This window comes from Streptomyces armeniacus (assembly GCF_003355155.1).
GTDB lineage: Bacteria > Actinomycetota > Actinomycetes > Streptomycetales > Streptomycetaceae > Streptomyces > Streptomyces armeniacus.
Genome location: NZ_CP031320.1, coordinates 4,686,897 through 5,145,345, shown reverse-complemented (window position 1 = coordinate 5,145,345; position 458,449 = coordinate 4,686,897). Strand labels below are relative to the sequence as shown.

The window sequence follows — 458,449 nt, the reverse complement described above, 5'->3', positions numbered from 1 at the left end:
GCGGTCCAGGGCGACCTGACGCAGGTCGCCGACGTACGGCGGCTGTTCGACACTGCCGTGGACGCGTACGGGGGCGCCGACGTCGCCGTGAACACCACCGGGATGGTGCTGCGCAAGCCGATCCTCGAGACCACCGAGGACGACTACGACCGGATGTTCGGCATCAACGCCAAGGCGGCGTACTTCTTCATCCAGGAGGCCGGACGCCGGCTCAACGACCACGGCCGGATCATCAGCCTGGGTACGTCGCTGCTGGCCGCGTTCACCGACGGCTACTCGACGTACGCCGGCGGGAAGGCGCCGCTGGAGCACTTCACGCGGGCGGCGGCGAAGGAGTTCGCCGACCGGTCGATCTCCGTGAACGTCGTCGCGCCCGGCCCGATGGACACCCCGTTCTTCTACCCTCAGGAGAGCCCGGAGCGGGTGGAGTTCCACAAGTCGCAGGCGCTGGGCGGCCAGTTGACGCAGATCGAGGACATCGTCCCGGTGATCACGTTCCTGGCGACCGACGGCTGGTGGTTCACCGGGCAGACGCTCTTCCCGAACGGCGGCTACACCACCCGCTGAACCCCCGCCGCCCCGGCGGCCCGCCGCCGTACGCGCCCACCGACTGCGAGGTCTGAGAGTGGCCCTGGACCTGTACAAGCTGGACCACCTCGTGGCCGTCGCCGAGGAGGGCAGCGTCACGCGCGCGGCCGCCCGGCTGCACCTCTCCCAGCAGGCGCTGTCCACGTCCGTACGCTCCCTGGAGCGCGAGGTCGGGGTGCCCCTGCTGGAACGGGGAAGCGGCGGCGTCACCCTGCTGCCCGCGGGGCGGGCCCTGGTGGAGGACGCGCGGGTGCTGCGCGGCGTGGCCCGCGGCGCCCTCGACCGGGCCCGCCGCATCGGGCGCGGCGAGGCGGAGACGCTCCGCGTCGGGCACACCCCGGCCGTGACCGGCGAGGAGGTCACGGCCCTGCTGACCGGGGTGGCCGAGGCCCACCCGGGCATCGCCACCGACGTGCACCAGCGCTACCCCGCCGAGCTGACCGCCGCCCTGCTGGCAGGCGAGCTGGACGTCGGCCTGTGCCGCGGCACGGCCCCCGCCCACGGGCTGGCCCGCGCCACCCTGGATCACCAGCCGCTGCGGATCGCCGTGGCCGCCGGGCATCCGCTCGCCGCCCGTACCAGCGTGCCCCTGACGGAGCTCGCCGGCGAGCGTGTCCTGGTCTGGGGCGAGCCCGGCCACTCCGGCTACACCGACCTCCTCCTCGACCACTGCCGGGCGGCCGGCTTCGAGCCCCGCACCGAACGCACCCAGCGCCAGGGCACCCCGCCGGTGACCGCCGTCATCGGCACCGACCGCGTCGCCTTCGTGACCTCGCCGCCGGGTACGGCCGCGGGCGGCAAGGTGCGCATCCTCGCCGTCGAGCCGCCCGTACACGCCCCGCTGCACGCCCTCTACCTCCCGCACACGAGCAGTCCCGGGCGCGACACCCTCCTCGCCGGGCCGGCCGGCGCCGCCGCTCCGGACGCCTCTGCCTGAACGGGCAAACGGTGTCAAAATCGGCGTCACGGGTTCCCGCCGCCGAACGGAGGCACGGGGATGGAGCTGGACGCCGTCGCCGACGAGCTGTACGGACTCCCGCCGCGCGACTTCACCGCCGCCCGCGACCGGCGGGCCAAGGAGGCGCGCTCGGCGGGTGACGGCGAGCTGGCCGCGCGCATCCGCGGCCTGCGCCGCCCGACGCTGGCCGCCTGGGCCAGCAACCTCCTCGTACGCGAGGCGCCCGGGGAGACCGGGCCGCTGCTGCGGCTGGGCCAGGCGCTGCGGAACGCGCACCAGGAGCTCGACGGCGCGCAGCTGCGGGAGCTCTCCGCCCGCCAGCACCAGGTCATCTCGGCGCTCGCGCGGCAGGCCGCGGAGCTGGCGGAGCGGGAGGGCCAGCGGCTCGGCGAGGCCGCCCGGCGCGAGGTGGAGCAGACGCTGCACGCGGCCCTGGCCGATCCCGACGCGGGCGAGGAGTGGGCGCGGGGCCGGCTGGCCAAGCCGCTGACCGCGACCGTCGGCTTCCCGGGCGTCGCGGCGGAGACCGGGCCGACGTCCCGGCCCTCCGGCGGCGGCAAGCGGAACGGCTCCCGGGAGCGTGACGGCTCCCGCGGGCGGACCCGTACGGGCGGCACGGCACGTTCCGGCACGGCGCGTGCGGGGACGGCGCGTTCCGGTGGGCGGGCACGCGACGGGGAAGAGAAGCGCGGCAGCGCCGTCGCCGACCTGGACGTCGCCCGCACCCGCCGCCGCGAGCGGCAGCAGCGGCTGGACGAGGCCCGCGCCCGTGCCGAGGAAGCGGAACGCGAGCTGGGCGCCCGTACGGACGACCGGGACGAGGCCCGGGACGCGGCGGACCGTGCCGAGGAGCGGCAGCGCCAGGCGGAACGGCAGGCCGAGGAGCTGGCGCGGCAGCTGAAGGAGGCCGAGAGCGAGCACCGTACGGCGCGCGACGCCACCCGTAAGGCGCGCGAACGCCTGCGGGAAGCCGAACGGGAGACCCGCGAGGCGCGCAGGCGGTACGAGAACGCCGCCTCCCGCGCCGACCGCCTCGCCCGCCAGAGCGGCGGCGCCGCCGGGGACAGCAGCAGCGGGGGGAGGAAACGCGGCAGCGGGAAACCCGTCCGCAAGAAGACCGGCTCCGGCGGGTCCGGCGCCGGGAAGAAGTGACCGCGAAGGGCAGGGACGACCGATGGCACGTGCGATCTGGAGCGGTGTGGTGACCTTCGGGCTGGTCTCGGTGCCCGTGCAGCTGTTCACCGCCACCGAGGACCACACGGTCCACTTCCGCCAGTTCCAGCGCGGCACCACCGACCGCGTGCGCAACAAGCGCGTCAACGAGCGGACCGGCAAGGAAGTCGGCTACGACGACATCGTCAAGGGCTACGACCTGGGCGGCGGCGAGTACGTGATGGTCGAGCCCGGTGAACTCGACGACATCGCCCCCGGCAAGTCCCAGGTCATCGAGATCAGCAGCTTCGTCGACCTCGACGCCGTCGAACCGGTCTTCTTCGACCGCACCTACTACCTCGCCCCCCAGGGCGACGAGAACACCAAGGTCTACGAGCTGCTGCGGGCCGCGCTCGCCAAGGAGAACAAGACGGGCATCGCGACCTTCGTGATGCGCAGCAAGCAGTATCTGGTCGCGCTGAGCGCCCAGGAGGACCTGCTCGTCCTGCACACGCTGCACTGGGCCGACGAGGTCCGCGACCCGTACCGGGAGCTGCCCGTACTCCCCGAGGACGGCGAGACCACCGGCCGGGAACTGGACACGGCGCGGCAGCTGATCGACACGCTCAGCGGGGAGTGGCGGCCCGAGGACTACCGCGACACGTACGAGGAGCGCGTACGCGAACTGGTCGACGCCAAGGCGAAGGGCGAGACGGTCGTCACCGAGGAGGAGCCGCCGGAGCCCACGAACGTCGTCGACCTCATGGACGCCCTCCAGCGCAGCGTCGACGAGTCCCGCGGGGGCCGCGGCGGGCGGGGCGGCGGCCGTAAGGGGGCGTCCCGTACGAAGGCCGGGCGCAAGAGGTCGTCCCGTACGAAGGCCTCCGGTACGAAGGCCTCCGGGAGCGGCGGTCGGAGCAGCGGGAAGGCGCGGTTCGAGGGGCTCAACAAGAGCGAGCTCTACGAGGAGGCGTCCCGGCACGACATCTCCGGGCGCTCCAGGATGACCCGCGACCAGCTGGTCCGCGCCCTCGCGAAGGAGGCGTCCTGACCCCGGGGCCGGTCCGCGGCCCGCGTCACCGGCCTGTCCGTCACCACAGGGCGCGGGTGCGCGTGGCGGCGTAGCGGGCCGGGGTGGTGCCCACGTGGCGGGTGAAGTGCCGGTTCAGATGCGCCTGGTCGTGGAAGCCCACGTCCGCGGCGACGTCGGCGGGGCGCCGTCCGGCGAGCAGGAGGCGCCGGGCGAGGTCGATGCGCTTGCCGGTCAGATACTTGTGCGGGGGCAGCCCGTAGGTCTGCTTGAAGCAGCGGATCAGATGCGTGGGGTGGGCGTGCAGCAGGGCGGCGGCCTCGTGCAGGGAGATGCCGTCCGTTATCCGGGAGTCGAGCAGTTCCCGCAGGGTGGCGGCGAGGCTGTTCGCCTCGCGGCCCGGACCGCGCGGCCGGCGCGTGCCGAGGTGGAAGCGGAGCCGTTCGCGTACGAACGAGAGCCGGGACTCGGCCTCGAACGCGTCTCCCGGGTGGTCAAGCGAGGCGTGCAGCTGGTGGATGCGGTGCCGCAGCGGTGCGTCGTGGAGGACCGGGTGGTCGACGGCGCCGCCGGAGAGCCGTTCCGGGAGGACGCTGGTGTCGAGGTAGAGGACGCGCTTGCGGAACCCGGTCTCGGTGACCGTCCTGCCGTCGTGGGGGACGCCGGGCGGCAGCAGCAGGACGCTGTCGAGGCCGGTGATCCCGTGCCGGCGGCGGTCGAGCGCGAAGTCGACGCTCCCGGCGTCGAGGATCATCAGGTCCCATGTGTCGTGGGTGTGCGCCGGGTACGCGTAGTCGGTGAAGTGCGCGTGGAAGACCTCGGTGATGCCCGGGACCGGCGGTGTCCAGGCGCTGATCGTCGTACGGGGCGGTCCTGCGGAGGTCATGCCAGAAACGTACAAGACGGGCGTGAACGGTGCGCGGGAGGCTCGGAGCACCCCGGTTTCTCCGGGATGGACCTTACGGAGGCTGCCCCATGACCGCCGCGCCGCACGTTCCCGTCAACCTCGCCGACAGGCTCTCGCGCTTCAGCGACCTCTGGTCGCAGAAGACGGTGGCCGGCGTCAACGACTACGAGGTCAAGATCGCCAAGCTGAAGGGCGAGTTCGTCTGGCACCGCCACGAGGACACCGACGAGCTGTTCCTGGTGATCAGCGGACGGCTGACCATACGGCTGCGGGACGGCGATGTCGTACTGGAGCCCGGCGAGCTGTTCGTCGTCCCCCGCGGCGCCGAGCACTGCCCGGTGGCGGACGAGGAGACCGCGATCCTGCTCCTCGAACCGGCCGGCACGCTCAACACCGGTGACGCGGGCGGGCCGCTGACGAAGGCGGCCGAGCCGCTGGACTGAGCCCCCGGCGGGCTCGGCGCGGGTCACGCGGTCACGCCGACAGCGGGTCACGCCGACAGCGGGTCACGCCGACAGGTGCGTCCACACCCCCGCGACCAGCGTGCCGTACACGGGCATGCGGCGCAGCGTCGCATCGTCCGCCGTGAGCGGGTCCGCGTCCACGACGACCAAATCCGCCCGGTCGCCCGTCGAGACCGTCCGCCGGCCGCGGGCGGAGGCCGCCAGCGCGTCGGCCACCGGCAGCCGCTGCTCCGGATGCCAGGCCGGGCGGCCGTCGTCCGTACGGGACACGGCGTTCGCCAGCGTCACCCACGGGTCCAGTGCCGCCACCGGCGCGTCGGAGCCGAACTCCAGCCGCGCACCGGCCGCGAGCAGATCCCCGTAGGCGAACGCACGGTGCGTACGGCCGTGCCAGTGCCGGTCCGCCACGTCGCGGTCGTCGACGGCGTGGGACGGCTGCACGCCGACCGTGACGCCGAGCTCCGCGAAGCGCGGCACGTCCGCGGGCCGCAGCAACTGCCCGTGCTCGACGCGCCCTTGGCAGCCCACGGCGGCGAAGGCGTCGAGGGCCAGCTCGTTGGCGCGGTCGCCGATCGCGTGGACCGCCGGCTCGATGCCGTGCGCCGCGGCCCGGCGCATCGTCTGCGCCAGCTCCGCCGGCGTGAGCAGGCCGATGCCGCGGGCCTCGGGGTCGCCGGCGGGCAGGCCGGGATACGGGTCGTGGCACAGCGCCGTACGGGTGTTGAGCGAGCCGTCGGTGAACAGCTTCAGCGGCCCGGTCTCCAGCAGCCCGCCGGGCACCCCGGAGGCGTACCGCCCCGCCTCCAACCCCGGTACGGGCACCGGGTCGCCGGTGCGCAGGCCCCGCGCCGCCGCCGCGTCCAGATACTCCGGGTAGACGGCCGCCGCGACGCGCAGCGGTATCCGCCCGGTGGCCATCCGCCGCGTCCAGTCGGTGAGGTTGTCCGCGTACTCGAAGTCGATGATGCCGGTGACCCCGCGCCGCGCCGCGGCCGCGCACGCCTGCGCGACCCACTCGTCGGAGGTGGGCGTGTCCGCCGTGGCCAGCCGCTCCGTGGCCTCCAGCGCCTCCGTTTCGCGCAGCAGCCCGGTCGGGTGCCCGTCGCGTCCGAGCAGGGCCAGCGCGGCCGAGTTGAGCCAGACTGCGTGCAGGTCGCCGCTGACGAGGAGCGCCGCCCGCGCACCGGTCGCGGCGTCCAGCAGGTCCCGGTGCGGGGCGTCCGGCCACAGGCCGTCCCGGAAGCCGTAGCCGATCAGCGGCGTGCCCGGCTCCAGCCCCGCCGCGTGGCCGCGGGCGGCCTCCGCCGCGGCGGAGGCCGACGGCAGCCCGGCCAGGTCCAGCCGGCGGCGCGCGGCCGCCCACTGCACGATGTGCACGTGCGCGTCCCACAACCCGGGCAGCAGGATGCGCCCTTCGAGGTCCACGGACGGCTCCCAGTCGCGCTGCGGCGCCCCGTGCGCCCGTATGCCGTGCACGCGGCCGCCCTCAAGGCGTACGTCGCACAGCGGCCCTCCGGCGCCGAGCCGCACCCGGCGCAGGGAGCGGGGCGGTTCGGCCGCGGCGCCGTACGGGCCCGTCACGGCCGCCGCTCCACGGTGCGCATGGCGTGGGCGAGTTCGGGCCGCGCCCAGGGCTGGTCGGCGGTGAGCGCGTCGGCGACGCGCTCGGCGACCTCAGCGGGTTCGTCCTGGCTGAGCTTCGCCTTGGCCGTGACGCGGCCGGCGGGCAGCCGGAAGCCGCGTACGCCGGAGGCGATCCGGCGCGCGTAGCCGCCGGCCCGGTCCAGCGTCCACGGTTCGGCGAAGTGCTGCTCGAAGTGGTCCACGGTGTCGGACAGTACGTCGTACGTCGGCTCGGGCGCGAGGAGTTCGGGGCGGCCGTGCACGTGGACCACGACGAAGTTCCAGGTGGGCACGTGCGGTGCGTTGCCGTACCAGGTGGGGGAGATGTAGCCCTGCGGGCCCTGCACGACGACCACCACGTCGTGCGCGCCGAGTTCGTGGAACTCCGCGTCGGCCGCCGCGAGATGGCCCGTCAGGGCGATGCCTGGCCCGTCCTCGACGAGCACCGGCAGATGCGAGACGACCAGCCCGCGCGCCGGTGTGTGGCTGACCAGGGTGGCCCAGGAGTGGCTCCGTACGAGGTCGCGGATCTGCCGCGGGTCGGTCACTTCGAAGATCTTCTGCTGCAGCACGTGCTCTCCTGGTCCGGGTTCTGCGTGGAGCGGGTCACTCCGCGGCGGCGGGCTCGGGGAAGTGGCAGGCGGCGCGGCCCCGTCCCGGGCCCGCGGGCTCCAGCGGCGGCCGCTCCCGGGTGCACACGTCCTGGCGCTTCCAGCAGCGGGTGTGGAAGGGGCAGCCTCCGGGCGGGCTGCTGGGGTCGGGCGGATCGCCCTCCAGCACGATCCGGCCGCCGCCCGGCCCGCCGCCCGCGCGGTTGCGCGGGTCCGGGTCGGGCGCCGCGGACAGCAGCGCGCGGGTGTACGGGTGCGCGGGCGCCGCGTACACGGTGTCCCGGCTGCCCTGTTCGACGATCCGGCCCAGGTACATCACCGCGACCTCGTCGGCGATCTGCCGTACGACGGCCAGGTCGTGCGCGATGAACACGATGGACAGCCCGAACTCCCGCTGGAGCTCCCGCAGCAGCGTGATCACCTGCGCCTGCACCGACACGTCCAGCGCCGACACCGGCTCGTCGCACACCAGGACGCGCGGCCGCAGCGCCAGCGCCCGCGCGATCCCGATGCGCTGGAGCTGCCCGCCGGAGAACTGGTGCGGCCTGCGCCCCGCGTGCCCCGCGTCGAGCCCGACCATCTCCAGCAACTCCCGTACGCGGGCGGGGCGCTGGGCCGACGGCACGAGGTCGCCGTGGATGTCCAGCGGCTCCCGTACGATCTCCCCGGCCGTCATCCGCGGGTTCAGCGCGGCATACGGGTCCTGCATCACCATCTGGATGTCGCGCCGGCGCCGGCGCAGCTCCGCGCGCGGCAGGGCGAGCAGTTCGCGGTCGCCGAGCCGTACGGTGCCCGCCGTCGGCTGCTCCACCGCCATCAGCAGCCGTACGAGGGTGGACTTCCCGCAGCCGGACTCGCCGACCAGGCCCAGCGTCGAGCGCTCCCGCAGCACGAGGTCGACGCCGTCGACCGCCCGTACCGTGGCGCGCCGCCGGCCCAGGCCCGCGCTGTAGTGCTTGACCAGCCCGCGCGCCTCCAGCAGCGGGGTGCCGGTCGCCGTCTTCAGGGTCTCAACCACGAGCGGCCTCCGGGGTGTTGGGCTGCCCCAGCGGGTGGTGGCAGGCGACGAGCCGGTCCGGCGCGGCGGGCAGCAGTACGGGCGTCTCCCGCAGGCAGCGGGACTGCGCGGCGGGGCAGCGGGGATGGAACGCGCACCCCTCGGGCGGACGGCCCGGCGGCGGGGGCGCGCCGGGGATGGGGGCGAGCCCGTCGAGCGCCGCGTCGAGCCGCGGCACGGCGTCCAGCAGGCCGCGCGTGTACGGGTGGGCGGGGCGCTCGTACAGCGGCAGCACGGGGCCCGCCTCGACGAGCCGCCCCGCGTACATGATCGCGACGCGGTCGGCGGCGCCCGCGGCGACCCCGAGGTCGTGGGTGATCAGCAGCAGGGCGGAGCCGGTCTCGGCGCGGAGTCCGGCGAGCAGCTCCATGATCTGCGCCTGCACGGTCACGTCGAGGGCGGTCGTGGGTTCGTCGGCGATCAGCACGTCGGGGGTGAGCGCGACGGCCATGGCGATCATGATGCGCTGCCGCATGCCGCCGGAGAACTGGTGCGGATAGTCGTGGTAGCGGCGGGCGGGGTCGGGGATGCGCACCCGTCCCATCAGTTCGACGGCGCGGGCGCGGGCCTGCCTGCGGGTGGCGTTCTCGTGCGCGCGGATGGTCTCCGCGATCTGGAAGCCCACCGTCAGGGTCGGGTTGAGGGCGGACAGCGCGTCCTGGAACACCATGGCGACGTGCTTGCCGCGGCGGGCGCGCAGCTCGTCGGGCGGCAGCCGCAGCAGATCCGTGCCCCGGTGCCGTACGCTGCCGCCGACCCGTGCGGTGTCGGGGGCGAGCAGGCCCATGACGGCCATCGCCGTCATGCTCTTGCCGGAGCCGGACTCGCCGATGAGCGCCAGGGTTTCGCGTTCCCGCAGGGCCAGCGTCACCCCGTCGACGACGCGGCGGTGGCCGCCGCCGGAGAGCACGTCGACGGTCAGGCCCTCGACATCGAGGAGTGTCGCGCTGCCCGCCGGGGCGGTGCCGGGGTGCTGGGGGGTCCGTATCGTCACTGGGCACTCCGTGGTCGGCGGGCTCGCGGATCGAGTGCGTCGCGCACCGTGTCGCCGAACGCGATCAGCGCGAACACCGTGAAGGACAGGAACAGGCCGGGGAAGATCAGCAGATGCGGATGCGCCGAGAACGAGCTCTGCGCGCCCGCGAGTTGCAGGCCCCACGAGATGGACGGCGACTGCATGCCCACCCCGAGGAACGTCAGCCCCGCCTCGGCCACGACCACCCCGCCGACCGTGATGGACGCGATGACCAGCACCGGCGTGAGGATGTGCGGCAGGACGTGCCTGCGGACGATGTGCCACTCGCCGGCGCCCAGGGTGCGGGACATCAGCACGTAGTCGGCCTCGCGGGCCGAGCGCACCGACGCCCGTACGACGCGGGTCATCGGCGCCCAGCCGAACAGGGCCAGGGCCAGCGCGACCGACGTGACGTTCCGGGTGGTGACGCTGTTCAGCACCACGATCGCGCCGAGCAGGAACGGGAAGCCGAGGAAGACGTCGGTCAGCCGCGCGATCACGCTGTCCACGACGCGCCCCGACATCCCGGCCAGACAGCCGAGCACGAGCGCGATGGCCAGGCTGCACGCGGTGGCGAGCAGCCCGACGCCGAGGGAGGCGCCGGCGCCGTGTACGACGTTCGCGTACAGGTCGCAGCCCTGCATGTCGAAGCCGAACGGGTGCCCCGCGGACGGCCCCTGCGAACTGCGGCCGAGATCGCACGCCCGCGGATCGCCGTGCCCGAACCAGCCGGAGAACAGGCCCGGCGCCACCGCCATGACCGCGAGCAGCAGCAGGCAGCCGGCGGTGACGTGGAACATCGGCCGGCGGCGCAGCTCGTGCCAGGCGCTGCCGCCGCTCTCCGGCAGGCCGCGGCCCGCGTCGCCCGCCGGCGCCTTCCCGGTGTGGGATGCGTGGTGGGTCGTGGTGTCAGTCACGGCGGATCCTCGGGTCCAGAAGGCTGTTGAGGAGGTCGACCAGCACGCTCACGGCCAGGAAGATCAGGATCAGCGCGGTGGAGACCCCGACGACCGTGGGCCCGGCGTGGTTCCGGATGGACTGGAACAGCAGCTGGCCGATGCCGGGCAGATTGAAGACGCCCTCGATGAGCACGGTGCCGCCGAGCAGGTAGCCCAGGTCGACGGCGAGATAAGTGACGGCGGGGATCAGGGAGTTGCGCAGCACGTGGACGACGAGCGTGCGGCGTCCGCTGAGGCCCTTGGCGGTCGCGGTGCGTACGTAGTCCGCCCGCAGGTTGTCGATCACCTCGGCCCGTACCAGCCGGGACACGGACGCGAGACCGAACGCGGCGACGACCAGCGCCGGCAGGAAGTAGCTCGACGGCCAGCCCGCCGCGTCCCCGGCGACCGGGAACCAGCCGAGCCGTACGCCGAAGATCACCTGGGCGGTGTACCCCAGGACGAACACGGGCACGGACACCGCCCCGATGGTGAACGCCAGCACCAGCCGGTCCGTCCAGGTGCGCCGGCGCAGCGCGGCGAGCACGCCGAGCCCGATGCCGACGACCGCCTCGATGAACCAGGCGGTGAGGGCCAGCCGTACGGTCACCGGCCAGCGGTCGGCCATCTGCTCGGCGACGGCACGGCCGGTGAAGTCGCTGCCCAGATCGCCCTGTACGACCCCGGCGAGGTAGTGCCCGTACTGCGCGAGCAGCGGCTCGTCCAGGTGGTACTGCTCGCGCAGCGAGCGGACCACGCTGGGCGCCAGCGGCCGGTCCCCGGCGAGGGCCGCGATCGGGTCGCCGGGGAGGGCGTACACCATGGAGTAGATGACCAGGGTGACGCCGAAGAAGACGATCACCGCCTCCAGCAGGCGGCGGATGAAAAAGGTGCGCACGGCGGCTCCCTCCCTCTACGTGCGGTCGGCGGGTTCCGGCGCGGGCGCGCCGCCCGGCATGGAGTGGTCGGCGGCGGCCAGCAGCGCGGCGTACTGCACCCCGGCCAGGGTCGCGATGGGCAGCGGATCACCCGTCACGGGCGCGGCCTCCGCCTCCCACACGGCATAGACTTCGAGCAGTTCGGTGTGGCAGGCGCGTACCTCGGGGCTCGCGGTGCCCGCCGTGATCTCGGCGCCCAGCGCGCGCAGCAGCATGCCGCCGACGCGTACGCGGAAGCAGTGCACGGAGTGCCGGCAGGCGTAGCGCTCGGAGACGGTCGCGGGCCGGTCGGGCAGCCCTTCGGCGCGGCTGGTCTCCAGGTCGGCGATCTTGGTCAGGGAGGGTACGAAGTCCCGTACGGCGGCCAGGAACGGCGTTGGGAGCGTCAGCTGCGGCGCCGCCGTGTCGAGGAGCCGTCCCAGCACCTCCCCGGTGGCGCGGAAGCCCTCGGCACGCTCGCGGATGACGTCGGCGTGGCGCTCCCGTACGGGGGTCTCGTCGTCGGCCTCCGGGTGCGACCAGTGCGGGACCTCGGTGACGAAGTAGAAGGTGCCGTACGGCTCGGCGTAGGCGGCGCTGGAGGCGCCGGCGATCTCGTCGGCCGGGTCGGCGCCGAGGCTGTCCAGATAGTCGTAGGCGTCCCGCATGTCGATGCAGCCGTAGACGGACGGGGCGTAGCGCGGCGCGTGCGCCGCCTCGGGCTCGCCGGTGGCCAGCGGGATGCCGGCGGCGGTGGGGATGGCCTCCAGCAGGGGGTAGAGCTCGGGTGAGGGACGGTTGAGGTAGTAGTAGACGCCGCCCGCCTCGCAGTTGTGCAGTGTGGTGAGGAAGCGTGGCCGGGTGGCGTCGATCAGCCGCATCAGGGCGAACGTCTCGGGCAGCACGCGGTCGAAGTACGCGTCCCTGTAGGCGAACGGGAACGTCCACTCGACCTGTCTGTCGCCCGGCGGGCGGTAGAAGTGGCGGCCGTAGAGCCGCTTGTCGGCGGGGGAGTGGAACCAGCCCTCGTTCAGCCGGGCGCCGTCCGGGTCGATGCACGGCACGATGTCCCACACACCGCCGAAGTGCTCCCGCAGCGCGTCGTCCTCGCACAGCGCGGTCGCCAGGTGCAGGGCGGTGACGGCACCGACGGGCTCGTTGGGGTGGACGCCGCCCACGACGACGTAGTGGGGCGGCGCCTCGCCGTCGGCCGTACGGGCGGCGCTGCCGCGGTCAGTTTCGTCGGCACCCGCACGGTCGGTGGCGCTGTCGGCGCGTACGGTGAAGCACGGCAGCGGCTCGCCCAGGGTCGAGGTGCCGATACGCCGCTCACCGACCCGTTCGGGATACCGCGTGGCCAGCGCGCGGAAACCGGCCAGGAGTTCGTCCACGCCCGGATACGCGTCCGTGTGCGGCACGGTCGCCACACGCTCGATCCAGGGCCGCAGCGCGGCTGGAACGTCCGCCGCCGCGTGGTCCCGGGGTGCGGGGGTGGACTGGGATGCGGCTGGTGCCATGAGAGTTCGTTCTCCTGAATGCGGGGCGGTGGGACGGGCCGCGGTCCGCTCCCGCGGCGGGAGCGGACCGCGGCCGGATCAGCCGGGCGCCGGCCGGGCGGGCTCACGCGCCGCCGGCCGGCCGGTCACTCGATGACGCGCAGCCGGTCGAGTTCGAGGTCGGCCGGGCCGATCACGACGTTCGAGATGCGCTCGGTGGTGACGTAGACGTAGGTGCCGTAGAAGAGCGGGACGACGGGGAAGTCCTCCAGGATGCGTTCCTGCGCCTTGTTGTAGAGCTTCTCGGACTCCTCGGTCACGGTGCTGGCGTCCGCGCGGCGCAGCAGCGAGTCCACCTCGGGCTCGCTGTAGTAGCTGCACGCGTAGCAGTCCCCGGCCTTGGTGAAGATGCTCCGCAGCGTGTTCTGCATGCTGGGGTACAGGGCGCCCCAGTGGCCGTGGTAAGGGCCGTTGATCTTCTTGGCCATGGCCTTCTCGCTGAACTCCGCGAAGTCGGCGGTCGGCCGGGCGGTGACGTTGTCGATGCGCAGGTTCTGCCGGATCTGGTTGGCGACCGCCTTGTAGAGTTCGTCGAAGCCCAGGCCGCCCGGGTAGGTGATGACCATCGGGCCGGACCAGCCGCCGGCCGCCGCGAGCTCCTTCCGCGCCTCCTTCGGGTCGAAGGTGCACTCGTCGCAGACGTCCGTCTTGGCGCCCACCTCAGCGGGCGGGGTGAGGGACGTGGCCGGTTCGTAGAGCCCGCCGTACATCGTGTTGTTGACCGCGTCCCGGTCGATCGCCATGGAGATCGCCTTGCGCAGGCCCGGCTTCTGGTACCGCTCGTCGTACAGCGGAAGGCTGATGAACTCCAGAGAGGGAGCCTGGTACGAGTACACCCGGCCCGCGAAGTCGGTCTTGGTCTGGGAGTACTTGTTGACCGGGGCCTGGAGCACGTCCACGGTGCCGGCCTGCGCGTCGGTGTACGCGTCGGTGTACGCGGTGGCCAGATCCGTATAGCTCCTGAAGTCGAGGTGGGACGTGAGGGGCTTCTGCCCCTGGTAGTCGCCGTACGCGCTGGCCGTGGCGCCCTTGTTCTTCTCCCACTCACCGTCCAGCTTGTACGGGCCGTTGCCCGCGGGCTTCCGGTCGAAAGCGGCCGGATCCTCGTACGCGGCCTTCGGGAGCGGGTAGAACCCCACCTGGTTCGAGGTGAGTTGCAGCGGGAACTGGCTGTCCGGGTTGGCGAGGGTGACCTTCAGGGTGGTCTCGTTCACGACCTTGACGCCGGAGAGCTTGTCGGTCTTCGGCTTGCCCTTCGCGGGGTTCAGCGCGTCGTAGCCCTCGATGTTCGCCAACTGGCCGTTTGCGGCCCAGGCGTTGGGGCCGTACGCCGTCTTGTTCCACGCGTCGGCGTAGCTCTGGGCGGTCACCGCCTCGCCGTTGTGGAACTTCCAGCCCGAACGCAGGTGGATCGTCCAGTTCTTGGAGTCCTCCGACTCGACGGACCTGGCCTGGACGTACGTGAGGCCACCGTGCTCGTCCGCCTTGACGAGAGGGGCGAACAGCGCGCGTATCCCCTCCAGCCCGACCGTGCTGCGGCCGGGCGTGAGATGGTCGGGCTCACCGACGGCGACCGTGATGGTCGACGCGGCACCACTGTCCTCGCCGCCGGCGCAACCGGTGAGGAGTAACGCGAGGGCCGTGAGCGCTGGAATAACCTTCGGCATGCTTGTTTTGCGCACGACGTCTCCCTGTTCAGCGGCGCGTGGGGGATTGACCCGGAACGGTGGAGGCAGTCCACCGGGGCGTAGGCAGGATGCTTGCGTTGCGCGGGGAGGTGTGTCAATAAAGAGCTTCAAACTTTTTAACTGATATGAAAAGTTACCTTAGGGGAAGCGGATGAGTGGCGACGTATCGGGCGAAACGGCCCGCGGTGAGGGTGGTTTCGACCGCGAGACGTTCGTCGAGGAGATGGGCCTGCTGTGGGAGGCGGTGGGCAGCGGCCGCATGGACGGCCGGATCATCGCCTACCTGCTGATCACGGACGTCCCGTATGTGTCGTCCGCACAGCTCGCCGGCGCGCTGCGGGTCAGCGCCGGGTCCATCTCACTGGCGACGCGGCGGCTGGCCGAGGCCGGCTTTCTCAAACGGCACGCGGTGCCGGGTGAGCGCTCGCGCTACTTCCGCGTGGACGACGACGTGTGGGGCAGTTTCCTCGCGGGCGAGCGCCGCTACCTGGACCAGCAGCAGCACCTCGCCGAACAGGCCCTCGCGCTCCTCGGCCCCGACGAGGAGGCGCCGCGGCGGCGGCTGCGCAACATGCGCGACTACATGCGGTGGATCCGCGGCAGCCACCGCGACCTGCTCGCGCGGTGGCGTGCGTATCAGCGGGAGTCGCTTCAGTCGCCCACGGACGACTCGGTGCCGCCGGGCGCGGCCGCGTCCGCGGCCGTCGCCGCGGCTTCGGCTCCGGCTTCGGCTCCGACTTCGGCTGAGACGGCCGAAGCGGGCGAGGCCGCCGGGGCCGCCGGGGCCGCTGCCGACCTGCCTGACGAACCGCGGCGCATGAAGACGACGCTGAGCCCCGTACTGGCGCGGCACTTGCTGCCCGACGCGCTCTGGCAGGCGGCGGAGCCGCTGCTCATCCCCGCCTCCCCCGCCTCCCCGGCCGCCCCGGCCGCCCCGGCGGGGCGCGGCGGCGGGCCCCGCCGGGACCGCGGGCCGGACCGGGGGCGCGCGGATCTGACGGCGGTCGTCTACGTGCTGACCTCCGGCTGCGGCTGGCAGCAGCTGCCCGACCACTTCGGCCTCGCACCCGCCACCGCGCACCGCCGCTTCACGGCGTGGAGCGGCGCGGGCTTCTGGCGGCACTGGCTCGACGCGGTCACCGCCGGCACGGCGGCCACCTCGGCGGAGGTGGACTGGTGCGCGGAGATCGTCAAGGCGGCGGAAACCCGCCGCCAAGTCACCACAACCCGCCGCCCCGACGCCTAGGGTCTGTTGCGAGTGGATCTCGGCCATCGGTGATCACGCGCAGAATCGTCGGATGGATGACCACCAGAATCCGCTCTCGTTGAGGGCGCCGCGCCTGCGGCCCGGCGATCAGGTGCGGATCGTTGCTCCTGCCTGTCCGCCGGGCCGGGAAGAAGTCGACCGGGGGGTTCAACTGCTCACCTCCTGGGGCCTTCGGGCCGAGCTGGGCGAGCACGTCTTCGATCAGTGGGGTTACATGGCAGGCCGCGACGAGGACCGTGTTTTCGACCTGAACGCGGCGTTTCGCGATCCGGCCGTCCGCGCCGTGATCGCCGCCCGCGGTGGCAAAGGCGCCTACCGCATCGTCGACGACCTCGACACAGATGCCCTCAGACGTGACCCGAAGCCGGTCGTCGGCTTCAGCGACATCACCCACCTCCACCTCGCGCTGTGGTCACGATGCCGTCTGGCTTCACTCCACGGCCCCTTCGTCAAACGCGACGACACCTACACCGGGCCCGCCTCCGCCGAGTCCCTGCGCCGCGCGCTGATGACCACCGGCCCGGTCACCCTCCACCGCGACCCGTCCGAGGCCACCGCGGACGTCACCGTGGAGGGCACAGCGACGGGCGTCCTGATAGGCGGCAACCTCGACGCGATCCGCACGGAGACCGGAGCCGGCCTGCCCAGCCTGCGCGGGGCGATCCTCTTCCTCGAACACCAGAGAGGAACCGGGCTGGGCGAGGTCGACCGCGCGCTGACCCAGCTCACCCGCTCCCGGGCGCTCGACGGTGTGCGTGGCGTCGCCCTCGGCCAGTTCCTGGGCTTCGAAAGCGATGCCGACGATCCGACGCTGGGCGGATGGGGCATCCATGATGTCCTGCGCGACCGACTGGCCCCTCTCGGTGTTCCAGTCCTGGGCGGTCTCCCTGCCGGGCACGGCAACAACCCGCCGACGATCCCCCTTGGTGTCCAGGCGACGATCGACACCGCCACGGGAACGCTGACCGTCCTCTCGGCCGTCGTCTAGGGGCCGCGTGTTGTGAAGGTGCCGGTCACAGCGGTTCGTTGAGGACGGACCTCGGCCACGGGATGGCCGCGCTGGGGCACCGGCCCGGGTCGGTGATCTGTCGTCGTCGTACGGGACAACTACCGTTGTCCCGTACGACGGAGCGACAGCGGGAACGGGGGGGCAGCGATGCGTACCGCAGCGCTCGGCCGCAGCGGCGTCCAGGTCACCGCGCTCGGCTTCGGGGCCGCGTCGATCGCCGGGCTCTACGCGCCCGTGGACGAGGACACCGCCGCGGCCACCGTCGAGGCGGCCTGGGACGCCGGCGTCCGCTACTTCGACACCGCGCCGCACTACGGACTCGGCCTGTCCGAACGGCGGTTGGGCGCGGCACTGCGCGGCCGGCCCCGGGACGCGTACACCGTGTCCACCAAGGTGGGGCGGCTGCTGGAGCCGTACGGGACGGGCGCGGCGCTGCCGGGCGACCTCGAGGGCGACCTCGAAGGCGACCTCGCCCACGGCTTCGCCGTGCCCGCGACCCACCGCCGCGTATGGGACTTCAGCGCCGACGGAGTGCGCCGCTCGCTGGAGGCGAGCCTGGCGCGGCTCGGCCTGGACCGGATCGACGTGGCGCTGCTACACGACCCGGACGACCACGGCGAGCAGGCGTTCCGCGAGGCGTACCCGGCGCTGGAGCGGCTGCGCGCCGAAGGCGTGGTGCGGGCCATCGGCGCGGGCATGAACCAGACCGCGATGCTGGCCCGCTTCCTCACCGACACCGACGTGGACGCGGTGCTCTGCGCCGGCCGCTACACCCTCCTCGAACAGCCCGCGCTCGACGCGCTGCTGCCCGCGGCCGCCGCGCGCGGCAAGAGCGTCGTCATCGGCGGCGTCTTCAACTCCGGTCTGCTGGCCGACCCTTCGCCCGACGCCACGTACGACTACGCCGCGGCACCCCCGCACCTGCGGGAACGGGCCCTGCGCATGCGCCGCGCCACCGAGGCGTACGGCATCCCGCTGCGCGCCGCCGCGCTCCACTTCCCGTTCGGCCACCCGGCCGTGGCGAGCGTGCTGGCCGGCGCGCGGTCCCCGGCGGAGATACGGGACGCGGCGGCCCTGCTCGGCACGCCCGTCCCGGCGCCGGTGTGGCAGCGCCTGCGCGCGGACGCCCCGCTGCCGGACCACGTGCCCGTACCGGGACCCGTGCCGGGGGAGCAACCCTGACCCGTACCGGGGAGCAACCCTGACCGTACGGGCGCGGGCGACCGACGTACGTCCCGGCGCGCGCAAGCGCCGTACGTCCCGGCGCCGTTCACCGTCCCGTGGCTGGGCGGGGCGGCGTGGTGCGGCTACCTTCGGGGGGACCTGGCCCGCCCCCTGTCCGCTCAGGACACCCCGTTCGGGAGGAACAGCCGTGGATCGTCGCACCCTGCTCCGCAGCGCAGTCGTCGGGACCGGCGCGGTGGCCTTCGGGTTCACCATGACCCGTACGTCCCTGGCCTATCCGGCGAAGTCCGGACCGAGCCCGTACGGCCCGCTCCAGGCGGCCGACGCCAACGGGATCATGCTCTCCGCCGGCTTCACCAGCCGGGTGATCGCCCGTTCCGGCCGGACCGTCCCCGGCACCTCGTACACCTGGCACGGCGCCCCCGACGGCGGCGCCTGCTTCGCCGACTCCGCCGGGGACGGCTGGATCTACGTCTCCAACGCCGAACTCGGCAGCGGTACCGGCGGCGCGAGCGCCCTGCGGTTCTCCGGCGGCGGCGAGGTCACGGACGCGTACCGCATCCTGTCCGGCACCACCCGCAACTGCGCGGGCGGCGCCACCCCCTGGCAGACCTGGCTGTCCTGCGAGGAGACCACCCGCGGCCACGTCTACGAGACCGACCCCACCGGCGCCGGGGACGCCGTACGCCGGGACGCCATGGGCCGCTTCCAGCACGAGGCCGCCGCCTGCGACCCGGACCTGCACGTCGTCTACCTCACCGAGGACGAGCCGGACGGCGCCTTCTACCGCTTCGTGCCCGGCAGCTGGGGTTCGCTCGACGCCGGTGTCCTCCAGGTGCTGACCGAGAGCGACGGCACGCTGAGCTGGGCCGACGTCCCCGACCCCGCCGCCTCGGGCGGTACGCAGACCCGCGACCAGGTGCCCGGCACCAAGCGGTTCGACGGCGGCGAGGGCTGCTACTACCGCGACGGCACCTGCTTCTTCACCACCAAGGGCGACAACCGCGTGTGGGCGTACGAGACAGGGCCCGGCACCCTCGTCCTCGCGTACGACGACAACCTCACCGACAGCCCGCCGCTCACCGGTGTCGACAACATCACGGGCGCCGCTGCGGGCGACCTGTACGTCGCCGAGGACGGCGGGAACATGGAGATCTGCCTCATCACCCCCGACGACATCGTGGCGCCCTTCCTGCGGATCACCGGGCAGAGCGGCTCGGAGATCTGCGGGCCCGCGTTCAGCCCGGCGGGCGACCGGCTGTACTTCTCCTCGCAGCGCGGCACCAGCGGCTCCAGCAGCGGCGGCATCACGTACGAGGTGACCGGCCCGTTCCGGAGCGCCGCCTGACACCCCAGACCGCCTGACGCCTGACGACCGCAGGAAGACCGTTTACGACTGCCGCTCCGCCGGGCCGCTGTTCCGCGGGACGAACGCCTCCCAGGCCCGGCGGCGGTACTCACGCGGCGGGATGCCGTGCACCGTGCGGAAGCAGCGCGTGAAGTACGACTGGCTGGCGAAGCCGCACTGCTGGGCGACCGCCGTCACCGGCTCCGAGGTGGCGGTGAGCAGTTCGGCCGCCCGCTGGAGCCGCAGTTCGGTGACGAACGCGGTGGGCGTCGTCTGGTGGTGCGTGCGCATGCTGCGTGACAGGTGCGCCGGGCTGACGCCCGCCAGGCGCAGCATCGCGGGCACGCCTGCCCGCAGGTTCTCCTCCTGCCGCATGGCCGTGCACACGGCGGTGAGCCACGCCGGGCGGCCCGCGGCGCCCGGGTCCGTGCCGCGGCCGTCCGCGTCGCCTAGCAGTTCGGCGAGGTCCGTCCAGAACCGCATCGCGTCGAGCATGGCCGGCCGGGGGTGGTAGCGGGTCAGCGCCCGCTGGAAGATCTCGGCGGCGCGCTCGGCCGTACGGTCGGCGCGGTCCGCGAGCCGCCAGTGCGGCGGCGCCGCCGACTCGTTCCACTCCTCGGCCGCCTCGAAGCCCGCCAGGTCCACGAAGCCGCGCCAGAGGGCGGCGGGGAAGGCCACGTTCACGAAGTGCATGCCGACCGGTGCGAGCCCCTGCAGCGCGTGCCGGTCGTGGGGCCGTGCCAGCGCCACGTCGCCCGCCCGCAACTCCTGTGAGCAGTCCGGCAGAAGATGCCTGCCGTGCCCGGAGACGACCGCCATGAACTCGAAGAAGTCGGCGTGCCCGTGCGGCTCCGAGGCCTGCGAGCGGAACGGCTGCACCACGAACGCGGCGTGGTACGGCCGCCCCGGCGCATGGTCGGCGAACTGGAGCAGTTCCGTGGTCACATCAACACCGTACAAAAAACTGCAAGGAGACTGCTATCCCTCACCCGCCGCCCGGCCCAGCATGGAAGCCGTTGCCAAGGCCGTCGAGGAGGAACTGTGTCCACGACAGAGGTGGTCGGACAGCGCGCCCGTGACGAGTACGAGCGCGACGGTTACACGATCTTCCGGGACGTCATCGATCCCGGTCTCATCAACGAGGTGCACGGACACGTCGAGTGGCTGGGGCGGCAGCACCCGGAGGTGCGGCCCGAGCAGCTGGGGCACGAGTTCCTGCGCGACGACCCGTTCTGGGTGCGGCTGGTGTCGGACGAACGGCTGCTCGCCATCGCAGAGTTGTTCGTCGGCCCGGACATCGCGCTGTTCGCCTCGCACTACATCAGCAAGTCCGCGCACTCCGGGCAGCCCGTCCTCTGGCACCAGGACAGCGCGTTCTGGCCGCTCGACCCGATGCGGGTGGTGACGCTGTGGCTCGCCGTGGACCACTCCACGCCGGAGAACGGCTGCCTGCGCGTGATCCCGGGCAGCCACCGCCAGCCGGTCGCCGCCGTGCAGGACAACACCGAGGTGGCGAACGTGCTCGGGCAGGAGATCGCCGTGGACGTGGACGAGTCCGCCGCCGTCGACATCGTGCTGCGGCCCGGCGACGTCGAGGTGCACCACCCCAACATCGTGCACGGCAGCGAGGCCAACACCTCGCCGCACCGGCGCTGCGGCCTCACCATCCGCTACATCCCCACCTCCACCCGTATCACCGCCCCGGAGCAGCCCTACCCCAGCGCGTTCTGGCTGCGCGGCGACCCGGGCCGGGCCAACACGTACCAGCCCCCGCCCGTCTACTCGCCCGACCGGCATTACCCGTTCCGTGACGCCGCGTCCTGGAGCTGACGCGGTGCGCGGGCGTCGTCCACGGCCCGTACGGGGCGCGGTGTCCGTATGGGCCGCGGTGCTCGCCCTGTGCGCCGCCGCCGCGCTCAGCGGCTGCCTCGCGCAGGGCGCGGGTGACCGGAACACCCTGCGTGTCTGGGTGGTCGAGGCGCCCACGCCGCAGATCTCCGGCGGCTACACGGCGCTCGCCGACGACTTCGAACGGCGCCACCCGGGCGTACGGGTCGAGCTGACCGAGATCCCGTACCAGCTCTACCGCGACAAGCTGATGCTCGCCGTGCAGGGCGGCACCGGCCCGGACGTGATGGTGCTGGACCAGATCTGGACGCCCGAGTTCGCCGCCGCCGGACTCATCGAGGCCCTGGACCGGGACATCCGCGCGGCGGGCATGCGTGGCGGCGACTTCTTCGCCGGCGCGTGGGCGTCCAACCGCTGGCGGGACCGGAGCTGGGGCGTGCCGTTCAACGTCGGCGTGTGGGAGCGGATGTACTACAACGCCGACCTGTTCCGCCGTGCCGGACTCGACCCCGACCGGCCCCCGCGCACCTGGAAGCAGTGGCTGGCGGCGGCCGGACGCGTCGACCGGCTGCCGGACGCCTCCGGCGTCGGGCTGATCGGCTGCCGGGACGAGGCCGCGTCCGTCCTCACCGACTCGCTGCTGTACTCGGCGGGCGGCCGTGTTGTCTCCGACGGCCGCGCCGTCTTCGACTCCCCGGCGAACCGCCGCGCGTTCACCCTCTACCAGCGGCTGTCCCGGCACGCCCCGAGCGGCGCGGCCAGCGCGTGCAGCGACGACACCCTCGCCCACTTCACCGCCGGGCGTACGGGCATGCTGCTGGACGGCGGCTGGCAGCAGCCCGCGATCGAGGAGTCGGCGCGCTTCGACTGGCGGGTGACGACACCGCCCGCGCCCGAGGGGCGTGCGTTCACCGGCGCGCTCGGCGGCTGGAACATGGCCGTCGGCACGGGCGCGCGCGACCGCGAACTCGCCTTCGGCTTCGTACGGCTGGCCACGACGTCGCCCACGCACCAGACGGCCGCCAACGACTCCGTGCCCGCGCTGCGCGCGGCCGGCGAGGCGTTCGTACGGAAGAACCACCGGCACCCTGGGGAGCTGCTGCGGATGCTGGCCGAGGGCCGGCCGCGGCCCGTCGTCCCCGTCTACAACGCGGTCTCCCGGGCCCAGCAGGACGCCGTACAGGCGATCCTCGGCGGCGCGGACGTGGCCGGTGCGCTCGCGGAGGCCGAGAAGGCGATGCAGCGGGCGATCGACCAGGAGTGAGCAGAGTGACGAGGAGCGAGCAGGAGCGGCCGAGAACGACCAGGAACGGAAGGAGCGCGAGCGTGGTCCGCAGGCTTGGCGCCGCACGGCGCAGGGAGACGCTGCTGCGGCTGGCCTGCCTGGCCCCGGCGGCCGTACTGCTGCTGACGCTGGTGGCATGGCCGGTGCTGAACGTCTGCTGGCGCAGCCTCACCCACAGCAGCCTCATCCACCCCGAGCCGCGCTTCGTCGGACTGGCGAACTTCACCGAGGCGTTCGACAGCCCGTCCTTCCGTACGGTGCTGGGGAACACGGCCGTGTGGACGCTGGCGGTTGTGGCCCTGCAGTTCCTGCTGGGCATGGCGGCGGCGGTGCTGCTGAGCAGGCGGTTCCACGGACGGGGGCTGCTGCGGGCCCTGCTGGTGGTGCCCTGGGTGATGCCCGGGATCGTCGCGGGACTCATCTGGAAGATGCTCGAGGACCCGTACGTGGGCCCGGTCAACGCGCTGCTGGGAGCCGTCGGCCTGGTGGACGGCAACCCGGCCTGGCTGGGGCAGGAGAGCACGTCGCTGCTCGGCGTGATCGTGGCGGCGACGTGGAAGGGCTTCCCGATCTCCGCCGTGATGTATCTGGCCGCGTACCAGGCCGTGCCCGAGGAGCAGCGCGAGGCCGCCAGGGTGGACGGGGCGCGCGGCTGGCAGGTGTTCTGGCACGTCACCCTGCCCGGCATGGCGCCGACGATCATCACGACCGTACTGCTCACCACCGTGTGGACGTTCAACAGCTTCGACATGATCTACGTGATGACGAAGGGCGGGCCCGGCGTGTCCAGCGAAGTGCTCTCCAGCTACATCTACCGGACCGCCTTCCTGGACGTGGACCACGGCTCCGCCTCCGCGTACGGGGTGGTGTCGGTCGCGGTGCTCGCGGTCTTCTCGGTCCTCTACCTGCGCCAGGTGCGGCGCGTCGGGGAACTCCGGTGAGCGCGGCGGTGCGGGGCGACACCCCCGTACGGGACACGGAGACCGTACGGCCTGCCCGCCCCGTACGGTCCGCGCGGCCCGTACGGGTCGTTCTGCGGGCGTGGGGCCGTTCGGCCGGGCTGCACGTGGCGGCGCTGGCGCTGGCGGTCTTCCTGTGCGGCCCGTTCGCCTGGATGGTGCTGACCGCGATGAAGTCCCCGGCGGACATCTTCGCCACGCCCCCGGTCTGGTGGCCGCACGAACTGACGCTGCACAACTTCGTCTCCGCCGCACGCAACGACTTCCTGCACTCCCTGGCCAACAGCGCCGTGGTCTGCGCGGGCACCACCGTGCTGTGCATGCTGCTGGCGCTGACCGCCTGCTATCCGCTGACCCGGCCCGGCCTGCGCGGCCGTTCGGGCGTGCTCGGCGTGATCCTCGTGTCCCAGCTGCTGCCGCACGCCGTCCTGCTGGTGCCGGTGTATCGGCTGGCCGGCGACCTCGGGATGCTGAACACCCGGTGGGGCCTGATGCTCGCGATGCTCGCGTTCAACCTGCCCGTCGGCATCTGGCTGCTGCGCGGCTTCCTGTCGGCGGTGCCGTTCGCGGTGGAGGAGGCGGCGCGTATCGACGGGCTGTCGCAGTTCCGCGCGTACTGGACCGTGGGCGTGCCGCTGGCGCTGCCCGGGGTGCTGGCGGTGACGGTGTACGTGTTCTTCACCTCGTGGCAGGAGTTCGTCTTCGCCATGGTCTTCCTCACCGACCCGGAGCAGAGCACCACGCCTCTGGCGCTGCTCGGCTTCATCGGCCAGCACTCGGTCGACTGGGGCCTGCTGATGGGCGCTTCGACGCTGACGATGATCCCGGTGCTGCTGCTGTTCGTCCTCGTGCACCGGCATCTGCTGGGCGGCCTGACGGCGGGCGCGGTGAAGGACTGACCGGAGTGTGGGCGTACGCGCGCGGCGGCGCGTGCCGTCAGAGGCGCTTCGCGCTGCGCAGCCCCTTCGCGTAGTAGCCGTTGCCGTCCAGGCGGGCGTCGCCGCGCTTGTCGCCGAACGTGGGGCCGTTGGCCTCCTCACGGCTGGAGATGAACCGCGGATAGCCCTCCGCGTCGAGGCCCATGTACATCCCGACGTGGTCCAGGCGGTCGCCCGTACGCGGGTCGATCTCGAAGAACACCAGGTCACCCGGCTGGAGCCGGCCCAGCGACGCCGGCCGCTCCCCGCTCAGCCCGAGGACGGGGACGCCGAGGCCGCTGCGGGCCAGCCGGTTCTACCTCCAGTGCCCGCCCGACGACCAGTCCGGCGCCTGGCCCGACGCCCGCGTGTGGGACGCGCTGCGCACCCGGCTCGCGGATCCCGGCCTGGTGCCGGGCGCGGTCACCGAACGCGAGGTGTCCCGGCTGCGCAGCCTCGTCCTCGACTCCGTACGGGAGCGCGACGACACGGGCCTCCGTACGTACTCGCAGCGCTGCCTGCGCCGCCACCCTCCGTGGACCGTTCCACCGCGGCCTGGCCCGTGCCCGGCTCGACCGCCTCTTCTGCCCGCCGGCGGCCGCGCGCGCGTTCGCGGAGCTGACGGCGGGTGTGGACCCGGCGCCGCAGGGGCGTTGAACGGCTTCGGCTAGTGCTGTGACCGGGAAGGTTCACCGGGTTCGGGAGCGGTGAGGGACTGGACGAGCCGTGTGCACTGGGCGTGAGAGGATCACGCCGTGACCATCCACCTGCATGACTTCGACGGCGAGCACTCGTTGACGTTGGATGCTGGCGGCCTGACTGCCGATGCCGTCCGCGACATCATTGCCCGTGCGGAGGATTCGGGCTTCGAGTTCGACGACTAATGCTGTGACCTCGCGGGTTGAGCGGGGCCAGGCAGCGGCCTGCCGCCCCAGCGGAGACCTCGTTCGCTGCGGACGTGTGCGCGTTCGCGGCGTTGGGCGGCCAGGACGTCGGGGTGGCGGGCGTTCTGGTTGCGCCAGCGCAGGTAGGCGTGCAGGGCCCGGGTGGTGGTGCCACCCCGCCTCCCCTGCTGGTTGGAAGCGACATCGCTGCCAACCAGCACAACGAGCAACCCGGTGAACCTATGCGGTCACAGCACTAGCAGCAGCCGCCCGCGTTCTCCGGTTGCCCGGCGGCGGGGTCGTCGAAGAGGCCGGAGCCGCCGCACACGCCGGTGTCGGCGAGGACCAACTCCACGCGCCCGGCGGCCTCGTGGTCGCCCGCGAGGGCGGCGGCGATGGAGCGGACCTGTTCGTAGCCGGTCATGGCCAGGAACGTGGGGGCGCGGCCGTAACTCTTCATGCCGGCGAGATAGACGTCCTGCTCCGGGTGGGCCAGCTCCTTGGCGCCGTGCGGATAGACGGTGCCGCACGAGTGCTGGTTGGGGTCGATGAGGGGGGCGAGCGCCACCGGGGCCTGGAGGCGTTCGTCGAGGCCGAGGCGGAGTTCGGACAGGAAGGACAGGTCGGGGCGGAGACCGGTGAGCGCGATGACCTCGTCCACGGGGTCGAGGCGGCGGCCGTCCTCGGCGACGAGGACCAGCCGTTCGCCGCTTGCCTCGACGGCGGCGGTGCGGAAGCCGGTGACGGCGTCGGCGTGGCCGTCGTCCACGGCGGCCTTCGCGGCGAGGCCGAGCGCGCCGCGCGCGGGCAGCTGGTCGGCGGTGCCGCCGCCGAAGGTGGAGGCGCCGATGCCGCGCCGCAGGACCCACACGGCGTGTGTGCCCGGCGCCTCCCCGGCGAGTCGGGCCAGCTGGGCGAGGGCGGTGAAGGCGGAGGCGCCGGAGCCGATGACGGCGGTGCGGCGGCCCGCGTAACGGGCGCGTACGGCCGGGTCGTCGAGGTCGGGGACGCGGTACGAGATCCGGGCGGACGCCGCCTGCTCGCCGAGCGCGGGCAGGCCGTCGCCGCCGAGCGGTGAGGGGGTGGCCCAGGTGCCGGAGGCGTCCACGACGGCGCGGGCGGTGAGGCGTTCGCCGCGGCCGTCGGCGTGCCGGAGGTGGACGGTGAACGGCTGCGCCGCGCGGTCGGCGTCCACGATGCGGTCGCGTCCGGTGCGGGAGACGCCGGTGACCGTGGCGCCGTAGAGCACGCGGTGGCCGAGGGCGTCGGCGAGCGGCTGGAGGTACCGCTGGGCCCAGTCCGCGCCGGAGGGGTAGGCGGCGCCGTCGGGCGGGGTCCAGCCGGTGGGTGCGAGCAGCTTCTCCGCGGCGGGGTCGACCAGCTCGGACCAGGTGGAGAACAGCCGTACGTGACCCCATTCGCGTACGGCGCTCCCGGCGGCCGGTCCGGCCTCCAGGACCAGGGGTTCGATGCCGCGCTCCAGGAGGTGGGCGGCGGCGGCGAGGCCGATCGGGCCTGCTCCGATCACCACGGTGGGCGGGGCGGTGGTGGGCGCGTTCACGAGGACTCCCGGCTGTGTGGATGTGTGGCCTGTGCGGCTTGTGGCTGTGGCTTGTGGAGACAGCCTCGCACCTGTATTGATAGACGTCAACATAGACATCTATCGAATCAGTGTGGGAGTGTGCGATGAGGGAAGAGTTCGACGTCGCGGTGATCGGCGGCGGCCAGTCTGGGCTGGCCGCCGCGAGCGCTGCGCTGGGGGAGGGGCTGCGGCCGGTGGTGCTGGAGGCCGCCGGTCGCCCGGCGGGGTCGTGGCCGCGCTACTACGACAGCCTCACCCTCTTCTCGCCCGCCCGGCACAGCGCGCTGCCCGGCCTGCCGTTCGGCGGCGACGGCGACCGCCACCCGCACCGCGACGAGGTCGTCGACTACCTCACGGGTTACGCGGCACGCCTGGACGTGGAGATCCGTACGCACACCCGCGTGACGAGCGTGGAGTCCGACGGCGACGGCTTCGTGCTGCGTACGGGCGACGGGCGCGCCCTCGCCGCGGCCGGAGTCGTCGCGGCCACCGGCGCCTTCGACAACCCGCTGCTGCCCGACCTCCCCGGTGCGCGCGACTTCACCGGCGAACTGCTGCACGCCGCCGGCTACCGCAACCCCGCGCCGTACGCGGGCAAGCGCGTCGTCGTGGTCGGCGGCGGGAACTCCGCCGTCCAGATCGGCCACGAACTGGCCGCCGTCGCAGACGTGACCCTCGCCAGCCGCAGTCCGCTGCGGTTCCTGCCGCAGCTGCGCGAGGGCCGCGACCTGCACCACTGGCTGACGACGGCGGGCTTCGACCAACTGCCCGCCGCGTGGCTCACCTTCGTCGGCGGCACCCTCGTCCTGGACGACGGCCGCTACCGGAAGGCCCTGGAGACGGGCCGGCTGGTACGGCGGCCGATGTTCGCCGCGCTCGAGGGCGACGCGGTCGTCTGGTCCGACGGCACCCGGGAACGCGTCGACACGGTGCTGCTCGCCACCGGCTACCGCCCCAGCCTCGACTGCCTGCGGCCGCTCGGCGCGCTGGACGCCGACGGCGCCCCGCTGCACACCGGCGGCCTCTCCCTCACCACTCCCGGACTCGCCTTCCTGGGCCTGGAGTTGCAGCGCTCCTTCGCCTCGAACACCCTGCGCGGGGTGAGCCGGGACGCCGCGTACGTACTGCCGCCGCTCGCCGCGCACGTACGCAAGGCCCCGGCCGCGGCGGGGTTCTGACGCCCGCGGCCGGTGGCTGACGCTGCCGGGCGGCCCGGTGGCTAACCGGGCTGCCCGCTGAACTTGCGGCGCCAGGCGAGTGACACGTACACCAGCCCCACCAGGACGGGCACCTCGATGAGCGGGCCCACCACCCCGGACAGCGCCTGGCCGCTGGTGACGCCGAAAGTGGCGATGGCGACGGCGATGGCCAGTTCGAAGTTGTTCCCGGCGGCGGTGAAGGCGAGCGTCGCGGTGCGGTCGTACGTGAGGCCGATCGCCTTGCCCAGCGCGAACGAGCCGAACCACATCAGCGCGAAGTAGACCAGCAGCGGCAGCGCGATCCGGGCCACGTCCAGCGGCTGCGAGGTGATCGTCTTCCCCTGCAGCGCGAAGAGGAGGACGATCGTGAACAGCAGCCCGTACAGCGCGAACGGGCCGATACGCGGCAGGAACCGCTCCTCGTACGCCTCCCTGCCGAGCTTCTTCTCGCCGATGCGGCGGGTCAGGAAGCCCGCGAGGAGCGGTACGCCGAGGAAGATGACGACGTTGAGGGCGATCTTCCACATGGAGATGTCGAGCCGTTCGCCCTCGCCGAGGCCGAGCCAGCCGGGCAGCAGGTCGAGATAGAACCAGCCGAGCAGCCCGAAGACCAGCACCTGGAACACGGAGTTGAGCGCGACCAGTACGGCCGCCGCCTCGCGGTCGCCGCAGGCCAGGTCGTTCCAGATGATCACCATGGCGATGCAGCGGGCGAGGCCGACGATGATCAGCCCGGTGCGGTATTCGGGCAGGTCGGCGAGGAAGATCCAGGCGAGCGCGAACATGACGGCGGGCCCGAGCAGCCAGTTGATGACCAGCGAGGAGACCATGAGCCGGCGGTCGCCGGTGACCGCGTCGAGCTTGTCGTAGCGGACCTTGGCGAGCACCGGGTACATCATGATCAGCAGGCCGGCGGCGATCGGCAGCGAGATGCCGCCGATCTCCACCTTCGCCAGCGCGTCGTTGAGGCCGGGGATCACACGGCCGAGGCCGAGGCCGAGCGCCATCGCGGCGAGAATCCACACCGCCAGGAAGCGGTCGAGGGTGGAGAGCCGGGCCACGACGCCCCGGTCCGGGTCACCGGCGGGACCGCCGCCGCCCGTGGAAGGGGCGGGCGTCGGGGACTTCGAGGGTCTGGCGGGCGTGGCGGCGGATTCCGTGCTGGTCACGGGCAGGGCCTCTTCCGGTCGGTCGCTGTGGTCGTACGGGCGGTCTCGGCCAGCGCCGTGAAGGCGCCGGCGATGGCGGTGAGGACGTCCGGGCGCAGCCTGTAGTACGTGAACCGGCCGCACGGCTCGGTCTCCACGACGCCCGCCTCGCGCAGCACCCGCAGGTGGTTGGAGAGGTTGGTCTGCCGCGCACCGGTCTCCGCCACGAGGTGGGTGGTGCACAGCGTCTCGTGGGCGAGCAGCGTCACGATCCGGAGCCTGAGCGGGTCGGCGAGGACGCGGACGAGGTCCGCGTCCGGCGTGATCAGTTCAGTCTTGGCTGACGTCATCATGGGCTGATACTGTCACATCAGCGCCGCGTGATGCCAGCCGCCGCCCCTGGCGGCTCCGGTACGGCGCGGTCCCCGGTGAAGCGGCCCCGACGAAAGAGAACGCTCATGCCCGACAAGCCGTCCGTCCTCTTCGTGTGCGTCCACAACGCGGGCCGTTCCCAGATGGCCGCCGCCTGGCTGACCCATCTCGCCGGAGACCGGGTGGAGGTGCGCTCCGCGGGCTCCGCCCCCGCGGACCGGGTCAACCCGGCCGTCGTGGAGGCGATGCGCGAGGTCGGCGTCGACATCACCGCGGAGACGCCGAAGGTGCTCACCGCGGACGCCGTGCGGGCGTCCGACGTGTGCGTGACGATGGGCTGCGGCGACGCCTGCCCGGTCTTCCCCGGAAAGCGGTATCTGGACTGGGAGTTGACGGACCCGGCGGGCCAGGGCGTGGCGGCCGTACGGCCCATCCGCGACGAGATCCGCGAGCGGATCGAGGGCCTGATCGCCGAGATCGCACCGGAGCCCGCCACGTAGCGGCGCCGGACGCGGGCGCCCCGGCTGTCCCGTGGCGCGGGCGGCCGGTCCGTACGCAGCGAGTTCCCACTCCTTTCCCACCAAGTTCCCACGCTCTCCTGTGAATCTGTCCGGATGGACACGCAAAGCATGACGGTGGGGCTGCGCTTCCGGCGGGGCACGGGGGGCCGGTCGAGGATCCTGGTGGCGATGGCCGCCGTGCTCGCACTGGTCGCGTGCGGGATCGCCGGCGAGCGGTACGGGTGGGCCGGGCTCGGCGAGGACGAGGACGGGGCGGGTGCGAACCGGAAGCCCAACGTTGTAATGATCATGACGGACGACCAGTGGCTGGAGTCCGTACGCGTGATGGACCGCACGCGCGAGATCTTCGGCGACGGGGGAGTGGAGTTCGAGAAGTACTACCCGTCGATGCCGCTGTGCTGCCCTTCGCGGTCGACGTTCCTCAGCGGCCAGTTCGCGCACAACAACGGCGTACGGCACAACTCCTCGCCGCTCGGCGGCTACGCGAAGCTCGACGACGGGAACACGCTGCCGGTCTGGATGCAGAAGGCGGGCTACGCGACCTCGCACATCGGCAAGTACCCGAACGGCTACGGCCACGAGGACCCCAAGGACGTGCCGCCCGGCTGGGACGAGTGGCGCGGCTCGGTGGACCCGTCGACGTACCGGATGTGGGGGTACCGGCTCAACGAGAACGGCAAGCTCAAGACGTACGGGAGCCCGGAGGTCGAGGACCCGAAGCTGTACCAGACGGACGTGTACCGCGACAAAGCCGCCGACTTCATCGAGCGCAAGTCGGCGGAGGGCAAGCCGTTCTTCCTGGACGTGGCGTTCCTGGCGCCGCACGGGGAGCTCCTCGGCGGGAAGAAGAAGGGCGGCGCGAAGGGCAGCAAGAAGGGCGCGGCGGGGGACGGCGCGGCGGGGGGCGGCGCCGCGAAGGACGGCGCCGCGAACGAGGCGGACCGGCCGCAGGTCGGCCCCGCGCCCCGGCCCGCGCCGCGCCACGAGGGCGAGTTCGCCGACGAGCCGCTGCCCGGCACGCCCGCGTACGGCGAGGAGGACATGTCCGACAAGCCCGCGTTCCTGCGCGACTACCCCGACCTGGACGAGGAGACCAAGCAGGAGATCACTGACAGCTACCGCGGGCGGCTGGAGTCGCTGCTCGCCGTAGACGAAGCCGTCGGGAAGATCGTGTCGACACTGCGCGAGGCGGGCCAGCTCGACAACACGTACCTCCTCTTCGCCTCGGACAACGGCTTCTTCTTCGGCGAGCACGGCATCCCCACCGGGAAGTTCCTGCCGCACGAGGCGTCGGGGCACGTGCCGATGATGATGCGCGGGCCCGGCATCGAGGGCGGCACCGCGTCGAAGGAACTGAGCAGCAACGTCGACCTCGCCGCGACGATCGCCGACATCGGCGGCGCCAAGCCGGGGCTCGCGCTCGACGGGCGGTCCCTGCTGCCGTACGCGCGCGACCCGCGCCGGCACACCGACCGGCCGATCCTGCACGAGGCGGCCGAGGGCGCGCGGCCCAAGCCGGTGCCCGAGGGCGGCCCGGCGTCCGGGGGCGACGCCGAGTCCGGACGGCGCGCCGCCGAGGGCGACCTGGACCAGGACGGCGAGGCGTCGCCCGGCAAGACCAAGAAGCGCAAGCCCAAGTACGGGCAGGTGTACTCGGCGGCGTACGAGTCGATCCGTACGGAGCGGTATCTGTACGTGCGCTACGTCCAGGGCGGCCGGGAGCTGTACGACCTCGAGAAGGATCCGCACGAGCTGAGTTCGAAGCACGACGACCCCGCGTACGCGGACGTGCGCAAGGGGCTGGAGAAGGCGCTGCGGACGCTCCAGGGGTGCGCGGGCGAGGAATGCAACAAGGAGGCGGGGAAGCTGCCCGAGCCCGAGGGGTGACGCTCCCGGGGGCCCCGGCGGCGTACGGGAAACCCGGATGCGGCGCCCCGGGGCGGGCACGGAGACTGGGGCAATGGAGGCAATGGAGGCGACGGAGCAGACACAGCAGATCGTGCGGCTGGTCGACGACGTGCTCGGCCCGGAGGTCATCGGCATGTACCTGCACGGCTCCGCCGTGCTCGGCGGCCTCCGGCCGGCCAGCGACCTCGACGTCCTCGTCATCACCCGGCGCGGCATGGACGGCCCGGAGCGGCGGGCGCTCCTCGACGGGCTGTTCCCGCTCTCCGGCTCCGCGCACGCGGCCCGCCCTGTCGAACTCACCGTCGTCGTCCAGTCCGAGGTCCGCCCCTGGCGGTACCCTCCGGCCGGCGACTTCCTGTACGGCGAGTGGATGCGCGACGAACTGGCCGCAGGCGGGCCGCCGCAGCCCGAACCGATGCCGGACCTGGCCCTGCTGCTCACGATGGTGCTCGCCGGCGACCACCCCCTCGCCGGACCGACTCCGGCGCGGGTGCTCGACCCCGTACCGCACGCGGACCTCGTACGGGCGAGCGTGGCCGGCATCCCCGGACTGCTCCACGACCTGGACGACGACACCCGCAACGTCGTACTGACCCTCGCCCGCGTCTGGACCACCCTGGCCACCGGCGAGATCCGGACCAAGGACGCCGCCGCCGACTGGGCCCTCGGCCGGCTCCCGCCGGAACACCGGCCCGTGCTGCGGCACGCCAGGGACCTGTACCTCAACCGCCGCTACTCGGAGGAGAGCTGGAGCGACGAGCTCAGGGCGCGGGTGCGCCCGCACGTGGATCAGGTGCTCGCCGGCATCGACGGGCTCACGCCCCGCTGAGCCGTGACGCTCACCCGGACCCTCACCCGGGGCCGTCACGGGGCGAGTTCGCGTCCCTTCCGCTCCACGGCGCGCGCGACCGCGTCGAGGAAGTCGCTGATCGCGCGCGACGTACAGGGCAGTTCGGGGTTCCACGGGACGACGGCCGCCCTCGTACGCACGCTGCGCCAGCCCGCGACGCTCTCCAGCTCCGTGACGGGCACGGCGTTGCTGCGGACGTCCGTCAGCACGACGTCCGGGTCGAGTGCGGCCACCTCGTCCCAGCCGAGCGTGGCCCAGTTGGCGCCGGGGCCCTCCACGTCCGGCAGCCGCAGCCCCGCCTCCGCGAGCTCCTGCAGATCCGGCCACGCGCCGGGCCGGGCCACGTGCGCCCGCTCGGGGTCCGCGGGCGAGAGCGCCAGCACCCGTACGTGCGCGGCGCGCCGGGCCACCGTACGCAGCCGGCTCGCGCTGAGCTGTTCCGCCTCGGCGTCGGCCGCGCCCGTGCCGCCGTGGCCGCCGCCCGTGCCGAGGGCACGGGCCAGTTCGCCGAACCGGTCCCGTACGGACAGGAGCCGGTGCCCGGGGCCCACGGCGAGGGCGACCGTGGGCACGGCGGCCTCCAACTCCTCGACGACGCCCGGCTCGACGCCGTACACCCGCGTGCCGTCGTACGTCACCGAGACGAACAGGTCCGGCTCGGCGGCGAGCACCGCCGGGGCGGTCAGATCCGTGCCGGCGCCGAGGTACGCGACGTCCGCCGAGGACAGGCCGTCAGCCTTCACCGGGTCGAGGCCGTCTTTGTCGTGCGGGGAGCCGTAGATGCCCGCCACAGTGACGCCCAGGTGCTGCAGGGCCGCCGCCGCCGCCGGTACGTAGGCGACGATGCGGCGCGGTCTCCGGGGGGCCGTCACCTCGCGTCCGCGGTCGTCCCGGAAGGTCCAGAAGCTGTCTGTGTCCATGTCTCCCGCCCGCCTTCGGGTACGCGGGCCGGTGCGGCCCGCGCGGCTGCTCCTGCCCTGCCCCGCACGTGCCGCGGGTATGCGCTCAACCGCCGCTGCCCGCCCGGGACTTGGGGATGCCGCGGGCGCCGTCGCCGGCGGTGCCCACGGCGACGGCGTTGGCGGTGACGATCACCGCGACGGCCAGCCACGACGCCGCGTCGAGATACTGCCCGAGCACGGCCATGCCGATCAGCGCCGCGAACACCGGATTGACGCTCATGAAGATCCCGAAGAAGCGGGCGGGTATCCGGCGCAGGGCCAGCAGGTCGGAGAGGAACGGCACCGCGGACGACAGCACGCCGGCCGTCAGCGCGCACAGCAGGACGACGGGCGTGGGCCGGTGCAGCCACAGCACGGCGACGCCGGCCGGCACGTACAGCAGCCCGGAGACGGCCGCGGCCGCCGCCGAACCCTGGAGGCCGGGCAGGCGCGCGCCCACCGTGCGGTTGAGCAGGATGTAGCAGCCCCAGCAGACGGCGGCGAGCAGCGCCAGGCCGATGCCGAGGTAGTCGGTGCTGGGCCGGGGCCGGGCGAGGAGCGCCACGGCGCCCGCCGCGGCGAGCGCGCAGGCCAGGTCCGTACGGCGGCGGGAGCCGGCCAGCGCCACGGCGAGCGGGCCGAGGAACTCCAGGGTGACCGCGAGCCCGAGCCCGATCCGGTCGATGGCCGCGTACAGCGCCAGGTTCATCGTCGCGAACACCACGGCCAGGCCCAGCACCGGGCGCCACTGCGCGGCGGTGAACGTACGCGGCTTCGGCCGGCCCGCGCCGAGCAGCACGACCGCGGCCACCCACTGCCGTACGGCCACCACGCCCAGTGGTCCCAGGACGGGGAACGCGAGCGCGGCGACCGACGCCCCGACCTGGTTGGACAATCCGCTGCCCAGCATCAGCGCCATCCCGGACCAGCGGGGTGACGCCGCCCGCGAGGGGGCGGCGGGCGGTGCCTCGGTGCGCGCTTCCACAGCTGCCATGGCACGACGATCCATCGTGCCCGTACATGCGCAAAATGCATCCGGAGTGCCGTCTATACGCTGTACGCATGGACGGACGTACGGAGCTGGAGCTGCGGCACCTGCGCTGCCTGGTCGCGATCGTCGACACCGGCAGCTTCACCGACGCGGGCATCGAGCTGGGCCTGTCCCAGGCCGCCGTCTCCCGCCAACTGCGCGCGCTGGAACGGATCCTCGGCGTACGGCTGCTGCACCGCACCAGCCGTACGGTCACGCCGACCACCGCCGGCGTACAGGTACTCGCCCGCGCCCGCCTGCTGCTCGCCGAGGCCGACGAACTGGTCCGGCAGGCCACCACCGGCCACACCCGCCTGCACATCGGGCACGCCTGGTCCGCGATGGGCCGGCACACCGCCGAGTTCCAGCGCCGCTGGCACGACCGCTACCCGGACGTCGAACTCCAGCTGATCCGCCACAACACCCCCACCGCCGGCCTCGCCGAGGGGCTGTGCGACCTCGCTGTGCTCCGCAGCGCCGTCGACACCCGCCGCTACGCCAACGCCCTCGTCGGCCACGAACGCCGCTTCCTCGCCCTCGCCTCCGACGACCCCTGGGCCAGGCGCCGCGGCGTCCGGCTGGCGGAGATCCGCGAACGCACCCTCGTGGTGGACCGCCGTACGGGCACCACCACCCTCGACCTGTGGCCGGAAGGCGCGCGGCCCGCCGTGGAGTACACCCACGACATCGACGACTGGCTCGCCGCCATCGCCACCGGCCGCTGCGTCGGCGTCACCCCGCAGGCCACCACCACGCAGTACCGCCGCGACGGGATCGCCTACCGGCCCGTACGCGACGCCGCCCCCGTCCCCGTGCACCTCATCTGGCGCCGGCACGACCCGCACCCCGCCACCCACGCCGCGGTGGCGCTGCTCGCGGACCTGTACCGGGAGGACGACGGCCCTCGGCGGCAGCAGAGGTTATAACCTGATGGTGGCTGTGCGCTGGGCCGGGCCTGGAAGGGCATCGCACGGCCGCGCGAGGTTATAACGAGTTCCGCCGGTGGGGGAGGGGCACATGTCGCGGTCAGAGCCGTACGAGACCAAGAGCGACGCCGCGTACCGGCAGGTCCGTGACCGCATCCTCGCCGGGGAGCTGGAGCCGGGCGCGGTCATCCGGCAACGGGAACTCGCCCTCCGTATCGGCATCAGCACCACACCGCTGCGCGAGGCCCTGCGCCGCCTCAAGAGCGAGGGACTGGTCGAGCTGGACGCCCACCGGGACGCCCGGGTGTCCCCGCTGCGCGCCGAGGAGGCCCGCGACCTGCTGGAGGTACGCCGCTCCCTCGACCCGCTGGCCGCCGCGCTGGCCGCCGACCGGCGTACGCACGAGGACATCCGCGCGCTCCGCGCCGCGGCGGAGGAGCTCGTTCCGCTGCCGACGCGGGCGGGCGCCGAACAGCTCGCGGCGCACCGCCGCTTCCACTCCGCGCTCTACCGCGCGTCACACAACGACCTGCTGACCGAGACGCTGGACGGGCTGTGGGACAAGGCCGACCGCTACCGGCGGCTGGCCCTCCGGACCGACCGGGGTCAGGCCGCCCGCGACCAGAAGGCCAGGGAGCACGAGGCGCTCGTCGAGTGCGTCGTGCGCGGGGACAGCGCCCGCGCGGCGGACATCATGCGCCGGCACATCGACACCAGCCTCGGGGCGACGGCGGTGCGCCAGCTGGGCGAGCCGGCCACGGGCGGGGGCGGGAGCGCGGCAGTTGAGCAGGCCGGGACGGGTGCCGGGGCCGGGGCCGGGACCACCGGGGCCGGGGCCGGGGCAGGCGCCCGGACCACCGGCCCCCGGGCGTGACACCGAAAGCCGGGCCCGCGCGGTCCGCGCGGCCCGGGCGATGGCCCTGGGCGGTACTCCTCGGCCACGCGCTGCTCGTCCAGCTCCTCACCTTCGTCCTGCGGCCCACCACCACCTACCGCGCCATCGAACTCGACTTGCCCAGAGCCCTGCTCGGCGCCCTTTCCGCCTGCTTCGCCGTCGCGCCGCTGGTCCTGGCGATACCCAGCGGCGCCGTCACCGACCGGATCGGGGAGCGGGCGATGGCCCTGCTCGGCTCCGTATTCGTGCTTGCCTCAGCGCTGGTCCTCGCGCTCTGCGGCCACTCGCCGGCCGCGCTCGTCGGCGGCAGCGTCCTCCTCGGCGTCGGGCACCTGTGCAGCGTCATCGGGCAGCAGACCTGGGTCGCCAACCGTGCGCACGGCGCCGACTCCGACACCGCCTTCGGCCGCTACACCTTCGCCGCGTCCCTCGGCCAGGCCGTCGGGCCCGTGCTCATGCTCCTGTTCGGCGGCCGGCACGCGATCCCCGACACCCAGGCCATCTTCACGCTCGCCTGCTCGGGCGCCCTCGCCCTGGTCGCGGTGTCGGCGCTCATCACCCCGACGTCCCGCGACCCCTCGGACGGGGCGCACAGGCAGCGCGGCGGCACCGTCCGACTGCTGCGCCTGCCGGGACTGCCCCGCGCCCTCCTGACGAGCTGCGTCGTGCTCGCCGCCGTGGACATCACGCTGGTCTACCTGCCCGCGCTGGGCTCCGAACGCGGCATCGCGGCCGGCACGGTGGGCGCGCTCCTCACCGTCAGGGGCCTCGCCTCGATGGCGTCACGGCTGTTCCTGGGCCGCCTCGTCGCGCGGCTGGGCCGCCGGCGGCTCCTCGTCCTGTGCACGATGCTGTCGGCCGCCTCCATGGCCGCCGCCGCGCTGCCGTTCGGCACGGCCGCGCTGGCGGTCTTCGTCGCGCTGGCCGGCTTCGGCCTCGGGGTCGGCCAGCCGCTCACCATGTCCTGGCTCGCGGACGCCGCCCCGCGCGGCGCCCGCGGACGCGCCATGTCGCTCCGCCTGGTCGGAAACAGGGCCGGGCAGGTGGTCATCCCCAGCGCCGCCGGCGCGCTGGCCGCGGACGTCGGCGCGGGAGGCGTCCTCGTCGCAACGGCCGCCGGGCTGGCGGGAGTCGGCTACGCGGCCCGCACTCTGCCGGTGGACCGCCCCGCTTCCGCAGCGGTACCAGCGCCGCCGACAGGGCGCCGAGGAGCAGCACCCCGGCGCAGACGCCCATGCCGCGCCCGTAGATGCCGCTGAAGTCGCCGTCCGGTACGTACCCGCTGCCGGCGCCCGCCGCCGTCGGCACCACGGCGATGGCGATCATCGCGGAGATGCGCGCCACCACGTGGTTGATGCCGAACGCGGTGCTGCCGTGCGCCGTGCTGCCGTGCGTGTCGGGGAACGGGTCCAGCGTCACCCGGTTCAGGGGTGCGACGGCGACGCCGAAGCCCACGCCGAAGACGGTGACTCCCGCCAGTACGTGCCAGACCGTCACCGTCGCGCCCGCGCCCAGGCCGAGCACCGCCATGCCGCAGCCGCACAGCAGCGTGCCCACCGCGAGCATCGGCCGCGGCGGCGCGACGTCGGTCAGCCGCCCATCAGCGGGGACAGCAACAGCAGCAGCACCTCCACCGGCAGCAGCACCAACGCCGTGACCCCGGCCGAACGGTGGCCCGTGTGCTGGAGGTAGAGCGGCGTCATGAAGAACATGAGGTGGAACCCGGCGTAGATGCAGACCGTCAGTCCGTTCGCGTACCAGAGCCCCCTGGCACGGAAGAACGACGGCGGGATCACCGGCTGCGCCGCCCGCCGTTCGATGCCAAGCCCGGCGCCCGGCGCCCGCCAACTCGGCGCCCGTGCCCGGCGACCCGGCACCCGGCACAGGCGCGCACCGGCGTGCGCTACTCCGCGTCGCCCTCCCGCAGCCCGAGCAGGCCGATGGCGGCCGTACGCATCTCGACCTTGCGCACCTTGCCCGTCACGGTCATGGGGAACTCGTCGGTGAGGTGTACGTAGCGGGGGATCTTGTAGTGCGCCAGCCTGCCCGTGCAGAACTCCCGCAGCGAGTCGGCCGTGAGCGGGGCCGCCCCCTCGCGCAGACGGATCCAGGCCATCACCTCCTCGCCCATCCGCTCGTCCGGCACCCCGATGACCTGGACGTCGAGGATGTCCGGGTGGGTGTACAGGAACTCCTCGATCTCCCGCGGGGAGATGTTCTCGCCGCCGCGGATGACGAGGTCCTTGATGCGGCCCGTGATGCCGACGTAGCCGTTGTCGTCCATGACCGCGAGGTCGCCGGTGTGCATCCAGCCGTCGGAGTCGATCGCCTCGGCGGTCTTCTCGGGCTGCTCCCAGTAGCCGAGCATCACCGAGTAGCCGCGGGTGCACAGTTCGCCGGGGGTGCCGCGGGGCACCGTACGGCCGCCGTCCGGATCGACGACCTTCAGCTCCAGATGCGGGTGCACCCGGCCGACGGTGGCGACGCGGAGCTCGAGCGGGTCGTCGGCCCGGGTCTGGGCGGACACCGGGGAGGTCTCCGTCATGCCGTAGCAGATGGTGACCTCGCCCATTCCCATACGGTCGATGACCTGCTTCATCACCTCGATCGGGCAGGACGAGCCGGCGAGGATGCCCGTACGGAGGGTGGACAGGTCGTAGCTGTCGAGGTCCTCGTCGGCCAGCTCCGCGATGAACATCGTGGGCACCCCGTACAGGGACGTGCAGCGCTCCGCCTCCACCGCCTCCAGCGTCGCCTTCGGTTCGAAGGACGGCGCCGGGATGACCATGCAGGCGCCGTGGCTGGTCGCCGCGAGATTGCCCATGACCATGCCGAAGCAGTGGTAGAAGGGCACCGGGATGCAGATGCGGTCGGCCTCGGTGTAGCCGCACAACTCGCCCACGAAGTAACCGTTGTTGAGGATGTTGCGGTGCGAGAGCGTGGCGCCCTTGGGGGAGCCGGTCGTGCCCGAGGTGTACTGGATGTTCACCGGCTCGTCCGCGCGCAGCGTGCGCGCGACGCGCTCCAGCGGCGCCGGGTCGGCGTCACGGCCGCTGCGCAGCAGCGCCTCCCAGTCGGGGCTGCCGAACAGCGCCACGTGCTCCAGCCCGGGGCAGCGGGGCCGCGTCTCGGCGATCATCCGCGCGTAGTCGGAGGTCTTGTGCGTCGGGGCGGCGACGAGCATGCGGACGCCGGCCTGGTTCAGTACGTACTCCAGCTCGTGTGTGCGGTACGCCGGGTTGACCGTCACCAGGATCGCGCCGATCCGGGCGGTGGCGTACTGCGTGAGGACCCACTCCGACCGGTTGGGCGACCACACGCCCACCCGGTCGCCCTTGCCGATCCCCAGCTCCAGCAGGCCCAGCGCGAGAGCGTCGACGTCGGCGGCCAGCTCGCGGTAGGTCCAGTGGCGGCCCGCCGTACGGTCCACCAGCGCGTCGCGGTCCGGGAAGCGGCGTACGGTCGCGGCGAGGTTCTCCCCGATGGTGTCGGTCAGGAGCGCTGTCCGGGTCTCACCCGCCGCGTAGCTCTCTTCGGCAACCATGCTGCGTACGCCTCCCCATCGAGACCTGCACCTGTCGATGGACGTCAGGGTCGCCGAAGCGGGGGGTGGCCGCTACTGCCGTTCGGGGGTAGCGGGCGCGGACCGTATCGGGTAGCGGAGGGGGGGGGCCGTAGAGGTCCGGCCTGCGGTCGGCCAGGTACGGGTTGGCCTGGCGGGCCTCGCGTACGGCGCGGGGATCGACCGTCGCGGAGATCAGGTGGGTGCCGTGCCCGGCGGCGGCCAGTACGGCCGCGGACGGGCTGACGATGGAGCTGCGGCCGACGTAGCGGAGGGAGCCCTCGTCGCCGTCGTGGTTGATGTAGGCGACGTAGACCTGGTTCTCCCAGGCGCGCACCCGCAGCAGGTGCTCGGCGACGAACTCGTACGGCTCCATCTGCGCCGTCGGCACCGCCACGAGGTCCGCCCCGGCGAGCGCGGCGGCGCGTACGGTCTCCGGGAACTCGGCGTCGTAGCAGATCAGCATGGCGATACGGAGGCCGCCGTAGGCGACGGGGGCGCTGAGCCGGTCGCCGGCGGTGAAGTACGTGCGGTCGAGCTCGCCGAACAGGTGGGTCTTGCGGTGGCGGCCCAGGACGGTGCCGGTGTCGTCGAGGAAGAAGGCGCTGTTGTAGCAGGCGCCGGCGTCGTCCTCCGGGGCGCCGAGCACGACCGCGACGCCGTGGTCGCGGGCGATCTGCCGGGCGGGGGAGAGCAGATCGCGGCGGGCGAGGTCGCGTACGGCGTCGCCGATGTCGTAGCCGGTGAGGAACAGCTCGGTGGTGATCAGCAGTTCGGCGCCCTCGGCGCGGGCGCGGCGGCATGCCGCGTCCAGCTCGTGGAGGTTGGCGTCGACGTCGCCGGGGGTTCCGGCGGTCTGCAGTCCAGCGATCTTCATCCGGGCGCCTTCGGGGGATCGGGGGGCTTCGAGGGGAGGGCTTCGCGCGGGCGGGCTTCGGGCGTGATGCTCGCAATAAAAACATGCTCACTTTGAGCAGGTAAAGCCCCCGAGGGTTGCGAACACGTAAATACGCGCTGGTGAACGCTGTGTGAGCGGGCGTGCACCCGCCGGCGTACGCGCACGGGCGGGGTCAGCCGGACCCCGCGACCCGCCCGTGGCCCGGTGCGTACCCTGGGCGAATGGCGACCCAGGACGACATCGGCACCCCGAACCCCCTGGCGAGCAGTGCCCTCGCGGCGATCCGCCGCACCAGCGCGGTCGACACGGTCCGGGCCCGGATCTCGCTCGCGGTCGACCTCGGCCTGCTGGCCCCCGGAGAACGGCTGCCGAACGTACGGGTCACGGCCGCCGCGATGGACGTCGGCGAGATCACCGTGCGGCGCGCGCTGAGCGCGCTGGAGCGCGAGGGCGTCGTCACGCGCCGGCCGGGGCGCGCCGGGGGCACGTTCGTCGCCGCGCGGCCCAGCCACCACACCGTGGAGCAGGTCGCCGCGTACGAGAAGGACAGCGAGCGGGTGCACCGGCTGATCGACGAACGCGCCGTGCTGGAGACCGGCTTCGCCCATCTGGCCGCGGCCCGGCTCGACGCGGCGGGGCTGGCCGGACTCGACCGCTGCATCGCCGACATGGACGCGGCCGAGAGCTGGGCCGAGTTCCGCGCCGCCGACGAGCGCTTCCACCTCGGCGTCGCGGAGGGCGCCGGGCTGCCGCCCGCGCTGGAGCTGTACCGGCGGGTGACGAAGGAGCTCTACCTCTACTTCCTGCCGTACCCGATGAGTTACCTCCGCGAGAGTAACGAGGAGCACCGGCGGATCAGGGCGGCCCTGGGCGCGGGCGACGCGGCGGAGGCGGCGCGGCTGACGCAGGAGCACGTCGCGGAGCTCCACCGGACGATGTACGTCGGCCTCACCGGCCGCACGGGTCCCGCGTAAGCAGACGGCCGCGGCCTGAAGTGACCGCTCGCGGCCCGTTGTCGCAGGGCACGCGGTGCCTTTGGCGTGCACACGCATAGGCGTGGGGCGCGTTCGGCTGTACCTTCCTGGCGAACGGCCGTACTGGCCCGTGCACTTGGGCCGCCCCCCCACATGAGGAGAATTGTCATGCCCAAGCTAATACGAAGACTGGCTGCCGCCGCGCTCGCGGCCGCCGTGGTCTTCACCTTCCCGGTGGTCGCCAGCGCCGCCGAGGACGGCGGCGGCGCGCCTTCCGCCGTCACCCAGGCCGCGCACACCTCCGCCGACCCGACGCCGCCCGGCGGCTACCAGACCGGGCACTTCCCCGAGACCGACGCGCCCGCCGCGCCGCGCACCGACGCCGAGGTGGCGGCCTGGTCGTACCACATCACGGCCTCCTGCAGCGGCTACGAGGGCGCCATACGCCAGGGCGCGAACTTCTGGGGCGAGGCCAACGAGACGCCGTCCAGCGGCACTCCCGTGGAGTGCACCGGCGGCTACGTGCCCGGCTGCGGCATCAGCAACGCCGTCGGGTGCAACTGGGGCATGGGAGACCGGATCATGCTCTCGACGATGGTGAGCGACTTCGCGCTGCTCTCCGCCCATGAATTCGGGCACAACTGGTACGGGCACTCCCCGGCGGGATGCGCCAACTGGGCCAGCGCGTACGAGGTGATGCGGCCCACGATGTGCTGACCGGCAGGCCGCCCGGTCCGTCGGTTGACTGAACGAGCGAGGGCAGGAAGCGGGCCGGGCGCGCGTACGCGTCCGGCCCGCGCCAGGTTCACCTCACGCGCCCGTTCACCTCACGCGCCGCCGTCCGCGGACCAGCCCGGCCCGTCGGGGTAGCGGAAGCGGCGGCGTGACTCCTCCAGGATCTCCGCACCGCTGCCCGGCGCCGCCGGCGGCAGATACCGTCCGGCGCGCATCCGCACCGGTACGGCGAAGTGCTCGTGCAGATGGTCGACGTACTCGATGCTGCGCTCCGCCATCGAGCCCGACACCGCCACGTAGTCGAACATCGCGAGGTGCTGCACCAGTTCGCACAGGCCGACGCCGCCCGCGTGCGGGTAGACGGGCACGCCGAACTTCGCCGCCAGCAGCAGCACGGCGACGTTCTCGCTCACCCCGGCGACGCGGGTGGCGTCCAGTTGCAGGACGTCGATGGCCTCCGCCTGGAGCAGCTGCTTGAAGATCACCCTGTTCTGCACGTGTTCGCCGGTCGCGACCCGCATCGGCGCCGCGGCGCGGCGGATCGCGGCGTGCCCGAGGACGTCGTCGGGCGAGGTGGGCTCCTCGATGAACCAGGGGTCGAACTCCTTGAGCCGCGCCAGCCATTCCACCGCCTCGGGGACGCTCCACCGCTGGTTGGCGTCCACCGCGATGCGGATGTCCGGGCCGACCGCCTCGCGGGCGACGGCGAGCCGCCGTATGTCGTCCTCCAGGTCCGCGCCGACCTTGAGCTTGATCAGGTCGAAGCCGTCGGCGACGGCCTCGCGCGCGAGCCGGGCGAGCTTCTCGTCGTCGTAGCCGAGCCAGCCGGGGGAGGTGGTGTACGCGGGGTACCCCTCCCGCTCCAGCCGCGCCGTACGCTCCGCGCGTCCCGGCTCGGCGGCACGCAGCAGTCCGAGCGCCTCGTCGGGGGTGAGCGCGTCGGTGAGGTAGCGCCAGTCCACGAGGTCGACGAGCTGCTCCGGCGTCATCCCGGACAGCAGCCGCCACACCGGCAGGCCCGCGCGCTTCGAGGCGAGGTCCCAGGCGGCGTTCACGACCGCGCCCACGGCCATGTGCATGATCCCCTTCTCGGGGCCCAGCCAGCGCAGTTGGGAGTCGGCGAGCAGCTCGCGCGAGAAGCCGCCGAGGTCGGCGCAGACGGCTTCGGTGTCACGGCCGACGACCAGCTCGGCGAGCAGGCCGATGGCGGCGCACTGCACGTCGTTGCCGCGGCCGATGGTGAACGCGAAGCCGTGCCCGTCGGGGCCGTCGTCGGTGCGGAGAACGGCGTACGCGGCGGAGTAGTCGGGGTCGGGGTTCATCGCGTCGGAACCGTCGAGTTCCCGGGAGGTGGGGAAGCGGACGTCCTCGACGGTGAGGGAGACGATGCGGCTCACGCGGCGTGCTCCTAACTGCGGTGCGCGCGGGGGCGCTTCGGATGCGGGCGGGGCGCCCGGTGCGGGCGCGGGGGCGCTTCGCTTACGGGCAGGCGCGTCGGGTGCGGACAGGGCGCGTCGGGTACGCGGCGGGGTCAGGGGCCCGGCCGTACGCCCGGGGCGTCGGACACCGGGCGCAGCCGCTCGTACAGGGCCTTCTCGAGGTGGTTCCGCATGGCGGCGTCCGCCGCCTCCGGGTCGCCGGATAGGACGGCGTCGGTGATCAGACGGTGCTCCTCCAGCGTCTTCTGGCCGACGCCCCGGTCGTAGTAGAGCCGGAAGATGTGCAGGTGGCAGTGTGTCCGCTCGAACGCGAGCCGGACCTGCTCGCTGCCCGCCAACTCGGCCACCAGCACGTGGAACCGGGTGTCGTGGGCGGCCAGCGCCTTGTACGCGTCGTAGTGGTCGTCGCGCGGGGCGTCCACCGACGTCATCTCCGTACGGAGCCGTTCCCGCCCCGCGTCGTCCGTCCGCTCGGCCGCGCGGGCGGCGGCCCAGGGCTCGATGAGCAGCCGGAAACGGTAGAGGTCCTCCAGCTCGTCGCGGTTCAGCAGGGCCGTGGTGCGGTAGCCGCGGTGCGGTTCCTTGACGACGAGTTCGGCGGATTCGAGCCGGGCCAGCGCCTCCCGTACGGGCGTGGGGGAGACGCCGAGCTGGCGGGCGAGGCCGTCGATGGAGACGCGTTCTCCGGGCGCGATGGAGTTGTCCATGATCAACTCCTTGATCGCCTCGTGCACGTCGTCCGCGAGCATCTGGCGGCGCGGCAGCGGCGTCACCGGTCTGCCGCCGGGCCGCGTGGTGCCGGTGCCGGTCGGTGCCCCGTTCATCGTCGTTCTCCCTGTCGTGCCGTGCCGTGCCGTCCCTGCCTGCGGCGGGCGGAATCGTACGTGCCGGTTCTCTTGACGGGCCGTTCCGGCTGCCTGAATATTCCTATCGCCTACCGGAAGTATCCTATAGCATCTTGGTGCCCGGTCAGTCGTCCAGGGCATCCGGATGCCGTCCCCCACGCCAGACCGACGGGCAGGTACGGAGATGGCCACACAGGAAACCGGGCGCACCGCGGGGACCCCGCTGCGGCTGCCGGACCCGCCGGCGGCGCTCCTGAAGCGGCGGGTCGGCGTCGCGACGGCACTCAAGTTCTTCGGCCCCGGCGCGATCATCGCCTCGCTCACCATCGGCAGCGGCGAGTCGATCCTCGCGTCCCGCGAGGGCGCCGTGTTCGGCTACACCGTGCTGTGGGCGGTGGTCGTCGGCGCGCTCGCCAAGGGCGCCCTGGTCTACGCGTCCAACCGGCACATCACGCTCACCGGCGAGCATCCGATGACCCGTCTCGCCAAGGTGCTGCCGGGGCCGCGCGGCTGGTTCCCGGTGCTGCTGGCGCTGATCTGCCTCGCCTCGTTCCCGGGCTGGGCGAGCGGCGTGACGGTGGCGCTCGGCGACTATCTGGAGTCGCTCGGCGCGGGCAACGCGACGGCGTACGCGGTCGGCGCCCTGCTCTTCGCCGCGCTCCTGTCCTGGGTCGGCGGCTACACCGTGCTGGAGAAGGTGCAGGTCGCCATCGCCGGGCTGATGGTGGTGCTCGTGCTGGTCGCGGTGTTCGCGGCGCAGCCCGACTGGCTCGGCGTGCTGGGCGGGCTGGTGCCCAGCGGCTTCGAGTACGAGCCGTTCGTGGCCGACAAGTACCCGGACATCGCGGAGACCTCGGTCTGGGTCGAACTCGCCGTGTTCATGGGCGGCCTGGGCGGCGGAATGTACGACTACATCGGCTACACCGGCATGCTCCGCGAGAAGAAGTGGGGGATGCTCGGGCACCGCGAGGCCGACGCGATCGGCCGCGAGCTGGCCACGCTGGGCAGGAAGGACCGCATCCCGCTGTCCGCCGAGCCCGGGGACGTGGCGAACGCGCGGGCCTGGAGCCGCGCGCCGTTGTTCGACATGCTGGCGGCGTTCCTCGCGCTGGGCGTGATCGCCGCCGCGTTCATGATCAACGGCGCGGCGATACTCGGCGACCGCGAGCAGGTCCCCGAGGGCAACGACGTCCTGACGCACCAGTCGCAGTTCCTCTCCGCCGTGGCCCCCGTCTTCGAGTCCTTCTACGTCGTCGCGATCGTGATGGTGCTGTTCGGCACCGCGTACGCGGTGTGGGAGGCGTACTCCTGGACGATGTACGAGAGCCTGTCGGCCGTCTCCGAGAAGGTGCGGGCGCGCGGCCAGCGCGGCATACGCCCGTACGTCTACGCGTGGACCGGCATCGGCAGCCTGCTGATGATCGCGTCCGGGGCGAGCTTCGTGTCGCTGATCACCCCGGCGTCCATCCTCGGCGGCGTGTTCGCCTGCGGCATCTACGGCGCCGGGCTGCTCTGGGTCGACCGGGTCAACCTCCCCGCGCCGTACCGCATGAGCGCCCCGCTGCGCGCCATGGTGGCCGTCGGCTCGGCGTTCCTCACGGTGTGCGGCGTCGTGGCGATGCTCGCGTACGCGGAGGTCATCGGGTGAGGGCGGGAGAGATGGGGCCGGGAGGGGCGAGGGCTGGAGCGGTGGGGCCGGGAACGGTGCGAGTGGGAGCGGTGCCGGTGCGGTGGCGCTATCTGGCGGTCGGGCTCGGCTTCCTGGGGCTCGCGGGTGTGCGCGCCGCGCAGGGCGCGCCGGTGTGGGCGGCGGTGTTCTGCGCGGCGGCGGTCGCCAACGGGTGGCTGGCGGTGCACGAGGCGCGCGAGGCGGGCCGTACGGCGGCCGAACCGCCCGCCGTGGCGCGGCTGGAGGCGCTGGACGCGGCCGAACTCGACCGCGCGCTGGCCGCCTGCCGCACCTCGGCGCGCCAGTGGCACGTGCTCGCCGCCGTCGGCGTCCTGGTCGGCGCCGTGCTGCTGGCGGTGCAGCCCGCCACGGCGGTCCTCGCGGGCGCCGCCGCGCTGTTCGCGCTGCACCGCGCCCGCCGCGCCGCCCACGCCGCCGCCACGCTCCGGCGGGCGCGCGCGGTACGCCCGTAAAGCCGACGCCGTACGCACCGCACTTCACCGCGCGGTACGGCACCGCACCGCACGAGGAGAGAAGGAGAACCGATGGAGATCGTCCGGTACGTACAGGACGGCACCACGCAGGTCGGCGTACGCAGCGACGGTTCGGTGGCGGCTCTGCCCTGGGCCGCCACCGTCGCGGACCTGCTCGCCCGGCCGCTCGACGACCTGCGCCGCCGCCTCACCGACCGCGCGCCCGCCGTCGACGCCGCGCGGGTCACCTTCCTGCCGCCGGTCGACGGACACACCGAGGTGTGGGCGGCGGGCGTGACCTACGAGCGGTCCCGCGAGGGCCGGGTCGAGGAGAGCAGCGAGGCAAGCGTCTACGAGAAGGTGTACGACGCGGCGCGCCCCGAACTCTTCCTGAAGGCCGTCGCCTGGCGCGTGGTCACCGAGGGCGAGCCCATCGCCGTACGCGCCGACTCGGCCGTGGACGTGCCCGAACCGGAACTCGCGGTCGTGGCCAACCGGTTCGGCGAGATCGTCGGCTACACCGTGTGCAACGACGTGAGTTCGCGCGACATCGAGGGCGAGAACCCGCTCTACATACCGCAGGCGAAGATCTACAGCGGCAGCTGCGCGCTGGCCACCGGGATCGTCCCCGTGTGGGAGGTGCCGGACCCGTACGGGCTCGCGGTCACCGTACGGGTCGTACGCGGCGGCTCCGTCGTCTGGTCCGGCGAGACCGGCACCGGGCGGCTGCACAGGCGGCTCGACGACCTGGTGGCCGCGCTCTACCAGCCCACCGACTTCCCCGACGGCGCGGTGCTGGCCACCGGGACCGGCGTCGTGCCGGAGCTCGGCTTCAGCCTCGCGGAGGGCGACCGCGTGGACATCGCCGTGTCCGGCGTGGGGACGCTGTCCAACCCGGTGGTACGCGGCCGCGAGCCGATGGCCTGGCTGGTGGACGCGCGGGACGAGCACGACGCGCGGAAGCACGTACCGACCGCACCCCGTACAGACCGCACACCCAGCACGGAGGACACCGCATGAAGCTGCGCAGCCACGAGTGGTTCGGGGAGTCCGGCCGGAACGGATTCATCCACCGGTCCTGGATGAAGGCACAGGGCTTCTCCGAGGAGGTGTTCGACGGCAGGCCGGTGATCGGCATCTGCAACACCTGGTCCGAACTGACCCCCTGCAACGCGCACCTGCGCCGCCTCGCCGAATCGGTCAAGCGCGGGGTGTGGCAGGCGGGCGGGTTCCCCGTCGAGTTCCCGGTGATGTCGCTGGGCGAGACCATGCTGCGGCCCACCGCGATGCTGTTCCGGAACCTGCTGAGCATGGACGTGGAGGAGTCGCTGCGCGGCAATCCGGTGGACGCCGCCGTGCTGCTCACCGGCTGCGACAAGACGACGCCCGGCTCGCTGATGGGCGCCGCGAGCGTGGACCTGCCGACGCTGGTGGTCACCGGCGGGCCGATGCTGAACGGCAAGTTCCGCGGCTGCGACATCGGTTCGGGCACCGCCGTGTGGCAGTTCACGCAGGACGTCAACGCGGGCCGCATGTCCGAAGCGGAGTTCGCCGCCGCCGAGTCGGGCATGTCCCGCAGCAACGGTCACTGCATGACCATGGGCACCGCCTCCACCATGGCGTGCATGGCCGAGGCGCTCGGGCTCCAGCTGCCCGGCTCGGCCGCGATCCCCGCCGTCGACTCCCGCCGCTACGGGCTGGCGCAGCGCGCCGGGCAGCGGATCGTCGAGATGACGCACGAGGATCTGCGGATGAGCCGCGTCGTCAGCCGCGCCTCGTTCGCCAACGCCATCAGGGCGAACGCGGCGCTCGGCGGCTCCACCAACGCCGTCATCCACCTCCTCGCCATCGCCGCGCGGCTCGGAGTGCCGCTCGCCCTGGACGACTTCGACGCGTACACCGCCGACGTCCCCTGGCTCGTGGACCTCCAGCCGTCCGGCCACTATCTGATGGAGGACTTCTACTACGCGGGCGGCCTGCCCGCCGTCCTCCGCGAACTGCTGCCGCTCCTCGACGGCGACGCGCTCACCGTCACCGGCGCCACCCTGGAGGCGAACGTCGCCGACGCCGAGCGGTCCAGCGACGTCATCCGGCCGCTCGGCGAACCCCTCGGCGTCGGCGCGGGCACCGCTGTACTCCGCGGCAACCTCGCCCCCGACGGCGCCGTCATCAAGCAGTCCGCCGCCTCCCCGCACCTGCTGCGGCACCGGGGGCGGGCGCTCGTCTTCGACAGCATCGAGGCGTACGACGCCGCCGTGGACGACCCGGCGCTCGACGTGGACGCCGACACCGTGCTCGTCCTCCAGAACGCCGGACCGCGCGGCTACCCCGGCATGCCCGAGGTTGGCAACATGACGATCCCGCGCAAGCTCGCCGAGCAGGGCGTCGAGGACGTCGTACGGGTCTCCGACGCGCGGATGAGCGGCACCGCGTACGGCACCGTGGTGCTGCACGTGTGCCCGGAGTCGGCGGTCGGCGGGCCGCTCGCCCTCGTGCGTACGGGCGACACGGTCGAACTCGACGTGCCCGCGCGCCGGCTGCACCTGGACGTGCCCGAGGACGAGCTGGCGCGCCGCCGCGCCGAGTGGCAGCCGCCGGAGCGGCCGCACGACCGCGGCTGGGCGCGGCTGTACGGCGACCACGTACTCCAGGCGGACCAGGGCTGCGACCTGGACTTCCTGGTGGGGCAGAGCGGTTCGGCGGTCGGGAGGCAGTCGCATTGAGGGTGGCGCTGTTCACCTCCTGCGCCGCCGACCTGGTGGCGCCGGGGCCCGCGCTCGCGGCGGCGCGGGTGCTGGCGGCCACCGGCGCGGAGGTGACCGTTCCGCGGGCGCAGACATGCTGCGGGCAGGTCGCGCTCAACTCCGGGCACCCGGCGCCCGCGACGCGGCTGATGCGGCACTGGGTGGCGACGTTCGAGGGGTACGACGCGGTGGTAGCCGTGTCCGGCTCGTGCGCCGCCACCGTGCACCACCGGTTCCCGCGGCTGCTCACCGGGCGGTGGCGCCCGCGGGCGGCCGATGTGGTGGAGCGCACCTGGGAGTTCACGCAGTACCTCGCGCAGTACGGCGGCGGGCTCGACCTCGCCCTGACCGGCGACGTCACCTGGCACGACGCCTGCCACATGCTGCGCTCGCTGGGTGAACGGGCCGCGCCCCGCGAGGTGCTGGGGCGCGTACGGGGGCTGCGGCTGCACGAGGCCGCCGACCGCGAGGTGTGCTGCGGGTTCGGCGGCACGTTCGCGCTCACGTACCCGGAGGTGTCCTGCGCGATGGCCGACCGCAAGCTCGCCGACGGTGCGGCCACCGGCGCCACGCACGTCGTCTCGTCCGACGCGACCTGCCTGCTGCACCTGGCCGGGCGCGCGGAGCGGCGCGCCGTACGCCTGCGGACGCTGCACGTCGCGGAACTCCTCGCGGCGGCCCTGCCGGACGGGCCCGGCTCGCTGGCGGAGGTGGCGGCGGCATGAGCGCCGAGGGCGAGGGCGAGGGTGTGAGCGGGGGCGGCGAGGGCGAGGGCGAGGAGGTGAGCGGCGGCGAACGGGACTTCGGCACGGGCGAGCGGCCCGGGTCGAGCGCGCTGCGCGGCGCCGGGCGGGTGCCGCGCGAGCGGCCGGAGTGGGCCGCCGGCGTACGCCCGGGGCACCGGCCGCTGCTGCCCGTCGTGACGGCGGACGCGGTGGCGCGCGAGGAGTCCGCGCGTACGGCGGAGCGGCTCGCCGCGCGCAGCCGGGAGCGGCCGGGCGACCAGTGGCCGGAGCACGTACGGGCGCTGCGCGAACGCGCCGCGCACATCCGCCGGGAGACGCTGGACGACCTGGAGAGCCACCTCGGCGCGCTCACCGCGCGCGTCACGGAGCACGGCGGCACGGTCCACCGCGCCGCCACCGCCGCCGACGCGACCGCCGTCGTACGCCGGATCGCGGCGGAGCACGGCGCGCGGCTGGTGGTGAAGTCGAAGTCCATGGTGGCGGAGGAGATCGGGCTCAACCCCGCGCTGGAGGCCGACGGCATCGAAGTGGTGGAGACGGACCTCGGCGAGTACATCGTGCAGCTCGGCGACGAGCGGCCCGCCCACATCATCGCGCCCGCCGCGCACCTGTCCCGCGCCGACGTCGCCCGCCGCTTCGACGCCCTGGCGGGCGCCGAACAGGCCCAGCGCCCGCGGGACCACAGCGCGAGCGCCCTGGCGGGCTTCGCCCGCGCCCGGCTCCGCGCGGACTTCCGGCGCGCCGACATGGGCGTCACGGGCGTCAACTTCGCCGTCGCCGAGACCGGCACCCTCGCCCTCGTCACCAACGAGGGCAACGCCGACATGGTGACCTCCCAGCCCCGCGTACACGTCGCGGTCATGACGCCGGAGAAGGTCGTGCCGCGGCTGGCCGACCTCGGGGTGCTCCTCCCGCTGCTCTCCCACGCCGGCGCCGGCCAGCGCGCGACCGTCTACCAGACCCTGCTCAACGGGCCGCGCAGGGACGGCGAAGCGGACGGCCCCGACGCACTGCACCTCGTCATCGTGGACAACGGCCGGCACCGCATCCTCGGCACGAAGTACGAAGACGTGCTCGCGTGCATCCGCTGCGGCGCGTGCCAGACGGCGTGCCCCGTCTTCCGCACCCTGGGCGGCGGGCACGCGTACGGCTCGGTGTACGGCGGCCCCGTCGGCGCGGTCCTCGCGCCGCTCCTCGACGAACACCCGGGGGACGCCGAACTGCCGTACCTGTCCAGCCTGTGCGGCGCCTGCGCCGACGTCTGCCCCGTCCGCATCCCGCTGCCGGACATGCTGGTCGACCTGCGCGCCGACCACGCCGCGTCCCGGCGGGGGCCCGCCGCGGCGGCCTGGCACGCCTGGTCGGTGCTGTGGTCGAGCCGCGCCGGATACCTCGCGTCCCTCGCGGGCACCGCCGTGGCGGCCCGCGCCCTGCCGCGCCGCGCGCTCGCCGCGCTGCCCGCCGCCCGGCGGTGGGCGCGCGGCCGTACGCTGCCGGACCTGCGGGCGGCGGGCCGGCTGCGCCGGGCCGTGCGCCGTACGGCCGGGCGCGGCAGCCGCGCCGCCCGTCACCGGGACCTGCCGTGACCGGCGGACCCGGGCCCCGTGCGGGCGGCGCGCACGGACCGGACGGTGCTCCCGGAGCGGACGGCCCGCATGGACCGGACGGTGCTCCCGGCCCGGACGAGGCCGCACGGCAACTCGCCGCCCGCGCGGACCGGTTCGCCGCCGCCCTCGACGCCGTGGGCGGCACCTGCCACCGTGTCGCGGACGCCGACGCGGCACGCGCGGTGGTGGAGCGGCTCTGCGGCCCGTACCCCGTCGCCGTACACCGCGAGCCGTTGGTCGACCGGGTGACCGCCGGCCTGCACCGGGTCGCCGACCCGTGGGCCGCGGAGACGGGCGTCACCAGCGCGCTGGCCGCCGTCGCGGACACCGGGACGCTGGCGCTGGCGTACGACGGCGCGCGCCCGCGCGGCACTTCGCTGGTGCCGCCCCGCCATGTCGCGGTCGTGCCGGCGACGCGGCTCGTGGACTCGTACGCCGACGCCGTCGGCCGGCTCGCCGCACTCAGCCCCGCCCCCTCGGGCATGCAGCTGATCACCGGCCCGAGCAGCTCCGGCGACATCGAGATGGTGCAGGTCCGCGGCATGCACGGCCCGCTAGCGGTGCACGTGGTCCTGGTCGGCCCCCGGCTTGCACGAGCCGACCGGCCGAGCTGTCACGAAGCTAGGTGACGAGCTTCTTCTCTTCTGTTTCTCCCGGCCACAGAGCTGCTTCCGGGCGACCGTTCCAGCTGGCGGTGATCAGCGCGTGCGACCCCCTCCGAGGAGGCAATCCCAAGGGGCGGACGGCGCTACTTTGACGGCACGCCCTGGCGCCCGCGGCACGCGCGCTACCGTGACCCTGTGATCACCTGCGTTGTGGAGTACGTCATCGACCCCGCGAAGACCGAGCGGTTCGAGGAGTTCGCGCACCGCTGGATGGAGCTGGTGGCCAGGCACGGCGGCGAGCACCACGGCTACTTCCTGCCGTCCGAGGGCGCCAGCGACCGGGCGCTCGCGCTGTTCAGCTTCCCCAGCCTGGCGGCGTACGAGAACTACCGCGAACTGTTCGGCACGGACCCCGACTTCGTGGCCGCCGACCGCATCCGGGACGAGAGCGGCTGCGTCCTGCGGCACGAACGGACCTTCATGCGCCCGCTGCTGCCCGACTCGCCCCCGGCGGACGGTCTGCCGGACGCGCGGGACGCGCCGGACGCGCCAGGTCTGCCGGGCGGGGACGCCGGGAACGCGTCGCCGGAGGCGTAGCCGGGCGGGCCGTCACAGGACGAAGACCCCGTAGCCGAAGCCGTCGGCCGCGACCCCGTCCGCCGTGAGCGTCACGCCGTCGGCCTCCAGCGGGCGCGCCCGCTCCTGTCCGGGCGGGCGTACGGGCGCGGTGGAGGCCCGCCGCGCCGGGTTGACCACCACGAGGTGGGAGCCGCCGCGCCGGTACACGAACGGGTAGCCCTCGTGCAGCACTTCCACCGCACCCGCCGGGCCCAGCGCGGGCGTTGACGTGCGGAGCGCGATGAGGCGGCGTACGAGGTGCAGGAGCGATGTCTCGTCGGCGCGCTGCGACGCCACGTCGGGCCGGTCCGGACCGGGGTCCAGCGGGAGGTAGAACCGGTCCTCGGGCGCGGTGGAGAAGCCCGCGCCCGGCGAGGAGTCCCATTGCATGGGCGTACGGGAGCCCGAGCGGTTGTATCCGGGGCCGAGCGCGCTCCCCTCGTGGTCGGGGAGCCCGGGGACGTAGCGCATGCCGATCTCGTCGCCGTAGTAGATGGCGGGCAGTGACGGCCAGGTCAGCTGGAACGCGAAGGCCGCCGGGAGCTGTTCGGGCGTACGCGGGCCGCATGCGAGCCGCGAGTAGTCGTGGTTGGAGGTGGGCAGCGCGGTGTGGCCCGCCTCCCCGATCTTCCCGGCGGCCGCACGCCACGCCTCGGTGAACGGCCGCGGCGAACCCCGACCTTCGGCGTCGAAGAAGCAGTCCAGCGCGGCCCAGTGCGCGTGTTCGGTGCCCTGACCGGTGCCCCAGAGCGAACGCATCGGCAGCCCGTCGGTCTCCCCGCCGAACTGCAGGAAGAAGTCCGCGTGGAAGCCCGCGGGCACGGACACGGCCGGATCGCCCCACTCGGCGAGCAGCGCCGCTTGCGGGTGCGCGGCCTCCAGCCAGCCGCGCAGCCCGGTCCACAGCCGCGTCGTCTCCGCGTGCCCCGGGTCGTCCTTCACCAGCGACGCGGCCATGTCGACGCGGAAGCCGGAGACGCCGAGCCGCAGCCAGTGGTCCATGACGTCGCGCAGCGCCTGCCGGTTGGCGCGCGGGCCCTCCGCGTCGACGGGCTGCCGCCAGGGCTCGGCCGGATCCGTACGGGCGAAGCCGAAGTTGAGCGCGGGCTGCGACTCGAAGAAGTTCGGCAGGTAGAAGCCGCCCCGGCGGCCGGGCGAGGGCACGTACCCCGCGGGCACGTCGGCGTCCTCGGGCGCCCACACGTACCGGCCGTCCGACGGGTCGTCCGCCGATGCACGGAACCACGGGTGCCGGTGGGAGGTGTGCCCCGGCACCAGGTCGAGCAGGACGCGGATGCCGCGCCGGCGGGCGGCGTCGACGAGGGCGGCCAGATCGTCGTTGGTGCCGTAGCGGGGGGCGACGGTGAAGTAGTCGGAGATGTCGTACCCGGCGTCGCGGAACGGCGAGGCGAAGCACGGGTTCAGCCATACGGCGTTCACGCCCAGCCAGGCCAGATGGTCCAGGCGCGCGGTGATGCCGGCGAAGTCGCCGATGCCGTCGCCGTCGGAGTCCGCGAAGCTCTGCGGGTAGATCTGGTACAGCACGGCGTCGTGGAGCCAGGACAGGGCGGGCACGCCGGCGTGCCCGCCGGCCGCGTCCGTGGTGGCGGGTTCGGTGGCTGCTGCGGAGTGGCCGTCGGAGCGGGAGGTCATAGGGCGGGGGTGCCTTTCGTCGTCAACGGTTCCGGTGCCACGGCCGACCGTATCCGCGCTCTACGACAGTGGTGCGGCGCGATCCGCGCTCTACGACAGCGGCGCCCGTACCGTCTCGCGTATGACCAGGCACGCGGCGCCGCGCGCCCACAGGTCGTCCCGTACGGGGTCGAGCTGCACGTCGCAGTCGTGTGCGGCCTCGGAGAACGCGTGCTCCCGGAGGGCCGTCGTCATGGCGGGCCCGAACAGGTCGTGTGCGACGGCGCCTTCGCCCGCGATGATGATTTTCTGCAGGTTCAGCAGGTTGCACAGCCCGGCCAGGCCCCGGCCCAGCGCGGTGCCCGCCTCCGCGAACGCGGACCGGCTCACGGCCTGCCGCGCGCCACCGCCGTTCCGCGCCCACGCCATGGCGGTCGCGATGTCCGGGCACGCCGCGACCGTCGGCGGCAGCGCGTCGCGTATCTGCCGGAGGACGGCCCCCTCGGAGGCCAGCGCCTCCAGGCAGCCGCGCCGCCCGCAGCTGCACATCGGGCCCCGCGGGTCCAGCGGGAGGTGGCCCAGCTCGCCGGCCATCCCGCTGGAGCCGGAGTACAGGGTGCCGTCCAGCAGCAGGCCGCAGCCGATGCCGGAGCCGACGGTGACGACGGCGAACGAGTCGATGTCGCGGCCCTGCCCGAACCAGCGCTCGGCCACGACCAGGGTGTTGACATCGTTGTTGACGACGACGGGCAGTCCGGTCGTACGCGACAGGGGCTCGGCGACCGCGACCTTCTGCCAGTCGAGGATCGCCGAGTAACGGCACACCCCCGCGGCCGAGTCGACGTGCCCGGACACGCCGACGCCGATGCCCAGCACGCTGTCCGCCGCGTGCGGCCGTTCGGCGGCCGTCTCGGCGACGAGCCGGGCGGTCAGCTCGGCGGCCGCGGCCAGTGCCGTGGCGGGAGTGCTGTCGGCCAGGGCCTGTTCGGCGCGGGCGAGGACGTTCGCGGCCATGTCGGTGAGCACGGCGGAGACCAGCCGCGGGCCGATCTTGACGCCGACGACGACGTGCCGCTCCGCGTTGACCTCGAGGAACCGCTGTGGGCGGCCGGGGCCCTTGGGGACGGTCTCCGTCTCGCGCAGGTAGTCGCCGTCGAGCAGCGGCGGCAGCAGCCGGGTCACGGTGGACGGGGCGAGGCCGAGCCGGCGGGCCAGTCCCGTACGGGAGATGGGCCCGGCGGTCAGCACCAGCGCGAAGATCTCCGCGCGGGTCTGCTCGCCGATCAGGTCCTGGACCGGATGCCCGGAAAGGCTCATTCGCCGCATACCTCCAGTGCGAGTGGCGGCCGCCGCGTCGCGGCCGCTGGTGCAGACCAGCTCCGTGTGCCCGTGCATCATGCCGCCGGAGTCCCGCGCGCGGTGTGGGTGGGGGTGCCCGTGGTACGGAGCCTGTCCGCTCCGCTGACGCCCGCGGCACCCCGACTGGCGCGCGGACCACGGGAGTTGAGCGCGTACGCCCGTCGCCTGATCGGGCGAAGCCGGGTACGCCGGAACGGTTCCGCTCGCGCGCGGGTGCGTACGGTCCCGGCATGGACTCAGGGACCTCGTGCGCCGTCACCGAACTGCGGCTCTCCGCATTCCGCTCGCACCGGGCCCGTACGCTGCCGCTCGCCCCGCTCACCCTGGTGACGGGGCCGAGCGGCAGCGGCAAGTCCAGCCTGCTGGCCGGGTACGAGGCGCTGGCGCGGCTCGGTGCCGGCGAGGCGCTCGGGCAGGTCTTCGGCGGGGCGCGCGGCGCCGCCTCCGCCTACGTCCCGCAGGGCGCCCGCGCCGACCCGCAGGGCAGGCGCGGCTTCCGGATCGGCTGCACCGTGGCGGGCCCGGCCGGGCGGGTACGGCTGGACCTCGCCGTACAGGCCGAGCCCGAACTCCGTATCGCCGGGGAGCGGTTGACCGGTCCGGACGGGCAGACGCTGTTCTCCACCGCGCTGCGCGACCCGGGGCGGCGCCAGGTGCAGGCGGAGTGGCACACCTCCGGCGCCGCCCGCTTCACCCGCGCTCCGCTGCCGGACGACCGGCTGGCGACCGCGCTGCTGCCGCTGCGGGTGTCCGGCGCCACGGCGGCGCAGCGCGGCGTACTGGCGGCGGCCGAGCAGGTGGTGCTCGCGCTGTGTTCCGTGTTCCCCTGCGACCCGCTGCCGGAGCGGATGCGGGCACCCGTGCCCCGTACGGACGCGCTGCTGCGCGGCTGCTGCGACAACCTCGCGGCGGTGCTGGCCCGTACCCGCGCGGCGTGCGGCAGCCGGCACGCGGCGCTGGTGAAGGCCGTACGGGCGGGCTGCCGCGGCCCGGTCGAGGGGCTGGCGGCGCTGGCCGGCGAACGGGCCCTGGTGCGCGCTGTCCTGGACCGTGGCGAGACAGGGCGGCAGACGCCGGTGGAGTGGCTGGGGGACGGCGAACTTCGGTACATCGCGCTGGCGTTGGTGCTGACGTACGGCGCGGCGGCGCTCTCGGCGGACGCCGCGCGGGACGCGCTGCCGGGTGCGCCGGCGCTGACCGTCCTGGCGGACGGCCTCGACCGGGGGCTGGACCGGCGGCAGTCGGACGCGCTGATGGTGCTCGCCGCGCGGATGTGCGCGCGGGGGCACGTACGGCTGCTGGGGACGGTGCGGGGCGAGGCGGGGGTGCCGGAGGGGGCCCTGGTAGACCTGGGGGCGTGAGCGAATCCCCCGAAACCTCCCCGTCCGCCGGTACGTCTCCGTCTGCCGGTACGACCCCGTCTGCCGGTACGCCCCCGTCCGCAGGCGCGCGGCCGGCTGCCGGAACGCGGCCGTCCGATGTCACCCTGGCCGCGCTGCAGCGCAGGCTCGCCGAGTTCGCGGTCGCGCGCGACTGGGGGCAGTACCACACGCCGAAGAACCTGGCCGCGGCGCTGAGCGTCGAGGCGGGCGAACTGGTGGAGATCTTCCAGTGGCTCACGCCGGAGGAGTCGGCCCGTGTGATGGCGGACCGCGAGTCGGCGGCGCGGGTCGAGGACGAGGTCGCGGATGTCCTCGCGTACCTCCTGCAGTTCTGCGACGTGTTGGGCGTCGACGCCCTCGCGGCACTGGCCGCGAAGATCGACAGGAACGAGAAGCGTTTCCCGGCACCAGGAAACGGTCACTCTATGGAGTGACGAAGTTATTCACAGGTGCCGGATTATCCACAGATTTCCCAAACTCCCTGGCGTGTACGGCCGTTGACGGTCACGCTGGGTAGCGACCAGTGGAGGGGGATGACCATGGACGCAGCTCGCCTGATCGAGGCAACCCGGCATGCGCTTGCCCAGTGCAAGAGCCTGCCGGAGATCGTCGCGGAGGCGTGGCAGGCGCAGGCTCTGGTGGAGGCCGTGGGCACCCGGCTGGCGGTCAGCGGGCCGCCGGTCGTGCGGGCCGAGGCGGTCGGGCTCAGCGAGGCGGGCAAGCGGGGCTGCGGCTCGCTGCACCTCCCCGGCCAGAGCACGGGGGACATACGCGCGGCGCGGCTCTCCGCGATCCGCGACCCGCGCTGCGTGCTGCTGCAGCTGGGCGGGCTGCTCGGCGAGTCGGGGGTCGCGCTGGTCGGGGTGGCCGTGGCCGCCGAGGAGGAGGGGTTGTACTGGCAGTGCATCGAGGCCATCGACGCCGCCGACGAGTCCGGCGACCGGGTCGCGGGCATCCTCCGCAGACTCGCGCTGCCGGAGCGGGGTGGTGCCCCTGGCGACTGACACCGTGCCCGCGGGGGCGGCACGGCGCGCAGGGCGGACGCGAGGCAGGATGGGCTGCATGGATCTGCGTGTATTCACCGAACCTCAGCAAGGCGCCGACTACGACACCCTGCTCCGCGTGGCCAAGGCCACCGAGGAGCTGGGCTTCGACGCGTTCTTCCGCTCCGACCACTATCTGGCCATGGGGGACGGGGACGGGCTCCCCGGTCCGACCGACGCGTGGGTCACCCTCGCCGGGCTGGCCAGGGAGACCAGCCGGATCCGCCTCGGCACCCTGATGACGGCGGGCACCTTCCGGCTGCCGGGGCCGCTGGCCATCCAGGTCGCGCAGGTGGACGCGATGTCCGGCGGCCGGATCGAGTTCGGGCTGGGCTCCGGCTGGTTCGAGGAGGAGCACACGGCGTACGGCATCCCGTTCCCCGGCGACAAGTTCGCACGGCTCGAGGAGCAGCTGGCGATCGTCACCGGGCTCTGGCAGACGCCCGCCGGGGAGAAGTTCAGCTTCGACGGGAAGCACTACCGGCTCGCCGACTCTCCCGCGCTGCCCAAGCCCGCCCAGCCCAAGGTGCCGGTGCTGGTCGGCGGGCTCGGCCCGGTGCGTACTCCGCGGCTGGCGGCGCGGTTCGCGGACGAGTTCAACATCCCGTTCGCCTCGATCGGGGACTCGGAGCGGCAGTTCGGCCGCGTGCGCGACGCCATGGCGGAGGCCGGCCGCAAGGCGGACGACCTGGTGTACTCGAACGCGCTGGTCGCCTGCGTCGGCAAGGACGATGCCGAGGTGGCCCGGCGGGCGCGGACCATCGGGCGCGAGGTGGCCGAGCTGAAGGAGAACGGGCTCGCGGGCAGCCCCGCCGAAGTGGTGGACAAGATCGGCCGGTTCCAGGACATCGGCGCCTCCCGGATCTACCTCCAGATCCTCGACCTGCACGACCTCGACCACCTGGAGCTGATCGCCGCCCAGGTGCAGGCCGAGTTGGGATGACCGGCGCCGCGCAGCCGCCGGAGGCCAACCGTCCGGAGGGGCCGGGGCCGGGGCCGTCCGGTCCGGAACCGCTGTCCGGGCCGGGGGAGGCGCACGTGCCGGGCGGCCCGTCGCTGGCACGGGCGCTCGCCGACGGCCCGGTGCTCCTCGACGGCGGGCTCTCCAACCAGCTGGAGGCGCAGGGCTGCGACCTGTCCGACGTGCTCTGGTCCGCGCGGCTCCTCGCCGACGACCCGGACCAGATCACGGCGGCACACCGGGCGTATGTCCGGGCGGGCGCACGGGTGTTGATCACCAGCAGCTATCAGGCGTCGTTCGAGGGCTTCGCCCGCAAGGGCCTGGACCGCGGGCAGGCCGCCGCGCTCTTCCGGCGGAGCGTACGGCTGGCCCGCGCCGCGGCGCGGGACGCCGCACGGCCGGTGTGGGTGGCGGCCTCGGTCGGCCCGTACGGCGCGGTGCTCGCGGACGGCAGCGAGTACCGCGGCCGGTACGGGCTGGGCGTAGGGGAGCTGGAGCGGTTCCACCGGCCCCGGGTGGAGGCGCTCGTGGCGGCCGGCCCGGACGTGCTGGCCCTGGAGACCGTGCCGGACTGCGTGGAGGCGGAGGCGCTGCTGCGCGCGGTGCGCGGCTGCGGCGTCCCGGTGTGGCTCAGCTACACGGTCGCGGGCGGCCGTACGCGCGCGGGCCAGCCGCTCGACGAGGCCTTCGGTCTCGCGGCGGACCACGAGGAGGTCATCGCGGTCGGGGTCAACTGCTGTGCGGCGGAGGAGGTCGACCACGCCGTCGAGACCGCCGCCGCGCGCACCGGCCTGCCGGTCGTCGCCTACCCCAACAGCGGCGAGACCTGGGACGCGGCGCGGCATGCGTGGCGCGGCACCGCGAGTTTCGCCCCGCACCGCGTGCACGGCTGGCTGGCACGGGGCGCGCGGCTGGTCGGCGGCTGCTGCCGGGTCGGTCCGGAACGGATCGGGGAGTTGGGGCAGGCGATCGAAAACGGCTAGCCGCCGCGCTCCGTCCGGTCGATACTCGACCGGGTGTTCCTGACGATATCCACCACCGGCACCGCCGAGCGGCCCGCGACCGACCTCGGGTTTCTGCTGCACAAGCACCCCGACCGGGCGCAGTCCTTCTCCACCGCGCACGGCACCGCGCACGTGTTCTACCCCGAGGCCGCCCCGGAGCACTGCACCGCGGCGATGCTGCTGGAGGTCGACGCCGTGGCGCTGGTCCGGCGCGGCGGCGGCAAGGGCCGCGGCGGCGCCCCGGACTCGGCCCTCGCGCAGTACGTCAACGACCGCCCGTACGCCGCCTCGTCGCTGCTGGCGGTCGCCCTCGGCAGCGTCTTCCGCAGCGCGCTGGCGGGCCAGTGCAAGGCGCGCCCCGAGCTGCCTGCGCGTCCGCTGCCGCTGCGGATCGAGGTGCCCGCGCTGCCCGCGCGCGGCGGCGCCGAGATCGTGCACCGGTTCTTCGGCCCGCTGGGCTGGACCGTCGGCGCCGAACCGGTGCCGCTGGACGAGCAGTTCCCCGAGTGGGGCGACTCCCGGTACGTACGGCTGACGCTCGACGGCGAGCTGCCGCTGTCCGACGCGCTGCGCCAGCTGTACGTGCTGCTGCCCGTGCTGGACGGCGCCAAGCACTACTGGGTGACGGACGACGAGGCGGACAAGCTGCTGCGGGCCGGCGAGGGCTGGCTGGAGCACCACCCCGAGCAGCGGCTGATCGCGGGCCGCTATCTGGCGCGCCGGGCCGCGCTGACCCGGCAGGTGCTGGAACGGCTCGAACTCGCCCGGCTCGCCGAGTCCGACGACGCCGAAGTGGCGGAGATCGACAACGCGGTGACCGAAGCGGACGCGGACGGCCCCCCGGACGCGGACGGCCCCCCGGACGTGGAAGGCACCCCGGCCGCAGGCGCGACCGCCGTACCGGCCACGGACGACGCCGGCCCCGCTTCCGCGCACGAGGAGCCGGCGGCCGAGAGCGCCGCCGAACCGCACGTTCCGCTCGCCGTGCAGCGCCGTGACGCGATCACCGCCGCGCTCCGCGAGTGCGGCGCCGCCCGCGTACTGGACCTGGGCTGCGGCTCCGGCCATCTCGTCCAGGCGCTGCTGAAGGAACGGCAGTTCACCGGCATCGTCGGTGTCGACGTGTCGATGCGGGCGCTGCAGCTGGCCGCGCGCCGGCTGCGCCTGGACCGTATCGGCGAGCGCCAGGCGTCGCGCGTCACCCTGCTGCAGGGCGCGCTGACGTACACGGACGCGCGGCTCAAGGGCCACGACGCGGCCGTGCTCTGCGAGGTGATCGAGCACGTCGACCAGCCGCGGCTGCCCGCGCTCGAGTACGCCGTGTTCGGCGCCGCCCGCCCGGCCACGGTCGTCGTGACGACGCCCAACTCCGAGTACAACGTGCGCTGGGAGTCGCTGCCCGCCGGGCAGGCCCGGCACGCGGACCACCGCTTCGAGTGGACGCGCGCGGAGTTCCGCCGCTGGGCGGAGACGGTCGCGGCCCGGTACGGCTACGGCGTGGCGTTCCGTCCCGTCGGCCCCGACGACCCGGAGGTGGGCTCGCCCACCCAGCTCGCGCTGTTCACCGCCGCGTCCCCGGACGCCGCCGCGCCGGCGGAGCAGCAGGCCACAGCCGATGCCGCAGCCGGGACGGCAGCCGGGACCGCAGCCGAGGAGGCCACCCCATGACGACCCCGACCCGTACGCTCGCCGTGCCCGACCTGTCGCTCGTCGTGCTGATCGGCACCACCGGCTCCGGCAAGTCCACGTTCGCGCGCGAGCAGTTCAAGAGCACCGAGGTCGTCTCGTCCGACGTGTGCCGCGGCCTCGTCGCCGACGACGAGAACGACCAGAGCGCCACCCCCGACGCGTTCGACCTGCTGCACTACATCGCGGGCAAGCGGCTGGCCGCCGGCCGCCTCACCGTCGTGGACGCCACCAACGTCCAGGCCGGGGCGCGCCGCCAGCTGGTCGAGCTCGCCCGCGAGTACGACGTGCTGCCCGTCGCCGTCGTACTGGACGTCCCCGAGGACGTCTGCGCCGCGCGCAACGCCGGGCGCCCCGACCGCGCCGGCCTGCCCCCGCACGTCCTGCCGCGCCAGCGCCGCGAACTGCGGCGCTCCCTGCGCGGCCTGGAGCGCGAGGGCTTCCGCAAGGTGCACGTCCTGCGCGGCGAAGAGCAGGTCGCGCAGGCGGAGGTGGTGCTGGAGCGGCGGTACAACGATCTGCGGCACCTCACCGGCCCGTTCGATCTCATCGGCGACGTACACGGCTGCCGCGGCGAACTGGAGACGCTGCTCACCGACCGGCTCGGCTACGTACTGGAACGGGACGCCCGCGGCCGTCCCGTCGGCGCCCGGCACCCCCAGGACCGTACGGCCGTGTTCGTCGGCGACCTCGTCGACCGCGGCCCGGACAGTCCGGGTGTGCTGCGCCTGGTGATGGGCATGGTGGCGGCGGGCACCGCGCTGTGCGTGCCCGGCAACCACGAGAACAAGCTCGGCCGCTGGCTCAAGGGCCGCAAGGTGAAGGTCGCGCACGGCCTCGCGGAGACCATCGAGCAGCTGGAGAAGGGCGCCGCGGAGGACCCCGGGTTCACCGGGCGGGTTGCCGAGTTCATCGACTCGCTCGTCAGCCACTACGTCCTGGACGGCGGCCGGCTGGTGGTCAGCCACGCGGGACTGCCGGAGAAGTACCACGGCCGTACGTCGGGCCGTGTACGCGCGCACGCGCTGTACGGCGACACGACCGGCGAGACCGACGAGTTCGGGCTGCCGGTGCGCTACCCGTGGGCCGAGGACTACCGCGGCCGCGCCGCCGTCGTCTACGGCCACACGCCGACGCCGCGTGCCGCCTGGCACAACAACACCCTCTGCCTGGACACCGGCTGCGTCTTCGGCGGCGCCATGACCGCGCTGCGCTGGCCGGAGCGCGAACTGGTCGACACCCCGGCCGAACGGGTCTGGTACGAGCCGGTGAAGCCGCTCGCGTCCGCCGCTCCCGGCGGCGCGGAGGGCAGGCCGCTGGACCTCACGGACGTACACGGACGCCGCATCGTGGAGACCCGCCACATGGGGCGGCTCTCGGTGCGCGAGGAGAACTCGGCCGCCGCGCTGGAGGTGATGAGCCGCTTCGCCACCGACCCGCGGCTGCTGCCGTACCTGCCGCCGACGATGGCGCCGTGCGCCACCTCGCAGGGCGGACTCGACGGCGACGGCGACGGCTCGGGCTACCTGGAGCACCCGGAGGAGGCGTTCGCGGGCTACCGGAAGGACGGCGTACGGCACGTCGTCTGCGAGGAGAAGCACATGGGCTCGCGGGCCGTCGCGCTGGTGTGCCGGAACGCGGAGGTGGCGCGCGAGCGCTTCGGTACGGACGGCGGGGGCACGGACGGCGGGGGCACGGACGCTGGGGTGCCGGGCGCGCTCTACACCCGTACGGGACGCCCGTTCTTCCCGGACGGGGCCCCGGAGACCGCGCGCGTCCTCGGGCGGCTCGCGCGGTGCGCCGAGGAGGCCGGGCTGTGGGACGAACTGGACACCGGCTGGCTGCTGCTCGACACCGAGCTGATGCCCTGGTCGCTGAAGGCGGGCGGGCTGCTGCGCGGCCAGTACGCGGCGGTGGGCGCCGCCGCGGGCGCGTCGTTCCCCGGCGCCCTGGCCGCGCTGGAGGGCGCCGCCGCGCGGGGCGTGGACGTCGCGGGGCTGCTGGGGCGGCAGCGTGAGCGGGCGGCCGACGCCGCCGCGTTCACCGACGCGTACCGCCGCTACTGCTGGCCGGTCGGCGGGCAGTCCGGCACCGACGGGCTCGACGGCATCCGGATGGCACCGTTCCAGATCCTTGCCGTCGAGGGCCGCAGCCTCGCCGCGCGCCCGCACGACGAGCAACTGGCCCTGCTCGACCGGCTGGTCGCCGCCGAACGGGCCCTCGCGGAGCGCCACCACGCGGACGCCGGTGCGGGTGCTCCGGACGCCGGCGAGGCGGACCGTACGCGGATGAACACCCTGCTCGCCACCACCCGCCGGCACTACGTCGACACCCACGACGAGGTGTCCGTCGCGGACGGCGTCCGCTGGTGGCTCGACCTCACCGGCGAGGGCGGCGAGGGCATGGTGGTCAAGCCGGTGCAGGCGTACGTACGGGGTGCGGACGGCAGGCTGGTGCAGCCGGGCGTCAAGTGCCGGGGCCGCGAGTACCTGCGGATCATCTACGGCCCCGAGTACACCCGCCCGGACAACCTCGCCCGGCTCCGCTCGCGCCATCTCGGCCACAAGCGGTCGCTGGCGCTGCGCGAGTACGCCCTCGGGCTGGAGGCGCTGGACCGGCTCGCGGACGGCGAGCCGCTGTGGCGGGTGCACGAGGCCGTGTTCGCGGTGCTGGCACTGGAGTCGGAGCCGGTCGACCCCCGGCTCTGAGCCCCGGCGCTGAGCCCGCCTCCGAGCCGCGTGGACCGTACGGGAGCGCGGTCCGCGCCCGCGGCAGTGTCCATACGCTGGGCGTACGCCGCCCGCCTCGGACAGGATGGGGTCATGGGATTCCATGTCGACTCCGAGGCCGGGCGGCTCCGCCGCGTCATCCTGCACCGGCCGGATCTTGAGCTGAAGCGGCTCACCCCCACGAACAAGGACGATCTCCTGTTCGACGACGTCCTCTGGGTGCGCCGCGCCCGGCAGGAGCACGACGCGCTGGCCGACGCCCTGCGCGACCGCGGTGTCCAGGTGCACCTCTTCGGCGACCTGCTCGCCGAGAGCCTCGACGTGCCGGCCGCCCGCTCCCTCGTGCTGGACCGCGTCTTCGACGAACGGGAGTACGGCCCCCTCGCCACCGGCCATCTGCGCGCGGCGTTCGACGAACTGCCGACGCCAGAACTGACCGAGGCGCTGATCGGGGGCATGACCAAACGCGAGTTCCTGGCCGGCCACCAGGAGCCCACCTCCGTACGGTTCCACGTGATGGACCTGGACGACTTCCTGCTCGCGCCGCTCCCCAACCACATCTTCACCCGCGACACCTCCGCCTGGGTCTACGACGGGGTGTCCATCAACGACATGCGCTGGCCCGCGCGCCGCCGCGAGACCGTGCACTTCGAGGCGATCTACCGGCACCACCCGCTGTTCACCGCGAACGATTTCCGCTTCTGGTCCGAGGGCCACGTCTCGTACCCGTCCACCATCGAAGGCGGTGACGTGCTGGTGATCGGGAACGGCGCGGTGCTCGTCGGGATGAGCGAACGGACGACGCCGCAGGCCGTGGAGATGCTCGCGCGCGGGCTGTTCACGGCGGGCTCCGCCAGCACCATCGTGGCGCTGGACATGCCGAAGCGGCGGGCGTTCATGCATCTCGACACCGTGATGACCATGATCGACGGCGACACCTTCAGCCAGTACGAGGGCCTGGGCATGCTCCGCTCGTACACCATCGAGCCCGGCGGCGAGGCGCACGAGCTGAAGGTCACCGACCACCCGCCGGAGCACATGCACCGCGCCATCGCCGCCGCGCTGGGCCTCGACCGCATCCGCGTGCTGACCGCGACCCAGGACGTGCACTCCGCGGAGCGCGAGCAGTGGGACGACGGCTGCAACGTGCTGGCGATAGAGCCGGGCGTTGTGCTGGCCTACGACCGCAACGTCACCACCAACACCCACCTGCGCAAGCAGGGCATCGAGGTGCTGGAGGTGCAGGGCAGCGAGCTGGGCCGGGGGAGGGGCGGCCCGCGCTGCATGAGCTGCCCGGTCGAGCGGGACGCGGTGTAGCCGCACGGAGGGGCCCCAGCCGCGCGGCGGGGCCCCAGCCGCACGAAGGGACCCAGTGGCGCGGCAGGGGCAGGGCAGCGGGCGGCGGGAGGACCGTATGCGGCAGCTCGTATAGAGATGCAGATGTACGTATATACTTCCGGTGCCGTCCCTGTTCGCGATCTAGGAGCCCTCCATGGCGATTGACCTCACAGGCCGCCATTTCCTCAAGGAGGCGGACTTCACCCCCGAGGAGTTCCGCCACCTGATCGACCTCGCCGCCGAGCTGAAGGCGGAGCGCGCGGCGGGGACGGAGCGGCAGCGGCTCCGTTCCCGCGGCGTCGCGCTGATCTTCGAGAAGGCGTCGACCCGTACCCGCTGCGCCTTCGAGGTGGCGGCCGCCGACCAGGGGGCCGCCACCACGTACCTCGACCCCTCCGGCTCCCACATCGGATACAAGGAGTCGGCGCGGGACACGGCGCGGGTGCTGGGGCGGATGTACGACGGCATCGAGTTCCGCGGCAGCTCGCAGGCGACCGCCGAGGAGCTGGCCGCGCACGCGGGCGTCCCCGTCTACAACGGGCTCACCGACGACTGGCACCCCACCCAGATGCTCGCGGACATGCTCACCATGACCGAGCACGGCGCACGGCCGCTGGACCGCACCGGCTACGCCTACCTCGGCGACGCCCGCAGCAACATGGGCAACTCCTGCCTCGTCACCGGCGCCCTCCTCGGCATGGACGTCCGCATCGTCGCCCCCCGCGCGCTCTGGCCGCACGAACGGGTCGTGGCGCAGGCGCGCGAGCTCGCGGCACGTACGGGCGCGCGCGTCACGCTCACCGACGAGGTCGCGGAGGGCGTGCGCGGCGCGGACTTCGTCGCCACCGATGTGTGGGTGTCGATGGGCGAGCCCAAGGAGGTCTGGGACGAACGGATCGGGCTGCTGCGCCCGTACGCCGTGACCATGGACGTCCTGCGCGCCACCGGCAACGACGACGTGCGCTTCCTGCACTGCCTGCCCGCCTTCCACGACCTGGGCACGGAGGTCGGCCGGGAGATCCACGGCCGCTACGGGCTGGACTCGCTCGAAGTCACGGACGAGGTCTTCGAGTCGGGGTACTCCGTCGTGTTCGACCAGGCGGAGAACCGCATGCACACCATCAAGGCGGTGCTGGTCGCCACGCTGGCGGGGGCGCGGCGCTGACCGTACGGGGCGGGCTGTACTGGGCGTTGCGGCTGCTGCACGGCGGCTGTACGCGCGGTGGCCGTACGGGCGCTTGCAGAGGTCCGACCTGTGAAAGTTCGCCTCTTCGCTGGGAGTCGGCGTGAAGGTGCGCCACGATGATGCCGCCCGCCGGAGCGGACCTCCGCCCCGACGGGACCGGCTCCACCCCCCACACACGAAGGAGGCGCCATGTCTCTGCTCGCGAACATGAGCCGCCGCGCCAGAATCTCCCTGGCCTCGCTCGCTGCCGGCGGCCTCATCGCCGCCGGCGCCGTGGTCATACCCGCCGCCGCCACCCCCGCCCCCACCCAGAGCGGCTCCAGCCAGCAGGCCACGGCACAGGCCGAACTCACCCCGAAGGAGATGCTCGCGCGGGCCGAGACCTGGCTCACCGCGAACGGCGGCTCCCAGGTGCCGTACAGCCAGACCGAGACCTGGTCGGACGGGTACCGGCAGGACTGCTCCGGCTACGTCTCCATGACGCTCGGACTGTCCAAGCCCGGCCCGAACACCGTGGGCCTCGCGGAGAGCCGCGACCTGACCACCCCCATCTCGCTCGGCGACCTCAGGGCCGGTGACCTGCTCATCGACGCCGACGGCTCCAACACCACCCGCCACGTGGTGATCTTCGAGGGGTGGACCGACTCCTCGCACACCGCGTACTCGGCGTACGAGCAGCGCGGCGGCCACGGCACCGACCACCGCGTGCTCGACTACGGGCTGGACTCCGGCAGCGAGTACAAGCCGTACCGCCCGGTGAAGCTGTCCGGCGAGGCCCCGCCCACGACGCCGCCCGGCGCGGAGTGGCCGGTGCTCAAGAACGGCAGCGAGGGCGCGGACGTCACGGCCGCGCAGTACCTCCTCGGCGCCCGCGGCCACACGACGGCGGCGGACGGCGGCTACGGCCCGAAGACCGTCGCGGCGGTCAAGGCGTTCCAGAGCTCGCGGGGCCTCGTGTCCGACGGCGTGATCGGCCCCAAGACCTGGCCCGAGCTGGTCAAGACGGTCGAGCGGGGCGCGACGGGCGGCGCCGTCAAGGCGGCGCAGACCCAGCTGAACGTGTACGGGCACGGCCTCGAGGTGGACGGCAGCTTCGGCGACCGTACGGTCGCGGCCGTCAAGGACTTCCAGCGCGGCCACAAGCTGGCCGTGGACGGCGTGGTCGGCCCGCAGACGTGGGCGGCGCTCGTCGGCACGGAGTGAGCACCGCGACGGTGGGGCACCGCGACGGTGAGCACCGTACGGCGGACCGGGACGGACTGAATCCGTCCGGGACGGACTGAGACCGAGGACTGCGACGCCCCTGCCCGGGAACGGGCCGGGGCGTCCGGCTGTCCGGGGCCGGCCGCCATCCGGCCGCCATCCGGCCGGTCCGTGCGGCCCTGCGGCCGGTATCTATCGCGCGCCCGTGACGACGGTCACGAAACGGTGATACGTTCATGGTGCAGGCCACGCGTGAAAGGCAGGGCAGCATGAGCCCGTTCACCGGTTCCGTACACGCCGCAGAGCGGTGGGAGCACATCAGGGTCACGGAGGACGACGGCACCGTCACCGTCACGCTCGACCGGCCCGGCAAACTCAACGCGCTCACCTTCGAGGCCTACGCCGACCTGCGGGATCTGCTCGCCGAGCTGTCCCGTACGAAGCGCGCCCGCGCGCTCGTGCTCGGCGGCGAGGGCCGCGGCTTCTGCTCCGGCGGCGACGTCGACGAGATCATCGGCGCCACCCTGTCGATGGACACCGGTCAACTTCTCGACTTCAACCGGATGACCGGCCAGGTCGTCCGCGCCCTCCGCGAGGCGCCGTTCCCCGTCGTCGCCGCCGTACACGGCGTGGCCGCGGGCGCGGGCGCCGTGCTGGCGCTCGCCGCGGACTTCCGGGTCGCCGACCCGACCGCCCGGTTCGCGTTCCTCTTCACCCGCGTCGGGCTGTCCGGCGGCGACATGGGCGCCGCGTACCTGCTGCCGCGCGTCGTCGGGCTCGGGCACGCGACCCGCATCCTCATGCTGGGGGAGCCCGTGCGGGCGGCGGAGGCCGAACGCATCGGCCTGATCAGCCAGCTGGCGGACGAGGGCGGCGTACACGAAGCCGCCGACGGGCTGGCCCGCCGGCTCGCGGACGGCCCGGCCCTCGCGCACGCGCAGACGAAGGCGCTGCTGACGGCCGAGCTGGACATGCCGCTGGCCGCCGCCGTCGAGATGGACGCGGCGACGCAGGCGCTGCTGATGAACAGCGAGGACTACGCCGAGTTCCACGCGGCGTTCGGCGAGAAGCGGTCTCCGAAGTGGCAGGGCAAGTGACGGCGGGGCCAGTGACGGCAGGTACGGCGGCGGGGCAGGCGGCGGCGGGCACGGCGGCGCGTGTCGCCGTGGTCGGCGGCGGCCCCGGCGGCCTCTACGCCGCCGCCCTCCTGAAGCGCCTCGACCCGTCCCGCGACATCACCGTCTTCGAACGCAACGCGCCCGACGACACGTTCGGCTTCGGCGTCGTCCTCTCCGACGAGACCCTCGGCGGCATCGAGCACGCGGACCCGGCCGTGTACGCGGCGCTTCAGGAGGAGTTCGTCCGCTGGGACGACATCGAGATCGTGCACCGCGGACGCACCCTCACCTCCGGCGGCCACGGCTTCTCCGCGCTCGGCCGCAGGCGGCTGCTCGCGGTGCTGCACGAGCGCTGCCGGGAGCTGGGCGTACGGCTCCGGTTCCGTACGGAGGCACCGCCCGCCGAGCAACTCGCCCGCGAGCACGACCTGGTCATCGCCGCCGACGGCGTGCACAGCGCCACCCGCGAGGCGTACGCGGACGCGTTCCGGCCGCGGCTCACCACGCACCGCTGCCGCTATATCTGGCTCGCCGCCGACTTCGCCCTCGACGCGTTCCGCTTCGAGATAGCCGAGACCCCGCACGGCGTCGCCCAACTCCACGCCTATCCGTATGCGGGGGACGGTTCCACCGTCATCGTCGAGATGCGCGAGGAGGTCTGGCGTGCCGCCGGCCTGGACCGGCTCGACGAGGCGGCGTCGGCGGCGTACTGCGCGAAGCTGTTCCCCGAGACCCTCGACGGCCGCCCGCTGCGCGGCAACAACTCGCAGTGGATCGCGTTCCGCACCGTCGTCAACGACCGCTGGTCGCACGGCAACACCGTGCTCATCGGCGACGCCGCGCACACCGCCCACTTCTCGATCGGCTCCGGCACCAAGCTCGCCGTCGAGGACGCCCTCGCGCTGGCCGCGTGCCTCCAGGAGCAGCCGGACGTACCGGCCGCGCTGGCGGCGTACGAGGCGGAGCGGCGCCCCGTCGTGCAGTCCACGCAGCGCGCGGCGCGCGCCAGCCTGGAGTGGTTCGAGGACCTGGCGACGTACGTCGGGCAGCCGTCGCACCAGTTCGCGTTCAACCTGCTCACCCGCAGCCGCCGGGTCACCCACGACAACCTGCGGCTGCGCGACGCGGGCTTCGTCGCCGAGGTGGAGCGCGCGGAGGGCGTGCCGGAGGGCACGCCGCCGATGTTCACGCCGTTCCGGCTGGGCGGACTGACGCTGCGGAACCGCGTCGTCGTCTCCGCCATGGACATGTACTCGTCGGAGGACGGCGTACCCGGCGACTTCCACCTCGTGCACCTCGGCGCCCGCGCGCTGGGCGGCGCCGGGCTGGTGATGACCGAGATGGTGTGCGTCTCGCCCGAGGGCCGCATCACGCCGGGCTGTACGGGCCTGTGGACCCCGGAGCAGGCGGCGCACTGGCGGCGGATCACCGACTTCGTACACGCGCAGTCGCCCGGCACCGCGATCGGCGTCCAGCTCGGGCACTCGGGCCGCAAGGGCTCCACCCGGCTGATGTGGGAGGGCATCGACGACCCCCTCCCGGACGGCAACTGGCCGCTCGTCGCCCCGTCCCCGCTGCCGTACCGGCAGGGCGTCAGCCAGACACCGCGCGCGCTCGGGCGCGCCGAACTGGCCGCGATCCGGGACGAGTTCCGCGACGCGGCGCGGCGCGCGGCCACCGCCGGGTTCGACCTGCTGGAGCTGCACTGCGCGCACGGCTACCTGCTGTCCAGCTTCCTGTCCCCGCTCACCAACCAGCGCACCGACGCCTACGGCGGCGACCTCGGGGGACGGCTCCGCTTCCCGCTGGAGGTGCTGGACGCCGTACGCGAGGTGTGGCCCGGCGAGCGCCCGCTGACCGTACGCATCTCCGCAACCGACTGGGCGGAGGGCGGCACTTCGGGCGAGGACGCCGTCGCCATCGCCGCCGCCATGGCGGAGCACGGCGCCGCCGCCGTCGACGTGTCCACCGGCCAGGTCGTCCCCGACGAACAGCCCGACTACGGGCGCTCGTACCAGACGCCGTACGCCGACCGCATACGCAACACCCTCGGCGTGCCCGTCATCGCCGTCGGCGCCATCTCCTCCTGGGACGACGTCAACTCGCTGATCCTCGCGGGCCGCGCCGACCTGTGCGCGCTCGCCCGGCCGCACCTCTACGACCCGCACTGGACCCTGCACGCCGCCGCCGACCAGGAGTACCAGGGTCCGGGCGCGCCCTGGCCGCGGCAGTACGGCGCGGGCAGCCGCAAGCCGCCGACGGGCCGCACCGAGGGGCCCAAGCCCCGGCTCACGCTGTAAGCCCCCGTCTCACGCTGTGAGCCGCGAACCGCCGTGTGGGGCGGTGCCGTTCAGCCCTGTCCGGCGCCGCGCGCGTGCAGGGCCTCGGTGAGGGCGCGGCTGATCTTCGCGGGCCCGGTGACGGCCTTCAGCGAGTAGACGCCGAGCACGCCGGTCGGCGCGGGGCCGATCAGCTCCGCGCCGTGGCTCTCGTCGATGATGATCTGCTGCAGCTCCTGGTGGACATTGCCCAGATCCGCCACCCCGTAGATGACCATCGACTGGCCGTCAGCGGCGAGTTCGACACTTCCCGTCTTCGTCAGCCGCGCGGTCAGGGCACCGACGGCGGCATCGAGCGGGACACTGCCCTTGCGGCCCAGCACGCGAACGGTGCCGTCGCGTATGACCAGCACGCCCATGCGGCCGACCAGGGCCATCTTGCTGCGTTTGAAGCCGATGAGCGCGACGACCGGCGGGGGAGCTTCAACCATGGGCGGAGTGTAGCCAGCGCCGCCCGTCCGGGGCCGCCGCTGTTGCGGAACGCGTACACGCCCGCGCTACTCCTCGTCCCACCAGCGGTCGTCGGGCCCGCGCCGGTTGCCGACGATCGCCGCCGCCGGCGGGATCACCATGGCGATCACGCACATCGCCACCGCGACCGGCACCGACCACAGGCGCACGAACGCCCAGGCGCTGACGAAGAGGGTCAGGCAGACCGCCATCAGCGTGAAGTAGCGCCTGCGCCGCCGTGCGTACACGACTCCAGCGTACGGCGCCGGGGAGGCACGGCGGTCAGCCCGCCGCCCCTCGCAGCAGCGCCGGGTACTCGGCGCCCGCGTCCCGCAGCCTGGCGTGCAGCCCGGCGAAGACCCGCGCCGCCCGCTCGCCCGGCCAGTCCGGCGGCAGCAGCGACGCGGGCAGCCCCGGGTCCGCGTACGGCAGCCTGCGCCAGGCGTCCAGCGCCAGCAGGTAGTCCCGGTACGCCTCCTCCGGCGGTACGCGGCGGCGCCGCGCCCAGGAGCGCAGCACCGGCTCGTGGGTCTCCAGGAACGCCCGGTGCAGCTCCCCGATCGCCGCCAGGTCCCACCACCGGGCGACGGCCTCGGCGGTCGGCTCGAAGCCGGCGTGCGTACCGCGGAACAGGTCGACGTACGCGGTGAGTTCGAGCCGCTGCAGCGTGTGCCGCGTCTCCTCCTCCAGATGCGAGGGGGCGAGCCAGATGCCCGGTGCCGCGTTCCCGAAGCCGAGCCGGGCCAGCCGCGACCGCAGCACGTGGCGCCGCCTGCGCTCGCTCTCCGGCACGGAGAACACCGCGAGCAGCCAGCTGCCGTCCGGCCTCGGCCGCGAGTAGATCCGCCGGTCGCCGTCCTCCAGCAGCTGCCGCGCGGCGGCGGAGGGCGCGTACCCGGCGGACTTGCTCCCGGCGTGCGCGGGGACGAGCAGCCCGCGGCGTTTCAGCCGCGACACGGCGGACCGTACGGAGGGCGGGTCGACGCCGACCGCGCCGAGCAGGCGGATCAGCGCGGCGATCGGAACGGTGCCGTCGTCGAACTCGCGCCCGTACGCACCGTAGAACGTGACGATCAGGGAGCCGGGGGGAGGGGTGCTGTGCCACGCCGTCACTCTAGATCGGCTCCGGGGGCCGCTCCGGCCCCGCGGAGCCGGAACCGCTGGAGCTTCCCGGTCGGCGTACGGGGCAGGGAGTCGGCAAAGACGATCTCCCGCGGGCATTTGTAGGGCGTCAGCTCCGATGTGGTGAACTCCCGTAGCCGGTCCGCCATTTCACTCCCACGGGGGGTGCCCGCACGCAGCACCACGTGTGCCACGACCGACTGGCCGCGCCGCGCGTCGGGCCGTCCGACGACGGCGGCCTCCAGCACGTCGGGGTGGCGCAGCAGGGCGTCCTCGACCTCGGGCCCGGCGATGTTGTAGCCGGCGGAGATGATCATGTCGTCGGCGCGTGCGAGATACCGGAAGTAGCCGTCCGGCTCCCGTACGTACGTGTCCCCGGTGATGTTCCAGCCGCCGCGCACGTACTCGCGCTGCCGCTCGTCAGCGAGGTAGCGGCAGCCGACGGGGCCGCGTACGGCGAGCAGGCCCGGTTCGCCGTCCGGCACCGGCGTCACGCCGTCCTCCTGCACGACCCGCGCCTCGAAGCCCGGCACGGGCACGCCCGTGCGGCCGGGCCGGATCGCGTCGTCGGCGGCGGAGATGAAGATGTGCAGCATCTCGGTGGCGCCGATGCCGTCGATCAGCCGCAGCCCGGTCCGCTCGTGCCAGGCCTCCCAGGTGCCGACGGGCAGGTTCTCGCCGGCGGAGACACAGCGGCGCAGCGACGAGATGTCGTACGCGTCCCCGCCCCCGTCCGGGTCGTCGAGCTTGGCGAGCATGCCGCGATATGCGGTCGGCGCCGTGAACAGGACGCTTATGCCGTACGACTGCACCGCCTCCAGCATCTGCGCCGGACCGCTCCACTGCTCCAGCAGCGACGCGGCGCCCGCCCGCAGCGGGAAGATCACCAGGCCGCCCAGCCCGAACGTGAAGCCCAGCGGCGGGCTGCCCGCGAACAGGTCGTCCGTGCGCGGCCGTACGAGCCGCTCCGAGAAGGTGTCCGCGATGGCCAGCACGTCGCGGTGGAAGTGCATGCAGCCCTTCGGACGGCCGGTGGTGCCGGACGTGAACGCGATGAGCGCCACGTCGTCGCCCGCCGTCGGCACGGCCTCGTACCGGTCCGGCTGCCGCTCCGCGCGGCGCAGCAGGTCGTCCGGGGCCTCGCCGCCGTACGCCGTCACGCGCAGCCCCGGCGCCTCCGCCTTGACCAGGTCGTCGAGGGCGCGCGCGTCGCACAGGGCGTGGCTCACCCGCGCGATCTCGCAGATGGTGCGCAGTTCCTGCGGCCGGTGCGCGGCCAGCACGGTGACCGCGACGGCGCCCGCCTTCATCACGGCCAGCCAGCAGGCGGCGAGCTGCGGCGTCGTCGCGCCGCGCAGCAGGACGCGGTTTCCGGGCCGCACGCCGAGCTCGTCGGTGAGGACGTGCGCGATCCGGTCGACGCGGCCGCGCAGCTCGTCGTACGTCCAGCTCTCGCCGCCGCCGACGAACGCGCGGCGGTCGCCGCCGAGCCGCTCGATGGTGCCGTCGAGAAGTTCCGCGCCGCAGTTGAGCCGTTCGGGGTAGCGCAGCTCGGGCAGGTCGAACGACAGCAGCGGCCACTCGCCGGGCGGCGGCAGATGGTCCCGGGCGAAGGTGTCGACGTGGGCTGACGGGCTGAGCTGCATAACGGTCGTGCCCCCTTCGGCGGTCCAGAAGGCGCTGGTTCCCGGCGTGCGATGGGGTACCCCGCCGGCGGCGGAAATGGGGTCTCCCCGCCGGAGGCAGGGGACGTGCCGATGAGCGTATCGTCTTGGTGACGACAGTCAACGGTCCGCGATAAAGGAGGGCGTTGCCCATGCGGGCTTTCGCGCTGGAACCGGAGCAGCACGACTGGTGCCGGGAGCTGCGTACGCTGGCCGCGGAGCGGCTCCGGCCGCTCGCCGAGGACGGGCACGGCGGGAAGGACGGGAAGGACGGGCAGGACGGGCAGGACGGGCAGGACGGGCAGGACGGGAGGCACGGGAAGGACGGGCACGACGGGCACGGCGGCAATGGGGTGAACCGGCCGCTGGTCGCGGCGCTCGGTGAGCACGGGCTGCTCGCCCGCGTCTTCCCGCCGGACGGCGCCGCAGCCTCCGCGCTGGACCTGTGCCTGCTGCGGGAGTCGCTGGCGTACGGCTGCACGGAGGCCGAGACCGCGCTCGCCCTGCAGGGCCTCGGCGCGTACCCGATCGCCCAGTCCGGCAGCGAGGAGCAGCGGGACCGCTGGCTGCCGGACGTCGCCGCGGGGCGCGCCGTCGCCGCCTTCGCGCTCAGCGAGCCCGGCGCGGGCTCCGACGCCGCCGCGCTCGCGCTGGCGGCGGAACCGGACGGTTCCGCGGGCGCCTCCACGAGCGGTTCCGGAGGCTCCGCCGGCGGTTCCGGGGCCGGTTCCGGCACGGGCGGCTGGCGGCTGACCGGCACGAAGACCTGGATCTCGAACGCGCCGTACGCCGACGTCTACTCCGTTTTCGCCCGCACCGGCGAGGCGCCGGGCCCCCGCGGCATCACCGCGTTCCTGGTGCCCGCCGACCGGCCGGGCCTCACCGGCGAACCCCTCGACATGCTCTCCCCGCACCCGATCGGCACCCTCCACTTCGACGGGGTGCCGGTCACGGAGGCGGACGTCCTGGGCACACCCGGCGAGGGCTTCGGCGTCGCGATGCGCACCCTGAACCTGTTCCGGCCGAGCGTCGGCGCCTTCGCCGTCGGCATGGCACAGGCCGCCCTGGACGCCGCGCTCGGCCACGCCGCCGGACGTACGGCCTTCGGCGGCGTGCTCCGCGACCTGCAGACGGTCTCCCACCAGCTGGCCGAGATGGCCACGCGCGTGGAGGCGGCCCGGCTGCTCGTGTACGCGGCGGCGGCCGCGTACGACCGCGGGGACGCGGGCATCGCCAAGCGCGCCGCGATGGCCAAGCTGCTCGCCACCGAGACCGCGCAGTACGTCGTCGACACCGCCGTCCAGATCCACGGCGCGGCCGCCCTCCAGCGGGGACATCTCCTCGAACACCTCTACCGCGAGGTCCGCGCCCCCCGCATCTACGAGGGGGCCACCGAGGTGCAGCGTTCGATCATCGCGAAGGAGCTCTACCGTTGACTCTCCACCGCACCAACCCCGACGGCCTCGCGCCGCCCGCCGGCTTCTCGCACGCGGTCACCGCCACCGGCGGCAGGCTGGTGTTCCTCGCCGGGCAGACCGCGCTGAACGAGGCGGGCAGCATCGAAGGCGAGGGCCTCACCGCCCAGTTCGACCGGGCGCTGGGCAACCTGCTGGCCGCGCTGCGCGCCTCCGGCGGCACGCCCGCCGACCTCACGCGCGTCACCGTCTACACCACGGACGTGGCCGCGTACCGGGAGCAGGCCCGCGAACTCGGCCGCGTCTGGCGCGCGCACGCCGGGCGCGACTACCCGGCGATGGCCCTTGTCGGGGTGGTGCGCCTGTGGGACGAGGAGGCGCTGGTGGAGCTGGACGGCATCGCGGTGCTGGACTAGGGCCGGCCGCGGTCAGGACTGCTTGCCGGGGGCCGCCGCCGGGTCCATCCACATGAACTCCCAGAGGTGGCCGTCCAGGTCGTACACGGCACGGCCGTACATGAAGCCCTCGTCCATCGGCTCCCGTACGGCCTCCCCGCCCGCCGCCAGCGCCTTGTCGGCGAGCTCGTCGACCGCCGCCCGGCTCTCGACGCCCAGCGCCACCGTGGCCTCCGTGGTCTTGGTGGCGTCGGCGACGTCCTTCGTCGTGAAGGTCTGGAAGAACGGCTCCACGAGCAGCATCGTGAAGATGCCGTTCTCCTCGTCGATCACCATCGCGGCCGCGTTCTGGTCGCACATCTCCTCGTTGAAGGTGAAGCCGAGCTTCCCGAAGAACTCGCGGGAGCGGGCGAGGTCCTTCACGGGCAGGTTCACGAAGATCATCTTGGACATCGGGTGCTCATCTCTCTCCGGGCCCGCGCTGTGCGGGCTTTCGCCGTTCGGGCTTTCGAGGAGACAGACGGGCGGGCCGCGCGAAACTCATCGGTCCGGCGGTGCGGAGTCCTCCGCCCACGACCGGGCTTCGGCGTAGCCCGGCAGCGGCCCCGGCTCCGCGCCAGGGCGCAGCACCGACCGGGCCAGGTCCACCGCGTGCCGTACGGCGGCGCGGAACAGCAGCGAGCCGCAGCTGACGCGCCGTACGCCCAGCTCGGCCAGCCGCTCGTACGTGTGCCTGCCGGGCGCGAACAGGACGTTGAGCGGCGCCTCCAGCTCCCCGGCCAGCGCGGCGATGTCCTCCTCCGCCGTCAGGGCGGGGACGAACACGCCGTCGGCGCCTGCCGCCACGTACGCGTGTGCCCGGCGCAGCGCTGCCGGGACGGTGGGGTCGGCGGCGAGCCAGTGGGTGTCCGTACGGGCGTTGACGAACAGGCCGGGCGCGGCCTCCTTCACCGCGCTGATCCGCGCGCACTGCAGCGCCGGGTCGGCGAGGGTGCCGTCGGGACGGCCGTCCTCGATGTTGATCCCGGCGACGCCCGCACGCGCCAGCCGCGCGGCGAAGTCCGCGACGTCGGCCGGTTCGTCGCCGAAGCCGCCCTCGATGTCGACGCTCACGGGCACCGGCAGCCGCGCCAGCCCGCGGGCCAGCGCGAGCGTCTCGGCCCGCGCCGCCCCTGTCCCGTCGGGCAGCCCCGCCGCGGCCGCGACACCGAGGCTGGTCGTGCCGACGGCGGGGAAGCCGCTCCGGCAGAGCGCGACGGCCGAGGCGCGATCCCAAGCGTTCGGCAGGAGGAGCGGGCGGCCGCGGAGGTGGAGGGTGCGGAAGGCGGCGGCGAGCGGCGGTTCGGCGGGCGGCGTTTCAGCGGGCGGGGCGCCCGCCGCCGCGTCCGTACGCGGGCCCGCGCCCGGTCCCGTACGCCCGTCCGCGCCCGGGGCGTTCACGCCGCACCCCGCCGGGACGACGCCGTACGCGCGTCCGTATGCGGGCCGCCGCGTGGCTCCGTACGTGGCTCCGTACGCGCCTCCGCAGCGGCCAGGGCCTCCGGTGCCACGCCCAGCGCGCCGAGCGCGTCCCGGCCCCGTGCGGTCACGCGCAGGGCGCGCCGGGAGCCGATCCGTTCGCACCAGCCCTCGTCGAGGGCGTGTGCGCACAGCGCGGCGCCCGCGAGGCCCGCGAGGTGCGTACGGCGCTCCGTCCAGTCCAGGCACGCGCGGGCGACCGGGCGGCGGCTGCCCCGGCGCGGCGTCGGGTCCATGCCGCGCTGCCGGAACCACGCCAGGCCCGCGTCCGTCAGGGCGAACCCCGTCGACTCCTGCAGCAGCCCGCGCCGCAGCAGGGCGTCGGTGACCCCGACGCCGAGGCCGCCCGCCAGATGGTCGTAGCAGGTGCGGGCCCGCGTCATGGCCGCGCTCGCGGAGGCGTGCCGGAGCCCGCGCGGGGCGGGCGGCGGGCCGGCGTGCGCGGCCATGTCCTCGATCAGCTGGGCGAGTTGCGGGTCGGCCAGCCGTACGTAGCGGTGCCGCCCCTGCCGTACCTCCTCCAGCAGGCCGCCCGCGACCAGCCGGTCGAGGTGCCCGCTGGCCGTGGGAGCCGCCACCCCGGCCGACCGCGCCAGCTCGCCCGCCGTCCACGCGCGCCCGTCCAGCAGGGCCAGGCAGAACCGCGCCCGCGTCTCGTCGGCCAGCAGCCCGGCCAGCCGGGCGAGCGCCGTGCCGGAGGCGGCGGGTGCTGCGTGCCCTCGTGGTGCGGCCCCTCGCGCTGCGTGCCCTCGTGGTGCGTCCATACGCCCATGGTGCGGCGCGTTCGGTTCGGCCGCGGCCGAAGTGTGCGCGGGGTCCCGTACGGGCGGTGCAACGCGGTTGGCGGCAGGCCGAGTTCACGTAGAGTTGCCGCGTGACGACAGGAGCGGGTCCGGGCGGCCGGGGGCCGTCACGCGTACCGGACGCCGTACGGGACGCACGGCGCGTACGGCGCGTACGGCGCGTACGGGACGCACCGCCCGTACGAGGTGCCGCGCCCGTACGGGACCCACGGCCCCGTCGAGACCCCCAGGACAGACACCGGAGCCCGCCGCATGCCCTACCAGTTGCCGCCCGAACCGCCCCACTTCGTGGACCGGGACGACGAGCAGGCGCGCGCCTTCCGTGCGGTCGCGGAGTGGGGCGAGCGGTCCCGCCCGCTGTGTCTCGCGCTGAACGGGCTGGGCGGCGCCGGAAAGACGGAGCTGGCCTTCCGTATCGCCCGCGGGCTGCGCGACCGCTACCCCGACGGCGTCCTTTACGAGGACCTGGACGACTACCGCCGGGACGGCGCGGTCGAGACCGCCGACGTGCTCGGACAGCTGCTGCGCGCGCTCGGTGTGCCCTCTGAGCTGCTGGCGCCCTCGTTCGCGGCGCGCCGCAAGCAGTGGTGGGAGCTGACCGAGCAGAAGCGGCTCGCCGTCGTGATCGACAACGCCCGCTACGGCACCGAGGTGCTGCCGCTCCTGCCCGCCTCCGGCGCCTCCCTGGCGATCGTCGTGAGCCACGGCCCGCTCTACGACCTGGAGAGCGGCGCCGCCATCGAGCTCCCCCTGTCACCGCTGGACGAGCCGTACGTCGCCGACCTGCTGCGCCGCGTCGCCGACGACGGCCGGCTGGCCGCCGAACCGGACGCGGCGGACGGCCTCGTACGGCTGTGCTCAGGGCTGCCCGCCGCCGTACACGTCGCCGGGCGCTGGATCCGCCGGCACCACATCCGTCCGCTGTCCCGGCTCCTCGGTGAACTCACCGCGGAGTTCGACGAACAGGGCCTCCCCGTGGTCGAGAAGGTGTGGGACGCGGCGTATCGGTCCCTCGGCCCCGACGCCGCCCGCCTCTACCGGCTGCTCGCCACCGCACCCGGCAGCGGTGTCGGACGGGAGGGCGCCGCCGCGCTCCTCGGGCGCGGCCAGGACCCGGCGGACACGGCGCTGGAGGAGCTCGACGGTGCGGGCCTGCTGGTCTGGCGCGAGCGGCGCATCCGGCTGCCCGACCTGCTCCGCGCGCACGCACGGCGGCGCGCGCGGGAGGACGGCGGCGAGACGGAGGCCGCGGACGGACGACGCCGCGCCCTGCGGTGGATTCTGCGGCAGGCGCAGCGCGCGGACGTCACCGCGGCGGGCCCCCGTATGACGCTCGCCGCCGAGGAGCCGCCGCAACAGGGCGCGCCTGACGTGCCGTTCGCGGGCAAGGCGGGTGCGGTGCGCTGGCTGGAGGCCGAACGGCACGCGCTTTTCGACTCCGTACGGACGGCGTACGCGTACGGGCTGGACGCCGAGGCCTGGGCCCTGTGCGAGCCGCTGTGGACGCTGTTCCTCGACCACCCGCACTACGCCGACGTCATCGACGCCTTCCGTACCGGGCTCGCCGCGGCGCAGCGCGCCGGGCATCCGCGCGCCGCGCTCCGTATGCGCTGCATGCTGGCCCGCCCCCTGTGGGAGCAGGGGCTGCTGGACGACGCCGAACGGGAGGTGGAGCAGGCGCTGGACGCCGTACGGGCGCTGGCCGTGCCGGAGGAGCAGCCGGTGCGGGCCCTCGACCGCAAGCTCGGCGCGTCCGCCTTGGAGGCGCGCGGGATGCTCCGTACGGCGCGCGGCCAATGGGCCGAGGCGGCGGCGGATTTCGACGCCTCCCGCCGCGTACACGAGGAGATCGGGAACGCGTACGGCGCGCTGCTCCAGACGTACCGTCTGGGCGAGGCGATGGCCGCCCTCGGCGAACTGACACGTGCGGCCGAACTGCTGACACGTGCGCACGCGAGCGCCGCCGACCAGGGCCGCGCCCGGATGACGGCACGCACCGGGCTGGCGCTCGGCGGCGTACGGCAACGGCTCGGGCACCACGGCGCGGCACGTGCACTGTACGAGGCGTCACTGGCGGGTGCACGCGAACGCGGTTCCGAACGCGAGGAGTTGCGCTCCCTGGACGCGCTCACCGCGCTGGCCGAGGAGACGGGAGACGCGGCGGGCGCGGCCGCCCACCGCGCGGCGGCACAGACGGTCCGCGCCCGGAACGGGCTTGCGGGCGCCACGGAGTAACGCCACCCGGGGGGTGCTGTGGGGGCCCGCGGCCCTCAGATCCCGGGCCCGTAACCGGGATCCGGCTCCGTGCGGGGAGTCCACCATTCGGTGAGCCCCCACAGCCCGCCCGCGAGCGCGGCCACGGCCACGAGCATCGCGATCCAGGGGCGCGGCACCAGGCGCGCGGCCAACGCCCAGACGGCCGGCGGCAGCAGAGCGCCGCCGAGCACGATGAGCGGCAGGTCGACGTAGAGCACGCTCAGGTCCCGCGCGTGGCCCTCGAACCCGCCGTCGATGCCGGGCGCCGCACGCGGCGCCCACACCAGCGGCGCGGCCACCGCGCCGACGCAGGCGAGAAGGCACCCGGCGCCGGTCCGGCCCACTGCCCCCGCCGCGCCGTCCGCATCCCGCCGCTTCGCGCTGCCGCTCATGCCCGCAACGGACGTCCCCGGTGCGCTACACGGTTCCGCCGGTTCCGCCGGTTCCGCCGGTTCCGCCGGGGTCCGCGGCGGGCGCCCACTGTACGGAGTCGGGCGGCCCCTGTACGGAGCTGTCCGCCTCGTCATCCGTCGCGGCACGCACCACCGTACGGAACGCGATCCCGCCCACGTCGCACGTGAACTCGGCAGGCGGCTCCGGAGGCGCGGGCGAGGCGGCGGACAGCCAGCCGTGCACGGCGCTCAGTGCGGCGGCCGGGTCGGCGCGTACGACGCGCCCGTCCGTCGTCCGGTCCGGCTCGACGTGGACGGTCAGCAGCGCGCCCGAGTGCGCACGTACGACGCACATCCGGTCGGAGAGCACGACGGCCGCCGTACGGCACGCCGGGTACGTCTCCAGCGCGTGCGCGGTCCAGCCGGCGGCCGTCCACGCCGCCTGGTGCGGGGAGTCGGCGCCGTACGGTGCGCGCCGGCGGTAGAGCAGCGCGGCGGTCTGGGCGTGCCGTTCACCGGCAGTGCCCTGTTCGGCGGCGAGATGGTGTGCCGCGGAGGCGTCGGTGCCTGCCGGGAAGCGTTCGACGGCGATACGGGTGCCGCCGCCCGCGCCACCCTCCGCCCGCAGACGCACCCGTACGGCGAACGCGGCGGGCGCGCGGCCCGGCGTACGGGGCGCGGGGAGCGTACGGGGCTCCGCCGCGCCCGGCGGCGTACGGAGGCCGAGCAGCACGTACGCCTCCGTACGGAGCCGCCGCAGCACACGCCCCTGCCCCGCGAACGCCGAGTCCGCGACCTCCCGTACGGTCTCCGGCTCGCACGCGCCGAGCGCCGCCGGCAGTCCGTCGAAGGGCCGGTCCGGGGCCAGGTGCGGGCTGCGCGCGAGGAGTTCGGCCATCGGGCTGCCGGGGATGAGCTCCTCGCCACCGTCGTACGCACCGACCACCGGGCACCCGAGGGCGGCCGCGTACAGAGCTGTCGAACCGTGGTCGGTGACCACCGCGTCGGCCGCGGCCAGGACGGCCGCCCATTCCTCGTACGGCTCCGCGAGCACCAGCCCGGCGCCCAGCGCGGGCTCCAGCCACTGCGCGAGGTCCAGCTCGCCCGCGCCGCTGCGCTCGTTGGGGTGGAGCGTCAGCGCGAGCTGGTACGCGTCGTGGGGGAGGCCGAGCGCGAGCTCGGCGGGGAGCACGGGGCGCCGCCCGAGCAGCGACTCGCGGCCCCACGTGGACGTGAGGACGACCAGCCGCCGCGCGCCGGTGCCGAGGGCCGCGCGGTAGCGGTCCCGGTGGCCGCGCGAGTCGAGGACGCGCTCCAGCGTCGGGTCGCCGACGACGGCGGCACGGGCGGCGGCCTGCGGAGAAAGCGACGTGAGCCGCGCCAACTGCCGCGGGTGCGCGAGCGCGTGGAAATCAGCCACGGCCCGGCCGTCGCGCACCAGGAACCCCGGGTCGAGCCCGGACGGTGCTCCCTCGGCGCCTTCGCCCGGCACGCTCTTGCTGAAGCCCGCACCGTGCGGAAGCAGCAGGAGGGGGCCACGCAGCTCGGTGACGGGTCCCTTGGGGCTGGCCGCCAGTATCAGGTCGTACGTGCCGTCGAGTGCCGTGGCCCACGCGACGGTTCGGGCTCCCGCGCGTTCGACGGCGGCCAGGGCGTCGAGGTCGAAGTCGGAGCCGGGGACGAGGGTGAAGACGCGCGTGATCCGCTCGTCACCGGCGAACACCGGGAGCACGTCGAGCAGCCGGTGCAGGGCGGTCGCCGAACGGGCGGCGAACAGCACCCTGCGACGAGCGCCCGTCGCCCGTCGCCCGTCGCCCGTCGCCCGTCGCCCGTCGCCCGTCGCCCGTCGCCCGTCGCCCGTCGCCCGTCGCCCGTCGCCCGTCGCCCGTCGCCCGTCGCCCGTCGCCCAGAGTGTTCATCCTAGTGCGCCCGCTTCCGCATGGAGGCTCGTTTCCCCAGATCAGATGGGGTTCGCGGGGGTGCGTCGGACGGCATGTGCCGATCGTACCGGCCGCCGTATGGGCCGATCCCGCCCGCGGCCGGCCGCCGGCGGGGAGAATGCGCGCCATGGGTGAGTGGGGAATCGCGCTGGTCGCGGCGTGCTCGGCGGTCGCGGGCAGTCTGGTCACGGGGTGGTTCACGCGCAGCGCGGGCAGCAGGCAGGCCGCCGCGGCCCGGCACGCGGGCGACCGCCAGGCGGACGCGCTGCTGGACACCGTACGGATGACGCTGGAGGAGCAGCGCGCCGTACGGACGCTGGACCAGCGGCGGCAGACGTACGTCCGCTTCCTGGACGCCGCGGAGACCGCGATCCTGACCCGCACGACCGGCGAGGGGCACGCGGACGACCGTGCCGCCCTGCAACGCGCCTACGGCGCAGTCCTGTTGGAGGGCCCGGACGACGCCGCGGGCGCTGCCCGCGATCTGCTCGGCTGCCTGCGGGGGACCGCCACCGCCTCCCTCGACGATCTCGAACGGGCCCGCCTGGCGTTCGTCGCCGCCGCCCGCACGGCCCTGGACGACGACGGCCCCGACGCCGCCCCTGTCCGCGTCAGCTGAGCCGCAGGAGGCGATCCGGAGAGCCGATCCCGGGGGCAGCCGGCCGGTGGCCGAAAGCGTTCGCCCAATGCTCACGTTCCGTTGGGAACCGGAACGGGGCCCCGCTCCTAGGGTGACTCGCGCCGCCCCCCTTCCGCAGCATCGAAAGGGCTCCCCATGACAGGCAAGTCCGCCGGCAGCACGAACGGTTCCGGTTCCGGTTCCGGTTCTGGTTCTGGTTCCGATTCCGGTCCCGGCTCTGGTTTCGAGCGACGCACTCTCCTGCGCGGTGCGGCGGTGGCCGCGGCCGCGTCCGTGCCGTTCCAGGCGCTGACGGCGCGGACGGCGGCGGCCGCCCCCGTCAAGTTCGCGTTCGACGCCGGCTACGGCCCGCTGAGCCCCGTACGGGATCAGGCCACGGGCCTGGAGCTGCTGCACCTGCCGCGCGGCTTCGAGTACCTCTCGTACGGCTGGACCAACGACCTCATGGACGACGGGGCGCGCACCCCCTCCGCGCACGACGGCATGGCCGCGTTCCGGTACGGCGACCGGGTGCACGTCGTACGCAACCACGAGCGCGGCGCCGGGCCCGCGTTCACCGCCCCCGCCTACAACCCGCAGGCCGGCGGCGGCACCACCACCCTGGTCTTCGACCCGGACGCCGGCGAGTGGCTGGAGTCGTACGGCAGCCTCGGCGGCACCATCCGCAACTGCGCCGGCGGGCCCACCCCCTGGAACACCTGGCTCACCTGCGAGGAGACCTTCTCCACCACGGCCGGCAAGCGGCACGGCTACATCTTCGAGGTGGCGTCGCGCGGCAAGGGCAACCCCGAGCCGTACACCGCCATGGGCCGGTTCAACCACGAGGCCGTCGCCGTCGATCCGGCGACCGGCCATGTCTACGAGACCGAGGACCGGGGCGACGCGTCGCTGTACCGGTTCGTGCCGGCGGTGCCCGGCGACCTGGCCAAGGGCGGCCGGCTGGAGGCGCTGCGCATCGGCAGCACGACGTACGACACCCGCCGCGACGGGGCGCACGACGCGGAAGGGACGGGCGGGGCGCGGTCGTACGGCACCGTCTCCTGGGTGCCCGTCGACGACGTAGACCCGGCGGAGGACACGGTGCGGCTCCAGGCGCAGGCGAACGGCGCCGCGGTGTTCAGCCGCCTCGAGGGCGCCTGGTACGGCAACGACCGCATCTACGTCATCACCACCGACGGCGGCCCCGCCGGCCAGGGCCAGGTCTTCGAACTCGACCCGGCCACCGACGAGTTCCGCGTCCTCTTCGCCTCCCCGGGCGCCGACGTGCTCAACGCGCCCGACAACATGTGTGTCAGCCCGCGCGGCGGCCTGGTGCTGTGCGAGGACGGCGGCGGCACCGAGTACGTGCACGGCCTGACCACGGACGGCGAGATCTTCCGCTTCGCCGCCAACAACGCCGACCTGCGCGGCGGTACGGCGGGCAAGGACGTACCGGCCGCGGACCACAGGGGTTCCGAGTGGGCCGGCTCCGTCTTCGAGCCGAAGAACGGCAAGTGGCTGTTCGTGAACATCCAGACCCCCGGCATCACGTTCGCGATCACCGGCCCCTGGGCGCGCGGCGCGCTCTGATCCGCGCGGACGGCCTCCGCGAGGACGGCGCGCCCGGCAACCCCGAGCGCGTCGTGGCCGCCACCGTGTCGCTCGGCGGGGGCGCGGCCTCCGTACAGCTTCAGGCGTTCGCCGCGGACGCCTGCGGCGGCCTGTGGGAGCAGGTGAGCGCGCGCATGGCCGAGGGCCTGAGCGCGGGCGGCGGGTCCCTCGCGCGCGTGGACGGGCCGCTCGGCCCCGAACCGGGCGCCGTGCTCCGCGACGTGGAGTCCCCCGGCGGGGAGGTCGCGGTGCGGTTCGCCGGCTGCGACGGGCCGGGCTGGCTGCTGCGCGGGACGTTCACGGGCGCGGCGGGGCCGGGGGAGCGGTACGCGCGCAGACTGGAGGCCGTCTTCCGGGACACGGTGGTCGCCCGCGGCCACGGCGTGCCGGCACCGGGCGAGCCCCTCTTCCTCACCCTGCCGCCCGCCCCGGACGCGGGCTGAGGGAGCCGGGGCCGAAGCGGCTGAGAGGGCCCGCACGAGCGGCGGCGCGCAGGCAGCACGTTTCCATCGTGACGGCCGGGTGACCCGGTCTGAGGCGGATCCACCCGCTGAGCGTGGAGGCTGACCTGTGACGACCACGTGCGCACCGCTGCCGGAACTGGGCCGCGCGGTGACCCTGCCCGGCGTCTACGCGCCCCAGGCGGACAGCTTGCTGCTCGCCGACGCGGTGCGCCGCGAGCGCCGAGTGCCGGGCTCCGATCTGCTCGACGTCTGTACGGGCAGTGGGGCGCTCGCGGTCTACGCGGCCCGGCTGGGCGCGTGCGTGACAGCCGTGGACATCGGCCGCAGGGCGGTGCTGACCGCGCGGCTCAACGCGCTGCTCGCCGCCCGCCGCGTCGTCGTACGCCGCGGTGATCTGCTCAGCGCGCTCCCCCCGGACCGGACGTTCGACATGCTCATCAGCAACCCGCCGTACGTCCCCTCCCCGGCCGAGTTCCCGCCGCGCCGCGGCCGGGCCCGTTCGTGGGACGCGGGGTGGGACGGCAGGGCGTTCGTGGACCGGGTGTGCGACGCCTCCCCGTCCGCGCTCCGTACCGGCGGGGTGCTGCTGATGGTGCACTCGGCGCTCAGCGCGCCGGAGACCACCGTGCGGAGACTGGCCGCGCTCGGGCTCGTGGCAGAGATCAGCGACCGCGCGACCGTTCCCTTCGGGCCCGTTCTCTCGGCGCGGCTGCCGTGGCTCCGGGAGAACGGGCTCGTGGACGACGCCGCCGAGAACCAGGAGGAACTGGTGGTCATCCGTGCCGAGAAGATCTGAACGCCCGCGCCGCGTCGCCCAGGACCGCGAGGGTCCGCTGCTGATCGAGGGGCCGGTGGAGTTCGAGCTGCAGGACGGCACCGTCGTCTCCTCGGACCGGTTCACCGTCGCCGTCTGCCAGTGCCGGCGCAGCCGTACGTACCCGTGGTGTGACACCAGCCACCGGCGGCGTTCCCGCCCGCGGCCGGAGGACGGCCGGCGGACGGACGTGCCCGGGGGCGCCGGGGACGTGCCCGGCACACGGGACGGGAAGAAGCCGGGGGACGGGAGCGGTGAGCGAGACGAGACCGAGAGGCCGGAGTCATGAATGGTGACGGGGAAGCGGGGCCGGCCCCCGCTCCCATGGCCGTGTCGCCCGAACTGCCCCGGTCGCGGGGAGACATCTCGGCGGCCGTGCTGGCGTATCTGCGCGGCACCGGGAGCCACCTGCCCGGCAGCGCCGAGGTCGGCCGCGCCGACCCGTACGGCGACGATCTCCAGCTTGCCCTGTACGTGCTGTACGAGCTCCATTACCACGGGTTCGAGGGAGTCACCGACCGCCAGGAGTGGAACCCGGAACTGCTGCTGCTGCGCGGTGACGCGGAGGAACGGTTCCTGACGGCAGTGCGCTCGGCTACGGACCGTACGACGGACGTGGACGGACTGCTGGCCGGCCTGCTCCGCGAACCCGTGGAGGACGCCGGAGACGGCGTGTCCCATCATCTGAAGCGCACGGGCGCGTGGTGGCAGCTGCGCGAGTACGCCGCCGTGCGTTCCCTCTACCACCTGAAGGAAGCCGACCCGCACGCCTGGGTCATCCCCCGCCTGCGGGGCCGGGCCAAGGCGGCCATGACGGCGGTGGAGTTCGACGAGTTCGGCGCCGGGCGCGCGGAGGACATGCACGCGCGGCTGTTCGCCGAGCTGATGGACGATCTCGGACTGGACTCCCGTTACGGCCGTTATCTCGACGCGGCCCCCGCCGAGGCGCTCGCGACCGTCAACCTCATGTCCCTGTGCGGCCTGCACCGTGCGCTGCGCGGAGCCCTGGTGGGGCACTTCGCGACGGTCGAGGTGACCTCGTCGCCGGGCGCGCGGCGCATGGCCGAGGCGATGCGCCGCGCGGGTGCCGGTCCCGCTGCCCAGCGTTTCTACGACGAGCACGTGGAAGCCGACGCCGTACACGAGCAGATCGTCCGGCGGGACGTGGTGGGCGGCCTGCTCGAGGCAGAGCCATGGCTGGCACCCGACGTCGCCCTCGGCATCCAGGCCACGGGGCTGCTCGAGGACAGGCTCGGCGAACGGCTGCTGTCGGCCTGGCGCGAGGAGCGGTCGGCCCTCCGCCCCTGGCTCCTCTCCTATACACGTCTGATGCTGCCGACTCCTATACGACTGTGGGGGGGGTGCGGGAGCGTCACAAAAAAAAGAAAAAGGAAGGCCCCGGCGGGCAGCCGCAGGCCGGCGCCGGGGCCGCCACCCGCGCCCGTAAGCGCCCTCGTGCCCGTGTCCGTGCCCAAGTCCGCGCTGCCGCCGCCCGGTTCGGGCCCGCCGGCACCGGCGGATCGGGAGACTAGCCCCGAGGGCGGGGCCCGCGTGGGTGTGTACGGGGCTTCCGTACGGCATCCGGCGCGGGCCCCGCGCGGCTACGCTCGCCGTATGACCGCTTCCCCTGCCTCCTCGTGGGAACCGGCCGCGGCGGGTGTGCTGCGGCTGCCCTCGGGGCGTCTCGTGCGCGGCCGCGGGCTGCGCCGTCCGCTGCCGCCCGGCGCGGTGCCGGACTTCGCGCTGTATCTGCTGGGCCGCCAACCGCCCGCCGTCGACTGGGAGTCGCGCTGGGTGCGCTGGCCCGACTTCCGGCTGCCTGCCGACCGGGAGGCGGCCGCCGACGCGCTGCGCGAGGCGTGGGAGCGCGCCGTTACGGAGCGCGTGGAGGTCGCCTGCGGCGCCGGGGTCGGCCGGACCGGGACCGCGCTCGCCTGCCTCGCCGTGCTGGACGGCGTGCCGAACGCCGAGGCGGTCGCGTACGTGCGGGAGCACTACGCACCGCGCGCCGTGGAGACGCCCTGGCAGCGGCGTTACGTCAGCCGCTTCTCGCCCGCGGCACAGCGGCGCGCCTGAGCCGGGGGGGGGCGCACGGGCCTGCGGGCGTACGGGCGCGGAACCGTCGGCGTACGGCGTACGCGGCGCGGCGTACGCGAGGCGCCGCCCGGCCCGGCGTCAGGGGCCGTACGTCACCACCGCGTCGCCGAGCACCGGTGCGCCGTCCCGTTCGACGGCCACCGCCTCCAGCCGCGCCACGCCGCCGCCGCCCGAACCGTCCTCCCCCTCCCGCCACATGGCGATACGCAGCGTCTCGCCCGGGAAGACGACCCCGGTGAAGCGCGTGCCGTAACCGCGCACCCGTGCCACGTTCCCGTCGAGCAGCGTGTCGGCAACGGCCTTCAGCGCCACCCCGTACGAGCACAGCCCGTGCAGGATCGGCCGTTCGAAGCCCGCGAGACGGGCGAAGTCGGGGTCGGCGTGCAGTGGGTTCCAGTCGCCCGAAAGCCGGTACAGCAGTGCCTGGTCCTCCCGGATCGCGCGCTCCACGACGCGGTCCGGCTCGCGTACGGGCGTGGACGGCCGTACGGACGGGCCGCGTTCGCCGCCGAAACCGCCCTCGCCACGTACGTACAGCTCCGTGTGCGACGTCCACAGCGGGCCGTCGGCGTCGGCCGCCTCCGTACGCAGCACGATGACGGCGGCCTTGCCCTTGTCGTACACGGCCTCCACCCGCGAACTCCGCGTCGCCTCACCCCGTACGGGCAGCGGCCGGTGCGGCGTGACGTGCTGGCCGCCGTGCAGGACGGCCGCGAGATCCACGTCGACGCCGGGCGCGGACAGCCCGTCCAGCACGCCCACGCCGCCGCCCGCGACGGTCGCGAAGCTGGGGAGGACGTGGAGGCGGCTCTCCAGGGTGTAGCGGAGCTCCAGCGGGTCGGTGGCGGGAACGCCTGCGCCCAGGCCCAGGTGGTAGAGCTGGACGTCCTTGTGGTCCCAGCTGATCTCGATGGTGCGGGGCGGGGCGGCGAGTGCCGCAGCGGTGTCGATGGGCATGGGGGCTCCGTGATGGTGAGGGCTGGCGGTCGGGGCGGGCCGGGGCCGTTCACGTACGTCGGTCCGCGTATGTCGGCCCGCGTACGCGGCGGTCCACGTACGTCGGCCCGCGTACGGCGGGTCACGTACGGAGGTACGACGCGCCGTTCAGGTCCAGCACCGCGCCGGAACTCCACTCCGCCGCGGGCGAGGCCAGCCACAGCACCGCCTCCGCGACCTCCTCCGGCCGCCCGACGCGGCCGTACGGGCTCTGCGCGCGGATCGCCGCGCCCTCCTCGCCGCGCAGCCGGTGCGCGACGCGTTCGGTCTCGAAGAAGCCCGGCGCGACGGACGCGACCGCGATGCCGTACGGCGCGAGCGCCACCGCCAGCGACTGGCCGAGCGCGTGGACGGCGGCCTTGGTGGCGGCGTACGCGGGGTGGTCCGGTTCGCCGCGGAAGGCGCCGCGCGAACCGATGTTGACGATACGGCCGCCGTGACCCTCTTGGTCTCCGCCCGCCGCCCCCTGGGCGATCATCCGCTGCGCGGCCTGGTGCGAGAGGTGGGCGGTGCCCAGGAGGTTCACATCCGTGTGGCGGCGCCACGCTGTCGTCCAGTCGTCGTACGACGTCGAGGCGGGCGGATGCGGGAAGTTGACGGCGGCGTTGTTGACCAGCACGTCGAGGCCGCCGAGCGCGTCGGCGGCCTCCTCGGCCAGCCGCGCCGCCTCGGCCGGCTGCGACACGTCCGCCGTCGCCAGCACGTGGCCCTCGCCCGGCAGTGCCGCGAGGGTCTCCTCGGCGTCCTCGCGGCGGGTGCCGTAGTGGACGGCGACGCGGTCGCCGTTGCGCGCGAAGGCGCGGGCGAGTTCGCGGCCGAGGCCGCGGGAGGCGCCGGTGACGAGCACGCGGCGGCCGGTGGCGGGGAAACCGCTCGCGGAGCGCGCGGGCTGGTCGGGCTGGTCGGGCTGCGGCTCGTACTGGTCAGTCACGCGTGACCGCCCCCTCGTCCGCCCGCTCCTTCACGGGGCCGTCCGCGGCGGCCTCGTCCTCCGCGGCGGCCTCGTCCTCCGGGGCGGAGTCGTCCGCCCGTCCGTCGCCGCGCGGCAGGGTCAGGAACATCAGCAGCACACTCCCGAGCAGTATCCAGGCCCCCGTCTGGAAGGCCAGACCGTACCCCTGCGCCTGGCTCGCCGGCCCGTGGTCGTCGCCGATCCGGGCCGCGGCGACGGTGGAGAGCGCCGCCAATCCGAGGGCGCCGCCCATCGTGCGGGAGGTGTTGATCAGGCCGGACACGAGGCCCTGGTCCCCCGGCGCGGCGCCGCGCGTGGCGAGGGACGCGAGCGGGGTGGCGGACAGTCCGGCGCCGAGCGCGATCAGTACGCCGGGGCCCAGCACGGTGTCCGCGTAGCCGCCGCCCGCGTGCATCGTGCTCTGCCACAGGCAGCCGCTGCCCGCGATGGAGGTGCCGATGATCGCCAGGTGGCGGGGGCCGATGCGCTGCATCAGCAGCGGTGCGAGCTTCGAGCCGAAGACGATGCTGAGTGACTGCGGTATGAAGCCGAGACCGGCCTGGACGGGCGAGTAGTCCAGCACGTTCTGCATGTAGAGCGACACGAAGTACCACATGCAGAACTGCGCCGCGCCGTTGACGAACATCGCCGCGTTCGCCGACGACACGGCCCGCAGCCGGAACAGCTTCAACGGCACCAGCGGCGCCCGCGTACGCGCCTCGACCGCCACGAACGCGCCCAGGAGCACCAGCCCGACGGCGAGCGGTACGAGCGCGGCCGCCGCCGTCCACCCGGACGACTCCGTCTCCACGATCCCGTACGCCACCGCCCCGAGCCCCGCCGTGACCAGCAGCGCGCCCGGCACGTCGAGCTTCCTGCCCACACTGCCGCGGCTCTCGGCGAGCCACAGGGTGGCGGCGACGAGGACGACGGCGCCGACCGGGACGTTGATCAGCAGCACCCAGCGCCAGGACAGCCCGCCGGTCAGCAGGCCGCCGACGAGCCCGCCCGCCGCGCCGCCGCCCGCGCCGACGGCCGTCCACGTCCCTATGGCGCGGGTACGGGCCGGGCCCTCCGGGAAGCTGGTGGTCAGAATGGTCAGCGTGGCCGGCGCCAGCACCGCCGCGCCCATGCCCTGCACGGCGCGCGCGGCGATCAGCTGCCAGCCCTCCTGCGCCAGCCCGCCCGCAAGGCTGGCCGCGACGAAGAGGCCCAGCCCGACGAGGAACATCCGCTTCCGGCCGAAGAGATCACCGGCCCGGCCGCCGAGCAGCATGAACCCGGCGAACGTGAGCGTGTACGCGTTCAGCACCCACTGCAGCCCTGTCTCGCTCAGCCCCAGGTCCGAACGCATCGACGGCAGCGCCACGTTGACCACCGACACGTCGAGCACGACGAGGAACTGCCCGGCGCACGCCGCGAGCACGACGGCCCACAGACGGGGGCGGGCAACGCGGTCTCCGCTGGAACCGCTGGAGACGTCGGGGGCAGGAGGGGACTGGACCATGCCGGACATGCTGCCACCCGCCCTCGGCGGGGCACACCGGGATATCCGCCCACCTGCGGCGGGACGTCGGTCCTAGGCCCGCGAGCCGGGTCCCGTACGGCTGGGCCCGCCGAATCCAGCCCGTCCGGCGGGATCCGTACGGCGAGGGCCACCGAAACCAGCCCGTCCGGCGTTTGAGGACGGCCCTCAGCCACAGCGGCGGGGCGGTGGGCGTATAGCGGCCACCCGCGGCTACGGACGGGCGTCCGCGCCCGCGCCCGCGTCCGCATCGGCATCGGCATCGGCATCGGCCTCCGCCGGGGGCCGCCACAGCGGGTGCTCGCGTCGGGCCCAGTCCGGCGCGACCCGCCCCGTACGCATCCCGCGCCGCGCCTCCGGGTCGCCTGCGGCCATCAGCACGTGCCCGATGAGCACGACGCCGATGGCGAGGGCCAGCCAGTCGTGTACGAACGTCGCCGCCGTACGCCACACCAGCGGCGCCAGGTCCGTGAACCACATCATGAGCCCGGTCGCGGTCATCACCAGCACCGCGCCCGCGATCCAGGCGGCCCAGACCTTCTGCCCCGCGTTGAACTTGCCGGACTCCCGGCCGTACCGGCGCCGCCGCAGAGCGGCTGTCAGCCAGTCGCGGTCGTGCGGCCCGAAACGGTTCAGGCGCCGCAGGTCAGCCCGGAACGCGCGCGACGCCAGCCCCAGCAGGAACGGCGCGGGCAGCAGCAGGCCCGACCACTCGTGGAGGGTGACCATCAGGGCGCGGCGGCCGACGAGTTGGGCGAGCTGCGGCAGATACAGGCACGCCGCCGTGAACACGCACACGCCCATCAGCAGCGCCGTGGAGTGGTGCACCCACCGCTCCCCGAGCGTGAAACGCAGGACGCCCTGCGGGCGTTCGGCGCGGCGGACCGCGCCTCCAGCCGCGACTCGGGCAGCGCCGCGGACCGCGCCTCGTGCGGCTGCTCGGGGGGCGTCAGGCGGCGGTGGGGACATCGCCGTCGCGTCCGTTCGAGCGGCCGACCCAGGCGTCGACGTCGTAGCCGCGCTTCTCCCAGTAGCCGGGCCGTACGTCGCGGGTGAGGGTGATGCCGGAGAGCCACTTCGCGGACTTGTAGAAGTACATGGGCGCGACGTACAGCCGCGCGGGCCCGCCGTGGTCGTGGCTCAGCGGCTTGTCCTGCATCTCCAACGCGACCAGCACGTCGGCGCGGCGGGCCTGTTCGAGCGTGAGGCTCTCGCTGTACGCGCCGTCGAAGCAGGTGAACCGTACGGCCTTCGCCTCACTCCGCACCCCGGCCGCGTCCAGCAGCCGCGACAGCCGTACCCCCTTGAACGGCGTCTCCGGCACCCGCCACCCGGTGACGCACTGCACATCCCGTACGAGCCGCGTCTGCGGCAGCGCGCGCAACTCGGCGAGGGTGTAGTCGGCCTCGCGGTCGACGAGGCCGTCGACGGTGAGGCGGTAGTCGTCGGGGCCCTTGTGCGGGACGGAGGAGACGACGGAGTAGTACCGGAACCCGCCGCCGTTCGGCAGCAGCCCGGTGAAGCCGGTGGGGTCCTTGCCCGCGACGGCCCCGAGCGCGTTCTCCATCCCGCGCTGCAGAGATGGCGCGGCCGCCAGCCCGGCGGCCCCGAGCGCGAGCGTGCCCAGCAGCAGCCGCCGCCCGACGGGCGCGCCCTGCCCGTCGGCGGGATCCTGCCCATCCGGCCGGGCCGGCCCGTCCGGCCCGCCGGAATTGCCCTGTACGAGGTCCACCCCCCGATTCGAGCACCACCCCCGCCGGGACGCCATACCCGACGCCGGACCGTCAGACTTCCGTCATCTGCGCGGCGCCTTGATCCGGGCCCAGACGATCTTGCCGAACGGCTCCCGGTCCGCGACGCCCCAGTCGTCGGCGAGTTCGGCGACGAGCAGCAGCCCGCGCCCGGCGGTGTCCAAGGCGGAGGGACGGCGCGGCTCGGGCCGCACCTCGCGGCTGTCGTGCACCTCCAGACGTACGACGTCGTCGGCCAGGGCCAGTCGCACCAGGAAGCCGCGCCCGGGCTCGGCGCCGTGCAGCAGCGCGTTGGACGCCAGCTCGGACACGCACAGCCGGACGGTCTCGACCGGCTCGGCGGCACGTCTCCACGAGGCGAGGGAGAGGCAGGCGAACTCCCGCGCCATTCGGACGGCTTCGGGCCTGGGGTCGAAGAACCTCTGCGTCGCTTCGGGCACGGCGGGCCCCCTTCGGTTTCTGCCACACGGCACACATCTCTAGAGACGTTGCTCATACTGACGCATCCTCTCTAGAGATGTCAACCGAACCTCGCGCAGCGTACAACTGTGCGCTCTCCAGCCCTCCCCCTTAGGGTGTCTAGAGAGGACGGAGGGACGTGTGATGGCCAAGCAGGGCGCGGGCGAGCTGCCCAAGTACCAGCGGATCGCGGCGGAGCTGAGGGCGGCGATCGAGTCGGGGCAGTACGGGCCCGGCGATCAACTGCCCGGCGAGAACCAGCTCAAGGAGACCCACCAGGTCGCCCTGATGACCGCGCGGCAGGCTCTGGACGTGCTCAAGAACGAGGGCATCGCCGAATCCCGCAAGGGCAAGGGCGTGTTCGTCCGGGCGTTCCGTCCCGTCCGGCGGCGCGGGGTGCAGCGGCTGTCGCAGGAGGTGTGGGGTTCCGGGCGGTCGGTGTGGGCGGATGACGCGGCGGACCGGGACCTCGTCGTGGACGGGATCGAGGTCGGTGAGGCACCGGCCACGGAGCCGGTCGCCCGCGTGCTCGGGCTGGAACCCGGCGCAGCGGTCTGTACGCGCCACCGCCGGTTCGTCCTCGACGGCAAGCCCGTGCTCCTGTCCGTGTCCCATCTCCCGGCGGAACTCGTGGCCGGTTCGCCGGTCACCCAGGAGGACACCGGCCCCGGCGGCACGTACGCGCGGCTCGCCGAACTCGGGCACAAGCCCGTCCGGTTCCGGGAGGAAGTGCGGTCGCGGATGCCGAGTGCCGCCGAGACACGGCAGTTGGAGCTCTCGGCGGGCACACCGGTCATGCGCATCTGCCGCACCGCGTTCGACGGCGACGGCCGGGCCGTGGAGTTGAACGAGATGACGCTCGACGCGGCGGCCTACGTGCTGGAGTACGACATCGAGGCGTGAGTGCCTGAGCAGGTCAGGCGCAGGGTGAGGACGGCTTGGACGAGGCTGGTGGTGGTCGGCCCCGCACTCCGCGGCGGCTTCTTCCAGGGCGTCGATGATGCCGCGGGTTCGCGCGGCCCTGATGACGTGGACGGCTCCGGGCAGTGCCGGGGATGCCCGTGGCAGCCGTCCCGCCGGGTCGGTGATGACCTGCACGTTCATGCCGTCAGCAGGGCCAGTCGCACCAGGAAGCCGCGCCCGGGGGTCAGCCGCCTCCAGCAGGTGCCGCGTTGCCGGCGATGCTCCCGCAGCCGGGCGGACGGGAAGCGCCGGGCGGAGCTGGACACGTCGATCCCGGACGGGTGGACAAGCACGCGAAGCCTCTGGTGAAGACGGTTCTCTCGGTCGAAAACCCATCTATAGCCAGAGGCTTCACCGCGCTGTCAGCCCAACGCCCCATCACCCACGCGAGGTTGAAAGAGGCTCAATAGGGCAGCGCACGCAGTTGATCGGATCGCATTGTACGGCCGCGCATCTTTCCCCTCCGGTCAGGTGCCCGGGGGGAGGAAGCGCGCGTTAGCAGTAGCCCATGGGGCCGTTGTTCGTGTAGAAGACCCAACTGACGCTCACCCACCCGGTGACGTTGCCGCGATGAGCCGTCAGATAGATCCAAAGCCCATTGCCGTTCCAGCAATGGGCGGTGAACGTCTCACCCCGGTACCCTTTGCCCAGGATGACGGGACCGTTGGGGGCGTTGCGGATGTTAATGCCGTCGCCCAGAAAATACCCTGCCCGACTTTGCACTCCCACTTGAGACCGCTGCGCGGCTGAAGCGGATTCGGCGGTGGAAGCCACCGCACCACTCGTCAACATCGCACCTATGACTGCGGCGACGACGGCTACTCTGTTCGCGATCCTGAGCACGTTTCCTCCCCGTGTGCCTCTCAGCAGTTCCGAACCTGGATGAGGGGAATGAGTACGTCGACTCGGGACCATCCGGAGACTCCGGTGGTGTTGTTCTTGTGGTAGTACCACTCGGTGTTGGCGACGACCCGCCGGCAGTGGACCGTGGCGTCGTGGGACCGGTAGCCATAGCCGACCACGGTGGCCGAGGTGCTGGGGTTGGTGCGGATCCGCGCTCCGTCGACCAAGTAACGCCCGGGACTGGACAGCGCGGCCTCTGTCGAATGGGACGAGGGCGCAGCCTTCGGCGTGGATCCGGAGGCCGGTTCGTTGTTTTCCGTTGATGCCGTGAATGCCGGGCCGTCAGCCTGAGCGGGCAAGGCGGTAGCGACAGCCCCTGCTCCGCCCAGAACCACAGCAGCCGCTAACCCAGCCACCGTTCGCTTCACACGTGACATATCCCCTCTCCCTTTTTCGAGCAAGTCCGCCAGCGGCGAGACTGTTTCCCTTCTGTGAGTGGAGATCCTATGCAATCAAGTTCGTGGTGGCGTACTCTGCGGGGAGTATCTGCTTCTACTCCGCTCCTAGTACCGCTGGCCGCAGTTCGCTATCGCTGCAGTTCAGCGATGTGTTTCAAGTGTATTCACGGAGCGAACGCTCAATGAGCGGCCGATTAACGGGAATGCCGTCTCCTGGGCCACTTGCCATCCCGGCACACGTTGCTCCGCGCGCGAGTTGGGCCACGCGGGCACCGGCGTACGGCTCATGTGCCGCACGCCGGTGTCACGGGCGGTCGGGGCGGCCCCGGCCGGCGTCACAGCAGCGGGCGGGGTTCCGGGTCGTGGGGGAGGGACAGGTGGGTTTCGGCGAGGGCGTTCAGCTGGATCTGCGTGGTGCCGCCGGAGAGCGTGGCGCCGCGTGAGGTGAGGAACGTGTCCACCGCGCCGCCCTCGTCCGTCAGCGCGCCCGGCGGGCCGAGGAGTTCCAGGGCCAGTTCCGCCACCCGCTGCTGGTGCCGGGCGCGCAGGAGGCGGTGTACGCCGGGGTCCGCGCCGGATTGTTGGCCCGCGGCGCGCCGGAGCACCGTACGGAGTGCGAGGCAGCCGAGGGCGTGCGCCTCCGCCGCGAGCGCGCCGAGGCGCTCCCGTACGGGGCCCGCGTCGTCCCCGTACGGGCAGCGCGCGAGCAGCGCTTCCAGGCCGGGGCCGAAGTCCGGCCGGTCGGTCCAGTCCACGCGGCCGTTGCCGAGCGTGTGCCGAGCGACCGCCCAGCCGTCGTGCACCTCGCCGACCACGGCGTCCTCCGGGAGCAGTACGCCGTCCAGATAGACCTCGCCGAACGGTGTGCCGCCCGCGATGTCCCGTACGGGCCGCACCTCGAGGCCGGGGGTGTTCCGCATGTCGACGAGGAAGAAGGTCAACGCGCGCTCCGTGGGCGCCTCCGGGTCCGTACGGGCGAGGAGCACGCCCCAGTCCGCCGACTGCGCGGCCGAGATCCACGCCTTCTGCCCGTTGACCCGCCAGCCGCCACCGCCCGCACCACTCCCACGGCCGGGGACCCGTTCCGCCCGCGTGCGCAGCGCCGCCATGTCCGAGCCCGCGTCGGGCTCGGAGAACAGCTGGCACCACGCCGTCTCACCGCTCACCGTGCCGGGCAGGTGCCGTGCGCGCTGGGCCTCCGTGCCGTACGTGACGAGGGCGGGCAGCGCGCAGGCGGTGACGCCGAGTTCGCTGACCCGTACGCCCGCCGCGCGCAGCTCCTCCCCCACCACCAGCTGCTGTACGGGGCCCGCGCCCAGGCCGTACGGCGGCGGCAGGTGCGGTTCCGCGTACCCGTCCGGGGCGAGGCGCCGCCGCGCCTCCGCCGGGTCGAGCCCCCGCGCGCCGTCGGCGGCCTCGCGCGCGCGGGCGCGGAACGTATCGGCCTCCGCTCGCGCGTCCGGCGGCAGTTCGAGCCCCAGCTCAAGCCCCGGGCCGAGCCGCAGCGCGCGCCGCGTGCCCCCGTCCGCCGCGAGGCGCGCGGCCCGCAGCCGGTGCCGGTGTCCGGGGCCGAGGAGCTGCCGTACGGTCAGCGCGCGCCGCAGCGCGAGATGCGCGTCGTGTTCCCGGCTGAAGCCGGTGGCGCCGAGGAGCTGCACGCAGTCCTTCGCGCCCTCGTACGCCGCCTCCAGCGCCACGGAAGCCGCCAGCGCCGCCGCCAACCCCCGTACGGGCGCGGGCTCGTCCACCGCGCGCGCCGCGTCCCAGGTGAGGGCGCGGGCCTGGGCGAGGCGTACGAGCATCTCCGCGCAGCCGTGCTTGACCGCCTGGAAGCTGCCGACGGGCCGCCCGAACTGCTCGCGCACCACCGCGTGTCCGGCCGCCGTGTCCAGGGCGCGGGCGGCGACGCCGCACGCCTCGGCGGAGAACAGGACGGCGGCCAGGTCGCGTACGAGGGCGGTGTCCACGGCGAGGGTGCGCGCGGCCGGCACGGTGACCCGTTCGGCGAGCACGTCGGCGACGGGGCGCAGCGGGTCGGCGCTGTCCCGGGCGCGTACGGTCAGCGCGTCCGCGTCGACCGCCAGCCAGACGGTGCCGTGGCCGGGCGACTCGGCGGCCAGCACGAGCAGTTCGGCTCCGGCGGCGCCGAGGACGGGAGGCGCGGTGCCGTGCAGGACGTGGCCTCCGTCCGGGGCGGGCTCGGCGGTGAGGGAGCCGGTGCCGAGCGCGACGGCGGCCGTACGAGCACCCTCGGCCAGCTGCCGTACGAGCCGGGACCGTACGGCCCGTACGGCCCGGGAAGGTTCGGGCGGGCGCCCGGCGTCCGCCGCGTCGCCGGGCCCCGGCTGCGCGCCGCGCAGCAGCAGTTCCACGGCGAGGACGGTCGGCACGTACGGCCCGGGGAGCAGCGCACGGCCCGTCTCCTCCAGCGCGACCGCCAGGTCGGCCACCGTGCCGCCGCCCCCGCCGTACGCCTCCGGCGCGCGCAGCCCCGGCAGCCCGAGCCGGGCGAGCCCGTCCCGGTACGGCGGCCGCGCGGCGCCCGTGGACGTGTCCGGCGCGCGGTGCGGCGCCTCGGGCGGTACGGCGTGCGCGGCCCAGTCCCGTACGGTCTCGGCGAGCGCCTGCTGCTCCTGCGTGATCGCGATCCCCATGGCCGCACCGTAATGGTCAGGTCGGTCCCGGTCGGCGGCGCGCTCAGGCCGCCGGGCCCGGCGGCACCCGCATGTCCGCACGGGCGCAGCCCAGCCGTTCGGTCTCGGCGCGTACGTAGCGGGGCAGCAGCGTACGGGCGGTCCGCAGCGGGTTGTCGGCGATCTCGTGCTGGCGCAGCAGGAAGACCACGTACACGCCCTTGCACTCCGTACGGAACGCCGACTGCGTGGAGCCCAGCGTCCCGTAGCCCTCGGGTGCGCCCTCGGGCACCGTGACGGGGATGCCCGAGTCGCGCACCACGGGGTCGAGGATGCGGGCGAGCCCGGGGTCGTCGACGGTGAGGAGGCGCAGGTCGTCCACGTCGTGGTCGCTGTAGCCGAGGTCGCAGCTGCGGACGGGGCCGTCGCCGGTCGAGCGGCGTTCCAGCTCCGGTGTGCTCTTCGCCGACGGCGGCACGGTGAGCCCGTCGATTCCGCAGACGGCTGCGGGGCTCGCGTCCCGCGGCTGCGGGAGCGCGGGGAGCCGCTCCGGCTCCTCGAAGCGGTCGTCGCAACCGAGCTTCGCCAGCGTGCCGTTGGCGAGCCGGGTGACGACCCGGGCGAGGACGGCGCGCATCTCGCGGTCCTGCTCCGGTTCGCCGACGCCGTTCCCGCCGGTGTCGACGTCGACGACGGTAGGCGGCGCGTACGAGGCGGCGCCCGTGCACTCGGCGGGGAGCGCCAGCCAGGAGCGGGCGGCCGAGGCCATGCCGGTCAGTTCACCGCCCAGCGGACTCATGTCGGAGGCGAGGAACTTCTCGTGCCAGCCGTCGGACTCGCGGGCGTACGGGCCGGTGGGCGTGTGCACCCGTACGTTCACCTCCCAGCCGCGGTCCTCGCCGCCGATGAGGCGGCAGCTGCCGTCGGCCGCCGTGCCGTCGCCGGGCGGCTGCTCCTGCGCGCCGATGTCGCCGCTGCCCAGGGGCAGTTCCTCGAGGTCGCGGTCGTCGAGGGAGCCCCAGCAGGCCGCTTCGCCGGAGAACGGCGTGACTCCGGCCTGCCACGCGGTGAGCCCGGCGCCGAGCAGGGCGCCGACGACGGCCGCGGCGAGGGCGGTGCCGGGCTTGCCCCGGCCCATACGGCGCCACCGTGCCGTACCGCGCCACCGGGCCAGGCGCGACGGCGTCGGCTCCGGTGCGTGCGCGTCGTCGGTCATCCCGGCTCCCGGCCCTCTCGGCGTGCGGTGCCTCGACGCCGTACTGGTCCCATGGGCGATCATCGATTCCGTGCGATCGTATAGTCGCCGGCACGCGCGAACACCCCCCGGGGCGGCGCGGAAGGCCGCGCAGACCGCACCCGCCGTACGCCGCGTACGCCGCCGCAAGCCGCCGTACTCCTCCCGAGAAGCCGGACAGCCAGCACGATGCACCAGCCGCAGCCCCAGCCCGCCCCCGCACCCTCCCCCGCCGCGCTCGCCGCCTTCGAGGCCGCCAAGGGGTTCATGCCCGAGGACGAGGGACTCGCCCTGTACGCGGCCGCCGCCGACGCCGCCGGGCGGCTCGGGCTGCCGCTGCTGGAAGTCGGCACGTACTGCGGGCGTTCGACCATCCTCCTCGCGGACGCCGCCCGCACGGCCGGCGTGACGGTCCTCACCGTGGACCACCACCGCGGCAGCGAGGAGCAGCAGCCCGGCTGGGAGTACCACGACCCGTCGCTCGTCGACCCCGGGACCGGCATGATGGACACGCTGCCCGCGTTCCGCCGTACGCTGCACGCCGCCGGCCTGGAGGAGCACGTCGTCGCGCTCGTCGGGCGGTCGCCGCAGGCGGCGGCGGTCTGGGGCGGCCCGCTGGGGCTGGTCTTCGTCGACGGCGGGCACACCGACGAGCACGCCGGCGCCGACTACGAGGGCTGGGTGCCGCACCTCGCAGACGGCGGACTGCTCGTGATCCACGACGTGTTCGAGGACCCGGCGGACGGCGGCCAGGCGCCGTACCGGATCCACCGGCGGGCGCTGGAGTCGGGTGCCTTCACGGAGGTCTCGGCCACGCGCTCGCTCCGCGTTCTGCGGCACAACCGCCCCGGCGGGTGACGCGCGGCGCTACGATCGCGAACCGTGTCCTACCGAACCCCGTCCCGCCGCGGCGGGACCCTGGTCATCGTCCTCGCCTCGCTGGTGCCGCTCTGCTTCGCGGGCTGGCTCGTGTGGCAGTCGGCGCGGGGGTCGGCCGACGAGGGCTCGGACTCGCCGCCCGCACTGATGCCGGGCCCGTCCGGATCGGACGGGTCGGACGGGTCCGAGGGGCCGGACGGCGGGAAACCGGGCGCACCGGATAAGCGGGGGAAATCCCCCCAACCGGACAAGGGCGGGAAAGAGAACGGCAATCGGGGCCAAAAGGGAGATCCACTCGAGGGCATGACGGTCGTGCTCGACCCCGGGCACAATCCGAACAATCGGAAGCACCCGGACAAAATCAACCGACTCGTGGATATCGGCACAAACAAGAAAGCCTGCGACACCACCGGCACCGAAACGAACTCCGGTTATGCCGAAGCCTCCTTCACGCTGGATCTCGCCCGGCGCGTCCGTACGGATCTGGAAAAGCAGGGCGCCTCCGTGAAACTCACGCAGGACGGAGATCGTTCCTACGGCCCGTGCATCGACGAGCGCGCGGAAATCGGCAATACGGCGAAGGCCGACGCGGTCGTCTCGCTGCACGCGGACGGCGCCGCGCAGGGCGGCCACGGGTTCCACGTGATCGTTCCCGCTTCGCTGCGCGCGGGAGACGCGGACACCACCGCGATCAGCGCGCCCTCGCGGCGCCTCGGCACCTCGCTGGCGGCCGCGTTCGACAAGGTCGAGGGCGCCCGCAAGTCCAACTACATCGACGCCGAGAAGGGTTACGTCACCCGCGACGACCTCGGCGGACTCAATCTCAGCAAGGTGCCGAAGGTGTTCCTCGAGTGCGGCAACATGCGGGACGCGGGAGACGCCGCCCAATTCACCGACCCCGAGTGGCGCGGGCGCGCCGCGTACGGGATCGCGCAGGGCATCACCGACTTCCTCACGGAAGGACGTTGACCGCTCACGGAAGGACGCCGCCCGGGCACTCACCGCTGCCGGCCGACAACGCGAAATCGGCGAACAGGGCGAACACGGCGCGCACCGCCGACGTGATCAGACACACAGCCGCGAGAACTGGCACAGAACGGAAACGAAGAAGACGGCCCGCCACATCAGGCCATAGTGTCGCCCGTACGATGGGGTGCTCACCCCCGGCAGACAGAAACACGGACAGACAAGACCGACTAAGGACCCCACGTTGAACATCCGCTCGCTCACCCGAGGCGACGCAGTGATGATCGGAGCAGCCGTCCTGCTCCTCATCGCCTCGTTCCTCGAGGTCTTCACCGCTGACATTCCCGATGGCGTGCCAGACAGCTCGAAGCCGGACTTTCCCACGATGTGGGACATGAGCGAGGGTGCGGGGGTGGCCCCCTTCGCGGTCACCCTCCTCGGGCTTTTCGCCGTTGGCGCCATCGTGTTCGGGCGCGCCCTGCCGCCGCAGGTCAAACTGTTCGGCATCGTGCCGTCGCAGCTGGGCCTCGGTTTCGCGCTCGCCACGGGCTTCAGCTCGCTCGGACTGCTGTTCACCAAGCCCGACAACGAGGGTGCGGACCTCGAGTTCGGCATGGGGCTCATCATTTCGGTGCTGGCAGGGCTCGTCCTGGCGGTCGTGGCGCTCCTGACCGAGACGGTGCCCGCCCTGAAGGCACCCCTCATGGGCGGTGGCGGTGCCCCGATGCCGGGCGCCCCCTACGGCGGCCAGCCGGGCCAGCCCGGTCAGCCGCAGCCGCAGGGCGGTTACGGCTACCCGGGCCAGCAGCCGGGCCAGCCCCAGCCGTACGGCGGCCAGCCGGGCCAGCCCCAGCCGTACGGCGCCCAGCCGGGCCAGCCGGGCCCCGGGCAGCAGCCGCAGCCGGGTGCGCCGCAGCAGGCCCAGCCGCAGCCGGGTCAGCACGCGCCGGGTGGCGGCGACTTCCAGCCGTTCTGGTTCGCGGTGCCGGTGGCGCGCCCCCTCTTCCCGGAGGACGGTTCGCCGAACCCGGTGGCCGAACTGGCGCCGGGCACCTGGTACCTCGCCGTGGAGCAGCGCGGCCAGGCGCTTGTCGCGCAGACACAGGACGGACGGCGCGGAGTCCTGCAGGACAGCTCCGGCATCCAGCGCGGCTGACGGCCGGGTAGCCGAGCAGTGACAGTGCAGCACAGCTGACGGGCCGAGTGTCCGAGCGAGCAGCAACGGCGGCGGCCCTCTTCCTTACGGGAGGGGGCCGCTGCCGTTTCGTGTGCGTGCGTGAGTTCGTGCGGGCGCCGCGCGAGTTCGTGTGCGTGCGCGTGAGTTCGCGTGGGCGCCGCGCGGCGCCGGTGCGAACGGCGTGCAAAGTCCGTGCATAACGGACGAGTTGGTTTGCGCTCCCCGATATCGGTTATCCGATCGTTATGTCCACCGCAGCGAGACGCTCCGGAACCCACCAGGCCGCCGCGGCCGTACGGCTCGTCGCGGACCTCGTCGCGGGGATCATCGCCCTGTGGGTGCTGCTCTACCTGCTGGACGCCAACCCCTCCAACGACCTGGTCAGCACGGCACACGACGCCGCCCGCTGGCTGGCCGCCTGGTCCCACGACCTGTTCTCGTTCTCACGGGACTGGCTGCGCGTGGTCGTCAACTACGGCGTCGCCGCCGTCGTGTACCTCCTCGTCGGCCACGCCGTGGCCACCCGCATCCGCCGCAGGTGACCGTCCCCGGGAGTACGGACCGCGCCGCACGGTCCGTACCCCGCCCCGTACCCCATGATCGCCGGGCCGCGATGCCACCACTGTCGCGGTCCGGCGGTTGTCCGGGCCGCGTTCGCCAACGCGGCCCGTCCGCCCGCCACTACTGCTTCGCCAGCGTCCGGCTCACTCCCGCCAGCACCGCCGTCGTCAGCAGCCAGCCCACGCCGATCAGCCCGTACGCCAGCCACTGCGCGCCGCCGCCCGCCCAGTGCCACGCGCCGCGCTGGCCGAGGCCGCCGATGGGGATCAGCAGGTCCAGGGTGTAGACGAACGCCTGGAACGCCGGCCCCTCCCCCGGCTTCACCGGGCGCGGTTCCTGCGTACGGAACGCCAGCGTGCCGAGCAGCGTCAGTGCCGCCAGCCAGACACCGGCCAGCCAGGGGCGGTAGCCGTATCCGACGGTGGCGTCCAGCAGGTAGCCCCACGCGCGGCTGGCGGGGCGCAGCGTGCGCCGGCGGTCACGCTGCCGGGTGAGCAGTACGCGACGGGCGTCGTCGTCGTGGCCGATCCGCCGGTAGCAGGCGGCCAGTTGCTCGTACGGCTGCGGCGAGTAGCGCGGGTTGCGCCGAATCCAGGCGAGCCGCCGTGCCACGTCCTGGCGGGCGGCCCCGGGCTCCGCGTCGCGCAGGGCGTCGTACGTGAAGCCCTCCAGGCGTATGGCCGCGGGCCAGCTGCGTTCCTCGTCCTGGTACCAGCCGGTGTGCGTGTTCCGGAGGACCACCGCACCCTGCGGCGGCTCCGCGAACCGCAGGTCGAGTTCCGCCGTGCGCATCCCGATGCCCACGAGGACGCTGCGGCCCTCGTTGCCCGCATCCCGCAGGGTGGCGCCCTCGAAGGTCAGCAGATCCGCGGTCTGCGCACCGCGGAGCCGTATCTTCCCCTCGCTGTGGAAGCCGCGCGAGCACCGGATGGTGGACGCCGTCACGTTGTCCGCCTGCAACGCGATGATGCCCTCCGGGTTCTCCAGCCGCGCGCCCCGCATGAACAGCCCGCCCGGCAACTGCGCACCCGGGAGCGCGACTTCGCCGCGCGCACGGAAGCCGTTCTCGCACATGACCGCGCCCGACATGACGATGCCGCCCGCGGACAGCGCGAGATCGCCGGGCGCCCACAGCGTCGCCCCGTCGAGCCGCAGCCCGCCGCCGATCTGCGCGTGCGTGAGGCGCAGCGCGTTCCGCCGCTCCACCTGCTCGATCAGCGAGCCGCGCAGGTCGAGGCGGCCCTCGATACGCGCGGCGGGCGCCAGCAGTCCGGGTATCCGGCAGCGGGTGAGGACGAGCGCCAGCGTGGACGCGCCCTCGAGGCTCACGGCCTCCTCGAACCAGCAGTCCTCCAGGCGCAGCAGATGCCGGATCTCCGCGCCGTCCAGCGTCAGATGCCCGGTGATCCGCGCCCCGGACAGCCGCAGCGCGGGGACGGCACCGCGGCGCTCCTCGTTGCCGCCGAGCAGCAGCGCGGCCAGTACGGCGGCCCGCACGGTCCGCGCGGGGCCGCGGCGCGGACCGGCGTCGAGGGCGTCGTCCTCGGGACGCCCCGTCCGCAGATCAATGTGCTCGCCGACGGGGAAGGCGTTCCACAACGCGCGCTCGGGCGGCGTCAGTTCGTCAGGGTTCAGCATGACAGCAGCGTATGGACGCCTCCTGCGCCGCGCCTTTCAGCCCGTCCCGCGCCCCAGCCCGTCCGGCGCTTGAGGACGCACCCCAGCCACACTCCAGCCCGTCCGGCGCTTGAGGACGACCCTCAGCCGGGGACGGGCAGCAGACGCCGGTACGCGGTCACCGCCTCGTACGCAAGCGCGGCCCGGGAATGGGCCGAGGTCCGTCCTCAAACGCCGGACGGGCTTGGTGCTTCAGCAGCAGCGCGGTTCGAGGCCGCGCGGCAAGGACTCGCCGTCGAACACGGTGGCCGTCGGCTTGTCCCCACCCAGCGCCGCGACCGCGAGGAGGAGGGAGCCCGCGGTCCAGGCGGTCTGCTCGCGGGGCCAGACGGCGTCGTCCTCGAAGACGTAGCCGGTCCAGTACAGGCCGCCGTCCGCGCGCAGGTGCTGGATCCACTGCAGGATGTCGACGGCGCGGCCGGTGTCGCCCAGCGCCCAGAGCGCCAGGGCGAGTTCGGCGCTCTCACCGCCCGTCACCCACGGGTTGGGTACGACGCAGCGGACGCCGAGTCCGGGTACGACGAAGCGGTCCCAGCCCGCCGCGATGCGCTCCTCCGCGGCGGCGCCGCGCAGGGCGCCGCCGAGGACCGGGTAGTACCAGTCCATGGAGTAGCGGCTCTTGTCCAGGAAGCGTTCCGGGTGCTGCCGTACGGCGTGTCCGAGCCAGCCCGCCGCCAACTCCCAGTCGGGCTGCGGCTCGCCGCGGTGCTCGGCGAGGGCGAGGGCGCAGCGCAGCGACTGGTAGATCGAGGCGGAGCCGGTGAGCAGGGCGTCCGGGACGACCGTGCCGTCGGGTTCGCGTTTCCAGCCGATCTGGCCGCCGGGCTGCTGGAGCGCCAGCACCCACCCGATGGCGCGCGCCACCACGGGCCACATCCGTTCCGCGAACGACTCGTCGCGGGTGGAGAGGTAGTGGTGCCAGACGCCGACGGCGGCGTACGCGCAGAAGTTGCTCTCGCGGCTCCGGTCGGTGGGGCGGGCGGCGTCCCCGTCGGCGTACGCCGCGTACCAGGAGCCGTCCGGCAGCTGGTGGACGGCGAGCCAGCGGTACGCGGCCTCGGCGCGGGCGTGTTCGCCCGCGGCGTCCAGCGCCATCGCCGCCTCGACGTGGTCCCAGGGGTCGAGATGGTGCCCGCGGAACCACGGAATGGCGCCGTCCGCGCGCTGTACGGCCGCGATGCCCGCGACCGTCTCGGCGGCCTGTCCGGCGGTCAGCACGCCGGGGAGCACGAGCCGTTCCGTACGCCCGGGGCTGGTCACGCCCGCCCCAGCGGCGCGGCGGCCTCCGGCGCGGCCTCGCCGGCATCCGTGATCTCCGGCGCGTGCGGCTCGTGCGGCTTCGTCGCGTACGCCACGAAGCTCTTGCCGATGAGCGGGTCCAGGGCGCGTTCCGCGACCCGGGTGGCGAGTGGCTTCTTCATGATGTCCCAGACCAGCAGCTTGTGGTACGCGCGGACGGGCAGCGCCGCCTCGTCCCCGTCCTTGTGCACGCCGAAGGCGCACTTGAGCCACCAGTACGGCGAGTGCAGCCCGTGCGCGTGGTGGGTGCCGTACGGGCGGAGGCCGGCCTCGCGCATACGGTCCAGGAGTTCGTCGCCGCGGTAGATGCGGATGTGGCCGCCCTCGATCTCGTGGTACGCGTCGCTGAGTGCCCAGCAGACCTTCTCGGGGCCGTAGCGGGGAACGGTCACGGCGATCCGGCCGCCAGGGCGCAACACCCGTACCATTTCGGCGAGTACACCCTTGTCGTCCGGAATGTGCTCCATGACCTCGGAAATGATGACGACATCGAAGCTGTCGTCGGGGAAGGGCAGCGCGAGCGCGTCGCCCTCCATCGCGGTCGCGGTCGCGCCGGAGGGGGCCTCACCGGCCTCCTTCATCGCCGCGAACCAGGTGGCGACCTCGCGGATCTCCGCGCCGTTCCGGTCGAGCGCGACGACCCGGGCGCCCCGCCGGTAGCACTCGAAGGCGTGCCGCCCCGCCCCGCACCCCAGGTCGAGTACGCGGTCTCCGGGGGCGAGGGGGAAGCGGGAGAAGTCGACGGTCAGCACGTGGTCTGCCTTTCGGGCGGTGGCGGTGCGGTGATGCGGTGGAGCGCGGAGCACTGTCCTGGCGGTACGGGACGCGGGGCGGCGTCGTCAGCCGCCCGCTCCGGGAGGTTCGCTGCGGGCGCCGCCCCCGGCGGCCCGTACGGCGCCGACGGGCGCGGCACCACGGGCGCCGGTGCGGGACGTGCCGGACGTACGGGACGTACGGGCGTCGGAGCGCGCCTCCCGTACGGCTGCGGGACCGGCGCCGGGACCGGCGGCGGCGCCCGCGGCCACCGGTGCACCCGGAGCGCCCGCACCCGAAGCACCCGCACCCGCGCCCGCACCGATCGCCGCCCGGTACCACTCCACCGTCCCGCGTGCCGCCTGCTCCCAGGTGAAGCGGCGCAGCACCCGCTCCCGCCCGGCCGTGCCCAGCCGGGCGCGCAACTCCGGATCGCCCAGCAGCCGTTCGAGCGCGGCGGCCAGCGGGCCCGCCTCGCCGGGCGGCACGGCGAGGCACGTCTCGCCGTCCTCGCCCGCCACTTCGGGGATCGCACCGCCCGTCGTCGCGACGAGCGGCGTGCCGGTGGCCATGGCCTCGGCGGCGGGCAGCGAGAAGCCCTCGTACAGCGACGGCACGCAGGCCACCTGCGCGCTGCGGATGAGGTCGGCGAGTTCTGCGTCGCTGACGCCCTTGACGAACTCGACGGCGTCGGAGAGCCCGTAGCGTTCCAGCGCGGCGGCGACGGGCCCTTCGTCGGGCCGCCGGCCGACCACGACCAGGTGCGCGTACGGGCGTTCCGTACGCACCTTCGCCAGCGCCTCGACCAGATACACGAGGCCCTTGAGCGGTACGTCCGCGCTGGAGGTGGTGACGATCCGGCCGGGCACCGTCGCCACCGCCGGGTCGGGCGCGAACAGCCGCGTGTCGGCGCCGACCGGCACCACGCGGATCCGGTCCTCGCGCACCCGGAGGTGCTCGGTGATCTCGCGCCGGGACGAGCCGGAGACCGTCAGCACGGACGGCAGCCGCCGCGCGACCCGCTTCTGCATGCGCGTGAAGCCGTACCAGCGGCGCACGGAGGCGCGCCTGCTCCAGCCCTCGGCCGCGTCCAGCTCCAGCTGCCGGTCCACGGTGATGGGGTGGTGGATGGTGGTGACCAGCGGGACGCCCGTACGCGCGGGCAGGCCCAGCAGGCCGTAGCCGAGCGTCTGGTTGTCGTGTACGACGTCGAAGGCGCCGCGCCGCGCGGCCAGATGGCGGCGGGCCCGCAGCGAGAACGTCAGGGGTTCGGGGAAGCCGCCGGTCCACATCGTGCCGACCTCGAGGAGGTCGATCCAGTCGCGGTACTCGCTCCTGCGCGGCGTGCGGAACGGGTCCGGCTGCCGGTAGAGGTCCAGGCTGGGCAGTTCGGTGAGGGTGACGCCCTCGTCGAGCACCGGGTACGGCTGCGCGCCGATCACCTCGACGTGGTGCCCGAGCCGGACCAGCTCGCGCGACAGATGCCGTACGTAGACGCCCTGGCCGCCGCAGAAGGGGTTCCCCTTGTAGCTCAGCAGCGCGACGCGCAGCGGTCTGTCCCCGGAACCGGGGCCCGTGCCGGTCCCGGAACCGACCCCGGAGCCGGGCTCCGGGCCGGGGCCCGCGGTGTCCGCGGACACGGGGACGGACTCTGCGTCCCGTACGGCCTCTGCGGTCACTCGCGGCCCCCTTCTTCACTGCGTATCGGCCGGAGCGTAGCCGCCCACGCTAATCTAGAACTAGTTTCAGGATTGTGCCGATCCTGCCGCATCGACGGGCAAGAATCTACCGGCCGGTCACTTCCTCGGACGGGCCGGAGCAGGTGATTCCCGCCACCCGCCGCCCCGTCCGGCACGGGTACGGGCAGGGCACGCCGAGGAGGGAACGGGGCCGATGACGACACACCCCAAGCCGTCCCCGCCGCGGCTGACCGCACGCCAGGAGGCACGGCGGCGGCGCATCCTGCGCGCCAGCACGCGGCTCGCGCGGCGCGGCGGTTTCGAGGCCGTGCAGATGCGGGAGGTGGCCGAGCTCTCGCAGGTCGCCCTCGGCACCCTCTATCGCTACTTCCCGTCCAAGGTGCACCTGCTCGTCGCGACCATGCACGACCAGCTCCAGCGCATGCGCGACAGCCTGCACACGGACCCGCCGGCGCAGTCCGACGCGGCGGCCCGGGTCGCCGAGACGCTGATGCGCGCCTTCCGCGCGATGCGGCGCGAACCGCAGCTGGCGGACGCGATGGTGCGGGCCCTGACGTTCGCCGACCGGTCGGCCGGCGCCGAGGTGGACGCCGTCTCGCGGCTGACGACGGCGATCATCCTGGACGCGATGGGCCCGGAGTACGCGCCGCCCACGCCGCGGCAGCTCTCCGTGGTGCGGGTGATCGAGCACACCTGGCACTCGGCGCTCACCACCTGGCTGTCGGGGCGCGCCTCGATCACCCAGGTGCGGGTCGACATCGAGACGGTGTGCACGCTGATCGACCACGCGAGCGATCGCGTCGACGGGGACGGCGGGGCGACGGAAACCGCGGGGGCGCGCTGACGTGAGAACCGGCGTACGGGGCGTACCGCCCCTCCCGGCTGGAGGCGCGACGCCGGCGCTCCCTTAGAGTGGACGCGGAAGACTGCCCTCGACCGGGGGAAGCCGGTGCGAATCCGGCGCTGACCCGCAACCGTGAACGGCGCCCCGTACGCGTACGCACCGCGTACGGCCGCCAAGCCGGAGCGCCCGGCCGTCGGCAAGGCTCCCGGAGCCGCCCGCCGCCGCAGCGCGGAGCGGCGGCCCCGGCACCGTCGAGGTATACGGAGCTGAGCCCGGAGTGCCACCGCGCGGAGCGCGTCCGCGGGGCGGGACGGCCGTGCACGGCTGCGTCCCGCCCACCGAAAGGCATCCGTCATGTCGTCTCTGCGCCGCAGCGCCGTGCTCCTCGCCGCCTCCGTGCTGTGTACGGCCGCGGCACCGCTGGCATTCGCCGCCCCCGCAGCGCCGGAAGCGGCAGCAGCGGCGGCCGGTGACGACGGGCTGTACGGGAAGGGCAATCCGAAGTACGACGGCGTCTGGCGGCAGTCGGTCGCGCTGCTCGCGCAGGACACCGTGGGCGTGGACCCGACGGACAAGGCCGTGGCGTGGCTGGCGGACCAGCAGTGCGACGACGGTTCGTTCACGGCGTACCGCGCGGACACGGGCGCGGAGTGCGGCAAGAAGACCGTCCCCGACGTGAACGCCACGGCCGCCGCCGTCCAGGCGCTCTCGGCGCTCGGCGGACAGAGCGACGCCGTGCAAAGCGCCGTGAAGTGGCTGAAGTCGGTGCAGAACGAGGACGGCGGCTGGGGCTACAACCCCGGCAGCCCCACCGACGCGAACTCCGTCTCCGTCGTCATCGGGGCGCTGGCCGCGGCGGGTGAGGACCCGGCCGAGGCCGTTCCCGCGAAGGCGGCGAAGGACGCCGAGGCGACTCCGTACGACGCGCTCCTCGGCCTCCAGCTCGGCTGCGGCGCCAAGTCGGGCGAGCGCGGGGCGTTCGCGTACCAGCCGGACAAGAAGGGCGCCCTCGCCCCCAACGACGACGCGACGGCCGCGGCCGCGCTCGCGGCGCGCGGCGAAGGGCTGGCCGTGGAGCCCGCGGAGGGCAAGGGCAGCGCGCCGGCCGCGCTGAAGTGCGAGGGCGGCGACCAGGACAAGGGCGCGAACGCGTCGCCGGACGAGGCGGCCGAGGCGGGCGCCGCGTATCTGGCGGCGGTGCTGAAGAAGAACGGACAGCACCTCCCCTCCGCGCTGCCCGGCGCCAAGGACCAGCCCGACTACAGCAACACCGCCGACGCCGTCCTCGCCCTCGCCGCGGGCGGCCACGGCGACGCGGCCGACGGCGCGCTCGAGTGGCTGGAGAAGAACGCGAAGAAGTGGGACAAGTTCGACTCCGACCCTGCGGCGCTCGGCGGGCTCGTCCTGGCCACGCACGCGGCGGGCGGCGACGTACGGGACTTCGGCGGCACGGACCTCGTGAAGCAGCTCAACGCGACGGGCTCCGCGCCGGCGAAGGACGCCGCGAAGGACGAGGCGGGCAAGGACGGCAAGGGGGACGACGATGACGGCGGCGGCAGCACCGTCCTGACCGTCTCGCTCGTCGTGGCGGGGCTGGCGGCGGGTGCCGGTGTCGGCATCCTCCTCAGCGGCCGCCGGAAGCAGCAGGGCCTGTGACGAGGGGCATGGCCCGCGGGGCCGTACCGGCGCTGCTCGCGGCACTGGCCGCGCTGCTCGCCGTGGCGCCGCCCGCGCCTGCGGCGGACGCGGCGGGCGTACGGGACACGGCGGGCGTACGGGCGGAAGCCGCTGGCGTACGGACGGCCGCCGCGCAGGCCGAATCCGGCTACCGCTACTGGTCGTTCTGGGAGCGCAAGGACGGCGCGTGGGCGTACGCCTCGCAGGGCCCGTCCTTCCTGCGCCCCGACGACGGCTCCGTGCTCGGCTTCCGCTTCGCCGTCAGCGAGGACTCCGCCGAGGCCACCAAGCCGCGCGGCGCGGCCGGGTTCGGCACCATCTGCGCGGACACGGAGCCGGAGCCGGGCAGCAAACGCGTCGCGCTGGTCGTCGACTTCGGTACGGCCGCCGACGCGCCCGCGGGCGAGACGCCGCCCAAGTCCCGTACGGCCTGCGCCCGTATCGGCGAGGACGGCAGCGCGGGCGACGCGCTCGCCGCCGAGGCGAAGCCGCTGCGCTACAACTCCGACGCGCTGCTGTGCGCCATCGCGGGCTACCCCGAGTCGGGCTGCGGCGAGCAGATCTCGGGCAAGCGGAAGGGCGGTTCGGACGGCGGCGCGGAGTCCGGCCGCGAGGACGCGGCGGAGGGCGACGCCGACGGCGGCATGCCGGCCGGTCTCGGCATCGCCGCCGGTGCCGGCGCGGTCCTCGTCCTCGGGGCGGCAGCGTTCTGGCAGACCCGCCGCCGCCGCGGATGACCGCGCGCGGACCGCGCCGACCGCGCGGCCAGTCGCGACCGCGCCGCCCGTCGCGGCTGCGCGCCCCCGAGGCGGCGCGCGGCAACGCGCTGCACGCCGGCGCCTGGTGGCTCTGGGCACTCGGCCTCGCCGCCGCCGCGACCCGCACCACCAACCCGCTGCTGCTCGCCCTGCTGATCGCGGTCGCGGGCTACGTCGTGGCGGCACGCCGTACGGACGCGCCGTGGGCCCGCTCGTACGTCGCGTTCCTGAAGCTGGGACTGCTGGTGCTGCTGATCCGGCTGGTGTTCGCGTTCTTCCTCGGCTCGCCCATCCCCGGCACGCACGTCCTCGTCACGCTTCCCGAAGTGCCGCTGCCGGACTGGGCGCAGGGCGTGCGCATCGGCGGCCGGGTGACCGCCGAGGGCATGCTGTTCGCCGCGTACGACGGGCTGCGGCTCGCCACGCTCCTCATCTGCGTCGGCGCCGCCAACGCCCTCGCCAGCCCGGCCCGGCTGCTCAAGTCGCTGCCGGGCGCGCTGTACGAGGCGGGCGTCGCCGTCGTCGTGGCGATGACGTTCGCGCCGAACCTCGTCGCCGACGTGCAGCGGCTCCGTTCCGCCCGCCGTCTGCGCGGCCGCGCGGACCGCGGCGTCAAGGCGCTGCTCCAGGTCGGCCTGCCGGTCCTGGAGGGCGCGCTGGAGCGGTCCGTGGCGGTGGCGGCGGCGATGGACGCGCGCGGGTACGGGCGTACGGCACAGGTGCCCGCGGGCGTACGGCACGCCACCTCGGGGCTCGTGCTCGGCGGGCTGCTGGGCGTCTGCACGGGCACGTACGCGCTGCTGGCGGCGCGCGGTGCCGCGTACGGGCCGCCGCTGCTGCTCGCCGGACTGGCCGCCGCGCTGGCCGGGCTGCGGCTGGGCGGGCGGCGCAGCGTACGCAGCCGGTACCGGCCGGACCGCTGGGGCCCGCGCGCCTGGCTGACGGCCGGTTCGGGGGCGGCCGTGGCGGCGGTGCTGGTCTGGGCCGACGGGCGGTGGCCCGCGGCGCTCCAGCCGCCCGCCGTGCCGCTGGCCGCGCCCGAACTCCCGCTGTGGCCCGCGGCGGCGGTGCTGCTCGGGCTGCTGCCGGCGTTCGTCGCCCCGGTGCCGCCCACCGCACGCCACTCCGCCGACCGTGACGAGGAGACACCGTGATCCGCTTCGAGCAGGTCTCCGTGACCTACCAGGACGCGCCGGCGCCCGCCCTGCACGGAGTGGACCTGACCGTGCCCGAGGGCGAACTCTGCCTGCTGGTCGGCCCGTCCGGAGTCGGCAAGTCGACACTGCTCGGCGCGGTGTCCGGGCTCGTACCGCACTTCACCGGCGGCACCCTGCACGGCAGGGTCACCGTGGACGGCCGCGACACCCGTACGCACAAGCCGCGCGAACTCGCCGACGTCGTCGGCAGCGTCGGCCAGGACCCGCTCGCGCACTTCGTCACCGACACCGTCGAGGACGAACTCGCCTACGGCATGGAGTCCGTCGGCCTCGCTCCCGACGTGATGCGCCGCCGTGTCGAGGAGACACTCGACCTGCTCGGCCTCGCCGCGCTCCGCGACCGGCCGCTCGCCACGCTCTCCGGCGGCCAGCAGCAGCGCGTGGCCATCGGCTCGGTCCTCGCCGTGCACCCGCGCGTCCTGGTGCTGGACGAGCCGACGTCCGCGCTCGACCCGGGCGCCGCCGAAGAGGTGCTGGCGGTGCTGCAGCGCCTGGTGCACGACCTCGGTACGACCGTGCTGATGGCCGAGCACCGGCTGGAGCGCGTCGTGCAGTACGCCGACCGCGTCCTGCTCCTGCCCGCGCCCGGTACGCCTCCGGTGCTCGGCACACCGCAGGACGTCATGCCGGTCTCCCCGGTGCGGCCGCCCGTGGCCGAACTCGGCGCGCTCGCCGGCTGGTCGCCGCTCCCCCTGTCCGTACGGGACGCCCGCCGCCTCGCGGGACCGCTGCGGGACCGCCTGGCGGCGCCGCCGGAACCGGACCGTGCGGACACCGCGGACGGGCCCGCGGCGGCGGAGCTGCGGGGGCTGACCGTACGCCGCGGCCGCACCGACGTGCTGCGCGGCCTGGACCTGCGGGTCGGTCCGGGCGAGGCGGTGGCGCTGATGGGCCGCAACGGCGCGGGCAAGTCCACGCTGCTGGGCACGCTGACCGGCATGCACGAACCGGCCTCCGGCTCCGTACGGCTGGGCCCGGCGGCCCGCGCCGCCGCACCGGCGCCCCGTACGGGCCTGCTGGCGCGCCTCACCCGCCGCAACCCGCCCGCGCCCTCGGGCGCACCGCCGCGGACCGTCGTACCGCACCGCACCCCGCCCGCCGAGCTGCTGCACCACGTCGGGCTGGTCCCGCAGGAGCCGCGCGACCTGCTGTACGCGGACACCGTGGCCGCGGAGTGCGCGGCGGCCGACGCGGACGCGGGCGCCCCGCCGGGCAGTTGCCGCGCGCTGGTCACCCGGCTGCTGCCGGACGTACCGGACGCGACGCACCCGCGCGACCTGTCCGAGGGCCAGCGGCTGGCGCTGGCCCTTGCGGTGATCCTGACCGCCGCACCCCCGCTGCTGCTCCTGGACGAGCCGACCCGCGGCCTGGACTACGCCGCGAAGGCGCGGCTGATCCGCGTACTCCGCGAACTGGCCGCGGACGGGCACGCGATCGTCCTCGCCACGCACGACGTGGAGCTCGCCGCCGAACTCGCCCACCGCGTCGTCATCCTGGCCGAGGGCGACATCGTGGCGGACGGCCGTACCCCCGAGGTCGTCACGGCCTCCCCGGCGTTCGCCCCGCAGGTCGCCAAGATCCTGGCGCCCGGCCCCTGGCTGACGGTGCCGCAGGTACGGGCGGCACTCAAGCACGCCGAGGAGGTGCGGGAGTGAGCACGCGCGGCGAGACCCCCGCCGCCGCCCGCCCGGTGCGGCAGGTGCGGCCCGTACGCCTCGGGCCCCGCTCCGTGGCGGCGCTCGCGCTGGTCTCCGCGGTGGGCGTGGCCGCGTTCGGCTGGCCGCTGCTGGCCGACTCGGCCTCCGGGCTGGCGCACTCCCGTGACGCGCCGTGGCTGTTCGCCGGGCTGCTGCCGCTGCTGCTCGCGGTGGTGGTCGCGACGATCGCGGACACCGGGATGGACGCGAAGGCCATCGCGATGATCGGCGTACTCGCGGCGGCGGGCGCGGCACTCCGGCCGCTGGGCGCGGGCACCGCCGGCCTGGAGCCGATGTTCTTCCTGATGGTGCTGTCCGGGCGGGTGCTCGGGCCGGGCTTCGGCTTCGTGCTGGGCGCGGTGTCGATGCTGGCCTCGGCGCTGCTCACGGGCGGGGTGGGACCGTGGATGCCGTTCCAGATGCTGTCCATGGGCTGGGTGACGATGGGCGCGGGGCTACTGCCCCGCCCGGACACCCTGCGCGGGCGGCGCGAGCTGCTGCTGCTCGCCGGCTACGGCGCCGTCGCCTCCGTCCTCTACGGCACGGTGATGAACCTGCAGGGCTGGACGTACATCGCCGGTCTCGGCTCCGGCATCTCCTTCGTGCCCGGTGATCCGCTCGGCGAGAATCTCTCCCGCTTCCTCGCCTACGTCCTCGCCACCTCACTCGGCTGGGACCTGCCGCGCGCGGTGCTCACGGTCGTTCTCACGCTGACCCTCGGCAGTACGGTCCTCAAGGCCCTCCGCCGGGCGACGCGCCGCGCGGCCTTCGACGCACCGGTGTCCTTCACCGCGCCCGGCGGCCGGGAGCAGAGCGGGAACCGCGGCGGCCCTCCCGGGGTCCTTGAAACCGATTCCCCGCAATCGATCTCAAGGACTGCACGATGAACGCTCAATTCAGCGATGCCCTGCTCACCCTGGCGGGCCCCCGGCTGCTCTGGTCCCTGGAACAGCTGGACCTCTTCGACCAGTTGGTGCCGCTGGACTCCACCGCCTACGACCTGAACACGCCCAAGGCCGAACGCTCCGGCATCAGCCTCCGCGCCCACCAGATCGGCGCGCTGGACAACGCGGGCGCGTGGCACTGGGCGTGGGCGGACGGGCGCGTGTCGGACACGCCGGGTGCGGCGCGCTCCGCGGAACTGCGCGAGCTGGGCACACGCGAGGGCGTCGGGGAACTCGCCGGGCCCGTGCTGGACCTGAGCGGCTTCCCCGACCCGAGGATCGCCGCCAACCTGCTGCTCACGATGTGCCTGGGGCTGCTGGACGCCCGCGGCTGCCTCGTGACCCGCAACCACCAGCAGGAGCCGGTGTTCCTGATCACCGACGACCCCGCCGTCCCGGCGGCCGCGCCGCGCGCCGGGCGGCTGGAGCAGTACCTCCAGGTCGTGGCGCAGCTCGAGGTCCCGCAGCTGAAGGCCGTGAAGGGCTGGTGCGCGCGGCACGGCATGGAGCCCCAGTACGGGCCGGGGCGGGTGTCGGCCACGCTGCCGGACGGCGGCGGCGTCACCGCGAACGTGACCGGCGGCCGTACGGTCACCGGGGTGTCGGTGACGGGCCCGCACGGCGGCCCGCCCGCGGACGGCGGCGTGCCCGAACAGGCCCTGGGGCGGCCGGCGTTGCCGCAGCCGGCGCCGGACGAGGGCATGTTCCCCGCGGCGCTGCTGCGGGTGGCCGCGCGCCACATGGCGCTGTCGGTACGCGGCACCGGCGGCATGATCGAGTACGCGGGCGAGGAGCTCGGCTTCGTGGGCGCCATGCCGCAGTGGGACGCCGGGGCGGGGCTGCTCCGGTTCCCGGGTGGCGGGCTGCGTACGCGGGCGCTGGGCCGGTACGACCTGGCGGAGGGCTGGTTCGAGTGGGCGCCTGGCACCGAGGACGTACGCGCCCGCTTCCGCGCGGAGGCCGGGCTGCCGGCGGACGCGGCGGTGCCCGAACTGGACGGCGCACGGCTCGGCCTGGCCCCGTACGCGAAGCCGGAGTCGGCGGCCGTCCTGCTGGCGCGTACGGCGGCGAACGTGGCCGGCGGCGTGTTCACCTCGCTGGGCAACCAGTTCCTGCTGGTCACCGACGACCGGCTGCCCGCGCCCGGCACCGACCCGGGCGCGGCCACGCAGGACATACGCGCCGGCGCCAGCTGGCTGAACGGGCTGGTGCCGGCCGGGACCAGGGCGGAGACGATGCGTACGGTCGCGACGTCGTACTTCGAGCACTTCGGCATGGACGTCATGCACCACGGCATGCCCGAGTTCCTGAGCGGGATGGACGGGCTCTACGAGGTGCGGGTCTTCTTCGGCCCGGACGGCACCATCGTGAACGCGACGGAGGGCATGGCGTTCATGCCGGGCCAGTAGGGGGCGTACGGTCCCGGTTCCCGGCCGCCGCTAGGTGTGCCGGGCCGGGGCCGCCGGCTCTCCGGACGGCTCCGGTTCGTCTGGTTCGTCCGGTCCGGCGGACGGCTCCGGCCGGGCGCGCTCCGCGCCCGGCTCCCCCGACTGCTTCGGCACCGTGGCCGCGGCCTTGTCCCGTACGGCATCGGCTACGGGCCCGGGCCCGGGTCCGGGCCCGGGTCCGGGTCCGGCGTCCGGAACGGCATCCGGCGCGGCGGTCTCCGCTTCCGCCTCCGCCGCGGCCCCCGGCCCCGGCAGATACCGCGACAGGAGCCGTTGCAGCCCGAAGCCCGCCATGATCACCAGGACGCCGCCCACCGCGTCCAGCAGATAGTGGTTGGCGGTGGCCATCACCACGAACGTGGTCAGCAGCGGATAGAGCACACCCAGCGCCCGCAGCCACACGTTCGGGGTCATCCGCACGATCACGATGGCGCACCACAGCGACCAGCCCACGTGCAGCGACGGCATCGCCGCGTACTGGTTGGACAGCTCCGTCAGGGCGCCGAAGTCCGGGTCGTTGAGGTCCTGCGGGCCGTGTGCCGTGTCGATGTAGCCGAGGCCGGGCATCAGCCGGGGCGGCGCGAGCGGGTAGAACCAGAAGCCGACGAGCCCGAGCAGCGTGGCGAAGCTCAGCGCCGTACGCGCCTTGCGGTAGCCCGGCGGGCGCCGGATGTAGAGCAGCGCGAGCAGCGCGATCGGCACCAGGAAGTGGAATGTCGTGTAGTAGAAGTTGCAGAAGTCCTCGAGCCAGGGGTGCCGGACGGTGAACTGGTTGAGCCCGTACTCCCAGTCGAGCCGCAGCACCCGCTCCCAGTCGAGGATCTGGCTGCCGTGCCCCTCGGCGGTGGCGACGCCCTGGTCCGCGTGGCCGCGTACGTACGAGTAGGCCCAGTACCCGACGCGGATCAGCAGCAGTTCCAGGAGCAGGTTCGGGCGGCTGAACGGGCCGGACGGCTCCGGCTTCGCCCAGCTCTCCGCCGTACGGGACAGGAACGGGATGACACACGCCGCGAGCACCGCGGCGGCCAGCGGCGCGTTGTCGGCGAGCAGCTTCAGGCCGGGCATGTTGGGCACGAGCGCGCCGCTCTCCAGCGACATCACCAGGACTACGGCGACGGGCCACATCAGCCGGTCGCCCGTACGCCGCCCGACCCGGCCGACGACGGCGAGCAGGATCCACAGCTGCTGGTGCTGCCAGGCCGTCGGCGACACGGCGACGACGGCGCAGCCGGCGAGCGCGGCGGCGAGCAGCGGCTGGCCGTCCAGCGTGTAGCGCACGGCGCGGCGCAGCGCGAACCAGGAGACGGCGACGGCGAGGACGGCGAGCAGGGCGAGTTCGAGGGGGCCGCTGAGACCGAGCCGGAGGAGGGCGCCGTGCAGGGACTGGTTGGCGAGCCCGTCGGACGGGTCGCCGAGGCCGGCGCCCGCGAGGTGGTGCACCCAGTACGTCCACGAGTCGCCCGGCACCGCCAGCCACGCGGCGGCCGTGCAGGCCGCGAACGTGGCGCCCGCGCCGACCGCGGCGGCCCGCCGCCCGGTGAACCACAGCAGCGGCACGAACAGCAGCACCGCCGGCTGCAGCGCGGCGGCCAGGCCGATCAGCACGCCGCCGATCCGCCGCTCCTCACCGCGCAGGAGCCAGCCCAGCAGGACAAGCAGCACGGGCAGGATGCTGGTCTGGCCGAGGGTGAAGGTGCTGCGTACGGGCACGGACACGGTCAGCAGGCTGAGTGCCACCGGCACGGCGAACAGCGCCGTGCGCCGCGACACCGGGCCGGGCAGCGCGCGTGCCGCGACCACGCCGACGGCCGCGACGAGCAGCAGCGTGCCGAACGTCCACGCCACGCCGAGGCCCTGCTCGGCGGCCCGCGTGAGCGGCTTCAGCACGAGACCCGCGAAGGGCGTGCCGGTGAACGGGTGCGCCCCGTCGTAGAAAGAACCGCGCACGCGCAGGACGCCGTTGTCGCCGATCCAGCCGAGCAGATCGGTCAGCCGCTCGTCGGAGGGCTGCCGCAGCACGGCGGCGGCCTGCCGTACGGCCAGCGCGCCCGCGAGCAGCCACAGCCCGATGAGCGCCATGCCCCCGCGCGAGCCCAGCTGCTCCGCGAGACTGCCTGGCCGTGGCACCCCCGTGGCGTTCCTGTCCGCCCGTTCCCCTGACGTATCCGCCGTCACGCGCCGCCGTCTCCCGTTCGATCCGCTGTGCTGTCCCGCTCCATCATCCCGGTGGTCAGACGCGGGACACCCACCGGCTACCTGACACGGGTCCGATAGTGGCCGTCAACAGGCGATTCGGCCTCCACGGGCGGCGAAGCACGCCGAAATGGCCGAGAACCGGCCGACATCAGCCTATGCCACGAATTCGGGCCAGGGACGCAAACGCTTGCACGCGGACCGGGAAACCACGCGTGCGGGGACCGGCACCCAGGGTCGCCGCAACGCTAGCCGGACCGCCGGCGCACCGCGCACCCGCCGTGGCCCCGCGGTGCACCCGCCGCAACTCCCGTGCGGTGCGCCAAGTCGGGGCGTAGCGCGGGCCGTACGGCACGCGGGCCGCGTGTCCGTACGCCTCTGCCTGAAGGGCTGTGACTTTGTTCCCGGCCGAACTCCCGGCCGTCGCGCACCCTGCCGCGTAAGGGCGCGCGCGTGCGCCGGTTCGCCGTGGCCCGTACGGGCCGGCGGCCGGGCCCGAAGTCCTTCCTCGGTTCCCTTCCGCAACTACGCCGTCCCCGGCGAGGGCGCGCGGCCCGCACCATCCGAAGTGGCGGAGCTGGTGGCCGCGTTCACCGCGCGGGCGCGTATGCCGCGGCTGGAGTACGTCAGCCCGGCCCCGTACGTCGACGCGGTGCTGGCCGAGGCGGGCTTCACCGTCGACGTGCGGCTGCCGCTGATGGCGCTCGCGGCGGCGGACCTGCGTACGCCGCCCGCGCCGGACGGTGTCACCGTGCGCGCCGCGGACGGCGAGGACGACCTGCGCTCCGTCGCGCTGGTGCAGCTCGCGGGCGCGGCGGTGCCGCCGGGGTTCCGGCGGCGCGGGATCGCGTCGGCGGTCGGCGCGGACCCGTGTGAAGGGGCGGCCCGCGGACACCGTGTGCCCGCGGGCCGCCCCGGGTGCGGGGGTCAGCCCACGTTCACGTCGATGCAGGCGTAGAACGCGTTGGCCGTGTCCGCGATGTTCCAGACGGCGAGCACCTTCTGCTGGCCGGAGAGGCCGCCGAAGTCGACCTGGTGCGTGACCGTCTCACCGGGCTGCGCGCCGCCGTCGTCGAACTCGGCGATCTTCTGGCCGCCCGCGAAGTACTGCCACGTGCTGGTCGCGTGCCGCGCGGTCAGCCGCCAGTTGAAGCTGGCCGAGCTGCCGACGTCGTGGACCTTCCAGCCCTTGCTGTCGTCGTCGAGCTCTGCGAACTGCTCGTTGCCGCCGCTGCAGCTGTTCAGGCCCTTGGGACCCTCGACGCTCTGGGGTTCCCACTTGATGGGTCCGCAGTCGACCGTGCCCTCGGCGCACTGGGCCTGCCGGCTGGCGGGCGAGTCGACGTAGCCGTGCGCACTGGCCGGGCTGGCCGGCAGTGACACAACGAGCAGGGGAGCGATCCCCGCGCCGATGACGGCAGCGAGCTTGCGTTTCCGGTTCATGCCAACTCCTTCACGATGGCGGCCGCCCGTCAGGGTGGGGGTCGGCACCGGCACGGGAGTGCAGGTGCCTTACGGCGGCCTGGTCGAGCGTCGGCAACGCGAGAACGGACACTCCGACAACGGTGAGGACACGACCGCGTGATGCGGAACTGCGGCCGCGAAGTGGCGAGTCGGTATCACGTGTGCCAGGTCTAGACCTATCTTTTTGACGGAGCGCGGTCAAGACCTTTGGCGCGGGGAAAGTTGACCGGGGAAACCGATGCAGCGTACGGACGCGCCGCCGCGGGACTCGGCGAGGCGTGCGGACGGGGCGGGCGGACGAGGCGGGGGCGGGGCGGACGGCGCGCGGTGGCACGGCAGTATGGGGCACATGAGCATCGTCAAGATCAATGTGCTGACCGTTCCCGCCGAGCAGCGCGAGACGTTCGAGCAGCGGTTCGGCGCGCGGGCCGGGACTGTGGAGAGCGCGGACGGCTTCGAGTGGTTCGAGCTGCTGCGCCCGCTGGAGGGCACCGACGAGTACCTGGTGTACACGCGGTGGCGCGACGAGGAGTCGTACCGCGCCTGGATGGAGGGCCCGATGAAGAGCGCCCACCAGCGCGGCACAGGCGGCGGCAGCGGCAGCGGCGACGGCGGCGAGCGCCCGAAGCCCGTGTCGGCGAGTTCCGCGCTGTGGTCGTTCGAGGTCGTGCAGCAGGCGCCGCCCAAGCCCGCGTAGGCAGGCGTACGGGCCCGGGCACACGCCGGGAGGCCGTTCCGGCGTACAGCGGTGACGATGGAAGGGCACTTTCGTCCACGCGGGAGCCGAGGAGGGCGCATGGCGACGCAGCACGCGCCGGACGCGGCGCCCTCAGCCCCCGGCGCCGGGGACGCCCTGTCCGGCCGCGCCCTGTGGCTGCCCATGGGGGCCCTGCTGCTGGGGATGCTGCTGGCCGCGCTCGACCAGACGATCGTCGCGACGGCGCTGCCCACCATCGTCAGCGAACTCGGCGGACTGAACCATCTGTCGTGGGTGGTCACGGCGTATCTGCTCGCCGCGACCGCCGCGACGCCGCTGTGGGGCAAGCTGGGCGACCAGTACGGGCGGAAGCGGCTGTTCCAGTCCGCCATCGCGCTGTTCCTGGCCGGCTCCGCGCTGTGCGGCGTGGCGCAGGACATGCCGCAGCTCATCGGCTTCCGCGCCGTGCAGGGACTGGGCGGCGGCGGGCTGATGACGCTGTCCATGGCGATCGTCGGGGACATGGTGCCGCCCCGCGAACGGGGCCGCTACCAGGGCCTGTTCGGCGCGGTGTTCGGCATGTCGAGCGTGCTGGGCCCGCTGCTGGGCGGGTTCTTCACCGAACACCTCGACTGGCGCTGGGTGTTCTACATCAACCTGCCGCTCGGCGCCGTCGCCCTGCTCGTCGTCGCCACCGTGCTGCATCTGCCCGCGCGCCCGCACCGGCACCGCATCGACTACCTCGGCACGTTCCTGATCGCCTGCGTCGCCACCTGCCTGGTGCTGATCGCGTCGCTGGGCGGCACCAGCTGGCCGTGGCTCTCCGTGCAGACGGGCGGGCTCGCGGCGCTTGCCGCGGTGCTGCTGGTGTGGTTCGTCGCGGTGGAACGGCGGGCGGTGGAGCCGGTCGTGCCGCTGAAGCTGTTCCGCATCCGCACGTTCACGCTGTGCTCGGTGATCGGCTTCGTCGTCGGCTTCGCGATGTTCGGCGCGATGACGTACCTGCCGACGTTCCTCCAGGTCGTGCACGCCGTCACGCCGACGCTCTCGGGCGTGCACATGCTGCCCATGGTCGCCGGGATGCTGGTGTCGTCCACGCTGTCGGGGCAGCTGGTGAGCCGTACGGGCCGCTGGAAGGTGTTCCCCGTCCTCGGCACGGCGGTCACCGGGCTGGGCCTGGTGCTGCTGCACCGCATGGACGAGCACAGCTCGACGGCGGAGATGAGCGCGTACTTCACGGTGTTCGGGCTGGGCCTCGGCCTGGTGATGCAGGTGCTGGTGCTGGCCGTGCAGAACGCCGTGGACTACGCCGACCTCGGCGTCGCCACCTCCGGCGCGAGCTTCTTCCGCTCCATCGGGGCGTCGTTCGGCGTCGCCGTCTTCGGCACCGTGTTCACCGGCCGACTCGGCGACTACCTGGGCGCCGCGCTGCGCGGGCGGGAGCTGCCGGAGGGCGTCTCGGCCACGTCCCTGCAGCACGATCCGCGTGCGGTGGGCACCCTGCCGCCGGACACGCGCGAGGCGGTGCTGCGCGCGTACTCCTCCGCGATCACGGACGTCTTCCTGTACGCGGCGCCGGTGGTGCTGATCGCGTTCATCCTCGCGTGCCTCCTCAAGGAGGAGCCTCTGCGCCGCAGCGTGCTGTCCCCCGACGAGAGCGAGACCCTGGCCGCCAACCCCGTCGAACGCTCCTCCGCCGACGAGGTGCGCCGCGCGCTGTCGCTGCTGAGCACCCGGCAGGGCCGCCGCGACCTGTACGCGCGGATCGCCGCACGCGCCGGCGTGGACCTGCGGCCCGCCGCGTGCTGGATGCTGCTGCGCGTCGCCCGGCACGGAGCCGTCGAACCGGCACTCCTCGCCGACCACGGCGTGGTCCCGCGCCCGGTGATCGCGGACGCGGCACGCCAGCTGGAGGAGCGCGGCCTGGCCGTACGGGAAGGGCTGGCGCTCGTGCTGACCGCCGCGGGCAGCGGGACCGCGGCACGGCTCGCGCGGGCGCGCGAGGACTCGCTCGCGGAGCTGTTGGGCGACTGGTGGTCGGCGGACCGGCCGCAGGAACTGACCGAGCTGGTACGGGAGTTGAACGCCGAACTCGGCGGCGCGGAGAGCGAGTGCCCGCGCGCCGAGCCGCCCGTACGCAACCCCCGTACGCGCATGGCGTGAGTGAGCCCGTACGAGTCGGGTGCCATAGGCACTGGCGTGCACGGCTCCCGTTTTGTATCTTGTAGAAACAAAGTGGTTCCGCCCGTGCCCCTCACCTGACGGATGGGGCGTCCCTGACCGGCGGGCGGGACCACCTTTCACTGTCGCACCGGGAGTCCGAACGCCATGCCGAACGCCCCGCTCACCACCCGCGCCCTGCTCCTCGACATGGACGGCACGCTGGTCAACTCGGACGCCGTCGTCGAGCGCGTCTGGCGCGGCTGGGCCGCCGCCAAGGGCATGGACGCGGACCACGTACTGAAGGTCGCGCACGGCAGGCAGGGCCACTCCACCATGGCCGCGCTCCTCCCCGACCGCCCGACGGAGGTCAACCTCGCGGAGAACCGCGAACTCCTCGCCCAGGAGACCGCCGACCTCGACGGCGTCGTGGCGATCCCCGGCGCCGCCGCGTTCCTCGCCGCGCTCGCCGCCGCGACCGTCCCGCACGCCCTGGTGACCTCGGCGGACACCGCGCTCGCCACCGCCCGCATGGGCGCCGCCGGGCTGCCGCTGCCCGCAGCCCGCATCACCGCGGAGTGCGTGAGCGCCAGCAAGCCTGACCCCGAGGGCTTCCTCAAGGGCGCCGCCGAACTGGGCTACGAACCGGCCGACTGCGTCGCCTTCGAGGACTCCGGCGCGGGCATCGCCGCCGCGCTCGCCGCCGGGATGCGCGTGGTGGGCGTCGGCCCGCGCGCGGGCGCGCACGGGCCGACCGTGGCCGTGCCCGACCTGGCGCGGATACGGGTCACGGCGAGCACGGACGGCACAGGCGGCACAGTGCGGCTGGACTTCGGGGACTGAGGCGGGGCGCCGCACGGGCGGACCGTACGCGCGCACCCGCTCGTACGCGCGCACCCGCTCGTACGGCGCACGCGCGGGCGCGTCAGCCCGACACCGCCTCGTACAGGCTGAACACCCCCAGCGCCAGCATCAGCAGCGCCGCCACCTTCGTGATCAGCCGCAGCGGCACGTACCGCATCAGCGTGCGCCCGCCCAGGATGCCCAGCCCGGCGACCGCCCACAGGGCGAGCAGCGCGCCGACGGCGACGGACAGCGGATCGTCGTAGCGCGCCGCGAGGTTCGCCGTCATGATCTGGGTGAGGTCGCCGAACTCCGCGGCCAGGATGAGCATGAAGCCGCTCGCCGCCACCTTCCAGAAGGACTGGTCGGCGGGCGCCTTGGCGTTCTCGTCGTCGTGGTCGTCCTTCTTGAAGAAGAGGACGGCCGCCCCGGCCAGGAACAGCGTCCCGACCACCCCGTCCACCAGCCGGTGCGGCAGCAGCGTCAGCACGCTGCCCGCGGCGACGGCCAGCGCCACGTGCACGGCGAAGGCGGCGGCGACGCCGGCGAAGACGTACGAGGCGCGGTAGCGGGTGCCGAGCATCAGCCCGGCCAGCGCGGTCTTGTCGGGCAGCTCGGCGAGGAAGACGACGCCGAACGTGACGGCGGCGACAGTGATGCTGAACACGGGGATCCTTCGGTGATTCGGGGCCGCGGGCCGCCGTGCCGGAGGGTCCGCGGGAGCGCGCACGCTTCGGCTCGACAGCGTCGCGGCATACGGATATGCGTACGGACACTGCGGCCGAAGGTCTCGCTGGCGCGAACGGGGCGTCGAAGACCCGTACGCGCTCCGGGCGCCGGGGCAGACGCGCTGCCCAGTGTGTCGACGGTCCGGCGAAGAGCTACTCCCCTTCAGACGCCGCCAAGGGTACGCGATGCAGCCGGCCCCGCGCGATCAGCTCCAGCACGGCGGCCACCGCGACCACCTGCACCAGCATCAGCGCGACCAGGACGAACAGCTGCACCGCACCGGCCAGCAGCGGGGACGCGCCGCCCAGCAGCATGCCGACGAACGCGCCCGGCAGTGTGACGAGTCCCACGGTGCGCGTCTGGTCGAGGCCGGGCAGCAGCGCGCCGGCCGCGGCGGGCCGCGCGATCTCCAGGCGCGCCTCGCGGTCGGGCATTCCCAGCGCCAGCGCCGCCTCCACCTCGCCCCGGCGGGTCAGCAGCTCCTCCAGCGCGCGCCGCCCCGCGAGCACCGTGGCGGTCAGGGCGCCGCCGATGAGGATGCCCGCGATGGGCACGAGGGCGATGCCGTCCAGCGGCACCAGCCCGGTCAGCAGCAGGACCAGCAGCACGGGGAACACCCCGGCGGCCAGCGGCACGGACGTCCACCACCAGGTGCCGTTGTCGGTGATACGGCGGCCCGCCGTCCGTACGGCCACCGCGTACATCAGCGCGACGAAGCCCAGCAGGGTCGGTACGGCGCCGACCACCCAGCCGATCAGCCAGGAGACGGCGGCGAGTTGGACGGCGGCGCGCAGCCCGGCGAACGCGACGGCGCGCGCGTGGCCGCGCCCGTCGTGCGCCAGCCGGGCGAACGCCCCGACCGCCATCGCGGCGAGCAGCAGCACCCCGAGGACGACCCCGAGCACGGGGTTCACGGGCAGCAGGGCATCGGCGGCGAGCACGGGCTCACCCTAGAGCGCACGGCCGTAGCGGCCGGAGCACACGGCCGTGCCGGGCCGGTTGACGGCGCGTCAGCCGGCCCGGCGGGCCGTCCGGCCGCACAGAGTCGCGGCAAGTCAGCCGAACAGGGTCTTGATGTGACGTGCACACGTCGGCACGCTGTTACCTGTCGAACGCCGGGGCGACACCCGGCGGCTCGAGCATGGTGCTCTCCAAGTCCCCCCACCAAGAGGGAGTTCGTATGCACGGCATACGCAGGTTCTACGCGCGTCGCTCCGCGGTCACCGCGACAGCGGCCGCTTTTCTGGCCGCGGTATGCGCCACGGTCACGCTGGCCGGCGGCGGTTCCGCGACGGCCGCACCGCCCACTCCGCCGAGCGCCGCGGAGGCGCGGACGATGCTCGGCGAGCTGACCGAGGCGGAAGAGGGCTCGTCGGACGGCTACGACCGCGACAAGTTCCCGCACTGGAGCAACCAGGGCGACAGCTGCGACACCCGCGAGGCGGTGCTGAAGCGGGACGGCGAAGGCGTCGAGACCGGCAGCGACTGCTACCCGACGAGCGGCAGCTGGTACAGCGAGTACGACAAGGAAACCTGGACCGACCCCTCCGACGTGGACATCGACCACATGGTCCCGCTCGCCGAGGCCTGGCGCTCCGGTGCCGCCGACTGGACGGACGAGCAGCGCGAGGGCTTCGCGAACGACATGGACGTCGCGCAGCTGATCGCCGTCACCGACAACGCCAACCAGGAGAAGAGCGACAAGGACCCGGCCGAGTGGATGCCGTCGAACACGGACTACCACTGCACGTACGCGCAGATGTGGGTCTGGGTGAAGCACACCTACGACATGACCGCTGACTCCGCCGAGAAGGGCAAGCTCGACGAGGTCCTGAGCGCCTGCTGACCCGGCCCCGCGGGCCTTCACACACCCCCCACACCGGGTCCGCGGGAAACTACCGTTCTCCCTCCGTCGTTCCGTACGGTTACGGGGCGATGGAGGGAGACCGCGATGACCGCGCTACGCCTGGGGCCGCTGCTGCGGTATGTGGACGAGGACACGGCGACCGTGTGGGTCGAGACCGACGGGCCCTGTGAGGCCGAGGTCCGGTGCGACGGGTCCCCCGCGGGCGGCGCCGCCACCACCTGGCAGGTCGCGGGGCACCACTACGCCCTGATCACCGTCGTGGGCCTGGAGCCGGGCACCGAGACGCCGTACAGCGTGCTGCTCGACGACACCGAGGTCTGGCCGCTCCCGAGCACCGGTGCGGGCGCCCGCCCCATGCCGCCCAGCACCATCCGCACCCCCGCCCCGGACGGGCGCGGCGAGCTGCGGCTGGCCTTCGGCTCCTGCCGCTGGGCCGCCCGGCCCGCCGAGAGCAGCCACGACCCGGTGGGCCCCGACGCGCTCGCCGCCCTCGCCCAGCAGGCCGTGGCGGGCGGCGACATACCGGACGTCCTGCTGCTGCTCGGCGACCAGGTGTACGCGGACGAGACCTCGGAGGCCGTACGCGCCGACCTCGCGGCCCGCCGCGACCTCAAGGACCCGCCCTGGGACCAGGTCGCGGACTACGAGGAGTACACGGCGCTCTACTACGAGTCCTGGCTCGCGCCCGACGTCCGCTGGCTGCTCTCCACCGTGCCCAGCTGCATGATCTTCGACGACCACGACGTGATCGACGACTGGAACACCAGCGAGTCCTGGCAGCGCGACATCCGCGCCACCGGCTGGTGGCGCGAACGGCTGCTCGGCGGCCTGACCTCGTACTGGGTGTACCAGCACCTCGGCAACCTGTCGCCGGGCGAGCTGGCCGAGGACCCGCTGTTCACCGCCGTACGGGCGGCGGAGGACGGCACCGCCGTCCTCCGCGAGTTCGCGGAGCGCGCCGATGCCGACCCGGAGGCGACCCGCTGGAGCTACCGGCGGGACTTCGGCCGCGTACGGCTGCTGATGGCCGACACCCGCGCCGCCCGCGTCCTCGCCGAGCAGGACCGGGCGATGCTCGACGCGGACGAGATGAAGTGGCTGCGCGAGCAGGCCCTCGACGACCGCTCCGGCTACGACCACCTGCTGATCGGCTCCTCCCTGCCCTGGCTGCTGCCGCCCGCCATCCACGACGCCGAGAGCTGGAACGCGGCGCTCTGCGCGGGCGCGCGCGGCCCGCGCTGGGCGCGCTTCGGCGAGAAGCTGCGCCGGGCCTCCGACCTGGAGCACTGGGCCGCGTTCCCGCGCTCCTTCGAGGAGCTGACCGGGCTGATCGCGGAGGTCGCCGAGGGGGACGAGGCGCCGGCCACGGTCTGCGTGCTCTCCGGCGACGTGCACCACGCGTACGTCGCGGAGCCGCGCTTCGCACGGCCGCCGGGCACGGGCGCCCGCGTGGTGCAGCTGACGTGCTCGCCGATGCACAACAGCATCCCGGCGTTCATGCGGGCGGGCTTCCGCTTCGGCTGGAGCGGCGCCGGGCGGCTGCTCGGCCGCACGCTGGCCCGGCACGGGCGCGCGGGGCGGCCGTCGCTGAGCTGGCGGCGTACGGGCGGGCCGTGGTTCGGCAACCAGCTGATGACGCTGGCCCTGCACGGGCGTTCCGCACGGCTCGGCATGCACCGGGCACGGACCACGGAGAGCGGCGTACGGCTGGCGCAGGTGACGGAGCGGACGCTGACCGCGGCGAGTGAGACTTCCCACAGCGGAGGCTGATCGTCCGGAAGGGCCCGTGCGAGGCGGCATGATGGTCGGCGCCGCGGCAGGCACCCGCCACCGCAGGCAGGCACGAACGCAGCCGCAGGCAGGCACCAGCGCCGCACGCATGCACGGGAGACGACTCTTGGCCGCCCTGCACCATGCCCTCGCCGTGGTCGGCGCCGGACCGCGCGGCACGAGCGTCCTGGAACGGCTGTGCGCGGCCGTACCGGACCGGCTCGGCCCGGCCGTACCGCTGACCGTCCACGTCGTCGATCCGGAGCCGCCCGGTCCGGGCCGCGTGTGGCGTACGGACCAGCCGGACGAGCTGCTGATGAACACCGTCGCCGCGCAGGTGACGCTGTTCACGGACGCCACCGTGGCGGCGGAGGGGCCGGTGCTGCCGGGGCCGAGCCTCCACGAGTGGTACGAGAGCGGCGCGCCCGGCGCCGACGGCACCCGTACGCCGGACCGGGACCGCCCGCCGCTGGGCCCCGACGACTACCCGACGCGGCGGCTCTACGGCGCCTATCTGGCCTGGGTGTTCGGCGAGGTGCTGCGCCGCGCTCCCGAGTCCGTGACCGTACGGGTGCACGCGGCGCGCGCCGTACGGCTGTCGGACGAGGCCACCGCGCCGGGCCGCGGGACGGCGGAGGCGGCGACGACGCAGCTGCTCGAACTCTCCGACGGCACCCGGATAGCCGGCCTATCCGCCGTCGTCCTCGCCCAGGGCCACCTCCCCTCGGAGCTCTCGCCGGGGCAGCGGCGGTTCGCCGCGCACGCGCGGCAGCACGGCCTGTACTACCTCCCGCCCGCCAACCCGGCCGACCTCACCGCCGAACTCGCCGCCCTCGCCCCCGCCGAGCCCGTTCTGCTGCGCGGCCTCGGCCTCAACTTCTTCGACCACCTGGCGCTGCTCACCAGCGGCCGCGGCGGCCGTTTCGTACGAGAGGACAGCCCGTACGGCACGCGGCTCCGCTATGTGCCGTCCGGCAAGGAGCCCCGGCTGTTCGCCGGTTCGCGCCGCGGCGTCCCGTACCACGCGCGCGGCGACAACGAGAAGGGCGCGCACGGCCGCCACGAGCCCCTCGTGCTCACCCCGGAGACCGTCGCCCGGCTGCGCCGGCGCGCGGACGCGGGCGATCCGCCGGACTTCCGCGCGGAGATCTGGCCGCTGGTCGCCAAGGAGGCCGAGACGGTCTACTACGAGGCGCTGCTCGCCGCCCGCGGCACGGAACACCCCGGCTTCCGGCACCGTTTCCGCCGCCGCTTCCTCGCCGTACCGCACGGCGGTGCCGAAGAGGCCGCCGTCCTGGACGCGTTCGGCGTACGCGCGGATGAGCGCTGGTGCTGGGACACGGTGGCGGAGCCGTACGGGGGACGGGACTTCGCGGGCCCGGCGGAGTTCCGCGACTGGCTGCTGGACCGGCTGCGCCAGGACGTCGCGGACGCCCGTGAGGGCAACGTACGCGGCCCGGTCAAGGCCGCCCTCGACGTGCTCCGCGACCTGCGGAACGAGCTGCGGCAGATCGTCGACCACAGCGGGCTCGGCGGGCTGTCGCGCCGCGACCACCTCGACCGCTGGTACACGCCGCTGAACGCCTTCCTCTCCATCGGCCCGCCGCGCCACCGCATCGAGGAGACGGCCGCGCTGATCGAGGCCGGCGTGCTCACGGTCCTCGGGCCGCGGCTGGAGGTACGCGCCGACGCGGCCACCGGCAGCTTCCTGGCCCGCTCCCCCGCGGTGCCCGGCAGCGCGGTGGCCGTCACCGCGCTGATCGAGGCGCGGCTGCCGGAGCCGGACCTGCGGCGTACGGCCGACCCGCTGCTGGCCGGCCTGCTGCGGGCGGGCGAGTGCCGTCCGCACACGGTCGGCGGGTACGAGACGGGCGGCCTCGACGTGACCGCCCGCCCGTACCGGCTGATCGACCGCCAGGGGCGTCCGCACCCCCGCCGGTTCGCCGTCGGGGTGCCCACCGAGGGCGTGCACTGGGTGACGGCCGCGGGGGCGCGCCCCGGCGTGAACTCGGTGACGCTGACCGACGCCGACGCCGTGGCCCGCGCCGCCCTGGACACCCTGCGGCCCGCCGGTGTGCCGGCTACCGCACCCCGTCGCCCATCAGCGGCACGGTGAAGCAGCCGACGCGCTCGCCCGCCATGCCCGCCTCGCCCGGCTTCAGGCTGGTCGCGTGCTCGTGCAGCACGACGGACCGGGCCTCGCCCATGCGGAAGTTCCACGGGTGCGAGGCGACCGAACGCGCCGCGCCCGAGCCGTCGGTGGTGAAGTCGAGCCACACCTCGTTGGCGGGGTTGGCGTAGGCGGGGTCGACGGACGGCTGCTCCGGGTCCTCACGGTTCTGGTAGTGCGGCCCGGCGTCGTCGGGGTCCGCACCGCACGGCGCGGTGTGCACGTGTACCCCGTACGTGTGGTCCGGCGCGACGCCGCGTACGGACACGGCGACCGTCGTGCCGGCGCCGTCCACGCGCTGCGTCACCTTGATCCCGGCGCCGGGCGGCACCAGTTCGTGGTCGTACGTGATCGCGGCCGGTGCCACCGGCGAGCTGGACGGGGCGAACTGGCCGCTCGCGCGGAGCCGGTAGTCCGCGCCGCCCGCCGTGCCCCCGTCCAGACCGTGGGCCACGCCGGTGCCGGCTACCAGCAGTGCCGCGGTGGCGGCGGCGGTTGTCGTGAATCCTGTCTTCACTGTTGCTCCTCATCCGGGTCCGTATGTTCAGCAGGAAAGCTGGTTCGATTGGGGTATCTGTTGTCCCTGGCGCCCGGTGAGATCAACACCACGGCGCCCCGCCCGCTACGGGTGGAGTACCCAGGCGTACGCTGTACGGCGGTAAGCGGCGGCTAAACACAGGCGAACGGGGGAGCCAGCTGTGCCAGAAGCCTTGGGGTCCGTGATCGGTACCCCATGGATCTATGCACTCATCGCGCTCTCCGTGCTGCTCGATGTCTTCCTTCCGGTGCTGCCCAGCGGGGTGTTGGTGATCGCGGCGGCCACCGCGGTCGCGGGGACGACGGCGGCGGAGGCCGCGCAGTCGGCCACGCATTTCCCGGAGATGCTCCTGCTGGTGCTGTGCGCCGCGGCCGCGTCGGTCCTGGGCGACCTCGCGGTCTACCGGCTGGCCTGGCGGGGCGGCGCCCGACTTGACCGCGCCATCGCCCGCTCACGGAAGCTGACCACCGCTCAGGAACACCTCGGGCACGCGCTCGTACGCGGCGGGGGTGCCCTCGTCGTCCTGGCCCGGTTCGCCCCGGCCGGACGCTCCGTGGTCAGCCTGACGGCGGGCGCCGCACACCGGCGCGCCAAGGACTTCGTGCCCTGGTCCGCCCTGGCGGGCCTGACCTGGGCCGCGTACACGGTGAGCCTCGGCTACCTCGGCAGCCGGTGGCTGGACACCGCCTGGGTCGGCACGGCGATCTCGGTGCTCGCGCTGTTCGCGGCCGGGTCGCTGGCGGCGTTCGTCATACGCCGGAAGCCCGCGCCCGCACCCGCGCCCACCAACTGAGCGCCGCAGCCGCCGGCTGAGCCCGGCAGTCAGCCGGCTGACGGGGCGCCCGGCCGCAGCCGGGCGCCGCTCGCGTCAGCCGGCCGCCGTCACCTGGCCGCCATCCCCTAGCCGCCGTGGTCCGCGAGCAGCCGGGTGTACGCCCACGGCTGCTGCTCGACGCCCGAGCACGTGTCGTCGGCGGGGTAGATGCCGCCGGGGCACGCGCGGTCCCGGTTCACCGACCAGAACGTGAGCCGGGCCAGCCGGTTCCGCTTCGCGTAGCGCAACAGCTCGCGGAAGTGCTCCAGGGTCATGAGTTCGCCCTGGCCGGCGAGTCCGTTTATCGACGACACCCCGCTGCGCCGGTACGCCTCGGCCTCGTCGTAGCCGTACGCGCTCCGGAGGGTGTCCTTCAGCCCCTCGGCGGCCTGGATGGTGAGCGTGCCCATGTCCCGGCCCTGGGCGGACGCGCCGAAGGCGAACGGCATGATGGTCCAGGCGTCCGCCTCGAGGCCGGCCTGCGCGGCCTCGTCGATCAGCTCGCGGTCCGGGCCGTGCGGGTGGCTGGGCACGGTCACGTACAGCGTGAGCCCGGGATTGCGGGAGCGCACCAGTTTCAGCGCCTCGACGGTCTTCGCGCGCGCGGCCGGGTCCTGGTACGCCTCGGTCTCGATGTCGACGTCGACGGCCTCGAGTTCGTAGGCGTCGATCACCTGCTGGTACGCGTCGGCGAGCGAACGCCCGTCCGGGCAGCTCTGCTCCAGCCGGTGCCCGAGGCCGCCGCCGAACGACGCGATGACGTCGCCGCCCGCGGCCCGTACGGCGCGTACGGTCTCCTCGTCCACGCCGCCGGTCAGCGGCCGTACGCCGTCCCAGCGGGGCGCGCACTCGCCCTCGCTCAGGACGAACGCGAGCGTGAACCAGCGGACCCCCGTCGCCTTTATGACCTCCACCGGGTCGGGAGCGTTGCCCCAGCCCAGCGAGAAGTACGGCGAGACGGCGCCCGGCAGCGCGGGCTTCACGGGAGCCAGCGTGCCCCGGTGGGGTGCGACGCCGCCCCCGGCGGGGGCGGCCGGGCCGCCGGCCGGTGCGGCGGGGCCCGCGGCGGGACCGCCGCCGCCCGGTTCGGACACCCGCCCGCCTGCGGCGGGGGCGAACTCGGCGGACGGCGGTGCGGCGGGAGCGGCGGCTGCGAGGACGGCGAGAAGCGCGGTCGAGAGGGCGGCCCTACGGGCGGTGGCATGACGGCGAACCCATCGGATCATACGCGGAACGTAACTTCGCCCTCACGCTCCGGCATCTCGGGGCGGCCATCCGGTCGGTCCGCCCGCGCTCCGCTCCCCCGTTGCGGTCCCCCGCTGCGGTCCCGGCGCCGGCTCCCGGAAGCGGTCAGTCCGCGAACGAGCCGTCCCTGCGCCGCGCGTGATTGCTCAACAGGTGGTTGCACTGCGGGCAGTGCGACCGCAGCCCGCGCTTGATGACGTACGCGATCCCCACCGTGACCAGGTACATCAGCCCGACCAGCCACTTCTGGAACAGTCTCACCAGCCCGGGCTTCGTACAGGTCGTGCAGTCACGGCAGCCGGTGGCCATCGGTACCCCCATGGATCGGGCGCGCCGGTACGGCGCGCGGTCCCGCGATCCTAGGGGGCGGGGTGCCACCGGATGTCACCGGTCCGTACGCCTCTCGTACCCGTTCGGCAGCCGCCCGTACGGTGCCCGCGGGCGGGGCGGAACCGGACGCTCCGTCAGGCGTTCCGCACCGCACGCGCGCTGCCGTCCGGCGCGGCGCCCGGCGCGGCGCCCGGCGCCGTGTGCACGAGGCGCGCCAGCTCGCTGCGGGAGCGCACGCCGACCTTGCGGTAGACGCGCGTGAGCGTCGACTCCACCGTCTTGAGCGCCAGGAACATCTGCGCCGCGACCTCCCGGTTGGTCGCCCCGTCCGCGACCAGCGCGGCGACCCGGTGCTCGGTCGGCGTGAGCAGGCGCGCGACACCGGACGCGGTGCCGGACGCGGCGGCGCCCGTACGGTGCCCGAGCCGGTCCAGTTCGACGTCGGCCTGCGTCAGCCAGGGCAGCGCGGCGCACTTCTCGAACACCGCCGCCGCCCGCCGCCAGGCCGCGAGCGCCGCCGAGGGGTGGCGCCGCCGCCGCTCGACGGAGCCGAGCGCCAGCAGGTCGCGGCCGTGTTCGAGGGTCAGGCCCAGCCGCTCGTGGGTCGCGGCGGCCTCGTTCAGGGCGGTGACGGCCGTACGGGCGTCCGCGGCCTCCCCGGTGGCCGACAGCCGCAGCGCGTCGGCGCGCCGCAGGGACGCGTACACGCCGTGCCGCGCCAGCCGTTCCGCGGACCGCTGCACTCCGGTCACCACCGCGTGCGCCTCGCCGTGGTCGCCGACCGCGACCAGCGCCTCCGCCAGGTCGACGGACCAGGGCACGGGCATCGGGTCGACGATGCCGCGCCGTTCGGCGATGTCCCGCGCCTCGCCAAGGCTCTCGATCGCGCCCCACGGGTCCTGCGAGCGGAGCCGTACGTGCCCCAGCACGCACAGCGCCAACGGCAGGTAGATCTGGTCGTGTTCGGCCCGCGAGATCCGTACGCCCTCCGCGGCCAGCGCCGCCGCCCGCGCCAGGTCGCCGCCCGCCGACTCGGCGCGCGCCAGGGAGTACGGCTCCGGGCCGAGCGTCACGCCGATGTCCCGCCTGAGCCGCGTCACTTCGCGCGCGGCGGCCAGCGCGGCCTCGCAGCGGCCCGCGTGCACGTCGACCTCGATCTTCGCGCAGAGCAGGAAGACCTCGTCCTCGGCGGCGCCGCTGCGGCGGGCCCGCCGCAGCAACCGGTCGAGTTCGACGGCGGCCTCCTCGTGCCGTTCGGCGAACACGGCGAGCCGCGCCTTGACCGCGCGCGGCCCGTTGTGGCCGCCGGTCACCCCGGCGTCCTGCGGCTGCGCGAGGGCGCGCGTCAGCGGCTCCGCCGCGTCCGGGCGGCCGAGCAGGTCCGCCGCGAACGCCTCCAGCGACAGCGCCATCAGCTCGGTGGAACGGTCGCCCGCCCGGCGCGCGAGCGACACCGCGCGCGCCGCCTCCACGCGGGCGGTCGCCGTGTCGCCGTCCGTGATGTGCGCGCGGAGCGCGACGAGGTAGTGCAGGTGCGCGCGGAGGGCGAGATCGTCCCCGGCGTGGGCCAGCGCCTCGTCGAAGATGTCCCGGATGTCGTGCAGCGCCTGGTTGGCGGCGTAGATGATGACGACGCACGCCGTGAACCGCTGCTCGGACGTGGCCGGACAGGACAGCACCTCGCGGGCCATCTCGCGGGTGAGCTCGAAGTCGGCCGCCGCGTGCGCGTACTGCGCCGCCGCCAGCGCCCGTTCGGCCCGGCGGGCGCCGCACTCCGCGGGCGTCCGCACGTACGCCAGCCGGGCCAGCGCGGCGGCCGTACACGTGTCGCCACGCCTGCGCGCCTGTTCCGCGGCGGACGCCAGGCCCGCGGCGACCGGCTCGTCCGGGCCCACGGCGGCCAGCCCGCGGTGCCGCGCGCGCTCCACCGCGTCGGCCACCGTGTCCGCCAGCCGCTCGTGCGCCGCGCGGCGCACGGCCGTGTCGCAGGACAGCGTGACGGCGGCGAGCAGCGGGTGCGTGAAACGCAGCCGCTCGCCGTCGAGTTCGGCCACCCCGGCACGTACGGCCGCCGCCACGGCGTCGTCCACCTCGGCCGGGTGGCGCAGCACGGGCGCGGGAACGGGGGCGACGGACGCGGGGGTGTGCCGTACCTGTCCCTTATACACATCTCCGAGCCCCCGAGACGGACCCCCCGGGCGGTCCAGGGGAAGGGGCAGTTCTTCGGGCAGTCCGGCGAGGGCGCCGGTCCAGTACGCGAGCTGCTGCGCGCCGACCTGCCGGAGGAGGGTGTCCTGCCAGAGGGTGTAGTCGGCGTACTGCACGGGCAGCGGCGCCCACTCCGGCGCCGCGCCCTCGCAGCGCGCCCGGTACGCGGTGCCGAGGTCGGCGAGGAACGGCCGGTCGGACCACTCGTCGGTGGCGATGTGGTGCAGGACGAGGGCGACCACGTGGTCGTCCGCGCCGATGCGGAACACCTCGCAGCGCAGCGGCAGTTCGCGGGTGAGGTCGAAGGGGCGGCGCTGGGCCCGCTCGATGAGGCCGCTCAGTGAATCCGCACCGGGGCCTCCGGCCACCTCCGTGACCGTGAACGCCGGTTCCGCCTCCGCCGCCGGGAGTATCCGCTGGTACGGCTCCCCGTCGCCGTCCGGCAGCAGGGTGCGCAGCACCTCGTGCCGTGCGGCCACGTCCCGTACGGCCGCGTGCAGCGCGTCCGGGTCGAGGGGACCGCGGAGGCGTACGACGAGCGGGAAGTTGTACGCGACGCCGCTGCCGGTGATCCGTTCGACCAGCCGCAGGCGGCGCTGCGCGGCCGACAGCGGGATGCGCGCGGGCCGGTCCGCCACCGCGGTCACGGCGGGGCGCGCGGGGCGGCCGGTGTCGGCGCGGGCGGCGAGTTGTTCGGGTGTGGGGGCCTCGAACAGGTCGCGGATGGCGAGCTCGGCGCCGAGCTCCGTACGGGCGCGGCTGATCAGCCGGGTGGCGAGCAGCGAGTGCCCGCCGAGGTCGAAGAAGCCGCCTTCGGCGCCGACTTCGGGCAGTCCGAGCACCTCTTCGAAGAGGCGGCACAGGACTTCTTCCTGGGGCGTGCGCGGTGCCCGTCCGGTGCCGCCTGCCGGGATGGCGGGCACGGCGTCGGGGAGGGCGGGCACGTCGAGCTTGCCGTTGGCGTTCATCGGCAGCCGGTCGAGGGTGACGAGGGCGGTGGGCACCATGTAGTCGGGGAGCCGCTGCCGCAGGTCGTCGCGTACGTCGCGGAGCAGGGCGTCCGCCGCGCGCGCGGCTGTCGGCTGGTTGGCGTACGGGGCGGTGCCGCCGCCGGGCCGGTACAGGCCCGCCGTGAGCCCTGCCGGGTCCGTGCCCGCGGAGTCCGTGCCGCGCGTGAACACCGCCTCGTAGCAGCCGGGTTCGGACGCGTACGTGGTCAGGACGCGGTAGCCCTGTGCGGCGCCGAGCGCGTGCAGGTCCTCCGGGTCCACGCCGCCGTCGCCCTCGCCAGGGGCGGGCAGGCGGCCCGCCTCCAGGGCGCGGCGTGCGGCGAGTTCGGCGGCCGTACGGGCGTCGGGCACGCCGGTGACGCGCAGCGCGCCGGGCTGCTCCGTACGCAGCCGGGTCGCCACGGCGTCCGTACCGGCCCAGGGCGTCTCGGGTGCGCCGGACAGGTCGTGGGACAGGTCGTGGCCCGGGGCGGCGGCGTCCGTGCGGTACAGCACGGCGTCGTAGCGGTGCCGGGTCAGCTCGTTGTGGTGGCGGCCCCGCTTGGTGCGCAGGTCGACGCCGTGCCCGGCGCCGTCAGCGAGGGCGGTGAAGTAGTCCGGGTCGACGAGGAGTTCCTTCTCCAGCCGCAGGCCGCGCTCCGCCGCCGCGCGCACGGTCTCCGGGTCGGCGCCGTCGCCCGCGCGCGCGAGCTGGATCGCGGCGTGGAAGGCGGGCGCGAGCCGCGGGTTGCGTACGTCGCCGACGAACAGCGCGCCGCCGGGCGCGAGCAGCCGCATGGCGCACTGGACGACCTCGGTGAGGTAGTCGGCGCTGGGGAAGTACTGGATGACGGAGTTGAGTACGACCGTGTCGAAGAAGCCCTCGGGCAGCCCGTCGGTCTCGTGCGCCGCCCGGCAGCGCAGTTCGGTCTTGGCCGCGAGCGCGGGGTCGCGGCGCAGGTCGTCGCCGAGCTTGCGGATGACGGGTGCGGCGAAGTCCGTCGCCCAGTACGCCTCCGCCTCGGGCGCGAGGCAGGACAGCAGCAGCCCGGAGCCGACGCCGATCTCCAGGACGCGGCGCGGGCGCAGCTCCCGTATGCGGGCGACGGTCTGCTCGCGCCACTCCCGCATCTGCTCCACGGGGATGGGCTGCCCGTCGTAGCTGCTGTCCCAGCCGGCGTAGTCCTCGGTGAAAACGGCGGTGCTGATCCGCTCGTACTCGTCGGAGTACACCTCCTGCCACTCGCCGACGTGCGCGTGTTCGACGGACTGCCGTTCCGCGCCGGTGTGTTCGGCGGGCACGACGTAGCCGACGAGGCGCTGCGTGCCGGGGGCGGCCGCGTCGTCGCGGGCGATCACGGCGGCCTGCGCGACGCGGGGGTGCTGGGCGAGGGCGGTCTCGATCTCGCCGGGTTCCACGCGGTGTCCGCGCACCTTGACCTGGTCGTCGGTGCGGCCGAGGAAGTCGAGGTTGCCGTCGGCGCGGCAGCGTACGAGGTCGCCCGTGCGGTACATGCGCTCGCCGGGCGCGCCGTACGGGTTGGCCACGAACCGCTCGGCGGTCAGCGCGGGGCGTTCGAGGTAGCCGCGGGCGAGGCCGATCCCGGCGATGTACAGCTCACCGGGCACGCCCTGCGGTACGGGCCGCAGCCACGCGTCCAGGATGTGCGCGCGGGTGCCGCGGATGGGCCGCCCTACGGTGGGTGTGGCGCTGTCGAGGGTGCCGCCGCCGAGGGTGTTGATGGTGTACTCGGTGGGCCCGTACAGGTTGTACCCGAGGGTGCCGTCGGCGTCGCGGAGCCGCTGCCAGACGGTCTCGGATACGGCCTCGCCGCCGAGCAGCACCAGCGGTGGCCGGTGGCCCTCCAGCAGGCCCTGCTCGATGAGGAGATGGGCGTAGGTGGGCGTGACGTTGACGACGTCGACGCGGTGCGTCTCGCAGTACGCGACGAGCGCGTCCGCGTCCCGCCGCAGCTCCTCGTCGCACACGTGCACCTCGTGGCCCTCGACGAGCCACAGCAGCTCCTCCCACGACATGTCGAACGCGAACGACACGGTGTGCGCGATGCGCAGCCGCCGCCCGCCGGCGGAGGCGATGGCGGGCTCGAAGATCTCCCGCTGGTGGTTGAGCTGCATGTTGGTCAGGCCGCGGTAGGGCGTGACGACGCCCTTGGGGCGGCCGGTGGAGCCGGAGGTGTAGATGACGTACGCCGGGTGCTCCAGACTGAACAGCGGCCGGTCCGCCTCGGTGAGGGGCGCGGAGGGCAGCGCGGCGAGTTCGGCGGCCGCCTCCGGGCCGTCGAGCCGTACGCGCGGGGTGTCCGGCGCGGCGCCGTCCAGGCGGGCGGCGACGGCGCCGGTGGTCAGCAGCAGCGCCGGGCGGGCGTCGTCGAGGGTGGCCGCGAGGCGGTCGTCGGGGTGGTCGAGTTCCAGCGGCAGATAGGCGGCGCCCGTGCACAGCACGGCGAACAGGGCGGCGACCGTGTCGAGCGAGCGCGGCAGGGCCAGCGCGACGGTCGTCTCGGGCGCGGCGCCGCGGGCCAGCAGCAGCCTGGCCATGCGGTGGATACGGGCGTCGAGTTGCGCGTACGTCAGCGTCTCGCCGCCGCACACGAGCGCGGTGGCGCCGGGCGTCCGTACGGCCTGCGCGGCCAGCAGGTCGGCGACGGTCTCCGTGGGCTCCGGTACGCGGCTCGCGTCGGCGGCCCGCGTCAGCTCGGCGCGTTCGGCGGGCAGCAGCGGGTCGAGGCGGCCGACGGGCGCGGCCAGGTCGCGGGTCAGCCGGTCCACGAGGAGCGTGAAGCGGTCGAGGAGCGCGCGGGCCTGGTCGCCGTCCACGGCGTCGGGCCGGTGGGCGAGCGTGACGTGGACGCGGCGGCCGGGGGTGACGACGAGGTTGACGGGGTAGTGGGTGGCGTCGACGTTGGCGACGGCGGTGGCGCCGTAGCGGTCGCGCAGCTCGCCGAGGCGCTCCTCGGTGTCGCTGTTGCGCAGCACGAACAGCGTGTCGAACAGCCGCCGGTGGCCGGTCTCGGCCTGGAGGACGCCGAGGCCCAGGTACTCGTACGGCATGACCTCCAGCCGTTCCTCCTGCACCCGCCGCAGCAGTGCGAGCACCGGTTCTGCGGGGTCGTAGGCGATACGGGCCGGGACGGTGTTCAGGAACATGCCGATGACGTGCTCGATGTCCGGGACCTCGCTGGGGCGGCCCGCGACGGTCGTGCCGAACACCACGTCCGTACGCCCGGTGGCGCTCGCCAGCGTGAGCCCCCAGGCGGCCGTGAGCACGGTGTTGAGGGTCAGCCCGTGGCCGCGCGCGGTGTCGCGCAGCCGGGCGCCGAGGTCGTCGGGGAGCGCGGCGTCCAGGTGGACGGGGATGTCGGGTTCGAGGCCCTGGTCGGCGGCGGCGAGCAGGGTCGGTTCGGCGAGCCCGCCGAGTGCGCCGCGCCAGGCGCGGGTGGCCTCGGCGGCGTCCTGGGTGTCCAGCCAGGAGAGGTAGTCGCGGTACGAGCCGGGCGCGGGCAGCTCCCGCGGGTCGCCGCCGGACGCGCAGAGCGCGAACAGCTGGTCGAGGAACAGCCAGGCGGACCAGCCGTCCCACAGCAGCAGATGGCGGCCGACGACGAGGCGGTCACCGCGTACGGGACCGAGCCGCACCAGCAGCATCCGGAACAGCAGCGGGCGGGCCAGGTCGAAGCGGCGGGCGCGTTCGGCGTCGGTCAGCGCGGCGAGCCGTACGTCCTGTTCGGCGTCGTCCAGCCCGGACAGGTCGACCTCTTCGAGGGGGACTTCCGGGTCGCGGACGATGAACTGCACGGGCTGGCGCAGGCCGTCGCTGGTGAAGCCGGCGCGCAGGCTGGGGTGCCGGGCGAGCAGCACGCGGGCGGCGGCGCGGAGGCGTTCGGCGTCGAGGGGCGCGGCGAAGTCGAACGACTCGTGGACGGTGTAGACGTCGAGGGCGCCGTCGTCGTAGGTGGAGTGGAAGAACAGCCCTTCCTGGAGGGGGGCGAGCGGCCAGATGTCCTCCACGGGCACCGGGCTGAGCTCGTGGACCCGCGCCGTCTCCTCGGGGGTGAGGCGGAAGGCTGCGCCGGACTCCGGCTGTGCGGCGGGGGTTTCGGCGGTCCCGGCGGCCGCGGCGAGGGCAGCGGGCGTGCGGTGCTGGAACACGTCGCGGGGGCTCAGGTCGAGGCCCGCGCGGCGGGCGCGGCTGGAGACGCCGATGGAACTGATGCTGTCGCCGCCGAGCAGGAAGAAGTCGTCGTCGACGCTGACGTCGGGCAGCTTGAGCACCGCCCCGAAGATCCCGGTGAGGGCGCTCTCGCGTGCGTCGCGCGGGGCGCGCGCCTCGGCCCGTACGGCGTGTACGGCGGGCAGCGCGGCGCGGTCGAGCTTGCCACTGGGGGTCAGCGGCAGGGCGTCCAGCACGGCGTACGCGCCGGGCACCATCGGCGCGGGCAGCGCGCCGGTGAGGGCCTCGCGGAGGGCTTCGGCGTCGAGGCGGTCGGCGGGCGCGGCGTCCTGACGGTCGGTGTCCGAGCGGTCGGTGTCCGGGCGGTCGGTGGCGGTGCCGGGCGCGGGGACGACGTACGCGAAGAGCGCGCTGTCCACGGCGGTGACGGCGGCCTGGGCGACGCCCGGCTGGGCGGTCAACGCGGCCTCGATCTCGCCGAGTTCGATCCGGTTGCCGCGGATCTTGACCTGCCGGTCGGTGCGGCCCAGATACTCCACGGTGCCGTCGGCGCGGCGGCACGCGAGGTCGCCGGTGCGGTACATGCGGGCGCCGGGCGCGCCGTACGGGTCGGCCACGAACCGTTCCGCGGTCAGCCCCGGACGGGCATGGTAGCCGCGGGCCAGCTGGACGCCCGTCAGATACAGCTCGCCGGGCACGCCCTCGGGTACGGGCCGCAGGCACGCGTCGAGCACCCGCAGGCCGGTGTTCCACACGGGGCGGCCCAGCGGCACGGTGGTGCCGGGCGCGCCGTCGTACGCGTGGTGGGTGACGTCGACGGCGGCCTCCGTCGGCCCGTACAGGTTGTGCAGCGGCACCGCCGCGAGCTGCTGCCAGCGGGCGGCAGCGGCGGCGGGCAGCGCCTCGCCGCTGCAGAAGACGCGGCGCAGCGGTGCGGCCCAGGCGGTGTCGTCGGTGACCTCGCCGGCCTGGAGGAACGCCTCCAGCATCGACGGCACGAAGTGCAGCGTGGTGACCCGCTGTTCGCGGATCAGCCCGGCCAGATACGCGGGGTCGCGGTGCCCGTCGGGGCGGGCGAGGACGAGGGCGGCGCCCTCGCACAGCGGCCAGAAGAACTCCCAGACGCTCACGTCGAAGCTGGACGGCGTCTTCTGCAGCACCCGGTCGCCCGCGGTCAGCCCGTACTCGCCCTGCATCCAGGCCAGGCGGTTGAGGATCGCGCGGTGGCTGACGACGACGCCCTTGGGGCGGCCGGTCGAGCCGGAGGTGTAGATGAGGTACGCGGCGTCGTCGGGGCCGGCCTGCCCCTCGGGCGCCCGGTGTTCCGGAGCGTCCCCTGGTGTATCCGGCAGCAGCTGTACGAGACCCGGCACTTCGGGCAGCCGTACGGACGCGTCCGCCGTCGTGACGACCGTCGTCGCCCCGGAGTCGGCGAGCATGTGGGCGACGCGGTCGGCCGGGTAGTCCGTGTCGACCGGCAGATACGCGGCGCCCGACTTGAGCACGCCGAGCAGGGCGACGACGAGTTCCGGGCTGCGCGGCACGGCGACCGCGACGAACGTGCCCGGCCCGGTGCCGCGTGCCCGCAGCCGGGACGCCAGCGCCCCGGCCCTGGCGTCGAGTTCGCCGTACGACAGCTCCTCGCCCTCGTACACCACGGCCGTGGCCTCGGGCGTACGGGCGGCCTGCGCCGCGCAGGCGGCGGCGAGCGTGGTGCCGGGCACCTCGCGGCGCTCGCCGGCCGGGTGCGCGCGGGCCAGCTCGTCGGGCGAGAGCAGGCCGACGGCGGCGGCGGGCTGCTCCGGGTCGGCGGCCAGGGCGTGCAGGATGCGCGTGAGCCGGTCCGCAATCCGGCGTACGCGCTCCCCGTCGAGACGCTGGGCGTGGTACTTGAGGCGCAGGTCGAGCCTGCGCTGCGGCTTCACGATCAGGGCCAGCGGGTAGTGCACGGCGTCGTGGAACTCGTGCCCGGTGATCCGTACGGTGCCCGTGGGGTCGGCGTGTCCGGCCGCGGCCGGGTAGTTCTCGAAGACGACGAGGGTGTCGAACAGCTCGCCGCCGCCCGCGAGTCCGGCCACTCGCTGGATCTCGGCCAGGCCGAGGTGCTGGTGGTCCATCAGCCGGGCCTGCTCGTCCTGGAGCCGCCGGAGGAGCGCGCCGAGCGTGTCGCCGGGCTGCCAGCGGAAACGGGTCGGCAGCGTGTTGATGAACAGCCCGACCATCGACTCGATGCCCTCGACCTCGGCGTCCCGCCCGGACACGGTCGTGCCGAACACGACGTCCTGGCGGCCGGTCAGGCTCCCGGCCAGCAGGCCCCACGCGGCCTGTACGACGGTGCCCAGGGTGACGCCCTGCTCGCGGGCGCGGGCGGTGAGCCGCGCGGTGACGCGCTCGGGCAGCTCGACGCGTACCTGCGCGGGCTCGACGGGGCCCGCCTGCGCTTCCGTCGCGGAGGCGACCAGGCGGGTCGGCTCCTCCGTACCGGCCAGCGCGGACCGCCAGTTCTCGCGTGCGGCGTCGCGGTCGGCGGCGGCGAGGCGGCGCAGGTACGCGCTGTACGGCGCGGGCTCGGGCAGCGCACTGTTGTCGCTCGGCTCGCCTCCGGGCGCTTGTACCCGGTGTCGACGCTCCTCGACACTGCACTCGCTCGTACCTCGCTCACTTGGTCTCGTCACTTTCGACACCGGCGCGCCCTTTGGCTCGCTCGCAGGTGCGCTGGGCTCGGCCTCCGGCTGGTAGCAGGCCAGCAGCTCGCGGTGGAGCACGGGCAGCGACCAGCCGTCCGCGACGATGTGGTGGAACGTCAGCAGCAGCCGTGCGCGGTCCGCGCCGAGCCGTACGAGCGCGCAGCGCAGCAGCGGCGGCCGCGCCAGGTCGAAGCCCGCGGCGCGTTCGTCCGCGGCGATCTCGTCGGCGCGCTCCGGCCGTGCCTCCGGAGGCTCCCCGGACAGGTCGGACTCGCGCCAGGGCAGTTCGAGACCGGTGGTGATCAGCTGGAGTGGCCGGCCGTCGGGGAGGCGGCGGAAGCAGGCGCGCAGCGGGGCGTGCCGGTCCAGTACGCGCTGGGCCGCGCGCCGGAGTGCGGCGCCGTCGACCGGTCCGGACAGTTCGAGCGCCTGCTGGACGACGTACGCGTCGCCGCCGGAGCCGTCGACCACGGCGTGGAAGTAGAAGCCCTCCTGGAGCGGGCTCAGCGGCAGCACCTCGGCCACGGTGACGGCGGGTTCACCGGGCGGCGCGGCCAGTTCGGCGCGTTCGGCGGCGGAGAGCCGTACGAGCGGGGCGGGTTCGCCGGAGGCCTCCGCGGGTTGCGCGCCGGTCGCGGGGTGCGCGTCGGCGGCGCGTCCGCCCGCGGCCTCCGCGAGCGCCGCCGCCGTACGGTGCCGGAACACCTCGCGTGTGGTGAGCCGCAGGCCCGCCTCGCGGGCGCGTACGAGGAGCCGGATGGCACTGATGCTGTCGCCGCCGAGCGCGAAGAAGTCGTCGTCGATGGTGACCATACGGAGGCCCAGCACGTCGGCGTACGCCGCGCACAGCAGCTCCTCGGGGGCGTCGCGCGGCGCGCGCCCCTCGCTGAGCGCGCCGTAGTCGGGCACGGGGAGCGCGGCGGCGTCGAGCTTGCCGCTGGGGGTGACGGGGAGGCGGTCCAGGGGGACGAGCGCGGCGGGCACCATGTACTCGGGCAGCCGCTCGGCGGCGTACGCGCGCAGGGACTTGAGCAGGGCGGCCACGTCGCGGAAGGGCGCGGGGCGGTTGGCGTGCGGGACGGCACCGGAGGGGCGGTAGAGAGCACCGTACGGAGCGGGATGCGCACCGTGCGGAGCGGGATGCGCGCCGTACGGAGCACGATGCGCGCCGTACGGGGCATCGCCGGGCGCGAACACCACGTCGAGGCTGCCGTCCGTGGCGGAGCCGTCCCAGGTGATGTCCGTACGGAGGCCGTTCCGGGCGCCGAGTGCGTGCAGTGTCTCCGGGTCGGGTGCGGCGGCGGGCCCGGGGGTGCGGCTGCTGTCGTCGAGGGCGGCGAGCGCGGAAAGGTCTTCGGCGAGGCGGGCGTTGGGCACACCTGTGACGCGCAGCGGTGCCGTACGGGCGGCGAGCAGCGCGTCGAGAGCGGCCGTGCCGTCCGTGCCGTGCAGGTCGGCCCACGCCACCTCGTCCGCCGCGGCCGCCGGTTCGGCGCCCGCGGCCTGCGTGCCGTCGTCGCGCCTGCTCAGCACCACGTCGTAGCGGTAGCGGGTCAGTTCGTTGTGGTGGGTGCCGCGCTTGACGCGGATGTCGGCGTCGTAGCCGTCGAGTGCCGCGAAGTAGTCGGGGTCGAGGAGGAGTTCGCCCTCCCAGGCCACCGAACGGTCCACGGCGGCCCGCAGCGCCTGCTTGTCGTCCGGGCCCGTGGCGCGGCCGGTCTCCACGGCCGCGCGCAGGCAGCGCAGCAGCCGCGCGTTCCGTACGTCTCCGACGAACACCCGCCCGCCGGGCGCGAGCAGTCCGGAGACGGCGCGGAGCACGTCCGTGAGGTAGCCGGGGCCCGGGAAGTACTGGGCGACGGAGTTGAGCACGACTGTGTCGAACCAGCCCTCCGGCAGGCCCGTCGTGTCGTGCGCTGGCTGCGCGCGCAGCTCCACCCGCGCGGCCAGTTCCGGCACCGCCGCGACCTGGGCGCGCAGGGCGCGTACGGCCTCCTCTGACAGGTCGGTGCCCCAGTACGCGGTGCAGTGCGGGGCGACGCGGGACAGGATCAGGCCGCTGCCGACGCCGATCTCCAGCACCCGGCCGGGCGCCAGTTCGCCGATGCGGGCGACCGTGGCGTCGCGCCACTCCCGCATCTCCTCGACGGGCAGGGGCAGGCCGTCGTACGTGCTGTTCCAGCCCGCGAAGTTCTCGCGCAGGCCCTCGGGCCCGGCGGCGCGGCCCTCGGAACCGGCGGCGGAGTACAGCAGTTCGTGCAGGTCCTTCCACTCCTGCACCAGCCCGCGCTCGGAGTCCTCCGCGTCGCCGTCCAGTGCCGGGACGACGTACGCCGCCAGCCGCCGGTCCCCCGGCGTGTCCTCGCGGACGACGACCGCAGCCTGGTCCACGGCCGCGTGGCCGCGCAGCACGGACTCGATCTCGCCGGGCTCGATGCGGAAGCCGCGGATCTTCACCTGCGCGTCGGCGCGCCCGAGGAACTCCAGCCGCCCGTCGGCCTTCCAGCGCACCAGGTCGCCGGTGCGGTACAGCCGCTCCCCCGGCGCGTCGGCCAGTGCGTCCGGGGCGGCGACGAACCGTTCGGCGGTCAGCGCGGGCTGCCCGAGGTAGCCGCGCGCCAGCCCGGCGCCGCCGAGGTAGAGCTCTCCCGCGACACCCGCCGGTACGGGCCGCAGCCGGCCGTCGAGCACGTACGCGCGGGTGCCCGGGTCGGGCACGCCGATGGGCACGAGCGTGCCGGCGGGGGTGTCCGGGTCGCACAGGCCGAGCGTGGAGTTGGTGGTCGCCTCGGTCGGCCCGTACGCGTTGAACATCATCCGGCCCCGCGCGTAGCGGCCGACAAGCTCCGGCGAGACCCGCTCGGTGCCCGCCAGCAGGGTGGCGGGCGGCAGTTCGACGTCCTCGGGCATGGCGGCGAGCAGGGCGGGCGGCAGGATCATGAACGTGATGCCGTGCTCGTGCGCGTACTCCGCGAGCGGCGCGCCGGGCACCCGCCGCTCGGCCGGTACGACGACGAGGCGGCCGCCGGAGAGCAGCCCGAGGCACAGGTCCCAGAACGCCACGTCGAAGCTCGGCGAGGCGAACTGCAGCACCCTGCTGTCCGTTCCGATCCCGAACCGCTCGCTCTGCGTGGCGACGAGCTTGGCGACACCGGCGTGCGAGAGCACCACGCCCTTGGGGCGGCCGGTGGAGCCGGAGGTGTAGATGACGTACGCGGCGCTGCCGGTGGTCAGCCCGCCGGGGCCGTACGCCGCCGGGTCGTGCGCCGGGCGCTCCGCCAACTCCCGTACGGTGCCGGGCGCGTCGAGAAGCAGCACGTCCGTGCCGTCGCGCGGCGGCACGTCCTCCGCGGTCTCGGCGGTGGTGACGAGGCAGACGGGTCCGGCGTCGGCCAGCATGTACGAGATGCGGTCCGGCGGGTAGTCGGTGTCCAGCGGGAGGTAGGCGGCGCCGGACTTCAGGACGGCGACCTCCGCGACGATCAGCTCGGCCGAGCGGGGCACGGCCAGCGCGACCACGCGCTCGGGTCCGGCGCCGCGGGCGATGAGAGCGTGCGCCAGCCGGTTGGCGCGGGCGTCGAGTTCGGCGTACGTCAGCCGCTCGTCCTCGTACACGAGGGCGACCGCGCCGGGCCGGCTCCGTACCTGCTCGGCGAACATCTCGGGCCAGGTGCGCAGCGGCACGCCGTGGGCGGTGTCGTTCCACTCGTGCAGGATGCGGTGCCGTTCGGCGGGGCTCAGCAGCTCCAGTTCGCCGACGGGCGTGCCGGGGCGGGCGAGGGCGTCGGTGAGGAGAGCGGCGTAGTGGTCCGCCATCCGGAGGGCGGTCGCTTCCTCGAACAGGTCGGGGCGGAAGGTGATCCTTGTCTCACCGCCGGCGACCTCGAGAACGGTGTCCAGCGGATACGGCCACGCCGTCCCGGAGCTCTCCCGTGCCCCCGTCGCGAACGCCGTGTTGGCCAGCAGACCGCCGCCGCGCGTCGGCTCCGGGCCCACCTCCCGTATGAGCGCGGCCGGTTCGGCGCGGTGTGCGGCGGCGTCCGCGTACGCCTCGGCCGTGCGCCGTACGAGCGCGGCGAAGTCCTCGTCGCCGTCCAGCCGGACGCGTACGGGCAGCCCGTCGTACGCCACGGTGACGTCGCGCGTGCCGCCGTAGCGGTGCAGGAGCGCGACGTACGCGGCCAGCAGGGTCGTTGCGTCGGCCGTGGCTTCGGCCGCCGTGTCCAGGGCGCGGGCGACCGTACGGGGCTCCCCCGCGGGCCGCAGCGGATACGGGAAGTCGGCCGGGAGCGCGGTCTCCTGCGGCAGCGGTGCGAGACACCGGCGCCAGAAGTCCGTGAACTCGTCGGAACCGGAAGCGCGTTCATCGATACCGGACACAACTCTCCCCGAGTATGTGGAACCGGCTGAGCCGGAGGACCGCGGTCATAGTAAGGTAAGGATTACCTAACAAAAAGCCCCACTGTGGCCGGACCGCGGGCCGGAGCCCGTGCGTCTCACTATGCTCAAGGCCCGCCGTACCCAAGGGAGTCAGCAGTTGGAGGCAGCACGGTGACCGGGCGCGGAGGGCTCCGCCCCGCTCTTCTCGTGGCGCTGCTCGGCGCCGTCCTTCTCGCGCTCTGTCTGCTGTCGCTCGCCGTCGGCGCGGCCGGCATCCCGCCGGACCAGGTGGTGCGCGCGCTGTTCGGGCACGCGCCGAGCCCTCTGGTGGAGAACGTCGTGTGGTCGGCGCGCATGCCCCGTACGGCGCTCGGCCTCGCGGCGGGCGCGGCGCTCGGCCTGTCGGGCGCGCTGATGCAGGCGCTGACCCGCAACCCCCTCGCCGACCCCGGGATCCTGGGCGTCAGCGCGGGGGCGTCGTTCGCGCTGGTGCTGGCCATCGGGGTGTTCGGGCTGGGCTCGTTCTACGGGTACGTGTGGTTCGCCTTCGCCGGCGCGCTCGCCGCGAGCGTCCTGGTGTACCTCCTGGGCCGGCTCGGGCGCTCCGGGCTGACCCCGGTCAAGCTCGCCCTCGGCGGCATCGCCGTGACCTCCCTGCTGACGTCGCTGACCAGTGCCGTGGCGCTGACCGACCCGGAGGCGCTGGACCGCTTCCGGTTCTTCTCGGCGGGCACGATGGCCGACCAGGACGCGGGCGCGGTGCTGCGCGTCCTGCCGTTCCTCTGCGTGGGCGCGGTGCTGGCCCTGGCCTGCGCGCCCGCGCTGAACAGCCTCGCGCTGGGCGACGACGTGGCGGCCTCGCACGGGCGGCGGCTGGGCCTCGTACGGCTCCAGGGCGTCGCCGCCGTGACGCTGCTGACGGGCGCGGCGGTGGCGGTGATCGGGCCGGTCGTGTTCATCGGGCTGGTGGTGCCGCACATCGCTCGCGTGCTGGCCCAGTCGGCGGGGATCGGGCCGGACCAGCGCTGGCTGCTGCCGCTGTCGGCGGTGCTGGCGCCCAGCCTGCTGCTGGCCGCGGACATCGTCGGACGGGTCGTCGCACGGCCCACGGAGGTGCAGGCGGGGGTGGTCGTCGCGTTCATCGGCGGGCCGTTCTTCATCGCCATGGTGCGCCGCCGCAATCTGGCGGAGGTGTGAGCATGACGGACACGGGGTCCACGGGGTCCACGGGGAGCGCGGGGAGCGCGGGGAGCGCGGGGAGCGCGGTGACGCTCGCGAAGTCTCCTGCGGACACGGGCGGTTCGGAGCCGCTTCCGGAACCGGCCGTACGCGGCTTCCGTACGTACCGGCTGGGCAAGCCGCCCGTCTCCGGCGTGTTCCGGCCGCGGCTGGTGGCGGTGTGCGCGGTGCTCGCGGCGGCGGTCTTCGGGGTGTTCTGCTGGGGGCTCTCGTTCGGCGACTACCCGATCGCGCTGCCCGACGTCGTACGCGCCCTGTACCGCTCCGGCGACCCGGGCACCGTGCTGGTCGTGCAGGAACTGCGACTGCCGCGCGCCCTCGTGGGGCTGCTGGCCGGGGTCGCCTTCGGCGTCTCCGGCGGGCTGTTCCAGACGCTCACCCGCAACCCGCTGGCGAGCCCCGACATGATCGGCCTCACGCAGGGCGCGGGCACGGCCGTGGTGGCGGGCATCGTGCTGGGCTGGGACGGCGGCCTGGGCACGCAGGCGCTGGGCCTGTTCGGCGCGCTGGCCACGGCGCTGCTGGTGTACGTGCTGTCCTGGCGGCGCGGCACCACCAGCTACCGGATCATCCTCGTCGGCATCGGCGTCGCCTGGATCTGCACCAGCGCCACCGACTACCTGGTGGCCAGGGGCGGCCGGTTCCAGGCGCAGGCCGCGCTCGGCTGGCTGGTGGGCAACCTCAACGGCCGTACGTGGTCCCAGGTCGCCCCGCTCGCCGCCGCCGTGGCCGTCCTGCTGCCCGCGGCGCTGCTCCTCGGCCGCCAGTTGCGCACGCTGCAGCTCGGCGACGCGGTCGCCACCGGCCTGGGCACGCGGGTGCAGACGGTGCATCTCGCGGTGCTCCTTACGGGCGTCGGGCTGGTCGCGTTCGGCACGGCGGCTGCCGGGCCGGTCGCGTTCGTGGCGCTCGCGGCGCCGCAGATCGCGCAGCGGCTGGCGGGCACGGCGTGGCCGCCGACGCTCGCGGCGGGGCTGACGGGCGCGCTGATGGTCCTGGGCTCCGACCTCATCGCCCGTACCCTCATCTCCGGCACGGAACTGCCGGTCGGAATCGTCACCGGCGTGCTCGGCGCGCCGGTCCTGCTCTGGTTGCTCGTCCGCGCCAACCGCGCGGGTTCAGGAGGCTGAATCGCATGTCGGCTGATCCCACACCGGCTCCCGCGCCGTCGAACGCGCCGCCGTCCGCGCCGCCCGCGCCCTCGTCCGCGAAGGCGGCCGGGAAGGGGGCCGGGAAGGCGCCCGCACAGGCTGCCCACCCGGAGCTGCGCGCGCGGGACCTGCGCCTCGCCTACGACAAGTTGCCCGTGGTCGACGGCCTCGACCTGGCCGTGCCGCCCGGCCGGATCACCGCCATCGTCGGCGCCAACGCCTGCGGCAAGTCCACACTGCTCCGCGCCCTCGCCCGGCTGCTCGCGCCCCGCGCCGGCGCCGTACAGCTCGACGGCCGCGCCCTGCACTCCATACCCACGCGGGAGCTGGCACAGCGCCTCGGCATCCTCCCGCAGGGCCCCGTCGCGCCGGAGGGGCTGACGGTGATCGACCTGGTCAACCGCGGGCGTTCGCCGCACCAGACGTGGTGGCGGCAGTGGTCGAAGAGCGACGAGCGCGCCGTGCACGGGGCGCTGGCCGCCACCGGCATGACCGGCCTCGCGGCCCGGCCGGTGGACGAGCTGTCCGGCGGGCAGCGGCAGCGCGCGTGGATCGCCATGGCGGTCGCGCAGGGCACGCCCGTACTGCTGCTGGACGAGCCGACGACGTATCTGGACCTGGCGCACCAGATCGACGTCCTGGATCTGATCACCGACCTCAACCGGCGCGAGGACCGCACCGTCGTGATGGTGCTGCACGACCTCAACCACGCCTGCCGGTACGCCGATCACGTCATCGCCATGAAGTCCGGGCGGATCGTCGCCGAGGGCGCGCCCGGCGACGTGATCACCGCCGAGACCGTCGAGGACGTCTTCGATCTGCGCTGCCAAGTCGGCGAGGACCCGGTCAGCGGCACACCGATGGTGATCCCGATGGGACGGCACCACGGCGCCGGCGCCGCCCCGCAGGAGACGGCGGCCGCGCCGGAACAGAAACAGCGGGAGGAGCCGGACCGGTCCCGCGGGCAGGACCCCGCCGTGAGCCCGCTTACGGCCTCGCCGTGAGGTAGCCGCCCATCGTGCGGAAGTAATCGGACGCCGCGTGCTCGGCGCCGTCCTCCGTACGCACCCGCTGCACGAGCAGCCCGTGCAGCCGTCCGCTCCTGGCCTCCGCGCCCGCGACGACGACCACGCCGTCGCCCTCCGGAATGAAGATCCGGCCGGGAGTGCCGCCGTAACGCCCCTCCGACACGGCGGCCTTGACGATGCGCAGCCGCTTTCCGCGGTGGTACGTGAACGCGTTGGGGTACGGGTCGCACTGCGCGCGCACCAGCCGGTCCAGGTCCTCGGCGGGCCAGGTCCAGTCGATGCGGCTGTCCTCGAGGCTCCGCTTGTGGAAGAAGCTGGCCCGGCTGCGGTCCTGCGGCAGCCACCGCGCCTGCCCGGAGGCGATCAGGTCGAGGGACTCGCGTACGACGGGCGTGATCAGGTCGACCGTACGGTGGAACAGGTCGGTGACGGTGTCGTACGGGCCGACGGGCACGGCGCGCTGGAGCAGGATGTCGCCCGCGTCGAGTGCGGCGTTCATCCGGTGTGCGGTGACGCCGACTTCCTTCTCGCCGTTGATGAGCGCCCAGATGAGGGGTGAGAAGCCGCCGTAGGCGGGGAGCAGCGAGTCGTGCACGTTGAGCGTGCCGTGCGGCGGGAGGTCGAAGACGGCCTCGGGCAGCAGGGTCCGCCAGTTGTTGGCGACGATGATGTCCGGCTCCGACTCACGGAGCGCGGCGAGGAGTTCGGGGTCGTCGGGCCGGTTCCGGAGGAGGACCGGAACGTCGTGTTTCGCGGCGAGATCTGCGACCGAGTCGTCCCATATCTTCTCGTACGCGTGGTCGCTCTTGGGGTGCGTCACGGCCATGACCACCTCGTGATCGGATTCCAGCAGCGCCTGGAGCGTGCGGTGCCCCCAGGTCTGATAGCCGAACATAACGACCCGCATATTCGATCCTCTCCTCGGAGCCACGTTGCAAGGTAAGCCTAACCTTATCTATCCTCAGGGGCGCCGAGGGGAAGGGAAGTTGCGGTGAACTCACTGCACGACACGCCTGACACCGTCCATGACGTGCTCGGGATCGGCTTCGGGCCGTCCAATCTGGCACTCGCCATCGCGATCGAGGAGCACAACGCACGTGCCGCCCCCGAGGAGAGGATCCGGGCGCGGTTCCTGGAACGGCAGCCGTCGCTCGGCTGGCACCGCGGGATGCTCATCGACGACGCCACGATGCAGGTGTCGTTCCTCAAGGACCTGGTGACGCTGCGCAATCCGGCCAGCGAGTTCAGCTTCCTGTGCTTCCTGCGGGAGCGCGGCCGCCTGGTGGACTTCCTCAACGCGAAGACGCTGTTCCCGCTGAGGATCGAGTTCCACGAGTACTTCGAGTGGGCCGCGGCCCGCGTCGCGGACCAGGTCACGTACGCCGCCGAGGTCGTGTCCGTGGACCCGGTGACGACGGAGGACGGGGAGATCCGCTGGTTCGACGTGGTGAGCCGGGACCCCGCCGCGCCGGAGCGCACCGTCGTACGCCGGGCCCGCAACGTCTCGGTCGCCGTCGGACTCGAACCCCATCTGCCGCCCGGCACCGCGCTGTCGGACCGCGTGTGGCACAACAGCGAACTGCTGCCGCGCGTCCGCGCTCTGACCGAGTCCGGCGCGCCCGTGGGCCGCATCCTGGTGCTGGGCGCCGGGCAGAGCGGCGCCGAGGCGGTCGACTATCTGCACCGGTCGTTCCCGGCGGCGGAGGTGTGCGCGGTCTTCGCCAAGTACGGCTACACGCCCGCCGACGACAGCCCGTTCGCCAACCGGATCTTCGACCCGGAGGCGGTGGACGTCTTCTTCCGCGCCGCCGCCGACGTGAAGCAGTCCCTCCTCGACTACCACCGCGGCACCAACTACTCGGTGGTGGACATGGACCTCATCGAGTCGCTGTACGCCACCATGTACCGCGAGAAGGTGCAGGGCCGCGAACGCCTCCGGATGCGCAACGTCTCCCGGATACGGGACGTACGCGAGCGGGACGGCCGGCTGGAGGTCTCCGTCGAGTATCTGCCCACCGGGGAACGCGAGTTCCTCGACGCCGATCTGCTCGTCCACGCCACCGGCTACCGCCCGCGCGACATCGGCGCCCTCCTCGGCGAGGCCGCCAAGCTCTGCCTGCGGGACGAGGCGGACGCCGTACGCGTCGGACGCGACCACCGCGTCGAGACCGCGCCCGGCACCACCGCCGGCATCTACCTCCAGGGCGCCACCGAGCACACGCACGGCATCACGTCCTCGCTGCTGTCCAACACCGCCGTACGCTCCGGCGAGATCCTCGACTCCCTGCTCGCCCAGCGCGCGAGCGCCGTGCCCGTACGGACCGGCGGGTGAGCGCGGAGCCGGGGGTGGACGCGGAGCGGCGGGTGAGCGCGGAGCGGCCCGCGCCGTCGGGAAACGACGTCCTCAAGGCGGCCGTCGGCGAGCAGCGCCGGGGCGTGGCGATCGGCGCGCTCCTCGGCGCCGGGCACCAGGTGGGCGAGGCGCTGGTGCCCGTCCTGATCGGTGTCGTCATCGACCGGGCGGTGGCCGGATCGGACGCGGGCGCGCTGGCGCGCTGGCTCGTCGTCCTCGCCGTGGTCTACGCGGGGCTGGCGCTGAGCTTCCGGTTCGGCGCCTGGTCCGGTGAGCGGGCCGCCGTACGTGCCGACCACGACCTGCGCGTACGGCTCGTACGGCGGGTGCTGGAGCCCGGCGGCGGCGCCGAGGAGGGGCGGCTGCCGGGAGCGCTCGCGAACATCACCACCGAGGACGCCCGGCGCGTCGGCGCCGTCAACATGGCGCTGATGCTGGGGATTTCCGCGCTGACCGGCATCCTCGTCTGCGCCGTCGTGCTGCTGCGCACCTCCGTGCAGCTCGGCCTGGTGGTGCTGCTGGGCACGCCCGTACTGCTGTGGCTCGGGCACCTGCTGAGCAAGCCGCTGGAGACCCGCAGCGAGGCCGAGCAGGAGCGGGCGGCGCACGCCTCCGCCGTCGCCGCCGACCTGGTGTCCGGGCTGCGGGTGCTCAAGGGCATCGGCGGCGAGGCCGCGGCACTCCACCGCTACCGCACCACCAGCGGCGACTCGCTCCGGGCCACACTGCGGGCCGCGCGCGCACAGGCGTTCCAGAGCGGCATGGTGCTGGCCCTGACGGGCTGTCTGATCGCGGCCGTCGCGCTGGTCGGCGGGCGGCTGGCCACCCAGGGCAGCATCAGCCTGGGGCAGTTGGTGTCGGCGGTCGGGCTCACGCTGTTCCTGCTCGGGCCGCTGGAGGTGCTCGCGTCGGTCAACGCCGAGATGGCGCAGGGCCGCGCGTCGGCCGGGCGGATCGCCGAGGTGCTGGCCACGCCGTACGCCGTACGCGCCGGGGACGGCGCCCTGCCGCGGCCCGTACGCGGCGCGGTACGGCTGCGCGGCGTGCGCCACGGCGGCCTGGACGGCGTGGACCTGGACATCGAACCCGGCGAACTGCTGGGCGTGGTCGCCACGGACCCGGCGCACGCGGCGGCGCTGCTGCGCTGCCTGGCCCGGCACACCGACCCGGACTCCGGTGACGTGGAGCTGGACGGCGTGCCCCTGCGGGACCTGGACCCGGGCGAACTGCGTACGGCGGTGCTGGTGGCCGACCACGACGCGGACCTGTTCGAGGGGACGGTACGCGGCAATGTGGCGGGTTCAGTCGGCACGTCCGGCGATGCGACCGGCGATCCGGCCGGCGATCCGGCCGTTGTGGACGCGGCGATGGAGGCGGCCGGTGTGACGCAGGACCTGCGGGCGCTGCCGTACGGGGACGGCACAGCCGTCAGCGAACGCGGCCGCTCACTGTCCGGCGGGCAGCGCCAACGGGTCGCGCTCGCCCGCGCGTTGGCGGCCGACCGGCCCGTGCTGGTGGTGCACGATCCGACGACCGCCGTGGACGCCGTGACGGAGGCCCGTATCGCGGCCGGCATCCGGCAGACCCGCAAGGGCCGTACGACCGTCCTCGTCACCACCAGCCCCGCGCTGCTGTCGGTCACCGACCGCGTGGTGCTGCTCGTCGAGGGGCGGATCGCGGATACGGCGCCGCACACGGACCTCGTACGCCGCCACGAGACGTACCGCGCGGCGGTGCTGGCATGAGCGACGACGCTCCCCGGAAGGCGGAGGACGGCATGACGGACGGCGTGGACGGTACTGACGGCGGCGTGGACGGCCCGTACGCAGAGGGTGCCGGGGACGGCGCTCGCACGCTGCTGCCCACCGCGGCCCCCGCCCGTACCCGCGCAGTGGTGCGGCGGCTGCTGCGGCCCCACCGCGCCCTGGCGTACGGCGGGTTCGCGGCGATGGTCGGGGCGACGGCGGTGGGTCTGCTCGTACAGCCGCTGCTCGGCCGCATCGTGGACGTGGTCAACGACCAGCGGTCCGCCGACGCGCTCACGCTCCCGGTCGTGCTGCTGGCCGTGGTGGCGCTCGTGCAGGGCGGCACCACCACGCTCGGGCTGTCGCTGGTGTCGCAGCTCGGCGAGACCGTACTGGCGCGGCTGCGCGAGCAGTTCGTCGAACGCGCCCTGCGGCTGCCGCTGGAACGCGTCGAGGAGGCGGGCGCGGGCGACCTGACCGCCCGTGTGACCGGCGACGTGTCGCGGGTGGGCGAGGCGGTGCGTACGGCGCTGCCCGAACTGGCCCGCTCCGTGCTGGCCATCGTGCTGACGCTGGCGGCGATGGCCGCCCTGGACTGGCGGTTCCTGGTGGCGGCGCTGCTCGCGGTGCCGATCCAGGCGTACACGGCCCGCTGGTACGTACGGCACGCCGTCCCGCTCTACGCCCGGCAGCGGATCGCCACCGGGGCACAGCAGCAGCAGCTGCTCGACACGATCTCGGGCGCGGGCACCGTACGGGCGTTCCGGCTGGAGGAGCAGCACACGGCGCGGGTCACGGAGCGCTCGTCGGCGGCGGTGGACCTGACGATGCGCGGGGTCGGGCTGGTGCTGCGGTTCTACAACCGGCTGCACATCGCCGAGTTCACCGGCCTCGCGGCGGTCCTCGGCACCGGGTACTGGCTGGTGCGCGAGGACGCGGTGTCGATCGGCACGGCGACGGCGGCGGCGCTCTACTTCCACAGCCTCTTCACCCCCGTCAACGCCGCGCTGGTGCTGCTCGACGACGCGCAGTCGGCGACCGCCTCGCTCGCCCGGCTCATCGGGGTGGCGGACGAGGCACCACCGGAGGAGCCACCCGCGGAGAAGGCACCCGCGGAGAAGACCCCCGCGGAGAAGGCACTCGCGGCCAAGGCACCCGCGGACAAGACCGGTCCGGAGGAAGCTCCGTACGAGGACGCCGCCGAGCCGCCCGCCGCCGTCACCGCCTCCGGCGTCACACACGCGTACGAACCCGGCCGCCCCGTCCTCCACTCCGTGGACCTCACGCTCCACGCCGGTGAACGCGTGGCGCTGGTCGGCCCGACCGGCGCGGGCAAGACCACGCTCGCCAAGCTCGTAGCGGGCATCCACCAGCCCGGCTCCGGCTCCGTACGGCTGGCCGCGGGCGCGCGGCACGACGGGGGGCTGCCGGTCGCGCTGGTCACCCAGGAGACGCACGTGTTCGCCGGGCCGCTGGCGGACGACCTGCGGCTGGCGCGGCCCGGCGCCGACGACACCGAACTGCGCGACGCGCTCGCCACCGTGGGCGCCCTGGACTGGGCGGAGGCGCTGCCGGGCGGGCTGCTGACCGTCGTCGGCGAGGGCGGCCACCGGCTCACCCCGGCGCAGGTGCAGCAACTCGCCCTGGCCCGGCTGGTGCTGGCCGACCCGCCGGTGGCCGTGCTCGACGAGGCGACCGCCGAGGCCGGCAGCACCGGCGCACGCGCGCTCGAACGGGCCGCCGCGCGCGCCGTCGAGGGCCGCGCCTCGCTGGTCGTCGCACACCGGCTCACGCAGGCCGCGTCGGCGGACCGGATCGTCGTCATGGACGGCGGCCGGATCGTGCAGAGCGGCACCCACGACGAACTGCGCGGCGCCGACGGCCCGTACGCCGAGCTGTGGGAGGCCTGGTCCGGCAGCCGCGCCACGCACGGCGCACCCGCCGACGCTCCCGGCGTCACCTGACTCCATCCCCCGTCCCCGCCCCCCACACGTACCCGACAGCCCGAACCGACCCCGAAGGAACCGCTGATGCTCCGCTCACCCAGAGGCACCCGGCCGCTCACCGCGGCGCTGGCCGCCGTGCTGGCGCTCCTGCTCACCGCGACGGCCTGCGGCTCCGGAGACGACTCCGGCTCCGGCTCGGACTCCGCGGAGAACTCCGCCGCGGACGGCGCCTTCCCGGTGTCGCTGAAGCACAAGTACGGCACCACCACGGTGAAGAGCGAGCCCAAGCGGATCGTCACCGTGGGCCTCACCGACCAGGACGCAGTCCTGGCGCTCGGCAAGGTGCCCGTGGGAACCACCGAGTGGCTCGGCGGCTACAAGGGCGCCGTCGGCCCGTGGGCCGCCGGCAAGCTGGGCGACGCGAAGCCGCCGACCGTCCTGAAAGACACCGGCACGGGCCCGCAGACGGAAAAGATCGCCGCGCTGCGCCCCGACCTGATCCTCGCGGTGTACGGCGGGCTGACGAAGAGTCAGTACGACACGCTGTCGAAGTTCGCCCCGGTGGTCGCGCAGCCCGAGAAGTACAACGACTTCGGCGTGCCGTGGCAGGAGCAGACCGAGACCATCGGCAAGGCGCTCGGCCAGGGCCCGAAGGCGGCGGAGCTCGTCGACGACGTGGAGGCCCGCTTCACGTCCGCGAGCAAGGACCACCCGGAGTTCGCGAAGAAGCGCGCCGTCATGGCCACGCCGTACGACGGCATCTTCGCCTTCGGCGACCAGGACCCGCGCTCGCGCATCCTCACCGGTCTCGGCTTCGAGCTGCCGGCGGACCTGGACAAGGTCGTGGGCGACGAGTTCGGCGCCCAGATCAGCAAGGAGCGCACCGACCTGCTGGACACCGACGCGGTCGTGTGGCTCGCCGCAGAGCCCGCCAAGGACGAGGCCAAGCTGCACAAGGACCCGATCTACGCCGACCTGGGCGTGGCGAAGGACCGCCGCGAGGTGTACGTGGACGAGTCCAGCGACTACGGCAACTCCGTCTCGTTCGTGACGGTGCTGAGCCTGCCGTACATGCTGGACCGGCTGGTGCCGCAGCTGGCGGCGGCCGTCGACGGTGACCCGAAGACGAAGGTGCCCGCGCCCAAGTCCTGACGCGCGCACGGGCCGTGGCCCGGCACCGGCGCCCGTACGACGCGGCGGCGGAGACCCCGTACGCGGGTCTCCGCCGCCGCGGGCGTACGTACGTGCCGGGGCGATCCCCCGCGCGTACGCGTCACTCCCGCGCCGGCAGGTCCAGCCCGTACGCCGTGCCCGGCGCCACCGCGACCGTACGGTCCCCCAGCGCCAGCCGTACGGGGTCCTGCTCCGATTCGGGCACGCTCACGCGCAGCTGCCCGTCGTCCAGCCGCAGCCGTACGCCCCAGTGCCCGCGGTAGCGCAGGCGCACGTCGAACCGCGGCAGCTGCGGCAGCGGCACGGGGTCGAGCCGCAGCGCGTCGCCGTCCGCCTCCAGGCCGGTCACGCCCCGCTGCACGAGGTCGAGGGTGCCGGCCATGGCGCCCAGGTGGATGCCCTCGGGTGTCGTGCCGCCCTGTACGTCGGCGACGTCCCCGAGCAGTGCCTCGCGGCAGTACTCCCAGCTCTCCGCGCGGTGCGCGCGGGCCAGCACCCAGCCGTGCACCAGGCTGCTGAGGGTGGAGCCGTGGCTGGTGCGGGCCAGGTAGTAGTCGAGGGTGGCGCGCCAGGTGGCGTCGTCGAGGCGGTAGCCGAGCCGGTCGAAGAGTGCGGCGAGCCGGCCGGCGGGGAAGAGGTAGCCGAGCATCAGCACGTCGGCCTGCTTGGACGCCTGGTAGTGGTTGACGCTGTCGTCCTCGGACTCCAGCAGCCGGTCCAGGCGGCGGATGTCGCCGTAACGCTCGCGGTACGCCTGCCAGTCCAGCTCCGCCAGCTCGCCGTAGCCCTCGAACTGGCTGATGACGCCCCTGTGCCAGGGCACGTACAGCTTGCGGGACACGTCCTCCCACGCCTCGGGCTCGTCGGCGCCGATGCCCAGCTGCTCGCACAGCTCCTCGCGGCGCGGCGCGGGGAGTTCGCGCAGGACGTCGAGCGCGCGGCAGAGCACCCAGGCGGCGGTGACGTTGGTGTACGCGTTGTCGTCCACGCCGGGGTGCCCGGCCCCGGGGTACGCGTCGTGGTACTCGTCCGGGCCGACCACCCCGCGGATGCGGTAGCGGCCGCGCCGCGCGTCCCAGGACGCGCCGGACGCCCAGAACCGGGCGATCTGCAGCAGCATCTCGGCGCCGGGCCCGTACAGGAACTCGGTGTCGCCGGAGACCTGCGCGTACTCCCACACGTTGTACGCCACCGCCGAGCCGACGTGGTGCTGGAGCCGCGAGTGGTCCGGCAGCCAGCGGCTGGAACGCGGGTTCAGATGCAGGGTCTGGGTCTCCTCGCGGCCGTCGCTGCCGCTCTGCCACGGGTACAGCGCGCCCCGCCGCCCCGCGTCGGCCGCGGAGCGCTCCGCGCGTGCGAGACGGCGGTGGCGGTAGGCGAGCAGCGCCCGGGAGACCTCGGGGAAGTGCAGGTTCAGATACGGCAGCACGAACAGCTCGTCCCAGAAGACATGCCCCCGGTACGCCTCCCCGTGCAGCCCCCGCGCGGGCACCCCGGCGTCCAGCGCGGCGGTGTGCGGCGACAGGGTCTGCAGCACGTGGAACAGGTGCAGGCGCAGGATCTGCCCCGCCTCGCCCGGCACTTCGAGCCCGGCCCGCTGCCACAGGTGCTCCCAGGCGTCCCGGTGCGAGACCAGCAGCTCCGGGAACGCGGGCGCGCCGCGCACCCGGTCGACCGCCGCGTGCCGCGGGTCGCTGATCGCCTGGTCGTGCGAGGTGTGCAGGGCCACCGTCTTGTCCACGACGACGGCGCGGTCCGCGGTGACCGGCACGTCCGTCCGCTGGGAGACGGCGCGTTCCTCCGTCCGGGGCCAGCCGGCCACGGCACGGCGCTCGGACGTACGCGTACGGGCGGCCAGCGCGATCCGTACGCCGGAGGTGACGGTCTGGCAGTCCAGCCACAGCACGCCGCCGCGTGCGGTGCCGGTGCGCCAGCCGTGCAGATGCTGCCCGTTGAGGTCGCGGTAGCGGGCCACGCCGTCGTTGCGCACGTCGCCGTCGAGCGCCGACTCGACCTCCAGCACGCCGGTCCACCCCTCGGGGGTGAACTCCGTGCGCATCGCCGCGAGATGGGGATCGCCCATGTGCACCAGCCGGGTCTGGGTGACGGCGACGCAGCGGTCCTCCTCGTCGCACAGCCGCATCCGGCGGGTGAGGGTGCCGGCCCGCAGGTCGAGCGTCAGCGCGTACTCCAGCACCCGCGCCGTGTCCGGGGTGAGCCAGGCGCCGGGCGGCTCGCCCTCGCCGGTGCGGGCGCGGAAGCGGAGCGGCAGCCAGTTCGGCAGGTTGACCATGTCCTCGTTCTCGACGGTGCGGCCGGCGACGTCGGAGGTGAGGCGGTTGTAGCAGCCGGCGGCGTACGTGCCGGGGTGGTGCACGCTGTCCGCGGTGGTCTCGGGCGCGGCGCCCCGGGTGGCGAAGCAGCCGTTGCCCAGCGTGCACAGCGCTTCCCGCAGGCCCTCCTGCCCGGGGTCGTAGCCCTCGTACCGCCATGTCCAGCCGTCCGTGTCGTCGGGGTCCCGCGGCGCCGGGTGCGCTGTCACCGTCGTCACTCCTTCCGGTCGGTCGTGTCGGTCTGCCCGGACTGCTCGGCCCGTTCCGCGTGTTCTGGGTGTTCCGCCTGCTCCTCGTGTTCCGCGTGTCCTGCGTTCTCGGCCAGCAGTTCCGCGAGGTCGCCTACCACCACATCGGCGCCGTACGCGCGTAGATCCGCCGCACTGTCCGCGCTCGCCGCGCGGTCCACGCCCACCACCGTGCGGAAGCCGCCGCGGCGGCCCGCCTCGACGCCCGCGAGGGCGTCCTCCACGACGGCGCTCTCCGCGGGCTGCGCGCCCAGGCGGCGCGCGGCCTCCAGGAACAGCGCCGGGTCGGGCTTGCCGGGCAGCCCGAGCCGCGCGGCCTCGTTGCCGTCGACGACCACCGCGAACAGCTCCCGCAGCCCCGCCCGCGCCAGCAGTTCGGGCGCGTGCCGGGACGCGGACACGGCGGCGCACGGCGTCCGTACGGCGTGCAGCGCGCGCAGCAGCCGCGGCGTACCGGGCCATACGGGCACGGGTGCCGCGCCGAGGCGCCGCGTGAACGCCTCCTCTTTCCGCGCCGCCACGGCGCGCACGCTGCCGGTGCCCGGCGGGTCGTCCGCGCCGCCCTCCGGCAGCGCGAGTCCGCGGGCGGCGAGGAGGGCGGCGGCGCCGTCGAGCCGGGACTTGCCGTCGACCCAGCGGCGGTACTCCTCGCGTGCGTCGAAGGGCCGCTGGCCGGCCTCCGCCAGACACGGGTCGAACGCGTCCTTCCAGGCGGCGGCGTGCAGCCGCGCCGAGTCGACGAGGACCCCGTCCGTGTCGAAGACGACCGCCCGGACGGCGCGCAGCGGGGCGGCGAGTCCGGCGGCGAGCCGGGAGTGCGACGGCATGGCGGTCACCCCTCCGGTGGTCCGCCGGTCCGCGCGACCGGCGTCCGGTCTGACTGCGTGACGACGCGCGGCAGCGCCACCCTCACGGTACCCACGCCCACCGCACACCGCACCGCGGTGCCCCGCCCGCGACGGCGGGACGGAGGCGGCGCCGGGAGCGGGGGTTCAGCCGGTCCGATCGGGGAACCCGGACGGTCCAGGCGACCCCTGGGCACACACCATGACGCCGTACGACGCGGCCGTACGAGAGGAGAGAACCGTGCTGCTGGCCCACCCTGCCGTGCTGCGGAACCTCGTCGAGCAGTACGAGGCACTGCGGGCGTTGCACGCCCGCGGCGGTGAACCCGAGGTGCGGCGCCGCATGGACGACGTCGCGTACACGCTGTGCATCTCCACCGGCACCAAGCACGTGGACGCCGCGCTCATCGCCGCGCGCCACCGCCTGCCGGGCACGGACCCGACCGGCGACGACTCCTCGCTCAGCGCCTGAGCCCGCGGGCCGGGCGCCGGGGCCGGAGGGGCTGGAAGGCCGGGGCCCAAATGCCGTTCTGATCCCACCGTGTTGGGAAATACTCATCCGTTTCTCACGGATTATTGAGTTCCGCACGGCACCGTAAGCCCCATGGCTCCGTATGTGCCTGTCTGCCCCAACTGCGGCCGCGTCCGCTGCATCTGCCCGTCGTGACGCGCTGCCCGCGCGGTCACGGCGGCGGGAACCTCCCCCGCGTGAACGGCGGCGAAACTTTCGCCCGCTGCCCCGACCCCGATCGCGCGCCGCCCCCGCTCCATTCCGCCCTACGCCGCCCCGCGCCCGCTCACGCCTCCTCCAGCGGCGCCGTGCTGCCCCGTACGACCAGGCTGGTGGCCAGTTCGATACGGGTCGCCGCCGGCCGCTCGCCCCGGCCCAGGTCCAGGACCATGCGGGCCGCGGCCTCCGCCATCTGCGCCAGCGGCTGGCGGACGGTGGTCAGCGGCGGCGAGACCCAGCGGGTGAGCGGCAGGTCGTCGAAGCCGAGCACGCTCACGTCCTCCGGCACCCGCAGGCCCAGCTCGCGGGCCGCCTCGTAGAGTCCGAGCGCCTGCAGGTCGTTGCCGGTGAAGACCGCCGTCGGGCGGTCCGGCAGGCGCAGCAGCTCGCGGCCCACCTCGTAGCCGGCCTCGTGGTGGAAGTCGCCCTCCCGGATCAGCCCAGGGTCCACGGGCACGCCCGCCGCCTCGAGCGCGGCGCGGTACCCGTCGATGCGGGCGCGGCTGCACATCATCCGCGGCGGTCCGCCGATCACGCCGATCCGCCGGTGGCCGAGTTCGACCAAATGCCGGGTCGCGGCGAGCCCGCCCTGCCAGTTGGTCGCGCCCACCGAGGGCACCTCGTCACCCGGGTCCCCGGCCGGGTCCATGACCACGAACGGGATGTCGCGGCTGGCCAGTTGGGCGCGCTGGGCCGGGTCCAGCCCGGAGAGCACCAGGATCACGCCATGCGGCCGGCGCGCCAGCACCCGGTCCAGCCAGGTCTGCCCGGGGGTCAGCTGACCGTCACTCTCGGAGAGCACGACGCTCAGGCCCTCCTGGCGCGCGACGTTCTCCACGCCCCGGATGACCTCCATCGCCCAGGCGCTCTCCAGCTCGTGGAACACCAGGTCGATCAGGGGTGACCGGCTCGCCTCCGTACGCCGGCGGCGGTAGCCGTGGTGCAGGAGCAGCTCCTCGACACGGGTACGGGTCGCGGCGGCGACGTCGGCCCGGCCGTTGAGGACTTTCGAAACTGTCGGGGCGGAGACGCCGGCGGCACGGGCGATCTCCGCGAGGGTCGCGGTGCTCGGGGGCGACTCCTCGGCGGACTCCTCCTGCGGCTCTGGGGTGCGGCGCCGCTGCGCTTTTGCGGGACTCATGCCGCCGATGGTAGCGCCGGGCGCGGTCGTCCCGTAGTCGGAGCACGCTCTGCGACCGAGTGTGCGCGACCCCTTGACGCGGGCGGCAGCCCTCCTTAACGTGACCGAAAATTCGTAAAGCTTCTCGCAACATTCGTTGTTTCGATCCGCAGTCATTCGCCAGAGACATCAGAGACATTCGACAGAGGGTGCCGTCATGAAGCCCGGAGTAACCCACAGGACGTACAGCAGGCGCTGGATACTCGGGGCCGGCGCCGCGGCACTGACCGCCCCCGGACTCACCGCCTGCGGCGGGGGTGGCGCGGGTGGTTCCGACGGCGGGGAGCTGACGACGTACGTCTACGGCGACGACGCCGTGAAGGTGCAGCGCTCCGCCGTCAAGCGGTTCAACAAATCCGCCGACGCGAAGGTCAAGCTGGAGGAGGTGCCCGGCTCCGACTACGTCGCCAAGCTGCGTACGGCCATGGGCTCGCCCAGCGGCCCGGACATCTTCTTCAACTGGGGCGGCGGCAGCATCAGGCCGTTCCAGGAGGCCGGCCGGCTGACCGACCTCACCGACGCCGTACGCGCCGACCCGAAGCTGAAGAACGGCTTCCTGCCGTCCGTGATGAAGGCCGGCGAACTCGAAGGCCGCAACTACGGCATCCCCATGCGCGGCATGCAGCCGGTGATCCTCTTCTACAACAAGTCCGTGTTCGACAAGCACTCGCTGACGCCGCCGGAGACCTGGGACGACCTGCAGCAGATCATCGACACCGTACGGGGCAAGGGCATCACCCCGTTCGCCCTCGGCGGGGTCGACGTCTGGACCGAACTCATGTGGCTGGAGTACCTGGTGGACCGGATCGGGGGCGAGAAGGTGTTCGCCCGCATCCAGAACGACGAGGGGGCCCGCTGGGAGGACCCGGCCGTGCTGAAGGCCGCGGAGCAGGTGAAGGACCTCATCGACGGGGGCGCGTTCGGCAAGAACTTCTCCTCGGTGGGCTACGACAGCGGCGGCGCACCCGCCCTCTTCGCCCAGGGCAAGGCCGCGATGCACCTGATGGGCTCGTGGGAGTACCCCACCCAGCTCGGCAAGCACCCCGAGTTCGCGGAGAAGGACCTGGGCTGGGCCGTCTTCCCGACGGTGACCGGCGGCACCGGCGACCCCCGCAACGTCGTCGGCAACCCCACCAACTACTGGTCGGTGCACGCCAACGTGGGCAACAAGGACGCCGCCATCGCGTTCCTCACCGAGATGGCGTCCGACCGCTACGCCAAGGCCCTCATCGCCAACGGCGACGTGCCCGCGACCGCCGGTGCGGAGAAGCTGCTGGACTCCTCGCCCAGCCCAGAGTTCTCGAAGTTCCAGTACAAGCTGGTGCAGGACGCGCCCAGCTTCACGCTGTCCTGGGACCAGGCACTCCCCTCCGACCTCTCGGCACCGATGCTCACGGAGATCAACAAGCTGTTCGTCGGGCAGTCCTCGCCCCGCCAGTTCGTCAGCGCGATGCAGGGCCTGAAGTGACGGCGGCGCTCGACCGCCGGCCCGACCGGCACCCACCGCAAGACGGCCGCAAGGCGCGGGACCGCCGCAAGGGGCAGCAGCTCGACCGCAGGGTGGGGCGCCCGCATCCGGCGTGGGTGCTGCCCGGCGTGCTGTTCTTCGCGGCGTTCGCGCTCGCGCCGATGGTGCTCGCCGTCTACCTCTCGTTCTGCGACTGGGACGGGCTGTCCGCACCCCGGTTCACCGGCCTGGACAACTGGACCACGCTGCTCGGCGATCCGCAGATGCACCGGGCCGCCGGGCTGACCGCGCTGCTCGTCCTGGCGAGCTGGGCGTTCCAGACGCCCGCCGCGCTGCTGCTCGGTGTGTGGGCGGCCGGCCGGCAGCGCAACCGCGCGGTGCTGTCCGCGGTGTTCTTCATCCCGCTGCTGCTGTCCAGTACGGCCATCGCGCTGCTGTTCCACTCCGTGCTGGACCCCAACTTCGGTGCGGTGAAGCAGTTCGGGGAGTGGTTCGGGCTGGGCGACCAGAACGTGCTGGGCAATTCCACGAGCGCGTTCCTGGCCGTGGTGTTCGTCGGCGGCTGGCAGTTCATCCCGTTCCACACGCTGATCTACCAGGGCGGCGCCCGGCAGATCCCCGAAGTGCTCTACCAGGCGGCGGAGGTGGACGGGGCGGGCCGCGTACGGCAGTTCTTCTCGATCACCCTGCCGCAGCTGCGCGACACCGTCACGACGTCCACCGTGCTGATGGTCGTGGGCACGCTCACGTACTTCGAGACGGTCCTCATCCTCACCAAGGGCGGACCCGGCACCGACACCACCATCCTCCCGTACCTCATGTACCACACCGGCTTCCAGAAGTTCGACCTCGGCTACGCCAGCGCCATCGCCACGTTCCTGGTGCTCACGGCCACCGGGCTGGCGCTGCTGCTCGTCCGCTTCACCGGCTTCGGTGCCATGCGCAGCACCCGCGAAGGGATGTGACCCGACATGACCACCGGAACCACCGGACCCACCGGACCCACCAGCACCGCACCGGCCGCCGCGGATGTCGACAAGTCCCCCCGCCCGCCCGGTTCGCGCGGCAGGCCCGACCGTACGCCCCGCGCTCCGCGCGGACGCGGCGGGGGCGGCCGTACGCGCCGTCCGCTGCTGGGCCGCCGCGTCAACCCGTTCGCCGGGGCCGGCTCGCTGATCTGGCTCGTCGTCGTCCTGGTCCCCGTCTACACGATGCTGTCCGCGTCGCTGATGAAGCAGGACCAGGCGCTGACCGGCAACCCGCTGGCGCCGCCCTCGAATCCCACCCTCGACAACTACAACACCGTGCTCAACAGCGGCTTCCCGCGCCTGATCGGCAACACCGCGCTGGTCGCCGTGGCCGTGGTCGCGCTCGTGCTCGCGTTCTCCGTGCCGATCGCGTACGTCGCCGTCCGCACCCGGGACCGCTGGTCCGGGCTGGCCTTCCGGGTGTTCCTGCTGGGCGTGGCGATTCCCGCGCAGGCCGTCGTCGTACCGCTGTACCTGATCATCGGCGAACTCGGCCTCTACGACACCCTGCTCGCGGTGATCCTCCCGACCGCGGCCTTCGCCATGCCGGTCGCCGTCATCGTGCTCACCGGCACGATGCGGGACATCTCCGAGGAGCTGTACGAGGCCATGGCGCTGGACGGAGCCTCGCCGATGCGGATGATGCTCCAGCTCACCGTGCCGCTGTCGCGCGCCGGCATCAGCACGGTGGCCATCTTCGCCGCGCTCCAGGCGTGGAACGGCTTCATCTTCCCGCTGATCCTCACCCAGTCCGAGGGGCCGCGCGTGCTGACGCTCGGACTCTTCACGTTCATGGGCCAGTTCGGCATCAACATCCCGGCCCTGCTCGCGGCCGTCGTGCTGTCCGGCGTGCCCATCTTCGCCGTCTATCTGGTCGCACGCCGCGCGCTGATCAACGGGCTCATGGGAGCCGGCGGCAAGTAGCCGCCCGCGCCCCTTCGTACAGACAGAGAGGACCCACTCCCCCATGACCGTCCGCCCCGCCCGCGACGCCACGTCCGCCCAGGACGCCGTAGAAGACGCGCCCTGGCGCGACCCCGCACTGCCCGCCGCGACGCGCGTGGCCGATCTGCTCGCCCGGATGACGCTGGAGGAGAAGTCGGCCCAGCTGTACGGGATCTGGATGGGCGCCGACCAGTCCGGCGAGCATGTGGCGCCGCACCAGCACGACATGACGGACGCGGTCGACTGGGACGCCCTCGTCCCCCGCGGACTCGGCCAGCTCACCCGCTGCTTCGGCACCGCCCCCGTCGACCCCGCGCTCGGCGCGCTCGCCCTGGCCCGCGCACAGCAGCGGATCGTCGCCGCGGGCCGGTTCGGCATCCCGGCCGTGGCCCACGAGGAGTGCCTGGCCGGTTTCACCGCGCACGGCGCGACCGCGTATCCGGTGCCGCTCGCCTGGGGCGCCACGTTCGACCCGGAGCTGGTCGCCGAACTCGGCGCCCGCATCGGCCGCGACCTGGCGTCCGTCGGCGTGCAGCAGGGCCTCGCGCCGGTGCTGGACGTCGTACGGGACGCGCGCTGGGGCCGCGTGGAGGAGACCATCGGCGAGGACCCGTATCTGGTGGGCACCCTCGGCGCCGCCTACGTGCGCGGGCTGGAGAGCACCGGCGTGGTCGCCACGCTGAAGCACTTCGCGGGGTACGCCGGTTCGGCCGGCGCCCGCAACCTGTCGCCCGTGCGGGCGGGCGTACGGGAGATGGCGGACGTCGTCCTGCCGCCCTTCGAGATGGCGCTGCGCGAGGGCGGCGCGCGTTCGGTGATGAGCTCGTACACGGAGGTCGACGGCGTACCGTCCGCCGCCGACAACGAGCTGCTCACCGGGCTGCTGCGCGGCACCTGGGGCTTCGAAGGGACCGTTGTCGCCGACTACTTCGGCGTCGGCTTCCTGGAGACCCTGCACAAGGTGGCGGCCGACCCGGGCGGCGCGGCCGGAGTCGCCCTGGCCGCGGGCGTGGACACGGAGCTGCCGACCGTACGCTGCTACGGCGACGCCCTGACCGGCGCCGTACGTGCCGGACGCGTCCCCGAGGAGCTGCTGGACCGCGCGGCGGAACGGGTGCTGCGGCAGAAGTGCGCACTCGGCCTGCTCGACCCGGACTGGTCGCCGCTGCCGCCCGCGCTCGCGGGCACGGGCAACGGGTCCGGCAACAGGTCCGGCAACAGGGAGGGTGGCCGTACGGGCGACGGCGCGTCAACGGCGGTGTCGCCGCCGGCAGCCTCGACCTCGACCCGCCCGCCAACCGCGCCCTCGCCCGTACGGCCGCCGAACGCTCCTGCGTCCTCCTCGCCAACCCCTCCGGCACGCTCCCGCTGAGCCCCGCCGCGGGCGCCCGCATCGCCGTCGTCGGCCCCCGCGCCGACGACCCGCTGGCGATGCTCGGCTGCTACTCCTTCCCCGCCCACGTCGGCGTCTCGCACCCGGACGTGCCGCTCGGCGTGCACGTGCCGACCGTGCTGGAGGCGCTGCGCGGGGAGTTCGACGGCGCCGACGTGACGTACGCGCCCGGCTGCGACGTCAGCGGCGCGGACACCGGCGGCATCGCCGCCGCCACCGGGCTGGCGCGCGACGCGGACGTGTGCGTCGCCGTACTCGGCGACCGGGCGGGCCTGTTCGGGCGCGGCACCTCGGGCGAGGGCTGCGACGCCCCGGACCTGGCGCTCCCCGGCGTACAGGGCGAACTCCTCGACGCGCTCCTCGCCAGCGGCACCCCCGTGGTGCTCGTACTCCTCTCCGGGCGGCCGTACGCCCTGGGCCGCTGGGCCGAGCGGCTCGCCGGCGCGGTGGCCGCCTTCTTTCCGGGGGAGGAGGGTGGCCCGGCCGTGGCAGGCGTCCTGTCCGGCCGGGTCAATCCCTCCGGCCGGCTCCCGGTCAGCATCCCGTACGGGCCCGGGGGCCAGCCGTGGACGTACCTCCAGCCGCCGCTGGGGCTCGCGGGCGACAGCAGCAGTCTCGACCCGACGCCGCTGCACCCGTTCGGGCACGGCCTGTCGTACACCGGCTTCCGCTGGGAGGACTTCGCGGCCGTCCCGGCGGAACTGCCGACCGACGGGGGCACCGAACTGGAGCTCACCGTACGGAACACGGGCGACCGCGCGGGCGCCGACGTCGTACAGCTCTACCTGCACGACCCCGTCGCCCAGACGACCCGCCCCGACACCCGGCTGATCGGCTACGCACGGGTGCCGCTCGGTCCGGGACAGGCCCGCCGGGTGCGGTTCCGCTTCCACGCGGACCTGACCTCGTTCACGGGGCTGAGCGGACACCGGATCGTCGAACCGGGCGAACTGGAGCTGCGCTTCGCGGCGTCCAGCACGGACGTACGGCACCGCGTCCCGATCCGGCTGACCGGGCCGGAGCGGGAAGTGGGCCACGACCGGCGGCTGGTCTGCGCGGCGACGGTGGACTGAGGGGCGCGGGCCCGGCGTTGGGCGCCATGGCCGCTGTGGCCGCTGTGGCCCTCTCGGGGCACCGGCCCGTCAGCCCTGTCAGCCCGTCACCTCGGCCAGCCGCCGCGTGAGGTACTCGCGTACGGGCTCGCTGTCCGGGCCCGCGCCGAGCAGCGCCAGCTCCCGCAGCTTCCCGGCCTCCACGCTGCGCCGGCGGAGCCGGTCGACGGCCCGGTTGCGGGCGGTGGTCACGATCCAGGCGCCCGGCCTGCGCGGCACGCCGTCCTGCGGCCAGCGGGCCAGCGCCCGCGTGAACGCGTCCTGCGCGCACTCCTCCGCCAGGTCCCAGTCGCCCGTCGTACGGATCAGCGTGGCGACGACGCGGCTCCACTCCTGCCGGAAGGTGGCCGCGACCGCCGCCTCGACGTCCTCGGTCACGCGCGGCCCGCCGCTCGCCGTACGCTGCCCGCCGCCGTCTCCGTCGCCGTCTCCGTCGCGGTCACGCGTAGAACGGCCGGATCTCGAGCAGCCCGAACTCCGCCACCGGGTGCCGTGCCGCGATGCCCACGGCCTCGTCCAGATCGGCGCAGTCGATCACGTCGTAGCCGATGCCGCTTGTCCGGCAGGGCCCGCGGCCGGTCCGGCCGGTCCGGCCCGTCCGGCCGGTCGAGGACCTGCTCGCGCAGGACGACCGCGTCCGCGGCCCCGTCCACGCCGTGTGCTGTGCTGCGTGCTCCACTCACGTCTGCTCCTCTCGTACGGCGGCCGGGCCCGGCCCGGCTCTCGGCAACACGACGAACGGGGACCCCGCGGATGGACACCCGGCGGCGGACTTTCCGCCGACCGCCCTCCGGGCGCGCACCGCCCGGCTGGGATACTGGGCGGCTCCACGGCGGAGGCCTGCAGGCCGACCGCTCGACCGACCGCCTACGGCTTGGGAGTTCCGTGTTCGTCGACCGGGTCTACGTACCGGAGGGGCTGGCCCCCGACGCGGCCGGGCGCGGCCAGTGGCCGTTCACCGTGCCGTGCGTCGCGGAACTGCTCGACCACGGGCTGACGCTGCGGCGGCCCGTCACGTTCCTCGTCGGCGACAACGGCTCGGGCAAGTCCACGCTGGTGGAAGCGATAGCCGAGAGCTTCAAGCTGGACGCGTACGGCGGCCGGCTCGGCAGGCTCTACGGCCGCCCCGACCCGTCGAAGACGCCGCTCGGCGAGGTGCTGCGGGCGGACACGACCGTGGCGGGCGCCCGTATGCTGGCGGGCCCGCGGCGCCGGAAGAAGGGGTTCTTCCTGCGCGCGGAGACCGCGTTCGACATGACCGAGAACCTGGGCGGCCTGCCCGGCTACTGGCCCGAGGACACCAGCGCCATGAGCCACGGCGAGGGCTTCCTGGCGATGTTCCGCTCGATGTTCGACGCGCCGGGCTTCTTCGTCATGGACGAGCCGGAGGCCGCCCTGTCGTTCACCTCGTGCCTGCAACTGGTTGCGCTGATGCACGAGTTGGGCGAGTCGGGAGCACAGGTCGTCTGCGCCACGCACTCCCCGCTGCTCGCCGCGACCCCGGGCGCGGACATCATCGAGGTCGGCGAACACGGCTCCCGCCGCGTGGAGTGGGACGAACTGGCCCTGGTGGACCACTGGCGCCGCTACATGTCCGACCCCCACGCGTACCTGCGCCACCTGATCACGCCCTGACGGCCCTCCGTCCCCGCCCGCTCCCGGGCCCGGGCCCGTTCCTCCCCTGGCCCAGTGGGCTTGCCGCAGTCCCTCGTGCCGCTGAAGTGCGGGCGCGGGGCGCACGCCGGAGGCGCAACCGAGGGGTTGCACCTAAGTGAGGGACGTGCAATGCTCGGGTTGCGCATCCACTCACCACCCGAGGAGCACCCGATGACCGAAGACCGGATCGAACGAGACATCCTGATCGCCGCCCCCGTGGACCGCGTCTGGTCGCTGGTGGCCGTGCCCGGGTTCTGGGTGGCCGACCCGCCGGGGCAGTCCGGGGTGGCGACCACCGAGGGCGAGACGATGGTCGTGAAGCACTCCGAGCACGGCGACTTCCCGCTCCGCGTGGAGAAGCTCGAGCCGCCAACGTACGCCGCCTACCGGTGGATCAGCGCGTTCCGTGACCAGGAGGTACGCGAGGACAACAGCACGCTCGTCGAGTTCACCCTGACCAGCGAGGGCGCCGAGACGCGGCTGAGCGTCGTCGAGAGCGGCTTCACGAAGCTGGCCGGGTCCGACGAGCTGCGCCGCAAGAACCGGGAGGACCACGCCGACGGCTGGCCCCAGTGCCTGGACGCGCTCAAGGCGTCTGCCGAAGAATCACCGGAGTGACGGACGAGGTGACCGGCGCACACCGCACCGCCGACAGGACGGGCAGGGCCGACAGGGCGGCCAACGGGGCCGACAGCCCCGGCAGGAGCGGCAGTTCCGGCCGGACGGACGCGGACAGCGAGGCCGTCGACAGCGTCCTCACCGCGCTCGCCGACCCGACGCGGCGTCTCCTGCTCGATCTGCTCGCCGCGCAGGGCGAGGCCACCGCCACGACGCTCGCGGAACGGCTGCCGGTCTCGCGGCAGGCGGTGGTCAAGCACCTCGGCGTGCTGGACGGCGCCGGGCTGGTCTCGGCGAACCGGGTCGGGCGCGAGGTGCGGTACGCCGTACGGTCCGCGGCACTGGACGCGACGGCACGGTGGATGGCCGCGCTCGCCTCCGAGTGGGACCGGCGACTGGCGAACATCAAGCGCATCGCCGAAGCCGCGGAACGCGACGCGCACTAGCGGAACGCCCGTCCACTGGCAGGTCGTTGACCTGCCAGTGGACGCCGCGGTTCACACAGAGGGCGCGCACCCGCGCCGCCCACGCGATAGAGTCGACATCAAACGAAAATGATTGTCATCTACGCCCGGCTCCGGCCGCCCGCCTGCACGCCCGCATGAGAGAGGTCGCCGCACATGACCGCACAGGACCGCACCACCGTCGGAGACGTGTTCAGCGCAGGCGCGGAGGAGTTCCACCGCTGGTCGCCGCTCCTCTGGGACCCGGTCGGCGAGGCGACGGCCGCCTCGGCCGCGCCCGCACCCGGCGAGCGGGTGCTCGACGCCTGCTGCGGAGCCGGGGCGTCCGCGCTGCCCGCCGCCCGTGCCGTGGGCCCCGGCGGCCGCGTCGACGGTGTCGACCTGGCCGTCTCCCTGCTCCGCACCGCGGAGGACCGCGCCCGCGGCGAGGGCCTGCGGAACGTCCACTTCCACGACCGTGACGTGACGGACTGGCAGGCACCGGACGGCGGTTACGACCTCGTGCAGTGCTCGCTCGGGGTGTTCTTCTTCCCGGACATGGACCGGGACACCGCGGCCCTCACCCGCCTGCTGCGCCCCGGCGGACGCCTCACGGTGACCGTGTGGGAGAAGGGCGCGCTCGGCGGCTGGGGCCAGGCGTTCAAGCGCGCCGTCGAAACGGAGCGCGAGTGGCCCGCCACCCCGCCGTCGGCGCAGCTGAACCGGATCGAGACCCCCGAGACCCTCACCGCGTGGCTGGAAGGGCTGGGCCTCACGGACGCGCGCGTCGAACAGCGGCGGTTCGACGTCCCGTTGACACCCGACGGCGGCTGGGACCTTGCGGTGGGCAGCGGTACGCGCGCCCTCCTCGCCGGGCTGACGCCCGCCGCCGTCGAGCGCGTCCGTACGCGCTTCACCGCCGCCCTCGACGGCGACGCCGTGACCGATCTGGACGCACGGATTCTCACCGCCACGGCACTGGTCCCCTGACCTGAGCCCGCCGTACGCTGAGCACCGTGTACACCACACGGCTCTCCCGGCACGTGAACGCCCCGCGCCCGGCGGTCTACCGCGCGCTCCTCGACGCCGACGCGATGGTGCGCTGGCGGGTGCCGGACGGCATGAGCGGGCAGGTGCACGAGTTCGACGCGCGGGAGGGCGGCGCGTTCCGGGTGTCGCTCACGTACGACGCACCGACCGGCGCGGGCAAGTCCACGGCGCACACGGACACGTACCGCGGGCACTTCGTACGGCTGGTGCCGGACGAACTCGTGGTCGAGGAGATCGAGTTCGAGACGGCGGACCCCGCGCTGCGCGGCCGGATGACGATGACCACGTCGCTCACGGACGCCGGCGGAGGCGGCACCGAGGTCGTTCTCCTGCACGAGGGCGTCCCCGACAGCGTGCCCGCCGCAGGCAACGAGACCGGCATGCGGATGGCGCTCGACAACCTCGCGCGTCTCGTCGAGGAGGACTGAACGGCCCCGGCGTAAACGGGCTCCCGGCGGGCGGGCGTTGCGGCAGGGGTCGTTCCAGCGGGCGTCGTTACGGCTGCGGCGTCACCCCGCGTGGTGCGCCAGAGCCGCGTGCGGGTCGTCCCCGGCGCGGACCGGCGCGTGGTCGGTGTGGACGGTGGCGGCGGTCAGCCGGGGCACGGCGTGGATCAGGGCGTGCTCAGCGGCGACGGCCAGCTCGTGCGCCCGTACGACGGTGAGGTGCGCGTCCACCACGATGTCCGCCTCGGCGCGCAGCGCGTGCCCGATCCACCGCAGCCGCACCTGTCCCGTGCCGCGTACGCCCGGCACCGCGCGCAGCGCGTCCTCCGCGGCCTCGACGAGGGCGGGGTCGACGGAGTCCATCAGGCGGCGGTAGATCTCCCGCGCGGCGTCCCGGAGGACGAACAGGATGGCGACGGTGATCAGCAGCCCGACGACCGGGTCCGCCGCGTGCCAGCCGAGCGCGACGCCGCCCGCGCCGAGCAGTACGGCGAGCGACGTGAACCCGTCGGTACGCGCGTGCAGTCCGTCCGCGACGAGCGCGGCGGACCCGATGCGCCGGCCGGTGCGGATGCGGTAGCGGGCGACCCACTCGTTGCCCGCGAACCCGGCCAGCGCCGCCCCGGACACGGCCCACAGGTGGTCGACGTCGCGGGGGTGCAGCAGCCGGTCGACGGCGGCGTACGCGGCGAGGCACGCGGACGCCGCGATGACCGCCACGATGACGATGCCTGCGAGGTCCTCGGCGCGCCCGTAGCCGTACGTGTAGCGGCGGTTGGCCGCCCGCCGCCCCAGCACGAACGCGATGCCCAGCGGGACGGCGGTCAGCGCGTCGGCGACGTTGTGCACGGTGTCGCCGAGCAGTGCGACCGAGCCCGACAGGGCGACGATCGCGGCCTGCACGGCGGCGGTCGCGCCGAGGACGGCGAGGGAGATCCAGAGCGTACGGAGGCCCTCGCGGGAGGTCTCCAGCGCCGCATCGGTCTTGTCGGCGGCCTGGTGGCTGTGCGGCCTGACCAGGTGGCCGAGCCGGTGCCGCAGCCGGGCCGTACGCGTACGGGCGCGGCCGTCACCACCGTGGTCACCGGCGTGCCCGGCGTGCTGGTGCCCGTGCGCACGGTCGTTCCGGTTCGCCGCCATGCCCCCACCGTGGCACACGGAGTCCCTTGCGGCTACTGCCGTCGTACCCCCTCTGACCAGGTGCGACTCCTTCGCAGCTGCGCCCCGGGGGCGCGTGTGCGGAGGGCCCGCGCCGTCACCAGGACGACTTGGTCACGCCCGGCAGGAACCCGGCGTGCGCCTGCTCCCGTACGCGCACCCGGGACAGCCCGAACTTCCGCAAGTGGCCGCGCGGCCGCCCGTCCACGCTGTCGCGGTTGCGCACCCGGGTGGCGCTGGCGTCGCGGGGCTGGCGCCGCAACTCGGCCAGGGCGGCGCGGCGTTCGGCCTCCGTGGCGTCCGGCCGCCGGACGGTCTCCTTCAACTCGGCGCGCCGGGCGGCGTACCGCGCGACAACCGCCTTGCGCTTCTCGTTCTTCGCGATCTTGCTCTGCTTCGCCATCAGGCACGCTCTCCTCGTGGCTTATTGGAAACGGTTCCCATTACCAATATAGTAGCGCCATGGCGCTGAACCCGGGCGCCGGACCCGAACGAGCAGGAGCGAGCCCCCATGGAACCGATGCCCGACGGGCTGCCCGTCGTCCTCGTCGCCGGAATGCACTCCGCCGCACGCGAGGAGGTGGTGGAGGGGCTGCTGCGCAGCGTGCCGGGCAGCGTCGCCCTGCACCACGACCTGTCCACGGCCGCCGCCGGCCACGTACGCCGCACCGTCCGGGAGGCCGACGGCCCCGTGTCGTCCGGCGAGACACCGCTCGTCAACGACTGCGCCTGCTGCGCCCTCCGCGAGGACCTCCTGCCGGAGCTGGCCCGGCTGGCGGCAGCGGGGACCGTACGGCTCGCCGTCGTCGAGCTGTGGGACTCCGTCGAGCCCAAGAGCATGGCCGAAGTCCTCGCCGCACACGGCGGTGCCGCGAAGATCCGGCTGACGGGCGTGCTGACCGCCGTCGACCCGAGCCTCGTCCTGCCCTGCCTCGCCAACGGCGACGACCTCGCCGACGCCGGGCTCGCGGCCGCCGCCAACGACCAGCGGACGGTCGGCGACACCTGGGCGCGGCAGGTCGAGTACGCGCCCGTGCTGGCGCTCGTCGACAGCGAGACGGCCGACGACGAGGACCGCGCGCTGCTCGCCCAGCTGCACGCCACCGCCCGCCGGGCGCGGGCGGGTTCGGCGGAGCTCGTACGGCTCGCCCTCGCCGGATTCGACGTGGAGGCGGCCGCCGCCGCGCAGCACCCGTCGTGCGCGCTGCTCCCGCAGGAGGCCGACGAGGCGGGCGTCGCGACCGTCGTGTGGCGGCGGCGCCGGCCCTTCCACCCGGAGCGGCTGTACGCCGCGCTGGAGGATCTGACGTGCGCGGCCGTACGCAGCCGGGGCCGGTTCTGGCTCGCCGACCGCCCGGACACGCTGCTGTCCTGGGACGCGGCGGGCGGCGCGCTGTGCGTGGAGGCCGCCGGTCCGTGGCTGGCGTCGCTGCCGGACGCGGCCTGGGACATGGTCGCCCCCGCGCGCCGGGCCGCCGCCGCGCTGGACTGGCATTCCGAGCACGGCGACCGCTGCCAGCACCTCGTCTTCACCTCACCCGCCCTCGACCGGGAGGGACTTGAGGAGCTGCTCGACTCCTGCCTGCTGACGGACGCCGAGTACGCGTCCGGGCGGGAGGCGTGGCGGCGGCTGACGGGCGCGTTCGACGCGCTCCTCGACCCGGTCTCCTGAGCCCCCTCCCCCGGCGAACTCCCCGCGGGCTCCCCCGCGAACTCCCGCAGCCACGGCGCCCCGTCCCGTACGGCGCCCACGACCCCTGGAGGAACATCCGTGCCACGCCGCCCCGAACCCCGTAAGCCGCACAAGCCCAGGTCCCGGCCCAACCCGCTGGACAAGGCCGGAATCACGTACGTCGATTACAAGGACACCGACCTGCTGCGGAAGTTCATCTCCGACCGGGGCAAGATCCGCAGCCGGCGCGTGACACACGTGACGCGCCGGCAGCAGCGGCAGATCGCCGCCGCGATCAAGAACGCCCGCGAGATGGCGCTGCTGCCGTACGCCGGCAGGTGAGCGCGTGAACAGGCCGCCGCCCGGCCACCGGAGTCGGTGACCGGGCGGCGGCCTGTCGTGGTCGTGGCCTGTCGTGGTCGCGCTCGTGATCGTGGTTCAGCGCTTCAGCTCGCGCAGGTACTTGCCGAACTTCTCCAGGCCGTCGATGTTGCGCGGCCCGCTGATGCCCTCGTTGTAGTCGAGGATGAAGAAGTTGTTCCGCTTGACGGCGGGCAACTCCCGCGTGTGCGCCGACTTCTTGAGGAACTCGATCTTCTTCTTCGCGGGCTGGTCGCCGTAGTCGAGGATGATGACGACCTCCGGTTCGGCTTCCGCCACGGACTCCCAGTTGACCTGGGTCCAGCGCTCGTCGAGGCCGTCGAAGACGTTGCGGCCGCCGGCGGTCTTGATGATGTCGTTGGGCGGCACCTGGTTGCCCGCGGTGAAGGGGCGGTCGGTGCCCGAGTCGTAGAGGAAGACCGGGACGGGGTCGCCCTTGGGCGCCTGCTTCCGTACGGCCCCCGCGCGCCGCTTCAGGTCGCTCACGACCTCGTCGGCCTTGTCCTCGACGCGGAAGATGCGGCCGAGGCGTTCGAGGTCGGTGTAGAGAGCGTCGAACGGGTCGGCGCGCTCCGGGTACTTCGGGTAGTTGTAGCAGCTCTCGGTGTGCATGAAGCTCTGGATCTTCAGCTTGTCGAGGATCTCCGGGGTGATGCCACGCTGGTCGCTGAAGCCGGAGTTCCAGCCCGCCACGACGAAGTCGGACTTGGCGTCCACGACGAGTTCCTTGTTGAGGAGGTCGTCGCTGAGCATCTTCACCTTCTTGTACTCGGCGGCCCACGGGGACTCGCTCACGGGCGGGTTCGCGGGCGGCATCACGTAGCCATGCACGTGGTCGGTGAGGCCGAGGCTGAACAGCTTGTCCGCGCTGCCGCCCTCGTACGCGACGGCCCGCTCCGGGACGGTGTACGGGACGGGCTCGCCGCACCTCTTGACGGTGGTCTTCTCCGACTTGGCGGAGTCCGACGCGACGTCGGCGCCGCAGCCGGTGAGCAGCAGCGCCGCCGCGACGGCGGGCCCGACGACGGCGCGCGGCCGTACGGCGCGGGGAGGGCGCGGGGATACGGTCAGGGGCATGGCGTGGTGCTGCCTTTCGGGTTGGAAGGAGCGAGCGGTTCGGAAGAGCCCAGCGGTTCGGAAGGAGCGAGCGGTTCGGAGGAGCGCGACTCTCCGGCGGAGCACGGCGGTTCGGGACCCTGCGCCTCGGAGGCGAACAGCGGCGGCGAGGGCGACAGCGCGTACAGCAGCTGTGGGTCACCCGTCAGCGGGTGCTCGACCACACTCGCCCGCACCCCGAACACCTCCGCGATCAGCTCCGCAGTCAGCACCTCCGCCGGCGTGCCCGCCGCCACCAGGCGGCCGTGCGCGAGGACGCCGAGCCGGTCGCAGGCGGCAGCGGCGAGGTTGAGGTCGTGCAGCACGACCAGGACGGTGACCCCCGCGCCGCGCAGCAGCGACAGCAGCTCCACCTGGTGGCGTACGTCGAGGTGGTTGGTCGGTTCGTCGAGCACGAGGATCTCCGGCTCCTGGACCAGGGCGCGGGCCACGAGGACGCGCTGGCGTTCGCCGCCGGAGAGGGTGAGGACGCCGCGATGGGCGAGGTGCCGCAGGTCGAGCCGGTCCATGGCCCGTACGCACAGCTCGCGTTCGCGCCGGCTGAGCGGCTGGTTGCCGCGCAGGTACGGGGCGCGGCCGAGCGCGACGACCTCCTCGACGGTGAAGTCGAGGTCGATGCCGCCGTCCTGGGTGAGCGCGGCGACGGCCTGCGCGCTCTGCCGTACGGGCAGCCGGGCGAGGTCGTCGCCACCCGCCCGTACGGTGCCGGAGGTGGGCCGCAGGGCGCGGTAAACGCAGCGCAGGGCGGTGGACTTGCCGCTTCCGTTCGGGCCGACGAGGCCGACGACGCGGCCGCTCGGCACGTCCAGGGACAGCTCGCTCACCAGGCTCTTGCCGTCGGTCACCACGGAGAGCGCGTCCAGCGTCAGTTCCATGCGTGCCTCGCCTCCGTGTCGGCGGGTTCCATCCGGCGGGCTCCCATCTCAACGGCCCCCGAACAGGTAGCTCTTGCGGCGCATCAGCGTGATGAAGACGGGCACGCCGACGAGTGCGGTGATGACGCCCAGGGGCAGTTCGCGCGGCGCGGCGAGGGTGCGGGCCGCCAGGTCGACCCACACCATGAACACGGCCCCGGTCAGCGGGGCGACGGCCAGTACCCGGGCGTGGGTGGCGCCGACGACCATGCGCACGAGGTGCGGCATGATCAGCCCGACGAACGCGATGGCACCGCTCACCGCGACCATCACGCCGGTCACCAGCGACACCAGGACCAGCAGGCTCCGGCGGTGCCCGTCGGGGCTGACGCCGAGGCTCGCGGCGGTCTCGTCGCCGAGTGCCAGGACGTCCAGCGCGCGGCCGTACCGGTACAGCACGGCCAGCCCGAGGAGTACGGCCCCGGCGACGACCGGCAGCGAGCCCCAGGTGGCGGCGCCGAAGCTGCCCATCGTCCAGTACAGGACCATGCTGGTGGCCTCGCTGTCCGGCGCGAAGTAGATGATCAGGCTCATCACGGCCTGGAACCCGAGCGACAGGGCGACTCCCGTCAGTACGAGGCGCAGCGGGGAGAGCGCGCCGCGGCTCGAAGCGGCGGCGTACACGAGGAGCGACGCGCCGAGCGCGCCGAGGAACGCGCCGGCGGACACCGCGTACACGCCCAGCGCGGCGAGGCTCCCCGTGACGGTGACGCCGACGGCGCCGACCGACGCGCCCGACGAGACGCCGAGCACGAACGGATCGGCCAGCGCGTTGCGCACCATCGCCTGGATGGCGACGCCCACGGCGCTCAGGCCCGCGCCCACGAGGGCCGCGAGCAGCACGCGCGGCGTACGGATCTGCCACACGATCTGGTACGTCGTCGTCTCGTCCGCCTCGATACGGCCGCCGGTCAGCGCCGCCCACAGATACCGGGTGGTCTCCCCCGGCGTGACCGTCGCGGGGCCCAGGCCGATGGCCACGACGACGGAGAGCAGGAGTACGGCCAGCAGGACGGCGCACGTCGCCACCAGTCCGGCGCGGGTGGCGAGCCGGCGGCGTACGGGCGCGGGGTCGGCCGCTTCCTGGGCAACTCCCGCCCCCTGTACGGGAGTCCCCGCTGCGCGCGCCGTCGCCGTCATGCCTCCGCCCCCGCGCCCGTACGGCCCGCCGCGCCCGCGTCCGTACCCGCGCCCGTACGGACCACCAGGACGGCCGCCCCGAGCGCCGCCGCGACGAGAGCGCCGAACACCAGGGCCATGCCCGGGTATCCGGCGAGGCCGAGTCCGGCGCCGCCGAGGGCCGCGCCCACGAAGACCCCGAGGCTCATGCCCGCGGCGTTGATGCTCAGGGCGGCGCCGCGCTGCGTCCCGCAGCGCCGGACGAGCAGGCTCACCACGCAGGCGGCCACCACCGCGTGGCTGGCCGCGTGCAGCGAGATCATCGCGAGGGCGAGCGGCAGCCAGTGCGTGAAGTAGAAACCGGTGACGGACACGAGGGCCGCGGCCAGCCCGAGGAGGAGCATGCGTTCGGTGCCGATACGGGGCTCGGCGGCGTTCGTGACGCGGCCCGTGAGGAGGTTGCTCACGAAGAACGACGCGCCGCTGAGCGTCCACACGAACGCGAACAGGCCCGGGTCGAGGTCGAAGCGGTCGTCGCAGAACGCGGCCAGATACGCGAGGTAGCCCATGAACACGGCCGTCCGCAGCAGCGCGATGAGCAGCAGCGGCACGACGCCGGGGAGCTTCCCCAGGGCACGGAACGACGCGAGGTAGCTCAGCCGTTGCCCGCCTTCGTCCGCTGCGTCCTCCGCGCCCCGCGCCGTGTCCCTGCCGCGCGCGACGAACACGGCGGCCAGGCACAGCGCTGCCGCTGTCACCGCGACCAAGTCACCCTGCCAGCCCCAGAACAGCGCGGGCAGCGCGACGACGGGCGCGGCGAGCATGGCCGTCATCGACTGCGTCGCCGTGACGAGCGTCGCCGCCCGTCCGGCGGCCTTCCCCGACCCGTACCGGTCGGCCGCCGCCGCGGTGAGCGCGGGGTTCAGCACGGCCGTGCCCGCGCCGACGAGCAGGCAGAACGCCGCCAGCAGTACGAAGTCGCCGCTCGCGCCCAGCGCCGACGAGCCGCCGAGGACCACGAGGCCGCCCGCCGCCGCCCACTCCTTGCGCACCCGGTCGATGAACGGTGCCAGCGCCGTGCCGACCAGCAGCGCCGCCAGCCCGCCCAGTCCCCGGAGGCCGCCCATGGCGGCGACGCCGCTGCCTGCCTCGTCGGCGATCGGCACCAGGTAGGTGCTGAAGACGGTGAACGGCAGCAGGCCGACGGCCGAGGCCAGCAGGACGGGCCAGAGCGTACGGGCCATCCGCAGGTCGCCGGGCAGCGGCTCCTCCGCCTCCTCCCGTGCCACCCGGTCCTCCGTTCCCGTTCCCGTGCCGGTTCCCGTGCCCGTGCCGGTTCCCGTGCCCGTGCCGGTTCCCCTTCCGGTTCCGGTTCCCGTTCCGGTGCTCACGCGGCCCCCTGTTCCGCGCGGTACTGGTACAGGACCGTCGGTTCGGCGCTGAACTGCGAGAAGGGGAAAGGCTCGGCGTTCAGCGCGGTGACCCCGGAGGCCAGGAACGTACGGGCGACCGCGCTCCCCGTCTGCGCGTACACGAGCAGCGGCACTCCCTGGTCGCGGCAGTGCCCGAGGATGAGGTCGAACGTGCCGTTCCCCAGGGTCATTCCGGTGGCCACGACGGCGTCGGCCTCCTTGAGCACCTCCGTCATGTCGTCGGTGATCTGCTCGCCCCACTGTGTGGTGCGCAGGTTGAGGTCGCAGGGCAGGCAGACGCCGCCCCGCTCCCGTACGGCCGCGACCAGCGGGTTGACCACGCCGACGAGGGCGACCTTCGCGCCCGGCTCGATGTCGAGCAGGTCGACGATCGCGGCGTCGCGTGCCCGCGCCCGTGTCTCGGGCGTCCCGGCGGGCAGCGTGACGGGAGCCGCGTCCGGGGCGTCGCGGTGCGGGCGTACGTGGTCGAGGTACGCGTCGAGCGCGGCGACCCGTACGGGCGCGGACTCGTGCCGGAGGAGCGTGCCGAGGGTGTGCCCGGAGGCGTTCTCGCAGATGTCGGGCACGAGTTCGCCTGCCTCGAAGGAGCAGGCGCCGAAGGAGCGGCCGACGCGGAGCAGCAGGTAGTGGTTGTGGTAGGTGGCGGGGCCGCCCGCGAGCCGGGTGGTGTGGTACAGCCAGAACGCGCTGGTGACGGCCAGCTCCTCGGGGTCCGGGCCGTAGGCTCCGGAGAGGACGGCGCCGGTCAGTTCGCCGACGGTCTGCGGCTGGGGAGGGGGCATTCTCGTGTTCTCTCCGTCTGTTTTCCGAAGGGGTGGCCTGTCGGCCTATTCCGAAGGCCCCGGATTTCCCGGGGTGTTGAGACCGCGCCAGTACGTGGTCGACCAGGGGTGCCGCAACTCGTGCAGCGAGCTGATCTCGTGCGGTTTGAGGGTGTCGATGTCGGGTGCGTCGGCGTGTTTCGCGAAGGCGTTTTCGACATAGCGGTGGCCGGTGTCGGCCGCGATGAAGACGTACGTACGTGAGGCGTCCCGGCGCCGCTCCCAGAGCGTCGTGAGGTAGGCGGCGCCGGTGGAGAGCCCGGCGAATATCCCGCCGGCGCGCAGCAGTCCGACGGCGCCGGACAGGGCGCAGTCGAAGTTCACCCAGTGGATGCGGTCGTACGACTCGTGCCGTACGTTCTCGAACTCGATGGCGCTGCCGATCCCCGCGATGATCATGTCCGGATCGGACACGTGCTCCGAGCCGAAGGTGACGCTGCCGAAGGGCTGTACGCCGGTGAGCGTCACGTCCCGGCCCGCCGCGCGCAGGTAGTCGGCCAGCGCGCCGGTCGAGGCACCCGAGCCGACCCCGCCGACGAGCGCCAGCGGGCCGGCGGGCAGCTCCCGGTCGAGGGTGTCGGCGACGTCGCGGTATCCGTAGCGGTGAATGGCGTCGTGGTACTGGCGCATCCAGTGGTACGACGGGTTCTCCGCGAGGATTTCGGCGATGCGCCGGACGCGCGTTTCCTGGTCGAGGCGCAGGTTCTTGGACGGCGCGACCTGTTCCAGCGTGGCGCCGAGGATTTCCAGCTGCACGCGGAGCGTGCGGTCCACTGTCGTGGAGCCGACGATGTGGCATTTCATTCCGTAGCGGTGGCAGGCGAGCGCGAGCGCCTGCGCGTAGATTCCGCTGGAACTGTCGATGAGCGTGTCGCCACGCCGCACGGCGCCCGTGTCGAGCAGGTGCCGGACCGCGCCCAGTGCCGAATAGATCTTCATCGTCTCGAACCGCAGGCAGACCAGGTCCGGTTGGAGGGCGATGAGATCGGGTCGCTTCACGGCTTCCGCGATGTGCGTGTGCATCTGTGCCCCTGTCTCCCTGTCCCTGTCCCCGTCAGGCGGTCCGTTCGCGGCACACGGCGGTGCGTTCCGGCCCGTTCACCCCGGGCCGGAACGCGGCGTGCGCTTGCCTCGGCAGCGTAGCCTAGATAAAAATGATTATCACTTCTAGTAGGCGACCGAGTCGAGGAGTCACGTGAAGCCGTCCCGGGAGGCCGCGCCCCTACGGGCGCCGGAGCGTCGTACGGAACCACCGCGGACAGGAGCCGGCACCGGCTCGGGCGTGGGCTCGGCCTTCGGGACCTTCGGCGAACTGCTCCAGGGCGAACTGCCCGAGCACGACGGCGACTTCCTGGTCACCCTCCCCGTCGCCCGCTGGACGATGGCCGCCTTCCGCTGGGACCCCGGGGCGGGCGACCTCGCGGTACGGCCCGCGCAGAAGACGAAGGCGCTCCGCCTCGCGCGCATGATCCTCGAGGAGGAACGGCTGCCCGCGGGCGGACTCGTCACCGTCAGCAGCGTCATCCCGGAGGGCAAGGGGCTGGCCAGTTCGTCGGCCGACCTGGTCGCCACCGCGCGCGCGGTGGGCCACGCACTGGGCACCCCGATGCCGGCCGCCCGCATCGAACGGCTCCTGGCCCGTATCGAGCCCACCGACGGCGTGCTCTATCCCGCGATCGTGGCGTTCCACCACCGTACGGTGCGGCTTCGCGCCGTCCTGGGGGCGCTGCCGGCGATGGGCGTCGTGGGCATCGACGAGGGCGGCGCCGTCGACACCGTCGCGTTCAACCGCGTCCCCAAGCCGTACACGGCGGCCGACCGCCACGAGTACGCGCGGCTGCTCGGCCGCCTCACCGACGCCGTACGCCGGCGCGACCTCGCGGAGGTGGGCCGCGTCGCTACCCGCAGCGCGCTGAAGAACCAGCGGCTGCGGCACAAGCCGTCCCTGGAACGCATGCGGGAGGTCTGCCGGGAGGTCGGCGGACTGGGCGTGGCCGTCGGACACAGCGGTACGACCCTGGGCGTGCTCCTCGACACCAGGGACCCCGCGTACACGCACCGCGTCACGGCTGCCGCCCAGGCGTGCGCGGAACTGGCGGGCGGCGGCGGGCCGTACGGCGGCGTGGCGGTCTACCGGACGCTCAGCTTCCGCAACACCCTGCGACCGGGCGGCCCCGCCCGGCCGCAGGGTGTTGCGGAAGCTGAGCGTCCGGTAGTTAGAGCTTTTTCTGATCATGGCCCGACGCACCAATGAGTCTACACCCCAGCCCTCGGCGGCAGCGTCAGAGGGGTATAAGAGACAGGCCTTGAACACCAGCGCACCCCCACAGACACACACCCCCACCGCCAGACCGAGGCGGCCCCGGTTCACGCTCACGCGTGTGCTGCTCGCCCTGACCGCCGCACTGGCCTCCGTCGCGGTCTCCCTCGGAGTCGCCCAGACGGCGTCCGCGGCCGAGTGGCCGACCCTGAGCAACGGCAGCACCGGAGCCAACATCACCAGCGCCCAGTACCTGCTGCGCGCCCACGGCCACGACATAGCCGTCGACGGCGACTTCGGCCCCGCGACCGAGAACACCGTACGGGCCTTCCAGGAGTCCAAGGGGTACGGAGCGGACGGGGTGATCGGTTCGGAGACGTGGCCGGGCCTGCTGATCACCGTGCGGGAGGGTGACAGCGGCGACGCGGTGTCGGCGGCGCAGACAGCGTTGAACAAGCACGGTGCCGGTCTTGAGGTGGACGGCCAGTTCGGTCCGGGTACGGCGGACGCGGTGCGGTCGTTCCAGAGCGCTCAGGGCCTGACCGCGGACGGGGTCGTCGGCCCGAACACCTGGAAGGAGCTCATCGCCGAGGGCGGCGGAGACGACGGCGGCGGCTGCACGGTCCCGTCCGAGCCCGACCCCGAGGTGCTCCGCGTCGTCTACCGTGTCGCCACCGAACTCGGCGCCGACGACCGGGTGCTGCTGGCCGGATTCGAGGCCGGAGTGGTCGAGTCCAACATGAACAACCTGGACTGCGGCGACCGCGATTCGCTCGGCGTCTTCCAGCAGCGGCCCTCGCAGGGCTGGGGCACACCGGAGCAGATCATGGACGTGTCCTTCGCCTCGAACTCCTTCTTCACCCGGGCGATCGACGCAGCGGCCGCCAACCCGGGCGCCACCGCCGGCGAGGTGGCCCAACTCGTACAGGTCTCGGCATACCCGGACCGCTACGACGAGGTGGAGGGGACCGCGCTGGAGCTGATCGAGCAGGCCAAGGGCATGGGCTGAACCAGCGGCTTCAGGACCGGCCGAACTCCCCCTGAAACCCGGGCCGGGCGCACCCCGTCGGTGCGCCCGGCCCGGCCTCGTTCGCCGGAGTCGGACGGCACCCGGCAGACGGTCGGTTCTTCCTCTGCTTCGGAATCCGGACGATCTCGGGGAGGAGTACAACCCGTCGCGGTCTTTCGCCGTCTGTGTCACCGTACTCGTTTCCGTATTCGAAGGATGCCGTGCATGAGCCACGTAAGAGACTCCGTCAGCCCCGGCGGACGCCGGTCCCGCAAAGCACGAGCCGGCCGCCTCTCGGCAGCCGGCGCCGCCATGCTGCTGACGACCGGCGGCCTGACGGTCGCGATGCTCACCTCCCAGCAGGGGAACGCCGCGTCGGAGGGGACACCGCCGGCCGCGAAGAAGGCCGACGTCGGTGACGACTTCAACGGGGACGGCTACGCGGACCTCGTGAGCGGCGCCCCCGGAGGAACCGTCGGCGGCAAGTCCAACGCCGGCTACGTGGCGGTGACGTACGGCTCGGACAAGGGACTCGACCCCTCGAACAAGAAGGTGGTGAGCCGCTCGACGAAGGGTGTGCCCGGATCGGCCGTCGGCAAGCAGAGGTTCGGCGCGTCCTTCAGCAAGGGCGACCTGGACGGCGACGGTTACGGAGACCTGGCCATCGGCTCCGCGGACCCCTCGGCGGGCAGCGTGATCCTGTGGGGCTCGGCCGACGGACTCACCGGCGGCACGGCCGTCCCCTCGTACGGCACGACACCCCAGATAGGCGACTTCGACGGGGACGAGCAGGCCGACATCGCCCTGCTGGGCGACCCGGGAACGAGCGGGGACGATCCGGTCAAGCAGCCCGCCGCCCTGTGGAAGGGGCCCGTCACACGGTCCGGCACCCCCGCCGACAAGCTCGACTTCCTGGACGAGTCCGAGTGGGACGGCGCCAACAACAGCGCCACCTCGGTCAGCGGCCCCTCCACCGTACGAGGTGTGGGGGACGTCAACGGCGACGGCCGGCAGGACCTCGCCTTCTGGCACTACGAGGGGGACGGCATGCACAGCAGCGACGCCCTGCTCGGCAGCCCCTCCGGCTTCAAGGTGTCCGCGGGCCCGGACAGCGACGGCGCGGACATGGACCTGGGCGACGTGGACGGGGACGGCTACGACGACATGGTGGTGAGCGGCGGAAGCGACCTGTTCGACGAGGTGACGGTCGCCTTCGGCACCAAGGACGGTCTCTCCGCCGACCGCCGGCAGACGTTCGACCAGAGCATCGAGGGCTTCCCCGGTGAACCGCCCGCGGACGGCGAGATGCTCGGCTCCTGCGTCTCGGTCGCCGACGTGACCGGCGACGGCCGCGCCGAAGTGGCCCTCGGCATCAGCTGGAAGGCTGTCGGGGACAAGACCGACGCGGGCGCGGTCGCTCTGCTGCACGGCGCGGAGTCCGGCGTGACCGGCACCGGCAGCCAGGTGCTGAACCAGGACTCTCCGGACGTGCCCGGAGTCGCCGAGGACAACGACGAGTTCGGTGCGGGATGCGCCCTCCTCGACGTGGACGGAGACGGCCACCGCGACCTCAACGTCTCCTCCACGGAGGAGAACGACTCGTCCGGCGCCGTGTGGTCGCTCCGCGGCACCGCCGAGGGGCTCACGACGGAGAACGCGACCTCCTTCGGACCGGGCGACCTGGGCGCCTCGGGGACGAAGGCGCAGCTCGGGGATTCGATCCGCTGAACCGCTCGCGCCGGGCGGGCCACCGCCCGGCGCGACGCGCGGCGGCGGCCGGCCGCACTCGGCCTGCCTGTCAGTTGTCTGATCTAAGGTCGCCCGTGTGGCTGAGCCCTCCTTTCTGACCGCTGTCCGGGAGTCGTACGACACCGTCGCCGCCGACTACGTCGAACGCGTCCCGCCTCCAGCCGAGTTGGACCCGCTGTCACGCGCGATGCTGGCGGCGTTCGCCGAACTCGTGCGGGCGACCGGTCCGGGGCCGGTCGCGGACCTGGGATGCGGCCCCGGCCGCGTGACGGCGCACCTCGCCGGGCTGGGAGTGCCCGCCTTCGGGGTCGATCTGTCACCGAAGATGATCGGGCTGGCCCGCCACGCCTATCCGGACCTGAGGTTCACCGAGGGCTCAATGGCCGCGCTGGAGACGGGGGACGACCAGCTCGGCGGCATCCTGGCCTGGTACTCCACCCACCACACGCCCCCGCGGTGGCTGCCGGCGGTGTTCGCTGAATTCCACCGCGCGCTCACGCCCGGCGGCTACCTGCTCTGGGGAGACTACGTCGGCGATGAGCGGCTGCAGCCGACCCACGGCTACGGCCGTCCGGTGTCCTACGAGTCGTACCTCCTGCCTCTGGACCACGTGTCCGGCCTTCTGGGCCAGGCCGGGCTCGCCGTCACCGCGCGGCTGGAGCAGGAGCCGGGCGGGCGGGTGAACAGACCGCACGCCTGCCTCCTTGCCCGCAAGCCCGAAGGGCCGCGGCGATCAGCTTCACGCGCTTCCTGAAGGCGCGTTGCCCGAGAACGTTCCCGCGCGGCGCGCCGCGCACAGGGCATCCGGCGCAGGAACGTTCTCAGATGGGAATGGCGAACGCTCCGTCAGAAGACGCGGTGGTAGGTGGGGCTGTCCCAGACGTCCGCCAGCACCACCTTGCCCTGGCTGCGGGAGGCGTGCCAGACCTTGCCGTCCCCGGCGTAGATGCCGACGTGGCCGGGCCAGTGCATGAGGTCACCGGCCTGACGTTCGGAGGCGGGCACCGTCCGGACGGCCTCCGCCTGGCGGGAGGAGGTGCGGGGCAGGGTGATCCCGATCTGCTGGTAGGCGCGCAGGGTCAGCCCAGAGCAGTCGAAGGTGTCGGGGCCCTCGGCGCCCCACACGTACTCCTTGCCCGCTTGGGCCGCGGCGAAGGCGATCACCTGCTTGGCCTTGGCGGCGTCGTCGCCATCCGAGGTGGCCAGTGCGGCCCAGGTCAGGGGGCCGACCACGCCGTCGGCCGCGAGGCCGGAACGGGACTGGAAATCCCGCACTGCCTTGTCGGTGGCCGGGCCGAACTTGCCGTCGGTCGCGAGGTCGGCGCCATGACTGTTGAGGAGGCACTGCGCTTCGCGCACCGAGTCGCCTGTCGAGCCGCTCCGGATCTTGAGCCGGTCCGACTCCGCGCAGGCAGCGGACGAGGTGTTCGCGGATGCTACTGAGGTGCCGAGGGTGGTCAGGCCGCCGCCCAGCGAGAGGGCGCCGCAGACGACCAGAGCGGCAGCTCTGCGTGTGATCTTCACAGGGGTCCCCAATGCTCGGGAGTGAACCTCCGGCCGTCCCGCCGGAGTTGGCATGGGCGGCGAGTCTGCCGACGCATCGAGAGGTCCACCAGAGTTTGTGATCTAGATCACACAAGGTGGCGCGGGGGGCGTGACCAGGAACGTTCATCGTTCGTTCCGCCGCGAGAAGTTCGGTGAACTTTTGGTCCAACCAGTTGACCAGTGCCGCCGCTTGGTGAAATCTGAGCGCATGTGGCAACCACCAATCCGCCGTGAGGGAGTCTCCGAGCAGGTCTACGTCCTGCTGCGCGACAGGATCCTGAGCGGTGAACTGAGCGCGGGCGCTGCCCTGACAGCCGAGCGAGACCTTGCCGAGGAGTACGGCGTGAACCGGCACGCCATACGGGAGGCGGTCAAGCGGCTTCAGCAGGCACGGCTCGTCGCGGTCAGCCACGGCGGCCGGACCCTGGTGCAGGACTGGCGGGAAACCGCCGGGCTCGACCTGGTCGTGGAACTCGCACAGTCCGGCGAGGGAGTCGCGGCGCCCGAACTCGCCTTTGACGCCCTGGAGATGAGGGCCTGCATCGGCGCCGACGCCGCCCGGCTCTGCGCCGGCCGCTGCTCCTCGCAGACCGCCGAAGAGGTGGTCGCCGCCGCCGAACGCTACGAGCAGGCGGGCCCGGACCTGGCCGCGCTGGGCGCCGCCGACGTCGCCTGGTGGCGACTGATCGTCCAGGGCTCCGGCAACCTCGCTTACCTGCTCGCGTTCAACAGCCTGGTGCACGGCTCCCTGACGGCCGCCGACATGCCGATGGATCTCCGTGCCGCCGAACTCCTCGACGTCGAGGCCCACACACGTCTCGCGGGGTTCATCGCGGACCGCGAGCCCGAACGGGCCGAACGTCAGGCGCGCGATCTCCTCGGACGCAGCGTGCCGTCCCGCACCGGAGAGGCAACGCGCCGGTGAGCGCCGCCGTCACCTGTGCGATACCCGTCTTCGTCCCGCTCGTGCCGGCGGAGACGACCCCCTGTCGCTTCCCGTCCCATGACGACCGCGGTCACGTGTTACGTGCCTCGGTGACCGGCGCGCCCACGGCAGCCGGCAGCCAGTCGGTGCGGCTGCCGTAGAAGACCGTCGCGGCCTGCGGGCCCGCTGCGCCGCCTCCCCTTGGAAGTCGTCCCCGCCTTCGGCCGGGCCGGGCTCCGCTGTCCTTCGCGGATGCCCTCGCCTGTTGCCTCTGTCTCCGGACCCGTCACCGGGTCCGGATGTCAAATGATCCGAATCATGTAAAGAGGAGAAAACAGTGCTGCTTGAAAAGGTGAACAGCGACCAGGAAGTATCCGGATACCTGGAGGCGGCCGGCCCTGTTTCGGGCACCACTCCGGTGATGGACCTCACGTCTGTGGCGTACGCGATAATGGAGCAGTACGCCTGCATGGGCAGCTGCCTGGCCGCGGAATGACGCGCAAGTCCTCAGACGCCAGAGCAAAGGTAGTCAACGAACTCCATGTGGTCTCGAATTCGCAGATCCATTGAGTCGGCATGCGCCCAGCCGCTCGGCACGGCCGAGCGGCTGGGCGCGGCAACTCATCTGATCTCCAGCCTCGAATACGTGGTACGCAGCGCCGACAGGGCCCCCGGGGGCCTCAACGACTGGCAGTGCATGCGTGATCAGGCGCCGAGGAAGAGCAGGGCCCTCTCCAGGGTCAGGGACTGGGTGGCGAGGGAGCGTGTCACCCAATCCGTTCACGGATCACGTGCGCTGGCCGCGGCCGTGCTCGTCTCGCCGGTTCGCAACAACACGGTACGGCTGGTTTGCAACGCGTACTTGTCCGCTACCCAAATCCTCATCTATCCACGGCACGTGCTGGGTACGGACGGCTCCGACCAGGTGGCGTTTCTCGTCCAGACCGCGGCGGCACTGGGCCGTGCCGGCGGCACCGACGCGTCCCGCAAGGCCGCCGTCCAGTTCATCGGTGCGCAGACCGTGCTCTGCTACGGCGCCTCGGGATGGGCGAAGCTGGCGGGCCCCGTCTGGTTGAACGGCGACGCCCTGGTGAAGATCCTCCGCACCGAGACGTACGGCGACAAGTGGCTCTTCGAGCAGCTGTCGAAGTACCCGGCCGCGTCCCGGGCCCTGTGCCACCTGGTCCTCGCGCTGGAGGCCGGTTTCCCGCTGCTCCTTCTGAAGAGGGGCAAGTACATCGACCTCGGACTGGTGGTCATGGCGGGCTTCCACTTGGCGAACGCCCGGTTCATGGGCCTGTCCAGGTTCGCGTGGGCGTTCATCGCCACGTACCCGGCGGTGAGAGCGCTGGCCGAGGGCCGTGAGGCGGAGGCGCTGCCGCCCGTGAAGCGGGGTGCCGCGTGAGGAACGGCTCGTTTCCGCGGCTCGCCGCCGTGGCCATGGGAGCGGCGGTCGGCGTGGGAGTGACCCACCAGATGTACGCGTCTCTCCGCTCGCTCGCCTTCACGCCCGCCGGCTTCGAGGAACACCGGCTCGTCTGCGGTACGGGCAACATCCTCACCTGCTACAAGCGCGTCGGACTGCCGGACGGGCCCACGCTGGTGCTTGACGCCGGCCTGATGAGCACGTCGGTGTCCTGGCTGCTGGTCGTCGACCGGCTGGACCCCGCGATCACCGTGGTCGTGTACGACCGTGCCGGCTACCGGAAGTCGCAACGCCGTGCCTACGAGCCGTACTGCCTCGCCGAGTCGGTCGACGATCTCCGCGAGGTGGTGACTCACGCGCGAGCCGGCGCCGGTCCGGTCTTCCTGGCCGGGCATTCGCTCGGCGGCTACTTCAGCTATCAGGTGGCCGGTACCAGCAGCCGGTCCGGCGGCAGCGAGGCTCCCGCGCCCGCTGTCGACGGGATCATTCTTGTCGACCCCATGCACCCCCGGGAACTGATGAAGTCCCCGCGCCAGCGCGAGGGTTCCCGGAGCACGCACATGACGATGAAGCTCGGCTCCGTCACGGCATATCTCGGGGGAAGTCTCCTGTCGGAGGAGGCGGACCTCGTCTTCAAACTCTGCGTCGGCAATCCGTACGAGAAGCAGTTGCGCAGGGAGATGGCCGCCGGCAGGACATGGCGGGCCGGCAAGCGCGAGTGGGAACAGTCCTACGCGTTGATGCTGGACGGTGGCCGGTCCTTGAACAGGGTGCCGGTCCCGGTCTCCGTGATCGCGGCGGGCGAGACGCTCAGGCCCGAAGTGGGCCAGCGCCCGCTGCTGGACGAATACGTCACGCTCGGCACCGGGGGCGGCGTCACGGAGATCGAGGGTGCGTCGCACCAGTCGATGCTGTGGTCGGGGGAGTACGCACCGCGCACCGCCGAGGCGTTGGAGCGGATTATGAACGACAGTGTCAAGCAGCCCGGCGGCACCGGCCCGGACCGTGCCGGGACGGCGAAGTCGGAGACGAGATGACTGGCAAGGAAACCGTCCGGAAGGCGATAGCCGGGGCGGTCCCGGTGGTGTTGGCGGGCTGGTTCGTGGCGACCGTGGTGTCCCAGCATCCGGGTGGCGGCCACAACAGAATCCGTCGCCTCGACAAGACCGGCTCCGGCATGCTGATTCCCAACTGGCGCTTCTTCGCTCCGAACCCTGCCGTGGAGGACCGGCATTTTCTCTACCGTCTGGCCAGCGAGGACATGACCAGACACACGGAGTGGCGAGAGGTCCAGCCGATCGCTCAGCGCAGGCTGGCACATGCCTTCTGGTTCCCGGACCGCCGATCGGAAAAGGCCATCGTCGACGCGGCCGGCGTACTGCTGTCGGATGCGAAGCAGATGGACCCGGCGACCCGCGATTCCCGGCGGCCGGTACACCGGCTCATCTCCAGGTTCGTGCAAGCGAAGATCACACCCGATCCGGAGTACCCGCTGTTCCAGATCATGCTGGTCCGCTACGCGGGTTACGACCACGGCGAGCAGCCGAAGTACGACCTGGTCTTCGAGTACCAGCGGGTGGGGTCGGTCTGAGGTGGCCGGGCTCCACTCATGAACGGGGTATCCGGGGCAAGGAACAATGCACGGCATGGACGACGCGTTCACACTCCTTCGGCAGGCCACCGATCTCCTACCCGAGGACGCCGTGGCGGAGAACGGCCAGACGGTCTGGGATGTTCGCGAGGAGATCAGGTTCCAAGAGTGGGAGATGGTGCTCGGCCTTCTCGAAGAGATCGGGGACGCCCACCCCGTGTCCGTGGACTTCTGGGAGCTGCTCGCCGAAGCCGCTCGGCAGCTGATGCTCGACCGCAGCCACCGCTGGTGTCAGTGGCGGGGCTGGGAACTCCGGCACGGCACTCTCCGGGCAACGTTGAGTTTGGCGGATCCGAAAGAGGGCGGACGCCGAACGGTCTTTTCCGGGGACGGCCGTCTCAGGCCCATGTGGGACATCGGCAATCGCACCGCCGACGGGAAACCGGCACTCGGCATCGCGAGGCTGTGGGTGGAGTTCGCGCCGGGCCTCGGGCCCGGAGAAACCGCGGACGTTCGCCTGGCCCCCCTGAGCCCCGAACAGTGGCGGCACCTGAAGCCCGGTCACGTGATCCTTATGTACGAAGCCCAACCTGTCGCGGGCATCGCCGAGATCCTCGAGGTCCTGCCGCCTCGCATGTGAGTCCGGCTGTCCGAACGCCTCGACCGTTGGGTAGCCTGTGGCCCGTTTGTCGGCAGACGGGGGAGAGGACATGAAGGCCGAGGTGCGGAGGTCCGTGCCGCGCTTTCCGTGGGAGTGGCTGATACCCAGCATCGTGTTGCTGGCGGGCATGGCCGTGTGGGGCGCGGTGGTCTATCCGGAGCTGCCGGACGAGGTGCCCCGGCACATCGGGACCGGCGGTGTCGACGCGTGGACCCCGAAGTCGTTCGGCGCCGCGTTCATGATCGTGTTCGTCTACGCCGGGCTGACGGTGGTGGACGCGGCATGCGCGGCCGCGATCGTACGCACCGTGCCGGAGAACGAGCTGCCCTCGGGCGGCGAGCGCTGGGCCGCCGCCCTGCCGCGAGCCGGGAACCGCCCGTACAGTGCCGCCTCCGCGCTGCGGCTGGCCCGCGCCCTGCTGGTGATGAACGCGCTGCTGGGCGTGCTGTTCCTGACCTTCTGCGCTGTGTTGTGGCGCACGGAGCGGACCGCGAGCGTGCCCGGCTGGACGATGGCGGTGGATCTCGTACTCGTGGTGGTCGCGGTGGCGCCTGTGTTCGCCGCCGCCCTCCGCGACCGGAGGGAGCGTCGGGCGGCGGCCTGACAGGAGGTGGTCACCACCACGAAGTGCACTTCGTCTGCCCGGCGTTCTTGAGGTAGCCGCAGGCGCGGAACTTGTAAGTGCTCAGACTGCTTGTCGTTTTCGCGGCGCTGGTCTTCGAGGTGCCGGGGCCGCGGTTGACGGCGAACGGTCCGCACTGGAGCCATCTGGAGCCGCCGTTCGTCGTCCAGTCCATCCACACCAGGTCCCCGTTGACGGTGGTACCGCTGATCTTGGCCCAGCCCCGGTTGAGTCCGCGGATGTTGCCGTGATGAAGGGTGACGGAGCGGCCGGCACCCATGTCCACTGACCGGACGACACTCCCGGACGCGTCGTCGGAGATGTCGACGAACTCGTTGGCGCCGCCCTCGCAGTCGGCGGCCGAGGCGTGCGCGGGGGCAGCCGGTCCGGCGATCGACAGACCGGCACCGAGTGAGAGCGCGGCAGCGCTTGCAGCCAGGCCGCGGCGTACACGGATTTCCATGGATGTTCCCCTCCCTGGTCGATCCGAACGGGACGGCTCGGATCGTGAGTTCGCGGACAGGGTCGGCGGGACTTGCTCTGCTGCCGCACCGGCCCGTTCGGCACATCCACATGGTTGGTGTTCCGCACGCCGCTGGCCACGCGCTTAGACGGTGCTCGAACAGGGCTGGCAGCGCGCCGGGACGGTGCCGGCCGCAGCGGGGCGTGCGCAGCAGAACTCAGCCGCGTGCCGCGCGCGGCCGCAGCCGGTCTCAGGAGGAGAGCCGTACCTGCTCGCCGCCTGCGAGCCGGGTTCCGAGCGGTGTCGGGATGTGGTGGGCGTTGGGGCCGGTGCGATGGGTGGCGATGAGCCCGGCGTCGCGCAGCACGGTGGTGTGGTGGGAGACGGTGGCCGGCGAGATGCCGGTGCGGCGGGCGAGGCCGCTGGTTGTGACTCCGTGCCCGGCGACGACGGCCCGCAACAGCGCGGCGCGGGTGGGGCCGAGGAGGGCGCCCAGGGCGCCGTGCCCGGTCTTGGAGTCCGGCGGTGCGTGTGCCGGGCTCCAGAAGGTCTCGTGGGAGACGGGGTAGATCACGACGGGCGGCAGGCCGGGGTTCAGGTTGACTGCCGCTTCGCGACCGCAGAACAGCGACGGCACCAGACGCAGTCCGCGACCCCGCAAGTGGATGTCGATGTCCCGGGCGGGGCAGGCAAGTTCGAGTACGGGGGCCTTCCAGCTGATCGTGGCGTGCAGCCGGGAGAGCATCCCGTCCAGCCCTTCGGCCAGCAGCGTACGGGCGGCCGACAGCCGGGCCTCTTCGGTGCGGCTGTGCAGGTGCCGGCCTACGGGGACGATCGCGGTCTCGTGCCAGGCCCGCACCGCTTGGGCGACCGCCTCCAAGGTCCGTGGGGAGCCCTCGGTGAGCGGGCCGGCCCACGTCGGCAACCGGGCGTTGGTGAACTCGGTGAAGGTCGCCAGATCGGCCCGCAGGAGCGATTTCGGTGTGCGCAGCATCGCGTCGAGGCCCGTGTCAAGATCCGGCTGGCCGAGCGGTGTGAGGAAATCCGGGATCGCCCCCTTGGGATGCACCAGCGATCGCAGTACGTGGACCGAGCGCGGGATCCGCTGACGCGCCCAGCGCTGCCACGGCCCGTACATCGCGCCCGGTCTTCGTTGCTGCAGAGTTCGCAGGCTGATCACCGTCTCGGTAAGGAGAGCGGGACCTTCCGCGAAGGACACACGGAGAAGGTCGTCGTGGGTGAAGTGAATCCGGACCGCCACCTGTTCCCCCTCCACAGCGCGGCAAGCAAGGACCAGCCGACCAGAGTGGAGGCGCGGCCACAAGCGGATCGCAAGCCATGCGCCGAGGCTCCGGCGCCGCGCGGCGGCCTGGGCTTGTATCCGTTTTGTATGGGCGTCCCCTGGAATTCTGCCGACCACCGACCACTGATCGGCCGACCACCGACCACCAAGGGGAACACCATGCAGAGACGCTCCCGGCGGCTTCGTACCGCCATGAGTGCGGTCGTCGCGACTGCCGCTGCCGTGGGGGCCGCGGCATCCGCCGGCGCCGTGCCGGAGGGGACGGCGGACGGCGGTGCGGGGCCGGGGGACACGCGGCAGGTGAGCCACCGCGGGTACGACGTCACGGTGCCGGCGTCGTGGCGGGTGGTCGATCTGGCTGAACGTCCCTCGGCGTGCATCCTCTTCGACACTCCGACCGTGTACGTCGGCCCCGCCGGGAGCCAGCAGGACTGCCCGGCGCACGCGGTCGGGGGCGCGCCCAGCGTGTGGATCCGGGCGCTGGACGGCACCGAGCCGCCGGCCGGGGCACGGGTGCTCGGCAAGGGAGCCGCCGCCTCCGTGGCGCCCGACGAGGACGGCGAGAGCCATGTGGTCGTACGCGGGGCCGGGGTGCTGGTGTCGTCCTTCGGCGGCGACAAGGCGGCCGACGTACTGGAGTCGGCGAAGCTCACCGCCGACGCCCGGCCCGCTGACGGTAGGTCAGAAGCAGGCGGTACGGCGGCAGATACGGCAGGCGATACGGCAGGCGACGTGGACGCGTCGGCGGCCGTCGAGGCTCCGGGCACCTTCCGGGGGCGCGGCTTCGACGCGTGTACGGCACCGGGCGGCAAGGCGATGAGCGCCTGGCGCAAGACGACGAACTTCCGCTCCGTAGGCATCTACATCGGCGGCATCAGCCGCGCCTGCGCGCAGCCGAAGCTCACGGCCGACTGGGTACGGCACCGTGTGGCGGGCGGCTGGCATCCGCTGCCGATCTACGTCGGGCCGCAGGCGCCCTGCGAGGCCGACCGGTTCGCGCACACCATGTCCAGCGACGCGTCGACCGCGCGCGGTCAGGGCCGCCGGGCGGCCGGTGCGGCGGTCAACAAGGCGAAGTCCCTGGCCATCGGCCCGCGTTCGGTCCTCTACTACGACATCGAGGGCTACAACAACGACAACAGCACCTGCCGCCGCGCCGTCCTCAGCTTCCTGAGCGGCTGGACCAACCAGCTGCACCGGGCCGGCTACCGCTCGGGCGTCTACTCCAGCATCAGCTCCGGCATCTCCGATCTCTCCGACACCTACCGCTCGGACAAGTTCGCGCGGCCGAACCACATCTGGGCAGCCTGGTGGAACGGCGAGCGGAACACCGCCTTCAGGCCGTACGTGCCGGACGGCCAGTGGGACAACCGGCAGCGGGTGCACCAGTACCGGGGCGGACACAGCGAGACCCACGGCGGCCACACCATCAACATCGACAGCAACTACATGAGCGTCCACTGACACCGCAGCCGGCAGGCGGGCGTGGGTGCGGCGCAGCCACGCCCGCGCCCGCACCCGCCCGCGGCCGGACCGCGCCGAGAACGTCAGCCGGACCGCACGGTGACCCGGAGGAGCGGTGGCCCGGGCTCGCCGTGTCCCTCGGCCAGCCACCGTTCGAGCAGCTCGACGGCCTGGCTGACGCCCCCGGCGCCGCGGCACGTCCGGCTCATCCGGACGGCGTTCTCGCGCACGCGCCGGTTGCGCACCAGCCTGTCAACGGCGGTGCACAGCGTGCGCGCGGTCAACGCGTCGGGCTGCACGGTCACACCGAGACCGAGCTTGGTCACGTGCCGTGCGAGGAAACGGTGTTCGGGCGTCCGGGGCACGATGACCACGGGAGCGCCGTAGTACAGCGCCTCCATGACGCTTCCCAGCTCGCCGTGGCAGACGAGCACTCTCGCGTAGGGCAGCGCCTGCCGGTGCGGCAGCCGGTCGTAGGCCGCACGGAACTCGTCCGCTCCCGGGCCGCCGGGCTCAGGCTCGTGCCCGAAACTGTGGACGATGTGCCATTCGGCGTCCTGGAACGCCATGCCGATGGAACGGAGAGAATCAGGGGAGTTGCCGGTTTCTATTTCAATCGCTTCACCGATGGGGCGGAACGCCGCCTTCGCGCCGAAGTGCGGGAACAGCTGCACGGTGGGACGGGACCAGCGGTGCGCCAGCAGACGTGCGAGTGCGAAAAATCCGACGTCGTAGAAGAGCACGTCGGGCAGGTCGCCGTCCAATTCCCGCTCGATGAGCGGGAGCGGGTATTCGGTCGTTCCGGTGACGGGCTCGTCGATGTCGTGGGCGATGGTGCGGATACCGGGTTCCTGTACGAGGCCGGCATGGCGCTCGTGCAGGATCAGGGTGACTCGGTGCCCGCGGGTGACCATGGCTTTGCCGACGTCCAACGCGGGCTCCACGGTGCTGTTGTGAGCCGCGGGCAGCAGGACGAAATGACGCATCCATGCCCTCGTTCCGTCAATTGGGATTCTTTTGATGGAGACCGGGCGCAAGTGTCCCCGGCGGCCCGGGTGAAACAACCTCGACGGCCGCCGGTCCTGCGGTCGCGATTACCCGGAACGCGCCGAGTAAGTCTGCTGACGCGGTGAGCGCAATGACCGCGCGCTGGCTGTACAGATCATGAGTAGTGTGGCGCGGGCGCACAACGACTCGCGTGCTGTATTGCAAAATCCTACGACCTGGAGGGCAGTTGGTTGGAGGGAGTTCCAATTCCCGGCCTGGTGGCCGAGATCGCGGAGGAATTCATCAGTGATCGGGGTGACCTGGACCGTACGGCCGCCCAACTGATCGATGTCATCCTCCGCGTGGAGCCGAGCTATCAGCAGATACCCGTGGAGTCGCTCCGCAGCGGCAACCGCCGGATTCTTCTGACGGCTCTCGAGCAGCTGAGCACCGGTCGGCAGCCCCAGCCGCACGACCTGCGGACACTGGAAAAGCTGTGCCAGGTGCGCGCCAGGCAGGGCATCAAGCTTGCCTCGATCCTCACCGCGTACCAGGTCGCCGGCCACGAGTTCTGGACGGTGTTCGCGCAGCGGCTGGCCAAGGGGGGAGTGGGCGCCGAGGATCTGCTCACCACCAGCGAGTGGCTGTGGCGCTGGCTCGACACGGTGGCCCTGGCGGTCGCCAAGGCCTATCGGGAAGTCGATGTCCATGCGGCGCGGGAGGACGAACGGCGCGTCGGCGAGGCGCTGCGGGCCCTGCTGTCCGACCCGCTCACGGACCCTCGCGCGGAGATGCCCGCCGAGTACGTGGCCGAGCTCGGCCTGGACCCCGGCCGTCCGTACGCCGTGTTCAGGGGCCGCCCGCTGGACGGAGTGCCCGTGGGCGTACTGCGTGAGGCCGTCGCCGGCGGCATGATTCCCGACGGCGTCGCCGCGATGATCGACCACGAACTGGTGGGCGTGGCCGATCCGGACTCCCTGTCAGCGTCGCTTCCCGTGGAGCTGGCGGTCTTCGGGGCCGGGCCGGCCGTCCCCGCGGGGCACCTGCGCCAGTCGGACGTGTCGGCGTCCCGGGCCCTGGCAGCGGCCCTCCGGCTGGGCCGTACCGGGATCAACCGCATGGCCGACCTGCGCCTGGCGGCCGTGGCCGCCGGTGACACGGAGGTCACCCAGCTGCTCACCCGCCGCATCCTGCACCCGCTGCGCGCGAAGCGCCGCTACGGGCAGGAGATCTGGCAGTCCGTGGTGACCCTCCTGGAGCACGGGCTGCGTATCGAGGAGGCGGCGCTCAAGCTGCACGTCCACCCCAACACCCTCCGGCACCGGCTCGCCTCGTTCACCGACCTGACCGGTCTCGACGTACGCAACCCCGCTGACTGCGCGGAGATCTGGTGGCTGGCGGTTCTCGGTGCCACAGCGCAGGACCCGGCGGCGCCGTGACGCCGTGGAACGGTGCCGACCATGGGGACACCGATTCCTTTTCCTTCCGTAGAAGCGGCACCCGTAGAAGCGAGACCCGTGGAAGCGGCGTCACGACACCGCTTCGACGCGGACGAGCAGCAGTTGCTCCGGATTGAGAGCCGGGGCCCGTACGCCCGCGTGCGCGAGGGCGCTGCCGGTGAGCACCACCCCGCCGTCGGTCCACGGAGTGGGTACCTTCTGCCGGAACGCGCGGGCGTCGCTGGGAGGCTGGACGCGTACGCGGTACCGCGTGCCGGGGTCGAGGCCGGGCAGCCGCACCATGTCCGGTACGGACGTCAGCGGGGCGTCGAGCTGCACCAGGGCGAACAGAGCGTCCCGCCGGTCCGCCGAGACCACGCCGTGGACGGCGAGCGCTGGGTCGTACGGCTCGGCGCGCACCACCTCGCCGGTGTGCAGCAGGCCGCGGACCTCCTTGTACAGCTCGACCCAGTGGGCGAGTTCGGCCAGCTCCCGGGGAGTGGCCGAGGTGAGATCCCACTCGATGCCGAACGAGGCGAACAGCGCGGTGCCCGCCCGGAACGCGAGGTCGTGGGTGCGGCCCGTGGTGTGCGAGCAGGGCGCGCCCACGTGCGACCCGATCAGCTCCGGCGGCAGCAGCTGGGTGGTCCAGCGCTGGATCTGCTGCCGTTCCAGGGGCTCGATGCAGTCGCTGCCCCACACCCGGTCGGTGCGCTCGAGGATGCCGAGGTCGACGCGTAGGCCGCCGGAGGAGCAGGACTCGATCTCGACCCGCGGGTGCAGGGCGCGGAGTTCGTCGAGCAGCCGGTAGACCGCGTGGGTCTGGGCGTGCACACCGGGGGTGCCCTGCGGGCCGTGGCCCGCGTCGAGGAGGTCACGGTTGTGGTCCCACTTGAGGTACGCGATGTCGTACTCGCCGAGGAGGGCGTCCAGCCGTTCCAGGATGTACGCGTACGCCTCCGGCCGGGCCAGGTCCAGCACCTGCTGGTGGCGGGAGGCAAGAGGCTGCCGTCCGCCGGTCGCCAGCAGCCAGTCCGGGTGGGCGCGGGCGAGGTCGGAGTCCGGATTGACCATCTCGGGTTCCACCCAGAGCCCGAAGTCCATGCCCAGGCCGTGCACTGCCGTGATCAACGGGGCGAGCCCGTCGGGCCAGACGTGTTCGTCGACGTACCAGTCGCCGAGACCCGCGGTGTCGTCCCTGCGGTGGCGGAACCAGCCGTCGTCGAGGACGAACCGTTCCGCACCGGCTTCCGCGCCCAGCCGGGCCAGTTCGGTGAGGCGTTCCAGGCTCTGGTCGAAGTAGACGGCCTCCCAGGTGTTGAGCACCACGGGGCGCGGCCCGGAGCGCGGACGCTCCGCCCGCAGGTGCCGGTGGAAGCGCCCGGCGACGGCGTCGAGCCCGGTGCCGTACGTGGCGTACACCCAGGGGCTCTGGTAGCGCTCGCCGGGGGAGAGCCGCACCTCGCCGGGGAGCAGGAGTTCGCCGCCTCCGAGCACGGCGGCGCCGGTCGAGTTCCGCTCGGCGTACGTCTGGTGGTTGCCGCTCCAGGCGACGTGGACGGCCCAGACCTCGCCCGAGCGGAAGCCGAAGCCGGGGGTGCCCGCGGCAAGGATGAGCGGGGCCTCCGGTCCGGTGCGGCCGCGGCGGTTCTCGCGTGTGTGCATGCCGACTGCGAACGGGGTGCGCTGCGGGGCGCGTTCGCGTCCCCAGCGGCCCGCGAGGTCGAGGAGTTCGGTGGCGACGGGCGGCACGGGCAGTGTCAGCGCCAGCGCGTCGAGCGCGAACGGCCGCTCTCCTGCCGCGGTGTTGGTGACCTCCGCGCGCTGCCGCAGCAGCCCGGAGGGGAGCAACTCCAGCTCGATGCGCAGTCCCAGCCCGGCCGCCTCGTCAGTCCCGGTGGCCTCGATACGGCCGCCCTCCGTACGGCCGCCGCCCTCCGTGCGGTCGGCGGCGTCGAGGGAGGTCAGGGTGAACAACGGTGACCAGCCGGTGCCGTCGCGGTGTCCGGTGAGGCCGGGGCGGCCGTTCCAGCCGGCGGCGTGCTCGAGGGCGAGAGAGGGGGAGACGGCCCTGTCCAGGTCGTTGCTGACAGGGCTGGGCGTGGCGGCGTGCCGCAGCTGCGCCAGCTGCGGGCCGTCGAGCGGGCCCAGATCGGCGCCCCAGTACAGGACGGACGGCAGTCCGCCGTCGGCCGCGCACAGGACCACGCTCACTCCCGCAGCGCGCAGTTGGAGCGGGAGAGCGGTGTGCGCGTCGGTGCTCTGGGGCATTCCGGACTCCAGGTGGTGGTGCGGCTTGTGCAGGCGCGGGGAGGTGGCGGATCCGAGGCTGAGTTTTGCGAAGATAGTCTCGATGCGTCAAGGTCGCCGATCCCAGAGCGTATCTTCCGGGAGGGCGTGCGCTCTGAGGCTCAGTGTGTTTTGCTGCGAGACTCTCACGTGCGAGTTCGCCCCAACTGACCGCTGAACCGGAGGTTTCCCCTTGGCCTGGACGCCCCTGGCCGGCGCAGCCCGCAGCGTTGCCCTCGAGGTGCTGCTCGACGGGCCGCTGCCCCGCAGCGAGATCGCGCGCAGGCTGCAGCTGTCACCGGGCAGTCTGACCCGGCTGACCAAACCACTGCTCGAGTCGGGACTGCTCGTCGAGATGTCCGGCGAGCACGACCCGGTCACGGGCCGCCCCACCAGGCCGCTCGATCTGCGGCAGGGGACCCACCACTTCCTCGGCGTCAAGCTCACCGCGGACGCCGCGTACGGCGTGGTCACCTCGATGCGCGCCGAGGTGCTGGCCGAGGACCGCAGGCCGCTGCCGGACACCGAACCGGCCACCGTCATCGTGGCCGTCGCCGAACTGGCCGCCGCACTGCAGCAGGACGTCCCGGCGGCCACCGCGGCGGGCGTCAGTCTGGGCGGCCAGGTCCGGGACCACACCGTCGTGAGCAGCGCGCGCTACCTCGGCTGGAACGACGTGGACCTGGGCACCCCCCTGGCCGAGGCGCTGGGCTGCAGGGTCGTCGTCGACAACGACCTGCTCTCCCTCACGCGCGCCGAGCAGTGGTTCGGCGCCGCCAGGACGTGCGACCACTTCGCGCTGCTGACGATCGGCGAGGGCATCGGATACGGCCTGGTGACGCACGGCCGCGTGCAGACAGGACCCGATGCCGAAGTGGGGCTCCTCGGGCACCATCCCCTCAACCCGCTCGGGCCGCTCTGCCCGGAGGGGCACCAGGGGTGCGCCGAGGCCATGCTCACCATCGCCGCGATCCGGCACCGTACGAGCCTCGGCCTGGGACGGGACGTCAGCTACGACGCCTGCCTGGAGCTCGCGGAGCAGGGGAATCCGGTCGCCCGCCGGGTGGTCACGGAGGCAGCGGCCGCACTGGGCCGGCTGGCGGCGGCCGTCGGGAACATCACCATGGCCGAGAAGATCATCCTCAGCGGGGACGGCATCCGGCTGGCGCAGGTCGCCCGTACGGCACTCGACGACGCGATCCGCCAGGACCGCAACCCGTACGCACGCCCCCTCGACATCACCGTCCAGCGCACCGGCTTCACCGAGTGGGCACGCGGCGCCGCCGCCACCGCGATTCAGAGCTTCGTGCTCGACGCGTGAGATTCGCGGGCCGGTTCCCTGCACACGCGGGGTTCCGCGGCAGAACCGCCGGTTCCGGAGGGTGCCTCGGGCCCGGGTCTGACGGTCACCACCACCCCGTCGACGGTGCCGGTGGCGGCGACGGCCGCCGCGAGGGCGGGCACGTGATCCCCGCACTCACCGGGGCCGGGCTCCGTGATCCCCGCGCACACCGGCCGTCCGGCGATACGCCGTAGGGACCGCGCGGTCGCCTGGAGATTGTGCAGATCGGCGGCGGCGACATCGAAATGGACCCAGGCGGTGCTGTAGGCGGCCGCGCCGGCCGCGCCAGGACCCTTGCCGGCGGTGAAGACCGTGGAGATCCCGGCGTCCCGTGCGTGGGTGAGCCAGCATCCGGCGGCCGCGGAGGTGGCGTTCAGGCCAAGCAGGTGCACCCCGCGAATACCGGCGGTGCGCGCTGACTGTGCGAACCGCCCGGCGCCGTACAGGTTGACCTCGTGCCAGCCGGCGGTCAGCACCAGCGGTGCGGCGGCCGCGGCACGGCGCGCGAGCCGCAGCAGGTCCTCCAGCGGGTTGTGCGGGGCTGCGAGCTGCACGATGTCCGCGACCTTCGCGAGGTCGGCGACCTGCCGCTCCCCGGCGGACACGTCCGTCGCACTGTCCAGCACGAGGCGACCGATGACGGAGGTCAGCGCGGACCGGCGGTCCTCGGCGTCTGTACGGCCGAACGGCCAGTCCCAGGCCACGGTCGACGAGACGCGCGGCCGGCTGCCGGTGGACTCGGTGGATTCGGCGGTCTCTGCGGTCTCGGCGGTCTCGGGCGAGTTCAGGGGCATCACACGGGGCCTCCTTCTCCGTGGCGGGACGGATACGAGCAGCCGCGCGCCCCGGGAGGCGGGCGCCGGTGAAGCCCCCGCCCCCTCACCGGCGCCCCCGCGGACTCGTACACGCGCCACGTGGAGCGCGGTGGGCTTGTGCTGTCCGCCCGCAGCCATCTTGACCCGACGAGCAGGGGCTTTTCCAGAGGCGTACTTTTATGTGAAAAAGAAGCCATATAAAACCCCGCGGAAGGGAGGTCACGGCGTGCAACGCGAAGATCTGCGGAACCTTCTCACCGACAGCCGCGCACGCATCGACCCGGCCGATTACGGACTCACCCGCCCCAGCGATCCCCGCGGTCGGCATGCCAAAGGGCTGACCCAGTTCCAGATGGACTGGCTGATCAAATGCCGTCCCGGCACCTACGGCCGCTTCGAGTGCGGCCGGCTGAAGTCGCCGAGCAACGCGTTCCTGCAACGCGTCGCCGAAATCCTGAAGTTCACCGCGCACGAGTGGCTGAGCCTGTGGGTCTACGCCACCGGATCCCGGCCGCCGTACCCACTGGACCCGACGGCCGGCGACGATGTCCCGGCGGTGTGGAAGCAGATCGTCCACGAGCTCGATTCCATGGCGTACGTCAACGGCGCGGGCTGGGAACTCCTCGCGCACAACGAAGCGTTCACCGCCATGTTCCCCTCCGGGGCGCCGCCGCGGAACACGTTGCGGTGGATGCTCCTGGACGACGAGGCCCGCGACGAGGTCCTCATCGACTGGGAGCGACGCTGGGCACCACTGGTGATCTCGCAGCTGCGCGCCGCACACGCCGCGAACCCGGACCACCCCACCCTGGCCCAGCTGGTGACCGAAGTACGGCAGGACCCGAGGGCCGGCCCCGTCTACCGCGGCGACCCCATGGCGTACGCCCACCCGGACGGCGACGCCCGGCCGCTCCACCACGCCCGGCTGGGCCCCGGCACGGTACGCATCGGCGCGGCCGAGCCGCTGCGGTCACCCGGCGCCCGCCTCATGATCATCCAGTTCACTCCCGACGCCCCCACGGCAGGGCCGGCGGCCGGATCCCGCCCCCGCGGCAGATCCGCTTGACACGATGAGCACGTCAGTCCGCCGCCCGCTCCGGAAGGCTCGCCGTTGACCGCCTGCGTCGCCCGGCCCACGCTCGCTCTCCCCCCGTACGAAGTGACCACGCCGGAGATCATCGACGACATCTCCGCACGCCACGGCGCCCACGCCAAGCTCAGGACGATCCAGCGGGTACTCGGTCGTATCGGCGTGGACACCCGCCGTATGACGCGGCCCCTGACCGACCGGACGGTCTCCGGGGACGCCCGCATCACCGACCGCAACGCGACCGCGTACCAGGACGCCCTCGGCCAGGCGGTACGTGCCGCGAACGGCGCGCTCAGCGACAGCGGCCTGACCCCACACTCCGTCGACGCCCTGGTCACCAGCCACACCACCTCCTGGACATGCCCCGGCCTGGACGTCGACCTGATCAACGAGATCGGTCTGCGCCCCACGGTGACGCGCATCCCCCTGAGCACCCTGGGCTGCGCCGGCGGCGCCCACGCCCTGGTCACAGCCGCCGACCATGTCGCGGCGCACCCCGGCCACACCGTGCTGGTCGTGGTCGCCGAGACCCTCAGCACCGTCTACAACCACCGCGACACCAGCGTCGAATCCATGATCTACAAGGCGCTGTTCGGGGACAGCGCCGCCGCCACCCTCGTCTCCGGCCGCCCGTACGGCCCCGGCTTCACCATCGAGGCCACCTGGGAGTACGTGCTGCCCCACAGCACCGACCGGTACAAGGGCCGGCTGGACGGCGACGGTCTGCACTTCGACTCCGACAGCAAGGCCGTCGGCGCGGTCGCGGAGATCATGCCGGAACTGCGCCGATGGCTCACCGAGACCGGCCACGGCACGCACCCGCCGCAGTGGGCGGCCGTACACGCCGGCGGGCCCCGCATCCTCACGGCGGCCGCCGAAGGGCTCGGCCTCGCCGACACCGATCTCCGGCACTCCTGGAACAGCCTCCGCGAGTACGGCAACCTCGGCGGCGCCTCCGTCCTGGACGTCCTCGCACGCACCCACACCCAGCCGCCCGCCGACGGGGCGAAGGGGGTGCTCCTCGCCTTCGGACCGGGATTCGTCGGCGCCGCAGCGGCCGGTGAGTTCCGCACGGGGCAGGCCGGACCCGGCCGCGACATAGGCGGGCGGACGGCCGGAACAGACACGCTCGGCCCGTAGCCGCCTGCCTCGGACGGTCAGGCTCGTGATCAATACACCTGGCGGCGTGCCAGCAGCACTCCGCCGAGCCTGTCGGCGGCCGACGTGAGCGTGGGGTGGGTCTCGACGGTGAAGCCTGACTCGTCGAGCCAGGCGGCCACTTGGCTCGGGTGGCGGCGGCGGACGTACGACTCCGGCCAGCTCTCGCCGTCCTCCCGCGGCTCGGGCGGCGAGGAGTCGCCGACATGAAAACCCAGCAGCAGCAGACCGCCTGGCCGCAGCACCCGGCGGAAGCCGGCCAGGACCGCGCCGATAGCGTCGTCGGGGACGTGGATGATCGAGTACCAGGCGATCAGGGCTGCCAGCGAACCGTCCGCGAGACCGAGTCGAGTCATCGACCCGACCTCGAACCGCACACCCGGATGCTCACGCCGCGCGATCTCGATCATCCGGGGCGACAGGTCGATGCCGAAGGCGTCCACACCGAGGTCGCGCAGGTGGGCGGTGATCCTCCCGGGCCCGCATCCCACGTCCGCGACGAGCCCGCCGCCGTACGCCCGCACCCGTTCGGCGAACAGCGCCATGACGTCCTGCTCGGCCGGCAGTTCGGCCAGCAGGTTCCGTACCTCGTCCGCGTAGTCGGCGGCGTCGGCGTCGTAGGACGCCCGGGTGTCCGTCAACCACCGCTCGGCCTCTGGCTCTTTCTGCCCGTCCTGCCCGGTGCTCACCCCCACACGCTAGGGCCTGTCGTCAAAGTAGCGCCGTCCGCCGAAGGCGGTGCCCACGGCGTCCGGTGCGTGCAGCTGCAAGGCGGAGTGCCGTCCTCGTAGTGGGCTACTCGGGCGGTGCGACAACGCAGGGGGCACCTCCCGGGCCGTCAAGGCCCAGGGGGAAGATGTGCGTGCAGGGCGTCGTGGGCAAGGCGGGACTTTTACGACAGGCGCTAGCCCAGGAGCCGGTCACCGCACCGGCGCCAGGGCCGCCGGGCCGCCGCCACGCGCGACGAATCGCGTGCCGTATTGCAAACGGCGCCACAGCGAACGCCGCACCCGTGTTCTTTCGGCGTGGCAGAGTCGCGCGGCGTGCGCAGGCATTCGTGCTCCCCATTCCGTGGAATATCCATCCGCGCAAGCAGCCCGTTCCGGTGCTGTCAACCCCCTTGACGACAGCCGGAGTTGGCGGAATCAGCAATTCCGCGATGCCGCCGGAGCGGATTCCCCGCTTCCCGATATCACCGCGTTCGGGCAGGCCGGTTTCGTATTCCCCCGGGGCACTCAAGACCCTGTTGCCATAAGGCGTGAGATGAGTACTCTGGCCCACGCGCCAGTCCCGTTCGTACCGACCGTCTCCCCGTTGACCAACCCGCCCCCGCGGCACGGCCAGAGACGCCGTGCACAGCGCTCTCGTGGGTGTCCCGGAGGATGGCGAGTCACCGGACAGTCAGGGGGAACGTGTGGGCCAGGCTGGAACTTCGCGGCAGTCTCCATTGACCGGGCAGGATCTCTCCACCGAGCTCAAGGCGGACCTGGTCGGTGTCGAGGAGATCATCCGCGAATCGATACAGAGTGAGATGTCCCTGCTCCACGAGGCATCCCGGCATCTGATGGACGCGGGCGGCAAGCGGCACCGCCCGATGCTCACCCTGCTCGCCGCCCGGTTCGGGAATCCGGCCGAACCCGATGTCCTGCGCAGCGCCGCCGCCTGCGAGTTGGTGCACGCCGCCGCGCTCTGCCACGACGACGTGCTCGACGGCGCCACGCTCCGGCGCGGCCGTCCCAGCGTCAACGCGCGCTGGAACGACGCGGTCGCCATGCTCACCGGAGATTTCCTGTTCGCCCAGGCCTTTCTGCTGCTGGCCCGGCTGCCGACGCTGGAGGCGCGGCTGGAGGTCAACACCTTCGTACGGCTCGTCACCGGCCAGATCCGGGAAATGGCCGGTCCCGCCGACGACGAGGACCCGACCGACTACTACGCCACCATGGTCTCCGAGAAGACCGCCTCGCTGCTGACCGCCTGCCTGCGGCTCGGCGCGCTGGCGTCGGGGGCGGACGAGGGGTCCGTACGGGCGCTGGAGCGGTACGGCGAGGCGTTCGGCCTGGCCTTCCAGATCTCCGACGACCTGCTCGACCTGTTCGGGGAGGAGGAGAAATCCGGCAAGCGGCCGGGCACCGATCTGCTGAAGGGCGCCCCCACGCTGCCGCTGCTGTACGCGCTGAGCAGCCCCGGCAAGGACAGCGACCGGCTGCGGGACCTCCTCGGCACCGCCGCCCCCGAGGGCCGCCGCACGCAGCTCACCGACGAGGAGTGCGCCGAGGCCATCGGCCTGCTGCGGCACCATCCCGCCGTGGGACGGGCCCGCGAGCGGCTCGACGCGTACGTCGAGGAGGCACGCGCCGCTCTCGGGCCGCTACCGGACGGGTCCGCGAAGGACACCCTCGACCTGCTGTGCGCGGGTGTCGCGCACCGCGCCAGCTGACCGCCGTACGGACTCCCGTACGGACTCCGCCAGGCCGGACCGCCCCGGCTCCCGACCCCGCCCGCTCGGAGCAGCACACATCACTGTGGAGTGGCGAACCCTTGACCAGAACCGACGCGCTGCTGCGGGCCACCAGCGTCCGCTTCACCGCCCTGTACTTCCTGCCGTACTACACCGCTCTCGTCGCCGAGGGACGGGCCCGCTGGGAGTGGGTCGCGCTCGGGGCCGTCTACTGGTTCGCGCACGGTCTGGGCACGGAGTCGCTCAACCGGCTCGCCGACCGCGCCGAGGACGAGATCAACCGGCCCGAACGCACCGAGCTGTGCCGCCGGGCCGGCTTTCCGTTGCTGCGCCGCGCGGCGTTCGCCGGGTGGGCCGCCGTGCTGCTGCTGGACGCGGTGCTGCTCGTGCTGCATCCGGACCCGTGGCTGGCGCTGTTCCTCTTCCTCGCCGGGTTCAGCGGCGTCAACTACTCCTACGGGCTGCGGCTTTCCCGTAACCGCTACCTCGCGCCGCTGCTGCTGACCTTCCACTTCGGCGGCACGTTCGTCATCGGCACGGTGCTCGCGCAGGAGCGGTGGAACGCCGACGTGCTGCGGGACTTCGCCGGCTACGGGCTGCCGTTCTTCGCCGTCGGCATGGTGACGCTGCTGGCGCTCGGCGGCGCCAAGGACCTCACCGACCTGGCGGGTGACGCCAGCATCGGCTACCGCAGCGTGTGGATCGACCTGCTGCGCCGGCACGGCAGCCGGCTCGCGGGCGCGATGGTCGGCTCGACATACGTCCTCGTCACGGTGTTCGTGCTCGCCGGCGCCTTCCCCCGGCGGTTCCTGCTGTGGCTGCTGCTGATCCCGGTCGCGGCGGCCCTGAGCCGCTGCCTGTGGCGGGCGTCCACCCCCGTGGAACGGCACGCGACGCGCGAGTTCTTCTACCAGTACTGGGTGCTGTCCCTGTCCGTCGCCGCGCTGCTGTACGCGCCGCACTGGGCGACGCTCGGCGGGGTCGCGGCCGGTGCCGCCTTCTGGGCGCTCACCACGCAGCGCCTCCACTGGTCCGGCGGGATCAGCGCCGCGACCGTACGGACCGTCATCGCGCTCGCCTCCGGCAGCCGGCCGGCGGCAGCGGGGGCGGAGCCGCAGCAGCACGGCCGGGAGCCCCTGACGCCGTACTCAACGGAACGAGAGGAGAGGGCCGGATGACGACACCGGGGTCCGAAAGCGAGATCCGCGAGATCGTACGCGAACACGCCCTGCGGATCTTCGAGTTGAAGCCCGAGGCGCTGGGCGACGAGACCGACTTCCGGGAGGCGGGGGGCGACTCGCTGCAGCACCTCGAACTCGTCGCCGCGCTCCGCGACCGGCTCGGCGTCGAGTACACGGTCTCCGACGAGACGGAGATGCACTCGGTCAGCGCCACCGTGAAGATCACGCTGCGGGCTCTGGGGGTGTGAGTTGGGCGGTACGGGGGAGCGGCGGCGGGTCGTCGTCACCGGCCTCGGGATCGTCTCCGCGCTCGGCACCGGCGCCGGGGAGTTCTGGAGCGCGGCGTGCGAGGGGCGCGTGGGCACCGGACCCGTCACCCTCTTCGACACCGCCGACTGCCTCACGCACCACGGCGGCGAGATCCGCGACTGGACGCCGCCCTGGCCCGACGACTCGTACGGGCACGGTCCGCTGACCCGCAGCGAGTCCTTCGCGCTGGCCGCCACCCGGCTGGCGCTCGCCGACGGCGGCCTCGCGGACCCCGGCCCGGACGCCGGCGGCCGCCTGGCGGGGCCGTACGAACCGGAGCGCGTGGGCGCGGCGTTCGGCATCGTCGTCGGGAACCGGCCCGGCCTGGAACCGGCGATGCGGGCGGCGTACGCGGATACGGCGGGGGCGGAGACGGCGTACGCGGAGCCGGTGGGGGCGGAGCCGACCGGGGCGGAGGCCGGCGCCCCGTCACGGCCGGGCGCGCCGCCGTCACCGCTGCCGCCCGCCCTGCCGTCCCAGCCGTACAACCCGTCCCGGATCAGCGCACTGCCCGCCGTCTCCTTCCGGCTCCACGGCCCGCACCTGCTGCTGCCCACCGCCTGCGCCGCGGGCAACGAGGCCGTCGCGCAGGCCGCCGACGCCATCGCGGAGGGGCGCGCCGACGCGATGCTCGCGGGCGGCAGCGACGAGCTGTCCGAGGCGATGTTCCTGATGTTCACGAGCTTCCGCGCGCTCTCGCCCGACGTCGTACGGCCCTTCGACGCGCACCGCGCCGGACTGCTGCTCGGCGAGGGCGCGGGAGTGCTGCTGCTGGAGTCCGAGGAGGGCGCCCGCGCGCGCGGCGCGCCCGCGCTCGCCGTCGTCGCCGGGCACGGCAACGTCTCCGACGCGTACCACATGACGGCCCCTCACCCTGAGGGCCGGGGCGCGGTGCTGTCCATGCGGGCCGCGCTGCGCGGCGCCGGGCTCGGCCCCGACGGCATCGACCTCGTCAGCGCCCACGGGACCGGCACCCCCGCCAACGACCGGGCGGAGTCCCGGGCCCTCGCCGAGGTCTTCGGAGAGGGGACGCGGAGCGCGGAGCCGCTGCCGGTGACCGCGCTCAAGTCGCTGCTCGGGCACGCCCAGGGCGCGGCCGGGGCGATCGCCGCCGCCGCGTGCGTCCTCGCGTTGCGCGACGGCGTCGCGCCGCCGACCGCCAACGTGACGGCCCCGGACCCCAACTGCCTCACCGGCGGACTGGAGCTGGTCCGCGACAAACCGCGGCACCTGCCGCTGCGCGCCGCCATGAACAACGCGTTCGGCTTCGGCGGCAACAACTGCTGCGTGGTCTTCACCCGGGCGGACGCCGGAGCGGGGGAGGGGACATGACGTACGTCCCGCACGGCGGCGACGTCGTGGTGACCGGAATCGGGGCGCTCACCTCGGCGGGCGTCGGGCACGAGGCACTGCGGCGGCGCGCGGACGCGCCCCGCGGCGCCGCTGCACGGGAAGCGGAGGCGCGGGTCCCGCCCGCGCCGCCGGGACAGCCGGAGGCGGCGCCCGTACGGCTGGCGGCGCTCGCCCCGTACGACCCGGCCGAACACCTCCCCACGGCCAAGGGAGTCCGCACGCTGAGCGCGGAGAGCCGGGCGTTCGCCGTCGCGGCGGCGGACGCCTGCCGGCACGCGGGCCTGCCCGGCACCTGGGACCGGGACCCCGCGGTCGGGGTCGCGGCGGGCACGACCAGCGCCGGACTGGAGGACTACGCCGCGCTGTTCGCGACCCGGCTGGCGCGCGGCGTCGGCCGCGTCAACCCCGCGCAGGGCCCGCAGACCGGGCTGAACGCGCCTGCCTCCGCCGTCTCCATCCTCACCGGTGCGGCGGGCCCGAACCTCACCGTGGCCACGGGCCGCGCCGCCGCCCTCGACGCGCTGGCCGGGGCCGCCCGCGCGATCCGTACGGGGGACGCCGGCGTCATGCTCGCGGGCGGCGTCCAGCTCCTCGGCCACGCCGAACTCACCGCCCGCCGCCGGGCCGCCGACGACGCGGTGCTCGTGCCGGGGGAGGCGGCGGTGCCGGGGGAGGCGGCGGTCGTCCTCGTGCTGGAGTCCGGCGCCGCCGCGCGCGCCCGGGGCGCGCGCGTGCTGGCCCGGCTCCTGGGCGCGGGCTCGGCGTTCGGGCCGCCGGAGAGCGGGCCGGGGGAGCGCGCCACCCGGGCGGCCCTCGCCGAGGCGGGCCTCGACGGGCCCTCGCCCACCGCGAACGGCGCCCCGGCGAACGGCACCCAGGCCAACGGCCTCCCGGCGCCCGCCCGTCCCGTACCGGACGCGTCCGCCGTGGCGGACGCCTTCGGCGACTGCACCGGGGCCGCCGGCGCCGTGCAGGCGGCCCTCGCCGTACTCGGCCTCACGCCCCCCGCCACGGCCCCTGCTACGGCCCCTGCCACGGCCCTCGCCCTGGTGTGCGCCACCGACCCGGACGGCCCCGCCGCCGCACTCGTCTTCGGCACGTCCCGCGATGGAGGTACCCCGTCATGACGCAGCCACTCGACAGCGCATCCGGCCCGGCCGTACCGCCGGACGGGAACAGCGTGCACCGGTTCCTGGACGACCATCTGACGGCGGGTCACGGCGACGCGCTGTGCGCGGTGACCGAGCACGAGCGGGTCACGTACCGCGAGATGCACGCCAGGGCCTGCCGGGCCGCGAACGCCTTCGCCGCCGCGGGCGTCGGGTACGAGACCCGGGTCGCGCTGGTGCTGCCGGACAGCCCGGACTATCTGGCCTGCGTGCTCGGGCTGCTGCGGCTGGGCGCCGTCCCGGTGCCGCTGTCCACGCAGCTCACCACGGACGACTACGCCCGGATCTTCAGCGACTGCCGGCCGCGGCTCGCCGTCGTCGGGCCGGCGCAGCTCGCCGCCGTACGGGCCGCGCCCGGCGCCGCCGGACTGGCCAAGGCGAGCTGGCCGCGCGAGATCTGGGTCGCGGCCGACAAACACACGGGCCCCGAACCCGCGTTGGGCGGGCTCCTCGCCGAAGCCGCCGAGGAGTGCCCCGTCGCGCCGGTCAGCGTGGACGACATGGCCGTCATCCAGTACACCTCCGGCAGCACCGGGGCGCCGCGCGGCGTGGTGCACCTGCACCGCGGGCTGCTGGCGGTGCTCGACACGTTCCCCGTACGGCTCGGGCTGACCCGCGGCGACCTGTGCCTGTCGGCGGCCAAGCTGTCGTTCGGCTACGGCTTCGGCAACTCCTTCCTGTTCCCGCTCGCCGCGGGCGCCGCCACGCTGCTGATGCCGGAGCCCGCCGAGGCGGCGCGGGTGCTGCGGCTCGTCGCGCAGCGCCGGCCGACCGTGCTGTGCGCCGTGCCGGCGCTCTACTCGGCGATGCTCACCGTCGTCGAGCGCAGCGGGACGTCCGACGCGGACGCGGACCTCAGCAGCGTGCGCCGGTACGTGTCGGCCGGAGAGCCGCTGCCGCCGAGCCTCGCCGAGCGCTGGCACGCGCTGACGGGCGTCGGCATCGTCAACGGCCTCGGCTCCACCGAGTGCCTGCACATCTTCATCGCCACCGAGCCCGGCACCACCCCGCCCGGCTCCTCCGGCACCGTCGTGCCCGGCTTCGAGGCCGAACTCCGCGACGAGCAGGGCCGGTTGCTGGGCCCCGGCGAGACCGGCCACCTGTGGGTGCGCGGCGAGGCCAACGCCGCGCGCTACTGGAACGACCAGCCCGCGACCCGGGCCACCATGGCCGGCGGCTGGAACCGCACCGGGGACCAGCTCAGCCGCGACGCGGACGGCGTGTTCACCTTCGTCGCCCGCTCGGACGACGTGCTGAAGGTCGGCGGGTACAAGGTCGCGCCCACCGAGATCGAGGACTGCCTGCTGCGGCACCCCGCGGTCGCCGAGTGCGCCGTCGTCGGCGTGCCGGGACCGCACGCCACCACGGAGGTCATCGCGTACGTACGCCCGCACGACGGCGGCCACGGCGACGAGGACGACCTGCGCGGCGAGCTGCGGGCCCACGTACGCGCCGGACTCGCGCGCTTCAAGCAGCCGCGCACCCTGCGTCTGGTGGACGCGCTGCCCCGCACCTCCACCGGCAAGATCGCGCGGCACGCGCTGCGCGGCGCCGCCCGCGAGGCCGCGGCCGGTACGCCGGGGGCGCCCGGTACGCCCGGTGATCCATTGGATTAGCCGTACCCGTGTTGGACAGACTGTGCCACGCACGGAAACGGCACAGTGACGCGTGAGGATCGACTGCTCCGCACCTGGCTGCGGGGCTTCGGAAGAGGGGAGACCCGTACATGGCCGCACTCCGGCTGGACGGCGTGGTGCACGACTATCTGCGCGGCCGTCAGCCCGTACGCGCCCTGAACGGCGTGTCGTTGACGATCGGGGGCGGCCAGTGCGTCTCCGTGCTGGGGCCCAGCGGCTCGGGCAAGAGCACCATGCTGCACGTGATGGGGGCGCTCGACATCCCCTCCGAGGGCCGGGTGTTCATCGACGACACGGACCTGGCGGCGCTCGACGACGACGCGCTGTCCGATCTGCGCCGCCGCCGTGTCGGGTTCATCTTCCAGTTCTTCAACCTCCTGCCGGCGCTGACCGCCTGGGAGAACGTCGCCGTCCCGCGCCTCCTGGACGGCGTGAAGCCCGGTTCCGTACGGGAGGAGGCGATGGCGCTGCTGGAACGCGTCGGCCTCGCGGACCGCGCGGAGCACCGGCCCGGCGAGCTGTCCGGCGGGCAGATGCAGCGGGTCGCCATCGCCCGCTCCCTGATCATGGACCCCGGGATCGTCCTCGCCGACGAGCCCACCGGAAACCTCGACTCGCGCACCGGGGACGAACTCCTCGACCTGCTCGCCTCCCTCGCACACGACGGCTCGGAGCGTTCGGTGGTGATGGTGACCCACAGCATGGACGCCGCGCTGCGCAGCGACCGCGCGGTGCTGCTGACGGACGGTGAGGTCGCCGGGGACGGCGTTCCCGGGGACGTGGTCGCCAAGTTCATCGGGGAGGGACGGCGTCCGTGAGCGGTGAGGAAGCCGAGGAAGAGAGCAACTCCGGCGCGGCGAAGGCCGGTTCCCGTCCCCCGCGCGGCGGGCGGCCCGGCGGCCCCGGCGTCGTCGCGGCGCGGCTGCGCCTGTTCAACCTGCGCTATCTGCGCCAGCACCCGGCCCGTACCGCGCTGTCCCTCTCGGTGCTGACGGTCGCGGCCGCGCTCATCGTCGCCGTGCTCGGCATCTACGGCTCGGTCGGCGGCTCCTCGGGGCGGCTCGCCGGCCAGGTCGCCGGGAGCGCTGACATCGAGGTCACCGGCCGTACGGACGACGGGATCAGCGCCGCCGAGGTGCGCCGGGCCGGACAGGTCGAGGGCGTCAAGGCGGCCGTGCCGCTGGTGCGTTCGCCCGTCGAGGTGGACGGCGAGCGGGTGCTGCTGTTCGGCACCGACAGCACGGCCTCCGCGCTCGACAGCGACCTGACCGGTGTCGCCGCCGACGCCGCGCGGCGGACCGGGGGCGAGGGCGGCGCCCCGGACCGCGACGCGGTGCTGGCCGGCCCCGGCATCACGGGGGTCAAGGGCGGCGGCGACCGCACGGCCGGCACGGTGCGGGTCGCGTCCATGGCCGGTACGTCGTCCGAGGTGCCCGTCGCGGCGCGGCTCGAGGGCGAGGCGGCCGGGAACGTCAACGACGGCGCGTACCTGCTCGCCTCGCTGCCCACCGCGCAGCGGCTCGCGGGTCTCGGGGACCGCGTCGAATCCGTACTGGTCGTCGCCGAGCCGGGAGCGGACACCGGGGCGCTGCGCGACCGGCTCGCGAAGGAGCTGGGGCCGGGCGCGTTCGTCGCCGACCCCTCCTTCCGTGCCGACCAGGCCGACGACGCGACGGCGATGGTCCGCAACATCACGCTGCTGGTCGCCTTCATGGCGCTGGTCGTCGCCGCGTTCCTGATCTTCAACAGCATGAACATGGCCGCGGCCGAACGGCGCGGGGAAATGGCCTCGTTGCGTGCTCTGGGCTCCCGGCGCCGCCCCATCCTGCGGGACTTCCTGCTCGAGTCACTGCTGCTGGCCCTCGTCGGCGGCGCGGTCGGCAGCCCCCTGGGCTACGCGATGGCGGGCGCCAGCATCAGCTCCCTGCCGCCGGTCATCACCGACGCGGTGGACGCCAAGGTCGAACTGGCCGTGCCCGCGAGCGCGGTGCCCTCCGCCGTCCTCGCGGCGGTCGCCGCCTCGCTGGCCGCCTCGTGGCTGGCGGCCCGCCGCGCCTCACAGGTCCCGCCCGTGGAGGCCATGCGCACCGCCGACCCGTCGGTCGGCGCCGCCGGAGAGGCGGGCGGCAGGGGCCGGGTGTGGGCGCTGGTCCTCGGCGTCCTGCTCATCGCGGGCGCGTTCACCGTGGCCGCGGCGTACGACGACGCGCGCTCCTTCGGCGGCGGCTCGCTCCTGCTGCTCGGCGTGATCCTGCTGGCGTACGCGCTGATCGGGCCGCTCACCCGCGCCGTCGCGTGGCTGGCGGCGCGCATGGGGCCGTCGGGCCGTATCGCCGCCTCCGCCGTGGAGAGTTCACCGCGCCGCGCGTGGGCGACGGGCATGACCGTGTGCCTGGCCGTCGCCATCGGCGTCGCCACCACGGGCTCCTCGCAGAACACGGTGGACGCCGCGTCGAAGAACGTCTCCACGCTCGCCGACTCCGACCTGATCGTGCAGCGCGCCGCCAAGGACGTGCTGCCCGTACGGCCGCTGCTGCCGCGCGAGACGCAGCGCACGCTGGAGGGGACCGAGGGCGTCGAGCGCGTCGTCGCCGGCCAGTTCACCTACCTCAACCAGCCGGGCAAGCGCGCCCTGCTGCTCGGCATGGACGGTCCGAGCAACTCGACGGCGTACCGGCTCGCCTCACCCGAGGCGCGCGAGCAACTCCTCGCGGGCACGGGCGCCGTGGTCTCCGGCACGTACGCCAAGGAGAAAGGGCTGGAGAAGGGCGACACCCTCACCCTGCCGACAGCACGGGGCGAGCAGCGCATCCGCGTCGCGGACGTCGTGGACTACGTCAGCATGGACGCCGGGCTCATCGCGCTCTCCCTCGACCGCCTCACCGGGTGGTTCGGCCCCTCCGGCGCCTCGTACTACGAGGTGCTGCTCGCGCCGGGCGCCGACGAGGCGGCGGTGCGCGACCGCATCGAGGGGCACGCCGAGGCGCAGCCGTACCCGGTGCACGTCCTCGACGGCAGCGAGTCCGTGGCCGCCACGGAGTCCGCGGTCAAGCAGGTGGGTTCGCTGGCGCTCGCGCTGCAGTGGGTGATCGCGGGCGTGGCGGGGCTGGCGCTGCTCAACACGCTGATGCTGTCCGTGGTCGAGCGCCGCCGCGAACTGGGCATCCTGCGCGCACTGGGCAGCAGCAGACGGTACGTGCGCCGGGTGATCCTCACCGAGGCAACAGCGGTGAGCGTGGTGGGCGGGGCCGGCGGGCTCGTCGTCGGCACGGCCCTGCACTACCTCTCGACGGACGTGATGGCCAAAACTCTCGCCATGGACATCCCGTTCGAGCCCGCCCCGGCGGCGCTGGCCCTCGCCGTCGGCGCCGTCCTCATCGCCCTCGCGGGCTCGGTGCCCCCGGCGCGCCGCGCGGGCAGGCTCAACGTGGTGCAGGCGATCGGCTATGAGTAGCGGGAGGCGCCCGTGAACGGGGAACCCACCGGAGACCGGCACGGGATACGGGCCCGCGCGCCCGGCCCCCGCCCGCACCGGATGCCCGGCCTGCTGCGGCTCGCCGTCTCCGACCCGATCCGCTCGATGTACCAGACGGTCAGCCGCTATGGCGACGTCGTACGGCTGCCGCTCGCGCCCGGCCGCGGCATCCACCTGTTCTGCCGCCCCGAACACGTCGAGCACGTCCTGGTCGACCGGGAGCAGCGCTACGGCAAGGCGTTCACGTACCGCCCGCTGCGCGAGTGGATCGGGCTCGGCCTGATCACCAGCGACGGCGAGCTGTGGGAGACCCAGCGCCGGCTGATCCAGCCGCTGTTCTCGCACCGCCAGGTGGAGAACCTCCGCCCGCTCATGGTCGCCGCCGTCGACCGGATGCTCACCGAGTGGGACAGCCGCCCGGACGGCACCGTCGTGGACGCCACCGGCGTGATGAGCGGGCTGACCCTGGACATCGTCGGCGCCTCCCTGTTCGGCGCCGACCTGACCGGTGACCGCGACAGCGTCTACGACGCCGTCGAGACCCTCCAGGACGCCGTCACGAAGGTCATCAAGAACCCGCTGACCTGGGTCTCGCCGCGTGCCGCGCGCCGTGTCAGCCCCGGCTTCCGGCAGTGGGACCGCGCGAAGGACACCATCGACCAGGTGGTGGCCCGCGTCATCGCCGACCGCCGGGCCGGCCGCGGCCACGGGCGGGAGCGGCCGGACCTGCTGGACGCGCTGCTGGAGGCCCGTTACGAGGACGGCTCCGCCATCAGCCCCGGCCAACTCCGGGACGAGATCGTCACGTTCTTCATGGCGGGCCACGAGACGAGCGCCACCTGCCTGGCCTGGACGCTGTATCTGCTGTCCACCGCGCCCGAGGTGCGCGAGCGGCTGGAGGAGGAGGTCGACTCGGTGCTGGCCGGCCGGCCGCCCACCCAGGAGGACACCGACAAGCTGGTGTGGACACGGGCCGTGCTGCACGAGGCCATGCGGCTCTACCCGCCCGTGTGGACCGTGGAGCGTGACGCGGCGGCCGACGACGAGGTGGGCGGGTGGCCCGTACGCGAGGGGGACACGGTCATCGTCCCGCCGTACCTCGTACACCGGCACCCGGGGGTGTGGGAGAGCCCGGAGGCGTTCGACCCGTCCCGCTTCCTGCCCGACCGCGCGGCCGGGCGGCACCGGCACGCGTTCATCCCCTTCGGCGGCGGCAAGCGCGGCTGCATCGGCAACGCGTTCGCGATGATCGAGGTGGTGCTCGCCCTCGTCATGGTCACCCAGCGGTACCGGCTGGACCTGCTGCCGGGCTTCGAGCCGGTGCCCAAGGTGACGGTGACGCTGCGCCCGTTGCACGAGATGGCGATGACGCTGCGGCGGAGGGACTGAACGATGCACGCAGGAAGCACCACCGGCCAGGCCCCCGTACGTGCCACCGCGCCGCGTACCGCCGCCGGCCCCGGACGGGCCGAGGCGGCCCTGCTGCTGCCGGAGATCGGCCGGGACCCGCTGAGCGCGGCACTCGGGCTGTACCGGCGCTACGGCGACCTCGTACGGGTGCCGTTGCTGCCGCGGCACACCCTGTTCCTGATGTGCCATCCGGCGCACGCCGAGCACGTGCTCGTCTCGAACGAGGCCAACTACCGCAAGGCCGCCACGTACCGGCCGCTGCGCGTCTTCCTCGGCGACGGCCTCGTCACCAGTGAGGGCGCGCTGTGGGAGCGGCAGCGCAGGCTCATTCAGCCGATCTTCTCGCACCGCAGGGTCAGCGGCTTCCTGCCCGGGATGACCGCGCAGGTGCGCGGCACCCTCGACGGCTGGGACCTGCTGCCCGACGGAGCGCTGGTGCACGTCTCGGAGACGATGAGCCGGCTCACCCTGAACATCGTCGGCGAGGCGCTGTTCGGCGCCGACCTGCGCGGTGCGGGGGAGCGGGTCTCCGCGGCCGTCACCGGCATGCAGGACTTCGCGACGACCGCGATGCGGAACCCGCTGCTGCTGCCCGCGCCCCGGCTGGGCCTGCGTACGACGCCCGGCTACCGCACGTGGCGCGGCACGGTCGAGGCGATCGACGCCGTGGTCGAGCAGGTGGCCGCAGAGCGGCGCGCGGGCGGCGGCCCCGCAGGGGAGCGGCACGATCTGATGGACGCGCTGCTGGAGGCCCGTTACGAGGACGGCTCCGCCATCAGCCCCGGCCAACTCCGGGACGAGATCGTCACCTTCCTGATGGCCGGCCACGAGACCAGCGCCACGGTGCTCACCTGGACCTGCCATCTGCTGGCCGCCCATCCGGCGGCCAGGCGGCGGCTGGAGGAGGAGGTCGACGGGGTGCTGGGCGGGCGCGAGCCCGAACTCGCCGACGTGGACCGGCTGGTGTGGACGAAGGCGGTGCTCAGCGAGGCGATGCGGCTCTACCCGCCGTTCTGGACGCTGGAGCGGAGCGCGGTGGAGGACGACGAGATCGACGGCGTGCCGGTCCCGGCGGGCAGCACCGTCGCGGTGCCCCCGTACCTCGTGCACCGGCACCCGGCCGCCTGGGACAACCCGGAGGGCTTCGACCCCTCCCGCTTCCTGCCCGGCGCGGGAGAGGGACGGCCGAAGCACGCGTTCATCCCGTTCGGCAGCGGGCGGCGCGGCTGCGTGGGCAACGTGTTCGCGCTCCTTGAGACCGTCGCCGCCGTCGCCATGCTGGCGCAGCGCTTCCGCCTGGACCTGGCGCCGGGCGGCGTGCCCCGCGTACAGCCGACGGTCACGCTGCGGCCGCGCGGCGGCCTGCGCATGGTGCTGCGGCGCCGGTGACCCCGGGGGTCTCGCCCAGAGGTCACCGGCCCCGCTCCGGCGGTCAGAACTCCCAGGGCGTGTCGAGGATGTGCGGCAGGCCGAGCCGGTAGCGGACGTCGTCGGCCTTGCGCAGCAGCCCGAACTCCGGCGGCACGTACAGCTCGTGCACCGTGCACGGGTCGGCGTCCGAACCGGCCTCCTCCAGCAGGGCGTTGACGGCCCGCTTGGCCGTCTCGTTGGCGCCCTCCATCGTGGCGCAGCTCAGGTTGTCCCGGACGTAGTCGGCGGCGAGGAACAGGTTGGGCACGGCGGTGCGGTGGCCGGGCCGGTTGTCCCAGGAGCCCGTCTCGGAGACGATCAGCGGCTCGTCGTTGGCGGCCGTGGAACCGCCGCCGGGGTAGCTGATCGCCGGGTCCAGGTGCCAGCGCAGCACGGCCTCTTCCGGCAGGACCGTACGCCCGGTGTCCTCGAGCGCGGCACGCATCTGCGCGAGCGTGTCCTCGGCGATCTCCTCCGGGGTGCACTCGCGCGCCGGCTTCTTGTGGACGATGCCGGGCTCGTCCCACTGGGCGATGTTCACCGAGAACGACTCGGCGGCCGTGCCGTCGCCGTACTCGGCGGGGAAGTCGCCCCAGTACTGCGCCTGGCTCAGGGAGACCAGCGCCCAGGGCGAGTCGAGGTAGTCGACGAAGCCGTTGAGTACGGGCGTCGGCCGGTCCAGATAGAACTGGATGCCGTTCATCCACTCCGTGCGCAGCCTGTCCATACGGGCCAGCGCGGGGTCGGCCCGGCGCAGCGCCGGGCTCCACAGCTTGCGGGCGCGCTCGACGGGCATCGCGCACACGTACCAGTCGGCCTCGATGGCGCGGCTCTCGCCGCCCGGCCCGCCGGCCCGGCCGCCGGAGATCCGCCCGTCGCCGCCGAGCGCCAACTCCTCGACCGTCCAGCCGACCTGGAAGCGCACGCCGCGCTGCCGCAGGTACGCCACCCAGGGCCGGATCCACGACTCGCTGGTCGGCGCGTCCAGCACGCGGCCCAGCTTGCCGGTGCTGCCGCGCCCGGCCAGCGCGTAGAAGTACAGCTCGGTGAGGATGCCGGTGGCGCGCGTCGAGGCGATGTCGGGGCGTGACGCCACCAGATGCGTGGTGAGGCCCTCCGCGAACAGCTTGCGGAACTCCTCGCTCATCTCCTCCGTACGCAGGAAGTCCCGCCAGGGCGTCTTCTCCCACTGCCCGAACCGGCGCTTCTCGCCGCTCGTCGCGAAGATCGCGATCTGCCGCGCGAAGAACGCCGTCTCGTGCGGCGGCAGTTCGCCCAGCTGCTGGGCGAGCGCGGTCACCAGCCGCTGGATGTCCTCGAGCGACGGCAGGCCGTCCGGGTTGGACTCGAGCTGCAGGTCCTCACGGCCGCCGGTGCGCGAGTACAGCACGCCCGCCTGCGCCACCAGATGGTCGTGCACGCTCTCGTCGCCCCCGCCCGCGGCCGGGATGCGCGCCATCGTCTCGGGCAGGTGGTGGTAGAAGCCCGGGACGTAGCGGAAGCCGTGCTCGCCGGGCAGGTCCTTGCGGCCGCCGGTGCCCGTGCCCTGCACGGGTATGGAACGGGACTTGCCGCCCAGCTCCTTGCGCTCCCAGACGGTCACCTCGAAGCCGCGCTCCGCCAGCTCCTGCGCGGCCGTCAGCCCCGCGACACCGCCGCCTAAGACGGCGACGCGGCGCCGCTCGCCCTCGGCCGCGAGGGCGGGCACGCCGCCGAAGCCGAGCGCGGTCGCGCCGACGCCCAGTGACCCGGCGACGAAAGTACGGCGGGCGGTGCCACGAGACTGCCGGTTGGGTCCGTTTTCCACCACGTTTCTCCTTCTTGCCATGAGTTCTCGTCCCCCGTCTGCGCGCGGTGTTCCAGGGTGGGGCCGGTCCGGCATTCCCGGCTCATTCCGCCCGGGGCGCCAAGTGGCCGTGCGATTCAGCGTGATCATGGTGCAAGCGGGAAAACGACGCTACCGGTCATCTGGTTGGCGTCAAGGGGGAGTTCTACGCTTGCCTCCACTCGTCCATGCCCCGCTTCGGCGAACGGGAGGAACTCCGGCGTGCCTTCAAGCAAATTGAGCAGGACCGTCCGTGCGGTACTCAGCCAGCCCGATCCCACCGCCCACGCACTGCTGCTCCGGGATTCGCAGCAGTTCACGCGGATGCATTTCCTCTCCGCGGCGGTGCGCCTCGGACTGCTGGAGGCGCTGGCGTCACCCGCGACGGCCGCCGAGCTCGAGGAGCGGCTAGGTGTCGACGCGACCCGCACCACGCAGTTCCGGCTCTTCCTCGAACTCGGCTGCTCCGTCGGCGAGCTGGGGTCGCGGGGCGGCGCGTACCGCCTGAAGGGCCGCCGGGCCCGCGCCCTGGCCGGCCGCAACGGCAGCGTGCTGCGGGCCCTGCTGGAGGAGCAGACCGCGTACCACGACACCGTCTACCGCGAGCTGCCCGAGACGCTGCGCGGCGGGGCACTCGGCGACCACCTGCCCCGGTACGCGGGGGTCATCGCCGAGTCCTCGCGCATCGCCGAGGGCGTCATCACCGGGTACGTGCGGGAGGCCGTACGGGAGGCGCCCGGCGGGCGCGTACTGGACGTGGGCTGCGGCTCCGGCGTCTATCTGCGGGCCGCCGCCGACCGGCCCGGCAGCACCGGCACCGGCCTTGACGTGCAGCCTGCCTCCGTCGAGCTGGCCGAGGCCAACCTCGACCGCTGGTCGCTCGCCGACCGGTTCACCGTCCGCCAGGGCGATGTGCGCGAGGCCGAACTGGACGGCCCGTACGACGTCGTCCTGCTGCTGAACAACGTCTACTACTTCGAGCCCAAGGAACGCCCCGCGCTCTTCCGCACGCTGCGCGGGGCGCTGAGCGAGGGCGGCACGCTGGTGCTGGTCTCGATGTTCCACGACAGCGGCAACCCCACCGCCCTCGGGCTGGACCTGGTGCTCGCCTGCACCCAGGGCTGCCACGCGCTGACCACGCCGCAGGAGCTGGCGCCCGAGCTGCGCGAAGCCGGGTTCGGGCAGATCCGCACGGACCAGCTCGTGGCCGGGCAGAGCCTGTGCGCGCTGCGCGCCTCCTGAGCCGCGCCTTCTGAGGCGTGCTTTCCGAGCCGTGCCGCCGGGCCGGGCGCCGTTCTGTGTGGCAACCGGCCCGTGCGGCCCTTCGTACGGTCCTCCGTGCGCCCTCCGTGCGGCCCAACTCCCGTACGGAGGGCGGCATTTGTGCCGCACTTCTCTTGCGCGCGGCATCCCGCGATGCGAATGTGGGGCCGTGGTGAGTGACGGAGCACGTTCCGGCATGGAGATGCCCGATACGGTTATCGTCGGCGGCGGCCTGGCGGGCCTGTCCACGGGCATTGCGCTAGCCGAATCCGGAATCGACACAGCGATCATCGAAGCACGCGGGAAAGCCAAGGCGGATATCTTTGGCTTTCTGCTCTGGCCTCCCGGAACGCGCACTCTCCGGTGGCTGGGGGCGCTTCCGGAAGCACTCCGGAGCGGTGCGGAACTGGAATCCCTCACTTGGTTCGTCGCCGGCCAGGAACACACCTGGCTGAACGTGGATCTGGCGGAACTGGGCGCGGGCACGTTCCTCGGAATTCGGCCTTCCCGACTGGAATCCGTGCTCCGGGAAGCGGCACTCGCCGCCGGTGTGCGGATCTTCGATTCGGTCGACGACTGGAGCCTGCGCCGCGAGCGCGCCGCCTGGACCGTACGGCTGCGGCGCGACGACGGCCCCGTCGAGCTGCGTACGCCCCTGCTGATCGGCGCGGACGGCTCCGGCTCACGGCTCCGCGGCGAACTGGGCCTCGCCTCCTCGCGCTGGCAGCCGCGCGGCCAGGCCATCGTCACCGGCGTCGGCGGCCCGCTGCCCGAACGCGCCTCCCGGCAGGCGCTGTCCGCGGACGGCTCGGGCGGCTGCGTGAGCCTCGGCGAGAAGGCGAGCTGGCTCTACACCGTCGCACAGGAGACCGACGTCTCCGATCCCGAGCGCGCACTGCGGCAGTACGCCCACCTCGACGACGCCGACGAGGCGTACGCCACCGCGTTCGACCAGGTCGAGCGCGCCGTGGTGGTCCGGCCCTGGACCATCACCGTGCCGCGCTGGGCCACCGACGGCGCGGTGCTCATGGGCGACGCGGCGCACGGCATGCTGCCGCACCTCGGCCTCGGCGGCTCGCTGACGCTGGAGGACGTGCCGCTGCTGCGGGAGGTCGTCGAAGAGGCCGTCCGTACGGGCGACTTCTGCGCATCCCGGCTCTCCGCCTTCCAGCGGCGGCGGCAGGCCCGTACGGCCTACGCGCAGCGCATCTCCAACCAGTGGGCGCGGGTGCTGTGCAGCACCACGCCGGGCGCGCGCACGGCCCGCGACCTGGCGATGCGCCGTATGGCCCGCAACATGGAGCTGGCGTCGCGCTTCTACCGCGAGCTGGCCTCGCCCTCGGTGCCCTCGCTGGGCACCCGGATGCGGATGATGATGCTGTAGCGGACGGACCCTCCGCACCGGCCGTGCCCCACGAACTCCCACGACATCCACGAACTCCCTCGAACTCCACTGATACGGGACACACATGAGCGCACGTGGTACGCAAGGCACGGCCGCCGTCGTCGGCGGCCGCGGGTTCATCGGCGGCGCCTGTGTCGAGGCACTGCGCGAGGCGGGCTGGGACGTCGTTGTCGTGACGCACAACGCGCGGCTCGCGGCCCGGCACGACGGCTACCGCTGGGGCGACATGCTCGACCCCACGACCCTCGGCCCGGCCGTCGAGGGCGCCGACGTCGTGGTGCAGAGCGCGAACTTCCCCGACTACCCCTTCGAGAAGCCGCGCCGGCGGCACAGCTTCCTGGAGTACGACGGCCTGGGCACCGAGCGCCTGGTGCGCGCGGCCCGCGCGGCGGGCGTACGGCGGTACGTCTACATCGCGGGCGTCGGGGTCACGGAGAACCCGGTCAAGCCGTACTTCCAGGCGATCCGGCGCGGTGAACTCGCCGTCGCCGACTCCGGGATGGAGCACGTCACCGTGCGCCCCGCGTTCGTCTACGGGCCCCGGGACAACGGCATCAACCGGATCATCCGCGCCTGCCGCTACCTGCCCGTGCTGCCCCTGCCCGGGAACGGCGCGCAGAACCACCAGCCCGTCTACGTGGACGACGTCGGCCGTCTGGTCGCGCGCGCGGCGGAGCCGGGGGCACCGGAGGGCACGTTCGAGATCGGCGGCCCGGAGCGGATGACGATGTCGGCCATGCTGACGACCGCGCTGGAACTGGTGGGCCGCAAGCGCCCGGTCGTCAACGTCCCGGACGGCGTGGCCCGCCCCGGCGCCCGCCTGCTGGCGGGGCTGCCCGGCTCGCTCCTCACCCCGAACGCGCTGGACTTCATGCTGGAGGACTTCGTGGCCGACCTGGAGCCCCTCCAGAAGCACTACGAGACGCGGCTGACCCCGTTCCTGGACGGCCTGCGGGACTACCTGCACCGCTGAAGCAAGCCGCCTGTGGCGGGTCCGCCCCGCACCCGGCGGCTCTCGGCCGCGGGGCGCGGGGCGGTCTCGTCAGGCGCCGGCGGAGTCGTGCTCCTTGATGAGCGCGCACACCAGGTCGACGACGTCGCCGACGGTCCGCACGTAGGACAGCTGCTCGCGTTCGACGCGCCGCCCCAGCTCCCGCTCCAGCACCGTCACCAGCTCGATGAAGTCCATCGAGTCCAGTCCGATCTCCTCGCGGAGATTGGTGCGAGGGTCCTCGATGTCCTCCCGCGGCACCACCGCGGCCTCGGAGAGGAGGGCCACCACCCGGTCGTGTACGCGGGCGCGTTCCGCCTGTTCCTCGGTGTTCGCCGTCACTCCGCTGCCTCCTGCGCCGAGATGGGAAGTCCTGCCATGGCGAGCGCCTTCGGGGAGAGCTCGTCGCGCTGCCAGCCGAGGGACGAGAACCTGCTGAGCCCGTCGCCCTCGTTGTTGTGACCGACCAGGACCGAGTACAGGTTGACGGTCCCCGGCTCCTGCAGCTGCTCGGCGAGCGGCACGTCGCCCCAGCGCGCGATGCGGCGGTGGCGTACGGTCAGCGGCCCGTAGCGGTGCTCGTAGTCCGGCGGGGTGAAGGTCAGCACGCCGGTCTGGCCGCTGACCCCGGAGGGGTCCAGCGACTCGCGGTAGGTGCGGATCACGGAGTGGCTGCCGTTCACGAAGCGGAAGACCGTCAGGTTGTGCGGGAACTCCGAGCCGTCCACCCCGATCTGCTGTACGAGGCTGGGGATCACGTCCGGCACCATGGCCGCGGTGCCGTCCCCGGTGAAGGAGATGACGTTGCGGTCGCGCCGGGTGACGATGCCCGGCAGCGCCATCAGACCGTCGCCCATCAGGCCGCGGCCGTACCAGCCCGAGACGCAAGGGCCCGTGCGGGGCAGGCTGTTGACGGCGGACAGGCCCGCGCGCCCGATGTCGTACACGCCGGTGTACTCGTAGCCGTCCTCGCGGATGATCGTGTCCAGGACGCCGCGCAGCCTGCGGAAGAAGTGGTTGGTGGTCATGGGCAGCACCGGCAACAGGCCGATCACGTCGCCGTCCGACTCGGTGGTGGAGGCGATGGCGGCACGCCGGTACGCCAGCACCTCCGGGTCCACGTCGAGCCGCTCGTGGAGGGCGCGCAGGACGGCCTCCGGCTCGCCGACCACGCCCAGGCCGGTGAAGGGCGCCTGGTCGGTCTCCCGGTCGCAGATCTGGACCGGAGCCAGCTTCCGCAGCGCCGAGTCCGAGAATGGCGTGTCGATCTGCGGGATCTGTGTGCCCAGGAACATCACGGCCTGCTCGTCCGCCGGCCGCATCGCGCCCTCCCGGTAGAGGTACTCGTGGACGCGCGCGGAGTAGCCGTACATGCTGAGCGTGCCGATGAACTCCTCGACCGTGCGCCCGTCGCGGTAGCGGCTGACGGTGCCCGGCTGCGCCACCGAGTCCGCGAGCGCGATGCCGGCCTTGCGCGCCAGCGAGTACATCAGCTCCTGCGCGCGCTCGCGCAGCGGACCGACCTGGCAGAGGATGCGCTTGCGCCCCGTGTTCAGCAGCTCGGCCAGTTCGTCGATCGCGGGGGAGCGCACCTCCTCGACGCGCGGCGCGGGCGCCGCGACGGCGGGCGGCACCTCCTCGGCGGGAAGGGTGGTCTGGAGCACGTCGCGGGGGGCGATGACCATGACCGGTCCCCGGTCCGCCGAGTACGCCTCGAACGCCTCGGCCAGCCCCCGCGCGATGTCGTCGGACCTGCCGATGTGCACCACCGGGAACCCGCGGGCCAGCAGCGAGGGGCGGCTGTCCTCGGTGCGGTGGATCGTGCCCTGGAACGGGTGCCACTGGTCCTCGCGGGAGTCGCAGCACACGATGAACCCCTTGGTGCGTACGGCGACATGGTTGGCGAGGGTGCCGCGGAACTCCTCGTGCATGCCGCTGGTCGCGACGATCGCGAACGGTGCCTCGTCCAGCGTCCAGCGCGCCAGCGCCGAACAGGCGAGACTGTGCTCGCTCGGCCCGCGCACGATCGGATTGCCGTTGTCCACCGCCCGGCGTTCGATGTCGTCGATGAACGTGGCGACCCCGGAGCCCGTGTAGTAGTGCAGCCCCCAGGAGTCGCCGGCCTGGGCGTCCAGGAAGTCGGCGATGGCGTTCGCGATGGTGCTGGGCTTCAGCTCCGGCCGCAGCCGGCTGGTGCTGTGCAGCTGGACCGTGTCGACGAAGGCGCAGGCGATGTCCGCGGTGACCACCCACTCCCTGTCGGGGCGCCAGCGCGGGCTGAACATCTCCGCCGAGTAGAAGCTCTCGACGTCCTCGTCGGTGTACACCTGCACGGAGCACGGCCCCGGCGCGAAGTCCACCGTGTCACCGAGCGAGCGTGCCAGCTCGGCCAGGCGCGAGTTGAGGCCGTCCGGCGAGGTCAGCCGGTAGCGGTGATCGCCGTGGTCGATCACCAGCAGGCTGAGCAGGGCCCTGCGGTCACCGGCCGCCTCCAGCGCGGCCTTGTCGACCTCGTCCAGCGAGGAGACCGTCAGCAGGGTGAAGCGGTCCTCGGGCGCGACCAGGTCGAGAAAGCGCAGACCGCGCCGTACGACGTCCTCGTAGTCCTGCCGCGCCGGCGCCGCGGCCGGCGGAACGCTCACCACGGCCTCGCGGTGTGCGGCCAGATCGGTCAGAGCGCGGCTCGCCGCGGCACCCACCGCGTCGCCGTCGCTGACCACGACCACCAGGCGGTGGGTGGAGCTGACGGGGGGCAACTCGGGCATCTGTGGTACTCCCTCATGAGATGTGATCGGTGGCATTCCGAAGGGACCTGTGGGGGCGGAGACGCGAGGGCCGCTCACGGGCCGGCGGAGCCGTGGCCCCCCAGCCGCAGCACCGCGCCCCACGGGGCGCGGCCGGGCCGCCGCGGATCGGGCTCGGGCAGCCTGGCCAGCAGCCGCATCGCGGGGGAGAGGCGCTTCCACCTCGCCGCGGCGGACAGCTGGGTGGAGACGGACTCGACCTTCCAGCCGTCCTGTTCGAAGAACGCCGCGCCTTCGGGCGGGCCGAAGACGACGGGGGCGTTGTTGATCCGGCCCGCCTTGGCGGACATCTTCACCACAGTGGGGCTGACGATGTCCGTGATCCACCAGTCGGCCTGGCAGGACCGCAACTGCGAGGTGAGCTCCCGTACCTGCGGGGCCTCCAGATACAGCAGCAGCCCCTCGGTGACGACGAGCGTGCGGCCGGGGCCGCCGAGCGTACGGGAGAGGAGATCGCGTCGCGCGTCGGCGTCGGCGAGGTCGGCCGGGACGCGCTGCAGCCGGCACCGCGGGGTCTCCCCCGCGAGTGCCTGCTCCTTCTCCTGCAGCAGCGGCGGAAGATCCACCTCGATCCACTCCAGGTCGGCCGGGAGGTCCAGCCGGTACGGCCTGGTGTCGAACCCGGCGGCGAGGTTGACCACCCGGGTGCAGCCCTCCGCGAGACAGGTCGCGATCAGGTCGTCGATCAGCTTGGTCCGTGCGATGAAGAACCAGCCGTTGCCGAAGGAGCGCTTGGCCTCCTCCGCGATGATCCGGCCGCGTTCGCCGGCGAGCCCGGCCGCGTACGGATCCTTGAAGAGAGCGTCGGGCCGGGCGTGTTCCCGTGCCCGGTACTCGGCCACCCAGCGTGCGGTGTCCGAGACGTTCTGCATCACCGATTTCACCATGGGTTCTCCCGAAGTCCGCGGTGTGGCTGTCCCGGGGGCGGCACCGCGACCGCGACAGCCGGAACCGCGGTAGCCGGTGTCAGGGGGGAGGTTCCGGGTACACTCCACGCGTTCCAATTACTCCTGTTTTCCAGTGAGTTGCACTGTTCCTCCCAGATTCCGAACCGAGGGAGCTCCTCCTGATGGCCAGTCCGCGAGCACGCCGGGTCGACGTGCCGGAAACCCTCCTGAACAGCAGGGAGTTCAAGGACGCGCACTACATGTCCGCGTACGAGCTGCCGGCCCGCGACGCCCGTTCCGTCCCGCCCGAGGAATGGGGGCGGGCGACCTTCGAGGGCGCCCCCGCGCCGCTCCGGGGCTTTCTGGTGCTGGGCTGGACCCAGGTGCTCCGGCTGCGGCTGGGGCCCCGGTCCTCCGGCGACCACATCCTGGGCTGGCACCTGTCCGGCCCGGTGTCCACGCAGGACGAGAGCTTCGACTCGCTTGTACTGGAGGGCCATTCCGGGAGCGTGGCCACCTACAACGCCGTGCTGGCCGGGGGCGACAGTGTCGTGTGGGCCACCGCGGTGCACTTCCTGCGGCCGGCCGGGAACCTCCTCTGGCGTACGGCCCAGCCCGTCCACCAGCTGGTCGTGCCCGCGCTGCTCAAGCGGGCCGGCCGGTCCCTCGCGCCCGGCTAGAACTGCTCCTCCTCGGTGGAGCCGGTCAGCGCGGTGGTGGCGGAGGCCGGATTGAGGGCGGTGGAGACCGCGTCGAAGTAGCCCGTGCCGACCTCGCGTTGGTGCCTCACGGCGGTGAAGCCGTGCTCCTGGGCGGCGAACTCCCGTTCCTGGAGATCGACATAGGCGGTCATGCCGGTCTCCGCGTAACCGCGGGCGAGGTCGAACATGCCGTGGTTGAGGGAGTGGAATCCGGCCAGGGTGATGAACTGGAAGCGGTAGCCCATGGCGGCCAGTTCCCCCTGGAACTTGGCGATCCGGTCGTCGTCGAGCGCCGCCTTCCAGTTGAAGGAGGGCGAGCAGTTGTAGGCCAGCAGCCGGTCGGGGTACCGGGCGTGTACGGCCTCGGCGAACTCGCGGGCCTGGCCGAGGTCCGGGGTGCCGGTCTCCAGCCACAGCAGATCGGCGTACGGGGCGTACGCCAGGCCGCGCGCGATGGCCGGCTCCATGCCGCCCCGTACCCGGAAGAAGCCCTCGCCGGTGCGCTCACCCGTGCAGAAGCGCGCGTCCTCGTCGTCGATGTCGCTGGTCAGCAGGGTGGCGGCCAGCGCGTCCGTACGGGCCACCACCAGCGTGGGCACGTCGGCGATGTCGGCGGCCAGCCTGGCGGCGTTGAGTGTCCTGATGTGCTGGGACGTGGGCACGAGGACCTTGCCGCCCAGGTGGCCGCACTTCTTCTCGGAGGCGAGCTGGTCCTCGTAGTGGATGCCGGCCGCCCCCGCGGCGATCATCGCCTTGGTGAGCTCGAAGGCGTTGAGCGGTCCGCCGAAGCCGGCTTCCGCGTCGGCGACGATCGGGACGAGCCAGTCGGTGTCGTCGCCCGCGTCCTCCAGGGCGGCGATCTGGTCGGCGCGCAGCAGCGCGTTGTTGATGCGACGCACCACCTGGGGCACCGAGTTGGCCGGATAGAGGCTCTGGTCGGGGTAGGTGTGCCCGGCGAGATTGGCGTCGGCGGCCACTTGCCAGCCCGACAGGTAGACGGCCTGCAGCCCGGCCCGCACCTGCTGGACCGCCTGTCCGCCCGTCAGCGCCCCCAGCGCGTGGATGTAGTCGCGTTCGTGCAGCTGCCGCCAGAGCCGTTCGGCGCCGCGCCGCGCGAGCGTGTGCTCCTCCCGCACGGTTCCCGACAGTCGTACGACGTCCTCGGCGCCGTGCGTACGCTCGACGCCCCGCCACCGCGGGTCCGTCGCCCACCGCCGTTCGAGCTGCCGTACGGCGGTCGTTCCGTTCTGTGTCATGGTGTCCCCTTATCGCTGCTCCGGGCCGGACACCCGGGTGCTGTCGTCGTCCCGGCGCGCGAACCAGCCGGTGATCGTGCGCGCGGTCAGCGCGGCCTTGCTCTCCAGGACCGAGAAGTGGTCGGCGGGAAGCGACTCGGCGAAGTCGGCGGCCTTCCACGTCGGATCGATGGGGGCGTGGAGTTCCGCTTCCGGGTCGGTGGCCCGCACGGCCAGCGTCGGCGCGGCGACGGGGCCCGGCGCCCACTCCTCGTACAGCCGCAGGTACGCGCCCATGGCCATGAGGTTGTCGTCGTTGACGACCAGGCCCGTCGGGTCACGGTGGAGGATCTCGCCCATGGCCCAGACGAACAGCGCCTCCCGTTCGCCGGCGTCGTCGATGTCGTAGGTGTCGATCATGACGACGCCCTCGACCCGGTGGCCGTGGCTCTCCAGCCGCTCGGTGACCGCCTGCGCCATCAGGCCGCCGACCGAGTGGCCGACCAGCGCCAGCGGCCGGCCGGCCGCCGCCTTCAGCGCGGCCTGCGCCATCGCCTCGACGGCCACCTGCCACGAGGCCGGCAGCGGCTGGCCCTTCCCGAAGCCCGGCAGAACGAGCGCGGAGACCGGCAGCCGCGGCGCGAACTCCGAGGCCAGCAGCGCGAACTGGTGCGGCCCCGAACCCGCGAGGAACGAGGGGACGCACACCACCGCCGGGTCCGCCGCCCCTTCGGAGACCACGATGGACCCCGCGGTCTCGCCCAGCTCCGCGAGCGAGGAGAACGACGGCCGGAACTTCGAGGCGCCGGTGATCACCGGCACGGCGTCGGACAGGGTGCCGGTGATGTGCGCCCGGTGCAGCAGCGACGTGAAGGCCCCGGACGGGCGGTCGCTCTCCGCCTCGGGGCGGGGGGTGGCTGCGGCGGACGCGGTGTCCGGTTCCGAGAACCAGTAGCGCTGCCGCTGGAACGGGTACGTCGGCAGCTTGACGCGGGGCATCTGCCGCCCCGCGTACAGGGCGGGCCAGTCGACGCGGACTCCGCCGACGCCGGCCGCGGCCAGCGACCGCCAGAACTGCTCGGCCTCCTCGACCCCTTCGGGGAGTGGCGGAGTGACGTGTACGTCGTCGGGCTCGCAGTCGGCCGTCGTGAGCGCCGCCGTGACCGTGTCCGTGAGGGACGGCTGCGGACTGATCTCGAGAAAGGCACGGAACCCCTGCGCCACGCGGTCCCGTACCGTGGCAGACAGCGCGTCGTCCCCGCCTTCGTTCTCCGGCGCGTCGTTCTCCGGAGAGTCGTTCTCCGCGGCGGAGCGGGCCACCTCACCCGCCGCTTCGGAGAGGGGGCGGGTCCCCTCGATCACCGCCGCCGCCAACTCCCCGCCGGGTTCGGCCAGTACGGCTTCCGATGCCACACCGAAGGCGCGCCAGAGCGCGGCCAGGGACACCTGGACGGCGAACAGTGCCGGGGCGAGGGCTTCGGGCCGGCCCGGGGAGGGTGCGTCGGGGGTGCCGTGGAGTGTGTCGAGGAGGTTCCAGCCGGTGTGCGGGGTGAGGGCTTCGGCGCACCGCTCCATCTCCTCCGCGAACACGGCCGACGACCGCAGCAGACCGCGTACCGACTCCAGTGACTGCGCGCGCGGCGCCGGCACCACGAACGCCACCCGGCCGGGCCGTACGCGCGCGGGGGGCACCACGTGGGGGCTCGGCTGTTTGTTGGTGAGGTGCGGGACGCTTCGGCGGCGGTCGCGGTGGGCGCGGGCTCGTGCAACAAACACACGATCGAGATCAGACGTCGACACCCACGCAGACTTGTGCCGATGCCGTGGTCGGCAGCGTCAGATGTGGTTGAGAGACGGGCGGTGGGGCGGGCACGGAGCCGGGCCCGCTCACCTCGGTCGGCAGGCCGTGCAGGGTGGGTGGCGTGGACGGGCCCTCCGCGGCGGCCGCGGCAGCCGCCGCAGGCGGCGCGACGGGCGGCGGGCCCGTGTCCGCGGTGGTGGGCGGATGCGCGGGCGGCGAACCGGCGGCAGCGGGCCACGCGTCCGCCGGCGAGTCCGACGCGTCCGTGGGCCCGGCGGGCGCCCCGGCCCCGGCCGCCGCTGCGGCCGGTGCCGCGGGCGGGGGCGCGGGCGCATCCCCGGGTGCCGGCGGCAGGGCGAGTTGGGCACCGCGGCCGTCCGAATCGCCGCTGGGGTGTTCCGCCTCCAGCAACTCGGTGGCGTGCCGCCCCAGCTGGGCGATCAGCGAGCCGGGCAGCCACGGCTCGTCGGGCGCGTCCAGGGCGTCCGGGGCGGTCTCCGGATCGGCGGTGCGCTCCAGCAGCTGCTCCAGCGTGGGCCGTTCGGCCGGGTCCTTCGCGAGACAGCTGGTGACCAGCTCGCGGAGGCCCTCCGGCAGTTCGCTGAGCTGCGCTTCCTCCTGCGCGATGCGGTAGAGGATCGCGTGCACGCCACTGTTGGCGCCGCCGAACGGGAGTTGCGCGGTCGCCGCGTACGCCAGCACCGAACCGAGGCAGAAGATGTCGCTGGCCGGCGTCAGCCGGTCCCCGCGCACCTGCTCGGGGGAGAGGAAGCCGGGCGTGCCGACAATCGCTCCGGTGTGCGTGAGGCCGTCGCCCGCGACGGTCGCCTCGAGCGCGCGGGCGATGCCGAAGTCGATGACGCGTGGCCCGTCGATGGTGATCAGCACATTGGAGGGCTTGAGGTCCCGGTGGACGATGCCCGCGGCGTGCACGGCCTGCAGCGCGCGGGCGAGTCCGGCCGCCAGAAGTCTCACGGAGCGTTCGGGCAGGGGTCTTTGGCTCTCGCCGATGACCTTCTGAAGGGAGGGGCCCGCGATGTACCCGGTCGCCACCCACGGAGTCTCGGCTTCCGTGTCGGCGTCCAGGACAGGCGCGGTCCACACGCCGCCGACCCGGCGTGCCGCCCGTACCTCCTGCCTGAAGCGCGCCCGGAATTCCTCCTGTTGGGTCAGCTCGTTCCGCACCAGCTTGACCGCGACCGTGCGGCCCCGGTCGCTGCGGGCGAGGTAGACCCGGCCCATGCCGCCCTCGCCGAGCCTGCCGATCAGCCGGTACCCACCGATCCTCCGCGGGTCCTGAGCCTCAAGCTTCTCCATACCGTTTGTCCCTTCCCCGACACGGAGGGTATGTGCTCTCGTGTGGGACCGGACAGACCGTCGCTGATCCGTTATCCGTCGTGTTCCGCCGTCGCCTCCCGGTGCTCCCGCGCCTCCTTCTTCTCCAATGCTTCCAGGGCCGTGGCCAGCCGTTCCTGTGCCGCCAGCACCTCCGCGAACTCGGCCTCACCGCCCAGCTCCTCCGCGAGCCGCGACGCGAACTCGGCGTGTCCCGGCGAGATGCGGGCGACCGCCGCCCGGCCCTCCTCGGTCGGTGTGACGAGCTTGGCTCTGCGGTGTGCCGGGTTCGGCTCGTATGTCGCCAGGCCGCGTTCCACGAGCAGGTCCGCGATCCGCTGCACGCTCTGCCGGGTGATGCCCATCGTGCGGGCGATCCCGGCCACGGGCAGCGGCTCGTGCAGCACCGCCCCGAGCACCTGCCACCATGCGGCCGTCAGCCCGGCGGGCCGCGCGAGCCGCTCGGCGACCGACAGATACTGGCCGTTGAGCCGGAACGCGGTCAGTGCCGAGCCGCTGAGCAGGTCTTGCGCCGCCCGCTCCAGCGGAGTCAGAGCCGTCGCCCATCCTGGATCGTCGTCGCTCACGCCGCCATCACCTCACTCGTCTTCGGTGTCCTTGCCTCGTCCGGAATGCCCGTCCCCCGCCTCACCCGTCCTGGGCCGCGGCGAGCACCGCGTACGCCTCGGTGTCCGAGTGCCGGAACACCCGGAACCAGGCGTCGAGCACCTCCGGGGTGAACGTGCCCAGCAGCGCGAATATCTCCCGGGCGAACGCCACCGGCTCGGTCGGCCCCGCCGTGATCACCAGGCCGTCCCCGTCGGTGACCGCGTCCGCGTCGCGATACCTGTCCGCACCCTTGTAACCCGACGCCGCCAGATACTCCGGCACCGCGCTGGTGTGGTCGCGGTCGTCGAGCAGGTCGCCCGCCGCGAGCCCGAAAGTGGCCCCGCAGATCGCCGCGACCGGGACGCCGGCCGTGACGAACTCCCGCGCCGTGCGCACGAACGGCGCCAGCTCGTCCCCGAACCACAGGTCCGCGCCCGGCAGGATCAGCAGCTCGCTGTCCTCGGGCCGCAGCTCCGCCAGTGCCAGCTCGGGCTGGACGCGCATGCCGCCCTTGCTGGTGACCGGATCGAGCGTCCGGCCGACGGTGGTGACGCCGCCGGGCAGATGGGCCGCCGCGTGCCCGCACTCCCAGTCGGCGAAGGTGTCGTAAACGGCCATGTGAACGCTCATGGTGGGCTCCTTCCGCGGTCCTCGACCGCACGACAGTATTCTGTCAATTCGACAGCAGGCTGTCAATGGTCTAGAGTGATCGATGGCAATCCCCACACCTCGGTCCGCACCGCAGACGCCGGCGCGGACCGATCTCTAGGCTGGGGGCGCCGACGTCCACCACTCCGGGGGCGAGCGGTACGAGCGAAGAGGTGAGAGCCGTATGACCAGCAACAACACCCTGCCCGCGCAGCCCGGCCGGCCTGTACGAACGGGCCTGCCCGACCGGCACCTGCCGGCTCCGGCCGCCAAGGCGGCGGTGCAGGCCGCGGACCGCGCGCACGTCTTCCACTCCTGGTCGGCGCAGGGCCTGATCGACCCGCTCCCCGTGGCCGGCGCCGAGGGGTCGTATTTCTGGGACTACGACGGAAACCGCTTCCTCGACTTCTCCTCCCAGCTCGTCAACACCAACATCGGCCACCAGCACCCCAAGGTCGTGGCCGCGATCCAGGAGCAGGCGGCCCGCATGTGCACGCTCGCGCCCGGCTTCGCCGTCGACGTGCGGGCCGAGGCCGCACGGCTGATAGCCGGCCGCACCCCCGGCGACCTCGACAAGGTCTTCTTCACCAACGGCGGCGCCGAGGCCGTCGAGCACGCGGTGCGGATGGCGCGGGTGCACACCGGGCGGCCGAAGGTGATGTCCGCGTACCGCTCGTACCACGGCGCGACCGCCGCCGCGATCAACCTCACCGGCGACCCGCGCCGCTGGGCCTCCGACACCGCGTCGGCGGGGGTGGTGCGGTTCTGGGGCCCACACCTCTACCGCTCGCACTTCCACGCCGCCACCGAGGCCGAGGAGTGCGAGCGCGCGCTCGCGCATCTGGAGGAGACGGTCCTCTTCGAGGGCCCGCAGTCGGTCGCCGCGATCGTGCTGGAGACGATCGTCGGCACGGCCGGCGTGCTGGTGCCGCCGCCCGGCTATCTGGCGGGTGTGCGGGACATCTGCGACCGGCACGGCATCGTCTTCGTGCTGGACGAGGTGATGTCGGGCTTCGGGCGTACGGGCACGTGGTTCGCGGCCGATCTCTTCGATGTCACGCCCGACCTGCTGACCTTCGCCAAGGGCGTCAACTCCGGCTATGTGCCGCTCGGCGGTGTCGCGATATCCGCCGCCGTGGCCGCGACCTTCGACCGGCGTCCGTATCCGGGCGGGCTCACGTATTCGGGGCATCCGCTCGCCTGCGCCTCCGCCGTCGCCACGATCAACGCCATGGCGGAGGAGGGCATCGTGGAGAACGCCGCGCGTATCGGCGAGACCGTGCTCGGGCCCGGCCTGCGCGCCCTCGCCGAGCGCCACCCGTCGGTCGGAGAGGTGCGCGGCACGGGCGTCTTCTGGGCGCTGGACCTCGTACGGGACCGGGAGACGCGGGAGCCGCTCGTGCCGTACAACGCGACGGGCGCCGACAACCAGCCGATGGCCGACTTCGCGGCGGCCTGTAAGCGGCAGGGGCTGTGGCCGTTTGTGAACATGAACCGTACGCACGCCGTGCCGCCCTGCACCGTCACGGAGGCCGAGGCGAAGGAGGGCCTGGCCGCCCTCGACGAGGCGCTGCACGTCGCCGACGCGCACACGGCGGCAGGCGCGCGCACGGCGGCAGGCGGCGGGGCAGCGTCGGACGGCGGGGCCCCGGCCGCGGGGCGCGTGCTGTGATCCGGCGCAGCACCCTGCGCGCGCAGATCGCCGTCGCGCTGCGCGACGAGATCATGGCCGGACGGCTGCCGACCGGCCGCGACTTCACGGTCAAGGAGATCGCCGAGCAGTACGGCGTGTCCGCGACGCCCGTACGCGAGGCGCTGGTCGATCTCGCCGCGCAGGGGCTGCTGGAGGTGGAGCAGCACCGCGGTTTCCGCGTGCACGAGTTCACGCTGGACGACTTCCGGTCGATGGTCGAGGCGCGGACGCTCGTCTTCGACGGTGTGTTCCGGCAGGTCGCCAGCGGGGAGGGGCGCGCGCGGCCGCCGGACGCGGCCGCTCTTGCTTCCGTGCGCCGCCGCGCGGAGGCGGCGGAGCGGGCCGCGCTGGCCGGCGAGCTGGACGTGCTGATCGGCTACGACCTGAGGTACTGGCGAGAGTTGGGAGGGATCATAGGGAACTCCTACATAACCGACTTCCTGGATCGAATACGCGTCCAGTGCTGGGCGTTCGCCGTTCCCTATCTGCGCCGCGAAGAGGAGTTGGCAGGTCAGCTGTGGTCGGGCCACCGTGAGCTGCTCGCCGCGGTCGAACGGCGCGACACGGCGTCGGCGGAGCGGATCGTCGGTGAGTACAACGCGCACTCGGTGGCGCTCGTCCAGAAGCTCACCGGACGCTCCTGACCGGTTCTGGCGCGTCCTGATTCGTTCTGGTCCCGTCGGGCCCATTCCTGGCCACCTCTGTCCGTAGGACACTCCTGCGTGTCTGCGCACACGGAGTGAACAAGCTGTTCCAGTCCATATGTGACCGCATGCAGACTGCAACTGTCCTGTGTACAGCACTAGGCTGTGCCGACGACCGTCGTGCATTGGAGCACCCCTTGGCCTGTGATCTCTGGCTGGTCCCCCTGGTCGACGTGCTGTGCCACAGCCCCGACAACCCGTTCGCGGAGGAGATCGCGACGTACGACCGGGCGCTGGCGGAATCCGGCCTGCCGCCGGTGCCCGTACACGGCTATGTCGCGGGGCTCTCCGGCGACGTGGCCCCGGTCGCGGGCTTCGACTACGACGCGCTGCACCTGCTGCGCCGCGCGCACCTGCTGCAGCTGTGCGGCCTCGAGGTCACACCGGTGGACGCCCTGGGCGGCGACTACGAGCAGCTGCTGGAGATGTTCGAGCCGACCGCCCAGCAGTCGCATCTGGTCTGGCACTACGACCACGCGGGCGCGTACGTCCCCATCGACTTCGCCGCCCCGCTGTCGAACGACGAACTCCTCGAAGGCGGCGGCCCGTTGGGCTCCGGCCAGGGCCTGCTGCGCGAACTCGAGGCCGTCGCGCCCTTCCTGGGCCTCGACCCGGCCAACCCGCCGCCTCCGCCCGAGCCGCCGTCCCGGCCCACGGAGCTGGAGGAGCCGGCGGCGCCGATCGCGTACGGCGACAGCCCGTTCGCCCGCGAACGGCACGTCTGGCTCGGGCTGCACGCGGCGGCGACACGGAGCCTGGCGCAGGGCTCGATGATCATCTTCAGCTGACGGTACGGGGTGGGCGGGGGCGCCGGGTCAGGCCCGGGCGCCCCGTCACCATCGGCGCGGTGCCGCTCGGTCGGCCAGGCTGCTCACACTGGCTGACTCCTCAGCCAAGTCGGCCGCTCACACTGGCCAACTGCTCAGCCACGCCAACTGCTCAGCCACGCCAACCGTTCACACTGGCTGGCCGATCGGCCGCACGATCACGCTGTTCACATCGACGCCGCTCGGCTGGTTGACGGCCCAGACCAGCGAGTCCGCGAGCTGGTCGGCGGTCAGCATGTGCCCCTCCGGCGGCCCGCCGATGCCGTCCCAGAACGCCGTCTCGACCCGGCCCGGCGCGATCAGGGTCACGCCGACACCGTCGCGGGTCACCATGAGCCGGGTGTTCTCGGCGAGTGCCGTCACGGCCCACTTGGTCGCGCCGTACAGATTGCCCTCGGTGAACACGTGGCCCGCGACGCTGCCGACGAGGACGATGCGCCCGCGCGTCTCCCGCAGCGCGGGCAGCGCGGCCCGAATGAGCAGCGCCGGGCCGAGCACGTTGGTGAGCACCATCTCGCGCCAGTCGTCGGGGTGCCCTCCGGCGAGGCCGTCGGGGGTGGCGAAGCCCGCGTTGGCGACGACGGCGTCCAGCCGTCCGAACTCCTTCACGGTCGCCTCGACGGCGGCCTCCACCGCGCCGTTGTCGGACGCGTCGCCGGGAAGCGCCAACGGGCGGGCCGCCGCGCCGAGTTCACCGGTGACGCCGTCCGCGAAGCGCTCGAGCCTGCCGCGATCGCGTCCGGTGACGGCGACCCGGCCGCCCTGACGGATCAGCTGCCGCGCCGCCGCGGCGCCGATGCCGCTGGAGCCGCCGGTGATCAGAGTGACATGGGAATCACGGGAATCGGTCATGCGGCGCAGACTAGGATTTAGAGCACGCTCTATGGCAAGCCCGCCGCCCCCGCGGCCCGTTCCGGCTCCCCGGCCGGTCCTCGCGTCGTCGGCGGAGCCCCCTCGCGGGTCGGCGCTACGCCTCGTCCGCGAGCGTCCCCTGGTGGAAGTACAACCGCCAGCCCACACCCGTACGGTGGCGCCACAGCGAGCTGCGGCGGGCCCGGCGGCCGTCCCGTTCCGAGACGTAGGTGAGGTGGACGACGCCGGATGCGAGCAGCGTCCCCGCCATCCCCGTGACAGCGGTCGGCGTCTCGCCGCCGCCTGGTCCGGAGGCCATCGCGGTCATGACGGTGCCGCGGTCCCAGCGCCGCCCGGAGGCGCCGAACTCGGTGAACTCCGGGTCCAGCAGCTCCGTCACCAGCCGGGCGGAGGCGCGGACTTCGGGGTCGAGAAGCCGCAGTTCCCCGTCGATGGCGGCCTGGATCTGATCCGCTGCCCCCTCTGGCTGGAGGCCGTCCCCGACGCGCTCGCCGGCCACGCCCTGTTCACCGCCTGCCCGTCGCCACAGCGCGGCCGGTCATCGCGAGCTGTCCGGTGGGCGCTGGCGTGGCATGTTCGGGCGGGTCGTGCCCGGCAGCAGGGGGAAGCGGGCCGTCGGGCCGCCCTCCGTGCGGCTGCCGCCCGTGCTGCCGCCCGACTGCGCCCGCAGCGCCGTCGGCGACGTACGGAACTCCACGATCCAGTCCGCCGTTTCGGCCCGTACGAGCTCCGTGACGTCCTCCGCGAAGCGCCGCAGCACACCGAGGCAGCGCTCGGCGGCCTCGCTCGCGGTGCCCTCGGTCGGGCCGAGGACCTCGCGGATGCTCTCCGTGGCCCAGTCGTACTGGAAGGTCTCCAGGCGGCGTTGCACGGCCTGCGCCGTCGCCACCGAACGCATCCAGCCCGACGTCAGCCCGAACCAGCGGTCGCATCCCGCGCACGCCGCCGCGCCCAGCAGCGCCACGAACCCCCACGGCGCGAGGTCCGCGCCGAACGCGTCCGTCAGCTCCAGCAGCGGCAGCGCCGCCCCCGCGGTCAGCCCGGCCGCCGTACCGCAGCGCAGCGTCCGTGCCGCGCGGCGCTTCCAGCGCCGGTCGGCCAGATACCAGTCGACGACTCCGAGCGCGCCCTGCTCCACCCACTGGTACAGCTCGTCGAGCCGCTCCGCGGGCTCCTCCCAGTCCCCGGGCGGAAACGCGCGGCCCAGCAGGTCACCACGCCGCCGGCTCCGCTTCGCGGCACCACCCCGTGCGGTCTCCTCGGGACGCATCTCCGGCTGACTCACCCGCCAACTCCACTTCCTGCCACCGGCCGTGCCACCTGGCACCGGCCGTACGGTCGGCCGCCTGGACCCGCGCTTGGACCCGCCCGCCGCCCCCTTCGCCGCTCCCGCGGCCACCGCCGCGTCCGCTGCCGCTTCTGCTTCCGTTGCTCCCGTACGTGCTTGTCGCACCGTACGTTCTTCGTTACGCACGTACGCCCTTCGTTGCGCCCGTACGTTTTACCGCCACAAGCCGGACGGCGAAGGCACGATACGGGGATTTTCGCCCCGAAAGGGGCGCTGACTGCGGTCCCGGGCTCCTTCGGCCCTCACTCGAAGGGAGTACCGGTCAGCAGCCGGTACGCCTCCGCGTACGTGTCCCGGGTCCGCTCCACGACATGTGCGGGCAGCTCCGGCGGCGGCTGCTCGGAGCGCCGGTCCCAGCCGGACTCCGGGCCCGACAGCCAGTCGCGCACGTACTGCTTGTCGAACGGCCGCTGTGCGCGGCCCGGCTCCCAGTCGGCGGCGAGCCAGAAGCGGGACGAGTCGGGGGTGAGCACCTCGTCCCCGAGGACCAGCCGCTCCCCGCCCTCGCCGCCGCTGTCGCCGGCCGTCTCGAAGCCGAACTCGAACTTCGTGTCGGCCAGGATGATGCCACGGTCGCGGGCGAGATCACGGCCCCGATGGTAGACGGCCATCGTCAACTGCCGCAGCTGGGCTGCCGTTTCGGGCCCGACCCGCCGGGCGACATCCTCGTACGCGACGTTCTCGTCGTGCTCCCCGACCTCCGCCTTGGTGGCCGGGGTGAAGATCGGCGCGGGCAGTTCGGACCCGTCGGACAGGCCCTCGGGGAGCGCGAGCCCGCAGACCGTACGCGACTGCTCGTACTCCGCCAGGCCCGACCCCGTGAGGTAGCCGCGCGCCACGCACTCGACCGGGACCATGCGCAGCGGGCGGCACACGACCGTACGGCCGGCCCAGTCGGCGGGTGCGCCGGCGGGGAGGTCGGTGGAGAGCACGTGGTTCGGCACCAGGTCCGCCAGCTGCTCGAACCACCACAGCGAAAGCTGCGTCAGAATCCGGCCCTTGTCCGGGATGGTGCTCGGGAGCACCCAGTCGTACGCGGAGATCCGGTCGCTGGCGACCATGACCAGCTCGCCGGCCTCGTTCTGGTACAGCTCGCGCACCTTGCCGGTGTGCAGGTGCACCAGCCCGGGCACGTGTACGGGCTCGGGCTTCTCGACGAATCCGGACACGGCACTCTCCCATCGGCGGCACGGCGGACTTCTGCATTCTCCTTGATGCGCCGTGTGGCGGCTCGTCAGGGTGGCACGGGCCCGCCCCGGTCAGTCCCGTTTGCAGATGCGGTCCAGCAGGTTCGCCGTGGCCCGCTGCACGCGGGCGTCCGTGTGCCCGGGCCGGTCCAGCGCGGGCGACCACGCGAAGGTGCCGGAGGCGAAGACGAGGGCGCCGCTCGCCGCTCTGTACAGCGAGGTCTCCTGGTGCCGCCGGGCGCCCGCGTGCGTGCGGTACGGGGAGTGGGCGAGGAGGATGCGGTGCGTGTGCGCCGGGAGCTGCGTACGCGGGAAGTACCGGTCGGCCTCGCCCGCCACCAGGCCCGGCAGTTCGTCGCCCTCCGCCGCGCCGGTCGCGTCCCACAGCCAGTGGTCCGCGTTCCGTACGACCAGCGGGCGCGGCTCCGGCACCTGGCCCGCGTACTGGATGCCCAGCAGCTGCTGCTCCGGCTCGCCCTGCTCGCGCCACAGCGCGGAACGGCCGCCGCCCCGCCGCTTGCGGCAGCTGAGCAGGCGGTCGGGGGCGCCGTTGGCCAGCGGGTCCAGCTCCACCTGCCAGTACATGCTGTTCGCGGACAGGAACACCAGCGCCGTGCCGCTGTCCCGCGCCTTCTCGGCGGCGCGGCGCATCGGCCCCGACCAGTACTCGTCGTGGCCGGGGAAGACGAGCCCGCGGTAACGGGTGGGGTCGACACGGCCCGCGTGCAGGTCGCGGGTGTCGGCGTACGCGAGGTCGTAGCCGTAGCGCTCGGCCCAGCGGATGAAGTCGTACGCGTGCCCGACGTGCAGCGGCAGGCCCGCGCCCGCGAACGGGCGGTCGAAGGACACCGTGACGGCGGCGTCCTCCTCGCCGAGGAGGCGGCCCTCGCTGTCCCACGCGTGGTAGAGGCTGGCGCCCGTACGGCCGTCCTCCGGGAACAGGTTGTACGCCTGCCACGTGATGTCCGGCATGAGCAGCAGCAGATCGGCCGGATCGCGGTCGCGGACGGTGAACGGCACGTGGGAACGGTGGCCGTCCGCCGTGGTCAGCACCGCGACATGGGCGCCCGTCGACCAGTAGTCCGGGATCTGCAGCCGCCACGACAGCCACCAGTGGTGGCACGACACGGTGCGCTCGGCGGCCAGCGGCTCGGGCTGCACGATGCCGGAGAGGCGCGGACTGGTGGTGATCTTGGTGGCGCCCTCGCCGCCGTAGTGCCCGATGCGGTAGACGTCGACGCTGAACGGCTGGGGCGGGTTGACGGTGACCCGGAAGTCGATGGACGCGCCCGGGAGGACGCCGCCATCGCCGGACGCGAAGCCCTTGATCTGGCAGTGCACGTCGTCTGCAGTACGGGGGCCGCTGCCGGTGCCGCGCGGGGTCGGGATGACACGGGTGAAGTCGGTGCCGGTGCCGGTGCCGGGGACGGGGGCGGTGCCGGGTCTTCCGGTGCGTGCGGCCGTGCCGCCGGGTCCGCCGTCCGGTCCGGCGGCGGCGCCGGTGTGGCCCTCGCAGCCGGAGGCCAGGTCGACGTACCAGGGCACCACCCGGCCGTTCTCGAAGTAGTGCTCGCTGCCGCGCAACCACGGCAGCGGTCCCTGCCCGAACGGATCGGTGACGGCGTGCGCGAGTGCGCCGGACTCCCAACGGCCGATCTGCTGCGTCCTCACGTCGTGCTCCCCTCCAAGTCCCCCGCGGTCACGGAACAAGCACATCACATAACGCGAGCGGTTCGTCACCGTTCGTCGCGAGAATGGCTGGAGTGCCCGCCCTGGGACGGACGGCTGTGGTACGCACGCGCCTGCGCGAGGCCCGGAACGGCCGGCGCGGTCGGTCAGATGAGGCGTACGGGCTTGTCGGGGCGCACGCCCGCTCTCGCGAGCCACCCTCGCAACGGTTGCGCGTCACCGTCCTCGACGAGCGCGAGAACCGGACGGGTGAGGTCCGCGGACCGCTCTCCGTCGACCAGCAGCACCGGGCCGTCCAGCCAGTCCAGGCCCGGCGCCGCACCGGCGGTGTCGACGGCGGCGCAGCACACGGCGGCCGCGATGTGCTCGGCGAGCAACTCCCGGCCGCTGCGCGGCGGTTCCAGCGGGAGGCCCATCGGCTGCGGCAGGCCGTCCACGGGCTGCAACGGGTCGCCTGCCGCGGTCCCCGTGCCCGGCACCGCGCCGCGCGCCAGCTCCTCGCGCGCCACGGTGGCGCTGATCCGCGCGGCGATCGCGTCGCCGTGGCCGGTGGCGACGTCCGCGTCTGGCTCGTCCGCGCCGTCCGGGTCCCCCGCGCCGTCCGGGTTGCCGTCACCGCGGTGGGCGTCGGTGCCCGCGTCGGCGGCGGGGCGCGTGAGCCGGTCGATGATACGGGAGAGGGTCACGCCGTACGGGGGCCCGCCGCGCGTACGCTCCGGCTGCCGCTCCCGCTCCTGGGCCGCGGCGGCGGAGGTGTCGGCGGACGGGTCGGCGCCGTTCGCTCCCGCGTGTGCGTCCGCGCGGGAGCCGCGTATCTGCCGGGCGTCCGGGGCGTACGCGCCCGGCGCGCCCGGCGCGGCAGTCTTCGCCGTGCCACCGCCCAGCACCGCCGCCTCCGCGGCCTCCGTGGCGTCCAGCGCGTCGAACAGGCGGGACGCCTCCGCGCGCCAGATGCGGTCGACGACCTCCTCCGGATACGCCGCCCAGTCCACCGGCGCCCATTCGGTGCCGTCCGTGCCGTGCCCTCTCGGCTCGCCGTGGAACAGCCGCGCGGCCAGCAGCGAGATCGACTCGTCCATGCTGCCGGGCTCCTCGAGGAGGTCACACGCGGGCCGTTCGCCGAGCCGCGAGGAGAAGTCCTCGGCGAGGCGGTCGCGGCGGGAGAGCTCGGTGAGCGCCGAGACCACCCCGGCGTCCAGCCGGGAGGGCCAGCGCCCCGCCCGCCAGGCGGGCAGCGCGACCCGGGTCAGCAGCCGGTCCCAGCCCGCGTAGGCGAGCCCGACCTGCTCCTGTGCGGTGACCCGCAGCCGTTTGTCGGTCCCCTTCGCGCGGTCCGCCGCGGCGGCCGCGACGCCGCGTTCCATCTCGGACGTGTGCGGGCCGCAGGAACGGAGCATCAGCCGCGCGATCCAGCCCGTGAACCGCAGCACCACCCGCCGCACCGCCCCACGCCGCTGCCCCGCGGCGCCCGGCACGCTCGCCGCCATCCGCGCGTGGTCCGCCGCGGCCACTGCCGCGTCGAGGCTGCGGACGCAGCGCCGTGCGGCCGCTATGTCGGGATGCGCGGAAGGTCCCGTGCCGGCGACCACTGGGGCCAGCAGCGCGCGCAGCTCCGCGACCCGCATCCACCACAGGAACGGCGAGCCGATGACCAGCACCGGTGCCTCCGGCTCCGCGCCCCGGCGTACGCGGCGGCGCCGACGAGCGCCCGCATCCCTGCCCGCGTGCCCGCTCTCGTCCCTGCCCGCGTCCCCACTCTCGTCGTCCGCTCCGTGCGCCGGATGCGTACGGTCCTCGAGCCAGCTGTCGCAGTCGGGCGTGAGCGCGATCGCCGACGGAACCGGCACGTCCAGCCGCTGCGCGAGTTCGCGCACCAGCGCATACAGATCCGGTGCCGCCGCCTGCGCGACCGGCACCGTGGGGGTGATCGCGGGTCTCGCCCGCGCGATCACTATCGCGACGACGGCGGCAACCGCGAGCGTCAGCACCGCGACGACCGTCACCGTCCAGCGGAGCCCGTCCCACGCACTGCCCAACTGCCCCGTCACGCCGCCCGCGTGCAGGATGACGGCGGCCGCCGCGGGCAGCAGCGCGATGCTGAGCGCGGAGCCGCGGATGCGCAGCACGGCGAGGGCGTGACTGCGTGCGGTGGGGGTGTTCGCCTGCTGGCCTGGCACGAGCTGCTCACCCCCGGAGCACGTAGGACCGCTGTCGATTGCCTCTGTCGATTAACGCGACGTTCCCCCACTGTGGCACCGCGCACTGACAACGCAATGCGCGCAGGGCCAGTCGGTGGACCGGCCCGATTCGGCTGGTTACGGCTTGCCGGGAACCCTAGTTGGGCCCCGTGCACCCGTCAGCCGGACGGCCGTCCGTCACCCGATGGAATGGCTTTGGGGAGAGATGTTGCGTCAGAGGGGGGTGGTACGGGTGCCACTTATGTGCGCGATGCCCGTACTGCGAGGTATGTGCCGGGTTCGATGAGTTCCACGTGCTCTACGTGTTCCGCGTGTTCCGCGTGTTCCGCGTGTTCCGCGTGTTCCACGCGTTCGACGGGCGGACCGGCTCTACGCGTCCGTCTCGGCCGCGTCCGCCGCCGCCCGTTCCGCGATGTCCGTCCGGTGGTGCGAGCCCTCCAGCCGGATGCGCCCCACCGCCTCGTACGCCCGCGTGCGCGCCTTCGCCAGGTCCGCCCCCGTGGCGGTCACCGACAGCACGCGGCCGCCCGCGCTGACCGTACGGCCGTCCGCGTCGCGCCGGGTGCCCGCGTGCAGGACGTACGCCTTGGGCGCGTCCTGCGCCAGCACCGCGTCGAGTCCCTCGACCGGGTCGCCGGTACGGGGCGTGCCCGGGTAGTTGTGCGCGGCGATGACCACCGTCACCGCCGCCCCCTCGTGCCAGCGCAGCGGCGGGAACTCGGCCAGCGTCCCCGTGGCCGCCGCGTGCAGCAGGCCGCCCAGCGGCGTACGCAGCCGCGCCAGCACGGCCTGCGTCTCGGGGTCGCCGAAACGCGCGTTGAACTCGATCACCCGTACCCCGCGCGACGTGATCGCCAGCCCCGCGTACAGCAGTCCGGAGAACGGCGTGCCGCGGCGGCGCAGTTCGTCGACCGTCGGCTGCAGCACCGTCCGCTCGATCTCGTCGACCAGCTTCGGGTCGGCCCAGGGGAGCGGCGAGTACGCGCCCATGCCGCCCGTGTTCGGGCCCTCGTCGGCGTCGTAGGCGCGCTTGAAGTCCTGTGCGGGCTGGAGGGGTACGACGTGCTCGCCGTCGGTGACCGCGAACAGCGACACCTCGGGACCGTCCAGGAACTCCTCGATCACGACGCGCGCGCAGCCGCGGGCGTGTTCGCGTGCGGCGTCGAGGTCGTCGGTGACGACCACGCCCTTGCCCGCCGCGAGGCCGTCGTCCTTCACCACGTACGGGGGGCCGAACGCGTCCAGGGCGGCGTCGATCTCGGCGGCGTTCGTGCAGACGTAGGAGCGGGCGGTGGGCACGCCGGCGGCGGCCATCACCTCCTTGGCGAACGCCTTCGAGCCCTCGAGCTGCGCCGCCTCCGCGGACGGCCCGAAGACGGCGACGCCACGCGCCCGTACGGTGTCGGCCACACCGGCGACCAGCGGTGCCTCCGGCCCCACCACCACGAGCCCGGCCTCCACCTCGGCGGCCAGCGCGGCGACGGCGTCCCCGTCCAGCGGATCGACCTGGTGGAGCGTCGCCACGTCGGCGATCCCGGCGTTGCCGGGGGCGCAGTGGAGCGCGGTGACGTCGGGGTCGAGGGAGAGGGAGCGGCACAGGGCGTGTTCGCGGGCGCCGCCGCCGATGACGAGGACCTTCACGGGGAGAAGCGTAGCGGGCGTTTTTGTACGGGCCGTACGGGCGTGTGGGTCGGCGGGCCCGCCGCCGTTCGCGACGACCGGTGGGCCGGTGGACCGTTTCGCGGTGGCCGAGGGCCGTCCTCAAGCGCCGGACGGGCTGGGTTGTGGGTGGTTGCGGGCCGTTCCCAGGGTCGGACGGGCTGGGTTGTGGGTGGTTGCGGGGCGGTTTCCGTCAGAGCCAGCCGCGTTTGCGGGCCAGGCGGACCGCCGCGTGGCGGTTCTCCGCGCCGAGCTTCGCGGTGGCCGAGGAGAGGTAGTTCCGTACGGTGCCCGGCGCCAGCGACGCCCGTTCCGCGATCTCCGCGACCGGGGCGCCGTCCGCCGCCAGCTCCAGCAGTTCCGCCTCCCGTGCTGTCAGCGGCGAGTCGCCGGAGCTGATCGCGTCGGCGGCCAGTTCGGGGTCGATGTAGCGGTTGCCTGCGTGCACAGTGCGGATGATCTCGGCGAGGCGCTGCGCCGAGACCGTCTTCGGTACGAAGCCGCGCGCCCCCGCCTCGAGCGCACGCTTGAGGTGTCCCGGGCGGCCGTGGCCCGTGACGATCATGGTGGCGCAGCCGGGCAGTTCGCTCCGCAGCGTCGTGGCGACGGTCACCCCGTCCACGCCCGGCATCTGGAGGTCCAGGACCGCCACGTCCGGCTCGTGTGCCCGTGCCATGGCCAGCGCCTCCGGTCCCGAGGCGGCCTCGGTGACCACCACCAGGTCGTCTTCCAGCGCCAGCAGCGCGGCCAGCGCGCCGCGGATGAGGTGTTCGTCGTCCGCGAGCAGCACGCGGATCGGCCTCGCTTGCGCGCTGTCTGCCGCCGGGGCCGTCTCCGCTGTTCCGTCCTCTGTCCGATGCTCTGTCCGGTGCTCATGGGTCATCGTGCCTCTCCCCCCTGGTACGAGCGCTCCCCCAGGTACGCGCGGTCGCGCCCCTCCGTACGGGTCCCGCGGCCGTACGAGGCGCCCCCTTTCACCGCGCCCCGCTTCACCGCGTCTCCGTCCCCGTCCTTCGCCGTCGTCTCCCCGGCCGGGAACGCCAGCGGGACGCGCGCCGTGAGGCGGAACCTGCCGTCGCCGTCCACCGGCTCGGCCGTCAGCGTGCCGCCGAGCGCCGCCAGCCGTTCACGCAGTCCGGCCAGCCCGGAGCCGCCCGCCAGCCCGGAGCCGCCCACGGGGCCTCCCCCTCCGCCATCCCGCCCGGCGCTCGCCCCGTCGTTCTCCATCGTGAGCACCGCCGTGCCGTCCCGTTCGCCCGCCAGCCGCAGGGTGACGGTGCACCGGGTGGCGTTCGCGTGCCGGAGTACGTTCGTGGTGCCCTCGCGGACGACCCAGCCCAGGGCGGACCGCACCGGCTCCGGCAGTTCGCCGGCCGAGGCCGCTCCCTCCGCCGTTCCCGCCCCGGGCCCCGCGTTCCCGAGCTGCGCGCTCCCGAGCTGCGGCCCGCCCGTACGGCCCACCTCCGTACGGCAGTCGATTCCCGCCGCCTGCAGGATGCCCCGCGCGCCCGCGAGTTCCGTCAGGAGGTCGGCTTCGCGGTATCCCCGGACGACGTCCTGGATCTCCCGCTGCGAGTCCCGCGCGATCCGCTGCACCTCGACCATCTGGTCCGCGGCGGACGGCGAACCGCGCCCCACGAGGCGTACGGCCAGCTCGCTCTTGAGCGCGATCACCGACATGTTCCGGCCCATCACGTCGTGCAGGTCGCGGGCGAAGCGGAGGCGTTCCTCGGCGACGGCCAGCTGGGACTGGACGTCGCGGGCCTCGTCCAGCTCCCGCATCACCACCATGTACCAGCCCGAGCAGCGCACCGAGAACAGGACGATCGCGCCGCCGACCGTCAGCACGGCCGCGCTCGCCAGCAACGCTTTCAGGCCCGCACCGGCCGCGCCCGAAGCCGCGATCGCGACCGCCGAGATTCCCGCGTGTGCGAGCGCGGCCGCCCGTACGGAGGTCAGCAGCACCAACGGGCCGAGGAACGGCGTCACCACCGCGAACAGCGCCGCCCCCGCCACGGCCCCGTCGTCCTCCGTCCCGTCGACGGCGATGAGCGTCACCAGAAGGGCGATCACCACTGCCATGCAAGCGGCCAGCAGGAACATGCCCGTACGGGGCGCGGGTCCCGCACCCAGATAGCTGTTCAGGCTCTGCCGCAGGATGCGTACGCCGATCACGCACGAGGTCGCCATCAGCGCCACGAGCGTCCAGGCCAGCGTCTCCGGCAGCGGCTCCTGGACGGTGCGCGGCAGGATCTGCAGCCCGCCGGTGGCGAACATGATCCAGGGCAGCCCGCCCAGCGACCAGTAGATGCTCTTCTCGACCTGCGCGTGGCTGCTGTGCGCGTGCCAGCCGCGCCGTTTCGCCAGCGCCCAGCCGATCATGCCCGTGCCCTGCTCTCCGTCATCCCGCGCTCCCGTGCCTTCCCGGTCCTCCGACGCCTCCGTACGCTGCCGTTTCCGCCGCCGTACGGTCTCACTTCCGCCTCCGTACGGCCGCCCCCTCCGCGGTCGTACGACGCGCACCCCGGCACCGTACGTTCACCGTTCACCTCACCGTCGAGGCTCCCACCGGAACCGCTTCCGCACCGCCCACAGGGCCAGCGCCGTCCAGGCCCCCGCCACAACCAGCGCCCGCAGGGCCTCGGCGGCGCCGAGGTCGCCGGTCCAGCCGCCGCGCAGGAGCTCCATGACGGGGCTCATCGGCAGCCACGCGGCCACCGCCGCCACCGTGTCGGGCATGCCGTCCAACGGAACGAAGACCTCCGAGAAGACGAACGACACCATCATCAACGGCAGCGGCGTCATCTGCGCCGCCTCCGTGGAGCGGGTGACGATGGTCGAGGCCGCCGCGGCCGCCACCGTCAGGGCCAGGCCCAGCAGCAGTCCGGCGACCAGCAGTACGGGTGCGCCGGGGGCGGACAGGTCGAGCAGGATCGCGCCGCCGACGGCCAGCAGCACGCACTGCGTCACCGCAATGACGATTGTGGGCAGGGCGGCGCCGAGGAGGATCTCCGTGTCGCCGGGTTCGCCGGTGCGGAGCCGTTTGAGTACGAGTTCCTCGCGCCGTGCGGTGTAGGTGCCGACCATGTTCGAGTACACGGCGAAGAGCAGCACGAAGCCCATCGACCCGGGCAGCAGCACCGTGCCGACGGACAGTCCGGTGCCGGACAGGTCCATCTCCTCCACGAGGCCCCTGGTCGTCACGGTGAGGAGGACGGGGATCGCGAGCGCGGAGAAGAGGGCGGTCCGGTTCCGGACGAGCAGGGTCAGTTCGGCCCGCCCGAGCGCCCGCAGCCGTCCCGCGGCGGTCGTACGGGCGGTGCCCGCGGCGGGGGCCGTACCGGCGGTCGCGGTGCTCATGCCGACACCTCCACGCCGTCGTGCGCCGTACGGTCCGTGCCGGCGCCGTCCGCACCGTCCGCACCGTTCTCGGTGTCCGCTCGCGCGATGTCCAGGAACGCCTCCTCCAGCGAGGCCGACCGCGCGTCCAGCCCGTGCAGCCCCACGCCCAGCTCACGCGCCCACAGCAGGAGTTCGGTGAGGGTCTCCTGCAGCCGCTCCGTACGGATCTCGGCCTTGCGCCCGTCCACGGCCGCCCGTACGGACAGCGGCAGCCGCTCCGGGCCCACCCCTTCCGGCAGGGTGAAGCGGATACGGGACGGCCGCGCCGACGTCACCTCCGCCGCCGTCCCGGCGGCGACGATCCGGCCCGAGCGCATGATCGCCAGCCGGTCGGCCAGCTCCTCGGCCTCCTCCAGGTAGTGCGTCGTGAGCAGCACGGTGGTGCCCTCGGCGCGCAAGGCCCGTACGAGATCCCAGGTTTCGCGCCGCCCCTCCGCGTCCAGCCCGGTCGTCGGCTCGTCCAGGAACAGCACCTCCGGCTGCCCGATGAGCGCCAACGCCAGGTCCAGCCGCCGCCGTTCGCCGCCGGACAGCTGCTTCACGCGTACTTTCTCGCGCCGCCCGGTCAGCCCTACGCGGCCCAGCGCCTCGCCGACCTGCCGCGCGCCGCTGGTGCAGCCCGCCCACATGCGGGCGGTCTCGGTCACCGTCAGCTCGGACGGGAAGCCGCCCTCCTGGAGCATCACGCCCGTACGGGGGCGCACGCGCTCGCGGTCGGTGTACGGGTCCATGCCGAGCACCCGTACCCGGCCGCCGCTCGGCGGGGCGAGCCCTTCCAGCAGTTCGACGGTGGAGGTCTTGCCCGCACCGTTCGTGCCCAGCAGGGCGAAGATCTCGCCCTCGCGCACGGAGAACGAGACACCGCGTACGGCCTCGAACCCCGCTCCGTATCGCCGTTTCACGCCGGCGGCCTCGATCACGTCCATACGTACAGGCTTCCGCCGGACGCGGCCGCGGTGCAGTGCCGGCTGTCACGGCCGGAAGTGACAAACGTCATGCCCCCTGGGCACAGCCGTTACGCGGGCCCCGGACGCACGAGAAGGGCCCGGCCGTTTCCGGCCGGGCCCTTCTTCCTGCTCTCACTGAGCGGACGACGAGGTTCGAACTCGCGACCTCAACCTTGGCAAGGTTGCGCTCTACCAGCTGAGCTACGTCCGCGCGCATCCACTCGGCTTTCACCGGGTGGCGCAACAGCCACTCTACCCGATCCTGGAGACCGGTTGAGCGGACAGAGCGGGTGACAGGGATCGCACACTGCGCCTCCCCCTTGGAAAGGGGGCGCTCTACTACTGAGCTACACCCGCGCGCTCCGTGAGGTTTCCCTCGCGGCGTGCGCTGAACTCTAGCGGATCAACCGGGGGTGTCCGCAAGTTGACTCAACGGGCCTCGCTGAACGCCTCGTAGACCTTCTTCGGGATGCGTCCGCGCGGCGGCACCTTGAAGCCGTTGGACTCCGCCCACGCGCGTACCGCGCGCGGGTCGGGCGCCACGGAGGTCCGGTGGTAGGTCTTGCCCGACTTCGACCGCTTGCGGCCGGCTTCCACAAATGGTTCGAGCGCCCCCCGCAGTTTCTTCGCGTTCGCGGTGCTGAGATCGATCTCGTACGACTTCCCGTCGAGGCCGAATGCCACCGTCTCCGATGCTTCTCCGCCATCGACGTCGTCCGAGAGTGTGACCACTACGCGCTGCGCCACGGATATCGGCCCTTCGGTAAGGATCGCCGGGGTAACTCTCCCGGTCGCCGTGCTGACGTGCGGGAACAGGGCGATCCGGCTGATTGGGATCAATGTCTATTCTTGTACAAGTGGCGGGCATTGCTTTGCGAGCGAGGATATTCGTGCTCGCGTGTCACGCCGTACCAGCGACCATACTTTTTCCGTCGCCGTTTTCCCAGTGCGAGAGAGTCACGGTTGTCCGAGCCCACATATCTACCCGCGTAGATTCTGTCGCCGGGTACGCTGGCGGCACCAAGCAGCACCCACCTCACCGGGAGTACCCGTGCCTCGCGTCGTAGTCGACGTCATGCTGAAGCCGGAGATCCTCGACCCGCAGGGACAGGCCGTCCAGCGCGCACTGCCCCGACTGGGCTTCGAAGGAATCACCGACGTCCGCCAGGGCAAGCGCTTCGAACTCGAAGTGGAAGGGCCCGTCGACGACGCCGCCCTCGCCCGTATCCGAGAGATGGCCGAGACCTTCCTCGCCAACACCGTCATCGAGGACTTCACCGTCCGCGTCGCCGAACAGCCGGCGGCGGGCCCGAGCGCGGACGCGGGAGCGGTGGCGTGAGCGTGCGTACGGACGCCCCCGCCCCGGCCCCCGGCGCTTCGGGCTCAGGCCCGGGCCTCGGCCGTATCGGCGTCGTCACGTTCCCCGGCTCGCTCGACGACCGCGACGCCGCCCGCGCGGTGCGCCTCGCGGGGGGTGAACCCGTCGCGCTCTGGCACCGCGAGAAGGACATCCGGCAGGTCGACGCGGTCGTACTGCCCGGCGGATTCTCCTACGGCGACTATCTGCGCTGCGGTGCCATCGCCCGTTTCTCGCCGGTCATGCAGACAGTCATCGAGCAGGCACGGATCGGAATGCCGGTGCTCGGCATCTGCAACGGCTTCCAGGTGCTCTGCGAATCTCATCTGCTGCCGGGCGCGTTGACACGTAACGACCATCTGCACTTCATCTGCCGCGATCAGCGACTCCGTATCGAGAACGCGAACACTCCCTGGACCGTGGATTACGAACAGGGTCAGGAGATCACCGTCCCGATCAAGAACAACGAGGGCGGATATGTGGCGGCGGAGCGCACCCTCGACGCGCTCGAGGCCGAAGGCCGGATCGTTCTCCGATACGCCGGGTCGAACCCGAACGGATCCCGCCGCGACATCGCCGGAATCACCAATGAGGCCGGGAACGTGGTCGGCCTCATGCCGCACCCCGAACACGCCGTCGAAGAGCTGACCGGCCCGACCACCGAGGGGCTCGGCTTCTTCACCTCGGTGCTCAAGTCCCTGGTCGCCGCATCGTGAGCGAGCGGAGCGAACGAACCGTCATGCACAGCCTGGACACCGTCAAGCACGCCGAACAGACCCCCGGCACCGAGCTGCCGTGGGCCGAACTCGGCCTGAAGGAAGACGAGTACGAGCGCATCCGCGACATTCTCGGCCGCCGCCCGACCGGTGCCGAGCTCGCCATGTACTCGGTGATGTGGTCGGAGCACTGCTCGTACAAGTCGAGCAAGGTGCACCTCAAGCAGTTCAGCGAGAAGGCACCGCGGTCCGACGCGATGCTCGTCGGCATCGGCGAGCAGGCGGGCGTCGTGGACGTCGGGCAGGGCTACGCCGTCACGTTCAAGGTCGAGTCGCACAACCACCCCTCGTACGTCGAGCCGCACCAGGGCGCCGCCACCGGCATCGGCGGCATCGTGCGGGACATCATCGCCATGGGCGCACGCCCCGTCGCCGTGATGGACCCGCTCCGCTTCGGCGCCGCCGATCACCCCGACACCCGCCGTGTGCTGCCCGGCGTCGTCTCCGGCATCGGCGGCTACGGCAACTGCCTGGGCCTGCCCAACATCGGCGGCGAGGTCGTCTTCGACTCCTGCTACCAGGGCAACCCGCTGGTCAACGCCCTCTGCGTGGGCGTCATGAAGCACGAGGACATCCATCTCGCGAAGGCGTCCGGCACCGGCAACAAGGTGGTGCTCTACGGCGCCCGCACCGGCGGCGACGGCATCGGCGGCGCGTCGATCCTCGCCTCCGAGACGTTCGATGACTCCAAGCCGAGCAAGCGTCCGGCCGTCCAGGTCGGCGACCCGTTCCAGGAGAAGCTGCTCATCGAGTGCACCCTGGAGGCGTTCCGGGAGCGGCTCGTCGTCGGCATCCAGGACCTCGGCGCCGCCGGACTGTCCTGTGCCACCTCGGAGCTGGCTTCCAACGGCTCCGGCGGCATGCACATCGAGCTGGACACCGTGCCGCTCCGCGACTCGTCGCTCTCCCCCGAGGAGATCCTGATGAGCGAGTCGCAGGAGCGCATGTGCGCCGTGGTCGAGCCGGACAAGGTCGACCGCTTCCTGGCGATCTGCGAGAAGTGGGACGTCACCGCCACCGTCATCGGCGAGGTCACCGACGGCGACCGGCTGGGGATCTACTGGCACGGCGAGCAGATCGTGGACGTGCCTCCGCGTACGGTCGCGCACGACGGGCCCGTGCTGCAGCGCCCGTACGCCCGCCCCGACTGGCAGGACGCGCTCCAGGCGGACGACCCGGCCGCGCTGCCCCGGCCGCGTACGGGCGACGAACTGCGCGCCGCCACGCTGGCGTTGGTCGGCTCCCCGAACCAGGCCGCCAAGTCGTGGGTCACCGACCAGTACGACCGCTACGTCCTCGGCGACACCGTGCTCGCGCAGCCGGAGGACGGCGGGATGATCCGCATCGACGCGGAGTCCGGCCTGGGCGTCGCCCTCGCGACGGACGGCAACGGCCGGTACGCCAAGCTCGATCCGTACGCGGGCGCGCAGCTCGCGCTCGCCGAGTCGTACCGCAACGTCGCCACGACGGGCGCCACGCCGCTCGCCGTGACCGACTGCCTCAACTTCGGCTCGCCCGAAGACCCGGCCGCCATGTGGCAGTTCGCGGAGGCGTGCCGCGGCCTGGCCGACGCCTGCCAGGCCCTCGGCACGCCCGTCACCGGCGGCAACGTCTCCCTCTACAACCAGACCGGCGATGCCGCGATCCACCCCACCCCGGTCGTCGGGGTGCTGGGCGTCATCGACGACGTGGCACGGCGTACGCCCATGGCGTTCGCCGACGAGGGCCACCTCCTCTACCTGCTGGGCGACACCCGCGAGGAACTCGGCGGCTCCGCCTGGTCCCAGGTCGCCCACGGGCACCTGGGCGGGCTGCCGCCGGCGGTCGACCTGGAACGGGAGCGGCTGCTCGGCGAGATCCTCGTCGCCGCCTCCCGCGACGGCATGGCCGACGCGGCGCACGACCTGAGCGACGGCGGGCTGGTCCAGGCCCTCGCCGAGTCGTGCCTGAAGGGTGGCAAGGGCGCGCGGATCGTCGTACCGGACGGGCAGGACCCGTTCGTCTTCCTCTTCTCGGAGTCGCAGGGCCGCGCGGTCGTGGCGATCCCGCGGAGCGAGGAGGTCCGCTTCAACGACATGTGCGGGGCGCGGGGGCTCCCGGCGACGCGCATCGGCGTGGTGGACGGCGACGAGCTGGAGATCCAGGGGCAGTTCACGATCCCGCTGGCGGAGCTGCGGGAGACGCACGAGCGGACGATCCCGGCGCTGCTGGCGTAGGGCCCGTCGGGACCCGGGCGGTCTCGGGCGGCTGCGGCGCCGTCAGCGGCGCCGCAGCGCCGGGTCGAGCAGCGCGGGCGGGGTGTCGTGCTTCTCGTGCGGCGCCAGGTCGGTGCCGGGGGCGACGATGGCGTCGACCGCGTCCAGCACGTCGGCCGACAGCACGGTGTCGGCGGCGGCGAGTTGCGCGTGCAGGTGGTCGAGCGTGCGCGGGCCGATGAGCGCGCAGGTCACGGCGGGGTGCGCGGTGACGAAGCCGAGCGCGAGCTGGATCATGGTCAGGCCCGCCTCGTCGGCGACCGCGGCCAGCCGCTCCACGGCGTCGAGCCGTGCGCGGTTGGCGGGGAGGCTGGTGTCGAAGCGTTCCGGCATGAACGCCGAGCGGCTGGTGGTGATGTCGCGGCCCGCGCGGATCGCGCCTGACAGCCAGCCCGAGGCCAGCGGGCTCCACGCCAGCACCCCGAGCCCGTACTCCTCGGTCACGGGCAGTACGTGGCTCTCGATGCCGCGCTGCAGGATCGAGTAGCTGGGCTGCTCGGTGACGTAACGGCTCAGGTGGTGCTTGCGGGCGGCCCACTCGGCCTGTACGAGGCGGTACGCGGGGAACGTCGAGGCGCCGAAGTAGCGGATCTTTCCCGCGCGTTGCAGGTCGGTCAGCGCGGACAGCGTCTCCTCGTCGCTGGTACGCGGGTCCCAGCGGTGGATCTGGTAGAGGTCGACGTGGTCGACACCGAGGCGGCGCAGGCTGCTGTCCAGCTCGGTGACCAGCCAGCGGCGCGAACTGCCCTGGTGGTTACGCTCGTTGCCCATGGGCATGCCGGCCTTCGTGGCGAGTACGAGGTCGTCGCGGCGGCCGGCGATGGCCTTGCCGACCATCTCCTCCGACTCGCCGGCGCTGTACATGTCGGCGGTGTCGATCAGGTTGATCCCCGCCTCCAGGGCGGCGTCGACGAGGGCGGTGGCCTCGTCCTGGGTGGTGCGCCCGATCGCGCCGAAGTTCATGGCGCCGAGCGCGAGGGTGCTGACCTGTACGCCGGTACGGCCCAGGGTGCGGTACAGCATGACGGTGTTCCTCCGTTGCGGATGGAAGGCGGTGGCGGGGCGTCGCCTGGCGGCAGCGCGGCGCCGCGGGTGCATGGGCTGGCCGCCCGGTCCCCGCTCTGGCATGATGACCAAGCGGAACCTTGCTCCGGTAAAGACGATACGGAGCGCTGTTCCGTTTGGCAAGGGCGGCAGTGGAGGGAGCGGCGCGGTGAGCGAGAGCGGTACGGGCGGTACGGGCCGTCCCGGTGGTGCGGGCGACACGGGCGACACGGGTGCGGAGCGCCCCGTCCGGTCCAAGCGGTCGGACGCCCGGCGAAACGAGAAGACCCTGCTCGACGCGGCCGCCGCGGTCTTCGTCACCTCAGGTGTGGAGGCACCCGTACGCGACATCGCGGCCAAGGCCGGCGTCGGCATGGGCACGATCTACCGCCACTTCCCGACCCGCGCGGACCTGATCACCGCCGTCTACCGGCACCAGGTCGAGGCCCTCGCCGAGGCCGGCCCCGCGCTCCTGGAGAGCAGCACGAGCCCGCACGCCGCGCTCGGGCAGTGGATCAACCTCTTCGTGGACTTCCTGGTCACCAAGCACGGCCTCGCCGCCGTACTGCGGTCGGACAACGCCGGCTTCGACAGGCTGCACGCCTACTTCCTCGACCGCCTCGTGCCCGTATGCGCCCAGCTGCTCGACGCCGCGGCCGCCGCCGGTGAGGTCCGCTCCGACCTGGAGGCGATCCAGCTCATGCGCGGCGTCGGGAACCTCTGCATCGGCGCCGAACACGATCCGCACTACGACGCGCGCCGGCTCGTCGAGTTCCTCATCGCGGGACTGCGCGAACCGAGCTGACCCCGCGGGGCGGCGCCGCGATGAGTTTCGCGTCCCCGGCCGGTCTGTCCGGTGCATGGATCACCGGAAAGGAGACGAGATGGGTCACGACTCGACGCCGGACGGCCCGCAGCAGCAGGTGTTCGCGTTCCTGTTCTGCTCCCTCGACGGCTACCACGAAGGGCCCGACGGCGAACTGGACTTCGGCCTCCACGACGAGGAGTTCTTCGACTGGAACCTGCGCCAGACCCGCGAAGTGGGCGCCCTCCTGCTGGGCCGGCGCACGTACGAGCACTTCGCCGAAGTCTGGCCCTCGGCCGAGGCCGCGGAGCGGCTGCCCGAGATCGCTGCCTTCATGAACGCCGTGCCCAAGACGGTGGTGACGGGCGGCGGTCCGGTCACCCCTTGGGAGGGCACCCGTGTCACCGACGGCAGCGACCTGGGCGCCGAGGTGGCCCGGCTACGGGCCGAAAGCACCGGTGACGTGGCGGTCTTCGGGAGCTCGGGGCTCACCGTGACGCTGCTCGAGCAGGGCTTGGTGGACGAGCTGCGGATCCTGCTGCATCCGGTGCTGCTCGGGCGCGGCCGGAGCCTGTACGCCGGGCTGAGCGAACGTGTCGACCTGACGCCCGGAGCGGTGACTGTGTTCCGTTCGGGAAACCTCCTGCTGCGCTACAGGCCGCCCGGCCGCACCGGAGGGCCGGCGGTCGAGGGCTGACGGGCGCGGTCGACGTGGACAGGGGGCAGGGACGGCCCGTGCGGAACGGGCCGTCCCCACCCCCACTGCGGGTCCGCGTGGTCTCCGTGCGTCAGACCCGCCCGCGGTCAGACGCCCGCGATGGACTGGATCCAGGAGCGGTACGCGGTGACGTTCGTGTACGCCGTCGTCGTCTGCCGGTCGCTGGTGGACGCGACGCCGACCTGCACGCCGTTCGCCATCATCGGGCCGCCGGAGTCGCCGCCCGCGGTGATGCCGTCGCCGCGGCGCGCGCAGATGGCCTGGCCGCCGTACGCGTCGGTGCAGCCGCCGGTGACGGTCACGTTCGCGTACTTCAGGTACTGCGACTGGCAGTTGATCTCCGGGCTGCAGCGCGAGGTCGCGCCCCAGCCGTACACCTGCACGTTCTGGCCGTTCTGCACCGAGCCCGGGTCACCGAGCTGCGCGTACGTCGCCTCGACGGAACGGTCGAGCCGCACCAGGGCGAGGTCCGACGAGTGGGTGTGGACCTGGGTGCCGTTGGCCATGGTGCCGCCGGACGTCTGGTCCAGGCTGCCGATGCGGAACGACAGGCCGCCGCCGCTGACGCAGTGCCTGGCGGTGAGGATCCACTCGGGCGCGATGATCGTCGCCGAACACGTCTGCCTGCCGTTGGAGAACAGCCGCGCCGCCCAGGGGCCTTCCTGTGCCAGCTGGCCGCCGATGATCGGCTGCGGTCCGCTGACCTTGGCGGGTGCTCTGTCCTCGGCCGCCGTGGCGGCCGAGGACAGGGTGAGCACGGCGAGCAGAGCGGCGAGAAGAGCGGGGATGATCCTGGTTATTCGCAAGATTCCTCGATTCCGAAGACACGCGATTGCTCGCGATGTCTCGCGCGTGGGGGTGTCCAGGAACTACCAGGATTCTCAGAAGTCAGCCCGCTCGGGCAGTACCAACTGTCCATAACATCCGTGGTATGCCCCGCCGTTGGCGGCCGAAGTGCCAGGTCATCGCGGTGCGAGCCGCAGCAGGTTCCAGGACAGCGGCGGAAGTGCCGCCTCCAGCTCGCCGTCCGCCGTGACCTGCGCGCCCTCGATGCGCCGCGGCACGACCCGGTTCGGCTCCGCCTCCGTGTTCGCCGCGTCCGGGTCGTCGTCCGCTATGGCCAGATGCTCCACCACGGCGTAGGCGTCGTGCGGCAGTCCGCGGAGCGCCGCCCGGAGCGTGAGCCCGTGCTCCTGGTCGCGGTTGACGGCCAGCACCGTCAGCGCGCCGGTCTCCTCGTCCCAGGTCACCACCGAGTCGAGCGCGTCCACCTCGCCGTACTTGGCGGTGTCCAGCCGCGGCCCCGCGGACGGCTCCGTGCGCAGCACCGTCCCCCGCGCGTGCCGCGCGGTGAGGGCGAAGGGGTGGAAGCTGGCCTGCCGCCAGGACGCGCCGTTCGGGCCCGGCTCGGAACGGATCGGGCCGATCACGTTCACCAGCTGGGCCAGGCACGCGATCGCCACCCGGTCCGCGTGCCGCAGCAGGCTGATCAGCAGGGAGCCGACGACGACGGCGTCCGTCACCGAGTACGTGTCCTCGATCAGCCGCGGTGTCTCCGCCATGTCGAGCTTCCGCTCGCCGGGGAAACGGTCGGCGTACCAGACGTTCCACTCGTCGAAGGACAGCGTGATCCGCTTGCGGGCGCGGCGCACCGCCCGCACGTGGTCGGCCGTGGCGACCACGTCCGCGATGTACGCGTCCATGTGCGCGCCGCTGGCCAGGAAGCTGGCCCGGTCCCCGCCCTTCTCCTCGTAGTACGCGTGCAGCGACAGGTGGTCGACCTCGTCGTACGTGTGCCGCAGCACCTCGGCCTCCCAGCTGCCGAAGGTGGGCATCTCGGCGTTCGAACTGCCGCACACGACCAGCTCGATGGACGGGTCGACCTGGTGCATCGATTTGCCGGTCTCGGCCGCCAGCCGCCCGTACTCGGTCGCCGTCTTGTGGCCGGTCTGCCAGGGGCCGTCCATCTCGTTGCCGAGGCACCAGAGCTTCACGGCGTGCGGCTCGCTGACGCCGTGCTTGATCCGCAGGTCCGACCAGGCGGTGCCGCCGGGCACGTTGCAGTACTCGACGAGGGCGCGGGCCGCGTCGATGCCGCGGGTGCCGAGGTTGACCGCCATCATCGGCTCCAGGCCCATGTCGCGGGCCCAGCCCAGGAACTCGTTGGTGCCGACCTGGTTCGTCTCGATGCTGCGCCATGCCAGGTCGAGCCGCCGGGGCCGGTCGGCGGCGGGGCCGACGCCGTCCTCCCAGTGGTACCCGGAGACGAAGTTGCCGCCGGGGTAGCGCACGAGCGGGGTGCCCAACTCGCGTACGAGCTCCGCCACGTCACCGCGGAAGCCCGCGGCGTCGGCGGTCTTGTGGTCGGGCTGGTAGATGCCGGTGTAGACGCAGCGGCCCATGTGTTCGACGAACGTCCCGTACAGGCGTGGGTCCACGGCACCGATCGCGAAGTCGGGGTCGATGGTGAACCGGGCGTCGGCAGGGGGGTGCGGCATGTGGGGCCTTTCTCAGACGGAACGGGCACGTCTCCACGAGACGCAAGGGGGTCGGAGGAGATCACGGAAGAACGGGGGAGATCGGAGGAGAACGGGGGAGGTCGGAGGAGAACGAAGGAGAACGCGGGAGGGCCTCGGTCACTTCAGGCCGGTGCCCGCGATGCCCTCCACGATCCGGCGCTGGAACAGCAGGAACACGGTGAGCAGCGGCACGCCGCCCAGCACGGCGGAGGCCATCAGTTGGGCCTGGGGTATGCCGAACGCGTCCTGTACGGAGGTGAGTCCGACGGGCAGCGTCATCATCTCCGGGTCGGTGACGACGAGGAGCGGCCACAGGAAGTTGTTCCAGGCCCAGACGAAGACGAAGATCGTGACGGCCGAGATGGCCGGCTTGGACAGCGGCATCACGATCTGCCAGTACGTACGCAGCCAGCTCGCGCCGTCCGCACGGGCGGCCTCCGTCAGCTCCTCCGGTATCCCGTCGAAGAACTGCTTGAAGACGAAGACGGCGACCACGTTGGGCACTTGTGGCAGCACCACCGCCCAGTACGTGTTGAGCATCCCCGTCGACTGCAGCGCCAGGAACTGCGGGATCATCAGCACCTGCGGCGGCACCATCAGCCCGGCGAGCAGCAGCAGGAACGCCGGCTTGCGGTACCGGAAGCGGAGCCGGGACAGCGCGAACGCGGCGAGCGAGGCCGTCAGCACCGTGAGCAGGGTGGTGAGCGCGGAGGTGATGAAGCTGTTGACGTACCAGTACGGCAGCTTGCCGCCGGTCAGCAGGTCCTCGTACGCCTCGAAGGTCGGGCTGCCGGACCACCACGCGGTCGGGTCGGTGGCGATCTCGTCGGCGGACCGCACGGAGGTCGCGAACGCCCAGACCAGCGGTACCAGCCAGAGCAGCGCGAGGGCGATCAGGACGCCCAGCGCGACCCGGTTGAAGAGCCGCTCGGCGCCGACAGCGCGCATCGGCCCGGACATGGGCGCGGCCTCCGGCGCGCGCGGGCGGAGCCTGCCCCGCAGACCGCCGTCGCGCCGGTCACCGCTGCCGCCGTCCAGTCCCTTACGGGTCGGCAGACCGCTTGTGCTTGTGCTCGCTGCCATCGGTCAGCTCTCCTTCTCGGCGCGGCGTACCAGGGCGAACCAGACCAGCGAGATCAGCAGGATCATCACGAACAGCACCAGCGAGACCGTCGAGGCGTAGCCCACGCGGCCTTCGGTGAAGCCCGTGTTGTACACGTACAGCAGGGCGGGCTCGGTGGCGCGGTCCGGGCCGCCGCCGGTCATCATGTAGATCTGGTCGAAGACCTTGAGCGAGGCGACCAGTTGGAGCACGGTCACCAGCGTGGTGGCGCGGCCCAGCATGGGCACCACGATGTGCCGTATCCGCTGCCACGGTCCGGCGCCGTCCAGCGCGGCGGCCTCGTGCACGTCGCGCGGGATCTCCTGGAGCGCCGCGAGATAGATCACGAAGTTGAAGCCGATCGTCCACCACACCGTGGCGGCCGCGATGGAGATCATCGCCCAGTCCGGATCGCCCAGCCAGGACGGCGGCGAGTCGCTCCCGAAGAACTTCGCCCAGCTCTGCGCGAGCCCTATCTGGTCCGCGAAGATCCACATGAACATCAGCGAGATCACGGACGAGGGCAGCACGAAGGGCGCGAAGAACGCGAGCCGGAAGAACCAGCGCCCGCGCGAGAAGCGGTCGGTGAGCAGCGCCAGCACCAGCGCGAGCACCACGAGCGGCACGGTCGTCAGCACCGTGAACCACACGCTGTGCCACAGGCTCGCCCAGAACTCCTCGGTGCTCAGCGCCCGTGCGTAGTTGTCCAGGCCGACCCAGTCGCCCAGACCGCCCTTCACCAGGCTGGTGTTGAAGAACCCGGCGACCAGGAGATAGAGCAGCGGCCCGATCAGGAAGACCAGATAGAAGAAGCCGAAGGGTGCGAGCATCCCGGGCGCGGTCCAGCGGTCGGCGCGGGTGCCGGGCAAGCCCGCCCGGCGTCCCTTGCCGCCGCCGCCGCCGCGGCCGCCCGGCCGTTCCGGCCCGGGTGGCGCTGCGGTGCTCGTGGGTGCTGTGGTGGCCACGGCGCGGCCTTTCGTCCGAGGGTGAGCGGTTCTTGAAGTGCAGGGAAAGCAGAGAGAGTCGGGAAGGTTCGGAGGAGCGCCGCCAGGTCACACACCGTCCCGAAGCGCGCCCGTTCGACTACACACAGTTACAACGGCGAGGGTGTGGCCGCCAGTTCCCGAAGTTCCTCACGAATTCGAGCGGCCCCCCGCGTCGGCGTCGTACGGCCGCCCAGCACCGACGCGCACACGTCGCCGAGCCGGTTGTGCAGGCTGCTGCCCGCGCCCGAGTACCAGGCCCCCGGGTCGTACGCCGCCCCGTCCGAGGCCGCCGCGTAGTGCGCCTGCGGCTCGAGCTTGCGGTACGCCTCCGACTCCTGCGTCGGCAGCCACGCGGGGATGTGCCCGCCGCCCGCCCACGCGTCGCTCGCGTCCAGCAGCGAGCGGATGAACTCCAGCGACCGGTCCGCCCGTTGCGCGTCCGGTGAGGGCGCCTTGGGCAGCACCAGTCCGTGCGAGTCGGCGTGGCAGGCGTACGGGGCGTCGCGGAAGATCCGCGGGAACGGCAGCATGTCGAAGGCGACCTTCGAGTCCTGTACGGCGAGGATCTGCCACACGCCGTCCATCAGGAACCCGGCCTGCCCGGACGTGAGCAGCGTGATCGCGCCCGGACTGTCGACGCCGGTCGGCACGAGCTTCTCCTGCGTCAGGCGCCTGATGTACGCGAACGCCTCCCCGGCCGCTTCCATGTCGATGACGACCTTGGCGCCCTCGTCCGCCAGCAGCCGGCCGCCGAGTTGCCGGTAGAGCGACCAGAACAGCCGAAAGCAGGTGGACGGGTCCTTGGTGGACGCGATCGAACAGCCCCACGCACCCGTCACCTCCTTCGCCGCGCGCAGCGCGTCCAGGAACTGCTCCGGCCCGTCCACGTCCGCCAACTCGCCGCCGGAGCCGGTCAGTCCGGCCTTCTTGGCGATGTCGGTGCGTACGTAGAGCACGAACGGGTGGGTGTCCAGCGGGATGGCGCGCAGCGCGCCGTCGTAGTGCGCCTTGCGCCAGGCGCGCTGGTCGAAGCGGTCGGCGCCCATGCCGTGCGCGGCCAGTTCGTCGTCGCCGATCTCGCGGAGGAGGCCGGCGCCGGCGAGGGTGGGGATCTTGGACAGGTGGGTGATCGCCACCTGCGGCGGCCGGTCGCCGAGCGTGGCCAGGGTGAGCTTCGTGTAGTACGGGTCGCCCCAGACGAAGGTGGTCGCCTTGAGGTCGACGTCCGGATGGCGCTTGCGGTAGTCGCGTTCCATCTCGACCATGCGGGCGCCGTCGCCGCCGGTGAACGGGTTCCAGAAGTTCAGCAGGGAGGCGGGTCCGGAGTCGCCCGTGAAGCCCTGTCCGATGGCCGTTCCGCAGCCGCTGAGGGCGCCGCCGGCGGCGGCGGTCGCGCCGAGGGCACCGGCGGCGCGCAGCAGGGCGCGCCGGGTGGGCGCCGTACGGGAGCCTGCCGGGGGCGGGCCGCCCAGGGGCGTCCCCGGCAGGGGCGGACGGTCTCGCATCGGGTCCTCCAGAACGTTGTACAACGTTGTAAGAGCGGGACGTGCAGCGCTCGTGAGCGGGCTCTCAGGGCGTGTTACAACGTTGTAGCGACCGCGTAAGCTGACGTCAACACATCGCACCAGGCTTTCTCGGCCCGCACAACGGGCTGAACAGAGGGGAACGGCATGGCCGAGCGGCCGTCGAAAGGGGCGCGGCTCAAGGACGTCGCCGAGCGCGCGGACGTGTCGATCAAGACCGTCTCGAACGTTGTACGCGGCCAGGTGCGCGTCGCCGAGCCCACCCGGCAGCGCGTCCTGCGCGCCATCGCCGAGCTCGACTACCGGCCCCACGCCTCCGCCCGCCACCTGCGTACGGGCCGCAGCGGCGTCATCGCCCTCGCCGTACCCGAGCTGGTCCAGCCGTACTTCGCCGAGCTGGCCACCGCCGTCATCGGCGCCGCCGCCGAACACGGCGTCTCCGTCCTCATCGAGGACACCGGCGGCGACCCCGCCGCCGAACTCCGTGCCGCCTGCGGGCTCTCCGACCCGCTGATCGACGGCGTGCTGCTCTCCCCCCGGCTCCTCGACCAGAGCGCGCTCGCCCGCCGCGAGCGCCGCGTCCCGCTGGTCCTCCTCGGCGAACGCGACTACGAGGTCCCCGCCGACCACGTCCTCATCGACAACGTCGCCGCCGCCCGCGAGGCCACCGCCCACCTGCTGGAACTGGGCCGCCGCCGCGTCGCGGCCATCGGCTTCCAGACCAACCCGGCGCACGCCACCTCCCAGCAGCGCGCCCGCGGCTACCACGAGGCGCTGCACGCCGCCGGCGTCCCGTACGACCCCGAACTCACCCCCGCGGTGCCTGATTTCCAACGCATGGACGGCGCCGCTGCCATGCGCGGGCTGCTGGCACTGCCCGAACCGCCCGACGCCGTCTTCTGCTTCTCCGACCTCCTCGCCTCCGGCGCACTGCGCGCCGCGTACGACCACGGGCTGGAGGTGCCGCGCGACCTGGCCATCGTCGGCTTCGACGGCATCGAGGAGACGCAGTTCTCCGTCCCCTCGCTCAGCACGGTCGCGCCGGACAAGCCGCAGCTCGCGCAGCTCGCCGTCAAGGCGCTGCTCGCGCGCATCGCGGGCGACCCGGATGCGCCGCACACGACGCAGCACGCGACGCACCGGCTCGTACGGCGGGAGAGCAGCGGGGCGCGGTAGCCGACCGTCGCCGTACGGCCGCGGTGCCCGGCCTCGGGCCGGACACCACCCGCCCGTTGGGCGGGTACGCGGCCGGCCTCCCGCCGTAACGGCCGCCCGTACGGCGAGAGGCCGTAAGCTCGGCGCCATGCCGCCCGCGAACCGCAACAAATCCCGCACCTATGACCCCGTACGGGTCCGGAAGGCCCTCACCGCCCAGGTCGAGTCCGTCGCCGCGGCCGCGCACGAGCTCACCGACGGGCAGCGCAAGCTGCCGTCCGGGCTGCCCGGCTGGGACGTGCACCAGCTGCTCGTCCACATCGCCCTCCAGATCGACGCCGTGCCCCGGCTCCTCGCCATGCCCGAACCGGCCGCCGCGGCACCCCAGGTCGACCTCTCCACCTGGGCGCGTTCCACCGTGGACTGGGCCGCCGTCCTCGACGAGGACACCCGTACGGAGGCGGCCGCGGCCGCGGACCCGGCGGCCCGCATCGACGACGCCGTCGAGCAGCTGGAACCGGTCCTGGAGGCTGCCGTACGCCCCGACCTGCTGCTGCCGCACCGCTTCGGCGCGATGCGCGCGCTGGACTTCACGGTCACGCGGCTCGTCGAACTGGTCGTCCACACCGACGACCTGTCCCGCGCCGTCGAGACGCCGGTCACCCTGGACCGGCAGGCGCTGGCGGCCACCGTACGGGTGCTCGCGGACGCGCTCGCCGCGAAGGCGCCGGGGCACACGGTGGAGGTACGGATCCCGCCGTACGCCGTGACCCAGTGCATCGAAGGGCCGCGGCACACGCGGGGCACGCCGCCGCACGTCGTGGAGACCGATCCGCTGACGTGGCTGCGGCTGGCCACCGGGCGTACGGGGTGGGACGCGGCGCTGGCGGCGGGCAGGGTGTCGGCGGGCGGCACGCGCGCGGACCTGAGCCCGCACCTGCCGATCCTGGGCTGAGCGGCCCGGAACTCAGGCCGTCCGGCGTTTGAGGACGGCCCTCGGCCACGGTGGTGCCGCGCTGTCCCCCGACGCTTCCCGGACACCAGCGGGCCGGTGGGTGGCCGCCCCGGTTTGTCCTCAATCGCCGGGCGGGCTCGAAGGGCGGAGCCGGGCGGGCTTCAAGGGCGGGCCGCCAGGTCGCGGGGGCAAAGCTCGCGTACCCGATTCGGAGCAGCGCCGCCGCTGCCCTTAGACTCGGTAACGTGCCACGTGGTGATGGACTACTCAACCACGACCTGCTCCCCGGTGAGAAAGGTCCCCAGGACGCCTGCGGCGTCTTCGGTGTCTGGGCTCCGGGGGAAGCGGTCGCGAAGCTCACCTATTTCGGTCTGTACGCGTTGCAGCACCGCGGCCAGGAGTCCGCGGGCATCGCGGTGAGCAACGGCTCACAGATCCTCGTCTTCAAGGACATGGGCCTGGTCTCACAGGTCTTCGACGAAACCTCCCTCGGCTCCCTGCGCGGCCACATCGCCGTCGGGCACGCCCGCTACTCGACGACCGGCGCCTCCGTATGGGAGAACGCCCAGCCCACCTTCCGCGCGACGGCCCACGGCTCGATCGCCCTCGGGCACAACGGCAACCTGGTCAACACCGTCGAGCTGACCGAGCTCGTCGCCGCCCTCGCCGACCGCCGCGAGGCGGCGGACGCCGACGCCCGCGCCCGTAACGGCGACAGCGGCCGCAACGGCCACGCCCGCCGTGCCCCCCACCTGGCTGCCACCAACGACACCGACCTCATCACCGCCCTGCTCGCAGGCCAGACAGACGACGACGGCAAGCCGCTCGGCGTCGAGCAGGCGGCGCCCCTCGTGCTGCCCGAGGTCAAGGGCGCGTTCTCGCTCGTGTTCATGGATGAGCACACGCTGTACGCCGCCCGCGACCCGCAGGGCATCCGCCCGCTGGTGCTCGGCCGGCTGGAGCGCGGCTGGGTGGTCGCGTCCGAGACGGCCGCGCTGGACATCTGCGGCGCCTCGTTCATCCGGGAGATAGAGCCGGGCGAAATGGTCGCGATCGACGAGGGCGGGCTCCGTTCCACCCGCTTCGCGGAGGCAAAGCCGAAGGGCTGTGTCTTCGAGTACGTGTACCTCGCGCGCCCCGATACGGACATCGCCGGCCGCAACGTCTACCTCTCCCGCGTCGAGATGGGCCGCAAGCTCGCCGCCGAGGCCCCGGCCGACGCCGACCTGGTGATAGCGACGCCGGAGTCCGGCACTCCGGCAGCCATCGGATACGCGGAGGCCAGCGGCATCCCGTACGGCAGCGGGCTGGTGAAGAACTCGTACGTGGGCCGCACGTTCATCCAGCCCTCGCAGACGATCCGGCAGCTCGGCATCCGGCTCAAGCTCAATCCGCTCAAGGAAGTCATCCGCGGCAAGCGCCTGGTGGTCGTCGACGACTCCATCGTGCGCGGCAACACCCAACGCGCTCTCGTCCGCATGCTGCGCGAGGCTGGCGCCGCCGAGGTGCACGTGCGGATCAGTTCGCCGCCGATCAAGTGGCCGTGCTTCTTCGGCATCGACTTCGCGAACCGCGCCGAGCTGATCGCCAACGGCCTGTCGGTCGAGGAGATCGGCAAGTCGCTGGGCGCCGACTCCCTCGCGTACATCTCCACCGACGCCATGATCGAGGCGACCACCATCGCCAAGCCGAACCTGTGCCGCGCCTGCTTCGACGGCGAGTACCCGATGCCGCTGCCCGACCCCGAACTGCTGGGCAAGCACCTGCTGGAGCCGGAGGCGGCGGAGGGCGCGCAGTCCGACGTGGACGGGGTGCCGACGCTGGCCGCGGGCCCGGGCGGTGCGGACGCGCTGAGGCGCCCCTAGCGCGCGGGCGGCCGCCCGTACGTGCCCACAACGCCGTGGCGCGTCCCGTACGGCCGCCGCCCCCGTCCGTTCCGTACGTACGCCGCCCGCCGCGCCGTCAGCCGCCTCGCCGAGCCCGAGCCCGAGCCCGTACACGAACCCGAGTCCGGGTCCGAGCCCAGAGCCGGCTCCGGCGCCAGCTACGCCGCCGCCGGAGTCGACATCGAGGCCGGCGACCGGGCCGTCGAGCTGATGAAGGAGTGGGTCGGGAAGGCGCAGCGCCCGGAGTCGCTGGGCGGTCTCGGCGGCTTCGCCGGCCTCTTCGACGCCTCCGCGCTCACCCGTTACCAGCGCCCGCTGCTCGCCTCCGCGACCGACGGCGTCGGCACCAAGGTGGCCATCGCGCAGCGTCTGGACATACACGACTCGATCGGCCACGACCTGGTCGCGATGGTGGTGGACGACCTGGTGGTGTGCGGTGCCGAGCCGCTGTTCATGACTGACTACATCTGCGTCGGCAAGGTCCACCCGAAGCGCGTCGCGCAGATCGTGAAGGGCATCGCCGAGGGCTGCGTCCTCGCGGGCTGCGCGCTGGTGGGCGGCGAGACCGCCGAGCACCCGGGGCTGCTCGGCCCGGACGAGTACGACGTCGCTGGCGCGGGCACCGGAGTGGTCGAGGCGGACGCGGTGCTGGGCGCGGACCGTATCCGTACGGGGGACGCGGTGATCGCGATGGCGTCCTCGGGTCTTCACTCGAACGGGTACTCACTGGTGCGGCACGTGTTCTTCGAGCGGGCCGGCTGGGACCTGGGCCGCCGCGTCGAGGAGTTCGGCCGGACGCTCGGTGAGGAGCTGCTGGAGCCCACCAAGATCTACTCGCTGGACTGCCTCGCGCTCGCCCGTACGACCACCGTGCACGCCTTCTCGCACGTCACCGGCGGCGGGCTGGCCAGCAATCTCGCCCGAGTGGTGCCCGACGGGCTGCACGCGCGCCTGGACCGTTCGACATGGACGCCGGCGCCGGTCTTCGGGCTGGTCGGGGAGTTGGGCGGAGTGGCACGGCCGGAGCTGGAGAAGACCCTGAACATGGGCGTCGGCATGGTCGCTGTCGTCCCGCCGGAGTCGGTGGACGGCGCACTGGCGGCGCTGGCCGAGCGCGGCGTCGAGTCGTGGGTGGCGGGGGAGATCACCGAACGGGGCGACCGCACGGAGGCGGTCACGCTCACTGGAGACCATGCGCGCTGACGGACGGAAGCAGGACGGGCGGTCCGTGCGGGGCAGCGGCGCCGAACGGGGCGGCGGCGCCGCGCGTGGTGCCGCAGCGGCTCATCGTGCCGGTGCAGCACAGAACCCGGTACGGCGGGCGCCGTACCGGGCCTATGTGCTCACGCGTCGCGTCAAGCGCGACGTCGATACGACGACTGGGAGTCGGACGGCTGCTCGTCGTCCTCGTCCTCGTCGTCGTTGTACAGATCCGCGTACTGTGCGTACGGGTCGTCGTCCAGCTCATCGCTCTCGAGCGGCTCGCCGTTCGGCGGCTCGTTCGATGTCGATGCGCCCAGCTCCTCGGCCAGGCGCGATAGGTCAGTCCCACCGCTGTTGTACTTCAGCTGGCGGGCGACCTTCGTCTGCTTGGCCTTGGCCCGGCCGCGCCCCATGGCTCGACCCCCTCAACGACGGGGCTCGACGGCCCCAGAGTCTTGACACGCGTTCATGTTTCAGACCGGACGAGCGGCCTCCGACAGTGGAAACCGGTCCGTAGGTCTTCAACGGTACCTGCTTCAGCCGCCGGACGGTACGTCGCCCACACGACACGGCAGGTCGCCGTTGTGTGCTCTGACCAATTTCTGCCTGGTCAACCGCGATTTTACCTTCCGCACATCGCGGACCCGCCCGGGGGTGGGTGATGCGCCTCTCCCGGCCGCCGGGGCGCACCCGCCCACCCGTCGCGAGCACGTGGCCGGGGGCCCGCGAGAGGGCCGTCGAAGGGCCGCCGGGGACACAGCCGGCGGCGCCTCAGGGGCGCCGCCGGCCCGGCGTCAGCGCGCGTCCGCCATCCGCTGCTGCGCGATGCGGTCGGCGGCCACCGCGGGCGGCACACCGTCCGCCTCGGCGCGGGTGAAGATCGACAGCGTGGTGTCGTGGATCTTCGTCGCCTTTGCTTTCGCGCGCGCGAAGTCGAAGCCGTGGAGCTCGTCCGCGACCTGGATGACGCCGCCCGAGTTCACCACGTAGTCCGGCGCGTACAGCACGCCCCGGTCCGCGAGGTCCTTCTCCACACCCGGGTGCGCCAGCTGGTTGTTGGCCGCGCCGCACACCACGCGCGCGGTGAGGGCGGGCACGGTGTCGTCGTTCAGCGCGCCCCCGAGCGCGCAGGGCGCGTACACGTCCATGCCCTCCGTACGGATCAGCGCGTCCGTGTCGGCGGCCACCGCCACCTCCGGGTGCGCGGCGCGCACGCGCTCGACCGACTCGGCGCGCACGTCCGTGATGACGACCCGCGCGCCGTCCTCCAGCAGGTGTTCCACCAGGTGGTGCCCGACCTTGCCGACCCCGGCGATGCCGACCGTACGGCCGCGCAGCGACGGGTCGCCCCACAGGTGCCGCGCGCTGGCCCGCATGCCCTGGAAGACGCCGTAGGCGGTCAGCACGGACGAGTCGCCGGCGCCGCCCTGCCCGGGCGAACGCCCCGTGGTCCAGCGGCAGGTGCGCGCGACGACGTCCATGTCCTGGACGTACGTGCCGACGTCGCACGCCGTGACGTAGCGGCCGCCGAGCGAGGCGACGAACCGGCCGTAGGCGAGCAGCAGGTCCTCGGACTTGAGGGTGTCGGGATCGCCGATGATCACTGCCTTGCCGCCGCCGTGGTCGAGCCCGGCGAGCGCGTTCTTGTACGACATGCCGCGCGCGAGGTTGAGGGCGTCGAGGACGGCCTCCTCCTCGGACGTGTAGGCGTGGAAGCGGGTGCCGCCCAGTGCGGGACCCAGCGCGGTGGAGTGGATGGCGATGACGGCCTTGAGGCCGCTCTCGCGGTCCTGGCAGAGCGCGACCTGCTCGTGGCCGCCCTGTTCGGAGCGGAACAACGTGTGCAGGGCACTGCCCTCGACGTGATCGGGCACGCCGTCGGCGCTGACGGCGGGAGGACGTACGTCAGTCACGGTGGTGACTCCTGTAGTCGCGGTGGTCGCCCCCACGGGGTCTCCCGCTTGTGGCAGAAGACGCAGGAAGGGCCTTGTGGCCAAGAGCGTAGAGGAGTCGCCCCACGGGGATCGTCGGAGTGTCACGATCAGGGTAGGCAGATTTCCCGACCGCGTGTGGGGCCCGGAGGAACGACGGGGAACAACACAGGCGACGGAACCGACAGGAGTGAGCGTGGGGCAGAGGCCGACGGCACCGATCCCGTATGCGGCGTACTTGCGGGTGTACGAGCCGCTGGCGGCCTTCCCGGAGCCCGAACGCTCGCACTGGGTCCGGTACGCGAAGCGCGACCGCGCCCCCACCGCCCAGGAGGAGCTGCACCGCGCGCTCGCGGACCTGCTGCCGGTGCCGCCCGTGGTGGTGCCCGTACGGGAGAGCGCGGACGCGTTCGTCGCCGAGGTGGACGGTGTGACGTGTGTCTGTCCCTGGCGCACCCGGCTGCGCGGCTGGCAGGCGCTGGCGGCGCTGACGTCCGCCGCCTCCGGCAGCGGCGGCCTCACCGCGGGCGGCCAGGTCGTCCCGGACCTGGACATGCCGCGCCCGGTGCTGGACGCGGCACTGCCTCCGGTCGTACGGCGGCAGGCGGTCGCCGACTACGAGGAGTGGCGGGAGCGTAACCCTGACGCACGGCCCTGGATCCGTACGGCCCTGTGGCATGTGCCCGTTCGATGGTTCGTTCTGTTCGCGGACGCGGAAAGGGAGTTTGCGAAGCCGGATTCGGGTGAGGAGAGCGATCAGCAGTCCGTCCTCCGCTACCGCACACCCATGGTCCAGGCCCGACGTCGTGTCGCCCGGGGCTTGAAGGTGCTCCGCGAGGAGCTGGAGGAGGGGCCGCTCGTCGACGGCCTGATCGACGTGGGGCGGTGGCTGGAGGAGTTCCATCCGCGCTCACTCGTCGAACTGGATTACGGCGGCCTGGCTCATGTGATCCCCGAAGAGCAGCTCGCGGAGGACCACTCCGCCGCGGACGCGGCGGAGGGCATCGCGGCCCTGCGCGACGGGGACGGTGAGCGGGCCGGCGAGGTGTACGAGCGGCTCACGGACCGCTGGCGTGCCGTGCGCGAGCTGCAGTTCGCCAACTGAGCCTGACGTCCCGGGCCCAGGGGGACGTTCGTCCTGAACCGGGCTAATGACTCAAGCGTGATGGATAGCACGTTTCGGGGCCTTGCACTCAGAGCTACCCCTCGTGTCAAAATAGGACAAGGAGTCCGGAGGGGTTCCTTCCATCCCCTTGGGGATGGATAGTTCGTATTGCGCTCCTTGTGAGGTCTGGTGACTCCTGACCACATTGTGACTGATCGTCACGGCGGGGTAACTGTCCGCTATGGCACGGTCCATCGGCTTCCGCCGAGGTTGAACACCTGAGAGGGCAATTCCATCGGTTTGGCCGACGTGGCTGGACAGATGGTGTAGTTGTAGTGCCGAGGACAAGCCGTTCGTCCTATAACCGACTCGGCTCGCGTGCGCCATTTCGGGCAACGCGGGTCAAGGTGCAGAATTTAGAGGAAAGAACCGTGATGGTTCGGTTCTCCCGAGGAGGCCGCTCATGACCGCTCGCACCCCTGATGCCGAGCCGCTGCTGACCCCGGCTGAGGTTGCCACCATGTTCCGCGTGGACCCGAAGACGGTCACGCGCTGGGCCAAGGCAGGCAAGCTCACGTCCATCCGCACGCTCGGAGGACATCGCCGTTACCGCGAGGCGGAGGTGCGCGCACTCCTCGCGGGCATCCCGCAGCAGCGCAGCGAGGTCTGAATCAGAGGCAGTTGCAGTACAGCGAAATAACCGCATAATCCGGCGTCTTCCGGGACCCCCTCCCGGCTGGACGCTTGCAGCACGACGTGGTCGCGCTGGACTCCGCCGGGTCCAGCGCGCCTTCGTTTGTGCGGGGCCGGCCGGCTGCCGGGCGTCGTCGCCGGGCCGAAACCCCTTGCCCGCTCGGCGCTTTCGTGCGCCCGTCACCGGCCGCGATACGCCTCTGGGAGGTCCGTCCCACGGGCCCCGGGGCCCGCCATGGCACCGCTCGTCACTCCCGAAACATCAGTGCAATTGCACATATTAAATCGAGAGCGGGTCGGGGTGACCCGAGTTCCCCTGTTCCACCGGTCAATTCGGTGACTCCCGTCACATCCCGGAACCCTTGTCCCCTGTCAGGTCACCGCGATATTGAGAAGTCGCCGTCCGCTTGTCCGTGCGCGGGCTCGTCCGTACCCCCAGAGTGCCACCGAACGGCCCGCCCGTGGAGGCACTTGGGCGACTTCCGTCACTTCCCGGCGCGACCCCGCGTACGTATGACATCCTTCGCCGCCTGCCGCCGTACGGGCGGTGGAGGCGGCAGATCCGCCGGCGGTGCCGCGGGCAGGTCCGCGGGCAGATCCGGGCCCGACTCCATCGCGAGCCGCAGCAGCCGGTGACAGATGGGGCAGTGGCGCGTCGCGTGCCGGTAGGCCGAGGCGGCCGCCAGATGGGCACGGAGCAGGGCCCGCGTCTCGTGGCGCCGCGGACCGTACGGGGTGTTCGCCAAACCGCTCACCTCCCTGTAGCAGAGGTACCCGGGCCCGGTACGGACGTCAAGACAACAAAACGGCCCGCTCCCCGAAGGGGCGGGCCGTCCGTACGGCTCAACTCGTGCGGTCCTGACGGGATTTGAACCCGCGGCCTCCACCTTGACAGGGTGGCGAGCACTCCAAACTGCTCCACAGGACCTCGCTGCGCGCTCGGCGCGAAGGCTGACTCTACAGCAGGTCAGCCGGGCGAAGCCAATCGGCCTCCACGGCTCACCGCCCCGCCGGGACCAGGGCGTCGACCGCCTTCATGATCCGCTTGTCCGAGACCGGATACGCCGTCCCCAGCGCGTGCGCGAAATAGCTGACCCGGAGCTCCTCGATCATCCACCGGATGTCCCGCGCCGCCTTCGGCACCGGCCGTCCGGCCGGGAACTGCTCGAGCAGCCACAGGTACTCGTCGTGCATCTCCCGCACCTTCGCCATGCGCGTACGGTCCCGCTCGGCGTTGTTCGGCAGCTGCTGGAGCCGGCGGTCGGCCGCGACCAGGTAGCGCATCAGATCCGGCAGCCGCCCCGCGCCGTGCTCCGTGACGAACCCCGGGCAGATCAGCGCGGCCAGCTGCTCCTTGACGTCCGTGAGCGACGGCAGCAGCACCGCGCTCCGTACGGACCGCAGCCGCTGCTCGCACGAGTGCCAGGCGGCCAGCACCTCCTGGACCTGCTGAACGGTGCGCAGCGTCCCGTCCACGAGATCCGCGCGTACGGCGTCGAACAGCTTCCGGAACGACTCCTCGTCCCACGCAGGCCCGCCGCGCGCCGCGATCAGCCGGTCCGCGGTCGCCGTGACGCAGTCCTCGAACAGCGCCTGCACGCTGCCGTGCGGGGACCGGGACAGCGCCAGCTTCTGCTGGTTGCTCAGCTTGGACTGGGCGAACTTCGCCGGACCGGACGGGATGTTGAGCAGGACGAGCCGCCGCGTGCCGCGCCACATCGCCTGCTGCTGCTCGTCCTCCGTGTCGAACAGCTTCACCGACACCGAGTCGCCGTCGTCCACCAGCGCCGGGTACGCCCGTACGGGCTGGCCGCCCCGCCGCGTCTCGAAGGTGCGGGGCAGCGTGCCGAGCGTCCAGGCGGTCAGTCCCGTACGGCGCGTGAGCGCGGCGCCGTCCGCCGCGCGCTCCGGCTCGTGCGCCGCCTCGCGTGCGCTCCCCTGCTGCTTGCGGGAGCGCACCGACGAGTCGAAGGCGCGCGAGATCGCCGCCTGCGTACGGGGCTTGAGGCGCAGCTGCAGCGCCTCGATGTCCTTGTCCTCCGCGTCGTCCCCCAGCTTGCGGCGCCGCTCGTCGGTGACCCGGAAGGTGATCCTGAGGTGCTCGGGCACCTTGGCCCAGTCGAAGTCCTCCGGCTCCATCCGTACGCCCGTCATCCGCTGCAACTCGCGTGCCAGCACGGTTGTCAGCGGCTCCCGCAGCGCGTCCGGCACGGACACGGCATCCAGGAAGCGGCGGGCGAAGTCGGGCGCCGGAACGCAGTTCCGGCGGATCGGCTTGGGCAGCGACCGGATCAACTCGGTGACCAGATCGGCGCGCAGCCCCGGGATCTGCCAGTCGAAGCCCTCGGCGGTGACCTGGTTGAGCACCTGGAGCGGCACGTGCACGGTCACGCCGTCCGCGTCCGTGCCCGGCTCGAACTGGTACGTGACGGGGAACCGCAACCGGCCCTGCTGCCACATGTCCGGGTAGTCGGACTCGGTGACCTGCCGTGCCCGCTCGTTGATGAGCATCGACTTCTCGAAGTTCAGCAGGTCCGGCTCTTCGCGGCGGCGCTTCTTCCACCAGGAGTCGAAGTGCGCGCCGGACACGACGTGTTCGGGGACGCGCTGGTCGTAGAAGTCGTACAGCGTCTCGTCGTCCACCAGGATGTCCCGGCGGCGCGCGCGGTGCTCCAGCTCCTCCACCTCGTCGAGAAGCTTCCGGTTCGCCCGGAAGAACTCGTGGTGGGTCCGCCAGTCGCCCTCCACCAGGGCGTTCCGGATGAACAGGTCCCGGCAGGTCTCCGGGTCGATGCGGGCGTAGTTGACCTTGCGCTGGGCGACGAGCGGCACGCCGTAGAGCGTCACCCGCTCGTACGCCATCACCGCGGCCTGCTTCTGCTCCCAGTGCGGCTCGCTGTACGTCCGCTTGACCAGGTGCTCGGCCAGCGGCTCGACCCACTCCGGCTCGATCTTCGCGTTGACCCGCGCCCACAGCCTGCTGGTCTCCACCAGCTCGGCCGACATGATCCACCGCGGCGGCTTCTTGAACAGCGCCGACCCCGGGAACACGGCGAACTTCGCGCCCCGCGCGCCCAGATACTCGTTCTTCTCTGCGCCCTTCCCGCCCTCCAGCCCGGCATTCTTCAACCCCAAATGCGACAGCAGACCCGGCAACAGCGACCGGTGCACCTGCTCGTCCGGCGCCGGCGGCTGCCCCTCGTCGTACTGGAGCTTCATCGAACGGGCGACCTGCCGCAGCTGTGCGTAGATGTCCTGCCACTCGCGTATCCGCAGGTAGTTCAGGAACTCCGATTTGCACATCCGCCGGAACGCCGAGGACGACAGCGCCTTCTGCTGCTCCCGTACGTACCGCCACAGGTTCAGGAACGCGAGGAAGTCGCTCGTCTCGTCCCGGAACCGGGCGTGCTGCTGGTCCGCCTGCTGCTGCTTGTCCGACGGGCGCTCGCGCGGGTCCTGGATGGACAGCGCCGCGGCGATCACCATCACCTCGCGCACACAGCCGTTGCCCTCGGCCGCCAGCACCATTCGGGCCAGTCGCGGGTCCACCGGCAGCTGCGCCAACTTCCGGCCCAGCCCGGTGAGTTTGCGGTCGCGCAGCGCGCCCAGCTCCTCGAGCAGCTGCACGCCCGCCTTGATGCTGCGGTGGTCCGGCGGGTCGATGAAGGGGAACTTCTCGATCTCGCCCAGCCCCGCCGCCGTCATCTGCAGGATGACGGAAGCGAGATTCGTACGGAGGATCTCCGCGTCCGTGAACTCCGGGCGCGTCAGGAAGTCGTCCTCTGAGTACAGCCGGATGCAGATGCCGTCGGACGTACGGCCGCAGCGCCCCTTGCGCTGGTTCGCGCTGGCCTGCGAGACGGGTTCGATGGGGAGCCGCTGGACCTTGGTGCGGTGGCTGTAGCGGGAGATACGGGCGGTGCCCGGGTCGACGACGTACTTGATGCCCGGCACCGTCAGCGACGTCTCCGCCACGTTCGTGGCCAGCACGATGCGGCGGCCCGAGTGCCGCTGGAACACGCGGTGCTGCTCGGCGTGCGACAGTCGGGCGTAGAGGGGGAGCACCTCGGTGGCGGGCAGGTTCTTCTTGTTCAGCGCGTCCGCGGTGTCCCGGATCTCGCGCTCGCCGGAGAGGAACACGAGGACGTCGCCGTCGCCCTCCGCCTGCAACTCGTCCACGGCGTCGCAGATCGCCGTGACCTGGTCCCGGTCCTTCTCCTCCGACTCCGCTTCGAGCAGCGGCCGGTACCGCACCTCCACCGGATACGTACGGCCGCTCACCTCGACGATCGGCGCGTCCCCGAAGTGCCGCGAGAAACGCTCCGGATCGATCGTCGCGGAGGTGATCACGACCTTCAGATCGGGGCGGCGGGGGAGCAGTTGGGCGAGATAGCCGAGCAGGAAGTCGATGTTCAGGCTGCGCTCGTGCGCCTCGTCGATGATGATCGTGTCGTACTGGCGCAGCTCGCGGTCCGTCTGGATCTCCGCGAGCAGGATGCCGTCCGTCATCAGCTTGACCAGCGTGTGGTCGTTCACCTGGTCCGTGAAACGGACCTTCCAGCCCACCGTCTCGCCCAGCGGCGAGTCCAGCTCCTCGGCGACGCGCTCGGCGACCGTACGGGCCGCGATGCGGCGCGGCTGCGTATGGCCGATGAGACCGCGCACGCCGCGGCCCAGCTCCATGCAGATCTTCGGGATCTGCGTGGTCTTCCCCGAACCGGTCTCACCCGCGACGATCACCACCTGGTGATCGCGGATCGCCTCCAGGATGGCGTCCTTGCGCTGGCTGACGGGGAGCTGCTGCGGGTACGTGATCGGCGGCACGGCGGCACGGCGGGCCGCGACGCGCTCCGCGGAGGCGTCCATGCCGGCGGCGATCTCGGCGAGCACGGCCGCCCGCGCGGCGGGCTTCCGTATCCGGCGTGCGCCGTCGAGCCTGCGGCCGAGCCGCTGCTCGTCGCGCAGCATGAGCTCGGGCAGGCGCTCCAGCAGGTCGGAGAGCGTGGGTGCGTCGGGAGATGTGGACATACGCACCCCAGGATCTCACCTCCCGGAACACGACGGCGAACCATTTCGCCGGAGGGCCCCTGCCTTGCCCCGGACCGCCCGTACTTCCAGCCCGTCCGGCGTTTGAGGACGAACCCCGGCCCGCTCCGGCGGGCACCCGCCCGCGGGGCGCGCGCACCACGACCGTACGGCGCCCCGTACGGCACGATTACCCCCGGTTTAAGGTGATTCGCATGAGCGATCAGCCTCAGGATCCGCCCCCGCGGCCGGCAACCTCCGCGTGGACGGCGTTCCGCAACTCCCACTTCTTCCCGGCCACGGTCGTGGCGCTGATCCTCGCCGCCGCGGCGGGCCTGTTCGCGGGCTCGTACACGTACGCGATGGCCGACCCGACCCCGCACCACATCCCCGTCGCCGTCGTGGGCAAGGCCCACGACGCGAACGAGCGCGCGCGGTTCGTCGCCGGCATGGAGAAGGCGCTCGGCTCGTCGCTGGAGCTGCGCCGGGAGGCGTCGTTCGAGGACGCGAAAGAGGCGGTCGAGGCGCAGAAGGTGTTCGCCGTGCTGCGCCTACCCCGCGACGGTTCGCTGCGGATGGACGTCGCGAGCGCCGCCGGCGCCTCCGTCTCGCAGCTGCTCACGAACACCGCGCCGAAGGTCGGCGAGAAGACGGGCGTACGGGTCGAGGTCGGCGACCTCAAACCGCTGGACCGCGGCGACCCCCGCGGCCTCGCCCTCTTCTACATCTCACTCGCCGCCGTCATCATCGGCTTCCTCGGCGCGGTCCAGCTGAGCGTGCACAGCCGCGAACTCAACCCGCCGGAACGCATCGCCTTCACCGCCGCGTACGCGCTCCTCGGCGGGTTCTCGATCTGCGCCGTCGTGGACTGGCTGCTGACCGCGATCGACCTTCCGTTCCTGCAGTCGTGGTCGATCCTCTCCCTCACGATGTTCGCGTCCGGGATGGTGTTCACGATGTTCAACACCCTCGTCGGGCGCTGGGCGGTGCTCCCGACGTGGGGCCTGATGGTGCTGCTCGGCAACCCGTCCTCGGGCGGCGCCGTCTCGTGGCCGCTGCTGCCGTCCGTACTGGGCACGATCGGCCGCTGGCTCCCGCCGGGCGCCTCCGTCAACGCGCAGCACACGGCGGTGTACTTCCCCGGCTACCAGCACGCGCAGCCGTATCTCGTGCTGGCCGGGTGGGCGGTCCTGTCCTGCACGGTCTTCTGGATCTGGCGCCACCGCCACCCGGGCGGCCGCGACCCGGGCAGCCCGGACGACCCGGACGACCCAGAGGAGACGGACGAAGGCCCGGACGAGGGCCCGCCCCGGGGCTACGGAGCGGCCCGCACCCAGTAGCGCAACTTCCCGCTGCGCAAATCCTCGTACGAGCCTCCGCACGCTTCGATCACCTTGCGCGATGCAACGTTGCCCTCGTCACAGGTGACGAGTACGGACTCGAGGCCGAGCCGCTCGTACGCGACCGGCAGCGCGTCGCGCAGCATCGCCGTCGCGTGCCCGCGGCGCCGCGCGGAGGGCCGTACGTCGTACCCGACGTGCCCGCCCCACTCCAGCAGCCAGGGCGTGAGGCTGTGCCGGATCGCGAGCCGGCCGAGGTACGCGTCGCCGTCCACGTACCAGAGCGTGGTGCACGGCACCATGCCGTCGGCGCGGGTGGGCTGCGGACGCGCGTCCGCCCGTACGGCCTCCACGTACTCGGCGAAGACGGCCGGGTCGTGCCACCGCGAGCCGTACTCGCGCAGGGCCCTGCCCAGCGTGGAACCGTCCCCGGTCGCACCCCGCCCCTCGGCGCGGAACTCGGCCATGGCCTGCACGAACGAGGTATGCACCCGCATATCGGGCATGATCAGTCGCGGCACCGCGCCATTGTGCACAGCACCGCACGGCCCGGTCGACAGAATTCACGGCCTCGCACGCGGCGGCGGCGAGCGATGAGTTTCGCCGCCGCCGCCCGTCTGTCCCGGTACGCACGAACGACCCACCCCTTCGCACGGGGGGCGCCCCGGGACGAGGAGCAGGAACCATGCAGAAGATCACGACCTACCTGTGGTTCGACGACCAGGCGGAAGAGGCCGCCCGGCACTACACCTCGATCTTCGACAACTCCCGGATCCTCGAGATCCAGCGCTACGGCGAGGCCGGCCCGGGCGAGCCCGGCGCGGTCATGATCGTCACCTTCGAGCTCGCGGGGCAGCGCTTCATCGCCCTGAACGGCGGCCCTCAGTTCCCGTTCACCGAGGCCGTCTCGCTCTACGTCGACTGCGAGTCCCAGGAAGAGGTGGACGACCTCTGGGACAAGCTGCTCAGCGGCGGCGGCGAACCCACCGCGTGCGGCTGGCTCCGCGACAGATACGGCCTGTCCTGGCAGATCATCCCGCGCCGCCTCACCGACCTCCTGACCGACCCGGACCCGGCCCGGGCGGAACGGGCCATGAAGGCCATGCTGAAGATGCAGAAGATCGACATCCAGACTCTGGAGGACGCGGCGTCCGGCACCTGACGCCGCCGCCCGCGCACCCGCCCGGGTCCCGAACTCGCCCCCGACCCGGCCGAGATGACGGCTGCCCCGACGCCCGCGAAGCTCTGAACTCCCTCAAACCCGGTATGGAGCGGGGCGCCTGCGGAAATACGCGTCACACGAAGGGCGGCCGGTTCTCGCGTCGGCGAGAGGGGCAGAGGGCCGCCATGGAGACGAGAACGGGGGCTCGGGATGACCGGATTCGGCGTAGCAATGATCGTGGTGGTCGTCGGCTTCTTCCGCCTGGTCGTCGAACCACAGGTAGGTCGTGATCTTCTGCATGGTTCCTGCTCCTCGTCCCGGGGCGCCCACCGTGCGAAGGGGTGGGTCGTTCGTGCGTACCGGGACAGACGGGCGGCGGCGGCGAAACTCATCGCTCGCCGCCGCCGCGTGCGAGGCCGGGAATTCTGTCGACCGGGCCGTGCGGTGCTGTGCACCATGGCGCGGTGCCGCGACTGATCCTGCCCGGTATGCGGGTGCATACCTCGTTCGTGCAGGCCAGGGCCGAGGTCCGGGGCGGGGGGCGGGGTGCGACCGGGGACGGTGGCACGCGGGGGGGGGCGCGGGGCGGGCTGCTTGACACACCTGACCTGCTCGCCGGAGGCCAGGGGGGCAGTCGTGGGCGGGGCGCGCGGGAGGCTCGGTCACACCCCCATCTTCCCGTAGCGGGTGCACAGGCGTGCACGGGGTCGCGCGTCTGAGCCATGCATGCCCCACCCACCGGCCTTTCTCCGCCGCTTCGGCGGGGGGTTCGCCCGCTGCGGGCGGCACGTACGGCTCGCGCTTGGCCACATCGCCGGACTTCCGCCATCGCGGCGGGGCGCCAGCTGGCACCCCCTCCCGCCGCCGCGGTGGCGCACCGCCACGGCGAGGGTCCGGCGGAAAGCGCGACGGCCCGGGGCCGTACGTACGGCAGGCGGCGGGGCCGCTCGTTGTCAGTGGCGCCGAATAGGATCGCCGCATGCGACTGAGCACCTGCATCCTGCCCGTACACCGCTGGGCGGACGGCGGTCGGGAGGTGTGGCAGCGGGCCGAGGAGCTCGGGTTCCACACCGCGTACACGTACGACCACCTGTCCTGGCGTGAGCCGTTCCGCGACGGCCCCTGGTTCGGCGCCGTGCCGACAATGACCGCGGCGGCCGGCGCCACGTCGCGGCTGCGGCTCGGCACCCTCGTCACGTCGCCGAACTTCCGGCACCCGGTGACCCTCGCCAAGGAGCTGGTCTCGCTGGACGACATATCCGGCGGCCGCGTCACCCTCGGCGTCGGCGCGGGCAGCGCGAGCGCGGACGCCACGGCGCTCGGCCGGGAGCCGTGGCCGGTGCGCGAACGGGCGGACCGTTTCGGGGAGTTCGTGGCCTTGCTCGACACCCTGCTGACGCAGGACGTCACGACGCACACGGGGACGTACTACTCCGCGCATGAGGTCCGGATGCTCCCCGGCTGCGTGCAGCGCCCGCGCATACCGTTCGCCGTGGCCGCGACCGGCCCGCGCGGGATGCGGCTGGCCGCGCGGTACGGCCAGGCGTGGGTGACCACGGGAGACCCGAAGGTGTCCAACGCGCCCGACGCGACCCCCGCCCGCTCCCGTACGGCGATCGCCGCCCAGCTCGACCGGCTGGCCGCCGCCTGCGCGACGGACGCGGCGGAGGGGCGCGACGCGGACGGCCCGCGCAAGGTGCTGCTGACCGGCTTCACCCCGGACCGGCTGCTCGACTCGGTGGACGCGTTCGTCGACTTCGCCGGGACGTACGCCGGGCTGGGCTTCGACGAGATCGTGCTGCACTGGCCGCTGCCGGATTCCCGGTTCGCGGCGGACCAGACGGTCTTCGAGAAGATCGCCTCGGACGCCCTCGCCCAGCTCTGACCTGCTGCGCCCTCGCTGCACCCTCACCTTCGGGGCGTGACCCGTGCAGGGGCTGGCGCGGGTCGAACCGGCTGGGGCTCGGGCACGGCCTTGAAGCGGGACCACACGATCTTGCCGTACGGGTCGCGGTCCTCGACGCCCCAGCCGTCGGCCAGCGAATCCACGATGCGCAGCCCGCGTCCGGTGGTGTCCGTGTCGGCGGCGTGGCGCACGCGGGGGTGGCGCGCGGGGGCGGGGTCGCGGCTGTCATGGACCTCCAGGCGTACGCAGTCCACCTCCGCGGTGAGGCGTACGAGAAAGCCGTGACCGCGGCGGGTGCCGTGGACCAGGGCGTTGGAGACCAGCTCCGATGCGCACAGGCGGATGTCCTCGGCCGGATCACCGGTGATCCCCCACGACGACAGCGTGGTGAGCACGAACTGGCGCGCCAAGCCGACCGACGGCCGTTGGGCGGCGAAGTACTTGTGCAGCGTTTCCGGCACAGCTGGCCTCACTTCTCTCCGGTCCTCTCGATCCCTTGGTTGCCGATCCCTCGCCCGAGCTCGGCGGTTATGACCCGAGGCCATGGATGGGAGGCCGTCGGCACGACGCCACAGGTGACCGGGTGAAGCTCGGTGGGGGATTCCACGGCAGACCCTCCGAAGCCGGGGGTGAGGCTGGTCCTTCGAGCCTGTCCGCTCGCGCTCCGGCACGGAATCAACCGCTGTCCCACTTCTGTCCCACTCCCGCCCCTCCCCCGCTCACGCCGTGCTTCCATGGCCGTCGGAGAGGAGCGACACGTGGCCACCGTGCATCAGTGGACCGGTCTGGAAGCCAGGGCCCTGCGGGTTGCCCTGCGCGAGAGCGTCCGCGGCTTCGCCGAACACCTGGGCGTGGCGGTCAACACCGTCTCCAAATGGGAAAGACTGCTGGACGGCACGAGGCCACAGGCGGACAGCCAGGCCATCCTCGACACCGTCCTCGCACGGGCGGACGCCGCCGCCACAGAGCGCTTCGCGCTCCTGCTGGCCGAACAGGGCGCCACGGCCCGGCGGTTCGGGCACGCGGCGCCGACCGTGGCGGAGTACGAGACCTGGGCTGACGATCTGGAGCGGGCCGTGGTCTGCCTGAGCCGCCAGGACTTCGGCTTCGCCGGGGCCCTGCTGGACCGGTGGTTACGGCGCGTCTCACCGCGCGACTTGGACGAGAAAGGACGGTACCTCTACGCGCGGTCGCTCACGCTCAACGGCGACATACGGCGTCTGCAAGGCACGGTCCAAGACCTCGTCACCGCGACGTCGCTGTACGGCGACGCGCACGGCATGTTCGTCGGACTCGGCATCCCGCGCCGGGCCGCGCAGGTCGAGCTTTCGCTCGCCGTCGTCGCGGAGATGTCCGGCCGACTTGCGTATGCCGCCTCCCGTTACGGAGTGCTCGCCGAGGACGAGCGGCTGAGCAAGTGTGACCGGGTGCGGGCCCGGCTCTGGATCGGCACCGCGGTGGCCAAGCAGGGTCACAACGAGTCGGCCATCGCGCTCATGCGGGCAGCAGCGCGGGATTTCTACGACCTGGCGGAACCCGGGGAGTGGGCGGTGTCCCAGCAGAAGCTCGCCCTGGCCCATCGTGGCGCGGGAAACCTCGCCCGTGCCCTGTCCTGCATCGAGACGGCCCGCTCGGCCGGACGTCCGAACTCGCCGCTGGAGCACGTGCAGCTCGACACCGCGCACGCGCACATCCTGCTGTCCGACCCCGCGACCGCCGACGAGGCGCGTGCCACCCTGGACCGGACCGCTGCCACCGCCGGACGGCACGGGCTGAAACACCAGCTGCGCAGCATCACCACCATCCGCGACAGCGAGGAGCACGTGTGAATCCGACCACCGAGGCTGACCGGGAAGACGCCCGGGTGCTGTGGGACTTCCACCTCATGCACCAGCCGGCCCGGCCGGTGTCGGCTGCTGTCGCTCTCGGAGGCTGCGACCTCGGTGTCGTCTCCGCGGTGGCCGAGTTCTACCGCGCGGGCCTCTTTCCCACGGTGGTCTTCACGGGCGGCAGTACGGCGGCGACCCGCGGACGTTTCCCGCGTGGCGAGGCGGTTCACTTCCGCGAGGAAGCCCTCGCCCTGGGCATGCCGAAGGAGGCGATCATGCTGGAGCCGCGCGCCACCAACACCGGGCAGAACATCGACTTCGCCCGCGACATGCTGGAGGACGCCGGGGTGGAGGTGCGTTCGGTCTTGCTGGTCTGCATGCCGTACATGCAGCGGCGGGCTTACGCGACGTGTCGCAGGCGATGGCCTCAGGTCGAGCCGGTCTGCGCCTCGCAGACGGTGGCCTTCGACGAGTATGCCAAGGCGCGGGACGACGAGGCGGAGTTCATCGCCATGATGGTGGGGGACACGCACCGCGTCATGGAGTATCCGCATCGCGGTTTCGCCATCCCGCAAGAGGTTCCGGAGCAGGTCCGAGAATCCTTCGAGCGCCTGCGGGAACGCGGCTACGACGCCTGGCTGCTCCGCGACTGACCGGGACGGGCCGTTCCTTGCGTCCGTACGAGGGCCCCGTACGCGGGAGCGTTCAGCGCAGGGCGTCAGGGGCGATGCGTTCGCCCGCCAGGTAGTAGAGGACCGCGTCCGTGTTCAGGCGTACGTCCCAGGCGGGGGCCACCAGGAGCGTGCTGTTCTGGCGTACGGCGATCACCGTCGCGCCGTAGTCGCGGCCGAGGCGGGTCTGGCAGTCGCCGAAGGTCTGGCCGGAGAGGGAGGCGGGGAGGCGCGTCGAGTACGTGTTGCCGCCGCCCGCGCCGCTCATCAGGTCCGCGTACACCTCGGTGATGCCGGGGTCCAGCGTCTCCTCCGTGAGCAGGCTGGGGGTGTGCCACTGGACGCACTGGGCGCGGGCGTTGACGTAGTGGAGGTGCTTGCTGCGGCTCATGTCGCGGAGGGCGGCGACGAGGTGCGCGTCGGGGCTGAGGTGGTCGACGGCGACGGCGACGGCCAGGGCCTCGTTGTCGTCGCGGGCGTCGATGACGACGGTGGCGGCGCGCGGTACGCACGCGCGGGTGAGGACGTCCACGTCGGTCAGGTCGCCCCGTACGAACAGGACTTGCTCCTGCTCGGGCATCGGGTGCTCCGGCGTCTCGTCCCAGGCGCACAGCACGAGCTGGGAGCGGTGTTCCAGGAGGAGTTCGGCGACGATCCGTTCGGTGCGGCCCGGGGTGTAGCCGAGGATGACGATGTGGTCGCTGAGGTCGAGGCCGACGGCGCCCTTCATGCGTTTTCCCTTCACGGCCTGGATGCTCGCGGCCAGCTCGGTGAACAGGATGGTCAGCGCGACGATGCCGCCGACGATGACGTACGCCCCGATGACGCGGCCGGCGCCGGACTCCGGGAAGACGTCGCCGTAGCCGACGGTGGCGCTCGTGACGAGGAACCACCACCAGTACGTGCCGGGTTCGGAGATCGCGTTCGAGGCGGGCTCGGCCAGCCACATCGCGAGCCAGCTGGTGACGAAGACGAACAGCGCCACGGCGAGCGCAGCGCGCCAGCCGCGTACGCGGGCACGGACGGCCTGGACGAGCTTGGCGACGATGATCGGCACCGGTGTCCCCTGTCCCCGTACGTTGCTGCGTGCGTGCGTGCGTGCGTGCGTGCGGCGCGCGTGCGATGCGCGTGATGCGTGCTGTGCGTGCGTGCTGTGCGTGCGTTGTCCGCGCGGGCGTGCGCGTTTGCGTGGAGGACTGCACCCTAGCGGCTGGTGCGCGGCGCGCCACCGGTCAGGCGGGGGCCGGGCGCGTCAGGCGTCCAGGATGCGTTCCGGGCGGAGGGGCACTTCGTGCAGGAGCAGACGGCTGCGCAGCTCCCGTACGCCCAACTCGCGCTTGAGCCCGTCGATGACCGTCTCGAACTCGCGGGCGTCGGCGCAGACGACACGCAGCTGGTAGTCGTACTCGCCGGTGAGCCGCATGGCGCCCACCACCTGCGGTACGTCGGCCAGTTGCTGCTCGAAGACGGCCCGGTCGGTGGCCTCGCGCAGACGGACGTCGCTGAGCATCTCCATGCCGTGGCCGAGGACGGCGAGGTCGAGTTCGGCGCGGTAGCCGCGGATGACGCCGGACTTGCGGAGGCGGCGTACGCGGTCGGCGACGGTGTTGGCGGAGAGGCGTACGCGGCGGCCCAGGTCCTGGTACGTGGCGCGGGCGTCGGTCAGGAGGAGGGCGAGCAGTTCGCGGTCGATGCGGTCCAGGCGCTCGTGGGCGCCGGGGCGGTCGGGACGGTCAGGACGGTCGGCACGGCTCATATCCGCAGTCTAGGGATTCTCGGCGGATTGCCGTAAGCCCCGCGGATACCGCGGAGGGACACCGCGTAGCGCCGTGAATGCCGAGCCAATCTCGGCACGTTTCCTGGCAGCGTCGCGGCCATGGAGATCCTGCTTTTCCGTGCCGCTCTCGCGCCGTCCGTCGTCCTCCTCGCCTCGGTCGTCGCCCGGCGGCTGGGGCCGCGCCGCGGTGGGCGGTTGCTGGGGGCGCCGACGACGTCGGGGCCGTTCCTGCTCCTGGTGTGCGCGGAGTACGGGCCCGGTGCGGCGGTGCGTGCGGCGCAGGGCAGCGTCGCGGGACAGCTGGTCGTCGCCGCGTTCTGCCTCGTGTACGGGCGGCTTGCGGCGCGTGCGCGCCCCGCGCGGGCACTGGCGTACGCGCTGCTCGTGTCGGGCGCGGCCGCCGGCCTCGGCGTTGGCCTGAGCGTTGGCCTGGGCGCGGCCGGCGGCCTCGGCGGCGCGGCCGGTTCGGCGGGCGTCCCGGGCGTGACCGCGCTGCTCGCCCTGACCGTGGTCGTCACCGCCCTGCTGACCTGGCCCGCCGCCCCGCCCGACGCCGGGCCGCCGCGCCGCCCGCGCGCGTGGGACGCGTGGGAGACGCCGTTGCGGATGGCGCTCTCCGGCGCGACGGTCGTCGGGGCGGTGGCCGCGGCGGGGGTGCTCGGCTCGTACGCGGGCGGGGTGCTCTGTTCGCTGCCGGTGCTGCTGGCCGTGATGGCGCCCGCGGTGCACCGTACGGGCGGGCCGGGCGCCGCCGCCGACCTGCTGCGCGGGGCGCTGTCGTCGACGGCGGGCACCGTCGGCTTTCTGCTCGTCCTGGCCGTGGCGCTGCCCCGGTTGGGTGTGGGCGGTGCGTTCCTGTCGGCCGTCGCGGGGCTGCTGGTCGCCGACCAGGCGCTGCGGGCGGTCCTCGCTCGCGCTCGGCCTCGTATGCCTTGACCGGTATATAGCCAGCCGCGTATATTCGCCGTGTGAAGGACACAATCTGGTCGGCCCTCGTGGACGCCCGGCGCCGGGCCGTACTCGATCTGCTGCGCGAGCGCGACCGTACGGTCGGCGAGCTGGTCGACCGCCTGGGCACCACGCAGCCCACCGTGTCGAAGCACCTGCGGGTGCTGCGCGAGGCGGGCCTCGTACACGTACGGGTCGACGCGCAGCGCCGCGTGTACGGCCTCGAGCCGGGCCCCATCGCCGAGTTGGACATCTGGCTCGCGCCGTACAGGCGCCTCTGGAACGCCCGCCTCGATGCACTCGACCGCCACCTCGACGCCCGGGTCGCGGAGGACGAAGAGACTCACGAAGCCACCGGCCGGGACGAGTAAGGAGCAGATCGCCATGAACTCCCGCATCGTGGACAACGGAAGTTACATCGAGCACGACGGCCGCCCTGCCGTCCGCTTCCGCCGCAGCTACCCGCAGCACCCCGTCGAACGGGTCTGGGCCGCCGTCTCCGAACCCGAGGGCCTCCGCCACTGGTTCCCGTCGACGGTGCGCATCGAGCCGAGGAAGGGCGGCACCATCGAATTCTCCGACGACCCGAACCTGGAGTCCACCACCGGCGAAGTCCTGCGCTACGAGCCGCCGCACGCCCTCGCGTTCACCTGGCACCGCGACGAACTGATCCTCGAAGTCGCGCCCGGCACCCCCGCCGACCCCGACGCGGGCGGCTGCACGCTCACCCTGATCAACGTGCTGGAGGCGCGCGACACCGCCGCCCGCAACGCCGCAGGCTGGCACGTCTGCCTCGGCGAACTGGACCGGCACCTCAGCCTGGACCGGCACCTCAGCGGCGACGAGCAGGACGGTGGCCCGGCTGCCGAGCCTGGCGGCGACCCGCACGGCCCCGAGGCGGAGCCGTGGCGGCCGGTCTACGAGGGGTACATCGCGGCGGGCATGCCGTACGGCGCGGAGATCCCCGGCGAGGCGTAACGCGGCCTGGGGCCTGGGCCTGTGGCCCGGGGTCCAGGGCCCGGGGAGCGGGGAGTTGAGCGGGGAGCCGCCTGGCCGGTGCCGTCAGCGTTCCGCGAAGCGTATGTACGCGGGCGGCACCGCCTCCGCGAGCCACACCCCGTTCTCGCTCACCCGGAACGAGTGCCCGTCGCGGTGCATCGCCCCCGCCGCCACCGGCAGCACGACCGGCCTGCCGCGGCGCGCGCCGACGCGGGTGGCGGTGCCGCGGTCGGGGGAAAGGTGCACGGCGTGCCGGTTCATGGGCCGCAGGCCCTCCGCGCGGATCGCGGCCACGAAGCGGCTCACCGTGCCGTGGTACAGCCACTCCGGCGGCGGCACCGCGGGCAGGTCCAGCTCGACGGGGACGGAGTGGCCCTGGCTGGCGCGTATGCGGTCGTGTTCGGCGTCGAGTACGTAGCGGCGCTTGTCGTTGGAGGCGACGACCTCCGCCAACTCCTCCCGGCTGAACGGAAACCCGTGCGCCGCCGCGGCCCGCAGCAAGTCCTCGACCCCGGCCCAGCCGTGCGGGTCCAGCGTGAGCCCGATGCGTTCGGGCTGGTGGCGCAGGTGCTTGGCGAGGTACTTGGAGATGCGTACGGTCCGTTCGGCCTTCATGCCACCAGGGTGCCGGGGCGCCGGGCCGCTGTCGCCCGGGTTTCCACCGACGCGGCGCCCGGCCCGTACGCCCGCTCCGTACGAGCGCGTCCCCCGCGCCTGCGGTGCGGGGCACGGCAGTTGGCCCGGCTACGACGGGACGCGCAGCGTGCGTACGAGCTTCAGCGCCGCGTACGCATCCGGTTCAGACGTCAGCACCGGCAGCCCGTCCGGCCACTCCAGGGAAGGGCGCGCGAGGTGCACCGCGTGCGCGATGCGCCAGCTGTGGCCCTCCCGGACCAGCGAGGACACGGTGGACACCGCTGCGAAGTCGAGATGCACGATCTCGACGGCCGGGAGCGCCCCCACGTGGTCGGCGAGGCCTTCACGCGAGGAGTCGGCCGCGGCGAGGCAGAGCGTGGCGATACGGAGCGCGGGTCAGTTCTTGCGGGCCAGCCCCCCGTACACCGCGACCTCCTCCGGCGTGCCGAACGGGGCGATCTCCAGGCGCCACTGCGAGCACGTCACGACGCCCGGGGTGAGCATCTCCAAGCCGTCGAAGAAGCCGGTGATCTCCTCGGGGGTGCGCGGGGTGTACGGGGTGGCGCCGCTGCTCTCGTTGTGGCGGCGGATGGCCTCCACGTACGCGGGGTCGGTGGCGGAGCCGTCGTTCAGGCCGAGGTAGCTGCCGGGCGGGAGGGCGTCCAGCAGGCGGCGTACGACGTCGCGGGCCTCGTCGTAGTCCGGGACGAGGCCGAGGATGCCCATCAGCATCAGGCCGACCGGGCGGGAGAAGTCGAGGGTGTCGGCGGCCCGTTGGAGGATCCTGTCGGGGTCGCGAACGTCGGCGTCGATGTAGTCGCACGCGCCCTCGGGTGAACTGGCCAGCAGGGCGCGGGCGTGCGCGAGGACGAGCGGGTCGTTGTCCACGTACACGATCCGGCACTCGGGTGCGACACGCTGGGCGACCTCGTGCGTGTTGTCCTGGGTGGGCAGCCCGGTGCCGATGTCCAGGAACTGCCGTATGCCCGCCTCGCCCGCCAGGTGGCGTACGACGCGGCCGATGAAGGCCCGCGACTGGAAGGTGATGTCGCGCATGCCGGGGAAGACGGCGAGGACGCGTTCGGCGGCCTCGGCGTCGACGGGGTAGAAGTCCTTGCCGCCGACCAGGTAGTTCCAGATCCGCGCCGAGTGCGGGCGGGAGCTGTCCATGGTGTCGCTGCCGCTGGGCTGTCTGACGCTGTCCCTCATGTCGATCCGCTCCCTGGGTTCCCTCGTTGTGGTTCCGGTTCCCGTTTCGGTTCCGGCTCCGGTCGTGCGGGCCGGGCCGGTGGATCCGGTGATGCCGGTGGTTCCGGTTCGTACCGTCGCCGGGTCTGTCCCTCCCTGCTGTTCAGCCGCCGTGGCGCACGCCCGCCTCCAACTCCTCCCGGTGCGCCGCGACCCAGTGGGCCGCATGCCGTACGGAGTCCAGTACGCCCGTCGCGCGCAGCGTGACCGCGTGCGGCTCGCCCGCTTCCGCCTCGGCCTCGATGCCGCGCCAGCAGCGTTCCTGCCACCACAGGACCACCTCGATGAGTTCGGCGCGGTCGCTGTCCCCGAGACCGTACGCGTCGCACACCAGCCGTACGCGGGCACCGGCCGCGCGGGGGTCGGAGGCGGACGGGCCGAGGCGCAGGAACTGCCAGCAGACGTGGGCGACATCGTGCACGCGGCGCCCGGGTGCGGCCAGATCCCAGTCGAGGAGGGCCACCGGGTGCAGGTTCCCGTCGGTGGCGTCGCCGCCAGGGCGGGCGCGGTAGACGGTGTTCTTGGGCGACAGGTCGTTGTGGCAGACGACCTCGTGGCCCTCCGCCAGCGGTGTACCGGCCGTCAGATCGTGGAACTCCCGTACCAGCGCGGCCACTTCCGCCACGCCCTCGTCCGAGCCGACGGCGGGCGGCTGCTGGGCGGGCGGCTCCCAGGCGACGTGGCCGGGGAGGTAACTCAGCACCTCGCGGCCCTCGTCGTCCGTGCCGAGATGGCGCGGAGCGCCGTCCCAGCCGGCGGCGGCGAGGAAGTCCAGCAGGCGGCGTACGTACTCCGCGCGCGGCGACGGGGCGCGGCGCACCGTGTCGCCCACGCGTACGGGGGTGCTGACGAAGCCTCCGGGGAGCGGCGTGCCGGTCATGGCTCCATCCTGCGCCAACGGCACCGGAGTGGATACCTGGGGGCGGACATCCGGCCATTACGCGCCGGGAGGCATGCGCCGGGACGTACGCGGCGGACGTCCGGGTCGGGGCGTACGTACGCCGCCGGTTCAGCCGGCGTGCGCGGGCGGCGTCGGCGGCAGTGCCTCGAAGTACGCCTGCTGGGAGGGGTAGTAGTCGTCGAAGTCCGGCAGCGGGGCGCCGTCGCGTGCGGCGGTGAGCATGTCGAGGTAGTACTCCCAGCCGGGGCCGATCTCGCCGAGCCCTTCGGCGGTGGGGCGGTGGTGGACGAGGCGGAGTTCGGTGGTGCCGTCGGTCTCGGACAGGAGCAGCTCCATGGGCCAGGACTCGGCCTCGCCCGCCCCGTCGGCCACTTCCGCCTGTGGCGCGTCCGCCTCCTGCGGCTCGTCCGTACCGCCGGGCATGGAGACGGCCAGGCGGTACGGCGGTTCGCAGGCGTCGATGCGCATCGGGCACCAGGGCGCCCCATCCTCGAACGCCATCTGCACCTCGATGGTCTTCCCGGGCCCGCCCTCCCCGCGCCACGCGCCGAACCAGCGTGCGCTGCGCTCGGGTTCGGCGACGCTCGCCCACACGTCGTCGACGGGCGCGCGGAACGTACGGGTCAGGACCAGGTCGTAGCCGTCAGCGGTGCGTACGAGACGGCCGGTGGGCGTCGGTGTGGGCAGCGGGGTGTGCGGTGAGGGGGTCATGCGGGCTCCTCCTTGGAGTGCTGTACGGCGGTGTCGCCACGGGTTGTGCCGCTGCCGGCGGCCCCGGCGGCGCGCTCCCGATCCCGGCCCCGTTCTCGTTCGCGCTCCCGCTCGCGTTCGCGGCGGGTGCGGTGGACCTCGGTGCCGAGCGCGTCGAGCCGGTGCTCCCAGCCGGACGGGCGGGTGAACCGGCCGATCCACTCCTCGAGTCCGGCGAACCGCGACACGTCGAGCGCGTAGAGCCGCTGCCTGCCGACGGGCTCGTCGCGGACGAGGCCGCTCTCGCGGAGCACGCGCAGATGGCGGCTGATCGCGGGGCGGCTGACCGTGAACTGCCCGGCGATCCCGCCAGCGGAGTGCGGGCCGGTGCGCAGGATGTCGAGGATCTTCCGGCGTATGGGGTCGGCGAGGGCCCCGGCCACGGCATCCAGCTGCTGCGGCCCGGGCTCCTCGGCGGGTGCGGGGAGTTGACTCACAAGGGAAGTGTAACTCATGCGTTACGCGTTCTGTGATTGGACTGGACCAATCGCGCTGTGCGGTGCACAGTGCGGTGACGGGGGTGGGGCGGCGGAGGTGGACGGGGCGAACGGGAAGGCGGTGTCCGCGTGACGGAGTCTCCGGAACAGACCACGGAGGCGGCAGCGAAGGGGACGGCGGAGGCGACGGAGCCGCGTCGTCCGGTACGGCGCCGCCGCTGGATCGACGGGACAGCCTTACGCGCGGACCTGCGCGCCGCCGTGCCCGACGCCACGGCGGCACTCGTCGTCACGGCCCTGATCTACGCGTGGCTGCACGCCCGCGTGGCCTCCGGTGCCTCCGCGACGACCGAGGTCATGCCCTTCCTGGCGGACGCCGGCACGTACTGGATGTACTGGCTCTGCCAGGCCTTCGGCTGGTCCGGGCTCCTCTGGGCCTGGATAACCATCGTCCTCGGCTTCGTCCGCTCCAGCGCGCGGTCCCGCCTGCTGCGGATCCCCACCGCCCGTATCGAACGCTGGCACCGCACCACCAGCCTCACCACCATCGGGCTGATGTTCGCGCACGCGTTCATGTTCTTCGCCGAACTCGTCCGCGACAACGGCGACGAACTCGCCTGGCCCGGCCGCCTCACCAGCGCCTTCACCGACGTCTTCGTGCCGGGCGCGTACGCGTCGGGGACCGGCCGTGTCGCCATCCTGCTCGGGCTGCTCGCGTTCTACCTCGCCATACCGCTCGGCCTCGCCTACTACCTACGGCGCACCACCGGCGGCCGCATGTGGCGTGCGCTGCACCGCTTCATCGTCGTCGTCTACGTGCTGAGCGTGTGGCACACGCTGCTGTACGGCACGAACGTCTGGTACGACGGCTCCTTCCGCACCCTGGTCTGGCTGCTCCAACTGCCCATCGCCGCACTGTTCCTGGCCCGCCTCCTCGCCCCCGCCCGGCGCGGCGAACGGCTGGCGTACGGGGCGCCGGCGTACGCGGTCCGGCTGGCGGGGCGGCTGGCGGTCGCGGCCACGGCCGTGGTGCTCCTCGCGGTGCCGGCCACCGGCCGGGACGGCGGCCGTACGCCCGGAGGTGAGACCGCCGAACCGGCGGTCTCACCCGGCACGGTCTGGGTGGGACTCGCGATGCTCTGCGCAACGGTCGCCCTCACCGCGTACCGCACCCGCCCGTCGCAGGCCACCCGCCGGGCGCGCAGCGCGCGTTCGGGGGAGCAGGCCTAGCCGTAGCGCTCGATACGGAGTTGGGCTGGCGGCTGCGTCGAGTAGCGGGTGGTGGTCCCGACAGCCCATACGGTGTCGGTGCCGGGGACGGTCGCGAGGTCCGTCATCATCGGTGTCAACCCTTCGGCGAGCGGGCCGCGTTCGCCGGTCCAGCCGTCGCCGCTGCGGCGGAGGTAGTGGGTGCGGGTGCCGTCCCAGAAGTCCCAGCCGGATATCAGCGCGGGCCGGCCCCGGGCGTCGCCGACGATGGAGTGCAGCGCGCCGACGGTGAACGGGAGCGCTTCCCTGTCGGAGAGCCACTCGGTGCCGTTCCAGCGGGCCAGTACGACGCTCGGGGGTTTTCCCGGCGGACCGCCAGGCCCGAACGCCGCGCCCACCGCCCACGCGTCGTCCGGCGCCACCGGCAGCAGGCCGGTGACGGTGAGCCGGATGCCGGCGGGGACGGGGAGGACCGTCCAACTCCGGTGGTCCCAGCGGGCGATGGCGTCGCGGGACACCCAGACCGAGCCGTCGGGTGCCAGGTGGACGTTCCACAGGGCGGCCGTACCCTCCGGCAGCGGCGGAAGCCAGCGCCACACCCGCCCGTCCCAGTGCAGCAGCCGGGCACGGCCGTCGTGGACGCCGGCGGCCCACGCACGGCCGTCGTCCGCGACGGTGACGGCGGAGAGGCTGGTGCCGGCGTCTCCGCGGCCGGGGAAGTCGGCGTCCTGCCAGGTCGCGCCGTCCCAGCGGAGCAGATGGCCGGAGCCGTCGCCGGTATCGCCGCCGATGGCCCAGGCCGCCTCGGGGGACGTCCCGGCGACCTCGACGACGGCGCCGGCGAAACCGAGGTGGGTCAGGTCGGTGTGCGACCAGGCCGCGCCGTCCCAGTGGACGGCCAACGGGCGTCCCGGCGCCGAGCCGTTACGCGCCTGCTCGCCGACGGCCCAGGCGCAGTCCGGGCCAGCGGCGGCCGCCTTCAGCAGCCGGGCGGCCTCGGCACCGGGCGGGACGGCGGCCTGCTGCCAGCCCTGCGCCGTCCGCCCGAGGCGCTGCCGGGCGGACGCCCCGACGGCGGTCGCGGCCTGCGGCACGGCGCCGAGCCCGAGCCCCGCTGTCACGCCCGCTAATCCTGTGACGAAGTGTCGTCTTCGCATGGATCGATCCCCTCTACGGTGGGTTCGCGAGAAGCATCCTCAACCAGGCGGCCCTAGAGGGCAATGAGCGCACCTGAGTCATTCGCGGCGGGGACTGTCACACACCTGACGTGTCCTTCCTCCCGCCGCCGTCCCGGCCGCCCGCGTCGGTCAGGCGGTCCATCGTGCGGGCCGCGACCTCGCGTTCGGCCGCCGCCGCCACGAACGCGGCCGTGTGCTCGGCGCCCACCAGCGCACGTACGGACTCCACCGTCGCCGCCGGCAGCAGCACCGCCTCCTCAGCTGCCCCTCCCCCTGCCGCGATCGCACTCTCCGCTGCGGGGGCTGTCCCCGGCGCCCGTATCTCCTCCGCCACGGCCCCCGGTCCGGGCTCGGGCGCCCACCCGCATCCGGCGGCAGCGCCGCTCCCGGTCCCGGTCCCGGTCCCAGTCCCGGTTCCGGGTGCGGGTGCGGGTGCGGCGGTGGGCGGTGCCGTGGCGCTGCGGAGGTGGTCGCGGAGACTGCGGGTGGCCACCAGCTGCATGGCACGGGCCAGTTCCGCGTCCACCGCCTGCTGCGCCAGCGGACGCAGCCTCCGCACGAGATCGGCCGCCTCGCTGACCTCCGTGCTGCTCGGCGTGTGCCCGAGGTAGCGGACGAAGACGTGCTCGTTGGTGAAGTCCAGGAACCGCGTGGCTATGTGCTCCACCCGGCCCCGCAGCTCCCGCAGATGAGCGCTGATCGCCGACAGCGGCACCCCCGCCTTGTGCAACTCGGCGGCCACCGCCAGCTCCTGAGGGCTGGGCACCACGAACTCCCCGCCGCTGTCCGGGACGGGAACGAGCACACCGAGCGAAACCGCCTCCGCCACGGCGTCGTCGTCGTACTCGCCGCCGAACAGCTCGTTCAGCTCGGCCCGGGTGAGACGGCTCGACTCCTCGTCGCTCCAGGGGCCGTCCACCTCCGTGACCAGGCCGAGCACCCCGCCCAGACCGCGGCCCGCGTCCCACGCCTCCAGCAGCTCCTTGATCGAGGCCAGCGTGTAGCCGCGGTCCAGCAGCCCGGCTATCTGCCGCAGCCGGGCGAGATGCGTGTCGTCGTAGACGTTCGCCCGGCCGCGCCGCTCCGGCTTGGGAAGGAGCCCGCGGTCCTGGTAGGCGCGGATCGTACGGACCGTGGCGCCGCTGCGGTGCGCCAGATCCTCTATGCGGTACTCCGCCGCTGGCACGTCCTCACCCCCTTCTCTCCTGCTACTTCCGGTTCTTCTCCCGGAGCCCGGCTCCTGTTCCGGTGGCCCCTCTCCTCACATCTCCTCACACCGCGGTCTGTTCTCCTCACACCCGTGGTCTGACGCGGGCCAACGCCCGGACCACACGCGGCGACAGCCGGGACAGCAGCCGCGCGCCGTGCGCTTCCGGCGTGACCGGGACGACCGCCTCGTTGCGTATGACCGCGCGGAGCACAGCGTCGGCGACCTTCTCCGGCGGGTAGTTCCGCAGCCCGTACAGCCGGGTGGTCCGGTCCTGGTGACGCTTCTCCTCCTCCTCGTCCGTGCCCACGAAACGGGTCGTGGCCGTGATGTTGGTGTTGACCACGCCGGGGCATATCGCGGACACCCCGATGCCCTGGCCGGCCAACTCCGCGCGCAGGCACTCGCTCAGCATCAGCACGGCGGCCTTGGATGTCGCGTACGCGGGCAGCGCGCGCGTGGGCTGGAAGGCGATGGCCGAGGCGGTGTTCACGATGTGGCCGCCCTGCCCACGCTCGGCCATCTGTCTGCCGAACGTCCGGCAGCCGTGGATGACACCCCACAGATTGACGTCGAGAGTCCGCTGCCAGTCCTCGACGCTGGTGTCCATGAAGTCCCCGGTCACGCCCGTGCCGGCGTTGTTGACCAGCACGTCCACGACACCGTGTTCCGCCGCGGTACGGGCGGCGAGCTTCTCCATGGCCTGCCCGTCGCCGACGTCGACGGTCTCGGGCCAGGCGTCCGGGGCGCCCACCAGGCGGGCCATCTCGGCCGTACGTGCCGCGCCTTCGGCATCGCGGTCGACGACGACTATCCGTGCGCCCGCCTCGGCGAAGGCGAACGCGGTCGCCCGGCCGATGCCACTGGCCGCGCCGGTGACCAGCACGAGCTGTCCGCCGAACCGCTCGGCGTAGCGGCCGGTCCGCGGCGCCGCCAACTGTGCCGGGACGCCGGCCGCATCCGGCTCGCTGGCGGTCGCGAACTCGCTGATCCAGACCGCCAGCTGGTCCGGCCTGGTACGCGGCACCCAGTGCTTGGCGGGCAGCGTGTGTCGCGTGAGCTGGGGCGCCCACAGCTCCAGCTCGTCGTACAGCTGCTCGCTCAGGAAGGCGTCCTCGGTGGGCGTGATCAGCTGCACGGGAGCGTGGGCGTAGCAGTCGTCGCGCGGGCGGCGCAGCCGCGAGCGGATGTTGTCGCGGTAGAGCCAGGCGCCGTGCGCGGCGTCGGTGGGCAGCGAGGGCGTCGGATAGGCGCCGGCCGGGACCTTCTCCAGTTTCCGGAGGATGCGCGGCCAGCTCTTGCCGAGCGGGCCCTTCCAGGCCAGCTCCGGCAGGACCGGTGTGTGCAGCGCGTAGACGTACCACGACTTGGCGCCCTGGCCGAGGAGTTGGGCGATCCGGCGGGGTGTCGGCCGGGCCAGCCGCTTCTTGATCCAGTGCCCGAAGTGGTCCAGGGACGGCCCGGACATCGAGGTGAAGGAGGCGATGCGGCCCTCGGTGCGGCGCACCGTCACGAACTCCCAGCCCTGGACCGAACCCCAGTCGTGTCCGACGAGGTGCACCGGCGCGTCGGGGCTCACCGCGTCGAGCACCGTGAGGAAGTCGTCCGTCAGCTTCTCGAGGGTGAACCCGCCGCGCAGCGGCTTCGGCGCCGAGGAGCGGCCGCACCCCCGCACGTCGTACAGCACCACGTGGAAGCGGTCCCGCAGCCGCCGCGCGACGGGCGCCCAGACCTCCTTGCTGTCCGGATAGCCGTGCAGCAGCACGACGGTCGGATGCGCCGGGTCGCCCAGCTCGGCGACGCAGAGCTCGACTCCCTCGCCCGTACGGACCCGGCGCTCCCGCGCCCCTTCCAATCCGTCAGTCATGCGGCCCTCTCCTCCCGCCAGCGCCGCACGTGCGGCAGATCGTCGTCCAGCCAGAAGGCGCTCTCCTCGGGGTCCCGGGAGTCGGTGACGACCAGGATCTCCTCGAACTTGGCGCCGGTGCCGCGGAACCCGAGATGCGGCGCGACCGCCCACAGTCCGGGCTGCGGCGGGTGGTCGGAGAAGCGGTACGGACTCCACAGCGGTGACCAGCCGTCCCGGTGCCCGTGCACGGCGTCTCTCGCCAGCCCTTTCAGGGCCTGGGCTCCGAAGCCGAACAGCGTGGGTGCCCAACGGCGTTGGGGAACGCGGTCCACCTTGTGCGCGATCACCCCGAACGGGTATGCGCGGTGCCTGTTCGCGTACCCCTGGCGTGCCATGAGGCGGTCCACTTCGCGGTAGATCTCGCGCAGCGAGCGGCGCTCCCGCACTTCCCGCAGCACCAGTTCGCGGTGGGCCTCCAGGTCGGCGAGGAGCCTGTCGTGCACGGGATTGGGACCCAGACTGCCCGAATAGCCGATGTCGGCCGTGCAGCCCCGGAGGATCGGCGCCATGTCGAGGATGAACGGCATCCCCGGCTCGAGCGCGCGGTCGGTGGGAAAGAACCGGAACGGGAAGCGGAATCCGGCGAAGGCCGTGCGGTCGCCGAACCAGGCGAAGGGCAGATGGAACCAGTCCCGCACCCCGCGCTCGCGCAGCCAGTCCCGCTGCATGCTGGCCGCCTCGCGCTCCGTGACTCCCGGCGCGAGCTGCGCGGCGACCGCCTCCGCGCACGCGTAACTGAGCCGCTGCACCTCTCTGAACCCGCGCAGGTCCGCGGACCCGGTCCCGGGTGCCGCCGGCGTTGATCCCGCTGCCATCGACCCCATCACGGCACCCCCTCGCCAGTTCTCGGCACTCGTACGCCCTTGTGCGCCTTCGTGTGCACAACGTGACATCAACGACTGTGACAACGCTCGATGGCGGCGTCAAGAGCCGCACGCAGCCTGTGGATACCGAAGGTAACGGCACTTTCGTCCGGGTGTCCCCGACGCGGACCCCAGCTTTCGTACCGGTGCCCTTAGGGGCACGTCCCTCTCGGGTACGACGCCAATCCAGACCCATGGAGGGACGTGCCGCCGTGCACAAAGGCACTAACTTCGAGCAGGTGACTGTGATCGCGACCCAAAGCCTGACCATGCGGTACCCACGGGTGACCGCTCTCGACCGGCTGACCGTGGACATCACACCAGGTGTAACCGGTCTGGTGGGTGCCAACGGCGCCGGCAAGTCAACCCTGATCAAGATCCTTCTCGGGTTGTCCGCCGCCACCGAAGGCAGCGCACGCGTCCTCGGCCTGGACGTGTCCCGCGAGGGCGGAGCCATCCGGGAACGCGTGGGGTACATGCCGGAGCACGACTGCCTGCCCCCCGACGTCTCGGCGACCGAGTTCGTCGTCCACATGGCGCGGATGTCCGGCCTGCCCCCGACGGCGGCACGCGAGCGCACCGCGGACACCCTGCGCCACGTGGGCCTGTACGAGGAGCGGTACCGCTCCATGGGCGGCTATTCGACCGGCATGAAGCAGCGCGTCAAACTCGCCCAGGCCCTCGTCCACGACCCGCAGTTGGTGCTGCTGGACGAGCCCACGAACGGCCTGGACCCCGTCGGCCGCGACGACATGCTCGACCTGATCCGCCGCGTTCACACCGACTTCGGCATCTCCGTTCTGGTCACCTCGCACCTGCTGGGCGAGTTGGAGCGCACCTGCGACCACGTCGTCGTCATCGACGGCGGACAGCTCCTGCGCTCCTCGTCCACCGCCGACTTCACCCAGGACGCCGCCTCCCTCGCAGTCGAGGTCACGGACACCGACGCACAGCCCGACGGTACGGCCGCGCTGCGCGCCGCACTCACCTCCGCCGGACTCACCGTGCGGACGCCCGCCGCCGAAGGCGCCCCCGGCAGCGGACACGTCCTCCTCGTCGACGTCGAGGGCGACACCGTGCCCGACACCGTCCGGGACGCCGTCGTCGACCTCGGACTCGGCCTGATCCGGATGGAACAGCGCAGGCACCACATATCCGAGGTGTTCTCCGACGACGCCCCGGCCACCGGAAGCCCCGACGACGGGCACGGCCCCGCCGGCGGCACCTCCGGCACGGACAAGACCACCGCATCCCACGGTCCCGCCGCGCAGCGGCAGTTCGCGGGAGCACGCGCGCAGGAAGGGGGCAGCGGCGATGTCGCCTGAGCCCAGCCCGACGGCCGCCGCACCACGCGGCGCGGACGTCATCCACAACATCGGTTACCGCAACTACGACGGCCCCCGCCTCGGCCGCGCCTACGCTCGCCGCTCGCTGTTCATCCAGTCCCTGCGGAGCGCGTACGGACTCGGCCGCGCGGCCAAGTCCAAAGTGCTGCCGATGATCCTGTTCGCCGTGATGACGCTCCCGGCCGGCATCCTCGTCGCCGTCACCGTCACCACCGGCGGCGACGAACTCCCCGTGAAATACGCCGAGTACGCGGTGCAGCTCCAGCCCGTGATCGCCATCTTCGTGGCCGCCGTCGCACCCCAGGCCGTCTCACTCGACCTGCGCTTCAAGACCATCCCGCTGTACTTCTCCCGGCCCATCGAGCGCATCGACTACGTCCTCGCGAAGTCCGCCGCGCTCTCCGCGGCACTCTTCATCTTCATCGCCGCCCCCGTCGTGATCCTTTACGCCGGAGCGCTGCTCGCCAAGCTCGACTTCACCGACCAGACCGTCGGCTTCGCCCAGGGCACCGTCTTCGCCGCGATATACGCCCTCGTGTACGCCGGACTCGGCCTCGCCATCGCCGCCCTCACACCGCGCCGTGGCTTCGGAGTCGCCGCGATCATCGCCGTCCTGACCATCCCCTACATGCTCATCAGCGCCCTTCAGGGCATCGCCGAGCAGCAGGGCAGCGGCTCGGTCGGCTGGCTCGGTGCCGCCTCACCAGGCACGCTCCTCGCAGGCGTCCAGGAGAAGTTCTTCGGCGGCATCTCCGCCTTCCCCGGCAGCGTGCAGCTCAGCAACGCCGAAGGCGCCGTCTACCTCCTGCTCATAGCCGCGCTGATCGCCGGTTCGTTCGCGCTTCTGCAGCGCCGCTACCGAAAGGCCGGGCTGTGACCGCCCACCCGTCGCCCGCCACCACCGTTCTAAGGAATGGGCCGCGCCCATGAGTACCCTCACCATCGACCACACCTCCCGCTGGTTCGGGAACGTCGTGGCCGTCAACGACATCACGATGGAAATCGCCCCCGGCGTGACCGGACTGCTCGGGCCCAACGGCGCCGGAAAATCCACCCTCATCCACATGATGGGCGGCTTCCTCGCCCCTTCGACCGGCAGCGTCACCCTGGACGGGACCCCGATCTGGCGCAACGAGAAGGCGTACCACGAGATCGGCCTCGTGCCCGAGCGCGAGGGCATGTACGACTTCCTCAAGGGCCACGAGTTCGTCCTCGCCAACGCCGAGCTGCACGGCCTCCCCGACCCCGGCGCCGCGGCCCAACGAGCCCTCGCCACCGTCGACATGGAGTACGCGCAGGACCGCCGCATCTCCACGTACAGCAAGGGCATGCGGCAGCGCGTCAAAATGGCCTCCGCGCTCGTCCACGACCCGTCCGTGCTGCTGCTGGACGAGCCGTTCAACGGCATGGACCCGCGCCAGCGCATGCACCTGATGGAGCTGCTGCGGAAGATGGGTGACGACGGCCGCACCGTCCTCTTCTCCTCCCACATCCTGGAGGAGGTCGAGCAACTCGCCTCCCACATCGAGGTGATCGTCGCCGGACGGCACGCCGCCAGCGGCAACTTCCGCAAGATCCGCCGCCTGATGACCGACCGTCCGCACCGCTACCTCGTACGCTCCAGCGACGACCGGGCACTCGCCGCCGCCCTCATCGCCGACCCCTCCACGGCCGGCATCGAGGTCGACCTCGGCGAACACGCCCTGCGCATCCAGGCGGTCGACTTCACCCGCTTCACCGAGCTCCTCCCGCGGGTCGCCCGCGCACAGGGCATCCGGCTCCACACGGTTTCGCCCTCGGACGAGTCCCTGGAGAGCGTCTTCTCGTACCTCGTCGCGGCCTGAAAGGAGCCTGAGCGATGTCCGCGTACAACCCAACGGTCGCCCGGCTCACCTACCGTGCGCTCCTCGGGCGCCGCCGCGCACTGATCCTCTGCGTGCTGCCCGCACTGCTGATCGCCGTCGCCGTCGCCGTCCGCGCCATGGTCGGCGCCGACGACGACGTCACCGCCGAACTCCTCGGCGGCTTCGCCCTCGCCACGATGGTGCCGCTCGTCGGCGTCATCGCCGGCACCGGTGCCATCGGCCCGGAGATAGACGACGGCTCCGTCGTCTATCTGCTGGCGAAACCGCTCAAGCGGCCGACGATCATCTTCACGAAACTGATCGTCGCCATCGGCGTCACCATCGCCTTCTCCGCGGTGCCGACGCTCATAGCGGGCTTCATCCTGAACGGCAACAGCCAGCAACTGGCCGTCGCCTACGCCCTCGCCGCGGCCGTCGCCTCGGTGGCGTACAGCGCGCTGTTCCTCCTGCTCGGCACCGTCAGCAGGCACGCCGTCGTCATCGGCCTCGTCTACGCGCTGATATGGGAGGCACTCTTCGGCAGTCTGGTCCCCGGCGCACGCACACTCTCCGTACAGCAGTGGGCGCTGTCGCTCGCAGAGAAGATCGGCGGCGAGGGCCTGATCGAGTCCGACGTCGGCCTTCCCGTCGCGGTCGTGATGCTCGCCGTGGTGACCGCGGGCGGTGCCTGGTGGGCGGGCCAGAAGCTGCGCACGCTGACCCTCGCCGGAGAGGGCTGAGCGGCAGACCCGACCGGTCCGGTGCCGTGTCGCCACAGCACCGGACCGGTACGGGCCGCGATGGCGCCCGGGCCGCGATGCTCACCGGGCGAGGAGGCCCGGCCCTCCGCAAGTCCGGGCGTGGTCAGCGGGCGAGAAGCTTCTCCAGCATCACCGCGATGCCGTCCGCGTCGTTCGACGCCGTCACCTCGTCCGCCACCGCCAGCAGCTCCGGGTGCGCGTTCGCCATCGCCACGCCGTGCGCCGCCCAGCCGAACATCGGTATGTCGTTGGGCATGTCACCGAACGCGACCGTCTCCGCCGCGCGCACCCCCAGCCGGCGGGCCGCCAGCGACAGCCCCTTCGCCTTGCTCAGGCCCAGAGGCAGCAGTTCGACGATCCCTGCCCCCGCCATCATCACGCCCACCAGGTCGCCCGCGACCTCCCGCGCCTTGGCAGCGAGTTCGTCGTCGGTCAGCTCCGGGTGCTGCACGTAGATCTTGTTGACCGGAGCCGCCCACAGCTCCGCCGGGTCCTCGTACGGCAGCACCGGCAGCGGCCCCTCCTGATGCCGGTAGCCGGGCCCGACCACCACCGCACCGTCGAGACCGTCCCGCGAGGCCGCCAGCGCCAGCGGGCCGACCTCCGCCTCGATCTTCGCCAGCGCCACCCCGGCCAGCTGCCGGTCCAGCGTCACCGAGGTCAGCAGCCGCTGCTCGCCCGCGTGGTACACCTGCGCGCCCTGCCCGCAGACCGCCAGCCCTGTATGCCCCAGCTCGGCCAGCACGTGCCGCGTCCACGGCACCGCCCGCCCCGTCACCACGATGTGCGCTGCCCCCCGCGCGCACGCCGCGTCGAGCGCGTCACGCGTGCGCCGCGAGATCGAGTCGTCGGAACGCAGCAGCGTGCCGTCCAGGTCGGTGGCGATCAGCTTGTACGGGAACGGGGCGGGGATCGCGGGCGCGCCCGCCGCGGTCACCCCGCGGTCGGCGTCCCCGCGGTCGGCGTCCCCCCGGTCGGCGTCCCCCAGGCCGGCGCGCCCGCTGTCGGCGCCCGTCACTTCGCGACCGGTTCCAGCACCTCGCGCCCGCCCAGATACGGCCGCAGCACCTCCGGCACCCACACCGACCCGTCCGCCTGCTGGTGGTTCTCCAGCAGCGCCACGATCGTGCGGGGCACCGCGCACAGCGTGCCGTTCAGCGTCGCCAGCGGCCGTACGCCGCCCCCGTCCTGGCCCTTGCCGCGCATCCGCACGGAAAGCCGCCGGGCCTGGAACTCGTCGCAGTTCGACGCCGACGTCAGCTCCCGGAACTTCTCCTGCGTCGGAATCCACGCCTCGCAGTCGAACTTCCGCGAGGCCGAAGCCCCCAGGTCGCCGCTCGCCACGTCGATCACCTGGAACGGCAGCCCCAGCCCCGACAGCCACTGCTTCTCCCACTCCAGCAGCCGCCTGTGCTCCGCCTCCGCCTCCTCCGGCGCGACGAACGAGAACATCTCCACCTTGTCGAACTGGTGCACACGGAAGATGCCCCGCGTGTCCTTCCCGTACGAGCCGGCCTCCCGCCGGAAGCACGGCGAGAACCCGGCGTAGCGCAGCGGCAGCCGGTCCGCGTCGATGATCTCGTCCAGGTGGTACGCCGCCAGCGGCACCTCCGAGGTGCCGACCAGGTACAGGTCGTCCTGCTCCAGGTGGTACACGTCGTCGGCCGCCTGCCCCAGGAAGCCGGTGCCCTCCATGGCCTGCGGCTTGACCAGGGCAGGCGTCAGCATCGGTACGAAGCCGGCCTCGCCCGCCTGTGCGATCGCGGCGTTCACCAGGGCCAGTTCGAGCAGGGCGCCGACACCCGTCAGGTAGTAGAAGCGGGCGCCGGACACCTTCGCGGCGCGCTCCACGTCGATGGCGCCGAGCAGCTGCCCCAGCTCCAGGTGGTCCTTGGGGGTGAAGCCCTCGGCTGCGAAGTCCCGCGGCTCGCCGACCGTCTCCAGGACGGTGAAGTCCTCCTCACCGCCGACGGGCACGTCGGGGTGCACGACGTTGCCCAGCCGGCGCAGCAGCTCCTGCGCCTCGGCCGCCGCCTCGTCCTGCTCGGCGTCAGCGGCCTTCACCGCGGACGACAGCTCGCCCGCCTTCTGCAGCAGGGCGGCCTTCTCGTCGCCCTCGGCCTTCGGGATCAGCTTGCCGAGCTGCTTCTGCTCGGAGCGCAGCTGGTCGAAGCGGACGCTGGACGACCGGCGTCGTTCGTCGGCGGAGAGCAGGGCGTCGACGATGTCGACATCCGCTCCACGGGCTCGCTGCGAGGCGCGCACACGGTCTGGGTCCGTTCGGAGGAGGCGAAGGTCAATCACCCCGCCAGGGTACCGGTGCCCCTTCACCGCCCTCGACTCGATATCCGGTTTCGCTCGCTTATGTCCATTTTGAGGGAATAGTGAATCGGGTACGCCGTGTCGTCCACGGCTTGTGTACGGGAATCCGGAATTCTCCCTCCCGTTACCTGCGGGCGGCTTCCTGTCAGCGGTTTCGCCGCCTGAGGACGGGGTCGGGAGGGGGTGCGGGGGAATCTTATCCACAGACCCCTGGGGTACCCGCCTAAGTTATCCACAGGTTTGGGGTGGGCTGTGGAAATTACCGGAGGCTCGCTTGTCGGAAAGTGCGGTGGCGCAGAATCCCCCTCTCGCGTGAGGGATACACCCGGTTTCGCGAAGGAATGCGTCACTCCAAAGAGTTGATCGAGGTAATTGGGGTGACGTACGTTGTTTCGGAGTGTTGTGGATGCCTGCGAGGTCTCCATGCCGTTTTGTCGACAGCGTCCGTTTCGTGTGTCGACTTGTGCACAGGCATCCCCGGCACCCTGTGGATAACTTTGTGGGGGCCGGCCCCGTGGTCCCTCCGAGGCCCTCAGGCCCGCCCGTCCAGGCACCGGGTCAGCCAGTCCGCCGCCGCCACGAACTCCTCGTCCGTGGTCCCCGGGTTCAGCGTCGGCCGCACCTCGTCCGCCCGCGGGTACGACCCCAGGAAGCGCACCTTCTGGCACGCCCGCTTCAGCCCCATCAGTACGTCGCCCACGCGCCGGTCCGACACGTGCCCCTCGCAGTCGACCGAGAAGCAGTAGCGCCCGATCCCCTCGCCTGTCGGCCGCGACTCGATCCGCATCATGCTCACGCCGCGCGACGCGAACTCGTGCAGCAGCTCCAGCAGCGCACCCGGGTGGTCCTCGCGCAGCCACATCACCACCGACGTCTTGTCCGCCCCCGTACGTGCCGCGGGCCGCGCCGGCCGGCCCACCAGCACGAACCGGGTCGTCGCGTTCTGCGCGTCGTGGATGTCCGTGACCAGCGGCTCCAGCCCGTACGGTGCCGCCGCGAACTCGCCCGCGAACGCCGCGTCGTACCGCCCCTCCTGCACCAGCCGCGCACCGTCCGCGTTCGACGCGGCCGACTCCCACTGCGCGTCCGGCAGCGTCGCCGCCAGCCAGTTGCGCACCTGTGGCTGCGCGACGGGGTGCCCGGTCACCGTCTTCACGCTCTCCAGCGCCATGCCGGGCCGTACGAGCAGCGCGAACGCGATGGGCAGCAGCACCTCGCGGTAGATCATCAGCGGTTCGCCGCCGGCCAGTTCGTCCAGGGTGGCGGTGACGCCGCCCTCCACCGAGTTCTCGATCGGCACCAGTGCGGCGGCCGCCTCCCCGGCCCGTACGGCGTCCAGCGCGGCGGGCACCGACACCATCGGCAGCAGCTCGCGCGTGGCGGCCTCGGGCAGGGTGCGCAGGGCGGCCTCGGTGAAGGTCCCTTCGGGACCCAGGTACGTATAGCGGCTCGCGGGTGACATGCAGCCACATTAGTCGCGCGTACGGCGGTCGCGCCCCGCGAGGCCTCGCCCCCCGCTGAGGGCTCAGCCCTCGAGCAGCCGCTGCCCCACGTACTCGCCCTCGCCCGCGCCGCCCGGCACCGCGAACAGCGCGCTGGCCTCGTGCCGGATGAAGCGGGACAGGGCGTCGCCGCTGTCGAGCTTCCGCTGCACCGGGACGAAGCCGGTCAGCGGGTCCGCCTGCCAGGCGACGAACAGCAGGCCCGCGTCGGGTGAGCCGTCGTCGCGGAAGCCGTCGTGGTACGAGAAGGAGCGGCGGAGCATGGCGGCGCCGCCGTTGGTGTCCGGGGCCGTCACCCGTACGTGGGCGTCCGCGGCGATGGCGAGGCCGCCGTCCGCCTTCCGCTTCTCCATGTTCACGGCGGTCGTCTCGGTGCCGCCGGACAGCGGGGCGCCGTCCGACTTGCGGCGGCCGATGACCTTCTCCTGCTGTGCGAGCGACTGCTCGTCCCAGTTGTCGAGGAGCATCCGGATGCGCCGGAACACCGCGTACGAGCCGTCCTCCATCCAGCCGGGCGGGCCGCCGGGCGGCACGAAGACCCGCTTGTCGAAGTCGGAGTCGGACGGCTTGGGGTTGTTGGTGCCGTCGACCTGGCCCATGAGGTTGCGCATGGTCTTGGGGTGCGGGGTCGCGCCGACGGCGCGGTTGAATCCGTTCATCTGCCAGCGCACGCGGGCGGTGCCGGCGGCGTCGCGCTGGACCGCGCGGAGCGCGTGGAAGGCGACGAGGCCGTCGTCGGCGCCGATCTGCACCCACAGGTCGCCGTTCGAGCGCTTCTCGTCGAGGGCGTCGCGGGAGAACTGGGGGAGCGGCGCCAGCGCTTCGGGCCGCTGCGCGGTGAGGCCCGTACGGCTGAAGAAGCCGCGCCCGAAGCCGAAGGTCACGGTGAGCGAGGAGGGACCGGCGTCCAGGGCCACCCCGGAGTGGCCGTCGGGCGCTGGATCGCCGGCCATGAGGGCGGAGGCCGTACGGGACCAGCGGCGCAGCAGTGCGGCGGCCTCCTTGCGGCCCGCGCCGGAGGCCAGGTCGAAGGCGACGAGGTGGCCGTGCGCCTGGAGAGGCGTGGTGATGCCGGGCTGGTGCTTGCCGTGGAAGGCGACCTCGGTCGAGCCGACGGTGGCGAGCGCGGTGGGCGGTTCGTCCTGGGCGGCGGACTGGCCGAGGGCGCCGCCCGTGCCGCCCAGCGCGAGCCCGGTGGCGCCCGCGGCGCCGACGGTGCCGAGGAGGCGGCGCCGGGTGAGGCTGAGGTCGTGCTCGTTCTTGGCGTTCATGGTTCCGGTTCCGGTCCTGGTCCTTGTGGTGGTCCTGGTCCTGTGGTGGTCCTGTGTGTTCCTGGTGGTGGGCCGGCGGGTCAGCCGATCCGTACGGTCTTGGTCTCGGTCACCTGGTCGATGTCCGAGGTGCGGATGGTGAGGGCGATCTTCCACTCGCCGGCCACGGGCAGCCGTACGCCGGTGTCCGTCCAGTGGCCCGTACCGGCCGCGCGGGGTGTGCTGCGCAGCGGGCCGAGGTCCTGGGAGGGGAGGGTGAAGGCGATCTTCACCTCGGGGGCGGCGAGCGGTTTCCCGTCGGGGGCGGTGGTGCGCAGGTCGAGTGCGTTCCGGCCGGTGCGGCCGGGGTCGAGGGTGACCTCGGCGGTGCCCGCGCCCTTGGGGCCGCCGGTGTCGAAGGGGAGGCTGAAGCTCACCGGCCGCTCGGGCACGGCGGCGGGCGCGTCGCCGGTCCGCTGCGCGGCCTCGGCGGTACGGCCGGGCTCGGTGCCGGTCAGTACGGTCGTCACGGCGAGTACGACGACGGCGACGCCCGCCTCGGCCAGTACGGACCGGCGCAGTCCGGCGCGCTGCGGGTCCGCGTCGCGTGCGCGCTTGCGGCGCGCGGTCGCGGCGGCGGCGCGCTGGCGGGCGAGTTGGGCGGCGCGTACGGGGTCGGGTGCGGGGCCGGGTGCGGACGCGTGGGCGTGTGCGGGTTCCGGTTCCGGATCAGGTTCCGGGTCCGGGTTCGGGTCCGGTTCGGTGTCCGCGGGGGCCGGCGGCGGGTCGGTGAGACGGGCCGTCCAGCGGCGCGAGAACCAGCCCAGGCAGAGCAGCACCCCGATCAGGCCGACCTTCACGAGCAGTAGCTGCCCGTACCCGGTGTCCACGAGCGCGGACCAGGAGCCGACCTGCCGCCAGGACTGGTAGAGGCCGGTCGCCGCGAGCGCGAGGACGCTGCCGAACGCGAGCCGCGAGAAGCGGCGTACGGCGGTGGCGGTGACGGGCGCGCCCCGGTGGAGCGCGGTGAGCAGGGTGGCGAGGCCGCCGAGCCAGGCGGCGACGGCGAGCAGGTGGACGACGTCGAGGGGCATGGCGAGTGAGGTCTGGATGCCGGTGGAGGCGTGTTCGGCCATGGCCCAGGTGGCGCCGAGCCCGGTGGCCACGACGCCGCCGCCGAGCGCGAGTCCGAAGAAGAGGTCGCGCCGTTCGGCGGCGGTACGGACGTTCTCCTTCCGTTCCGTTTCCCCGTCCGCGGCCGGTTCCGTATCGCCGGCCGGTCCCTCCGCCGGTTCCGCCGCCGGTTCCGCCGCCGGTTCCTCCGCCGGCGCGCTCCTCGTGTATGTGCCGAACAGCACCGACAGGAACAGCGCCGCCGCCGCGAGCAGCAGCAGCCGCGAGACCAGTGCGGCCCCCGGCTTCGTACCGACCGCCGCCTTCAGCCCGGCCAGGTCGAAGACGTCCGCCAGCCCCCCGCCGTCGTCGTACGGGTGCCGCAGCAGCAGCATGACCAGCGTGGCCGCCGTCACCGCGACCCAGCCGCCCGCGACCAGCCGCTGCACGGCGCGTACGCGCGCCCCGCCCGGCCAGCAGGCCAGGACGAACGCGGCGCCGCCGACCAGCAGGACGAAGCCCGCGTACGCCGCGTAGCGCCCCACGTCGTACAGGAAGCCGACCGTGCCGCCGCCCGCCTCCTGCTGCGGCAGGCCGACGGACGTCTTCGAGGGGGCGCCGATGGAGAAGGTGAACGCGCCGGACACCGGGTGGCTGTCGGCCGACACCGCCTTCCACGCCACCGTGTACGTGCCGTCGGGCAGCCCGCCGCGCAGGCTGGTGCCGTATCTGACGAGGTCACCGCTGCACAGGTCGATCAGTTCGCCGGTGTCGGCGCGTTCGCCGTCCGGGTCGAGCACGCGTATCGAGTCGTCGGACATCGAGACGCCTTCGGAGAAGGTCAGCGTGACCTCCTTGGGCGCGCTGCCCACCACCGCGCCGTCGGCCGGGTCGCTGCCGGTCAGCACGGCGTGCGCGGAGGCGGGGGCAGCCGTTCCGAGCAGCAGTGCGCAGAGGGCGGCGAGTACGCCGAGGGCGCCGAGCACGGCGGTTCCGCGCCGGCCCCGTCGCCCCGTACGCACCCGTGCCCCTGACCGTGGGCGCGGCCGTGGTGCGGTGGTGAGCAGCACGCTTCAGCACCTCATTTCGCGGGTGTGTAGTTCGTCGCCTTGACCGGGACGGACACGGTGATCGGGTCGGACTTCTCGAAGTGCAGCTTCACGGTGACCTTGTCGCCCTCGGCCGGCTTGCGCTTGAGGTCGAGGAACATCAGGTGGTTCCCGCCCCGGCTGAGGGCGAGTTCGCCGTCCGCGGGCACCGGGAACGACTTCACCTGCTGCATCTGCTGGTCGACCGTCTTGTGCATCTCCACGGTCTTCGCGATGTCGGTGGTGACGGAGGTGAGCTTGTCGTCCTCGTCGCCCTTGTTCTCGATGACCATGAAGCCGCCCGCCATGTCGTTCATGACGGGCTGCGGCATGTACGCCCCGCTCGGCTTCAGTTCCGGCCTGGCGCCGGGTTCCGAATCGGAGTCCGATCCGGAACCCGAAGAGGAACCGCAGCCGCCGAGCGCGAGCGTGCCGGCGAGCGCCGCGGTGGCGGCGTACGCGGTGCGGCGGGGGAGGCGGATCACGGGGTGCCTCCCTTGATGACGGTCGGGAGTTCCTTCGTCAGGACCTGTGCGGTGGCGTTCTGTTCGGTGTAGATGACGTGCGCCTTGTCGTCCTTCGGGGAGTACGCGAGCACCTGCGCGCCGTGTGTGGACACGATGTCGCCGTTCTTCTTCTCGTACGAGGGCTCGATGTGCACGCCGACGCTGCGCGCGCCCGCCTGGATGGTGGCGAAGTCGCCGGTCAGCCCGACGAACGACGGGTCGTGCATGCGCAGCCACTTGCCCAGCCGCTTCGGGGTGTCGCGCTTCGGGTCGGAGGTGACGAAGACGACCTTGAGCTTCTGCTGGTCCGCCTTGCTGAGTTTGGACTTGGCGATGGCGATGTTGCTCATGGTGAGCGGGCAGACGTCGGGGCAGTTGGTGTAGCCGAAGTAGATGAGAGTGGGCTGCCCCTTCGTCTCGTCGATCAGGTCGTACTCCTTGCCTTTGGTGTCGGTGAGTGTCAGATCGGGCTTCTCGAAGGGCCGGTCGAGTACGGCGCCGGCCTTCTTCTGGTCGCTCTCGACCTTTGCGGGTGCGGAGTCGTCGCTGCCGCCGTCCTCGCCGCCGCCGCAGGCGGTGAGGGCGAGGGCCGCCGCGACGAGCGCGGCGGCGGCAGCCGTACGGGTTCTTGTCGTGCGCATGGGCTTTTCCTGGTGTGCTGAGGGTGCTGGGCGTGCTGGGCGTGCTGGCTGTGCTGAGCGCGCCGGGCGTGCTCGGGATGCTGGGCGGGTCATGCGGAACGGCGCCGTCCGGCGAGTACGCCGAAGGCCACGCCGGCCACTCCGACGACGATGCCGATCACGCCGAGGACGCGGGCGGTGGTGTCCGCGCCGTCGGAGTCGGAGCTGTCGGCGGCGTTCTCGGTCTTCTCGCCGGCCTGGCTGTTCCCGCTGTTCTCCCCGTTCTTGGCGTCGGAGCCGGAACCGGTCTGCTCGTCGGCGGCCGCCAGCTTGAGTACGGGAGCCGGGTGCTCCGGTTCCGCGGCGCCCTCCTTCGGCTCCTCGATCCAGCGCACGACCTCCTTGCTGTCGTACGTCTGGAGGGACTTGAAGACGAGCTGACCCGTGTCCTCCGGCAGCTGGCCCATCGAGACGGGGAACTGCTGGAACTGCCCCGGCTCGATCTTCCCGCCCGACCACGTGATCTTCGTGACGGCCTCGGTGAGCTTCTCGCCGTGCGACTCGATCGGCTTGTCCAGCTTGGACTTGGTGACCTTGACGTCCCAGCCGGGCACCGGCTGCGGCATCACGGACGCGAGCGGGTGGCCGGTGGGCAGGTTGACCTCGAGTTTGACCGTGGACGCGTCGTCCCGCTCGTTGGGGACCTTGAAGGTGACGGTGCTGTAGTCGCCCTTCGCGGCCTCCTCCGGTTCGACGGAGACGTGCGCGGAGGCGGTGCCCGCGGCGACCAGTACGGCGGACGCGGCGAGCACGCCGGCGGTCGCGACGCGGCGGTGGGAGGTCTTCATGTGTGTTTCCTTCTGGCTTCTGTGGCAGGTGTGTTCGGCACGCGCGCGCACGGCGTGACACGGCGCGGCGGCGTGGCGCGAACTCGGACTGGGCGCACGGCGGCAGGAGGCGCAGGCGTGCACGGGCGCGGCGTTCGGCCGGCCGCTCGGCGGGCACGTACGCGGTGGTGCGTGCGTACGTGCGCGTGCTGCGGCGCGTGCCTACGCGTCCGTGCTGCTGCCGGTGCCGTCGCGCGGGGCCGGCGTACGGGCCCCGCCGCGCCGCATGTCCCGCACCCGCACCCGCGCCGGCCACCGGCGGCCGGTCCTGGAAGGGGCGGCCGGGGTCGGTCGTACGGGCGGACGCGTCACGCGGCGAGCGCGAGGCTTTCCGCCGCCCGCGGTGGCCCGCGCCGCTGTACGCCGTGGTGCAGCAGCACCGAACGGGGCACGCGCACATCGTGCGCCCCCGTGGTGATGTGCGGCGCCGGGGCGTCCGGAAGCAGTCCGGTGCGCAGGGCGCGTACGTACGCGAGGGCCGTACGCAGCTCCCGTACGGTCGCCAGGTCCTCCGCACGCGCGGCGGCACCCGCCGAGATCCGGACCAGCCGCCACAGCGCGGCCTCGCCGCGGCGCAGCAGCCAGCCGGTGGCCAGGGCGGCGAGCAGGTGACCGGCCAGCATGGGCGCGGAGCACTGCGCGAACGCGGCGTTCACCGCGGCCCGCAGGCACTCCGCGGGTGTGTCCGGCGCGGCGGCCGCACCTGTGGCCGCCGCGGCGTCGGCCCCGGCGTGTGCCGCGTGCCCGCCGCTGAGGTCGCGGCCGGCGGTGCCGGCGAGGTCGCCCATGCCGGCGTGCGCGATGACCTGGCGGGCCTGGGACTCGCTCAGGGCGGCGGCGGCGCCGTCGTTGCACAGCAGTTCCGCGGCGAGCGCCCGCAGCCCTCCGCCCCCTCCCGCGCCGCCGCCCGCCGCCTGGTGCTGCGGCGCCGCGTGCTGCCCGTACGAGAAGAGGGTGTGCAGGGTGACCTGGCCCAGCGCCAGTACGGCCGCGATCCCCGGCAGCGACCGCTCGCGTCCGGCGAGCGGCGCGGCCACCGCGAAGACCAGCGCGCAGCCGGCACCCAGCGACCACAGCGGAACGAACGCCGTACCGGCCAGGAAGACGTGTCCCACGACGGACAGTGCGACGCAGACCGCGGTGAACACCGCAGCCCGCAGAAGTCTGAGATCCGCACCGGCAGTCATGGCGGCGACATCATCTCACCGCCACCGCGGCCCGGATCGAGCGGCCCTGAAACTTGTCACGTCACGCGCAATACACGCCGCGGCCCCCGCTCCGCATCGGCTGAACGGGCGGACTCATCCCATAACCACGCTTACTACGCGTCTCAACCGGAAATACGTACCGACATGGCCGGTCGGCCCCTCGCGGACTCACACGAGCCGCAGCCTGGAGGGTGAGCATGAGCATCTGGTGGTCGCTCCATCTGCGCCGCGAAGCGGCCAGCGTGCCCCTCGCCCGGCGATTGCTGCTCGGCACGATGGAGACCGCGGGCGTCGACCGCGAGATCTCGTACGAGCTGGCGGTCGCCCTCTCGGAAGCCTGCGCGAACGCCGTCGAGCACGGCACCAACGAACGCACCGACGCGTACCGCGTGACCGCCTGCATCGACGGTGACACGTGCCACGTCGAGGTCACGGACGCGGGCCCGGGCTTCCCGGACACGGACACGCCCGACGCAGACGCGTCCGGCACGGACGCGTCCGGCACGGATACGCCCGCCGAGCACGCGCCCGCCGAGCACGCGCCCGCCCCCGCCGGTGCGCCCTTCGCGCCGCCGCCCGCGCCCGCGCCGCCCGTCGCGGAGGACGGGCGCGGGCTGCGCATCATCGAGACGCTCGCGGACCACGTCCGCTTCCACAACCGCCCCAACAGCGGCGGCGCCGTGGTCAGCTTCGACAAGATTCTCAAGTGGCGCGACGACTCCCTGCTGAAGGTCTCCTGACGGGAGCGCAGCTCAAGCGGGACGAAGCAGGCGGCGGACCGGTTCAGACGACCGTGCCGACGTCCTCCGCGGCGATCGTGTCCAGCGCCTGCTCCGCCACGGCGGCGATGGTCATCGACGGGTTGCACGCACCGGTCGTACCCGGGATCAGGGCGCCGTCGAGCACGTACAGGCCGCGCTGGCCGCGCACCCTGCCCGCCGCGTCGCACACGGTGCCCATCGGGGCGCCGCCGAGCGGGTGGAGGGTGGTGTTCACGAGGGCGTTGGTGTCGGTGACGACACCGAGGCCGCGGGTGACCGCCGCGACCCGCCGCTGGAGCTGCCGGTGGCTGGCGGCGTCGCCGCCGCGTGGCCAGTGGAGCGAAACGGAGTCGCTGAGGGAGTCGTAGCGGAATCGGCCGCGACCCTCGCTCACGCCCATGCCGAACAGCAGTGTCGTCCTCGTGTTGAGGCCCAGCGGCGGGAACGACGCCTGGGTGAGGGTGTTCGCGGTGGCCGGGTCGGCCCAGTCCTTGCTGCCGTAGACGACCGGCCCACCCTGTACGGCGCCGAAGTCGTCCCGCAGGTCGGTCCACGTGTAGATCCGGTCGCCGTTCGTCCCCCATCCCTCGCCGAGCCCGTCCGGCAGGTCGGGGACGGTACCCGTGGCTGCCGCCCGTACGAGGAGCCGGCTGGTGTTGACGCTGCCGGCCGCCATGACCAGGGCCGGGCTGGTGAGGATCTTCTGCTCGAGCAGCCGCCCGCTGTCGTCCGTCCGGTCGACGTACGTCTCCCAGCGGCCGTCCCGCGCGCGGGCGACGGACGTGACGTGGTGGTGGGTGGCGACGGTGACCCTGCCCGTGGCCTCGGCGTGCTTCAGGTAGGTCACGTCGACCGAGTGCTTGCCGCCGTTGTTGACGCCTAGGACGCAGTCCCCGTTCGTGTACGAGGGCTTCATCTCGCCGCGGAGTTCGGCCAGCGCGTAGTCCCAGTCGATGGGCATGGGGATCTTCTCGAGGCCGTGGCCGGCCCGCCGTACGTGGTCGGCGAAGATCCGTGCCACGCGGTAGTTCGGCGTGCGCACCAGCTCGTCCGGAGCCGTCGCGGCCCGCAGCATCCGGGCCACGCGCGGATAGTGGACGCGGTCCATGCGCCCGTAGTCGAGCAGGCCGGGCAGCCAGGTGGCGAACACCGCTTCCGACGGCTGGAGCGTCATCCCCTGGTACACGAGCGAGCCGCCGCCGACACCGGCCGCGCACAGCGCCAGCACGTTGTCGCCGAGCACCGGCTCCAGCAGACCCGCGTACGGGCCGAAGTCCAGCGGCATCCCGACCAGCGACGCGAGCGGCCTGACCGCCGCTGGCAGGGTGCCGTACCAGAGCGCCCGCTTGTCCGGGCGCGCCGCGTGCGGGAACGTCTCGGCGTTCGGGCCCGTGGGCCAGCGCCGGCCCCGCTCCAGTACGGTCACCGGCACCCCGGCCTGCGCCAGCCGCAGCGCCGCCACTCCGCCGCCGAATCCCGAGCCGATGACGACCGCCCGGTGCTCCTCCCGCGTCAGCCGTACGCGCCCGTGCGCCGCCGCCGCGGCCTCGCGTGGTGCCGAGAGCAGGCCGGCCGCGCCGAGTCCGGCGGCGGCCGAGAGGAACGTGCGCCGGGTCCGTGAGCCGGAGCGGTGCTGCGGGCCGGAACCGGCCCCGGGGCTGGGGAGCATGGGCGACTCCTGGGTAGGCGTGACGGGCCGGCGCCCACGCGGGACCACCCGGTACGACGGACCGGCGGCGGCGCGCCGGCCCACGGTACGGTGCCCGGGCCGCGCGGCCGGCGGTTTCGCGACAAACCGTCAGGCCGCGCCGCGCCCGCCGTACTTGGTGCGCGATCGAGCTCCGTACGGTGCCCCGCGGGTTGTCCGGGCGCGTACGGATCCGCGTCAGATGTTCTCCGCGAAACGCTCCACGTCGTTGATCCTGCCCAGTACGAGGATCACGTCCGAGTACGTGAGCACGGTGTCGGGAGTCGCGTACGTGTAGTCCCCGTCGGTGGGTTTGACCGATACGACGGTCAGCCCGAAACGGCTCCGGATGCGGGACTCGCGGAGCGGCACTCCGACGAGTTCCTTCGGCGGACGGACCTTCACGATGGCGTGGTTCGGGTCCACTTCCAGGTAGTCGAGCATCCGCCCGGAGACCAGGTGGGCGACGCGTTCACCCATGTCGTGCTCCGGGAAGACGACGTGGTGGGCGCCGATCCGGTCCAGGATGCGGCCGTGCTGGCGGCTGATCGCCTTGGCCCAGATGTCGTCGATCTCCAGCTCCACCAGCAGCGAGGTGGTCAGGATGCTGGACTCGATGTCCGTGCCGATGCCGACGACCGCCCGCGAGAACTCCGGCACGCCCAGCTGCCGCAGCGCCTCTATGTCGGTGCAGTCGGCGGTGACGGTGTGCGTCAGCTGCCCCGACAGGCTCTGCACCACCTTGGGGCGGCTGTCGACGGCGAGGATCTCGGTGCCGCGGCTGGTCAGTTCCAGCGCGAGGGCGCTGCCGAACCGGCCCAGCCCGATGACGACGACGGGTTCGTCCTTGTGGTCAGCCAACGATCGTCCTCTCCTCCGGGAGTTCGTACAGTCGCGTCCGGTCCCGCAGCGCGAGGGCGGACGCCAGCGTGAGCGGGCCGATACGGCCCACGAACATCAGGACGATCAGCACCGACTGGCCGAAGGCGGGCAGCTCGTCGGTGATGCCGGTGGACAGCCCGACGGTGCCGAAGGCGGAGGCGGCCTCGAACAGTACGCGTTCCAGGCTGTGCCCGCTTGCCCCCAGCAGCAGGAACGTGGCGAGCACGACCGTGCCGATGCTCAGCAGGGCGACCGCCAGCGCCTGCCGCTGGTTGCTGCTCGGCACCCTGCGGCGTCCCACCTCGACGCTGCTCTCGCCGCGCATCTCGGCCCAGATGACGTACGCCAGCAGCCCGAACGTGGTGACCTTGATGCCGCCCGCAGTGCCCGCGCTGCCGCCCCCGATGAACATGAGGATGTCGGTGACCAGCAGGCTCTCGGAGCCCTGCGCGGAGGTGTCGATGCTGTTGAAGCCGGCGGTACGGGCCATCACGGAGGCGAAGAAACCGGCCAGCCACTTGTCGTCCCCGCTCAGCGAGCCCAGCGTGCGGGGGTTGGTGTACTCGGCGAGCGTGATCGCGACGGTGCCGACGGCGAGCAGCGTCACCGTGAGCGTCACGGTGATCCGGGTCAGCACCGACCAGGTGCGCGGCCGCCGCAGGGAGCGGCGCAGCTCGAAGATGACCGGGAAGCCGAGCCCGCCGGCGATCACCGCGGCGGCGACCGGCAGGCACACCCACGGGTCGCCGACGTACCGCATCAGGCTGTCGGAGTGTGTCGAGAAACCGGCGTTGTTGAACGAGGAGACCGCGTGGAACACGCCGTCGTACACGGCGCGTCCGAGGCCCTGCTCGTGGCCGAAGAAGAAGGCCGCCGTGAGCGCCACCGCCACCACGGCCTCGGAGACGAGGCTGAACAGGACGATGTTCCGCACCACCCGGCGTACGTCCTTCAGGCTCAGCGTCTTGGTCTCCGCCTGCGCCAGCAGCCGCGCCCGCAGCCCCAGGCGGCGGGAGACCAGTACGGCGAAGAGCGTGGCCAGCGTCATGATGCCGAGGCCGCCGGCCTGGATGAGGACCAGGATGACGATCTCGCCGAACGTCGACCAGTAGCCGCCGGTGTCCACGGTGACCAGGCCCGTCACGCACACCGCCGAGGTGGAGGTGAACAGGGCGTCGATCACGTCGGCGCGTTCACCGGAGGCGGTCGCGACGGGGAGTGACAGCAGGCAGGCGCCGATCAGTACGGCGCTCGCGAAGCCGGTCGCCACGACCTGCGCGGGGTGGCGGAAGCCGGCGGCTGCCGTGACCCGCTGGGCCCCGCGTCCCGGTCTTCGCACCGTCGCTCCTCCGCCTGTCCGCGCTCCACGGTCGTGCGCCGGGCGCGTTCTGCGGCGCACGGCGGGGCACCATCCTCTCGCGGCCGGCCGCCACGGGCATACGCAGGGCTGAGCGGGCGGGGGCGGTACGCGGGGCGCCCGTACGGGCCGGCCGGGCGACACCCGCCCGGGGGAGCGTGGGACGCAACCTGGGCCTCAGCTTGCTCGTTGATCAGCGCCAGTCGGGGATCGCCTACGGATCCCCTCGCCTGAAACGGAGTCTGCGGATGTCCGCGAAATCCCTCGACCCAGTGCCCGGCTTCCCCCACCACCCGCGCATCCCGCGTTCGCCCCGCCCCCTCCGGTTCCGCTCCCGGCCGCGCTCCCGCGTACGGGTGGTGGCGGTCGCCCTGACGTGCGTGCTGGTCGGCGGCGGCGCCCCGGCGGCGTACGCGGTGCTCGAGCCGGAGCAGGAGCCCTCGCCCTCCGCCGGCGCGCCCGCCGCCGACAGCGGGGCGGGCGAGCGTGCGGAGGGGCGCCCGTACCGGGAGACGCGCCTGCTGTTCGGCACCGTACGGCCCGACGGCGGCCCGGACGTCACGGAGAAGGAGTTCCACGCGTTCGTCACCGAGGAGGTCACGCCGCTGTTCCCGGACGGCCTGACCGTCCAGGACGGATACGGCCAGTACCGCGACGACCACGGCACCGTCGAGCGCGAGCGCTCGTACGAGCTGACGCTCTACTACCCGGTGGGTCAGACGGACGAGAACGACCCGAAGATCGAGCGCTTGCGGGAGGCGTACGTCGAGCGCTTCGACCAGGAGTCCGTCGCCCGCGTCGACGACGCCGCACGCGTCGACTTCTGAGCCGTACGGCGGGGCTCGGCCCCTTCTCGCGGCGCTCCGGTGGCGGGCGCCACATGGCGACCGTATGTTCGACTCGTTACGCTCCCTGTGAGGCGGGTTCACAGCAGGAGCGGAGGGTCGCCCCATGTCGTCCGAGGCCGCGGGGGAGGAGTCCGGCGTCTGGTCGGCCGTCGGCGTATCGGAGTTCGAGGAGCGCGTCTACCGCGAGGCGCTCCGCCACCCCGGCGCGGGGCCGGAGGAATGGGCGCGCGGTGTGGGCGAGAGCGGCCCCCGCGTACGCGAGGCGCTGGACCGGCTCGCCGGGCTCGGGCTCGTCGAGCTGCCGCGCACGCCGGGGCGTGCGACGGGTGCTCCCGGCACGGCGGGCCCGGGGAATCCGGGGGCCCCGGCGGGCCCGGGGGACGAGTCCGACGATCCCGCGCGCTCCGCCGACATCGCGGCCATCGACCCGCGCGTGGCCGTACGCGACCTGATCCGCCGCCACGAGGAGCAGTTCGACCGGCTCACCGCCCTCGCCACCGGCGAACTGGCGCGGGACTACGACGAGGCGCGGCTGCACACCGAACCGTCCCGGCTGCTGGAAGTCGTCGTCGGCGCCACGGAGCACGCCGTACGGCTGCGCCGGCTGTACGCCGAGGCCGAGTACGAGGTGCGCGTGCTGGACACCTCGCCGTACGTGGTCGACCCCGGGCTGCACTCGGAGTACCAGTCGGAGGCGATGCGGCGCGGCGTCTCCTTCCGCACCGTGTACGCCATCGCCGGCCTGGAGGTCCCCGAACGGCTCGCGCAGGCCCGCAGGATGTCCAGCTTCGGCGAGCAGGGCCGGGTGCTGCCCGCCGTACCCCTGAAGCTCGTCGTGGTCGACGAGCGCACCGCGCTGGTGCCGCTGACCAGGCCCGAGTACGGGGCGGGGGCGAGCGCCGTCCTCGTGCACCACTCGGCGCTGACGGACGCGCTGGGCGCGGTGTTCGAGGCGATGTGGCGGCAGGCGGCGCCGCTGGGCACGGCGGGTTCCGGGGTGCCGTCGGCCACCGCGACCGGCGAACTGACCGCGACCGAACGGGAGATACTCACGCTGCTCGCCGCCGGGCTGAGCGACAACGCGATCACCCGGCAGCTCGGCATCAGCGTTCGTACGCTCCGCCGCCGCATCGGAGAGCTGCAGGAACGTCTCGGCGCGAACGGCCGGTTCCAGGCGGGTGTGCTGGCCGCCCGCCGCGGCTGGATCTGACGGGGAGCGGACGCGGGCGGGGCGCCCGGCGCACGCGCCGGGCGCCCCCGCGCGTCAGCCGTTCGCGCCGGAGCCGGAGCTTTTCAGCCCGGCCATCCACGTCTCGACGTCCGTGCTCGTACGCGGCAGCCCCGCCGACAGGTTCCGGCTGCCGTTCTCCGTGACCAGGATGTCGTCCTCGATACGGACGCCGATCCCGCGGTACTCCGCCGGCACCGTCAGGTCGTCCGGCTGGAAGTACAGCCCCGGCTCGACCGTCAGGCACATGCCCGGCTCCAGCGTCCCCTCGGCGTACGTCTCGCGCCGCGCGACCGCGCAGTCGTGCACGTCCATGCCGAGCATGTGCCCGGTGCCGTGCAGCGTCCAGCGGCGCTGCAGGCCGAGCTCCAGCACCCGTTCGACGGGGCCGTCCAGCAGGCCCCACTCGACCAGCTTCTCGGCGAGCACGCGCTGCGCGGCGTGGTGGAAGTCGAGGTACTTGGCGCCGGGCCGCACCGCCGCGATGCCCGCCTCCTGCGCCTCGTACACCGCGTCGTAGATGGTCCTCTGGAAGTCGCTGAAGCGGCCGTTGACGGGGAGGGTGCGGGTGATGTCGGCGGTGTAGAGGGTGTGCGTCTCCACCCCGGCGTCCAGCAGCAGGAGTTCGCCGGAGCGTACGGCGCCGTCGTTGCGCACCCAGTGCAGGGTGGTCGCGTGCGGGCCGGCCGCGCAGATCGAGCCGTAGCCGATGTCGTTGCCCTCGACGCGCGCGCGGAGGAAGAACGTGCCCTCGATGTACCGCTCCGAGGTGGCCTCCGCGCGGTCCAGCACTCGTACGACGTCCTCGAAGCCGCGCACCGTCGAGTCGCACGCCTTCTGCATCTCGCCGATCTCGAACGCGTCCTTCACCAGCCGCATCTCGGACAGGAAGACGCGCAGCTCCTCGTCCCGTTCGGCGGTCACCTTGTCGGCATGCGCCGCCTCGATCCCCGCGTCGTACCCGCGCACCACCCGCACCGGGCCGGCGGCGGCGCGCAGCGCGTCGGCCACGCCGCGGACGTCCCGGCACGGCAGCCCGTACAGCTGCTCGGACTCGGCGAGGCTGTGCCGCCGCCCGACCCACAGCTCGCCCTGGCCGTCCAGCCAGAACTCGCCGTTCTCGCGGTCGGAGCGCGGCAGCACGTAGAGGGTGGACGCGTGGCCGCGGTCGCCGTCCGGCTCCATGACGAGGACGCCGTCCTCGGTCTGGTTGCCGGTGAGGTACGCGTACTCGACGGAGGCGCGGAACGGGTAGTCGGTGTCGTTGGAACGCACCTTCAGATTGCCCGCCGGGATCACCAGACGCTCGCCCGGGAAGCGGTCGGAGAGCCCGGCGCGGCGCGCGGCCGTCTCCGCGGCCTGCGGGATCGGCTCCAGGTCGCGCAGCTCGGTGTCGGCCCAGCCCGTCTTCATGTTGGCGGCAAGCTCGTTGGACACGTCCGCGTACACACCGTTCTTCCGCTGCTGCACCGGCGCTGCCGGCTGGGCCTGCTGTGCCGTTTCCGTCTGCTCCGCAGACTCTGGCGACTGGGGCGGCTGCTCTGCGGCGGCGTCTGTCACGTCTCCTCCTCGTACCGGTGCCGGGCCGTCTTCCATCGTATGGCGGGGAGCGCGGCTGTACAGGAGCGAAAACCTGTGACGTTTATGTCAGCGCCTGTCGGCGGCCGGACGGCGCGGCTGCCCGACGGCGCGGCTGCCCGACGGCGCGGCCGCCCGACGGTCCTGGGACCGCCCGACGGGTCCGGCCGCTCAGCCGAAGCGCGCGGCCAGCAGGACGACGTCCTCCGGATCGTCCGCCCGGTCCCGCCCGTCCGGCAGCACCGTGTGCAGCACGTGGTCGGCCAGCGCGTCCGGGTCCTCCCGTACATCGGCCGGCGCGGCGATCGCCGCCGCCTGCAGCCGGGCGAAGGCGCGGTCGGTCTGCTCGCCCGTACGGTGCAGCAACCCGTCGCTGTACAGCAGCAGCGTCTCGCCCTGCCGCAGCGTCAGCTCGATGCTTGGCGCCTCCCAGCAGGCGAGCATGCCCAGCGGCGCGGACAGCGTCGTCTCGGCGTACTCCGTGCGCCACGGCCCCGTGATCAGCGGCGGGCAGTGCCCGGCGCCCGCGATCACCACGCGGCGCGTGGCCGGCTCCGCGTACCCGAAGAGGGCCGTCGCCGACCGCGCCGGCTCCGTCAGCCGCAGCAGCAGCTCCAGATCGGACAGGACCGCGACCGGATCCTCGCCTTCCATCACCGCATACGCGCGTAGAGCGGCGCGCAGACGCCCCGTTGCCGCCATCACGCCGGGCCCGCTGCCGGTCACCCCGCCGACGGCCAGCCCCAGCGCGCCCTCGGGCAGCGGCAGCGCGTCGTACCAGTCGCCGCCGCCGCGTGGCCCCGTACGGTGCCGTACGGCCAGCCGCACCCCCGGCACCCGCGGCAGCCTGCTGGGCAGCAGCTCCTCGCGTACGGCGGCGACGTCCGCGCGGGCGCGGGTGAGCTCGAGGTGGCGGGCGAGGAGTTCGCTGGCGCAGCGGACGTAGAGGTCGAGCAGGTGGCGCTGGCGGGCGTTGGGCTCGGCGGGCTCGTCGTAGAGCCAGACGGCGGCGCCGACACGGGTGCCGTCGTGCGCGGTGACCGGGACCGCGTAGCTGGCGCCGAAGCCGAGCCGGGCGGCGACCTCGCGGTGGCGGGGGTCGAGGCTGAGGTCGGTGGCGATGTCGGGGTGCGCGATACCGGAGCGTGCGCCGGAGCCCGTATCACCGGACGCGCCGGCACCCGTACTCCCGTTCGCGCCGTCTTCCGCGCCGCTGCCGCCACCGCTGATGCCGCTTCCGCCTCCGCTGTCGCCGTTGGCGGCGGAGGGGGCGGACTTCGCGGTGCTTGCAGTGTTTGAGGTGTTCGCGGGCGCGAGTCCGTCGAGGAGGCGCGTATACGAGGTGGAGGTGCGCGGGACGGTCTCGATCTGGCCAAGATCAGCAGGGCCGAGACCCAGTCCGACCGTCCGCTCGGGGCCGCGACCGTCCGCCGGCGCGAGCGCCATCAGACCGCGCCGGGCGCCGACGAGCGCGGCGCCCGCGCCCAGCAGCTCGTGCATCGCGTCATCGATGCTGGTCGTGCGGGCGAGCCGCTCGGTGAGGTCGTGGAGAGTGGTGAGGTCGGAGATCCAGCCGGCGAGCCTGTCCTGGACGGCGGCGAGCTGGTCGACGGGCGCAGTCTGCTGGGGCGGGGGGAGCGTCGGGCTGATTCCAGCCACATTCGGGGTGCGAGGGGCGCTCATGGGCGGCGGCTCTCACCGGTGTTCACACTTCTCAATAGCATCGCAAACCCCCATGTCATGCTGCTCCGCTATTAATGCATCCAGATGTACACGCCCCGATGACACGATGTCCAGCATTGTCCCTATGGGATTGCCGGTGTCTGTGTGACGTCGTTGTCATCGGGCTGAGAGGCCGTGACACTGCGAAGTTGGCCGAAAAACGCCCCTGGGTCATGGCATTTGCGATCGACTGGTTTCGCACGACACACAACGCACGAAGCCCAACGCGTGCCAACGTCCCTCCCGGGGCGGTGGTCGTGCGACGGGATGGAGAGTCACCTCGGCCGGCGCGGGTACGGAACCCTCTAGGAAATCCGCGCGTCTTACTCCGCGACGGCCGCGCCCCACCCCCGAATTGGCGGGGAGCACCAAGAGGAAGCGCCAGCTTCGCGCTACCCCCCGCCAGGTACCACGCTCGTCGAGCGGCATGATGCAGTGCTTTGTACGCACAGTGACTCGTGATCCACGTGGTGTGATGGGCTAGACGATCTCCGAACGAGAAGATCATTGGCGTTTACGGGAAAGGAACGAGCGCTCATGCGCGAGATCCTCGGAAGGCGACGCATGACCCTGTCATCGCTGCGGAACGCAGCGCTCACTTGCGCGACCCAGTGGCAGTGGCCTGTCCTGCCGGGCGCGACGTGCGGAGGCGACCAGCCCGCGCTGGCCTGCTCCTGCGGCGATCCGGGCTGCGCAGTGCCCGGCGCGCACCCCTCCGACCCCGTACTTCTGGCCGCCACCACCGACCCCCGCATGGTCAGCTGGTGGTGGACGCGGCAGCCGTACGCCTCACTGATCCTGGCCACCGGCGCGCCCGTCGACGGCGGCCGCGCGCCCTGCGCGCTGAGCCTGCCGGCCGTCGCCGGGGCGCGTGCGCTGGCGGAGTTCGACGCGTGCGGCGTACGCGTCGGGCCGGTCGCGGCCACGCCGACGCGCTGGACACTGCTCGTGGCGCCGTACGGCTTCGAGGAGCTCGGCGAGCTCCTCTACGCCCACGGCTCGGTGCCCAGTTCGCTCCGCTTCCACAGCGGCGGCGGGTACGTCGCGCTGCCGCCCGGGCAGACCGGGCACGGCCAGATCCGCTGGGAGCGCGAGCCGTTGGTCGAGCGCGGCTGCGGTGCGCCGTGGCTGCCGCGCATGGAGACGCTCCTGGACGTCCTCGTCGAGACGAGCGCCACGGTCCCGGACCCGGGCAGCACGCTGGCGTACTGACACCGTACGTATCTCACCGGCGCCTCCGTACGGAGCACGTGCGTACGGAGGCGTCCGCGCGTCCGTACGGAGGGCGCCCGCGCGTACGGGTGCGCCGTACGGTCGGGTGGTGCGGGGGTCGCCGTACGGCCGGGTGGTGCGGGTGCGCCGTACGGTCGGGTGGGGCCGGACCGTCGCCCTCTGGCGCCGAGTCGCCCTGGACGCAAGGGCGTTCACCCGTACGGGTTGTAGCTGATCCGGTAAGTACGGGAAACGGGCGGTCGGAGCACCGGGACGTGCTCCCGGCACCGGTATGTTCGGCGCACAGGCCGCCGACCGCGGCCGCCATCCGTTCCGGTGGCCGCCCTCCCAGCCGCCCTCTCCGTCCCTTCATCCCCAGCGAGTTGCGAGTGGGTCCCGTCATGTCACAGCCGCAGCAGCAGCGTGCCTCGCGCCTCCGTACCGCCGCACTCGCCAGTACGGTCGCGCTGGCCGCCGCGCTGCCGCTGGCGGTGGCGACGGCGGACACCTCCGGGCCGGGCTCGGCCGGTTCGCGGATGACGTCCGTGCCGCCGTCCGCGACGCGCCTCTCGGCCCCGTCCGCGGCGTCGCCCTCCGGGCCGCGCGCGTCGCCGGGCCCGCCGGCGTCGCCCGCGCGGCCGTCCGTACGCGACGAGGCGGGCAGCTCCGGCGGCGCACGTGACACGGACCGCGGCCGCCCCGTCGGCGCCACCGCACCCGCCGCACCTGCCGCACCCGCCGTGCCGGACAGCTCCGGGCACGGCCGCCTCACCGCCTCCTGCGGGCCCGAACTCACCTCGCCCGGCGGCCTCCAGGCGCAGACCTGCGTGCTGGAGGAGAACGGCCGCACCTGGGCCCGTACGTATCACCACAACACGTCCGGTGAGCGCGTCCGCGCCGTGCTGTCCCTGCTGGGGCCCGACGGCCGTACGGTGCGCGTCAGTTGTGTGGTGGAGGCCGCGGCGCGGCCGGGCCTGTGCGAGACACCGCGCGACGCGGCTGCGGTGACGGCGCGGGCCGCCGACGGAGTTGACCGGAGCCCGGAGCAGGTATATAGCGCGGTGGCGGAGTTCGCCTCGCTCAGCGGCGACCGGCTCCTGCTGCGCGCCGGGAGCAACTCCCCGCGCCTGGCGGCGAGTTAACCGGAACCCTGGAAAGGGCTTCCGGATCCGGGCATGCAAAAGCCCGGTCGCTGGCGACGGGGGATGCACCAGCGACCGGGCACTTAGAACGGTAACAAGAGATCGGCTTTTAGCAAATTCGATCGCCCAGATCCGGACGCCGACTTACCTGCGAGTACGCCTCTGTGGCAGCCGACTGTGACCCGAGTCACGGTCACAGTTTCTCCGCACAGCCGTTACGGGCCGCTCAGCTGAGCGTCACCTGCCGGTTGGTGAGCCCGCTGCGCGCACGCCGCTCGTCGGCGGTGAGCGGCGTCTCGACGGCCAGCGCCTCCGCCAGCCGTCCGGCGAAGGACTTCGCGGGCTGCTCGCAGTCCGCCGAGGTCATTGTGGTCGGCAGATCCCAGACCGGAACCGTCAGCCCGTGCGCGCGGAACGAGCCCACGAGCCGCGTGTCGGCCCCGAGTGCCGACTCGCCGGCGGCGTGGAGCCGCGCCAGCGCGTCGAGGAGCTTCTCCTCGGGGTGCGCCATCACCCACCGCAGGTGATTCTTGTCGGGCGTTTCGCACCAGTACGCCCCTTCCACGCCGGAGAGGCGAGCAGTCGGGATCGCGGCGGAATTTGCGCGTTCGAGAGAGGCCGCGACCTCACCCGTGGCCTTCTCGGCGTCGTCCAGCCAGAACTCGAAGCCCTCGTGCACCTCCGGCACGAACTCCGCGTCCGGATCGAGCAGTTCCTGCAGTCGCGGCCCCTCGGGGTCCGGGCGCTCGGCGCCGACCGGATTGCCCGGCTCGGCGGTGAGGGCGCGCTGCAGCACGTCGGCGAGGTCGCGGCTGATGTCGCCGGACGACGTGTCGTTCTGCAGCCCGATGAGGACCTCGCCGTTGTCGCGGCGCAGCGCGGGCCAGGCCATCGGGAGCACGGTGGCGAGCCGTACGGCGGGCACGTCGGCGGGCAGCCCGCCCTTGAGCGTGAGTTCGGCGGTCGCGGCGGGCACCAGCTCGCGCATCGCGACCCAGTCGACCTCGCCGGGCAGGCCCTCGAAGGGCCGGTGCACCAGCTCCGTCACGGCGTGCGCGGCGGCCCGGCCGTGGCATGCCTTGTACCGGCGGCCGGAGCCGCAGGGGCACGGCTCACGTGCGCCGACTACGGGAATGTCACCGTCCGTCCGCTGCGGTGTGCTGGCCTTCGTCTGGGGGCGGCGCTTCTTGGCCATGGCGTGCGGTACTCCCGGTCTGGCGGACGCCGGTGCGGCGGTCTGCGGTCGATGCTTGCGCCGCGAGCCTAACCGGTCTCCGCCCGCCGTTACGCCGGCTCGTCGAGCTCGGCGAGATCCAGTCCCGCGTACGCGCCGCCCAGCCGCTCGCCGGGCGTCAGCACGGCCCAGACGGTCACGCCCGGTTCCTCGGGCGCGCCCGCACCATGGCCGAATCCGCCGCCCTGGGCGGCGTGCGGCGCGCTGCCGTTGAGGGTGGCGCCGTTGTGCGCGGCCCCGTTCCGGACGCCGTTCTGGACGCCGTTCTGGACGCTGCCGTTCGGCGTTGTACCGCCGCTGCGGGTTCCCGTACGGTCGCCGCCCTCGCGCCGCCGCGCACCCGCGTGCGCGCCCGCGACCGTACGGCGCCCGGGGCCGCCGGACGCGACGGAACCGTCCGCTTCCCCGCACTCGTCGACGCCCCAGTCGCTCGCGAGCGACGTGATGATCGCCAGCCCGCGGCCGCCGCGCGCCGTGACGGACGGAGTGGACGCACGGGGCCGGGTCGGGCCGCCGCCGTCGGTGACGGAAATCGTCAACTCGCCGGTCACGTCGCGGTGCCACGCCGCCCGTACGAACTCCTCGGAGTCGTCCGGGCCGAGCGGGCGCGCGTGCCGGCACGCGTTGCTGAGCAGCTCGGAAAGGATGAGCACGGCGTCGTCCACGATCGCGTCGGGCGCACCGCCGGCGAGGAGTTCCTCGCGCATCCTGCGGCGTGCCGCACCGACGCCGGCCGGACCATGGGGCACGGCCATGGTCGACGAAGCAGGCACCTCCTGTGCCACCACCAACGCCACCCCCGAGACCTCCTTTGCCCCACGCCAAGAACATGAATGCCCCGGGGGACTGGGCAGGAAACCGGCCATGCATGTTCTCTTGACGCATTCGTGACAATCGAATACGGAGCGAGTGCGCCGCACCACGCCCCGTTCGTCCGGTCGAACAGCACGGGCGACAGTCGGGGCGGAACGGGCGTAACCGCTCGGCGGTCGGACGGCGTCAGCGCCCGGGCCGCCAGGCGGCCAGCTGCTCCCGTACGCGCTGCGGCCGGTTGGTGATCACGGCGTCCACGCCGAGCCGCGCGCACAGGTCGACGTCCGCCGGCGCGTCCACCGTCCACACGTGCACCTCGTGCCCGGCGCGGTGCGCGCGTTCCACGTACTCGGGATGCGCGCGCAGGATGCGGATGCTCGGCCCCGCGATCCGTACGTCCGGCGGCAGCCGCCCGTCCCGCAGCCGCGGCAGGAGGAGCTGCATCAGGTAGACGGTGGGCAGTTGCGGCGCCGCCGCCTGGACGCGGTGCAGTGAGCGCGCGGAGAAGCTCATGATGCGTACGGGTGTGCGCAGCCGGTAGTGGTCCAGCAGCTGCAGCAGCCGCTCCTCGACCTGCCCCGCCCAACGGGTCGGGTGCTTCGTCTCGATCGCCAGCCCCACCGGCCGTTCGGCGTCGGCGACGAGCTGCAGCAGGCGTTCCAGTGTGAGCACGGAGGTGCGTTCGGAGTCCTCGCTGTCGGGCGACTCGTACGGGTCCTTGCCGTGCTGCACGCCCTGCCCCGCCTTCCAGGAGCCGAAGTCGAGCTCCGCCAGCTCGGCGAGTTCCAGCGCGGAGACGGCGCCGCGGCCGTTGGAGGTGCGGTTGACGCGGCGGTCGTGTACGCACACGAGGTGGCCGTCGGCGGTGAGCCGTACGTCGCACTCGAGCGCGTCGGCGCCGTCCTCGATGGCCTTGCGGTACGCGGCGAGGGTGTGTTCGGGCACGTCACCGGAGGCGCCGCGGTGCGCCACGACGGCGATGCCCGCGGGCGGGCGGGCGCCGAGGGGCTGCGGTCCGGGGCGGGTCTCGCGGTTCACCGGGTTATCGTGCCACCGGTGGGGTGACCGGAGCGGAGACGGGTACTGCGAACGCGTCTGAATTGCCCGGAGTAAAGGTTTGCTGTCCGTAGGGGCGCCGTGATTTACGCCCCTCTGACGGACCATGGGAAATGCTGATGACACAACCCGAAGACATGCACGTCCGTTCTGCGATGTCGTGTACCTGAGGAGATAGCTGTGAGCACCGAGAACGAGGGCCCGGCCGTCACGCCTGCGGCGGGTCCTCACCCCACACAGGGAGACGCGACGCCCGGTCCCACTCCGGACGATCACCCGTCGTCGTCGCCGGAGAGCTCGGCAGCCGCGTCGCAGGAAGACGGTGACTTCGCGCTGGCCGAACCGGCGTCGGGCGGTGGCGGGGACCGCGACCGCGACCCCGACCCGTACGCGGGGCGGGACGCGCACGAGGCGGTCGCGTCGGCATTCGGCGGGCCGCGCGACGGCGTACGGGACGAGCCGCGTGACGCCGTACGGGACGCACCGCCGCCGCCCGCGTCGGCCGGCGGGGCCGAGGACACCGCCGTGCTGCCGCCGGTCGGCCACGCCGCCGCGGGCGCCGCACCGCCGCCGGGCGGCGAGGCGCCGACCGCGAACCTGCCGCGCGTCGACGCGGGTTCCGGCGGAGCCGCGGCGGGCACGGGCTCCGGCGGGGGCACCGGTGCGGGCGACCACGCCACGACCGGGCTGCGGCGCGTCGACCCGGAGCCGCCGCCCGCACCGCACCAGCCGCCGCCCGCCGCGAGCGGCATGGCCGACACGCCCACGGCGACCGCGGCCGAACCTCCCGAGGGCCGCCAGTGGGGCACCGGCGGCGGCTACTCCGGCGCGGGTGCGCCGCCGCCCCCGCCCGGCGGCGGTTACGGCGGTCCTGGCGACGGCGGTGCCGGGCACGGCGGCCAGGCCGGACACGGCGCGGGCCCCGGCGGCCCGCAGAACCCGCAGAACCCGTGGAACGCGCCGCCCCCACCGCCCCCCGGCGGCGGCCGCCGTCGCGGGCCCGGCGCGCTGATCGCCGCCGTCATCGTGGCGGCCCTCGTCGCGGGTGGCATCGGCGGCGGTATCGGCTTCTGGGCGGCGGACGACGACTCGTCCGGTTCCACCACCGTCTCGTCGGACGCCGACGCCGGCTCCAAGGCGCTCAACCGCTCCCCCAAGTCGGTCGCGGGCATCGCGGACAAGGCGCTGCCCAGCGTCGTGACGATCGAGACCGCTGGCGGCCAGGGCGCCACCGGCACCGGCTTCGTCTTCGACGAGCAGGGCCACATCCTGACCAACAACCACGTGGTCGCAGGCGCCGCCGGCGGCGGTGGCGGCAAGCTGACCGCCACCTTCTCCGACGGCAAGTCGTACGACGCGGAGGTCGTCGGCAACGCCAAGGGCTACGACATCGCGGTCATCAAGCTCAAGGACGCGGGCGACCGCGAGCTGGCCCCGCTGCCCCTGGGCAACTCCGAGAAGATGAAGGTGGGCGACGCGACCATCGCGATCGGCGCGCCGTTCGGCCTGTCCGGCACCGTCACCACCGGCATCGTCAGCGCGCAGGACCGCCCGGTCGCGTCCAGCGACGGACAGGGCGCGGACGCCTCGTACATGAACGCCCTGCAGACCGACGCCTCCATCAACCCCGGCAACTCCGGCGGCCCGCTGCTCAACGCCTCCGGCGCCGTCATCGGCGTCAACTCCGCGATCCGCGGCAGCGACGGCGGCATGGGCCAGGGCCAGTCCGGCAGCATCGGGCTGGGCTTCGCCATCCCGGTCAACCAGGCGAAGCGCGTCGCGACGCAGCTCATCGACACCGGCGTGCCGGTCTACCCGGTGATCGGCGTACGCGTGGGCATGGGCGAGAAGGCCGGCGGCGCCACCATCATCGACGAGGGCACCAGCGGCGCCGAACCGGTCACGAAGGGCGGCCCGGCCGACAAGGCGGGCCTGAAGCCCGGCGACACCATCACCAAGTTCAACGACCGTGCCATCGACAGCGGCCCGACCCTGATCGCGACGATCTGGGCGCACAAGCCGGGCGAGACGGTGAAGGTGACGTACGAGCGGGACGGCAAGGAGCAGACCGCCGACCTGACGCTCGGCTCCCAGAAGGGCGACGACTGACGGTTCCGTACGCGTCGTACGCGTCGTGCGCATGAACACGTACGCGTGAACACGTACGCGAACTCGCAGGCGTCCGCCGGAGTGCCGGCGCCACACGGCCGGACGGCGCCCCCGTGCTGCTGCGCGGGGGCGCCGTCGTGTGCCGCTACGGGTGTTGCGGGTGTCCCGTCACGGATGCGTGCGGTGCGGGCTCAGATGCCGCAGGAGGGGGCGGACCAGTAGCGCGACGAGCGGTGGTCCACATGCGTGTGGTCGTTGTGCCCGGGGTAGCCGGGGCCGAGGATGCCACGGAAGCCGTGGTTCCGGGCCTGCTTGGCCATCGTGCACAGCGAGTGCGAGCCGGCGCCCAAGTCCACGCCGTCGCCGTACAGATGACGGCTGTTGGACGCGCCGCCGACCGCGTCGTTGCACGCGTGCGAACGGAAGCCGCTGGTGACCCGGATCGGCTTGTCGCCGAGCGCGTGCCGCATGGCCTCGAGCTTCCACATCGAGCGCAGCGCGTTCGCCTTGGCCTGCGCGGCCGACACGGCGCCGCCGGACCAGCTGCTGTTGCAGCCGTTCAGCTCGGAGTAGGTGAAGTGGATGGGCGTGCAGTCGTTGTCCTGCAACGCGTAGATCTTCCCGAACGTGTTCTGCCCGGCGACACCGTCGGCCGCCAGCCCGTACGCCCGCTGGAAGCGGGTCACCGCGGCCTTGGTGGCGGGACCGTACTCGCCGTCGATGGCCAGCACACTGCCGGAGCCGGGGTAGCCCGACACCCGTATCTGCAACTGCCTGACGTCCTCGCCGGAGCTGCCCTCGGAGAGGGTACGGCCCCAGCTGTAGCACCCGTCGGCCTGCGCGGGCCCGGCGACGGCGAGGGACCCGGCGAACAGACCGCCTGTGATCATGACAATGGAGAGGAGGAGTCGGGCTATGCGTCTCTTCATGTGAGCTCCTTGGGGGGCGAGCGCGAAGAACGGGGCGCGAGGCCCCGACCGGCGAGTAACGAACAGCAGCGTGGCGGTCACTCCGCGCCAGGTCAACGGCCCCTCCGAAGTGCCACCGGCCTGTACCAATGAATCCGCCTCCTCCACCCGCCCCGCCCCGGAGCTGTCCCTTCTTTCCATCACTCGCCCCTGACGCCCGCCACGCGGTGACTGTCGGTTGTCGCCTGCGCGTCGACCGGTGGTGGCTGGCGCCGGCGGCGACCGCGCTGGGGCTGCTCGCCTTCGTCGTGTACTCGACGTGGCGGGCGTTCGCGAACGCGGACTACTACGACGCGCCGTACGTCTCCCCGTGCTACCCGCCCTGCCCCCCCGCCCACTGGCAGCCACGCGATGCCTGCCCCCACTGGGCGACCTCCGGCGGCCGGAGGGGGCGGCGGTTCAGGCGGCGGGCGGGTCGGCCTCGACCGGGTAGGACGGCACGGACACCGAGTCGTCGTCCAGACAGCGCCCGGTGGCCAGGTCGAAGCGCTGCTTGAGCAGCGGCGACGCGACGAACGGGCGGCCGTCCGCGGAGCCCAGCAGGCCGCGGGAGAGGACGTACGCGCCGGTGAACGGGTCGCGGTTGCCGATCGCGTACGTGCGGCCCGCGCGGTCCTTGAACAGCGCGACCTGGCTGCCGCCGGGCAGCAGCGCCGCGACACCGCGTCCCGCGGTGAGCTCGGCGTCGTCGCAGACGGCGTGCCAGTGCCCGCCGGCCCGCACCCGGAGACGTACGACGGGAGGAGCGGCAGGAGCGGCAGGAGCGGCAGGAGCGGGAGCGACGGCTGGGGCAGGCGCGGCGGCGGTGGTCGTGGGCGTCATCGGGCGGTGGTCCCTTCGAGGGTGCGGACGGGAAGGTCCGGTCCGGACAAAATGGTCAGATCGGGCTTTATCTGTTCGCGTTCCTCCACGAACCGCACCGACGGATCGGGCGCGCCGGGCGCGTTCACGAACGACACGAAGCGCCGCAGCCGCTCCGGATCGGCCAGCGTCTCGGCCCACTCGTCGCGGTACCCGGCGACGTGCGCCGCCAGCAGCGACTCCAGTTCGGCGCAGATCCCCAGCGAGTCGTGCACCACCACGTCCCGTACGTGCTCCAGCCCGCCCTCGATCCGCTCCAGCCAGGCGGAGGTGCGCTCGAGGCGGTCGGCGGTGCGGATGTAGAACATCAGGAACCGGTCGATCAGCCGCACCAGCTCCGCGTCCGACAGGTCCTGCGCGAGCAGGTCCGCGTGCCGCGGGGTGGCGCCGCCGTTGCCGCCCACGTACAGGTTCCAGCCGCTCGCCGTGGCGAGAACCCCGAAGTCCTTGCCCATGGCCTCCGCGCACTCCCGCGCGCAGCCCGACACCGCGGACTTCAGCTTGTGCGGGGCGCGCAGGCCGCGGTAGCGCAGCTCCAGGTCGATGGCCATCCGTACGCTGTCCTGCACGCCGTAGCGGCACCACGTCTGCCCGACGCACGACTTCACGGTGCGCAGCGCCTTGCCGTACGCGTGCCCCGACTCGAAGCCCGCGTCCACCAGCCGCGCCCAGATCGCCGGCAGCTGGTCCACGCGGGCGCCGAACAGGTCGATGCGCTGGCCGCCGGTGATCTTCGTGTAGAGCCCGAAGTCACGGGCCACCTCGCCGATGACGATCAGCTTCGCCGGCGTGATCTCGCCGCCGGGCACGCGCGGCACGATGGAGTACGAGCCGTTCCGCTGCAGGTTGGCGAGGAAGTGGTCGTTGGTGTCCTGGAGGGCGGCCTGTTCGCCGTCCAGCACGTGTCCGCCGGCGCCGATGGCCGGGGCGAGCGAGGCGATCACGGAGGCGACGGCGGGCTTGCAGATCTCGCAGCCGTCGCCGTGCCGTGCCTCCTCGCGGCCGTGTGAGTCGAGGAGCCCGGCGAAGGTGGTCAGGCGGAGCGTACGGACGATCTCGTACAGCTCGGCACGCGTGTACGCGAAGCAGCCGCACAGCCCCTTGTCGACCTCGATGCCGCCCGCCTCCAGCTCGGCGTCGACGAGCTGCCCCAGCACCTTCACGCAACTCCCGCAGCCGGTGCCCGCCTTGGTGCACTTCTTCACGGCGGGCAGATCGGTGCACCCGTGCTCGCTGACGGCGGCGCGGACGGCGCCCTTGTCGACGTTGTGGCAGTTGCAGATCACCGCCTCGTCGGGGAGCGCCGACGGGCCGAGCGCGGCGGGCGCGCCCGCGCCGGCGGGCAGGACCAGCGACTCGGGCGGCGCGGGCGGCTTCGAGCCGGTGAGCGCGCGCAGGGTGCCGTACGCCTCCGCGTCGCCGACGAGGACACCGCCGAGGAGGGTGCCGTCGGGGGCGACGACGAGCTTCTTGTACACGCCCGCGCGGGAGTCCGCGTACACGACGTCGAGTGCGCCGTCGGCTGCGCCGTGCGCGTCGCCGAAGGAGGCGACGTCGACGCCGAGGAGCTTCAGCTTGGTGGAGGTGTCGGCGCCGGTGAAGGCGGGCGCGGCGGCTGCCGCTGACACGGGTGCTTCGGGGGCGGGGGCGGTGGCGCTGTACGCGGGCTCCGCGGCGAGGGCGCCGGCGGCGGTCTCGGCCATCTCGTAGCCGGGCGCGACGAGCCCGTAGACCAGGCCGTCCGCCGCCCGCGCGCACTCGCCGATGGCGTACACGTCCGGGTCGCCCGTACGGCACTGCTCGTCCACGACGACGCCGCCGCGCTCGCCCGTCTCCAGGCCCGCGTCCCGCGCGAGCCCGTCCCGCGGCCGTACGCCCGCCGAGAAGATCACCAGGTCCGTCTCCACCTCCGAACCGTCCGACAGCCGCAGCGCCCGCACCGCGCCCCGCTCGTCCGCGGTGATCTCCTCGCCGCCGACGCCCGTGTGCACCGTGATGTCCATCGACTCGATACGGCGCCGCAGCGCCGCGCCGCCGCCCTCGTCCACCTGGAGCGCCATCAGCCGCGGGCTGAACTCCACGACGTGCGTGTCCAGCCCCAGCCCCTGCAGCGCGCCCGCCGCCTCCAGCCCGAGCAGCCCGCCGCCGACGACGACGCCCGTGCGCGCCGTCCGCGCGTACGCCTCGATGGCGAGCAGATCGTCCACCGTGCGGTAGACGAAGCAGCCCTCGCTGTCCTTGCCCGGAACGGGCGGCACGAACGGGTACGAGCCGGTGGCCAGCACTAGCGTGTCGTACGTGAAAGTGCGCCCCGTCCGGGACGTCACCGCGCGCGCGGCGCGGTCGACGGAGACGGCCGGGTCGCCGACGTACAGCTCGATTCCGTGCCGCGCCATGAAACCGTCGTCGGAGAGGGACAGTTCGCCGGGTGTCGTACCGGAGAAGTACGAGGTGAGCCGCACCCTGTCGTACGCCGGCCGCGACTCCTCGCACAGCACCACCACGCGCGCCCGCCCGGTGACCCCGCGGGAGGCGAGGGCCTCGAGGAAGCGCTGGCCGACCATGCCGTGGCCGACCAGCACGATCGTTGGCGCGGCGCCGGCGGGGGAGGGCATCTCGGGGGTCGCAGGTGTCTCAGGCGTCTCAGGGGCAGTCACGTCAGTGGCCTCCGTCGTTGGTGAGCAGGTGGAGCAGTGGTGCGGAGGGCAGCGGTTCGTCGCCCTCCCAGGTGCGGGCGAGCGCGCCGACGCTGCCGAGGTCGCCGAGGAGGATGCCGCCGACGAGGCGGTCGCCGCGGACGACGACCTTGCGGTAGACGCTGCGCGTGGCGTCGGTGAGGTGGACGACGTCGTCGTCCGGGCGCGGCACGGTCTCGCCGAACGCGGCGATGTCGAGGGGGTGTTCGGGGCGGTCAGTGTTCGCGGTGTTCGCGGTGTTCGCGGCGAGGGTGAGGCGGGTGAGGGCGCGGGTGCCGGCGTAGCGGGGCGGCGCGGTGTCCGTACGGGGCGGCGCGGTGTCCGTACGGTGCGGCGCGGTGTCCGTACGGTGCGGCGCGTCCGTTTCTGCCGTTCCCGCCGTTCCCGTAGCTCCGGCCGCCTCCGCCGCGAGTACGGCGGCCAGCGAGTCCGCCTGCTCCTGGGCCGCGCCCGCGAGTCCGTACAGCACCCCGTCGTGCTCGGCGCAGTCGCCGATCGCGTGGACACGCGGGTCGCTGGTGCGCAGCCGGTCGTCCACGACCACGCCCCGCGCCACGTCCAGCCCGGCGGCACGCGCCAGGCCGGTCCGCGGGCGTACGCCGCAGGCCAGCACGGCCAGTTCGCAGCCGAGCGCGTAGCCGTCCGCGAACTCGACGGCGCGCACCGTACGGTGGCCGGTCCCGGTCCCGGTCCCGGTCCCTGTGCGGGTGCCCGTGTCCGCCTCCGTGCGCAGCCCGCGTACCCGGCACTCCGTGTGCACCTCGACGCCCAGGTCCTCCAGGTGGCGGCGGAGCAGCGCCGACGCGCCGGGGTCGAGCTGCCGGTCCAGCAGGTGTTCGCCCTGGTGCGCCAGGACCACGCGGGCGCCGCGCAGCGCGAGCGCACGGGCGGCCGACACACCGAGCAGCCCGCCGCCGATGACGACGGCGCGCGTGCCGTCCCGTACGGCCGACGCGAGCGCCAGGCAGTCGTCCATGGTGCGGAAGGCCCGTACGCCGCGCGGCAGTTCGCGGTCCGGCAGCCCGCGGTGCGCGGGGCCGGCGCCGAACAGACCGCGCAGCGGCGGCAGTACGGGGTTGGAGCCGGTGGCGAGGACCAGCGCGTCGTACGGCACGGCGGAACCGTCGTCACACAGCACCGTCCGCGAGCCCCGGTCCACGCGCACCGCCCGTACGCCGCGCAGCCTGTGCACGTGCGGCGCCTCGGGCAGCGCGGTCACCTCGGGGGCGTACCGCCCGGCGAGTACGTCGGCGAGCAGCACCCTGTTGTACGCGGGGTGCGGCTCCTCGCCGATCACGGTCACCGCGAACCGGCCGTCCGCCGCGGGCAGCCGCGCCGTGAACCGGGCGGCCGCCATCCCGCCGCCGATCACCACTACGCGCTTCTCCGAGGTCATGACGGCAGCCTGCGCCGGGGCTGTTACCCGGCGGGTTCCCCCCTGTTTCCCGGCGGCAACGCTGCCCTCAGCCACCCGCCGGGCCCGCTGTGAGCTGCCGCGGTCCCGCTGCCTGTCGGTCTGTGAGGGGCGTTGTCAGTGGCGTCCGGCATGCTGGAGCCATGTACGGAGAACGGCCGTCACGGCTCGGTGGCGGCGCCGTCCTCTGGTCCCGTACGGGCAGTGCGGGGACCGGGTCCGGCGCCGGGGGCACGCGGGTGCTGCCCGACGGATGCATGGACCTGATCTGGTACGACGCCGCGCCCGGCGGGGGAGACGGCGGCTTCCTCGTCGCGGGCCCGGACACCAGGGCGCATCTGACGCCGGTGTTCGCCGGCATACGGCTGACGGGGCTGCGGTTCGCGCCCGGCACGGGACCGGCGGTGTTCGGCATACCCGCGCACGAGCTGCGCGACCAGCGGGTGCCGCTCGACGCGCTGTGGCCCGGACGCGAGGTGCGGCGGCTGGCCGAGCGCGTCGCGGAGGCGGCCGACACGGGCGTCGCGCTCGAGGCGGCGGCCGGGCCGCGTGCCCCGGCCGACCCGCTCAGCCGCCTCGTGCCCGAGGCGCTGCGGCGCGGGCGCAGCGTCGCCGACGTGGCCGCGGCGGCCGGGCTCAGCGAGCGGCAGCTGCACCGCCGCGCGCTGGACGTCTTCGGTTACGGACCGAAGACGCTGGCCCGCGTGCTGCGCATGCGCCACGCGCTCCGGCTCGCCCGCGAAGGGCAGTCGTTCGCGTCGGTGGCGGCGACCGCCCGTTACGCGGACCAGGCCCATCTCTCCCGCGAGATCAAGTCCCTCGCGGGGGTGCCCCTCACGCGCCTGATCGTCCGCGCACCGGGGCGCGCCGAGCCCCCGACTCCCGCCCGCGCGCGGGACGTACGCGCCCGGCCGGCGGCGTGATCAGGGCAGACCGGCGTGCGGGACGTCGACCCGGAACGCGAGCAGTTGCGCCTCGCGGGCCGCGCGGCGCTCGTGCTCGGCGAAGGACGGTGCGGCGCACGCGAACAGGGTGCGACCGTCGGGGCCGCCGAGCATGCACGCGAAGACGTCTGTCGGCGTGGGGATCTCGTCGGCGATCTCCCCGCCCTCGCGGACGCGGACGAGCCGGGCGTGCAGCGCGTCGGCGACCCAGACGGCGTCCTCGGCGTCGGCGCAGAGGCCGTCCGGGCCGGCCTGGAGCCGACTCAGCAGGGTGGCGATGTCCGTGGTCCGTGGCGATTCGCCGAACCGCGCCCACACCCGGCGGTTGGCCAGGCCGCCGTCCTCCCGGATGTCGTAGGCGGTCAGCCGCGCCGCGAAGGTCTCGGCGACGACCAGCACGCCGCCGGGCAGGATCACCATGCCGTTGGGGAAGCTGAGTTCGTCCGCCACCGGTCTCACCGTGCCGTCGGGGTCGACGCGGGTGATCGTGGTGGGGCGCAGCGCTTCGCCGCCCATCAGGTCGAAACCGAAGTTGCCCACGTAGGCACGTCCCCGCTCGTCCACGACCATGTCGTTGAGCAGGGAGGGCACTTCCCCGGAGAGGTCGGCGTGCTCGCTCAGGTGTCCCGCCGCGTCGCGCACCAGGATGCGGCGGTCCCGCATGGAGACGATCAGCGCGCGTCCGTCGGGCAGGAATCCGAGCCCGGAGGGCTGACCCGGTACCTCGGCCATCACTTCGGTGTGGCCGCGGCCGTCGGCCGCGAGGACCCGGTTGGTGTAGAAGTCCGAGACCCACAGTCTCCCGGCCCGCCACCGCGGGCACTCCAGGAACGAGAGGCCGTCGAGCACGACCGTCATGTCCCGGCGGGGCGGCTGGTGTTCACTCATCGTCGGTCTTCACCTCGTCGATGTCGGGTTGCCGCCGTCCCAGGCGGAACGGAGCGACCGCCGCAGTGCTTCCTTGGAGAGCTTGCCCGTTCCCGTCGTGGGCAGTGCGTCGAGGACGAAGAACTCGTCCGGGAGCCACCACGAGGCGACCCGGGCCGAGATGTGCTCGCGCAGTTGCTCCGCACTCGCGGTGGTGCCTTCGCGCAGACGACGAAGGCAACCGGGCGTTCGACCCATCGCGGGTCGTCCCGTGCGACGACGGCGACCTGTTCGACCTGTCAGAGCTGATGACGGACAGCATCCGCGCCTTCGTACGCACCGGAGACCCCCAGCACGGCGACCTCGGCGCGCGGTGGGACCCGTGGCCGCGCAGATGCTCCTGGACGCCGGGGACCGGCGCGCGACCGCACGGCCCGGACCGGCCGGGGCCGGCTCTGGCTGAGAGGGCCGCGCGGCCGCGGCGTCAGGCGGGTGGTGTGAGCGGGGCGTAGAGGTCGACGCTGTTGCCGTCAGGGTCCACGACGGACGCGTAGCGCTGGCCCCAGAAGGCGTCCCAGGGCTCGCGCTCGCCGCGGTGGCCGGCCGTGGTGAGGTCCGCGTAGACCGCGTCCACCTCGGCGGGGTCGTCGCAGCGGAACGCCAGGCTCACCCGCCCGGCTCCGGCGGGCGGCTGCCAGTCCGGGGCGAAGGAGCGGACGGTCTCGACGGTGTCCCAGGCGAGCCGTACGCCGCCCGGCACCGTGGCCTCGACGTGCGGCTCGGACTCGGCCCCGGCGGGGATGTCCAGGCCGAGACGGCGGTAGAAGGCGAGGGCGGCGGCCATGTCGTCGGTGACCATCCCGACGAAGTCGAATCGTGGTGTCATGCCCGGCACGTTAAGGGCTCGCTCACGAGCCGGTCTTGAACGAAACGGACGCGTGCCCCGCGCCCGTACGGCGCGCCCGCGCCGGGACACCGTACGGGTGCGTCCACCGCGCCCGTACGGCGCTGCCCCTCGCTACGGTGGGCGCATGGCCGACATCCTCACCGTCCTCACCACCACCGGCAGTTCCGAGCACGCGGAAGCGCTCGCGCGCGGCGCCGTGGAGCGCCGCGTCGCCGCCTGCGCGCAGATCAACGGACCCGTCACCTCCGTCTACCGCTGGGAGGACGCCGTACAGACCGACCCCGAGTGGCAGGTGCTGTTCAAGACGAGCGAGGCACGGTACGGGGCGCTGGAGGCGTACGTGCGGGAGGCGCACGACTACGACGTGCCGGAGATCATCGCGACGCCCGTCACGCACGGCTCCGCCGACTACCTCCGCTGGGTCGCGGAGGAGACCGCCCCCGACGCGGCCGCTCAGTCCCCCTCGGAACCGCCCGCCGCGAGCGCCTGAGCCACCCCGTCCTCGCGCGGCCCGAGGAAACGCGGGTCCGGGGTCACCGCCGCGTCGAAGGCGGCCTTGACCGCGCCGGGCAGCTCGCGCAGCCCGCCCGCGTACCCGGTCGCGTCGCGCGGTTCGGGCACGGGGACGCCGTACGCCTCGATGCCCGCCGCCTGGCAGAGCGCGAGCGCGCGGCGGACGTGGAAGTCCTGGCTGACGAGCAGCGCGTGCCGGACACCGAAGATACGGGCGGCGCGCGCGCAGGAGTCCCAGGTGTCGAAGCCCGCGTAGTCCGCGACGATGCGCTGCCGCGGGATGCCGCGCTCGGCGAGGTAGCGGCGCATGGCGCCGGGCTCGTCGTACGCGCGGGTGCTGTTGTCGCCGGTCACGAGGACGGCGCGGACCTTGCCGCGCGCGTACAGCTCGGCGGCCGTGTCGAGCCGGTGCGCGAGGTACGGGGACGGCTCGCCGTCCCACAGCCCCGCGCCGAACACGACGGCGACCGGCGCGGAGGGCGCGTCGGCGACGCCGCGGGCCAGCCGGTCGGAGGTGCTGACGCGCAGCCAGGTCGCGGGCAGCAGCGCGAGCACGCAGGCGAGCACGAGCAGTCGCACCGCCCGCCGCTGCCCGCGCCGGGTGCGGGGCAGCCGGCAGCGTGCGCGCAGGGCGCGTACGAGACGGCGCAGGGCCCGCCTCGCGCGCCGGAGTTCGACAGCCACACCGTGAGCGACGCGCCCCACGCCCCGCCGGTTGCGCGAACACGCCGGCGCGCGCCGCCTGCCGTTACGGCACGCGCTCCACGCGGACCGCGCAGACCTTGAATTCCGGCATGCGGGAGACCGGGTCGAGCGCCGGGTTCGTGACCGTGTTCGCCCGGCCCTCGCCCGGCCAGTGGAACGGCATGAACACCGTGTCCGGCCGGATGTCCGGCGAGATGCGGGCGGCCGCGACCGTACGGCCGCGCCGGGACGTGACCGCGAGCGGTTCGCCCTCCGCGGCGCCCAGGCGTTCCGCGAGCTGCGGGTGGAGCTGGACGAACGGGCCCGGTGCGGCGGTGTTGAGCGCGTCGACGCGGCGGGTCTGGGCGCCGGACTGGTACTGGGCCAGGACCCGCCCCGTGGTGAGGTGCACCGGGTAGTCCGCGTCGGGCTCCTCGGCCGCCGGCCGGTGCGTCACGGCCGCGAAGCGGGCGCGGCCGTCCGGGTGGGCGAACCGGTCCAGGAACAGGCGCGGGGTGCCGGACCCTCCTCCCGTACGGCCCGCCCCGGCGGTACGGGAGGAGGGCTCGGCACCGGCCGCCGCCCCCTCCGCGCAGGGCCAGAACACCCCGTCCCCGTCCGCGATCCGCCGGTACGTGATGCCGGAGTAGTCCGCGGGGCCGCCCGCCGACGCGCGGCGCAGCTCGTCGAAGACCTCCTCCGGGTCCGTCGGGAAGCCCTTCTCCCAGCCGAGGCGCGCCGCAAGGGAGTTGAGGACCTCCAGGTCCGTACGTACGCCCGCGGGTGGGGTCACCGCGCGGCGGCGCAGCAGGACGCGGCCCTCCAGGCTTGTCGTGGTGCCCGTCTCCTCCGCCCACTGGGCCACGGGCAGGACGACGTCCGCGAGCCGCGCCGTGTCGGAGAGGACGACGTCCGCGACGGCCAGGAAGCCGAGGGAGCGGATGCGTTCCTCGACGTGGCCCGCGCGGGGGGCGGACACGACCGGGTTGGACCCCATCAGCAGCAGCGCCCTGACGTCGCCGCCGAGCGCGTCGAGGAGTTCGTACGCGCTGCGTCCCGGCCCCGGCAGCGAGTCCGGCGATACGCCCCACACCTCGGCCACGTGGGCGCGGGCGGCGGGGTCGGTCAGCTTGCGGTAGCCGGGCAACTGGTCGGCCTTCTGGCCGTGTTCGCGGCCGCCCTGCCCGTTCCCCTGGCCGGTCAGCGCGCCGTAGCCGGACAGCGGGCGGCCCGCGCGGCCGGTGGCCAGGCAGAGGTTGATCCAGGCGCCCACCGTGTCCGTGCCCTTGGACTGCTGCTCCGGGCCGCGCGCGGTGAGCACCATGGAGGCGGGGGCGTCGCAGAACAGCGCGACCGCCTCGCGCAGCGCGGGCAGCGGCACGCCGGTGATGCGTTCGACGAGTTCCGGCCAGTGCGCCATCGCGGCGCTGCGCGCCTCGGGCCAGCCGGCCGTGCGGGCGGCGACGAACTCCTCGTCCACCCTGCCCTCCGCGACCACCAGGTGCAGCATGCCGAGGGCCAGCGCGAGGTCCGTACCGGGGCGGGGCGCGAGGTGCAGGTCGGCCTGTTCGGCGGTACGGGTGCGGCGCGGGTCGACCACGACGAGCTTGCCGCCGTTCTCGCGCAGCTCGGTGAAGTAGCGCAGGGCGGGCGGCATGGTCTCGGCCGGGTTGGCGCCGACGAGGATGACGCAGCCCGTACGGGGGATGTCCGCCAGCGGGAACGGCAGGCCGCGGTCCAGCCCGAACGCGGCGGTGCCGGCGGCGGCGGCCGAGGACATGCAGAAGCGGCCGTTGTAGTCGATCTGGGAGGTGCCGAGCACGAGGCGGGCGAACTTGCCGAGCGCGTACGCCTTCTCGTTCGTCAGCCCGCCGCCGCCGAAGACGCCGACCGCGTCGGGGCCGTACGCGGTGCGGGTGCGGGCCAGGCCCTCCGCGATCCGGTCCAGGGCCTCGTCCCAACCGGCGGGTGCCAGTTCGCCGTCGGGGCGGCGGATCAGCGGCGTGGTCAGCCGGGTGCGGGAGGCGAGAACGGCGGGGGCGGTGCGTCCCTTGCCGCAGAGGGCGCCGCGGTTCACGGGGAAGCCGGGGCGTTCGGCGACGGCGACGGAGACGCCCGGCTCCGGCGCGGGTTCCGGACCGGGCCCGTGCCCGGCCCCGGCACCGGTGCCGGCCGCCGCCGTGGGGTGCAGGGTCATGCCGCACTGGAGCGCGCAGTACGGGCAGTGGGTGTCGGTGGCGGTTCCGCCGGCGGCACGGTGGGCGGCGGCCGTTCCCGGGGCGCGGGCGGCTGCGTCGCGGGCGGCGGGCGAGGGCGGCTGCGGCATACGGGCAGCGTGCGGTGTCCCTGTTACGTGCGCCGTCCCCCCCGTGTTACGCCCGCCGTCCAACGCCCTCTCCGCGCCGCCGGTGTGCCGGGTGAGGCCGCCGCAACCTGCCGTGACCCCGGGGCAACGGCGCGGCAATCCCGCCTCGCCAGACTCACCGCATGACGCCCACCCTCGTCGCCGTCGCGCACGGCTCCCGCGACCCCGAGGCGCTGCGTACGCTCACCGCGCTCCGTTCCCTCGTACGGACGCTCCGCCCCGGCCTGCGCGTCGAACTCGCCCACATCGAGCTGAACGAGCCCCTCCTGCCCGACACCCTGGCCGCCCTCCCCGCCGGCGGGCGCGCCGTACTCGTGCCGCTGCTGCTCGGCCGCGGGTACCACGTCAAGCACGACCTGCCGGCCGCCCTCGCCGCCGCCCCGCACCTCGACGCCGCCGTCGCGCCGCCGCTCGGCCCGCACCCGCTGCTCGCGCACGCCCTGCACGACCGGCTGCTGGAGACGGGCTGGACACCGGACGCCGCCGGGCGCGGACGCGGCGGCGTCGTGCTCGCCGCCGCCGGCTCGCGCGACCCGGACTCGGCCGCCGGCGCCGCCCGTACGGCCGCGCTGCTCAGCGCCCGGCTGGGCGGGGTGCCGGTGCTGCCCGCGTACGCCTCCGCCGCCGCGCCGACGATCACGGAAGCGGCCGCCGCCCTCCGCGCGCGCGGAGGGCGGCACACCGCGCTGGCCTCGTATTTCACCGCGCCCGGCCACTTCGCCGCCCGCTGTGCCGACGCCGTGCCGTGGCCCGCCGCCGCGCCGCTCGGCGCGCATCCGGCGCTGGCGCGGCTGGTGCTGCACCGGTACGACGGCGCGGTGGCGCGTACGGGGGCGGCGTACGGCCGGGACGCAGCTGTACGCACGCGCGGGCGCGCGCCGCTCCCCGTGTGAGCGGAGCCCCGGAGCGATGCCGCCGCCGCGGCGCGGGACGGCCGGGGCTACGGTCGGAACATGCACGGCGCAGACGGCACCCCCAGCAGCCCCGGCCCGCACGGCGCGCGCGCCCCCTCGGCCCACGCCCCTTCCGCCCACGCGCCGGCCGAATACGACCACGTCCCCGCCGGATACGACCACGGCGCCTACGACCCCGGCGACACCGAGCGCTGGGCGCCCGAGCCGGACAAGCGGCCCGGCCGTACCGCCTTCCAGCGCGACCGCGCGCGCGTCCTGCACTCCGCCGCGCTGCGCCGCCTCGCGGGCAAGACGCAGGTGGTTCCCGCCGCGTGGGAGGGGCCGGACGGCACCGGCGCGAGCGCCTGGGACGCGAGCCCGCGTACGCGGCTCACGCACTCCCTGGAATGCGCCCAGGTGGGGCGGGAGTTGGGGGCGGCGCTGGGCTGCGACCCCGACCTGGTCGAGGCCGCGTGCCTCGCGCACGACCTCGGGCACCCGCCGTTCGGGCACAACGGCGAGCAGGCGCTCGCCCGTATCGCCGAGCCCTGCGGCGGCTTCGAGGGGAACGCGCAGTCGCTGCGGCTGCTGTCACGGCTGGAGCCGAAGCGCTTCGCGTACGGGACGCGGGGGAGCGGTGGCGCGTACGGCGGGGACCGCCCGTACGGCGCGCACGCCACGGCCCGTACGGGCGGCCCCGACGCCCCCGAGGGACCCGACGGGCAGGTGAGCGTCGGCCTCAACCTCACGCGTGCCGCGCTCGACGCCGCCACCAAGTACCCCTGGCCGCTGGGCGGTCACCCCTCCGACCCCGGTTCGCCGAAGTTCGGCGTGTACGAGGACGACGTGCCCGTCTTCGCCTGGTTCCGGCAGGGCGCACCGCCCGAGCGGCGGTGCTTCGAGGCGCAGGTCATGGACTGGTCCGACGACGTGGCGTACTCGGTGCACGACGTCGAGGACGGGCTGCACGCCGGCCACCTGGACCCGAACATGCTGGCCGCCGAGCCGGAGCGGCGCGAGATCTTCGCCGTCGCCGCCGCACGCTACGCCGACGGCGCCGGCGAGGAGGAGCTGGCCGCCGCGCTCGACCGGCTGCTGGAACAGGAGTGGTGGCCGCACGGCTACGACGGCACCGCCCTCGCCCAGGCCCGGCTGAAGGACGCGGCCAGCCAGCTGATCGGCCGCTTCTGCCTGGCCGCGGAGGGCGCCACGCGCGCGGCGTACGGCACGGGGCGGCTGACCCGTTACGCGGCGGAGCTGGTCGTCCCGTACGAGACCCGGCTGGAGTGCGCGGTGCTGAAGGCGGTCGCGGACCGGTACGTGATGCAGCGCCCCGACCAGGAGCGGCTGCGCGCGGAGCAGCGCATCGTGCTGACCGAACTCGCCGAGGCGCTCACCGCCCGCGCGCCCGAGGGGCTGGACCCGCAGTTCCGGGCGCTGTTCGCCGCCGCGTCCGACGACACGGCCCGGCTGCGCGTGCTCGTCGACCAGATCGCCTCGCTCACGGACGCCTCCGCGCGCTCCCTGCACGCGCGGCTCACCAGGCGGCCGTCGGGCCGTTGAGCGTCGTCGGCCCGTTCAGCGCTGTCGGGCCGCTGAGTGTCGTCGGGCCGTTCAGCGCCGTCGAGCCGTTGAGGAGGGCCTCGCCCAGGGGCGTACGGCTGTGCAGTACGGCACTGCCGCGCCGCCGCGAGCTGATCAGCCCGGCCTCGCGCAGCACCGTCGTGTGCCGGCTGGCGGTGGACAGCGCGAGGCGCAGGGCGGCCGCCAGCTCGGAGGTCGTCATCGGGCGGTCCAGCGTGTCGAGCAGCTGGGCGCGGGAGGCGCCGATCAGCTGCGCGACGGGCCCGCCGCTGCCGCCGCTGCCCGCTTCCTTTTCGCGCACCGTACGGTCGGCGCCGTCCCGCGGATCGCCCTCCGCGCGCGCGGAGGGCGAAAGCCAGCCGGGCGCGGGTGTCAGCGGGTACACGAGAACGGGCGGCAGGCTCGGGTCGGCGAAGGCGACGGGCTTCTGCACGCAGAAGAAGGACGGGACGAGCGTCAGCGAGCGGCCCTCGAGCCGCAGCTCCCGTTCGAAGGGGTACGGGGCGAACAGCGTGCTGCCCTCCGTGCGCCAGGCGGGCACCCTGCCGTTGTCGCGGCCCCGCAGCATCCCGGCGGGCCCCTCGCTGAGCACTGCCTCCGCGCGGTACGAGCGGTCGGCGGCGGCCGCCGCGCTGATCACCGGCAGATACGGGCGTACGGCCACCGCGTAGTACCGCCGCAGCGCGTGCCCCAGCCGCTGCAGCGCCTCGGTGTCGCCCTCGGCGAGCAGCCGCGCGCCGGGCGGCGGCCGCCCGTGCGCGCCCTGGTGGAGCCGTTCCAGCTCGGCGGTGAGCCGGGCCCTCGGCGTGGACAGCACCAGGTCGAGGCCGCTCTCGAAGCCGGACCGGCCGGAGGTGGGGGTGAGGAAGTCGGGGAAGTACGACGCGTGCGGGCACAGCCGGGTCAGCGCCCCGGCGGCGCGGGCCAGCCCGGCGCGCCGCAGCGCCGTGGTCACCTCGCGCTTCCAGCCCTCGTACGCGAGCGGCACCTGGCGGCGCTGCAGAAGGTGGAGGCTGAGCGCGGTCTCCCACAGAGGGTCGGGCCCGTCGGCGGTACGGAGGCGGCTGAGCTCCTCCCCGCTGAACTCGATTCGCAGCATGCGCACCCGCTTCGCTCTCGACGACTGCCGACGTCCGCCGACGTGCCGGCGTCCCCCCGGACGAACGGGCGCCGGACGCCTTGTGCGTCGCGACGTCCTTGCCGGTGAAGGCCCGGCGGCCGGCCGGTGTGGCACCGTCCGAACCTCCACCGTAAGAACACCGGCCCGGAATTCTCTCCTCCGTTTGCGTTCTCCACGAAACCGGCGCGAACCGTCCGCGCGAGCACGAGAATCGGACCGGTGGCGGGGGCACCGGCTTCGGGGGAGTCATGTCCCCGCCACCGACGGCCGTGACCGCGCCACGGGGGCGGTCTACGGGCGTAGTGTCCCGGCCGTCCCGCCAGTCCACTCCTTTGCCTCTTCCCGCAGCACAGTCGATGCGGGACGCTCCCTGTGAACGGTAAACGCCGGGGGACAGCGTCTGAGCGAGGAGGCATCAAGTGGTCGACGCACATCGAACGTTCGTCATCGTCGGCGGTGGCCTGGCCGGAGCCAAAGCGGCCGAGACCCTGCGCGCGGAGGGTTTCAGCGGCCGCGTCATCCTGATCGGTGACGAACGCGACCACCCCTACGAGCGTCCCCCGCTCTCCAAGGGTTATCTCGCCGGGACCGACGAGCGCGACAGCGTCTTCGTCCACGAGCCCGCGTGGTACGCGAGCGCCGACATCGAACTCCACCTCGGGCAGCCCGCCGTGCACATCGACCGCGAGGGCCAGTCCGTACGCCTCGGCGACGGCACCCGCGTGCACTACGACACCCTGCTGCTCGCCACCGGCGCCGAACCGCGCCGCCTCGACATCCCCGGCACCAGCCTCGCCGGAGTACACCACCTGCGGCGGCTCGCGCACGCCGACCGGCTGCGCGGCGTGCTCGCCGCACGGGGGCGGGAGAACGGCCACCTGGTCATCGCCGGAGCCGGCTGGATCGGCCTGGAGGTCGCGGCGGCGGCGCGCTCGTACGGCGCGGAGGTCACCGTCATCGAACCGGAACCCACCCCGCTGCACACCGTCCTCGGCCCCGAGCTCGGCACGCTCTTCGCCGACCTGCACAGCGAGCACGGCGTGCGCTTCCACTTCGGGGCCCGGCTGACGGAGATCGAGGGCCACGCCGGAATGGTCCGGTCCGTACACACGGACGACGGCGAGGAACACCTCGCACACGACGTACTCGCCGCGATCGGCGCCGCGCCCCGTACGGGGCTCGCCGAATCGGCGGGACTCGCGCTCGCGGAGGGGCCGGGCGGCGGCATCGCCGTCGACTCGTCGCTCCGTACGACGGACCCGCGGATCTTCGCGGCGGGCGACGCGGCGGCCGTACAGCACCCGCTGCTCGGCACGCGGCTGCGCGTCGAGCACTGGGCGAACGCCCTCAACTCCGGCCCCGCGGCCGCCCGCGCGATGCTCGGCCAGGAGGTCAGCTACGACCGGGTGCCGTACTTCTTCTCCGACCAGTACGACGTCGGCCTCGAGTACAGCGGCTGGGCGCCGCCCGGCTCGTACGACGAGGTGGTGTGCCGCGGTGACGTGGGGAAGCGCGAGTTCATCGCGTTCTGGCTGCGGGACGGCCGGGTGCTGGCGGGGCTGAACTGCAACGTCTGGGACGTCACGGCCCCCATCCAGTCCCTGATCCGCTCAAACCACTCCGTGGACCCCCAGTCCCTCGCCAACCCGGACATCCCACTGGGGGATCTCTGAGCCGTACGTCCGACTGCGGGTGTCTGCTGACACCGCCGGACCCTCGCCGTCGTGGCTGCGCGCCGCGGCGGCGGAAAGGGTGGCGGCTGCGCCGCCCCCGCCCGCTGCGAAGCCGGGCCTCCGGCCCGGTCTTCCGCACGGGCGGCGAGGGCAGGCCGGAATTCGGCCCCGAGCCCGGCCCGGGGCACGTGCCTACAGCGCGCGCCTCCGCTGGCCGTGCGGCCGCGATCCCGCGGGCCCTGGGCGACGGGAAGCCGCAACCCCGGGGGCCCTGGGCGGCGGGGAGCCGCAACCCCTTCCGCCGCAGAGGCGAACGGCCACGGCGTTGAGGGTCCGGCGGAATGGCGGCGGGGCGGGCGCATAGGGTCGGGGTATGGCTACGACCATCCGTACCGCCGTGGTGCCCGTGGGGGAGATCTTCGCGTTGCGGTGGGGGGTGTTGCGGGGCGGGTTGCCGCGGGAGTCCGCGGTGTTCGCCGAGGACGAGGACCCCGACGCGTTCCACCTCGCCGCATACGGCCCCGACACCGCACCCCTCGGCTGCGGCAGCTTCTTCCGCGAGCCCTTCACCGGCGCCCCCGGCGCGCAGCGCCCGCCGGACGCGCACGCGCCCGCGCCGGACGCGGAAGCCGCGACCGCCGCAGACACCGCGACCGCCGCAGACGCCGCGTACCGCATCCGCGGCATGGCCACCGCGGAGCAGGCACGCGGTCGCGGTTACGGCACCGCCGTCCTCCGTGCCGGGGTCGTGGAGGCCGTGGCGCGCGGGGCCCGGCTGCTGTGGTGTACGGGCCGTACGGACGCCCGCGGCTTCTACGAGCGGCACGGATTCGCCGTCAGCGGCGCGGAGTTCGTGATCGAGGGGGTCGGCCCGCACGTCGTCCTCGTACGGGAGATCGGCTGAGAGGTCCGCCGCCGGACCGCCGGACCGCCGTACCGACGGCCGTACCGCCGGACCGCCGGGCAAGCAGCGCGCGGCGTACGCGCAAGCCCCGCCCCCGCCCGCCACCGCCCATACCCCCGTGCCGGCTCCCGCTGTCGGCGGCCCACCGTAGACTTCCCTGCGTGGCGGGAAGGATCAACGACGAAGACGTGAAGGCGGTGCGGAACGCGGTTCCGATCGACGCCGTCGTCTCCGAGTATCTCCAGCTCCGCAACGCGGGCGGGGGCAATCTCAAGGGCCTGTGCCCGTTCCACGACGAGAAGTCGCCGTCGTTCACCGTCAGCCCCAGCAAGGGCCTGTACCACTGCTTCGGCTGCCAGGAGGGCGGGGACACCCTCGACTTCGTGATGAAGGTCGACCACCTGTCCTTCTCCGAGTCCGTGGAGCGGCTGGCCGCGCAGGCCGGGATCACCCTCCGGTACGAGGAGGGGGGTTACGGCCGGGCCAGCCAGCAGGGGGAGCGGACCCGGCTGGTGGAGGCGCACCGGATCGCCGCGCGGTTCTACGCCGAGCAGCTGGACGGCGCGGAGGCCGAGGTGGGCCGGCGGTTCCTGGCCGAGCGCGGCTTCGACGCGGAGGCGGCGCGGCACTTCGGGGTGGGTTACGCCCCGGCGGGCTGGGACCACCTGGTGCGTTTCCTGCGCGGCAAGGGCTTTTCGGACAAGGAGATGGTGCTGTCCGGGCTGGCCCAGGACAGCCGTAGCGGCAGGCCCATCGACCGGTTCCGGGGCAGGCTGCTGTGGCCGATCCGGGACATCACGGGCGAGGTGGTGGGCTTCGGTGCCCGCAAGCTCCGCGAGGACGACAACGGGCCGAAGTACCTCAACACCCCCGAAACGGCCATCTACCACAAATCGCAGGTCCTGTACGGCATCGACCTCGCCAAGCGCGAGATCGCCAAGGCGGGCCGCGCGGTCGTCGTCGAGGGGTACACGGACGTGATGGCCTGCCATCTGGCCGGGGTCACGGGCGCCATCGCGACGTGCGGCACGTCGTTCGGCGGCGACCACGTCAAGATCCTGCGCCGGGTGCTGATGGACAACTCCCGCTCGGAGGTCGTCTTCACCTTCGACGGCGACGCGGCGGGGCAGAAGGCGGCGCTGCGGGCGTTCGAGGACGACCAGAAGTTCGCGGCGCGTACGTCGATCGCCATCACGCCCGGCGGCATGGACCCCTGCGAGCTGCGGCTCGCCAAGGGCGACGAGGCCGTACGGGAGCTGGTGGAGGGGCGGACGCTGCTGTTCGAGTTCGCGATCCGGTCCGTGGTGGAGCAGCACAACCTCGATACGGCGGAGGGGCGTTCGGCGGCGCTGGAGGAGGCGGCGCCGATCGTGGCGCGGATCAAGGACGCCGCGATCCAGCACGAGCACGCCGTACGGCTGGCGGGGCTGCTCGGCATCATGGACACGCAGTTCGTGGTGCAGCGCGTGGCACAGCTCGCGCGCTGGGCGCGGGAGCGCGGCTCCCGGCCGCCCGGCGGCCCGCAGCGCGGGACGGGGCCCGGCGGCCAGGCCGCCGGCCCGTACGCGCAGTCGCAGCAGCGGCCGCAGCAGCAGTCACAGCAGCCGCAGTCCCCGCAGTACGGCCCCGGCGGCGGCCCGGCGCTCAACCTCCGCAGCCCCGCCCACCGGGTGGAGCGGGAGCTGCTGAAACTCGCCCTCCAGCGCCCCGAGCTGGTCGCCCCGGCCTTCGACGCGTACGGTGCCGACGAGTTCACCGCGCCGCCGTACGCCGTGCTGCGGCAGGCGATCGAGGCGGCGGGGGGCGTGACGGACGCCGACGGCGACTTCCTGACGCGCGTACGGGACGCGGCGCCGGACGACACCGTGCGCTCGCTCATCACCGAGCTGGCCGTCGAGGCGCCGCGCATCTCGCGGCAGCCGGACGAGACGTACGCGGGGGAGCAGCTGGTCGCCGTACGGCTGGCGGCGGTGAACGCCCGTATCGCCGAACTGGAAGGCAACGCCCTGCGGATGGAGGCGCGGCGGGACTACGAGGGCTCGGCGCCGGTGCGGGCGCAGCTGTGGGAGCTGCAGCAGTACGGGCGCGGGCTGCGCGAGCGGGGCGCCGCGGCGCTCTGAGCGCGGGCGCGCGATCCCCGGGTCCTATCGCCCGTTGACATCTCCGCACAGCGGGTCGCCTCCCCGACACTCTGCGGTAACCGAACTCCCCACGAGACGCAGGCGCCGGCACCTCCCACCGCGCACACGCACACGCGCACGCACACCCCTCGTTCTGCGGCCACCCCCCACGGAGACGAGAGGAACACCCCCCGTGAAACGCTCCAGGACTGCGCTCTCCACCGCACTCGGTCTCGGCTTGGCGGTCGCGAGCCTGGCCGCGGCGCCCGCCGCGACCACCGCAGCGCCCCCCGCCGCACCCAAGGCGTCCGCGCCGCACGCGTCCGCGAACTCCGTGACGGCCGCCTACACCGGCGGCGGCACGGCCGCCCAGCGGGCCGAGCACAGCAAGGTGTTCGCGGCGATCCAGAAGATCGCCGCGAAGAAGCAGGCGGCCAAGCCCGGCATCCAGGCCGTCACCATCACGTACAACGACAGCGCCGCGCCCAGATACCAGGGCCAGATATCCCAGAGCACCCAGATCTGGAACTCCTCGGTCAACAACGTGAAGCTGCAGGAGACCGCGGGCAGCGGCGACTTCTCGTACCGCGAGGGCAACAGCCCGCGCGGCAGCTACGCGCAGACCGACGGCCGTGGCCACGGCTACGTCTTCATCGACTACCGGCAGAGCCAGCAGTACAACTCGCTGCGGATCGTCTCGCACGAGACCGGCCACATCCTCGGTCTGCCCGACCACTACCAGGGCCCGTGCAGCGAGCTGATGTCCGGCGGCGGCCCCGGCCCGTCCTGCACCAACGCCCGCCCGAACCCGCAGGAGAGCGCCCGCGTGGACCAGCTCTGGCGGTACGGCCTGAGCAGCGCGTTCAAGCCGTGACGTGACGTGACGTGACGTGACGGCAGCGGTCACGGCGGCCACGGCCGCCGCCCGCGCACCGTAACGCGCCGCCCGCGACCCGCGACCCGCGGCGCCCGCGCCCGCCCCGTTCCGACGGGGCGGGCGCCGTCTCCTGCGCGGCACGGGGCCCCTGCGCTGCAGGGGAACACCCTCCGCGGGGGAACGTGAGCAGCGGGTGAACGCGTACGGCAAAAACTGCGCGCACGACTCTCGTGGCGGGAGTGTGTCGTACTCCACACTGGTGAGCGGTGCCTGAGTCATCGGAGCGCGGCGGTGCTGGCCGGGAGGGGCCACAGCCCCCCGCGGATCCGCACATCGTTCACGGGACGGGGCGCGGCTTGGCCGCGACCGTTCCCGGAGTTCCGCACGCCGCCCCCGAACCGGCAGCGATCACCTTGGAGGTCGCCCCCGTGCAGACCCAGACCCTGACCGACGCCGCCCCCGCCGCCACGGCGGTCTCTCCGCCGGCCGCGCACTCCGCGCCGGCCGACCTGCCGCCGTACCCCGAGACCGTACCGCCGCAGGCCGGCCACCCGGAGCCGGACCCGGACGCGCAACCGGCCGCGAAGCCCGGTACGGGGGTGGGCAGCGGGCCCTCCGCCGACCTGTTCCGCCAGTACCTGCGCGAGATCGGCCGCATTCCGCTGCTGTCCGCCGCCGACGAGGTCGAGCTGGCACGCCGCGTCGAGGCGGGACTGTTCGCCGAGGAGCGGCTGAGCTCGGCCGGCGACCTGGACACGCAGCTCGCCCTGGACCTCGACAAGATCGTGGTGCTCGGCCGGATGGCCAAGCGCCGCCTCATCGAGGCCAACCTCCGGCTCGTCGTCTCCGTCGCCAAACGCTATGTGGGCCGCGGCCTGACCATGCTGGACCTCGTACAGGAGGGCAACCTCGGGCTGATACGCGCGGTGGAGAAGTTCGACTACGCGCGCGGCTACAAGTTCTCGACGTACGCGACCTGGTGGATCCGGCAGGCCATGTCACGCGCGCTCGCCGACCAGGCCCGTACGATCCGCGTCCCGGTGCACGTCGTCGAGCTGATCAACCGCGTCGTACGGGTGCAGCGCCGCATGCTCCAGGAGCGCGGCCAGGAGCCGACGGCCGAAGAGGTCGCGGCGCACCTGGAGTTGACCGAGGAACGCGTCACCGAGGTGCTGCGGCTCGCCCAGGAGCCGGTGTCGCTGCACGCGCCGGTCGGCGAGGAAGACGACGTCAACCTCGGCGACCTGATCGAGGACGGCGACGCGCCCTCACCCGTGGAGTCGGCCGCGTTCCTGCTGCTCCGCGAGCACCTGGAGGCGGTGCTGTCCACGCTCGGCGAGCGCGAACGCAAGGTCGTACAGCTCCGCTACGGGCTGGCCGACGGCAGACCCCGCACGCTGGAGGAGATAGGGCGCATCTTCGGCGTCACGCGCGAACGCATCCGGCAGATCGAGTCGAAGACCCTCAACAAGCTGCGCGACCACGCCTTCGCGGACCAGCTGCGCGGCTACCTGGACTAGCGGCTGTCCGGGCCGGTGGCCGTCCGGGCCCGGCGGCTGTCACGGCCGGCGGCGGCTCGCGGGACCGCGGGGATCGCGAGCACGGGCACGCGCGGGCCAGGCGCATGCCCCCACCCGTACGAGGCACCCGGGTGAGGGCATGCGGGCCCCGGCCGGGCCGGGGCGGGGCGTGCCGTCAGGAGTTGGGCTCGAACTTCCACAGCCGGTCGGTGCTCGGGTACTTGTAGGCGGTGTCGAGGTAGAGGGTGTCCCAGGCGCCGCTGCCCTGATAGCGGTTGAGGGTCATCGCGAGATCCTCGGCGGTCTTGGGGCGGTACTGCCACCAGCTGGTGCCGCCGCCGTCGTCCGGGGTCGCGAGCCACTTCTGGGCGTCACTTCCGTCGCAGGCCTTGACGACGATGGTGCCCCTGCGCTGCGGTGCCGAATCGGCGGGCTGCAGACACTTGTTGGCGGCCTGGTTCCGAATCGTGCCGTACCAGTTTCCCGCGCCGTCCCTGGCGAAATCCGTTTCCCACCGCTCCGTCTTGTAGTTGTACGCGGGGTCGCGGAGGGTGATCGCCTGCGCGTTCTCCGCGGTGCTGTCCGACAAGAGCGCGAGCCGGCTCCCGTCCATGCGGTTGACCATGTCCCGGTTGGGTGTGGCCGCGCTCGCCTGGGGCGCGGTGGCGAGCAGGGCGCAGGCGAGGGCGGCGGCCACGGCGGAGGTGTTGCGGACCGAACGAGCCAGATTGGGCACAGGAAACCCCTCTTTTCGGATTACTGCGGTGAGCGTTAAAAGTCTGATGCGAGGGGTTGATTACCAACAAGGCCGAGGTGCCGGATTCACCACCACCGGTGAATGTGGAGATAATCGGAATTGCTCAATTGCCGGGAGCGGAAGGGGAGTTGTGGCCCGGACCCGCCGGACCTGCCGGGCCCGCGGGGAACTCCTCGACGCCGAGCACCCGCAGCAGCTCCAGCCGTTCGCGGGTCTCCGCGTCCGCCGGCGTGAGCACCAGCAGCTGCTGGCGCTGGTCGGGCGTGACCAGCGTCTCGCAGTCCATCAGCAGGCGGCCCACCCGCGGGTGCAGCAGAGTCTTGCGGTCGGCGCGCCGTACGGCCACCTCGTGCGCGGCCCAGAGCCGGCTGAACTCGGCGCTCGCGGCCTGCAACCGCTCGACGAGCCCGGCGACTTCGGGATCCCCGGACCGGCGGCCGACGGCGGCGCGCAGGTCGGCCACGAGCTGGCGGGACTGGTGCTCCTGCTCCTCGGGCGGGCTGAAGCGTACGCCGGTTTCGGTGAACCAGCGGTACACGACGTAGCGCCGGTCCCCGGAGTGGCCGGTGAGGTCGCCCGCCATCAGCACGGACGTACGGTTCTGGGCGAGCACCTCGCCCAGGTCGGACAGCACCATGGCCGGGGTGTCGCCGAGCAGGTCGAGCATGCGGATCAGGCCGGCGCGGGCCAGCCGGGCCACACCGTCGGCGGGCGGCGGCTGGTGGCCGGCCAGATGGAACAGATGGCTGCGCTCGTCGTCGGACAGCCGCAGCGCCCGCGCCAGCGCGCCGAGCAGCTGGACCGAGGGCTGGCTGCTGCGGCCCTGCTCGAGGCGTACGACGTAGTCCACCGACATGCCCGCGAGCATCGCCACCTCTTCCCGGCGCAGCCCGTTGGTGCGGCGGCGCGGGCCGTCGGGGATGCCGACCTCGGCGGGGCGGATCGCCTCGCGTCGGTGGCGGAGGAAGTCGGCGAGCTCGTCACGTTCCATGCCCCAATCGTCCCTCGCTCCCTGAGGGCGATCCAGGGAGCGGCTCTCCCATGATCAACAGTCCGCTCCCGTACGGCGCCGCGCGGGCGCAGGCTGGGTCCCAGGCCGGCGCCCCGTACGTCCGGCGACCCGTACGACTGAGGAGACCGCGATGCAGACACGAACCCTGGGCAGCACCGGGCCCGCCGTATCCGCGCTGGGCCTGGGCGCGATGGGCATGTCGGACGCGTACGGCGCGACCGACCGCGCGGAGAGCACCGCCACCGTGCACGCCGCGCTGGAGGCCGGGGTCACGCTGATCGACACTGGCGACTTCTACGCCATGGGCCACAACGAGCTGTTCCTCGCCGAGGCGCTGCGCGGCCGGGACCGGGACAGCTACCGGCTGAGTGTCAAGTTCGGCGTGCTGCGGGGTCCCGGCCACGAGTTCGGCGGGATCGACGGCCGCCCCCAGGCGCTGAAGAACTTCCTGGCGTACTCGCTGACCCGGCTCGGCACGGACCACATCGACATCTACCGTCCCGCCCGCCTGGACCCGGCCGTGCCGATCGAGGAGACCGTCGGCGCGATCAAGGAGATGATCGACGCCGGGTACGTGCGCCACCTCGGCCTCTCCGAGGTCGACGCGGCGACGGTACGCCGGGCGCACGCCGTACACCCCGTCGCGGACCTGCAGTTCGAGTACTCGCTGATCTCCCGCGCGGTGGAGGAGGACATCCTGCCGACGCTGCGGGAGCTCGGCATCGGCATGACCGCGTACGGCGTCCTCAGCCGCGGCCTCATCTCCGGGCACTGGCACTCGGGGTACTCCGGCGGCCCCGGCGACGCCCGCGCCTTCAGCCCGCGGTTCTCCAAGGAGAACGTGACACACAACCTCGCCCTCGTGGACGCGCTGCGCCGGGTCGCCGAGGCGAAGGAGTGCACCGTCGCGCAGCTGGCCATCGCCTGGGTGGCCGCGCAGGGCGAGAGCATCGTGCCGCTGGTCGGCGCCCGTACCCGCGAGCGGCTGGCCGAGGCGCTGCCCGCGCTGGACGTGGACCTCACCCCGGACGACCTCGCGGAGATCGAGAAGGCGGTGCCGCGGGGCGCGGCACGGGGCGACCGCTACCCGTCGGCGTTCATGTCGAGCCTCGGTGCGGGGAACTGACCCGCGGGGAACTGACTCGCGGGGAACGGAGCCGCGGGGAACTGACCCGCGTCAGCCGGCGCAGACCCTCAGGCGAACGCCCCCGGGTGCGTCTGCTCGCGGACCGTGACGAACTGCTGGCGGACCGCCTGGCCCACCGCCGCGTCGTCGCCTGTCTCTCCCGCGTCGAACACCTGGCACTCCGCCGCCGGCCATGCCGGGGGCGCGCCGCCGCCGGAGAGGGCCCAGGCGGCCTGGCGGGCCGCGCCGAGGGCCGTGTAGTCGGCGGGCTGCGGGACCATGATCTGCGCGCCGAACAGGCCGGGTGCCGCCGCCTGTACGGCGGGCAGGTCGGCCGCCGCGCCCAGCAGGAACACCCGCCGCACCTGGACGCCGCGGTTCCGCAGGACGTCCAGGGCGTCGGCCAGGCCGCACAGCATGCCTTCGAGGCCGGCCCGTGCCAGATGTTCCGGCCGCATGCTCTCGCGGCGCAGCCCGTGCAGGGAGCCGGCGGTGTGCGGCAGATCGGGGGTGCGTTCGCCCTCGAGATAGGGGAGCAGCACCATCCCGGAGGCGCCGGGCGTGGACTTCAGCGCCAGCTCGGACAGCCCGTCCAGGTCCGTGCCCAGCATCTCGGCGGTGCCGCGCAGGACCCGTACGGCGTTGAGCGTCCGTACGACCGGCAGGTGCATGCCGGTGGCGTCGGCGAACGAGGTGATGGTGCCCGTCGGGTCGGTCAGCGCCTCGTGGTGCACGGCGAACACGGAACCGGAGGCGCCGAGCGACACCACCGCGTCCCCGATCCCGACCCCCAGGCCGAACGCCGCGGCCATCGTCTCGCCCGTCCCGGCGGAGATCAGCAGCCCTTCCGGGGTGTGCCCGGCGGTCGCGGCCGGGCCGATCACGTCGGGCAGCCGCACCTGGTGGCCGAGGGCGAGCTCGACGAGGTCGGGCCGGTACGTCTCGGTGGCCGCGGACCAGTAGCCGGTGCCGGAGGCGTCGCCGCGGTCGGTCGTACGCTGCTCGGGGCGGCCGAGCAGCTGCCAGACCAGCCAGTCGTGTGGCTGCATGACCTCGGCGACGCGCTGGGCGGCCTCGGGTTCGTTGCGGGCGAGCCAGCGCAGCTTGGACACCGGGTGCGCAGCCTGCGGTACGGCGCCTACGGCCTGCGCCCACGCCTCCCGGCCGCCCAGCGCCTCGCCGAGGTCGGCGGCGGCGGTCTGCATGCGCTTGTCGTTGCCGAGGAGCGCGGGCCCGACGGGTGTGCCCGTGGAGTCGAGCGTGAGCAGGCCCTGCTGCTGCGCGGAGACGCCGATGGCGCGTACGTCCGCCAGCTGGCCCGTGCTCGCGGCCTTGCCGAGTGACATCAGCCAGGACTGCGGATCGTCCCGTTCGGCGGGGTGCTCCGCGTATCCCTGCTTGACGACGGCACCCGTGTCGGCGTCGCAGACGACGATACGGGTGTACTCAGCTGAACTGTCGAGACCGGCAACTATCCCCATGGCCACAGATGATGCCTCACGTACGCGGTCCGCCGCACAGTCCCTCCACAGCTCCGCCACAGCTCCGGCGTGATCGCCGCGGGCCGGGGCCGGTGGGACGGGGGTCAGCGCAGGCCGTGGCGGCGGGCGACGACGCGTTCGACGGCCGAGCGGGGCAGCAGCCGCTTCAGGGGGAAGACGAGCTGCGCGTTGCTGCCGACCCCGTAGAGGGGGCGAGGGCGCCGGGCCTCGACGGCGCGGACGACGGTGCCGGCGACCTTCGCGGCGGAAATGCCGTTCGCCTCGTTGGCGTTGAGGGCGGCCAGCATGGTGGCGTACTCGCCGGCGAAGGGCGAGTCGTCGGCCACGTACTGGGTGCGCCGCTCGCTGATGCCCGTGCTGATCGAGCCGGGCTCGACGGTGCAGATCCGCACGCCGTACGGGGCGGCCTCGCGCCGCGCGGCCGACGCGAAGCCGCGCAGGGCGGCCTTGGACGCGACGTACGAGGAGCGGTACGCGAGGGGAAAGCTGGCGAGCATCGAGCCGACCATGACCACGCGCCCGTAGCGGCGTTCGCGCATACCGGGCAGGAGGAGCTGGGTGAGGCGTACGGCGCCGAAGACGTTGGTCTGGAACAGCCGCCGCACCGCCGTCATCGGCAGCTCCTCCAGGGGCCCGCTCTGGCTCTCGCCCGCGTTGTTGACCAGGACGTCGACGGGGCCCGCGGCGGCGGCGCACGCCTCGACGGAGGCGTCGTCGGACAGGTCGAGCGGCAGGTACTCGACTGCGGGCAGCGGCTCGGCCACGGAGGACGGGTCGCGGCTGGTGCCGAGCACGCGGTGGCCGCGGGCGGCCAGGGCGGCGGCGACCGCGGCGCCGATGCCGGAGGAGGCACCGGTGACGAGCGCCGTACGGGGGGTGGGTTCAGCGGGCACCGCGGGTCCCGGTCCGGCCTGGCTGCTGCTGCTCATGAACGCTGCTCCTCCTCGGCCGGTCCGCCGGCCTCCTCGCGGCCGCCGGCCGGCGGACTCTCGGTGACCGGTGCGCTGACGGGTGTGCTGAAGGGTGTGCCGTCCGGTGTGCTGTACGCCTCCAGCACGTGCTGGAACAGCGTCTCCCGGCGGTGTACGGCCTCCGCGCTGCCCGGCTCCAGCAGCACCTGTACGGCGGTGCCGTCGTGCACGGCGACCAGCGCCTGCCCCAGCGCCTCCTCGTCCGGCACCCGGCGCCCGGCGCGGGCGAGGGCCCGTACGAGCACCGGCAGCAGCGCGTCCTGGATCGCCCGTTCGCGGGCGGCCACTTCGCGCCGCAGGGCGGGCACGCGCAGCGCGTGCGCGGTGAACTCCGCCGTGACCCGGTGCCACGCGTCGTCCACCGGGATGGCCCGCAGCGCGGCCCGTACGGTCTCGCGCGGACCGGTGGCGGGGGCGACGGCCAGCGCCGTGCGCAGGTCGTCGAGCATCCGCGCCGAGCGCTCCTGCCACACGGCGAGGAACAGTTCGTCCAGGGACGAGAAGTTGGAGTAGAACGCGCCGCGCGTGTAGCCGGCCCGTTCGCAGACCCGCTCGACCGTCGCGCGGCCGAAGCCGTCCTCGGCGAACACCTCCAGCGCCGCGCCGAGCAGCCGCCGCCGCGTTCCGGCCCGCCGCGCCGTCACCCGCCGCGCGGGCCGCGAAGTGCCGCCGCGGGCGGGGGCAGTTGACGCCGCCATCGGGGATCACCCCTTTCGATGCGCGAATGTATCCGATACACGCGTGTATCGACAGGGGTGCGGACCGCTCACCTTCACCACGCACCGTCCGCGGCTGCCGACCTGCCGCGGACCTGCCGCCGACCTGCCGCCGACCTGCGGACATGACACGGCATCACGGCCTCGCAGGCCAAACGTCATGCCGAAGTGATGACCGCCGCCACTGCCGGACCGGCGCCGCGGCGGCTGGAATCGAAGCATGGACACGACACCAGTCATCGACGTCGAGCAACTGAACCTCAGCTACGGCGAGTTCCACGCCGTGAAAGACCTGTCCTTCCAGGTGCGGCGCGGGGAGTTCTACGCGCTGCTCGGCACGAACGGGGCGGGCAAGACCTCGACCCTGGAGACCGTCGAGGGCCACCGCACGGCCACGTCGGGTGCCGTGCGCGTCTTCGGGCAGAACCCGCGCCAACGCGCCGCCGTACGGCCCCGGATGGGCGTCATGCTGCAGGAGAGCGGCTTCTCGCCGGACCTGACCGTACGGGAGTCCGTCCGGCTGATCGGCACCCTCACCCAGCGCCGGGACAGCGTCGACCGCGTCCTGGGCCTCGTCGGCCTCACGGCGAAGGCCCGCACGAAGGTCTCCCAGCTGTCCGGCGGCGAGAAGCGGCGGCTGGACTTCGCCACCGCGGTGTACGGGACGCCGGAACTGATCTTCCTGGACGAGCCCACCACCGGCCTGGACATCCAGTCCCGCGACGCCCTCTGGGACGCCGTGGACAGGCTGCGGGAGGCCGGTTCCACCATCGTCCTCACCACGCACTACCTGGAGGAGGCGCAGCAGCGCGCCGACCGCATCGGGCTCATGCACCGGGGCAGCTTCCACAAGGAGGGGACCGTCTCCGAACTGACACGGATGCTGCCGGCCGTCATCACCTTCTCGCTCCTGGCGCCCGCGCCCGTACTGCCGCTGCCGGCGGTCGAGAGCGACGGGAGGCTCCGTATCGAGACCTTCAGCCTGCAGAAGGACCTGAACGTCCTGCTGCACTGGGCGCAGGACCACGACGTGGAACTGCACGACCTCCACGCCGGGCCGACGCGGCTCGACGACGTGTTCCGCTCCATCAGCAGCCTCTGAAGCCGCTGAAACCACCGACGCTTCCGCCGCTTCCCCGCACTTCACTTCCTCAGAAACGGACCTTCGCCATGCTCGCCATCGCCCTCAGTGAGCTGATCCAGCTCTTCCGGAACCGGCTCGTGCTGGTCACCAGCCTGATCATGCCCGCAGCGGTCAGCACGTACTTCATCCGCCAGCACGAGACGTTCGCGAAGACCGGCAGCCTCGGCTACATCGCGGCGCTGGTGGTGTTCACGGTGTGCGCCTTCGGCCTCTACACCACCACGGTGACCACGCTGGCCTCCCGCCGGCAGAACCTGTTCCTCAAGCGGCTGCGTTCCACCGCGCAGGGCGACGTGGGCATCCTCTCCGGGCTGCTGCTTCCCGTCGCCGTCCTGTCGCTGGTCCAGGTGGCCGTGATCCTCGCCGTGCTGGCCAAGGTCACGGGTGAGCCGGACGACGTGCTGCTCGTGGCGGCGGCCGTCCTCTCGATCGTCGTCATGATGCTCGGCCTGGGACTGGCCACCGCGGGGATGACGAACTCCCCGGAGCACGCCCAGGTGACCACCCTCCCCGTCAGCCTCGGCACCATCGCCGTCGCCAGCTGGGTGGGGATCACCGGCACGGAGGAACTCGCCCGGCTCAAGCGGCTGCTGCCCGGCGGCTCGGCCACCGAACTCCTCGTCGACGCCTGGAACGGCGGCGTCGCCGTCCAGGACTCCCTGCCGCTGCTGGTGCCCACCCTGTCGTGGGTCGTCATCGCCGTCGCGCTGGCCAAGCGGTACTTCCGCTGGGAGCCGCGCCGGTGACGGGGCCCGGTGCGGCGGGCCCGTTCCCGCCGCCGTGACGGTGCCGCCGACCCGGGCCGGGGACGGCGGCACCGTTCGCTCACGGGCGGGCTCAACCGCCGTGTACGGAGTCCGTGCGCGCGTCCGTACGGGACAGCGAGCGGTCCGCGAGGAAGCGCAGGTACTCCTCGTACCGCAGCGGGTTGCCGTCCAGCCGCTCACGCTCCGGCGGCGCGCCCCGTACCGCCCGGTCCGTGCCGGGCCGCGACCACAACGCGCCCTCGCCGTGCGTGAGTCCGGGCAGCGCCACCGTCAACTCCTGTACGAGCCGCGTCGGCAGCTCCGCCGTCACCAGCCACGACGCGCCCTGCTCGGCCGACCCCGCGATGTCCGCGCCGAGCGCCGAGAGCGCGCCGACGACGCCGCTCAGCACGTCCGCCGGGACCTCGATCTCCACCGACTGGCACGGCTCGTACACCCGGCTGCCCGCCGACTCCAGCGCCCGCAGCAGCACCACCGGGGTGAGGTGGCGGAAGTCGGCGGCGACGCTCGCCGGGGCCAGGTAGCCGACGCGGGTGAGGGTGACGCGGCAGTCGGTCACCTCCCAGCCGTACAGGCCCTGTCGGAGGGTGCGGAACACGGTCTCCTCGATCGCCCGGTGGAAGGCGCGGGGCAGCGCGCCCCACTCGACGTCCCGTACGAAGCCGACGCCGCTGCCGGGCGGCGCCGGTTCTACGCGGAGCCCGACCGTCGCCCAGAAGTCGTTGCCGCCGTGCCGGCGGATCTCCGTCACGGACTCGCCGGTGCCGGCGGGGCGTTCGAAGTAGACGGGCTTGATCCGTTCGAAGACGGGCTCGACCCCGGCGGCACGCAGCCGCGCCGCGATCACCTCCCGCTGCACGGCCCCGTACAGCAGCACGGACGTGGCGCCGTCCCCGGCGGGGCGGGTGCGGATCAGCGGGTCCTCGTCGGCGAGGGCGGCCAGCGCGGCGTGCAGCCGGGTCTCCTGCTCCGGTACGGGCCGCGCGGGGCGGACGACCGTCTCCAGGCTGGGCGGTGAGAAGTGGGGCTCGGCCGTACGGCCGTCGGGTTCGCCGAGCAGGTCGCCGACCCGTACCTCGGCCAGGCCCCGCAGCCTGCCGATGCTGCCCGCCGTGAGCACGGGGCGCGCCGCCCGTGCCCCCGGCCCGTGCGCCGTGGGCGCGCCGACGACGTCGAGCCCGGTGACCCGCCCGCTGAACCCGCCCGTCGCACCGCCCGGTTCGCGCCGCCGGAACGTGAGGCGCTGCCGCTCGCGGACCTCCCCGGAGAACAGCCGCAGATACGCGGTCTTCTTCCCGCCCTCGCCCCGTTCGACGGCGAAGACGGTGCCGCGCGGCCCGCCGGTCTCCGGGGCGGGCGGCGGCAGGAACGTGCGGATGCCCTCGGTCAGTTCGCCCGTGCCCTCGCCGGTCAGCGCGGACCCGAACCAGACGGGGTGCAGCAGCCCGGCCGCGGTCTGGGCGGCGAGCACGCGCTCCAGTTCGGCGCGGGACGGCACCGCGCCGTCGACGAGCCGCGCCAGCAGCGCGTCGTCGTGCTCGGCGGCGACCTCCGCCACCCGCGCCCGTTCGTCCGCCTCGTCCAGGGAACGGGCGACGGCGCGCGCGGCGGGCGTGCCCAGGCCGCGTACGGCGGAGCGCGGCGCGAGGTGCGGCGCGAGGTGCCGGCGTACGTCGGCGAGCAGGGCGTCGTCGCGGGCGCCCGCACGGTCGATCTTGTTGACGAAGATCAGCGTCGGCAGCCGCAGCTTCCGCAGCGACCGCATCAGCACCCGCGTCTGCGCCTGTACGCCCTCCACGGCGGACAGCACCAGCACGGCGCCGTCCAGCACCGACAGGGCGCGTTCGACCTCGGCGATGAAGTCGGGGTGGCCGGGGGTGTCGACCAGGTTGACCTGTACGCCGCGGGTGGCGAAGGCGGCGACGGCGGAGCGTACGGTGATGCCGCGCTCGCGTTCCACCTCGCCGGTGTCGGTCTGGGTGCTGCCGGCGTCGACGCTGCCGAGCTCGGCGATGGCGCCGTTGTCGTACAGCAGCCGCTCGGTGAGGCTGGTCTTACCGGCGTCGACGTGGGCGAGGATGCCCAGGTTCAGGGTCGTGGCGGGGGCGCCTGCGGGCGTGCTGCCCGGGGTCTGGGTGGTCACGGCGGTCCTCGGGAGTCAGGGAGGGGGTACACAGCTGCTCGACTGCTCCGAGGCCACGCCGCATCTCGTAACTCCCTGTCCGTGCACTCGTGAAGGGGCCGTTCCCGGACCGCCGCCGGACCGGCCGGCGAACCGGCGCGACGTTACAGCAGCGCGTACGGGCCGGGCACCGCATTTATGCGGGCTTGCGCTGGAGTGGACTCCAGCTTCTAGCGTGAGGTCATGGCTGACTCCCCCGAGCCGGACCTGGTGGGCATCCGGACGGTGTCGGAGCTGACCGGGCTGAGCATCGACACGCTGCGCTGGTACGAACGCGAAGGGCTGCTGCCCCTCGTGCAGCGCGACCCGGGCGGACGGCGCCGCTACCCGCCCGCCGCCGTCCGCTTCATCCGGCTGGTGCAGGCGCTGCGCCGCACCGGCATGTCCGTGGACGACGTGCGGAGCTTCGTGCGGATGGGCCACGGGCTGGAGTGGCACGGGAAGCGCACGGCCCTGCTGGAACAGCACGCCGCGTCCATCGAGCGGCAGATCGGCCGGCTGTACGAGGACCTGGCGGTCGTACGGGACAAGATCGCGCACCACCGCGACCTGGAACGCCGGGGCCTGGGCTGCGAGGACGAGATCGGCGCAGGGGACGCCGCGGACGGCGGCGCGCGGGCCGCGGACAGCGGCGCGGGGAACGGTGCGGGGAACGGCACGGGCACACCGCAGGGCGGGGCACGCCCGCGGACGACGGAAGACGGGAACGACCATGCGTAAGGTCACTGGCTGGGCGGCGCACACGCCGCACACACCGGGCGAGGGCGCGGCGCTCGCGCCGTGGCGGTTCGAGCGGCGGGAGCCGGGGGAGCGGGACGTGGTGGTGCGCATCCGCTACTGCGGCGTCTGCGCCACCGACCTGTCCGCGGTCCGCCACGGCGAGGCCGACGGGCTGCCGCTCGTACCGGGCCACGAGATCGTCGGGGAGATCAGCGCGGTCGGCGCCGCCGTCGAGCGGTTCGCGGTCGGGGACCGGGTCGCGGTGGGCAACATCGTCGACTCGTGCCGTACGTGCGCCGCCTGCCGGGCCGGCCGGGAGAACTGGTGCCACGAGGGCGTCACCCTCACCTACGGCGGTGTCGACCGCGTCGACGGCTCCCGTACGCAGGGTGGCTTCTCCTCCGAGTACGTCGTCGACGAGCGCTTCACCTACCCGCTGCCCGGAGGTCTCGACCCGGCGGGCGTCGCCCCGCTGATGTGCGCGGGCATCACCACGTACGTGCCGCTGCGGCGCTGGGGCGCCGGGCCGGGCCGTACGGTCGGCGTCGTCGGGATGGGCGGGCTCGGGCACATCGCGCTCAAGCTCGCGCACGCGATGGGCGCGGAGACCGTGCAGTTCACGACGTCGCCGGACAAGGCGGCGGAGGCACGGCGGCTGGGTGCCGACGACGTGGTGCTGTCGACGGACGAGGCGCGGATGAGCGCGCAGCAGGGCCGCTGCGACCTGATCCTCGACACGGTGGGCGCACCGCATGCGCTGGAGCCGTATCTGAGCGCGCTGGCGATAGACGGCACCCTGTGCGTGGTCGGCATCCCGGAGGAGGACCTGCGGCTGAGCCCGTTCAGCCTGATCGTCGGCGCGAAGAACCTGGCGGGCGCGGGCAGCGGCGGGACCGGCGAGACGCAGGAGATGCTCGACTTCTGCGCCGAGCACGGCATCACCGCCGAGACCGAGGTGGTGCCCGCCGACGCGGTCAACACCAGCCTCGACCGGCTGGCACGCAACGACGTGCGCTACCGCTTCGTGCTCGATCTGGGCGCGGGCGACTGAGCAGGGGCACCCGTACGGTCAGGCAGCAGGCGCTGCTCCTTCGCCAGCGCCACGGCCGCCGCCCGCGTCTCGACGCCCAACTTGGCGTAGACGCGCCCGAGATGGGTCTTCACCGTGGCCTCGCTGATGAACAGCGCGCGGGCGATCTCCCGGTTGCCGAGGCCGAGTGCGAGCTGCCCGAGGATGTCACGCTCGCGTTCGGACAGCGTGGCCCGCGGGCTGCGCAGCTGGGCCAGTACGCGGTCGGCGACCGGGCCGGACAGGGCCGTACGTCCGGCGGCGGCGTCGTGTACGGCGGCGAACAGTTCCTCGGGGCGTTCGGCCTTGAGGAGGTAGCCGATGGCGCCCGCGTCCACGGCGCGGGCGATGTCGGCGTCGGTGTCGAACATGGTGAGCACCAGCACTTTCGGCGGTGCGGCGGCCGTGCCGTGCCCGCCCGCGACCAGGTGCCGGGTGGCGGTCACCCCGTCCATGCCGTCGCCGAGCTGGAGGTCCATCAGCACCACGTCGGGCGCCAGCCGCGCCGCCATGGCCAGGGCCTCCTCCCCGCTGCCCGCCTCGCCGACCACCTCGATGCCGTCGGTGCTGGACAGCAGGGCGCGCAGCCCGGCCCGTACGACGGCGTGGTCGTCGCACAGCAGCAGCCGTACGGTGCCGGGGACTTCGGGTCCGCTCACGGCTTCGGCTTCGGCTTCGGGTCGGGCTTCGTGTCCGGCTTCGGCTTCGGGTTCGCTCACGGGGTGATCCTCTCCGGCCGGGGCTCGGCGCGGGGAGCGAGGGGCACGGACGCCGACACGACGGTGCCCTCGCCGGGCGCCGACTCGACGGTCAGTGTGCCGCCGCTCTGCCGCACCCGCTGCCGCATCGCGCGCAGCCCGTGCCCGCGCGTCGCGCCGGCCCGCGGTGCCCTCGCGCGCAGCCCCCGCCCGTTGTCGGCGATGTCCACGGCGACCCGGTCGTCCAGGCAGGTCAGGGTGAGGACGACGCGGGTGGCGGCGGCGTGCTCCCGTACGTTCGCCAGCGCGCCCTGTGCGACGCGCAGCAGCGTCCCCTCGGTGCGGGACGGCAGCGGCACGGGCGTGCCGTCGAGGCGGAACGCGACGTGCAGGCCCGCGCCGTGCTCCCGTCCGGCGAGCGTGCGCAGCGCCGACGCGAGGGTGTGCCCGGACAGTTCGGGCGGCGCCAGGTCGCGCACGAACCGGCGGGCCTCGGCGAGCCCGCGGGACGAGATCTCGGCCGCCTCGCGTACGTGCCCCTGCGCGGTCTCGGGGGACGTACGCCAGAGCCGTTCGGCCGCCTGGAGCAGCATCCGCTGGCTGGACAGGCTCTGGGCGAGGGTGTCGTGGATCTCCGCGGCCAGCCGCTGGCGTTCGGCGAGGATGCCCGCGCGGCGCTCGGTGGCGGCGAGTTCGCGGCGGGTCCGTACGAGGTCCTCGATGAGTACGGCCTGCCGCGCCGCCTGCCGCTGGCTGTGTACGAGGACGGCGGTGGCGATGGCGGCCACGGCGACCGGAGCGGCCACCAGGTTGGGGTTGAACGCGCCGGTGGACACGCGGAGTTCGGTCAGCACGACGAGCACGGTGAGCACGGCCGCCAGCGGCACCGCCGCCCGCGCGGGCAGCTTGTGCAGGCCCGTGAACAGCAGCGGCATCGCACACCAGGTGGCGCTGGGCGCGAGGGCGAGCAGCACGGTCCACAGCGCCAGCACCGACCCCAGCCACGCCGTGTGCCGCGGGCTGGGGCGGCGACTGCGCGGGGGCGGCGGAGCCCAGCGGCGTCCGAGCAGGTGGGTCAGGCCGAACACCGCGAACAGGGCGACGATCCAGCCCTCGCCCGGGCCCGCCGGATCGTGCAGCACGAAGCGCAGCACCGAGCCGCCGAGCAGGAGCAGGAACGCGGCGTGCAGGACGAGGTCGAGCCACCGTGCGTCGGGGTCGGCCTCGTCCTCGGCCGCTTCCCGGTCGTACGCGAACTCTCCGCCGTACGCCGCCGCGTCCCCGTCGTACGTGCGCTCCCCGCCGTACGCCGCCGCGTCCCCGCTGTCCAACGGCCCTTCGCCTTCCTGTCGTTCGTCCGCCACTGCCCCGCCGTCCCTCACCGCGCGCCGCACTTGAATTTGCCGCTCGCCGCACGCCCTCTCCCTACCGTGTCATCCGATCGGATGACAGCTCCTGGCCGGGACGGGCCCCTCCGAACGCGGCCACACGGCCGACCTCGGACGCCGTCTGCCGCACCCAGGGTGGAGCCGAGACCGGCACACGCCACCCAGGAGGAACCGCGCATGCCCGCCAAGAACGTCCAGGTGGACCGCACTTCGCTGAGTCACCGCGTCCGCTACGCCCTGCGGCACCCGGAGCGCGTCCCGCGCCATCTCGCCCGCGCCGCCCGCGACGCGTGGCTGCGGCACCGCTGGCCGGACCACATCGCGTACTACCGCGCGGTGATGCGTTCCGACACCCGCGCGGACCCGGACGCGGCCGTCGGCAGCCGCAGCCGTGAGCGCTGGCTGGCGCTGGGGGCCATGCAGTTCGACTACCTCGCCGGCCACGGGCTGCGGCCCGGGCACCGGATGCTGGAGATCGGCTGCGGCAACCTGCGGGCGGGCTGGCGGTTCATCGAGTACCTGGAGCCGGGTCACTACCACGGTGTGGACATCTCGCCCGACATCCTCGCCGCCGCCCAGGACACGCTGGTCGAACGGGGACTCCAGGCGCGCCTGCCCACGCTGACCCCCGTACGGGACCTGACGCTCCGCTTCCTGCCGGAGGCGCACTTCGACGTGGTGCACGCCCACAGCGTCTTCTCGCACTCGCCGCTCCCGGTCATCGAGGAGTGCTTCGCCCACATCGGCCGCGTACTGGCGCCGGGCGGCTGGTTCGACTTCACCTTCGACCGTACGGAGGGCCGGGAGCACCAGGTGCTGCGCGAGGACTTCTACTACCGCACGGAGACCCTGGTCGCGCTGGCCGCGAAGTACGGCCTGGCGGCCCGGTTCATGGCCGACTGGGAGGAGTTGCCGCACGGCCAGTCCAAGATCCGCGTGACGCACGGGGAGGGGGACGCGGGGTCGGCGGCCCGCTGACTGCGGGGTTCCGCCGGGCGCCCGTGCCGGGACGGGGATCTCTTCGAGATTATTTTTTCCGAGTCATTGACGAAAAGCGAGCGGCGTCCGCATGCTGTGCGGCATGCAGTCACACGACGGTCCGCTGACGCGCCTCCGGCGGTCACACGAAGAGCTGGTGCTCGATCTGCTGCGCAAGCACGGTTCGCTCAGCCGCGCCGAGCTCGGCAAGCACAGCGGGCTGTCCCGCACGACCCTCTACGAGATCATCGGCGAGCTCGTCGCCAGCGGAGCCGTCGTCGCCTCTGCGCCCGACCCGGCACTGCGCAAGCGCGGCCGCCCCGTCGAGACCCTGACCCTCAACCCCGAGGCGGGGCAGGCGATCGGGATCGACTTCGCACGCCGCGCGGTGCACGTCGCCGCCGCCAACGTCGCGCACGAGATCGTCGGTTCGGCGAGTGAGGCGCACGCGGCCGACCTGTCCTGGGAGGACCGGGTCGATCTCGCGCAGCGCCTCGTGGGCTCCCTGACGGGCGGCGCCCTGCGTCTCGGCCCGCTGAACGCGATCGGCGCCGGCGTGGTCGGACCGGTCGGCGACCCCGGCGGCGAGGCGGCGTACGCGCGCGGCCTGGACGGTTTGCCCGGACTGCTGCACAAGCGGTTCGGGGTGCCCGTGCTGCTGGACAACAACACGCGGCTCGCCGCGCTGGCCGAGTCCGTATGGGGCGCGGCCGCCGGCGACCAGGACGTGCTTTACCTTCGGCTCTCGCACGGCGTCGGCGGCGGCCTCGTGGTGGGCGGCTCGCTGCACCGGGGCGCGTACGGGCTCTCCGGCGAGTTCGGGCACATCACGGTCGTGCCGGCCGGCGCGCGCTGCGAGTGCGGCGGCGACGGGTGCCTGGAGACCGTGGCCTCGGTCGGCGCTGTGCTCGACGCGTACCGCGCCGCGGGCGGGCACGCCGACGACGTCACCGCGCTCCTCGACGCGCTCGGCTCCGGCGACGAGACGGCGGAGAGCGTGCTGCGCTCCGCCGGCCGCCAGGTCGGCCTGGCGCTCGCGGCCGTGTGCAACGCGGTCGGCCCCGGCGTGATCGTGATCGGCGGCGAGCTGGCCGCGGCCGGCGACGCCCTCGTGGAGCCCGTCGAAGAGGCGCTGACCGCGCACATACTGCCGCTCTCGCGGCACCGAGTGGACCTGCGCCGGGCGACGTTGGGCGAGGTCGGCGGCGCCCTCGGCGGCATCGCCCTGGTGCTCCACGAATCGCCCCTGCTGGCCCGCTATCCGGCGCAGCCGGACTCCGAGGAGGACGCATGAACGAGGCGAGGCACCCATGGCCGTGATCACACCACCCGAGAAGACCGCCGCGCGGCCCAAGCAGCCGCGTACGGCGCGCCGCGGCGTGCACCCTCTGCTGCTCAACCTGCTCGCCGTCGTACTCGGCCTGGTCGTCTGGGCGATCGCGTCGCTCGGCGTGGAGAACCTGCCCGGGCCCGTGAGCGTCGCGGAGCAGGCCGGCAAGATGATCTCCGACGGGTCGCTCCTGGACGACACGCTGGCCAGTCTGCGCCGCGTCTTCCTGGGCTTCGCGCTCGGCACCGTCGCGGCCGTGCCGGTCGGGTTCCTGATGGGCTGGTACCCGGTGGCACGCGGCCTGATCGAGCCGCACATCCAGTTCTTCCGTACGATCCCGCCGCTGGCGCTGATCCCGCTGGCGATCGTGCTCATGGGCATCGGGGAGACGCCGAAGATCTTCGTGATCTTCCTGGCGGCGTTCATGTCCTGCGTCGTCGCGGCCTTCCAGGGCGTCGTCGACGTGGACAAGACGCTGATCAACGCGGCCCGGGTGCTGGGCGCCTCGGACCGCACCATCTTCGTGAAGGTCGTCGTGCCCGCCTCCACCCCGTTCATCCTGGTCGGGATGCGGATCGGGCTCGGCGCCTCCTGGGCGACGGTGGTGGCCGCCGAACTCATCGGAGCCCAGGAGGGGTTGGGCTTCCGCATGCAGAAGGCGTCCACCTGGTACGAGATCCCCACCATCTTCGTCGCCCTGATCACCATCGGCGTGCTCGGCCTGGCCATGGACCGGCTGCTGCTGCTCGCCGAACGACGGCTTACCGGTTGGCAGGAGCGCCGATGATCGACAAGACCTCCCTCCAGGACAAGAGCTCCCCTGAGGAGAAGACCTCGCCCGAGGACAGGACCTCACCCGAGGACAAGATCTCCTTTCAGGACGTGGTGAAGACCTTCCCGATGAAGGACAGCACCTTCACCGCGCTCGACCACGTGTCGCTGGACATCGCCGACCGGGAGTTCGTCACGGTCGTCGGGCCGTCCGGCTGCGGCAAGAGCACCCTGCTGAGCATGGCCGCGGGACTCGTCGAACCCACGTCGGGCCAGGTGCTGGTGGACGGCGCCCCCGTCGCGGGCCCGGGCCCGGACCGCGGCGTGATCTTCCAGCAGTACGCGCTGTTCCCCTGGCTTACGGTGCGCGACAACGTCGAGTTCGGGCTGAAGCTGGCCGACCTGCCCGCCGCCGAGCGCAAGCGGCGCGCGGAGCACGCCATCGACCTCGTCGGGCTCGCCGACTTCGCGGACTCGCTGCCCAAGACGCTGTCCGGCGGCATGAAGCAGCGCTGCGCGATCGCCCGCGCGTACGCGGTGAACCCGAAGGTGCTGCTGATGGACGAGCCGTTCGGCGCGCTCGACGCCCTCACCCGCGTGCAGTTGCAGGACCAGCTGCTGGAGACGTGGCGGCAGGAGCAGCGCACCGTCCTGTTCATCACGCACGACGTCGACGAGGCCGTCTACCTGGCCAGCCGCGTGGTGGTGATGGCCGCACGGCCCGGACGGGTGCACCGGGTGCTCGACGTCGACCTGCCGTATCCCCGTACCGAGGAGATCCGGCTGTCCCCGGAGTTCGCCGCCATCCGGAACGAGGTGTGGCACTCCGTCTACCACCAGAGCCAGCCGACGCCCGCCGGCTGACCGTACGCCCACTCGCTTCCGCCACCCCCCGCGCTTCCCTGTCACTCCCCGAGAGGACTGCTCCGCCATGCCCAGCAGCAGGATCCGGCGTGCCCTCACGGCCGCCTCCGCGGCCTCCATGCTGGCGCTCTCCCTGAGCGCCTGCGCCGAGGACACCGCCAACGACTCGACCGTCAACTTCGGCTACATCGGCGACTACAACGGCGTCAGCCTGCTGGCCATCGCCAAGAAGCAGGGCCTGTGGAAGGAGGAGGGCCTGGACGCGAACGTCAAGCAGTTCAACGACGGCCCCATCCAGGTGCAGGCCCTCGGCGCCGGCGACCTCGACTTCGGCTACATCGGCCCCGGCGCCATGTGGCTGCCCGCGTCCGGCAAGGCCAAGGTCGTCTCGGTCAACACCCTCGCGTACGCCGACCGCGTCATCGCCCAGCCCGGCATGACCTCGATGAAGGACCTCAAGGGGAAGAAGGTCGGCATACCCGAGGGCACCTCCGGCGACATGGCGCTCAACCTCGCGCTGGAGAAGGCCGGGATGGACACCAAGGACGTGGAGAAGGTGCCGATGGCACCGGCGACCATCGTGTCCGCGTTCTCCTCCGGGCAGATCGACGCCGCGGGCATCTGGTACCCGCTGATCGACAACATCAAGAAGAAGGTGCCCAAGCTCGAAGAGGTCGCCAGCACCCGGGACATGGGCAGCTCCTTCCCCACCGCCTTCGTCGCGGGCAACAAGGTCAAGCCGGAGCTCAGCACCAAGGTGATCAAGGTGCTGCAGAAGGCGAACGACTGGCGGGCCAAGCACCCGGAGGAGGCCATCGCCGAGTCCGCGAAGATGCTCAAGCTCAGCGAGAGCAAGGTCAAGGCGGATGCCGCGAACGTCGAGACGCTGCCGACCTCCGACCTCGTCGCCAAGACCAAGGACGGCACCGTCGACAAGTGGCTGAACGTCCTCGGTGACTTCTTCGTCCGCAACGGCCAGCTCGACTCCCGGCCGGACCCCTCGGACTACTACACCGGCGACCTCTACACGAAGGCGTACAAGAAGTGAACCTGCTGTTCCTGATGACCGACCAGCACCGCGTCGACACGCTGGGCTGCTACGGCAACCCGCACGTGGCCACCCCCCACCTGGACCGGCTCGCCGCGACCGGCACCCGCTTCGACCGCTGCTACACGCCCACCGCCATCTGCACCCCCGCGCGGGCCAGCCTGCTCACCGGCCAGGCGCCGTTCCGGCACCGGCTGCTCGCCAACTACGAGCGGAACGTGGGGTATCTGGAGGACCTGCGGGACGACGCGTTCACCTTCTCCGGCGCGCTCGCCGAGCAGGACTACCAGCTCGGCCTGATCGGCAAGTGGCACGGCGGCACCCACCGCAACGCCGCCTCGTACGGCTTCGACGGACCCGACCTGCCCGGCTGGCACAACCCCGTGGACCACCCCGACTACCTCGCGTATCTGGAGGAGCGCGGGCTGCCGCCGTACCGGATATCCGACCACGTGCGGGGCACCACGCCCAACGGCAACCCCGGCAACCTGCTCGCCGCGCGGCTGCACCAGCCGGTGGAGGCGACGTTCGAGCACTACCTCGCGACGCGCGCCATCGAGCAGCTGGAGAAGTACGCGGCGGACGGGCGGCCGTTCTTCCTGGCCACTCACTTCTTCGGGCCGCACCTGCCGTACCTGCTGCCGGACGCGTACTACGACATGTACGACCCGGAGCTGGTCGAGCTGCCCGCGTCCATCGCGGAGACCTTCGAGGGCAAGCCGCCCGTGCAGCGCAACTACAGCGCGCACTGGACGTTCGACACCATCCCGATCGAGGTCACCCGCAAGCTGATCGCCGTCTACTGGGGCTATGTCACCCTCGTCGACGAGCAGATCGGCCGCATCCTCACCCGGCTCGACGAGCTCGGCCTGAGCGACGACACGTCCGTCTTCTTCACCGCGGACCACGGCGAGTTCACCGGCGCGCACCGGCTGCACGACAAGGGCCCGGCGATGTACGAGGACATCTACCGCATCCCCGGCATCGTCCGGATCCCCGGAGCCGAACCGCAGGTCAGGGACGAGCTGGTGACGCTCACCGACTGCACCGCGACCATCCTGGACCTCGCGGGCTGCGACCCCGAGCAGGCGGTGGACAGCCGCAGCCTGGTGCCGCTGGTGCGCGGCGAACACCCGGACTGGGCACCGGACCTGGTCGCGGAGTTCCACGGGCACCACTTCCCGTACCCGCAGCGGATGCTGCGCGAGGACCGGTACAAGCTCGTCGTCAACCCCGAGTCCGTCAACGAGCTGTACGACCTTCAGCAGGACCCCGACGAGCTGCACAACCGGTACACGCACCCGGAGTTCCAGACCGTACGCCGGCGGATGCTGCGCAGGCTCTACGACCTGCTGCGGGAGCGCGGCGACAACTTCTACCACTGGATGACGCCGATGTACGACATCGGTGCCTCCGACTACGACGCCAGCCTCAGTTCGTTCGAGCCCGAGGGGGCCACGTGATGAGACGCACCTCAGGACGGAGCCGCAACCGGAGCCGGAGAGCCGGACCGAGTACGGGGCCGGTGCGGGCCGCGGTGCTGAGCACCGCGGCGCTGCTCCTGTCGCTCACGGCGGGGCTGCTGCCCGCGCCCGCCGGGGCGGCGGGCGGCGCCCAGACGGCCCAGATCGCACAGGCGGCCCAGACGGCCCAGACCGCCCAGACGGCCGAGTCCGCCCGGTCGGCTCGTGCCGCCGCCGACAAGCCGGCGCCGCGCGCCGGCACGTACACCAACCCCGTCACCAAGGGCACAGTCGACACCTTCCCCGACCCCGTGACCATCCGCGGCAAGGACGGCCTCTGGTACGCGTACGGCACCCAGAACCCCGTCTTCCAGTCGCGCGGCGAGTCCGCCGAGCGCATGCTGCCGATCCTCCGCTCCACGAACATGGTCGACTGGGAGTACGCGGGCCAGGTCTTCACGCCGCGGAACCAGCCCGCGTGGCACGGCGGTTCACGGCTGTGGGCTCCTGACATCCGCTACACCGACGGCGTCTACACCCTGACGTACTCGGTCCCCGGCAAGAACAACATCGGCGTCGCGACCGCCCCCACGCCCACCGGCCCGTGGACCGACAAGGGCGCCGCGCTGCCGACGCCCAGCGGCTGCCCCACCGGCGGCATCGACCAGGCCCTGTTCACCGACCGCGACGGCACCCCGTACATGTACTGGGGGAGCTACGACACGCTCTGCGTCGCCAGGACGAACGCCGACCGCACCCGTATCGAGGGCGAGGTCACCCAGGTCGCGCAGGGCCGCCGCATGGAGGGCGCCTTCGTGATCCGGCGCGGCGGCCACTACTACCTCTTCTACTCCGACGCGGGCTGCTGCGACGGCGCGTTCAGCGGCTACCAGGTCAAGGTCGGCCGATCCACCAGCCCGGCCGGGCCGTTCACGGACGCCGAGGGCGTCGACCTGATGGACCGCACCAGCAAGGGCACCGCCGTCGCGGGCGCCAACGGCAACCGCTGGATCGGCCCCGGGCACAACTCCCTGCAGACCGACCTGGCCGGCCAGGACTGGCTGGTCTACCACGGCATCCCCGCCGAGCAGCCGGACCTCGAACGCACCCCCGGCGTCGACAAGCAGCTGTCCAAGCGCCCCACGCTCATCGACCGGCTCGACTGGATCGACGGCTGGCCCGTCGTACGCGCCGGCGCCGGCCCCTCCGCGGGCCGCCAGCAGGCGCCCGTGACCAGCTGGGACGTCGGCAGCACCTTCAACGACGGCTCCCTGGACGGCTGGCACGCCGAGGGCGCCGGCACGGACGGCTGGTCGCTCGCCGAGGAGAAGGACGCCCGTACGCACGTCACGCACGCCGGCGGGGACGCGCCCGCGTACCTGGTGTCCGGCCGTACGGCACCCGCGCGGGTGCGCGCCGAGGCCGACCTCAAGGCCGGTCCGCCCGGCGGCGCGGCCGGACTGACCGTCGGCTACCGCGACCCACGCAACCACGTCACCGCCTGGCTGGACCGGGACCGGGGCGCACTGGTCACGGACGTGGTGGTGGACGGTACGAGCCGCGGCGAGCGGGTCACCGCGCTGCCGCGGAACTTCCGCTGGGGCGACTGGCGGAACGTCGCCGTCGAGGTGCGCGGCACCCGTATGACCGTCGAGGTCAGCGCGGACCGGCTGGGCGACCCGGTGGCCACGCAGGAACGTGGGCTGCCCGCGGCGGCGGCCCGCGCCGGGAAGGTCGGCACCGCGGCACGCGGCGGCGGCACCGCGGCGGACAACGTGGGCGCGGTCACGGCGCACACCCCGGTGACCAGCCGGGTGCCGGAGCCGGAACCGGGGGCGCTGCTGCCGGAGTACAGCGACGAGTTCGACGGCGCCGCCGTGCCCGGCACGGGCCCGGACTCGCCCTGGTCGTGGGTACGCGGCCGGGCTCCCGGCACCGCCATGACCGGCGGTGCCCTGTCCTGGCCGACCCAGAACGCCGAACTCAGCCTGAACACCGACACGGCGTCCGTCCTCACCCGGGACGCGCCGAAGGGCGACCACACGGTCGAGACGAAGATCGACTTCGCCCCGGACCAGCCCGCCCAGCAGGCCGGCATCCTGCTGTACGAGAACGACGACAGGTACGTCAAGAACGTGCACTCCGTGCTCCCGCTGAGCCATCTCGACGGCGCGTACACGCACGTCAGCGAGTTCGGAAAGGAGGGCGAACGGCCCACCACCACACCTCCGACGCCGGTGGCCAACGCCCCGATGTTCGGCGGCCCCACGGCCCGCACGATGTGGCTGCGGCTCGCGTACCACCGCGACACGGCACGCGGCGAGCACGAAGTGCGCGCCTCGACCAGCCGCGACGGCGAGCACTGGGTGCCGAACGGGGTGTGGACGCTGCCCGCGAAGGGCGACCTGAAGATCGGCCTCGCCGCCATGAACCGGGCGGGCGCCACGGCACGCTTCGACTACGTGCGCACGTACGGCGGTTGACGCGCCCGTCGGCAGGGTCCCGCTCTCTCGGGGGCGGGCCCTGCCGGTGTGGCACGGAGAAGGGAGGATGGAGGACGTGTCTGCTGCCGCGCCGCAACGGCTGTCCCTGCCCGAGGAGTTCGTGCTGCTGTCCCACCTGCCCGACGGCAGAGTGCACGGCAAGGCCCGCGCGGTGATCGGGGCGGCGGCCGCCGAACTCGGCGAGCTCGCGTTGCGCGGACGGCTGGCCGTCCGTGCCAAGAAGACGAAGGTCTTCGGCTTCGAGGGCTACCAGATGCACGGTGTCGACATCGAGCTGCTCGACACCACCCTCACCGGCCTCGCCTGGGCCGACGCGCTGCTCGCCGAACTGGGGGAGCAGTGCGCCGCGTCCGGCGGCTCCCGTGTGCGCCTCAACCGCTGGTTCCGGCGGCACCACGGGGCGTTCGCGCTGCACCGGGACGCGCTCGCCGCCCGTGGCCTGCTGCGCCCCGGCGGCCGCGCCGGCCTGTTCACCTCGCGGCTGCGGCACCACCCCGACCCGGGCCTGCGCGAGGCGCTCGTCGCGGACGTGGGGGCCGCCCGCAGCGGGCAGGCCCCGCTCGACGCGCACATGCTGTTCCTGGTCGACCTGACCGAGACCGTCAGGCTGCGCGAGGCCATGGGCATCCGGCACAACACGCGCTGGCTGCTGGACCGGGCCCGGGGCATCGGCACGGCGGCGGCCGTACCGGAGGAGATGCGGGACACCAGCGCGGCGCTGGCCGCGCGGGTGCCGAGCAATGACAACGACAGGCAGTACGGGCGGCCCCGCCTCTGAGGGGCCCCGGCCCCCCCAGCCGGTGTCCGGCGCGGCGCGGTCCCGTGGCGGCGCGGTCCCGCTGCGGCGCTTCCCGCTGCGGCGCTTCCCGTAACGGCACGTCCGCTACGACGCGTCCCGTGACTGCGCGCCCCGTGACGGAATGCGGGCCTCCAGGACGAAGCCGCCCTCGGGGCGGCCCTCGGCCCGCAGTTCGCCGCCGAGCAGGCTCACGCGCTCGCGCAGCCGGATCAGGCCGCGTCCGGGCTCCGCCGCGGCGGCCACGGGTCCGGCGGTGCTCACCTCGACGTCGACACGGTCGGCCCCGTATCTGACCCGGACCTTCGTCGAGCACTCCCGCGCGTGCTGCAACGCGTTGGTGAGGCCCTCCTGGGCCACGCGGTAGACGGCCAGTTCGACGTCCCGGTCCAGCTCCCCGCGTTCGCCCTCCAGCAGCATCACGACGGGCTGGCCCGCCCTGCGGGCCTCGTCGGCCAGGTCGTGCAGCCGTTCGGCGTCGGCGGCGCGCAGGGACTGCCACCAGCGCGCCAGTGTGGACAACTGCTGCTTCACGTGCGGTGCTTCCCCCGTATCACGTACGCGGACCCGCCGCCGCGCGGCGGACGCGCCGGCGCGAGCGGGAAACGGAAGAAGCGCTGTGCGCGCCTGCTCATGGGGACCTCCTTCAGGTCCGACGCTACGGACGGGACTTCTCGGGCGAATCACCAGTCGGAACCCACTTGCGTGTAGCTCGCACGGGGGACAGGACTCTGCGGCCCGCTTCGGGGGCGCCCCACCGGCGCCGGGGCGCCCCCGAAGCGGGGCCGCAGAGTCCTCGCGACGGCCCCGCCGCACAGCATGCTGACCCTCCGCCTTTACGTCAACAAAACGGAAAAAACCTTGAGGAAATGCCGCGCTGCCCCCCGGCATGCCCGGCATGCCCGGCACGCCCCGCCGGAAGGCCGCGGGGGAGCGCCTGGCGGCAGCCGGCGCGCGTAAGGAGCGCGGTCATGTCTGTCACTTACGCTAAGCCGCGCCTATCTTGATCCCATGGACAGCACGCCGCGCGACACCGCCCCCGCCGACCCGTCCGACCCGGCCGCCGACCACACCGGACCCCCGCTGCGTCAGCTCTCCCTCACACAGCTCAGACGGCGTACGAGCATGAAGTGGCGCGCCTACCCCGAGGACGTACTGCCGCTCTGGGTGGCCGAGATGGACGTCCCCCAGGCCGAACCGGTCGTACGCGCCGTCACCGACGCCATGCGGCTCGGGGACACCGGTTACCCGGCGGGGACCCCGTACGCCGAGGCCCTGTCGCGGTTCGCGCGCGACCGGTGGGGCTGGGACGGGCTGGCCGTGGACCGTACGGCGATCGTGCCCGACGTGATGCTCGGCATCGTCGAGATGCTGAAGCTGGTCACCGGGCCCGGCGACGCGGTCGTGGTCAACTGCCCCGTCTACCCGCCGTTCTACCAGTTCGTACGGAACATGGACCGGCGCGTCGTGGAGGCGCCGCTGGACCCGGACGGGCGCCTCGACACCGCCGCGCTCACCGCGGCGTTCACGCGCGCCACCAGCGGCGGGCGCCCGGCCGCGTACCTGCTGTGCAGCCCCCACAACCCGACCGGCACGCTGCACACCGCCGCCGAACTGACCGCGGTGGCGGCGCTGGCGCACGAGCACGGCGTACGGGTCGTGGTGGACGAGATCCACGCGCCGGTCGTCGCCGGCGGCAGCGCGTTCGTGCCGTATCTGAGCGTGCCCGGCGGATCGGACGGGCTGTCGCTGATGTCGGCGTCCAAGGCGTGGAATCTGGCCGGGCTCAAGGCCGCGCTCGCCGTCGCCGGAGACGGCGCCGCCGACGATCTCGCCCGCCTCCCGGAGGAGGTCGGCCACGGGCCCAGTCACATCGGGATCATCGCGCACACCGCCGCGCTTGACGACGGCCGCGACTGGCTCGACGCCGTCCTGGCCGGGCTCGACCGGAACCGCGAGCTGCTGGCCGGGCTGCTCGCCGAGCAGCTGCCCGGGGTCCGCTACCGGCCGGGCGAGGCCACGTACCTCGCCTGGCTGGACTGCCGGGAGCTCGGCCTGGGCGACGACCCGGCGGGCGTGTTCCTGGAGCGCGGCCGGGTCGCCCTGAACGCGGGAGCGGACTTCGGCACGGGCGGCGCGGGGCACGTACGGCTCAACCTGGCGACGTCGCCCGCGGTGATCACCGAGGCGGTGCGGCGCATGGCCACGGCGGCACGCGCGACGGCGTAGCGGACGGAGTACGCGCGACGGCGGCGGACGGAGAGCGGCGGACGGAGAGCGGCGCAACGGGCGGAGAGCCGGACGGCCGGCCCGGTGCGGGACCGGGCCGGCCGCCGTGCGGTGCTGCACGGTGCCAACCGCGCGTACGGTCAGGGCACTTCGACCGGCGTGCTGTTGCGGCTGTCGGGCATGTCCAGGAAGGCGCCGTCGTACCAGCTGGTCGCGCCGGCGCTGACGGTGCCGTTCGAGCTCGCGGTGACCGTGCCGCTGTACTCGCCCTTCTCACCCGTGGTGAGCGTCTCGCTGTCGATGTCGTCGCCCTCGTCGGGCTGGAACCCGAGCGACACCAGCTGCCCCGGCAGCGGCGCCCAGCCGTCCGCCGTACGCCGCTCCATCGTGCCCTCCACGGTGACCTTCCGGCCGTCGGGCGTCGGCTCACCGGGCTTGAACGCGGTGTTCAGCCGGGCCTCGGACGGGTGGCCCTTGATGGTGGACCAGCTGCCCGTGCCGTCCCAGTTGGACGGGTCGGCCATGCCGTCCGGGTTGACGCGGTGGCCCGCCTGCAGGCGTACGTCAAAGTCGCCCGGCACCGGCTTGAACTCCTTGCGGTCGCGCTCCTCCACCTTCGCGTTCTCGAGGGTGAAGTTGCCCTGCGCGTCGGTCTTCGCCTCGCCGAGCGGCGAGTAGACGGTGGTGTCGCCCTCGTTGCCGCGGTAGGGGTTCTCCCAGGCCTGTACGACGTCGACCGACTCGTTGGCGGCCGGGGCACCGGGCGAGCCGTCCGGGCCCTTCTCGAACAGTCGGCCGGACACGGTGACTTCGTCGTTGTCGTAGTCGACGCTGTCTGTGCCGGCGGTCAGGTCGGTGAAGACGTACTTCTGCTCCTGTCGCTGTTCCTGCTTCCCTTCGTGCTGCGCCGCGGTCTCCGGCGCGCCGTCCGACGGCCCCGCGGTGGCGGCGGGCAGGCCCACGGCGAGCGACGTCACCAGACCTGCCGCCAGGGCGGCGGACACGGCGGCTGTACGAGCCCGCCGGCTGAGCTTCGGCATGTGTTCCCCCAGGAACGCGTGGTGGGTTGGGCGTACGGGCCTGGTCGTGCCCGTACGGACTGACACCCCGACGACTTGTCGCCCGGGCGAAGAGTTGTACAGCACGAGGTAAACACCGGGCAAAGAGCCGGGTGTTGGGGGAACGTCAGCGCAGCCGGCCCACGCCCGCGAACATGTTGGCCTGCTCGACGCCCACCGGCGTCTCGCCCTCCTCCGGGCGCCAGTGCTGCATGGGGACCACGCCGGGCTCGACGAGCTCGCAGCGGTCCGCGAACAGCGCCTCCAGCTCGCCACGGGAGCGCAGATACATCGGCACGCCGCGCCGGTTGTAGACCTCGGCCAGCGCGGTGGACCCCTGCGCCAGATCCGCCGTCGCCGCGGTGACGGCCAGATAGCTGCCGGACGGCAGCGGTGCCGTCAACCGCTCGATCAGCCCCGCCGCGTCCTCCACGAACTGCAGCATCGCGATCACCGTCACCCCGACCGGCCGGCTCAGATCCAGGGTCTCCCGCAGCTCGGGGGCCGCGAACAGGACCTCGGGGTCCCGCATGTCGGCCTCCACGTAGGCCGTACGGCCCTCTTCGGTGCCCGCCATCAGGGCGCGCGCGTGGACGAGCACGATGGGGTCGTTGTCCACGTAGACCACCCGCGACTCGGGGGCGACACCCTGCACCACCTCGTGCAGGTTGGGCGAGGTGGGGATGCCGGTGCCGATGTCGAGGAACTGGCGTACGCCGCACTCGTCGGCCAGCCAGTGCGCCATGCGCCGCATGACCGCACGGTTGACGCGCATGCTCGTCCACAGCCCCGGCCAGACCTTCAGGGCCTCCTCGGCCGCTTCCCAGTCGGGGGGATAGTTGTCCTTGCCGCCGAGGACGTAGTCGTACATACGGGCCGAGTGCGGCACCGTGGTGTCCACCTGAACCATGCTCGATCATCCCTGCTTTTCCGGCCGATGGCGCGCAGGATCAGTCTGCACCCGCGGGCCGCGCCGACGGAACTCGTACGGCCTCCCGGGGTGCGCAACGGGCCTTCGGCGAGGGGGCGTTGGGGTCGGAAAGGAGGGATGCGGGCGACGGCGGACTTGTAGCCTGACGGCAGAACGCCGAGCAGCCACGAGGGGGGTCGCATGGCCGGGGTGCCCACACCCGAGGACGTTCTCCGCCTGCTCCGGGCACATCTGGAACCGGACGAGTGGTCGGATCTGCTGTGGCGCCTGCGCCCGCCCAGCGAGACCGCCGTCCCCATGCGCCTGCCGCAGGGCACGGAATGGCTTCGGGACGCGGCCGACGCGCTGACCGGACTGGCCGACGAGGACGAGGAGTTCGCCGCCCGGCTGCGGGACGAGATCGACCGGCAGGGCGAGCGCGAGGAGTCCGGCAGACCGCCGCAGGGCGGCGGCTGGGGCGGTGGCCCCGGCAGCGTCGTCCTCGGGGACTTCCACGGCACCGTCAACACCGGCAGTCCGCCCGGCCCCGTCCTCGACCCGGACGACGACTGGCCGTCGGAGCCCTCCACGTGACGTGCCCCAGGCGCTCCGTACGCGGGGGCCCCGTGCGCCGGTCTCCCGTACGCGGTGGGCCTCCCGTACGCGCGGGAGCGGGCCGTGGGTGACATCGCCAAGGGCGTGCTCGGCGGCGCCTGGACGCTGGTCGCCGGGTGGATGCTGCCCACCGCGCTCAACCTCGCGGTGTTCTTCCTCGCCGTCGCCCCCGACCTGCGCCGGGTCGGCCCCGTGGCACGCCTGTGGCCCGGCTCCGACGTGGACACCGCGCTGCTGCTGCTCGTCTCGGCCGTGCTGCTGGGCCTGGTGCTGAACGCGCTGCAAGTCCCGCTGTACCGCGTGCTGGAGGGCTACGTGCTGTGGCCCGCGCCCGTGTACGCGCGCGGCTGCGCCCGCCACCGGGCCGCCAAGCAGGCCCTGGAGGGCCGGCTGGAGCTGCTGCGGCTGGAGCGCGCCGGCCCCGAGGGCCGCACCGAGGCCGACGCCGCCCGGGCCGCCGCGCTCCGCGCCGACCCGCGGATCGCCCGCGCCGCGCGGCGCGACCGTACGCGTACGACGGCCCAGCGGTCGCTGCTCCAGGAGGAGTTGAGCCGCTACCCGGCCGACGACGGGCAGATCGTGCCGACCCGGCTGGGGAACGCGATCCGGCGGCTGGAGGAGTACGGGCACAACCGCTACCGGCTCGACACCCAGACGCTCTGGAACGAACTCACCGGCACGGCCCCGCCGCAGGTCCGGCGGCAGGCGGAGACGGCCCGTACGAGCGTGGACTTCTTCGTCGCGCTCCTCTACGGGCACGCGGCGGTGGCGCTCGTCGCGCTCGCCGCCGTGTGGCGGGCGGGCACACCCGCGCAGCTGCCCGTGACGGCGGCGGTGCTGCTGGCGCTGATCCCCGTCTGGTACCGGTGCGCGGTCACGTCGACCGACGAGTGGGCGGCGGCCGTACGCGCCCTGGTGAACACCGGGCGGCGGCCGCTGGCCGACTCGCTCGGGCTCGTGCTCCCGCAGGACCTGGCGCGGGAACGGGAGATGTGGATGCTGGTCACCCGCATGTCCCGGCGGCCGTACCGGGACGCGGCGGTGGACGCGTTCGCCCCGTACCGGCTGGACCCGGCGGACACGCAGTGCCCCGTGCGCGGGCCGGGGAGCCCCTAGGTTGTGAACGGATCGTTCACAACGGTGTGTTGACATTGCTGCGTTGTGCGGCTCATGCTGGCCGTATGCCAGCGAATCCCGAACCCGGCCTGCCCGCCGACCCGTTCACGCCCCCGTCGCCCGACCAAGCACGGGAGCAGCGCGCGCACGCGTCCCTCTTCCGGATAGCCGAACGGCACGCGGCCACCGACGAGCAGCGCCGCCGCCAGGTCCACCCGTCGGTCCTCGGGCCGCACGAGGCCGTACGGCTCGTGTCGTTCCTGCTCAGCGGGGCCGCGCGGCCGGCCGACGGTGAGCCGGAGGTGGACCGGGCGGACATCACCGCGGCCCTGAGCCTCGTCCCGCGCGCACGAGGCGAGATGGACGAACTGGAGGCCGGACTCCTCCAGATGGCCAGGGGCCGCGGCATGACCTGGCAGGAGATCGCCTTCGGGCTGGGGCTCGGCACCCAGCAGGCAGCGCGGCAGCGCTACGAGCGGCTGGCGAGCCGTACGGTGTCCGACGCGTGACGGCCGCACGGCGTCCGACGCGTCGGCGGGGGCGTAACTCCGTACGGCGGGCCGCCGTTCAGGCCCCCGGTTACGCGGGTGCGTCGCGGTAGGCCCGGCCTGTCGCGTTCAGGGCTCCCCCGGGTGCGCAGAGGCCGGTGGGGCCGACCTCGGTGGACAGCGTGAACCAGGCGTGGCGTTCCACGTACGGCAGGGAGTTCAGCATGGGGACCACGGAGCTGACGAACGCGGTCTGCTCGGCCTCCGAGGGGTAGCGCGGGGTGGACCCGGTGAAGTCGGTCAGGGCGTACTCGGTGAGCCAGAGCGGCTTGTCCCAGCGGGCGTGCACCGCTTCGAGGTAGCCGCGCAGATGGTCCACGGCATCGGGGCCGAAGTCGGCGCCGTACCAGTGGACGGGGACGAAGTCGACGCGGAGGCCGCGTTCGGCCGCGCCGGTCAGGAACTGGTCGAGCCAGGAGCCCGCTTTGTCGGCGCTGTGGGCGACGGCGGGGGCGCCCAGGCGGAGGCCGGTGGCCTCCAGTTCGGGCCACAGTTCGAGGGCGCGGGCGGCGGGCATGTCCGCCTGGCCCGCCATGTCGGGCTCGTTGAAGCCGAGCAGCTGTGAGCCCTCGCGGGTGGCGTTGCCGAGGTCGGTGCCGTTGACGGCGTCGGCGCCCCAGATCATCGGCACGAACTCGACGCCCTCGGGGCGGGCCGTGTCCCCGGTGGTGGAGGCCCACGTGTAGTACCAGGAGGCGCCCACGCCGGTGACGGCGGCGCTCGCGCCGTCGAAAGGCGTGACGCTCACGCCCTTGCCGCCCGCGGCCTCGCTGCCGGGCGCGCCCGCGGAGGCGGGGGATTCGGCGGCGCGTACGAAGGCGGTGCCGAGCGCGGCGGCCGTACCGAGGGCGGCGGCGCCGCCGAGGAAGCGGCGCCGGGTGGGGTCGGGGGGCATGGGGGACCTCGAACACCGAGCGAACCGCAGCCCTGGCAAACTTCCTCCACACCTACAACCACCACCGCTGCCACACCGCACTCGACGGACACCCGCCCATCACCCGCGTCAACAACCCTGCGGGTCAATACAGCTAGCCCGTGATGCCCGCGATCAGTTCGTCCGCGGCCGTGTACGGGTCGAGGGAGCCGCTCACGATGCGTTCCGCCAGCGCGTCCAGCCGCCGTCCGCCGCGCAGTTCGCCCATCCGCTCGCGCAGCGCGGTCAGCGCGATCGTCTCGACCTCGTGTGCGGCCCGCCGTGCGCGGCGCTCGGCGAGGACGCCGCGCTCCTCCATCCACGCCCGGTGCTTCTCCAGGGCCTCGACCACCTCGTCCAGGCCCTCGTTCCGCGCCGCGACCGTCTTGACGATGGGCGGCCGCCAGTCACCGGGGGCGCGGGCCTCGCCCAGGCCGAGCATGTGGTTGAGCTCGCGCACGGTGGCGTCGGCGCCGTCGCGGTCGGCCTTGTTGACGACGTACACGTCGCCGATCTCGAGGATGCCCGCCTTCGCGGCCTGGATGCCGTCGCCCATTCCGGGGGCGAGCAGCACCACGCTTGTGTCGGCCTGCGCGGCGATCTCCACCTCGGACTGGCCGACACCGACCGTCTCGACGAGGATCACGTCGCAGCCCGCCGCGTCCAGCACCCGGATCGCCTGCGGCGCCGCCCAGGCCAGGCCGCCGAGATGGCCGCGGGTGGCCATCGACCGGATGTAGACGCCGGGGTCGGAGGCGTGCTCGCCCATCCGCACCCGGTCGCCCAGCAGGGCGCCGCCCGAGAACGGCGAGGACGGGTCGACGGCCAGCACCGCGACGCGTTTCCCGGCCCGCCGGTACGCGGAGACCAGCGCCGAGGTGGACGTCGACTTGCCGACGCCGGGCGAGCCGGTGAGCCCGACGACGTACGCATTGCCGCAGCGCGGCGCGAGCGCCGCCATCACCTCGCGGAGCTGCGGGGACGCCCCCTCGACCAGCGAGATCAGCCGGGCGACCGCGCGCGGCCTGCCCTCCCGCGCCTGCGTCACCAGCGTGGGGACGTCCACCATCGGTCGTGCTCCTCTGCTCTCACCGGCACCACTTGCACCAACGGCCCCGTACGGACCGCCCGTTACGGCCGCGCGCACATCGCGACCGTACGGGCCCGCCGTACGGAACGCCCGTTGCGGAAGGCCGTTGCCGACTGCCTATTCCCCCGGCACCCGCACGATCAGCGCGTCACCCTGGCCGCCGCCCCCGCACAGGCCGGCCGCGCCGGTGCCGCCGCCGCGCCGCCTGAGCTCGAGCGCCAGGTGCAGCACGATACGGGCGCCGGACATGCCGATGGGGTGGCCGAGCGCGATGGCGCCGCCGTTGACGTTCACCTTCTCGGGGGACACGCCGAGGTCCTTCACGGACTGCACGCACACGGCCGCGAACGCCTCGTTGATCTCGATCAGGTCGAGGTCGCCGACCGACAGGCCGTCCTTCTTCAGGGCGTGCTGGATCGCGTTGGACGGCTGCGACTGGAGGGAGTTGTCGGGGCCGGCGACGTTGCCGTGCGCGCCGATCTCCGCGATCCACTCCAGGCCCAGCTCCTCCGCCTTGGCCCGGCTCATCACGACCACGGCGGCGGCGCCGTCGGAGATCTGCGAGGCCGAACCGGCCGTGATCGTCCCGTCCTTGGCGAACGCGGGCCGCAGCTTGCCCAGCGACTCGGCCGTGGTGTCCGCGCGGATGCCCTCGTCCTGCGCGAAGACCACCGGCTCGCCGCGCCGCTGCGGGATCTCGACCGGCGTGATCTCGGCCTCGAAGAGGCCGTCGCGCTGCGCGGCCGCGGCCTTCTGGTGCGAGGCGGCGGCGATCTCGTCCTGCTCGGGCCGCTGAATGCCCAGCCGGGTGTTGTGCTTCTCCGTGGACTCGCCCATGGCGACGTTCTCGAACGAGTCGGTCAGGCCGTCGTACGCCATCGCGTCGAGCATCTCGACGGCGCCGTACTTGTAGCCTTCGCGGGACTTCGGCAGCAGGTGCGGCGCGTTGGTCATGGACTCCTGGCCGCCCGCCACGATCACGTCGAACTCCCCGGCCCGCACCAGCTGGTCGGCGAGCGCGATCGCGTCGAGGCCCGAGAGGCACACCTTGTTCACGGTGAGCGCGGGCACGTTCATCGGGATGCCGGCCTTGACGGCCGCCTGGCGCGCCGGGATCTGCCCTGCCCCGGCCTGGAGCACCTGCCCCATGATCACGTACTCCACCTGGTCGCCGCCGATGCCGGCCCGGTCCAGCGCCGCCTTGATGGCGAAGCCGCCCAGGTCCGCGCCCGAGAAGGACTTCAGCGAGCCGAGCAGCCGCCCCATGGGCGTACGGGCGCCGGCGACGATCACTGAGGAGGTGCTGCTGCTGGACGTACCAGTCATGAGGGTCCCTTCCAGCGGGATAAGTTAACGAGGGTTATCTCCAAGGTACTGAGCGGTACGGCTCCTGGTCACCGTCCGGCCGGTGTGACCGTGCGCACGTTGCGTAATCACTCCGGAGACGCTGCACTGTCTCCATGCTGACGCGCATCGACCACATCGGGATCGCCTGCTTCGATCTGGACACGACCGCCGAGTTCTACCGCGCCACCTACGGCTTCGAGGTGTTCCACACCGAGGTCAACGAGGAGCAGGGGGTCCGCGAGGCCATGCTCCGCATCAACGGCACGGACGACGGCGGCTCCTCGTACATCCAGCTGCTGGAACCGGTGCGGCCGGATTCCACCGTCGCCAAGTGGCTCGACAAGAACGGCGAGGGCGTGCACCACATCGCGTTCGGCACCGCCGACGTCGACGCCGAGGCGGCCGCGATCGGCGAAAAGGGCGTGCGCGTGCTGTACGAAGAGCCCCGGCGCGGGTCGATGGATTCCCGCATCACGTTCCTGCACCCCAAGGACTGCCACGGCGTCCTGACCGAATTGGTAACCTCCGCGTCGCCCTCAGCTACCACGGACCACTGACGTCCGCTTGCCCGCCCGGTAGAGTGGCGGCCGGGGCGGACTCTCCGAGATCTCTGGAGAGTTCCGGGCTGCGCTCGGTCCACGTTCCGCCGATGATCTGACACCATTTCCCGTGCACGAGGCTCGGGACACGGGCCAGTTCACTACATAACGACCAGGGGACGGATGGGACCGCGTAGTGCCGGGCTACGACCGCTACGAGCCTGACGACCACCTCTCGAAGCTCGAAGCCGGGATGGAGCGGCTCAAGAAGGAGCGCGAGAAGGCCGTCGAACACGCCGACGACCTCGGCTATCAGGTCGAAGTCCTGCGCGCCAAACTGCACGAGGCCCGCCGCGCCCTCGCGCTGCGCCCCGCCGGTTACGAGAACCTCTCCCACCAGGCCGAGCAGCTCCTCCACAACGCCCAACTCCAGGCGGACCAGCTGCGCGCCGACGCCGAACGGGAGCTGCGCGAGGCCCGCGCGCAGAGCCAGCGGCTGCTCCAGGACCAGGCCGAGCAGCACTCCCGGCTGGAGGCCGAGCTGCACGCCGAGGCCGTACGCCGGCGGCAGCAGCTCGACCAGGAGCTGTCCGAGCGCCGGGCCACGGTCGAGTCCCATGTGAACGAGAACGTCGCCTGGGCCGAGCAGCTCCGCACCCGTACCGAGGCGCAGGCCAGGCGCCTGATGGAGGAGACGCGGGCCGAGACCGAACGTTCCCTCGCCGCAGCCCGCACCGAGGCGCAGCGGCTCACCGAGGAGTCCCGGCAGCGGCTGCACACCGAGGCCGAGACGGCCCGCGCCGAGGCCGAGGCCATCCTGCGCAAGGCCCGCGCCGACGCGGAGCGGATGCTCAGCGCCGCGTCCACCCAGGCCCAGGAGGCCGCCGACCAGGCCGAGCAGCTGCGTACGGCCAGCAGCACCGAGTCCGAGACCAGCCGCCGCGAGGCCGCCGACCTGGTGCGCCGGGCCGAGCAGCGGATGCAGGAGGCGGAGTCCGCGCTGCGCGAGGCCCGCGCGGAGGCCGCGAAGAGCGTCGAGGACGCCCAGGAGACCGCCGCCAAGCTGCTGTCCGACTCCGAGTCGGAGAACGAGCAGCGGGTCCGTACGGCCAAGGCCGAGATCGCGCGGATGGTCGGCGCCGCCACCAAGGAGTCCGAGGCGCTCAAGGCCGAGGCCGAGCAGCTGCGGGCGGACGCCCGTTCCGAGGCCGAGCGGCTGATCGCCGAGGCCAAGGAGGAGGCCAGGACCCGTACCGCGGAGGAGTCCGCGAACCAGCTCGCGGAGGCCGCCCGTACCGCCGAGGACGTCCTCAACAAGGCGTCCGAGGAGGCCAAGGCCACCACGAAGGCGGCGGCCGAGGAGGCCGAGCGGCTGCGTACGGAGGCCGAGGAGGAGGCCGACCGGCTGCGGGCCGAGGCGCACGACACCGCCGAGGAGCTCAAGGGCGCCGCGAAGGACGACACCAAGGACTACCGCGCCAAGACCGTCGAGCTCCAGGAGGAGGCGCGGCGGCTGCGCGGCGAGGCCGAGCAGCTGCGCGCCGAGGCGGTCGAGGAGGGCGAGCGGATCCGCGGCGAGGCACGCCGCGAGGCCGTCCAGCAGATCGAGGAGGCCGCCAGCAGCGCCGAGGAGCTGCTCGCCAAGGCGAAGGCCGACGCGGAGGACATGCGCGGTGACGCCACCTCCGAGAGCGAACGCGTGCGCACCGAGGCCATCGAGCGCGCCACCACCCTGCGCAAGCAGGCCGACGAGGCGCTGGAGCGCGCCCGTACGGAGGCCGAGGAGCTGCGCGGTACGGCCGAGGAGCAGGCCGTACGCACCCGCTCCGAGGCGGACGAGGCCGGGCAGCGGGTCCGCGAGGACGCCGAGCAGGCCGCCGCCGAGCTCAAGGCCGAGAGCGCGGCCGAGTTGGAGCGGCTGCACGCCGAGGCGGAGCAGAAGGTCAGCTCCGCGGAGGAGGCGCTGCGCGACGCGCGCGCCGAGGCGGAGCGGCTGCGCGAGGAGGCGCGCTCGGAGACGGAGCGGCTGCGCAACGAGGCTGCCGAGCGCCGTACCGCCCTGCAGCAGCAGGCCGAGGAGGAGAGCGAGCGGCTGCGCAACGACGCCGCCTCGGACGCCTCGCAGGCCCGCGCCGAGGGCGAGGCCGTCGCCGTACAGCTGCGCAGCGAGGCCGCCTCGGAGGCGGAGCGGCTGCGCACGGAGGCGCAGGAGACCGCCGACCGGGTGCGCGCCGAGGCCAACGCGGCGGCGGAGCGTACGAACGCCGAGGCCGCCGAGGCGCTGTCCGCCGCCCAGGAGGAGGCCGCACGGCGCCGCCGGGAGGCCGAGAAGCTGCTCGCGGACGCCCGCGAGGAGGCGCACCAGGAGCGTACGGCCGCGCGCGAGCAGAGCGAGGAGCTGCTGGCCTCGGCCCGGCAGCGCGTGGAGGACGCGCAGAACGAGTCCGCACGGCTGGTCGACGACGCCGAGCGGCGCGCGGCGGAGCTGCTCGCCACCGCGGAGGAGACCGCCCAGCAGGTACGGGACTCGGTCAGCGGGCTGCACGAGCAGGCCAACGAGGAGATCACCGCGCTCCGTTCGGCCGCCGAGAACGCCGCCGCCACGCTCCGCCGCGAGGCCCAGGAGGAGTCGGAGGCCGCCCGCGAGCTGGCCGAACGCACCGTCACGGAGGCCCTGGAGGAAGCAGAGCGCACCCGCGCCGACGCCGAGCGGATCCGCGACGAGGCGCGCGACGCCGCCGCGAAGCGGCGCACCGAGGCCGCCGAGCAGGCCGACCAGCTCCTCGCCAAGGCGCAGGAGGAGGCCCGCAGCACCGCGGCGGCCGCCGAGAAGCAGGCCGACAGCATGGTCGGCGCCGCGCGCAAGGAGGCCGACCGGCTGGTGGCCGACGCCCGCGGCGAGGGCCGCGAGATCGTCGAGAAGGCCCGCGGCGACTCCGACACGATGCTGGACGAGGCGCGCAACGACGCCGTCGCCGTACGGGAACGCGCCGAGGAGCTGCGTACGCGCATCGAGGGCGAGGTCGAGCAGCTGCACGAGCGGGCGCGGCGCGAGTCGGCCGAGGCGATGCAGTCGGCGGGCGAGCGGTGCGACAAGCTCGTGAAGGCGGCGCAGGAGCAGCTGGCGGAGGCCGAGGAGAAGGCCAGGGCCACGCTGGCCGAGGCGAACTCGGAGGCGAGCAAGGTCCGCATCTCCGCGGTGAAGAAGGCCGAGGGCCTGCTCAAGGAGGCCGAGACGCGGAAGGCCGCCATCATGAAGGAAGCCGAACGCATCCGCGAGGAGGCCGAGGCGGAGGCCCGGCAGACCGTGGACGCGGGACGGCGCGAACTCGACGTCCTGGAACGGCGCCAGGAGGACATCAACGCCGAAATCTCCCGTGTCCAGGACGTATTGGAGGCATTGGAATCGTTCGAAACGCCAGGTGCCGCGGGCGGCTCCGGTGGCAGCGGCAAGAAGGGCGCCGCCGGCTCCGGGTCAAACGGCGGCGTCAAGGCCGGAGTTGGAGGAGGCACTACACGTACGAGTGGCAAGTCCTCTGATGGGTAGCCACTCGAACGAGCGCACATTCTCCAGATCAAACGGCCATTAGCTCGATGACACGCCGCTTGTCCCCCTAGGATGATTCCCCCTATCACTCCCCCGTCTGATAACCCGTCTGACCCGACAGGAACCCCATGAGCGACACTTCCTCCCCCTTCGGCTTCGAGCTCGTGCGACGTGGCTACGACCGCGGGCAGGTGGACGACCGCATCACGAAGCTCGTCGCCGACCGTGACAGCGCACTGGCCCGCATCACCTCTCTGGAAAAGCGCATCGAGGAGCTTCACCTCGAGACGCAGAACGCCCAGGCTCAGGTCACCGACGCAGAGCCCTCGTACGCCGGTCTGGGCGCCCGGGTCGAGAAGATCCTCCGCCTCGCCGAGGAGGAGGCCAAGGACCTGCGCGAGGAGGCCCGTCGCGCCGCCGAGCAGCACCGTGAGCTCGCGGAGGGCGCCGCCCAGCAGGTCCGCAACGACGCCGAGGCGTTCGCCGCCGAGCGCAAGGCGAAGGCCGAGGACGACGGCGCACGCGTCGTCGAGAAGGCCAAGTCCGAGGCCGCCGCGCTGCGCGGCGAGGCCGAGAAGGACGCGCAGTCCAAGCGCGAAGAGGCGGACTCGCTCTTCGAGGACACCCGCGCCAAGGCCGCCCAGGCCGCCGCGGACTTCGAGACGAACCTCGCGAAGCGGCGGGAGCAGTCCGAGCGCGACCTCGCCTCGCGGCAGGCGAAGGCGGAGAAGCGGCTCGCCGAGATCGAGCACCGCGCGGAGCAGCTGCGGCTCGAGGCCGAGAAGCTGCGTACGGACGCCGAGCGCCGTGCCCGGCAGACGGTGGAGACCGCGCAGCGGCAGGCCGAGGACATCGTCGCCGACGCCAACGCGAAGGCCGACCGCGTCCGCAGCGAGTCCGAGCGCGAGCTCGCCGCCCTGACGAACCGTCGGGACAGCATCAACGCCCAGCTGACCAACGTCCGCGAGATGCTGGCCACCCTCACCGGTGCCGCCGTCGCCGCGGCCGGACAGCCGGGCGAGGAAGAGGACTCGGACGAGGCGCTGACCCGCGGAGTGCCCGCGCAGCAGTCCCGCTGAGCCCTCGCCGGCGGGCCCGCGGCCGATGTTCGACGGACGTTCAGCCGAAGTTCGGCGGGCGTTCGTGAGGTGCCCTCGTTCGGATTCGTACGCGTAGCCGAACGGGGGCACTCCTGTGGACGGCGCCCCCTCCGTTCCCGTAGCGTCGGCGCATGATCGAGCTCGAAGGGCTGACCAAGCGTTACGGCGAGAAGACCGCCGTAGATCATCTGACCTTCTCTGTTCGACCGGGTGTCGTCACCGGGTTTCTCGGGCCCAACGGCGCGGGCAAATCGACCACCATGCGGCTGATGCTCGGCCTGGACAGTCCCACCAGCGGCGACGTACGCATCGACGGCAAGCACTACGACCAGCTCCAGGAGCCGCTGAACTACATCGGCGCCCTCCTCGAGGCGAAGTCGGTGCACGGCGGCCGCACCGCGTACAACCACCTGCTGTGCCTGGCGCAGAGCAACGGCATCCCCGACCGGCGGGTCAGCGAAGTGCTCGACATGGTCGGGCTCTCGGCCGTCGCCAAGAAGCGCCCGAAGGGCTTCTCCCTCGGCATGGGCCAGCGGCTCGGCATCGCCGCGGCACTGCTCGGCGACCCCAAGATCCTGATGTTCGACGAGCCGGTCAACGGCCTTGACCCGGAGGGCATCCACTGGGTCCGGAACCTGATGCAGCAGCTCGCCGCCGAGGGCCGTACGGTCTTCGTCTCCAGCCACCTGATGAGCGAGATGTCCGTAACGGCCGAGCACCTGGTCGTCATCGGACAGGGCAAGCTGATGGCGGACACGTCGATGGCCGACTTCATCGCCGAGAACTCGCGGACGTACGTACGGGTGCGCACGCCCGAACCGGAGCGGTTCCGCGACGCGCTGGGCACCGAGGGCATCAACGCGGCCCCCACGAGCGACGGTTCGCTGGAGGTCGACGGGCAGCCGGCGGCGCGCGTGGGCGAACTCGCCGCGCACCACCGGATCGTTCTGCACGAGCTGAGCCCGCAGAAGGCGTCCCTGGAAGAGGCGTTCATGCGGCTGACCGCCGAGTCGGTCGAGTATCACGCGCACACGCAGGCGCAGACACAGGCGCAGGGCCCCGGCGGGATGCCGGGCGCGCCACCGATCGCACCGCAGGGGGCACCACCGCCGGGGGCACCACCGCAGGCACCGCCGCCGCCGGACGGCGGCGGGCAGCCCCCGCAGTGGGGCGCCGGCTGGAAGGAGGGTCGCTGAGCCATGGCACACACCACGCGGGTCCTCCGCTCGGAATGGACCAAGGTCAGGTCCGTCAGGTCCACCCTGTGGACGCTGCTGATCGCGGCGTTCGTCACGGTCGGCCTGTCCGCACTCATCTGCGGCTTCACGAAGTCGGGCTTCGACGACATGTCCGCCGCCGAGCAGGCGACGTTCGACCCGACGTTCGTCAGCTTCGCCGGGATGTCGCTCGGGCAGCTGGCGATGATCGCGTTCGGCGTGCTGGTCGTCTCGAACGAGTACAGCACCGGCATGATCCGCAGCTCGCTCAGCGCCGTGCCGCAGCGGGGCATGTTCATGTTCTGCAAGATCGCGGTGGCGATCGCGCTCGTCTTCGTGGTCGGCATGGCCACGAGCTTCCTCACGTTCCTGATCGGCCAGGAGCTGCTCGGCGAGCACGGCACGACGCTCGGCGAACCGAACGTGCTGCGCGCCGTCATCGGCGGCGGGCTCTACATGACGCTCATCGCGCTGTTCACGATGGGCGTCACGTTCGTGATGCGCAGCCCGATGCTGGCGTTCGGCGTCCTGATGCCGTTCTTCTTCATCATCTCCGGCATCCTCGGCGGGGTGAGCGCGACGAAGAAGTTCGCGCACTACCTGCCGGACCAGGCGGGCACGATGATCCTGACCGTGGAGAAGGGCGGCGGCGGCGAATTCGGCGTCGGCGACCGCCCGTACGGGCCGTGGGGCGGCCTGTTCATCATGGTCCTGTGGGTCCTCGCCTCCCTGCTCGCGGGCTACCTGGTCCTCAAGAAGCGCGACGCGTAAGGCCTCCGGCGGTCTGCCCCACGCAGGGCCTCGGCCGCTCGTATGCCGCCGGACCCGGCACACTGTGGTCGCGCGCCGTAGCGGCGGAACAACCCTGCCGCTGCGGCGCGCACGCACCTCCAGCCCGCCCGGCGATTGAGGGCGAGACGGCGCCGCGGGCGGGCGCGGCGATGCGTACGACGGGCCTCGGCCGCTCGTATGCCGCCGGACCCGGCACACTGTGGTCGCGCGCCGTAGCGGCGGAACAACCCTGCCGCTGCGGCGCGCACGCACCTCCAGCCCGCCCGGCGATTGAGGGCGAGACGGCGCCGCGGGCGGGCGCGGCGATGCGTACGACGGGCCGCGGCCGTCCCGTATGCCGCCGGACCCGGCACACTGTGGTCGCGCGCCGCTACGGCGGAAGGGCCGACGGCGGCGCGGCCGTAAGCGGATCGTTCCCCGCCGGATGGAACCGCAAGGACGCCTTGTAGCCTCCTAAGCCTTGTCGGGGGGCGGGATCCGCCCCTAACTGCGTTCAGAGGCGAAGCATGATCGAGGCGTACGGCCTGACGAAGCACTACGGTGCCAAGACAGCCGTCTACAACCTGTCCTTCCAGGTGCGGCCCGGTGCCGTCACCGGCTTTCTGGGGCCCAACGGCTCCGGGAAGTCCACGACGATGCGCATGATCCTGGGGCTCGACACCCCGTCGTCGGGACAGGTCACCATCGGCGGCCACACCTTCAGACAGCTTCCGAACGCGCCCCGCCAGGTCGGCGCACTGCTGGACGCGAAGGCGGTGCACGGCGGCCGCAACGCGCGCAACCACCTGCTGTCCCTCGCGCAGCTGTCCGGCATCCCGGCCCGCCGCGTGGACGAGGTGCTGGGCGTCGTAGGACTGCAGGACGTGGGCCGCAAGCGCTCCAAGGGCTTCTCCCTCGGCATGGGCCAGCGCCTCGGTATCGCGGCCGCCCTGCTCGGCGACCCGCAGGTGCTGCTCTTCGACGAGCCGGTGAACGGTCTCGACCCCGAGGGCATCCTGTGGGTCCGGAACCTGATGAAGCGGCTGGCGAGCGAGGGCCGTACGGTCTTCGTCTCCAGCCACCTCATGAGCGAGATGGCGCAGACCGCGGACCATCTGATCGTGATCGGGCGCGGGCAGCTGATGGCCGACACGTCCGTGAACGAGTTCATCACGCAGAACTCGGTGGGCTTCGCCCGCGTGCGCACGCCCGACGGCGACACCGCGCAGCGCGAGAAGCTCACCTCGGCGCTCGCCGAGGCGGGCGGCCAGGTGCAGCCGGAGGAGGACGGCGCGCTGCGCGTGACGGGCGTCCCGCTGCCGCGGATCAGCGATCTGGCGCACGCGGCGGACGTACGGCTGTGGGAGCTGTCGCCGCACCAGGCGTCGCTGGAAGAGGCGTACATGCGCATGACGCAGGGCGCGGAGGACTACCGCTCGACGGTGGACCAGCGCTCGGGCCTGCAGATGGCCGCAGCCGTCCCGCAGGGCGGGTTCCCGCCCGGGGCGATGCCGCCGGGTGCGATGCCGCCCGGGGGCGCGCCGTACGGGGCACCCGGTCCCGGCGGCTACGCGCCCCCGCAGCAGGCACCCCAGCAGGCACCGCAGCCGCAGGGGCAGCCCGACCCGTACGCCGCCACCCAGGCCGGCTGGCAGGGCCCGCCGGCCCCGGCATCGGCACCGCCCGCCGCGCCCACCGCTCCGCCCGCCACGACGAACCCCGAGGACGCCCGATGACCACGCCGTACCAGCAGCAGCACCAGCAGCAGCCGGTCGGCCAGGTGGCCGCGCCACCGCCGCCCGCGCCGGCTGGCGGCGGCTACTCGTCCCCCATCCCGATCACCAAGACGAACATCGGGCACGCCATCGCCTCCGAGTGGACGAAGATCCGCTCGGTGCGCTCCACGATGTGGACGCTGGGCCTCATGTTCGCGCTCGTCGTCGGCGTCGGGTTGCTGAGCGCCGTCGGGCTCGCCGCCGAGGACGGCGGCTACATCGACATGCCGCTGCTCGCCGGCGGCCTCTTCGGGCTGATGCTCGGCCAGATCTGCATCATCACGCTCGGCGTGCTGGTGGTCACGTCCGAGTACGGCACCGGCATGATCCGTACGACCCTCACGGCCTGTCCGCAGCGCGGCCGGGTGCTGATGGCCAAGGCCCTGATCTTCTTCCTGCTGGCCTTCGTCATGACGACGCTGGCCTGCGTGCTCACGGCGATGATCCAGTCGGCGATGCTCAGCGGCCAGACCGTCAAGCCCGGGATCCCGGTCAACGACCTGGTCGAGGACTCCATCGAGAACGGCGAGCTCATCGCCACCAGCAACGAGTGGCTGGACGCGACCGTCGGCGCCGGCCTGTACGTCGCCCTGCTCGGGCTGCTGTCACTGGCCGTGGGCTCGCTGCTGCGCCACTCGGCGGGCGCGATCACGGCCATGATGGGCATCGTGCTGCTGCCGCCGATCCTGTCGGCATTCATGATCGGCGAGAGCCTGAAGCCCATCCGCGACGGCCTCATGGACTACTCCCCGCTGAACGGCCTCGCCACCCTCTTCGGCATCCCCATGAGCAACGAGTCGAACGCCTCGGGCTGGCCGCTGCTGGGCATCCTGGCGGGCGTCACGGCGGCGGCGCTCACCGCCGCGTACGCCCTGCTGAACACGCGCGACGTGTAGCCGTACGGGAAGCGGCCGAGCGTATTCGTACGCACGCACGCGGGCGGAGAGAGCAGCGCCGGCGCTGACCCGGGCCGATGAGCCGCACGGACCCGCCCGCTGAATCCCTAATATCTCGGCGCGTTACGTGACCGCTGGAGCCGCGCGCTCCGGCGGTCACGCGCGTTCCAGCACGCCTTGTGCCAGTGCCGCCGGTCGTCCACCTGTCCGTGCCGCTGCCAGGCGACGACGTGCGGTACGCCGGGCGGGATCTCCTGGTCGCAGCCGGGGCAGCGGTACCGCTTGGCCGCCGAGCCGCCGACCTGCCGTACGACCCACTCCTCGCCCTGCCAGTCCTCCGTGCGCTCCAGGCCGTAGCGCACACCCGCGTCCGCGCCGTCCGCGCCGTCGTCGCTGCGGGCGGCGGGCTTCGCACCGCCGCGGCGGTGATTACGGCGCGGGGACACAGGACACCTCACTGGGCCGGGGGCTGGCTGACCGGCCGCGCGGCGGCCGTGCCACCAGCGTACTGACCCCGCGCGCCGGACTCATCGAACGATTTTCATGCCAGCCCGTGCCTTTGGCACGTGTCACGCGTTAATGCCACCGGGAGAACCTGAGAGAACCTGGCTGAACGCCCAAGGAGGCGGATGACCTTGCGAGTTGGAGCTTTCGTGCTGGCCGCGCAGTTTCCGGGTCAGGGGCACGGGGAGGCGCTGCACCGCGCCGTACGGTCCGCGGAGGAGGCCGAGGACGCCGGGCTCGACGCGGTGTGGCTGGCCGAGCACCACTTCGTGCCGTACGGGGTGTGTCCGTCGGCGGTGACCCTCGCCGCGCTGCTGCTCGGCCGCACCCGGCGGATCGGGGTCGGCACGGCCGTCAGCGTGCTGCCGAACGCGCACCCGGTGGCGCTCGGCGAGCAGACGGCGCTGCTGCACCTCACGTCGGGCGGCCGGTTCACGCTCGGCGTGGGAAGGGGCGGCCCGTGGGTGGACCTTGAGGTGTTCGGCGGGGGTCTGGAGGCGTACGAGCGCGGCTTCCCGGAGGCGCTGGACCTGCTGCTGCGCTGGCTCCGCGAACCGCGGGTCGGCGCGGGCGAGGGCGCGGACCCAGGCACAGACACTGGCACTGGCACTGGCACAGGCACTGGCACGGACGCGGACGCGGACAGGGCCGAAGCGGGCGCCGCGCGGTACCACTTCCGCGAGGTCCCCGTCGTACCGCGCGCCGACGAGCCGCTCGGGGAGGCGGCCGAGGCGCCGCCCGTCGTCGTCGCCTGCACCTCCCCCGGCACCGTACGGCTCGCCGCCCGGCGCGGGCTGCCCATGCTGCTGGGCATGCACTGCGGGAACGAGGAGAAGGCCGCCATGACGGACCTGTGGCGGCGCGAGGCGCTCGCGGCGGGGCAGGACGCGGACGTGGTCGCCGAGGCGGCCGCGCGCCATGTGTCCGCGGGCGTCGTGCAGTTGGCGGACACGCAGCAGGAGGCCGCCGAGGCGCTCACCAAGGCGATGCCGGGCTGGCTGCGCGAAGGGCTGGCCGCGCACCGGACGGTGGACGGCCGGGAACGGCAGCCGCGCGACCCCCTCGGCTACACGGAACTGCTGTGCGGACTGCACCCCGTCGGCCCGCCGCGGCTGTGCGCGGACCGGCTCGCGGAGACTTCTGAAATGACAGGAATCAGCCGTTTCGCTCTGCTGGTTGAGGGTAGCGGTGATCTTGCGGCCACGGAGGCGAACGTACAGCGGCTGGGCAGTGACGTGCTGCCGCTCCTCCGGTGAGCAGCGGCAGCGCCGTCATCCTCTCTCGGATCTCAGTCGCGGGGTCTCAGTCGCCCTGACGCGCGGTGACGTCTGTGCACTGGTGTGGCCTCCGGGGAGTCGGCTCGGCGGGTCGGTTCGGTGGGTTGGCCGGGTGTGTGGGTTCCGTCGGCTCGGTGCGGTGGGGCCGGTGTCCGGCCCGTACGCCGGCCTGCCTCAGCAGTCGCGCAGCTCCGGCGACTGGTTGAGCAGCTGGCCGCGCACCGAGGTGAACCGCGCGAGCCGGTCGTCCACCGAGCTGTCCAGTGGGAAGACCGCCACCCGGTGGCAGTTCTGGAAGGCGAGCCGGACACCGAAGTGACGTTCCAGCGCGCCGCGTATCGCGTCACTGGCGAGCGCGCGCAGCAGCTGACCGCGGGCCTGCTCGTCCGGCGGAGGTGTCTGGTTGTCGGCGAACTCACCACCGTCCACCTTGAGTTGCGCCACCAGTGAGCTGACCATTTCCCATGCGTACGGCAGGGAAGTACGGACGCAGTCGACGAAGTCCGCTTCATCGACCTCGCCTCGCTCAGCCTGTTCGAGGAGGGCCGGTGAGACGTCGAGCGACATGAGTACTCCTCTCGCGACCCCGGGGAGCCGGGGTCTCACGGACGTGAGGGGGAGCCCCGCCTGGGTCACGCAATTCCGGACGGCGACGCCCCCGCTGCGTAGCGTAAGCCTGACCGTACGAATGCCACCAGGTGATGGCGTACACAACAAGCCAATCCTGAGCGCGTACCGGAGGCGGGGCGGCGGGCCCCGAATCGCGTGCCGGGCGCGCTGTCCAGTAGCGTGACCGACCATGCGACTCGTCATCGCCCGCTGCTCAGTCGACTACGCGGGCCGGCTCACCGCCCACCTCCCTTCGGCGCCGCGCCTCATCCTGGTGAAGGCCGACGGATCGGTCTCCGTGCACGCGGACGACCGCGCGTACAAGCCGCTCAACTGGATGTCCCCGCCCTGCTCCGTCAAGGAGGACGAGACGGACGAGGGCGCGGTGTGGACGGTGGAGAACAAGGGCGGAGAGAAGCTCATCATCACGATGGAGGAGGTGCTACACGACTCCTCGCACGAGTTGGGCGTCGACCCTGGGCTGATCAAGGACGGCGTGGAAGCACACCTCCAGGAGCTGCTGGCCGACCGGATGGAGACGCTGGGCGAGGGCTGGTCGCTGATCCGGCGTGAATACCCCACGGCGATCGGCCCGGTGGACATCCTCGGCCGCGACGCGGACGGCACGACGATCGCGATCGAGATCAAACGGCGCGGCGAGATCGACGGCGTGGAGCAGCTGACCCGCTATCTGGAGCTGCTCAACCGCGACCCCCATCTGGCCCCGGTGAAGGGCGTGTTCGCGGCGCAGGAGATCAAGCCGCAGGCACGGGTGCTGGCGACGGACCGCGACATCTCCTGCGTCACGCTCGACTACAACGCGCTGCGCGGCGTCGACGACGACAAGCTGCGGCTGTTCTGAGCGCACGACCCCGAGCCGTACGGCGCTGAGCCGTACGGCGCCCGCCGCGTTACGACGCGCTCGCGCTCGGCTCCTGGCTGCCGCCGTCCGCCACCCGCGCGCTCGTCTCCGGCGCCGTGTCCTCCGGGGTCGACGTCGGCGGGTCGTCCGGCGTGCTGGGCGGGTCGTCCGGGGTCGACGGCGGGTCGTCGGGTGTGCTCGGCGGATCGTCGGGCGACGACGGCGGGTCGTCCGGTGACGACGGAGGATCGTCCGGCGTGCTCGGCGGTCTGGACGAACTGCTGCTCGGCGACGGGCGCTTCGACGTCTCCGGCGGCGACGACGACTCGCTGGTCGGCGCGGGTGCCTCCGGCTCGGACGACCCCGGCTCCGAGGGCGTACGGCTGCCCGGCTCGTCCTTGCCGGGCGTGTCCGACGGCGTCTCGCTGTCGTCGCCCGCGTCCGTCTCCGGCTGCGAGGAGGACTGGTCGGGCTTCACCGTGTCCGACGAGTCCTTGCCGTCGTCGGACGTGGTGCTCACCGTGACGACCGTGCCCAGCACGATGGCCAGCAGGGCGCCCGCGCTGGCCGCGAACGCGTTGCGGCGGGTGTTGCGCGCGGCGAGGCCGCGGGTGGACGCGCCGCCGTCGCCGCGGCCGGAAGAAGCCGACGAACCCGCCGCGGGCGTACGGGAGACCAGCGTGTCCAGGCTCTCCGCGGGCGACGTGGTGCCGCCGAGCGGCAGCACGGGCGGCACCGGCACCTGGTCGGTCCGGGACTCGGGGTCGGCCGACGGGCCTGCCCCCGGCCCCCGTTCAGCTTCCGGTCCGGGCCCCGCCACGGCCGACGGCACCGGTACGGCGCCGGGTGCGGTCGTCCCGTCGCCTTCCGGTACGGCCTCGGGCGAGGGCACGTGCACCGGGCCGGGGCCCGGCCCCGGTCCCCGTACCGGCTCGCCCTTCCGGTGCCGGCCGGCGCCGGAGCCGTTCCCCGCGCCGTGGCCGGTTCCGTTCGCCGAACCGTTCCCCGAAGTCCTCCCCGGCGCGCTTCCCGGCCCGTTCGACGTCCCGCCCGGCGGCGGTGCGCCGCCCAGCGCCAGCAGCCGGTCGGTGACCAGCGCCAGCGCCCTGCGGCCCGCGACCGTGCCACGCCGGTCGGCGAGCACGCCGCGCAGCGCGATCGACGCCTCCAGCTCCGTGCCGGCCCGCTCCGGGTTTCCCGCGCACAGCGCGAGGACGCCCAACTCGTGGTGGAAGTACGCCTCTTCGGCGACCTCGCCCGACTTGCGTGCGGCCTCCTGGCCGCCGCGCAGCACCCGCTCCCAGGCGCCCCAGTGCAGCCCCGCGGCGAGCGCGGGCGCCGCCGCGTGCGCGAGCAGCACCGCCGCGCTGGGACGTCCGCCGCGCTGGGCGCCGTGGAGGGCGGCGACGAGCGTCTCCGCCTCGGCGACGGCGCGTTCGGGCGTCACGGAGGGGTGGGCGACCCACCAGCCGTAGTGCTGGGCGGTGGCCCGTACGCGTGCCTCCGCGCCCTCCCCGTACCCGGCGGCGGCCAGCTCCGCGGTGACTCCGGCGGCCAGCCGGCGGTGCGCGCCGGCGGAGCTGGCCAGCCCGGAGGCGGTGAGCTCGCCGAGCGCGCCGTCGGCCTGCGGGTCGCCGACGAGGGCCGGCAGGTGCGAGTGGTGCGGGAGTTCACCGCCGAGCGCGACGGCGAACCGCAGCGTCTCCTGTGCGGCCGCCGTCAGCCCGGCGGCGAGCATCGCGGCGAGGCCGTACGCGGTGCCCCGCGCGTCCGGCAGGGGCAGCGCGCCGTGCGCCTGGTCCGGCTGTACGGGCTCGCGCTGCCGCAGCAGCGCACCGGCCTGTACGAAGGTCTGCGGGCGCCCCTCGCTCTCGAACCACAGGTCGCCCGCCCAGTCCGACTCGTCGTCCGCCAACTGCCGCCGCACGGTGTGCTCCAGCAGCTCCACGCAGCTGGTGCGGCTGAGCCCGGCGAGGAAGATCTCCTCCAGCCGGGACTGCGGCGAGGGCGCGGGGACCTCGGGTGTGGCGGCGACGAGGTAGGCGCATTCGGGGGTGGCGTCGAGGAGTTCGTCGAGCGCGGCGCCGCCGAACTCGAGGTCGTCCAGCAGCACGACGGCGCCGACGTTGCTCAGCGCCTCCAGGAGTTGCTCGCGGTCCGGGCGCACGAGCGGGGCGTCGTACACGGCGGCGAAGAGGGCGTACAGAAGGTCGTCGGCGGAGCGCCGGTGGCCGTTCAGGCGCACCACTCCGTCGGGCGCCAACTCGGCGATGTCGTCCGCGACGGCGTCCAGCAGCACGCTGCGGCCGGAGCCGGAGGGGCCGGTGAGCCGTACCGAACGGCCGTGCGCCAGCAGCGCGCCGATCCGTTCGCGCTCCTCCTCGCGCTCCAGCAGCGGGGGCCGCCCGGAGGTGACGGCGGCTGCGCCGCTCAGCGAGTGGCCGGGCCGGCTCTGGCCGGGCCGGTCCTCTGGTGCGCGCTTCCGCGGGCGGCCGGGCCGCCGGCCGGGCGGACAGGGCTCGATCTCGCTGCCGTCGACGGGGTTGAGCGTCAGCAGATAGTCGCCCGCTATCAGCTCGACCGTACGGGCGGGCGCGTCGCTGCCCTGCTCGTACGGCTCCTCGCCGGCGGGCTGCTCACTCTCGTGCTGAACCATGACCTCCGCCCCCATGACACTGATTTCGGCAGCACACCACGTTCCGCAGCACAGTATCCCGGAGCCTCGGTGGCGTCGGCACGGTCCCGTACGTCACGGCTTGGTGAGGATCTGCACCTGTCCGGCCCGTACGGCGTCCGCGGGAGCGGTGGCCGGTGCTTCGGGAGCGGGGGCCGTGGCCGCGGAGCCGGGCCCCGCCCCGGTTCCTCCTTCGATAGCGAGGATGCGGTGCAGCCGGGTGGCCACCAGCAGCCGCTGCATCTGCGGCGGCACGTCGCGGAGGACGAGCCGCCGTCCGCAGCGGCCGGCGCGACGGTGCGCGCCCATGATGACGCCGAGCCCGGTCGCGTCCCAGGAGTCGAGAGCCGCGAGGTCGAGGACGAGGTCGCCGCGTCCCGAGTCCACGGCGGAGTGCAGGGCCGTACGGGCGTCCGCGGCACTGCGGACATCAAGTCGGCCTCCGACGACCAGCTCTGCGTGGTCGCCCGTGATGTGCATAACCGCTCCCCGGAATAGTGAATGCGCGCGTTGGACCTTTACGTCTGGATGTCTCACCACAACTGACTGCCCGACGGGCAGTGAAGTTGCCGTCTGTGCCCGGACCGGTGCCGAATTCACCCCTGGGGGTGAGCCGTACCGCTCCGTGTTCCCGTTTCCCCGTGTTACGCGTTCCCGTGTTCCCGCGCCGTCCGGCAATCGCCGGGCGGCATCGGCGAACTCAGTACCGGTAGAAGCCCTGACCGCTCTTGCGGCCGATATCGCCGGCGTCGACCATGCGCCGCATCTGCTCCGGCGGCGCGAACTTCTCGTCCTGCGACTCGGTGTAGATGTTCTCCGCGGCGTGCAGCAGAATGTCGACGCCCGTGAGATCCGCCGTGGCCAGCGGGCCCATGGCGTGGCCGAATCCGAGCTTGCAGGCGGTGTCGATGTCCTCCGCCGAGGCGACGCCGGACTCGTGCAGCCTGGCCGCCTCGACGACGAGCGCCGCGATGAGCCGCGTGGTGACGAAGCCGGCGACGTCGCGGTTGACGACGACGCAGGTCTTGCCGGTGGACTCGGCGAACTCGCGGGCCGCGGCGAGGGTTTCGTCGCTGGTCTTGTGGCCGCGTACGAGTTCGCACAGCGCCATCATCGGCACGGGTGAGAAGAAGTGGGTGCCCACGACGCGTTCGGGGCGCCGTGTCGCCGCCGCGATCTTGGTGATCGGGATGGCGCTGGTGTTGGAGGCGAGGATCGTCTCGTCCTTCACCAGGCGGTCGAGCGTGGCGAAGATCTCACGCTTGACCTCGATCTTCTCGAAGACGGCCTCGACGACCACGTCGGCGTCGGCCGCGGCGTCGAGATCGGTGGTCGTGCTGATACGGGCGAGGGCCGCCGCCGCGTCGTCCGCGGCCAGCTTGCCCTTGCTCACGAATTTGTCGTAAGACGCCTTGATTCCGTCGGTGCCGCGGCTCAGTGCCTCGTCGGTCACATCGCGGAGGACCACGTCCCAGCCCGCCTGGGCCGAGACCTGCGCGATACCGGAACCCATCAGCCCGGCTCCGATGACGGCGAGTTTCTTCGCCACGACACCCACCTTTCCCGAACGTTGTGTGTGGCGGACTTTAGCGCTTTGACGCGCACCAATGGAGCGTGAAGAGACACGCATCACGTCTCACATGGCGGACATCACACTACGGGCGTCCGATCCGTGAGGTTGGTGCTCATTCCGCCCCGCGGATTCATCTCGCGGGGCGCGTCGCGTAGTTGAGCACGGTGTCGCTCAGCAGCGCCTCGTACTCGTCGAGCCGTACGAGCATCTGCGCGGCGATCTCGTCCGGCGGCAGGCCCGTGAGCGAACCGCGGCCCGCGCCGCCCACGACGACGTTGTGCACTCCTATCAACTGCTGCGCCACCAGGTCGGGCCTGGGGTCGTCCGGCGCGGCGCCGCTCTCCTCGCGGAGGGTCGCGGCGAGCGACTCGGTGATGCGGTAGTGCAGCAGCGAAAGCCGCGCCATCAGCGCGGTCGACTCGCGTACGACGGTCAGGAACCGGTCGTAACCGTCGGCGAGTCCGAGCACCGGGCTGCGGTCGTGCACCTCGGCGCGCAGCCGCTCCAGGACGGCGCGGGTGGCGGACTGGCCGGGCGTGCGCTCGCGTACGAACCGAGAGTACCGGTCGATGACCTCGTCCTCCCGGTCGAAGAACAGGTCCTCCTTCGCCGGGAAGTAGTTGTAGACCGTGTTCACCGACACGTCCGCGACCTCCGCGATCTCCGCGATGGTCACCGCGTCGAAGCCGCGCTCGAGGAAGAGGCCCGTCGCGACGTCCGAGATGAGCTGCCGCGTCTGCTGCTTCTTCCGCTCCCTGAGGCCCGTCATGGGGGCATCTTACCTTAGGGCCGCCCAAATTTTATAGTCATTGCAAACTTTAAGCTGCTCTGCTTTTCTGCTGTCATGCCTCCTTCCACCAGTGCCGCGGGCGCACCCGCCGGCGGTCCCGCCATCAGCACCAGCGGGCTGACCCGGACGTTCCACACCAAGACCGGCACCGTCGAGGCCGTCCGCGGTATCGACCTGACCGTCGGGAACGGCGAGATCCTCGGCTTCCTCGGCCCGAACGGCGCCGGGAAGACCACCACCCTCCGCATGCTCACCACGCTGCTTCCGCCGACCGGCGGCACCGCGACCGTCGCCGGCCGCGAACTGGCCCGCGACCCCGGGGGCGTACGGGCGCGTATCGGCTACGTCGCCCAGTCCGGCGGCGTCGACCCGAACGTCACCGCCCGCGAGGAACTCACCACGCAGGCCCGGCTGTACCGGCTGTCCAAGGCCGAAGCGGCGGCCCGTACGGAGGAGTTGGCCGCCGAGCTGGACCTCACGGAGCTGCTGGACCGCAAGTGCTCGGCGCTCTCCGGCGGCCAGCGGCGCCGGCTCGACATCGCGATGGGCCTCACTCACCGGCCCGGCGTCCTCTTCCTGGACGAGCCCACCACGGGCCTCGACCCGGGCAGCCGCGCCGACCTCTGGGACCTCGTACGCAGGCTGCGCGCCGAACTGGGCATGACGATCTTCCTCACCACGCACTACCTCGACGAGGCCGACGCACTCGCCGACCGGCTGGTGATCGTCGACCAGGGCCTCGTCGTGGCCGAGGGCACGGCGGAGTCGCTGAAGCGGGAGTACGGCGGCTCGCCCGAGGCGTCCCTGCAGGACACGTTCATCGCCATCACCGGACGCGGCACCGCCGCGCCGCACGACGACGCGCCCGTCGCGGTCTGAGGAGCGGCACCATGACCGACACCAAGCACATGCTCGCCGACACCGGCATCATCTTCGGCCGCTGCCTGCGCCAGACGGTCCGCTCCCGGCTCTCGCTGATCTTCGGGCTGCTGCAGCCGATGCTGTTCCTCGTCTTCTTCGGACCGCTGCTGCGGGACATGCCGCTGGGCGGGCGCGGCGACTCGTGGCAGATCCTCATTCCCGGGCTGCTCGTCCAACTCGGGCTGTTCAGCTCCGCGTTCGCGGGCTTCGGCATCATCATCGAGAAGCAGTACGGCGTCATCGAGCGGATGCGGGTGACGCCCGTCAGCCGGCTGGCGCTGCTCCTCGGGCGGCTGCTGCGGGACGCGCTCCAGCTCCTCGTCCAGTCCCTGGTGCTGGTGCTCGTCGGGGTCGCGCTCGGGCTCCGCGCGCCCGTGCTGGGCGTCGCCATCGGCTTCCTCTTCGTGGGCGTGCTGGCGATGTCGCTGGCGTCGCTGTCGTACGCGCTCGGCATGCGGGTCAGCTCGCCGCAGGAGTTCGCGCCCGTGGTCAACTCCGTGAACCTGCCCGCGATGCTGCTCTCCGGCATCCTGCTGCCGATGGCGCTCGCACCGGCCTGGCTGGACGTCGTCTCGCACTTCGTGCCGTTCCGCTATCTCGTGGACGCGGTACGGGCGGCGTTCGTCGGCGATTACACCGGCGGCACCGTGGCGCTGGGCGCCGGGGTCGCAGTGCTGCTCGCCGCCGTGTCCATGACGCTCGGCACGCGCCTCTTCCGCAGGGCGGGCGCGTAGGGAGCGCAGCCCCTGCCCCCGGCGGCGTACGGGCTACGCTTCCCCCATGGTCAACCTGACGCGCATCTACACCCGCACCGGAGACGACGGCACCACCGCGCTCGGCGACATGAGCCGCACCGCCAAGACGGACGCACGCATCGGCGCGTACGCCGACGCGAACGAGGCGAACGCCGCCATCGGGGTCGCGGTCGCGCTGGGCGAGCTGCCCGAGGAGGTGCGCACCATCCTCGTACGGGTGCAGAACGACCTGTTCGACGTGGGCGCCGACCTGGCCACCCCGGTCGCCGAGAACCCGGAGTTCCCGCCGCTGCGTGTCGAGCAGAGCTACATCGACAAGCTGGAGGCGGACTGCGACACCTTCCTCGCGGATCTGGAGAAGCTGCGCAGCTTCATCCTCCCGGGCGGCACACCCGGCGCGGCCCTGCTGCACCAGGCGTGCACCGTCGTACGCCGCGCCGAGCGCTCGACGTGGGCGGCGCTGGCGGAGCACGGGGACGTGATGAACCCGCTGACGGCGACGTATCTGAACCGCCTCTCCGACCTGCTGTTCATCCTCGCGCGCACGGCCAACAAGGAGGTCGGCGACGTGCTGTGGGTGCCGGGCGAGAACCGCTGAAGCGCGGGACCACCGGCCACGTTCCGGCCACGTTCTGACAGGGAGTCACCGAAGATGTCCGTTCGCCGTGTCGTGCCCAACATCCGGTCCGAGGCCACGGAGGAGAGCCGGGAGTTCTACGGCCTGCTGGGCTTCGAAGAGGTCATGAACCAGGGCTGGATCGTGACGTTCGCCTCCCCGACCGTGCCGACGGCGCAGGTCAGCGTCATGACCGGGGACATGACGGCGCCGGTCACGCCCGATCTGAGCGTGGAGGTGGACGACGTGGACGCCGCCTACGCGGAAGTGCGGGCGAGCGGCGCCGAAATCGTGCACCCGCTGCAGGACGAGGAGTGGGGCGTACGGCGCTTCTTCGTCCGAGACCCCAACGGCCGAGTGGTCAACGTGCTGAGCCACCGCTGAACGGCCGCTGAGCCACCGCTGACCCGCGCCGGGCGGCCGTCAGCGCCCCTCAAGCGCCCCTCAGTGCCGTACGGTCTCGTGCCGCGGCTGTTCCGCGGCCGCGCCGAGCGGCGCCTTCTTCGGCCAGATCGTGTAGCTGACCGCGATGATCAGGCTGACCACCGCCACGATGCCCATCTTCGCCTGCCAGGCGCGCAGCGACTCCGTCTGCCCGGCGTTGTCGACGTACCAGACGGCGGCCTGCAGCAGGGCCGCGGCGATCGCCGCGGCGCCGATCGCGCGGAGGGACATCTTCCACTCGTGGATCGCCCGCGGCATCCCGTACTTCGGCCGCCTGACCGGCGGCGGGCCGCCCGCGAAGCGGTGCGCGAAGTGACCGTCGGCCCACTTGATCATGTAGTGCCCGTGGGTGGCCGTGAAGCCGATGTAGACGGCGGCGAGGCCGTGCTTCCAGTCGGGCTCGGCACCGTTCTTGAGGTCGATCGCCGTCACGATCAGCAGCATCACCTCGAGCAGCGGCTCGCACAAGAGCACGGCGGCTCCCGTACGCGGCATCCTGGCCAGGTAGCGCAGCCCCAGGCCGGCGGCGAGCAGCACCCAGAAGGCGATCTCACAAGCGACGATCAAGGCGACGAGCACGTTGACGCTCCTCTCGGAGGGTTCCGGCCGGGATGACCCGCGACTCGTCTCCAGACTCCCGCGCACAGCCCGCCAGTACGTCCTCACCAGCTACGATCCCGCGCTGCATCGTTCGATGTACGCCCGTGAGGCGACGCGGATCAGGGCCGCCGCGTGCTGTCATGGACCCATGCCACACCCGCACCGCCCGTCCCTCCCGCGGCCGTCGTTCCACGCGCTCCGTCCGGAGCGCGACGACGTGCTCATCGCCCTGGCGGGGCTCTGCGGCGGCGTGCTCGCGTGGAGCGTCGGGCTGCAGGGCAGCTGGCCGGGGGTGGACCTGCCCGGATCGCTCGCGCTCGTACCGCTGGCGGTGATCGCCGCGGCGGAGCTGCTGCGCCGTACGGCACCGTACTCGGGCCTGCTCATCGGGACGGCCGCGCTGGTGGCGGACATCGCCGTGGGCACGCTGATCCCGACGGTGCTGATGTTCACCGACCTGATGTACGCCGCCGTGCTCTACGGCAGCCGCGCCCTCTCCCGCCGCCTGCCGTGGATCACCGTGCTGGTCACGCTGTTCGCCGTGCTCGTCCCGCTGGTGGTCGTCCGTACGCCCGAGTCGCTGTTCATCGGTGTCAGCGTCGGACTGATCACGATCGGCCCGGCGTTCACCGGCGTCGTCGTACGGGACCACCGCGACGAGGCCGCGTCCGAGCGGCTGCGGGCCGAACAGACCGCGCTGCTGGCCGAGATGGACCGTACGCAGGCGGTCAACGCCGAACGGGCGCGCATGGCCCGCGAGCTGCACGACATGGTCGCCAACCACCTGTCCGCGATCGCGATCCACTCCACCGCCGCGCTGTCCCTCGCCGAGAGCGAGACCGGCCCGTCGGCCACCCGCGACGCGCTCGGCGTGATCCGCGAGAACAGCGTGCAGGGGCTGACCGAGATGCGCCGCCTCATCGGCATCCTGCGGGACGTGGAGGGCCCGGACGACGGGGACGCCGCCGCCTCCCCCACGCTGGACGGGCTGGACGCGCTGCTCACGCGCGCCCGCGACGCGGCCGCGGAGGGCTTCACGTTCACGCTGGCCGACGGGCGCGCGGACGCCGCCGCCGAGATCCGCGCCCTGCCCGCCCCGGTGGAGCTCGCGGCGTACCGCGTGGTGCAGGAGTCGCTCACGAACGCGCTCAAGCACGCCTCCCCCGGCGCCGTCACCGTGCGCGTCGAGCGCGCCGACGGGCGCCGCGGCGGCCCCCTCGTCGTACGCGTCACCAGCCCGCTCGGCGGCTCCCTGGGCCCGCGCGCGCCCGGTTCGGGCGCCGGCCTGATCGGCATGCGGGAGCGCGTGGAGCTGCTCCGCGGCACGCTGGAGGCCGGCCCGGTCACGACGCCGGACGGGGCGAAGTGCTGGGAGGTACGGGCCGAACTGCCCGTGGAGGAGCCGTAGCCGGGTCGCGTACGGCGGGCGGAATCACGTGCGCAGGAGCACACGCGGCGTGCGGAGGGCACACGCGTCGCAGGAGCACACGCAGCACCGAGAGCACAGGCAGCACCGAGGAGCACGAGTGAACGACGAGTCAGAGCGGACGATCCGCGTCGTGGTCGCCGAGGACCAGTCGGCCGTACGGGCCGGGCTGCTCCTCATCCTGCGCAGCGCGGGCGACATCGAGGTCGTCGGGGAGGCGGCGGACGGCGAGGAGGCGGTGCGGCTCGCGCGCGAACTGCGCCCGGACGTCGTGCTGATGGACGTGCAGATGCCGCGGCTCGACGGGGTGTCCGCCACCCGCCTGGTCACGGCCGAGCAGCTGGCGGACGTGCTGGTGCTGACCACGTTCGACCTGGACGAGTACGTCTTCGGGGCGCTGCGCGCCGGTGCCGCCGGCTTCCTGCTCAAGGACAGCGAGGCGGTGGCGGTGATCGACGCGGTCCGTACGGTGGCGCGCGGCGAGGGCATGATCGCCCCGGCGGTGACGCGGCGGCTGATCGCCGAGTTCGCCCGCCCCCGTGCCGTACGGACGCCGCAGCAGGCCCCGGCCGGCCTCGGTGAACTCACCCCGCGCGAGCACGAGGTGCTCGGCTGCCTCGGCGAGGGGCTGTCGAACGCGGAGATCGCGGACCGGCTGGACATGGCGGAGGCGACGGTGAAGACGCATGTCAGCAGACTGCTGCGGAAGCTGGAGCTGCGCAGCAGGACGCAAGCGGCGGTGCTGGCACAGGAGTTGGGGATCGGTCCGGCGTAACGGCGCCCGGAGCGCGGCGGGGAAGCGGGCGCGGGGCCACCGGGGCAGGCCCCGCGATCAAGCCTCGAACACCTATATGGTCCAGACCTATTGACCACTGGTCCAGACCTCTTTAGTCTCCCGAGAAACTGCGGTGAGCGTGCCCCACACGCGTTCGCAAGGCGGCGCAGGTCCCTTCCCGTCCCCTCCGGGTTTTCCGGACCAACTCGAGGAGCGCCCTTGAGATCTGGAACCGCACGACGCTTCAAGCGCAGACTCACGGCATTCGCGGTAGCGCTCGCGCTGCCCGTCGGCCTGCTCGTCACCCTGGCGTCCCCAGCCCAGGCAGACGAGAAGGCATCCGCGACATTCATCAAGACGTCCGACTGGGGCACCGGCTTCGGTGGTCAGTGGACCGTCGAGAACACCGGCACCACCACCATCGACACCTGGAAGCTGGAGTGGGACTTCCCCGCCGGCACCACCGTCGCGTCCCACTGGAACGCCTCGATCGCCAAGGACGGCAACCACTACACGGCCACCCCGTCGTCCTGGAACAAGTCGCTGGCGCCCGGCAAGAGCACCACGATCGGCTTCAACGGCAGCGGCCCGGGCGAACCGAGCAACTGCAAGATCAACGGGCTGCCCTGTGACGGCTCCGGCGAGCCCGGCGACCCCGCACCTTCGGCACCCGGCGCACTCAAGACCGGCGAGGTCACCGACACCAGCATCGCCCTGAGCTGGTCGCCGGCCACCGACGACAAGGGCGTGAGCAAGTACCACGTCTTCCGCAACGGCACCGAGGTCGCCGCCGTCACCGGCACCTCGTTCAAGGACACGGGCCTACTCAAGGGCACCGAATACGCGTACTCCGTCACCGCCGAGGACACCGCAGGGCAGCGCGGTCCCGCGAGCGGCACGCTGAAGGCGAAGACCACCGGCGGCAGCACGCAGCCGCCCGGCGAGCACGTCAAGCTCGGCTACTTCACCGAGTGGGGCGTCTACGACCGGAACTACCACGTGAAGAACATGGTCACGAGTGGCTCCGCCGACAAGATCACCCACATCAACTACGCCTTCGGCAACGTCCAGGGCGGAAAGTGCACCATCGGCGACAGCTACGCCGCCATCGACAAGGCGTACACCGCCGACCAGAGCGTCGACGGCGTCGCCGACACCTGGGACCAGCCGCTGCGCGGCAACTTCAACCAGCTGCTGAAGCTGAAGAAGGCCAACCCCAACATCAAGGTCCTCTGGTCCTTCGGCGGCTGGACCTGGTCCGGCGGCTTCGGCCAGGCCATGCAGAACCCGGCGGCCTTCGCCGAGTCCTGCTACAACCTCGTCAACGACCCCCGCTGGCAGGGCCTGTTCGACGGCATCGACCTGGACTGGGAGTACCCCAACGCCTGCGGCCTGACCTGTGACACCAGCGGCCCCGCCGTGATGAAGACGATGATGCAGGCGTTCCGCAGCAAGTTCGGCGACCAGCTGGTCACCGCGGCCATCACGGCCGACGCCTCGGACGGCGGCAAGATCGACAAGGCGGACTACGCGGGCGGAGCGCAGTACGCCGACTGGTACAACGTGATGACGTACGACTTCTTCGGCGCCTGGGCCGCACAGGGCCCGACGGCGCCGCACTCGCCGCTGAACTCGTACGACGGCATCCCGCAGCAGGGCTTCAACTCCGACGACGCCATCCAGAAACTCAAGGCGAAGGGCATCTCGGCGGACAAGCTGCTGCTCGGCATCGGCTTCTACGGCCGCGGCTGGACCGGCGTCACCCAGAAGGAACCCGGCGGCACCGCCACCGGGCCGGCGCCGGGCAAGTACGAGCAGGGCATCGAGGACTACAAGACGATCAAGCCTCGCTGCGCCTCGAACGGCACCATCGCGGGCACCGCGTACGCACACTGCGGCAACCAGTGGTGGAGCTACGACACCCCGAGCACCGTCCAGAGCAAGATGGCCTATGCGAAGCAGCAGGGCCTGGGCGGCGCGTTCTTCTGGGAGTTCAGCGGAGACACCGCCAACGGCGAGTTGGTGAGCGCGATCAACAGCGGGCTCGGCTGAACCGTACGGGCCTGAACGCGGGCCCCGCACCTGCCGATTCGCCGGCCGAACGGGCCCGGCGGCGTCAGCCGGGGCCCTGATACGCCGGGGAGGCGGGACCGCCTCCTGCCTCCCCGGTCACGCGCGCGAAGTCGGGCCCCTCCACGCCACCGGCTTCGCGCGCCGCGCTCCGCAGCGCCGCCAGCCCCGCGGCCACCAGCGGATGCTCGTCACTGCCCGGCCGTACGCACGCCACGATCCGGCGGGCCGGCGCGGGCTCACCGCGCAGCGGGACCCGTACGACCGCGTGCCGGGACGGCACCGGCACGATCCGCGGCAGCAGGCACACCCCGAGCCCGGCCTCGACCAGCGCGGAGACCGAGTACCACTCCTTGACCTGGTGCGTGATGTGCGGGCTGAATCCGGCCGCCGCGCAGGCGACGGTCAGCAGCGGATACGTGTCGTTGTTCCGCTTCTTGACGATCCACCCCTCCTCCGCGGCCTCCGCCAGCGGCACCCCTTCGGGCCGGGCCAGCCGGTGCCCCTCCGGTACGAGCAGGTCCTGCCGGTCGTGCAGCAGCGGGACATGCGCGAAGCGGCGGTCGGTGACCGGCGGCGCGTCGGGGCCGGGCAGCACGAGGGCGATGTCGGTCTCGCCGGCGAGCAGCAGCCGGTAGCAGTCGCCGCTCTCCTCCTCGATGATCAGCGGTGTCACACCGGGGTGCGAACCGCGCAGGCCCGCCACCGCCGGTGCGGCCAGCGCCGCGATCGCCGAGGACACCCCGCACAGCCGCAGCGTGCCGGCCACCGACTCGTTCTGCGCGGCGAGCTCGGCCCGGGTCACCTCCCACTGCGCGTACAGCGTGTCGGCGTGCCGCAGCAGCAGGCGCGCGGCGGGCGTGAGCCGTACGAGCCGCCCCTCCGGACGCAGCAGCTCCACGTCGAGGTCGCGGGCTAGCTGCCGGATCTGCTGGGAGACGGCGGAGGGCGTCAGATGCAGCGCGGCAGCCGTCGCGGTCACGGTGCCGTGCTCGGCGAGCGCGCGCAGCACGTTCAGCCTGCGCAGATCAATCATGCAGGCCAGGCTAAAGGGATACGTCCACAAAGCACAGATGGACGTTAACGGTACGGGCGGCCGAGGCTGGCCCCATGCCCGCCACCAGGTCCACCGCTCCCCTGCTCATGCTCGGCGCCGTGCTCTGCACGCAGTTCGGCCAGGCCGTCGGGAAGTCCCTGTTCGACACGGTGGGGCCGCCGGGCGTGGTGGCGCTGCGCCTCGGCATGGCCGCCGCGCTGCTGCTCCTCCTCCACCGGCCGCGGCTCCCCCGCGACCGGTCCGAGCTGCGGCTCGTCCTCGGCTTCGGGACGGCCATAGCAGGCATGAACCTGATCTATCCGGCGATGAGCCGACTCCCCCTCGGGCTCGCCAGCAGCCTCCAGCTGCTCGGCCCGGTCGCGCTCGCGCTGCTCACCTCGCGCAGGGCCCGCGAGGCGGGCTGCGCGCTGCTCGCCGGGTGCGGCGTGTGGCTGTTCCACTCGCACGGCGCCACGGCGTTCCCGCCGGCCGGGGTACTCCTCGCGCTGGCCTCCGGCGCCTCGATGGCCCTGTACCTGGTGCTGAGCAGCCGGGCGGGCGCGCGCAGCGCGGACGGCGGGCCGCTGGCCCTGGCGGTGGCATGGGCGGCGGTGCTGACCGTGCCTCTCGGGGTGGCGGACAGCGGCGGCGCGCTGCTGGCACCGGAGGTGCTGCTCACCGGGCTGGCCGTGGCCGTGCTCTCCGCGGTGCTGCCGTACTCCCTGGAGCTCGCCGCGCTGCGCCGGCTGCCGACCGGCACCGTCGGCGTGCTGACGAGCCTCGAACCGGCGGTCGCGGGCGTCGCGGGGACCGTCGTGCTGGGCGAGCACCTGCTGCCGGTGCAGTGGCTGGCGCTCGGCTGCGTCAGCACGGCGAGCGCGGGGATGGTCGTACGGAGGCGCCCGCCGGGCGGTGCGCCCGGAAGCGCGCGGGCAGGGTCGTACGGCCGCGGGCGCGCGTACGGCCACGGGCTACGCGGGCGCGCGTACGCGCGGTGGCGTACCGTTACGCCACGTTCACCCGCTGACCGGGCGGAGCCGCCTCCAGCCAGGCCAGGAAGCCGGTGAGCGCGTCCTCGCTCATCGCCAGCTCCACGCGTACGCCGCGCAGCGCACACCCCAGCACCACCTGGCCGGACAGCAGCGCCAGCTCCTCCTCGCCGCTCGGCATCCGGCGGGCCAACACCTCGATGCGGCCGCGCTCCATGGTGCGGCGGGGGCGGGGCGCGTACGAGAAGACGCGGAACCAGTCGACGCGGTCGCCGTTGTAGCGGGCGACGCCGTAGACCCAGCCCTTGCCGTCCGGTTCGCCTTCCTCCGCGTCGCGAACGTCCCAGCGCAGCGAGCAGTCGAACGTTCCGCCAGAGCGCTGGATCAGTCTCCGGCGCAGCCCGAAAACGAACAGCCCCACCAGCACCAGCAGCAGGACCGCGCCGCACAGCAGCAGTGCGAGGACCATCTTCACCGACCTCCTCGCTCCGTCTCGGGCTGCGGATGAGTCAACCGCACCTGTATGCCTTCAGCCGCGGACCGCCCTGGAGAATTCCAGTGCGGTCCGCGGCTGAGGGTCGTGTCCTCTTCTCCCTGCGTCAGCGGGCACCCGCCACCGCGCGCAGACGTACGTCCGCGCGCCGCTCGGCGGCGGCGTCCGCCTCCGCCTTGGCCCGTTCCAGCGCCCGCTCGGCGCGCTGCACGTCGATCTCGTCGGACAGCTCCGCGATCTCCGCGAGGAGCGAGAGCTTGTCGTCGGAGAACGAGATAAAACCGCCGTGCACGGCGGCAACCACCGTGCCCTCGCCGCTCTCGCCCGTCGTACGGATCGTGATCGAGCCCGTCTCCAGGACACCCAGCAGCGGCTGGTGACCGGGCATGACGCCGATATCACCCGACGTGGTCCGCGCGATGACCAGGCTGGCCTCGCCCGACCAGACCTTGCGGTCCGCGGCGACCAACTCGACGTGCAGCTCAGCCACAGTGGCTCCTCAGACTGGGATGGGGAAAAGAATAGGGGGTGCGGACGGGGGCGGTCTAAAGGACCCGCCCCCGCCGCGGGGCGTACGGGTCAGGAGACGCCGAGCTCCTTGGCGTTGGCCTTGAGGTCCTCCAGGCCACCGCACATGAAGAACGCCTGCTCCGGGTAGTGGTCGAAGTCACCGTCGGCGATCGCGTTGAACGCGGCGATCGACTCGTCCAGCGGCACGTCCGATCCGTCCAGACCGGTGAACTGCTTCGCCGCGTGCGTGTTCTGCGACAGGAAGCGCTCGATCCGGCGGGCGCGGTTGACGACCAGCTTGTCCTCTTCGCCGAGCTCGTCGATACCGAGAATGGCAATGATGTCCTGGAGGTCCTTGTACTTCTGCAGGATCCCCTTGACGCGCGAGGCGCAGTCGTAGTGGTCCTGCGAGATGTAACGCGGGTCCAGAATCCGGGACGTCGAGTCCAGCGGGTCGACCGCCGGGTAGATGCCCTTCTCGGAGATAGGACGCGACAGCACCGTGGTGGCGTCGAGGTGCGCGAACGTGGTCGCCGGCGCCGGGTCGGTGAGGTCGTCAGCGGGCACGTAGATCGCCTGCATCGAGGTGATCGAGTGACCGCGGGTCGAGGTGATGCGCTCCTGGAGAACGCCCATCTCGTCGGCCAGGTTCGGCTGGTAGCCCACCGCGGAGGGCATGCGGCCGAGCAGCGTGGAGACCTCGGAACCGGCCTGGGTGAAGCGGAAGATGTTGTCGATGAAGAACAGCACGTCCTGCTTCTGCACATCGCGGAAGTACTCCGCCATGGTCAGACCGGCCAGCGCGACCCGGAGGCGGGTGCCCGGCGGCTCGTCCATCTGACCGAAGACGAGCGCGGTCTGCGGCAGCACCCCGGACTCGGTCATCTCGTCGATGAGGTCGTTGCCCTCACGGGTGCGCTCACCGACGCCGGCGAACACGGAAACGCCCTCGTGCAGCTTCGCCACACGCATGATCATTTCCTGGATGAGGACGGTCTTGCCCACACCCGCGCCGCCGAACAGGCCGATCTTGCCGCCCTTGACGTACGGGGTCAGCAGGTCGACGACCTTCAGACCGGTCTCGAACATCTCGGTCTTCGACTCGAGCTGGTCGAACGCCGGGGCCTTGCGGTGGATCGGCCAGCGCTCGGTGACCTCGGACTCGGCCTCCGGCTCGTTCAGGATCTTGCCCAGGGTGTTGAACACCCGGCCCTTGGTGACGTCGCCGACGGGCACGGTGATGCCCTCGCCGGTGTTGGTCACCGGCGCCTGGCGGACCAGGCCGTCGGTCGGCTCCATGCCGATCGCGCGGACCACGCCCTCACCGAGGTGCTGGGCGACCTCCATGGTCAGGGTCTTCTTCTTGCCGTCCTGGGCCGGGTCGGCGATCTCGACGGTCAACGCGTTGTAGATCTCCGGCATCGCGTCGACGGGGAACTCCACGTCGACCACCGGGCCGATGACCCGCGCGACGCGGCCCGTCGCGCCGACGACCTCTGGGGCCGTCTCAACAGAGGTAGTCATGATTACCTGTCACTCCCCGCGGAAGCGTCGGCCAGCGCGCTGGCACCACCGACGATCTCGCTGATTTCCTGGGTGATGTCGGCCTGTCGGGCCGCGTTGGCAAGCCGCGTGAGCGACTTGATGAGCTCTTCGGCGTTGTCGGTCGCCGACTTCATCGCACGCCGTGTGGCGGCGTGCTTGGAGGCGGCGGACTGCAGCAGCGCGTTGTAGATGCGGCTCTCGACGTACCGCGGGAGCAGCGCGTCGAGTACGTCGTCGGCCGACGGCTCGAAGTCGTACAGCGGCAGGATCTCCTTGCCGCGCTGCAGCACCTCGGCCGAGTCCTCCGCGGACTTGGCGAAGGTGAGTGGCAGCATCCGCTTGTCCACCGGGCTCTGCGTCATCATCGAGAAGAACTCGGTGTAGACGATGTGCAGCTCGTCCACGCCGCCCTTGGCCGCGGTGTCCGCCTTGATCGACTCGATCAGCGGCTCCGCGACCATCTTCGCGTCGGCGTACGACGGGCTGTCGGTGAAGCCGGTCCAGGACTCCTGGACCGCGCGGTTCCGGAAGCCGTAGTACGCCACGCCCTTGCGGCCGACGACGTAGTGCACGACCTCCTTGCCCTCACCGATGAGCCGGTTGGTCAGGTGCTCCGCCTGCTTGATGGCGTTGGAGTTGTAACCACCGGCCAGTCCGCGGTCGCTCGTGACGAGCAGCACCGCGGCCCGGGTCGGGCGCTCCACCTCGGTGGTCAGCCAGTGCTCGGTGTTCGAGCCGTAGGCCACCGCCGTGACGGCGCGTGTGAGCTCCGTCGCGTACGGCTCGGAGGCCGCCACCCTGCGCTGCGCCTTGACGATGCGCGAGGCGGCGATCATCTCCATCGCCTTGGTGATCTTCTTGGTCGCAGTGACGGACTTGATCCGTCGCTTGTAGACCCGGGTCTGGGCACCCATGCTCAGTCCTCGCCCAGCAGCTTGCCGTCCGCCGTCTCGAACTGCTTCTTGAAGGCGGTGACCGCGTCGTCCAGCGACTGGATCGTGTCGTCGGACATCTTGCCGCCCTCGACGATGCTGGTCATCAGCGACTTGTGCTCGCGGTGCAGGTAGTCCAGCATCTCGCGCTCGAAGCGGCGGATGTCCTCGACCGGCACGTCGTCCATCTTGCCGGTGGTGCCGGCCCAGATGGAGACGACCTCGTCCTCGGTGGAGAACGGCGCGTACTGCGGCTGCTTCAGCAGCTCGACCATCCGCTGACCGCGGGCCAGGGAGGCCTTCGAGGCGTCGTCCAGGTCGGAACCGAAGGCGGCGAACGCCTCCAGCTCACGGAACTGCGCCAGGTCGACGCGGAGCCGTCCGGAGACCTGCCGCATCGCCTTGTGCTGGGCGGAGCCGCCGACTCGGGAGACCGAGATGCCGACGTTCAGCGCCGGGCGCTGGCCCGCGTTGAACAGGTCGGACTCCAGGAAGCACTGGCCGTCGGTGATGGAGATGACGTTGGTCGGAATGAACGCCGAGACGTCGTTCGCCTTCGTCTCGACGATCGGCAGACCGGTCATCGAGCCCGCACCCATGCCGTCGGAGAGCTTCGCGCAGCGCTCCAGCAGCCGGGAGTGCAGGTAGAAGACGTCGCCCGGGTACGCCTCGCGGCCCGGCGGGCGGCGCAGCAGCAGGGAGACCGCGCGGTAGGCGTCGGCCTGCTTGGAGAGGTCGTCGAAGATGATCAGGACGTGCTTGCCCTGGTACATCCAGTGCTGGCCGATGGCCGAACCGGTGTACGGCGCCAGGTACTTGAAGCCGGCCGGGTCGGACGCGGGAGCCGCGACGATCGTCGTGTACTCGAGCGCACCGGCCTCCTCCAGCGCACCGCGTACGGACGCGATGGTGGAGCCCTTCTGGCCGATCGCCACGTAGATGCAGCGGACCTGCTTGTCCGGGTCGCCGGTACGCCAGTTGTCACGCTGGTTGATGATCGTGTCGACACCGAGCGCGGTCTTGCCGGTCTGCCGGTCGCCGATGATCAGCTGACGCTGGCCGCGGCCGATCGGGGTCATCGCGTCGACGGCCTTGTAGCCCGTCTCCATCGACTCGTGCACCGACTTGCGGTCCATGACCGTCGGCGCCTGCAGCTCGAGGGCGCGGTTGGCCTCGGACTCGATCTCGCCGAGTCCGTCGATCGGCTTGCCCAGCGGGTCCACGACGCGGCCGAGGTACCCCTCGCCGACGGGGACCGACAGCACCTCACCGGTGCGCTGCACCGGCTGGCCCTCCTCGATACCGCTGAACTCCCCGAGGACCACCGCACCGATCTCGCGCTCTTCGAGGTTGAGGGCGAGGCCGAGGGTGCCGTCCTCGAACTTCAGCAGTTCGTTAGCCATGGCCGAGGGAAGTCCCTCGACCTTCGCGATGCCGTCGCCGGCAACGCTGACCGTCCCGACCTCTTCGCGCGAGGCCGCGTCCGGCGTGTACGACTGGACAAAGTTCTCCAGCGCGTCCCGGATCTCATCCGGCCGGATCGTGAGCTCCGCCATCTGGGTTCCCTGCTCTCCTTGTTGGGCCCGTAAGTTGCCTCGGGTTCTGGGCCGTGCCCAGAAGGTCCCTTGATACGGCCCAACTCGGGCCGCTGGTCATGCTTGTTGAGTTGGTGTGCGGCTCGTGCCGTCAGCCGGCCATCCGCCGCTGTGCCTCTTCGAGGCGGTCCGCGATGGAGCCGTTGATGACCTCGTCGCCGACGCGCACCGCGATCCCGCCGAGGACGTCGGGGTCCACGTCGAGGTTGAGGTGCACCTGACGCCCGTACAGCGTGGCGAGCGCCGCGCTCAGACGCTCCTTCTGCCGGTCGCTGAGCGGCACCGCGGAGGTGACGACCGCGACCGAACGGTCCCGGCGTTCCGCCGCCAGCTTCGAGAGGGCCTCGAGCCCACCCTCCAGGCTACGTCCACGCGGCTGACTCACAAGACGCGTCACCAGCCGCTCGGTCGCGGGCCTGGCCTTGCCGCCCAGCAGCGTGTGCAGCAGCTCGGTCTGTGCCGACGCCGTGGCCGTACGGCTGGTCAGTGCCGCCCGCAGATCGGCCGAGGAGGCGACGGTCCGGCCGAACCGGAACAGCTCGTCCTCCACGTCCTCCAGCGTGCCCGCACGCTCGGCCGCGATGAGGTCGGCGGTGTCCGCCAGCTCCTCCAGCGCGTCCACCAGGTCGCGGGACCGCGACCAGCGGGACCGCACCATGCCGGACACCAGGTCGGTGGCAGAGCCGCCGACCTGCCCGCTCAGCAGGCGCCCGGCCAGCTCGGCCTTGGCCTCCCCGCCTTGCGCCGGGTCGGTCAGGACCCGGCGCAGCGACACCTCGCGGTCGAGCAGCGCGGTGACGGCGGCCAGCTCGTCGGCGAGCGCCGTCGCGTCGGCGGACGTGCTGTCCGTCAGCGCGTTCAGGTTCTCGCGTGCGGCAGCCAGTGCCTCGCGGCTCGCTCCGTTCATCGTGCGGCTCCGGTGGACCCCGCCGTCGACTGAGCGTTCTCCTCGAGCTCGTCAAGGAAGCGGTCGATCGTACGGCTCTGCCGTGCGTGGTCCTCGAGAGACTCCCCGACCAGCTTGCCGGCCAGCTCGGTCGCGAGCTTGCCCACGTCCTGGCGGAGCGCCTGCGCGGCCTGCTTGCGGTCGGCCTCGATCTGGGCGTGCCCGGCAGCGATGATCTCCTCGCGCTGCCGCTGACCCTCCGCGCGCATCTCGGCGATCAGGTCGGCACCGCGCTGCTCGGCCTCGCTGCGCATCCGCGCGGCCTCGTGCCGTGCCTCGGCGAGCTGCGCCTTGTACTGGTCGAGCGTCTGCTGTGCCTCGAGCTTGGCGTCGTTGGCCTGCTCAATGCCGCCCTCGATGGCCTCTCGGCGCTCTTCCAGAACCTTGTTGATGTTCGGAAGGAGCTTCTTCCAGAGGAAGAAGAAGACGATGCCGAAGGCGATCAGGCCGATGACGAGCTCGGGGACCGGCGGGACGAGGGGATTCTGTTCCTCGGCCGCCGTCTGTACCAGGGCGATCACATCAGTGCCTTTCGTCGAAAAAGGGTAGTCGTTCGGCTACCTCAGTAGACGAACGGCATCACGATGCCGATGAGGGCCAGGGCCTCACAGAAGGCGAAACCGAGGATCTGGTTCTGCCGGATCAGCCCGGCGGCCTCGGGCTGGCGGGCCAGGGCCTGGGTGCCGTTACCGAAGACGATGCCGACGCCGATGCCAGGGCCGATGGCGGCGAGGCCGTAGCCGATGGAGCCGATGTGGCCTTCGACGCCACTGGCAGCGATGGTCTGGAGAGCGGACATGCCGGTTCTTCCTTCTCTTTCACGATCCGATGGGGGTTGGCCACCGGAAGTTCGGTTGGTCGGGGGTAGGGGCTCAGTGGTGCTCGGCGAGCGCGCCTTGGATGTAGGTGCAGGTCAAGAGGACGAAGACGTACGCCTGGACGGCCTGGATGAACAGCTCGAACGCGGTCATCACGACGGCCATCAGGAACGAGACGCCGGCGTAGGCGATGCCGAACCCGTTCAGCAGGTACCAGGTTGCGATGGTGAACATCACGATCAGCAGGTGCCCGGCGAACATGTTGGCGAAGAGCCGGACCGCGTGAGTGAACGGCCGCACCAGCAGGTTGGAGAAGAACTCGATCGTCATGGCCAGCGGCAGCACCGGACCGAGTGACTTGTCGTAGCCGGTGAAGTTCTTGAACGCGCCGACGAATCCGTGCCTCTTGAAGGTCAGCGAGACCCAGAGGATGTAGACGATGGCCGCCAGCACCGCGGGGAAGGCGATGATCGACGTCACGGGGAACTGCGCCAACGGGATCACGGACCAGAGGTTCATGATCCAGATGAAGAAGAACAGCGCGACGACGAGCGGTACGTACTTCTCGCCCTCTTTCTTTCCGAGCGTCTCGTAGACGACCCCGCGGCGGATGAAGTCGTAACCCGCCTCGCCGACCATCTGCAGCTTGCCCGGGACCACCTTCGGCTTGGCGAAAGCCGCCCAGAAGAACCAGACGATCGCCACGGAGCCCAGCAAGGCCAGCAGCATCGCCTTGTTGAACTCGAACCCGCCGACCTCGAAGAGCGGTTTAAAGACGAAGGAGTGCAAGCCCGGCGAAACGGTACTGAAGCCGCATCCATCGAAGATGTGGCAATCGGTCTCGAAGGCAAGCGTCTGGTCAGCACTCACCGCGAGCTCCTTCTGCATGGCGCATGGATACGGCTACCTCGATGTGTCGGCGCGGCGCGGGGCCGCGGAACGGCACTGGACTGGTCTTGCGAATGTGGCGGCGGCTGATCAGTGAGCGGGGCTGTCCGTCCCATGCCGTGGAGCACGACAAATCAGCCGTCTGCACCTGCTGCGCCGCAGTTGGGAACGGACCATAGCAGTTGCCCGGGCGTCCCCTCGTCCCGCCCCTGTCGATCATGAATTCGCCCCCGTCGCAGAGGCTTTGGCGGTCGTGTCACCGTCGTCCGTGCTGTCGGGATCGACATAAAGGATCTTCGCCTTCATGTGCGCCCTGCCCTGTGCGGCAACCCACACCAGGGTGGCGCCGAGCAGCGTCAGCCCGAACGACTTGGTGTCGAACAGCGTGGTGTCCTTGAACAGCGCGAGGACGATCGCGAGCAGCAGGATCTGCGTGGTGTAGAGCAACAGGCCCATGGCCTGGAAGAGATGGGGATAGGACTTCGCGACCCTTTGCAGTACGAAAAGGCCGAGTCCCATGAAAAGGACCACGACGACGGCGCCGAAGAACCCGCCGATCGCACCCTTGCCCCCCGCGAACACTCCGCTCACGACCGCGCCCACCACGCCCGCGAGGGCGGTCGGCACGGCGCAGTGAAGCAACATGCGAGCATCGTTCGGCTGCACGGGAATTACTCCGGGGAGTCGGGGGCGTCTGTCGTCGCTGACGAGCGTATCCCCGGCATGGAGGACGCCGTCCTCGAGGGACGCCCGTCCGCCGGAGGACCGTCGCACTGCGGTCCTTCGGTCTGTCACCGGGTTTCGTGAACGGTATCACAAACTATTTGATGAGGTCTTTACCTGCCAGTGTGCTGCACCTCACACGACCGTGCGGGCGGGTGTGAACTCGCAGGCCCCAGACCGTTTGTCCGCTTTGCTGCGCTTCATCTCCGCGCCGCCCGGACCCCGTTCCCCTTTACGTTACGAAGCGCTATCGATCTTCCGGCGCCGTGTGAAGCGGGCTCGGTCGCCGATGGCCGTCGAGCCGTGCAGCCCCGCGAGCGCGGGCTCCCGCTCCTCCGCGGTCGCTCCGGCGCCCGCTCCGGCGGCGGGCCTGGCACCCGTACGCGTACGCGGGCCACCGCCGTTGGCGCCGCCCGTGACCGGGGCCGGCTCCCCCGCGCCGGCCGACTCCCGTTCGCCCGCCGGGACTTCGGCGTGCGCCGCCGCCCCGTCGGCCGCCGGGGCGCGCCGGTAGCGCGGCGGCACCAGCCGCCGGGCCCAGTCCGGCACCCGCGGCGTGAACCGCGGCAGCAGCAGGATCATCAGCCCCATGGCGCTCAGCAGCACCACCATGAGAACGATCACAAGGCTGGACGACTGTACGGAGAAGGCCACCGCGCCGAAGGCGATCAGCGCCGACCAGAAGTACATGATCAGCACGGCCCGGCTGTGCGAGTGCCCGATCTCCAGCAGCCGGTGGTGCAGATGCCCGCGGTCGGCGGCGAACGGCGACTGCCCGTTCCAGGTCCGCCGTACGATCGCCATCACCAGGTCCGCGATCGGCACCGCGATGATCGTCAGCGGCAGCAGCAGCGCGGGCATGTACAGCGGCACGTTCGTGTGCACCGCGGAGCGCTCCGAGCCCGCGTGCTCGACCATCAGGTCGGGGTCGACCTGGCCCGTGATGGACACCGCACCGGCCGCCAGCACCAGCCCGATCAGCATCGACCCGGAGTCGCCCATGAAGATACGGGCGGGGTGCATGTTGTGCGGGAGGAAGCCGAGGCACATGCCCATCAGGATGGCCGCGAAGAGCGTCGCGGGAGAGGCGGCCTCGATGCCGTAGCCGTACCAGATCCGGTAGGCGTACATGAAGAACGCCGCGGCGGCGATGCAGACCATCCCCGAGGCGAGGCCGTCGAGGCCGTCCACGAAGTTGACGGCGTTGATCGTGATCACGACCAGCGCGACGGTCAGCAGCGTGCCCTGCAGCGGCGTCAGCGCGACGTTCCCGACACCGGGCACCGGCAGCCACAGGATCGTCAGGCCCTGCAGCACCATCACGCCCGCGGCGATCATCTGGCCGCCGAGCTTGACCAGGGCGTCCACGCCCCACTTGTCGTCCAGCACGCCGAGCAGCCAGATCAGCCCGGCGCCGGAGAGCAGCGCGCGGGGTTCATCGGAAAGCGTGAACACCTCGCCGATGTTGGTGAGTTGCGAGGCGACCACCAGCCCCGCGCAGAGCCCGCCGAACATGGCGATACCGCCGAGCCTCGGCGTCGGCTCGCGGTGCACGTCGCGCGCCCGGACCTGCGGCATCGCGCCCGCCGCGATGGCGAACTTCCGCACCGGCCCGGTCAGCAGATAAGTCACCGCGGCCGTGACGCACAGCGTCAGCAGATATTCACGCACGGGCTCCCCAGGGGTCTCGCCGGCAACTCAGGCCCACAACTCTAAGACACCCGCCAGCCGGATTCGGTTCTGTGTGCCGTGAAACGTGTGCCGTTCCACGTGCTGTTCTGTGTGCTTTCCGCGTGCCGCACGCGGCCTTCCCCCGTACGCGGCCGGCCCGCGCTACGTACGCGCCGGCACTCCCGTGAGCGCCGTCACCACCGGGTCCAGCGCCTGGCTGATCTCGTCGCCCACACTCCGGAAGTACGGGATGGGCGCACCGTACGGGTCGTAGATCTCGTCCGCCTCCGGGCTCGGCGCCAGCAGCCACCCCCGCAGCGCCGCCGCCGCCTGTACGAGCGCGCCCGCCCGCTCCACCACGCTCACCGCCGTACGGGGCGCGGGCAGCGTGGCGGGGTCTATCGCGCGTACGAGCCGAGTGAACTCCTTGAGCGTGAACGTACGCAGCCCCGCGGAGTGCCCCATCGAGATGACCTGCGCCCGGTGGTCCCGGGTGGCGGTGAGCACCAGGTCGGCCCGTATGACGTGCTCGTCCAGCAGCTCGCGGGCGAGGAAGCCGGCCGGGTCCGCGCCGTGCTCCAGCAGCACCGCCGCGGCGTGCTCCTCCATCGGCGCGCCCTCGTGGCCCCAGGTGCCGGCGCTCTCCACCACGATGCCGCCGCTGCGGGCGCCGCCGAGCCGGTCCGCCAGGGCATGGCGGGTCAGCCGCTCGGTGAGGGGCGAGCGGCAGACGTTGCCGGTGGAGACGTGGAGGATCCGGAAGACGTCGGGTCCGGTGTTTCCGGGGTGTTCAGCCTGTGCCGGTATGCCACGCCCGTCGGGCGGGGTCGTCAATTCCCCACCTCGAGGTCCGGTACGACCTTGCGCAGCTCCTCCGCGCTGATCGCGCCCGCGCGCAGCAGCACCGGCACGCGGCCCGTCACGTCGACGATCGAGGACGGCACCGGCTCGGCGGTCGGGCCGCCGTCCAGATAGACGGAGACGGACTCGCCGAGCATCTCCTGCGCGGCGTCGCAGTCCTGCGGCGCCGGGTGCCCGGTCAGGTTCGCGGACGAGACGGCCATCGGGCCGAACTCCGTGAGCAGTTCGAGGGCCACCGGGTGCAGCGGCATCCGTACGGCGACGGTGCCGCGGGTCTCGCCCAAGTCCCAGGTGAGCGACGGCTGGTGGTTCGCGACCAGGGTCAGCGCGCCCGGCCAGAAGGCGTCCACGAGCTCCCACGCGAGCTCGGAGAAGTCGGTGACGAGCCCGTGCAGCGTGTTCGGCGAACCGACCAGCACCGGCGACGGCATGCCACGGCCGCGCCCCTTGGCCTCCAGCAGATCGCCGACGGCCTCCGCGCTGAACGCGTCGGCGCCGATGCCGTACACGGTGTCCGTCGGCAGCACGACGAGCTCGCGGCGGCGCACCGCCGAGGCGGCTTCGCGCAGACCGGACCTGCGGTCCGTCGCGTCCGTGCAGTCGTAACGGCGTGCCATCTACGGCACCTCCCTGCGTGCTGTGGCGAATCGGGGGCGGTTGTTCAGGTCCGGGTGGTCGGCGGCGTCCGCCCAGCCGCGGTCATCCGCGAAGATCCACGGCACTTGGCCCCCCTGGGTGTCGGCGTGCTCCACGACCACGACGCCGCCGGGCCGCAGCAGCCGGTGTGCCGTGCGCTCCAGTCCGCGGATGACGTCGAGACCGTCCTCCCCGGAGAACAACGCCAGCTGGGGATCGTGGTCGCGGGCCTCCGGGGTCACATACTCCCACTCGGTGAGCGGGATGTAGGGCGGGTTCGCGATGACGAGATCGACCTGGCCGTCGAGTTCGGGGAAGGCGTTCAGCGCGTCCCCGTGCCGCAGCGTGACCCGCGAGCCCTCGGTGTTCCTGCGGGCCCAGCCGTACGCGCCTTCGTCCAGCTCCACCGCGTACACCCGCGACCGGGGCACCTCCTGGGCCAGCGCGAGCGCGATGGCGCCGGAGCCGGTGCACAGGTCGACGATCAGCGGCTCGGCCGAGTCCATGGCGCGTACCGCATCTATCGCCCAGCCGACCACGGACTCGGTCTCCGGGCGCGGCACGAACACCCCGGGGCCCACCTGGAGTTCGAGGTACCGGAAGAACGCGCGCCCCGTGATGTGCTGCAACGGCTCGCGCGCCTCGCGCCGGGCCACCGCCTCCCAGTACCGCGCGTCGAAGTCGGCGTCGCCCACGCGGTGCAGCTCACCGCGCTTGACGCCGTGTACGAACGCCGCGAGCTCCTCCGCGTCGAAACGCGGCGACGCGACTCCGGCGTCCGCCAGCCGCTGCGTGGCCTGCGCCACCTCGGCGAGCAGCACGGACTGCGCGTACGTCCCGCGGCGAAGCTGAGGGTCGTGTTGCCCTCCGGGAGATGGCTGCACTTCTGGTGTCCTCCACCCAATCCGTCAGTCCAGCGCTTACTGCGAAGCTGCCAGCTTGGCAGCCGAGTCGGCGTCGACGCATGCCTGGATCACCGGATCCAGTTCACCGTCGAGCACCTGGTCCAGGTTGTACGCCTTGAAGCCGACCCGGTGGTCGGAGATCCGGTTCTCCGGGAAGTTGTACGTACGGATGCGCTCCGACCGGTCCACCGTACGTACCTGGCTGCGGCGGGCGTCCGACGCCTCCTTCTCCGCCTCCTCCTGGGCCGCGGCGAGCAGCCGGGCGCGGAGGATCCGCATGGCCTGCTCCTTGTTCTGGAGCTGGCTCTTCTCGTTCTGGCACGAGACGACGATGCCGGTCGGCTCGTGCGTGATGCGCACCGCCGAGTCGGTGGTGTTGACGGACTGGCCGCCGGGCCCGGACGAGCGGTAGACGTCGATCCGCAGGTCGTTGGGGCTGATCTCGACGTCCACGTCCTCGGCCTCGGGCAGCACCAGGACGCCGGCCGCGGAGGTGTGGATACGGCCCTGCGACTCGGTGGCGGGCACCCGCTGCACGCGGTGCACCCCGCCCTCGTACTTGAGCCGGGCCCACACTCCCTGGCCGGGCTCGGCGCCCGCCTTGGCCTTGACCGCGATCTGCACGTCCTTGTAGCCGCCGAGATCCGACTCGTTCGACTGGATCAGCTCGGTCTTCCAGCCGGTGCGCTCGGCGTACCGCAGATACATCCGCAGCAGGTCGCCGGCGAACAGCGCGGACTCGTCGCCGCCCTCGCCGGCCTTGACCTCGAGGATGACGTCCTTGTCGTCGCTGGGGTCGCGCGGGACGAGCAGCAGCCGCAGCCGCTCGGTCAGCTCCTCCCGCCGCGCCTCCAGGTCCTTGACCTCCGCGGTGAACTCGGCGGCGTACTCCGGGTCGTCGGCGGCCAGTTCGCGGGCCGTACGGATGTCGTCCCCGGTCTGCTTCCAGGCGAGGTAGGCGGCGATCACGGGGGTCAGCTCGGCGTACCGCTTGTTGAGCGCGCGGGCGCGTGCCTGGTCGGCGTGGATCGTCGGGTCGGCGAGCTGCTTCTCGAGGTCGGCGTGCTCGCCGATCAGTTCCTCAACCGCCTCGAACATCGTGTCTTCCCTTGTCTGGACGGTGTGCCGGTGCCGGTGCGAGTGGGCAAAAAAGCGCCGGTCCGGCCGCCCTCGGTCGGGCGGCGGAGGACCGGCGCTGTCGGGTCGCTACTTCGAGCCGGACCCGGCCTTCTTGCCGAAGCGGGCCTCGAAGCGGGCCACACGGCCGCCGGTGTCGAGGATCTTCTGCTTGCCCGTGTAGAACGGGTGGCACTCGGAGCAGATGTCGGCGCGGATGGCGCCCTCCGCCACGGTGCTACGGGTCGTGAACGAGGCTCCGCAGGTGCAGCTGACCTGGGTCTCCACGTAATCGGGGTGGATGTCGCGCTTCAAGGTGTCTCCTAGGTTCGGGAGGGCGCCGGGTCGCGATGCGGATTGCGTCGCGTGAACCGGAGCCGACGTACCAGTCTGCCACTACTGGCCGTACCCCCCAAAACCGGGGTGCGGAACGGTTTATTCCAGGAGAACGAGCCCGTCGGCGGCCCCTAGCGCACGACTCCGTCTATGTCGCTCTCGTCACCGGCGGTGTTCTTGGTGGCGGACTTCGGTATCGGCCGGTCGTGCTTGACCGCCGTCCACACCTGCCGGCTCTTGCGCTCCATCGGCAGCACCCGGTTCGGGTTCGCCGGGTCGTACTCCACCGGCATCGTCACCATCCGGATGTCGTCCGACTTGATGCCCTTGAGCGTCTTCGCCAGCCCCGTCAGATCGCCGACCGAGTCCAGCTCGGAGTCGGTGGTCAGCGAGGAGGTCGCGGTGTCGGCCAGGTCGAACAGCTTCTTGGGGTTGCCGAACAGCCCGATGCTGTTGACCTGGTCCATCAGCGCCCTGATGAACGCCTGCTGGAGCTGGATGCGCCCCAGGTCGCTGCCGTCCCCGACGGCGTGCCGGGTGCGTACGAGACCGAGCGACTGCTCGCCGTTCAGGCTGTGCGTGCCGGCGGACAGGTCGAGGTGGCTGTCCTTGTCCTTGATCGGCTTCCGCACGGTGACATCGACGCCGCCGAGCGTGTCGATCAGGTTCTTGAAGCCGGAGAAGTCCACCTCGATGTAGTGGTCCATGCGGATGTCGGTCATCGACTCCACGGTCTTGACGGCGCAGGCGGGGCCGCCGACCTGGTACGACTCGTTGAACATCGCCTGCCGCGCGGCGGGCGCCGTCTTGCCCTCGCCCTTGTCGCAGCTGGGGCGCTGGACCATCGTGTCGCGCGGTATCGAGACGATGCTCGCCTTGTCGCGGTCCTTGTTGACGTGGACGATCATCGCCGTGTCGGCGCGGGCCGTGCCGTTGTCGTCGCCGCCGAACCTGGCGTTGTCCCCGGAGCGCGAGTCCGAGCCCATGACGAGGATGTCCATCGAGCCGTTCCCGGTGTCCTCGGGGCGGTCGGTGCCGAGCGCGGCGTTGATGTCGATGCCCGAGATGTTGCCGTTCAGCTTGAAATAGACGAAGCCGAGGCCGAGGCCGCCGAGGAGGACCATCCCGGCCGTCGTCCAGACCAGCGCCGTGAGAGCCCGGCGCCGGGCCGATCGGGGCCTGCGCCGGCGGCCCCCGGAGCGGCCCGCTGCCGCGCCGTACCCGCCGGTGCTGTCCTCGTCCGCCATCGTCTCTTCTCTTCCCTCTCGGCTGGTCCGCCAGACCTTCGTGACCTCTGACGCGATGTCGTGGGGAACGGTCGCACAACGCGTGATGAAGACCAGATAACCAAGATCGTCCGGACCGCCCGTGCCAACAGGGTGTGTTATCCCTTCTACCTGCGACGACGTACCCGCGCGCGGCGAGTCCAGTCCGTACGGGCGGGGGTGCGGGCTGTGGTCAAGCTCTCAGCCGAGCGGGTTGCGTGGTCCGGGACGCAACGCGAGGGCCGCCCCACCGGTGTGGTGGGGCGGCCCTCGCCTGCGCCGTTCGAGTGAGGCCGCAGCCTCAGTCACCGCCGTCCGTCAGCCCTCTCGGAGCGTCAGTCGCCGCCGTTGCCCGGCGTCGGCGTCGTCTTCTGGAGCCCCGCTCTCACTGCGCCCCTCGCATTGCTCGGCCCCGGGGGCCTCCCAAGCTTCGGCACGCTGCGCCGGACTCCGTCCGCCGTCCGTCAGTCGCCGCCGTTGCCCGGCGTCGGCGTCGTCTTCTGGATCTGGAGCAGGAACTCCGCGTTCGACTTGGTCTGCTTCATCTTGTCCAGCAGCAGCTCGACTGCCTGCTGCTGGTCGAGGGCGTGCAGCACCCGGCGGAGCTTCCAGACGACACCGAGCTCCTCGCTGCCCATCAGGATCTCTTCCTTGCGGGTGGAGGACGCGTCCACGTCCACCGCCGGGAAGATGCGCTTGTCCGAGAGCTTCCGGTCCAGCTTGAGCTCCAGGTTTCCGGTGCCCTTGAACTCCTCGAAGATGACCTCGTCCATGCGCGAGCCGGTCTCCACCAGCGCCGTGGCGATGATCGTCAGCGAGCCGCCGTCCTCGATGTTCCGCGCGGCGCCGAAGAACCGCTTCGGCGGGTACAGCGCGGTCGAGTCGACACCGCCGGACAGGATGCGGCCGGACGCCGGCGCCGCGAGGTTGTACGCGCGGCCCAGGCGGGTGATCGAGTCCAGCAGCACGACGACGTCGTGGCCCAGCTCCACCAGCCGCTTGGCCCGCTCGATGGCCAGCTCGGCGACCGTGGTGTGGTCCTCGGCGGGGCGGTCGAAGGTCGAGGAGATGACCTCGCCCTTCACCGACCGCGTCATGTCGGTGACCTCTTCCGGACGCTCGTCCACGAGGACGACCATCAGGTGGCACTCGGGGTTGTTGGTGGTGATCGCGTTGGCGATCGCCTGCATGATCATGGTCTTGCCGGTCTTCGGCGGGGCCACGATCAGCCCGCGCTGCCCCTTGCCGATGGGCGACACCAGGTCGATGATCCGCGTCGTCAGCGCGCCCGGGTCGGTCTCCAGCCGCAGCCGCTGCTGCGGGTAGAGCGGAGTGAGCTTGTTGAATTCCGGGCGGGCCTTGCCGCCGTCGGGCGTCACGCCGTTCGCCGAGTCGAGACGGACGAGCGCGTTGAACTTCTCGCGCCGCTCCCCCTCGCGGGGCTGCCGCACCGCTCCGGTGACGTGGTCGCCCTTGCGCAGGCCGTTCTTGCGGACCTGGGCGAGCGAGACGTACACGTCGTTCGGGCCCGGCAGGTAGCCGGAGGTCCGCACGAAGGCGTAGTTGTCGAGGATGTCGAGGATGCCCGCGACCGGGATCAGCACGTCGTCCTCGGAGACCTGCGGCTCGCCGCCGCCCGCGAAGTCGTCGCGGCCGCGACGGCCCCGGCGGTCGCGGTAACGGCCCCGGCGGCCGCGGCGGCCGCCCTCGAAGTCGTCCTCGTCGCGGCGGTTGCCGCCGCCACCGCCGCCGCCCTGGCTCTGCTGGCCGCCGCCGTCGGCGTTCTTGTTGCGGTTGCGGTCCCGGTCCCGGTCCCGCTGGCGGTCGCGCTTGGACGGGCGGTCCTGCTGCTTGCCGGCGTCGCCGCGCGCGTCGCCCTTGCCGCCGTCGCCGCCCTTGCCGTCGCTCCTGGCTCCGTCGGAGCCCTTGGCGTCGGCGTCCTGGGCGTCCTGCCGGGGCGCCTCGGTCCTGCCCTCGGCGGTGTCCGCGGCGGCCTCTGCCTTGCCGTCGCCCTTGGCGCGGCGGCTGCGGCGCTCGTCGGCGGGCTGGCCCGGAATGTCGATCTGCTGCTGGGCCGCGGACTGCTCGCCCGCGTCCGATTCGGACTCGCCCGTACGCGACTTGGACGTCGCACGGCGCTTCGGCTTCGACTCGGCGGCGGTGTCGCCGGCGGCGGTCTTGGTCTGCTTGGCCTCGTCAGCGGGCGCGGTCGCGGAGGCGGTGCCCGAAGCCGCACCTCCGCCCGCCTGCTTCTCCTTGATGACCTCGATCAGCTGGCTCTTGCGCATGCGCGCGGTGCCCTTGATGCCGAGGCCGGAGGCAACCTGCTGGAGCTCGGCCAGGACCATGCCCTCGAGCCCGGTGCCCGAACGCCGCCGCTTGGGGGCGGCAGGAGCGTCCGTGGCGGACGCGTCGGCAGCGGTGCTGTCGGGGTTCACGCCCATCAGATCGGTGGTGTCGCTCACGAAGGGTCCTTCCCTGGAGCGGGCGTCGGCCTGTCTGGCTCGGCGACCGGTTGTGCTGTCCGGCTGCGGTCCCTCCGATGCGAACCGGGCCGGGGCGGTGGTTCCGCCTATGTCTGTGGCGGAGAAATCAGTTCATGGTTCGGCGCGATCCTGTTTGACATGGATCCATCACGCCAGTTCCGGAGCGTGCACATCACTGCTCGGCAGGCTGCTCAGGCAGTGTGGGAGGCTCCCGGAAGAAGGGGTGATCCCTGACAGGGACACCGTGCACCGCACTCTACGGGCCAGTGGTACGACCCTGGAGACTGCGAGTGCAGACTTGAGGTTAACACTACCGGATCCAACAAACATTCCCCCTCTCGAAGACCGGCAATCAGGTGTCACTGAGATGTGCCGCCCGCGTTGAGCGGCAGCACGCTGGCACCCGTGGTGTCGAGCGCCAGACGGTTCGCTGTCCAGTTCTTCCCCGCCAGTCGCGCGATCTTGTCCGCCGCGCCGTCCTCGGCGAGCGCCAGGACCGTCGGCCCGGCCCCGGAGATCACCGCGGGCACGCCGTCCGAGCGCAGCCGGTTCACCAGCGCGATGCTCTCCTCCATCGCCGGCGCCCGGTACTCCTGGTGCAGCCGGTCCTCGGTGGCCGGCAGCAGCAGCTCGGGACGCCTGGTCAGCGCCTCGACGAGGAGCGCCGCGCGGCCCGCGTTGGCCGCCGCGTCCACGTGCGGAACGGTACGCGGGAGCAGCCCGCGCGCCGTTTCGGTGGGCAGCGGGTGCGCCGGCACGAAGACCACCGGGGCGATCGACTCCGCGGGTGCCATACGGATCGCGCGCGCCACCCCCGACTCGCTCCACGCCAGCGTGAACCCGCCGAGCAGGCACGCCGCGACGTTGTCCGGGTGCCCCTCGATCTCGGTGGCGAGCTCGAGCAGCGCCCGGTCGTCGAGCCGCGCCTCGCCCCCGGTCGTGACCGCGCGAGCGGCGATGATGCCCGCGCAGATCGCCGCCGACGACGACCCCAGGCCGCGGCCGTGCGGGATGCGGTTCGCGCACACCACCTCGAGGCCCCGCGGCTGCCCGCCGAGCAGGTCGAACGCGGTGCGCAGCGACCGTACGAGCAGGTGGTCCTCGTCCCTGGGCAGGGTGTCCGCGCCCTCGCCCGCGATGTCGATGTGCAGGCCGGTGTCGGCGACCCGGACGACCACGTCGTCGTAGAGGCCCAGCGCCAGGCCCAGCGAGTCGTACCCGGGGCCGAGATTGGCGCTGGTGGCAGGGACACGCACCCGTACGGCGGCTGCGCGGAACGCTGGACCGGCCATCTTTCGATGACTCTCCTCGTTGGATTGCGGCTCGATAGGACGTGCAGTGGGGCTGCGGCAACCCCCCTGTGGACCGCGGCAACCTTGCCGGACCGGTCGCTGACCCGACGCATTCTCGTACGTGTGTGGGACCGGGGTGAATGCCAGCCTATCGAAGGAAGGTTCACCTGCGACATAGGGCGCACAGGAGGCGCACGAAGCGTGTCGTCGCGGGCCCGTGCGCTCGGCTCATCCGCGCGGCGGCCGCGGACGGGTCCGGGGGCACGCGGCGGCACCCGTGAGCGCCGCCGGGACGGGCGCGGGCGGCCGTACGGGCGCGGGCCGCCGCCGTACGGGCCGGAGCTGCCGTACGGGCCGGAGCCGCCGTACGGGCGGCGCCGGCGGTCCGTGCGGAGCCGCCGGGGCCGCAACGTTCACGCCAGGCCCAGCCGTTCGGCCGCCGCGTCCGCGTCGACCGGGACCGTCACCGGCTGCGGGGCGCCCGCCACGGCCCAGTCCGGGTCCTTGAGGCCGTTGCCCGTGACGGTGCAGACGATGCGCTGCCCGGGGTCGACCAGGCCCTGCTCGGTCGCCTGCAGCAGTCCGGCCACGGAGGCCGCCGAGGCGGGCTCCACGAAGACGCCCTCCTCCGCCGCCAACAGCCGATAGGCACGCAGGATCTGACGGTCGGTCACCGAGTCGATGAAGCCGCCGGAGTCGTCACGCGCGCGCTCCGCCTGCTGCCAGGACGCGGGGTTGCCGATGCGAATCGCGGTGGCGATCGTGCTCGGCTCCCGCACCGGCTCGCCCAGCACGATGGGCGCCGCGCCCGACGCCTGGTACCCCCACATCACCGGGGTACGGGTGGCGGGACCGCCCGTCGTACGGTCCGCGTACTCGCGGTAGCCCTTCCAGTACGCAGTGATGTTGCCCGCGTTGCCGACCGGCAGCACATGGATGTCCGGGGCGTCCCCGAGCATGTCGACGACCTCGAAGGCCGCCGTCTTCTGACCCGCGATACGGGCCGGGTTCACCGAATTCACCAGTGCGACGGGGTACTTCTCCGAGAGCCCGCGCGCAAGCGTCAGGCAGTCGTCGAAATTCCCCTCCACCTGAAGGATCTTGGCGCCGTGCACGAGCGCCTGCCCCATCTTCCCCAGGGCGATCTTCCCCTGGGGCACGAGCACGGCGCACACCATGCCGGCCCGCACCGCGTACGCCGCGGCCGAGGCGCTCGTATTGCCCGTGGAGGCACAGATGACGGCCTGTGCGCCGGCCGCCTTCGCCTCCGTGATGGCCATCGTCATGCCCCGGTCCTTGAAGGAGCCGGTCGGATTGGCGCCCTCGACCTTGAGGTGTACGTCGCAGCCGGTCCGCTCGGAGAGGACGCGGGCCGGTACGAGCGGGGTGCCGCCCTCGCGGAGGCTCACGACCTCGGTGTCCGGGCCCACCGGCAGCCGGTCGCGGTACTCCTCGATGATGCCGCGCCACTGCCGGGAGGTCGCCGGCGCCGGCCCCGGAGGGGCGGCGGCCGCGGGCGGTACGGGAGGCGTTCTGTCCATGATGCTCATTATTTCCCTTATTCCCCTTCGACCCGCATGATGCTGGCGACGCCGCGGACGGTGTCCAGTCTGCGCAGTGCCTCGACGGTCGCGCTCAGGGCGGCGTCGGGGGCCCGGTGGGTGACCACCACGAGCCAGGCGTCACCGTCCTTGCCCTGCTGGCGGACGGTGTCGATGGAGACGCCGTGCTCCGCGAAGATGGTCGCGACCTGGGCGAGGACGCCGGGCTTGTCCGCGACGTCCAGGCTGATGTGGTAGCGCGTGACGACCTCGCCCATGGGCGAGACGGGCAGCTGCGCGTACGCCGATTCGCCCGGCCCGCGCGCGCCGTTGAGCTTGTTGCGGCAGGCGGCCACGAGGTCGCCGAGCACCGCGGAGGCCGTGGGCGCGCCGCCCGCGCCGGGCCCGTAGAACATCAGCTGGCCCGCCGCGTCGGACTCGACGAACACCGCGTTGTACGCCTCCCGTACGGACGCCAGCGGGTGGCTCAGCGGGATCATCGCGGGGTGCACCCGCGCGGTGACGGAACGGCCGTCGGCGGCGCGCTCGCAGATCGCGAGCAGCTTGACCGTACAGCCCATGCGCTTCGCCGAGGCGATGTCGGCGGCCGTGACGTCCGTCAGCCCCTCGCGGTGCACGTCGTCCAGCCGGACCCGGGTGTGGAACGCGATACCGGCCAGGATCGCGGCCTTCGCGGCGGCGTCGAAGCCCTCCACGTCGGCGGTGGGGTCGGCCTCCGCGTAGCCGAGGGCCGTGGCCTCGTCGAGCGCCTCGGAGTAGCCGGCACCGCTGGAGTCCATGCGGTCGAGGATGAAGTTGGTGGTGCCGTTGACGATGCCGAGGACGCGGTTGACCTTGTCGCCCGCGAGGGACTCGCGCAGCGGCCGTACGAGCGGGATGGCGGCGGCGACGGCGGCCTCGAAGAAGAGGTCGCCGCCGTGTTTTTCCGCCGTCTCGTGCAGTGTCGAGCCGTCCTCGGCGAGCAGCGCCTTGTTCGCCGTCACCACGCTGGCACCGTGCTCGAAGGCCGAGGTGATCAGGGCGCGGGCGGGCTCGATGCCGCCGATGACCTCCACCACGACGTCGATGTCGGGACGGCTCGCGAGCCCCGCCGCGTCCGTGGTGACCAGGCTCGGGTCGACGCCCGCGCGGACCCTGCCGGGGCGCCGTACGGCGATGCCCGCCAGCTCGACCGGCGCGCCGATCCGGGCGGCGAGGTCGTCCGCGTGCGTCGTCATGATGCGTACCACCTCTGAGCCGACGACCCCACAGCCCAGCAGCGCCACCTTCAGCGGACGCGTACGCATCATTCGACCTCGCTCACTTGTCAATCGTGGTGGAGTCAGTCTCACGCACCGGTCGGCAGTTTCCATGCCGATTCCAGGATGTGGGACACAGATCTCGCCAACCGACACGGACCTCCTCGTACGGGAGGCACCCGTGTCTGCTGCGCGCCGGCTGCCTTTTCGGCCTGTCAGCCTGTCGGCTGTCAGCCGACGTCCAGGCGCAGCAGGTCCTCCTCCGTCTCGCGGCGGAGGATCACCCGCGCCGCACCGTCCCGTACGGCGACGACGGGCGGGCGCAGCGCGTGGTTGTAGTTGTTGGCCATGGAACGGCAGTACGCGCCCGTCGCCGGCACCGCGAGCAGGTCGCCCGGCGCCAGGTCGGCGGGCAGGAAGGCGTCCCGTACGACGATGTCGCCGCTCTCGCAGTGCTTGCCCACCACCCGCGACAGCATCGGCCCCGCCGTGGACGCGCGGGAGGCCAGCGCCACCGTGTACTCGGCGTCGTACAGCGCCGTACGGATGTTGTCGGACATGCCGCCGTCCACGCTCACGTACGTCCGCAGCCCGTCCAGCGGCTTGACCGTGCCCACCTCGTACAGCGTGAACGCCGTCGGCCCCACGATCGCCCGGCCCGGCTCGACGGACAGCCGCGGCACGGTCAGGCCGGCGCCCTCGCACTCGCGCGTGACGATGTCGCGGAGCGCCTTGGCGATCTCCTGCGGCTCGCTCGGGTCGTCGTCGGGCGTGTACGCGATGCCGAGTCCGCCGCCGAGGTCGATCTCGGGGAGTTCGACGCCGTGCTCGTCCCGCACCTGGCGCAGCAGCCCCACCACGCGGTGCGCGGCGACCTCGAAGCCGGAGGTGTCGAAGATCTGCGAACCGATGTGGGAGTGGATCCCGACCAGCTCCAGGCTGTCGAGCTGCAGCACCCGCCGTACGGCCTCCGCGGCCGGCCCGCCCGCGGCGCCCCCGGCACCGCCCGCGCCGCCCGCGCCGCCCGCCAGCGCCAGCCCGAACTTCTGGTCCTCGTGCGCCGTCGCGATGAACTCGTGCGTGTGCGCCTCGACCCCGACCGTCACCCTGATCTGCACGCGCTGTCGCTTGCCGAGCGCGGCGGCGGCGTGCGCGACACGGGCGATCTCCTGGAACGAGTCCAGCACGATGCGCCCGACCCCCTCCTCGACCGCCCGGTGGATCTCCTCGGACGACTTGTTGTTGCCGTGCATCGCGATCCGCTCGGCGGGCATGCCGGCGGCCAGCGCCGTGGTCAGCTCGCCGAGCGAGCAGACGTCGAGGTTGAGGCCCTCCTCGTGCAGCCAGCGCACGACGGCGCGGCAGAGGAACGCCTTGCCCGCGTAGAACACGTCGGCGTCGGCGCCGAAGGCGTCACGCCAGGCGCGGCAGCGGGCGCGGAAGTCGGCCTCGTCGAGGAAGTACGCGGGGGTGCCGAACTCCTCGGCGAGCTGCTGTACGTCCAGCCCGCCGACGGTCACGGCGCCCTCGGGCGTACGGGCGACCGTACGGGCCCAGACGCCCTGGTCGAGCTGGTTCAGGTCGGCGGGCGGCGCGGAGTAGTGCCCTTCGGGCAGTACGTCGGCGTAGCGGGGCCCGGCGGGGTGTGCGGAACGGCTCATGTCTCTTCTCTGATCCCCTCAGAGGTGTGCGGGTGCGGTAACGCCGAGCTGTGCCAGGCCGCCGGCCAGCACCGTCCCGGCAGCCTCGGCGAGGGCCAGCCGGGCACGGTGGGCGGCCTCGGGTTTTTGGTCCCCCTGGGGGAGGGGCGGACAGGCCTCGCGGGCGTCGAAGACGGCGTCGGCGACGGCGAGGAGGTGGCGCCGCCGCCAGCTGGTAGCGGCGGCCGACCTTGTTCAGCTTCCCGCGGGCGCCGGAGGACTTCCGGGTCTTCTTCCCGGTGGCTGAGGTGCGCTCCCCGTCATCGAGCTTGCTCTCAGGGGGATTGGGGGTATCACCGGTAGCAGAAGAACAACAGCAACCACCCTCCATTGGGGTGCAACGCGACCCGGCTGAAACTGCCTCCACACGCCCCTGGCCGACCCTCTTCCCGGCCGTCGGCTTCGCCGCTGACCGCCCTTTCGCAGCCCTTTCCCCGGGCTTCCGGGACAGCGGCTTTCGGACCTTCCGGGCCGCCTTCTTCGCCAGCTTCGCCATGAGCCTTCGACGCGACTCCGCGATCCCCGTCATCCGCCGCGACCGCCCTTCGCCCTCGGTACGGATACCGAGGGCGGCATCGAACTGAGGAGGGATCACCCGCGCGAACTCCGAAGCCCGCGCCCGCTCACCCCGCACCCGCGTTCCCTTGACGACGTACGCCAGCAGCCCGGCCTCGCGCAGCATCGACAGGTGGTACTCCACCGACCGCTCCGACAGCCCCGTACGCCGCACCAGGTACGCCACTCCGGGGCGGCACGGCGAGAGCTGGGAGAGGAGCTGCGCGATCCACACCGTCGTCCGGCCGAACTCACGCGGTCCGTGGGAGCGGCGCGGCACGTACAGCGCGGACCCGGCGACCCAGTGCACCGCCTGCATCCAGGAGTAGCCGTCGAGCGCCGTCCGGCCTGCCGACGTCGACAGCCACTGCTCCACCTCCGGAACCCACAGCGCAGGCAGCACCGCGGGCGCGTTGCCGTCGGCCGACGAACGCGGCGCAGGAACCGCTGTGGCGGCGGCCGCCGCCACAGCACTCACAGCGGACCCCGGACGGCCACCGCCACGGCGGGCGCACCGAACTGCCCGCCGTGGAACAGGGCGTACGGATTCACCGTGCGGTGAGGATCAGGGCGACGGCGCCGATGAGCACCGTGGTGAACCCGATGGCGACCAGTACCGGTGTTCCTGCCCGAGGGTGACGGTGGACCAGATACGCCAGGCCGCCCGCGCCGGACGCGCCGACGAGCACCATGAGCAGCAGGACGAGCAGTTGGAGTGTGGACACCGGAGTGCCCCCCCTTCGAGAGTGCGGACGTCTTCACCCCCTTGGGCCCGGGGCGAGCACACAGACAGCACCGGCTCGCCGGTTCTTTCTGTGGTGCAGCCGCACTCTGAAACAGCCGGGGGCTAGCCCCGCAACTGCGAACTGACCTGCATTTCTGCCGAGACTGGTCATCACGAAGGCCGCCCGTAGCACGCGGGCGGACAAGCCGTGCAAGTCCCCGAGGCCCCCTGAACGGCGTTCGCCGGCAACGGGGAACGCCTGCCGTACGGCCGACCGCGAGAGCGGATGGTGACACGGCATCAGCGCGGGAGACGACAACGAGAGGAGAAGGCACGTCCCGGGCAAGCCGAGCCACCAACCCGGATGTGACAACGCGACGCGGCGAAACAAGCCCGGAAAGGCTCGTGGTAGCCGAGCCGTGGACACCACGTGATGTGATGTCCACCACATCGAACCGGCGTTCTTGTCGATCGGACAACGAAAACTGGGGTACACGGGCACGCCGAAACTGGCGGTGGCCCACCAGGTCGTGCAAAATGACTCCTGTCCGGGGCCCGCCTCGTGACACAACGAAGCCCCTGAAGTGGGCTTCGGTTCTGGGGAAGAACCAATACAAACCGTCCGACCGGCTCCCACCTGGACGGACAGCCCTTCAGAGGCCCTGCCAGGCCTCTGGTGGCAGAAGAGGGCCGCTGGCCTCAGGTGATCGCTACATCACCTGGCAGCTGAGCAGCCCCTCGGGGCGGCAGGAAGACCCGTACACGGGCGCCGCCCCACGTAGACCTACGTCATCCCGACCTCCTCAACGCCAGAGATGCGGGCTGAGGCGTGCGTGGACAGCGCGAACACCCCGCCGAAGTGCCAGCGGACGCATGTGCGGTCGCTGACACCACGGCGGGGTGCTGTGTGTCGAGGAAGGGGTACGGGTACCCTGATCACGTCGGCACCTTTCTGGTTCGAGATGCGAAGGTGTTCGGCGGGCCGTCCGGACCCCCACCACAAGGTCCTTCGGCCGCTGTGGCCCCTCTCGACTTGTCCAAGGTCGATCGACGGGGCCACTTTTCTTTTGATCAATGCTGGGGCCACTGTACCGGTCCCGTGATGTTCGTGAGGCGCCCGGGGAACTCGTGTCGCTGCCATACCCACGGGCGGCAGTTGACGCCCACTCAGGCTCGTAGAGCGTGCAGCGCGTAGAACGGAGCGGTGCGACCGCAGTGCGCTGGGCTCTTTTCGACCTGGCCCGGCACGCGCTGCACGATCGACTTCCTGCTCAACGACCTGTGGGAGTAGCACTGCTCAAGGATCTGGGCGTACCCCGCTGAGCGAGAGGCCCCGGCGTGGCAACAGCGTGGAATCTCCGTGGCAGTTCACGAGGCGAGACCCCTGTTCCGGCTGCGCTCGGATCTGCCAGCGCTGCGCTGATGGGTCAGCCCGGTGTTCGCTAGGACAGCGGGCATCTTTGGTAAATCGCGCTGCGTCTGTCGCGCGTTTGCCCTCAGTTCGGCGCGTCCACGGCCCTGTAGTAGTGGGCGAGCACGGCCTCGGCACCCGAGCCCTGCGCGCTGGCGATGCGCTGGAACCGCGCGGATCGAAGGTCTCCCGCGATCAGGATGCGCGGATGCTGCACGGTAGGAGGGCAGTACCCATCCGGGCCTCGCACGAGATCACCATCGGGTACGGCAGGCTTGGAACCCATGTTGCCAAGCACTACGTCGGCGGTGACTGTGAGGAGACCGCCGACGGTCTGCTCCACGGTGAGATGAACACCGTCGACAGACGTCTGCGCGACAACGTGCTCGATCTCGTACGCGCGGACGCGGGGATCCTCCGCCACTTCGGCGATCTTGTAGGCGTCGACCGCGGGGTACAGCACCTCCAGCTCGACCGCGGCGTGGGGGTGGGCGCGCAACCAGGTCCCCAGCGGGCGGTCCCCGCCCAACACGACCGTATGACGCGCTGCTTCGAGCTCGCCGGCCGACGTACGCCACAGCGGAGGCAAGGTCAGCTCGGCGGAGGCATCGATCCAGTCGACATCCTGCGTCCGGAGACTGTGAACGCCGGTCGCGACGACCGCGGCGTTCCCGACCAGCGTGCCGCCGCTGGCGAGCACGACCTCGACCTGGTCATCGGTTCCGACGATGCGCTCGACTTGGCCGTGGACCAGAGCGCATCTCCCGCCCGCCTGCAGCCGCTCCACGTCGGTGGCCAGTCCCTCGGCGAGCTCGGCCCCCTTCGACCAGCCACCAGGAACGTTCTCGAGGGCGCCGATGGCTTGAAGCTTCTCGCCGACCTGTCCTGCCTCGATCAGGGTCGTCCGCATACCCAGGCTCGAGGCCATCAGTGCGGCCGCGACCCCTGCCGGGCCAGCCCCCACGACGAGCAGCTTCGTCACGCGCAGGCTCCCGTCGGGCCGCTGACCGACGCCAGGATGCTGCTCGAGGTGATGAGCTGGGTCTTGCTCACGTTTCGAGAGGCGAGCAGCAGCGCCGCGTCGTGGTACTCGGGCCCGCCCGTCGAAGCGCACGCGTCCGTCACGATCCACGGCCGGTAGCCGCGCTGGTAGGCGGCGATCGCGGAGTCGTAGACGCAGGCGTCCGTATCGATGCCGCACAGCACCAGATCAGTCCAGCCCGCCTGTCGAAAGACGCGGATGCCTTCCTCGGTGAAAACTGACGACTCGCCCTTGTCGATGACCGCGGCGGCCCTCGTCACGTACGGGGCGAGCTCGTCGACGAGCGCTTGCTCGTCGGCAGTCCGCAGTCGCTTCCACCCCGTGATCCTCTCGTAGGGAGACCCGGCCGGGTTGTGGAACCGGGAGAACACCACAGCACCACCGCCGGCCAGCCAGCCATCCACCAACTCCACGACCGCGGGGACCACCCCGCGGCTGTTGTGGTTGATGAAGCCACGCTGCACGTCGATCACGATTAGCGCTGTCGTACGAAGGTCCAGGTCCACTCCCGCCCGCCTTTCCCGTGCCGTCACGGAACAGATTCCCGAAGAGCATCCTGTGCGGCTCGCAGCCGCTCCGGGAGCTCACTGGTCGTTAAGATCGCCTCGCGCATCATGCGGTGCTGGGCTGTCTCCGTCGCGCGCGCCGTGGTGAGCCGAACGTACGCACTGCGCAGAGCACGCCACCCGCACGTCTCCGGCATTACGGGATCGTGCCCTTCCTCGATCATGTGCAGGATGTGCGATGAGAGCGCCCATAGGGCCTGGACATCCAGCTCCAGCGCGACGATCTGGCTCATCGTCAGTGCACGCTCGTCTGGCCGCGGGTGATACGCCACTCCCGACCAGCCAGCGATTCCGCGGGAGACACCCCCGCCGAATTCGACGACCTCGGGGTGCGCCCAGCCGTCGCGGAACCTGGCGTCCTCCACGCCAGTCCCGAGGGGGACCACGTTCATCGGATCCTGTCGGTTAACCAGCACCGATGGCGTCGCAAGCAGCTGCAGCGCGGTCTCCAGCCCTTCGCCCACCCAGGAGTGCTCACGCAGTTCGTACGCGCACAGCACATACTCCGGATCCGGCACACCTTCGGCGGTGACCTGTCCGGCGCCGTGCTCCTTCAGCAGGTCCCTGATCCGGCGTCCGGCCCAGTCGCGGTCCCGCGCGTACGACCGGTACCGCCGCACTGCGAGCTCCGTGAGCGAGCCGACTTGGACGCGCTCCTCCAGGTGCACCACCGCGATCCCACACGCGTACGCGTGCACCGTCGAAGTCTGTGCCGACGGATGTCTGCCGGGAAAGACCCGTTGCTCGAGCCCGCCGGGCCCTGACGGGCGCGGCAGCCCGGCGGCATACACGTGCGCGAGCTTGTCCCCCACGTAGGCCGGTAGAAAGCGGTGGGCGACAACCGTGCATGGGCTAGGTCGGGCGGTTGATGGGGTAGCGGAAGTGTCCTCCCCCCGCCGCGTAGCGAGTTGGACGCGGAAGGCTTCCTGCTCCGCAGGCGTACAGCCGGCCAGGGCCATGTCCAGGATCTGCTGCATCGACGGTCGGCACACGGCGGACCGGTTGTTCTTCCAGTGCGAGACCGTCCGCGGGTTGATGCCGAGGCGCTGAGCGAAGTCACGGACCGACTGCCGCATCACCGACTTCAACAGCAGCGCCTCATCGGCCGTCCACTGCTCCACAGTGATCACTACACACCCCTTAGGACTCCCGGGGCCAGTCAGGCCACGACCAGTTTCCACGCTGTGTCCACATCAGGTCTACGACAAGCCATCTCGCGCAAGTTACCTGCGCAGGAACCTTCTTGAAGGCCCCGCACAGGGCGGCAACGCGGAGATCCGGCGCCACAGCTCGGGAGCGTGTCTCCCGAGCGGGTACGAAGGAGTGGAGCACTGGAATGGAAGACGCGCGGCGCAGGTTACGAGCCCGAGCGGGCCCTCTCCGTCCCGGGCTGGGCATGACCCACCGCGGCCAGAACGGCTTCTGGATTCCCGTGGTACACGATGTGGGGCTCGTCTTCGGTCGGGGGCTCGAAGCGTCCAGCGAACCGCAGGAGGTCTTCCTCGCTGAACTCGATCGAGTTCGCGTCGTGGTCGGCCAACGCATTGCGCTGCTCGATTCGGGCCCAGCGCAACGCATGCGGCACCGGCAGGTAGATCAGCACGGGTACCCCGCCGGCCTCCTGGACGAGCGTCTTCCACTCGGTGCGCTCCCGCGGGGTCCAGAACCCGTGGTCGACCACAGCGTCGGTCCCTGCTTCCAGCATGGCGCGCAGTTCGGCGCCGATGTCCTGGAGTACGGGTGCCTCGCGGACACGGAACTGGCCGCGGGGGAAGTCGGTGCCGTACCGGCCGTACCGGCGGAACATCTCCTCGTCCGGACAGAGGCGCCTGTAGCCGACGGTGGTGAGGGCTCGCGCGAGCGTTGTTTTCCCCGCGCCCGGCATCCCCGTCATGAGGATCGCGTGGGGCGCCCGTGCAGGATCCGAGTCGAGCGCGGTCATCGAACAGGGTCCGTGACCGCCGTACGGACGCGGCCGGGGGCGCCCAGGTCGACGCCGTACTCCAGTAGTTGGCCGTCGACATCCAGGAACTGCGCTGTCAGGACCAGGATCGCGGCGACAGTCCCCGGTGCCAGTTCCAAGAGCTTGAGGTCCTCATTCGTCGCGATGCGCGCGGTCTCCTCATCGACGCGCTTCACTACCTGCCGCCCTGTCGCCTGGGCGATCAGGTCGAGTGACAGGCCGCCCTTGAGGCGCTCGCTGCGCAGCAGCTCCGGTACTGCTTTGCCGAACTCGGCCGGCAGCCAGGAGGTGGAATGGCAAACGATGCCGTGCACGTCCCGGTAAACCCGGCGTCGCCGGATCACGTCCTCGCCGGGGTCGATGCCCAGGACAGTTGCCACCGAATCGGGGGCGGGGACCGTCGCGGCGGTGTGCGCGCTCGACTGTTCACCGTCTCCCCACGAGGACTTGGTTCGTCCGCTGCGGTCGTGACGCTCGGCACCGGAGGACAGCGATACAGGGCGGCCGACGACCTCGGTCCCGATGCCCTGGATTCCCTGTACGAGCTGCTCTTTGCGGAGTACGCGCATGGCCCTGTCGACCGTGGCTGTGCTGACCTCCCACTGATCGGCCAGGTCCCTGATGCTTGGCAGCAGGGTGCCGGGAGGCAACACACCCGAGCTGATCTGGTCGCGGTAGTACCCCGCGATGCGGGCGTACGGCGGCCTGTTGTCGGCCCGGTCCATCGTCGCCTCCTTCGTCCCTCGTTAGGTCAATCAGTGTACCGCTTGACACTTGAGGGTACCTGATGCAACCTGATGTATGTCGGGCTTCGTGAGGAGCCCCATCCGACGCCGTCCACTGGAATCGCACCGAGTGCGACGCCGGTTGTGGGCGCCGGTCAACGGCCCCAACCAAGTTCATAGCCAGCAGTGCCATTCCGAGGTGACGAACCACGAGATCCCTCACCGGCCTGCGGGAGCACCACCTTCGAGCGCCGATGCGGCGTCCCTTGCCCACGGCACCCCTGCCCTGGGCTGCGGAGACCGCAACGACCTCCCCGAATCCCCTTTAGAACGCGTACGGGAGCATGATGAAGCCCAACCTGAGCCGCCCCCCGCTGAAGGTCAGCGAGATCCCAGCCGACCACGTCCAACTCCGCGACGGCGAGCGCCGATCCATCGTCTGCCCGGACTGCGAAGAGTGGCATCCGCTGCGGCGCGGCGTGATCTGGCCGCACCGCCTGGAACGCACCGAGCGCGGCAAGAACGGCCCCAAGTGCGGCGGCGCAGCCCGGCGGGTCGACATCGACATCGACATCGCGGAGTGGGGCCGCCAGGTAGCAGAAGCTGATGCCACCGTACGGTCGCGCCGCCCCACGCAGGTGATCCGGAAGCCGAAGCAGGCGCCCCCGACGCCGATCGCGCGCCTGGCCACCACGACGGAGGAGGCCGTGCCCGTCGTGTCGAAGCTGTGGACCCAGCTGGAGCAGGCCCGCGCCGCTCTCGCGGCGCACCGAGACGGCTGCACGGTCTGCCGCCGCGACAAGGATGGCAAGCCCGGCGCCCGCTGTGAAACGGGCGCCGAGCTCGAGTTCCGTGAGTCGCAGCACGCGGCCTCCTGGGACTTCGAGCGGAAGCAGCGAGCGAAGGCCGAGGGCGAAGAGCGGCGCCGCGAGCGCCGGGAGGCCCAGGAGCGCGCACAGACCCGCAGTGCGCAGTGGCGGGAGGCCACCGACGTCGAGGCCGCGGCGGTCGGCCGCTTCCTGGCTGGCCTGGTCCGCGAGCTCAGCAGCTGACAGTTGCCTGCTCAGCCCGTGCCGGGCCCGCCCGGCACGGGCTGAGTCACAGGGGAGCCGTCAGCACCCGTGGCTCCAGCACACAACATGCGCAGGGCGCGACCGTACGGTCGCGCCCTGCGCCGTCCCGGAAGGAGGTACGCATGGGCTTCCTCAAGCTCGACGACCACCACGGCGCATGACCGGCAGGAGCGAAGCACACGCTCGCCGCTCGTACGAGCACAACTCCGAACACGCGAACGCCGCCCAGGGATTACGGCCCTGGGCGGCGCCCTTCTACAGGCCCCAACTTGGAGGTAAGCGCCTGTGCCTACGATCATGACACGGCCCCCGGCGGCCGTCACCACTGCGGCCGACGAGCCGGAGCCCCAGCACGAGCGGGACACCAGCAACCCCGATCAGATGCCCCCGCTCCCCCGCCGCGGTGCTCTCTCCGCGCTGGCCGGGCTCGTCGACGACATCGAGCGCGACGACGACCACCGCGGCCCCGAGCCGGAGCCCGACCCCGTCACGCGACCGCACGCCCTGGCCCGCCGCCTCGTGCTCACCTGCGCCCAGCGTGCGGTCATCGTCGGCCGCGGCTCCCGGCACGCCGGCGACCGGCGTGCCGCCCGCCGCGTTCGGGGCGACCGGTGCCCGCATACGCCGCTCGGTCTGACGGCGCCGGGATACGGCGGCTGCATGGGCAACTGCCCCGTCTGCAACGAGAGCAACGAGTCCGGCTCGGCCTGCAAGCGCTGCGGGTCCTGAAGGGAGGAGCCATCGTGACCACTCTCCGCTTCCTGATCGCGGCCCTTCAGGCGTGGCGGTGTCCCCGCTGCAACTCCATCAACGCGCCCGGGGACGTTTCCTGCGCCTACTGCTGACCCGCGACCGCGCCCGCGGTGGTGCCGCCCGGCTCGTCCGTCGGGCGGCACCACCGCGGGCCTCAACCTTCAGGCCACACCGATTGCTTGACGACGACTCCCCCATACGCAGTGCCCGCGCGGCCGTCCACGCGGCCGCCCGGGCCCTCGCTGTCCGAGGGCTCACACCCGGTACCCGCGCTCTTCTCCACGCGGTCGATCTCACCACCGCGGTCGCGTACGCCGCCGGGCACCGCGTCCAGGAGATACACCGCCCACCCACGCTGACGAAGGGGCCACCCCGGTGACCACACGGACCACACAGCACCCCGGCACGGAAACCAGCAACATCAACAACAGCCTGAGCGGCCAGGACCGCGAGTACCACTTTGTGCTGACCGTACGACGCGAGGACGGCGGGGCGAGTACCCGCAGCGGCGTACTCGCCGTCCCGCGCGGCACCAGGCGGAACGACACCCTCGTATGCCTGGTCAAGGCCCACTTCCCCGACCAGGACAACACCGTGGTCCTGTTCTTCTCCCTGGAGGAGAACACCCTCTGATCCGCGCCCCGGTCCTGCCCGTCGTCCCCGCTCCCCATCCGGGGCGGGGACGGCGGAGAGCGTCGGGAGCTCCACCAGCCCACCCCGCTCCGGCCGTCCGGCCGCCGTAGACACCGAACAGCCCCAGGGATGCCGCCCTGGGGCTGTCTCGATCACCGGACCTTCTGGGAGGCCCGCATGCGCAACATCGTACGCACCACCTACGCACCCTCCGCTGATCTGCCCGGGGACTGGCGGGCCACCTCGGCCTGCCGCGACGAGGAACCCGAGCTGTTCTTCCCCGTCGGCGACACCGGCCCGGCGCTGGCGCAGATCGAGGAAGCGAAAGCTGTGTGCCGGCGCTGCCCCGCGATGGACAGCTGCCTGAACTGGGCGCTGGAGAACGGCCAGGACCACGGCGTGTGGGGCGGAACCAGCGAGGACGACCGGCGCCGGATGAAGCGCCGCGCGGCCCGCCGCGCCCCGGCCGCCTGACACCACTCACCGTCTGCAGCACCCAACCGAGAGGGCCGTCCGTACGGGCCGGCCCTCCTTCAGGAGGACCTCATGCCGCGCACGATCACCTTGTTCCACGATCTCGACAACTCCGGCCTGCGGCACGGCGCATCCACGGCGGCGTCCACGAGCCGGTACAACCACCCCCACTTCCAGCACTTCCAGCGTAGGGAGCTCGGCAAGCAGCGGGGCGAGACCATCTGGCACTTCAGGGCCTTCACCGGCCGTGAGCCCGAGCCCAGGGTGCCGCGCGCGATCTACAACGACGAGACGCTGACCTGGACGCACCGGACGGAGCTCTACTCCCAGTACGAGGCGGCGCGGATCCTGTGGTCCCACGCCCTGCTCCGAGCGGTGGCCGGTCCCGTGCTGCAGGAGGCCGTCGGCCTGTGGACGGCTTGGAAGGTGGCCCGCGACAATCTGCGCGCCGCGTTCAAGGCTTTCTGGGACACCCCGGACGACCGTTGGCGCGCACAGATGCTGCGCCTGGTCAGCGCCGAGCGCGCCGCGAGGAACGCTGCCGAAGCGTGGGACGCGGTCGCCTGTCGGCTCACGCGACTCGCCGCTGACCAGGTCGACGTGGCCGGCTACGACCACGAACTTCCCCTGAGGACGGTTGCCCAGGAGCTGCGCGTCGACATGAGCGACTGGTACATCACGTACGAGCACCGCACCCCGGATTCGTACTCCATGTGTGCCGAGACACCGTTGGTCGAGGACCTCCTCAAGGAGACCGAGTCCCAGCGCGAGCAGCTGCGCGAAGTCGCTCACCTTGCCGGTGACCGCGCGCTCGACTGACCACCGCGCACCCCCACTCAACCTGCAGCTCTGCGCTGCCCGGACGTCACCGGCCCAGTCCTCCGCGGCTGTTCCGGTGACGGCGGAGAACGCAGTGACCGCACTCCACCCACCCGCCCTGCCCGAGGGAGATCACCCATGCCCAGCACCGCCCGCTGCCCGCACACGCCTCCGTGCCCGCCTGCTGACCGCCCCGACCGCGAGGCCGCCCGTACCGTGGCGCACTTCCCCGAACAGGGCTGGAGCCGGTTGTGCAACGGGCTCGTGCTCTTCGACGACACCGGCGAACTCCTCCCCGACGGGCGGGTCATTCCGCCGCACCGGCCCGCATCCGGCACCGGTGCCCTCACCGCCGCCTGAACCGGTCTGCCAGTTGCCTGATCCGCCCGCACCGGCCCGCCGGATCGGGCGGTGAAAGGGAGCCGGACAGCCCGGCCCCGTCGAACGCATCTCCCCCGGAGTCTTTTGATGAACACGCACGCGATCTCCTTTCTCTTCGCCCTGGCCTGCACCGTCTCCGTGGCGCTCGCGCTGGAGAAGGCCGGCGCCCCCTTGGCTGTCCGTATCGCTGCCGCCGTCGTGCTCTTCCCCACCGTCGCGTGGGCCCACCACGGGGTGCTGCGCGACGCGATAGAGCACCGCAGCCGCCGCTGACGGCCCCGCCTTCGCCGCCACAACACGCCCCTTCGACTTCACCGGCCGCTGCTTCGGGAACACGCCAACGCGTTTCGGGAGCAGCGGCCTTCGTTTCGACCCCACCTCACGCCCCCTTCCCGGAGGCCCTCATGACGATCACGGAAGTGCCGCACCGAGCGGCCACCGACACCCCGGTTTCGGACCCTCCAACCACCGCTTCGCTCTCACCCGGTGCCGCTTCGAGCGCGCCTGACCACCTTTCGAATGCGCCTGATTCCGTTTCGGAGACGCCGAAGCGGAACTCGATCAAGACCGCCGACACCTCGGGCGGCGCCGCGCTGACCCGCTCGCAGAAGTGGACCGCCGGCCTGATCGTCGTGGCCGCACTCGTCCTCGCGGGTATCGGCTTGTACCTGTCGTTCGAGCACGTCGCCGACTTCGCGTACGAGCGGCTCCACTTCGCCAGCCTGGGCAAGGCGCAGCTGTTCACCGGCGGCGTCGACACCGGAATCATGGTGCTCATCGCGCTCGACCTGCTGATGGCCTGGCTCCGCCGGCCCATCAGCTGGATCCGCTACCCGGTGTGGCTGCTGACGGGCGCCACCGTCGTCCTCAACGCGGCCTCTGCCGCTCCCCGGGGCCGCGCCTGGCAGCTGCTGGACTACGTGGCCGCGTTCGCGCACGCCGTCGTCCCGATCCTGTTCATCGCGGTCGTGGAAATCGGACGCACTTCCATCGACCGCATCGTCCGTCCCGATGACCAGGAAGAACGCGACTCCATCCCCTGGGACCGGTGGATCCTGTCCTTCCCCTCCACGTGGCGCATCTTCCGCAGGATGCGGCTGTGGGGAATCACCTCCTACCCGGAGATGATCCGCCGTGACCAGGAACTTCTCGCCTACAAGCTGTGGCTGACCCGCAAGCACGACGGCGACCTGTCCCAGGTGAGCGAGGACGAGAAGCTGCCGATGACGATGGCGCCCTACGGCTACACCGTCGACGAGGCCCTGGCCATGCCGGACGAGCAGGACCAGGCCGCGGAAGCGCGCCAGGAGGAGGCAGAGCGCCGCCGCCTGGAGGCCGACACCCGCCGCACAATCGCCCAGCTCAAGGCCCAGGAGGAGAACATCCGGGCCGAGGGCAAGGTCGAGGCCGCCCGAGCCCAGGTGGAGGGCGAGACCGGCGAGGCCCGCGCCCACGCCCGGGCCCAGGTCAGCGCCGCCGAGCGGGCCGCCGAACTGGAGGAGAAAGCGCTGGAGTCGGCCGTCATAGCCGAAGCCCGCGCCCGCGAGGCCGCGGCCGAGCGCCAGGAGGCCCAGGAACGCGAGGAAAGGGCCGCTGCAGATGTCCGCGCAGCCGAGCTGGAACACGAAGCGGCCCAGAAGCGGAACGCGGCGGCGGAAGCCGACCGTGCCGCCGCCGACGAAACCAAAGCCTTCGAGACGGAGAAGGCAGCCGAAGCTCGCAGGCGCGCCGCCGAAGCGGACAAGGCCGCTGCCGAAGCCAAGAAGGCTGCCGCCGAAGCGGCGATGGACGCTGCCGAAGCCAACCGCAAGGCCGCCGAAGAGAAGGCGCGTACGGAGGCCGCGCTCGCCGACATCGAGCGGTCCAAGAAGGCCGCTGCCGAAGCCAACCGTGCCGCCGCCGAAACCCGGCGGGCCGCTGCCGAACTGGAGCGGCGCGCCGTCGAAAACGAGGACGCCGCGAAGCGCAGCCCGCGCGAGCGAGCGGTCCGCAAGGTCGCCCGGATGATCCTCGCCGCCGGCGGCGACGCCGACCAGGTACGGCTCGCCGACATCCAGCGCGAGCTCGAGGTCTCCTCCACGGACACCGCGTCCAAGTACCGCCAGGAGGCCGCCGATCTGCTCGTCCAGGGCTACGACCCCCAGCGCTGACCTGCACGTTCCATGAAAGGAGAGCACCGTGAGCATCGCCCTGTCCGTACTCGGCACGCTGATCCTCGCCATCATCGTCCTGGGGACCCCAGCAACCCTGTGCTTCGTGGCCCACGCCCGGACCGATTCCGACCACGGCCCGGACTGCTGGTGGTGCCACCCGCACCGTCCACGCTGGCGGAAGCGGCGCTGACCTGCACAAATGACCGTTCGACGGTTCCACCGGCCTCGAGACGTATAGCCCGCCTCGGGGACACGGTGAAGGCGCCGAAACGCCCTGTCCGCGGACGTCTGAGCGTCCGCACCCCGCACAGCACCTGCCGCTCATGGTCGCCACCGGCCCGCGCTCACGCTCTGAGCGCGCACCGGTGACGGCCACGGCCGGCAGGCCCCGGCCGCACCCCGCCCGAACACGACCCCGGCCCCGCAGGCACGCCCCGGGGGAACGTGCCACGAACCCCTCGAGACCTGGAGGTCTTCTGCCATGCCCGAGAACAACAACCGATGGACCTCGGACCACCTGATGAAGCCCGGCGGCACCGCCCTGTACGGCGCCCAGCAGCGTGCGCGGCTGCGGCAGATGGCCGACGAGGTCAGGGTGCTGCTCCGCGAGTACCGAGCCGACCTGGAGAATGTCGAGTTCGACGGAGACAAGCCCTTCGAGCCGCGGATCCGTGCGTTTCTCGCGTCCCGCCCGCTGGCACAGTTCGAAAGCGACCTGCGAGCCGCAGTAAAACACGTGGGAAAGCTCGACAGCGAATATCAGCGCCGCTACGTGGAACTGCCGGAAAAGCGCAAGGTGAAAGCGATCGAGAAAGCCCATAAGAAGGGAATCAAGACTGCCCAGTCGCTCAATACGGCAGAGCAGCTGAACGCCGTCTCGCAGACTCCCGGCGACAACAACGGTCAGGCCGCGAAGAAGAGCGAAGAGCCGTCCTTCCTGGACTTCCTGGAAAAGAGGGCCTGACGAATGGCGGCTCGTCTCACCGAGGGCCAGCTCGCACGCTGGAACGCGCGCTTGACGGCGACCACGACGAACAAGGACCGGGCGACCGCGCTCTGGGACCTGGCGCGCCTCCTGGCCGGCACCGACGACGAAGCTTGGGCCGACCTGGTCCGCCTCCTTCAGAGGTGGACCCAGGGCCAGCAGGAGTCGCAGCACGGCTCGTGACGCTACGCGCTCATCATCACCGCCGCACCCGTGAATCTAGGGTTCCTACGCGCGCGCGTACACG

The 458,449-nt window shown here is 72.9% G+C and carries 399 protein-coding genes, 3 tRNA genes and 12 pseudogenes (1 of these 414 running past the window's edge); 212 read left to right on the top strand and 202 right to left on the bottom strand.

Features of this window, described 5'->3' with window-relative positions; genetic code table 11:
• The 4 genes in view from DVA86_RS22450 to ku are tightly spaced (at most 60 nt apart) and all read left to right on the top strand, a layout consistent with a single transcriptional unit that may run on beyond the window.
• A protein-coding gene (locus DVA86_RS22450) for an SDR family oxidoreductase (protein WP_208880897.1) crosses the window boundary here: on the top strand, positions 1 to 567 show its 3' portion. It extends 183 nt beyond the left edge of the window; only the last 567 of its 750 coding nucleotides appear in the window; its start codon lies beyond the left edge, outside the window; its stop codon occupies positions 565 to 567.
• A 58-nt stretch (positions 568 to 625) separates the two neighbouring features.
• Positions 626 to 1,525, top strand: coding sequence for a LysR family transcriptional regulator (locus DVA86_RS22445; RefSeq protein WP_208880895.1), 900 nt, complete (start codon positions 626 to 628; stop codon positions 1,523 to 1,525).
• Between the two features lie 60 nt (positions 1,526 to 1,585).
• Positions 1,586 to 2,698 (top strand): hypothetical protein, encoded by a 1,113-nt coding sequence (locus tag DVA86_RS22440; RefSeq protein ID WP_208880893.1) that lies wholly within the window; start codon positions 1,586 to 1,588, stop codon positions 2,696 to 2,698.
• A 22-nt stretch (positions 2,699 to 2,720) separates the two neighbouring features.
• On the top strand, positions 2,721 to 3,749 hold the full coding sequence (ku, locus tag DVA86_RS22435; RefSeq protein ID WP_208880891.1) for a non-homologous end joining protein Ku: 1,029 nt from the start codon (positions 2,721 to 2,723) through the stop codon (positions 3,747 to 3,749).
• A 40-nt stretch (positions 3,750 to 3,789) separates the two neighbouring features.
• Here the strand turns inward: ku and DVA86_RS22430 are convergent, their stop codons facing one another.
• On the bottom strand, positions 3,790 to 4,614 hold the full coding sequence (locus tag DVA86_RS22430; protein ID WP_208880889.1) for a helix-turn-helix domain-containing protein: 825 nt from the start codon (positions 4,612 to 4,614) through the stop codon (positions 3,790 to 3,792).
• Between the two features lie 89 nt (positions 4,615 to 4,703).
• On the opposite strand from DVA86_RS22430, the gene DVA86_RS22425 reads away from it, so the two are divergent.
• Positions 4,704 to 5,078: a cupin domain-containing protein gene (locus DVA86_RS22425; RefSeq protein WP_208880887.1), complete on the top strand. Its 375-nt coding sequence runs from the start codon at positions 4,704 to 4,706 to the stop codon at positions 5,076 to 5,078.
• A 63-nt stretch (positions 5,079 to 5,141) separates the two neighbouring features.
• On the opposite strand, the gene DVA86_RS22420 is transcribed toward DVA86_RS22425, so the two are convergent.
• The 8 genes from DVA86_RS22420 to DVA86_RS22385 all read right to left on the bottom strand — a co-directional run bounded on the left by DVA86_RS22420 (position 5,142) and on the right by DVA86_RS22385 (position 14,498).
• Positions 5,142 to 6,680 carry an amidohydrolase gene (locus DVA86_RS22420; RefSeq protein ID WP_208880886.1) on the bottom strand — a complete coding sequence of 513 codons (1,539 nt, stop codon included), beginning with the start codon at positions 6,678 to 6,680 and terminating at the stop codon, positions 5,142 to 5,144.
• The gene (locus DVA86_RS22415; RefSeq protein WP_208880884.1) at positions 6,677 to 7,294 is read right to left on the bottom strand and encodes an FMN-binding negative transcriptional regulator; all 618 of its coding nucleotides are present in this window, start codon (positions 7,292 to 7,294) and stop codon (positions 6,677 to 6,679) included. The genes DVA86_RS22420 and DVA86_RS22415 overlap by 4 nt, the downstream gene beginning before the upstream one ends.
• A gap of 34 nt (positions 7,295 to 7,328) precedes the next feature.
• Complete coding sequence (locus DVA86_RS22410; protein WP_245996969.1) at positions 7,329 to 8,351, bottom strand: ABC transporter ATP-binding protein; 1,023 nt, start codon at positions 8,349 to 8,351, stop codon at positions 7,329 to 7,331.
• Positions 8,344 to 9,384 (bottom strand): ABC transporter ATP-binding protein, encoded by a 1,041-nt coding sequence (locus tag DVA86_RS22405; RefSeq protein ID WP_208880882.1) that lies wholly within the window; start codon positions 9,382 to 9,384, stop codon positions 8,344 to 8,346. The genes DVA86_RS22410 and DVA86_RS22405 overlap by 8 nt, the downstream gene beginning before the upstream one ends.
• Entirely contained in the window at positions 9,381 to 10,322 is a 942-nt protein-coding gene (locus DVA86_RS22400; protein ID WP_245996968.1) for an ABC transporter permease, read from the bottom strand. Before DVA86_RS22400 ends, DVA86_RS22405 begins: the two co-directional genes overlap by 4 nt.
• Positions 10,315 to 11,241, bottom strand: a complete 927-nt coding sequence (locus DVA86_RS22395) for an ABC transporter permease (protein ID WP_208880880.1) — start codon at positions 11,239 to 11,241, stop codon at positions 10,315 to 10,317. The genes DVA86_RS22400 and DVA86_RS22395 overlap by 8 nt, the downstream gene beginning before the upstream one ends.
• A gap of 15 nt (positions 11,242 to 11,256) precedes the next feature.
• Positions 11,257 to 12,777, bottom strand: coding sequence for a M14 family zinc carboxypeptidase (locus DVA86_RS22390; protein WP_208880878.1), 1,521 nt, complete (start codon positions 12,775 to 12,777; stop codon positions 11,257 to 11,259).
• A 125-nt stretch (positions 12,778 to 12,902) separates the two neighbouring features.
• Positions 12,903 to 14,498, bottom strand: coding sequence for a peptide ABC transporter substrate-binding protein (locus DVA86_RS22385; protein ID WP_245996967.1), 1,596 nt, complete (start codon positions 14,496 to 14,498; stop codon positions 12,903 to 12,905).
• 157 nt (positions 14,499 to 14,655) lie between these two features.
• On the opposite strand from DVA86_RS22385, the gene DVA86_RS36130 reads away from it, so the two are divergent.
• The 4 genes from DVA86_RS36130 (at position 14,656) to DVA86_RS22365 (ending at position 19,313) form a co-directional block, all read left to right on the top strand.
• The gene (locus tag DVA86_RS36130; protein WP_208880876.1) at positions 14,656 to 15,750 is read left to right on the top strand and encodes a transposase; all 1,095 of its coding nucleotides are present in this window, start codon (positions 14,656 to 14,658) and stop codon (positions 15,748 to 15,750) included.
• A gap of 52 nt (positions 15,751 to 15,802) precedes the next feature.
• Positions 15,803 to 16,759, top strand: a complete 957-nt coding sequence (locus DVA86_RS22375; RefSeq protein WP_208880874.1) for a S66 peptidase family protein — start codon at positions 15,803 to 15,805, stop codon at positions 16,757 to 16,759.
• Positions 16,760 to 16,927: 168 nt separating this feature from the next.
• A complete protein-coding gene (locus DVA86_RS22370) occupies positions 16,928 to 17,962 on the top strand; it encodes an aldo/keto reductase (protein WP_208880872.1) in 1,035 nt (344 codons plus the stop codon).
• Between the two features lie 190 nt (positions 17,963 to 18,152).
• Positions 18,153 to 19,313 carry an alkaline phosphatase PhoX gene (locus tag DVA86_RS22365; protein ID WP_208880870.1) on the top strand — a complete coding sequence of 387 codons (1,161 nt, stop codon included), beginning with the start codon at positions 18,153 to 18,155 and terminating at the stop codon, positions 19,311 to 19,313.
• Between the two features lie 42 nt (positions 19,314 to 19,355).
• Here the strand turns inward: DVA86_RS22365 and DVA86_RS22360 are convergent, their stop codons facing one another.
• Complete coding sequence (locus tag DVA86_RS22360) at positions 19,356 to 20,258, bottom strand: helix-turn-helix transcriptional regulator (protein WP_208880868.1); 903 nt, start codon at positions 20,256 to 20,258, stop codon at positions 19,356 to 19,358.
• Positions 20,259 to 20,354: 96 nt separating this feature from the next.
• Between DVA86_RS22360 and DVA86_RS22355 the strand changes: the two genes are divergently transcribed.
• The 4 genes from DVA86_RS22355 (at position 20,355) to DVA86_RS22340 (ending at position 24,304) form a co-directional block, all read left to right on the top strand.
• Positions 20,355 to 21,143, top strand: coding sequence for a phytanoyl-CoA dioxygenase family protein (locus DVA86_RS22355; protein WP_222623351.1), 789 nt, complete (start codon positions 20,355 to 20,357; stop codon positions 21,141 to 21,143).
• A gap of 4 nt (positions 21,144 to 21,147) precedes the next feature.
• Positions 21,148 to 22,425, top strand: a complete 1,278-nt coding sequence (locus DVA86_RS22350; protein WP_208880864.1) for an ABC transporter substrate-binding protein — start codon at positions 21,148 to 21,150, stop codon at positions 22,423 to 22,425.
• A gap of 62 nt (positions 22,426 to 22,487) precedes the next feature.
• Positions 22,488 to 23,387, top strand: coding sequence for a carbohydrate ABC transporter permease (locus DVA86_RS22345; protein ID WP_208880862.1), 900 nt, complete (start codon positions 22,488 to 22,490; stop codon positions 23,385 to 23,387).
• On the top strand, positions 23,384 to 24,304 hold the full coding sequence (locus DVA86_RS22340; protein ID WP_208880860.1) for a carbohydrate ABC transporter permease: 921 nt from the start codon (positions 23,384 to 23,386) through the stop codon (positions 24,302 to 24,304). The genes DVA86_RS22345 and DVA86_RS22340 overlap by 4 nt, the downstream gene beginning before the upstream one ends.
• 37 nt (positions 24,305 to 24,341) lie before the next feature.
• On the opposite strand, the pseudogene DVA86_RS22335 reads toward DVA86_RS22340, so the two are convergent.
• A pseudogene (locus tag DVA86_RS22335) lies at positions 24,342 to 24,638 on the bottom strand (hypothetical protein); the annotation flags it as partial.
• A gap of 439 nt (positions 24,639 to 25,077) precedes the next feature.
• Between DVA86_RS22335 and DVA86_RS35975 the strand changes: the two are divergent.
• Positions 25,078 to 25,206, top strand: coding sequence for a hypothetical protein (locus DVA86_RS35975; RefSeq protein ID WP_281279312.1), 129 nt, complete (start codon positions 25,078 to 25,080; stop codon positions 25,204 to 25,206).
• A 256-nt stretch (positions 25,207 to 25,462) separates the two neighbouring features.
• Here the strand turns inward: DVA86_RS35975 and DVA86_RS22330 are convergent, their stop codons facing one another.
• Entirely contained in the window at positions 25,463 to 26,767 is a 1,305-nt protein-coding gene (locus DVA86_RS22330) for an FAD-dependent oxidoreductase (protein WP_208880859.1), read from the bottom strand.
• 125 nt (positions 26,768 to 26,892) lie between these two features.
• Between DVA86_RS22330 and DVA86_RS22325 the strand changes: the two genes are divergently transcribed.
• On the top strand, positions 26,893 to 27,966 hold the full coding sequence (locus DVA86_RS22325; protein WP_208880858.1) for a flavin-containing monooxygenase: 1,074 nt from the start codon (positions 26,893 to 26,895) through the stop codon (positions 27,964 to 27,966).
• 41 nt (positions 27,967 to 28,007) lie between these two features.
• On the opposite strand, the gene arsB is transcribed toward DVA86_RS22325, so the two are convergent.
• Positions 28,008 to 29,156, bottom strand: coding sequence for an ACR3 family arsenite efflux transporter (gene arsB / locus DVA86_RS22320; RefSeq protein ID WP_425470903.1), 1,149 nt, complete (start codon positions 29,154 to 29,156; stop codon positions 28,008 to 28,010).
• Positions 29,153 to 29,488, bottom strand: coding sequence for an ArsR/SmtB family transcription factor (locus DVA86_RS22315; protein WP_208880857.1), 336 nt, complete (start codon positions 29,486 to 29,488; stop codon positions 29,153 to 29,155). Before DVA86_RS22315 ends, arsB begins: the two co-directional genes overlap by 4 nt.
• A gap of 105 nt (positions 29,489 to 29,593) precedes the next feature.
• Here DVA86_RS22315 and DVA86_RS22310 point away from each other — a divergent pair, with 105 nt between their 5' ends.
• The 3 genes from DVA86_RS22310 to DVA86_RS22300 all read left to right on the top strand — a co-directional run bounded on the left by DVA86_RS22310 (position 29,594) and on the right by DVA86_RS22300 (position 32,765).
• Entirely contained in the window at positions 29,594 to 30,007 is a 414-nt protein-coding gene (locus DVA86_RS22310; RefSeq protein ID WP_208880856.1) for an arsenate reductase ArsC, read from the top strand.
• 114 nt (positions 30,008 to 30,121) lie between these two features.
• Positions 30,122 to 31,915: a sulfatase family protein gene (locus DVA86_RS22305; protein ID WP_208880855.1), complete on the top strand. Its 1,794-nt coding sequence runs from the start codon at positions 30,122 to 30,124 to the stop codon at positions 31,913 to 31,915.
• 82 nt (positions 31,916 to 31,997) lie between these two features.
• Entirely contained in the window at positions 31,998 to 32,765 is a 768-nt protein-coding gene (locus DVA86_RS22300) for an aminoglycoside adenylyltransferase family protein (protein WP_245997717.1), read from the top strand.
• A gap of 35 nt (positions 32,766 to 32,800) precedes the next feature.
• On the opposite strand, the gene DVA86_RS22295 is transcribed toward DVA86_RS22300, so the two are convergent.
• A complete protein-coding gene (locus DVA86_RS22295; RefSeq protein ID WP_208880853.1) occupies positions 32,801 to 33,706 on the bottom strand; it encodes a substrate-binding domain-containing protein in 906 nt (301 codons plus the stop codon).
• A gap of 85 nt (positions 33,707 to 33,791) precedes the next feature.
• A complete protein-coding gene (locus DVA86_RS22290; RefSeq protein ID WP_342776371.1) occupies positions 33,792 to 34,721 on the bottom strand; it encodes an EamA family transporter in 930 nt (309 codons plus the stop codon).
• Positions 34,722 to 34,789: 68 nt separating this feature from the next.
• Between DVA86_RS22290 and DVA86_RS22285 the strand changes: the two genes are divergently transcribed.
• From DVA86_RS22285 to DVA86_RS22275, 3 genes are all read left to right on the top strand, one after another.
• The gene (locus tag DVA86_RS22285; protein WP_222623350.1) at positions 34,790 to 35,683 is read left to right on the top strand and encodes a LysR family transcriptional regulator; all 894 of its coding nucleotides are present in this window, start codon (positions 34,790 to 34,792) and stop codon (positions 35,681 to 35,683) included.
• A gap of 91 nt (positions 35,684 to 35,774) precedes the next feature.
• A complete protein-coding gene (locus tag DVA86_RS22280) occupies positions 35,775 to 36,557 on the top strand; it encodes a GntR family transcriptional regulator (RefSeq protein ID WP_208880852.1) in 783 nt (260 codons plus the stop codon).
• Complete coding sequence (locus DVA86_RS22275) at positions 36,554 to 37,837, top strand: MFS transporter (RefSeq protein ID WP_208880850.1); 1,284 nt, start codon at positions 36,554 to 36,556, stop codon at positions 37,835 to 37,837. The genes DVA86_RS22280 and DVA86_RS22275 overlap by 4 nt, the downstream gene beginning before the upstream one ends.
• A 330-nt stretch (positions 37,838 to 38,167) precedes the next feature.
• Here DVA86_RS22275 and DVA86_RS22270 read toward each other — a convergent pair whose 3' ends face one another.
• The 3 genes from DVA86_RS22270 to DVA86_RS22260 all read right to left on the bottom strand — a co-directional run bounded on the left by DVA86_RS22270 (position 38,168) and on the right by DVA86_RS22260 (position 41,017).
• Positions 38,168 to 38,374: a hypothetical protein gene (locus DVA86_RS22270; RefSeq protein ID WP_208880848.1), complete on the bottom strand. Its 207-nt coding sequence runs from the start codon at positions 38,372 to 38,374 to the stop codon at positions 38,168 to 38,170.
• A gap of 107 nt (positions 38,375 to 38,481) precedes the next feature.
• Positions 38,482 to 40,122, bottom strand: coding sequence for an AMP-binding protein (locus DVA86_RS22265; protein WP_208880846.1), 1,641 nt, complete (start codon positions 40,120 to 40,122; stop codon positions 38,482 to 38,484).
• Positions 40,091 to 41,017, bottom strand: a complete 927-nt coding sequence (locus DVA86_RS22260) for a carbon-nitrogen hydrolase family protein (protein WP_208880844.1) — start codon at positions 41,015 to 41,017, stop codon at positions 40,091 to 40,093. The genes DVA86_RS22265 and DVA86_RS22260 overlap by 32 nt, the downstream gene beginning before the upstream one ends.
• A 242-nt stretch (positions 41,018 to 41,259) precedes the next feature.
• Between DVA86_RS22260 and DVA86_RS22255 the strand changes: the two genes are divergently transcribed.
• Positions 41,260 to 42,012 carry a FadR/GntR family transcriptional regulator gene (locus DVA86_RS22255; protein WP_208880842.1) on the top strand — a complete coding sequence of 251 codons (753 nt, stop codon included), beginning with the start codon at positions 41,260 to 41,262 and terminating at the stop codon, positions 42,010 to 42,012.
• A gap of 168 nt (positions 42,013 to 42,180) precedes the next feature.
• Positions 42,181 to 42,729: a hypothetical protein gene (locus DVA86_RS22250; RefSeq protein WP_208880841.1), complete on the top strand. Its 549-nt coding sequence runs from the start codon at positions 42,181 to 42,183 to the stop codon at positions 42,727 to 42,729.
• 110 nt (positions 42,730 to 42,839) lie between these two features.
• Here the strand turns inward: DVA86_RS22250 and DVA86_RS22245 are convergent, their stop codons facing one another.
• Together DVA86_RS22245 and DVA86_RS22240 are read right to left on the bottom strand one after the other, a co-directional pair.
• Positions 42,840 to 44,144: an enolase C-terminal domain-like protein gene (locus DVA86_RS22245; RefSeq protein ID WP_245996965.1), complete on the bottom strand. Its 1,305-nt coding sequence runs from the start codon at positions 44,142 to 44,144 to the stop codon at positions 42,840 to 42,842.
• A gap of 134 nt (positions 44,145 to 44,278) precedes the next feature.
• Entirely contained in the window at positions 44,279 to 45,010 is a 732-nt protein-coding gene (locus tag DVA86_RS22240; protein WP_208880839.1) for a GntR family transcriptional regulator, read from the bottom strand.
• A gap of 205 nt (positions 45,011 to 45,215) precedes the next feature.
• Here DVA86_RS22240 and DVA86_RS22235 point away from each other — a divergent pair, with 205 nt between their 5' ends.
• From DVA86_RS22235 to DVA86_RS22200, 8 genes are all read left to right on the top strand, one after another.
• Positions 45,216 to 46,679: an Nramp family divalent metal transporter gene (locus DVA86_RS22235; protein WP_208880837.1), complete on the top strand. Its 1,464-nt coding sequence runs from the start codon at positions 45,216 to 45,218 to the stop codon at positions 46,677 to 46,679.
• A gap of 56 nt (positions 46,680 to 46,735) precedes the next feature.
• Positions 46,736 to 47,173 (top strand): hypothetical protein, encoded by a 438-nt coding sequence (locus tag DVA86_RS22230; protein WP_222623349.1) that lies wholly within the window; start codon positions 46,736 to 46,738, stop codon positions 47,171 to 47,173.
• Between the two features lie 72 nt (positions 47,174 to 47,245).
• Entirely contained in the window at positions 47,246 to 48,193 is a 948-nt protein-coding gene (locus DVA86_RS22225) for a fumarylacetoacetate hydrolase family protein (protein WP_208880832.1), read from the top strand.
• Entirely contained in the window at positions 48,190 to 49,896 is a 1,707-nt protein-coding gene (locus DVA86_RS22220; protein ID WP_208880830.1) for an IlvD/Edd family dehydratase, read from the top strand. The genes DVA86_RS22225 and DVA86_RS22220 overlap by 4 nt, the downstream gene beginning before the upstream one ends.
• Before the next feature lie 2 nt (positions 49,897 to 49,898).
• Positions 49,899 to 50,642 carry a (Fe-S)-binding protein gene (locus DVA86_RS22215; protein ID WP_245997714.1) on the top strand — a complete coding sequence of 248 codons (744 nt, stop codon included), beginning with the start codon at positions 49,899 to 49,901 and terminating at the stop codon, positions 50,640 to 50,642.
• Positions 50,639 to 52,249, top strand: coding sequence for an LUD domain-containing protein (locus DVA86_RS22210; protein ID WP_208880827.1), 1,611 nt, complete (start codon positions 50,639 to 50,641; stop codon positions 52,247 to 52,249). The genes DVA86_RS22215 and DVA86_RS22210 overlap by 4 nt, the downstream gene beginning before the upstream one ends.
• Positions 52,246 to 52,899, top strand: a complete 654-nt coding sequence (locus DVA86_RS35970; RefSeq protein WP_208880825.1) for a LutC/YkgG family protein — start codon at positions 52,246 to 52,248, stop codon at positions 52,897 to 52,899. Before DVA86_RS22210 ends, DVA86_RS35970 begins: the two co-directional genes overlap by 4 nt.
• A 186-nt stretch (positions 52,900 to 53,085) precedes the next feature.
• Positions 53,086 to 53,472 (top strand): NIPSNAP family protein, encoded by a 387-nt coding sequence (locus tag DVA86_RS22200; protein ID WP_245997712.1) that lies wholly within the window; start codon positions 53,086 to 53,088, stop codon positions 53,470 to 53,472.
• A gap of 12 nt (positions 53,473 to 53,484) precedes the next feature.
• Here DVA86_RS22200 and DVA86_RS22195 read toward each other — a convergent pair whose 3' ends face one another.
• Positions 53,485 to 55,146, bottom strand: coding sequence for an alpha-amylase family glycosyl hydrolase (locus DVA86_RS22195; RefSeq protein ID WP_208880821.1), 1,662 nt, complete (start codon positions 55,144 to 55,146; stop codon positions 53,485 to 53,487).
• A gap of 90 nt (positions 55,147 to 55,236) precedes the next feature.
• Positions 55,237 to 56,442, bottom strand: a complete 1,206-nt coding sequence (locus DVA86_RS22190) for an ROK family transcriptional regulator (RefSeq protein WP_208880819.1) — start codon at positions 56,440 to 56,442, stop codon at positions 55,237 to 55,239.
• 272 nt (positions 56,443 to 56,714) lie between these two features.
• Here DVA86_RS22190 and DVA86_RS22185 point away from each other — a divergent pair, with 272 nt between their 5' ends.
• The 12 genes from DVA86_RS22185 (at position 56,715) to DVA86_RS22130 (ending at position 72,434) form a co-directional block, all read left to right on the top strand.
• Positions 56,715 to 57,845 (top strand): AAA family ATPase, encoded by a 1,131-nt coding sequence (locus DVA86_RS22185; RefSeq protein ID WP_208880817.1) that lies wholly within the window; start codon positions 56,715 to 56,717, stop codon positions 57,843 to 57,845.
• 125 nt (positions 57,846 to 57,970) lie between these two features.
• On the top strand, positions 57,971 to 58,300 hold the full coding sequence (locus DVA86_RS22180; protein ID WP_245997710.1) for a nucleotide pyrophosphohydrolase: 330 nt from the start codon (positions 57,971 to 57,973) through the stop codon (positions 58,298 to 58,300).
• A gap of 105 nt (positions 58,301 to 58,405) precedes the next feature.
• Entirely contained in the window at positions 58,406 to 58,870 is a 465-nt protein-coding gene (locus tag DVA86_RS22175; protein ID WP_208880813.1) for a DUF6099 family protein, read from the top strand.
• 58 nt (positions 58,871 to 58,928) lie between these two features.
• The gene (locus DVA86_RS22170; RefSeq protein WP_208880812.1) at positions 58,929 to 59,852 is read left to right on the top strand and encodes an LLM class F420-dependent oxidoreductase; all 924 of its coding nucleotides are present in this window, start codon (positions 58,929 to 58,931) and stop codon (positions 59,850 to 59,852) included.
• Positions 59,849 to 60,853: a homocysteine S-methyltransferase gene (mmuM, locus tag DVA86_RS22165; protein WP_208880810.1), complete on the top strand. Its 1,005-nt coding sequence runs from the start codon at positions 59,849 to 59,851 to the stop codon at positions 60,851 to 60,853. The genes DVA86_RS22170 and mmuM overlap by 4 nt, the downstream gene beginning before the upstream one ends.
• Before the next feature lie 33 nt (positions 60,854 to 60,886).
• Positions 60,887 to 62,542, top strand: coding sequence for a 3' terminal RNA ribose 2'-O-methyltransferase Hen1 (locus tag DVA86_RS22160; RefSeq protein ID WP_208880808.1), 1,656 nt, complete (start codon positions 60,887 to 60,889; stop codon positions 62,540 to 62,542).
• Complete coding sequence (locus DVA86_RS22155; RefSeq protein WP_208880806.1) at positions 62,539 to 65,268, top strand: polynucleotide kinase-phosphatase; 2,730 nt, start codon at positions 62,539 to 62,541, stop codon at positions 65,266 to 65,268. Before DVA86_RS22160 ends, DVA86_RS22155 begins: the two co-directional genes overlap by 4 nt.
• Positions 65,269 to 65,382: 114 nt before the next feature.
• Positions 65,383 to 66,606, top strand: a complete 1,224-nt coding sequence (locus tag DVA86_RS22150) for an arginine deiminase (RefSeq protein WP_208880804.1) — start codon at positions 65,383 to 65,385, stop codon at positions 66,604 to 66,606.
• A 175-nt stretch (positions 66,607 to 66,781) separates the two neighbouring features.
• A complete protein-coding gene (argF, locus tag DVA86_RS22145) occupies positions 66,782 to 67,792 on the top strand; it encodes an ornithine carbamoyltransferase (protein WP_208880802.1) in 1,011 nt (336 codons plus the stop codon).
• Between the two features lie 210 nt (positions 67,793 to 68,002).
• Positions 68,003 to 69,016: a C40 family peptidase gene (locus tag DVA86_RS22140; protein WP_208880800.1), complete on the top strand. Its 1,014-nt coding sequence runs from the start codon at positions 68,003 to 68,005 to the stop codon at positions 69,014 to 69,016.
• A gap of 269 nt (positions 69,017 to 69,285) precedes the next feature.
• Complete coding sequence (locus DVA86_RS22135) at positions 69,286 to 70,113, top strand: enoyl-CoA hydratase family protein (protein ID WP_208880798.1); 828 nt, start codon at positions 69,286 to 69,288, stop codon at positions 70,111 to 70,113.
• Between the two features lie 11 nt (positions 70,114 to 70,124).
• Positions 70,125 to 72,434: a bifunctional salicylyl-CoA 5-hydroxylase/oxidoreductase gene (locus DVA86_RS22130; protein ID WP_208880796.1), complete on the top strand. Its 2,310-nt coding sequence runs from the start codon at positions 70,125 to 70,127 to the stop codon at positions 72,432 to 72,434.
• A gap of 50 nt (positions 72,435 to 72,484) precedes the next feature.
• Here the strand turns inward: DVA86_RS22130 and DVA86_RS22125 are convergent, their stop codons facing one another.
• From DVA86_RS22125 to DVA86_RS22110, 4 genes are all read right to left on the bottom strand, one after another.
• On the bottom strand, positions 72,485 to 72,904 hold the full coding sequence (locus tag DVA86_RS22125) for a hypothetical protein (protein ID WP_208880794.1): 420 nt from the start codon (positions 72,902 to 72,904) through the stop codon (positions 72,485 to 72,487).
• A gap of 66 nt (positions 72,905 to 72,970) precedes the next feature.
• Positions 72,971 to 73,171, bottom strand: coding sequence for a DUF3099 domain-containing protein (locus DVA86_RS22120; RefSeq protein ID WP_208880792.1), 201 nt, complete (start codon positions 73,169 to 73,171; stop codon positions 72,971 to 72,973).
• Positions 73,172 to 73,205: 34 nt separating this feature from the next.
• Complete coding sequence (locus DVA86_RS22115) at positions 73,206 to 74,036, bottom strand: PaaX family transcriptional regulator (protein WP_245996963.1); 831 nt, start codon at positions 74,034 to 74,036, stop codon at positions 73,206 to 73,208.
• Positions 74,033 to 75,691 carry an AMP-binding protein gene (locus DVA86_RS22110; RefSeq protein WP_208880788.1) on the bottom strand — a complete coding sequence of 553 codons (1,659 nt, stop codon included), beginning with the start codon at positions 75,689 to 75,691 and terminating at the stop codon, positions 74,033 to 74,035. The genes DVA86_RS22115 and DVA86_RS22110 overlap by 4 nt, the downstream gene beginning before the upstream one ends.
• Before the next feature lie 170 nt (positions 75,692 to 75,861).
• On the opposite strand from DVA86_RS22110, the gene DVA86_RS22105 reads away from it, so the two are divergent.
• Complete coding sequence (locus DVA86_RS22105; protein WP_208880786.1) at positions 75,862 to 77,145, top strand: acyl-CoA dehydrogenase family protein; 1,284 nt, start codon at positions 75,862 to 75,864, stop codon at positions 77,143 to 77,145.
• Positions 77,142 to 77,540, top strand: a complete 399-nt coding sequence (locus DVA86_RS22100; RefSeq protein WP_208880784.1) for a RidA family protein — start codon at positions 77,142 to 77,144, stop codon at positions 77,538 to 77,540. The genes DVA86_RS22105 and DVA86_RS22100 overlap by 4 nt, the downstream gene beginning before the upstream one ends.
• 12 nt (positions 77,541 to 77,552) lie before the next feature.
• On the opposite strand, the gene DVA86_RS22095 is transcribed toward DVA86_RS22100, so the two are convergent.
• The 3 genes from DVA86_RS22095 to DVA86_RS22085 all read right to left on the bottom strand — a co-directional run bounded on the left by DVA86_RS22095 (position 77,553) and on the right by DVA86_RS22085 (position 79,801).
• Positions 77,553 to 77,972: a VOC family protein gene (locus DVA86_RS22095; RefSeq protein WP_208880782.1), complete on the bottom strand. Its 420-nt coding sequence runs from the start codon at positions 77,970 to 77,972 to the stop codon at positions 77,553 to 77,555.
• Between the two features lie 87 nt (positions 77,973 to 78,059).
• Positions 78,060 to 78,959, bottom strand: a complete 900-nt coding sequence (locus DVA86_RS22090; protein ID WP_208880780.1) for an isocitrate lyase/PEP mutase family protein — start codon at positions 78,957 to 78,959, stop codon at positions 78,060 to 78,062.
• Positions 78,956 to 79,801, bottom strand: a complete 846-nt coding sequence (locus tag DVA86_RS22085; protein WP_208880778.1) for an ArsR/SmtB family transcription factor — start codon at positions 79,799 to 79,801, stop codon at positions 78,956 to 78,958. The genes DVA86_RS22090 and DVA86_RS22085 overlap by 4 nt, the downstream gene beginning before the upstream one ends.
• 291 nt (positions 79,802 to 80,092) lie before the next feature.
• On the opposite strand from DVA86_RS22085, the gene DVA86_RS22080 reads away from it, so the two are divergent.
• Positions 80,093 to 82,075, top strand: a complete 1,983-nt coding sequence (locus DVA86_RS22080; RefSeq protein ID WP_208880776.1) for a hypothetical protein — start codon at positions 80,093 to 80,095, stop codon at positions 82,073 to 82,075.
• Positions 82,076 to 82,110: 35 nt separating this feature from the next.
• On the opposite strand, the gene DVA86_RS22075 is transcribed toward DVA86_RS22080, so the two are convergent.
• Together DVA86_RS22075 and DVA86_RS22070 are read right to left on the bottom strand one after the other, a co-directional pair.
• Positions 82,111 to 82,488: a hypothetical protein gene (locus DVA86_RS22075; RefSeq protein ID WP_245996960.1), complete on the bottom strand. Its 378-nt coding sequence runs from the start codon at positions 82,486 to 82,488 to the stop codon at positions 82,111 to 82,113.
• Between the two features lie 25 nt (positions 82,489 to 82,513).
• On the bottom strand, positions 82,514 to 84,268 hold the full coding sequence (locus DVA86_RS22070) for a translation initiation factor 2 (protein WP_245996958.1): 1,755 nt from the start codon (positions 84,266 to 84,268) through the stop codon (positions 82,514 to 82,516).
• Positions 84,269 to 84,555: 287 nt separating this feature from the next.
• Between DVA86_RS22070 and DVA86_RS22065 the strand changes: the two genes are divergently transcribed.
• The 7 genes and pseudogenes from DVA86_RS22065 (at position 84,556) to DVA86_RS36125 (ending at position 90,012) form a co-directional block, all read left to right on the top strand.
• Complete coding sequence (locus tag DVA86_RS22065) at positions 84,556 to 85,047, top strand: hypothetical protein (protein WP_208880775.1); 492 nt, start codon at positions 84,556 to 84,558, stop codon at positions 85,045 to 85,047.
• Positions 85,048 to 85,203: 156 nt separating this feature from the next.
• Positions 85,204 to 86,637 (top strand): alkaline phosphatase PhoX, encoded by a 1,434-nt coding sequence (locus DVA86_RS22060; protein ID WP_208880773.1) that lies wholly within the window; start codon positions 85,204 to 85,206, stop codon positions 86,635 to 86,637.
• A 53-nt stretch (positions 86,638 to 86,690) separates the two neighbouring features.
• Positions 86,691 to 87,101, top strand: coding sequence for a DUF3710 domain-containing protein (locus DVA86_RS22055; RefSeq protein WP_208880771.1), 411 nt, complete (start codon positions 86,691 to 86,693; stop codon positions 87,099 to 87,101).
• A 127-nt stretch (positions 87,102 to 87,228) separates the two neighbouring features.
• Positions 87,229 to 87,918 carry a HemK2/MTQ2 family protein methyltransferase gene (locus tag DVA86_RS22050; RefSeq protein ID WP_208880769.1) on the top strand — a complete coding sequence of 230 codons (690 nt, stop codon included), beginning with the start codon at positions 87,229 to 87,231 and terminating at the stop codon, positions 87,916 to 87,918.
• Positions 87,902 to 88,225, top strand: a complete 324-nt coding sequence (locus DVA86_RS22045; protein WP_208880767.1) for a CDGSH iron-sulfur domain-containing protein — start codon at positions 87,902 to 87,904, stop codon at positions 88,223 to 88,225. Before DVA86_RS22050 ends, DVA86_RS22045 begins: the two co-directional genes overlap by 17 nt.
• A pseudogene (locus tag DVA86_RS35415) lies at positions 88,222 to 89,238 on the top strand (iron-containing redox enzyme family protein); the annotation flags it as partial. The gene DVA86_RS22045 and the pseudogene DVA86_RS35415, both read left to right, overlap by 4 nt.
• Positions 89,239 to 89,265: 27 nt before the next feature.
• Entirely contained in the window at positions 89,266 to 90,012 is a 747-nt protein-coding gene (locus tag DVA86_RS36125; protein WP_342776415.1) for a protein-tyrosine phosphatase family protein, read from the top strand.
• 99 nt (positions 90,013 to 90,111) lie between these two features.
• Here DVA86_RS36125 and DVA86_RS22035 read toward each other — a convergent pair whose 3' ends face one another.
• The 6 genes from DVA86_RS22035 to DVA86_RS22010 all read right to left on the bottom strand — a co-directional run bounded on the left by DVA86_RS22035 (position 90,112) and on the right by DVA86_RS22010 (position 95,697).
• Positions 90,112 to 90,990: a MaoC/PaaZ C-terminal domain-containing protein gene (locus DVA86_RS22035; RefSeq protein ID WP_208880763.1), complete on the bottom strand. Its 879-nt coding sequence runs from the start codon at positions 90,988 to 90,990 to the stop codon at positions 90,112 to 90,114.
• A gap of 121 nt (positions 90,991 to 91,111) precedes the next feature.
• Complete coding sequence (locus DVA86_RS22030; RefSeq protein ID WP_245997703.1) at positions 91,112 to 91,876, bottom strand: SDR family NAD(P)-dependent oxidoreductase; 765 nt, start codon at positions 91,874 to 91,876, stop codon at positions 91,112 to 91,114.
• A 76-nt stretch (positions 91,877 to 91,952) separates the two neighbouring features.
• Positions 91,953 to 93,497, bottom strand: coding sequence for an MFS transporter (locus DVA86_RS22025; protein WP_208880760.1), 1,545 nt, complete (start codon positions 93,495 to 93,497; stop codon positions 91,953 to 91,955).
• Between the two features lie 222 nt (positions 93,498 to 93,719).
• Entirely contained in the window at positions 93,720 to 94,475 is a 756-nt protein-coding gene (locus tag DVA86_RS22020) for a cytochrome b/b6 domain-containing protein (protein WP_208880758.1), read from the bottom strand.
• Positions 94,456 to 95,274, bottom strand: a complete 819-nt coding sequence (locus tag DVA86_RS22015; RefSeq protein ID WP_208880756.1) for a molybdopterin-dependent oxidoreductase — start codon at positions 95,272 to 95,274, stop codon at positions 94,456 to 94,458. Before DVA86_RS22015 ends, DVA86_RS22020 begins: the two co-directional genes overlap by 20 nt.
• Before the next feature lie 27 nt (positions 95,275 to 95,301).
• Positions 95,302 to 95,697, bottom strand: a complete 396-nt coding sequence (locus DVA86_RS22010) for an ATP-binding protein (RefSeq protein WP_208880754.1) — start codon at positions 95,695 to 95,697, stop codon at positions 95,302 to 95,304.
• A gap of 163 nt (positions 95,698 to 95,860) precedes the next feature.
• Between DVA86_RS22010 and DVA86_RS22005 the strand changes: the two genes are divergently transcribed.
• Positions 95,861 to 96,619 carry a GntR family transcriptional regulator gene (locus DVA86_RS22005; protein WP_208880752.1) on the top strand — a complete coding sequence of 253 codons (759 nt, stop codon included), beginning with the start codon at positions 95,861 to 95,863 and terminating at the stop codon, positions 96,617 to 96,619.
• A gap of 54 nt (positions 96,620 to 96,673) precedes the next feature.
• Here the strand turns inward: DVA86_RS22005 and DVA86_RS36305 are convergent.
• The 5 genes and pseudogenes from DVA86_RS36305 to DVA86_RS21980 form a co-directional block, all read right to left on the bottom strand.
• Positions 96,674 to 96,972: pseudogene (locus DVA86_RS36305) on the bottom strand (hypothetical protein); the annotation flags it as partial.
• Between the two features lie 202 nt (positions 96,973 to 97,174).
• Complete coding sequence (locus DVA86_RS21995) at positions 97,175 to 97,522, bottom strand: hypothetical protein (protein WP_208880750.1); 348 nt, start codon at positions 97,520 to 97,522, stop codon at positions 97,175 to 97,177.
• Positions 97,523 to 97,542: 20 nt separating this feature from the next.
• Positions 97,543 to 97,749, bottom strand: coding sequence for a hypothetical protein (locus DVA86_RS35400; RefSeq protein WP_245996957.1), 207 nt, complete (start codon positions 97,747 to 97,749; stop codon positions 97,543 to 97,545).
• Between the two features lie 566 nt (positions 97,750 to 98,315).
• Positions 98,316 to 100,634: an acyl-CoA dehydrogenase family protein gene (locus DVA86_RS21985; RefSeq protein ID WP_208880746.1), complete on the bottom strand. Its 2,319-nt coding sequence runs from the start codon at positions 100,632 to 100,634 to the stop codon at positions 98,316 to 98,318.
• A gap of 43 nt (positions 100,635 to 100,677) precedes the next feature.
• On the bottom strand, positions 100,678 to 101,829 hold the full coding sequence (locus DVA86_RS21980; protein ID WP_208880744.1) for a hypothetical protein: 1,152 nt from the start codon (positions 101,827 to 101,829) through the stop codon (positions 100,678 to 100,680).
• Positions 101,830 to 102,036: 207 nt separating this feature from the next.
• Between DVA86_RS21980 and DVA86_RS21975 the strand changes: the two genes are divergently transcribed.
• The 4 genes from DVA86_RS21975 to DVA86_RS21960 all read left to right on the top strand — a co-directional run bounded on the left by DVA86_RS21975 (position 102,037) and on the right by DVA86_RS21960 (position 105,411).
• Positions 102,037 to 102,705 (top strand): class I SAM-dependent methyltransferase, encoded by a 669-nt coding sequence (locus tag DVA86_RS21975; protein ID WP_208880742.1) that lies wholly within the window; start codon positions 102,037 to 102,039, stop codon positions 102,703 to 102,705.
• A gap of 324 nt (positions 102,706 to 103,029) precedes the next feature.
• Positions 103,030 to 103,695: an N-acetylmuramoyl-L-alanine amidase gene (locus tag DVA86_RS21970; protein ID WP_342776370.1), complete on the top strand. Its 666-nt coding sequence runs from the start codon at positions 103,030 to 103,032 to the stop codon at positions 103,693 to 103,695.
• Positions 103,696 to 103,972: 277 nt separating this feature from the next.
• Positions 103,973 to 104,848, top strand: coding sequence for a hypothetical protein (locus tag DVA86_RS21965; protein WP_245996955.1), 876 nt, complete (start codon positions 103,973 to 103,975; stop codon positions 104,846 to 104,848).
• A gap of 266 nt (positions 104,849 to 105,114) precedes the next feature.
• Positions 105,115 to 105,411 carry a hypothetical protein gene (locus tag DVA86_RS21960; RefSeq protein WP_208880736.1) on the top strand — a complete coding sequence of 99 codons (297 nt, stop codon included), beginning with the start codon at positions 105,115 to 105,117 and terminating at the stop codon, positions 105,409 to 105,411.
• 139 nt (positions 105,412 to 105,550) lie between these two features.
• Here DVA86_RS21960 and DVA86_RS21955 read toward each other — a convergent pair whose 3' ends face one another.
• The 4 genes from DVA86_RS21955 to DVA86_RS21940 form a co-directional block, all read right to left on the bottom strand.
• Positions 105,551 to 107,068, bottom strand: coding sequence for an oxidoreductase (locus tag DVA86_RS21955; protein WP_208880734.1), 1,518 nt, complete (start codon positions 107,066 to 107,068; stop codon positions 105,551 to 105,553).
• Positions 107,069 to 107,299: 231 nt separating this feature from the next.
• Positions 107,300 to 108,367, bottom strand: coding sequence for a prenyltransferase/squalene oxidase repeat-containing protein (locus tag DVA86_RS21950; protein WP_208880733.1), 1,068 nt, complete (start codon positions 108,365 to 108,367; stop codon positions 107,300 to 107,302).
• The gene (locus tag DVA86_RS21945; RefSeq protein WP_245996953.1) at positions 108,364 to 109,158 is read right to left on the bottom strand and encodes a class I SAM-dependent methyltransferase; all 795 of its coding nucleotides are present in this window, start codon (positions 109,156 to 109,158) and stop codon (positions 108,364 to 108,366) included. Before DVA86_RS21945 ends, DVA86_RS21950 begins: the two co-directional genes overlap by 4 nt.
• An 87-nt stretch (positions 109,159 to 109,245) precedes the next feature.
• Entirely contained in the window at positions 109,246 to 110,838 is a 1,593-nt protein-coding gene (locus tag DVA86_RS21940) for a glycosyltransferase family 4 protein (protein ID WP_425470901.1), read from the bottom strand.
• Positions 110,839 to 111,052: 214 nt separating this feature from the next.
• Between DVA86_RS21940 and DVA86_RS21935 the strand changes: the two genes are divergently transcribed.
• From DVA86_RS21935 to DVA86_RS21905, 7 genes are all read left to right on the top strand, one after another.
• Positions 111,053 to 111,703, top strand: a complete 651-nt coding sequence (locus DVA86_RS21935; protein ID WP_208880731.1) for a TetR family transcriptional regulator — start codon at positions 111,053 to 111,055, stop codon at positions 111,701 to 111,703.
• A gap of 354 nt (positions 111,704 to 112,057) precedes the next feature.
• A complete protein-coding gene (locus DVA86_RS21930; protein ID WP_208880729.1) occupies positions 112,058 to 113,359 on the top strand; it encodes an SCO2321 family membrane protein in 1,302 nt (433 codons plus the stop codon).
• A gap of 8 nt (positions 113,360 to 113,367) precedes the next feature.
• Complete coding sequence (locus DVA86_RS21925; RefSeq protein ID WP_425470994.1) at positions 113,368 to 114,117, top strand: SCO2322 family protein; 750 nt, start codon at positions 113,368 to 113,370, stop codon at positions 114,115 to 114,117.
• Positions 114,114 to 115,292 (top strand): energy-coupling factor transporter transmembrane component T, encoded by a 1,179-nt coding sequence (locus DVA86_RS21920; RefSeq protein ID WP_208880726.1) that lies wholly within the window; start codon positions 114,114 to 114,116, stop codon positions 115,290 to 115,292. The genes DVA86_RS21925 and DVA86_RS21920 overlap by 4 nt, the downstream gene beginning before the upstream one ends.
• A complete protein-coding gene (locus tag DVA86_RS21915; RefSeq protein WP_208880724.1) occupies positions 115,289 to 117,010 on the top strand; it encodes an ABC transporter ATP-binding protein in 1,722 nt (573 codons plus the stop codon). The genes DVA86_RS21920 and DVA86_RS21915 overlap by 4 nt, the downstream gene beginning before the upstream one ends.
• The gene (locus DVA86_RS21910; protein WP_245996950.1) at positions 117,007 to 117,939 is read left to right on the top strand and encodes an ECF transporter S component; all 933 of its coding nucleotides are present in this window, start codon (positions 117,007 to 117,009) and stop codon (positions 117,937 to 117,939) included. Before DVA86_RS21915 ends, DVA86_RS21910 begins: the two co-directional genes overlap by 4 nt.
• The gene (locus tag DVA86_RS21905) at positions 117,936 to 119,405 is read left to right on the top strand and encodes a DUF6882 domain-containing protein (RefSeq protein ID WP_208880723.1); all 1,470 of its coding nucleotides are present in this window, start codon (positions 117,936 to 117,938) and stop codon (positions 119,403 to 119,405) included. Before DVA86_RS21910 ends, DVA86_RS21905 begins: the two co-directional genes overlap by 4 nt.
• Before the next feature lie 30 nt (positions 119,406 to 119,435).
• On the opposite strand, the gene DVA86_RS21900 is transcribed toward DVA86_RS21905, so the two are convergent.
• The gene (locus DVA86_RS21900) at positions 119,436 to 121,523 is read right to left on the bottom strand and encodes a bifunctional glycosyltransferase 87/phosphatase PAP2 family protein (RefSeq protein WP_208884998.1); all 2,088 of its coding nucleotides are present in this window, start codon (positions 121,521 to 121,523) and stop codon (positions 119,436 to 119,438) included.
• Positions 121,524 to 122,205: 682 nt separating this feature from the next.
• On the opposite strand from DVA86_RS21900, the gene DVA86_RS21895 reads away from it, so the two are divergent.
• Positions 122,206 to 122,595, top strand: coding sequence for a hypothetical protein (locus DVA86_RS21895; RefSeq protein WP_208880721.1), 390 nt, complete (start codon positions 122,206 to 122,208; stop codon positions 122,593 to 122,595).
• Here DVA86_RS21895 and DVA86_RS21890 read toward each other — a convergent pair.
• Positions 122,565 to 123,080 (bottom strand): lytic polysaccharide monooxygenase auxiliary activity family 9 protein, encoded by a 516-nt coding sequence (locus tag DVA86_RS21890; RefSeq protein ID WP_208880719.1) that lies wholly within the window; start codon positions 123,078 to 123,080, stop codon positions 122,565 to 122,567. The two genes, DVA86_RS21895 and DVA86_RS21890, sit on opposite strands and share 31 nt — an antisense overlap.
• A 370-nt stretch (positions 123,081 to 123,450) precedes the next feature.
• Between DVA86_RS21890 and DVA86_RS21885 the strand changes: the two genes are divergently transcribed.
• The 3 genes from DVA86_RS21885 to DVA86_RS21875 all read left to right on the top strand — a co-directional run bounded on the left by DVA86_RS21885 (position 123,451) and on the right by DVA86_RS21875 (position 126,801).
• Complete coding sequence (locus DVA86_RS21885) at positions 123,451 to 123,798, top strand: antibiotic biosynthesis monooxygenase family protein (protein WP_208880718.1); 348 nt, start codon at positions 123,451 to 123,453, stop codon at positions 123,796 to 123,798.
• A gap of 99 nt (positions 123,799 to 123,897) precedes the next feature.
• A complete protein-coding gene (locus tag DVA86_RS21880; RefSeq protein ID WP_208880716.1) occupies positions 123,898 to 125,961 on the top strand; it encodes an MFS transporter in 2,064 nt (687 codons plus the stop codon).
• 165 nt (positions 125,962 to 126,126) lie between these two features.
• Complete coding sequence (locus tag DVA86_RS21875; RefSeq protein WP_208880714.1) at positions 126,127 to 126,801, top strand: HAD-IA family hydrolase; 675 nt, start codon at positions 126,127 to 126,129, stop codon at positions 126,799 to 126,801.
• An 82-nt stretch (positions 126,802 to 126,883) separates the two neighbouring features.
• Here the strand turns inward: DVA86_RS21875 and DVA86_RS21870 are convergent, their stop codons facing one another.
• On the bottom strand, positions 126,884 to 127,468 hold the full coding sequence (locus tag DVA86_RS21870; RefSeq protein WP_208880712.1) for a TMEM165/GDT1 family protein: 585 nt from the start codon (positions 127,466 to 127,468) through the stop codon (positions 126,884 to 126,886).
• Positions 127,469 to 127,682: 214 nt separating this feature from the next.
• Positions 127,683 to 128,471, bottom strand: a complete 789-nt coding sequence (locus tag DVA86_RS21865; RefSeq protein WP_281279311.1) for an ABC transporter permease — start codon at positions 128,469 to 128,471, stop codon at positions 127,683 to 127,685.
• Positions 128,472 to 128,710: 239 nt separating this feature from the next.
• Here DVA86_RS21865 and DVA86_RS21860 point away from each other — a divergent pair, with 239 nt between their 5' ends.
• The 3 genes from DVA86_RS21860 (at position 128,711) to DVA86_RS21850 (ending at position 133,283) form a co-directional block, all read left to right on the top strand.
• The gene (locus tag DVA86_RS21860; protein ID WP_208880711.1) at positions 128,711 to 129,376 is read left to right on the top strand and encodes an HNH endonuclease family protein; all 666 of its coding nucleotides are present in this window, start codon (positions 128,711 to 128,713) and stop codon (positions 129,374 to 129,376) included.
• Between the two features lie 105 nt (positions 129,377 to 129,481).
• Positions 129,482 to 131,167: an alkaline phosphatase D family protein gene (locus DVA86_RS21855; protein WP_208880709.1), complete on the top strand. Its 1,686-nt coding sequence runs from the start codon at positions 129,482 to 129,484 to the stop codon at positions 131,165 to 131,167.
• Positions 131,168 to 131,276: 109 nt separating this feature from the next.
• Positions 131,277 to 133,283 carry an FAD/NAD(P)-binding protein gene (locus DVA86_RS21850; RefSeq protein ID WP_208880707.1) on the top strand — a complete coding sequence of 669 codons (2,007 nt, stop codon included), beginning with the start codon at positions 131,277 to 131,279 and terminating at the stop codon, positions 133,281 to 133,283.
• Here DVA86_RS21850 and DVA86_RS21845 read toward each other — a convergent pair.
• Entirely contained in the window at positions 133,249 to 133,854 is a 606-nt protein-coding gene (locus DVA86_RS21845; protein ID WP_208880705.1) for a superoxide dismutase family protein, read from the bottom strand. The genes DVA86_RS21850 and DVA86_RS21845 overlap by 35 nt on opposite strands.
• Before the next feature lie 193 nt (positions 133,855 to 134,047).
• Between DVA86_RS21845 and DVA86_RS21840 the strand changes: the two genes are divergently transcribed.
• On the top strand, positions 134,048 to 134,668 hold the full coding sequence (locus DVA86_RS21840; RefSeq protein ID WP_425470993.1) for a DedA family protein: 621 nt from the start codon (positions 134,048 to 134,050) through the stop codon (positions 134,666 to 134,668).
• A gap of 107 nt (positions 134,669 to 134,775) precedes the next feature.
• On the opposite strand, the gene DVA86_RS21835 is transcribed toward DVA86_RS21840, so the two are convergent.
• From DVA86_RS21835 to DVA86_RS21815, 3 genes and pseudogenes are all read right to left on the bottom strand, one after another.
• Positions 134,776 to 135,915, bottom strand: a complete 1,140-nt coding sequence (locus tag DVA86_RS21835) for a chitinase (RefSeq protein ID WP_208880701.1) — start codon at positions 135,913 to 135,915, stop codon at positions 134,776 to 134,778.
• 124 nt (positions 135,916 to 136,039) lie between these two features.
• Positions 136,040 to 136,195 carry a hypothetical protein gene (locus tag DVA86_RS21830; RefSeq protein WP_245996935.1) on the bottom strand — a complete coding sequence of 52 codons (156 nt, stop codon included), beginning with the start codon at positions 136,193 to 136,195 and terminating at the stop codon, positions 136,040 to 136,042.
• 287 nt (positions 136,196 to 136,482) lie between these two features.
• Positions 136,483 to 150,720, bottom strand: a pseudogene (locus DVA86_RS21815) (amino acid adenylation domain-containing protein); the annotation flags it as partial.
• 171 nt (positions 150,721 to 150,891) lie between these two features.
• On the opposite strand from DVA86_RS21815, the gene DVA86_RS21810 reads away from it, so the two are divergent.
• The 3 genes from DVA86_RS21810 to DVA86_RS21800 are packed head-to-tail and all read left to right on the top strand — an operon-like array spanning position 150,892 to position 154,114.
• Complete coding sequence (locus tag DVA86_RS21810; protein WP_208880698.1) at positions 150,892 to 151,917, top strand: FecCD family ABC transporter permease; 1,026 nt, start codon at positions 150,892 to 150,894, stop codon at positions 151,915 to 151,917.
• A 2-nt stretch (positions 151,918 to 151,919) separates the two neighbouring features.
• Positions 151,920 to 153,089, top strand: coding sequence for a FecCD family ABC transporter permease (locus tag DVA86_RS21805; RefSeq protein ID WP_208880696.1), 1,170 nt, complete (start codon positions 151,920 to 151,922; stop codon positions 153,087 to 153,089).
• 5 nt (positions 153,090 to 153,094) lie between these two features.
• Complete coding sequence (locus tag DVA86_RS21800) at positions 153,095 to 154,114, top strand: ABC transporter ATP-binding protein (RefSeq protein WP_208880694.1); 1,020 nt, start codon at positions 153,095 to 153,097, stop codon at positions 154,112 to 154,114.
• Here DVA86_RS21800 and DVA86_RS21795 read toward each other — a convergent pair.
• Positions 154,098 to 155,045: a methionyl-tRNA formyltransferase gene (locus DVA86_RS21795; RefSeq protein WP_208880693.1), complete on the bottom strand. Its 948-nt coding sequence runs from the start codon at positions 155,043 to 155,045 to the stop codon at positions 154,098 to 154,100. The two genes, DVA86_RS21800 and DVA86_RS21795, sit on opposite strands and share 17 nt — an antisense overlap.
• Before the next feature lie 84 nt (positions 155,046 to 155,129).
• Here DVA86_RS21795 and DVA86_RS21790 point away from each other — a divergent pair, with 84 nt between their 5' ends.
• The 4 genes from DVA86_RS21790 (at position 155,130) to DVA86_RS21775 (ending at position 161,334) form a co-directional block, all read left to right on the top strand.
• Positions 155,130 to 156,470, top strand: coding sequence for a lysine N(6)-hydroxylase/L-ornithine N(5)-oxygenase family protein (locus tag DVA86_RS21790; protein ID WP_208880691.1), 1,341 nt, complete (start codon positions 155,130 to 155,132; stop codon positions 156,468 to 156,470).
• Positions 156,467 to 158,236: an ABC transporter ATP-binding protein gene (locus DVA86_RS21785; RefSeq protein WP_245996902.1), complete on the top strand. Its 1,770-nt coding sequence runs from the start codon at positions 156,467 to 156,469 to the stop codon at positions 158,234 to 158,236. Before DVA86_RS21790 ends, DVA86_RS21785 begins: the two co-directional genes overlap by 4 nt.
• On the top strand, positions 158,233 to 160,200 hold the full coding sequence (locus DVA86_RS21780) for an ABC transporter ATP-binding protein (RefSeq protein ID WP_245996900.1): 1,968 nt from the start codon (positions 158,233 to 158,235) through the stop codon (positions 160,198 to 160,200). Before DVA86_RS21785 ends, DVA86_RS21780 begins: the two co-directional genes overlap by 4 nt.
• A 66-nt stretch (positions 160,201 to 160,266) precedes the next feature.
• Positions 160,267 to 161,334 carry an iron-siderophore ABC transporter substrate-binding protein gene (locus DVA86_RS21775; protein WP_208880689.1) on the top strand — a complete coding sequence of 356 codons (1,068 nt, stop codon included), beginning with the start codon at positions 160,267 to 160,269 and terminating at the stop codon, positions 161,332 to 161,334.
• A gap of 121 nt (positions 161,335 to 161,455) precedes the next feature.
• On the opposite strand, the gene DVA86_RS21770 is transcribed toward DVA86_RS21775, so the two are convergent.
• A complete protein-coding gene (locus tag DVA86_RS21770; protein WP_208880687.1) occupies positions 161,456 to 163,897 on the bottom strand; it encodes a glycoside hydrolase family 65 protein in 2,442 nt (813 codons plus the stop codon).
• 5 nt (positions 163,898 to 163,902) lie between these two features.
• Positions 163,903 to 164,763: an HAD family hydrolase gene (locus tag DVA86_RS21765; RefSeq protein WP_208880685.1), complete on the bottom strand. Its 861-nt coding sequence runs from the start codon at positions 164,761 to 164,763 to the stop codon at positions 163,903 to 163,905.
• Between the two features lie 259 nt (positions 164,764 to 165,022).
• Between DVA86_RS21765 and DVA86_RS21760 the strand changes: the two genes are divergently transcribed.
• Positions 165,023 to 165,253, top strand: coding sequence for a DUF5133 domain-containing protein (locus DVA86_RS21760; RefSeq protein WP_208880683.1), 231 nt, complete (start codon positions 165,023 to 165,025; stop codon positions 165,251 to 165,253).
• A gap of 325 nt (positions 165,254 to 165,578) precedes the next feature.
• On the opposite strand, the gene DVA86_RS21755 is transcribed toward DVA86_RS21760, so the two are convergent.
• Positions 165,579 to 166,652: a LacI family DNA-binding transcriptional regulator gene (locus DVA86_RS21755; protein ID WP_208880681.1), complete on the bottom strand. Its 1,074-nt coding sequence runs from the start codon at positions 166,650 to 166,652 to the stop codon at positions 165,579 to 165,581.
• 196 nt (positions 166,653 to 166,848) lie between these two features.
• On the opposite strand from DVA86_RS21755, the gene DVA86_RS21750 reads away from it, so the two are divergent.
• From DVA86_RS21750 to DVA86_RS21735, 4 genes and pseudogenes are all read left to right on the top strand, one after another.
• A complete protein-coding gene (locus DVA86_RS21750; RefSeq protein ID WP_208880680.1) occupies positions 166,849 to 168,159 on the top strand; it encodes an extracellular solute-binding protein in 1,311 nt (436 codons plus the stop codon).
• A 92-nt stretch (positions 168,160 to 168,251) separates the two neighbouring features.
• Entirely contained in the window at positions 168,252 to 169,124 is an 873-nt protein-coding gene (locus tag DVA86_RS21745; RefSeq protein ID WP_245997699.1) for a carbohydrate ABC transporter permease, read from the top strand.
• A 6-nt stretch (positions 169,125 to 169,130) separates the two neighbouring features.
• Positions 169,131 to 170,111: a carbohydrate ABC transporter permease gene (locus DVA86_RS21740; RefSeq protein ID WP_208880678.1), complete on the top strand. Its 981-nt coding sequence runs from the start codon at positions 169,131 to 169,133 to the stop codon at positions 170,109 to 170,111.
• 43 nt (positions 170,112 to 170,154) lie between these two features.
• Positions 170,155 to 172,598: pseudogene (locus DVA86_RS21735) on the top strand (beta-xylosidase/alpha-l-arabinosidase).
• A 78-nt stretch (positions 172,599 to 172,676) separates the two neighbouring features.
• Here the strand turns inward: DVA86_RS21735 and DVA86_RS21730 are convergent.
• Complete coding sequence (locus DVA86_RS21730) at positions 172,677 to 173,015, bottom strand: sigma factor (RefSeq protein WP_208880676.1); 339 nt, start codon at positions 173,013 to 173,015, stop codon at positions 172,677 to 172,679.
• Between the two features lie 61 nt (positions 173,016 to 173,076).
• Positions 173,077 to 173,316 carry a YciI family protein gene (locus DVA86_RS21725; RefSeq protein WP_208880675.1) on the bottom strand — a complete coding sequence of 80 codons (240 nt, stop codon included), beginning with the start codon at positions 173,314 to 173,316 and terminating at the stop codon, positions 173,077 to 173,079.
• A 206-nt stretch (positions 173,317 to 173,522) separates the two neighbouring features.
• Here DVA86_RS21725 and DVA86_RS21720 point away from each other — a divergent pair, with 206 nt between their 5' ends.
• The 5 genes and pseudogenes from DVA86_RS21720 (at position 173,523) to DVA86_RS21700 (ending at position 176,832) form a co-directional block, all read left to right on the top strand.
• Positions 173,523 to 174,272 (top strand): AAA family ATPase, encoded by a 750-nt coding sequence (locus tag DVA86_RS21720; protein ID WP_208880673.1) that lies wholly within the window; start codon positions 173,523 to 173,525, stop codon positions 174,270 to 174,272.
• Between the two features lie 192 nt (positions 174,273 to 174,464).
• Entirely contained in the window at positions 174,465 to 174,911 is a 447-nt protein-coding gene (locus DVA86_RS21715) for an SRPBCC domain-containing protein (RefSeq protein WP_208880671.1), read from the top strand.
• Positions 174,912 to 175,030: 119 nt separating this feature from the next.
• Positions 175,031 to 175,357, top strand: a pseudogene (locus tag DVA86_RS35395) (ArsR/SmtB family transcription factor); the annotation flags it as partial.
• A 174-nt stretch (positions 175,358 to 175,531) separates the two neighbouring features.
• Entirely contained in the window at positions 175,532 to 176,344 is an 813-nt protein-coding gene (locus tag DVA86_RS21705; protein ID WP_208880670.1) for a class I SAM-dependent methyltransferase, read from the top strand.
• A 26-nt stretch (positions 176,345 to 176,370) separates the two neighbouring features.
• A complete protein-coding gene (locus tag DVA86_RS21700; RefSeq protein WP_208880669.1) occupies positions 176,371 to 176,832 on the top strand; it encodes an SRPBCC family protein in 462 nt (153 codons plus the stop codon).
• 81 nt (positions 176,833 to 176,913) lie between these two features.
• On the opposite strand, the gene DVA86_RS21695 is transcribed toward DVA86_RS21700, so the two are convergent.
• Complete coding sequence (locus DVA86_RS21695; RefSeq protein WP_208880667.1) at positions 176,914 to 177,990, bottom strand: cation diffusion facilitator family transporter; 1,077 nt, start codon at positions 177,988 to 177,990, stop codon at positions 176,914 to 176,916.
• A 115-nt stretch (positions 177,991 to 178,105) separates the two neighbouring features.
• Entirely contained in the window at positions 178,106 to 178,411 is a 306-nt protein-coding gene (rpsN, locus tag DVA86_RS21690) for a 30S ribosomal protein S14 (protein ID WP_208880666.1), read from the bottom strand.
• A gap of 117 nt (positions 178,412 to 178,528) precedes the next feature.
• Here rpsN and DVA86_RS21685 point away from each other — a divergent pair, with 117 nt between their 5' ends.
• Both DVA86_RS21685 and rpsR read left to right on the top strand, forming a co-directional pair.
• Positions 178,529 to 179,680: a CobW family GTP-binding protein gene (locus DVA86_RS21685; RefSeq protein WP_208884985.1), complete on the top strand. Its 1,152-nt coding sequence runs from the start codon at positions 178,529 to 178,531 to the stop codon at positions 179,678 to 179,680.
• Between the two features lie 99 nt (positions 179,681 to 179,779).
• Positions 179,780 to 180,022, top strand: a complete 243-nt coding sequence (gene rpsR, locus DVA86_RS21680) for a 30S ribosomal protein S18 (protein WP_208880665.1) — start codon at positions 179,780 to 179,782, stop codon at positions 180,020 to 180,022.
• A gap of 96 nt (positions 180,023 to 180,118) precedes the next feature.
• Here rpsR and DVA86_RS21675 read toward each other — a convergent pair whose 3' ends face one another.
• The 6 genes from DVA86_RS21675 to DVA86_RS21650 all read right to left on the bottom strand — a co-directional run bounded on the left by DVA86_RS21675 (position 180,119) and on the right by DVA86_RS21650 (position 186,487).
• Complete coding sequence (locus DVA86_RS21675; RefSeq protein ID WP_208880663.1) at positions 180,119 to 181,138, bottom strand: ABC transporter substrate-binding protein; 1,020 nt, start codon at positions 181,136 to 181,138, stop codon at positions 180,119 to 180,121.
• Positions 181,129 to 182,052 (bottom strand): ABC transporter ATP-binding protein, encoded by a 924-nt coding sequence (locus DVA86_RS21670; RefSeq protein WP_208880661.1) that lies wholly within the window; start codon positions 182,050 to 182,052, stop codon positions 181,129 to 181,131. The genes DVA86_RS21675 and DVA86_RS21670 overlap by 10 nt, the downstream gene beginning before the upstream one ends.
• A 48-nt stretch (positions 182,053 to 182,100) precedes the next feature.
• Positions 182,101 to 183,120: a FecCD family ABC transporter permease gene (locus DVA86_RS21665; RefSeq protein ID WP_222623439.1), complete on the bottom strand. Its 1,020-nt coding sequence runs from the start codon at positions 183,118 to 183,120 to the stop codon at positions 182,101 to 182,103.
• Positions 183,121 to 183,227: 107 nt separating this feature from the next.
• Complete coding sequence (locus DVA86_RS21660) at positions 183,228 to 184,499, bottom strand: MFS transporter (RefSeq protein ID WP_245996898.1); 1,272 nt, start codon at positions 184,497 to 184,499, stop codon at positions 183,228 to 183,230.
• Positions 184,500 to 184,597: 98 nt separating this feature from the next.
• Positions 184,598 to 185,425, bottom strand: a complete 828-nt coding sequence (locus DVA86_RS21655) for a Rossmann-like domain-containing protein (protein ID WP_208880659.1) — start codon at positions 185,423 to 185,425, stop codon at positions 184,598 to 184,600.
• Positions 185,426 to 185,470: 45 nt separating this feature from the next.
• The gene (locus DVA86_RS21650) at positions 185,471 to 186,487 is read right to left on the bottom strand and encodes a pyridoxal-phosphate dependent enzyme (protein WP_208880657.1); all 1,017 of its coding nucleotides are present in this window, start codon (positions 186,485 to 186,487) and stop codon (positions 185,471 to 185,473) included.
• Positions 186,488 to 186,746: 259 nt separating this feature from the next.
• On the opposite strand from DVA86_RS21650, the gene DVA86_RS21645 reads away from it, so the two are divergent.
• From DVA86_RS21645 to DVA86_RS21630, 4 genes are all read left to right on the top strand, one after another.
• Entirely contained in the window at positions 186,747 to 187,718 is a 972-nt protein-coding gene (locus DVA86_RS21645) for a GHMP family kinase ATP-binding protein (RefSeq protein WP_208884981.1), read from the top strand.
• Between the two features lie 127 nt (positions 187,719 to 187,845).
• Positions 187,846 to 188,733 (top strand): peptidoglycan-binding domain-containing protein, encoded by an 888-nt coding sequence (locus tag DVA86_RS21640; protein ID WP_245996893.1) that lies wholly within the window; start codon positions 187,846 to 187,848, stop codon positions 188,731 to 188,733.
• 225 nt (positions 188,734 to 188,958) lie between these two features.
• The gene (locus DVA86_RS21635) at positions 188,959 to 190,461 is read left to right on the top strand and encodes an FG-GAP repeat protein (RefSeq protein ID WP_208880653.1); all 1,503 of its coding nucleotides are present in this window, start codon (positions 188,959 to 188,961) and stop codon (positions 190,459 to 190,461) included.
• 97 nt (positions 190,462 to 190,558) lie between these two features.
• Entirely contained in the window at positions 190,559 to 191,236 is a 678-nt protein-coding gene (locus DVA86_RS21630) for a class I SAM-dependent methyltransferase (RefSeq protein ID WP_208880652.1), read from the top strand.
• 92 nt (positions 191,237 to 191,328) lie between these two features.
• On the opposite strand, the gene DVA86_RS35965 is transcribed toward DVA86_RS21630, so the two are convergent.
• Positions 191,329 to 192,006, bottom strand: a complete 678-nt coding sequence (locus DVA86_RS35965) for a C40 family peptidase (protein WP_281279310.1) — start codon at positions 192,004 to 192,006, stop codon at positions 191,329 to 191,331.
• A 229-nt stretch (positions 192,007 to 192,235) separates the two neighbouring features.
• On the opposite strand from DVA86_RS35965, the gene DVA86_RS21620 reads away from it, so the two are divergent.
• The 7 genes from DVA86_RS21620 (at position 192,236) to DVA86_RS21590 (ending at position 197,234) form a co-directional block, all read left to right on the top strand.
• Positions 192,236 to 192,952 carry a FadR/GntR family transcriptional regulator gene (locus DVA86_RS21620; RefSeq protein ID WP_208880651.1) on the top strand — a complete coding sequence of 239 codons (717 nt, stop codon included), beginning with the start codon at positions 192,236 to 192,238 and terminating at the stop codon, positions 192,950 to 192,952.
• Positions 192,953 to 193,289: 337 nt separating this feature from the next.
• Entirely contained in the window at positions 193,290 to 193,448 is a 159-nt protein-coding gene (locus DVA86_RS21615; RefSeq protein WP_208880649.1) for a hypothetical protein, read from the top strand.
• 402 nt (positions 193,449 to 193,850) lie between these two features.
• On the top strand, positions 193,851 to 194,357 hold the full coding sequence (locus tag DVA86_RS21610; protein WP_222623347.1) for a hypothetical protein: 507 nt from the start codon (positions 193,851 to 193,853) through the stop codon (positions 194,355 to 194,357).
• 71 nt (positions 194,358 to 194,428) lie between these two features.
• Entirely contained in the window at positions 194,429 to 195,415 is a 987-nt protein-coding gene (locus DVA86_RS21605) for an alpha/beta fold hydrolase (RefSeq protein ID WP_222623346.1), read from the top strand.
• Positions 195,412 to 195,969: a DUF5819 family protein gene (locus tag DVA86_RS21600; RefSeq protein WP_208880645.1), complete on the top strand. Its 558-nt coding sequence runs from the start codon at positions 195,412 to 195,414 to the stop codon at positions 195,967 to 195,969. Before DVA86_RS21605 ends, DVA86_RS21600 begins: the two co-directional genes overlap by 4 nt.
• 46 nt (positions 195,970 to 196,015) lie before the next feature.
• Positions 196,016 to 196,609, top strand: a complete 594-nt coding sequence (locus DVA86_RS21595; RefSeq protein WP_208880643.1) for a hypothetical protein — start codon at positions 196,016 to 196,018, stop codon at positions 196,607 to 196,609.
• A gap of 70 nt (positions 196,610 to 196,679) precedes the next feature.
• Positions 196,680 to 197,234 (top strand): DUF1648 domain-containing protein, encoded by a 555-nt coding sequence (locus DVA86_RS21590; RefSeq protein WP_208880642.1) that lies wholly within the window; start codon positions 196,680 to 196,682, stop codon positions 197,232 to 197,234.
• 10 nt (positions 197,235 to 197,244) lie between these two features.
• Here DVA86_RS21590 and DVA86_RS21585 read toward each other — a convergent pair whose 3' ends face one another.
• Positions 197,245 to 197,715, bottom strand: coding sequence for a hypothetical protein (locus DVA86_RS21585; RefSeq protein WP_208880641.1), 471 nt, complete (start codon positions 197,713 to 197,715; stop codon positions 197,245 to 197,247).
• Positions 197,716 to 197,965: 250 nt separating this feature from the next.
• On the bottom strand, positions 197,966 to 198,934 hold the full coding sequence (locus DVA86_RS21580; protein ID WP_245996892.1) for an ArsR/SmtB family transcription factor: 969 nt from the start codon (positions 198,932 to 198,934) through the stop codon (positions 197,966 to 197,968).
• Between the two features lie 276 nt (positions 198,935 to 199,210).
• Between DVA86_RS21580 and DVA86_RS21575 the strand changes: the two genes are divergently transcribed.
• On the top strand, positions 199,211 to 200,482 hold the full coding sequence (locus DVA86_RS21575; protein WP_208880637.1) for a glycoside hydrolase domain-containing protein: 1,272 nt from the start codon (positions 199,211 to 199,213) through the stop codon (positions 200,480 to 200,482).
• 83 nt (positions 200,483 to 200,565) lie between these two features.
• On the opposite strand, the gene DVA86_RS21570 is transcribed toward DVA86_RS21575, so the two are convergent.
• A complete protein-coding gene (locus tag DVA86_RS21570; protein ID WP_208880635.1) occupies positions 200,566 to 201,468 on the bottom strand; it encodes a glycosyltransferase in 903 nt (300 codons plus the stop codon).
• 252 nt (positions 201,469 to 201,720) lie between these two features.
• Between DVA86_RS21570 and DVA86_RS21565 the strand changes: the two genes are divergently transcribed.
• The gene (locus DVA86_RS21565; protein ID WP_208880633.1) at positions 201,721 to 202,908 is read left to right on the top strand and encodes a PucR family transcriptional regulator; all 1,188 of its coding nucleotides are present in this window, start codon (positions 201,721 to 201,723) and stop codon (positions 202,906 to 202,908) included.
• Between the two features lie 90 nt (positions 202,909 to 202,998).
• On the opposite strand, the gene DVA86_RS21560 is transcribed toward DVA86_RS21565, so the two are convergent.
• Positions 202,999 to 205,179 carry an alpha-galactosidase gene (locus DVA86_RS21560; protein ID WP_208880631.1) on the bottom strand — a complete coding sequence of 727 codons (2,181 nt, stop codon included), beginning with the start codon at positions 205,177 to 205,179 and terminating at the stop codon, positions 202,999 to 203,001.
• Positions 205,180 to 205,390: 211 nt separating this feature from the next.
• Between DVA86_RS21560 and DVA86_RS21555 the strand changes: the two genes are divergently transcribed.
• A complete protein-coding gene (locus DVA86_RS21555; RefSeq protein ID WP_208880629.1) occupies positions 205,391 to 206,518 on the top strand; it encodes an ROK family transcriptional regulator in 1,128 nt (375 codons plus the stop codon).
• On the opposite strand, the gene DVA86_RS21550 is transcribed toward DVA86_RS21555, so the two are convergent.
• Positions 206,494 to 207,336 (bottom strand): hypothetical protein, encoded by an 843-nt coding sequence (locus DVA86_RS21550; protein ID WP_208880628.1) that lies wholly within the window; start codon positions 207,334 to 207,336, stop codon positions 206,494 to 206,496. The genes DVA86_RS21555 and DVA86_RS21550 overlap by 25 nt on opposite strands.
• Positions 207,337 to 207,580: 244 nt before the next feature.
• Between DVA86_RS21550 and DVA86_RS21545 the strand changes: the two genes are divergently transcribed.
• Together DVA86_RS21545 and DVA86_RS21540 are read left to right on the top strand one after the other, a co-directional pair.
• Positions 207,581 to 208,420 (top strand): MmyB family transcriptional regulator, encoded by an 840-nt coding sequence (locus DVA86_RS21545; protein WP_208880627.1) that lies wholly within the window; start codon positions 207,581 to 207,583, stop codon positions 208,418 to 208,420.
• 93 nt (positions 208,421 to 208,513) lie between these two features.
• On the top strand, positions 208,514 to 209,584 hold the full coding sequence (locus tag DVA86_RS21540) for a beta-ketoacyl-[acyl-carrier-protein] synthase family protein (RefSeq protein ID WP_245996889.1): 1,071 nt from the start codon (positions 208,514 to 208,516) through the stop codon (positions 209,582 to 209,584).
• A gap of 29 nt (positions 209,585 to 209,613) precedes the next feature.
• Here DVA86_RS21540 and DVA86_RS21535 read toward each other — a convergent pair whose 3' ends face one another.
• Positions 209,614 to 210,291 carry a class I SAM-dependent methyltransferase gene (locus DVA86_RS21535; protein ID WP_208880623.1) on the bottom strand — a complete coding sequence of 226 codons (678 nt, stop codon included), beginning with the start codon at positions 210,289 to 210,291 and terminating at the stop codon, positions 209,614 to 209,616.
• Between the two features lie 758 nt (positions 210,292 to 211,049).
• Here DVA86_RS21535 and DVA86_RS21530 point away from each other — a divergent pair.
• From DVA86_RS21530 to DVA86_RS21485, 10 genes are all read left to right on the top strand, one after another.
• Positions 211,050 to 212,039: a polyprenyl synthetase family protein gene (locus tag DVA86_RS21530; protein WP_245996887.1), complete on the top strand. Its 990-nt coding sequence runs from the start codon at positions 211,050 to 211,052 to the stop codon at positions 212,037 to 212,039.
• A 101-nt stretch (positions 212,040 to 212,140) separates the two neighbouring features.
• Positions 212,141 to 213,238 carry a UbiA family prenyltransferase gene (locus DVA86_RS21525; protein ID WP_208880621.1) on the top strand — a complete coding sequence of 366 codons (1,098 nt, stop codon included), beginning with the start codon at positions 212,141 to 212,143 and terminating at the stop codon, positions 213,236 to 213,238.
• Positions 213,235 to 213,489 (top strand): acyl carrier protein, encoded by a 255-nt coding sequence (locus tag DVA86_RS21520; protein ID WP_208880620.1) that lies wholly within the window; start codon positions 213,235 to 213,237, stop codon positions 213,487 to 213,489. The genes DVA86_RS21525 and DVA86_RS21520 overlap by 4 nt, the downstream gene beginning before the upstream one ends.
• A gap of 1 nt (position 213,490) precedes the next feature.
• Positions 213,491 to 214,882: a beta-ketoacyl-[acyl-carrier-protein] synthase family protein gene (locus DVA86_RS21515; protein WP_208880618.1), complete on the top strand. Its 1,392-nt coding sequence runs from the start codon at positions 213,491 to 213,493 to the stop codon at positions 214,880 to 214,882.
• Entirely contained in the window at positions 214,879 to 216,030 is a 1,152-nt protein-coding gene (locus tag DVA86_RS21510) for a beta-ketoacyl synthase N-terminal-like domain-containing protein (RefSeq protein WP_208880617.1), read from the top strand. The genes DVA86_RS21515 and DVA86_RS21510 overlap by 4 nt, the downstream gene beginning before the upstream one ends.
• Positions 216,027 to 217,688: a benzoate-CoA ligase family protein gene (locus tag DVA86_RS21505; protein ID WP_208880615.1), complete on the top strand. Its 1,662-nt coding sequence runs from the start codon at positions 216,027 to 216,029 to the stop codon at positions 217,686 to 217,688. The genes DVA86_RS21510 and DVA86_RS21505 overlap by 4 nt, the downstream gene beginning before the upstream one ends.
• 110 nt (positions 217,689 to 217,798) lie before the next feature.
• Positions 217,799 to 218,527: an ABC transporter ATP-binding protein gene (locus DVA86_RS21500; RefSeq protein ID WP_208880614.1), complete on the top strand. Its 729-nt coding sequence runs from the start codon at positions 217,799 to 217,801 to the stop codon at positions 218,525 to 218,527.
• Positions 218,524 to 221,163 carry an ABC transporter permease gene (locus tag DVA86_RS21495; RefSeq protein ID WP_208880612.1) on the top strand — a complete coding sequence of 880 codons (2,640 nt, stop codon included), beginning with the start codon at positions 218,524 to 218,526 and terminating at the stop codon, positions 221,161 to 221,163. Before DVA86_RS21500 ends, DVA86_RS21495 begins: the two co-directional genes overlap by 4 nt.
• Before the next feature lie 12 nt (positions 221,164 to 221,175).
• On the top strand, positions 221,176 to 222,573 hold the full coding sequence (locus DVA86_RS21490) for a cytochrome P450 (RefSeq protein ID WP_245996886.1): 1,398 nt from the start codon (positions 221,176 to 221,178) through the stop codon (positions 222,571 to 222,573).
• Between the two features lie 3 nt (positions 222,574 to 222,576).
• The gene (locus DVA86_RS21485) at positions 222,577 to 223,983 is read left to right on the top strand and encodes a cytochrome P450 (protein WP_208880610.1); all 1,407 of its coding nucleotides are present in this window, start codon (positions 222,577 to 222,579) and stop codon (positions 223,981 to 223,983) included.
• 43 nt (positions 223,984 to 224,026) lie between these two features.
• On the opposite strand, the gene DVA86_RS21480 is transcribed toward DVA86_RS21485, so the two are convergent.
• Positions 224,027 to 225,811 carry an FAD-dependent oxidoreductase gene (locus DVA86_RS21480; protein WP_245996878.1) on the bottom strand — a complete coding sequence of 595 codons (1,785 nt, stop codon included), beginning with the start codon at positions 225,809 to 225,811 and terminating at the stop codon, positions 224,027 to 224,029.
• Between the two features lie 240 nt (positions 225,812 to 226,051).
• Here DVA86_RS21480 and DVA86_RS21475 point away from each other — a divergent pair, with 240 nt between their 5' ends.
• The 3 genes from DVA86_RS21475 (at position 226,052) to DVA86_RS21465 (ending at position 229,470) form a co-directional block, all read left to right on the top strand.
• Positions 226,052 to 227,071, top strand: coding sequence for an SAM-dependent methyltransferase (locus DVA86_RS21475; RefSeq protein ID WP_208880606.1), 1,020 nt, complete (start codon positions 226,052 to 226,054; stop codon positions 227,069 to 227,071).
• A 217-nt stretch (positions 227,072 to 227,288) separates the two neighbouring features.
• Entirely contained in the window at positions 227,289 to 228,476 is a 1,188-nt protein-coding gene (locus DVA86_RS21470) for an FAD-dependent oxidoreductase (RefSeq protein ID WP_342776369.1), read from the top strand.
• A gap of 85 nt (positions 228,477 to 228,561) precedes the next feature.
• Positions 228,562 to 229,470: an NAD-dependent epimerase/dehydratase family protein gene (locus DVA86_RS21465; protein WP_208880602.1), complete on the top strand. Its 909-nt coding sequence runs from the start codon at positions 228,562 to 228,564 to the stop codon at positions 229,468 to 229,470.
• 69 nt (positions 229,471 to 229,539) lie between these two features.
• Here DVA86_RS21465 and DVA86_RS21460 read toward each other — a convergent pair whose 3' ends face one another.
• The 3 genes from DVA86_RS21460 to DVA86_RS21450 form a co-directional block, all read right to left on the bottom strand.
• The gene (locus tag DVA86_RS21460; RefSeq protein WP_208880600.1) at positions 229,540 to 229,830 is read right to left on the bottom strand and encodes an acyl carrier protein; all 291 of its coding nucleotides are present in this window, start codon (positions 229,828 to 229,830) and stop codon (positions 229,540 to 229,542) included.
• Positions 229,827 to 232,253 (bottom strand): hypothetical protein, encoded by a 2,427-nt coding sequence (locus tag DVA86_RS21455; protein WP_208880599.1) that lies wholly within the window; start codon positions 232,251 to 232,253, stop codon positions 229,827 to 229,829. The genes DVA86_RS21460 and DVA86_RS21455 overlap by 4 nt, the downstream gene beginning before the upstream one ends.
• A gap of 74 nt (positions 232,254 to 232,327) precedes the next feature.
• A complete protein-coding gene (locus DVA86_RS21450; protein ID WP_208880598.1) occupies positions 232,328 to 233,179 on the bottom strand; it encodes a class I SAM-dependent methyltransferase in 852 nt (283 codons plus the stop codon).
• A 182-nt stretch (positions 233,180 to 233,361) separates the two neighbouring features.
• Between DVA86_RS21450 and DVA86_RS21445 the strand changes: the two genes are divergently transcribed.
• Entirely contained in the window at positions 233,362 to 233,859 is a 498-nt protein-coding gene (locus tag DVA86_RS21445; RefSeq protein WP_208880597.1) for a DUF2867 domain-containing protein, read from the top strand.
• Here DVA86_RS21445 and aceA read toward each other — a convergent pair.
• The 5 genes and pseudogenes from aceA to DVA86_RS21420 all read right to left on the bottom strand — a co-directional run bounded on the left by aceA (position 233,856) and on the right by DVA86_RS21420 (position 239,490).
• Positions 233,856 to 235,136, bottom strand: a complete 1,281-nt coding sequence (gene aceA, locus DVA86_RS21440) for an isocitrate lyase (protein ID WP_208880596.1) — start codon at positions 235,134 to 235,136, stop codon at positions 233,856 to 233,858. The genes DVA86_RS21445 and aceA overlap by 4 nt on opposite strands.
• 9 nt (positions 235,137 to 235,145) lie before the next feature.
• Positions 235,146 to 236,891, bottom strand: coding sequence for an alpha/beta fold hydrolase (locus tag DVA86_RS21435; protein ID WP_222623345.1), 1,746 nt, complete (start codon positions 236,889 to 236,891; stop codon positions 235,146 to 235,148).
• 67 nt (positions 236,892 to 236,958) lie between these two features.
• Positions 236,959 to 238,233, bottom strand: a pseudogene (locus DVA86_RS21430) (serine/threonine-protein kinase); the annotation flags it as partial.
• Positions 238,234 to 238,304: 71 nt separating this feature from the next.
• A complete protein-coding gene (locus DVA86_RS21425) occupies positions 238,305 to 238,796 on the bottom strand; it encodes a MarR family winged helix-turn-helix transcriptional regulator (RefSeq protein ID WP_208884976.1) in 492 nt (163 codons plus the stop codon).
• Between the two features lie 103 nt (positions 238,797 to 238,899).
• Positions 238,900 to 239,490 carry a DJ-1/PfpI family protein gene (locus DVA86_RS21420; protein WP_208880592.1) on the bottom strand — a complete coding sequence of 197 codons (591 nt, stop codon included), beginning with the start codon at positions 239,488 to 239,490 and terminating at the stop codon, positions 238,900 to 238,902.
• Positions 239,491 to 239,692: 202 nt separating this feature from the next.
• Here DVA86_RS21420 and DVA86_RS21415 point away from each other — a divergent pair, with 202 nt between their 5' ends.
• From DVA86_RS21415 to DVA86_RS21405, 3 genes are all read left to right on the top strand, one after another.
• The gene (locus DVA86_RS21415; protein WP_208880591.1) at positions 239,693 to 241,180 is read left to right on the top strand and encodes an aspartate aminotransferase family protein; all 1,488 of its coding nucleotides are present in this window, start codon (positions 239,693 to 239,695) and stop codon (positions 241,178 to 241,180) included.
• Positions 241,177 to 241,845, top strand: coding sequence for a GntR family transcriptional regulator (locus DVA86_RS21410; protein ID WP_281279309.1), 669 nt, complete (start codon positions 241,177 to 241,179; stop codon positions 241,843 to 241,845). The genes DVA86_RS21415 and DVA86_RS21410 overlap by 4 nt, the downstream gene beginning before the upstream one ends.
• A gap of 197 nt (positions 241,846 to 242,042) precedes the next feature.
• A complete protein-coding gene (locus DVA86_RS21405; protein ID WP_208880589.1) occupies positions 242,043 to 242,693 on the top strand; it encodes a hypothetical protein in 651 nt (216 codons plus the stop codon).
• Between the two features lie 168 nt (positions 242,694 to 242,861).
• On the opposite strand, the gene DVA86_RS21400 is transcribed toward DVA86_RS21405, so the two are convergent.
• The 14 genes from DVA86_RS21400 to DVA86_RS21335 all read right to left on the bottom strand — a co-directional run bounded on the left by DVA86_RS21400 (position 242,862) and on the right by DVA86_RS21335 (position 256,782).
• Positions 242,862 to 243,584 (bottom strand): SDR family oxidoreductase, encoded by a 723-nt coding sequence (locus tag DVA86_RS21400; protein ID WP_208880587.1) that lies wholly within the window; start codon positions 243,582 to 243,584, stop codon positions 242,862 to 242,864.
• A gap of 115 nt (positions 243,585 to 243,699) precedes the next feature.
• The gene (locus tag DVA86_RS21395; protein WP_245996875.1) at positions 243,700 to 244,104 is read right to left on the bottom strand and encodes a nuclear transport factor 2 family protein; all 405 of its coding nucleotides are present in this window, start codon (positions 244,102 to 244,104) and stop codon (positions 243,700 to 243,702) included.
• A gap of 39 nt (positions 244,105 to 244,143) precedes the next feature.
• Positions 244,144 to 244,890: an SLATT domain-containing protein gene (locus DVA86_RS21390; RefSeq protein WP_425470896.1), complete on the bottom strand. Its 747-nt coding sequence runs from the start codon at positions 244,888 to 244,890 to the stop codon at positions 244,144 to 244,146.
• 305 nt (positions 244,891 to 245,195) lie between these two features.
• Positions 245,196 to 246,122: a phosphoribosylaminoimidazolesuccinocarboxamide synthase gene (locus tag DVA86_RS21385; protein ID WP_208880585.1), complete on the bottom strand. Its 927-nt coding sequence runs from the start codon at positions 246,120 to 246,122 to the stop codon at positions 245,196 to 245,198.
• A gap of 90 nt (positions 246,123 to 246,212) precedes the next feature.
• Complete coding sequence (locus tag DVA86_RS21380) at positions 246,213 to 247,856, bottom strand: N,N-dimethylformamidase beta subunit family domain-containing protein (RefSeq protein WP_425470895.1); 1,644 nt, start codon at positions 247,854 to 247,856, stop codon at positions 246,213 to 246,215.
• A 119-nt stretch (positions 247,857 to 247,975) separates the two neighbouring features.
• The gene (locus DVA86_RS21375) at positions 247,976 to 250,006 is read right to left on the bottom strand and encodes a hypothetical protein (protein ID WP_208880582.1); all 2,031 of its coding nucleotides are present in this window, start codon (positions 250,004 to 250,006) and stop codon (positions 247,976 to 247,978) included.
• 390 nt (positions 250,007 to 250,396) lie between these two features.
• Complete coding sequence (gene purD, locus DVA86_RS21370; RefSeq protein ID WP_208880580.1) at positions 250,397 to 251,668, bottom strand: phosphoribosylamine--glycine ligase; 1,272 nt, start codon at positions 251,666 to 251,668, stop codon at positions 250,397 to 250,399.
• A gap of 211 nt (positions 251,669 to 251,879) precedes the next feature.
• Positions 251,880 to 252,482 (bottom strand): response regulator transcription factor, encoded by a 603-nt coding sequence (locus tag DVA86_RS21365; protein WP_245997695.1) that lies wholly within the window; start codon positions 252,480 to 252,482, stop codon positions 251,880 to 251,882.
• Between the two features lie 83 nt (positions 252,483 to 252,565).
• Entirely contained in the window at positions 252,566 to 254,209 is a 1,644-nt protein-coding gene (locus DVA86_RS21360; protein WP_245996860.1) for a sensor histidine kinase, read from the bottom strand.
• A 27-nt stretch (positions 254,210 to 254,236) separates the two neighbouring features.
• The gene (locus DVA86_RS21355; RefSeq protein WP_208880577.1) at positions 254,237 to 255,046 is read right to left on the bottom strand and encodes an ABC transporter permease; all 810 of its coding nucleotides are present in this window, start codon (positions 255,044 to 255,046) and stop codon (positions 254,237 to 254,239) included.
• Entirely contained in the window at positions 255,043 to 256,014 is a 972-nt protein-coding gene (locus DVA86_RS21350; protein WP_208880575.1) for an ABC transporter ATP-binding protein, read from the bottom strand. Before DVA86_RS21350 ends, DVA86_RS21355 begins: the two co-directional genes overlap by 4 nt.
• 159 nt (positions 256,015 to 256,173) lie before the next feature.
• Positions 256,174 to 256,246, bottom strand: a tRNA-Gly gene (locus DVA86_RS21345).
• A 74-nt stretch (positions 256,247 to 256,320) separates the two neighbouring features.
• Positions 256,321 to 256,392 (bottom strand) — tRNA-Gly (locus tag DVA86_RS21340).
• Between the two features lie 72 nt (positions 256,393 to 256,464).
• Positions 256,465 to 256,782 (bottom strand): histone-like nucleoid-structuring protein Lsr2, encoded by a 318-nt coding sequence (locus DVA86_RS21335; RefSeq protein ID WP_208880573.1) that lies wholly within the window; start codon positions 256,780 to 256,782, stop codon positions 256,465 to 256,467.
• Between the two features lie 304 nt (positions 256,783 to 257,086).
• Here DVA86_RS21335 and purS point away from each other — a divergent pair, with 304 nt between their 5' ends.
• Genes purS through purL form a run of 3 tightly spaced genes read left to right on the top strand, consistent with a single transcriptional unit; the run spans position 257,087 to position 260,384 of the window.
• Positions 257,087 to 257,374: a phosphoribosylformylglycinamidine synthase subunit PurS gene (purS, locus tag DVA86_RS21330; protein ID WP_208880571.1), complete on the top strand. Its 288-nt coding sequence runs from the start codon at positions 257,087 to 257,089 to the stop codon at positions 257,372 to 257,374.
• A gap of 2 nt (positions 257,375 to 257,376) precedes the next feature.
• On the top strand, positions 257,377 to 258,108 hold the full coding sequence (gene purQ, locus DVA86_RS21325; protein ID WP_281279360.1) for a phosphoribosylformylglycinamidine synthase subunit PurQ: 732 nt from the start codon (positions 257,377 to 257,379) through the stop codon (positions 258,106 to 258,108).
• A gap of 23 nt (positions 258,109 to 258,131) precedes the next feature.
• A complete protein-coding gene (gene purL / locus DVA86_RS21320) occupies positions 258,132 to 260,384 on the top strand; it encodes a phosphoribosylformylglycinamidine synthase subunit PurL (protein WP_208880569.1) in 2,253 nt (750 codons plus the stop codon).
• A gap of 42 nt (positions 260,385 to 260,426) precedes the next feature.
• Here the strand turns inward: purL and DVA86_RS21315 are convergent, their stop codons facing one another.
• Positions 260,427 to 261,446, bottom strand: a complete 1,020-nt coding sequence (locus tag DVA86_RS21315) for an aldo/keto reductase (protein WP_208880568.1) — start codon at positions 261,444 to 261,446, stop codon at positions 260,427 to 260,429.
• 190 nt (positions 261,447 to 261,636) lie between these two features.
• Between DVA86_RS21315 and DVA86_RS21310 the strand changes: the two genes are divergently transcribed.
• A complete protein-coding gene (locus DVA86_RS21310; RefSeq protein ID WP_425470894.1) occupies positions 261,637 to 262,272 on the top strand; it encodes a TetR/AcrR family transcriptional regulator in 636 nt (211 codons plus the stop codon).
• Between the two features lie 79 nt (positions 262,273 to 262,351).
• Complete coding sequence (locus DVA86_RS21305; RefSeq protein WP_208880566.1) at positions 262,352 to 262,969, top strand: dihydrofolate reductase family protein; 618 nt, start codon at positions 262,352 to 262,354, stop codon at positions 262,967 to 262,969.
• Positions 262,970 to 263,076: 107 nt separating this feature from the next.
• Here DVA86_RS21305 and DVA86_RS21300 read toward each other — a convergent pair whose 3' ends face one another.
• The 5 genes from DVA86_RS21300 to DVA86_RS21280 form a co-directional block, all read right to left on the bottom strand.
• On the bottom strand, positions 263,077 to 263,796 hold the full coding sequence (locus DVA86_RS21300; RefSeq protein ID WP_208880564.1) for a S1 family peptidase: 720 nt from the start codon (positions 263,794 to 263,796) through the stop codon (positions 263,077 to 263,079).
• A 156-nt stretch (positions 263,797 to 263,952) separates the two neighbouring features.
• Positions 263,953 to 265,488: an arabinosylfuranosidase ArfA gene (gene arfA / locus DVA86_RS21295; protein ID WP_208880563.1), complete on the bottom strand. Its 1,536-nt coding sequence runs from the start codon at positions 265,486 to 265,488 to the stop codon at positions 263,953 to 263,955.
• 138 nt (positions 265,489 to 265,626) lie between these two features.
• Positions 265,627 to 266,592 carry a carbohydrate ABC transporter permease gene (locus DVA86_RS21290; protein WP_245996858.1) on the bottom strand — a complete coding sequence of 322 codons (966 nt, stop codon included), beginning with the start codon at positions 266,590 to 266,592 and terminating at the stop codon, positions 265,627 to 265,629.
• A 3-nt stretch (positions 266,593 to 266,595) separates the two neighbouring features.
• The gene (locus DVA86_RS21285; protein ID WP_245996855.1) at positions 266,596 to 267,576 is read right to left on the bottom strand and encodes a carbohydrate ABC transporter permease; all 981 of its coding nucleotides are present in this window, start codon (positions 267,574 to 267,576) and stop codon (positions 266,596 to 266,598) included.
• A gap of 128 nt (positions 267,577 to 267,704) precedes the next feature.
• On the bottom strand, positions 267,705 to 269,102 hold the full coding sequence (locus DVA86_RS21280; protein WP_208880561.1) for an extracellular solute-binding protein: 1,398 nt from the start codon (positions 269,100 to 269,102) through the stop codon (positions 267,705 to 267,707).
• Positions 269,103 to 269,267: 165 nt separating this feature from the next.
• On the opposite strand from DVA86_RS21280, the gene DVA86_RS21275 reads away from it, so the two are divergent.
• The 4 genes from DVA86_RS21275 to purM all read left to right on the top strand — a co-directional run bounded on the left by DVA86_RS21275 (position 269,268) and on the right by purM (position 274,319).
• Positions 269,268 to 270,296, top strand: coding sequence for a LacI family DNA-binding transcriptional regulator (locus DVA86_RS21275; protein WP_208880559.1), 1,029 nt, complete (start codon positions 269,268 to 269,270; stop codon positions 270,294 to 270,296).
• Between the two features lie 127 nt (positions 270,297 to 270,423).
• Positions 270,424 to 271,230 (top strand): maleylpyruvate isomerase family mycothiol-dependent enzyme, encoded by an 807-nt coding sequence (locus DVA86_RS21270; RefSeq protein WP_208880557.1) that lies wholly within the window; start codon positions 270,424 to 270,426, stop codon positions 271,228 to 271,230.
• A gap of 245 nt (positions 271,231 to 271,475) precedes the next feature.
• Positions 271,476 to 273,095 (top strand): amidophosphoribosyltransferase, encoded by a 1,620-nt coding sequence (gene purF, locus DVA86_RS21265; RefSeq protein ID WP_208880556.1) that lies wholly within the window; start codon positions 271,476 to 271,478, stop codon positions 273,093 to 273,095.
• A 21-nt stretch (positions 273,096 to 273,116) separates the two neighbouring features.
• The gene (gene purM, locus DVA86_RS21260) at positions 273,117 to 274,319 is read left to right on the top strand and encodes a phosphoribosylformylglycinamidine cyclo-ligase (RefSeq protein WP_208880555.1); all 1,203 of its coding nucleotides are present in this window, start codon (positions 273,117 to 273,119) and stop codon (positions 274,317 to 274,319) included.
• 152 nt (positions 274,320 to 274,471) lie between these two features.
• Here the strand turns inward: purM and DVA86_RS21255 are convergent, their stop codons facing one another.
• Both DVA86_RS21255 and DVA86_RS21250 read right to left on the bottom strand, forming a co-directional pair.
• Positions 274,472 to 274,732, bottom strand: coding sequence for a DUF3073 domain-containing protein (locus DVA86_RS21255; RefSeq protein WP_208880553.1), 261 nt, complete (start codon positions 274,730 to 274,732; stop codon positions 274,472 to 274,474).
• 381 nt (positions 274,733 to 275,113) lie between these two features.
• Positions 275,114 to 276,193, bottom strand: coding sequence for a Leu/Phe/Val dehydrogenase (locus DVA86_RS21250; protein WP_208884957.1), 1,080 nt, complete (start codon positions 276,191 to 276,193; stop codon positions 275,114 to 275,116).
• 253 nt (positions 276,194 to 276,446) lie between these two features.
• Here DVA86_RS21250 and DVA86_RS21245 point away from each other — a divergent pair, with 253 nt between their 5' ends.
• On the top strand, positions 276,447 to 277,355 hold the full coding sequence (locus DVA86_RS21245) for a DUF8083 family protein (protein ID WP_208880551.1): 909 nt from the start codon (positions 276,447 to 276,449) through the stop codon (positions 277,353 to 277,355).
• A gap of 463 nt (positions 277,356 to 277,818) precedes the next feature.
• Entirely contained in the window at positions 277,819 to 278,025 is a 207-nt protein-coding gene (gene bldC / locus DVA86_RS21240) for a developmental transcriptional regulator BldC (RefSeq protein WP_027749187.1), read from the top strand.
• Positions 278,026 to 278,533: 508 nt separating this feature from the next.
• Here the strand turns inward: bldC and DVA86_RS21235 are convergent.
• The 3 genes from DVA86_RS21235 to hrpA all read right to left on the bottom strand — a co-directional run bounded on the left by DVA86_RS21235 (position 278,534) and on the right by hrpA (position 283,076).
• The gene (locus DVA86_RS21235; RefSeq protein WP_208880550.1) at positions 278,534 to 278,794 is read right to left on the bottom strand and encodes a DUF6274 family protein; all 261 of its coding nucleotides are present in this window, start codon (positions 278,792 to 278,794) and stop codon (positions 278,534 to 278,536) included.
• Between the two features lie 107 nt (positions 278,795 to 278,901).
• A tRNA-Asp gene (locus DVA86_RS21230) sits at positions 278,902 to 278,976 on the bottom strand.
• Positions 278,977 to 279,047: 71 nt separating this feature from the next.
• A complete protein-coding gene (hrpA, locus tag DVA86_RS21225; protein WP_208880548.1) occupies positions 279,048 to 283,076 on the bottom strand; it encodes an ATP-dependent RNA helicase HrpA in 4,029 nt (1,342 codons plus the stop codon).
• Positions 283,077 to 283,288: 212 nt separating this feature from the next.
• Here hrpA and DVA86_RS21220 point away from each other — a divergent pair, with 212 nt between their 5' ends.
• A complete protein-coding gene (locus DVA86_RS21220) occupies positions 283,289 to 284,413 on the top strand; it encodes an ABC transporter permease (protein WP_245996851.1) in 1,125 nt (374 codons plus the stop codon).
• On the opposite strand, the gene DVA86_RS21215 is transcribed toward DVA86_RS21220, so the two are convergent.
• The gene (locus DVA86_RS21215; RefSeq protein ID WP_208884956.1) at positions 284,389 to 284,880 is read right to left on the bottom strand and encodes a GNAT family N-acetyltransferase; all 492 of its coding nucleotides are present in this window, start codon (positions 284,878 to 284,880) and stop codon (positions 284,389 to 284,391) included. The genes DVA86_RS21220 and DVA86_RS21215 overlap by 25 nt on opposite strands.
• Before the next feature lie 218 nt (positions 284,881 to 285,098).
• On the opposite strand from DVA86_RS21215, the gene DVA86_RS21210 reads away from it, so the two are divergent.
• Both DVA86_RS21210 and DVA86_RS21205 read left to right on the top strand, forming a co-directional pair.
• On the top strand, positions 285,099 to 285,575 hold the full coding sequence (locus DVA86_RS21210; RefSeq protein WP_208880546.1) for a VOC family protein: 477 nt from the start codon (positions 285,099 to 285,101) through the stop codon (positions 285,573 to 285,575).
• A 979-nt stretch (positions 285,576 to 286,554) separates the two neighbouring features.
• Complete coding sequence (locus DVA86_RS21205) at positions 286,555 to 287,460, top strand: LLM class flavin-dependent oxidoreductase (RefSeq protein WP_208880544.1); 906 nt, start codon at positions 286,555 to 286,557, stop codon at positions 287,458 to 287,460.
• A 23-nt stretch (positions 287,461 to 287,483) separates the two neighbouring features.
• Here the strand turns inward: DVA86_RS21205 and DVA86_RS21200 are convergent, their stop codons facing one another.
• A complete protein-coding gene (locus tag DVA86_RS21200) occupies positions 287,484 to 287,942 on the bottom strand; it encodes an ATP-binding protein (RefSeq protein WP_245996850.1) in 459 nt (152 codons plus the stop codon).
• Positions 287,943 to 288,239: 297 nt separating this feature from the next.
• Here DVA86_RS21200 and DVA86_RS21195 point away from each other — a divergent pair, with 297 nt between their 5' ends.
• Positions 288,240 to 289,310 carry a helix-turn-helix domain-containing protein gene (locus DVA86_RS21195; protein ID WP_208880540.1) on the top strand — a complete coding sequence of 357 codons (1,071 nt, stop codon included), beginning with the start codon at positions 288,240 to 288,242 and terminating at the stop codon, positions 289,308 to 289,310.
• A 56-nt stretch (positions 289,311 to 289,366) separates the two neighbouring features.
• On the top strand, positions 289,367 to 289,963 hold the full coding sequence (locus DVA86_RS21190; RefSeq protein WP_208884955.1) for a YdcF family protein: 597 nt from the start codon (positions 289,367 to 289,369) through the stop codon (positions 289,961 to 289,963).
• 52 nt (positions 289,964 to 290,015) lie between these two features.
• On the opposite strand, the gene DVA86_RS21185 is transcribed toward DVA86_RS21190, so the two are convergent.
• Entirely contained in the window at positions 290,016 to 291,038 is a 1,023-nt protein-coding gene (locus tag DVA86_RS21185) for an ion channel (RefSeq protein ID WP_208880538.1), read from the bottom strand.
• Between the two features lie 195 nt (positions 291,039 to 291,233).
• Entirely contained in the window at positions 291,234 to 291,737 is a 504-nt protein-coding gene (locus tag DVA86_RS21180; protein WP_222623344.1) for an Lrp/AsnC family transcriptional regulator, read from the bottom strand.
• A gap of 120 nt (positions 291,738 to 291,857) precedes the next feature.
• Here DVA86_RS21180 and DVA86_RS21175 point away from each other — a divergent pair, with 120 nt between their 5' ends.
• From DVA86_RS21175 to DVA86_RS21165, 3 genes are read left to right on the top strand one after another with little or no spacing between them, the layout of a single operon-like run.
• Positions 291,858 to 292,694, top strand: coding sequence for a hypothetical protein (locus tag DVA86_RS21175; protein WP_208880536.1), 837 nt, complete (start codon positions 291,858 to 291,860; stop codon positions 292,692 to 292,694).
• A gap of 32 nt (positions 292,695 to 292,726) precedes the next feature.
• Complete coding sequence (locus DVA86_RS21170) at positions 292,727 to 293,077, top strand: ArsR/SmtB family transcription factor (RefSeq protein ID WP_208880534.1); 351 nt, start codon at positions 292,727 to 292,729, stop codon at positions 293,075 to 293,077.
• 13 nt (positions 293,078 to 293,090) lie between these two features.
• The gene (locus tag DVA86_RS21165) at positions 293,091 to 293,684 is read left to right on the top strand and encodes an SRPBCC family protein (protein ID WP_222623343.1); all 594 of its coding nucleotides are present in this window, start codon (positions 293,091 to 293,093) and stop codon (positions 293,682 to 293,684) included.
• Between the two features lie 84 nt (positions 293,685 to 293,768).
• Here the strand turns inward: DVA86_RS21165 and DVA86_RS21160 are convergent, their stop codons facing one another.
• From DVA86_RS21160 to DVA86_RS21135, 6 genes are all read right to left on the bottom strand, one after another.
• Complete coding sequence (locus DVA86_RS21160) at positions 293,769 to 294,320, bottom strand: RNA 2'-phosphotransferase (protein WP_208880532.1); 552 nt, start codon at positions 294,318 to 294,320, stop codon at positions 293,769 to 293,771.
• Between the two features lie 129 nt (positions 294,321 to 294,449).
• A complete protein-coding gene (locus tag DVA86_RS21155; protein ID WP_208880530.1) occupies positions 294,450 to 294,668 on the bottom strand; it encodes a PIN domain-containing protein in 219 nt (72 codons plus the stop codon).
• 69 nt (positions 294,669 to 294,737) lie between these two features.
• The gene (locus DVA86_RS21150) at positions 294,738 to 295,550 is read right to left on the bottom strand and encodes an SAM-dependent methyltransferase (RefSeq protein ID WP_208880528.1); all 813 of its coding nucleotides are present in this window, start codon (positions 295,548 to 295,550) and stop codon (positions 294,738 to 294,740) included.
• Positions 295,551 to 295,692: 142 nt separating this feature from the next.
• Positions 295,693 to 296,469, bottom strand: coding sequence for a phosphotransferase (locus DVA86_RS21145; RefSeq protein ID WP_208880526.1), 777 nt, complete (start codon positions 296,467 to 296,469; stop codon positions 295,693 to 295,695).
• A gap of 129 nt (positions 296,470 to 296,598) precedes the next feature.
• Positions 296,599 to 297,201 carry an SRPBCC family protein gene (locus DVA86_RS21140; RefSeq protein ID WP_208880525.1) on the bottom strand — a complete coding sequence of 201 codons (603 nt, stop codon included), beginning with the start codon at positions 297,199 to 297,201 and terminating at the stop codon, positions 296,599 to 296,601.
• Positions 297,198 to 297,677, bottom strand: coding sequence for an ArsR/SmtB family transcription factor (locus DVA86_RS21135; protein WP_245996837.1), 480 nt, complete (start codon positions 297,675 to 297,677; stop codon positions 297,198 to 297,200). The genes DVA86_RS21140 and DVA86_RS21135 overlap by 4 nt, the downstream gene beginning before the upstream one ends.
• 129 nt (positions 297,678 to 297,806) lie before the next feature.
• Here DVA86_RS21135 and DVA86_RS21130 point away from each other — a divergent pair, with 129 nt between their 5' ends.
• Positions 297,807 to 298,907, top strand: coding sequence for a ferric reductase-like transmembrane domain-containing protein (locus DVA86_RS21130; RefSeq protein ID WP_222623341.1), 1,101 nt, complete (start codon positions 297,807 to 297,809; stop codon positions 298,905 to 298,907).
• Here DVA86_RS21130 and DVA86_RS21125 read toward each other — a convergent pair.
• The 4 genes from DVA86_RS21125 to DVA86_RS21110 form a co-directional block, all read right to left on the bottom strand.
• Positions 298,904 to 300,007 (bottom strand): hypothetical protein, encoded by a 1,104-nt coding sequence (locus tag DVA86_RS21125; protein ID WP_245996834.1) that lies wholly within the window; start codon positions 300,005 to 300,007, stop codon positions 298,904 to 298,906. The two genes, DVA86_RS21130 and DVA86_RS21125, sit on opposite strands and share 4 nt — an antisense overlap.
• Positions 300,008 to 300,140: 133 nt before the next feature.
• Positions 300,141 to 301,250, bottom strand: coding sequence for a MerR family transcriptional regulator (locus tag DVA86_RS21120; protein WP_208880521.1), 1,110 nt, complete (start codon positions 301,248 to 301,250; stop codon positions 300,141 to 300,143).
• A 106-nt stretch (positions 301,251 to 301,356) separates the two neighbouring features.
• Positions 301,357 to 303,138, bottom strand: coding sequence for an SDR family oxidoreductase (locus DVA86_RS21115; protein WP_208880519.1), 1,782 nt, complete (start codon positions 303,136 to 303,138; stop codon positions 301,357 to 301,359).
• Entirely contained in the window at positions 303,135 to 303,995 is an 861-nt protein-coding gene (locus tag DVA86_RS21110; RefSeq protein ID WP_425470891.1) for a M24 family metallopeptidase, read from the bottom strand. The genes DVA86_RS21115 and DVA86_RS21110 overlap by 4 nt, the downstream gene beginning before the upstream one ends.
• A 293-nt stretch (positions 303,996 to 304,288) precedes the next feature.
• Here DVA86_RS21110 and DVA86_RS21105 point away from each other — a divergent pair, with 293 nt between their 5' ends.
• Genes DVA86_RS21105 through DVA86_RS21090 form a run of 4 tightly spaced genes read left to right on the top strand, consistent with a single transcriptional unit; the run spans position 304,289 to position 307,973 of the window.
• A complete protein-coding gene (locus DVA86_RS21105; protein WP_245997691.1) occupies positions 304,289 to 305,368 on the top strand; it encodes an ABC transporter ATP-binding protein in 1,080 nt (359 codons plus the stop codon).
• Positions 305,358 to 306,266 (top strand): ABC transporter permease, encoded by a 909-nt coding sequence (locus DVA86_RS21100; RefSeq protein WP_208880514.1) that lies wholly within the window; start codon positions 305,358 to 305,360, stop codon positions 306,264 to 306,266. The genes DVA86_RS21105 and DVA86_RS21100 overlap by 11 nt, the downstream gene beginning before the upstream one ends.
• Before the next feature lie 49 nt (positions 306,267 to 306,315).
• Positions 306,316 to 307,233 carry an ABC transporter ATP-binding protein gene (locus tag DVA86_RS21095; RefSeq protein WP_208880512.1) on the top strand — a complete coding sequence of 306 codons (918 nt, stop codon included), beginning with the start codon at positions 306,316 to 306,318 and terminating at the stop codon, positions 307,231 to 307,233.
• A gap of 14 nt (positions 307,234 to 307,247) precedes the next feature.
• Entirely contained in the window at positions 307,248 to 307,973 is a 726-nt protein-coding gene (locus DVA86_RS21090) for an ABC transporter permease subunit (protein ID WP_208880510.1), read from the top strand.
• 124 nt (positions 307,974 to 308,097) lie between these two features.
• On the opposite strand, the gene DVA86_RS21085 is transcribed toward DVA86_RS21090, so the two are convergent.
• From DVA86_RS21085 to DVA86_RS21045, 9 genes are all read right to left on the bottom strand, one after another.
• A complete protein-coding gene (locus DVA86_RS21085; RefSeq protein ID WP_208884946.1) occupies positions 308,098 to 308,931 on the bottom strand; it encodes an HAD family hydrolase in 834 nt (277 codons plus the stop codon).
• Between the two features lie 77 nt (positions 308,932 to 309,008).
• Positions 309,009 to 310,298 carry a serine--tRNA ligase gene (serS, locus tag DVA86_RS21080; protein WP_208880508.1) on the bottom strand — a complete coding sequence of 430 codons (1,290 nt, stop codon included), beginning with the start codon at positions 310,296 to 310,298 and terminating at the stop codon, positions 309,009 to 309,011.
• A gap of 550 nt (positions 310,299 to 310,848) precedes the next feature.
• The gene (gene pheA, locus DVA86_RS21075) at positions 310,849 to 311,778 is read right to left on the bottom strand and encodes a prephenate dehydratase (protein ID WP_208880506.1); all 930 of its coding nucleotides are present in this window, start codon (positions 311,776 to 311,778) and stop codon (positions 310,849 to 310,851) included.
• Positions 311,779 to 311,841: 63 nt separating this feature from the next.
• Complete coding sequence (gene efeB, locus DVA86_RS21070; protein WP_208880504.1) at positions 311,842 to 313,089, bottom strand: iron uptake transporter deferrochelatase/peroxidase subunit; 1,248 nt, start codon at positions 313,087 to 313,089, stop codon at positions 311,842 to 311,844.
• Positions 313,090 to 313,169: 80 nt separating this feature from the next.
• Positions 313,170 to 315,248: a copper resistance CopC/CopD family protein gene (locus tag DVA86_RS21065; RefSeq protein WP_208884945.1), complete on the bottom strand. Its 2,079-nt coding sequence runs from the start codon at positions 315,246 to 315,248 to the stop codon at positions 313,170 to 313,172.
• Between the two features lie 14 nt (positions 315,249 to 315,262).
• Entirely contained in the window at positions 315,263 to 315,751 is a 489-nt protein-coding gene (locus tag DVA86_RS21060; protein ID WP_208884943.1) for a copper chaperone PCu(A)C, read from the bottom strand.
• The gene (locus DVA86_RS21055; RefSeq protein ID WP_208880502.1) at positions 315,751 to 316,416 is read right to left on the bottom strand and encodes an SCO family protein; all 666 of its coding nucleotides are present in this window, start codon (positions 316,414 to 316,416) and stop codon (positions 315,751 to 315,753) included. The genes DVA86_RS21060 and DVA86_RS21055 overlap by 1 nt, the downstream gene beginning before the upstream one ends.
• Before the next feature lie 89 nt (positions 316,417 to 316,505).
• Positions 316,506 to 317,243: a YcnI family copper-binding membrane protein gene (locus DVA86_RS21050; RefSeq protein ID WP_208880500.1), complete on the bottom strand. Its 738-nt coding sequence runs from the start codon at positions 317,241 to 317,243 to the stop codon at positions 316,506 to 316,508.
• A gap of 347 nt (positions 317,244 to 317,590) precedes the next feature.
• Positions 317,591 to 318,469 carry a hypothetical protein gene (locus tag DVA86_RS21045; protein ID WP_208880498.1) on the bottom strand — a complete coding sequence of 293 codons (879 nt, stop codon included), beginning with the start codon at positions 318,467 to 318,469 and terminating at the stop codon, positions 317,591 to 317,593.
• A gap of 218 nt (positions 318,470 to 318,687) precedes the next feature.
• Here DVA86_RS21045 and DVA86_RS21040 point away from each other — a divergent pair, with 218 nt between their 5' ends.
• Complete coding sequence (locus DVA86_RS21040; protein WP_208880497.1) at positions 318,688 to 319,230, top strand: ATP-binding protein; 543 nt, start codon at positions 318,688 to 318,690, stop codon at positions 319,228 to 319,230.
• A 43-nt stretch (positions 319,231 to 319,273) separates the two neighbouring features.
• Here the strand turns inward: DVA86_RS21040 and DVA86_RS21035 are convergent, their stop codons facing one another.
• From DVA86_RS21035 to DVA86_RS21025, 3 genes are all read right to left on the bottom strand, one after another.
• Positions 319,274 to 320,920: a GMC oxidoreductase gene (locus tag DVA86_RS21035; protein ID WP_208880495.1), complete on the bottom strand. Its 1,647-nt coding sequence runs from the start codon at positions 320,918 to 320,920 to the stop codon at positions 319,274 to 319,276.
• Between the two features lie 216 nt (positions 320,921 to 321,136).
• On the bottom strand, positions 321,137 to 321,799 hold the full coding sequence (locus DVA86_RS21030; RefSeq protein WP_208880493.1) for a potassium channel family protein: 663 nt from the start codon (positions 321,797 to 321,799) through the stop codon (positions 321,137 to 321,139).
• Complete coding sequence (locus tag DVA86_RS21025; protein WP_222623340.1) at positions 321,792 to 323,159, bottom strand: TrkH family potassium uptake protein; 1,368 nt, start codon at positions 323,157 to 323,159, stop codon at positions 321,792 to 321,794. Before DVA86_RS21025 ends, DVA86_RS21030 begins: the two co-directional genes overlap by 8 nt.
• Before the next feature lie 266 nt (positions 323,160 to 323,425).
• Between DVA86_RS21025 and DVA86_RS21020 the strand changes: the two genes are divergently transcribed.
• Both DVA86_RS21020 and DVA86_RS21015 read left to right on the top strand, forming a co-directional pair.
• A complete protein-coding gene (locus DVA86_RS21020) occupies positions 323,426 to 324,004 on the top strand; it encodes a DUF3574 domain-containing protein (protein WP_208880491.1) in 579 nt (192 codons plus the stop codon).
• Positions 324,005 to 324,128: 124 nt separating this feature from the next.
• A complete protein-coding gene (locus DVA86_RS21015) occupies positions 324,129 to 325,235 on the top strand; it encodes a helix-turn-helix transcriptional regulator (RefSeq protein ID WP_208880489.1) in 1,107 nt (368 codons plus the stop codon).
• Between the two features lie 54 nt (positions 325,236 to 325,289).
• On the opposite strand, the gene DVA86_RS21010 is transcribed toward DVA86_RS21015, so the two are convergent.
• A complete protein-coding gene (locus tag DVA86_RS21010; RefSeq protein ID WP_208880487.1) occupies positions 325,290 to 326,849 on the bottom strand; it encodes an aminopeptidase P family protein in 1,560 nt (519 codons plus the stop codon).
• Positions 326,850 to 327,002: 153 nt separating this feature from the next.
• Positions 327,003 to 328,490, bottom strand: coding sequence for a PP2C family protein-serine/threonine phosphatase (locus DVA86_RS21005; protein ID WP_425470890.1), 1,488 nt, complete (start codon positions 328,488 to 328,490; stop codon positions 327,003 to 327,005).
• Between the two features lie 600 nt (positions 328,491 to 329,090).
• Between DVA86_RS21005 and DVA86_RS21000 the strand changes: the two genes are divergently transcribed.
• Complete coding sequence (locus tag DVA86_RS21000) at positions 329,091 to 329,765, top strand: bifunctional DNA primase/polymerase (protein WP_208880483.1); 675 nt, start codon at positions 329,091 to 329,093, stop codon at positions 329,763 to 329,765.
• A 401-nt stretch (positions 329,766 to 330,166) separates the two neighbouring features.
• Positions 330,167 to 330,907, top strand: a complete 741-nt coding sequence (locus tag DVA86_RS20995) for a hypothetical protein (RefSeq protein WP_208880481.1) — start codon at positions 330,167 to 330,169, stop codon at positions 330,905 to 330,907.
• Positions 330,908 to 331,133: 226 nt separating this feature from the next.
• On the opposite strand, the gene DVA86_RS20990 is transcribed toward DVA86_RS20995, so the two are convergent.
• From DVA86_RS20990 to DVA86_RS20980, 3 genes are all read right to left on the bottom strand, one after another.
• The gene (locus DVA86_RS20990; protein ID WP_208880479.1) at positions 331,134 to 332,102 is read right to left on the bottom strand and encodes a DUF5926 family protein; all 969 of its coding nucleotides are present in this window, start codon (positions 332,100 to 332,102) and stop codon (positions 331,134 to 331,136) included.
• An 89-nt stretch (positions 332,103 to 332,191) separates the two neighbouring features.
• Positions 332,192 to 332,938, bottom strand: coding sequence for an ATP-binding protein (locus DVA86_RS36300; RefSeq protein WP_425470888.1), 747 nt, complete (start codon positions 332,936 to 332,938; stop codon positions 332,192 to 332,194).
• 202 nt (positions 332,939 to 333,140) lie between these two features.
• Positions 333,141 to 333,992: a glycerophosphodiester phosphodiesterase gene (locus DVA86_RS20980; protein WP_425470887.1), complete on the bottom strand. Its 852-nt coding sequence runs from the start codon at positions 333,990 to 333,992 to the stop codon at positions 333,141 to 333,143.
• Between the two features lie 198 nt (positions 333,993 to 334,190).
• Here DVA86_RS20980 and DVA86_RS20975 point away from each other — a divergent pair, with 198 nt between their 5' ends.
• Entirely contained in the window at positions 334,191 to 336,119 is a 1,929-nt protein-coding gene (locus DVA86_RS20975) for a S1C family serine protease (protein WP_245996829.1), read from the top strand.
• Positions 336,120 to 336,310: 191 nt separating this feature from the next.
• On the opposite strand, the gene DVA86_RS20970 is transcribed toward DVA86_RS20975, so the two are convergent.
• Positions 336,311 to 337,048, bottom strand: a complete 738-nt coding sequence (locus DVA86_RS20970) for a D-Ala-D-Ala carboxypeptidase family metallohydrolase (RefSeq protein ID WP_208880477.1) — start codon at positions 337,046 to 337,048, stop codon at positions 336,311 to 336,313.
• Positions 337,049 to 337,176: 128 nt separating this feature from the next.
• On the opposite strand from DVA86_RS20970, the pseudogene DVA86_RS36295 reads away from it, so the two are divergent.
• Positions 337,177 to 337,470, top strand: a pseudogene (locus tag DVA86_RS36295) (hypothetical protein); the annotation flags it as partial.
• A gap of 16 nt (positions 337,471 to 337,486) precedes the next feature.
• On the opposite strand, the gene nirD reads toward DVA86_RS36295, so the two are convergent.
• Genes nirD through DVA86_RS20955 form a run of 3 tightly spaced genes read right to left on the bottom strand, consistent with a single transcriptional unit; the run spans position 337,487 to position 342,040 of the window.
• Complete coding sequence (gene nirD, locus DVA86_RS20965) at positions 337,487 to 337,909, bottom strand: nitrite reductase small subunit NirD (protein ID WP_208880475.1); 423 nt, start codon at positions 337,907 to 337,909, stop codon at positions 337,487 to 337,489.
• Positions 337,906 to 340,563 carry a nitrite reductase large subunit NirB gene (gene nirB, locus DVA86_RS20960; RefSeq protein ID WP_208880473.1) on the bottom strand — a complete coding sequence of 886 codons (2,658 nt, stop codon included), beginning with the start codon at positions 340,561 to 340,563 and terminating at the stop codon, positions 337,906 to 337,908. Before nirB ends, nirD begins: the two co-directional genes overlap by 4 nt.
• A gap of 43 nt (positions 340,564 to 340,606) precedes the next feature.
• Positions 340,607 to 342,040, bottom strand: coding sequence for an NAD(P)/FAD-dependent oxidoreductase (locus tag DVA86_RS20955; protein ID WP_208880471.1), 1,434 nt, complete (start codon positions 342,038 to 342,040; stop codon positions 340,607 to 340,609).
• A 161-nt stretch (positions 342,041 to 342,201) separates the two neighbouring features.
• Here DVA86_RS20955 and DVA86_RS20950 point away from each other — a divergent pair, with 161 nt between their 5' ends.
• A complete protein-coding gene (locus DVA86_RS20950; protein ID WP_208880469.1) occupies positions 342,202 to 342,981 on the top strand; it encodes a helix-turn-helix transcriptional regulator in 780 nt (259 codons plus the stop codon).
• On the opposite strand, the gene DVA86_RS20945 is transcribed toward DVA86_RS20950, so the two are convergent.
• The 3 genes and pseudogenes from DVA86_RS20945 to DVA86_RS20935 form a co-directional block, all read right to left on the bottom strand.
• Positions 342,982 to 343,890, bottom strand: a complete 909-nt coding sequence (locus tag DVA86_RS20945; protein ID WP_245996828.1) for an SMP-30/gluconolactonase/LRE family protein — start codon at positions 343,888 to 343,890, stop codon at positions 342,982 to 342,984.
• A pseudogene (locus DVA86_RS20940) lies at positions 343,887 to 344,129 on the bottom strand (hypothetical protein); the annotation flags it as partial. The gene DVA86_RS20945 and the pseudogene DVA86_RS20940, both read right to left, overlap by 4 nt.
• Positions 344,130 to 344,353: 224 nt before the next feature.
• A complete protein-coding gene (locus DVA86_RS20935; RefSeq protein WP_208880465.1) occupies positions 344,354 to 344,755 on the bottom strand; it encodes a VOC family protein in 402 nt (133 codons plus the stop codon).
• A gap of 145 nt (positions 344,756 to 344,900) precedes the next feature.
• On the opposite strand from DVA86_RS20935, the gene cutA reads away from it, so the two are divergent.
• Positions 344,901 to 345,266 carry a divalent-cation tolerance protein CutA gene (cutA, locus tag DVA86_RS20930; protein ID WP_208880463.1) on the top strand — a complete coding sequence of 122 codons (366 nt, stop codon included), beginning with the start codon at positions 344,901 to 344,903 and terminating at the stop codon, positions 345,264 to 345,266.
• Here the strand turns inward: cutA and DVA86_RS20925 are convergent.
• Both DVA86_RS20925 and DVA86_RS20920 read right to left on the bottom strand, forming a co-directional pair.
• A complete protein-coding gene (locus DVA86_RS20925) occupies positions 345,230 to 345,973 on the bottom strand; it encodes a SanA/YdcF family protein (RefSeq protein WP_425470885.1) in 744 nt (247 codons plus the stop codon). The two genes, cutA and DVA86_RS20925, sit on opposite strands and share 37 nt — an antisense overlap.
• Before the next feature lie 64 nt (positions 345,974 to 346,037).
• Entirely contained in the window at positions 346,038 to 348,170 is a 2,133-nt protein-coding gene (locus DVA86_RS20920) for a molybdopterin oxidoreductase family protein (RefSeq protein WP_245997688.1), read from the bottom strand.
• 290 nt (positions 348,171 to 348,460) lie between these two features.
• On the opposite strand from DVA86_RS20920, the gene DVA86_RS20915 reads away from it, so the two are divergent.
• Together DVA86_RS20915 and DVA86_RS20910 are read left to right on the top strand one after the other, a co-directional pair.
• The gene (locus DVA86_RS20915; RefSeq protein ID WP_208880459.1) at positions 348,461 to 349,231 is read left to right on the top strand and encodes a sirohydrochlorin chelatase; all 771 of its coding nucleotides are present in this window, start codon (positions 348,461 to 348,463) and stop codon (positions 349,229 to 349,231) included.
• 60 nt (positions 349,232 to 349,291) lie between these two features.
• Complete coding sequence (locus DVA86_RS20910; RefSeq protein ID WP_208880458.1) at positions 349,292 to 350,794, top strand: deoxyguanosinetriphosphate triphosphohydrolase; 1,503 nt, start codon at positions 349,292 to 349,294, stop codon at positions 350,792 to 350,794.
• Here the strand turns inward: DVA86_RS20910 and DVA86_RS20905 are convergent.
• Entirely contained in the window at positions 350,769 to 351,914 is a 1,146-nt protein-coding gene (locus DVA86_RS20905; RefSeq protein ID WP_208880456.1) for an ArsR/SmtB family transcription factor, read from the bottom strand. The genes DVA86_RS20910 and DVA86_RS20905 overlap by 26 nt on opposite strands.
• 440 nt (positions 351,915 to 352,354) lie before the next feature.
• Here DVA86_RS20905 and DVA86_RS20900 point away from each other — a divergent pair, with 440 nt between their 5' ends.
• The 5 genes from DVA86_RS20900 to DVA86_RS20880 all read left to right on the top strand — a co-directional run bounded on the left by DVA86_RS20900 (position 352,355) and on the right by DVA86_RS20880 (position 359,029).
• Positions 352,355 to 353,608, top strand: a complete 1,254-nt coding sequence (locus DVA86_RS20900) for an NAD(P)/FAD-dependent oxidoreductase (protein ID WP_208880454.1) — start codon at positions 352,355 to 352,357, stop codon at positions 353,606 to 353,608.
• 373 nt (positions 353,609 to 353,981) lie between these two features.
• Positions 353,982 to 354,512 (top strand): GNAT family N-acetyltransferase, encoded by a 531-nt coding sequence (locus DVA86_RS20895; RefSeq protein ID WP_208880452.1) that lies wholly within the window; start codon positions 353,982 to 353,984, stop codon positions 354,510 to 354,512.
• 161 nt (positions 354,513 to 354,673) lie between these two features.
• A complete protein-coding gene (gene dnaG / locus DVA86_RS20890) occupies positions 354,674 to 356,632 on the top strand; it encodes a DNA primase (protein WP_208880450.1) in 1,959 nt (652 codons plus the stop codon).
• 193 nt (positions 356,633 to 356,825) lie between these two features.
• Complete coding sequence (gene snpA / locus DVA86_RS20885) at positions 356,826 to 357,506, top strand: snapalysin (protein ID WP_208880448.1); 681 nt, start codon at positions 356,826 to 356,828, stop codon at positions 357,504 to 357,506.
• 269 nt (positions 357,507 to 357,775) lie between these two features.
• Positions 357,776 to 359,029 carry an RNA polymerase sigma factor gene (locus DVA86_RS20880; protein WP_208880446.1) on the top strand — a complete coding sequence of 418 codons (1,254 nt, stop codon included), beginning with the start codon at positions 357,776 to 357,778 and terminating at the stop codon, positions 359,027 to 359,029.
• Positions 359,030 to 359,204: 175 nt separating this feature from the next.
• Here the strand turns inward: DVA86_RS20880 and DVA86_RS20875 are convergent, their stop codons facing one another.
• Together DVA86_RS20875 and DVA86_RS20870 are read right to left on the bottom strand one after the other, a co-directional pair.
• Entirely contained in the window at positions 359,205 to 359,765 is a 561-nt protein-coding gene (locus tag DVA86_RS20875; RefSeq protein ID WP_245996827.1) for an RICIN domain-containing protein, read from the bottom strand.
• A gap of 124 nt (positions 359,766 to 359,889) precedes the next feature.
• Positions 359,890 to 360,777 (bottom strand): helix-turn-helix transcriptional regulator, encoded by an 888-nt coding sequence (locus DVA86_RS20870; protein ID WP_208880444.1) that lies wholly within the window; start codon positions 360,775 to 360,777, stop codon positions 359,890 to 359,892.
• A 151-nt stretch (positions 360,778 to 360,928) separates the two neighbouring features.
• Here DVA86_RS20870 and DVA86_RS20865 point away from each other — a divergent pair, with 151 nt between their 5' ends.
• Positions 360,929 to 361,924: an aldo/keto reductase gene (locus tag DVA86_RS20865; RefSeq protein WP_208880442.1), complete on the top strand. Its 996-nt coding sequence runs from the start codon at positions 360,929 to 360,931 to the stop codon at positions 361,922 to 361,924.
• A gap of 68 nt (positions 361,925 to 361,992) precedes the next feature.
• On the opposite strand, the gene DVA86_RS20860 is transcribed toward DVA86_RS20865, so the two are convergent.
• From DVA86_RS20860 to DVA86_RS20850, 3 genes are all read right to left on the bottom strand, one after another.
• Entirely contained in the window at positions 361,993 to 363,405 is a 1,413-nt protein-coding gene (locus DVA86_RS20860; RefSeq protein WP_208880440.1) for an FGGY family carbohydrate kinase, read from the bottom strand.
• A gap of 104 nt (positions 363,406 to 363,509) precedes the next feature.
• Complete coding sequence (locus DVA86_RS20855; protein ID WP_208880438.1) at positions 363,510 to 364,355, bottom strand: SDR family oxidoreductase; 846 nt, start codon at positions 364,353 to 364,355, stop codon at positions 363,510 to 363,512.
• Positions 364,352 to 365,095, bottom strand: coding sequence for a TetR/AcrR family transcriptional regulator (locus DVA86_RS20850; protein WP_208880436.1), 744 nt, complete (start codon positions 365,093 to 365,095; stop codon positions 364,352 to 364,354). Before DVA86_RS20850 ends, DVA86_RS20855 begins: the two co-directional genes overlap by 4 nt.
• A 238-nt stretch (positions 365,096 to 365,333) precedes the next feature.
• Here DVA86_RS20850 and DVA86_RS20845 point away from each other — a divergent pair, with 238 nt between their 5' ends.
• A complete protein-coding gene (locus DVA86_RS20845) occupies positions 365,334 to 366,215 on the top strand; it encodes an ABC transporter ATP-binding protein (RefSeq protein WP_208880434.1) in 882 nt (293 codons plus the stop codon).
• A 68-nt stretch (positions 366,216 to 366,283) separates the two neighbouring features.
• A complete protein-coding gene (locus DVA86_RS20840) occupies positions 366,284 to 367,003 on the top strand; it encodes an ABC transporter permease (RefSeq protein ID WP_208880432.1) in 720 nt (239 codons plus the stop codon).
• A 91-nt stretch (positions 367,004 to 367,094) separates the two neighbouring features.
• Here the strand turns inward: DVA86_RS20840 and DVA86_RS20835 are convergent, their stop codons facing one another.
• Entirely contained in the window at positions 367,095 to 369,167 is a 2,073-nt protein-coding gene (locus tag DVA86_RS20835) for an elongation factor G (protein ID WP_208880431.1), read from the bottom strand.
• 222 nt (positions 369,168 to 369,389) lie between these two features.
• On the opposite strand from DVA86_RS20835, the gene DVA86_RS20830 reads away from it, so the two are divergent.
• Together DVA86_RS20830 and DVA86_RS20825 are read left to right on the top strand one after the other, a co-directional pair.
• Positions 369,390 to 369,926, top strand: coding sequence for a MerR family transcriptional regulator (locus tag DVA86_RS20830; RefSeq protein WP_208880429.1), 537 nt, complete (start codon positions 369,390 to 369,392; stop codon positions 369,924 to 369,926).
• Positions 369,919 to 370,977 carry an NAD(P)-dependent alcohol dehydrogenase gene (locus DVA86_RS20825; RefSeq protein ID WP_208880427.1) on the top strand — a complete coding sequence of 353 codons (1,059 nt, stop codon included), beginning with the start codon at positions 369,919 to 369,921 and terminating at the stop codon, positions 370,975 to 370,977. Before DVA86_RS20830 ends, DVA86_RS20825 begins: the two co-directional genes overlap by 8 nt.
• On the opposite strand, the gene DVA86_RS20820 is transcribed toward DVA86_RS20825, so the two are convergent.
• The gene (locus DVA86_RS20820; protein WP_208884934.1) at positions 370,941 to 371,654 is read right to left on the bottom strand and encodes a response regulator; all 714 of its coding nucleotides are present in this window, start codon (positions 371,652 to 371,654) and stop codon (positions 370,941 to 370,943) included. The genes DVA86_RS20825 and DVA86_RS20820 overlap by 37 nt on opposite strands.
• Positions 371,655 to 371,710: 56 nt before the next feature.
• Positions 371,711 to 372,883 (bottom strand): sensor histidine kinase, encoded by a 1,173-nt coding sequence (locus tag DVA86_RS20815; protein WP_245997687.1) that lies wholly within the window; start codon positions 372,881 to 372,883, stop codon positions 371,711 to 371,713.
• A 375-nt stretch (positions 372,884 to 373,258) separates the two neighbouring features.
• Between DVA86_RS20815 and DVA86_RS20810 the strand changes: the two genes are divergently transcribed.
• From DVA86_RS20810 to DVA86_RS20775, 8 genes are all read left to right on the top strand, one after another.
• Positions 373,259 to 374,059, top strand: a complete 801-nt coding sequence (locus DVA86_RS20810; RefSeq protein WP_208880426.1) for a class I SAM-dependent methyltransferase — start codon at positions 373,259 to 373,261, stop codon at positions 374,057 to 374,059.
• Positions 374,060 to 374,150: 91 nt separating this feature from the next.
• Positions 374,151 to 375,353, top strand: coding sequence for an ROK family transcriptional regulator (locus DVA86_RS20805; RefSeq protein ID WP_208880424.1), 1,203 nt, complete (start codon positions 374,151 to 374,153; stop codon positions 375,351 to 375,353).
• 16 nt (positions 375,354 to 375,369) lie between these two features.
• On the top strand, positions 375,370 to 376,176 hold the full coding sequence (locus DVA86_RS20800) for an ABC transporter permease (RefSeq protein ID WP_208880422.1): 807 nt from the start codon (positions 375,370 to 375,372) through the stop codon (positions 376,174 to 376,176).
• A gap of 113 nt (positions 376,177 to 376,289) precedes the next feature.
• Positions 376,290 to 377,024 carry an ABC transporter ATP-binding protein gene (locus DVA86_RS20795; RefSeq protein ID WP_245997686.1) on the top strand — a complete coding sequence of 245 codons (735 nt, stop codon included), beginning with the start codon at positions 376,290 to 376,292 and terminating at the stop codon, positions 377,022 to 377,024.
• Positions 377,025 to 377,091: 67 nt separating this feature from the next.
• On the top strand, positions 377,092 to 378,072 hold the full coding sequence (locus DVA86_RS20790; RefSeq protein WP_208880419.1) for an aliphatic sulfonate ABC transporter substrate-binding protein: 981 nt from the start codon (positions 377,092 to 377,094) through the stop codon (positions 378,070 to 378,072).
• Complete coding sequence (locus DVA86_RS20785; RefSeq protein ID WP_208880417.1) at positions 378,069 to 379,535, top strand: sulfatase family protein; 1,467 nt, start codon at positions 378,069 to 378,071, stop codon at positions 379,533 to 379,535. The genes DVA86_RS20790 and DVA86_RS20785 overlap by 4 nt, the downstream gene beginning before the upstream one ends.
• Positions 379,536 to 379,609: 74 nt before the next feature.
• Positions 379,610 to 382,018 carry a glycoside hydrolase family 43 protein gene (locus tag DVA86_RS20780; RefSeq protein WP_245996826.1) on the top strand — a complete coding sequence of 803 codons (2,409 nt, stop codon included), beginning with the start codon at positions 379,610 to 379,612 and terminating at the stop codon, positions 382,016 to 382,018.
• A 67-nt stretch (positions 382,019 to 382,085) separates the two neighbouring features.
• Positions 382,086 to 382,817, top strand: a complete 732-nt coding sequence (locus DVA86_RS20775; protein WP_208880413.1) for a GPP34 family phosphoprotein — start codon at positions 382,086 to 382,088, stop codon at positions 382,815 to 382,817.
• A 105-nt stretch (positions 382,818 to 382,922) separates the two neighbouring features.
• Here DVA86_RS20775 and DVA86_RS20770 read toward each other — a convergent pair whose 3' ends face one another.
• Entirely contained in the window at positions 382,923 to 383,369 is a 447-nt protein-coding gene (locus DVA86_RS20770) for a sensor histidine kinase (RefSeq protein WP_208880411.1), read from the bottom strand.
• A gap of 477 nt (positions 383,370 to 383,846) precedes the next feature.
• Here DVA86_RS20770 and DVA86_RS20765 point away from each other — a divergent pair, with 477 nt between their 5' ends.
• On the top strand, positions 383,847 to 385,064 hold the full coding sequence (locus tag DVA86_RS20765) for a MalY/PatB family protein (RefSeq protein WP_208880410.1): 1,218 nt from the start codon (positions 383,847 to 383,849) through the stop codon (positions 385,062 to 385,064).
• A gap of 140 nt (positions 385,065 to 385,204) precedes the next feature.
• Here DVA86_RS20765 and DVA86_RS20760 read toward each other — a convergent pair whose 3' ends face one another.
• Both DVA86_RS20760 and DVA86_RS20755 read right to left on the bottom strand, forming a co-directional pair.
• Entirely contained in the window at positions 385,205 to 386,104 is a 900-nt protein-coding gene (locus tag DVA86_RS20760; RefSeq protein ID WP_208880408.1) for a hypothetical protein, read from the bottom strand.
• A 145-nt stretch (positions 386,105 to 386,249) separates the two neighbouring features.
• Positions 386,250 to 387,032, bottom strand: a complete 783-nt coding sequence (locus tag DVA86_RS20755; protein WP_208880406.1) for an SAM-dependent methyltransferase — start codon at positions 387,030 to 387,032, stop codon at positions 386,250 to 386,252.
• A gap of 201 nt (positions 387,033 to 387,233) precedes the next feature.
• On the opposite strand from DVA86_RS20755, the gene DVA86_RS20750 reads away from it, so the two are divergent.
• The 3 genes from DVA86_RS20750 (at position 387,234) to DVA86_RS20740 (ending at position 389,272) form a co-directional block, all read left to right on the top strand.
• Positions 387,234 to 387,626, top strand: a complete 393-nt coding sequence (locus tag DVA86_RS20750) for a hypothetical protein (RefSeq protein ID WP_208880405.1) — start codon at positions 387,234 to 387,236, stop codon at positions 387,624 to 387,626.
• An 84-nt stretch (positions 387,627 to 387,710) separates the two neighbouring features.
• The gene (locus DVA86_RS20745; protein WP_208880403.1) at positions 387,711 to 388,763 is read left to right on the top strand and encodes a hypothetical protein; all 1,053 of its coding nucleotides are present in this window, start codon (positions 387,711 to 387,713) and stop codon (positions 388,761 to 388,763) included.
• A gap of 65 nt (positions 388,764 to 388,828) precedes the next feature.
• Positions 388,829 to 389,272, top strand: coding sequence for a DNA-binding protein (locus DVA86_RS20740; RefSeq protein ID WP_208880402.1), 444 nt, complete (start codon positions 388,829 to 388,831; stop codon positions 389,270 to 389,272).
• A 70-nt stretch (positions 389,273 to 389,342) separates the two neighbouring features.
• Here the strand turns inward: DVA86_RS20740 and DVA86_RS20735 are convergent, their stop codons facing one another.
• Entirely contained in the window at positions 389,343 to 390,206 is an 864-nt protein-coding gene (locus tag DVA86_RS20735; protein WP_208880400.1) for a glycoside hydrolase family protein, read from the bottom strand.
• Between the two features lie 8 nt (positions 390,207 to 390,214).
• Between DVA86_RS20735 and DVA86_RS20730 the strand changes: the two are divergent.
• Positions 390,215 to 390,343 (top strand): annotated as a pseudogene (locus DVA86_RS20730) (IS481 family transposase); the annotation flags it as partial.
• Here DVA86_RS20730 and meaB read toward each other — a convergent pair.
• A complete protein-coding gene (gene meaB, locus DVA86_RS20725; protein WP_208880399.1) occupies positions 390,340 to 391,293 on the bottom strand; it encodes a methylmalonyl Co-A mutase-associated GTPase MeaB in 954 nt (317 codons plus the stop codon). The pseudogene DVA86_RS20730 and the gene meaB overlap by 4 nt on opposite strands.
• A gap of 138 nt (positions 391,294 to 391,431) precedes the next feature.
• A complete protein-coding gene (locus tag DVA86_RS20720; protein WP_208880397.1) occupies positions 391,432 to 392,640 on the bottom strand; it encodes an acetyl-CoA C-acetyltransferase in 1,209 nt (402 codons plus the stop codon).
• Between the two features lie 134 nt (positions 392,641 to 392,774).
• On the opposite strand from DVA86_RS20720, the gene mce reads away from it, so the two are divergent.
• The 7 genes from mce (at position 392,775) to DVA86_RS20685 (ending at position 402,506) form a co-directional block, all read left to right on the top strand.
• Positions 392,775 to 393,218: a methylmalonyl-CoA epimerase gene (gene mce / locus DVA86_RS20715; RefSeq protein WP_208880395.1), complete on the top strand. Its 444-nt coding sequence runs from the start codon at positions 392,775 to 392,777 to the stop codon at positions 393,216 to 393,218.
• A 178-nt stretch (positions 393,219 to 393,396) separates the two neighbouring features.
• Positions 393,397 to 396,747: a polarized growth protein Scy gene (gene scy, locus DVA86_RS20710; RefSeq protein WP_208880393.1), complete on the top strand. Its 3,351-nt coding sequence runs from the start codon at positions 393,397 to 393,399 to the stop codon at positions 396,745 to 396,747.
• Between the two features lie 128 nt (positions 396,748 to 396,875).
• Positions 396,876 to 397,826, top strand: a complete 951-nt coding sequence (locus DVA86_RS20705; protein WP_208880392.1) for a coiled-coil domain-containing protein — start codon at positions 396,876 to 396,878, stop codon at positions 397,824 to 397,826.
• Positions 397,827 to 397,978: 152 nt separating this feature from the next.
• On the top strand, positions 397,979 to 399,043 hold the full coding sequence (locus DVA86_RS20700) for an ABC transporter ATP-binding protein (protein WP_208880390.1): 1,065 nt from the start codon (positions 397,979 to 397,981) through the stop codon (positions 399,041 to 399,043).
• 3 nt (positions 399,044 to 399,046) lie between these two features.
• Complete coding sequence (locus DVA86_RS20695) at positions 399,047 to 399,835, top strand: ABC transporter permease (protein WP_208880389.1); 789 nt, start codon at positions 399,047 to 399,049, stop codon at positions 399,833 to 399,835.
• Between the two features lie 527 nt (positions 399,836 to 400,362).
• A complete protein-coding gene (locus tag DVA86_RS20690) occupies positions 400,363 to 401,571 on the top strand; it encodes an ABC transporter ATP-binding protein (protein WP_208880387.1) in 1,209 nt (402 codons plus the stop codon).
• Complete coding sequence (locus tag DVA86_RS20685) at positions 401,568 to 402,506, top strand: ABC transporter permease (RefSeq protein WP_245996824.1); 939 nt, start codon at positions 401,568 to 401,570, stop codon at positions 402,504 to 402,506. Before DVA86_RS20690 ends, DVA86_RS20685 begins: the two co-directional genes overlap by 4 nt.
• A gap of 107 nt (positions 402,507 to 402,613) precedes the next feature.
• On the opposite strand, the gene DVA86_RS20680 is transcribed toward DVA86_RS20685, so the two are convergent.
• Positions 402,614 to 402,952, bottom strand: coding sequence for an ATP/GTP-binding protein (locus tag DVA86_RS20680; protein WP_208880386.1), 339 nt, complete (start codon positions 402,950 to 402,952; stop codon positions 402,614 to 402,616).
• Between the two features lie 189 nt (positions 402,953 to 403,141).
• On the opposite strand from DVA86_RS20680, the gene DVA86_RS20675 reads away from it, so the two are divergent.
• On the top strand, positions 403,142 to 404,266 hold the full coding sequence (locus tag DVA86_RS20675) for an LLM class flavin-dependent oxidoreductase (protein WP_208884932.1): 1,125 nt from the start codon (positions 403,142 to 403,144) through the stop codon (positions 404,264 to 404,266).
• Positions 404,267 to 404,461: 195 nt separating this feature from the next.
• On the opposite strand, the gene DVA86_RS20670 is transcribed toward DVA86_RS20675, so the two are convergent.
• Complete coding sequence (locus tag DVA86_RS20670; RefSeq protein ID WP_208880384.1) at positions 404,462 to 404,854, bottom strand: SCO5389 family protein; 393 nt, start codon at positions 404,852 to 404,854, stop codon at positions 404,462 to 404,464.
• A gap of 232 nt (positions 404,855 to 405,086) precedes the next feature.
• Here DVA86_RS20670 and nucS point away from each other — a divergent pair, with 232 nt between their 5' ends.
• A complete protein-coding gene (gene nucS, locus DVA86_RS20665) occupies positions 405,087 to 405,758 on the top strand; it encodes an endonuclease NucS (RefSeq protein WP_208880383.1) in 672 nt (223 codons plus the stop codon).
• 49 nt (positions 405,759 to 405,807) lie between these two features.
• Here nucS and DVA86_RS20660 read toward each other — a convergent pair whose 3' ends face one another.
• The 4 genes and pseudogenes from DVA86_RS20660 to DVA86_RS20645 all read right to left on the bottom strand — a co-directional run bounded on the left by DVA86_RS20660 (position 405,808) and on the right by DVA86_RS20645 (position 410,774).
• Entirely contained in the window at positions 405,808 to 408,414 is a 2,607-nt protein-coding gene (locus tag DVA86_RS20660) for an ATP-binding protein (protein WP_208880381.1), read from the bottom strand.
• Positions 408,415 to 408,609: 195 nt separating this feature from the next.
• Positions 408,610 to 408,912, bottom strand: a pseudogene (locus DVA86_RS20655) (STAS domain-containing protein); the annotation flags it as partial.
• Between the two features lie 220 nt (positions 408,913 to 409,132).
• Positions 409,133 to 409,981 carry a 3-hydroxyacyl-CoA dehydrogenase family protein gene (locus tag DVA86_RS20650; RefSeq protein ID WP_208880377.1) on the bottom strand — a complete coding sequence of 283 codons (849 nt, stop codon included), beginning with the start codon at positions 409,979 to 409,981 and terminating at the stop codon, positions 409,133 to 409,135.
• Between the two features lie 154 nt (positions 409,982 to 410,135).
• Positions 410,136 to 410,774, bottom strand: a complete 639-nt coding sequence (locus DVA86_RS20645) for a TetR/AcrR family transcriptional regulator (RefSeq protein WP_208880376.1) — start codon at positions 410,772 to 410,774, stop codon at positions 410,136 to 410,138.
• Positions 410,775 to 410,849: 75 nt separating this feature from the next.
• Here DVA86_RS20645 and DVA86_RS20640 point away from each other — a divergent pair, with 75 nt between their 5' ends.
• The 4 genes from DVA86_RS20640 to DVA86_RS20625 are packed head-to-tail and all read left to right on the top strand — an operon-like array spanning position 410,850 to position 413,471.
• Entirely contained in the window at positions 410,850 to 411,674 is an 825-nt protein-coding gene (locus DVA86_RS20640) for an ABC transporter ATP-binding protein (RefSeq protein ID WP_208880375.1), read from the top strand.
• A gap of 11 nt (positions 411,675 to 411,685) precedes the next feature.
• Positions 411,686 to 412,450 carry an ABC transporter permease gene (locus DVA86_RS20635; RefSeq protein WP_208880373.1) on the top strand — a complete coding sequence of 255 codons (765 nt, stop codon included), beginning with the start codon at positions 411,686 to 411,688 and terminating at the stop codon, positions 412,448 to 412,450.
• Positions 412,451 to 412,496: 46 nt separating this feature from the next.
• Complete coding sequence (locus DVA86_RS20630) at positions 412,497 to 413,069, top strand: cob(I)yrinic acid a,c-diamide adenosyltransferase (protein WP_208880371.1); 573 nt, start codon at positions 412,497 to 412,499, stop codon at positions 413,067 to 413,069.
• Between the two features lie 54 nt (positions 413,070 to 413,123).
• Positions 413,124 to 413,471, top strand: a complete 348-nt coding sequence (locus tag DVA86_RS20625; protein WP_208880369.1) for a VOC family protein — start codon at positions 413,124 to 413,126, stop codon at positions 413,469 to 413,471.
• A gap of 60 nt (positions 413,472 to 413,531) precedes the next feature.
• Here the strand turns inward: DVA86_RS20625 and DVA86_RS20620 are convergent, their stop codons facing one another.
• On the bottom strand, positions 413,532 to 414,110 hold the full coding sequence (locus DVA86_RS20620) for a hypothetical protein (RefSeq protein ID WP_208880368.1): 579 nt from the start codon (positions 414,108 to 414,110) through the stop codon (positions 413,532 to 413,534).
• Between the two features lie 169 nt (positions 414,111 to 414,279).
• Here DVA86_RS20620 and DVA86_RS20615 point away from each other — a divergent pair, with 169 nt between their 5' ends.
• From DVA86_RS20615 to DVA86_RS20605, 3 genes are all read left to right on the top strand, one after another.
• Entirely contained in the window at positions 414,280 to 415,539 is a 1,260-nt protein-coding gene (locus tag DVA86_RS20615) for a sensor histidine kinase (protein ID WP_208880366.1), read from the top strand.
• Between the two features lie 118 nt (positions 415,540 to 415,657).
• Entirely contained in the window at positions 415,658 to 416,332 is a 675-nt protein-coding gene (locus DVA86_RS20610; RefSeq protein WP_208880364.1) for a response regulator, read from the top strand.
• A gap of 219 nt (positions 416,333 to 416,551) precedes the next feature.
• Positions 416,552 to 418,384: a glycoside hydrolase family 18 chitinase gene (locus tag DVA86_RS20605; RefSeq protein ID WP_208880363.1), complete on the top strand. Its 1,833-nt coding sequence runs from the start codon at positions 416,552 to 416,554 to the stop codon at positions 418,382 to 418,384.
• Positions 418,385 to 418,448: 64 nt separating this feature from the next.
• Here DVA86_RS20605 and DVA86_RS20600 read toward each other — a convergent pair whose 3' ends face one another.
• Positions 418,449 to 419,438, bottom strand: coding sequence for a LysR family transcriptional regulator (locus DVA86_RS20600; protein ID WP_208880361.1), 990 nt, complete (start codon positions 419,436 to 419,438; stop codon positions 418,449 to 418,451).
• 74 nt (positions 419,439 to 419,512) lie between these two features.
• On the opposite strand from DVA86_RS20600, the gene DVA86_RS20595 reads away from it, so the two are divergent.
• On the top strand, positions 419,513 to 420,505 hold the full coding sequence (locus tag DVA86_RS20595; protein WP_245996822.1) for an EamA family transporter: 993 nt from the start codon (positions 419,513 to 419,515) through the stop codon (positions 420,503 to 420,505).
• Here DVA86_RS20595 and DVA86_RS20590 read toward each other — a convergent pair.
• The 23 genes and pseudogenes from DVA86_RS20590 to DVA86_RS20480 all read right to left on the bottom strand — a co-directional run.
• Positions 420,444 to 420,896, bottom strand: coding sequence for a DUF2550 domain-containing protein (locus DVA86_RS20590; RefSeq protein ID WP_208880359.1), 453 nt, complete (start codon positions 420,894 to 420,896; stop codon positions 420,444 to 420,446). The genes DVA86_RS20595 and DVA86_RS20590 overlap by 62 nt on opposite strands.
• A gap of 130 nt (positions 420,897 to 421,026) precedes the next feature.
• A complete protein-coding gene (locus DVA86_RS20585) occupies positions 421,027 to 421,410 on the bottom strand; it encodes a F0F1 ATP synthase subunit epsilon (protein WP_208880357.1) in 384 nt (127 codons plus the stop codon).
• An 89-nt stretch (positions 421,411 to 421,499) separates the two neighbouring features.
• Positions 421,500 to 422,954 carry a F0F1 ATP synthase subunit beta gene (gene atpD, locus DVA86_RS20580; RefSeq protein WP_208880356.1) on the bottom strand — a complete coding sequence of 485 codons (1,455 nt, stop codon included), beginning with the start codon at positions 422,952 to 422,954 and terminating at the stop codon, positions 421,500 to 421,502.
• A gap of 2 nt (positions 422,955 to 422,956) precedes the next feature.
• A complete protein-coding gene (locus tag DVA86_RS20575) occupies positions 422,957 to 423,889 on the bottom strand; it encodes a F0F1 ATP synthase subunit gamma (RefSeq protein ID WP_208880354.1) in 933 nt (310 codons plus the stop codon).
• 2 nt (positions 423,890 to 423,891) lie between these two features.
• The gene (gene atpA, locus DVA86_RS20570) at positions 423,892 to 425,463 is read right to left on the bottom strand and encodes a F0F1 ATP synthase subunit alpha (protein ID WP_208880352.1); all 1,572 of its coding nucleotides are present in this window, start codon (positions 425,461 to 425,463) and stop codon (positions 423,892 to 423,894) included.
• Between the two features lie 130 nt (positions 425,464 to 425,593).
• On the bottom strand, positions 425,594 to 426,409 hold the full coding sequence (locus tag DVA86_RS20565; RefSeq protein WP_208880350.1) for a F0F1 ATP synthase subunit delta: 816 nt from the start codon (positions 426,407 to 426,409) through the stop codon (positions 425,594 to 425,596).
• A complete protein-coding gene (locus DVA86_RS20560; RefSeq protein WP_208880348.1) occupies positions 426,406 to 426,969 on the bottom strand; it encodes a F0F1 ATP synthase subunit B in 564 nt (187 codons plus the stop codon). Before DVA86_RS20560 ends, DVA86_RS20565 begins: the two co-directional genes overlap by 4 nt.
• Positions 426,970 to 427,010: 41 nt before the next feature.
• Entirely contained in the window at positions 427,011 to 427,247 is a 237-nt protein-coding gene (gene atpE / locus DVA86_RS20555) for an ATP synthase F0 subunit C (RefSeq protein ID WP_208880346.1), read from the bottom strand.
• 73 nt (positions 427,248 to 427,320) lie between these two features.
• A complete protein-coding gene (atpB, locus tag DVA86_RS20550) occupies positions 427,321 to 428,154 on the bottom strand; it encodes a F0F1 ATP synthase subunit A (RefSeq protein ID WP_208880344.1) in 834 nt (277 codons plus the stop codon).
• Positions 428,155 to 428,370: 216 nt separating this feature from the next.
• On the bottom strand, positions 428,371 to 428,820 hold the full coding sequence (locus DVA86_RS20545; RefSeq protein WP_208880343.1) for a Cg1360 family ATP-synthase-associated protein: 450 nt from the start codon (positions 428,818 to 428,820) through the stop codon (positions 428,371 to 428,373).
• Positions 428,821 to 429,114: 294 nt separating this feature from the next.
• Complete coding sequence (locus tag DVA86_RS20540; protein ID WP_208880341.1) at positions 429,115 to 430,548, bottom strand: MraY family glycosyltransferase; 1,434 nt, start codon at positions 430,546 to 430,548, stop codon at positions 429,115 to 429,117.
• 162 nt (positions 430,549 to 430,710) lie between these two features.
• The gene (locus tag DVA86_RS20535) at positions 430,711 to 431,382 is read right to left on the bottom strand and encodes an arsenate reductase/protein-tyrosine-phosphatase family protein (RefSeq protein ID WP_208880339.1); all 672 of its coding nucleotides are present in this window, start codon (positions 431,380 to 431,382) and stop codon (positions 430,711 to 430,713) included.
• Complete coding sequence (locus DVA86_RS20530; RefSeq protein ID WP_208880337.1) at positions 431,379 to 432,026, bottom strand: L-threonylcarbamoyladenylate synthase; 648 nt, start codon at positions 432,024 to 432,026, stop codon at positions 431,379 to 431,381. The genes DVA86_RS20535 and DVA86_RS20530 overlap by 4 nt, the downstream gene beginning before the upstream one ends.
• Positions 432,027 to 432,866, bottom strand: coding sequence for a peptide chain release factor N(5)-glutamine methyltransferase (gene prmC, locus DVA86_RS20525; RefSeq protein WP_208880335.1), 840 nt, complete (start codon positions 432,864 to 432,866; stop codon positions 432,027 to 432,029). It lies immediately after the preceding gene.
• Between the two features lie 99 nt (positions 432,867 to 432,965).
• Complete coding sequence (prfA, locus tag DVA86_RS20520) at positions 432,966 to 434,048, bottom strand: peptide chain release factor 1 (RefSeq protein WP_208880333.1); 1,083 nt, start codon at positions 434,046 to 434,048, stop codon at positions 432,966 to 432,968.
• 108 nt (positions 434,049 to 434,156) lie between these two features.
• The gene (gene rpmE, locus DVA86_RS20515) at positions 434,157 to 434,381 is read right to left on the bottom strand and encodes a 50S ribosomal protein L31 (protein WP_208880331.1); all 225 of its coding nucleotides are present in this window, start codon (positions 434,379 to 434,381) and stop codon (positions 434,157 to 434,159) included.
• A gap of 152 nt (positions 434,382 to 434,533) precedes the next feature.
• Entirely contained in the window at positions 434,534 to 435,649 is a 1,116-nt protein-coding gene (locus DVA86_RS20510; protein ID WP_208880329.1) for an LCP family protein, read from the bottom strand.
• 482 nt (positions 435,650 to 436,131) lie between these two features.
• Positions 436,132 to 438,132 (bottom strand): transcription termination factor Rho, encoded by a 2,001-nt coding sequence (gene rho, locus DVA86_RS20505; protein WP_208880327.1) that lies wholly within the window; start codon positions 438,130 to 438,132, stop codon positions 436,132 to 436,134.
• A gap of 380 nt (positions 438,133 to 438,512) precedes the next feature.
• Complete coding sequence (thrB, locus tag DVA86_RS20500) at positions 438,513 to 439,445, bottom strand: homoserine kinase (protein WP_208880325.1); 933 nt, start codon at positions 439,443 to 439,445, stop codon at positions 438,513 to 438,515.
• 413 nt (positions 439,446 to 439,858) lie between these two features.
• Positions 439,859 to 440,986 (bottom strand): threonine synthase, encoded by a 1,128-nt coding sequence (gene thrC / locus DVA86_RS20495; protein WP_208880323.1) that lies wholly within the window; start codon positions 440,984 to 440,986, stop codon positions 439,859 to 439,861.
• 17 nt (positions 440,987 to 441,003) lie between these two features.
• Entirely contained in the window at positions 441,004 to 442,296 is a 1,293-nt protein-coding gene (locus DVA86_RS20490) for a homoserine dehydrogenase (protein ID WP_208880322.1), read from the bottom strand.
• A gap of 179 nt (positions 442,297 to 442,475) precedes the next feature.
• Positions 442,476 to 443,906 carry a diaminopimelate decarboxylase gene (lysA, locus tag DVA86_RS20485; RefSeq protein WP_208880320.1) on the bottom strand — a complete coding sequence of 477 codons (1,431 nt, stop codon included), beginning with the start codon at positions 443,904 to 443,906 and terminating at the stop codon, positions 442,476 to 442,478.
• 18 nt (positions 443,907 to 443,924) lie between these two features.
• Positions 443,925 to 444,107, bottom strand: a pseudogene (locus DVA86_RS20480) (DALR anticodon-binding domain-containing protein); the annotation flags it as partial.
• Positions 444,108 to 444,589: 482 nt separating this feature from the next.
• Between DVA86_RS20480 and DVA86_RS20475 the strand changes: the two are divergent.
• Positions 444,590 to 444,829: a hypothetical protein gene (locus DVA86_RS20475; protein WP_208880318.1), complete on the top strand. Its 240-nt coding sequence runs from the start codon at positions 444,590 to 444,592 to the stop codon at positions 444,827 to 444,829.
• 219 nt (positions 444,830 to 445,048) lie between these two features.
• Here the strand turns inward: DVA86_RS20475 and DVA86_RS20470 are convergent, their stop codons facing one another.
• From DVA86_RS20470 to DVA86_RS20445, 6 genes are all read right to left on the bottom strand, one after another.
• Positions 445,049 to 445,225 (bottom strand): hypothetical protein, encoded by a 177-nt coding sequence (locus DVA86_RS20470; protein ID WP_208880316.1) that lies wholly within the window; start codon positions 445,223 to 445,225, stop codon positions 445,049 to 445,051.
• Between the two features lie 1,495 nt (positions 445,226 to 446,720).
• Positions 446,721 to 447,617, bottom strand: a complete 897-nt coding sequence (locus DVA86_RS20465; protein ID WP_208880315.1) for an FAD-dependent oxidoreductase — start codon at positions 447,615 to 447,617, stop codon at positions 446,721 to 446,723.
• On the bottom strand, positions 447,614 to 448,150 hold the full coding sequence (locus DVA86_RS20460) for a cysteine hydrolase family protein (protein WP_245996820.1): 537 nt from the start codon (positions 448,148 to 448,150) through the stop codon (positions 447,614 to 447,616). The genes DVA86_RS20465 and DVA86_RS20460 overlap by 4 nt, the downstream gene beginning before the upstream one ends.
• A gap of 56 nt (positions 448,151 to 448,206) precedes the next feature.
• The gene (locus tag DVA86_RS20455; protein WP_208880313.1) at positions 448,207 to 449,373 is read right to left on the bottom strand and encodes a helix-turn-helix domain-containing protein; all 1,167 of its coding nucleotides are present in this window, start codon (positions 449,371 to 449,373) and stop codon (positions 448,207 to 448,209) included.
• Positions 449,374 to 449,600: 227 nt separating this feature from the next.
• Positions 449,601 to 450,185: a P-loop nucleotide/nucleoside kinase family protein gene (locus tag DVA86_RS20450; protein WP_208880311.1), complete on the bottom strand. Its 585-nt coding sequence runs from the start codon at positions 450,183 to 450,185 to the stop codon at positions 449,601 to 449,603.
• Positions 450,182 to 450,931 (bottom strand): GntR family transcriptional regulator, encoded by a 750-nt coding sequence (locus DVA86_RS20445; RefSeq protein WP_208880309.1) that lies wholly within the window; start codon positions 450,929 to 450,931, stop codon positions 450,182 to 450,184. Before DVA86_RS20445 ends, DVA86_RS20450 begins: the two co-directional genes overlap by 4 nt.
• Positions 450,932 to 451,275: 344 nt before the next feature.
• Here DVA86_RS20445 and DVA86_RS20440 point away from each other — a divergent pair, with 344 nt between their 5' ends.
• The 11 genes from DVA86_RS20440 to DVA86_RS20390 all read left to right on the top strand — a co-directional run bounded on the left by DVA86_RS20440 (position 451,276) and on the right by DVA86_RS20390 (position 458,385).
• Positions 451,276 to 451,983, top strand: a complete 708-nt coding sequence (locus DVA86_RS20440) for a hypothetical protein (RefSeq protein ID WP_208880307.1) — start codon at positions 451,276 to 451,278, stop codon at positions 451,981 to 451,983.
• A 318-nt stretch (positions 451,984 to 452,301) separates the two neighbouring features.
• Complete coding sequence (locus DVA86_RS20435; protein WP_208880305.1) at positions 452,302 to 452,733, top strand: hypothetical protein; 432 nt, start codon at positions 452,302 to 452,304, stop codon at positions 452,731 to 452,733.
• A 399-nt stretch (positions 452,734 to 453,132) separates the two neighbouring features.
• Positions 453,133 to 453,390: a hypothetical protein gene (locus DVA86_RS20430; RefSeq protein ID WP_208880303.1), complete on the top strand. Its 258-nt coding sequence runs from the start codon at positions 453,133 to 453,135 to the stop codon at positions 453,388 to 453,390.
• A gap of 177 nt (positions 453,391 to 453,567) precedes the next feature.
• On the top strand, positions 453,568 to 453,864 hold the full coding sequence (locus tag DVA86_RS20425) for a WhiB family transcriptional regulator (RefSeq protein WP_208880301.1): 297 nt from the start codon (positions 453,568 to 453,570) through the stop codon (positions 453,862 to 453,864).
• 72 nt (positions 453,865 to 453,936) lie between these two features.
• Positions 453,937 to 454,683: a hypothetical protein gene (locus DVA86_RS20420; protein ID WP_208880299.1), complete on the top strand. Its 747-nt coding sequence runs from the start codon at positions 453,937 to 453,939 to the stop codon at positions 454,681 to 454,683.
• 138 nt (positions 454,684 to 454,821) lie between these two features.
• Positions 454,822 to 455,043 (top strand): DUF5999 family protein, encoded by a 222-nt coding sequence (locus tag DVA86_RS20415; protein ID WP_208880297.1) that lies wholly within the window; start codon positions 454,822 to 454,824, stop codon positions 455,041 to 455,043.
• A gap of 108 nt (positions 455,044 to 455,151) precedes the next feature.
• The gene (locus DVA86_RS20410; RefSeq protein ID WP_208880295.1) at positions 455,152 to 455,337 is read left to right on the top strand and encodes a hypothetical protein; all 186 of its coding nucleotides are present in this window, start codon (positions 455,152 to 455,154) and stop codon (positions 455,335 to 455,337) included.
• Positions 455,338 to 455,468: 131 nt separating this feature from the next.
• Positions 455,469 to 457,214, top strand: coding sequence for a DUF2637 domain-containing protein (locus DVA86_RS20405; protein ID WP_208880293.1), 1,746 nt, complete (start codon positions 455,469 to 455,471; stop codon positions 457,212 to 457,214).
• 28 nt (positions 457,215 to 457,242) lie between these two features.
• Positions 457,243 to 457,407 (top strand): hypothetical protein, encoded by a 165-nt coding sequence (locus DVA86_RS20400; protein ID WP_208880291.1) that lies wholly within the window; start codon positions 457,243 to 457,245, stop codon positions 457,405 to 457,407.
• 291 nt (positions 457,408 to 457,698) lie between these two features.
• Positions 457,699 to 458,181, top strand: a complete 483-nt coding sequence (locus tag DVA86_RS20395) for a hypothetical protein (protein ID WP_208880289.1) — start codon at positions 457,699 to 457,701, stop codon at positions 458,179 to 458,181.
• 3 nt (positions 458,182 to 458,184) lie between these two features.
• Positions 458,185 to 458,385 (top strand): hypothetical protein, encoded by a 201-nt coding sequence (locus DVA86_RS20390; RefSeq protein ID WP_208880287.1) that lies wholly within the window; start codon positions 458,185 to 458,187, stop codon positions 458,383 to 458,385.
• Positions 458,386 to 458,449 lie beyond the last annotated feature (64 nt).

Bases quoted from the DNA above. Each gene is read 5' to 3' on its own strand.
- DVA86_RS21220 (WP_245996851.1), top strand. From the start codon at position 283,289: ATGAGCGATCAGCCTCAGGATCCGCCCCCGCGGCCGGCAACCTCCGCG.
- DVA86_RS20750 (WP_208880405.1), top strand. From the start codon at position 387,234: ATGGCCGGGGTGCCCACACCCGAGGACGTTCTCCGCCTGCTCCGGGCA.
- DVA86_RS21045 (WP_208880498.1), bottom strand. From the start codon at position 318,469: ATGACTGCCGGTGCGGATCTCAGACTTCTGCGGGCTGCGGTGTTCACC.
- DVA86_RS22020 (WP_208880758.1), bottom strand. From the start codon at position 94,475: ATGTCCCCACCGCCGCCTGACGCCCCCCGAGCAGCCGCACGAGGCGCG.
- cutA (WP_208880463.1), top strand. From the start codon at position 344,901: ATGGCCGACATCCTCACCGTCCTCACCACCACCGGCAGTTCCGAGCAC.
- DVA86_RS21955 (WP_208880734.1), bottom strand. From the start codon at position 107,068: ATGCTGAACCCTGACGAACTGACGCCGCCCGAGCGCGCGTTGTGGAAC.
- DVA86_RS21100 (WP_208880514.1), top strand. From the start codon at position 305,358: ATGTCGCCTGAGCCCAGCCCGACGGCCGCCGCACCACGCGGCGCGGAC.
- DVA86_RS20445 (WP_208880309.1), bottom strand. From the start codon at position 450,931: ATGGACCGGGCCGACAACAGGCCGCCGTACGCCCGCATCGCGGGGTAC.
- DVA86_RS21175 (WP_208880536.1), top strand. From the start codon at position 291,858: ATGGAGATCCTGCTTTTCCGTGCCGCTCTCGCGCCGTCCGTCGTCCTC.
- nucS (WP_208880383.1), top strand. From the start codon at position 405,087: ATGCGACTCGTCATCGCCCGCTGCTCAGTCGACTACGCGGGCCGGCTC.
- DVA86_RS22290 (WP_342776371.1), bottom strand. From the start codon at position 34,721: ATGGCAGCTGTGGAAGCGCGCACCGAGGCACCGCCCGCCGCCCCCTCG.
- DVA86_RS21620 (WP_208880651.1), top strand. From the start codon at position 192,236: ATGTGGCAACCACCAATCCGCCGTGAGGGAGTCTCCGAGCAGGTCTAC.
- DVA86_RS22155 (WP_208880806.1), top strand. From the start codon at position 62,539: ATGACGACCCCGACCCGTACGCTCGCCGTGCCCGACCTGTCGCTCGTC.
- DVA86_RS21875 (WP_208880714.1), top strand. From the start codon at position 126,127: ATGCCGAACGCCCCGCTCACCACCCGCGCCCTGCTCCTCGACATGGAC.
- DVA86_RS21010 (WP_208880487.1), bottom strand. From the start codon at position 326,849: ATGGAAGACGGCCCGGCACCGGTACGAGGAGGAGACGTGACAGACGCC.
- DVA86_RS21780 (WP_245996900.1), top strand. From the start codon at position 158,233: ATGAGCGACGACGCTCCCCGGAAGGCGGAGGACGGCATGACGGACGGC.
- atpB (WP_208880344.1), bottom strand. From the start codon at position 428,154: ATGCAGAAGGAGCTCGCGGTGAGTGCTGACCAGACGCTTGCCTTCGAG.
- DVA86_RS20700 (WP_208880390.1), top strand. From the start codon at position 397,979: ATGATCGAGCTCGAAGGGCTGACCAAGCGTTACGGCGAGAAGACCGCC.
- DVA86_RS21880 (WP_208880716.1), top strand. From the start codon at position 123,898: ATGGCGACGCAGCACGCGCCGGACGCGGCGCCCTCAGCCCCCGGCGCC.
- DVA86_RS21925 (WP_425470994.1), top strand. From the start codon at position 113,368: ATGGCCCGCGGGGCCGTACCGGCGCTGCTCGCGGCACTGGCCGCGCTG.
- DVA86_RS20565 (WP_208880350.1), bottom strand. From the start codon at position 426,409: ATGAACGGAGCGAGCCGCGAGGCACTGGCTGCCGCACGCGAGAACCTG.
- DVA86_RS20595 (WP_245996822.1), top strand. From the start codon at position 419,513: ATGCCCGCCACCAGGTCCACCGCTCCCCTGCTCATGCTCGGCGCCGTG.
- DVA86_RS21560 (WP_208880631.1), bottom strand. From the start codon at position 205,179: ATGCCCCAGAGCACCGACGCGCACACCGCTCTCCCGCTCCAACTGCGC.
- DVA86_RS21600 (WP_208880645.1), top strand. From the start codon at position 195,412: ATGACTGGCAAGGAAACCGTCCGGAAGGCGATAGCCGGGGCGGTCCCG.
- DVA86_RS20645 (WP_208880376.1), bottom strand. From the start codon at position 410,774: ATGACGGGCCTCAGGGAGCGGAAGAAGCAGCAGACGCGGCAGCTCATC.
- DVA86_RS21350 (WP_208880575.1), bottom strand. From the start codon at position 256,014: ATGGACGTGATCGAGGCCGCCGGCGTGAAACGGCGATACGGAGCGGGG.
- DVA86_RS21355 (WP_208880577.1), bottom strand. From the start codon at position 255,046: ATGAGCACCGCGACCGCCGGTACGGCCCCCGCCGCGGGCACCGCCCGT.
- DVA86_RS20600 (WP_208880361.1), bottom strand. From the start codon at position 419,438: ATGATTGATCTGCGCAGGCTGAACGTGCTGCGCGCGCTCGCCGAGCAC.
- DVA86_RS20735 (WP_208880400.1), bottom strand. From the start codon at position 390,206: ATGCCCCCCGACCCCACCCGGCGCCGCTTCCTCGGCGGCGCCGCCGCC.
- DVA86_RS20690 (WP_208880387.1), top strand. From the start codon at position 400,363: ATGATCGAGGCGTACGGCCTGACGAAGCACTACGGTGCCAAGACAGCC.
- DVA86_RS21180 (WP_222623344.1), bottom strand. From the start codon at position 291,737: ATGAGCCGTGCCGACCGTCCTGACCGTCCCGACCGCCCCGGCGCCCAC.
- DVA86_RS36130 (WP_208880876.1), top strand. From the start codon at position 14,656: ATGAGTGGCGACGTATCGGGCGAAACGGCCCGCGGTGAGGGTGGTTTC.
- DVA86_RS20635 (WP_208880373.1), top strand. From the start codon at position 411,686: ATGACCGACACCAAGCACATGCTCGCCGACACCGGCATCATCTTCGGC.
- DVA86_RS20795 (WP_245997686.1), top strand. From the start codon at position 376,290: ATGAAGGACAGCACCTTCACCGCGCTCGACCACGTGTCGCTGGACATC.
- DVA86_RS21885 (WP_208880718.1), top strand. From the start codon at position 123,451: ATGAGCATCGTCAAGATCAATGTGCTGACCGTTCCCGCCGAGCAGCGC.
- DVA86_RS21835 (WP_208880701.1), bottom strand. From the start codon at position 135,915: ATGATCCGATGGGTTCGCCGTCATGCCACCGCCCGTAGGGCCGCCCTC.
- DVA86_RS22315 (WP_208880857.1), bottom strand. From the start codon at position 29,488: ATGATGACGTCAGCCAAGACTGAACTGATCACGCCGGACGCGGACCTC.
- DVA86_RS22225 (WP_208880832.1), top strand. From the start codon at position 47,246: ATGGAGATCGTCCGGTACGTACAGGACGGCACCACGCAGGTCGGCGTA.
- argF (WP_208880802.1), top strand. From the start codon at position 66,782: ATGGCGATTGACCTCACAGGCCGCCATTTCCTCAAGGAGGCGGACTTC.
- atpA (WP_208880352.1), bottom strand. From the start codon at position 425,463: ATGGCGGAGCTCACGATCCGGCCGGATGAGATCCGGGACGCGCTGGAG.
- rpsN (WP_208880666.1), bottom strand. From the start codon at position 178,411: ATGGCGAAGCAGAGCAAGATCGCGAAGAACGAGAAGCGCAAGGCGGTT.
- DVA86_RS21160 (WP_208880532.1), bottom strand. From the start codon at position 294,320: ATGAAGGCCGAACGGACCGTACGCATCTCCAAGTACCTCGCCAAGCAC.
- DVA86_RS22095 (WP_208880782.1), bottom strand. From the start codon at position 77,972: ATGTCCAAGATGATCTTCGTGAACCTGCCCGTGAAGGACCTCGCCCGC.
- DVA86_RS21750 (WP_208880680.1), top strand. From the start codon at position 166,849: ATGAAGCCCGGAGTAACCCACAGGACGTACAGCAGGCGCTGGATACTC.
- DVA86_RS20390 (WP_208880287.1), top strand. From the start codon at position 458,185: ATGGCGGCTCGTCTCACCGAGGGCCAGCTCGCACGCTGGAACGCGCGC.
- DVA86_RS20805 (WP_208880424.1), top strand. From the start codon at position 374,151: ATGCTGTGCGGCATGCAGTCACACGACGGTCCGCTGACGCGCCTCCGG.
- DVA86_RS21765 (WP_208880685.1), bottom strand. From the start codon at position 164,763: ATGCCGTCGCACTCCCGGCTCGCCGCCGGACTCGCCGCCCCGCTGCGC.
- arfA (WP_208880563.1), bottom strand. From the start codon at position 265,488: ATGCCGCACCCCCCTGCCGACGCCCGGTTCACCATCGACCCCGACTTC.
- hrpA (WP_208880548.1), bottom strand. From the start codon at position 283,076: ATGTCCACATCTCCCGACGCACCCACGCTCTCCGACCTGCTGGAGCGC.
- nirD (WP_208880475.1), bottom strand. From the start codon at position 337,909: ATGACGCCCACGACCACCGCCGCCGCGCCTGCCCCAGCCGTCGCTCCC.
- purL (WP_208880569.1), top strand. From the start codon at position 258,132: ATGCACAGCCTGGACACCGTCAAGCACGCCGAACAGACCCCCGGCACC.
- DVA86_RS20865 (WP_208880442.1), top strand. From the start codon at position 360,929: ATGCAGACACGAACCCTGGGCAGCACCGGGCCCGCCGTATCCGCGCTG.
- DVA86_RS21095 (WP_208880512.1), top strand. From the start codon at position 306,316: ATGAGTACCCTCACCATCGACCACACCTCCCGCTGGTTCGGGAACGTC.
- DVA86_RS21705 (WP_208880670.1), top strand. From the start codon at position 175,532: ATGACCGCACAGGACCGCACCACCGTCGGAGACGTGTTCAGCGCAGGC.
- DVA86_RS20660 (WP_208880381.1), bottom strand. From the start codon at position 408,414: ATGGTTCAGCACGAGAGTGAGCAGCCCGCCGGCGAGGAGCCGTACGAG.
- DVA86_RS21050 (WP_208880500.1), bottom strand. From the start codon at position 317,243: ATGAAGACCTCCCACCGCCGCGTCGCGACCGCCGGCGTGCTCGCCGCG.
- DVA86_RS21575 (WP_208880637.1), top strand. From the start codon at position 199,211: ATGAGTGCGGTCGTCGCGACTGCCGCTGCCGTGGGGGCCGCGGCATCC.
- DVA86_RS21975 (WP_208880742.1), top strand. From the start codon at position 102,037: ATGCACCAGCCGCAGCCCCAGCCCGCCCCCGCACCCTCCCCCGCCGCG.
- DVA86_RS21850 (WP_208880707.1), top strand. From the start codon at position 131,277: ATGCACGGGAGACGACTCTTGGCCGCCCTGCACCATGCCCTCGCCGTG.
- DVA86_RS22260 (WP_208880844.1), bottom strand. From the start codon at position 41,017: ATGAAGATCGCTGGACTGCAGACCGCCGGAACCCCCGGCGACGTCGAC.
- DVA86_RS21670 (WP_208880661.1), bottom strand. From the start codon at position 182,052: ATGGAACTGACGCTGGACGCGCTCTCCGTGGTGACCGACGGCAAGAGC.
- DVA86_RS20765 (WP_208880410.1), top strand. From the start codon at position 383,847: ATGGACAGCACGCCGCGCGACACCGCCCCCGCCGACCCGTCCGACCCG.
- DVA86_RS20775 (WP_208880413.1), top strand. From the start codon at position 382,086: ATGGAGGACGTGTCTGCTGCCGCGCCGCAACGGCTGTCCCTGCCCGAG.
- DVA86_RS20945 (WP_245996828.1), bottom strand. From the start codon at position 343,890: ATGAGTGAACACCAGCCGCCCCGCCGGGACATGACGGTCGTGCTCGAC.
- mce (WP_208880395.1), top strand. From the start codon at position 392,775: ATGCTGACGCGCATCGACCACATCGGGATCGCCTGCTTCGATCTGGAC.
- DVA86_RS21275 (WP_208880559.1), top strand. From the start codon at position 269,268: ATGGCCGAGCGGCCGTCGAAAGGGGCGCGGCTCAAGGACGTCGCCGAG.
- DVA86_RS21380 (WP_425470895.1), bottom strand. From the start codon at position 247,856: ATGTGCTTGTTCCGTGACCGCGGGGGACTTGGAGGGGAGCACGACGTG.
- DVA86_RS21930 (WP_208880729.1), top strand. From the start codon at position 112,058: ATGTCGTCTCTGCGCCGCAGCGCCGTGCTCCTCGCCGCCTCCGTGCTG.
- DVA86_RS21455 (WP_208880599.1), bottom strand. From the start codon at position 232,253: ATGCCCGAGTTGCCCCCCGTCAGCTCCACCCACCGCCTGGTGGTCGTG.
- DVA86_RS22220 (WP_208880830.1), top strand. From the start codon at position 48,190: ATGAAGCTGCGCAGCCACGAGTGGTTCGGGGAGTCCGGCCGGAACGGA.
- DVA86_RS21805 (WP_208880696.1), top strand. From the start codon at position 151,920: ATGACGGACACGGGGTCCACGGGGTCCACGGGGAGCGCGGGGAGCGCG.
- DVA86_RS20410 (WP_208880295.1), top strand. From the start codon at position 455,152: ATGAACACGCACGCGATCTCCTTTCTCTTCGCCCTGGCCTGCACCGTC.
- DVA86_RS20970 (WP_208880477.1), bottom strand. From the start codon at position 337,048: ATGAAGAGACGCATAGCCCGACTCCTCCTCTCCATTGTCATGATCACA.
- DVA86_RS21270 (WP_208880557.1), top strand. From the start codon at position 270,424: ATGCCGCCCGCGAACCGCAACAAATCCCGCACCTATGACCCCGTACGG.
- DVA86_RS21855 (WP_208880709.1), top strand. From the start codon at position 129,482: ATGACCGCGCTACGCCTGGGGCCGCTGCTGCGGTATGTGGACGAGGAC.
- DVA86_RS22210 (WP_208880827.1), top strand. From the start codon at position 50,639: ATGAGCGCCGAGGGCGAGGGCGAGGGTGTGAGCGGGGGCGGCGAGGGC.
- DVA86_RS20850 (WP_208880436.1), bottom strand. From the start codon at position 365,095: ATGGCGGCGTCAACTGCCCCCGCCCGCGGCGGCACTTCGCGGCCCGCG.
- DVA86_RS21055 (WP_208880502.1), bottom strand. From the start codon at position 316,416: ATGCGCACGACAAGAACCCGTACGGCTGCCGCCGCCGCGCTCGTCGCG.
- DVA86_RS20895 (WP_208880452.1), top strand. From the start codon at position 353,982: ATGGCTACGACCATCCGTACCGCCGTGGTGCCCGTGGGGGAGATCTTC.
- DVA86_RS20915 (WP_208880459.1), top strand. From the start codon at position 348,461: ATGACGCCCACCCTCGTCGCCGTCGCGCACGGCTCCCGCGACCCCGAG.
- DVA86_RS21290 (WP_245996858.1), bottom strand. From the start codon at position 266,592: ATGGCAGCGAGCACAAGCACAAGCGGTCTGCCGACCCGTAAGGGACTG.
- DVA86_RS22085 (WP_208880778.1), bottom strand. From the start codon at position 79,801: ATGGACGCACCACGAGGGCACGCAGCGCGAGGGGCCGCACCACGAGGG.
- DVA86_RS21675 (WP_208880663.1), bottom strand. From the start codon at position 181,138: ATGCCCCTGACCGTATCCCCGCGCCCTCCCCGCGCCGTACGGCCGCGC.
- DVA86_RS22150 (WP_208880804.1), top strand. From the start codon at position 65,383: ATGGGATTCCATGTCGACTCCGAGGCCGGGCGGCTCCGCCGCGTCATC.
- DVA86_RS20790 (WP_208880419.1), top strand. From the start codon at position 377,092: ATGCCCAGCAGCAGGATCCGGCGTGCCCTCACGGCCGCCTCCGCGGCC.
- DVA86_RS22285 (WP_222623350.1), top strand. From the start codon at position 34,790: ATGGACGGACGTACGGAGCTGGAGCTGCGGCACCTGCGCTGCCTGGTC.
- DVA86_RS22080 (WP_208880776.1), top strand. From the start codon at position 80,093: ATGCCCTACCAGTTGCCGCCCGAACCGCCCCACTTCGTGGACCGGGAC.
- DVA86_RS21695 (WP_208880667.1), bottom strand. From the start codon at position 177,990: ATGGCGGCGAACCGGAACGACCGTGCGCACGGGCACCAGCACGCCGGG.
- DVA86_RS22440 (WP_208880893.1), top strand. From the start codon at position 1,586: ATGGAGCTGGACGCCGTCGCCGACGAGCTGTACGGACTCCCGCCGCGC.
- DVA86_RS21980 (WP_208880744.1), bottom strand. From the start codon at position 101,829: ATGACCGACGACGCGCACGCACCGGAGCCGACGCCGTCGCGCCTGGCC.
- DVA86_RS21960 (WP_208880736.1), top strand. From the start codon at position 105,115: ATGTCCACCGCAGCGAGACGCTCCGGAACCCACCAGGCCGCCGCGGCC.
- DVA86_RS20955 (WP_208880471.1), bottom strand. From the start codon at position 342,040: ATGACCTCGGAGAAGCGCGTAGTGGTGATCGGCGGCGGGATGGCGGCC.
- DVA86_RS20435 (WP_208880305.1), top strand. From the start codon at position 452,302: ATGACACGGCCCCCGGCGGCCGTCACCACTGCGGCCGACGAGCCGGAG.
- DVA86_RS20905 (WP_208880456.1), bottom strand. From the start codon at position 351,914: ATGCTGCGAATCGAGTTCAGCGGGGAGGAGCTCAGCCGCCTCCGTACC.
- DVA86_RS21450 (WP_208880598.1), bottom strand. From the start codon at position 233,179: ATGGTGAAATCGGTGATGCAGAACGTCTCGGACACCGCACGCTGGGTG.
- DVA86_RS20625 (WP_208880369.1), top strand. From the start codon at position 413,124: ATGTCCGTTCGCCGTGTCGTGCCCAACATCCGGTCCGAGGCCACGGAG.
- DVA86_RS20825 (WP_208880427.1), top strand. From the start codon at position 369,919: ATGCGTAAGGTCACTGGCTGGGCGGCGCACACGCCGCACACACCGGGC.
- DVA86_RS20490 (WP_208880322.1), bottom strand. From the start codon at position 442,296: ATGATGCGTACGCGTCCGCTGAAGGTGGCGCTGCTGGGCTGTGGGGTC.
- DVA86_RS20870 (WP_208880444.1), bottom strand. From the start codon at position 360,777: ATGGAACGTGACGAGCTCGCCGACTTCCTCCGCCACCGACGCGAGGCG.
- DVA86_RS22125 (WP_208880794.1), bottom strand. From the start codon at position 72,904: ATGGTTGAAGCTCCCCCGCCGGTCGTCGCGCTCATCGGCTTCAAACGC.
- DVA86_RS20705 (WP_208880392.1), top strand. From the start codon at position 396,876: ATGAGCGACACTTCCTCCCCCTTCGGCTTCGAGCTCGTGCGACGTGGC.
- DVA86_RS21650 (WP_208880657.1), bottom strand. From the start codon at position 186,487: ATGCACACGCACATCGCGGAAGCCGTGAAGCGACCCGATCTCATCGCC.
- DVA86_RS21585 (WP_208880641.1), bottom strand. From the start codon at position 197,715: ATGGAAATCCGTGTACGCCGCGGCCTGGCTGCAAGCGCTGCCGCGCTC.
- DVA86_RS20830 (WP_208880429.1), top strand. From the start codon at position 369,390: ATGGCTGACTCCCCCGAGCCGGACCTGGTGGGCATCCGGACGGTGTCG.
- DVA86_RS22105 (WP_208880786.1), top strand. From the start codon at position 75,862: ATGCGGGCTTTCGCGCTGGAACCGGAGCAGCACGACTGGTGCCGGGAG.
- mmuM (WP_208880810.1), top strand. From the start codon at position 59,849: ATGACCGGCGCCGCGCAGCCGCCGGAGGCCAACCGTCCGGAGGGGCCG.
- DVA86_RS22430 (WP_208880889.1), bottom strand. From the start codon at position 4,614: ATGACCTCCGCAGGACCGCCCCGTACGACGATCAGCGCCTGGACACCG.
- DVA86_RS20845 (WP_208880434.1), top strand. From the start codon at position 365,334: ATGGACACGACACCAGTCATCGACGTCGAGCAACTGAACCTCAGCTAC.
- DVA86_RS22255 (WP_208880842.1), top strand. From the start codon at position 41,260: ATGGCGACCCAGGACGACATCGGCACCCCGAACCCCCTGGCGAGCAGT.
- ku (WP_208880891.1), top strand. From the start codon at position 2,721: ATGGCACGTGCGATCTGGAGCGGTGTGGTGACCTTCGGGCTGGTCTCG.
- DVA86_RS22060 (WP_208880773.1), top strand. From the start codon at position 85,204: ATGACAGGCAAGTCCGCCGGCAGCACGAACGGTTCCGGTTCCGGTTCC.
- DVA86_RS22170 (WP_208880812.1), top strand. From the start codon at position 58,929: ATGGATCTGCGTGTATTCACCGAACCTCAGCAAGGCGCCGACTACGAC.
- DVA86_RS21590 (WP_208880642.1), top strand. From the start codon at position 196,680: ATGAAGGCCGAGGTGCGGAGGTCCGTGCCGCGCTTTCCGTGGGAGTGG.
- DVA86_RS21935 (WP_208880731.1), top strand. From the start codon at position 111,053: ATGACGACACACCCCAAGCCGTCCCCGCCGCGGCTGACCGCACGCCAG.
- nirB (WP_208880473.1), bottom strand. From the start codon at position 340,563: ATGCCCTCCCCCGCCGGCGCCGCGCCAACGATCGTGCTGGTCGGCCAC.
- DVA86_RS21315 (WP_208880568.1), bottom strand. From the start codon at position 261,446: ATGCTGTACCGCACCCTGGGCCGTACCGGCGTACAGGTCAGCACCCTC.
- thrB (WP_208880325.1), bottom strand. From the start codon at position 439,445: ATGGCCGGTCCAGCGTTCCGCGCAGCCGCCGTACGGGTGCGTGTCCCT.
- DVA86_RS21215 (WP_208884956.1), bottom strand. From the start codon at position 284,880: ATGGCCGAGTTCCGCGCCGAGGGGCGGGGTGCGACCGGGGACGGTTCC.
- DVA86_RS22240 (WP_208880839.1), bottom strand. From the start codon at position 45,010: ATGAACGGGGCACCGACCGGCACCGGCACCACGCGGCCCGGCGGCAGA.
- DVA86_RS21400 (WP_208880587.1), bottom strand. From the start codon at position 243,584: ATGACCGATTCCCGTGATTCCCATGTCACTCTGATCACCGGCGGCTCC.
- DVA86_RS20810 (WP_208880426.1), top strand. From the start codon at position 373,259: ATGCCCGCCAAGAACGTCCAGGTGGACCGCACTTCGCTGAGTCACCGC.
- DVA86_RS20425 (WP_208880301.1), top strand. From the start codon at position 453,568: ATGCGCAACATCGTACGCACCACCTACGCACCCTCCGCTGATCTGCCC.
- DVA86_RS21570 (WP_208880635.1), bottom strand. From the start codon at position 201,468: ATGCGTCATTTCGTCCTGCTGCCCGCGGCTCACAACAGCACCGTGGAG.
- DVA86_RS22265 (WP_208880846.1), bottom strand. From the start codon at position 40,122: ATGGTTGCCGAAGAGAGCTACGCGGCGGGTGAGACCCGGACAGCGCTC.
- DVA86_RS20855 (WP_208880438.1), bottom strand. From the start codon at position 364,355: ATGAGCAGCAGCAGCCAGGCCGGACCGGGACCCGCGGTGCCCGCTGAA.
- DVA86_RS22110 (WP_208880788.1), bottom strand. From the start codon at position 75,691: ATGCAGCTCAGCCCGTCAGCCCACGTCGACACCTTCGCCCGGGACCAT.
- DVA86_RS22375 (WP_208880874.1), top strand. From the start codon at position 15,803: ATGGATGACCACCAGAATCCGCTCTCGTTGAGGGCGCCGCGCCTGCGG.
- DVA86_RS22250 (WP_208880841.1), top strand. From the start codon at position 42,181: ATGCCCAAGCTAATACGAAGACTGGCTGCCGCCGCGCTCGCGGCCGCC.
- DVA86_RS22295 (WP_208880853.1), bottom strand. From the start codon at position 33,706: ATGGACACAGACAGCTTCTGGACCTTCCGGGACGACCGCGGACGCGAG.
- DVA86_RS22195 (WP_208880821.1), bottom strand. From the start codon at position 55,146: ATGACCTCCCGCTCCGACGGCCACTCCGCAGCAGCCACCGAACCCGCC.
- DVA86_RS22075 (WP_245996960.1), bottom strand. From the start codon at position 82,488: ATGAGCGGCAGCGCGAAGCGGCGGGATGCGGACGGCGCGGCGGGGGCA.
- DVA86_RS21505 (WP_208880615.1), top strand. From the start codon at position 216,027: ATGACGCAGCCACTCGACAGCGCATCCGGCCCGGCCGTACCGCCGGAC.
- DVA86_RS22175 (WP_208880813.1), top strand. From the start codon at position 58,406: ATGGACGCAGCTCGCCTGATCGAGGCAACCCGGCATGCGCTTGCCCAG.
- DVA86_RS22325 (WP_208880858.1), top strand. From the start codon at position 26,893: ATGAGGGAAGAGTTCGACGTCGCGGTGATCGGCGGCGGCCAGTCTGGG.
- DVA86_RS21485 (WP_208880610.1), top strand. From the start codon at position 222,577: ATGCACGCAGGAAGCACCACCGGCCAGGCCCCCGTACGTGCCACCGCG.
- DVA86_RS20760 (WP_208880408.1), bottom strand. From the start codon at position 386,104: ATGCCGAAGCTCAGCCGGCGGGCTCGTACAGCCGCCGTGTCCGCCGCC.
- DVA86_RS20395 (WP_208880289.1), top strand. From the start codon at position 457,699: ATGCCCGAGAACAACAACCGATGGACCTCGGACCACCTGATGAAGCCC.
- DVA86_RS22370 (WP_208880872.1), top strand. From the start codon at position 16,928: ATGCGTACCGCAGCGCTCGGCCGCAGCGGCGTCCAGGTCACCGCGCTC.
- DVA86_RS21090 (WP_208880510.1), top strand. From the start codon at position 307,248: ATGTCCGCGTACAACCCAACGGTCGCCCGGCTCACCTACCGTGCGCTC.
- DVA86_RS21635 (WP_208880653.1), top strand. From the start codon at position 188,959: ATGAGCCACGTAAGAGACTCCGTCAGCCCCGGCGGACGCCGGTCCCGC.
- DVA86_RS20935 (WP_208880465.1), bottom strand. From the start codon at position 344,755: ATGACACCACGATTCGACTTCGTCGGGATGGTCACCGACGACATGGCC.
- DVA86_RS20990 (WP_208880479.1), bottom strand. From the start codon at position 332,102: ATGGCCAAGAAGCGCCGCCCCCAGACGAAGGCCAGCACACCGCAGCGG.
- DVA86_RS22140 (WP_208880800.1), top strand. From the start codon at position 68,003: ATGTCTCTGCTCGCGAACATGAGCCGCCGCGCCAGAATCTCCCTGGCC.
- DVA86_RS20695 (WP_208880389.1), top strand. From the start codon at position 399,047: ATGGCACACACCACGCGGGTCCTCCGCTCGGAATGGACCAAGGTCAGG.
- lysA (WP_208880320.1), bottom strand. From the start codon at position 443,906: ATGAGCCGTTCCGCACACCCCGCCGGGCCCCGCTACGCCGACGTACTG.
- DVA86_RS22035 (WP_208880763.1), bottom strand. From the start codon at position 90,990: ATGCCCATCGACACCGCTGCGGCACTCGCCGCCCCGCCCCGCACCATC.
- DVA86_RS21510 (WP_208880617.1), top strand. From the start codon at position 214,879: ATGACGTACGTCCCGCACGGCGGCGACGTCGTGGTGACCGGAATCGGG.
- DVA86_RS21165 (WP_222623343.1), top strand. From the start codon at position 293,091: ATGAACTCCCGCATCGTGGACAACGGAAGTTACATCGAGCACGACGGC.
- DVA86_RS21420 (WP_208880592.1), bottom strand. From the start codon at position 239,490: ATGAGCGTTCACATGGCCGTTTACGACACCTTCGCCGACTGGGAGTGC.
- DVA86_RS22005 (WP_208880752.1), top strand. From the start codon at position 95,861: ATGGCCAAGCAGGGCGCGGGCGAGCTGCCCAAGTACCAGCGGATCGCG.
- DVA86_RS22135 (WP_208880798.1), top strand. From the start codon at position 69,286: ATGAGCCCGTTCACCGGTTCCGTACACGCCGCAGAGCGGTGGGAGCAC.
- DVA86_RS20755 (WP_208880406.1), bottom strand. From the start codon at position 387,032: ATGGTTCAGGTGGACACCACGGTGCCGCACTCGGCCCGTATGTACGAC.
- DVA86_RS20860 (WP_208880440.1), bottom strand. From the start codon at position 363,405: ATGGGGATAGTTGCCGGTCTCGACAGTTCAGCTGAGTACACCCGTATC.
- DVA86_RS20590 (WP_208880359.1), bottom strand. From the start codon at position 420,896: ATGGTCCTCGCACTGCTGCTGTGCGGCGCGGTCCTGCTGCTGGTGCTG.
- DVA86_RS20950 (WP_208880469.1), top strand. From the start codon at position 342,202: ATGTACGGAGAACGGCCGTCACGGCTCGGTGGCGGCGCCGTCCTCTGG.
- DVA86_RS22185 (WP_208880817.1), top strand. From the start codon at position 56,715: ATGGACTCAGGGACCTCGTGCGCCGTCACCGAACTGCGGCTCTCCGCA.
- DVA86_RS21115 (WP_208880519.1), bottom strand. From the start codon at position 303,138: ATGACTGACGGATTGGAAGGGGCGCGGGAGCGCCGGGTCCGTACGGGC.
- DVA86_RS21860 (WP_208880711.1), top strand. From the start codon at position 128,711: ATGCACGGCATACGCAGGTTCTACGCGCGTCGCTCCGCGGTCACCGCG.
- DVA86_RS21035 (WP_208880495.1), bottom strand. From the start codon at position 320,920: ATGCTCCCCAGCCCCGGGGCCGGTTCCGGCCCGCAGCACCGCTCCGGC.
- DVA86_RS20450 (WP_208880311.1), bottom strand. From the start codon at position 450,185: ATGACCGCGCTCGACTCGGATCCTGCACGGGCGCCCCACGCGATCCTC.
- pheA (WP_208880506.1), bottom strand. From the start codon at position 311,778: ATGTCACCCGCGAGCCGCTATACGTACCTGGGTCCCGAAGGGACCTTC.
- DVA86_RS20740 (WP_208880402.1), top strand. From the start codon at position 388,829: ATGCCAGCGAATCCCGAACCCGGCCTGCCCGCCGACCCGTTCACGCCC.
- DVA86_RS22065 (WP_208880775.1), top strand. From the start codon at position 84,556: ATGGGTGAGTGGGGAATCGCGCTGGTCGCGGCGTGCTCGGCGGTCGCG.
- DVA86_RS21605 (WP_222623346.1), top strand. From the start codon at position 194,429: ATGTACGCGTCTCTCCGCTCGCTCGCCTTCACGCCCGCCGGCTTCGAG.
- DVA86_RS21800 (WP_208880694.1), top strand. From the start codon at position 153,095: ATGTCGGCTGATCCCACACCGGCTCCCGCGCCGTCGAACGCGCCGCCG.
- DVA86_RS21210 (WP_208880546.1), top strand. From the start codon at position 285,099: ATGCAGAAGATCACGACCTACCTGTGGTTCGACGACCAGGCGGAAGAG.
- DVA86_RS20405 (WP_208880293.1), top strand. From the start codon at position 455,469: ATGACGATCACGGAAGTGCCGCACCGAGCGGCCACCGACACCCCGGTT.
- atpE (WP_208880346.1), bottom strand. From the start codon at position 427,247: ATGTCCGCTCTCCAGACCATCGCTGCCAGTGGCGTCGAAGGCCACATC.
- DVA86_RS21015 (WP_208880489.1), top strand. From the start codon at position 324,129: ATGTCGTCCGAGGCCGCGGGGGAGGAGTCCGGCGTCTGGTCGGCCGTC.
- DVA86_RS21415 (WP_208880591.1), top strand. From the start codon at position 239,693: ATGACCAGCAACAACACCCTGCCCGCGCAGCCCGGCCGGCCTGTACGA.
- DVA86_RS21740 (WP_208880678.1), top strand. From the start codon at position 169,131: ATGACCACCGGAACCACCGGACCCACCGGACCCACCAGCACCGCACCG.
- bldC (WP_027749187.1), top strand. From the start codon at position 277,819: ATGACCGCTCGCACCCCTGATGCCGAGCCGCTGCTGACCCCGGCTGAG.
- DVA86_RS20510 (WP_208880329.1), bottom strand. From the start codon at position 435,649: ATGGCGGACGAGGACAGCACCGGCGGGTACGGCGCGGCAGCGGGCCGC.
- DVA86_RS22425 (WP_208880887.1), top strand. From the start codon at position 4,704: ATGACCGCCGCGCCGCACGTTCCCGTCAACCTCGCCGACAGGCTCTCG.
- DVA86_RS21305 (WP_208880566.1), top strand. From the start codon at position 262,352: ATGGGTCACGACTCGACGCCGGACGGCCCGCAGCAGCAGGTGTTCGCG.
- DVA86_RS21500 (WP_208880614.1), top strand. From the start codon at position 217,799: ATGGCCGCACTCCGGCTGGACGGCGTGGTGCACGACTATCTGCGCGGC.
- DVA86_RS21150 (WP_208880528.1), bottom strand. From the start codon at position 295,550: ATGAGGGACAGCGTCAGACAGCCCAGCGGCAGCGACACCATGGACAGC.
- DVA86_RS22190 (WP_208880819.1), bottom strand. From the start codon at position 56,442: ATGAGCCTTTCCGGGCATCCGGTCCAGGACCTGATCGGCGAGCAGACC.
- DVA86_RS20910 (WP_208880458.1), top strand. From the start codon at position 349,292: ATGCACGGCGCAGACGGCACCCCCAGCAGCCCCGGCCCGCACGGCGCG.
- DVA86_RS21280 (WP_208880561.1), bottom strand. From the start codon at position 269,102: ATGCGAGACCGTCCGCCCCTGCCGGGGACGCCCCTGGGCGGCCCGCCC.
- DVA86_RS20685 (WP_245996824.1), top strand. From the start codon at position 401,568: ATGACCACGCCGTACCAGCAGCAGCACCAGCAGCAGCCGGTCGGCCAG.
- prfA (WP_208880333.1), bottom strand. From the start codon at position 434,048: ATGTTCGAGGCGGTTGAGGAACTGATCGGCGAGCACGCCGACCTCGAG.
- DVA86_RS20800 (WP_208880422.1), top strand. From the start codon at position 375,370: ATGGCCGTGATCACACCACCCGAGAAGACCGCCGCGCGGCCCAAGCAG.
- DVA86_RS20440 (WP_208880307.1), top strand. From the start codon at position 451,276: ATGATGAAGCCCAACCTGAGCCGCCCCCCGCTGAAGGTCAGCGAGATC.
- DVA86_RS21145 (WP_208880526.1), bottom strand. From the start codon at position 296,469: ATGACCGGCACGCCGCTCCCCGGAGGCTTCGTCAGCACCCCCGTACGC.
- DVA86_RS22280 (WP_208880852.1), top strand. From the start codon at position 35,775: ATGTCGCGGTCAGAGCCGTACGAGACCAAGAGCGACGCCGCGTACCGG.
- DVA86_RS21920 (WP_208880726.1), top strand. From the start codon at position 114,114: ATGACCGCGCGCGGACCGCGCCGACCGCGCGGCCAGTCGCGACCGCGC.
- DVA86_RS20720 (WP_208880397.1), bottom strand. From the start codon at position 392,640: ATGACTGGTACGTCCAGCAGCAGCACCTCCTCAGTGATCGTCGCCGGC.
- meaB (WP_208880399.1), bottom strand. From the start codon at position 391,293: ATGGTGGACGTCCCCACGCTGGTGACGCAGGCGCGGGAGGGCAGGCCG.
- aceA (WP_208880596.1), bottom strand. From the start codon at position 235,136: ATGACACAGAACGGAACGACCGCCGTACGGCAGCTCGAACGGCGGTGG.
- DVA86_RS21020 (WP_208880491.1), top strand. From the start codon at position 323,426: ATGTCCGCGAAATCCCTCGACCCAGTGCCCGGCTTCCCCCACCACCCG.
- DVA86_RS21110 (WP_425470891.1), bottom strand. From the start codon at position 303,995: ATGGCAGCGGGATCAACGCCGGCGGCACCCGGGACCGGGTCCGCGGAC.
- DVA86_RS21970 (WP_342776370.1), top strand. From the start codon at position 103,030: ATGACGGTCGTGCTCGACCCCGGGCACAATCCGAACAATCGGAAGCAC.
- thrC (WP_208880323.1), bottom strand. From the start codon at position 440,986: ATGGACAGAACGCCTCCCGTACCGCCCGCGGCCGCCGCCCCTCCGGGG.
- DVA86_RS20615 (WP_208880366.1), top strand. From the start codon at position 414,280: ATGCCACACCCGCACCGCCCGTCCCTCCCGCGGCCGTCGTTCCACGCG.
- DVA86_RS21900 (WP_208884998.1), bottom strand. From the start codon at position 121,523: ATGGCGCTCATCGGGCTGTGGCTGCTCGCGGGCGCGCTGGCCGTACGG.
- DVA86_RS22235 (WP_208880837.1), top strand. From the start codon at position 45,216: ATGGCCACACAGGAAACCGGGCGCACCGCGGGGACCCCGCTGCGGCTG.
- DVA86_RS21890 (WP_208880719.1), bottom strand. From the start codon at position 123,080: ATGAACCGGAAACGCAAGCTCGCTGCCGTCATCGGCGCGGGGATCGCT.
- DVA86_RS21255 (WP_208880553.1), bottom strand. From the start codon at position 274,732: ATGGGGCGCGGCCGGGCCAAGGCCAAGCAGACGAAGGTCGCCCGCCAG.
- DVA86_RS20420 (WP_208880299.1), top strand. From the start codon at position 453,937: ATGCCGCGCACGATCACCTTGTTCCACGATCTCGACAACTCCGGCCTG.
- DVA86_RS20415 (WP_208880297.1), top strand. From the start codon at position 454,822: ATGCCCAGCACCGCCCGCTGCCCGCACACGCCTCCGTGCCCGCCTGCT.
- DVA86_RS21775 (WP_208880689.1), top strand. From the start codon at position 160,267: ATGCTCCGCTCACCCAGAGGCACCCGGCCGCTCACCGCGGCGCTGGCC.
- DVA86_RS21205 (WP_208880544.1), top strand. From the start codon at position 286,555: ATGCGACTGAGCACCTGCATCCTGCCCGTACACCGCTGGGCGGACGGC.
- DVA86_RS21905 (WP_208880723.1), top strand. From the start codon at position 117,936: ATGAACGCTCAATTCAGCGATGCCCTGCTCACCCTGGCGGGCCCCCGG.
- DVA86_RS20670 (WP_208880384.1), bottom strand. From the start codon at position 404,854: ATGTCGCTCGACGTCTCACCGGCCCTCCTCGAACAGGCTGAGCGAGGC.
- DVA86_RS21520 (WP_208880620.1), top strand. From the start codon at position 213,235: ATGACGACACCGGGGTCCGAAAGCGAGATCCGCGAGATCGTACGCGAA.
- DVA86_RS20640 (WP_208880375.1), top strand. From the start codon at position 410,850: ATGCCTCCTTCCACCAGTGCCGCGGGCGCACCCGCCGGCGGTCCCGCC.
- DVA86_RS20840 (WP_208880432.1), top strand. From the start codon at position 366,284: ATGCTCGCCATCGCCCTCAGTGAGCTGATCCAGCTCTTCCGGAACCGG.
- DVA86_RS21965 (WP_245996955.1), top strand. From the start codon at position 103,973: ATGATCGGAGCAGCCGTCCTGCTCCTCATCGCCTCGTTCCTCGAGGTC.
- DVA86_RS20630 (WP_208880371.1), top strand. From the start codon at position 412,497: ATGGTCAACCTGACGCGCATCTACACCCGCACCGGAGACGACGGCACC.
- DVA86_RS21655 (WP_208880659.1), bottom strand. From the start codon at position 185,425: ATGCCCCCTCCCCAGCCGCAGACCGTCGGCGAACTGACCGGCGCCGTC.
- DVA86_RS21470 (WP_342776369.1), top strand. From the start codon at position 227,289: ATGGAGATGCCCGATACGGTTATCGTCGGCGGCGGCCTGGCGGGCCTG.
- DVA86_RS21715 (WP_208880671.1), top strand. From the start codon at position 174,465: ATGACCGAAGACCGGATCGAACGAGACATCCTGATCGCCGCCCCCGTG.
- DVA86_RS22300 (WP_245997717.1), top strand. From the start codon at position 31,998: ATGGAGGCGACGGAGCAGACACAGCAGATCGTGCGGCTGGTCGACGAC.
- DVA86_RS20530 (WP_208880337.1), bottom strand. From the start codon at position 432,026: ATGGCACGCCGTTACGACTGCACGGACGCGACGGACCGCAGGTCCGGT.
- DVA86_RS20920 (WP_245997688.1), bottom strand. From the start codon at position 348,170: ATGACCCTGCACCCCACGGCGGCGGCCGGCACCGGTGCCGGGGCCGGG.
- DVA86_RS20995 (WP_208880481.1), top strand. From the start codon at position 330,167: ATGTCACAGCCGCAGCAGCAGCGTGCCTCGCGCCTCCGTACCGCCGCA.
- DVA86_RS21445 (WP_208880597.1), top strand. From the start codon at position 233,362: ATGGCCAGTCCGCGAGCACGCCGGGTCGACGTGCCGGAAACCCTCCTG.
- DVA86_RS21755 (WP_208880681.1), bottom strand. From the start codon at position 166,652: ATGAGTCCCGCAAAAGCGCAGCGGCGCCGCACCCCAGAGCCGCAGGAG.
- DVA86_RS21465 (WP_208880602.1), top strand. From the start codon at position 228,562: ATGAGCGCACGTGGTACGCAAGGCACGGCCGCCGTCGTCGGCGGCCGC.
- DVA86_RS21000 (WP_208880483.1), top strand. From the start codon at position 329,091: ATGCGCGAGATCCTCGGAAGGCGACGCATGACCCTGTCATCGCTGCGG.
- DVA86_RS22305 (WP_208880855.1), top strand. From the start codon at position 30,122: ATGGACACGCAAAGCATGACGGTGGGGCTGCGCTTCCGGCGGGGCACG.
- DVA86_RS22310 (WP_208880856.1), top strand. From the start codon at position 29,594: ATGCCCGACAAGCCGTCCGTCCTCTTCGTGTGCGTCCACAACGCGGGC.
- efeB (WP_208880504.1), bottom strand. From the start codon at position 313,089: ATGAACGCCAAGAACGAGCACGACCTCAGCCTCACCCGGCGCCGCCTC.
- DVA86_RS21595 (WP_208880643.1), top strand. From the start codon at position 196,016: ATGCACGGCATGGACGACGCGTTCACACTCCTTCGGCAGGCCACCGAT.
- atpD (WP_208880356.1), bottom strand. From the start codon at position 422,954: ATGACTACCTCTGTTGAGACGGCCCCAGAGGTCGTCGGCGCGACGGGC.
- DVA86_RS21190 (WP_208884955.1), top strand. From the start codon at position 289,367: ATGCACCAGCCGGCCCGGCCGGTGTCGGCTGCTGTCGCTCTCGGAGGC.
- DVA86_RS21140 (WP_208880525.1), bottom strand. From the start codon at position 297,201: ATGACCCCCTCACCGCACACCCCGCTGCCCACACCGACGCCCACCGGC.
- DVA86_RS22390 (WP_208880878.1), bottom strand. From the start codon at position 12,777: ATGGCACCAGCCGCATCCCAGTCCACCCCCGCACCCCGGGACCACGCG.
- DVA86_RS21040 (WP_208880497.1), top strand. From the start codon at position 318,688: ATGAGCATCTGGTGGTCGCTCCATCTGCGCCGCGAAGCGGCCAGCGTG.
- DVA86_RS21795 (WP_208880693.1), bottom strand. From the start codon at position 155,045: ATGCGGGTCGTTATGTTCGGCTATCAGACCTGGGGGCACCGCACGCTC.
- DVA86_RS36125 (WP_342776415.1), top strand. From the start codon at position 89,266: ATGCTGCCGACTCCTATACGACTGTGGGGGGGGTGCGGGAGCGTCACA.
- DVA86_RS20575 (WP_208880354.1), bottom strand. From the start codon at position 423,889: ATGGGTGCCCAGACCCGGGTCTACAAGCGACGGATCAAGTCCGTCACT.
- DVA86_RS21985 (WP_208880746.1), bottom strand. From the start codon at position 100,634: ATGGGGATCGCGATCACGCAGGAGCAGCAGGCGCTCGCCGAGACCGTA.
- DVA86_RS22025 (WP_208880760.1), bottom strand. From the start codon at position 93,497: ATGTCCGGCATGGTCCAGTCCCCTCCTGCCCCCGACGTCTCCAGCGGT.
- DVA86_RS21685 (WP_208884985.1), top strand. From the start codon at position 178,529: ATGCCCGACGGGCTGCCCGTCGTCCTCGTCGCCGGAATGCACTCCGCC.
- DVA86_RS22015 (WP_208880756.1), bottom strand. From the start codon at position 95,274: ATGGCGTCCCGGCGGGGGTGGTGCTCGAATCGGGGGGTGGACCTCGTA.